The 461,373-nt window shown below is 35.5% G+C and carries 398 protein-coding genes, 1 tRNA gene, 10 pseudogenes and 2 riboswitches (1 of these 411 cut by a window edge); of the genes and pseudogenes, 209 read left to right on the forward strand and 200 right to left on the reverse strand.

Annotated elements, in window-relative coordinates; translation table 11 throughout:
• Positions 1-900, reverse strand: partial view of a DegT/DnrJ/EryC1/StrS family aminotransferase gene (locus LF886_RS16200; RefSeq protein WP_236850563.1) — the 5' portion only. The gene continues 225 nt to the left of window position 1, outside the view; 900 of the gene's 1,125 nt are visible here — the first part of the coding sequence; its start codon is at positions 898-900; its stop codon lies beyond the left edge, outside the window.
• A gap of 88 nt (positions 901-988) precedes the next feature.
• On the opposite strand from LF886_RS16200, the gene LF886_RS16205 reads away from it, so the two are divergent.
• On the forward strand, positions 989-2,590 hold the full coding sequence (locus tag LF886_RS16205; protein ID WP_236850565.1) for a S8/S53 family peptidase: 1,602 nt from the start codon (positions 989-991) through the stop codon (positions 2,588-2,590).
• Positions 2,591-2,774: 184 nt separating this feature from the next.
• Here LF886_RS16205 and LF886_RS16210 read toward each other — a convergent pair whose 3' ends face one another.
• Entirely contained in the window at positions 2,775-5,309 is a 2,535-nt protein-coding gene (locus LF886_RS16210; protein ID WP_236850567.1) for a phosphoenolpyruvate carboxylase, read from the reverse strand.
• Positions 5,310-5,329: 20 nt separating this feature from the next.
• On the opposite strand from LF886_RS16210, the gene LF886_RS16215 reads away from it, so the two are divergent.
• From LF886_RS16215 to LF886_RS16240, 6 genes are all read left to right on the forward strand, one after another.
• Positions 5,330-6,013, forward strand: coding sequence for a hypothetical protein (locus tag LF886_RS16215; protein ID WP_236850569.1), 684 nt, complete (start codon positions 5,330-5,332; stop codon positions 6,011-6,013).
• Between the two features lie 316 nt (positions 6,014-6,329).
• Positions 6,330-6,896, forward strand: coding sequence for a Crp/Fnr family transcriptional regulator (locus LF886_RS16220; protein ID WP_236850577.1), 567 nt, complete (start codon positions 6,330-6,332; stop codon positions 6,894-6,896).
• A 56-nt stretch (positions 6,897-6,952) separates the two neighbouring features.
• Positions 6,953-7,534 carry a peptide deformylase gene (gene def / locus LF886_RS16225; protein ID WP_236850578.1) on the forward strand — a complete coding sequence of 194 codons (582 nt, stop codon included), beginning with the start codon at positions 6,953-6,955 and terminating at the stop codon, positions 7,532-7,534.
• Positions 7,535-7,569: 35 nt separating this feature from the next.
• Positions 7,570-8,241, forward strand: a complete 672-nt coding sequence (locus LF886_RS16230) for a hypothetical protein (RefSeq protein WP_236850580.1) — start codon at positions 7,570-7,572, stop codon at positions 8,239-8,241.
• 54 nt (positions 8,242-8,295) lie between these two features.
• Entirely contained in the window at positions 8,296-8,700 is a 405-nt protein-coding gene (locus tag LF886_RS16235) for a hypothetical protein (protein WP_236850581.1), read from the forward strand.
• A 37-nt stretch (positions 8,701-8,737) separates the two neighbouring features.
• Positions 8,738-9,343 (forward strand): hypothetical protein, encoded by a 606-nt coding sequence (locus tag LF886_RS16240; protein ID WP_236850583.1) that lies wholly within the window; start codon positions 8,738-8,740, stop codon positions 9,341-9,343.
• A 255-nt stretch (positions 9,344-9,598) separates the two neighbouring features.
• On the opposite strand, the gene lpdA is transcribed toward LF886_RS16240, so the two are convergent.
• Positions 9,599-10,999 (reverse strand): dihydrolipoyl dehydrogenase, encoded by a 1,401-nt coding sequence (gene lpdA, locus LF886_RS16245; RefSeq protein ID WP_236850585.1) that lies wholly within the window; start codon positions 10,997-10,999, stop codon positions 9,599-9,601.
• Between the two features lie 66 nt (positions 11,000-11,065).
• Here lpdA and LF886_RS16250 point away from each other — a divergent pair, with 66 nt between their 5' ends.
• The 5 genes from LF886_RS16250 (at position 11,066) to LF886_RS16270 (ending at position 15,249) form a co-directional block, all read left to right on the forward strand.
• Complete coding sequence (locus LF886_RS16250; RefSeq protein WP_109738152.1) at positions 11,066-11,473, forward strand: winged helix-turn-helix transcriptional regulator; 408 nt, start codon at positions 11,066-11,068, stop codon at positions 11,471-11,473.
• Positions 11,474-11,629: 156 nt separating this feature from the next.
• Positions 11,630-12,793, forward strand: coding sequence for an iron-containing alcohol dehydrogenase (locus LF886_RS16255; protein WP_236850586.1), 1,164 nt, complete (start codon positions 11,630-11,632; stop codon positions 12,791-12,793).
• 297 nt (positions 12,794-13,090) lie between these two features.
• The gene (locus LF886_RS16260; RefSeq protein WP_103231770.1) at positions 13,091-13,552 is read left to right on the forward strand and encodes a lipocalin family protein; all 462 of its coding nucleotides are present in this window, start codon (positions 13,091-13,093) and stop codon (positions 13,550-13,552) included.
• A 64-nt stretch (positions 13,553-13,616) separates the two neighbouring features.
• Positions 13,617-14,273 (forward strand): GDSL-type esterase/lipase family protein, encoded by a 657-nt coding sequence (locus tag LF886_RS16265; RefSeq protein WP_236850588.1) that lies wholly within the window; start codon positions 13,617-13,619, stop codon positions 14,271-14,273.
• A gap of 10 nt (positions 14,274-14,283) precedes the next feature.
• Entirely contained in the window at positions 14,284-15,249 is a 966-nt protein-coding gene (locus LF886_RS16270; protein WP_236850589.1) for a tetratricopeptide repeat protein, read from the forward strand.
• A gap of 39 nt (positions 15,250-15,288) precedes the next feature.
• Here the strand turns inward: LF886_RS16270 and LF886_RS16275 are convergent, their stop codons facing one another.
• The 5 genes from LF886_RS16275 to LF886_RS16295 form a co-directional block, all read right to left on the reverse strand.
• On the reverse strand, positions 15,289-16,641 hold the full coding sequence (locus tag LF886_RS16275; protein ID WP_236850591.1) for a DEAD/DEAH box helicase: 1,353 nt from the start codon (positions 16,639-16,641) through the stop codon (positions 15,289-15,291).
• Positions 16,642-16,825: 184 nt separating this feature from the next.
• On the reverse strand, positions 16,826-17,335 hold the full coding sequence (locus LF886_RS16280; RefSeq protein ID WP_236850592.1) for a hypothetical protein: 510 nt from the start codon (positions 17,333-17,335) through the stop codon (positions 16,826-16,828).
• 63 nt (positions 17,336-17,398) lie between these two features.
• On the reverse strand, positions 17,399-19,048 hold the full coding sequence (locus LF886_RS16285; protein ID WP_236850594.1) for an ABC1 kinase family protein: 1,650 nt from the start codon (positions 19,046-19,048) through the stop codon (positions 17,399-17,401).
• A 117-nt stretch (positions 19,049-19,165) separates the two neighbouring features.
• Complete coding sequence (locus LF886_RS16290) at positions 19,166-19,372, reverse strand: cold-shock protein (RefSeq protein ID WP_236850595.1); 207 nt, start codon at positions 19,370-19,372, stop codon at positions 19,166-19,168.
• A 39-nt stretch (positions 19,373-19,411) separates the two neighbouring features.
• Positions 19,412-19,621: a cold-shock protein gene (locus LF886_RS16295; protein ID WP_236850597.1), complete on the reverse strand. Its 210-nt coding sequence runs from the start codon at positions 19,619-19,621 to the stop codon at positions 19,412-19,414.
• A 182-nt stretch (positions 19,622-19,803) separates the two neighbouring features.
• Between LF886_RS16295 and LF886_RS16300 the strand changes: the two genes are divergently transcribed.
• A complete protein-coding gene (locus LF886_RS16300; RefSeq protein ID WP_165835285.1) occupies positions 19,804-19,968 on the forward strand; it encodes a hypothetical protein in 165 nt (54 codons plus the stop codon).
• A gap of 81 nt (positions 19,969-20,049) precedes the next feature.
• A complete protein-coding gene (locus LF886_RS16305; protein WP_103231778.1) occupies positions 20,050-20,232 on the forward strand; it encodes a hypothetical protein in 183 nt (60 codons plus the stop codon).
• 59 nt (positions 20,233-20,291) lie between these two features.
• Here the strand turns inward: LF886_RS16305 and LF886_RS16310 are convergent, their stop codons facing one another.
• On the reverse strand, positions 20,292-21,800 hold the full coding sequence (locus LF886_RS16310) for a carbon-nitrogen hydrolase family protein (protein WP_103231779.1): 1,509 nt from the start codon (positions 21,798-21,800) through the stop codon (positions 20,292-20,294).
• Positions 21,801-21,854: 54 nt separating this feature from the next.
• Between LF886_RS16310 and LF886_RS16315 the strand changes: the two genes are divergently transcribed.
• From LF886_RS16315 to LF886_RS16325, 3 genes are all read left to right on the forward strand, one after another.
• Positions 21,855-22,508 carry a hypothetical protein gene (locus LF886_RS16315; protein WP_236850599.1) on the forward strand — a complete coding sequence of 218 codons (654 nt, stop codon included), beginning with the start codon at positions 21,855-21,857 and terminating at the stop codon, positions 22,506-22,508.
• Between the two features lie 333 nt (positions 22,509-22,841).
• Positions 22,842-23,588: a hypothetical protein gene (locus LF886_RS16320; protein ID WP_236850600.1), complete on the forward strand. Its 747-nt coding sequence runs from the start codon at positions 22,842-22,844 to the stop codon at positions 23,586-23,588.
• A gap of 195 nt (positions 23,589-23,783) precedes the next feature.
• Positions 23,784-24,086 carry a hypothetical protein gene (locus tag LF886_RS16325; RefSeq protein WP_236850602.1) on the forward strand — a complete coding sequence of 101 codons (303 nt, stop codon included), beginning with the start codon at positions 23,784-23,786 and terminating at the stop codon, positions 24,084-24,086.
• 54 nt (positions 24,087-24,140) lie between these two features.
• Here the strand turns inward: LF886_RS16325 and guaA are convergent, their stop codons facing one another.
• From guaA to LF886_RS16375, 10 genes and pseudogenes are all read right to left on the reverse strand, one after another.
• Positions 24,141-25,670 (reverse strand): glutamine-hydrolyzing GMP synthase, encoded by a 1,530-nt coding sequence (gene guaA / locus LF886_RS16330; RefSeq protein WP_236850608.1) that lies wholly within the window; start codon positions 25,668-25,670, stop codon positions 24,141-24,143.
• Positions 25,671-25,807: 137 nt separating this feature from the next.
• Positions 25,808-27,046: a phosphoribosylamine--glycine ligase gene (purD, locus tag LF886_RS16335; RefSeq protein ID WP_236850610.1), complete on the reverse strand. Its 1,239-nt coding sequence runs from the start codon at positions 27,044-27,046 to the stop codon at positions 25,808-25,810.
• Positions 27,047-27,135: 89 nt separating this feature from the next.
• On the reverse strand, positions 27,136-28,653 hold the full coding sequence (gene purH / locus LF886_RS16340) for a bifunctional phosphoribosylaminoimidazolecarboxamide formyltransferase/IMP cyclohydrolase (protein WP_103231786.1): 1,518 nt from the start codon (positions 28,651-28,653) through the stop codon (positions 27,136-27,138).
• Positions 28,654-28,794: 141 nt separating this feature from the next.
• The gene (purN, locus tag LF886_RS16345; protein WP_124536200.1) at positions 28,795-29,358 is read right to left on the reverse strand and encodes a phosphoribosylglycinamide formyltransferase; all 564 of its coding nucleotides are present in this window, start codon (positions 29,356-29,358) and stop codon (positions 28,795-28,797) included.
• A gap of 75 nt (positions 29,359-29,433) precedes the next feature.
• On the reverse strand, positions 29,434-30,426 hold the full coding sequence (gene purM, locus LF886_RS16350; RefSeq protein ID WP_236850612.1) for a phosphoribosylformylglycinamidine cyclo-ligase: 993 nt from the start codon (positions 30,424-30,426) through the stop codon (positions 29,434-29,436).
• Positions 30,427-30,709: 283 nt separating this feature from the next.
• Positions 30,710-31,261 carry an NADPH-dependent FMN reductase gene (locus LF886_RS16355; protein WP_236850613.1) on the reverse strand — a complete coding sequence of 184 codons (552 nt, stop codon included), beginning with the start codon at positions 31,259-31,261 and terminating at the stop codon, positions 30,710-30,712.
• 37 nt (positions 31,262-31,298) lie between these two features.
• Entirely contained in the window at positions 31,299-32,027 is a 729-nt protein-coding gene (locus LF886_RS16360; RefSeq protein ID WP_236850615.1) for a pirin family protein, read from the reverse strand.
• Positions 32,028-32,491: 464 nt separating this feature from the next.
• Complete coding sequence (locus tag LF886_RS16365) at positions 32,492-33,910, reverse strand: MFS transporter (protein ID WP_236850617.1); 1,419 nt, start codon at positions 33,908-33,910, stop codon at positions 32,492-32,494.
• Positions 33,910-34,427: pseudogene (locus LF886_RS16370) on the reverse strand (nuclear transport factor 2 family protein). Before LF886_RS16370 ends, LF886_RS16365 begins: the two are co-directional and overlap by 1 nt.
• Before the next feature lie 9 nt (positions 34,428-34,436).
• Positions 34,437-36,295, reverse strand: a pseudogene (locus LF886_RS16375) (glycoside hydrolase family 13 protein).
• Positions 36,296-36,500: 205 nt separating this feature from the next.
• Here LF886_RS16375 and LF886_RS16380 point away from each other — a divergent pair.
• Positions 36,501-37,493, forward strand: a complete 993-nt coding sequence (locus LF886_RS16380) for a sterol desaturase family protein (protein ID WP_236850618.1) — start codon at positions 36,501-36,503, stop codon at positions 37,491-37,493.
• Positions 37,494-37,563: 70 nt separating this feature from the next.
• Here LF886_RS16380 and LF886_RS16385 read toward each other — a convergent pair whose 3' ends face one another.
• From LF886_RS16385 to LF886_RS16400, 4 genes are all read right to left on the reverse strand, one after another.
• Positions 37,564-39,720, reverse strand: a complete 2,157-nt coding sequence (locus tag LF886_RS16385; protein WP_152289657.1) for a glycoside hydrolase family 97 protein — start codon at positions 39,718-39,720, stop codon at positions 37,564-37,566.
• Between the two features lie 74 nt (positions 39,721-39,794).
• Positions 39,795-40,913 (reverse strand): SusE domain-containing protein, encoded by a 1,119-nt coding sequence (locus tag LF886_RS16390; protein WP_236850620.1) that lies wholly within the window; start codon positions 40,911-40,913, stop codon positions 39,795-39,797.
• A gap of 18 nt (positions 40,914-40,931) precedes the next feature.
• On the reverse strand, positions 40,932-42,533 hold the full coding sequence (locus LF886_RS16395; protein WP_236850628.1) for a RagB/SusD family nutrient uptake outer membrane protein: 1,602 nt from the start codon (positions 42,531-42,533) through the stop codon (positions 40,932-40,934).
• An 11-nt stretch (positions 42,534-42,544) separates the two neighbouring features.
• A complete protein-coding gene (locus LF886_RS16400) occupies positions 42,545-45,331 on the reverse strand; it encodes a SusC/RagA family TonB-linked outer membrane protein (RefSeq protein ID WP_236850635.1) in 2,787 nt (928 codons plus the stop codon).
• Between the two features lie 336 nt (positions 45,332-45,667).
• On the opposite strand from LF886_RS16400, the gene metG reads away from it, so the two are divergent.
• Together metG and LF886_RS16410 are read left to right on the forward strand one after the other, a co-directional pair.
• Positions 45,668-47,704, forward strand: coding sequence for a methionine--tRNA ligase (metG, locus tag LF886_RS16405; protein WP_236850642.1), 2,037 nt, complete (start codon positions 45,668-45,670; stop codon positions 47,702-47,704).
• Between the two features lie 63 nt (positions 47,705-47,767).
• Positions 47,768-48,433, forward strand: a complete 666-nt coding sequence (locus LF886_RS16410; RefSeq protein WP_236850644.1) for a hypothetical protein — start codon at positions 47,768-47,770, stop codon at positions 48,431-48,433.
• 209 nt (positions 48,434-48,642) lie between these two features.
• On the opposite strand, the gene LF886_RS16415 is transcribed toward LF886_RS16410, so the two are convergent.
• From LF886_RS16415 to LF886_RS16445, 7 genes are all read right to left on the reverse strand, one after another.
• Positions 48,643-49,347: a class I SAM-dependent methyltransferase gene (locus LF886_RS16415; protein ID WP_236854324.1), complete on the reverse strand. Its 705-nt coding sequence runs from the start codon at positions 49,345-49,347 to the stop codon at positions 48,643-48,645.
• Positions 49,348-49,497: 150 nt separating this feature from the next.
• Complete coding sequence (locus LF886_RS16420) at positions 49,498-50,310, reverse strand: siderophore-interacting protein (protein WP_236850645.1); 813 nt, start codon at positions 50,308-50,310, stop codon at positions 49,498-49,500.
• Positions 50,311-50,414: 104 nt separating this feature from the next.
• A complete protein-coding gene (locus tag LF886_RS16425; protein ID WP_236850647.1) occupies positions 50,415-52,625 on the reverse strand; it encodes a TonB-dependent receptor in 2,211 nt (736 codons plus the stop codon).
• A gap of 359 nt (positions 52,626-52,984) precedes the next feature.
• On the reverse strand, positions 52,985-54,577 hold the full coding sequence (locus tag LF886_RS16430; protein ID WP_236850648.1) for an MFS transporter: 1,593 nt from the start codon (positions 54,575-54,577) through the stop codon (positions 52,985-52,987).
• 103 nt (positions 54,578-54,680) lie between these two features.
• A complete protein-coding gene (locus LF886_RS16435) occupies positions 54,681-55,799 on the reverse strand; it encodes an HlyD family secretion protein (RefSeq protein ID WP_236850650.1) in 1,119 nt (372 codons plus the stop codon).
• Between the two features lie 24 nt (positions 55,800-55,823).
• The gene (locus LF886_RS16440; protein ID WP_236850651.1) at positions 55,824-57,134 is read right to left on the reverse strand and encodes a TolC family protein; all 1,311 of its coding nucleotides are present in this window, start codon (positions 57,132-57,134) and stop codon (positions 55,824-55,826) included.
• An 89-nt stretch (positions 57,135-57,223) separates the two neighbouring features.
• On the reverse strand, positions 57,224-58,069 hold the full coding sequence (locus LF886_RS16445; protein WP_124536238.1) for a helix-turn-helix domain-containing protein: 846 nt from the start codon (positions 58,067-58,069) through the stop codon (positions 57,224-57,226).
• 74 nt (positions 58,070-58,143) lie between these two features.
• Here LF886_RS16445 and LF886_RS16450 point away from each other — a divergent pair, with 74 nt between their 5' ends.
• A complete protein-coding gene (locus tag LF886_RS16450) occupies positions 58,144-58,617 on the forward strand; it encodes a DUF962 domain-containing protein (RefSeq protein WP_236850653.1) in 474 nt (157 codons plus the stop codon).
• On the opposite strand, the gene LF886_RS16455 is transcribed toward LF886_RS16450, so the two are convergent.
• Positions 58,614-59,681 carry a DUF2891 domain-containing protein gene (locus LF886_RS16455; RefSeq protein ID WP_236850654.1) on the reverse strand — a complete coding sequence of 356 codons (1,068 nt, stop codon included), beginning with the start codon at positions 59,679-59,681 and terminating at the stop codon, positions 58,614-58,616. The genes LF886_RS16450 and LF886_RS16455 overlap by 4 nt on opposite strands.
• A gap of 168 nt (positions 59,682-59,849) precedes the next feature.
• Between LF886_RS16455 and LF886_RS16460 the strand changes: the two genes are divergently transcribed.
• Complete coding sequence (locus tag LF886_RS16460) at positions 59,850-60,743, forward strand: DUF4349 domain-containing protein (RefSeq protein WP_236850656.1); 894 nt, start codon at positions 59,850-59,852, stop codon at positions 60,741-60,743.
• A gap of 223 nt (positions 60,744-60,966) precedes the next feature.
• Here the strand turns inward: LF886_RS16460 and LF886_RS16465 are convergent, their stop codons facing one another.
• The 4 genes from LF886_RS16465 to dnaA form a co-directional block, all read right to left on the reverse strand.
• Positions 60,967-62,766: a lytic polysaccharide monooxygenase gene (locus LF886_RS16465; RefSeq protein WP_236850662.1), complete on the reverse strand. Its 1,800-nt coding sequence runs from the start codon at positions 62,764-62,766 to the stop codon at positions 60,967-60,969.
• Positions 62,767-63,256: 490 nt separating this feature from the next.
• Positions 63,257-63,955, reverse strand: coding sequence for an SAM-dependent methyltransferase (locus tag LF886_RS16470; RefSeq protein ID WP_236850664.1), 699 nt, complete (start codon positions 63,953-63,955; stop codon positions 63,257-63,259).
• Positions 63,956-63,986: 31 nt separating this feature from the next.
• Positions 63,987-64,451, reverse strand: coding sequence for a low molecular weight protein-tyrosine-phosphatase (locus tag LF886_RS16475; protein ID WP_236850665.1), 465 nt, complete (start codon positions 64,449-64,451; stop codon positions 63,987-63,989).
• Between the two features lie 99 nt (positions 64,452-64,550).
• Positions 64,551-66,005, reverse strand: a complete 1,455-nt coding sequence (gene dnaA / locus LF886_RS16480; RefSeq protein WP_109738306.1) for a chromosomal replication initiator protein DnaA — start codon at positions 66,003-66,005, stop codon at positions 64,551-64,553.
• A 135-nt stretch (positions 66,006-66,140) separates the two neighbouring features.
• On the opposite strand from dnaA, the gene LF886_RS16485 reads away from it, so the two are divergent.
• The 6 genes from LF886_RS16485 to LF886_RS16510 all read left to right on the forward strand — a co-directional run bounded on the left by LF886_RS16485 (position 66,141) and on the right by LF886_RS16510 (position 71,659).
• Entirely contained in the window at positions 66,141-66,551 is a 411-nt protein-coding gene (locus LF886_RS16485) for an acyl-CoA thioesterase (protein WP_124536446.1), read from the forward strand.
• Between the two features lie 291 nt (positions 66,552-66,842).
• Complete coding sequence (gene pheA, locus LF886_RS16490) at positions 66,843-67,691, forward strand: prephenate dehydratase (protein WP_236850667.1); 849 nt, start codon at positions 66,843-66,845, stop codon at positions 67,689-67,691.
• Positions 67,692-68,054: 363 nt separating this feature from the next.
• Entirely contained in the window at positions 68,055-68,765 is a 711-nt protein-coding gene (locus LF886_RS16495; protein WP_236850668.1) for a hypothetical protein, read from the forward strand.
• Positions 68,766-68,874: 109 nt separating this feature from the next.
• A complete protein-coding gene (locus tag LF886_RS16500; RefSeq protein ID WP_236850670.1) occupies positions 68,875-70,725 on the forward strand; it encodes a DUF2339 domain-containing protein in 1,851 nt (616 codons plus the stop codon).
• An 8-nt stretch (positions 70,726-70,733) separates the two neighbouring features.
• Positions 70,734-71,108: a DUF2339 domain-containing protein gene (locus LF886_RS16505; protein WP_236854325.1), complete on the forward strand. Its 375-nt coding sequence runs from the start codon at positions 70,734-70,736 to the stop codon at positions 71,106-71,108.
• 113 nt (positions 71,109-71,221) lie between these two features.
• A complete protein-coding gene (locus tag LF886_RS16510) occupies positions 71,222-71,659 on the forward strand; it encodes a hypothetical protein (protein ID WP_103234259.1) in 438 nt (145 codons plus the stop codon).
• A gap of 49 nt (positions 71,660-71,708) precedes the next feature.
• Here LF886_RS16510 and LF886_RS16515 read toward each other — a convergent pair whose 3' ends face one another.
• Entirely contained in the window at positions 71,709-72,986 is a 1,278-nt protein-coding gene (locus LF886_RS16515; protein ID WP_109738140.1) for a replication-associated recombination protein A, read from the reverse strand.
• 102 nt (positions 72,987-73,088) lie between these two features.
• Between LF886_RS16515 and yidD the strand changes: the two genes are divergently transcribed.
• Together yidD and lgt are read left to right on the forward strand one after the other, a co-directional pair.
• Entirely contained in the window at positions 73,089-73,340 is a 252-nt protein-coding gene (yidD, locus tag LF886_RS16520; protein WP_047423501.1) for a membrane protein insertion efficiency factor YidD, read from the forward strand.
• A 504-nt stretch (positions 73,341-73,844) separates the two neighbouring features.
• On the forward strand, positions 73,845-74,633 hold the full coding sequence (lgt, locus tag LF886_RS16525; RefSeq protein WP_236854326.1) for a prolipoprotein diacylglyceryl transferase: 789 nt from the start codon (positions 73,845-73,847) through the stop codon (positions 74,631-74,633).
• Between the two features lie 118 nt (positions 74,634-74,751).
• On the opposite strand, the gene LF886_RS16530 is transcribed toward lgt, so the two are convergent.
• Positions 74,752-76,269, reverse strand: a complete 1,518-nt coding sequence (locus LF886_RS16530) for an NAD(P)H-hydrate dehydratase (RefSeq protein ID WP_236850671.1) — start codon at positions 76,267-76,269, stop codon at positions 74,752-74,754.
• Positions 76,270-76,513: 244 nt separating this feature from the next.
• On the opposite strand from LF886_RS16530, the gene mscL reads away from it, so the two are divergent.
• A complete protein-coding gene (mscL, locus tag LF886_RS16535) occupies positions 76,514-76,891 on the forward strand; it encodes a large conductance mechanosensitive channel protein MscL (protein WP_124536264.1) in 378 nt (125 codons plus the stop codon).
• A 69-nt stretch (positions 76,892-76,960) separates the two neighbouring features.
• Here the strand turns inward: mscL and LF886_RS16540 are convergent, their stop codons facing one another.
• Both LF886_RS16540 and LF886_RS16545 read right to left on the reverse strand, forming a co-directional pair.
• Complete coding sequence (locus LF886_RS16540; protein WP_236850673.1) at positions 76,961-77,920, reverse strand: D-2-hydroxyacid dehydrogenase; 960 nt, start codon at positions 77,918-77,920, stop codon at positions 76,961-76,963.
• Between the two features lie 86 nt (positions 77,921-78,006).
• The gene (locus LF886_RS16545; protein WP_103235036.1) at positions 78,007-78,417 is read right to left on the reverse strand and encodes a phosphoheptose isomerase; all 411 of its coding nucleotides are present in this window, start codon (positions 78,415-78,417) and stop codon (positions 78,007-78,009) included.
• Positions 78,418-78,708: 291 nt separating this feature from the next.
• On the opposite strand from LF886_RS16545, the gene idi reads away from it, so the two are divergent.
• Genes idi through gcvT form a run of 3 tightly spaced genes read left to right on the forward strand, consistent with a single transcriptional unit; the run spans position 78,709 to position 80,777 of the window.
• Positions 78,709-79,218 carry an isopentenyl-diphosphate Delta-isomerase gene (gene idi, locus LF886_RS16550; protein WP_236850674.1) on the forward strand — a complete coding sequence of 170 codons (510 nt, stop codon included), beginning with the start codon at positions 78,709-78,711 and terminating at the stop codon, positions 79,216-79,218.
• Positions 79,218-79,691 carry a hypothetical protein gene (locus LF886_RS16555; protein WP_236850676.1) on the forward strand — a complete coding sequence of 158 codons (474 nt, stop codon included), beginning with the start codon at positions 79,218-79,220 and terminating at the stop codon, positions 79,689-79,691. The genes idi and LF886_RS16555 overlap by 1 nt, the downstream gene beginning before the upstream one ends.
• Before the next feature lie 9 nt (positions 79,692-79,700).
• Positions 79,701-80,777, forward strand: coding sequence for a glycine cleavage system aminomethyltransferase GcvT (gcvT, locus tag LF886_RS16560; protein ID WP_236850678.1), 1,077 nt, complete (start codon positions 79,701-79,703; stop codon positions 80,775-80,777).
• Positions 80,778-80,835: 58 nt separating this feature from the next.
• Here gcvT and LF886_RS16565 read toward each other — a convergent pair whose 3' ends face one another.
• Both LF886_RS16565 and LF886_RS16570 read right to left on the reverse strand, forming a co-directional pair.
• Positions 80,836-81,024, reverse strand: coding sequence for a hypothetical protein (locus tag LF886_RS16565; protein WP_124536274.1), 189 nt, complete (start codon positions 81,022-81,024; stop codon positions 80,836-80,838).
• A gap of 162 nt (positions 81,025-81,186) precedes the next feature.
• Positions 81,187-81,543 carry an arsenate reductase family protein gene (locus LF886_RS16570; protein WP_236850680.1) on the reverse strand — a complete coding sequence of 119 codons (357 nt, stop codon included), beginning with the start codon at positions 81,541-81,543 and terminating at the stop codon, positions 81,187-81,189.
• A gap of 121 nt (positions 81,544-81,664) precedes the next feature.
• On the opposite strand from LF886_RS16570, the gene LF886_RS16575 reads away from it, so the two are divergent.
• The 4 genes from LF886_RS16575 (at position 81,665) to LF886_RS16590 (ending at position 85,833) form a co-directional block, all read left to right on the forward strand.
• Positions 81,665-82,132 carry an acyl-CoA thioesterase gene (locus LF886_RS16575; protein ID WP_124536278.1) on the forward strand — a complete coding sequence of 156 codons (468 nt, stop codon included), beginning with the start codon at positions 81,665-81,667 and terminating at the stop codon, positions 82,130-82,132.
• Between the two features lie 210 nt (positions 82,133-82,342).
• Positions 82,343-82,410, forward strand: a riboswitch (Fluoride riboswitch).
• A 31-nt stretch (positions 82,411-82,441) separates the two neighbouring features.
• Positions 82,442-83,749, forward strand: a complete 1,308-nt coding sequence (locus tag LF886_RS16580; protein WP_236850681.1) for a voltage-gated chloride channel family protein — start codon at positions 82,442-82,444, stop codon at positions 83,747-83,749.
• 155 nt (positions 83,750-83,904) lie between these two features.
• Positions 83,905-84,780: a LysR substrate-binding domain-containing protein gene (locus tag LF886_RS16585; RefSeq protein WP_236850683.1), complete on the forward strand. Its 876-nt coding sequence runs from the start codon at positions 83,905-83,907 to the stop codon at positions 84,778-84,780.
• A gap of 117 nt (positions 84,781-84,897) precedes the next feature.
• Positions 84,898-85,833, forward strand: coding sequence for a YeiH family protein (locus tag LF886_RS16590; RefSeq protein ID WP_236850684.1), 936 nt, complete (start codon positions 84,898-84,900; stop codon positions 85,831-85,833).
• 80 nt (positions 85,834-85,913) lie between these two features.
• On the opposite strand, the gene LF886_RS16595 is transcribed toward LF886_RS16590, so the two are convergent.
• From LF886_RS16595 to LF886_RS16630, 8 genes are all read right to left on the reverse strand, one after another.
• Entirely contained in the window at positions 85,914-86,102 is a 189-nt protein-coding gene (locus tag LF886_RS16595; RefSeq protein WP_236850686.1) for a hypothetical protein, read from the reverse strand.
• Positions 86,103-86,271: 169 nt separating this feature from the next.
• A complete protein-coding gene (locus tag LF886_RS16600; RefSeq protein ID WP_236850688.1) occupies positions 86,272-87,513 on the reverse strand; it encodes an MFS transporter in 1,242 nt (413 codons plus the stop codon).
• A 72-nt stretch (positions 87,514-87,585) separates the two neighbouring features.
• Positions 87,586-89,154, reverse strand: coding sequence for a ribonuclease Y (gene rny, locus LF886_RS16605; protein WP_236850694.1), 1,569 nt, complete (start codon positions 89,152-89,154; stop codon positions 87,586-87,588).
• Between the two features lie 226 nt (positions 89,155-89,380).
• Positions 89,381-89,668: a cell division protein ZapA gene (locus LF886_RS16610; RefSeq protein ID WP_103233999.1), complete on the reverse strand. Its 288-nt coding sequence runs from the start codon at positions 89,666-89,668 to the stop codon at positions 89,381-89,383.
• The gene (locus LF886_RS16615) at positions 89,668-89,970 is read right to left on the reverse strand and encodes a hypothetical protein (RefSeq protein ID WP_317207673.1); all 303 of its coding nucleotides are present in this window, start codon (positions 89,968-89,970) and stop codon (positions 89,668-89,670) included. Before LF886_RS16615 ends, LF886_RS16610 begins: the two co-directional genes overlap by 1 nt.
• A 140-nt stretch (positions 89,971-90,110) precedes the next feature.
• Positions 90,111-90,893 (reverse strand): porin family protein, encoded by a 783-nt coding sequence (locus LF886_RS16620; RefSeq protein ID WP_236850698.1) that lies wholly within the window; start codon positions 90,891-90,893, stop codon positions 90,111-90,113.
• Between the two features lie 3 nt (positions 90,894-90,896).
• The gene (gene ubiE / locus LF886_RS16625) at positions 90,897-91,559 is read right to left on the reverse strand and encodes a bifunctional demethylmenaquinone methyltransferase/2-methoxy-6-polyprenyl-1,4-benzoquinol methylase UbiE (protein ID WP_236854327.1); all 663 of its coding nucleotides are present in this window, start codon (positions 91,557-91,559) and stop codon (positions 90,897-90,899) included.
• A 72-nt stretch (positions 91,560-91,631) separates the two neighbouring features.
• Positions 91,632-92,201 (reverse strand): hypothetical protein, encoded by a 570-nt coding sequence (locus LF886_RS16630; RefSeq protein WP_236850699.1) that lies wholly within the window; start codon positions 92,199-92,201, stop codon positions 91,632-91,634.
• Between the two features lie 101 nt (positions 92,202-92,302).
• Between LF886_RS16630 and LF886_RS16635 the strand changes: the two genes are divergently transcribed.
• Positions 92,303-93,370 carry a 3-oxoacyl-ACP synthase III family protein gene (locus tag LF886_RS16635; protein WP_109738134.1) on the forward strand — a complete coding sequence of 356 codons (1,068 nt, stop codon included), beginning with the start codon at positions 92,303-92,305 and terminating at the stop codon, positions 93,368-93,370.
• 69 nt (positions 93,371-93,439) lie between these two features.
• Positions 93,440-94,645: a metallophosphoesterase gene (locus LF886_RS16640; protein WP_236850700.1), complete on the forward strand. Its 1,206-nt coding sequence runs from the start codon at positions 93,440-93,442 to the stop codon at positions 94,643-94,645.
• Between the two features lie 211 nt (positions 94,646-94,856).
• Here the strand turns inward: LF886_RS16640 and LF886_RS16645 are convergent, their stop codons facing one another.
• Together LF886_RS16645 and LF886_RS16650 are read right to left on the reverse strand one after the other, a co-directional pair.
• Positions 94,857-95,540: a polysaccharide deacetylase gene (locus LF886_RS16645; RefSeq protein WP_236850702.1), complete on the reverse strand. Its 684-nt coding sequence runs from the start codon at positions 95,538-95,540 to the stop codon at positions 94,857-94,859.
• A gap of 84 nt (positions 95,541-95,624) precedes the next feature.
• Positions 95,625-96,590, reverse strand: a complete 966-nt coding sequence (locus LF886_RS16650; RefSeq protein WP_236850703.1) for an NAD-dependent epimerase/dehydratase family protein — start codon at positions 96,588-96,590, stop codon at positions 95,625-95,627.
• A gap of 214 nt (positions 96,591-96,804) precedes the next feature.
• On the opposite strand from LF886_RS16650, the gene ggt reads away from it, so the two are divergent.
• The 5 genes from ggt to LF886_RS16675 all read left to right on the forward strand — a co-directional run bounded on the left by ggt (position 96,805) and on the right by LF886_RS16675 (position 102,063).
• A complete protein-coding gene (gene ggt / locus LF886_RS16655; protein WP_236850705.1) occupies positions 96,805-98,493 on the forward strand; it encodes a gamma-glutamyltransferase in 1,689 nt (562 codons plus the stop codon).
• Positions 98,494-98,675: 182 nt separating this feature from the next.
• Positions 98,676-99,956 (forward strand): dicarboxylate/amino acid:cation symporter, encoded by a 1,281-nt coding sequence (locus tag LF886_RS16660; protein ID WP_236850707.1) that lies wholly within the window; start codon positions 98,676-98,678, stop codon positions 99,954-99,956.
• Between the two features lie 166 nt (positions 99,957-100,122).
• Positions 100,123-100,938, forward strand: coding sequence for a helix-turn-helix transcriptional regulator (locus LF886_RS16665; RefSeq protein ID WP_236850708.1), 816 nt, complete (start codon positions 100,123-100,125; stop codon positions 100,936-100,938).
• Positions 100,939-101,053: 115 nt separating this feature from the next.
• A complete protein-coding gene (locus LF886_RS16670) occupies positions 101,054-101,587 on the forward strand; it encodes a cytochrome b/b6 domain-containing protein (protein ID WP_236850710.1) in 534 nt (177 codons plus the stop codon).
• 11 nt (positions 101,588-101,598) lie between these two features.
• Positions 101,599-102,063, forward strand: a complete 465-nt coding sequence (locus tag LF886_RS16675; protein ID WP_236850712.1) for a DUF1772 domain-containing protein — start codon at positions 101,599-101,601, stop codon at positions 102,061-102,063.
• Positions 102,064-102,101: 38 nt separating this feature from the next.
• Here the strand turns inward: LF886_RS16675 and LF886_RS16680 are convergent, their stop codons facing one another.
• The 6 genes from LF886_RS16680 to gyrB form a co-directional block, all read right to left on the reverse strand.
• Positions 102,102-102,992: a diacylglycerol/lipid kinase family protein gene (locus LF886_RS16680; RefSeq protein WP_410685045.1), complete on the reverse strand. Its 891-nt coding sequence runs from the start codon at positions 102,990-102,992 to the stop codon at positions 102,102-102,104.
• Positions 102,993-102,996: 4 nt separating this feature from the next.
• Positions 102,997-103,821, reverse strand: a complete 825-nt coding sequence (locus tag LF886_RS16685; protein WP_236850714.1) for an RsiV family protein — start codon at positions 103,819-103,821, stop codon at positions 102,997-102,999.
• A 106-nt stretch (positions 103,822-103,927) separates the two neighbouring features.
• The gene (locus LF886_RS16690) at positions 103,928-105,862 is read right to left on the reverse strand and encodes a DUF3857 domain-containing protein (RefSeq protein WP_236850716.1); all 1,935 of its coding nucleotides are present in this window, start codon (positions 105,860-105,862) and stop codon (positions 103,928-103,930) included.
• A 2-nt stretch (positions 105,863-105,864) separates the two neighbouring features.
• Positions 105,865-107,757, reverse strand: a complete 1,893-nt coding sequence (locus LF886_RS16695) for a DUF3857 domain-containing protein (protein ID WP_236850717.1) — start codon at positions 107,755-107,757, stop codon at positions 105,865-105,867.
• 396 nt (positions 107,758-108,153) lie between these two features.
• Positions 108,154-108,576 carry a DUF5684 domain-containing protein gene (locus tag LF886_RS16700; protein ID WP_124536308.1) on the reverse strand — a complete coding sequence of 141 codons (423 nt, stop codon included), beginning with the start codon at positions 108,574-108,576 and terminating at the stop codon, positions 108,154-108,156.
• An 81-nt stretch (positions 108,577-108,657) separates the two neighbouring features.
• Entirely contained in the window at positions 108,658-110,592 is a 1,935-nt protein-coding gene (gene gyrB / locus LF886_RS16705; RefSeq protein WP_236850719.1) for a DNA topoisomerase (ATP-hydrolyzing) subunit B, read from the reverse strand.
• A gap of 232 nt (positions 110,593-110,824) precedes the next feature.
• Between gyrB and LF886_RS16710 the strand changes: the two genes are divergently transcribed.
• From LF886_RS16710 to LF886_RS16720, 3 genes are read left to right on the forward strand one after another with little or no spacing between them, the layout of a single operon-like run.
• Positions 110,825-112,168 (forward strand): cytochrome ubiquinol oxidase subunit I, encoded by a 1,344-nt coding sequence (locus tag LF886_RS16710; protein WP_236850720.1) that lies wholly within the window; start codon positions 110,825-110,827, stop codon positions 112,166-112,168.
• A complete protein-coding gene (locus LF886_RS16715) occupies positions 112,165-113,169 on the forward strand; it encodes a cytochrome d ubiquinol oxidase subunit II (RefSeq protein WP_236850722.1) in 1,005 nt (334 codons plus the stop codon). Before LF886_RS16710 ends, LF886_RS16715 begins: the two co-directional genes overlap by 4 nt.
• A gap of 7 nt (positions 113,170-113,176) precedes the next feature.
• Complete coding sequence (locus tag LF886_RS16720; protein WP_236850724.1) at positions 113,177-113,692, forward strand: ClbS/DfsB family four-helix bundle protein; 516 nt, start codon at positions 113,177-113,179, stop codon at positions 113,690-113,692.
• Between the two features lie 36 nt (positions 113,693-113,728).
• On the opposite strand, the gene lysS is transcribed toward LF886_RS16720, so the two are convergent.
• The 4 genes from lysS to LF886_RS16740 form a co-directional block, all read right to left on the reverse strand.
• Positions 113,729-115,423 carry a lysine--tRNA ligase gene (gene lysS, locus LF886_RS16725; protein ID WP_236850726.1) on the reverse strand — a complete coding sequence of 565 codons (1,695 nt, stop codon included), beginning with the start codon at positions 115,421-115,423 and terminating at the stop codon, positions 113,729-113,731.
• Positions 115,424-115,816: 393 nt separating this feature from the next.
• Positions 115,817-116,749, reverse strand: coding sequence for a 23S rRNA (adenine(1618)-N(6))-methyltransferase RlmF (gene rlmF, locus LF886_RS16730; RefSeq protein WP_236850728.1), 933 nt, complete (start codon positions 116,747-116,749; stop codon positions 115,817-115,819).
• 3 nt (positions 116,750-116,752) lie between these two features.
• On the reverse strand, positions 116,753-117,127 hold the full coding sequence (locus LF886_RS16735; protein ID WP_124536324.1) for a c-type cytochrome: 375 nt from the start codon (positions 117,125-117,127) through the stop codon (positions 116,753-116,755).
• Complete coding sequence (locus tag LF886_RS16740) at positions 117,127-117,345, reverse strand: hypothetical protein (RefSeq protein WP_103234145.1); 219 nt, start codon at positions 117,343-117,345, stop codon at positions 117,127-117,129. The genes LF886_RS16735 and LF886_RS16740 overlap by 1 nt, the downstream gene beginning before the upstream one ends.
• A 211-nt stretch (positions 117,346-117,556) precedes the next feature.
• Here LF886_RS16740 and LF886_RS16745 point away from each other — a divergent pair, with 211 nt between their 5' ends.
• From LF886_RS16745 to LF886_RS16810, 14 genes are all read left to right on the forward strand, one after another.
• Positions 117,557-117,988, forward strand: coding sequence for a cupin domain-containing protein (locus tag LF886_RS16745; RefSeq protein WP_236850730.1), 432 nt, complete (start codon positions 117,557-117,559; stop codon positions 117,986-117,988).
• Between the two features lie 188 nt (positions 117,989-118,176).
• Positions 118,177-118,818: a hypothetical protein gene (locus tag LF886_RS16750; protein ID WP_236850732.1), complete on the forward strand. Its 642-nt coding sequence runs from the start codon at positions 118,177-118,179 to the stop codon at positions 118,816-118,818.
• A gap of 251 nt (positions 118,819-119,069) precedes the next feature.
• Positions 119,070-120,494 carry an anthranilate synthase component I family protein gene (locus tag LF886_RS16755; RefSeq protein ID WP_236850734.1) on the forward strand — a complete coding sequence of 475 codons (1,425 nt, stop codon included), beginning with the start codon at positions 119,070-119,072 and terminating at the stop codon, positions 120,492-120,494.
• Positions 120,495-120,536: 42 nt separating this feature from the next.
• Positions 120,537-121,139 (forward strand): anthranilate synthase component II, encoded by a 603-nt coding sequence (locus tag LF886_RS16760; RefSeq protein WP_103234149.1) that lies wholly within the window; start codon positions 120,537-120,539, stop codon positions 121,137-121,139.
• 41 nt (positions 121,140-121,180) lie between these two features.
• On the forward strand, positions 121,181-122,167 hold the full coding sequence (trpD, locus tag LF886_RS16765) for an anthranilate phosphoribosyltransferase (protein ID WP_236850735.1): 987 nt from the start codon (positions 121,181-121,183) through the stop codon (positions 122,165-122,167).
• Between the two features lie 181 nt (positions 122,168-122,348).
• Positions 122,349-123,128 (forward strand): indole-3-glycerol phosphate synthase TrpC, encoded by a 780-nt coding sequence (gene trpC, locus LF886_RS16770; protein WP_236850737.1) that lies wholly within the window; start codon positions 122,349-122,351, stop codon positions 123,126-123,128.
• 12 nt (positions 123,129-123,140) lie between these two features.
• The gene (locus LF886_RS16775; protein ID WP_236850739.1) at positions 123,141-123,836 is read left to right on the forward strand and encodes a phosphoribosylanthranilate isomerase; all 696 of its coding nucleotides are present in this window, start codon (positions 123,141-123,143) and stop codon (positions 123,834-123,836) included.
• 16 nt (positions 123,837-123,852) lie between these two features.
• Entirely contained in the window at positions 123,853-124,365 is a 513-nt protein-coding gene (locus LF886_RS16780) for a hypothetical protein (RefSeq protein WP_109738125.1), read from the forward strand.
• Positions 124,362-124,910 (forward strand): GNAT family N-acetyltransferase, encoded by a 549-nt coding sequence (locus LF886_RS16785; protein ID WP_236850741.1) that lies wholly within the window; start codon positions 124,362-124,364, stop codon positions 124,908-124,910. The genes LF886_RS16780 and LF886_RS16785 overlap by 4 nt, the downstream gene beginning before the upstream one ends.
• Positions 124,911-124,914: 4 nt before the next feature.
• Positions 124,915-126,099 (forward strand): tryptophan synthase subunit beta, encoded by a 1,185-nt coding sequence (gene trpB, locus LF886_RS16790; protein ID WP_124536343.1) that lies wholly within the window; start codon positions 124,915-124,917, stop codon positions 126,097-126,099.
• Positions 126,100-126,185: 86 nt separating this feature from the next.
• The gene (gene trpA, locus LF886_RS16795) at positions 126,186-126,920 is read left to right on the forward strand and encodes a tryptophan synthase subunit alpha (protein WP_236850748.1); all 735 of its coding nucleotides are present in this window, start codon (positions 126,186-126,188) and stop codon (positions 126,918-126,920) included.
• Between the two features lie 31 nt (positions 126,921-126,951).
• On the forward strand, positions 126,952-127,680 hold the full coding sequence (gene lipB / locus LF886_RS16800; RefSeq protein WP_236850750.1) for a lipoyl(octanoyl) transferase LipB: 729 nt from the start codon (positions 126,952-126,954) through the stop codon (positions 127,678-127,680).
• A 365-nt stretch (positions 127,681-128,045) separates the two neighbouring features.
• The gene (locus tag LF886_RS16805) at positions 128,046-129,005 is read left to right on the forward strand and encodes a protein-glutamine glutaminase (protein WP_236850752.1); all 960 of its coding nucleotides are present in this window, start codon (positions 128,046-128,048) and stop codon (positions 129,003-129,005) included.
• Between the two features lie 106 nt (positions 129,006-129,111).
• The gene (locus LF886_RS16810) at positions 129,112-129,387 is read left to right on the forward strand and encodes a hypothetical protein (protein ID WP_236850753.1); all 276 of its coding nucleotides are present in this window, start codon (positions 129,112-129,114) and stop codon (positions 129,385-129,387) included.
• Positions 129,388-129,422: 35 nt separating this feature from the next.
• On the opposite strand, the gene LF886_RS16815 is transcribed toward LF886_RS16810, so the two are convergent.
• Positions 129,423-130,175 (reverse strand): SDR family oxidoreductase, encoded by a 753-nt coding sequence (locus LF886_RS16815; RefSeq protein WP_236850755.1) that lies wholly within the window; start codon positions 130,173-130,175, stop codon positions 129,423-129,425.
• 260 nt (positions 130,176-130,435) lie between these two features.
• On the opposite strand from LF886_RS16815, the gene LF886_RS16820 reads away from it, so the two are divergent.
• Genes LF886_RS16820 through LF886_RS16830 form a run of 3 tightly spaced genes read left to right on the forward strand, consistent with a single transcriptional unit; the run spans position 130,436 to position 131,960 of the window.
• Positions 130,436-131,068: an NAD(P)H-dependent oxidoreductase gene (locus LF886_RS16820; RefSeq protein WP_236850757.1), complete on the forward strand. Its 633-nt coding sequence runs from the start codon at positions 130,436-130,438 to the stop codon at positions 131,066-131,068.
• 31 nt (positions 131,069-131,099) lie between these two features.
• Entirely contained in the window at positions 131,100-131,534 is a 435-nt protein-coding gene (locus LF886_RS16825; protein ID WP_109738121.1) for a MarR family winged helix-turn-helix transcriptional regulator, read from the forward strand.
• Positions 131,535-131,960, forward strand: coding sequence for an organic hydroperoxide resistance protein (locus tag LF886_RS16830; protein WP_103233745.1), 426 nt, complete (start codon positions 131,535-131,537; stop codon positions 131,958-131,960). It abuts the gene before it with no gap.
• Positions 131,961-132,119: 159 nt separating this feature from the next.
• Here LF886_RS16830 and LF886_RS16835 read toward each other — a convergent pair whose 3' ends face one another.
• The 9 genes from LF886_RS16835 to LF886_RS16875 all read right to left on the reverse strand — a co-directional run bounded on the left by LF886_RS16835 (position 132,120) and on the right by LF886_RS16875 (position 141,588).
• On the reverse strand, positions 132,120-132,755 hold the full coding sequence (locus LF886_RS16835) for a peptide deformylase (protein ID WP_236850758.1): 636 nt from the start codon (positions 132,753-132,755) through the stop codon (positions 132,120-132,122).
• Positions 132,756-132,912: 157 nt separating this feature from the next.
• Positions 132,913-133,785 carry a ChaN family lipoprotein gene (locus LF886_RS16840; RefSeq protein ID WP_236850760.1) on the reverse strand — a complete coding sequence of 291 codons (873 nt, stop codon included), beginning with the start codon at positions 133,783-133,785 and terminating at the stop codon, positions 132,913-132,915.
• 182 nt (positions 133,786-133,967) lie between these two features.
• The gene (locus LF886_RS16845) at positions 133,968-134,996 is read right to left on the reverse strand and encodes a hemin-degrading factor (protein WP_236850762.1); all 1,029 of its coding nucleotides are present in this window, start codon (positions 134,994-134,996) and stop codon (positions 133,968-133,970) included.
• A 4-nt stretch (positions 134,997-135,000) separates the two neighbouring features.
• Complete coding sequence (locus LF886_RS16850; RefSeq protein ID WP_236850764.1) at positions 135,001-135,651, reverse strand: class I SAM-dependent methyltransferase; 651 nt, start codon at positions 135,649-135,651, stop codon at positions 135,001-135,003.
• 2 nt (positions 135,652-135,653) lie between these two features.
• The gene (locus LF886_RS16855) at positions 135,654-136,427 is read right to left on the reverse strand and encodes a heme ABC transporter ATP-binding protein (RefSeq protein ID WP_236850766.1); all 774 of its coding nucleotides are present in this window, start codon (positions 136,425-136,427) and stop codon (positions 135,654-135,656) included.
• Positions 136,427-137,467, reverse strand: a complete 1,041-nt coding sequence (locus LF886_RS16860; protein WP_152289601.1) for a FecCD family ABC transporter permease — start codon at positions 137,465-137,467, stop codon at positions 136,427-136,429. Before LF886_RS16860 ends, LF886_RS16855 begins: the two co-directional genes overlap by 1 nt.
• Positions 137,451-138,329: a hemin ABC transporter substrate-binding protein gene (locus LF886_RS16865; protein WP_236850767.1), complete on the reverse strand. Its 879-nt coding sequence runs from the start codon at positions 138,327-138,329 to the stop codon at positions 137,451-137,453. The genes LF886_RS16860 and LF886_RS16865 overlap by 17 nt, the downstream gene beginning before the upstream one ends.
• 21 nt (positions 138,330-138,350) lie before the next feature.
• Complete coding sequence (locus LF886_RS16870) at positions 138,351-139,466, reverse strand: HmuY family protein (protein ID WP_236850768.1); 1,116 nt, start codon at positions 139,464-139,466, stop codon at positions 138,351-138,353.
• Positions 139,467-139,482: 16 nt separating this feature from the next.
• Positions 139,483-141,588, reverse strand: coding sequence for a TonB-dependent receptor plug domain-containing protein (locus tag LF886_RS16875; RefSeq protein ID WP_236850769.1), 2,106 nt, complete (start codon positions 141,586-141,588; stop codon positions 139,483-139,485).
• A gap of 95 nt (positions 141,589-141,683) precedes the next feature.
• Here LF886_RS16875 and LF886_RS16880 point away from each other — a divergent pair, with 95 nt between their 5' ends.
• Together LF886_RS16880 and LF886_RS16885 are read left to right on the forward strand one after the other, a co-directional pair.
• The gene (locus tag LF886_RS16880; RefSeq protein ID WP_236850770.1) at positions 141,684-142,490 is read left to right on the forward strand and encodes a T9SS-dependent choice-of-anchor J family protein; all 807 of its coding nucleotides are present in this window, start codon (positions 141,684-141,686) and stop codon (positions 142,488-142,490) included.
• Between the two features lie 195 nt (positions 142,491-142,685).
• A complete protein-coding gene (locus LF886_RS16885; RefSeq protein WP_236850771.1) occupies positions 142,686-143,978 on the forward strand; it encodes a T9SS type A sorting domain-containing protein in 1,293 nt (430 codons plus the stop codon).
• Positions 143,979-144,136: 158 nt separating this feature from the next.
• On the opposite strand, the gene LF886_RS16890 is transcribed toward LF886_RS16885, so the two are convergent.
• The 4 genes from LF886_RS16890 to LF886_RS16905 form a co-directional block, all read right to left on the reverse strand.
• Entirely contained in the window at positions 144,137-144,427 is a 291-nt protein-coding gene (locus tag LF886_RS16890) for a putative quinol monooxygenase (protein ID WP_124536379.1), read from the reverse strand.
• Between the two features lie 88 nt (positions 144,428-144,515).
• Positions 144,516-145,403, reverse strand: a complete 888-nt coding sequence (locus LF886_RS16895) for a sulfite exporter TauE/SafE family protein (RefSeq protein WP_236850772.1) — start codon at positions 145,401-145,403, stop codon at positions 144,516-144,518.
• A gap of 1 nt (position 145,404) precedes the next feature.
• Positions 145,405-145,596: a hypothetical protein gene (locus tag LF886_RS16900; protein WP_236850773.1), complete on the reverse strand. Its 192-nt coding sequence runs from the start codon at positions 145,594-145,596 to the stop codon at positions 145,405-145,407.
• An 88-nt stretch (positions 145,597-145,684) separates the two neighbouring features.
• A complete protein-coding gene (locus LF886_RS16905; RefSeq protein WP_103235005.1) occupies positions 145,685-146,092 on the reverse strand; it encodes an RrF2 family transcriptional regulator in 408 nt (135 codons plus the stop codon).
• Between the two features lie 151 nt (positions 146,093-146,243).
• Here LF886_RS16905 and LF886_RS16910 point away from each other — a divergent pair, with 151 nt between their 5' ends.
• The 3 genes from LF886_RS16910 (at position 146,244) to LF886_RS16920 (ending at position 148,782) form a co-directional block, all read left to right on the forward strand.
• Positions 146,244-146,672, forward strand: a complete 429-nt coding sequence (locus tag LF886_RS16910; RefSeq protein ID WP_236850774.1) for a DUF4268 domain-containing protein — start codon at positions 146,244-146,246, stop codon at positions 146,670-146,672.
• Positions 146,673-146,783: 111 nt separating this feature from the next.
• Positions 146,784-147,422 (forward strand): hypothetical protein, encoded by a 639-nt coding sequence (locus tag LF886_RS16915; RefSeq protein ID WP_236850775.1) that lies wholly within the window; start codon positions 146,784-146,786, stop codon positions 147,420-147,422.
• Positions 147,423-147,789: 367 nt separating this feature from the next.
• Complete coding sequence (locus tag LF886_RS16920; RefSeq protein ID WP_236850776.1) at positions 147,790-148,782, forward strand: hypothetical protein; 993 nt, start codon at positions 147,790-147,792, stop codon at positions 148,780-148,782.
• Positions 148,783-149,285: 503 nt separating this feature from the next.
• Here LF886_RS16920 and gldG read toward each other — a convergent pair.
• The 4 genes from gldG to kbl all read right to left on the reverse strand — a co-directional run bounded on the left by gldG (position 149,286) and on the right by kbl (position 153,655).
• Positions 149,286-150,956 carry a gliding motility-associated ABC transporter substrate-binding protein GldG gene (gldG, locus tag LF886_RS16925; RefSeq protein ID WP_103233879.1) on the reverse strand — a complete coding sequence of 557 codons (1,671 nt, stop codon included), beginning with the start codon at positions 150,954-150,956 and terminating at the stop codon, positions 149,286-149,288.
• Positions 150,957-150,960: 4 nt separating this feature from the next.
• A complete protein-coding gene (locus LF886_RS16930; protein ID WP_124536393.1) occupies positions 150,961-151,689 on the reverse strand; it encodes an ABC transporter permease in 729 nt (242 codons plus the stop codon).
• 45 nt (positions 151,690-151,734) lie between these two features.
• The gene (locus LF886_RS16935; protein WP_236850777.1) at positions 151,735-152,286 is read right to left on the reverse strand and encodes a CopD family protein; all 552 of its coding nucleotides are present in this window, start codon (positions 152,284-152,286) and stop codon (positions 151,735-151,737) included.
• Positions 152,287-152,458: 172 nt separating this feature from the next.
• The gene (kbl, locus tag LF886_RS16940) at positions 152,459-153,655 is read right to left on the reverse strand and encodes a glycine C-acetyltransferase (RefSeq protein WP_236850778.1); all 1,197 of its coding nucleotides are present in this window, start codon (positions 153,653-153,655) and stop codon (positions 152,459-152,461) included.
• A 158-nt stretch (positions 153,656-153,813) separates the two neighbouring features.
• Between kbl and LF886_RS16945 the strand changes: the two genes are divergently transcribed.
• Positions 153,814-154,692: a cupin-like domain-containing protein gene (locus LF886_RS16945; RefSeq protein WP_236850779.1), complete on the forward strand. Its 879-nt coding sequence runs from the start codon at positions 153,814-153,816 to the stop codon at positions 154,690-154,692.
• A gap of 59 nt (positions 154,693-154,751) precedes the next feature.
• Here the strand turns inward: LF886_RS16945 and LF886_RS16950 are convergent, their stop codons facing one another.
• From LF886_RS16950 to LF886_RS17005, 12 genes and pseudogenes are all read right to left on the reverse strand, one after another.
• On the reverse strand, positions 154,752-156,683 hold the full coding sequence (locus LF886_RS16950; RefSeq protein ID WP_236850780.1) for a M1 family metallopeptidase: 1,932 nt from the start codon (positions 156,681-156,683) through the stop codon (positions 154,752-154,754).
• An 83-nt stretch (positions 156,684-156,766) separates the two neighbouring features.
• Positions 156,767-158,236 (reverse strand): D-alanyl-D-alanine carboxypeptidase/D-alanyl-D-alanine-endopeptidase, encoded by a 1,470-nt coding sequence (dacB, locus tag LF886_RS16955; RefSeq protein WP_236850781.1) that lies wholly within the window; start codon positions 158,234-158,236, stop codon positions 156,767-156,769.
• A 161-nt stretch (positions 158,237-158,397) separates the two neighbouring features.
• A complete protein-coding gene (priA, locus tag LF886_RS16960) occupies positions 158,398-160,845 on the reverse strand; it encodes a primosomal protein N' (protein WP_236850782.1) in 2,448 nt (815 codons plus the stop codon).
• A gap of 133 nt (positions 160,846-160,978) precedes the next feature.
• A complete protein-coding gene (locus LF886_RS16965) occupies positions 160,979-161,887 on the reverse strand; it encodes an AEC family transporter (protein ID WP_236850783.1) in 909 nt (302 codons plus the stop codon).
• 191 nt (positions 161,888-162,078) lie between these two features.
• Positions 162,079-162,429 (reverse strand): hypothetical protein, encoded by a 351-nt coding sequence (locus LF886_RS16970; RefSeq protein WP_236850784.1) that lies wholly within the window; start codon positions 162,427-162,429, stop codon positions 162,079-162,081.
• A 2-nt stretch (positions 162,430-162,431) separates the two neighbouring features.
• Positions 162,432-163,703, reverse strand: a complete 1,272-nt coding sequence (locus tag LF886_RS16975; protein ID WP_236850785.1) for an SPFH domain-containing protein — start codon at positions 163,701-163,703, stop codon at positions 162,432-162,434.
• Positions 163,704-163,720: 17 nt separating this feature from the next.
• Positions 163,721-164,962, reverse strand: a complete 1,242-nt coding sequence (locus LF886_RS16980; protein WP_236850786.1) for a hypothetical protein — start codon at positions 164,960-164,962, stop codon at positions 163,721-163,723.
• Positions 164,963-165,114: 152 nt separating this feature from the next.
• On the reverse strand, positions 165,115-167,574 hold the full coding sequence (locus tag LF886_RS16985) for a beta-mannosidase (protein WP_236850787.1): 2,460 nt from the start codon (positions 167,572-167,574) through the stop codon (positions 165,115-165,117).
• A pseudogene (locus LF886_RS16990) lies at positions 167,567-167,953 on the reverse strand (GxxExxY protein). The gene LF886_RS16985 and the pseudogene LF886_RS16990 overlap by 8 nt, the downstream one beginning before the upstream one ends.
• A 216-nt stretch (positions 167,954-168,169) precedes the next feature.
• Positions 168,170-168,832, reverse strand: a complete 663-nt coding sequence (locus LF886_RS16995) for a copper homeostasis protein CutC (protein ID WP_236850788.1) — start codon at positions 168,830-168,832, stop codon at positions 168,170-168,172.
• Positions 168,833-168,853: 21 nt separating this feature from the next.
• Entirely contained in the window at positions 168,854-169,408 is a 555-nt protein-coding gene (locus LF886_RS17000) for a hypothetical protein (RefSeq protein ID WP_236850789.1), read from the reverse strand.
• 210 nt (positions 169,409-169,618) lie between these two features.
• The gene (locus LF886_RS17005; protein WP_236850790.1) at positions 169,619-170,617 is read right to left on the reverse strand and encodes an isoaspartyl peptidase/L-asparaginase family protein; all 999 of its coding nucleotides are present in this window, start codon (positions 170,615-170,617) and stop codon (positions 169,619-169,621) included.
• Between the two features lie 109 nt (positions 170,618-170,726).
• Here LF886_RS17005 and LF886_RS17010 point away from each other — a divergent pair, with 109 nt between their 5' ends.
• From LF886_RS17010 to LF886_RS17025, 4 genes are all read left to right on the forward strand, one after another.
• Entirely contained in the window at positions 170,727-171,332 is a 606-nt protein-coding gene (locus LF886_RS17010; protein ID WP_236850791.1) for a Crp/Fnr family transcriptional regulator, read from the forward strand.
• A gap of 223 nt (positions 171,333-171,555) precedes the next feature.
• Positions 171,556-171,912, forward strand: coding sequence for a DUF3302 domain-containing protein (locus LF886_RS17015; protein WP_236850792.1), 357 nt, complete (start codon positions 171,556-171,558; stop codon positions 171,910-171,912).
• A gap of 5 nt (positions 171,913-171,917) precedes the next feature.
• Positions 171,918-173,075 (forward strand): HlyD family secretion protein, encoded by a 1,158-nt coding sequence (locus tag LF886_RS17020; RefSeq protein WP_236850793.1) that lies wholly within the window; start codon positions 171,918-171,920, stop codon positions 173,073-173,075.
• Between the two features lies 1 nt (position 173,076).
• Entirely contained in the window at positions 173,077-174,477 is a 1,401-nt protein-coding gene (locus LF886_RS17025; protein ID WP_236850794.1) for a TolC family protein, read from the forward strand.
• 55 nt (positions 174,478-174,532) lie between these two features.
• Here LF886_RS17025 and LF886_RS17030 read toward each other — a convergent pair whose 3' ends face one another.
• From LF886_RS17030 to LF886_RS17055, 6 genes and pseudogenes are all read right to left on the reverse strand, one after another.
• Positions 174,533-175,021, reverse strand: coding sequence for a DUF6691 family protein (locus LF886_RS17030; protein ID WP_236850795.1), 489 nt, complete (start codon positions 175,019-175,021; stop codon positions 174,533-174,535).
• A gap of 29 nt (positions 175,022-175,050) precedes the next feature.
• Positions 175,051-175,614 carry a YeeE/YedE family protein gene (locus LF886_RS17035; protein WP_236850796.1) on the reverse strand — a complete coding sequence of 188 codons (564 nt, stop codon included), beginning with the start codon at positions 175,612-175,614 and terminating at the stop codon, positions 175,051-175,053.
• A gap of 11 nt (positions 175,615-175,625) precedes the next feature.
• Entirely contained in the window at positions 175,626-177,047 is a 1,422-nt protein-coding gene (locus tag LF886_RS17040; protein ID WP_236850797.1) for an MBL fold metallo-hydrolase, read from the reverse strand.
• 81 nt (positions 177,048-177,128) lie between these two features.
• Positions 177,129-177,922, reverse strand: a pseudogene (locus LF886_RS17045) (sulfite exporter TauE/SafE family protein).
• A 233-nt stretch (positions 177,923-178,155) separates the two neighbouring features.
• Positions 178,156-178,797 carry a Crp/Fnr family transcriptional regulator gene (locus tag LF886_RS17050; protein WP_236850798.1) on the reverse strand — a complete coding sequence of 214 codons (642 nt, stop codon included), beginning with the start codon at positions 178,795-178,797 and terminating at the stop codon, positions 178,156-178,158.
• An 18-nt stretch (positions 178,798-178,815) separates the two neighbouring features.
• Positions 178,816-181,077 (reverse strand): family 20 glycosylhydrolase, encoded by a 2,262-nt coding sequence (locus tag LF886_RS17055; RefSeq protein WP_236850799.1) that lies wholly within the window; start codon positions 181,075-181,077, stop codon positions 178,816-178,818.
• A 234-nt stretch (positions 181,078-181,311) separates the two neighbouring features.
• Here LF886_RS17055 and LF886_RS17060 point away from each other — a divergent pair, with 234 nt between their 5' ends.
• On the forward strand, positions 181,312-182,121 hold the full coding sequence (locus LF886_RS17060) for a DUF4197 domain-containing protein (RefSeq protein WP_236850800.1): 810 nt from the start codon (positions 181,312-181,314) through the stop codon (positions 182,119-182,121).
• 363 nt (positions 182,122-182,484) lie between these two features.
• Here the strand turns inward: LF886_RS17060 and LF886_RS17065 are convergent, their stop codons facing one another.
• The gene (locus LF886_RS17065; RefSeq protein ID WP_124530302.1) at positions 182,485-183,138 is read right to left on the reverse strand and encodes a CoA transferase subunit B; all 654 of its coding nucleotides are present in this window, start codon (positions 183,136-183,138) and stop codon (positions 182,485-182,487) included.
• A gap of 122 nt (positions 183,139-183,260) precedes the next feature.
• Here LF886_RS17065 and LF886_RS17070 point away from each other — a divergent pair, with 122 nt between their 5' ends.
• Positions 183,261-185,063 (forward strand): ABC transporter ATP-binding protein, encoded by a 1,803-nt coding sequence (locus tag LF886_RS17070; RefSeq protein WP_236850801.1) that lies wholly within the window; start codon positions 183,261-183,263, stop codon positions 185,061-185,063.
• A gap of 45 nt (positions 185,064-185,108) precedes the next feature.
• Here the strand turns inward: LF886_RS17070 and LF886_RS17075 are convergent, their stop codons facing one another.
• Positions 185,109-185,810, reverse strand: a complete 702-nt coding sequence (locus tag LF886_RS17075; protein WP_109738099.1) for a CoA transferase subunit A — start codon at positions 185,808-185,810, stop codon at positions 185,109-185,111.
• 394 nt (positions 185,811-186,204) lie between these two features.
• Between LF886_RS17075 and LF886_RS17080 the strand changes: the two genes are divergently transcribed.
• Positions 186,205-187,737, forward strand: coding sequence for a membrane-binding protein (locus LF886_RS17080; protein WP_236850802.1), 1,533 nt, complete (start codon positions 186,205-186,207; stop codon positions 187,735-187,737).
• Between the two features lie 138 nt (positions 187,738-187,875).
• Here LF886_RS17080 and LF886_RS17085 read toward each other — a convergent pair whose 3' ends face one another.
• Positions 187,876-190,614: a fibronectin type III domain-containing protein gene (locus LF886_RS17085; RefSeq protein ID WP_236850803.1), complete on the reverse strand. Its 2,739-nt coding sequence runs from the start codon at positions 190,612-190,614 to the stop codon at positions 187,876-187,878.
• A gap of 295 nt (positions 190,615-190,909) precedes the next feature.
• On the opposite strand from LF886_RS17085, the gene rplS reads away from it, so the two are divergent.
• Positions 190,910-191,266 (forward strand): 50S ribosomal protein L19, encoded by a 357-nt coding sequence (gene rplS, locus LF886_RS17090; protein ID WP_068942389.1) that lies wholly within the window; start codon positions 190,910-190,912, stop codon positions 191,264-191,266.
• Between the two features lie 71 nt (positions 191,267-191,337).
• On the opposite strand, the gene LF886_RS17095 is transcribed toward rplS, so the two are convergent.
• Positions 191,338-191,781: an SRPBCC family protein gene (locus LF886_RS17095; protein WP_236850804.1), complete on the reverse strand. Its 444-nt coding sequence runs from the start codon at positions 191,779-191,781 to the stop codon at positions 191,338-191,340.
• A gap of 330 nt (positions 191,782-192,111) precedes the next feature.
• Complete coding sequence (locus LF886_RS17100) at positions 192,112-192,894, reverse strand: AraC family transcriptional regulator (RefSeq protein WP_236850805.1); 783 nt, start codon at positions 192,892-192,894, stop codon at positions 192,112-192,114.
• Positions 192,895-192,970: 76 nt separating this feature from the next.
• On the opposite strand from LF886_RS17100, the gene LF886_RS17105 reads away from it, so the two are divergent.
• A complete protein-coding gene (locus LF886_RS17105) occupies positions 192,971-194,113 on the forward strand; it encodes an MFS transporter (RefSeq protein ID WP_236850806.1) in 1,143 nt (380 codons plus the stop codon).
• 121 nt (positions 194,114-194,234) lie between these two features.
• Here the strand turns inward: LF886_RS17105 and LF886_RS17110 are convergent, their stop codons facing one another.
• The 4 genes from LF886_RS17110 to rpsA all read right to left on the reverse strand — a co-directional run bounded on the left by LF886_RS17110 (position 194,235) and on the right by rpsA (position 201,210).
• Positions 194,235-195,227, reverse strand: coding sequence for an alpha/beta fold hydrolase (locus tag LF886_RS17110; protein ID WP_236850807.1), 993 nt, complete (start codon positions 195,225-195,227; stop codon positions 194,235-194,237).
• 83 nt (positions 195,228-195,310) lie between these two features.
• Positions 195,311-196,297 carry an EamA family transporter gene (locus LF886_RS17115; RefSeq protein ID WP_236850808.1) on the reverse strand — a complete coding sequence of 329 codons (987 nt, stop codon included), beginning with the start codon at positions 196,295-196,297 and terminating at the stop codon, positions 195,311-195,313.
• 124 nt (positions 196,298-196,421) lie between these two features.
• Entirely contained in the window at positions 196,422-199,046 is a 2,625-nt protein-coding gene (locus LF886_RS17120) for a T9SS-dependent M36 family metallopeptidase (protein WP_236850809.1), read from the reverse strand.
• A 376-nt stretch (positions 199,047-199,422) separates the two neighbouring features.
• Positions 199,423-201,210, reverse strand: a complete 1,788-nt coding sequence (rpsA, locus tag LF886_RS17125) for a 30S ribosomal protein S1 (protein WP_236850810.1) — start codon at positions 201,208-201,210, stop codon at positions 199,423-199,425.
• A gap of 406 nt (positions 201,211-201,616) precedes the next feature.
• On the opposite strand from rpsA, the gene LF886_RS17130 reads away from it, so the two are divergent.
• Both LF886_RS17130 and LF886_RS17135 read left to right on the forward strand, forming a co-directional pair.
• The gene (locus LF886_RS17130; RefSeq protein ID WP_236850811.1) at positions 201,617-202,882 is read left to right on the forward strand and encodes a carcinine hydrolase/isopenicillin-N N-acyltransferase family protein; all 1,266 of its coding nucleotides are present in this window, start codon (positions 201,617-201,619) and stop codon (positions 202,880-202,882) included.
• Between the two features lie 40 nt (positions 202,883-202,922).
• Positions 202,923-204,230 (forward strand): DEAD/DEAH box helicase, encoded by a 1,308-nt coding sequence (locus tag LF886_RS17135; protein ID WP_236850812.1) that lies wholly within the window; start codon positions 202,923-202,925, stop codon positions 204,228-204,230.
• Positions 204,231-204,380: 150 nt separating this feature from the next.
• Here the strand turns inward: LF886_RS17135 and LF886_RS17140 are convergent, their stop codons facing one another.
• On the reverse strand, positions 204,381-205,274 hold the full coding sequence (locus tag LF886_RS17140) for an SMP-30/gluconolactonase/LRE family protein (RefSeq protein WP_236850813.1): 894 nt from the start codon (positions 205,272-205,274) through the stop codon (positions 204,381-204,383).
• 257 nt (positions 205,275-205,531) lie between these two features.
• Between LF886_RS17140 and ccoG the strand changes: the two genes are divergently transcribed.
• Positions 205,532-206,974: a cytochrome c oxidase accessory protein CcoG gene (gene ccoG, locus LF886_RS17145; protein WP_236850814.1), complete on the forward strand. Its 1,443-nt coding sequence runs from the start codon at positions 205,532-205,534 to the stop codon at positions 206,972-206,974.
• Positions 206,975-207,204: 230 nt separating this feature from the next.
• On the opposite strand, the gene LF886_RS17150 is transcribed toward ccoG, so the two are convergent.
• Entirely contained in the window at positions 207,205-208,086 is an 882-nt protein-coding gene (locus LF886_RS17150) for an AraC family transcriptional regulator (protein WP_236850815.1), read from the reverse strand.
• Positions 208,087-208,181: 95 nt separating this feature from the next.
• Positions 208,182-210,863: a reprolysin-like metallopeptidase gene (locus LF886_RS17155; RefSeq protein WP_236850816.1), complete on the reverse strand. Its 2,682-nt coding sequence runs from the start codon at positions 210,861-210,863 to the stop codon at positions 208,182-208,184.
• Positions 210,864-211,045: 182 nt separating this feature from the next.
• Here LF886_RS17155 and LF886_RS17160 point away from each other — a divergent pair, with 182 nt between their 5' ends.
• Together LF886_RS17160 and LF886_RS17165 are read left to right on the forward strand one after the other, a co-directional pair.
• Positions 211,046-211,390, forward strand: coding sequence for a MerR family transcriptional regulator (locus LF886_RS17160; protein WP_236850817.1), 345 nt, complete (start codon positions 211,046-211,048; stop codon positions 211,388-211,390).
• A gap of 550 nt (positions 211,391-211,940) precedes the next feature.
• Positions 211,941-212,345 (forward strand): helix-turn-helix domain-containing protein, encoded by a 405-nt coding sequence (locus LF886_RS17165; protein ID WP_236850818.1) that lies wholly within the window; start codon positions 211,941-211,943, stop codon positions 212,343-212,345.
• Between the two features lie 696 nt (positions 212,346-213,041).
• Here the strand turns inward: LF886_RS17165 and LF886_RS17170 are convergent.
• From LF886_RS17170 to LF886_RS17205, 8 genes are all read right to left on the reverse strand, one after another.
• Entirely contained in the window at positions 213,042-213,389 is a 348-nt protein-coding gene (locus LF886_RS17170) for a hypothetical protein (RefSeq protein WP_317207637.1), read from the reverse strand.
• Positions 213,390-213,482: 93 nt separating this feature from the next.
• Positions 213,483-213,803 (reverse strand): hypothetical protein, encoded by a 321-nt coding sequence (locus tag LF886_RS17175; RefSeq protein WP_236850819.1) that lies wholly within the window; start codon positions 213,801-213,803, stop codon positions 213,483-213,485.
• Positions 213,804-213,805: 2 nt separating this feature from the next.
• Positions 213,806-216,511, reverse strand: coding sequence for an RHS repeat domain-containing protein (locus LF886_RS17180; protein ID WP_236850820.1), 2,706 nt, complete (start codon positions 216,509-216,511; stop codon positions 213,806-213,808).
• A 32-nt stretch (positions 216,512-216,543) separates the two neighbouring features.
• On the reverse strand, positions 216,544-217,470 hold the full coding sequence (locus tag LF886_RS17185; protein ID WP_236850821.1) for a DUF6443 domain-containing protein: 927 nt from the start codon (positions 217,468-217,470) through the stop codon (positions 216,544-216,546).
• Between the two features lie 6 nt (positions 217,471-217,476).
• Positions 217,477-218,802, reverse strand: a complete 1,326-nt coding sequence (locus LF886_RS17190; protein ID WP_236850822.1) for a hypothetical protein — start codon at positions 218,800-218,802, stop codon at positions 217,477-217,479.
• 11 nt (positions 218,803-218,813) lie between these two features.
• The gene (locus LF886_RS17195; RefSeq protein WP_236850823.1) at positions 218,814-219,431 is read right to left on the reverse strand and encodes a hypothetical protein; all 618 of its coding nucleotides are present in this window, start codon (positions 219,429-219,431) and stop codon (positions 218,814-218,816) included.
• The gene (locus LF886_RS17200; RefSeq protein WP_236850824.1) at positions 219,428-222,262 is read right to left on the reverse strand and encodes a hypothetical protein; all 2,835 of its coding nucleotides are present in this window, start codon (positions 222,260-222,262) and stop codon (positions 219,428-219,430) included. Before LF886_RS17200 ends, LF886_RS17195 begins: the two co-directional genes overlap by 4 nt.
• A 2-nt stretch (positions 222,263-222,264) precedes the next feature.
• A complete protein-coding gene (locus tag LF886_RS17205; RefSeq protein WP_236850825.1) occupies positions 222,265-223,887 on the reverse strand; it encodes a T9SS type A sorting domain-containing protein in 1,623 nt (540 codons plus the stop codon).
• Positions 223,888-224,247: 360 nt separating this feature from the next.
• Here LF886_RS17205 and LF886_RS17210 point away from each other — a divergent pair, with 360 nt between their 5' ends.
• Positions 224,248-225,513: a helix-hairpin-helix domain-containing protein gene (locus LF886_RS17210; protein ID WP_236850826.1), complete on the forward strand. Its 1,266-nt coding sequence runs from the start codon at positions 224,248-224,250 to the stop codon at positions 225,511-225,513.
• Between the two features lie 125 nt (positions 225,514-225,638).
• On the opposite strand, the gene LF886_RS17215 is transcribed toward LF886_RS17210, so the two are convergent.
• The 7 genes from LF886_RS17215 to LF886_RS17245 all read right to left on the reverse strand — a co-directional run bounded on the left by LF886_RS17215 (position 225,639) and on the right by LF886_RS17245 (position 231,242).
• A complete protein-coding gene (locus LF886_RS17215) occupies positions 225,639-226,862 on the reverse strand; it encodes a YncE family protein (protein WP_236850827.1) in 1,224 nt (407 codons plus the stop codon).
• Between the two features lie 165 nt (positions 226,863-227,027).
• The gene (rluF, locus tag LF886_RS17220) at positions 227,028-227,750 is read right to left on the reverse strand and encodes a 23S rRNA pseudouridine(2604) synthase RluF (protein ID WP_236850828.1); all 723 of its coding nucleotides are present in this window, start codon (positions 227,748-227,750) and stop codon (positions 227,028-227,030) included.
• A complete protein-coding gene (locus LF886_RS17225) occupies positions 227,750-228,244 on the reverse strand; it encodes a hypothetical protein (protein ID WP_236850829.1) in 495 nt (164 codons plus the stop codon). The genes rluF and LF886_RS17225 overlap by 1 nt, the downstream gene beginning before the upstream one ends.
• A gap of 80 nt (positions 228,245-228,324) precedes the next feature.
• Positions 228,325-229,023, reverse strand: coding sequence for a tRNA pseudouridine(55) synthase TruB (truB, locus tag LF886_RS17230; protein WP_236850830.1), 699 nt, complete (start codon positions 229,021-229,023; stop codon positions 228,325-228,327).
• 26 nt (positions 229,024-229,049) lie between these two features.
• Entirely contained in the window at positions 229,050-229,868 is an 819-nt protein-coding gene (locus tag LF886_RS17235) for an undecaprenyl-diphosphate phosphatase (RefSeq protein WP_236850831.1), read from the reverse strand.
• Positions 229,869-230,043: 175 nt separating this feature from the next.
• Positions 230,044-230,340 (reverse strand): DUF3098 domain-containing protein, encoded by a 297-nt coding sequence (locus LF886_RS17240; protein ID WP_109738872.1) that lies wholly within the window; start codon positions 230,338-230,340, stop codon positions 230,044-230,046.
• A gap of 2 nt (positions 230,341-230,342) precedes the next feature.
• On the reverse strand, positions 230,343-231,242 hold the full coding sequence (locus tag LF886_RS17245) for a cell division protein FtsX (RefSeq protein WP_236850832.1): 900 nt from the start codon (positions 231,240-231,242) through the stop codon (positions 230,343-230,345).
• 91 nt (positions 231,243-231,333) lie between these two features.
• Here LF886_RS17245 and rsmA point away from each other — a divergent pair, with 91 nt between their 5' ends.
• On the forward strand, positions 231,334-232,104 hold the full coding sequence (gene rsmA / locus LF886_RS17250) for a 16S rRNA (adenine(1518)-N(6)/adenine(1519)-N(6))-dimethyltransferase RsmA (RefSeq protein WP_103234746.1): 771 nt from the start codon (positions 231,334-231,336) through the stop codon (positions 232,102-232,104).
• Positions 232,105-232,224: 120 nt separating this feature from the next.
• Here the strand turns inward: rsmA and LF886_RS17255 are convergent, their stop codons facing one another.
• The 9 genes from LF886_RS17255 to LF886_RS17295 all read right to left on the reverse strand — a co-directional run bounded on the left by LF886_RS17255 (position 232,225) and on the right by LF886_RS17295 (position 245,694).
• Positions 232,225-234,582 carry a choice-of-anchor L domain-containing protein gene (locus LF886_RS17255; RefSeq protein ID WP_236850833.1) on the reverse strand — a complete coding sequence of 786 codons (2,358 nt, stop codon included), beginning with the start codon at positions 234,580-234,582 and terminating at the stop codon, positions 232,225-232,227.
• 288 nt (positions 234,583-234,870) lie between these two features.
• Entirely contained in the window at positions 234,871-238,449 is a 3,579-nt protein-coding gene (locus LF886_RS17260; RefSeq protein ID WP_236850834.1) for a choice-of-anchor L domain-containing protein, read from the reverse strand.
• Positions 238,450-238,617: 168 nt separating this feature from the next.
• On the reverse strand, positions 238,618-240,978 hold the full coding sequence (locus LF886_RS17265; RefSeq protein WP_236850835.1) for a choice-of-anchor L domain-containing protein: 2,361 nt from the start codon (positions 240,976-240,978) through the stop codon (positions 238,618-238,620).
• A gap of 206 nt (positions 240,979-241,184) precedes the next feature.
• Entirely contained in the window at positions 241,185-241,760 is a 576-nt protein-coding gene (locus LF886_RS17270; RefSeq protein ID WP_236850836.1) for a DUF1003 domain-containing protein, read from the reverse strand.
• Between the two features lie 11 nt (positions 241,761-241,771).
• Positions 241,772-242,542 (reverse strand): TIGR02757 family protein, encoded by a 771-nt coding sequence (locus tag LF886_RS17275; protein ID WP_410685638.1) that lies wholly within the window; start codon positions 242,540-242,542, stop codon positions 241,772-241,774.
• A gap of 7 nt (positions 242,543-242,549) precedes the next feature.
• Positions 242,550-243,464: a ribonuclease Z gene (locus LF886_RS17280; RefSeq protein ID WP_124530340.1), complete on the reverse strand. Its 915-nt coding sequence runs from the start codon at positions 243,462-243,464 to the stop codon at positions 242,550-242,552.
• A 68-nt stretch (positions 243,465-243,532) separates the two neighbouring features.
• Positions 243,533-244,108, reverse strand: a complete 576-nt coding sequence (rdgB, locus tag LF886_RS17285; RefSeq protein ID WP_410685068.1) for an RdgB/HAM1 family non-canonical purine NTP pyrophosphatase — start codon at positions 244,106-244,108, stop codon at positions 243,533-243,535.
• Positions 244,109-244,150: 42 nt separating this feature from the next.
• On the reverse strand, positions 244,151-244,981 hold the full coding sequence (locus tag LF886_RS17290; RefSeq protein WP_236850837.1) for a CPBP family intramembrane glutamic endopeptidase: 831 nt from the start codon (positions 244,979-244,981) through the stop codon (positions 244,151-244,153).
• Positions 244,982-245,172: 191 nt separating this feature from the next.
• A complete protein-coding gene (locus LF886_RS17295; RefSeq protein WP_236850838.1) occupies positions 245,173-245,694 on the reverse strand; it encodes a hypothetical protein in 522 nt (173 codons plus the stop codon).
• 303 nt (positions 245,695-245,997) lie between these two features.
• Here LF886_RS17295 and LF886_RS17300 point away from each other — a divergent pair, with 303 nt between their 5' ends.
• The 5 genes from LF886_RS17300 (at position 245,998) to LF886_RS17320 (ending at position 252,817) form a co-directional block, all read left to right on the forward strand.
• Complete coding sequence (locus tag LF886_RS17300) at positions 245,998-247,593, forward strand: peptide chain release factor 3 (protein WP_236850839.1); 1,596 nt, start codon at positions 245,998-246,000, stop codon at positions 247,591-247,593.
• A 549-nt stretch (positions 247,594-248,142) separates the two neighbouring features.
• Positions 248,143-249,582, forward strand: coding sequence for an MBOAT family O-acyltransferase (locus LF886_RS17305; RefSeq protein ID WP_236850840.1), 1,440 nt, complete (start codon positions 248,143-248,145; stop codon positions 249,580-249,582).
• Positions 249,583-249,590: 8 nt separating this feature from the next.
• On the forward strand, positions 249,591-250,538 hold the full coding sequence (locus tag LF886_RS17310; RefSeq protein ID WP_236850841.1) for a DUF1574 domain-containing protein: 948 nt from the start codon (positions 249,591-249,593) through the stop codon (positions 250,536-250,538).
• Positions 250,539-250,726: 188 nt separating this feature from the next.
• The gene (locus LF886_RS17315; RefSeq protein WP_236850842.1) at positions 250,727-251,671 is read left to right on the forward strand and encodes a hypothetical protein; all 945 of its coding nucleotides are present in this window, start codon (positions 250,727-250,729) and stop codon (positions 251,669-251,671) included.
• 114 nt (positions 251,672-251,785) lie between these two features.
• Positions 251,786-252,817, forward strand: a complete 1,032-nt coding sequence (locus LF886_RS17320; protein WP_236850843.1) for a cupin domain-containing protein — start codon at positions 251,786-251,788, stop codon at positions 252,815-252,817.
• Between the two features lie 117 nt (positions 252,818-252,934).
• Here the strand turns inward: LF886_RS17320 and LF886_RS17325 are convergent, their stop codons facing one another.
• Together LF886_RS17325 and LF886_RS17330 are read right to left on the reverse strand one after the other, a co-directional pair.
• Positions 252,935-253,300 carry a hypothetical protein gene (locus LF886_RS17325; RefSeq protein ID WP_103234213.1) on the reverse strand — a complete coding sequence of 122 codons (366 nt, stop codon included), beginning with the start codon at positions 253,298-253,300 and terminating at the stop codon, positions 252,935-252,937.
• Between the two features lie 25 nt (positions 253,301-253,325).
• Positions 253,326-254,465 (reverse strand): acyl-CoA dehydrogenase, encoded by a 1,140-nt coding sequence (locus LF886_RS17330; RefSeq protein ID WP_109738867.1) that lies wholly within the window; start codon positions 254,463-254,465, stop codon positions 253,326-253,328.
• A gap of 192 nt (positions 254,466-254,657) precedes the next feature.
• Between LF886_RS17330 and LF886_RS17335 the strand changes: the two genes are divergently transcribed.
• The 3 genes from LF886_RS17335 (at position 254,658) to LF886_RS17345 (ending at position 257,950) form a co-directional block, all read left to right on the forward strand.
• On the forward strand, positions 254,658-255,230 hold the full coding sequence (locus tag LF886_RS17335; RefSeq protein WP_236850844.1) for a Crp/Fnr family transcriptional regulator: 573 nt from the start codon (positions 254,658-254,660) through the stop codon (positions 255,228-255,230).
• Positions 255,231-255,470: 240 nt separating this feature from the next.
• Positions 255,471-255,980 carry a metal-dependent hydrolase gene (locus LF886_RS17340; protein WP_236850845.1) on the forward strand — a complete coding sequence of 170 codons (510 nt, stop codon included), beginning with the start codon at positions 255,471-255,473 and terminating at the stop codon, positions 255,978-255,980.
• 191 nt (positions 255,981-256,171) lie between these two features.
• On the forward strand, positions 256,172-257,950 hold the full coding sequence (locus tag LF886_RS17345) for an AMP-dependent synthetase/ligase (RefSeq protein WP_236850846.1): 1,779 nt from the start codon (positions 256,172-256,174) through the stop codon (positions 257,948-257,950).
• A 178-nt stretch (positions 257,951-258,128) separates the two neighbouring features.
• Here LF886_RS17345 and LF886_RS17350 read toward each other — a convergent pair whose 3' ends face one another.
• Together LF886_RS17350 and LF886_RS17355 are read right to left on the reverse strand one after the other, a co-directional pair.
• A complete protein-coding gene (locus LF886_RS17350; protein ID WP_236850847.1) occupies positions 258,129-258,905 on the reverse strand; it encodes a zinc ribbon domain-containing protein in 777 nt (258 codons plus the stop codon).
• Between the two features lie 2 nt (positions 258,906-258,907).
• Positions 258,908-260,005, reverse strand: coding sequence for a Nif3-like dinuclear metal center hexameric protein (locus tag LF886_RS17355; protein WP_236850848.1), 1,098 nt, complete (start codon positions 260,003-260,005; stop codon positions 258,908-258,910).
• 147 nt (positions 260,006-260,152) lie between these two features.
• Here LF886_RS17355 and LF886_RS17360 point away from each other — a divergent pair, with 147 nt between their 5' ends.
• Together LF886_RS17360 and LF886_RS17365 are read left to right on the forward strand one after the other, a co-directional pair.
• Positions 260,153-260,980, forward strand: a complete 828-nt coding sequence (locus LF886_RS17360; protein WP_236850849.1) for an ion transporter — start codon at positions 260,153-260,155, stop codon at positions 260,978-260,980.
• Positions 260,981-261,023: 43 nt separating this feature from the next.
• Positions 261,024-261,182 carry a hypothetical protein gene (locus LF886_RS17365; RefSeq protein ID WP_153816342.1) on the forward strand — a complete coding sequence of 53 codons (159 nt, stop codon included), beginning with the start codon at positions 261,024-261,026 and terminating at the stop codon, positions 261,180-261,182.
• A gap of 139 nt (positions 261,183-261,321) precedes the next feature.
• Here the strand turns inward: LF886_RS17365 and LF886_RS17370 are convergent, their stop codons facing one another.
• From LF886_RS17370 to dnaE, 3 genes are all read right to left on the reverse strand, one after another.
• Positions 261,322-263,646, reverse strand: a complete 2,325-nt coding sequence (locus tag LF886_RS17370; RefSeq protein ID WP_236850850.1) for a fibronectin type III domain-containing protein — start codon at positions 263,644-263,646, stop codon at positions 261,322-261,324.
• 170 nt (positions 263,647-263,816) lie between these two features.
• Entirely contained in the window at positions 263,817-267,350 is a 3,534-nt protein-coding gene (locus LF886_RS17375; RefSeq protein WP_236850851.1) for a T9SS type A sorting domain-containing protein, read from the reverse strand.
• A 336-nt stretch (positions 267,351-267,686) separates the two neighbouring features.
• A complete protein-coding gene (gene dnaE / locus LF886_RS17380; RefSeq protein WP_236850852.1) occupies positions 267,687-272,357 on the reverse strand; it encodes a DNA polymerase III subunit alpha in 4,671 nt (1,556 codons plus the stop codon).
• 261 nt (positions 272,358-272,618) lie between these two features.
• On the opposite strand from dnaE, the gene LF886_RS17385 reads away from it, so the two are divergent.
• The 5 genes from LF886_RS17385 to LF886_RS17405 all read left to right on the forward strand — a co-directional run bounded on the left by LF886_RS17385 (position 272,619) and on the right by LF886_RS17405 (position 279,863).
• On the forward strand, positions 272,619-274,760 hold the full coding sequence (locus LF886_RS17385; protein WP_236850853.1) for a S8 family peptidase: 2,142 nt from the start codon (positions 272,619-272,621) through the stop codon (positions 274,758-274,760).
• Positions 274,761-274,835: 75 nt separating this feature from the next.
• Positions 274,836-276,908, forward strand: coding sequence for a thiamine pyrophosphate-dependent enzyme (locus LF886_RS17390; RefSeq protein ID WP_236850854.1), 2,073 nt, complete (start codon positions 274,836-274,838; stop codon positions 276,906-276,908).
• A 207-nt stretch (positions 276,909-277,115) separates the two neighbouring features.
• Entirely contained in the window at positions 277,116-278,147 is a 1,032-nt protein-coding gene (locus LF886_RS17395; RefSeq protein WP_124530355.1) for a bestrophin family protein, read from the forward strand.
• A gap of 210 nt (positions 278,148-278,357) precedes the next feature.
• Positions 278,358-279,443 carry a serine hydrolase domain-containing protein gene (locus LF886_RS17400; protein WP_236850856.1) on the forward strand — a complete coding sequence of 362 codons (1,086 nt, stop codon included), beginning with the start codon at positions 278,358-278,360 and terminating at the stop codon, positions 279,441-279,443.
• 111 nt (positions 279,444-279,554) lie between these two features.
• Positions 279,555-279,863: a hypothetical protein gene (locus LF886_RS17405; RefSeq protein ID WP_236850857.1), complete on the forward strand. Its 309-nt coding sequence runs from the start codon at positions 279,555-279,557 to the stop codon at positions 279,861-279,863.
• 16 nt (positions 279,864-279,879) lie between these two features.
• Here the strand turns inward: LF886_RS17405 and LF886_RS17410 are convergent, their stop codons facing one another.
• Positions 279,880-280,338 carry an Lrp/AsnC family transcriptional regulator gene (locus LF886_RS17410; protein WP_103232073.1) on the reverse strand — a complete coding sequence of 153 codons (459 nt, stop codon included), beginning with the start codon at positions 280,336-280,338 and terminating at the stop codon, positions 279,880-279,882.
• Positions 280,339-280,495: 157 nt separating this feature from the next.
• Here LF886_RS17410 and LF886_RS17415 point away from each other — a divergent pair, with 157 nt between their 5' ends.
• Entirely contained in the window at positions 280,496-281,725 is a 1,230-nt protein-coding gene (locus LF886_RS17415; RefSeq protein ID WP_236850859.1) for an aminotransferase class I/II-fold pyridoxal phosphate-dependent enzyme, read from the forward strand.
• A gap of 124 nt (positions 281,726-281,849) precedes the next feature.
• Here the strand turns inward: LF886_RS17415 and LF886_RS17420 are convergent, their stop codons facing one another.
• Positions 281,850-282,854 carry a glycosyltransferase gene (locus LF886_RS17420; protein WP_236850861.1) on the reverse strand — a complete coding sequence of 335 codons (1,005 nt, stop codon included), beginning with the start codon at positions 282,852-282,854 and terminating at the stop codon, positions 281,850-281,852.
• A 207-nt stretch (positions 282,855-283,061) separates the two neighbouring features.
• On the opposite strand from LF886_RS17420, the gene LF886_RS17425 reads away from it, so the two are divergent.
• Together LF886_RS17425 and LF886_RS17430 are read left to right on the forward strand one after the other, a co-directional pair.
• Positions 283,062-284,075 carry an SDR family NAD(P)-dependent oxidoreductase gene (locus LF886_RS17425; protein WP_236850863.1) on the forward strand — a complete coding sequence of 338 codons (1,014 nt, stop codon included), beginning with the start codon at positions 283,062-283,064 and terminating at the stop codon, positions 284,073-284,075.
• Positions 284,076-284,114: 39 nt separating this feature from the next.
• A complete protein-coding gene (locus LF886_RS17430; protein ID WP_236850864.1) occupies positions 284,115-284,921 on the forward strand; it encodes an AraC family transcriptional regulator in 807 nt (268 codons plus the stop codon).
• 64 nt (positions 284,922-284,985) lie between these two features.
• Here the strand turns inward: LF886_RS17430 and LF886_RS17435 are convergent, their stop codons facing one another.
• The 3 genes from LF886_RS17435 to LF886_RS17445 all read right to left on the reverse strand — a co-directional run bounded on the left by LF886_RS17435 (position 284,986) and on the right by LF886_RS17445 (position 287,997).
• Positions 284,986-285,420, reverse strand: coding sequence for a branched-chain amino acid ABC transporter substrate-binding protein (locus LF886_RS17435; RefSeq protein WP_236850866.1), 435 nt, complete (start codon positions 285,418-285,420; stop codon positions 284,986-284,988).
• 20 nt (positions 285,421-285,440) lie between these two features.
• Entirely contained in the window at positions 285,441-286,709 is a 1,269-nt protein-coding gene (locus LF886_RS17440; RefSeq protein WP_236850867.1) for a T9SS type A sorting domain-containing protein, read from the reverse strand.
• A gap of 124 nt (positions 286,710-286,833) precedes the next feature.
• A complete protein-coding gene (locus LF886_RS17445) occupies positions 286,834-287,997 on the reverse strand; it encodes a class I SAM-dependent RNA methyltransferase (protein ID WP_124530364.1) in 1,164 nt (387 codons plus the stop codon).
• A 137-nt stretch (positions 287,998-288,134) separates the two neighbouring features.
• On the opposite strand from LF886_RS17445, the gene LF886_RS17450 reads away from it, so the two are divergent.
• Both LF886_RS17450 and LF886_RS17455 read left to right on the forward strand, forming a co-directional pair.
• Positions 288,135-288,860 carry a class I SAM-dependent DNA methyltransferase gene (locus LF886_RS17450; RefSeq protein WP_236850869.1) on the forward strand — a complete coding sequence of 242 codons (726 nt, stop codon included), beginning with the start codon at positions 288,135-288,137 and terminating at the stop codon, positions 288,858-288,860.
• Positions 288,860-289,588, forward strand: a complete 729-nt coding sequence (locus LF886_RS17455; protein WP_236850870.1) for a ZIP family metal transporter — start codon at positions 288,860-288,862, stop codon at positions 289,586-289,588. The genes LF886_RS17450 and LF886_RS17455 overlap by 1 nt, the downstream gene beginning before the upstream one ends.
• A 61-nt stretch (positions 289,589-289,649) precedes the next feature.
• Here LF886_RS17455 and LF886_RS17460 read toward each other — a convergent pair whose 3' ends face one another.
• Together LF886_RS17460 and LF886_RS17465 are read right to left on the reverse strand one after the other, a co-directional pair.
• The gene (locus tag LF886_RS17460) at positions 289,650-291,035 is read right to left on the reverse strand and encodes an OmpP1/FadL family transporter (RefSeq protein ID WP_236850872.1); all 1,386 of its coding nucleotides are present in this window, start codon (positions 291,033-291,035) and stop codon (positions 289,650-289,652) included.
• A gap of 54 nt (positions 291,036-291,089) precedes the next feature.
• Positions 291,090-292,208: a prolyl-tRNA synthetase gene (locus tag LF886_RS17465; protein ID WP_236850874.1), complete on the reverse strand. Its 1,119-nt coding sequence runs from the start codon at positions 292,206-292,208 to the stop codon at positions 291,090-291,092.
• Positions 292,209-292,352: 144 nt separating this feature from the next.
• Between LF886_RS17465 and proS the strand changes: the two genes are divergently transcribed.
• From proS to LF886_RS17495, 6 genes and pseudogenes are all read left to right on the forward strand, one after another.
• Positions 292,353-293,828, forward strand: coding sequence for a proline--tRNA ligase (gene proS / locus LF886_RS17470; protein WP_236850876.1), 1,476 nt, complete (start codon positions 292,353-292,355; stop codon positions 293,826-293,828).
• A 117-nt stretch (positions 293,829-293,945) separates the two neighbouring features.
• The gene (locus tag LF886_RS17475) at positions 293,946-295,271 is read left to right on the forward strand and encodes an OmpA family protein (RefSeq protein WP_236850877.1); all 1,326 of its coding nucleotides are present in this window, start codon (positions 293,946-293,948) and stop codon (positions 295,269-295,271) included.
• Positions 295,272-295,383: 112 nt separating this feature from the next.
• Positions 295,384-296,721: an Nramp family divalent metal transporter gene (locus LF886_RS17480; protein ID WP_236850879.1), complete on the forward strand. Its 1,338-nt coding sequence runs from the start codon at positions 295,384-295,386 to the stop codon at positions 296,719-296,721.
• Positions 296,722-296,919: 198 nt separating this feature from the next.
• A pseudogene (locus tag LF886_RS17485) lies at positions 296,920-297,455 on the forward strand (nucleotide exchange factor GrpE).
• Positions 297,456-297,556: 101 nt separating this feature from the next.
• A pseudogene (gene dnaJ, locus LF886_RS17490) lies at positions 297,557-298,674 on the forward strand (molecular chaperone DnaJ).
• A gap of 98 nt (positions 298,675-298,772) precedes the next feature.
• Positions 298,773-299,453 (forward strand): DUF4304 domain-containing protein, encoded by a 681-nt coding sequence (locus tag LF886_RS17495; protein WP_236850880.1) that lies wholly within the window; start codon positions 298,773-298,775, stop codon positions 299,451-299,453.
• A 241-nt stretch (positions 299,454-299,694) separates the two neighbouring features.
• Here LF886_RS17495 and LF886_RS17500 read toward each other — a convergent pair whose 3' ends face one another.
• Entirely contained in the window at positions 299,695-300,579 is an 885-nt protein-coding gene (locus tag LF886_RS17500; RefSeq protein WP_236850882.1) for a DUF808 domain-containing protein, read from the reverse strand.
• Between the two features lie 155 nt (positions 300,580-300,734).
• Here LF886_RS17500 and LF886_RS17505 point away from each other — a divergent pair, with 155 nt between their 5' ends.
• Genes LF886_RS17505 through LF886_RS17515 form a run of 3 tightly spaced genes read left to right on the forward strand, consistent with a single transcriptional unit; the run spans position 300,735 to position 303,578 of the window.
• Positions 300,735-301,226, forward strand: coding sequence for a tetratricopeptide repeat protein (locus LF886_RS17505; RefSeq protein ID WP_236850884.1), 492 nt, complete (start codon positions 300,735-300,737; stop codon positions 301,224-301,226).
• A gap of 43 nt (positions 301,227-301,269) precedes the next feature.
• Positions 301,270-302,658, forward strand: coding sequence for a serine hydrolase (locus tag LF886_RS17510; RefSeq protein ID WP_236850886.1), 1,389 nt, complete (start codon positions 301,270-301,272; stop codon positions 302,656-302,658).
• A gap of 50 nt (positions 302,659-302,708) precedes the next feature.
• Positions 302,709-303,578: an alpha/beta hydrolase gene (locus tag LF886_RS17515; protein WP_236850888.1), complete on the forward strand. Its 870-nt coding sequence runs from the start codon at positions 302,709-302,711 to the stop codon at positions 303,576-303,578.
• A 378-nt stretch (positions 303,579-303,956) separates the two neighbouring features.
• On the opposite strand, the gene LF886_RS17520 is transcribed toward LF886_RS17515, so the two are convergent.
• The 5 genes from LF886_RS17520 to LF886_RS17540 form a co-directional block, all read right to left on the reverse strand.
• Positions 303,957-304,655, reverse strand: coding sequence for a DedA family protein (locus LF886_RS17520; RefSeq protein ID WP_109738845.1), 699 nt, complete (start codon positions 304,653-304,655; stop codon positions 303,957-303,959).
• Between the two features lie 86 nt (positions 304,656-304,741).
• Positions 304,742-305,854, reverse strand: a complete 1,113-nt coding sequence (gene prfB, locus LF886_RS17525; protein WP_103231980.1) for a peptide chain release factor 2 — start codon at positions 305,852-305,854, stop codon at positions 304,742-304,744.
• Positions 305,855-305,979: 125 nt separating this feature from the next.
• Positions 305,980-306,285, reverse strand: a complete 306-nt coding sequence (locus LF886_RS17530; protein ID WP_236850890.1) for a hypothetical protein — start codon at positions 306,283-306,285, stop codon at positions 305,980-305,982.
• A 63-nt stretch (positions 306,286-306,348) separates the two neighbouring features.
• The gene (locus LF886_RS17535) at positions 306,349-307,455 is read right to left on the reverse strand and encodes an NAD(P)/FAD-dependent oxidoreductase (protein ID WP_236850891.1); all 1,107 of its coding nucleotides are present in this window, start codon (positions 307,453-307,455) and stop codon (positions 306,349-306,351) included.
• 101 nt (positions 307,456-307,556) lie between these two features.
• Complete coding sequence (locus tag LF886_RS17540) at positions 307,557-308,909, reverse strand: AAA family ATPase (RefSeq protein WP_236850893.1); 1,353 nt, start codon at positions 308,907-308,909, stop codon at positions 307,557-307,559.
• 116 nt (positions 308,910-309,025) lie between these two features.
• On the opposite strand from LF886_RS17540, the gene LF886_RS17545 reads away from it, so the two are divergent.
• From LF886_RS17545 to LF886_RS17560, 4 genes are all read left to right on the forward strand, one after another.
• Complete coding sequence (locus LF886_RS17545) at positions 309,026-309,928, forward strand: ABC transporter ATP-binding protein (protein ID WP_124530381.1); 903 nt, start codon at positions 309,026-309,028, stop codon at positions 309,926-309,928.
• A 2-nt stretch (positions 309,929-309,930) separates the two neighbouring features.
• Entirely contained in the window at positions 309,931-310,776 is an 846-nt protein-coding gene (locus LF886_RS17550) for an ABC transporter permease (RefSeq protein ID WP_236850894.1), read from the forward strand.
• Between the two features lie 102 nt (positions 310,777-310,878).
• The gene (locus tag LF886_RS17555) at positions 310,879-311,508 is read left to right on the forward strand and encodes a hypothetical protein (protein ID WP_236850896.1); all 630 of its coding nucleotides are present in this window, start codon (positions 310,879-310,881) and stop codon (positions 311,506-311,508) included.
• A gap of 2 nt (positions 311,509-311,510) precedes the next feature.
• Positions 311,511-312,161 carry a hypothetical protein gene (locus LF886_RS17560; protein WP_236850898.1) on the forward strand — a complete coding sequence of 217 codons (651 nt, stop codon included), beginning with the start codon at positions 311,511-311,513 and terminating at the stop codon, positions 312,159-312,161.
• Positions 312,162-312,203: 42 nt separating this feature from the next.
• Here LF886_RS17560 and msrB read toward each other — a convergent pair whose 3' ends face one another.
• From msrB to LF886_RS17580, 4 genes are all read right to left on the reverse strand, one after another.
• Positions 312,204-313,301, reverse strand: a complete 1,098-nt coding sequence (msrB, locus tag LF886_RS17565) for a peptide-methionine (R)-S-oxide reductase MsrB (protein ID WP_236850903.1) — start codon at positions 313,299-313,301, stop codon at positions 312,204-312,206.
• Between the two features lie 17 nt (positions 313,302-313,318).
• On the reverse strand, positions 313,319-313,765 hold the full coding sequence (locus LF886_RS17570) for a DUF417 family protein (protein ID WP_236850905.1): 447 nt from the start codon (positions 313,763-313,765) through the stop codon (positions 313,319-313,321).
• An 81-nt stretch (positions 313,766-313,846) separates the two neighbouring features.
• The gene (locus tag LF886_RS17575; RefSeq protein WP_236850906.1) at positions 313,847-314,116 is read right to left on the reverse strand and encodes a hypothetical protein; all 270 of its coding nucleotides are present in this window, start codon (positions 314,114-314,116) and stop codon (positions 313,847-313,849) included.
• A gap of 6 nt (positions 314,117-314,122) precedes the next feature.
• Positions 314,123-314,677: a sigma-70 family RNA polymerase sigma factor gene (locus tag LF886_RS17580; RefSeq protein ID WP_109738842.1), complete on the reverse strand. Its 555-nt coding sequence runs from the start codon at positions 314,675-314,677 to the stop codon at positions 314,123-314,125.
• A 262-nt stretch (positions 314,678-314,939) separates the two neighbouring features.
• Between LF886_RS17580 and alaS the strand changes: the two genes are divergently transcribed.
• The 6 genes from alaS to LF886_RS17610 all read left to right on the forward strand — a co-directional run bounded on the left by alaS (position 314,940) and on the right by LF886_RS17610 (position 325,945).
• Positions 314,940-317,543 carry an alanine--tRNA ligase gene (gene alaS, locus LF886_RS17585; RefSeq protein ID WP_236850908.1) on the forward strand — a complete coding sequence of 868 codons (2,604 nt, stop codon included), beginning with the start codon at positions 314,940-314,942 and terminating at the stop codon, positions 317,541-317,543.
• 619 nt (positions 317,544-318,162) lie between these two features.
• A complete protein-coding gene (locus tag LF886_RS17590; RefSeq protein ID WP_236850910.1) occupies positions 318,163-319,641 on the forward strand; it encodes a PhoX family protein in 1,479 nt (492 codons plus the stop codon).
• Positions 319,642-319,706: 65 nt separating this feature from the next.
• Positions 319,707-321,521, forward strand: a complete 1,815-nt coding sequence (locus LF886_RS17595; protein WP_236850912.1) for a cytochrome-c peroxidase — start codon at positions 319,707-319,709, stop codon at positions 321,519-321,521.
• Positions 321,522-321,755: 234 nt separating this feature from the next.
• Positions 321,756-324,155, forward strand: coding sequence for a hypothetical protein (locus tag LF886_RS17600; protein WP_236850914.1), 2,400 nt, complete (start codon positions 321,756-321,758; stop codon positions 324,153-324,155).
• Between the two features lie 76 nt (positions 324,156-324,231).
• Positions 324,232-324,468 carry a hypothetical protein gene (locus tag LF886_RS17605; RefSeq protein ID WP_124530391.1) on the forward strand — a complete coding sequence of 79 codons (237 nt, stop codon included), beginning with the start codon at positions 324,232-324,234 and terminating at the stop codon, positions 324,466-324,468.
• A 7-nt stretch (positions 324,469-324,475) separates the two neighbouring features.
• Complete coding sequence (locus LF886_RS17610) at positions 324,476-325,945, forward strand: M20/M25/M40 family metallo-hydrolase (protein ID WP_236850916.1); 1,470 nt, start codon at positions 324,476-324,478, stop codon at positions 325,943-325,945.
• Positions 325,946-326,183: 238 nt separating this feature from the next.
• Here the strand turns inward: LF886_RS17610 and ilvA are convergent, their stop codons facing one another.
• The 7 genes and pseudogenes from ilvA to folP all read right to left on the reverse strand — a co-directional run bounded on the left by ilvA (position 326,184) and on the right by folP (position 334,447).
• A complete protein-coding gene (ilvA, locus tag LF886_RS17615) occupies positions 326,184-327,446 on the reverse strand; it encodes a threonine ammonia-lyase (RefSeq protein WP_236850918.1) in 1,263 nt (420 codons plus the stop codon).
• 11 nt (positions 327,447-327,457) lie between these two features.
• A complete protein-coding gene (ilvC, locus tag LF886_RS17620; protein ID WP_236850920.1) occupies positions 327,458-328,504 on the reverse strand; it encodes a ketol-acid reductoisomerase in 1,047 nt (348 codons plus the stop codon).
• Between the two features lie 46 nt (positions 328,505-328,550).
• Positions 328,551-328,832, reverse strand: coding sequence for a hypothetical protein (locus tag LF886_RS17625; RefSeq protein ID WP_103234240.1), 282 nt, complete (start codon positions 328,830-328,832; stop codon positions 328,551-328,553).
• 11 nt (positions 328,833-328,843) lie between these two features.
• On the reverse strand, positions 328,844-330,568 hold the full coding sequence (ilvB, locus tag LF886_RS17630) for a biosynthetic-type acetolactate synthase large subunit (RefSeq protein ID WP_236850922.1): 1,725 nt from the start codon (positions 330,566-330,568) through the stop codon (positions 328,844-328,846).
• 6 nt (positions 330,569-330,574) lie between these two features.
• A pseudogene (gene ilvD / locus LF886_RS17635) lies at positions 330,575-332,256 on the reverse strand (dihydroxy-acid dehydratase).
• A gap of 179 nt (positions 332,257-332,435) precedes the next feature.
• A complete protein-coding gene (gene ilvE, locus LF886_RS17640; protein WP_236850923.1) occupies positions 332,436-333,308 on the reverse strand; it encodes a branched-chain-amino-acid transaminase in 873 nt (290 codons plus the stop codon).
• Between the two features lie 368 nt (positions 333,309-333,676).
• The gene (gene folP / locus LF886_RS17645) at positions 333,677-334,447 is read right to left on the reverse strand and encodes a dihydropteroate synthase (protein WP_410685639.1); all 771 of its coding nucleotides are present in this window, start codon (positions 334,445-334,447) and stop codon (positions 333,677-333,679) included.
• 447 nt (positions 334,448-334,894) lie between these two features.
• Here folP and LF886_RS17650 point away from each other — a divergent pair, with 447 nt between their 5' ends.
• The 7 genes from LF886_RS17650 to LF886_RS17675 all read left to right on the forward strand — a co-directional run bounded on the left by LF886_RS17650 (position 334,895) and on the right by LF886_RS17675 (position 341,036).
• Positions 334,895-335,461 carry a DUF1599 domain-containing protein gene (locus tag LF886_RS17650; RefSeq protein ID WP_103234244.1) on the forward strand — a complete coding sequence of 189 codons (567 nt, stop codon included), beginning with the start codon at positions 334,895-334,897 and terminating at the stop codon, positions 335,459-335,461.
• A 1-nt stretch (position 335,462) separates the two neighbouring features.
• Positions 335,463-336,572, forward strand: coding sequence for a BT_3928 family protein (locus tag LF886_RS17655; protein ID WP_236850926.1), 1,110 nt, complete (start codon positions 335,463-335,465; stop codon positions 336,570-336,572).
• Between the two features lie 154 nt (positions 336,573-336,726).
• Positions 336,727-337,074, forward strand: coding sequence for a TerB family tellurite resistance protein (locus tag LF886_RS17660; protein ID WP_103234027.1), 348 nt, complete (start codon positions 336,727-336,729; stop codon positions 337,072-337,074).
• Positions 337,075-337,102: 28 nt separating this feature from the next.
• Entirely contained in the window at positions 337,103-339,229 is a 2,127-nt protein-coding gene (locus tag LF886_RS17665) for a S9 family peptidase (RefSeq protein WP_236850928.1), read from the forward strand.
• A 91-nt stretch (positions 339,230-339,320) separates the two neighbouring features.
• Complete coding sequence (tpiA, locus tag LF886_RS17670; protein ID WP_103234030.1) at positions 339,321-340,079, forward strand: triose-phosphate isomerase; 759 nt, start codon at positions 339,321-339,323, stop codon at positions 340,077-340,079.
• A 661-nt stretch (positions 340,080-340,740) separates the two neighbouring features.
• Positions 340,741-340,905, forward strand: a complete 165-nt coding sequence (locus LF886_RS24160; RefSeq protein WP_410685079.1) for a superinfection immunity protein — start codon at positions 340,741-340,743, stop codon at positions 340,903-340,905.
• Positions 340,857-341,036, forward strand: coding sequence for an SHOCT domain-containing protein (locus LF886_RS17675; RefSeq protein WP_410685081.1), 180 nt, complete (start codon positions 340,857-340,859; stop codon positions 341,034-341,036). Before LF886_RS24160 ends, LF886_RS17675 begins: the two co-directional genes overlap by 49 nt.
• Positions 341,037-342,871: 1,835 nt before the next feature.
• Here the strand turns inward: LF886_RS17675 and LF886_RS17680 are convergent.
• Positions 342,872-343,504: a helix-turn-helix domain-containing protein gene (locus LF886_RS17680; protein ID WP_236850932.1), complete on the reverse strand. Its 633-nt coding sequence runs from the start codon at positions 343,502-343,504 to the stop codon at positions 342,872-342,874.
• A gap of 486 nt (positions 343,505-343,990) precedes the next feature.
• Here LF886_RS17680 and LF886_RS17685 point away from each other — a divergent pair, with 486 nt between their 5' ends.
• From LF886_RS17685 to LF886_RS17745, 14 genes are all read left to right on the forward strand, one after another.
• Positions 343,991-345,235, forward strand: a complete 1,245-nt coding sequence (locus LF886_RS17685) for a hypothetical protein (RefSeq protein WP_236850934.1) — start codon at positions 343,991-343,993, stop codon at positions 345,233-345,235.
• Positions 345,236-345,270: 35 nt separating this feature from the next.
• Positions 345,271-345,996 carry a sensor histidine kinase gene (locus tag LF886_RS17690; protein ID WP_236850936.1) on the forward strand — a complete coding sequence of 242 codons (726 nt, stop codon included), beginning with the start codon at positions 345,271-345,273 and terminating at the stop codon, positions 345,994-345,996.
• Positions 345,986-346,621, forward strand: coding sequence for a response regulator (locus LF886_RS17695; RefSeq protein WP_236850937.1), 636 nt, complete (start codon positions 345,986-345,988; stop codon positions 346,619-346,621). Before LF886_RS17690 ends, LF886_RS17695 begins: the two co-directional genes overlap by 11 nt.
• Positions 346,622-346,944: 323 nt before the next feature.
• Positions 346,945-347,505, forward strand: a complete 561-nt coding sequence (locus tag LF886_RS17700) for a recombinase family protein (RefSeq protein WP_236850938.1) — start codon at positions 346,945-346,947, stop codon at positions 347,503-347,505.
• Positions 347,506-347,564: 59 nt separating this feature from the next.
• A complete protein-coding gene (locus LF886_RS17705) occupies positions 347,565-348,545 on the forward strand; it encodes an AAA family ATPase (protein WP_236850939.1) in 981 nt (326 codons plus the stop codon).
• An 8-nt stretch (positions 348,546-348,553) separates the two neighbouring features.
• Entirely contained in the window at positions 348,554-349,879 is a 1,326-nt protein-coding gene (locus LF886_RS23945; protein WP_262913024.1) for a S8 family serine peptidase, read from the forward strand.
• Positions 349,864-351,015, forward strand: a complete 1,152-nt coding sequence (locus LF886_RS23950; RefSeq protein WP_262913025.1) for a S8 family peptidase — start codon at positions 349,864-349,866, stop codon at positions 351,013-351,015. The genes LF886_RS23945 and LF886_RS23950 overlap by 16 nt, the downstream gene beginning before the upstream one ends.
• Before the next feature lie 42 nt (positions 351,016-351,057).
• Positions 351,058-351,390 carry a hypothetical protein gene (locus LF886_RS17715; protein WP_236850940.1) on the forward strand — a complete coding sequence of 111 codons (333 nt, stop codon included), beginning with the start codon at positions 351,058-351,060 and terminating at the stop codon, positions 351,388-351,390.
• 131 nt (positions 351,391-351,521) lie between these two features.
• A complete protein-coding gene (locus tag LF886_RS17720; protein WP_236850941.1) occupies positions 351,522-352,382 on the forward strand; it encodes an AraC family transcriptional regulator in 861 nt (286 codons plus the stop codon).
• 195 nt (positions 352,383-352,577) lie between these two features.
• Entirely contained in the window at positions 352,578-352,847 is a 270-nt protein-coding gene (locus LF886_RS17725; protein ID WP_236854331.1) for an O-methyltransferase, read from the forward strand.
• Between the two features lie 201 nt (positions 352,848-353,048).
• Positions 353,049-353,669: an NAD(P)-dependent oxidoreductase gene (locus LF886_RS17730; protein ID WP_236850942.1), complete on the forward strand. Its 621-nt coding sequence runs from the start codon at positions 353,049-353,051 to the stop codon at positions 353,667-353,669.
• A gap of 3 nt (positions 353,670-353,672) precedes the next feature.
• Positions 353,673-354,983 carry an alpha/beta hydrolase gene (locus LF886_RS17735; protein ID WP_236850943.1) on the forward strand — a complete coding sequence of 437 codons (1,311 nt, stop codon included), beginning with the start codon at positions 353,673-353,675 and terminating at the stop codon, positions 354,981-354,983.
• A 1,363-nt stretch (positions 354,984-356,346) separates the two neighbouring features.
• Positions 356,347-356,787 (forward strand): hypothetical protein, encoded by a 441-nt coding sequence (locus tag LF886_RS17740; protein WP_236850944.1) that lies wholly within the window; start codon positions 356,347-356,349, stop codon positions 356,785-356,787.
• Positions 356,788-356,937: 150 nt separating this feature from the next.
• Positions 356,938-357,303: a hypothetical protein gene (locus LF886_RS17745; RefSeq protein ID WP_236850945.1), complete on the forward strand. Its 366-nt coding sequence runs from the start codon at positions 356,938-356,940 to the stop codon at positions 357,301-357,303.
• Positions 357,304-358,416: 1,113 nt separating this feature from the next.
• Here LF886_RS17745 and LF886_RS17750 read toward each other — a convergent pair.
• Complete coding sequence (locus tag LF886_RS17750) at positions 358,417-358,662, reverse strand: helix-turn-helix domain-containing protein (RefSeq protein ID WP_236850946.1); 246 nt, start codon at positions 358,660-358,662, stop codon at positions 358,417-358,419.
• Between the two features lie 75 nt (positions 358,663-358,737).
• On the opposite strand from LF886_RS17750, the gene LF886_RS17755 reads away from it, so the two are divergent.
• Both LF886_RS17755 and LF886_RS17760 read left to right on the forward strand, forming a co-directional pair.
• Positions 358,738-359,205, forward strand: a complete 468-nt coding sequence (locus LF886_RS17755) for a superinfection immunity protein (protein ID WP_236850947.1) — start codon at positions 358,738-358,740, stop codon at positions 359,203-359,205.
• A gap of 11 nt (positions 359,206-359,216) precedes the next feature.
• Complete coding sequence (locus LF886_RS17760; RefSeq protein WP_236850948.1) at positions 359,217-359,378, forward strand: hypothetical protein; 162 nt, start codon at positions 359,217-359,219, stop codon at positions 359,376-359,378.
• A gap of 1,198 nt (positions 359,379-360,576) precedes the next feature.
• On the opposite strand, the gene LF886_RS17765 is transcribed toward LF886_RS17760, so the two are convergent.
• Both LF886_RS17765 and LF886_RS17770 read right to left on the reverse strand, forming a co-directional pair.
• The gene (locus tag LF886_RS17765; RefSeq protein WP_236850949.1) at positions 360,577-360,726 is read right to left on the reverse strand and encodes a hypothetical protein; all 150 of its coding nucleotides are present in this window, start codon (positions 360,724-360,726) and stop codon (positions 360,577-360,579) included.
• A 31-nt stretch (positions 360,727-360,757) separates the two neighbouring features.
• On the reverse strand, positions 360,758-360,922 hold the full coding sequence (locus tag LF886_RS17770; protein ID WP_236850950.1) for a hypothetical protein: 165 nt from the start codon (positions 360,920-360,922) through the stop codon (positions 360,758-360,760).
• A 1,852-nt stretch (positions 360,923-362,774) separates the two neighbouring features.
• Between LF886_RS17770 and LF886_RS17775 the strand changes: the two genes are divergently transcribed.
• From LF886_RS17775 to LF886_RS17845, 15 genes are all read left to right on the forward strand, one after another.
• On the forward strand, positions 362,775-363,563 hold the full coding sequence (locus tag LF886_RS17775; RefSeq protein WP_236850951.1) for a glycosyltransferase family 2 protein: 789 nt from the start codon (positions 362,775-362,777) through the stop codon (positions 363,561-363,563).
• Positions 363,564-363,719: 156 nt separating this feature from the next.
• A complete protein-coding gene (locus tag LF886_RS17780; RefSeq protein WP_236850952.1) occupies positions 363,720-364,316 on the forward strand; it encodes a porin family protein in 597 nt (198 codons plus the stop codon).
• A gap of 854 nt (positions 364,317-365,170) precedes the next feature.
• Complete coding sequence (locus LF886_RS17785; RefSeq protein ID WP_236850953.1) at positions 365,171-365,638, forward strand: hypothetical protein; 468 nt, start codon at positions 365,171-365,173, stop codon at positions 365,636-365,638.
• Between the two features lie 138 nt (positions 365,639-365,776).
• Positions 365,777-367,609: a zinc-dependent metalloprotease gene (locus LF886_RS17790; RefSeq protein ID WP_236850954.1), complete on the forward strand. Its 1,833-nt coding sequence runs from the start codon at positions 365,777-365,779 to the stop codon at positions 367,607-367,609.
• A gap of 196 nt (positions 367,610-367,805) precedes the next feature.
• Positions 367,806-368,468 (forward strand): hypothetical protein, encoded by a 663-nt coding sequence (locus tag LF886_RS17795; protein WP_236850955.1) that lies wholly within the window; start codon positions 367,806-367,808, stop codon positions 368,466-368,468.
• Positions 368,469-370,267: 1,799 nt separating this feature from the next.
• Positions 370,268-371,119: a hypothetical protein gene (locus LF886_RS17800; RefSeq protein WP_236850956.1), complete on the forward strand. Its 852-nt coding sequence runs from the start codon at positions 370,268-370,270 to the stop codon at positions 371,117-371,119.
• A 797-nt stretch (positions 371,120-371,916) separates the two neighbouring features.
• Positions 371,917-373,080 carry a helix-turn-helix domain-containing protein gene (locus LF886_RS17805; RefSeq protein ID WP_236850957.1) on the forward strand — a complete coding sequence of 388 codons (1,164 nt, stop codon included), beginning with the start codon at positions 371,917-371,919 and terminating at the stop codon, positions 373,078-373,080.
• Between the two features lie 285 nt (positions 373,081-373,365).
• On the forward strand, positions 373,366-374,208 hold the full coding sequence (locus tag LF886_RS17810; RefSeq protein ID WP_236850958.1) for a hypothetical protein: 843 nt from the start codon (positions 373,366-373,368) through the stop codon (positions 374,206-374,208).
• 296 nt (positions 374,209-374,504) lie between these two features.
• The gene (locus LF886_RS17815) at positions 374,505-375,221 is read left to right on the forward strand and encodes a helix-turn-helix domain-containing protein (protein WP_236850959.1); all 717 of its coding nucleotides are present in this window, start codon (positions 374,505-374,507) and stop codon (positions 375,219-375,221) included.
• A gap of 162 nt (positions 375,222-375,383) precedes the next feature.
• Positions 375,384-375,689, forward strand: a complete 306-nt coding sequence (locus tag LF886_RS17820; RefSeq protein ID WP_236850960.1) for a hypothetical protein — start codon at positions 375,384-375,386, stop codon at positions 375,687-375,689.
• Positions 375,690-375,941: 252 nt separating this feature from the next.
• On the forward strand, positions 375,942-376,187 hold the full coding sequence (locus LF886_RS17825; RefSeq protein WP_236850961.1) for a hypothetical protein: 246 nt from the start codon (positions 375,942-375,944) through the stop codon (positions 376,185-376,187).
• Between the two features lie 131 nt (positions 376,188-376,318).
• Entirely contained in the window at positions 376,319-377,167 is an 849-nt protein-coding gene (locus LF886_RS17830) for a hypothetical protein (RefSeq protein ID WP_236850962.1), read from the forward strand.
• A gap of 568 nt (positions 377,168-377,735) precedes the next feature.
• Positions 377,736-378,167: a transposase gene (locus tag LF886_RS17835; RefSeq protein WP_236850963.1), complete on the forward strand. Its 432-nt coding sequence runs from the start codon at positions 377,736-377,738 to the stop codon at positions 378,165-378,167.
• Positions 378,148-378,477: a helix-turn-helix domain-containing protein gene (locus LF886_RS17840; RefSeq protein WP_236850964.1), complete on the forward strand. Its 330-nt coding sequence runs from the start codon at positions 378,148-378,150 to the stop codon at positions 378,475-378,477. Before LF886_RS17835 ends, LF886_RS17840 begins: the two co-directional genes overlap by 20 nt.
• Positions 378,478-378,494: 17 nt before the next feature.
• Complete coding sequence (locus tag LF886_RS17845; RefSeq protein ID WP_236850965.1) at positions 378,495-378,965, forward strand: hypothetical protein; 471 nt, start codon at positions 378,495-378,497, stop codon at positions 378,963-378,965.
• A gap of 1,224 nt (positions 378,966-380,189) precedes the next feature.
• Here LF886_RS17845 and LF886_RS17850 read toward each other — a convergent pair.
• The 9 genes from LF886_RS17850 to LF886_RS17890 all read right to left on the reverse strand — a co-directional run bounded on the left by LF886_RS17850 (position 380,190) and on the right by LF886_RS17890 (position 391,377).
• The gene (locus LF886_RS17850; RefSeq protein WP_236850966.1) at positions 380,190-380,543 is read right to left on the reverse strand and encodes a hypothetical protein; all 354 of its coding nucleotides are present in this window, start codon (positions 380,541-380,543) and stop codon (positions 380,190-380,192) included.
• 103 nt (positions 380,544-380,646) lie between these two features.
• The gene (locus LF886_RS17855; protein ID WP_236850967.1) at positions 380,647-380,958 is read right to left on the reverse strand and encodes a hypothetical protein; all 312 of its coding nucleotides are present in this window, start codon (positions 380,956-380,958) and stop codon (positions 380,647-380,649) included.
• 1,462 nt (positions 380,959-382,420) lie between these two features.
• On the reverse strand, positions 382,421-383,329 hold the full coding sequence (locus tag LF886_RS17860) for a hypothetical protein (protein WP_236850968.1): 909 nt from the start codon (positions 383,327-383,329) through the stop codon (positions 382,421-382,423).
• A 546-nt stretch (positions 383,330-383,875) separates the two neighbouring features.
• A complete protein-coding gene (locus tag LF886_RS17865; protein WP_236850969.1) occupies positions 383,876-385,459 on the reverse strand; it encodes a Na+/H+ antiporter in 1,584 nt (527 codons plus the stop codon).
• 78 nt (positions 385,460-385,537) lie between these two features.
• The gene (locus LF886_RS17870) at positions 385,538-385,996 is read right to left on the reverse strand and encodes a hypothetical protein (RefSeq protein WP_236850970.1); all 459 of its coding nucleotides are present in this window, start codon (positions 385,994-385,996) and stop codon (positions 385,538-385,540) included.
• A gap of 1,461 nt (positions 385,997-387,457) precedes the next feature.
• Complete coding sequence (locus LF886_RS17875; RefSeq protein ID WP_236850971.1) at positions 387,458-387,625, reverse strand: hypothetical protein; 168 nt, start codon at positions 387,623-387,625, stop codon at positions 387,458-387,460.
• Between the two features lie 21 nt (positions 387,626-387,646).
• Positions 387,647-388,174 carry a hypothetical protein gene (locus tag LF886_RS17880; protein WP_236850972.1) on the reverse strand — a complete coding sequence of 176 codons (528 nt, stop codon included), beginning with the start codon at positions 388,172-388,174 and terminating at the stop codon, positions 387,647-387,649.
• Positions 388,175-388,630: 456 nt separating this feature from the next.
• The gene (locus LF886_RS17885; protein WP_236850973.1) at positions 388,631-388,936 is read right to left on the reverse strand and encodes a hypothetical protein; all 306 of its coding nucleotides are present in this window, start codon (positions 388,934-388,936) and stop codon (positions 388,631-388,633) included.
• A 1,136-nt stretch (positions 388,937-390,072) separates the two neighbouring features.
• The gene (locus tag LF886_RS17890; RefSeq protein ID WP_236850974.1) at positions 390,073-391,377 is read right to left on the reverse strand and encodes a hypothetical protein; all 1,305 of its coding nucleotides are present in this window, start codon (positions 391,375-391,377) and stop codon (positions 390,073-390,075) included.
• A gap of 1,118 nt (positions 391,378-392,495) precedes the next feature.
• On the opposite strand from LF886_RS17890, the gene LF886_RS17895 reads away from it, so the two are divergent.
• From LF886_RS17895 to LF886_RS17905, 3 genes are read left to right on the forward strand one after another with little or no spacing between them, the layout of a single operon-like run.
• The gene (locus LF886_RS17895) at positions 392,496-393,350 is read left to right on the forward strand and encodes a hypothetical protein (protein WP_236850975.1); all 855 of its coding nucleotides are present in this window, start codon (positions 392,496-392,498) and stop codon (positions 393,348-393,350) included.
• 9 nt (positions 393,351-393,359) lie between these two features.
• Complete coding sequence (locus tag LF886_RS17900) at positions 393,360-394,172, forward strand: C1q-like domain-containing protein (RefSeq protein ID WP_236850976.1); 813 nt, start codon at positions 393,360-393,362, stop codon at positions 394,170-394,172.
• Positions 394,173-394,192: 20 nt separating this feature from the next.
• Positions 394,193-395,140, forward strand: a complete 948-nt coding sequence (locus tag LF886_RS17905; protein ID WP_236850977.1) for a hypothetical protein — start codon at positions 394,193-394,195, stop codon at positions 395,138-395,140.
• A gap of 580 nt (positions 395,141-395,720) precedes the next feature.
• On the opposite strand, the gene LF886_RS17910 is transcribed toward LF886_RS17905, so the two are convergent.
• From LF886_RS17910 to LF886_RS17925, 4 genes are all read right to left on the reverse strand, one after another.
• Positions 395,721-396,743, reverse strand: coding sequence for a site-specific integrase (locus LF886_RS17910; protein ID WP_236850978.1), 1,023 nt, complete (start codon positions 396,741-396,743; stop codon positions 395,721-395,723).
• Positions 396,740-397,744 carry a tyrosine-type recombinase/integrase gene (locus LF886_RS17915; RefSeq protein ID WP_236850979.1) on the reverse strand — a complete coding sequence of 335 codons (1,005 nt, stop codon included), beginning with the start codon at positions 397,742-397,744 and terminating at the stop codon, positions 396,740-396,742. The genes LF886_RS17910 and LF886_RS17915 overlap by 4 nt, the downstream gene beginning before the upstream one ends.
• Positions 397,737-398,984 carry a site-specific integrase gene (locus LF886_RS17920; RefSeq protein ID WP_236850980.1) on the reverse strand — a complete coding sequence of 416 codons (1,248 nt, stop codon included), beginning with the start codon at positions 398,982-398,984 and terminating at the stop codon, positions 397,737-397,739. The genes LF886_RS17915 and LF886_RS17920 overlap by 8 nt, the downstream gene beginning before the upstream one ends.
• Before the next feature lie 273 nt (positions 398,985-399,257).
• Entirely contained in the window at positions 399,258-400,526 is a 1,269-nt protein-coding gene (locus LF886_RS17925; protein WP_236850981.1) for an esterase-like activity of phytase family protein, read from the reverse strand.
• A gap of 234 nt (positions 400,527-400,760) precedes the next feature.
• A riboswitch (cobalamin riboswitch) is annotated at positions 400,761-400,954 on the forward strand.
• A gap of 62 nt (positions 400,955-401,016) precedes the next feature.
• Between LF886_RS17925 and LF886_RS17930 the strand changes: the two genes are divergently transcribed.
• The gene (locus LF886_RS17930) at positions 401,017-402,126 is read left to right on the forward strand and encodes a T9SS type A sorting domain-containing protein (protein WP_236850982.1); all 1,110 of its coding nucleotides are present in this window, start codon (positions 401,017-401,019) and stop codon (positions 402,124-402,126) included.
• A 234-nt stretch (positions 402,127-402,360) separates the two neighbouring features.
• Here the strand turns inward: LF886_RS17930 and clpP are convergent, their stop codons facing one another.
• From clpP to LF886_RS17950, 3 genes and pseudogenes are all read right to left on the reverse strand, one after another.
• Positions 402,361-403,047, reverse strand: coding sequence for an ATP-dependent Clp endopeptidase proteolytic subunit ClpP (clpP, locus tag LF886_RS17935; protein WP_027373257.1), 687 nt, complete (start codon positions 403,045-403,047; stop codon positions 402,361-402,363).
• Positions 403,048-403,158: 111 nt separating this feature from the next.
• Positions 403,159-404,343 carry a toprim domain-containing protein gene (locus tag LF886_RS17940; RefSeq protein ID WP_236854332.1) on the reverse strand — a complete coding sequence of 395 codons (1,185 nt, stop codon included), beginning with the start codon at positions 404,341-404,343 and terminating at the stop codon, positions 403,159-403,161.
• Positions 404,344-404,439: 96 nt separating this feature from the next.
• Positions 404,440-405,143, reverse strand: a pseudogene (locus tag LF886_RS17950) (DNA primase); the annotation flags it as partial.
• Between the two features lie 213 nt (positions 405,144-405,356).
• On the opposite strand from LF886_RS17950, the gene tsaE reads away from it, so the two are divergent.
• From tsaE to LF886_RS18015, 13 genes are all read left to right on the forward strand, one after another.
• Positions 405,357-405,764 (forward strand): tRNA (adenosine(37)-N6)-threonylcarbamoyltransferase complex ATPase subunit type 1 TsaE, encoded by a 408-nt coding sequence (tsaE, locus tag LF886_RS17955; protein WP_236850984.1) that lies wholly within the window; start codon positions 405,357-405,359, stop codon positions 405,762-405,764.
• A 67-nt stretch (positions 405,765-405,831) separates the two neighbouring features.
• Complete coding sequence (locus LF886_RS17960; RefSeq protein ID WP_103233083.1) at positions 405,832-407,022, forward strand: alanine dehydrogenase; 1,191 nt, start codon at positions 405,832-405,834, stop codon at positions 407,020-407,022.
• Positions 407,022-407,393 (forward strand): DUF4258 domain-containing protein, encoded by a 372-nt coding sequence (locus LF886_RS17965; RefSeq protein WP_124530403.1) that lies wholly within the window; start codon positions 407,022-407,024, stop codon positions 407,391-407,393. Before LF886_RS17960 ends, LF886_RS17965 begins: the two co-directional genes overlap by 1 nt.
• 20 nt (positions 407,394-407,413) lie before the next feature.
• On the forward strand, positions 407,414-408,187 hold the full coding sequence (locus tag LF886_RS17970) for a histidine kinase (RefSeq protein WP_236850985.1): 774 nt from the start codon (positions 407,414-407,416) through the stop codon (positions 408,185-408,187).
• On the forward strand, positions 408,162-408,872 hold the full coding sequence (locus LF886_RS17975; protein ID WP_124530405.1) for a LytR/AlgR family response regulator transcription factor: 711 nt from the start codon (positions 408,162-408,164) through the stop codon (positions 408,870-408,872). Before LF886_RS17970 ends, LF886_RS17975 begins: the two co-directional genes overlap by 26 nt.
• A 110-nt stretch (positions 408,873-408,982) precedes the next feature.
• On the forward strand, positions 408,983-409,372 hold the full coding sequence (locus LF886_RS17980) for a hypothetical protein (protein ID WP_236850986.1): 390 nt from the start codon (positions 408,983-408,985) through the stop codon (positions 409,370-409,372).
• 96 nt (positions 409,373-409,468) lie between these two features.
• Positions 409,469-411,757 carry a cation:proton antiporter gene (locus tag LF886_RS17985; protein ID WP_236850987.1) on the forward strand — a complete coding sequence of 763 codons (2,289 nt, stop codon included), beginning with the start codon at positions 409,469-409,471 and terminating at the stop codon, positions 411,755-411,757.
• Positions 411,758-411,860: 103 nt separating this feature from the next.
• Positions 411,861-412,346 (forward strand): hypothetical protein, encoded by a 486-nt coding sequence (locus tag LF886_RS17990; protein ID WP_236850988.1) that lies wholly within the window; start codon positions 411,861-411,863, stop codon positions 412,344-412,346.
• 48 nt (positions 412,347-412,394) lie between these two features.
• Positions 412,395-412,919, forward strand: a complete 525-nt coding sequence (locus LF886_RS17995) for a hypothetical protein (RefSeq protein WP_317207638.1) — start codon at positions 412,395-412,397, stop codon at positions 412,917-412,919.
• A 237-nt stretch (positions 412,920-413,156) separates the two neighbouring features.
• On the forward strand, positions 413,157-413,999 hold the full coding sequence (locus tag LF886_RS18000; RefSeq protein ID WP_124530409.1) for a prephenate dehydrogenase: 843 nt from the start codon (positions 413,157-413,159) through the stop codon (positions 413,997-413,999).
• Between the two features lie 232 nt (positions 414,000-414,231).
• Positions 414,232-414,504: a DUF2089 family protein gene (locus LF886_RS18005; protein WP_236850989.1), complete on the forward strand. Its 273-nt coding sequence runs from the start codon at positions 414,232-414,234 to the stop codon at positions 414,502-414,504.
• 11 nt (positions 414,505-414,515) lie between these two features.
• Positions 414,516-415,097, forward strand: a complete 582-nt coding sequence (locus LF886_RS18010; RefSeq protein ID WP_236850990.1) for a YIP1 family protein — start codon at positions 414,516-414,518, stop codon at positions 415,095-415,097.
• A gap of 6 nt (positions 415,098-415,103) precedes the next feature.
• Positions 415,104-416,738 (forward strand): serine hydrolase domain-containing protein, encoded by a 1,635-nt coding sequence (locus tag LF886_RS18015; protein WP_236850991.1) that lies wholly within the window; start codon positions 415,104-415,106, stop codon positions 416,736-416,738.
• Positions 416,739-416,819: 81 nt separating this feature from the next.
• Here the strand turns inward: LF886_RS18015 and LF886_RS18020 are convergent, their stop codons facing one another.
• On the reverse strand, positions 416,820-418,238 hold the full coding sequence (locus LF886_RS18020) for an L-serine ammonia-lyase (RefSeq protein ID WP_236850992.1): 1,419 nt from the start codon (positions 418,236-418,238) through the stop codon (positions 416,820-416,822).
• Between the two features lie 179 nt (positions 418,239-418,417).
• Here LF886_RS18020 and LF886_RS18025 point away from each other — a divergent pair, with 179 nt between their 5' ends.
• On the forward strand, positions 418,418-418,996 hold the full coding sequence (locus LF886_RS18025; RefSeq protein WP_236850993.1) for a Crp/Fnr family transcriptional regulator: 579 nt from the start codon (positions 418,418-418,420) through the stop codon (positions 418,994-418,996).
• Between the two features lie 60 nt (positions 418,997-419,056).
• A complete protein-coding gene (locus LF886_RS18030) occupies positions 419,057-419,680 on the forward strand; it encodes an FMN-dependent NADH-azoreductase (protein WP_236850994.1) in 624 nt (207 codons plus the stop codon).
• A gap of 70 nt (positions 419,681-419,750) precedes the next feature.
• On the opposite strand, the gene LF886_RS18035 is transcribed toward LF886_RS18030, so the two are convergent.
• The 6 genes from LF886_RS18035 to LF886_RS18060 form a co-directional block, all read right to left on the reverse strand.
• Positions 419,751-421,094 carry an ammonium transporter gene (locus LF886_RS18035; RefSeq protein ID WP_236850995.1) on the reverse strand — a complete coding sequence of 448 codons (1,344 nt, stop codon included), beginning with the start codon at positions 421,092-421,094 and terminating at the stop codon, positions 419,751-419,753.
• A gap of 102 nt (positions 421,095-421,196) precedes the next feature.
• Positions 421,197-421,844 carry an alpha/beta hydrolase gene (locus LF886_RS18040; protein ID WP_236850996.1) on the reverse strand — a complete coding sequence of 216 codons (648 nt, stop codon included), beginning with the start codon at positions 421,842-421,844 and terminating at the stop codon, positions 421,197-421,199.
• Positions 421,845-421,967: 123 nt separating this feature from the next.
• Positions 421,968-422,594 carry a YceI family protein gene (locus LF886_RS18045; protein WP_236850997.1) on the reverse strand — a complete coding sequence of 209 codons (627 nt, stop codon included), beginning with the start codon at positions 422,592-422,594 and terminating at the stop codon, positions 421,968-421,970.
• Positions 422,595-422,671: 77 nt separating this feature from the next.
• Entirely contained in the window at positions 422,672-423,238 is a 567-nt protein-coding gene (locus LF886_RS18050; RefSeq protein WP_103233523.1) for a YceI family protein, read from the reverse strand.
• A gap of 142 nt (positions 423,239-423,380) precedes the next feature.
• Positions 423,381-424,430, reverse strand: coding sequence for a glucokinase (locus LF886_RS18055; RefSeq protein WP_236850998.1), 1,050 nt, complete (start codon positions 424,428-424,430; stop codon positions 423,381-423,383).
• 116 nt (positions 424,431-424,546) lie between these two features.
• On the reverse strand, positions 424,547-425,110 hold the full coding sequence (locus LF886_RS18060; protein ID WP_236850999.1) for a hypothetical protein: 564 nt from the start codon (positions 425,108-425,110) through the stop codon (positions 424,547-424,549).
• A 359-nt stretch (positions 425,111-425,469) separates the two neighbouring features.
• Here LF886_RS18060 and LF886_RS18065 point away from each other — a divergent pair, with 359 nt between their 5' ends.
• Positions 425,470-426,849, forward strand: a complete 1,380-nt coding sequence (locus LF886_RS18065; RefSeq protein WP_236851000.1) for a DUF1800 family protein — start codon at positions 425,470-425,472, stop codon at positions 426,847-426,849.
• A gap of 185 nt (positions 426,850-427,034) precedes the next feature.
• Positions 427,035-428,219, forward strand: coding sequence for a DUF1501 domain-containing protein (locus tag LF886_RS18070; protein ID WP_152290748.1), 1,185 nt, complete (start codon positions 427,035-427,037; stop codon positions 428,217-428,219).
• A 288-nt stretch (positions 428,220-428,507) separates the two neighbouring features.
• Here LF886_RS18070 and LF886_RS18075 read toward each other — a convergent pair whose 3' ends face one another.
• From LF886_RS18075 to LF886_RS18085, 3 genes are all read right to left on the reverse strand, one after another.
• The gene (locus LF886_RS18075) at positions 428,508-428,645 is read right to left on the reverse strand and encodes a hypothetical protein (protein WP_165835351.1); all 138 of its coding nucleotides are present in this window, start codon (positions 428,643-428,645) and stop codon (positions 428,508-428,510) included.
• 102 nt (positions 428,646-428,747) lie between these two features.
• A complete protein-coding gene (locus tag LF886_RS18080; RefSeq protein WP_236851001.1) occupies positions 428,748-429,767 on the reverse strand; it encodes a helix-turn-helix transcriptional regulator in 1,020 nt (339 codons plus the stop codon).
• A gap of 72 nt (positions 429,768-429,839) precedes the next feature.
• Entirely contained in the window at positions 429,840-430,175 is a 336-nt protein-coding gene (locus tag LF886_RS18085; protein ID WP_103233518.1) for a HopJ type III effector protein, read from the reverse strand.
• Positions 430,176-430,916: 741 nt separating this feature from the next.
• On the opposite strand from LF886_RS18085, the gene LF886_RS24165 reads away from it, so the two are divergent.
• From LF886_RS24165 to LF886_RS18100, 3 genes are all read left to right on the forward strand, one after another.
• On the forward strand, positions 430,917-431,717 hold the full coding sequence (locus tag LF886_RS24165; RefSeq protein ID WP_410685640.1) for an RtcB family protein: 801 nt from the start codon (positions 430,917-430,919) through the stop codon (positions 431,715-431,717).
• A 135-nt stretch (positions 431,718-431,852) separates the two neighbouring features.
• Positions 431,853-431,960, forward strand: a tRNA-OTHER gene (locus LF886_RS18095).
• Positions 431,961-432,203: 243 nt separating this feature from the next.
• Positions 432,204-433,958: a hypothetical protein gene (locus LF886_RS18100; RefSeq protein ID WP_236851003.1), complete on the forward strand. Its 1,755-nt coding sequence runs from the start codon at positions 432,204-432,206 to the stop codon at positions 433,956-433,958.
• A 169-nt stretch (positions 433,959-434,127) separates the two neighbouring features.
• Here LF886_RS18100 and cobC read toward each other — a convergent pair whose 3' ends face one another.
• Positions 434,128-434,682, reverse strand: a complete 555-nt coding sequence (gene cobC / locus LF886_RS18105) for an alpha-ribazole phosphatase family protein (protein WP_236851004.1) — start codon at positions 434,680-434,682, stop codon at positions 434,128-434,130.
• Positions 434,667-435,449 carry an adenosylcobinamide-GDP ribazoletransferase gene (locus LF886_RS18110; protein ID WP_236851005.1) on the reverse strand — a complete coding sequence of 261 codons (783 nt, stop codon included), beginning with the start codon at positions 435,447-435,449 and terminating at the stop codon, positions 434,667-434,669. The genes cobC and LF886_RS18110 overlap by 16 nt, the downstream gene beginning before the upstream one ends.
• A 179-nt stretch (positions 435,450-435,628) precedes the next feature.
• Here LF886_RS18110 and LF886_RS18115 point away from each other — a divergent pair, with 179 nt between their 5' ends.
• Positions 435,629-436,228, forward strand: coding sequence for a hypothetical protein (locus LF886_RS18115; protein WP_236851006.1), 600 nt, complete (start codon positions 435,629-435,631; stop codon positions 436,226-436,228).
• Positions 436,117-436,620, forward strand: a complete 504-nt coding sequence (locus LF886_RS24170; RefSeq protein WP_410685641.1) for a hypothetical protein — start codon at positions 436,117-436,119, stop codon at positions 436,618-436,620. Before LF886_RS18115 ends, LF886_RS24170 begins: the two co-directional genes overlap by 112 nt.
• A gap of 55 nt (positions 436,621-436,675) precedes the next feature.
• Here LF886_RS24170 and cobT read toward each other — a convergent pair whose 3' ends face one another.
• Entirely contained in the window at positions 436,676-437,683 is a 1,008-nt protein-coding gene (gene cobT / locus LF886_RS18125; RefSeq protein ID WP_236851008.1) for a nicotinate-nucleotide--dimethylbenzimidazole phosphoribosyltransferase, read from the reverse strand.
• Between the two features lie 335 nt (positions 437,684-438,018).
• Here cobT and LF886_RS18130 point away from each other — a divergent pair, with 335 nt between their 5' ends.
• The 3 genes and pseudogenes from LF886_RS18130 (at position 438,019) to LF886_RS18140 (ending at position 442,215) form a co-directional block, all read left to right on the forward strand.
• A complete protein-coding gene (locus LF886_RS18130; protein ID WP_236851009.1) occupies positions 438,019-438,771 on the forward strand; it encodes a DNA polymerase beta superfamily protein in 753 nt (250 codons plus the stop codon).
• A gap of 182 nt (positions 438,772-438,953) precedes the next feature.
• A pseudogene (locus tag LF886_RS18135) lies at positions 438,954-441,127 on the forward strand (AAA family ATPase).
• A complete protein-coding gene (locus tag LF886_RS18140; protein WP_236851010.1) occupies positions 441,121-442,215 on the forward strand; it encodes a DNA polymerase beta superfamily protein in 1,095 nt (364 codons plus the stop codon). The pseudogene LF886_RS18135 and the gene LF886_RS18140 overlap by 7 nt, the downstream one beginning before the upstream one ends.
• 120 nt (positions 442,216-442,335) lie before the next feature.
• Here LF886_RS18140 and LF886_RS18145 read toward each other — a convergent pair whose 3' ends face one another.
• Positions 442,336-442,677 carry a TfoX/Sxy family protein gene (locus LF886_RS18145; RefSeq protein ID WP_124530432.1) on the reverse strand — a complete coding sequence of 114 codons (342 nt, stop codon included), beginning with the start codon at positions 442,675-442,677 and terminating at the stop codon, positions 442,336-442,338.
• 167 nt (positions 442,678-442,844) lie between these two features.
• Between LF886_RS18145 and LF886_RS18150 the strand changes: the two genes are divergently transcribed.
• From LF886_RS18150 to LF886_RS18175, 6 genes are all read left to right on the forward strand, one after another.
• Entirely contained in the window at positions 442,845-443,360 is a 516-nt protein-coding gene (locus LF886_RS18150; RefSeq protein WP_236851011.1) for a DUF2975 domain-containing protein, read from the forward strand.
• A 1-nt stretch (position 443,361) separates the two neighbouring features.
• On the forward strand, positions 443,362-443,565 hold the full coding sequence (locus LF886_RS18155; protein ID WP_002980904.1) for a helix-turn-helix domain-containing protein: 204 nt from the start codon (positions 443,362-443,364) through the stop codon (positions 443,563-443,565).
• Positions 443,566-443,736: 171 nt separating this feature from the next.
• Positions 443,737-444,609 carry an ABC transporter ATP-binding protein gene (locus LF886_RS18160; RefSeq protein WP_236851012.1) on the forward strand — a complete coding sequence of 291 codons (873 nt, stop codon included), beginning with the start codon at positions 443,737-443,739 and terminating at the stop codon, positions 444,607-444,609.
• A gap of 2 nt (positions 444,610-444,611) precedes the next feature.
• The gene (locus LF886_RS18165; protein ID WP_236851013.1) at positions 444,612-447,836 is read left to right on the forward strand and encodes an ABC transporter permease/M1 family aminopeptidase; all 3,225 of its coding nucleotides are present in this window, start codon (positions 444,612-444,614) and stop codon (positions 447,834-447,836) included.
• A gap of 119 nt (positions 447,837-447,955) precedes the next feature.
• Entirely contained in the window at positions 447,956-448,396 is a 441-nt protein-coding gene (locus tag LF886_RS18170) for a MarR family winged helix-turn-helix transcriptional regulator (protein WP_236851014.1), read from the forward strand.
• 6 nt (positions 448,397-448,402) lie between these two features.
• Entirely contained in the window at positions 448,403-450,817 is a 2,415-nt protein-coding gene (locus LF886_RS18175; RefSeq protein ID WP_236851015.1) for a TonB-dependent receptor, read from the forward strand.
• Between the two features lie 311 nt (positions 450,818-451,128).
• On the opposite strand, the gene LF886_RS18180 is transcribed toward LF886_RS18175, so the two are convergent.
• Complete coding sequence (locus LF886_RS18180) at positions 451,129-453,423, reverse strand: polyribonucleotide nucleotidyltransferase (protein ID WP_236851016.1); 2,295 nt, start codon at positions 453,421-453,423, stop codon at positions 451,129-451,131.
• 439 nt (positions 453,424-453,862) lie between these two features.
• Here LF886_RS18180 and LF886_RS18185 point away from each other — a divergent pair, with 439 nt between their 5' ends.
• Complete coding sequence (locus LF886_RS18185) at positions 453,863-455,284, forward strand: sugar MFS transporter (RefSeq protein WP_236851017.1); 1,422 nt, start codon at positions 453,863-453,865, stop codon at positions 455,282-455,284.
• Positions 455,285-455,394: 110 nt separating this feature from the next.
• Positions 455,395-455,760 (forward strand): DUF4260 domain-containing protein, encoded by a 366-nt coding sequence (locus tag LF886_RS18190; RefSeq protein ID WP_236851018.1) that lies wholly within the window; start codon positions 455,395-455,397, stop codon positions 455,758-455,760.
• A 293-nt stretch (positions 455,761-456,053) separates the two neighbouring features.
• Here the strand turns inward: LF886_RS18190 and rpsO are convergent, their stop codons facing one another.
• Positions 456,054-456,323 carry a 30S ribosomal protein S15 gene (gene rpsO, locus LF886_RS18195; protein ID WP_034692246.1) on the reverse strand — a complete coding sequence of 90 codons (270 nt, stop codon included), beginning with the start codon at positions 456,321-456,323 and terminating at the stop codon, positions 456,054-456,056.
• Positions 456,324-456,496: 173 nt separating this feature from the next.
• Between rpsO and LF886_RS18200 the strand changes: the two genes are divergently transcribed.
• The 8 genes and pseudogenes from LF886_RS18200 (at position 456,497) to LF886_RS18230 (ending at position 461,294) form a co-directional block, all read left to right on the forward strand.
• On the forward strand, positions 456,497-457,045 hold the full coding sequence (locus LF886_RS18200; RefSeq protein ID WP_236851019.1) for a pyruvate decarboxylase: 549 nt from the start codon (positions 456,497-456,499) through the stop codon (positions 457,043-457,045).
• Positions 457,046-457,539: 494 nt separating this feature from the next.
• The gene (locus tag LF886_RS18205) at positions 457,540-457,680 is read left to right on the forward strand and encodes a bacteriocin-like protein (RefSeq protein WP_236851020.1); all 141 of its coding nucleotides are present in this window, start codon (positions 457,540-457,542) and stop codon (positions 457,678-457,680) included.
• A gap of 30 nt (positions 457,681-457,710) precedes the next feature.
• Positions 457,711-457,857, forward strand: coding sequence for a bacteriocin-like protein (locus LF886_RS24175; RefSeq protein WP_410685102.1), 147 nt, complete (start codon positions 457,711-457,713; stop codon positions 457,855-457,857).
• 150 nt (positions 457,858-458,007) lie between these two features.
• Positions 458,008-458,157, forward strand: coding sequence for a bacteriocin-like protein (locus LF886_RS18210; protein ID WP_236851021.1), 150 nt, complete (start codon positions 458,008-458,010; stop codon positions 458,155-458,157).
• Positions 458,158-458,170: 13 nt separating this feature from the next.
• Positions 458,171-458,332, forward strand: a complete 162-nt coding sequence (locus tag LF886_RS18215; RefSeq protein ID WP_153816331.1) for a hypothetical protein — start codon at positions 458,171-458,173, stop codon at positions 458,330-458,332.
• A 164-nt stretch (positions 458,333-458,496) separates the two neighbouring features.
• Positions 458,497-459,818: pseudogene (gene mgtE / locus LF886_RS18220) on the forward strand (magnesium transporter).
• Between the two features lie 26 nt (positions 459,819-459,844).
• Positions 459,845-460,582 carry an ABC transporter substrate-binding protein gene (locus LF886_RS18225; RefSeq protein ID WP_236851022.1) on the forward strand — a complete coding sequence of 246 codons (738 nt, stop codon included), beginning with the start codon at positions 459,845-459,847 and terminating at the stop codon, positions 460,580-460,582.
• 244 nt (positions 460,583-460,826) lie between these two features.
• Positions 460,827-461,294: a cupin domain-containing protein gene (locus LF886_RS18230; RefSeq protein ID WP_236851023.1), complete on the forward strand. Its 468-nt coding sequence runs from the start codon at positions 460,827-460,829 to the stop codon at positions 461,292-461,294.
• Positions 461,295-461,373: the final 79 nt, after the last annotated feature.

The following is a 461,373-nucleotide window of genomic DNA, read 5'->3' on the forward strand; positions in this document are numbered from 1 at the left end:
TTTTCCGTTCAAAATTCTTAAAGTATACTGGTGGAATACGTGGGTAGAATTTTCAGCTCTTTTTGGAGTCAGAATATTTGGGTTTCCTTCGAAAGCTTCATCATAGAAATCTGCAGCTCTTCTTCTTGCTTCGTTATAAGAATCAAGATGTGGAAGTTTCTTTCTTAAAACGGCCGCCTGAATGCTGTCTAAACGAGAGTTCACCCCTACTTCTTCATGGTAATATCTTTCGTACATACCGTGGTTTACAATACCTCTTAAACGGTGAGCCAGTTCGTCATTGTTCGTGAAAATAGCACCACCATCTCCATAGCATCCCAGATTTTTTGAAGGGAAGAAAGAGGTTGTACCTACCGTAGACATTGTTCCTGCCTGGTTTACACTCCCATCAGAGAATGTGTATTCTGAACCAATTGCCTGAGCATTATCTTCGATAACGTATAAGTTGTGCTCTTCAGCAATTTTTAAGATCTCTTCCATATTGGCACACTGTCCGAAGATATGTACCGGGATAATCGCTTTTGTTCTTGGTGTAATTGCTTTTTTAATCTGTTCTGTAGAAATTGTGAACGTATCATAATCCACATCTACCAATACTGATTTTAATTTAAGCAGGTGAATTACTTCTACTGTTGCAGCAAAAGTAAAATCAGCTGTAATAATTTCGTCTCCTTCTTTCAGATCTAAAGCCATTAAGGCAATCTGTAAGGCATCTGTACCATTGGCACATGGAATCACATGTTTTACTTCTAAATAAGATTCCAATTCATTCTGGAAAGACTTTACTTCAGGACCGTTAATAAATGCTGCAGAATCCATTACATTCAAAACTGCATTGTCTACATCGTTCTTTATTTTATAATACTGACTTTGCAAGTCAACCATCTGAATTTTTTTCATATAATAAATATTTGTGTAAAAATAAGGAATTTAAAATCCTATCAAAAATTTTATTGATTTTGTTTTTATCTTTATACAAAATAATCTTATGAAAAAACTTTTACTCTTTTGTTTCCTAACTGGTTATCTCAACGTATCTGCACAATCAGAACTTGTTTTTGTTTATTTCACAGATAAGCCTAACAAAGCTGCGTTTTATGCTAATCCACTTTCGGAACTCAGTCAGAAATCACTCAACAGGCGTACTGCATTGGGTGTTTCGCTTAATGATCAGGATGCTCCTATTGAACAGTCTTACCTTCAAAACCTTCAAAATTTAGGGTTTACCGTTACAGATTATTCCAAATGGCTCAACGGAGCAGCGGTAAATGCCACACCGGCACAAAAAACTTTACTTCAGTCCCAATCTTTTGTTTCATCTGTTGAAAGCTTTGCCAGAAACAGTTCTACTACCATAAAAACGGCGCCGGTAAAATGGAAAGATGATGTTATCCTCAATAAAACGCTGACCAATTTTAACTATGGTTCCGGTGCAGGGCAAATAGACCAGGTCAATATAAGGCCTCTTCACCTGGCCGGCTATACCGGAACTGGAATTTCTATAGCAGTAATTGATGCAGGATTTCCTACGGTGAATACAGGAACTGCTTTTTCAAGGTTATGGACAGGCAATCATATAAAAGCATCCTATGATTTTGTAACCAAAACCGCAGATATTTATAATACAGCTCTCAGTCCGCACGGCTCTGTTGTTTTAGGGGCTATTGGCGGCTACCTTGAAAATATTTTTGTAGGAGCTGCCCCAGATGCTGATTTCTATCTTTACCGCAGTGAAAATGCTGCCGTAGAAGTTCCGGAAGAAGAGTTATATTGGATTGAGGCGGCTGAAGAAGCAGACAGAAAAGGGGTTGAAATCATTACCTCATCACTGGGGTATAATGTTTTTGATGATACCCGTTACAATTATATCTATGCAGATATGAATGGAAGCACTTCCTTCATTGCCCGCGGAGCCGAAATCGCTGCTGAAAAAGGAATTTTTGTACTTGCAGCTGCCGGAAATTCAGGGCAGCAGCCATGGCATTATCTTATGACCCCATCCGATAATGCTAAAGTATTTTCAATCGGATCTGTAGATTCTGCCGGAAATGCATCCGGATTTTCATCTTTCGGACCCAACTCTCTCGGAGTGGTAAAACCTGACGGAAGTGCTCAGGGTACCGGTACCACAACAGTTTATGATAATGCGACTGTTATTGTAAACGGAACTTCTATTGCTACCCCCATTGCAGCCGGAGGTGTGGCGTGTCTTATCCAGGCATTTCCAACGATGAGCAGAGAGCAAATAAGGACAAGATTAAGACAAACTGCTTCTCTGTATCCTGCTCATTCGGATCAGATAGGATATGGTATTCTTAATTTCGGAAGTTTGTACAACATCGTTCTGAATACTTCTGAACTTGTAAAAAAGGAGAGATTATCCATATTCCCAAATCCGGCTAAAAATATTCTAAATATCGCTTCAGAACAAGACATCATGTCTTTGGAAATCTATGATAACCTGGGAAGATTAATCAGAAAAAGTAATAACCAGAAATCTATAAAAGTAGAGGATTTTGCAAAAGGGACTTATTATCTGAAAATTCAGACAAAGGATAAAGTTTTGTATGAAAAATTCTTAAAGGAATAATTTTTTTGTTTCTCGCAGATTATACAGATTCAGCAGATTCAATTCCATATAACATCTGCGCGATCTGCTTAATCTGCGAGAGATATTATCGTTTTAATAATTATGAGCTATAGCTCGTGGATGATTTATAATAAAAAAACGGGCTAAAGCCCGTTTCTATTGATATTCCTGTTTTTTTTATAATTTAAGCCGAGTTTCTGCTCGCATTAATATTCCCGAATAAAGACCGTGTCACCAGCTTCCCGTAAGCTTCCAAATCACCTTCTCCTTTCTGAATTTTCATCAAGGCATATTGCTGGATACTCAATAATGGAAGTACAATCTTTTCACGGATTTTCACTGATTTTCTGGACAATGGATCTTCTTCCTGCAGCATTTTAAATCCTGTCAGCTCCAGCATAATATCTCTTGAAAGCTCATATTCATCGAAAAGAACATTCCAGAAGGCACCGAATTTAGGATTGCTTTTAATATAATACGTCAAAGGGAAATACGACTTGTTCATACTCATCATTGAGTTCAAAACTAAAGTTTTAAAGAAATCTGAACCTTTGTACAATTCTCTTACTTCTTCAAATCTCCCTTGTTCTTTCATCTTCTGCATCGCATATCCAAAGCCGAAAAACCCTGGTACATTTTGCTTTAACTGTGACCAGGAACCCACAAATGGTATAGCCCTCAAGTCTTCAAATTTCAGTTCACTTCCGTTTCCTCTTTTTGAAGGACGGCTTCCAATATTGGTTTTCCCATAATATTCCAATGTACTCATCTCCTGAAGATAGGGAACAAACATAAGATGGGCTTTCAGGTCAGAATATTTCTGGTAACTGATATCTGCTAATTCTATAATTAAAGCTCTCTCCTTTTCTGTAAGGTCTTTCTTTGCATTTTTGAATACATCATTTTCCACCCCAGCCGTCAGCAGCTGCTCAAAGTTGTATTTTGCTTGTTCTTTATTTCCAAAAATACTGGTAATTGTCTGTCCCTGGATAGTCAGTTCAATTTTATTATTGGCAATCGTTTTTCCTTGGGAAGCATAGAAATCGTGGGTTTTTCCTCCTCCTCTGGCCGGCGGACCTCCTCTACCATCGAAGAATACAACTTTAATATTATTCTGTTCGGAAAGCTTTGTCAGCAGTTCTTTTGCTTTATAGATCTCCCAATTGGCTTTTAAATATCCTCCATCCTTTGTTCCATCTGAGAACCCAAGCATAATGGTCTGTTGATTTCCTCTTTTTTCAAGATGCTTTTTATACACAGGATTCTGATACAGTTCATTCATCACATGCTCAGCATTGGCAAGACCTTCCATCGTTTCAAAAAGCGGAACAATATCCATATTGATTTCTTCGTCCCTATACCCGCAAACTTTAAAGAATGCATAGACATTCATCACATCTTTCACCGCATCAGAATTGGAAATAATATAACGGTTCATTCCTCTCAACCCGTTTAGGTTCTGAATTTCCGAAACCTGTGAAACTGTTAATAAGGTATCCTTTACAATATCTTCAAAACCTTCTGTATTTATTTTCTCAGAAACCTGAATCAGCTGATTGAATTTCTGTTCATCATCTGCCTCTTCATTTCCATATACTTTTGCATAAACCTCATCAATGACTTTCTGATGAATCCTGCTGTCCTGGCGAATATCCAATGTAGCAAAGTGAGTCCCAAAGATCATTACACGATCTCTGAAATTAGCCAAAAGATCCAAAAACAAAGAGTTATGTTCATTCACCAATATTTTTTCTGCTTCATCAGCTTTCTTTAAAATATCTTCTGCCGTAATATTTTTTCCATCAAAAATGGCAGCATACAGTTCTTCGCTTAATTGGGTTAAAACTTCAGAAACCCCTCTGAAACTCAATCTCCTTCTGATGAATTTCAAATGGCTGTAATACGATTTCAGAATGGCTGAACGAAGTTCTTCCGCTACTCTTTTTGTCACATCAGCAGTTACAAAAGGATTTCCATCCCTATCTCCTCCAGGCCAGAAACCAAGCTGGATAATATCTTCATGAAGGTGGAAATGCCCGTTGCCAAAGGTCTTTTTGATCTTTGTAAACAGCTCTCCAATGGTATCATAATACACATATCTCAGGTATGAAATAATACTCAGGGCTTCATCTATCGGAGTGGGTTTTTCCTTATTAACAAAAGGTGTTTTCCCCAGCTGCTGCAGAAGCATATCAATCTGAGTGACAGAATCACCGGTAATAGCACCTCTCAAATCCTGAATAATTCTTTGTACTGAGCTTGGGTAAAACTGAGTGGGGTGTGCCGTAAATACAACCTTTATACTAAAATCCTTCAATTTTTCACGTACTTTTTCAATTTTATGATCCTGAAAAGAACGTTCAAAAAGATTGGTCACCGTACCGCTGTCGCTTTCAGAATGAAGGTTGGGAAATGCCGCATCTTCAATACTGTCAAACAAAACCACCTGTCTTTCTATATACTGAATGATTTTGAAAAGCAGTTCAAGCTTTTGCTCTTCATTCTGAAGATCGGTATGGTTTTTAAAAAATTCTTCGACGATATCTTCAGGAGTCTTTCCTGCTTCATAGCCGATTCTGCTTTCTTCATAAAGAAATGGAAGCAGCATCCCGATATTCGTCATTTTATCATAAGGCAGGCTCATAAATAATGAATTGTAGATCTGGAACTTATTTTCCACAATCTGCCTGAATTTTTCTGCGCGTTGGTCGTGTATCATAGTAACAAATGTAAGTGATTTTGAAATTAATTAGATTGACAAATGACAAAAAATATAGTCATAAAAATGAAATTTATATTAATTTTTCTTCAGGAAAATTGATTAGTTTTGGCTTCCTTTTAAAACTTACCATGATCAAATTCAACTTCAATGCCGATGTGAATATCAAAACAAATGGAAATAAGGTCGATAAAAAGGGACTGAAGATCGTCTTAATGGTATTTGGTTTGTTTTTTTTGCTTGTTATTTCTTCAATAATAGGTTTTCTCTTTTTCATTTCTAGTAGCCTAAATTCCATGAAACAGGCTGTGGATGATTATAATGAACAATTAGATTCAGTTGCCGCTTTACCAGTTCTGAAATGTAAAATCTATACTGATAAAGCCATCATATCCCCTATGTCAGGAAAAGAAGCTGCATTCTATTTTCTTCGTGTTGGTTATGTTAATTATAGTACTTATAAAATGACCAAACGTCCATCTGAAATTTACGAAAAGTTTGATTACAGCGTCATTGCAAAGTATCCTAAAGGGGCTCAGCTTTCAGTCAATGGTCAATTATATCCTATTGATTTTAAACTATGTATCCCAGATAATATAAGTGGTGCAGAACATTTCACACAGGACACTTACTCCACCAATTACAAAACATCTTATTATTTAAAAATTATAGACCAACAGAAAATCATAAGATCTCTGTCTTAAAAGATCAGCATCCGTGGGTTAGCTCATTTCTTGAACCCTATGGTTTAACCAATCTGCTGGTGAAAGAATATGTTTTTAAAAATGGTGATTCGGTTTATATCAAAGGTAAAATTGAAAATGGCCGAATTGTTCCGTTTGTGGAGCATATGATCAACTAAATGTTTTGATAAAAAAACAAAATAGACTTTCATATTGTTCTTTATTGTTAAAGCACTAAAATAAAGATAGTTTAAATATATTAATTCATCAAATTCAATCAAAAGAGGAATGCCTACCTTTCTAAAAAACAGTAATTTTATAGATTATTTAAATATCTATGGGATATATCAGAGAATATTACGAACAGATCGTCAAGCTGCAGGAATCGGAATGGGCGTTTATAGCGGGGCATTTTCACAAAAAAGTTTTTGCTAAGAATGAAATTTTTACTCAGCAGGGTGATACAGAGAATTATTTATCTTTTATAGAGTCCGGGCTGGTAAGGTTTTATATTCCTGATGATGAGTATGGCTATACTTTCAGTTTTAGTTTTGAAAAAGAATTCAGCTGTGCCTATGATTCTTTTCTTACCCAAACTCCTTCTGAGTATGAAATGCAGGCTCTGACAGAGACTGTGGTATGGCAGATTTCTTATGATGATCTGCAGAAGATCTACAGCCAGACTAATGTAGGGAATCAATTGGGACGTTTTGCTTCTGAGAAACTGTTTCTGGCTAAAAGCAAAAGAGAGCTTTCTTTACTGAAGCTTACAGCTAAGGAACGTTATCTGAAGTTATTTACAGAACAACCGGAAATGCTGAGACGTGTTCCTTTAAAATATATTGCTTCCTACATCGGAATTACACCGCAGGCTTTAAGCAGAATCCGCAGACAGATTAATTAACATAGGTTCATTGCATATCCTTTCTCTTCTGCTGAACTTTGCTGAAAAATAAGACAATGAATTTATCTATTCTCGCCTATGGAAACTGCATTTTAAAGCAGAAATGCCTGCAGATTGAAGAAAATACTCCTGACCTACAGACATTGATCGCCGACATGTGGGATACCATGGAAAACGCCAATGGCTGCGGTCTTTCCTCTTCTCAAATCGGAAAACCTTTACAGCTTTTCATTACTGACAGTCAAGTGGCTTTTGAAAATTTTGATTCGGAAGACCGAATCCTGTACTTTGAGAAAAATGACAAAGGCATAAAAGAAACTTTTATCAATGCAAAAATCATCCACACTTCCGAAGAAACCTGGGAAGATTATGAAGGATGCCTAAGTATTCCCGGACTTTCTCAAAAGGTAAATAGACCCTGGGAAATTACTATTGAATACCTGAATCAGGATTTCATAAAGCATACTAAAGTCTTTACGGGTTTAACAGCCAGAATTATCCAGCATGAATATGATCACACACAGGGAATTTTATATACCGACCGTCTGAAACCTCTTACAAAAAAATTGATGGAATCTAAGCTTAAAAAAATTGTCTGCGGGAATATTGCTGTGGGATATCCGATGAAGTTTTTGTAGATTTGATACTCATCATATAGGTAAAATTCTATAAAATGATAAAGTTTAGTTCTGGTCTTATTTTTTCAGCTGTTTTTGCAATATTATTTTTAGCAGCAGGATTTTATTTTATAAATCTCTACCCTGTCTTTTCTCTTCCATTTTTTATTGCATTCATACTCAGTATCATTCTTTTACACAAAGAATATGATCAGCAAAAAAATCCAGCTGGTTTTGACAAAAATAATATCCCGAAAGAAATTAAAATCAGATACCCTATTTCAAGTAGTCTCGTTACCATATTGACATATTCTATATTTCCTGCTGTTGCCATTTTCGGACTTATTATTTCCAGACAACGTTTTAATTTAAATGATTCTACGGTGTTCTTTATAATAGCACTGTTCCTTAGTATTTTTATTTTGGCTTCATATTTAGAAATGAAAAAAAAATCAAAGACATTTATTATTATCAGTGATAATGGTATTCAACTGGGAACTCATCCCAATATGCAATGGAAGGAAATTCAGCAGGAAAAAATAATTACACGAAATGTAAGAAGCCAGAATCCCCGTCGTGATGGTACAGCAAGTATTAACTATTTATATTTATTTTATAATGAAAAAAAAATAGAAGTCAACATTGATGATTTCGATGTCACAGATGATCAGCTCGCACAAATTTTGAAAATATTTAGAGCTCGTTTTAATGATTCAGTTTCACTATAATTTTGATTACAAAACATTAATAACTAATTTTACTTTTCACACCATCCATAATCCATGAAAAAAATATTTACTTTTTTACTCATAGCATTTCTGTTCATCTCATGTGAAAAAGATTGTTACAATGCACCCCTGCCCATCCTTTTTAAGTTTGTAGATTCTAATGATGAAAATCTTATTGCCAACGGGACATTGACAAGCTATTCGATTCAGGAAGAAAATAATGCCAATGTACAATTATCCAAAACATCTGACAATATGGTTATTTTGGAAAACGTGGGTGCCTATAATGGTACAAAAAAATATAGTTTCTCTTCCAATGTTAAATCTTTTGATTTTTCAATCCAATCATCAGAATTTAAAGGAGGGTGTGATGGCTATCAAATCAATAAATTAACGTTTAAAGGTGTAGGTATTGATGTAACTGATGAAAAAGGATATTATAAAATTGTATTCAAATAATTCTCTTTCTTAAATTTGCACAGGAAACACATTCTCTATGAAAGTAATCATCGCATTTTCTCTGATATTCTCCAATCTGCTTTACAGCCAGATTAAGGTTCCTGATGATTATAAAAAAATTCCTGACATTCTTGATACCATAGATTATCTCTATCCGTTTATTGTACCGGCTAAAGACTATGCTTACTGGCGCGTTTTCAGCAATGATATTGATTATGAAAAAGCAGTGATCTATGAAAGTCAGGCTCCCGATTTTATGACGATCAATGAACCTGTTCCTGAAAGAGGTTTCTTCCAAAAATGTATTGGAAACAACTGCTTTTCATATATTCTGGCGTGCAAAAATGAAAGATCTGTTTATTTTTCTAATGAACAGCAGTTGAGAGATTTTATCGGAACGGTAGATAATCTTCCTGAAGCTATTTTACTGGCAAAAACATATGGTTATTCTGTAGATACCGGTAACCGCTTTACCGGGGCCTATACAATTGAAGACCGTCATATTTCCATGTATCTTATGCAATCTAAGGGCTGTCCGGCTGTGAAAGAATCTTTTTTAGTTAAAATCAATAGAAAAACCGGGAAGCTGGAAGCGAAAAGTAATGGTATTTATGCAAAGGATGAAAACTGTTCTTCTTTGTAGTATATTTTTTGAAAACGCTAAGGCGCAAATAAATTTACAAATGCTATACTTTAAGACGCAAAGATTTTATCTGTGATAAAATTGATAACCGAATATTTTAAACCATTAAGATTTTTTAAGCTGATAAGAACAGTTAAGGAAATAGCTAAAGCTATTTTACTCAGTGATCTGCTTTATTTTCCCTTCAGAGATAGATCTTAATTATTCTTCACTTCTTCACAGATCTTAATGGTTTAATTTTTAATACTGCTTCTTTTATATATTAATTGCTCCCTGTCCGGAAGCAATCAGATAAGCTTCTTTCAACGTTTCAGAATAAGTTGGATGGGCATAGGAAATACGGAACATATCTTCTGCGGTCACTTCAAATTCCTGGGCAATAACACCTTGGGCGATCAGATCGGCAGCTCTGGCTCCAATGATATGAACACCCAGCACTTCACCATATTTCGGATCTACCAAAACCTTGGCAAATCCTTCCATATCCATTGAAGCCCGAGCCCTTGCACTGGCTGAAAATGGAAATTTCCCTACATTATAGGCTATATTATTATTTTTCAGATATTCTTCGGTATATCCTACTGAGGCTACTTCCGGCCAGGTATACACCACAGAAGGAATTCGGTTGTAATGAATATGGCGTTTCTGTCCGTTAATGGTTTCTGCTATAAAAACTCCTTCTTCTTCAGCTTTGTGAGCCAGCATTGCTCCCCCAATAACATCTCCGATAGCATAGATATTGGAAGCTGACGTCTGATTATTTTCATTCACTTTAATAAATCCTCTCTCATCAAGCTGTACATCTGTGTTTTCAAGACCGAGACCTTTTACATAAGGGCTTCTTCCTACCGCCACTAAAATATAGTCTGCTTCTAACTCTCCTTCTACTCCATTTTTATCTTTAAAAAACACTTTGGCTGCAGAACCTGTATTCTCCGTTTTATAAACAGCCTGATTAAGACGAATATCAATTCCTTCCTTTTTAAGAATTTTCTGCAGATTTTTTCCCAGTTCATGGTCCATCGCAGCAATCAGGTGGTCTGCATATTCCAGAATGTTCACTTTTGTTCCGATACGGTTGAAAATAGAAGCCATTTCTACCCCGATTACTCCTCCTCCAATAATTACCATGGATTCTGGTTTTTCTTGTAAAGACAATGCCTCTGTGGAAGTAATGATTCTTTCTTTATCAATTTCCACTCCCCGAATGCTTGAAGGTTTTGAGCCTGTTGCGATGATATAATGCTGTGCAGTAATCTCTTTTACTTCAGATCCGTTTACAATTTTCACAGTAGAATTATTGACAAATCCTGCTGTTCCTGTCAGCCTTGTAATTTTATTTTTATTCATTAAAAAGTCGAGACCTCCGGTATTCTTTGAGACTACATCTGCCTTTCTCCTATACATTTGTGAGAAATCAAGTTCTATAGTATCCAGTTTAATCCCATGGTCATTGAACTTGTGCTGTGCATCTGCATAATGATGGGTACTGTCCAGCAAAGCTTTGGTTGGAATACAGCCTACATTCGTACATGTTCCCCCTAAGGTATCATACTTTTCTATAATCACTGTTTTATATCCCAGCTGTGCACTTCTTATGGCTGCTACATATCCTCCGGGTCCTGAGCCTATTACGGCAATGTCATAATGATCCATTTGATTTATTAATTTTTATGATTAAATTTACTTGCAAAATAAAAGTATTATTTTAACATTAACAAAATGAGTAAAAAAAGATCCACCTGTCCGATCAGCTGTTCACTGGAAATGTGGGGTGACAAATGGTCCCTGCTCATCATAAGAGATCTTATGCTGAAAAAAGAATGTACCTATGGAGATTTTCTTAAAGCAGACGAAAAAATTGCCACCAACATCCTGGCTTCCAAGCTTCAGAATCTATTGGATAATGGCATTATTGATAAGAAAGACCATCCAGATAGCAAATTGAAAATTCTGTATTTCCTGACTCAAAAAGGAATTGATCTTATTCCTGTAATTGTGGAGATCAATCTTTGGGGCGATCAATACCTGACTATTCCTGATGACCGGAAAAAGCTTCTGGAAGACATAAAAAGAGATAAGGAAGATTTTATAAAAAGAGCAAAAGCATATCTTTCTCCTGAAGTTTAATAAACTTATGAAAGCATATAAAAAGAAATATTACCAATACTTCTAAACAGCTAACGGCAATAGCTTTCATAAAATTTAATAATAGCAATTTTAAAATTTCATTAACTCAGTTTTCCTTTTTCATTCCGTAAATTTGACTAAAATAAATTTAGAACAATGCTTAATTTCGAGTTTAAAAATCCTACAAAAATACTTTTCGGGAAAGGCGAAATCGCTAAAATTTCCAAAGAAATTCCTAAGGATGCAAGAATATTAATGATTTACGGTGGTGGAAGCATCAAAAATAATGGGGTATACGACCAGGTAAAAGAGGCTTTGAAAGTTCATGAAGTATATGAATTTGGCGGAGTTCCTGCCAATCCAGAATACGAAGTCTTAATCAATGCCCTTAGCTTTATTAAAGAAAAAAATATCACTTACCTTCTTGCTGTAGGTGGCGGATCTGTGATTGACGGAACCAAGTTTATCTCTGCAGCAGCCCATTATGATGGTGAGCCATGGGATATTCTGAAAATGCCGGTAAGAACATTTGAAGGACAGGGAATGCCTTTTGGGAGTATTCTGACGCTTCCTGCAACAGGTTCTGAGATGAATTCAGGATATGTAATCTCAAGGAGAGAAACCAATGAAAAACTGTCTTCAGGAGGTCCTGGACTTTTCCCACAATTTTCTGTGTTAGATCCGGAAGTCATCAGATCTATTCCAAAAAACCAAATCGTTAACGGGATTACAGATGCTTATACTCACGTATTAGAGCAATATATGACGGCTCCTTCTTCTGCCGACCTTCAGGAGAGAATTGCAGAAAGCATTCTGATCAGTCTTCAGGAAACAGCTCCTAAAGTGTTGGCCGATGACTTCAATTACGATGCTGCCGGAAACTTTATGTGGTGCTGTACAATGGCTCTGAACGGACTGATACAGAAAGGAGTGATCACAGACTGGGCAGTACACGCAATGGGTCACGAACTGACCGCCTATTTCGGTATCGATCATGCGAGAACCCTGGCGATCATTGCTCCATCCCACTACCGTTATAATTTTGAAGATAAAAAAGGAAAACTGGCACAATATGCTGAGAGAGTTTGGGGAATAAAGGACGGAACTGTAGAAGAAAAAGCAGAACTGGGAATCAAAAAAATGGAAGAATTCTTCCACAGTCTTCACATTAAAACCAAACTTTCTGAATATACAGAAGACTTTAACGGAACGGCTGAAAAGGTTGAAAAAGCCTTTACAGAAAGAAACTGGGTAGGTCTTGGAGAGTATAAAAAACTGACTCCGCAGGATGCTTATAAAATTGTAGAGATGAGCTACTAGAAATTCAAAGTTTCACTTTAAAGTTATAATGTCCCGTCTTAAGCTTTGGCTGAAGCGGGATTGAATGAAAATAGATGGTAAGCGGGCTAAGGTCCGCTTCTTTTTATTTTGGTTGTTGTATTGAAAATCCTTTATTTCTTTAAATCAATTTTAATATTTTAACGGCTTTATCTGCTCAAAAATAGTGATTCGCTGTTCAGAATTATTCAATTTACAAACATTCGTTTAAAAATTCGTTATTTCATTATAGATATTTCAAATTTATTTATATTTTAGCATATTCTTAAATTTGTGAAAATGAAAAAACAGCTACTTTTATTTGCCTTTTCTGCCCTAGCGCTTACTTCTTGTAAAGATGACAATCTTGATGCATACGAAATGGATATCATGAAGGGAGATTGGAAGGAAGTTAAAAGGGAAGTAATTTCCGGAAAAGATAATAAAACAGTGCTTTATACTGAAACTTTAACAGGGTGTGCAACTAAAAATACTCTTTTCTTAAGAACAGATTATTATGTAAGCTACACAGCGTATACGGGAGAAGGTGCCAACTGTACTGCAGCTCCGAAAACTGAAGGAAGATATACCTACGATGCTGATTCGAAGATTATAGGAATCAAACTTGGTGATGATGCATCAATCAACTACAAAGTGGAGGTCTTGACAGGCAAAGATCTTAAACTTGCTCAGCAATCAGGAATCTTTGATATGAATGGAGATAAAATTCCTGACATTCCTTACGTTACCTACAAAAGATAAATCATAGACTCCCGTTAATCGGGAGTTTTTTATTATTTTTATATCTAATTTAAAACTGAATATAATGAAGAAGATTCTTACAGCATTTCTGTTGCTGTGTTTTACTATTGCCTTTTCTCAGGAAAAAAAGCCGATGTTCTGGCAGGACATTCAGGAATTCAAAAAACAGGATCAGCAAAACCCACCACAAAAGGATGCCATTTTATTTCTGGGGAGCTCATCATTCACCAAATGGACTGACATCGCTGATTATTTCCCTGACAAAACGATTATCAACAGAGGATTCGGGGGATCAAGGCTTACGGATCTTAATGATTTTGCGAATGACCTTTTAGCTCCTTATCAACCTAAGCAGATCATTATTTACTGTGGTGAAAATGATTTTGCAGACAATCATCAGTTAAAAGCACAGGTCGTTGTCGACAGGTATAAAGCTTTTTATAAAAAAATACGTGAACGATTTCCTGCTATTGAAGTAGATTATATCTCAATCAAATACTCGCCGAGCAGAGAGGTGATCTGGCCACAAATGAAAGCTGCCAATAAAAAGATTGCTGCTTTTATGAAAAAAGAACCTCATGCAGCATTCATTGATGTGACTAAAGTAATGGAAGATGCTAACGGAAATGTAAGAAAAGATATTTTTGTGGAAGATATGCTTCATTTTAAGCCGGAAGGGTATAAAATCTGGACTAAGATAATCACTCCTTATCTGAAATAAACTACACCCCATGATAAAAAAACCAATAACCACTCTTTTTTTTGTTTTACTGTATTCTCTTTCATTTTCTCAGGAAAAACCGAATGAAAAAACAGTTCTTCAGGAACTTTCAGACAATGCCTGTAAGTGTACTGATTCTATTAGTCTGTCTAACCGGAAGAAGGAAGATATCCTAAAAGATGTCCATGAATGTATTGATAAATATACGGGAGCACTTCAAATCTCAACTCTTTTGAAAGGAGCAGAAAAACAATCCAAAAATGCACCTAAAGTAAACGGAAAAAAGCAGATTAATCTGACTTTTGATCCCAATAAGGATTCAAAGCAGTATACAGAAAGCTATAATGACCTTGAGCGCTATCTAATGCAAAACTGTGAAAGTGTAAAGAGGGCTGCCAAAACGACGGAAACTGAACATGACAAGTTCTCAGAAAATCAAACTGCTCTTGATTTTTACCAGAAAGCAGCTAACGCATCCAAAGAGGAAAACTGGAAGGAAGCAATTCAGAATTATGAGCAGGCTGTAAAGATTGATCCAAAATTTACTTACGCATGGGATAATCTTGGAATTACTTATAGAAGAGTTGGAGAATATGATAAAGCTCTTAATGCTTATAAACAATCATTAGCTACGGATCCAAAGGGTAAGATGCCTTTACAGAATATAGCGATCACTTATGTCTACAAAAAAGAATTTCAAAAGGCCATTGATGCTTATATAGATTTTGACAAAGCATATCCTGGTGATCCCGAAGTTTATTATGGAATGGGGCAAGTCTATTTTACTCACCTGAAGAATAATGAAAAAGGTCTTGACAATATCTGTAAAGCATATAGGATTTATTCCGAACAGAAATCGCCTTACCGATCAGATGCTGAAAAAATGATAGGATATATTTACAAGAGTATGAAAGAGGAAGGCAAGACCGATAAGTTTAAAGAAATTTTAAAAAACAACAAGATCCAATTTGATTAGAAAAATAAAAACTCCCAAAAAAATGGGAGTTTTTTTATCTTATTTCTTTCTTTTCGATTTCGATATTGCTTTCTGCTGAGCTCTGTTGGCCCCGAATTTCTTAGGGGTCTTTCTTTTGGAAGGACCACCCCAGTTTTCTTTTGTATTTTTACTTTTCTTCTCGTGGAAAGCTCCTCCTCCGTCATTCAGTTTTACCTGTACAGGGTTTTTCATGACAACCTGATCTTCTTCAGCAGCGATCTTTTTAGGATTGATCTTAACGTCTTCCGGGAATTCATTAAACTTCAAATCTTTATCCATCAATAGCTCTATATCAAGAATCAAAGGTTCTTCTTTTTTAGCTACAAAAGTAATTGCCTTTCCTTCTTTATCTGCTCTACCTGTTCTACCGATTCTGTGGATATACTGTTCCGGAATATCAGGCGTTTCAAAGTTGATCACATGGGTAATGTTTGAAATATCAAGACCTCTTGCCATTACATCCGTAGTAATCAAACCTCTGATCTCTTCATTTTCAAAACTTTTCATCGCTTTCAGCCTGTAATTCTGAGATTTGTTCGAGTGAATCACATCAAACTGCTCAGGGAAAAGCTCATCAATTTTGGTAAAGAGCAGGTCAGCATGTTTTTTATTATTATTAAAGATCAACACCTTAGACATATCTGTATTGTTCTTCAGTAAATGTTCAAGTAAATTGATCTTCGTATTAAAGTTTTCTACTTTATAAGCAGTCTGTTCTATTTTTTCAAGCGGCGTTCCAGATTTTGCCAATGAAATTTCTATAGGATTTGCAAAATACACATCCAACATTTCATCTACGGCTTCTGTCATGGTTGCAGAGAAAAGAATATTCTGTCTCTTCGCCTTCATCATTTCAAAAATATGGGTAAGCTGCGGTCTGAAACCTAAGTTAAGCATCTCATCAAATTCATCAATGATCAGTTTCTGAACTTCTTTCAGAGAAATAGCATTGTCTATGGAAAGGTCCATCACTCTTCCTGGAGTTCCAACCAAAATATCACAGCCATTATTGAATAACAATTTCTGAGTATTTATATTTTTTCCTCCGTATATTCCAATAACTCTTGCAGTAATATTTTCTGTCAGTTTCTCAATAATTTCAGTTACCTGTACTACCAATTCTCTTGTAGGAACAAGCACCAAAACAGTTGGATTCCCTGTTTTGCTGTATTTCCAAGCTTTAAGAACGGGTAAAAGGTAAGCTAATGTTTTCCCGGTTCCAGTCTGTGCAATTCCCATCACATCTCTCCCTGAAAGAATAGGCTTCAAGCTTTTCTCCTGAATGGGTGTAGGCTCAAATAATTCTAAATCCGCTAAAACATCAAGAATTTTAACCGGCAGGTCAAAATCTGCAAAAGTGAGTTTTTCCATTTTGCAAAGATAGGTATTTAATTAGAAGTTGAAAATTAGAGGGTGCAGATATTGGTTAGAGGGAGCAGATATTAGGTAGCAGGTGGTAGGTATTTGAGCTAAAGAATATTTCCTGATCATATAAAATGGATCAATATTGTATTTTGTACACAACTATCAATACAATAACAAGCCACTTTATCCTCTAATTCACCTTAACACTGGTACTCTTGATTTTGATGTCATCATCTTCCCATTTGCTTGAGGTAACGATAACGTATCCTTTCTTTTTCGGGTCTTTTTTGATGGGAAATTTATCCTCTTCCCACTGATTACAATGGGTGGAAATAGAAGGAATTAAAAGCTTCCATCCCGTTTTCCCAGATGTATACACCAGAAATCCCCGCCAACAGCTTGTACACCATCCCGGATAAATTCCAATTTCATCTTTTCCATCCTCATTAAGATCCCCAAGGTTGTATAAAGTTCCGTCATAAGCCGGCGAAACAGTAAACGGCTTTATCTTTTTATCACTGAAATAAACAGTGGTTTCACATTTTCCGTCACATTCATCAGTACAATCAGTGACTTTTGTATAGGCATATTCTTTGGTTCCGTTTCCGTCAAAATCGCCCTGTACTTTCTCCTCTTTTCCTTCCTGAGCCCAACAATATGAACTAAATAAGGTAATGGCTGTTATAATAAGTGTTTTCATTGTTATTTTTTGATTGTAAAATGCGGGATCGGAATCCATCCATTTCCAGCATTAACTTTTTCATCACTTCCTCGTAACTCTCAGCAAAAGTATTAAAACCAGAATTACTGAAAAAACAAAACCTAAGACCGCCACTAAAGATAACTCTCCTATTCTCGGCCCGGATTCTGAGGAAAAAACAATGGCTGTCGCTATAATATTGGCGCCTAAAATCATGGCTAAAATAAGATTGACCACACTGGATTTGATCAGCTGATTGGTTTTATCAATATTTTTGATCTCGCTGGAAATGGTAAATTTATTTTCATCCAGCTTTTGGAGAACGGAACGTAGTTCTTTTGGGATTTCATCCACATTATCTGTGAAATTCATCATCCTGTCCATTCCTGTTTTCAAAAGATTCTTGGGACTTATTTTTCTGGTGAATATCTTCTTTGTATAAGGATGAAGACTTTTAACGATATCCAGATCAGGATTGATATTTCTTCCAACCCCTTCTATCAGACTGATCCCTTTGAATAAAAGATAGAAATAATCCGGCATATAAAGCCTGTTGTCTTTCAAAATATTCTTCATCTTGTTGATCATCACCTGGACATTAATCTCCTGCAACGATGAGCTGTGAACAAAGTTCAGGATGTCTTCCACATCATTTTCAAACCTTCTCTCATCAGGAATTTCATAGCTTATCGCCATTTTCTTGAGGTAACGGACTATTTTATGAGAGTTTTTAGCGACAAAACTTACAATAAGATTTTCAAGAATTTCTTTATCATTAGGCTGAATTTTTCCTACAGCCCCAAAATCAATGAAGACTACTTTGCCGTCTTTTTTTACCAGAATATTTCCGGCATGAGGATCAGCATGAAAGAATCCGTAGTCTAAAATCTGGGAAACAAACAACCTCAATCCCACTTCAGAAACGTTTACAGGATCAATACCATTCGCCAGAAGAACAGATTTATCAGTCACTTTTATCCCATCAATAAATTCCATACAAAGAATATTGTTGTTGGAAAATTCTTCATAGACTTTCGGGACGTAGGTTTCTTTATTATTCTTAAAATTCAGACGGAACTGCAGGATATTATTTCTTTCATTTGTCAAAGAAACTTCTTCCAGCAACGATCTTTCAAAAGTGGAGATGGCCTGTTTCATATTCAGCTTCTCCCCTATCTCCGAATAAGCAGAAATCAGTTTTTCAATATCTTTGATGAGCAATAAATCGTCTTCAATAACAGACTGTACATCGGGTTTTCTGAGTTTTAAAATAACAGGACTTCCATCCTTCAAAGCGGCTTTATAGACTTGTGCAATGGAGGCTGTAGCCAGAGGTTCTTTCTGAATTTCCAGAAAATAATCTTTTACGGAGATATTGAATTCACTTTCTAGTGCTTCTTCAACATTCATGTCTACCACTTCTACTTTGTCCTGAAGTTTCTGCAGCTCCTGGATCAGTTCCGGAGGTAAAAGGTCTTCTCTGCTGCTGAATGTCTGACCAAGTTTTACAAAGGTAGGTCCCAGCTCTTCGAGAGCCAGTCTTATCCTTTCATACACTGTTCCTTTTGAAATAATCTCATCTGAATTGCCCGAAGGCTCTTCCTGCTTATTTCCTCCATTCATCCTTGCCAGCATGTCTTTAAATCCATATTTACTCAATACGGAAATCAGTCTTGCGGATCTTTTCAGTTTTCTTTGCTGCTTGTCAAACATAGTGTTTCAATAGTAAGTGCAATTTACTCCAAAAACTATTCCCAACTACAGTTTTATAATGGGGACCAAAAAAAACTGCCAGAATACCAGCAGTTTTTTTATGTTTATTTTTAAGATTTATGATGGTAAAACTAAATTACCTGCTTCTAATTTCCCTGTTTTTGATTTAACAATTTCAAATTCAACTCTCTGTCCCTCAGACAAAGTCATTAATCCTGCCGCTTTTAAAGCGGAATTATGAACAAAAATATCTACATCTCCATTATCAGGAGCAATAAAGCCATATCCTTTTGTTTGGTTGTACCACTTAACTATACCTGTCATTTCTTTATTAATTTTTAGTGATTTTTAACTCTGTTTATTTTAGTTGTTATCTACAACTCTCACATTTTCTGCTTGTGCTCCCTTGTTTCCCTGCACAATACGAAATTCTACAATTTGTCCTTCTGACAAAAATTTCGAAGAGCTGGCAATAGCCGAATGGTGACAAAAAATAGCATCTTCTCTTCCTTCCGGGATGATAAAGCCATAGCCTTTTTCCGCATTATACCATTTTACAATTCCTTTTTGCATAGTTTTTAATTTTTATTAATGAATAAATATAATGATTTTAAAGCATATGTTAAAAATTCAAACCAATAATCTACATTTCATAGATAAAATAACAACCATAATAACAAAAATCAACAATTAGTGATAAAGTTTAATATAATTATATATATTTACAGCGTACAAATAAAACAAAAGTATTAGACATGAAAAATTTACGTAACAACAAACTTTCAAGAGAACAATTAAAAGGGATTGCAGGAAGCGGAATCATTATCGGAAACTGCTCTAACCAATGCTGCCCTACTGATGGAAGACCAAGATGTCCAAGACTGATCTGCCCTGCGGTAGTATGTCCTCAGTACATGTAATTTACTCCGGTAAACAACAATAAAAGTGATTAAAAATTGGTTTTATTGTATACCACTATAACTTAATCAAAAAATATTCAAATGAAAAATTCACGTAACAACAAACTTTCAAGAGAACAATTAAAAGGAATTTCAGGAAACGGAATCTCTACCAATAAAAAGTGTACTTATGATTGCTGCCCTACTGATGGAAGACCAGTATGTCAAGATTTCATGTGTCCTGATGTAATTTGTCCTGGTACAGGTACTCCTCCTGAGTATTAATAAAATACTTCATTAAATTTTAGGTAAAATAAAACAGAATGCTTTCGCATTCTGTTTTGTTATTTAAGATAGGTTTCATAGAGGTCTTTTCTTCTGTCATTCATCACCTGAACTGAACCGTTGTGATGAAGGTCTTTCAATAGATTAAGGTCCACATCCACAATGAGTGTCATTTCTGTATTGGGAGTAGCTTCTCCTTTTACAGCATTAGAAGGGAAGGCAAAGTCTGAAGGGGTAAATACCGCAGCCTGCCCGAACTGGATATCCATATTGTTTACTCCCGGCAGGTTACCCACACAACCCGCAATTGCTACATAACATTCATTTTCAATTGCTCTCGCAGCAGCACAGTGGCGCACTCTGATATAGGCATTTTGCGTATCTGTAAGGTAAGGAACAAAAAGAACCTTCATTCCCTGGTCGGCCAGAATTCTCGGTAATTCCGGAAATTCTACGTCATAGCAGATTACAAGTCCTATTTTTCCGCAGTCGGTATCAAAAACTTTGATCTCGTTTCCTCCCTTCATTCCGTAATACTTTTTTTCGTTCGGAGTGATATGGATTTTTCTGTACTCATCAATACGCCCATCACGGTGCAACAGGTAGCTGACATTATACAAATCATTATTATCATGATCAAAAACAGGCATGCTTCCGGAAATAATATTGACATTATAACTGATCGCCAGTTCAGAAATTTTATTCTTTATTTCTTCACTTAATTTAGCCAACTCGATCATACTGTCTCTTTCTGAAAGCTTATTGAAAGGGGCTAAAAGCGGTGTATTGAAAAGTTCCGGGAAAAGAACAAAGTCTGATTTATAGTCTCCCATTACATTAACAAAGAACTCTACCTGCTCATAAAAAGCATCAATATTTTTAAAATGCCTCATCTGCCATTGTACCAATCCTAAGCGGATGATACTATCCTGCATCGTATTGGGCTTTTTGCTGTAATAGATATTGTTCCACTGCAGCAAAACAGCATTTTCCAACGATGATTCATCTTCGGGAAGATATTTTTTCAGAATCTTTATAGGAAGGAAGTTATTGGAAAGCTGGAAAGACAGCACAGGATCATAAATTTCCTTGTCTCTTACTCTTCTGATATATTCTCTTGGAGAAAGCTCATCACTATATTTATGATAGTTCGGAATTCTTCCACCCAGAATAATTGATTTTAGATTGAGCAGCTCACACAATTCTTTTCTGGCATCATACAATCTTCTTCCCAGACGCAGCTCCCGGAATTCCGGATCAACAAAAACTTCTATTCCATACAATACATTTCCTGTTGATAAATGGGTATTGAATGTATAATTTCCTGTAATATCAACATAGGTGTGGTCGTCCCCAAATTCGTCATAATTCACGATAATGGACAGCGCTACGGCAGCTAACTTTCCGTCTACGGTGATACAGATCTGACCTTTAGGAAATATTCTCGTAAGTTTTTCTATACTTTTTTTAGACCAGATAGATTCAGACATCTGAGGATACGCCCTTTTCATTGTCACCACCAATTCATCATAATCCTGAACAGTCAGGGGTCTCGTTTCTATTTGCATTTGATATAATTTTACTTAAATTTAAGGAAAAATAATTAAGAAAATATAATAGAAGTGGGTACTTACATAAAATACACTGATGAAAATAATATTGAAATACCAAAAGAACAACTTCATAAGCTTTCAGAATTCAGTTGTTTAACTTATGATTCTACTACTAACGAGCTTAAAAAAATAGAGCGGTTTTCAAAAAACTACAGAACACAACAAATTGAACAATTAGGAGGTGAAATCTATCTTTCTTCGGAAGACCAATTACCAGAAGTCATTACTAATCATATAGATATTGGCTCATTTGGCAAGCCTTGGACATTTTATTATAATAAAGAAAAGAACAATAAAGGAGAGGCTCAATGGGAGTATGTATTTTATCGTAATGGCAGTCTGTTTGGCAAAGGTATTTTTGTATTTGACGATAGAAATAGAAAATTAGCCGGATGCTCAATAGATTTAATGACAGGCCTCACAACCGATAAATTTAAAAATTTTTATGGTGATTCTTCTGTATTTGATGATGAATTCCAAAATGAAACCATTCCTAATATTCAATTTAAATATAAAGAAGATGATTCTATCGAGGAAATTTATTTTCAGGATGATGATTATTCGTTGAGAGATTTTCTAAATAATGACGAAATAAGCATGAAATTCAACTGGAAAGAAAACACCTATTATCATTCTTTTAAGCCTCTGTTTTCCTTAAATTAAAACGTCTTTTTAAAACTTTTATTGATCAATGAAACCATATGCACTAACCTTAGCTGCAAGTATCACAATTATTTTTATTTTAATAATTTTTTATCCAGGCTCAGTAATCAATATTTCACACAATTTAAACCTGTTTTCAGCATCTGAAATAAATATCCAAGAAGCAAAATTTTTTATTTACATCTATTTAGTGGGGGCAATGTTTTTAAATTATGTCATTTTCCATAAACACATACTATTCAAGCTGATATACTTCTTATTAATTACTTTAAATATTTTACTGATCATTACTTCATTAAAACAGTTTTAACAAAAAAATCAGCAAAAATTCAAATGGATGTTATAGCTAAATATAAAATACAATTTGGAAAAAGAAGGATACATCTGGATCAATTTAAAGCGATGGCTTCTGCAATACCTCTACTAGATGGCTTTATGTCTGAATTCAGATCTTTTTATGAATCCGAATCATTACTTAGCCTAATCAATCTTCATGATTCTCCTGATAAAGGAGAGACCCATTATATAACACAAGGAATGATGCTTGCCAGAATTTCTTATGACCGTACACTATTCTATCAAGAAGATGATCATTTTTATAAAAATGCTGATTATGAACCAGACCTTATTATTCCCACACAAGACTTCAAAGAAATTATTTTGGAATGGAGAAAACATTTACACCGTAATTTGTTTCTGGAAGACCAAAATTTAACCTTGCAAAAACATCATTTAGACTTTTACGATGAATATATAAATGAAAGAAAAATACATGTTGTAAAGTCCACACAGCCTTCACATCAATTAAGCGGAGATCTTGCTGTTTTTCTTAATAATACCCATCCTGATATACTCAGTAAGATCATCCTGCACATTGAAGCAAGAAGTAAGATTACGTTTGAACCAACAACTTCTGATCATCAACTTTCTTTAACTATCAGCGAGATGTATTCATCAATAGAAAATATCTCTCAGAAGGTAGCAGTTCATGAAATTTTCACTTACGAATTAAGAGAGATTCTAAGAGAGTGGCTTATTTATATCAGCTACGGTCAGTTCAGAAAGCTAAAATTCATATAAACAATTTAAATGAAACCAAGTATCTACTTTTAGCCCATAAAAACGTAGCCACAATAATTATGAAATTTTATCCATATGTAACCACGATTCTGTTCAAGCTGATCTCTTGTCTATTAATTACTATTAATATCGTACTCATCGTTTTTTCATTAAAACAATTTTAATAGATTTCTTCAAACACACAGTATTTATATTATGGAAGAGTTGATTTATCAAAAGATTCGGGAATACGATACAGAAATGGAAAAATTTGAAATTTCATTTACTGATCGTCCCTTACCAGTAGATGATTTAATTAGTTTGTATAAATTTAGAAATGATATGGCTAGAACTGAAGATATAAAGAACCTAACACAAAAAATTCATGATGATTTCTGCCTGATAAAACAACAGCGTCATGAAAATATTAAGTTTGTCATTGCGAGATATGATGGAATGGCTAGAATGTTCTTTTTCAGTGAAGATTATTCTACAATTTTCTCAGATCATCAATTTTAACAAAAAAATCCCACCCAAACGGGCAGGATTTATATTTTAAATTCAAGTCAAAAATTATTCCCACTCAATTGTTGCAGGTGGTTTACTTGAAATATCGTAAGCTACTCTATTGATTCCTCTTACTTCGTTGATGATTCTGCTGGAAACAGTATCTAAGAACTCATAAGGAAGTCTGCTCCATGTGGCTGTCATAAAGTCGATGGTGTTGGCAGAACGAACTACAGCGGTGTATTCGTAAGTTCTCTCGTCTCCCATTACTCCTACAGATTTTACCGGAAGCAGCACTACAAATGCCTGAGATACTTTTTCGTAAAGGTCATTTTTGTATAATTCTTCGATGAAAATATCATCAGCTTCCTGAAGGATTTTCACTTTTTCAGCATCTACAGCTCCCAATACTCTGATCCCTAATCCAGGACCTGGGAAAGGGTGTCTGTATACCATGTGGTGAGGAATTCCCAATTCTTCTCCTACTCTTCTTACTTCGTCTTTGAAAAGCTCTCTTAATGGCTCTAATAATTCGAATTCCATATCCTCAGGAAGTCCTCCCACGTTGTGGTGAGACTTGATTACTGCAGATGGTCCGTTTACAGACTGGCTTTCGATAACATCAGGGTAAATAGTACCTTGAGCAAGGAATTTAGCGCCTTCAATTTTGTGAGATTCTTCATCAAAAACATGGATAAATTCGTTTCCAATAATTTTTCTCTTCGCTTCAGGATCATCTACTCCAGCTAATTTTGTAAGGAATCTTTCTTGAGCATCCACCATTTTGATGTTCATATGGAAGTGCTCTCCATATTGACCCATTACTTTTTCTCCTTCATTCTTTCTCAATAATCCCGTATCTACGAAGATACAAGTCAACTGATCACCAATTGCTTTGTGGATCAAAACTGCCGCTACAGAAGAGTCAACCCCTCCTGAAAGTCCAAGGATTACTTTGTTATCTCCTACTTTCTCACGGATTTCCTCAACTGTTTTTTCAATATAATTGGTCAGTTTCCAGTTTTTCTCTGAGTTACAGATTCCGAAAACGAAATTTTCAAGCATTTTCCCTCCTTCTTCTGTATGAGAAACTTCCGGGTGGAACTGAACACAGTAGATTTTACTTTCTTCGTTAGAGATGGAAGCAATAACACCTGATTTTGCATTTAATTCAAAACCTGCAGGCAAATCTCCTACTTCGTCAAAGTGGCTCATCCAAACTACAGAATTCTGAGTAACTCCTTTCAATAAAGAGCTTTCTTTAATAATCTCAAGATTTGCTTTTCCGTATTCTCCTTTTTCTCCTTTGTTTACTTTTCCTCCTAAAAGGTGAGCCGTCATCTGCATTCCGTAGCAGATTCCCAACACAGGAACTCCCTGTTCGTATAATTCTTTTTCAACCAGGTGGGCATTGTCTGCATTTACAGAACTTGGTCCTCCGGAAAGGATAATTCCTTTTGGCTGTCTTGCTAAAATATCTTGTAATGGTGTATTGTAAGGTAAGATTTCCGAGTATACTCCCATCTCACGGATTCTTCTTCCGATAAGCTGGTTGTACTGAGATCCGAAATCTAAAATAATAATACCGTTGTTCATTTTTGATAATTGATTTGTTTGAAAGATATCAGATTTCAGATTTTTGTTCTGAAGTCTGGAATCTAGTATCTTATATAATATTAACTGTTTTACAAAAAAGACTTGGAATAGCTCCAAATCTTCTTTCGTGATTTTTATTAAAACTTTCCGATGTCTTCTCTGTAGAAGCCGTAATCGAAATGTACGTGACTTGCGTCTTCATAAACTTTTTTGCGGGCATCTTCAAAAGTAGCTCCTGTAGCTACAATGTTCAGAACTCTACCCCCATTGGAAACTACTTTGTCTCCTTTGCTGATAGCTCCTGCGTATAATAGTTTACTATGTTTCAGCTTATCTTCTCCTGTAATTTCGAAACCTATTTCGATATTTCTTGGATAACCTCCTGAACACATTACAAGACAAACTGCTTTTTCGTCTTTAAATTTAAGTTCAATATCTTTTCCCTCCATACAGTCCTGGATCACATCCAAAAGATTGTTTTCCATCAACGCCATCAATACCTGAGTTTCAGGATCTCCGAATCTCATGTTGTATTCTAGAAGGTAAGCTCCGTTTTTCGTTACCATCAATCCGAAGAAGATGATTCCTTTAAATCCAAAACCTTCAGCTTTAAGACCTGTAATGGTAGGTTCTAAGATATTTTTCTCAAAATCTGCATAATGCTCCTGAGTAAATTCCGGGCTTGGTGCTACTGAACCCATACCTCCTGTATTAGGTCCTGTATCTCCGTTTCCGGCTTTTTTATAATCTTTTGCTGCTACACATGGAAATAATTTCTCCCCGTTAGAGAAAGCAATGATAGAAGCTTCAAAACCTTGTAAATATTCTTCAATAACTAAACGAATACCAGCATCACCATAAATTCTTCTGATCATGAAATCATGGATCGTAGCTTCAGCTTCTTCCAAAGTATCGCAGATCACAACACCTTTCCCGCCAGCTAATCCGCTTGCTTTAACAACTAAAGGATACTGCTGTGTCTTCACATACTCTATAGCTTCGTTATATGAATCAAATACCACAGCTTTAGCTGTTTTGATATCATAGGTCTGCATAAACTTCTTAGAGAAAGCTTTACTTCCTTCCAGACTTGCTACTTTTTGGGTAGGGCCGAAAACTTTAAGATCGTGTTTTTTAAACTCGTCCTTTAAACCCGCTACAAGAGGAGCTTCAGGGCCTACGATCGTAAGATCAACCTTTTCTTTAATAGCGAAATCTCTAAGTTCTTTGATTTCTGATAAATGAACATTTTTCCCTATTACATCGGTAGTAGCATTCCCGTTGGCAAAAAACATTTTAGAAATTCTTGAGTCATTCTGAAGCTTTGCCGCTAAAGCAGATTCTCTACCGCCTTCACCTATGATTAATATTCTCATACTTTATATTATTATCTAGTCTTATTTTACAAATATATAATTTTGAATGCTAAAAAACAATCCCTAATTATTTTTTAATTCTATTTTAATTAGTGGAAAAAGTGTCTAACACCTGTAAACATCATTGGAATACCGTGCTCATTTGCAGCTTCTACACTATCCTGATCTTTTACACTTCCACCTGGCTGAATAATAGCCTTGATACCCTCCTGAGCGCAGAAATCTACCACATCACGGAAAGGGAAAAATGCATCTGAAGCCAGTACCAAATCTCCTGAGAATTTTTCTTTTGCTCTTTCGATAGCCTGCTGAGTTGCCCAGATTCTGTTTACCTGTCCACCACCGATACCAAATGCCTGAATTCCGTTAGAAACTACAATAGCGTTTGACTTTACATATTTTACCACTCTCTGAGAGAAAAGTAATGCTTTCTTCTGCTCTTCCGTAGGCTGTACTTCTGTCACTACTTTGATATCATCAGAGAAGTGAAGATCGTTATCCTGAACCAAGATACCACCATCTACCTTCACCCAGGTCTGTTTGTCAGAAACAGGGTTTACAATTTTGATGATTCTCAGGTTTTTCTTTTTTCTTAAAACTTCAAGAGCTTCTTCATCGAACTCAGGAGCCATTACAATCTCAAGGAATGTTTTGTTTAATTCTTCAGCTGTTGCAGCATCAATTTTATAGTTCATTGCAACAATTCCGCCAAAGATAGAAACCGGATCACATTCAAATGTTTTTTGATAGGTTTCTAGCGCTGAAGTACCAATAGCAACTCCACAAGGGGTAGAGTGTTTTACTGCACAACAAGCCATTTCTTCCTTGAATTCCGTTACCACTTTCCAGCAAAGGTCCATATCACGAAGGTTGTTGAAAGAAAGTTCTTTACCTCCAAGCTGTTCGAAATCTTTCATTGCTCCATTCTCGAAAGTAGAAACATAGTAAGCTGCTGTCTGATGAGGGTTTTCTCCGTATCTTAAGTCAGCCACTTTTTTGTAAGAAGCATTCAGATAGGTAGGATATTCTTCATCTAAAAGCATTCTGGAGATCGCAGCGTCATAAGCAGAAGTAAGGTTGAATACTTTCCCTGCAAGCTTTTTACGCGTTTCGATGTACGTATCACCGTTTTGCTCCATTTCTATTTTTACAGCGGCATAATCTTCTACATCAGTGATTACGGTAACAGAGTCGAAGTTTTTGGCTGCAGAACGAAGCATTGACGGACCACCGATGTCAATAAACTCTACTTTCTCGTGTAAAGAAATATCTTTGTTCACGTTTTCAAAGAAAGGGTAAAGGTTTACGATCACCATGTCAATCAGACCAATTCCGTGTTCCTGAACTGTTTTCATGTGCTCTTCGTTGTTACGAACAGCTAACAATCCACCGTGAACTTTAGGGTGTAAAGTTTTCACTCTACCATCCAGCATTTCAGGAAAATTGGTAACCTCATCAATCTGAATGGGATTTAAACCAGCATCTTTCAAATGTTTGAACGTTCCTCCTGTAGAGATCAACTCATAGTTCTGAGCTTCCAAAAACTGCGCGAATTCTATTAATCCACCTTTGTCAGAAACACTGATTAAAACTCTCTTTTTACTCATTTTACTTTCAATTTTTTACTTTTTACAGCTATTTCAAACTGTGTCCGGGTCTTTCACCTCCGAACTTACTTTTATTTTACTTAGATTTCTTTGTATTAATGTAACAATGATCAACTTTTGCGTTGATACATTGTTATATTTTTAATTTCCCAGGACCTTATTGATCGCTATTGGAAATATTTCATATTCAATCTGGTGAACTTTCTGGGCCAATGTTTCAGGAGTATCGTCAGCGGTTACTTCAAAAGATTTTTGAAGAATAGCTTCTCCTTCATCAATACCCGGTGTCACAAAATGTACCGTTGCCCCACTCTCTACTTCTTTGGCTTCAATAACGGCATTGTGAACGTTCATTCCCCACATTCCTTTTCCTCCGAATTTCGGAAGCAAAGCTGGATGAATATTAATTATTTTACGATTCCAGTTTTCACAGAATTCAGATTTTAAGATGGATAAAAATCCTGCCAATACAATAAGATCTGTATTTTCAGGGATTACTTTTGCCAACTCACTGCTGAAATTCTTTCCTCTTGGAATGAGTATACTTTCTATATTGTGATTCTTTGCTCTTTCCAATCCGAAACATTCTCTGTCAGCCACAACTAAAGTTACTTTTGCATTTTGGATTTCTCCAGCTTCAATCGTATCAATAATTCTCTGCAGATTGGTTCCTGAGCCGGATACAAGTACAACGATGTTCTTCATTATTCAGATGTTAGATGTCAGATTCAAGATGACAGACTTACCGTCTGATGTCTAGAGTCTGAAATCTGATGTCATTTAAAATTTTAAATTGATTTTTTCTGCTCCTTCAGTGATTTCTCCGATTTCGTAAGCATCATCTAAAAGGTGTAATATTTTTTCAGCATGTTCAGCATCTACAACGATTATCATACCTACACCCATGTTGAATGTTCCATACATTTCCTCACGGGCTACTCCTCCTCTCTTTTCCAATTCAAGCATAACGCTAGGAATTCTGATTTTTGATTCGTCAATAGATGCACAAAGTCCTTCAGGAATAATTCTTGGAACGTTTTCGTAAAGACCTCCTCCTGTAATGTGAGCAATTCCTTCTACTTTCACTTCTTCCAATACTTTGTGAATATCTTTATAGTATAATCTTGTAGGTACTAAAAGAGTTTCATATAAAGGTTTTCCTTCAAATTCTTCTTCGAAGTTCGGGAATACTTTTCTTACTAAAGAGAATCCGTTTGAATGAAATCCTGAGCTTGGCAATGCAATGATTTTGTTACCTGCCTGAATCTTAGAACCATCAATGATCTGATCTTTTTCTACGATTCCTACACAGAATCCTGCAACATCATAATCTCCTGGCTGGTACATTCCAGGCATTTCAGCAGTTTCTCCACCGATCAATGCACAGTTGTTATCCTTACAAGCTGCTACCATTCCTAAAACGATCTCAGCAGCAATTTCTGAATCAAGCTTTCCACAAGCCAGATAATCCAGGAAGAATAAAGGTTTTGCTCCGTGACAAAGAATATCATTGGCACACATTGCGAAGCAATCAACACCGATAGAATCATATTTTTTGGTATCTAAAGCTACCTTCAGCTTTGTTCCTACTCCATCTGTTCCTGATACAAGAACCGGATTTTTGTATCCACCGATCTCATAGAAAGCTCCAAAACTTCCCAAATGATTAAGAACATTGGAATTGTGGGTTTCACCGACCGCTTTTTTGATCTTGTCAACCGTTTTGTATCCTTCTTCTTTGTCTACTCCTGCTGATTTGTAAGTGTTGCTCATGTCTGCTTAGATTTTTAGATCCTAAATTTCAGATTTCAGAGTATTGATGATCTCGTATCTGGCTTCTGAATTTTTATTATCTTTTAATATTTCAATTACTTTTATACTCGATTTTAGAAAACAAAAAAGCCGACAATCTTTTCAGATTATCGGCCGTTATTTTATCTCAGAATTTCAGAGCCCATAACTTTCCCTTTATGAGAAAAACATTGTTTATAGGAGGTCTGAATTTTCATCTCTTTTCTTTTTGCAAAAATAGTAATTTTAAATGAATATTCAAATTCTATTTTTCAAGGATCGTTTCAATGGCTGCAATCTTCTTGATTTTTTCTTTTAACTCATTGTTTTTCTCTTCATTAGAAATTTCCTGAGCTACTTTGTCAAAGTTGTCATTAAAGAAAGGTAGTGAAAAAGTTTCTACCACATTTCCTCCATGGGAAGGGAAACGCTTTGATGCAGCTTCCAAAACTCCAGCTCCACCTCTACCTCCAGGAGATGTAGACATCAATAGCATTGGTACTTCATTCCAAACCGTTCTGTTTTTGATTCTCGATACCCAGTCGAACACATTTTTGAATGCTGTAGAATAGGTTCCGTTGTGCTCTCCTAAAGAAACCAATAATACATTGGCACCATCTATTTTTGCTGCAAAATCATGAGCTTCCTGAGGAACACCTCCCGCTACTTCTCTTTCATGCTTATAGATTGGCATTTCAAAAGGGTTTAAATCAATTACTTCTACTTCTGCATTTTCAAATAATGTTGATGCATAGGCTACCAACTGTTTGTTCATTGAAGCTTCTGAGTTACTTCCTGCTATTGCTAAAATTTTCATATATGAAGTTTATTTTTAAGATTACAAATTTAGTTTTTTATTTAAGATAAGATGGCAGATCCATTGGGACTTCCATTAATAATACTTCAGTGTCTTCCACTGCTTCAATATTAAAGCTCTGTGTATCCCAGATACCCAATCCGTCTCTTTCATTCAGAATACGGTCTCCGATTTTCGCACTTCCTTTTAAAACAAATGCATAGACTCCGTTTCCTTTTTTGTTGAGCATATAATTTTTGCCATTTCCTTTTTTAAAGTTGGCCAGATTGAACCATGCATCCTGATGAATCCAAACTCCGTCATCATTTTTATCAGGGGATAAAATCTGTTGGAACCCGTTGATCTTTTCACCTTCTTTAATACTTTTCTGATCATATCTTGGTTCAACATTCTGCTCTTTTGGGAAAACCCAGATCTGCAGGAATTTTACTTCCTCATCTTTATTTTTATTGTATTCGCTGTGCATTACACCGGTTCCTGCACTCATCACCTGGATTTCTCCTTTTTTGATTACCGCAGTAGTTCCCATCGAATCTTTGTGTTCCAAATCTCCTTCCAAAGGAATGGATATAATTTCCATATCCCTGTGCGGGTGTGTTCCGAAGCCCATTCCCTGAGAAACGGTATCATCGTTCAATACTCTTAAAACACCAAAGTTTGTTCTGTCTCTGTTTTGATAGTTGGCAAAACTGAATGTATGGTAAGAATTTAGCCATCCGTGGTTGGCATGTCCTCTTGAATCTGCTTTATGATATACTGTTTTCATTTCTGTGATTATTTATGGTACAAATGTACGGTATGTGGATACTTTAAAAGTTGATGTAGGGTAAGAAAGGAAATTGGGGAGATAAAAGGGTAAAATATTCGGTAAGTTGGAGAGCGCAAAGACGCAAGGTATTTTCCTTTACCGTATTTTTAAGGCGCAAGGATTTTATCTGCTATAAAATTTTATACTGATTATTATTTTTCCCCGCAGATTGAGCGGATTAGGCAGATTATGAAAGAAAACGCAAACATCTGTGTTATCTGTGAGATCTGCGGAAGATTATTATATTTTAATCATTAAGAAAAACCTATATATTAAGTAGACTTTAAGTTTTGGCTAAAGCCAATTAATGAATAGATAAAGAGAAGACGGGCTAAAGCCCGTCCCTATTGAGTTTTATGATGTTATTTCAAATTACATTTCAAAACACATCACTTTTCTAATTTCTAACTTCTAGTTTCTATTTAAAAATGCACCTGCTTGATCTCCTCTTCAATTTCCTTAGGAGTTTCATCTTCAGATTTAACAAAAATCATGGTCACTACAGCTCCTATCAGCATGCAAACTCCGCCTACTACTACATAATCCATCGCTTGTTTTCCAAAGATACCACTTACAATAGGTCCTCCAAACAAACCATTGATAATCTGCGGAATGACAATAAAGAAATTGAATATTCCCATATAAACTCCCATTTTCCTTTGTGGAATAACATCAATGAGCATCGCATACGGCATTGCCAGAATACTGGCCCAGGCAAAACCTAATCCAATCATGGAAATCCATAAATGATCAACTTCTTTAATGAAATACATTGAAACAAGCCCCAATCCTCCACATAATAAAGCTAAAGCATGGGTTTGTTTTTTTCCAATCAACTTAGCTATTGGCGTCAGTAAAAATGCAAATGGAATAGCCCAGAGATTATACATTCCAAAGAGTTTCCCCGTTAAATCTCCAGCATCATTAAATGCTTTTGAGTGGGTATCTTCCGGAGAAAGTCCTAAATGATGGGTTGCCAATGCGCTGGTTGTAAATACCCACATCGTAAATAGTGCAAACCATGAAAAGAACTGAACAATTCCCAGCTTTTTCATCTGTACAGGAATTGAAGCGAAGTCTTTAAAAATATCCGAAAATTTAGACTCGTGTTTCTCTGCTTCTTTTTCGTCTTCAAATTCGGCAAATTCCTGTGGAGAATATTCTCTGGTTGTTATGATAGTGTACAGAATAGATATGATAAGCAGCCCGGCACCTATATAAAAGGAGAAGATAACATTATCCGCAACAAATCCTTGAGGTGCTTCATTGGAAATTCCGATTTTGGTTAACCAATCCGGCAGATAAGAGCCCAGCACCGCCCCAATTCCAATCAGAATGGTCTGTACTGAAAATCCTATCGTTCCCTGATGTTTCGGGAGCATATCTCCAACCAAAGCTCTGAAAGGCTCCATCGCAATATTCACCGAAGCGTCCATCATGGCAAGGAATATTACAGCTAATAAAAGAGCATTGGCGGCAAACATCTGAGTAACAGAAGCGGCATTGGGAAGGAGTACCAGCCCAACGGCGCATAAAATGGCTCCAATCAAAAAGTAAGGCTTTCTTCTCCCTAACGGACTCCATGTATTATCTCCCATATGTCCGATAATAGGCTGAACAATCAATCCTGTAACGGGTGCTACGAGCCAGAACCATGATAATTCGTGGACATCTGCTCCTAAGTTACCAAGAATACGGCTTGCATTTCCATTTTGTAATCCAAATGCCATCTGAATTCCAAGAAATCCCATACTCATATTGATGATCTGAAGCATTGATAAATTGGGCTTTTTTCTTCTTCCCAATGCTCCCGTATCAGATTTCCCCACCATTTCTGCCATTATGACTTCAGTTTTTGGATTAACGCATCTTCGATAGGAGTCTTTTCAACTACTACTTTATCTACCACTTCATTCGGAACTGTCACAGAAAGAACATATTGCTTCACCTTCCAGCTTCCGTTGATTTTTTCTACCACCCCTGAACCTCTGCAAATTTTCATTTGAGTATCCAATAATTCATCAAACCAAGCCATTTTTCCGTCTTTGCTGAAGTAAATATTTCTTTTAAGGGAAGTAAAATTCCAGGTTTTCTTTTTGTCAAAATGAGGTTTCGCCCAAATCATGAATTCTTTTTGTCCCAGATCTCAGTAGCATCTGTTCCAATAAAGGTAGATTCGTCCGCAAAGAAATTAAAATATGTATTGTAATCTGCTTTTGCAGCAGCTACATTGAATGCATCAAGCATAGTGCTGATCTCTGTTTTTTCTTTGTCAAATGGAGTTTTTGATTGTGCAGTAAATAAAGAAAATCCCAGTAAGAAAAGGATTAGTGTATAAGCAGTTGTTAATTTTTTCATGTATATTAATTATTTTTCAAGTTCAATGATGAGTGGAGTTTTTGCAGGAATATTCATATTGTTTTGTAATGAAATCTCTTTTCCTGAAATGATCTCTTTTCCTTTTGTAAAACCATTAAGTGATTCTGCAAATCTTTTCAAGTCTAACGTGTGATCTTTTTCATTATTGTTGACGACCACCATTACACTTTCTTTTTCATTATATCTGAAATAAACAAAAACACCGTCCTGAGGAACGAAATTTTTAGTTTTCCCATTATGAATCACATCTTTACCTTTTCTCCAGTTCAGGAGTTTCTGAGTAAACTGGAAAAACTCTTTCTGCTCCGGAGTCTGAGAAGATGGGTTAAAAGCATTTTGTGAATCAGACTTCCAGCCTCCGGGAAAATCCCTGCGGATATCTGCATCACCTCCTGTCTTTTTATCTCCTCTCATTCCTATTTCTGATCCGTAATAGATCTGAGGAATTCCCCGGACCGTTGAGATCAGGGTAAGTCCTATTTTGTAAGCATTAGGATTTCCATTAAAGATTTCATTCCATCTTTCGGTATCATGATTTTCAAAGAAGACCAAAAGATTATTGATATCCGGGTAAAGGAAATCGCTGGTAAAAGAGTCATACATTCTTATCATCCCTTTATCCCAGCCTTCTTTTTCACTAAGAGCTTTAGGCATATTTTCAAAGAGCATAAAATCCATTACCGATGGTAAATTTGAATTGTACCCTTCTATTTCTCCTATTTTCGAATTTTTCTGCCATGCTGCAATGTGTGCTGCTGTATACAGCCAGGTTTCTCCTACAATATTGAATTTCGGATATTCATCAGTAATAGCTTTGGCCCATTTTGCCATGGCTTCTTTATCATTGTAAGGATACGTATCTACACGGAATCCTCCTAATTCTGCATATTCAATCCACCAAATTGCATTTTGGGTTAAATATTTCAGGACAAGCGGATTTTTCTGGTTAATATCAGGCATTGTAGTATCAAACCATCCATCCAACGCATATTTTTTATCAATATCAGAAGCGTTGGTGTCAAATTGCGTTGTCGTTTTATAATTGGAACGCTTAAATCCTTTCTCTCCCTCATCAAACCAGTGTATCCAATCTTTTGAAGGAAGATCTTTGATCATCCAGTGTGAGCCGCCCCAATGGTTGGTAACATAATCCATCACCAGCTTCATATTTCTTTTGTTGAGCTCCTGAGATAAGGCTTTATAGTCTTCATTGGTTCCGTAGCGGGCATCAATTTTATAGAGATCGGTCTGGGCATAGCCGTGATAAGAGTATACTTTTTCGTTATCTTCATTCACTGGAGTTAGCCAAACAGCCGTAGCTCCAAGGTTCTGAATATAATCAAGATTGTTGATGACCCCCGAAGATCTCCGCCATGTCTTCCGTTTGGAAGGCTTCGATCTGCTTTTTCTGTAAGCTCCGGTCTGGAATCATTTTTCTCATCACCATTCGCAAAACGGTCTGGCATGATAAGGTACATCATATCTTTTGAGGTAAAAGATTCCCGGTTGGCGGATCCCGGATTTCTCTGTTTCAGTTCATAGATATATGAGCCTACATTCTTTTTACCTTTTCTAATACTGATGGTAAACTTCGGAACGTTTATTTCGTTGGTATTGATGGTAATAAAAGCATAATTCGGATTTTCCACTTTCCGGATGTCTTTGATCTGTACTCCATCTGAAAGCGTAATCTCATTATTGGCAATGTCTTTTCCGTAAACAAGAATCTGAAGTTCAGGATTTCTCATCCCTTTCCACCAAAAAGCAGGCTCTATTCTTTCCACTGTTTTTTGGGAAAAAGCGGCAGAAGCTATTGAAAGGGCAAATGCTGCATATATTGTCTTCATATTAGTGTTCAATTTAGCATTAAATTTTCATATATTATAGGTTTAATACATAATTAGAATGCATCTTTTCTATCATTGTAAATATAAAATTTTAAGATACATACCTGTTTTTTGATTTTTATCATAAATAGTTAAATTTTTCATAAAAAATTTAACTGAAAATTTGACTTTTCATCCTTTTTATCTTTAGTTTTACAGAAAAAAGATGTTGGATTTCAGTAATATGTTCAAAACTGAGGGGCCGGATGTTGTGTACACCTGGACTATTCCTGTGTTTGCTGTAATTATTTTTGCAGAAATGGCCTACAGCCACTTCAATAAAGAAAAAATTTATGAAACGAAAGATGTAGCAACCAATGTTCTTTTTGCTTTGCTCAATTACGGACTGGATATCATCATGAAAGGTTTTTCTTTGTTTGTGATGATGTTTTTTTATCAGCACCGTATCTTCGATTGGCAAGAAGGAATATGGTATTGGATTGCGGTATTCCTCGCTCAGGATTTTGCCTATTATGTTCATCATTATGTAGATCACCACTCGCGTGTTTTCTGGGCGGTACATATTACCCATCACAATTCTGATTATTTCAACATTAGTACAGGGTTTAGGAGTCCTGTATTTCAACCGTTGTACAGGTATTTGTTTTTCTCTCCATTAGCATTCATGGGCTTCCATCCATGGCATATTCTGGTGGCTTATTCTGCAATACAGATCTATGGTACTTTTGTACACACCCAATCGATCAAAAGTATGGGCTTCTTAGAATATATCCTTGTAACTCCTTCCCATCACAGGGTACACCATGCCTGTAATATCAAATATCTTGACCGTAATATGGGAATGGGACTGATCATTTGGGATAAAATTTTTGGAACATTCGAAAAGGAGGATCCTGAGGTTCCTGTAAAATATGGCATCTATCCTAAGATGGAGTCTAAAGATCCGGCAACTACTCTATTCTATGAATGGCGAAGAATAGGCAAAGATATCAGACAGCCCGGGATTTCTTTTAAAACCCGATTGAAATACCTTTTCTATTCTCCGGGATGGAGACATGACGGATCCGGTAAAACGGTAAAACAGTATCAAAAGGAATACAAGGAAAAGAAAAAAAATGAAACTCCCTCCTTGAAGAAACAAGAACCAAGTACGGAATATCAATATTCACAATTGGAGAAACAAGCGGGAGATCAATAATCTTTCTGCAAAAAAATACCCCGGAACATCGAAAATTCAATGAACCGGGGCACCTTAGTGTATTTTCAAATTATTTTACTGGCTTGATAGAAACTGCGAAACCGCCGCTTCTTACCATTTTAAAATTAATTTTTGACTTACTTGTAATCTCTTTCTTATAGATATTATAGCTTTGAGGATTATCAATATAATCAGCATCTTTTCCATCTTCATAGATTGTTGCCTCATACTTTACTCCTTTATCCAAGAATGAGAAGTCTACTGTATATTCACGTTTGTTTTCATCGGTAATACCTCCTACAAACCAGTTTTCAGTACCTTTTGCTTTTCTTGCCGTGATCACATAATCTCCTGGTTCTGCAGATAAGATTTTCGTATCATCCCAGTCTGCTGCTACATCTTTAATAAACTGAAACGCATCCATGTGTTTTTTGTAGTTCTCAGGAAGATCTGCAGCCATCTGAAGCGGCATATACATCGTTACATAAAGTGCCAGCTGTTTTGCAAGCGTAGTTTTTACAAAACGCTTATCTCCAGGGAAATAATAGTCTAGCTTCGTCTGGAAAATTCCCGGCGTGTAATCCATAGAACCACCCATCCATCTTGTGAACGGAAGAACGGTCTGGTGATCAGGCTTATTTCCTCCGAATGCTTCATACTCTGTTCCACGGGCTGCTTCTGCAGAAATATAGTTCGGATAGGTACGGCTTTCTCCTGTAGGACGTACAGATTCGTGAGAATTGACCATGATTTTATAGTCATTTGCTTTTTCAGCAATTCTATAATAGTGATTAATCGTCCATTGAGAATAATGATGTTCTCCTCTTGGAATGATATCTCCTACATATCCTGTTTTCACAGCGTCATAGCCATATTTATTCATGGTTTGGAACGCTTTGTCTGCCCATCTTTCATAGTTCGTAGCAGAACCTGAGGTTTCATGGTGCATAATCAGCTTTATTCCTTTTGAATGTGCATATTCATTCAACATTTTGATGTCAAAATCCGGGTAAGGGGTAATGAAATCAAAAACGAATTCTTTGGAGTGTCCGAACCAGTCTTCCCAACCGATGTTCCAACCTTCGATCAATAATCCCTGGAATCCGTTTTCTGCGGCAAAGTCGATATATTCTTTAACTTTTGTATTGTTAGCAGCGTGTTTTCCATTCGGAGTCAGTTTAGCAAAATCGGTTTTTCCTAAATGAACATTTTCAGCGGTAGAATAAGCCCACTGTGATTTTCCGATGATCATTTCCCACCAAACTCCCATGTATTTTGTAGGGTGAATGTAAGATGTATCGGTATATTTTGTAGGCTCATTAAGGTTAAAGATCATTTTAGAATCCATTACCTGCTCTGCTTTCGGAGCTACAATAATAGTTCTCCAAGGAGTTACTGAAGGTGTCTGAATGTATCCTTTCGCTCCCTGTCTGTCGGCTGTCAAATGTGTTTTGAACTTATAGTTCTGTGCATCTACTTCCAGATGGGAAGCCGGATAATCTAATACTGCTGCCTCGGCAACGTTGATATACAATGGCTCTTTTCCTTCTTTTTTAAGCATTAGCGGAGACTGAACTGCATTTTTCACCAATGACTGGGAAGCGTTCGCATCGTAAGCTTTATCCCATTTTGAAGGGATTTCAGAAACTTTTGTTTCCTGGTACTGATATTCCTGAGAATCGTAGTCTGCTACCATCCACCAAGCTTTCATGTCGGTAGGGAAATCGATTTCAGAGTCTTCTTCTCTGATAACGAAATAGTTCAGATTCTTTTGCTGAGGAAATTCATATCGGAATCCAAGACCATCGTTAAACAATCTGAATTTCACGACAATACTTCTGTCTGTAGAAGCCTGATTCAGTGTAACTGCCAGTTCGTTGTAATGATTGATATAGTTTTTCTTTTCTCCTAAAACCGGCTGCCAGGTTTCATTTTTGGAGTCTCTTTTTTCATCTGCCTTTACAAAACCGTTATTCAGGTCGTATTTTGCATCTTCTGGTTTGGCTATTTCAGAAGCAAATTTTATGGCTGTGTCTTTAAATAATCTCAATCCCAATTTAGAATCTTCAACTACTACCGCTCCGTTATACTTCAGGTTATAGTAAGGTACTCCTTCTTTCAGCTGAAAGTTCATTTCAAACTTCCCGTCCGGAGATTTTAAAGATTGTGCTTTCACACCTGCGAACATCATTGAGAGCAAAAGCGCTCCAACTGTAATTTTCTTCATAATGACTATTTAATTAACTTAAAAATAGATAAAGTGCCGCGGTAAAGCAGCACTTTGCTTTATTTTAATTTGATTTACAATTTTGTAACGGTTAGCTTATAATATGCTGAATTGTGTAAATCCAGTTCAATTTTATAATTACCTGCCTGTGAAACTTTATATCCGGAATCTCCTGTAACAGTTCCTTCGGTATTAAAATAAGTTTGCACCCCTTTTCCAGATGTCAAGGTCTCATCATCTTTTTTAGGCTGGAATTTCAGAACCCAATCATCATTGGCTCTAAATTTAAATACACCTGTATTGCTCAATGCGATAGAATTAATCACAAAAGTCTTGGTTGCAGGATTGTATACAAAATCAGTATCTGAGCTCCATCCTGCAAGTGTTGCATCACCAATAACTCCAAAATTTGCCTGCACAGAAGAGTAAGTATTCGCTGCCCAATTTACCTTAATATAATAGGTTCCTATTGCAGGCGCTTTAATGTTTAGTCCATCTAGTTTTAATTTTCCGGTATTGGTTCCATCGTCTCCTTTATTTCCAGGCCAGTCCTGATTGATAGAAAATTTATATTTTCCATCATCATCACCAGCAACAGTATTGATCCAGATAAATCCTCTGTATTCATCATTTTTTCCCGGAGAAAACAAATTTGGAGAGTTAGCCGGAGTCCAGTTTGCATACCCTGCTGCTCCCGCATATGCTCCCGGCACATTGATCTTAGGATATACCAGATCCGGGTTTGGTGTATAAGGAGTTACTTTGAGCGCAATTACATTGGAGTAAAAAGCTGCTGATCCTACGGAAGTCTTCAATCTTACCTCGATATCATTTACTACATCCGGTACAGCTCCAATAGAAAACATGGCTGCATTCATTGCTGCATGGGTAGCAGCGCCTGAAGTCATATCATTGGAGAAGTCAACGGCAGCAGTTTTTTTGAAACCATCACCCTTAATTCCAAATTCTATTTTCTGATTGGGAACTACTGCAATATTAAATGTTGGTTTTGTCCATGTAAAACTGATTACAGCACTATTGGCATTGAGCTCATTAAGAACAATCGCGCTTTTATCAGCAGAAACTTTACCTGCAGATGTTTCATTGATAACAGCCTGATCCTCGTCTTTTTCACAGGAAATAACTAAAAGTCCTGTAAAAACTAAGGATAATATTTTGAATAAATTTTTCATCTTTAACAAAATTTTAAATTAATACCCCGGATTCTGAATCAGGTTAGGATTTGCTACAATATCTTTAGCCGGTATTGGGAAAAGGTTTCTATAGCTTTCTACGGCTTTACCATCTTTCACATTCCCTTTCCATGGCCATACATAATCTCCTGTAGTAAATTTATTGAAACGGACAAGATCACTTCTTCGGGTTGTTTCCCAAGATAATTCTCTAGCTCTTTCATCTAAAATAAAATTAAGATTGATAGAAGATACGTCTCCGCTTGTATTTCCATAAGCCCGCTCTCTCAGCTGGTTGATATAACCAATCGCGGTAGCCTGATTTCCACCGGCACCCCCTCTAAGCACCGCTTCCGAATACATCAGATAGATGTCTGCTAAACGATATAGCGGAATATCAGCCTCAACCCAGTTGGTATGAGCTCCAGCAGAGCCATTGCTTTTAACATTTTTGAATTTGATAAAAGCATAACCATCCGTAAATGAACCTAAATCATTAATTTCCAGGTTCTGACCAGATGTATAGAATCTCCCTCTTTTATCATTTCCATTGGTAGGAAACAATCCTACAAAAGCTTTGGTAGTCCTAATCCCACCCCAGCCTACATTAATTCCAAAATCAGAAGAAGACATTGTACCTCCAACTGCAGCATGCACCAAGAAGGTAGTTCCACCATTGGTTTGAGTATTGATTCCATCAAAATTTACACTTAAAATCTGCTCCGGGTTATTGATATTATTATCCGCAAGGAACAACTCGTCGTACTTCGGTTTTAAGGAATAACCTGCTGCAATCACTTTGTTACAATAGGTGATACAGTCTGTATTTCTCTGTATTCCTGTGTACACTTCTGCATTTAAGTATAATTTCGCTAACAATGACCATGCAGCGGCTTTATCTGCTCTTCCATAATCATTGGTTTTAGGGTCTTTTAATTCTCCTGCTACGGCAAGCAATTCAGACTCAATATAATTAAATAACGCTTTTCTTTCTATTCTTTGTGGTGGATTGATAGATCCCGGCAAGTATGATTCATCTACAAAAGGAACATTTCCAAACATATCTATCGCGTGATAATATGATTGTGCTCTCAAGAAACGGGCTTCTGCTCTCATTAATTTTGCCTGAGTAAGATTGTCTCCGGTAATATTATTGGCTGCTAATTTTTCATCCGTCACATTTCTCATAAATTCATTACAAAAAGCAATTTCTGTATATACTCTATAGTACATTGCCGCAATAAATTCATTGGAAGCATCCCATGTCATTTTGTGAAGCGTATGAAGGTTTCCATCGTTCCATCCAATAACTGCTTCATCAGTGGTTACCACGTTCAGATTGTACAATAGTCTTGTATACTGGGAAAAACCACCATTAATTCCATTAATATCACTATCCGGCTGATCTCCGTCTCCACTGATCTGACCTCCCATGGCAAGTCCTCCGTAAAGTTTTGCCAGAACATTTTTATAATTGGCAAAGTCCTTATAAATGCTGGCAGAAGTAACGTCTGTGATAGGTTCTCTTTCAAGATCTTTCACACAAGAAGCTGCCGTCAATAAAAATACTGCTGAAAGGGGCAATACTATATTTTTAAGTTTAATTCTATTTAGTTTCATTGAATTCTTATTTAAAATTGGAAGTTAAAGCCCAAAGAGTAAATCTTAGGCATTTGATAGTAACCGTTGTCTATTCCGCCAAAAACTTCAGGATCTACTCCAGAGTATTTGGTGATCACAAAAACATTCTGTGCCATGGCATATACTTTCAGATTACTTCCTTTAGTGAAAATTTCTCCGAAATTGTACCCGATATTAATATTATCTAATCTCAGGAATGAAGCATTCTCAACGTAAATATCTGATTTATACTGAGGAACTGCGAATTGGTACTGAGGTGCAGTAGAGAATACATTCTGGAGGTATTCGTTTGTAGATGCAGACTGCAATGAACTATTTGAAGCGGCATTGTTATAAACATAATTTCCTAATACTGCTCTTGCACTCAATGCAAAATCCCAATTCTTGTGAGACACTTTGGTAGAGAAACCTAAAATTGCATCAGGTGTCGTAGATTTGTAATAATACATATCTTTTGTATTGATTGCTCCATCTCCGTTTCTATCTACATAAGCACCATCAACCGGTTTTCCGTTTGTATCATATACCTGTTGGTATACCCAGAATGAATTAGGAGCATATCCTACAGCATGAGCCTGAATTCTGTTTCCTGCCGCTCCTTCTATACCACCTACTTCCATATTGAAAAACTCGTCAGCTCTGTCTTTAAGCTTGGTAATGACCGGTTTGTAATGAGTAGCATTAAAACTTACTTCCCAGGTTGTGTTCTGATTTTTCACCGGAATTACGGTAATACTTCCTTCAATCCCTTCATTTTTCATATCTCCAACGTTTTGCCAGCTTGCGTTACTTAAGCCCCCAGCAGGTTCATCAGCATATACAAGAAGGTCTTTGGTGTCTTTTCTGAAGACATCTATTGAACCTGTAATTCTGTTTTTGTTGAACCCAAAATCCAATCCTAAGTTTTTGGTAGTCGTCGTTTCCCATGTAAGATTTGGGTTGTAATTAGCAGGTCTGAACATAAAGTAGAATTCATTTCCAAACTGATACCCTGCACCCGGATAACTAGGATTATAGGCAGCAAATGCCGGATAGTTATTTGGTTTATTACCATTAACTCCAAGTGCAGGCAATTCCTGCTGTCCTGTTTTACCCCACCCTGCTCTCAGCTTTAAGGTGCTGATTGAGGATATATTTTTGATAAAATTTTCTTCATTAAGCTTCCAGGCCAAAGAAACTCCAGGGAAAACACCCCATACATTATCTCTGGTTCCGTTAAAGAATCTTGAAGAACCATCTTTACGAACTGATCCTGAAATAATATACTTGTTTGCTATCGTAAAAATAGCTCTACCATAGAAAGAGATCAGTGTATTTTGGGTTTTAAAATCCAAATCAGGAGGTAATGTAGCACCATTTCCTCTATAAGTTATCGCTCCAGGAATTGAAATATTGAAGTCCTGATAAGCATACCCTGCAGTAATATCCAAGCCAGTATTGATCGCACTAATATTCTTCACATAATTAAAATAAGTCTCTAACAATTTATTTTTCTTCTCCATGGAATAGAAATTAGAACTTCCTTTATCATCAAAACCTGATTTGTATCTTCCATCTTTAAATTTATGTCCTTCACTTTTTGTGTAGTCATACCCGGCATTTACATTGAAATGCAGGTCTGGAAGAAAATGAAATTTATAGTCTAACTGAATATTCCCCAATCCTCTGGTAACCGAAGAAACATCACGGATGGCATTAATCATTGACAAAGGATTTGCATTGGCATTACCATTAAGCTTATTGATCATTTGACCATTCTGACTTTCTGAAACAAACCATTCATAATACCCACCATTACCTGGTACAATATTTACATTATCATAAACAGGTTGTGTAGGATCAAAATAGGTAGCTGCCTTGATCACTCCACCGTCTACAAATCTATTATCTGTAAATGTTCCTTTTGCATTCACATTCACTGACAAATGATTGTCAAAGAATTTAGGATTTAAATTCAATCCCACAGAAGTTCTGCGGAAAGAGTTTGATTTTACAATACCATTCTGCTCATTATAACCTAATGATAAACGATATGGCAAACCTTTAATCCCACCAGAAAGAGCCACATTATTATCTGTTCCCCATGCTGCCTGGTAAATTTGATCCTGCCAGTCGGTATTGGCATTTCCAAGTTTTGTTTTATAACCTGCAGGAGCATATGTATTCACAAAATCTCTAAATTCCTGAGCATTTAATACATCTACCTTACCCATTTTAGTGGAAACAGATGTTACTGTTGAGAAGTTTAGTTTAAATTTTCCGGCTGTTCCCTTCTTGGTTGTAATAAGGATAACACCATTAGAAGCTCTGTTACCGTAAATGGCAGTAGCAGAAGCATCTTTCAGGATATCAAATGTTTCAATATCATTTGGATTAATTAAGGATAAAGGATCGGAAACTCCATTCATACCTACGAAATCCTGAGGAACTCCATCAATTACAATTAAGGGCGAGTTTTCTCCACTTAAAGAAGAGGTACCCCTGATTCTGATCTTTGTTCCGGAACCCGGAGCCCCACTGTTGTTGGTAATCTGTACCCCTGGCGTTTTACCCTGGATCAGCTGTCCGGCGGAAGTAGCTCCTCCGTTGAAGTCTTTTGCTGTGACAGAGGTTATAGAACCGGTAAGGTCAGATTTTTTCTGTTTTCCATATCCGATCAAAACCACCTCTTCAATCTTCTTCTCCTGAGGAAGAGAATCTTTCTTCTGCGCGTGCATTACTGTACTGGCCAATAAAAAAGCAGGCGCAATTTTTAATACTGTTGTAAAGTTCTTCACAATCATATTCTTTTATAGTTTCGTTTTTTCAGTCATTTTTTGGCTTGGAGCCAGACTCGCAATTTATAAAAAAATTAGAATTATCATAAATTTAATATAATTTTAGTTAATTTTATGTATATTACGAAACCGATTTTAGTTAGTTTTTTAAAATCCAATATTTTACAGCGACTTATGCAATGCATAATATTTATTTCAAATTAACAATTTGTTAAACATTTGTTTAACTTTATTTCACATTGAACCTTTAGAAATTGCATAATTGATCATAATAACACCGTCAATAGCGGTATTCAGCAGATAATCCTTATCTTTGCAGTCAAAACTTTACTATAAATGTCAAACAGAAAGATGATTACGGCAGCTTTGCCTTATGCAAACGGGCCGGTTCATATAGGACATTTGGCAGGTGTTTATATTCCTGCGGATGTTTACGCAAGATTTCAGAGAAGATTAGGAAAAGATGTAGCGTTTATCTGTGGTTCAGATGAGCACGGAATTCCTATTACGATAAGAGCTAAAAAAGAAGGAGTTACTCCTCAGGATATCGTTGACAAATATCACGGGATCATAAAAAAATCTTTTGCTGATCTGGGAATTTCATTTGATGAATATTCAAGAACGACGTCCAAAAACCATTACGAAACCAGTCAGGATTTCTTCAAGGTTTTATACGAAAAAGGAAAATTCACAGAAGAAGTTTCTGAGCAGTATTTTGATGAGCAGGCAGGAGAATTCCTTGCTGACCGTTATATTGTAGGAACGTGTCCTAATTGTGGTAACGAAAATGCTTACGGTGACCAGTGCGAGAAATGTGGTTCTACTCTATCTCCTTCTGAGCTGATCAATCCGAAATCAATGCTTAGCGGAAATGTTCCTATCCTTAAAGAAACAAAAAACTGGTATCTTCCATTAAACGAATATGAAGACTTTTTAAATGAATGGATCATTGAAGGTCATAAAGACGATTGGAAACCTAACGTATACGGACAGGTTAAGTCTTGGTTGAATGACGGCCTTAAGCCTCGTGCCATGACCAGAGATTTGAACTGGGGAGTTCCGGTTCCACTTCCAAATGCAGATGGGAAAGTATTGTACGTATGGTTCGATGCGCCTATCGGTTATATCTCTTTCACCAAAGAATGGGCAGAGAAAAACGGAAAAGACTGGAAAGATTACTGGCAGAGTGAAAACAGTGACCTGGTACATTTTATAGGAAAAGATAATATTGTATTCCACTGTATTATTTTCCCGGCAATGATGAAGGCTCACGGAGATTATATTATGCCTAAAAATGTTCCTGCTTTTGAATTCCTGAACCTTGAGAACGATAAGATCTCAACATCAAGAAACTGGGCGGTATGGGCTCATGAATATGTAGAAGATTTCCCTGGACAGCAGGATGTTTTAAGATATGCTCTTCTTTCATCAGCTCCGGAAACAAAAGACAACAACTTTACATGGAAGGATTTCCAAACTAAGAATAATTCTGAGTTGGTAGGGATCTTCGGAAACTTCATCAACAGAGTGGCAGTTCTTATTCATAAATATTATGATGGTGTTATTCCACAAGGAGATGTAAACAGTCCTGAATTACAGGAAATAAGTAAATCGGCAAAAGAAATCTCAGGATTCCTTGAAAATTATGAGTTCAGAAACTCATTAACTGCATTGATGAACCTTGCCCGTTTTGGAAACCAGTACCTTCAGACTGAAGAACCTTGGAAAACAATTAAAGACAACCCGCAAAAAGCGGCTCAGTCTTTATTCGTTGGAGCACAAATAGCTGTTGCTTTAGCCCAGTTATGTGAACCTTTCATGCCTTTCAGTTCTGAAAAGCTATTGAACATGTTCAATGTTGAAAAGAAAGACTGGAATACGATTGAAACGCAATCAGTTTTAATTGAAACAGGTCATAAAATCAACGAATCATCTCTTCTTTTCTCAAAAATTGAAGATGATGTAATTGAAGCTCAGATCCAGAAATTAGAAGATACAAAACAAAACAATAAAAAAACAAACCCTAACGCAAACCCTATGAAAGAAGAGATCACATTTGATGACTTTACTAAAATAGACCTTAGAACAGCAACTATTATAGAAGCTGAAAAAGTAGAAAAAGCAGATAAATTATTAAAACTTACTGTAGATACAGGAGTAGATGTAAGAACTGTTGTTTCTGGTATTGCAGAAAGTTTCGCTCCCGAAGAATTAATCGGGAAGCAGGTAATGATCCTTCTGAACCTTGCTCCAAGAAAAATCAGAGGAATTGAATCTCAGGGAATGTTATTATTAACAACAAAACCAGACGGAAAATTATCTTTCGTAACACCGGACGACAGCAATGTTGAGAACGGTATTGAGATCGGATAATTACCCTCAATATAAGATAACAGGCTGTTTCACACGAAGCAGCCTTTCTTTTATATACAGCTTATGGTCAATAAAAATGTTTTAAGGAAACTTTCCAATCAGGAATTGGAGGCATATTTACAGGAAGGCAACCGCTTTGTTCCAGAGGCCGTTCAGGCAGCTTTTGAAATTATGGAAGAAAGAGGCCGTGTTTTCAGTGAGCAGGAAAAAACAGCTGTTCAGCAGTTGATTCAGCATAAAAAACAAGAAGAAGAAACCAAACACGCAGAAGAAGTAGAAACCTGGAAAGACCATATCACAGAAGATCCGCAGGCCATCAGGCTTTATTCACGAATGACTATTGTTGTCAGCAGTGTTTTTTTCAGCACGATTCCAGGGGCTATTTTACTCTCTCTTAATTTAATCAAACTCAAAAAATACTTCCCCGCTATTCTTACAATGGCATTTGGTGTGTTGTTTTTTATGTTTCAAAAATATGTTCTGATGTCCCATTTTGATTTCGGCACTTCTTCCAGATACAGCCCTGAAATTGGAGTCATTGCAGTTGGAGCTGTGGGTTTACTTGTCATCAGCGTTTTAGCCACTCCAAAAAAGCTTCCTTACCGTGCAGAATCTTATATTCTTCCTGTAGTTTTATGTGCCGGAACCGCTGTTCTGATGTATTTTTATTTTCAGGAATGGTTTTCTTTCTATCCGTTGGCAAGAGCTATTCATCTGTTCAGACAATGATAAGGAGCTTTTTCTCGCTATCCACTCTTACTCCTCGCACCTGACTCCCAACCCCAGCATAAGCCGAAGAATCCCAACCGCATGCTGCGGGGTAACCGTTATTATCGAGGCTAGATAGAAGCACAAAAAAAGTCATCCCGGTTTACAGAATGACAATATATGAATTCATGAGATTGCTTCGCTTACAGCTCGCAATGACTTGTTGTACATTATTTCTTAGTCAGTTTTGCTAAGTAAGAATCTTCATCCTTCAAAACTTTTTTTATTTTGAAACCATTGTTTTCAGCTGCATTCTTCAAGGTATTGAAGTCAAGGTACAGCCAGGTGATCGGTTCCTCAGATTCTCCTTTGTAATGCACCACATACTCCAGTTCTCCATAATATCCTCCGGCAGGAATATACACTCCTCCGTCTTTATCACGGTCAAACATATAAAGAATATCTGTACTGTCAATCAGAACCTGTCCTTTATCATTTAATAAAGTATGTAATTTCTGAAGATAAGTATCAATTTTAGCAAGGCTTTCAAAAACACCCGTACCATTCATCAGCAATAAAAGGGTGTCGAAGGTCTCCCCGGAAAAATCAAGCATATTTTTACAAACTGCTTTTTTAATTCCTCTCAGCTGACAAACCTCAACGGATTTTGGTGAAATATCCAATGCGGTCACATCAAGATTTCTTTCATTTTGAAGATATAAAGAATGAGAACCTGCACCGGCACCGATATCCAGAACTTTTCCTTCGGATAACTGCAGTGCTTTCTGCTCAATATCATTCATTTCTTCAAAATCTCTGAATAAATACTCCACCGGAAGTTCATCCAGCTCAGAAATTGATGTTTCAGTCTGCAGATTTTCCGGATTTTCATTGTGGTAATAATCCCAGATCGCTCTGCCCATTAAATCTTTCATAGCTGCAAAGATACGGCTTAGGGGTACAAAGTTCAAAGTTTTCAGTTTAATGTTTAGAGTGGCCAGTTAATATAACCGGACAATTCTTTATATCCTTAATCCTAACACCTGCTACCTATTACCTTTTATCTGCTACCTACTACCTGCCACCTACTCCATCGAATCCTTCTCCTTATGTCTGTCTGCCTGAGATTCATTTTCCGCTACACCTGCTTTCCAATAAGAATAAGCATAAAGCTCTTGCGAAGTCCAGTTTTTCTCTTTTCTCAGATAGGTTCGGATTTCTTTTACGTTTGAAAATTCACAAGCGACATAGCCAAATTTGGTAATCTCAGGAATATCAATACTTTTTACAACATTGGCAATTTTACTGCTGATCTGAGGTTGGGCATTATGCAGCCATTTAAAATCAATTTGAGCTTTGGTTTCAAGCAGTTGCTCGTCTTCTTTTCCATGAACTTCGATAATACAGGTTCCTTTTGCCGTTTCAGGAAGCGTTTCCAAAATAGCACTGATCACCGGAATGGCTGTAGCATCTCCTACTAACAGATACCAATCTGCTGTTGGATACAATTCTTTACCTTCCAAACGCATCATCACCCCCAGTTTTGAACCTGCTTCAGCCTCTCTCACCCATTTAGAGGCAGGACCTCCGTCTCCATGGTCTACAAAATCGATAATTAATTCATTTTTCTCCAGATCAATTCCCCGGTGTGTATAGGTTCTGATGGCCGGAGCGATCTCTTTAGGCGGATACACCCACTGATGATTTTCATCCAGTGTCGGAAAATGAATCTCGTTCAAACCAGCCGGAGGGACTGCAATTTTATTATTGTCGCCCACCACGGTATTTTTGAATACCTGAACTTCAGGTGAATACAAATACACTCTGATAAAGTGGTCCGTAATATATTCTTTTCTGGTTACTTCGGCAACGATCTGCCCTGTTGAAATTTTAGCCATAACTGATTTTTTAAAGTTAAAATCCGGTTTCCGATCAATCTCAGAAACCGGATTTGAAATACAATATGTTTTCAGATCAAGGCACTTTTACCTTCATCTTATTTTTAAAATTCAAAAGTGTAAGAAAGATTGAATGTTCTTCCTCTTCCTTTATAATTGAACAGATCCGGAAGTCCATACGTGGAATATAAAACCTGGGAACGCTTGCTCCAAATGGTTTGATAATCTGTATTAAACAGGTTCTGGATTCCCAGATTGAATTTCCCCCAACTGAATCGATATCCCATCATAAGGTCTGAAGTATTGTAGCCTTCCACCACATTATTAAGTTCGTCTTTCTGCTTGAAGTTCTGTAATGACTGGAATCTGAATGACCAGTTTTTGATGTTATACCCAATATAGGTCACCAATTTTGACGGCGAAGCATTATAGATTTCCTGTTTCTGCCATTCTCCCTTGTTATATACCTCAGATTTGATCAAAAGTCCGCTTGCTCCGAAATACACTCCATTGTTTAAAGCATAGGAAACCTCAGCTTCGATTCCCATATTTCTTAATTTCAAGTCATTCACAAGAATTTGGAAGGTCTTCTTATCCACGGCAACCGTTTTATCAGAATTACTTAGGAATCCGGCAATCTGAGCTCTTAAACCTCCTCTATTGACGCGGTATCCTACCTCAAACTGATTGGTTTTAATGGCTTGCAAAGGCTGTTCTTTCACATTGATACTGGATACTACATCCCAGTTTGTTCCCACCAATTTGTACTGACCAATCCCATAAAACTTAGCAGGATCTGCTAAACTTGCTCCCTGGGAAAAGGTTCCCCAAACCTGGTGCTGCTCATTGAATTTATATAATAGTCCCGCATTCGCCAGTGTCACATTATAAGAACTTTCACCACCGGGAATTGCCGATGCTGAACTTCCATAGCCCATGGCAACCTGCGTCTGCTGTTCTGAACCTACAAAATCATCCATTTTCACATTGATATGTTGATAACGGATCCCTGCATTCAATTGAAGCTTTGGAAGAATATTATATTTTGCCTGAACATATCCTGCGTAGCTCTGTGAGTGGTTGGTAGGATATCTTCCCAGACTGTATTTTGTTTCATTGACTAAACCTCCGCTGGACATTGTCTTCGCAATATCATAGACAGATTGTGCTCCCTCAAATTTTTCAAAATCAAAATCTGCTCCATAAGTAACGTTCAGTCCTCTCCATGATTTTGACAATAAAGCCTTAATCCCTGAATAATAAGTATCCTGCTGAGAAGAGGACATATAAGGTATTTTCCCTGTCTGCAATGTAACATTACCCGGGAATGGATAAAATCCTAACTTTTCACCACGGGTAGCCAACTGCACATACAGGTCCTGCCCGCCCAAAATTCCGTTTCCGGTATAGGCTACCGTAGCCATATAACGTTCTGTTCCTACATTTTTATCGGATGAAAAACCATCTCTCATTTGCAGCAATGAAGCATTTTTTGTTGTGAATGCACTTAGATTTTCACCCAAGAATAAACTTCTGTCTCCGTTAAACTTAGAGTTGTAATACTGAAGAGAAGCTGTTATTTTATGCTTATTGTTAAACTGATATCCTCCTGTAGCCAAAATGTCAATCGACTGGTTGTACTGAAGGTCAGTTTGTGTAATATCTGTAAAAAGCTGTTTCTGGTCTGCTCCATATACTCCACCGTTCTGCTGGTAAGCAACTCCCAGTCTTCCGAAGAACTTATCTCCTTTGGCAGCTATGGATTGAGCAGCACGGAAATCATGATCATCTTTGCCCATAAATCCTGTACGCACTCCCAATTCTGTTTCTCCACTGATCCCTTTTTTGGAAGGTATTTTGGTTATAATATTGATAATACCACCGGTAGCATTTCCTCCATAAATTGAACTTGCTCCGGAAAGGACTTCGATTCTTTCAATATTAAAAGGATCAATAGCATCCAACTGACGACTGATAGACCGGATACTGTTCAGAGAAACTCCGTCGATCATCACCAACGCAGAGCGTCCTCTCATATTCTGTCCGTAATTGGTTCTTCCCTGTGGACCAATATCCATAGAAGGAATCAGAATCGACAACATTTCTTTGATAGGAACACCGCTTTTAGCCTGTTCCTGAATTTTTTCTTTTTGTACTACCCAGACTGTTCCCGGAATTTCAGAGATTTTTGTGGGTTTTCTGGAAGCTACGATCACCACATCGTCAATACCTTTAGAGGCAATAGAATCTTTAGCGGTCTGGGAAAATAGTAATCCCGAAGCCAACAGACCTATGAATGCATACTGCTTTTTCATTCTTTCTACTCAAAGTTTTATAATCTCACAAAGTTAATCCTTATTTAGAAAGAATAAAAATAACAAAGTATGAGATTTTCCCTTATTTTATCATCTACAAACATCTTTTTACAGAGAAGTTATTTAATCTTATCAAAAATATTGGATATATATTAAAACCATTAAGAAAGATTTAAGAAATAAAGGATCGTTAAGATAAATCATTCTGATTTTAAGCTTAAAGCGAAGCTCATCTTAATGCTCTAAACACCTTAATACAATCTTAATGTTTCAAAAATTTAAAGCTTGACATCTTCTTAAAAACGTAAAATCCCGGCCCACGAAGGACCAGGATTCTACTAGTGAAAAACAAGGTATCTTTATACTGCAGGACCTGCAGCATCTTTTATCTCTTCTAATAATTGTTTCCGTTCACGCAGTCTTCTTCTTGCAATGACGGATTTACCGCCCAGAACTCTTACAAATCTGAAATACTGAAAGCGTTTTGCTCCGAAGTGATGGGTCGCAACATAAATCAGCACTCCAAATCCGACTAAAATAATATATCCGAATATCTTTTTACTTGCTATGATAATGGCATTAAGCTGAATGGTTTTCATATTAGCCGCTACATTCTGAGGAGTAACGGTCATTCCGTCCATATAAACAGCTAAGTCACCTATTGCTGTAACCTGGAAACGATATTGAAACCATGAATACAGTGTTGAAAAAATTCCAACGGCAAGGAATGTTCTCCAGACCAATACAAGTCCTATCGCCGCAAGCATTTCATCCATTTCAAGCTTATCCAGAGTATAAAACCATACAGAGATAAACAGTGAACACATGCCGTAGCCTTTTAAAAACATAGGCAGATACCAGTTGTCATAATTGAACTCCAGTACCATAGAAAAATACATAATAATGGCGTATCCGATCATTGCTGAAAAACCGGAAAAAATATACATTTTCAAAGGTTTTTCTTTTTTGAACCAGAAAATGGCGATGACTCCAGCCAGAATAATTCCCGGAATCATCAGTAGGCTAAGTCTTGTATTCGTCAATTGATCATAACCCAGAACCCCCACTGCAAAAGTATTCTGAATAGAAGCGGTTCCCAGGAACATTCCAAGCCAAAAAAGCATAAACAAACCGTGCTGTACATTGTTTTTTGTGAAAATTTTGAATGAAAGGTAAGGTCGTTTTAATGTCAATTGCCGGATAGAAAGCAGTGCAAAGCTCACAAAAGCAGTAATACTAGCATAGATGATATTTTTTGAATTGAACCAATCCTGCTGTCTCCCAAACGAATATACATACGCCGAGAACATAAAAGTGGAAATGAAAAGCAAAATACTAAGCCAATCAATATAATGCAGCGGAACCTTTAATGCAAAATATTTATTATGCATAAAAATCCAGTGTATCAATGCCAGTATAAAGCATAAAACGGCTGTAAACAGGTAAAACTGCTGCCAGTTGTAAAGAAGGGCAAATTCTGCGGCATAATAGGTCGCCACCTGATTCATCACCAGAACGAATGTATAGAAAGCCCCATAAAATATCCCTCGGTTTCCAATCATGACCATCAGGGGAAGAAACAATTCTATGGTGACCATCATCTTCATAAAACCAATCAATAATGAAGTAGCTATGAAGACCGCTGGCTGTAAAGTAGTCCCGTTCACATAGCTGAGCAGTCCTAAGAGCACCAGAAGGAGAACAAGCTTATCCCTTACTTTGAACCTCATTTTGATTCTGATGACCACAGGCATACAGGCTCCCATCCCAATCGTAGTCGCATAGTTGGCCCACATAAAATATTCTGTCATCGCACCGGTACCACTTGCCAGAGAACTGATATTCCCTGTATACACCCCACCAATAGGCATTACCACAGCAAGCAGCAATACAATCAGCAGCAGCTGCACGGGTTTTGGTACCCAATCGCTATATAATCCTTTATTGTACATGATTTTTTTAGGTAATAGATTTCAGATATCAGATGACAGACTTCCAACATTCAGCCTTAGCTTTCCACAAGCATAATGTCTGGAATCTGATATCTTACATCTTTTAGTCTTTATTAATATTCACATTCATATTCATTCCTGCGCTCAGTTTATCCAGATCTTCTTTTTTGTTGGAAGCCGTGAATTCTATTCTTACAGGAATTCTCTGTTGTACTTTGATGAAGTTTCCGGTAGAGTTGTCAGTTGGTACGCTTGAATATCTTGATCCGGTAGCTGCAGAAACGGCCGTTACGACTCCCTCGAATTTCTGTCCTCCTAAAGCATCGGCTGTCATTGCTATTTTTTCTCCTATTTTAATATTTGGCATCTGACTTTCCAGGAAGTTGGCTGTTACCCATTTCTGACCATTCAGAACAATGGTAGCAACCTGCTGTCCCGGCTGGATAAGCTGACCTTCAGAGATGGTTCTTCTTCCCATCACTCCATCATAAGGCGCTGTGATCACTGTATACGAAAGATTGATTTTCGCCATATCCAAAGCAGATTTCGTTCTTTTGATCTCTGCATCATTGATTCCCAATTTGCTTTTCACTTCTGTTGTAGAAAGGTTTGCTGATTGCTTTTGATTCACTAACGTTTCATAAGCTGCCTTTTGAGCATCATATTCTGTTTTTATCTGATCGTACTGTTGTCTTGTTACTGCTTCAGCCGCTAAAAGGTTTTTATATCGGTTTAAATTCTGCTCGGCATTCCACAATCTGGCTTTTGCTCCGGCAATATTAGACTGCATAACGTTGATGTTATTGGAAACCGTGTTCACAGATGAACTGGTGGCCGTTTTCTGAGCCATGGCATTCTGATAAGCAGCATCGGCCTGTCCTAATTGGGTAATGATTTCGCGGTCATCAAGAATAACCAGTGTATCTCCTTTTTTTACATGCTGGTGTTCAATAAATTTAATTTCTTTGATATAAGCAGACACTCTGGTATTAATTGGATTAATAAATTCCTCTACCTGTGCTGCTTCTGTATAGGTTTTGCTCCCGATATGAAAATATTCACGGATCAACCAGAATAATCCGAAACCGATCACCAAAAAAACGATGATATTGGAGATGATGGCTCTGATTTTATTGGTTTTATTTTTCTTTTTCTTGTTTTCAGCAGCGGATCCTGTCGGAGCTGTCGTTGTATTTTGAGTGGTTTGTCCCTTGTTTTCCATTGTGTTGATTTTCAGTTTTAAAAATTAAAGTGTTCCTGTAGATTTCAAAAGGTTATAATACTGATACAAAACATTTATTTCAGCGTTGGCATAATCAAGTTCTGACTGTAGTTTCTGGTTTTGGGCATCAATCATTTCGGCCTGTACTGCCAGTTGGTTCAGATATTTGGCTTCCGTAATCTTGTAGTTTTCTTCTGCCAGTCTTTTGGAATCATTCAGGATATCCGCCTGCTGAATCGCTTCCTGATATTTTGTATAGGCTGCATTCACTCCCATATCTACGTTCTGCTGTACCAGAGTCATCGCATCATTCGCCTGATTTTTCTGCAGGGTCCCTAATTTTACTTTTTCTTTCGTTTTATACAGGGTATCTATATTATAACTCAAAGAAACACCGGTCTGCCAGCCTCCTGAATACATATCCAAAACAGGGTTTCTTGTCGTGATAGGTCTTTGCAGGGTATATCCGCCAAATCCGGCTACAGTAGGCGCATTATCTGTTTTTATAATTTCAATATTTTTATCTGCAACATCTATGTTTTTCTTGGCAGATTTTAGCAATGGGCTGCTTTCGTGAGCAAGATTGGTATAATAATCCATTCCTATTCCTGCTTCTTTATTGTTTAAAGTTTCAGTAGGAACAATTTCTGTGTCAGAGGATAAACCTAGCGCGATATTTAAATTATAATTAAGTATTTTTTTATTATTTGAAAGGGTCAAAATTCCCTGATCCAGGTTTTTGATAGCCAGCTCTCCACGAATCACTTCATTTCTGGTTACCATCCCCTGCTGATAGAACTTCTGAATATTTTTAAGACGTTCCTGTGCCAGCTTTTTATTATTCTGAAACACATCTTCCTGGTTGATAATTTTATAGACATCCAGATAATTGGAAATCACTAAAAATTTTACCTCCTGCTTATTTTTCTCCAAGTCCAGTTCGGAAAGTTGCTCACGAAGCCCTGCCATTTCAATCGACTTGTTCACCAATCCACCTTTGAAGATCAGCTGTGTTGCCTGTACAGCATAAGAACTCCCGTAATGCGGCATTGGAACTGTTGTAGAGTTTGAAAAATCCTTATCGATTGCTACAGCGTCTCCTAAATAGAACTGACTTGTAGAAGCTGTGATAGTGGGCAGTTTCTGAAGTTTAGCAACATTTGTGCTTTGTTTTGCAATATCAATGTTCTGTGCGGAAACTTTAAGCTGCTGATGATTCTGAACAGCGAGTTCCGCCACCTCACCTGCGGTCATCTGCTTGATCTGTTGTGAAAAAAACAGCGCAGGAAAAGCTGCTATCAAAACGGATAGTGCTGTTTTTATTTTCTTTGTCATTTTACCTTGTTTTACAGAAGCAAAGTTATAACAACAACAAAATCAATCAAATGTTTGATTTCGGGAAAAAGATGTTCAAATGTAAGATTTTAGTTTTCGAACTGATGCCTGTACTGTGTAGGGCTTACTTCAATATGTTTCTTGAAAAAGTGAGAAAATGAGTATTGATCGCTAAATCCGAGAATAGAAGAAATCTCCGAAACGGGTTTATTGGAAGAGTTTAAGAGTACTTTAGCTTCATTGATGACTATTAAAGCTATGACCTGACTGGCAGACTTGCCTGTGATGGTCTTCACAACGGAAGAAAGATGTCTGGTTGTAATTGATTGTCTTTCGGCATAAAACTCAACCGCCCTTTCTGTAAGATGATGTTCTGCAATATCAGTAAGAAACACAAACACGATTTCTTCCTGTCTGGACATCTGATTCATAGAACTGTTATCTTCCTTGGAAATAATTCCCGCCATCTGGTAGCAGAAAACAGAGAAAAGATGCTCTACCATTTCTTTCTTGTACAGCATTTCCGTATCAGAATCCAGGATATATTTCAGGAAATTGACACTTTTCCAGACGACTTCCATTTCGTCCTCAGGAAAAGGAACGCCTTTGTTCATCTGCTGTCTGAAATAACGATAGGTAATCAAACGGTTAAACTTCAATGATAAAGCCGAAATAAATTCTCTTTTATAAGAAACCATCCGGGACTGAAAATCGTCTGTCACAGAAACCACTTCATAGATGGTCTGCGGATCGGTCACCATAAACATATTGGCAGAAACTTCCAGGTCACTGAAATGCTGACGAAGTTTTATAGTTCCTGATTTAATAAAAATAAAAGCAGGATTATCGGGACGGAAAGGCTTATCGACAGCAATTCTCTCGAAAATATTACGTTCCGTAAAAATATCGACTCCGAATTTTTCTAGGGCAGACATAAGACAAATGTAAGCAATCTTACCAGTGATTACAAAATTTTATTATTTTAGCGTTAATCCAATTCCCTGTCAGTATGAGAAAGGTTGATCTATTATTTGCAGAATACAGTAAAAGCCATAGAAATGCGGCCAACAAGTTCATTCACTGGATTTGTGTGCCTTTGATTTTCTGGACAATTTTGGGCTTTGCTTCCCTGATTCCCTCTCCTCATTTCTGTGCTTCCTACTTTGGATGTGTGAGCATCATAAGCCTTTTTGTGATTGTTTTGATCACTTTATTCTATATCAGACTTTCTCTTTTGATCGCCATCGTAATGATTGTTGTAATGCTTCTATTGGAGCATTTCATTTATCTCACCAATATCAGTTTCGGAAAGCAGTCCTGGATCGTTTATCTTTCTGTTTTCGTTATTACCTGGATTTTCCAATTTATAGGTCATAAAATTGAAGGAAAAAAGCCTTCTTTTCTCAGAGATCTACAGTTTCTTCTAATAGGACCGATTTGGCTTTTAGGTTTTATTCTTAAGAAGGCAGGAATCAAATATTAATCTTCCAAAGCATACACTGCAAAGCTTGCCAGCCAATGATCTCCTCCATAATTTCCCTGGAATAATAAAGGTAATCCGTTGGCAAGAAATACATCTGCTTTTTTCTGAAAGTCTTTCTTTAATGGATGGTTTGCAGGAAGTGCCTTCGAGATCCCTTTCATACACCATGCTTTAGAGAAAGAAAGTCCGACTAAGTGAACGGTCTGATAATCGCTAAGATCACTTACCACAGGGATTTTTTCAATATTTTCGAGACTTCTTTTTTCGTAGAAATTATTCAACCATACTATAAATTCTTTTTGAGGAAGAACTCTTCGCATCAGATCTGCAATTTCAAGACTTGGCGAAAAGAAATCCGAACCATCAGGTTCCAGATATGCTGGTGTTTTCTGATCTTTCAGGAAAAAATATTTCGCCTTTTCGATCAATTGAGTTTCAAATTCTTTGTCTTTATTGGCTCGTGCCCAATCTATCGCAAAAGCCATTGCAAAAGCTGTATTAGGGTGAACTCCCGTTCTGTTCGGATAGGTCTGTTTTGGAAGATAAACCTTCCAGGACTTAAGGATCTGATCAGTGAGTGGCTTTAGGTTCTGATGCCATATTTTAGCTTTTGGATGATCCCAATTGGTCAGTTCTTCATCCAGTTTTAATGTCCATGCCCAGCCGTAGGTTCTTTCGAAAGTTCCTGTCAGCTGATATTTAGTAAAATAATCTGCTTCTGTCTGTAATTTCTCTTTCTGAAATGATTCATCCAGGATTTTTTCAATCTCTTTGGCACTAGACAGATTGGGTTTTGTTTTCAAAAGTCTTGCAAGCATCCAATGTCCATGAACAGAGCTATGCCAGTCGAAACATCCATAAAAACTGGGATGAAGAGCTTTAGGAGTCAAAGGAACTTCTCCTGCATTATTGATGATATGGGCTGTTTTATTCGGATATTCCTGATTGATACAGTGAAGAGGTTTATCGGACAATTTCATGGCCATCTCGTCTGTAAGTTTCGGAACTTCCTGGGCATACATCAGAAATGGTGAAAACGCAAATGCTAAAAGACTTTTTTTCATGAATTAAAAATAGAAATAATTTATAGTCTTAGCAATTTTTCAGGCTGGTTTTAAAGCTATTTATTGAATTAACATTCAACATTCTTTCGTTTTACATTTTAATCATTTTTACAAATGATCATTTTTGAGCACACTTTTTGATCATAACCCTAAAAAACTAACATATCCATGAAAAACATTATTCTCCTATTATCGGGTCTTATTCTGATCAACTGCAGCAAATCAGGTGTTGAAAAGCAGGAAGTGAAAGCTGACCTAGCGGAAGTTCTAACCGAAGATAAAATACCTTCTTCTTCACCTGCTCCTATGCCTCCACCACTTTCTATTGCTGAAAAGGTAGTCTCCGATGAAGATGGAACCAACAAAGAAGTTTATACCCCAAAGAAAACAGATACGATCTCCAAAAAAATTATCAAAAACGGAGATATGAAGATTCAGGTGGGTGATATTAAAAAAACACAGAACCAGGTGAATGAGATCATCAAGAAAAACAATGCTTATATCCAAAAGGAAGAGTTTCAAAATACGGATATGGATGATAATCTTACTCTTATTATCCGTGTACCCCATAAAAACTTCGATGCATTGATCAGCTCATTTTCAAACGGAGTAGGATCTGTTTTGTCTAAAAATATTTCATCCAATGATGTGACAGAGGAATATACTGATGTAGCCATTAAGCTGGCCAACAAAAAAATATATCTTGAAAAATACAGGGACATGCTTAAAAATGCTGCGACAACGAAAGACATGCTTGAAATTCAGGAAAATATCCGGGAGCTTGAAGATGAGATTGACGTGGCTGAAGGCAGGCTTCGTTTTATTGATGACCGCGTGAATTACAGTACCCTGAACCTGAACTTATATAAAGAGAAAGTGAGAAGTTCGGCTACCTCAAAAATCGGTTTTGGAAGCCGCTTTATTGATTCCCTGACTGAAGGCTGGAATAGTTTTGTGAGTTTTCTGCTGGGAATGGTTTCATTATGGCCGTTCTTTTTAATCATTCCATTTATTGTGTTCTTTTGGAGAAAGTGGAAATCTGGAAAAAAGGATAAAAATTAATTTATTAAAAAATCCGGGCATCTTCGATGCCCGGATTTTTACTGCATTATCAACAATTTAATTGTACTGTTTCCAGTATGATGTTAAAAACAAAAATAATGCAATAGCCGTGTTAAGGGCTGTTAAATATTTTTATTAGAAAAGCTAAAAAATGATGAGCTTTTCATAGAATAAAACCACCTTGATGACAAGGTGGTTTTATTCTTATTTTAAATTTTCTTTATTACTTTCGGATTGTTTTTGTGATGCTGCTTCCATCTTTATAATGAATTCTCACAAAATAAATTCCGGCCTGCAGATGGCTGATATTAATGCCGCCTTTCGTTGGGTTAACAGAAGAAAGCATCTGAAGTCCACCAGGATTAATTACCTCCACTCTACTCATTTTTCCATAATAGTCTTCCGGTGAAAAACTGATCATGTGATCAGACACAATGACTAAAAGGCCAGCTTCTCTACTTGTAAGACCGGCCGTACAGCCTGGGCCTTCTGTGCAGGCATTGATTACTTTCCAGACAGCATTACTTCCCGGAGTTTCTCCTGGGTTAGCATACCATTTATTTTCCCATATTTTGCAGGCATAGAAAACCTTTGTACCTGCTGTTGGATATGTTTTTGCCGGATTATATTCTTGTGCTCCACAATAGGTAACCGGACCGCTTGATTGACAGCCTGGACCTTCTGTGCATACACTTACTTCCTCCCATACCATATTTGTTCCCGGAAGCTCTCCCGGATTCGCATACCATTTATTTTTCCAGATTTTACAGGAATAAAAAACTTTTGCTCCGGCTGTAGGATATGCATTGGCAGGATTATACTGTTCTGCCCCACAATACGTTTGACCATTCCCTGGTGTACTCTTCTTCGTTCTGACTTTTAATTCATTACTCATATCAGAAATCTGATCGTTCATCGCCACAGATCTTACCGTATAATGATATTCCGTGTCTTGCGCTAATCCTGCTCGTGAAAAGCTTGTTTGTACGGTTTCTCCTACTTTGATCCCATTTTCAAATACCTGATAGTTTTTGATGCCTTGTGTATGGGTCGAAGCCATCCACATTAATGAAACGGAGTTTTCAGTAGCTCCCATCGAATGGAGGTTGGATGGTGCTGTAGGTTTTTCAATTGTCCCTTCACTGTTTGTTTTCACATTGAGTGGTGTACTTTTCCCTGAAGTGAGCCCTGAAGAGCCTTTCGCCTGTATTTCGTACGTATAAACCGTATTGGCAGCTAAGCCTGTATCTTCAAATGCAGCCCCACTTACCTGCTGAATATTTTGTCCATTGCGGAAAATAGTATAGGACAAAGCATCTGATTGTGGAGTCCAGCTTATTTTAGCAGAAGAACTGGTTACTCCTACCTGTGTTAATCCTGTAGGAGTCGCAGGTGCCGAAACTCCTGTTCCGGAGGTTACGTTAACGTCAATCACATTATAGAATGCATTGACAGTATCTGCTACATCCCAAACCGCTAAAATAATATGGTAACCTGTACGGTTGGCAGGAACTGTAATCTGATGAGAAACATTATCCTGCGGTGGAGTACCATTATGCGCAATTGTACCAATAAGTTCAAGATCCTGACGGGAAAGAGGTTTATTGGGGTCCCAGCCTTGCTTTGTCATGTAATAATGCCATTTTGCAGTCGCGTGATACGCCGAATATTTCCAGATAAAGGCATTCACACCTGTGGAGATATTGGTTTTTTTCCAACGATCAGCAGTTTGGAGATCCAGTGTAGTATCGCCCCCTATGCTTCCATTAGCAGAAGCAATCTTTCCATCTGCCGGACCCAATGCAGGAAATCCTTTTGGCGCTTCCAGAGAACCTGGCTCATTAATTACAGAACCGTATTTTCCAAATGCCACTGAATAGCCAAGCGAAGCTTTATCCAGACTTCCCTGATATCCTCTTGAGGCAGGGCTTAGTACATATCCGTGTGCAGACAGATGAATTAATGAAGGTACCAGCATCGCAAGCATGAGCAATACCGGAAAAAAAATTTTACGTGTCATCATATTTTAAATATTTGGTGTTGATTTTATTGGATCAGTTTTGTATAAAAATGAATTTTTAAACCATTATACTCCGAATAACTAAAGAAATATAAAGGATAGTGGCTTAAATCTATCAAAACAATTTACATTATAAAATATTTAATAAAAAATCAAATTAAACAAAACACATTAGTTAATATTTCAAGTTAAAACACAAAATAGCAATTCATAACATATTATTATTAACATATAATCACAATATTTTAAAACATAAAAATATGAAAAATAAGACAAATTAATCACATATTATTGAAATAAATTAAGTTTGAATCAAGATTAAAAAGCAGAAAGAGAGAAGATGAAACTGGAAAACAATGTTAGTTCCATGATTTCTAAGGAATTAATAAAACTCTTATAAATAAAAAAAAGCTGGGAGATTGATCCGATGACCAATTCCCAGCTTATAAGTATAAAATATTCCTATTAATTTATGAACTATAAGGAGTTTTGTCTATTTTCCCAGCACAAATACGGCAGGAATTTTATGAAGTTCCGGCTTTTGCTTTTGCCAGTCTTTTATTGATTTTGTCTTAATGAATTCATGTTCAGGGTCGTTGATATTAGCAGCGATACACAGCTTTGTATTCGGTGATAAAAACTTGCACAAATCTTCAAAAAGAGGGTTGTTTCTATACGGTGTTTCCATGAAAATCTGCGAATAGCCTGTTTTCTGAACAAGACTTTCGAGATTCATGATCTGTTTCTTTTTATCTCCTTTCTCAATCGGAAGATAACCATTGAAGGTAAATTCCTGCCCGTTGAATCCACTGGAAATCAACGCAAGAATAATAGATGAAGGCCCTGAGATCGGAATCACCCTGATGTTTTTCTCATGACACCATTTTACAATAAGATTTCCCGGGTCTGCAATACAAGGCAGCCCAGCCTCAGATAACAATCCGAAGTCCTGCCCTTTCAGCATCAGTTCCTGAGCTTCTTTGATATCTGCATTTTCTGTGTATTTATCCAATAAGAAAAGCTTCAGATCTGTCTGTTTCTTTTCCGGAGCAAAAAATTTCACAACCTTTCTCGCCGTCTTTTCATTTTCTACGAAGAAATAATCCGTTTGCATGATATAATCCTTCAAAATAGGTGAAAAGTGGTCAATAGGAGTGTTTTCTGATAAATAAACAGGGAGTAAAAAAAGCATAGGGGATTAATTAAAAATTATAGATTATGAATTATAAATTATGAGTGGGCTGGATCAGATGAGTGGCAATTTTATCACACCCTTCATCCAATAACTGAAAAACATGTTCAAAGTCTTTCATATCACCCCAGTATGGGTCCGGCACTTCTGTATTATCATATTCACCGGCAGCCTCTAAAAATAAAGAAACCTTCAGTTGTTCTTCCTTATTTTCTGCTCTGGAAGCCACTTCACGATATACCGAAGCATCCATACAATAAATCTTATCAAAGGTTTTAAAATCGGCTTTGGTAATAGGCCTTGACCTTTGTTGTGATATATCAACATGATGGTTTGCAGCAGTTTTAACAGCTCTTTTGTCGGGATGTTCTCCTTCATGCAATGAAATGGTTCCGGCCGAGTCTACCACAAAATCTTCCGGTACCTTTGTTTTCATAATACCTTCTGCCAAAGGACTTCTGCATATATTCCCCAGACAAACCATTAATATTTTCATATGCTAATTATTTAAAAAGAGTCTTTGTGACGACAAAACTAAATAAAAAATGAAGAATAAAACTATTCTTCATTTTAATTTATTTCAGTTCAACACTGTTTATTGTTTGATTCTTTCTGTAAGGTCTTTTACGTACTTCTTGATTTCTTTATCAATTTTCGATACGTCTTTGATGGTATCACAAGCATACATTACTGTCGAGTGGTCTTTACCTCCCATTTCCTCACCGATTTTACTAAATGTAGAATTGGTTAATTCTTTAGAGAAGTACATGGCAAGCTGTCTTGGTAATGCAATCTCTCTTTTTCTGGTTTTTGAAAGTAATTGTTCTTTTTTGATTCCAAAATAATCACATACCACTTCCTGAATGTAAGGAATATTGATGATTTTTTTCTGATTGGCAGCAATTCTGTTGATAGTCTCTTTCAACAATTCAAGACTCAGGTCTCTCTTATATACTGTAGAGTAAGCGATCACAGAGTTGATAACCCCGATAAGTTCTCTTACATTGGTTTTCGTTTCAACAGCAAGGAAGTCCAGCATATCTCCCGGAAGAACGATTCCGTCTCTGCTTAATTTATCTTCAATGATTTGTCTTCTTGTAGATAGATCCGGAGATTTGATTTCTGCAGAAAGTCCCCATTTGAAACGGGAAACAATTCTGTCCTGAATATCCATAATATCTGCAGGCGCTTTATCAGAAGTAAGGATAATCTGCTTTCCGTTCTGATGCAGGTGATCAAAAATATGGAAGAAGCTATCCTGTGTTGCTGATTTTCCTGATAAGAACTGGATATCATCAATGATCAGTACATCTACCATTTGGTAGAAGTTAGCAAACTCAGTCTGCTTGTGTGCTTTGGCAGCAGAGATAAACTGCTGAATAAACTTTTCAGAAGACAGATAAAGAACTACTTTGTCTGGAAACTGATTTTTTACTTCAAGACCTACAGCCTGTCCTAAATGGGTTTTTCCAACTCCGTACCCTCCATATAAGAATAACGGGTTGAAAGCTGTTGCACCAGGTCTTTTTGCGATAGATCTGGCTACAGTGGCTGCGAATTTATTGCTTTCTCCTTCTACATAACTATCAAATGAATAGTCTGGTTTCAGATTAGAATCTATATTTACTTTTCTTATTCCAGGAACCACAAAAGGATTTACAATATTTGCTGAGAAACCTTGTGGCATTGTTTCCTGAGTTTTTGGAGTGGGAACACTTTGTCCCTTGATGTTCATGGTAACCGGTTTTTCTTCACCTTTTGGTCTGTTTTCCATCACAGAATACCATAGTTTCACTCCTTTTCCTATATTTTTCTTCAGGGCAGCAGAAAGCAAGGATAAGTAATTGTCCTCTATATATTCCTTGTAAAAATCACTCGGTACGATAAGTGTAAGATTGTTAGCTACTAATGAAAGTGGCTGAATCTTATCAAATAACATATCGAAAGATTTTTCAAGTTTTTTCAGGTCAGAATTGTCTTCAGCTGCGTTCAGGTTATCACGCATAAACTGAAGGCATTTCTGCCATATCATCATTAAATTGTCATCCATTTTTATGCCCCGATTATTCTTTGTTTGTACTGTGTTTAGAAGGAAGACAAAGGTCCAATTTTTTCTTTTCAAAAAAAAATATTGCAGCTATTGATTATTTAAAAATATATTTGTATGTATAATTTAGCACCTAAAATGATACACACAACACACTCAATACGAGTACGTTACGCAGAGACAGATCCGATGAAATATGTATACTATGGCAACTACGCAGAGTATCTCGAAGTGGGAAGAGTTGAGCTCTTCAGAAGCATAGGAATTTCATACGATGAAATTGAAAACCAAGGAATTTGGCTTCCGGTTTCGGAATATAAAATTAAATATATCCGACCCGCTTTGTATGATCAAAAATTAGAAATTCATACTTATGTCAAAAAAATTCCGGGAGTGAGGATTGATTTTGAATATGAAATTTACAATGAAGAGCATATTAAAATAACAGAAGCTTCCACTACTCTATTCTTTCTGGATGCAAAAACGAATAAGGTCATCAAGTGTCCGGATTTTTTGATGGAAATGATTGAGAAGAATTGGAAGGTGTAGGTGGCTGATAGTAGATGTTAGGTTGCAGGTTGTAGGTTGCAGGGAAAATACTCAGTCTAATATTAATGGAGAACTGTTGATGTCAACGGTAAATTTTTGAATGGAGAGATAAGATTCAAGAACCAATAAGCAATACTAGAGATTCAGGAAGTAACCACCCAATCTGCAACAAAAAGATAGCTGCCAATACCTTTAAATTTTAAATCTAAAACATTGAACATTGAGTTCCATTTATGAATTAATTCGCACCTTTGTACCTTTATTTTAATCATCCCTATATATATTAATATTATGAAGATTGCATTTTTGGGACCCCACGCCAGTTTTACCCAGCTTGCCGCGGCACAGCTTTTCCCTGATAACGAGCTTTTACCACAAGCCAGTATTCTGGATTGTTTTAATGCTGTTGAAAATGGAGAAGCAGTAAAAGCGGTTGTGCCTTTGGAAAACTCTATTGAGGGAACCGTTTCGATGACGCTGGACTATTTGTATAAGACCCCGTCTATTAAGATTGAAGCTGAAGCAGTAATGCCCATTGCACACCACCTGATGATTCATCCGGAAAATTCTATTGAGAATATTGAAAGAATATATTCACATCCACAAGCTCTTGCACAAAGCTTTCATTTTCTGGATACTCATTATAAAGAGATTCCAAAGCAGGACTTTTCCTCTACAGCCGCTGCTGCAAAATTTGTTTCAGAGAACAAGGATACCACAATTGTAGCAGTAGCCAACCAGTTTGCAGCCAATTTATATGGATTGAAAATCATCAACCGCAATATCCAGGATTTTGAACAGAACCACACCCGGTTTATCATTATCTCTAAGCAGCAGAACAAATATCAAAATGATAATCTGGAAACTTTAGGGGAAAAATCAGGGATGCTGATCACTCTTCCTGAAGATCATCCCGGTGGATTACATCAGGTTTTATCTGTTTTCGCATGGAGAAAGATGAACCTCAGCAAAATTGAATCCAGAACATTAAAAACAGGACTGGGCAATTATTTCTTTTTTATCAATGTCGCAGGCCCATGGAAAGAAGTCCTACATGGCAATGCGCTTAAAGAGCTAGAATCGATCCATGCCAATGTTGATTTTCTTGGAAACTACAAAGAATTCCTCTTAGAAAGCTAAAAAAAAGCAATACATCTATTAAAACACTGCCCCCAAGGCAGTGTTTTTTTTATTATAAAACCTGCTAATACTTATAAAAAAGCAATTTTTTCATTGCAAACATTCTGCTTGTTTAATTCATTCTCAGTAAAAAAATAACCCACCATTAAGGGAGAATTATTTTTCATTAAAACCCTTATAAACAGACAATTAATTTAAAAACAATTATAATAACTCGTAATTATATTATGAAGTAAAATCGTTTAAAATACAAACATATGTTTAAATATATTACAACATATTAATATTAAAAATAAAATATTCACAATGTAGAGTATAATTTTTATTGTATATTTGCTAAGCAACTAATTAAAAATCTTGATCATGAAAACTAAACTCTACAGCTTAATATTGGCATGCGCAACCGTACCTTTATTTTCACAAGTTGGTATTAACACAAATACTCCAACAGCAACTCTAGATGTGAATGGAAATCTAAGAGTACGTATCACTCCTACCGCAACCACAGTTACGGGATATCAGGTTTTGGCTCAGGACAACTCAACTACTGAAGTTTTCGCAATGGATCCGGCATTATTAATAGCAGCTTCAGGAACTAACACTACCGTATATACTGCAAAAAAAACTACAGGCATTAGCCTTCTTTCTGTAGGTATATTGGGAGATTTCAAACCTGTTAACTTTCTAGCAGCCGAAAGAACCATAGGTAGTGCAGCTTTATTCAATGATACCACTTCATCTTATATAATACCATCAGACGGAGTATATGCTGTATCCTATTCATTCCGTTTTGGAACAGGACTACAAGCTTCTTTATTAAGTGGCGGTACTGGTATTGGAATCACCAGAACAAGAGGTGCCGGAGCCGGAGTTACTACATTAATAGACTCCCGTCTTTTCAGTGGTGTCAATCTTCTAGTGGCTAGTTTAACTATCTCGGACAGTTATATTAATGCACTCTATTCTTTTCAGGCAGGTGATAGAGTAAACTTTGGATTTATTGATCCAGGTATTAGCTTATCGCTATTATCAACAAGTACTACATCTTTCTCCATTTACAAAATATCCAACTAGTAAAACATATTGTTAGTTATCTATACCGTTAACCCATCACTGATATTGTGATGGGTTAATTTTTCAATAGCTTCTCAAACATTTCTTTATATTTGATAAAAACTATGAAATGAATGAATTTGTTGCTGTCATCCTAATCGTTATTATTTTCATCATTTTCAATAACCTGAATACTAAAATCAGAAAACTTGAAAAGGAAATCTCAGACCTTACTTATAAAATCAATAAGGTTCCGGCTCCGTCTGAAGTGATTCATAAAAAAACTTCAACAGAAGAACCTATTATTCCACAGCAAGTACAAGCTCAGCAAGTCTATCATGAAGATGTAAAGCATAGTGAAGAACATCAAGAAGTACAAACACCTGTTCAAAAAGACTGGCTGACCCCTGTTTTTGATTTTTTGAAACAAAACATCCTTACCATTGTTGGTATTTTTACTCTTGTTCTTGGTATTGGCTATTTTGTAAAGTATGCTATTGATAAAAACTGGATCGGAGAAACAGCAAGAGCAGGAATTGGATTTTGTATGGGAGCTGGCATTGTCCTTATTGGTCATTTCCTCAGAAAAAATTATACTGCATTCGCATCTATTATAACAGGAGGAGGAATTGCCGTTTTATATTTTACCGCTACTATTGCTTTCCGTGAATACCATCTCTTCACCCAAAATACCGCTTTTTTCATCACAGCACTGATTACTGCAGTATCTATTCTTCTATCCTACTATTATAAGAGTGAAGTATTGATTATTTTTTCATTAATAGGCGGCTTCACTGCTCCTTTGATGATCAGTACCGGACACAGCAATTATCTTTTCCTTTTCATCTACATCAGTTTACTGAATATAGGAATGCTTGCCGCAACATTGCTGCAACACTGGAAAAGCATTGGATGGACAGCTTATCTATTCACTACCCTTTATCTTTTGTACTGGACTGCTGATCACCCCGAACTTTTGAGTATTGTCTTCTATATCATTAGCTATATCATCTTCTATGTTTTTGCCTTATATGAGTACTTTAGGAAAAATACGCTTTCCGTTTCGAGTATTCTCATGCTTGCTTTGATTAATTTCTCAAGCATTATTGGCCTCGTTTATACATTTAATGAATTAAAATATGAACCTGCAACCCTCTTCCCAATAACTTTTGCAGCGATCAACGCTATTCTTTTCTTCAGGGAATATGGCCGAAAAAATCATGGTTCCGCTTATTCTGTATTTGCAGGAATAACAATAAGTTTAATTACTACAGCTGTTGCTATACAGTTCAAAACCCATCTCATCACAAGCGTGTGGGCAGTAGAAACAGCTTTACTTCTTTTTATCTGGAAAAAAACAGATCAACGAATTTTCAAAATCTGTTTTTACGTTCTTTTCCCGCTAGTTATTATTGCGCAGATGATTACCTGGGCTGAATATTCTGACACAAAGAATCTTGGCATTATTTTCAATCCTGTATTTTTGACCAGCCTGGTTACTATTGCTTCAACAGTCATCAATCTATTGATATTAAAAAACACTCAGAAAGAAAAAGAGGAGAATACAGGCAATTTCCTGGAAGACCTTATTACCGTGATCAGCTACGGGGTTATTTACACCGCTCTTCTTCTGGAAATCGTTTATCACATCTCCGATATGCCATGGGCAGCTATTATCAACGTAGGATTGTTATACAGTATCTTCTATATCTTTGTTCTGCTGCTTTTCAGAAAGAATTTAAAGATCAATAACGGTTTTCAAAATGTATTGATTTACCTGTTTCTTTTTTTATTGATTCTGAATATCTCTTTTTCAACATCTTCCGTAGTGACCGCTGTTTTATCAAAAAACTACAGCTTGGTTTCTATCTGCTTCATCTTCTTCAGTGGATTCCTTTTATATATGCATCTGTTAGGATTATCCCTTTTTCAGAATTTCACGAACGCAAAATATCTTATTGGGTTCTTTCATTTGCATTAATCATTTCTATAAGCTGTGAGCTTCATCACTCCTATGTTTTAACTATTTCCAATGATATTCAACATTCCTATAAAGTAAGTGAACACTTTAATATTCTTTATTTACCCATCATATGGACAATTCTTGCCAGTATTTTTATTTATATTGGTTTAAAGAAGAACATTCAGGAATACAATAAGATTGGTTTTTCCCTTGTAGGCCTTATGGTGGTAAAGCTTTATGGTTATGACGTATGGCAAATGGACAATATCTCAAGAATAAGTGCCTTCATCATTCTTGGAATTATCTTATTAATAAGTTCTTTCGCTTTCCAGCGTTTGAAAAACATCATCAAAAATATGGTTGATAAAAAAGATAAAAGCGAAGAAATCACTGATTTATAATGAGTATAAATGTTTTTATCTCTAAATAAAGTTTAAAACAATTCAAGATTTTATTCACATTTTATAAAAAATAACTATATTTATCACGTTTTTAACAGTTACATATTCTGATTATGAAAAAATTACTCTATTCTTTTTTAATACTATCTTCTGCCACTTTATTTGCACAGCAAAAAAATCCTGCTGTAAAGTTTGCAGTTGCTGACAATGCTATTGGAACAGTAGAACTGTTCAATGCAAGAAAAAATGTATTGCAGGTTTCTAAAGTATACAATACTCCGGCAAGCCTTCCCCAAAGTTTAAAAAAATACAGTTCTGTTTTTACAAAAGGGGTGACTGAATACAAATTCAAAAACGGAGAAAATATATTTGACAGAATGCCATTATCTGACATCAACGTACAATATAATGTTGCAGCAGATACTCCTGTATTTATTGAAGGATATGAATTTACGGATACAAGCACTGTGATTTATCCTGAAATCAAGAAAAGAGCAGAAACAAAAGATCACAACGGTAAGAAAACGTTATTTATTTACACTACCGAATAATTGAATACTATAAAAAAGGATCCTGTTTTGCAGCATCCTTTTTTTATTTCTAATATTTATTGTTCCATTTTTTCTTGAGCTCTTCGTAAATTTTCTTTTCCGTGGAATTATTACCCGGCTCATACAGTTTTATATTTTTGATTTCCTCAGGAAGAAAGTCCTGGTCTACAAAATTTCCTTCATAAGAATGGGCATACTTATATTCTTTCCCGTAATCAAGGTCTTTCATCAGCTTTGTAGGAGCATTTCTCAGATGAAGCGGAACAGGCAGATTTCCGGTCTGCTTCACCAAAGCCAGTGCTTCGTTAATCGCCATATAAGCTGAATTGCTTTTTGGAGAAACTGCCAGATATATAGCCGTTTCACTTAAAATAATTCTTGCTTCAGGATTCCCGATCACATTCACAGCCTGGAAACAATTATTAGCAATCACCAATGCATTCGGATTAGCAAGTCCGATATCTTCAGACGCCAGAATAAGCATCCTTCGGGCAATAAATTTAATATCCTCTCCCCCGGCAATCATCCTCGCCAGCCAATACACAGCTCCGTTAGGATCACTTCCCCTCATCGATTTGATAAAGGCTGAAATAATATCATAATGCTGCTCCCCGTTTTTATCATAAAGAGCCATTGTTTCCTGAAGGACTTCAAGAACATCGGAATTGATAATTTCTGTCGTTGTTGAATTTCTATACTGATTCAAAACCAACTCTACGGAATTGATCAGTTTTCTGGCATCACCGCCCGAATATTGAATGAAAGCTTCTTTTTCAAGGATTTTAAAGTCGGTTCCTTCCTCTTTATTGTATCTTTCGGAAGCGATATCAATCAATTCTTCCAGCTTTTCATAGCTTAAAGCTTTTAAAATATACACCTGGCTTCTTGAAAGCAATGCCGAAACTACTTCAAAACTTGGATTTTCTGTGGTGGCTCCTATCAAAACAATCCAGCCTTTTTCTACCGCGTGCAGCAGTGAATCCTGTTGAGACTTGTTGAACCTGTGAATCTCATCAATAAATAAGATGGGGGATTTCCCAGAAAACAAATTCTGTTTCTTCGCATCTTCAATCACATCCCGTACATCTTTCACCCCGGAAGAAACTGCAGAAAGCTTATAGAATTTTCTTCCCGACTGCTCCGAAATAATCTCCGCCAATGTTGTTTTTCCGGTGCCGGGAGGGCCCCAAAGGATCAGCGAATTCAGGGCATTATTTTCAATCATCTTCCTGATCGTTCCTCTATCTCCGGTAAGGTGCTCCTGCCCCAATACATCGTTCAGGGTTTTGGGTCTTAATTTTTCAGCTAATGGAATATTTTGATTCAAAGTAATTCTATTTTTTCAGATCAATGTTCCGGATTTCAGATCTCCGAAACTTATAACAAATTTAAACTAATTTTCATTTTTTTACCCTATTTTTGCATTGTTTTGAAACTTACATTCAATAAAATCATTACATTTCCGCTGGTAATTTTGATCAAATTTTACCAATGGTTCATCTCGCCCTTACTTCCCAAAAACTGCCGTTACGAACCCACCTGTTCTCATTATATGATCGAGTCACTTCGTGTTCATGGGATTTTTAAAGGTTTCTGGCTGGGATTTAAAAGAATTTTAAGATGTCATCCATGGGGAGGCAGCGGTTACGATCCCGTTCCACCCAAACATAAATGTCAATAATCAAACTATTAAATCAATAGAAAAATGAATACTATTTTTTTCAGAATTTATCTTGTGCTATTTGCGTTCATGACGCAGCTTCTCTTTGCACAGGAATACCCTGGAGGTTTATCTGACGGAACTTTAGATATCAACGGAAACAATGTTCCTGTAAAAATCTATTCAACCACTGAGTTGGGAGATCTGAGTACTTTTCCAGACAGAGAAACAGATAAAAGTCCATCTCTTGTTGTCATACTTAATGAATCCAATTTTGAACCTACTAATTATGGTATTTCAACATTGGCAAGATTCAAAGATTCAAAATACCAGTTTTTTGATAAAAACTTTAAGCTGATTGATACATCCGCTACTCCTGAAAATATTACAACATTCAAATATGCGGTGAAAACAGTGAAGCCAATCGCTGACTCTGATAAGGTAGAGCTTGAAACTCCGTTTAAAATATGGGACCCTTCAAAAGGCATTCATATCGGATCATTTACGCTTCATTTTTATAGCCTGATGTTTGTATTTGCTTTTGGTTTTGGATATGTTTTAATGACCAGAATCTTTAAGATTGATAATATAAACCAAAAATATCTGGAACCTCTTTTCACATTTACATTGATAGGAACGATCCTGGGAGCAAGATTAGGGCATGTTATATTTTACCAGCCTGAATTATTCAAAGAAGATTTCTGGAGTGTATTTTTACCGATCAGTACAAAAAACGGGTTGAAATTTACAGGATTTTCAGGATTAGCAAGTCACGGAGCTACCATCGCACTTATCCTTACGACTCTTTATTATTCATATAAGATCATCAAGAAAAATCCTCTCTGGGTTTATGACAGATTGGGAATTGTAGTGTCATTGGGAGGTGCATTTGTAAGAATGGGGAACTTTTTCAATTCTGAAATTGTTGGAAAACCGGCAGATCCAAATTCTCCGTTTGCTTTACTTTTCCCACAGCAAAGCAGTGAATATGGTCTTACCGTACCACGTTATCCAAGCCAGTTATTTGAAGCTGTAGGGTATGTTCTGCTGTTCATTTTATTATGGATTTTATACAGAAAAACAGATAAAAAATATCAGCAAGGCTGGTTATTCGGCCTGTTCTTTATCATTCTTTGGGCTATCAGATTCTTTGTTGAGTTCCTTAAAGAACCGCAAGGAGATGAGTTTATCCAGATAGGTGGTTTGAACACAGGTCAGGTTCTTTCTATTCCTTTTATGATTGCAGGAGTTGTGATTATGATTATTTCTAAAAAATTCAAGATTACTCAGGCAGAAAACGAAAAACCTGAATAAATTTCGGTAAAAGAACGAAACCGCTAAAAAGCTAAAGAGGCAGATTTGTAGAATTACAAATCTGCCTCTTTTATTTTATAGATATTAAAAAACCATTTTACCCATGGTCTTTTCCTGATTATAAATTCCTCACCGCCCTCCTGTTCAGTTCATCAAAAACATTCCCGAATTCATCAATAACATCAGTAGGAAGCATCGATTCTTTTGAATCTTTTTCTGAAGCAAGATCAGCAGCTCTTCCATGCAGCCACACTCCCAAAATACAGGTATGCTCTTCGGAGTATCCTTGTGCTAACAGCGAAGTCAGGATTCCGGTAAGAATATCTCCGCTGCCTCCTTTTGCAAGGCCCGCATTTCCGGTTATATTGTAAAATACATTTCCTTCCGGAGTAATAATTTGAGTGTGGTGATCTTTCAGGACAATAAAAACACTATGTTCTTTGGCTTTTTCTTTGGCGAGTTCAAGCCTTTTAAAAGAGTTTTCTGTACTGCCAAAAAGCCTTTCAAACTCTTTTGGATGAGGGGTAATACTTGATTTTTTGGGGATTAATTTCAGGTTTTTCGGATTTTCAGCAATGATATTCAAAGCATCGGCATCCAGAATCAAAGGCTGGGTATATTTTTTCAGGAAATTCAAAAAGTTTTTCCCGGTATCTGAATCGGTTCCCAAGCCAGGCCCTATTCCGCAAGTAAAATCTTTATCAATTTCGAAATTTGTTACAAACTTCTCTCCTCCTTCTATGAACATCGCTTCAGGACATGAAGTCTGCAGTATTTCATATCCACATTCCGGAGCTAAGGTAAAGGTAAGTCCTGCTCCCGTTTTTAAAGCTGATTTTGTAGCCAATACCGCTGCTCCTATTTTCCCATAACTTCCTCCTATGATTGCAGCTTTGCCATAGGTTCCTTTATGAGAAAATTCTTGTCTGGGGATAAATATCGGTTCTATCAATTGATCATCGATTACAAAATATTCAGCATCGACTGTATCAGCATATGCTTTACTCAAATCAATATCCAATACTTCTACTTTTCCTGTATATTTACCCGTTTCAGGATGAAGAAAAGTTCTTTTCCAGCATTGAAAAGTCAGTGTATAATCAGCTTTCAGAATAACAGCATCATTATCAAACATTTCATCTGCAGACAGCCCGGAAGGCACATCAATGGAAATCTTAATATTCTTCTTTTGATTCAGTTTTTCAACCAGCATTTTATGGTCTCCTTCCAACGGTCGAGACAATCCAGTCCCAAAAAGGGCATCTATAATGATGGTTTTATCATCGAAATTATATGGCTCATTATGATCAAATTTTCTGACCGAAATTCCTGATATATCCCGAAGTCTTTTCAGATTGACAGAAGCATCTTCTGAAAATTTCCTTTTGGAATCACTTATAAATAGATCCACATCAAAACCTTTCAGATAAAGCATTCTAGCCACCGCCAGTCCATCACCTCCATTGTTTCCGTTACCACAAAATATGGCCAGTTTTTTATGATTTTTACAGTGTTCAGAAATCCAGTGGGCAACAGTCATCGAAGCTCTTTCCATCAATTGAATGGAAGAAATGGGCTCATGAGAAATGGTAAACTGATCCCAACTGCGTATTTGTTCTGCGGTGAAAATTTTCATAAGTAAACTAAACTTTTAAGCAAATTACAAAAGATTTTTCATTATGATATCACGTCGTTAATAAAAATAAGGAGGTATCATGAATGAGATAAAAGATCTCTATAAAGCCAAAATATTCATTAAAACAGGTTATAAAATTTCAATAGAAAATTCAATATTTTGGGAATAAAAAACTATAAAAAGTAGTGTTTTTTACATTTTTTAATTATATTTTTGTGTATATACTAATTAAAAAATATAAATTATGGGATTTGTTAAAGAATTTAAAGAGTTTGCCTTTAAAGGAAATGTTCTCGATCTTGCTGTCGGTGTGATCATTGGTGCTGCATTTGGAAAAATTGTTTCGTCTTTAGTAGAAGATGTAATCACTCCTCTGATATTAAATCCGGCATTGAAAGCAGCGGGAGCAGAAAACATTGCAAAACTTACGTGGAATGGTGTTGCTTATGGAAATTTCCTTTCAGCAGTAATCAGTTTCTTATGTATTGCTGTAGTTCTTTTCTGGATCATCAAGCTAGCTAATAAAGTTAACAAAAAAGAAGCCCCAGCTCCTGCAGGACCTACAGATGATCAAAAATTACTGACAGAGATCAGAGATTTATTGAAAAGCAAAAATATATAATCTGTACATAACAGCTTAAACATAAAAAAGCACCTCCATGGAGGTGCTTTTGTTATATATCATTTCAAATTATTGAATCTGTAAGATACTTGAAATCTGCTCTGCAAGGGAAAGCCCGATTCTGTCCTGTGCCTCAAGAGTAGAAGCTCCGGTATGAGGGGTAAGAGAGATTTTAGCATGATTAAGGATTTCCTTAGAAGGGGTTGGCTCGTTAATGAAAACATCCAGTCCTGCAAATCTTACTTTACCGGAATCCAATGCATGGATCAAAGCTGTTTCATCAATAACACCTCCTCTTGAACAGTTGACAATAGCCACTCCGTCTTTCATCATGTCAAATTCATTCTGACCAATCATATATCCGTCTTTCTGTGCCGGAACATGCAGGGTAATAAAGTCTGAATGTTTCAAAACCTCTTGCAGGGGTTCAGTTTCTATATCAACATTAATGAACTGATTATTGTAAAACTTAACTTTGATGCTGGCTTTTCCAATATTATTATCAGCAGCAACCACTCTCATCCCAAGTCCTAAAGCAATTCTTGCTACTTCCTGTCCGATTCTTCCCATTCCGATGATACCGATGGTTTTTCCTCTCAATTCAATACCAGCAGCATATGCTTTTTTAAGACCTCCAAATTCAGTATTTCCTACCAAAGGCATTTTTCTGTTGGAGTCCTGAAGAAATCTCGCTCCGGAAAATAAATGGGCAAAAACAAGTTCAGCCACCGATTCTGAAGAAGCGGAAGGTGTATTGATCACGTGAATCCCCTTTTCTCTTGCGTAGTCTACATCAATATTATCCATACCTACTCCCCCTCTACCGATGATATCGATAGATGGGCAATTGTCTATAATATCTTTTCTTACCTGTGTAGCACTTCTCACCAGCAGGGTGCGGATTTTATGCTCATTAATATAATCTACCAAAAATTCCTGTGGAACTTTTGTAGTGATAACCTCAAAGCCTTTTTCTGTCAATGCATCAATTCCAGATTGATCCAGGCCGTCGTTTGCTAAAACTTTCATAAAATATCAAGTATATTAAAAAATGAAAGATTTAAAAATTAAAGGAACAGGTTCACATCTAATCTTTAAATCTTTGAATTATATTTTTATTCGCCGTCTTCTTTGAATACTTCAATGGTGACTTGTTTTTCTACCAAATCCGTAAATCTTCCTTTATATCTTGTAGCTCTTACCAAGTGATTGTCTATCCAGTGATAATTTCCTCCTCTCGGTTTTCCGCAAAGCACACTGTGGTATTTGAAACCGTGCTTATCCAGCCAGTCTATGGTGATTTGTTTTAGATTTTCGGTTCTTGAAGTAAAAAAGCAGATCTGATGTCCTTCGTCATACCATTTGTTGACCGTTTCCAGTGCATCAGGATAGGGTTCGCAGGTAACCATTCTTTCCGGTTCTTCGTTGGGAACGTCATCAGTAATGGTTCCGTCGATATCTATTAAGTAATTTTTTGTTCCATCCTTTAGAATAGGACTAATGTGTTCAATGTATTCTAATTCCATCACTAAATATTAAGTAACAAAGTTAGCGCTTTTACAACTATCAGGCATATTAATCTTACTTTATGTTAAAATTTTACTACAAAAACTATTATTTAAAGAATAATATCAATATTTTATTAATCATTTCATAGCAAATAGTTAAAATTTTTCGTTTTATATTTTCTTTTTAGTGAATAATTGAATTTACCTATAAACCTTCTTTATTCCTTCCTCTTGATATCACTATTACAAAAAGTATGATGTTTATCTAAAAATTTCCAAAATACATTTATTACTCTTACATTTGTAGGAATGGAAGAATTTGTTGTTTTAGTAAATCCTGAAGATGAAGTTATGGGGCTGATGGAAAAGCAGCAGGCTCACATCAACGGCCTGTTACATCGCGCTTTTTCTGTATTTCTTTTCAATAATAAAGGAGAAATGCTTCTTCAGAAAAGAGCTTCAGGAAAGTACCATTCTCCTAACCAATGGACTAATGCCGTGTGCTCACACCCAAGAGCAGGAGAAACTTATGAGGAAGGAGCTGTTCGCAGACTGAAAGAAGAACTGGGAATAGAGGCCGAACTTTCAGAAAAATTCAATTTTATATACAAAGCAGATGTTGGTGGTGGTCTTTGGGAACACGAGCTGGATCATGTATTTGTGGGAAATCATGAAGCTGATTTCAATTTAAATAAAGAAGAAGTGGAAGAGGTAAGATTCATTTCCATAGAAGATCTGGATAAAGAAATTTCTGAGCATCCTGAAAACTTTACAGAATGGTTCAAAATCATTCTGGAAGAATATAAACACCATTTTTAATGATGAAAAAAATATTGTTTTTTTCTGCTCTTTTGACAGGAAGTTTATTTTTTGGCCAAAAGGGAAAAGTATATGAAAATCCCAACTACTCCATTAATGTTCCCGACGGCTGGAAATCTACTAATGATAGTGAGATCATCAACATTTTTCCTACCAGCCAGATAGGCGCTATTACCATTTCGGAATATCATGATTTACCACTTCCAAAAGAAGAAGTAAAAAAATTCATCCTGGCACTTTATCAATCAGAAGATCAGGAGAATAAAGTAAAAGATAAAAAGAGCCAAAAAGGATATACAGAATATCTATATGAGCACTTTGATGAAAAAGAAAAGCTGTTCTGGATAACCAAAGCTTTTCAAAAAGACAAAAACTTATATTTAGTTTCCATCAATTGTGGCCAGAAATTCTGGAACGGAAACTATATGACCTTATTCAATGAGACTTTTAACAGTTTTAAAATAAAGAAATAAAAATTAAATATGAAGAAAACAGCCTTGTACGACAAACATGTTTCTTTGGGAGCTAAGATCGTACCTTTCGCAGGTTTTGAAATGCCTGTTCAATATTCAGGAGTTACAGAAGAGCATTTTGCAGTAAGAGAAAAAGCAGGATTATTTGATGTTTCCCACATGGGACAGTTTTTCATCGAAGGGCCGGGTTCAAAAGACCTTTTACAATTTGTAACGACCAATAACGTTGACGCGCTTGAAAACGGAAAAGCTCAGTATTCTTGTCTTCCGAACGAAAACGGAGGAATTGTAGATGACCTTATCGTTTACAAAATGGATGATGACAAATATTTCGTGGTGGTAAACGCTTCCAATATTGACAAAGACTGGAATCATATTTCAAAATATAATACTTTCGGGGCTAAAATGACCAATGCTTCTGATGAAATGTCTCTATTGGCAGTTCAGGGGCCTAAAGCTACTGAAATCCTTCAAAAGCTTACGGAAGTAAATCTTTCAGAAATTCCTTACTACCATTTTACAGTAGGAACTGTTGCCGGAGAAAATGATATCATCATTTCGAACACAGGATACACAGGAAGCGGTGGTTTTGAGATCTATTTTAACAATGGAAGTGCTGAGAAACTTTGGGATGCTGTAATGGAAGCAGGTAAAGAAGAAGGAATTATTCCTTGTGGATTGGCTTCCAGAGATACTTTAAGATTAGAAAAAGGGTTCTGTCTTTACGGAAATGACATCGATGATACGACTTCTCCTATTGAAGCTGGTTTAGGATGGATCACCAAGTTTGATAAGGATTTCGTTTCTAAAGATGTTTTCGCAAAACAAAAAGAAGAAGGAATTACCAGAAAATTAGTTGGTTTTGAACTTACAGACAAAGGAGTTCCAAGACATGATTATCCTGTGGTAGATGCAGAAGGAAACGTAATCGGAAAAGTAACTTCAGGAACACAATCTCCTATGAAGAAAGTAGGTTTAGGTCTTGCGTATGTAGACAAACCTTATTTCAAATTAGGATCTGAAATCTTCATTCAGGTAAGAAATAAGAACATTCCTGCAAAAGTAGTGAAAGCTCCTTTTGTATAATTGGAAAAAAATATTAGAAAGAGAAGAGGCTGTGATTTGTTCACAGCCTCTTTTTTGTTTAAAGACAGATACAGCATATTTTTCTATCAGGAGAGCAAACATCACCTACTCCGGGTGTATTGGAAATCACTCCGCCTGCACCCCCACATAATCTATTACAGTTAACTGGAAGAATATTACCTCCACCATTAATTTTTTTTAAAGCTGATCTGTTAAGATTCTTTGTTTTTAAAAAGTTTGTTTTCATATTATAAATTTTGGTGATTATAAATATAAGTATTTTTGACATAAAAACACCTTAAAAAGTAAACACCATATTGAAAATCAAATATTTAAATCAAAAAAAAAACTATGCTCAGCAATTGAACATAGCAGAATATACTATTGACTGTATTTTTCAGTCGTTAATCTATGGGTTTACTCTAAAAAATGTTTGAAGAGCTTCCACATTTGTCTTATCATTTCCTACAAAAATCTCCTGATCTGTGATGAAAACTGGACGCTTCAAAAATGTATAATGATCCAACAGTAATTCTTTAAAATCTTTTTCTGTTAAAGATTTCACATCCAAACCTCTCAATTTGATCTGCGTAGACTTTCTGCTGAATAATGCCTCGTATGATTTTGTTTTCTTATACATCTCGGCCAATTCTTCTTTAGTGATTGGCGCTTTTTTGACTTCACGAAGCTCCCAGTCTGTAAGGTCAAATTGGGCTAAAATTTTTCTGCAGGTATCACATGTGTTGAGATAAAATACTTTCTTCATTTCTATTTCTAAATCTTTTGTTTGTTAAAATTCTCTTTCATTGAAAGTTTCGTCTTTCAAAAGTAGGATTTAATCTAAAACTTTGGAAATTATTAAATAACTTTATTAAAATTTTATAAAGATGCAGAACAAGCCTATTACGTTTCAGTTTATTTCAGAGCCTTCAGATGTTAATTACGGAGGAAATGTACATGGAGGAAGCGTTATGAAATGGATTGATCAGGCGGGTTATGCATGTGCAACGACCTGGAGCGGTAATTATTCTGTCACAGTTTATGTAGGCGGAATCCGTTTTTATGACCCAATCAAAATCGGGGAAGTGGTAAAAGTAGATGCCCAGGTAATCTATACCGGAACTTCAAGTATGCATATTGCGATCAATGTTTTTTCAAGAAACCTGAAACAGCCCACTTTTGAGAAAAAAACCCATTGTATCATCGTTTTTGTTGCCGTGGATGAAAATGGTAAAAAACTTCCTGTACCCAAATGGATCCCAACAACCGAAGAGGAAAAGCAGCAGGAAATATATGCTAAACGCCTGATGGAGCTGAGAACCCAGATTGAGGATGAAATGAAGCCGTTTTTGTAGGGGATGCGAGGTTCGGGATTTTGAGTTTGAGAGTGTGAGTATTTGAGGGTTTGAGAGTTTAAATTTCAAGGTTCAGAGTTTAATGTTGTGGGTATAGAACTTGCAACTCGAAACTAGTAACCCAAAACCCGAAACAAAAAAACTAGCAACAAAGAATAACCAGCAGCAAAAAAAAATTTTTAAAAACAAATTCTTCTTTTTATATTTGCAGTATCAAAAGGAAATGGTGTTCTTCCTTACCCAACCGCTTTACAAAAGCTGATGACGCCTGATTAATAGATTATTAACCAATAACTAATCAGGAATAGTATGTCAAAAAAACAATGGACACTTGGTAAAAAAGCAATTTTTCACACTTATTTTTTCTTCAGAAAATTTCCAGCGCTGCCCTATATTTTAAAATGGCTGTGTATCAGCATTATTATAGGTACTTTGGTAGGAACCGCTTCTGCAGGGTTTCTTCAATCATTGGAATGGGCAACGAATTTCAGGGAAAATCATATAGGGTTGATTGCATTACTTCCTGTTGGCGGATTTCTGATAGGACTCCTTTATCATTACTTCGGAAAAGAGGTTGAAGCCGGAAATAATCTGTTGATTGATACCATTCATGAGCCCAAAGGAATCATTCCTTTTAAAATGGCTCCTTTTGTTTATCTCGGGACTATTGTCACTCATTTTTTCGGAGGTTCTGCGGGCCGTGAAGGAACAGCGCTTCAAATGGCAGGAGCTATCGCAGATCAGCTTACAATGCCTTTTAAACTGGACAGAAATGAAAGAAAAATATTAATCATTGCTGCTATTGCTGCTGGATTTGGTTCTATTTTTGGGACTCCTCTGGCCGGAGCGGTTTTTGGTCTTGAAGTTTTTCTGATCGGAAGAATACGGTATAATGCCATCTTTCCTGCTTTTGCCTCTGCTATTCTGGCAGACTGGGCTACTAATCTCTGGAATGTAAAACACACCCATTATCATATTGATTTTATCCCAAAACTTGAGTTTTTACCAATTCTCTACAGTATTCTGGCAGGAATTGCTTTCGGAATCTGTGCTGCGGCTTTCAGTAAAATCATTCATTGGATGGGATCCGTTTTCAAATCCAAAATTAAATATCCTCCACTTCGTCCTGTAGCAGGCGGAATTATTATTGCACTGGCTGTTTTTGCGATGGGCACCACCCGATACATCGGATTAGGAGTTCCTGTGATCGTAGAATCTTTTGAAAAACAGCTTCCATTGTATGATTTTGCTTTAAAAATGATCTTTACCATTGTTACCCTTTCCGCCGGATTCAAAGGTGGAGAAGTCACGCCTTTGTTCTTTATCGGAGCTACTTTAGGCAGTGCTTTATCTCTTTTTATTCCGTTGCCATTCGGATTATTGGCAGGAATGGGATTTGTAGCAGTATTTGCCGGAGCGACCAATACACCCTTGGCTTGTATGCTGATGGGAATTGAATTATTCGGGGCAGAATGTGGAGTGTATGTGGCTATTGCCTGTGTTGTTTCTTATCTTCTTTCGGGTCACAACAGTATTTATACGAAACAGAAAATCGGGGAAGCAAAGAACAGAAGGTATGAAAATCAGCAGGATCAATCAGTTTCAGATTTTTTATAGGCTTATTGTTGGTTATTTTTGTTACTAGTTGCTCACAACTTTAAACCTGGAACTCCGTATCCCGAAACCCGAACCTCGCTACACTAAACCCCTCCCACTCTCAAACTCTCTTACCCACGTTCTCCATTTCCAACTATAATTCGTAATTTTACCCCATGTTCGATTACAGACTAAAAGTTTTCCATACGGTAGCATCCCGATTAAGTTTCACTAAAGCTTCAGAAGAGCTTCACATTTCACAACCCGCTGTTACTAAACATATTAAAGAAATTGAAATTCAAGTGGGTGCCAAGTTATTTGATCGTAAAGGAACTTCTATCCAGCTGACTCAAAGCGGAAAGATTCTGTATGAACATGCTGAAAAGATAAGAAATGTCTACCGCGACATGGAATTTGAAATCAGCCAAATCAATCAGCAGCATAAAGGAAAACTGATTATCGGGGCAAGTACAACTGTTGCACAGTATATTTTACCTGAAATTTTAGCAAAATTCAATACTTATTATAAAGATATTAAGATTGAGCTTCTTACCGGAAACACGGAAGCAATTTCTACACTTTTAAAAGAAGAAAAAATTGATCTGGGTATTATTGAAGGAGAATCTCAGTCTTCTTATTTTGAATATAAGACTTTTAAGCCTGATGAAATTGTTCTGACCGCAAAATCAGATCACCCTCTTGCCCATAAAACCTTACAGGTAAAAGATCTCTATCAGCTTGATCTGATCTTCAGGGAACAGGGATCCGGGACTCTTGAGTTCATACAAAACCGGCTGAAGGAGAAAGAAATCAATATCAATGAATTAAATACTGTCATCCAGCTGGGAAGCAGTGAAAGTATCAAAAACTACCTTCTCCACTCCGAATGTATGGCATTCCTTTCTATCAGTACAATTCTGAACGAACTGAAAAACAACATCCTGACTGTTATTGATATTAAAAACTTCAGTATTGAAAGAGATTTCCACTTTATTCTTCCTAAGGGTGAGCAGTCTGAACTGATCAAGCTTTTCCTGAGGTTTGCAGAGTAATTGATTATCTAAAACATATTTCATATTATAACTTTTAGTTATCCAATATAACAAAATACGATTTACTTTGTAATAGTATTTTCCGGAATTTTGATGCAGATTTTAAAAGTTAGCATTATGAAAAATTTCATTCAAAATGAAATGACACGGAAAGTATTTTTTATTGTATTGGCTGTTCTGTGCCTTACCCCGCTTGTCTCTTCACCCATTGCTTTAGGTTTAGGTTTTGCCCTGGCTGTTTTTATAGGAAATCCTTTTGAGAAACATCTTCATCATTATATTCATTTACTGCTGCAGATTTCAATTGTAGGGCTGGGATTCGGACTGAAGCTCGATGAAGCACTTCACGCCGGAAAAACAGGATTGATGCTGACTGTTGTAAGTATTGTTACAGTAATGGTTTTGGGCTATTTTCTTGGAAAAATATTTAAACTGGAAAGACCTTTATCATATCTCCTTTCTGCAGGGACAGCTATTTGTGGAGGAAGCGCCATTGCAGCAGTATCTCCTATTATCAAACCAAGCACGAAACAGATTTCACTTGCACTGGCTATCGTTTTCACCTTAAATTCTATTGCCTTGTTTGTATATCCTGCCATAGGGCACGTGCTGAATCTTTCCCAGGAACAGTTTGGTCTTTGGTGTGCAGTAGGTATTCACGATACAAGTTCTGTGGTAGGGGCTGCCAGTAAATATGGAGATGAAGCTTTGAAAATAGCAACCACCGTAAAACTGGCGCGTGCCTTGTGGATTATCCCAATTTCATTGATCACTATGTTTATTTTTAAAAGTAAAGACTCAAAAATAAAGATTCCCTGGTTCATCGGTTATTTTATTGTAGCTATTCTTTTGAATACGTATTTCCCGTTTCTTGACCGTTTTAGTACTTCAATAACTGTTGTAGCAAAATCCGGATTGAATCTGACCTTATTTTTCATTGGTTCTACTCTTTCTCTTCAAACGCTGAAATCAATCGGATTAAAGCCTTTACTTACCGCTGTGATCCTTTGGGTCACGATAAGTGTTGGCAGTCTTCTTTATATTATCCATTAAAAAGAGCAGAACCCTCTTGAAATCAAGAGGGTTCTGCATATTAAATGTGGAAATGTTTATTTCGTATTGAAATAATTTTTTTATACTGCAGACTGGTTACAAGTATAAACCTGTAGACAACCTATATATTGAGAGCAATATTCAGGTCCTGTTACAGATCCTGAGCAGCTGCATCCGCAAAGAGATAAATCTGGCTTACCGCTTATTCCTCCAATAATATTTTTCAAGTCTTGTTTTCCTAGCTTTTTAGCATTTTTGATTGCGTTCATGTGGTTTAGTTTTAATTAGATAAATTAGTTTTAGTTGCCTTCCAAAGTTAAACAAATATTAATTACGTGCAACAAAAATCAGTATAAAATTTAATAATTTATTGATTTTAACTGAATTATTATATTTAAAATAAGGAATACCCTATTCTTATTTTTTAAACAATTTAAATTATTCTGTAAACTCAAGGTCTTTATCGTGAGTTTCTGAGATCGTAAGCGAAGAATAAAATGCGAGTCCAAAAACTACGACTCCTACTATGGCAGCGCTTTCTACAACCGGAAAATGACCTTTAAGCGAATCAAAAGCCAAAATCATGACAGGTACAAGCCCTCTTACCATATTGGGAACGGTTGTCGTTGCTGTATTTCTGATATTGGTTCCGAACTGTTCTGCTGCCAGCGTCACAAACATAGCCCAATATCCTGTTCCAAACCCAAGCCATACGCAGAATAAATAATATTTTGTTTCTGTATTGGTATTACCGAATAACATAATTGCCACCCCGATAATCGTAAAGATCAGCATGTAAAAAATGGCCATTTTACGGGATTTTAAAGCGTGAGAAATAAAACCACTCAATAGATCACCAACAGAAATCCCTATATAGGCCCACATAATTGCTTTTCCGGGGTTGATATCCTTGATTCCCAATTCAGGGGCAAATTGATTGGCTAAAACAGCCAGAATCCCTATACAATACCAAGTAGGTAATCCTACAGCAATACATTTTAAATATCTTACCAATCTGTCTTTATTGGTAAAAAAGGATAGGAAATTCCCTTTTGAGACATTTTTATGAACGAGATTTTTATAAATTCCGGATTCGGATACACTTATTCTCAGGATTAATAACAGGATTCCCATTATTCCCCCAATGATATAGGAGATATTCCATCCTCCGGCCAGTTCTACCGTAAGCTGGGCCACCACCGCTCCCATTAGTCCAAAACCGGCTACCACTGAGGTTCCGATTGCTCTTAGATTCTTCGGCAGGCTTTCAGAAACCAACGTAATTCCTGCTCCAAGCTCTCCGGCCAGTCCTATTCCTGCAATAAACCTTAAACCCGCATATTGATATACGAGATGCTCTTTTGGAAAGTAAGGAAGGAAGCCACAGGCTATATTGGCTAAGGAATAAACGAGGATTGAGCCAAAAAGAACAGAAAGCCTTCCCTTTTTATCACCAAGGCTTCCCCAAAAAATTCCTCCGATAAGAAGCCCTATCATCTGGCAGTTTAGAATAAAGGTTCCGTCTGCATCGGGATTAAGTCCCAATGCTTTTAAACTCGGTATTCTAACGATTCCAAATAAAAGGAGGTCATAGATATCCACAAAATAGCCTAAGGCAGAAATAATAACGGGAATAGAGAAAATGTACTTCAGTTTTGAAGACAAGGACAGTTCTTGCATTTTTAAGTTTTGATAAAAATAAAAAACCTTTCAATTTCTTGAAAGGTTTTTATCAAATATCTTTTTTGATTATTATCTGGCAATATTCACAGCTCTCGTTTCTCTGATTACTGTTACTTTTACTTGTCCCGGATAAGTCAGTTCATTCTGAATTTTCTCAGAGATATCGTAAGAAAGCTGAGAAGCGACTTCGTCATTTACTTTTCCGCTCTCTACCATTACTCTTAGTTCTCTACCTGCCTGGATTGCATAAGCGCTGGATACTCCCTCGAAGCTTAATGCTGCAGATTCAAGGTCTTTCAATCTCTGAATATAAGACTCCAGTACCTGTCTTCTTGCTCCTGGTCTTGCTCCTGAGATCGCATCGGCTACCTGAATGATCGGAGATAATAACGATTTCATTTCAATCTCATCGTGGTGAGCTCCAATAGCATTTACCACTTCAGGGTTTTCACCGTATTTCTCAGCCCATTGCATCCCTAATAGAGCGTGTGGTAATTCTGATTCCTGCTCAGGAACTTTGCCGATATCGTGTAGCAGACCTGCTCTTTTTGCTAATTTTACGTTTAATCCTAATTCAGCAGCCATTGTTGCAGCGATGTTCGCCACTTCTCTTGAGTGCTGTAGTAAGTTTTGTCCGTATGAAGAACGGTATTTCATTCTCCCTACGATTTTGATCAACTCAGGGTGTAATCCGTGGATTCCTAAATCAATAATCGTTCTCTTCCCTACTTCAATGATTTCCTCTTCGATCTGTTTTTTTGTTTTTTCAACTACTTCTTCGATTCTTGCCGGGTGAATTCTACCATCGGTAACCAATCTGTGAAGGGATAGTCTTGCGATTTCTCTTCTTACCGGATCAAAGCATGAAAGAAGGATCGCTTCCGGAGTATCATCAACGATAATTTCTACTCCTGTTATAGCTTCTAAAGCACGGATATTTCTACCTTCTCTACCGATAATTCTACCTTTTACTTCATCAGACTCGATATTGAATACTGATACTGAATTTTCGATCGCCTGCTCAGTTCCGATTCTTTGGATCGTCTGGATAACGATTTTTCTCGCTTCGTTTTTAGCATTCATCTGAGCTTCTTCCATGATGCTCTGAACGTGTGCCTGAGCTCTTGTTTTAGCTTCAGCTTTCATGGTTTCTACCAATTCTGCTTTTGCTTCATCAGCGGTATAATTAGATATTTTTTCAAGTATTTCTACTTTCTTAGTGGTAGCTACATCTAATTCCTGCTGTTTTCTTTCCAGAATTTCGTTTTTCTTAGCGTAATCTCCAATCTGCTTATCTAAATCTTTTTCAAGTTTTCCAGTCTTGCTAAGCTCGTCATTCAGCTTATGTTCCTTGTCTTTGGTTCTTTTTTCAACCTCCTGCATTTTCTTTTCACGGGATTGAATATCTGCGTCATGCTGAGATTTCAGTTCCAGGAATTTTTCTTTTGCCTGAAGGTTCTTTTCTTTCTTTATGGATTCGGCTTGTACGTTAGCTTTTTCTATAAGGTTTTCGGCATTTTTTGTTGCATCATCTATGATAAATTTTGCCTTAGTATTCAGTGAGCTTTTAGAGAAAAACATCCCTATTATCGCCCCAATAACTAAGCAGATAACGCCGGCTATAATGGCTGTTGTCATAATATATATTGAGTTTTAATTGTCTTCATATCCAAATAAAAAAGCCTACAATAATCCAGGGATTGAGAGTAAACTCCTAATCAACACGATTTGAACTGATTTCCACTGTCTGTAATCCGGAATCCGGCACGCCATTCGATGGACATTTGTTCGGTAATTGTTTAGCGTTGAGTTTACCTTTAATGTGTTAGAATTATTGTAGGCAGTAATTTCTCAGGAAAAAAATCTATTTCCCGACTTCATTCAACGATTGATTAATCTGTACTAATCTTTCGTTGGTAGAATTAATATTTTTTTCGTAGTTAAGAGAAACTACTTCTGCATTGGTTCCCAGTTTCAGGGCACACATTGCCAAAGCATCTTGTTTATCTCTTACATCGAAGTTTTGTTCAAAATCTTTAATCATATTCTCGATCTGCTTCCCTACTTTACGCAAAGTTTCTTCCTCTGCTGCCGGTACGTTCAGCGGATACACTCTTCCTGCAATGTTGACGGTTATTCTCCTTATCTCCATTATAATCCACTGTTTTGAAGCTGAGCAATACAGAAATCAATTTCTTTTACCAATCGGTTGATATGGTTTTTCATTAATCTATTGTGTTCAGGATTTCCTGATATTGCTGAATAAAGTTTTATATTTTTTTGTTCTTCTGCTAATACCTGATTTCTTCTCCTTTCTTCATCATACTTCTTCTTCAACTCTTCATGCTCACTATTTAATTCTTTTAAATTTTCAGTAAGATTTTTATAGTTCTTTTGTAGAGTCAAAATCTTTCTCTCTAATTCTGAAAAATTGGTTTCTAAATCTTGAAGCATTTCAGGTTTGTATATTCTAACTAGAAGCAAAAATAAAAAAATAATAACACTAACAAAAATAAAACGCTCTATATTTTGATATACCAACAAAAAAGGAGGTGCTAATGCCCCTCCTGTGTATTTTCAATGAAATATTTTTTTTATTCAAATTTCAGAACAAACATTACTGCTCTTGTCTGTAATGTAGAAATTGCAGATGTCCAATAAGGAGGCGTAGTCGCATTATCCGCCACTTTCTCATTGTTCATGAAGAATGTTCCTCTTACGGCAGGAGTCAGTTTAAACTTGTTGAAATAAAACTGGATTCCCATTTCTGCAGACCATGCAAAGTTGTGCGTTGTAGATCTGTAGATCCCCTGCATATTGTCATCTGTAGAAGTTGCATTAGACTGAAGGTTCACTACATAGTTCACCCCTGCTGCAACGTAAGGCCTTGAATTGTACCATCTTTGCCCATGAAGTTCCAAAAGTACCGGAATATCAATCAAAGTAGATTTAATTTCTCTTACTCTATCCTTTTCCTGTAAAGGGAATGGCATAAAACCAGGATTCGTCAAAGATCCACCTGCATAGATGTCATTGGATTGAGTATTAAAAGTCAACTGTCTTTGTGCAAACTGTAACCCTGGTTCTATCCTTACATCAAGATAATCGTTCAGTCTCCATTTTGCAATAAGCCCGGCACCGAAACTATAACTTTCCTTGGATGTGACAAGGTTTTCATTATCATTCATCCCATATTTCGGATGCAAAACAATGCGGTAATCCAGTCTGTTCCCGTTCAAATAAAACCCCCAACTGAATTTCTGCTCGTCGAAATCTTCCAACTTATCCATTCTGTTTCGGGTTCTGAATTGCGCGTTTGCAAAGACGGCAACATTTACTGAGGTTAAAACCAGTGCTTTTAATAGAAATTTATTCATAGGTTACTTTGTTGCTTTATAAATTGTGGCTATACCTAAACTTAATTTTTTATATTCAACTTTCTTAAATCCCGTATCTAAAAGAATTTGCTTCATCTTCTCCCCGAAAGGAAAAGCATTTACAGAATCCGGAAGGTATGTATACGCCCTACTATCCTTAGAAACCAACTTGCCAATGGCAGGTAATATATTTTTAAAATAAAACATATAAAATGGCCCCATGAAACCCTCAACCTTTGAAAACTCCAGTATATAAACACTTTTGTTATCTTTAACTACTCTTCTTAACTCTGCTAAACCTTTGGGAAGGTTTTCAAAATTCCTTACTCCAAATGCAACGGAAACAGCATCAAACCTATTGTCCTCGAAAGGCAGATTCTCAGCATCTCCTTTTTGCATGGAAATTTTGCCGTCTAATTTAAGTTTTTTTATTTTAATAACGCCAACATTCAGCATTTGTTGTGATAAATCTAAACCAACTACCTTGGAACCGGTTCCTTTTTCAATGGTAATTGCCAGATCTCCCGTTCCTGTAGCCACATCCAGCACTTCCTGCGGATTATCATTTTTCATCCATCTTACCAGTTTATTTCTCCACAAAACGTCAATTTTCATGGATAAAACATGGTTCAGAAGGTCGTACTTCGGTGCAATGTTGTCGAACATATCCTCTACCTGGCTCTTTTTCGTAGCCTCTGAATTGTAGGGAGTAACTTTGGTGATATCTTTTGTCAAAACTTAAAACTTGTAATATTCTTTGTAATAATTTAGGTAATCCTGCTTCCTGAAGATCTTAGATCTTGATTCCACTTTCTGGATATTCTTGATCACTTTATCATAGTCTTCATCTACATTGTAATAAAAACCTTCTGTATAAAGCTTGTTGAAGCGTTTTGCTCCTCCGTAATAATCTTTTCCGTCAATGACTGTTTTGTCAAGCTTCGCCAATAACGAATCTTTTTTAAGATTATATCCGTAATACTGGTCGTTTACGTAGTAATCCTGATGGGTAATATTGATCAGACCACGAAGTTTATTCACTTCAAATGCCGAATCGTACAGCATTTTCTTATTCTGATCAAAAACCTGAATAGAGTTTTTACCTTTATTCAAATCCACATGCACATACTGCCCCGCTGAAATCACGCCCTCAGATCCGTTATTGATCTTAAAGTAATACGTATTCGGGGTAGGATTATCTACCACATAATAATTCTTCTTGGCTAAAAAAAGGAAGTAGATCCCAAAGGCAACGGTAAACGCCACAGCTGCAATAAGTAAGCCTTTTAAGGATGAGTTGTTTTTCATAGATTGTAAAGTACAATTTTTGCAAATTTAATAATATTTTTAATTCTCTGTTATTAATATTAATTATTAACTTTGCATCTTTAAAAAAATCATATAAACGAATGCCGAATACGATCATTATTGGCTCTGGATCTTATATCCCGAACAGAGTTATTGGTAGAGATTACTTTATGAATTCCGAGTTCTATACTGAAGACGGAGTAAAGATTGAAAAGCCTGTAGAAGAAACCATTGCGAAATTTGTAGAGATTACAGAAATCGAAAACAGGAGGTTCATTGAGGATGATCTTTCCAACTCACAAATCGGTTATGAAGCTGCAAAAATTGCCCTTGAAGATGCAAAAGTAGACGGTGAAGATTTAGATTACATTATCTACGCAAGTAATTTCGGAGAAGTTACTGAAAACGGATACGCGGACTTCATGCCAACAATGGCAGCAAGAGTGAAGAATAAACTGGGGATCAAAAATAGAAAATGCGTAACGTATGATATGGTTTTCGGATGTCCTGGATGGGTAGAAGCTATGATTTTATCTGATAATTTAATTAAAGCTAAGGTTGCCAAAACCATTCTTGTCATCGGCGCTGAAACTTTAAGCAGAGTAACAGATCCATATGACAGAAACAGAATGATCTTTGCTGATGGTGCCGGAGCAGTAGTGGTAAAAGCAACAGACGAAGAGAATGTAGGAATTATTGCCCACAACACGATCTGTGATAACGGACCGGAATTAAATTACCTTGAAAACCAGCCTTCCATCAATAAAGAAGCAGATCAGAAGCGCCTTTATGTAAGAATGTTAGGAAGAAAGATTTACGAATACGCTCTTAAAAATGTACCGGATGCTATCAAAGATACCATTACAGATGCAGGTCTTTCTATTGAAGATATAGACAAAATCTTAATTCACCAGGCTAACGCCAAAATGGATTACGCGATGATTGAAAGACTTCACAGGCTTTATGATGTGAAAGAATACGATCACGCCATCTCTCCAATGACCATTCAGGACCTTGGAAATACATCTGTAGCAACAATTCCTACCATGTATGATTTAATAATTAAAGGAAAAATGGCAGGTCAATCGTTTAAAGAAAAAGGTAACGTTGTTATGACTTCGGTAGGCGCCGGAATGAACATCAATGCTATCGTTTACAGATTTCCTTAATAATATTTAATAAACAAAAAATATAAAAAGCACAGGGAAGTTTTTCTTTGTGCTTTTTTTGACCAGAACATGCAAAAGAATTTTTTAATCATCGCGGGAATCTTCCTGTTTTTGGAAGTGTATATTTATCAGGCTATCAGAACGCTCACTGACAATTCCTGGATCAAAATCGGATATTGGGTAATTTCGTTAGCCGTATATGGAATTTTCGCCTATGAAGTCACTCATTACCAAAGGTCAGACCGAAGTATGGTAAGGGCTCAGATCATGATTTCATTATTTTTAATTTTTATCCTTCCAAAAGTTTTCGTGGTTCTGTTTTTATTAATTGATGATATTATCCGAATCGGAGGTTATCTGATAGGTTTTGCCCAACCATCGGAAAATTTCTTCCCGGAAAGGAGGAAGTTTCTGAGTATTGTAGGTTTGGGAATGGGAGGCGTTCTTTCCGCTCTTTTCATAGACGGAATTACTTTTGGTAAATATCGCCACACTGTAAGAAGAGTAAGAGTTAATTTCGCCAACCTTCCGAAAAGTTTCAAAGGATACAAAATCATTCAGATTTCTGATGTTCACAGCGGAAGTTTCTCTGATCCAAGCAAATTACAGCACGCTATTGATCTGATCAACGAACAGAAACCTGACCTGGTATTATTCACTGGAGATATGGTGAATAATGTGGCGGATGAGTTCAAACCTTTTATCCCTTTATTTTCAAAAATTCAGGCTAAAGATGGTAAACTTGCCGTACTGGGAAACCACGATTATGGAGATTACGTAACCTGGGGATCCCCTGATGCTAAAAAGAAAAATCTTGACACCCTGATCGACTATGAAAAGCAGGCTGGTTTTGATATGTTAAGAAACGAGCACAGGGTAATTGAAAAAAACAGCGAGAAGCTCTACATTTTGGGCGTTGAAAACTGGGGCTTAAAACCTTTTCCGCAGTTCGGTAAAATTGACGATGCTTTAAAAGGCGTTCCTGAATCTGCTACTAAGATCTTAATGAGCCATGACCCTACCCACTTTGATTATGTAGTAAAAAAGCACCCTTCAAACATCCATCTGACCCTTTCCGGACACACGCATGGGATGCAGTTTGGATTGGATCTTAAAAATGTAAAATGGTCACCGGTACAATACCGTTACCCAAAATGGGCAGATTTATATGAAAGTGAAGGAAAACTATTGTATGTAAACAGAGGGTTTGGTGTATTAGGATACCCGGGAAGAGTGGGTGTATTACCGGAAATCACACTTTTTGAACTCAGCTAGTGGATTTGAGTTTGAGGCTTTGAGCGTGGAGAACAGAGTTCAAGGTTCAAGGTTTAAGATTGTACATTAAAAAGTCAAAATTGGGTTGTAACGGGAAGCAGCCCTTACCTAGTCCCTACCACCTGCAACCTAGCACCTGCAACCTAAAAAATATAATCTTTCATACGGGAAGTAGCCATTTCCCTGTCATTGAGAAAAGTAAGGAGGGCATCTAATTTGTCCTCCATTTTTTGCCCGAAAATAAGCTTCGGTAAAAAGGAATATCAAAACGATATCTCTTAAAATCTGTAAACTGCCAAGTGTTTAGATAGATCAAAACAAATTCTTCATTCTGCAAAGTTTCCAAAACCATATTCTGATAATACTTCATCGGCAGGATCTGAAATACAAAATCATTATAGGGCAGCTGGCTGTAAGGAGAGATGCTTTCCGGAACAATACTCAATCCATCTTCTTCTGTAATTTCGGTATCTCTTTTGAGCCTTTTGAAAGGAAAAAGAATATTCGCATTATCGATATTGGAGACATAATTAAATTCCATCAGTTTCAAATTTTCCTGCGGAACTTTTACATCTTTCTGACGAATTCCCCTAATCTGTTTTTCCAAAAGTTCCTGAGTATTCTTCTTGGCATTTTCAATTTCTTCAGGATTGGAGTCTTTATTATAAAAAGCAATTTCATGCCCTTTGGATGAAATTGCTTTTATTAAATTCTGAAGTTTTTCAGTAAGGGAAACCTCAACAAAAAAACTTGATTTGATATCATGAATATCTAAAATTCTAAGAATTGCTTTGGTATTATCTTCTATAATTTTCAGTCTCTCTTCATCGGTAATTTGGGAGCCGTTTTTCACTTCGGCTTCAATACATGTGATGTTAAAAGTCAATAATACCATTTAAATTAAAGTTTATATAAATTATATAAAATGTTAAAAATCAATTGTTAAAAGAATATTCAGTTAAAGTATTACTTTATATAATTAATCCTTACCCAATTTTACTTTCAAATTCTTGATCATGTCCTTTGTCATTTCAGAAATTCCGAAATCATACGTCAACCCCCAGTCTTTTTTAGCGACTGAATCATCAATAGAAGCTGGCCATGAATCTGCAATTGCCTGTCTGAAATCTGGCTTATAATCGATTGCAAAATCAGGGATTTCTTTCTTGATTTCTTCTGACAATTCTTTTGGAGTAAAAGACATTCCACCCAAATTATAAGACGAACGAACCGTTACACTTTCTTTTGGAGCATCCATCAATTTAAGAGTTGCATTGATGGCATCATCCATATACAACATCGGCATTCCTGTATCCTCAGAAATGAAACTTGTATATTTCCCCTCTTCTATTGCCTTGTAAAAAATCTCAACAGCATAGTCAGTAGTTCCACCCCCTGCAGGAGTTTTCCATGAGATCAATCCAGGATATCTGATACTTCTTACATCCACTCCATATTTATCGAAATAGTATTCACACCACTTCTCCCCTGCCATTTTCGAGATTCCGTAAACAGTTGTTGGATTCAACACTACATCCTGCCCTACGTCATGTTTTGGAATTCCTTTTCCAAATACTGCAATAGAACTCGGCCAGAAGATCTTTTTAAGAAGTCCTTCTTTCGCCATTTCACAAAAATGAAGCAGTGGTTCAAGATTCAGTTTCCAAGCGAAAATAGGCTGCTTTTCCGAAGTTCCGGATAAAAGCGAAGCTAAGTGATACACTGTAGTAATTTCGTAATCATGGATCACCTGTCTTACCAGCTGTGTGTTGGTAACGTCCATTCTTTCATAGTGTCCGGCAGAAGTAATTCCTTCCTGCCACCTGTCCAATCCTGAAGCGACAACGTTCTCCGCTCCGTGGATTTCAACAAGTCTGTTCGTAAGTTCCGTGCCAATTTGTCCCAAGGCACCTGTAATCAGTATTCTTTCCGTATAGGATTCCATTTTTCAGATTTTTTTAGAATTGTACAAAAGTAAAAAAAAACATGTCAACCATAATAAAAAAGGGATATTTAAAAACAACGCATCAATAAATGGTGCAAATACGTTCAGTTCAAACTGATAAAATCTCATTAACAATAGAAAAAATCAAATACAATGATCATAAGCCCTGATTAATATAAAATTCAATAATTTTGCTTTCAAGAAAAACAATCATATGAGGAAGATTTTAATTGCTTCGATCCTGTTGGTAAGCCAGCTAAGCTGGGCTCAGTATACAGATATCAATATTATCAAGGAAGTACAGGTAAAAAACAAAGGTGTTGTAGTATCTGCGCATCCCTTAGCGAGTGAGGCAGGAGCTAAAATCTTAAAAATGGGTGGAAATGCCTATGACGCTGTTACAGCGACCCAATACGCCCTTGCTGTTGTTTATCCTCAGGCAGGAAATATCGGTGGCGGTGGATTTTTGGTAGGCGTAAAAAATAATGGAGAAAAATTCACATTGGATTACAGAGAAACCGCTCCAAAAAAGGCTTTCCGAGATATGTACCTTGACAAAAAAGGGAAAGCAGATACTGATCTTTCTCAAAACGGAAGGTTGGCTGTAGGAATTCCGGGAAGTGTGGCAGGATTTTTTGCTACGCTGAAGTACTGTAAACTGCCTATGGAAAAAATTATTCAGCCTGCAATTGATCTGGCGGAAAAAGGATTTACCATTACAGACAAGGAAGCCGAAATGCTGAATAATCAGAGAGAAAAATTTCAGAGACATAATAAGTCTTCCATTATTTTTGTGAAAGATGCTCCGTGGAAAGCTGGAGATCTGCTGGTTCAAAAAGAATTAGCCGAAACATTGAAACTCATTCAAAAATTAGGAGCAAAAGGTTTTTATGAAGGGAAAACGGCAGAGCTTCTGGTGGCGGAAATGAAAAGAGGAAACGGAATTATAACGCTGGAAGATCTTAAAAACTATAAAGTTGCAGAGAGAAAAGCGCTTGAATTCGATTACAAAGGCAACAATGTTGTAACGATGCCTTTACCTTCAAGCGGTGGAGTCCTTCTTGCTCAAATGCTGAGAATGGCAAGTTTTGAAAACCTTGAAAAATATCAGCAAAACTCTACAAAAGCCGTTCAGATTATGGCCGAGGCAGAACGAAGAGCTTTCGCAGACAGAGCAGAGTATATGGGAGATCCAGATTTTATCCAGGATAAAACTTCCTATCTGATTTCTGATGAATATTTGAAAAACAGATGGAAAAGCTTCAGCTTTGATAAAGCAACTCCAAGTGCAGAGGTCGGTAAGATCATAGCACAGTCTAAAGAATCTATGCAGACCACTCATATCTCCGTACTGGATAAGGATGGAAATGCCGCTTCTGTAACAACAACTCTTAACGGATATTACGGAAGTAAAGTACTGGTTTCAGGAGCTGGTTTCTTTTTAAATAATGAAATGGACGATTTTTCCATCAAACCGGGCGTACCCAATATGTTTGGAGCAGTAGGAGGAGAAGCCAATTCTGTTCAACCGAATAAAAGAATGCTTTCTTCCATGACTCCTACTATTCTTCTTAAGAATGGAAAACCTTATATGGTAGTGGGGACTCCCGGGGGAACTACAATTCCTACTTCGGTGTACCAATCTATTGTCAATGTTGTGGATTTTAAACTGAATGCCAATCTTTCAGTCAATGCACCCAAATTCCATCATCAGTGGCTCCCAGAAACCATTACGGTAGAAAATAACTTCCCTGAAAGTACTATTTCTGAACTGAAGAGTAAGAATTACATCATTGAAAAGATTAAATATATTGGAAAAACAGAAATGATTGTCCTTGACGAGAATGAAAATATTCATGCAGTAGCAGACGGCCGTGGAGATGATTCTGTAGCAGTAGAATAATCATACGATCTTTCAAAATTAAATACAGCTCCGGCTTCATTCAAAGGGTAAAAACCTTATAGAATGAAGCCGGAGTTTTTTGCATATAAAGCCGTTGCAAGAGATTCTTTTCAATGACATTTGTCATGTTTTTAGATAAATTTTCTTAATTTTCGCCCTTAAAAAAACAAAACGACTGTTCTTTGAAAGCAAAAAAAATATACAATCAGCTTTATTTCCAGGTTATTATAGCCATAATTGCCGGTATTCTTCTTGGAAATTTCTATCCTGAATTAGGAGAAAAGATGAAACCTCTGGGGGATGGATTCATCAAATTGGTAAAAATGATTATCGCTCCTGTTATCTTTATAACCCTCACCCTGGGAATCGCCCATATGACCGATCTGAAAAAAGTAGGAAGAATTGCTATAAAAGCAATGATCTATTTTTTCACATTTTCAACTCTTGCTCTTATCATTGGTTTATTGGTAGGGAATATATTACAGCCTGGTCATGGTTTGAATATTGATCCTGCTACCCTTTCGGGTGATGTTTCACAATATCAGGCAAAAGCCCATGAGTCAACACTTACAGGGTTTATTATGAATATTATTCCGGAGACTTTATTCAGTCCTTTGGTGGGTGAAAATATCCTTCAGGTTCTTTTGGTTGCAATTTTAATGGGTGTTGCATTGGTTTTAACCAAAGAAAAAAGTCAAAAAGTAACCGATTTTTTACAAGATCTCTCAACTCCGGTATTTAAAATTGTTCATATGCTCATGAAACTTGCACCCATCGGTGCTTTTGGAGCAATGGCATTTACGATTGGAAAATATGGACTGCATTCTGTACTGAACCTTATATTTCTGGTTGCTACATTCTATATTACTTCTATTCTTTTTGTAGTTCTGGTGTTGGGAGCTGTAGCGTGGTATAACGGTTTTAATATTTTCAAGCTTATTTTTTACCTTAAAGAAGAACTTCTTCTTGTTCTGGGTACCAGCTCTTCAGAATCTGCTTTACCGGGAATCATGGAAAAACTTGAAAAAGCAGGCTGTTCGAGGGCAATCGTAGGTCTTGTAGTCCCTACAGGGTATTCTTTCAATCTTGACGGAACAAATATTTACATGACCCTGGCCTCTCTTTTTATCGCACAAGCATTAAACATTCATCTTCCTATTGAGAAACAGCTGATGTTACTTTTAGTAGCTATGTTAAGTTCAAAAGGAGCCGCAGGCGTTACCGGTGCAGGATTTGTTACGTTAGCAGCAACACTGGCAGTAGTTCCTGAAATTCCGATTGCAGGGATGACTCTGATCCTTGGGATAGATAAGTTTATGAGTGAGTGCAGAGCCCTGACCAATGTAATTGGTAACTCTGTTGCTACAGTGGTCGTTGCCAACTGGGAGAAACAGCTTGATAAGGGGCAGCTTCAATACTGCCTGGATCATCCGGTTGAGATTGAAAAAAAGCTGGAAGTTTGATCTTCACTGAAAGAATCATCCCAAAAATGTTTTTCCTAAAATATCTAGTTTAAAAGTAGTGTAGATCATCTATAGTATTTACAATATAGTTAAATTTGTAACGTTATTCATTGAACCATATTGATTAAGTCCAATAAGACAACTAACAATAAATCATAAATAGAGCATGGACAGCCATAATAATTTCACGCTCAGGAAGCCCGAAAACCCATTCCTCTCCACAATTGTTGAATATTATTTCTACATCGATATTCCGGTATCTCAACTCACTGAAGAAGCTGAATTTATGATACCCTTTCCCCGGATAACAGTTGGCTATTTTTTTGATCATCCTTTTATGGTCGTTAATAACACATTAAATAAATCCCAATTAATAAACACCGCCATATCAAGAATCTCCACCCAAAAAATAAACGTAAAACCGACTACTGACAGAATAAAAATTTTAGGTGCCCACGTAAGACCTTTTGGATTGGCTTATTTTACTAAAAAACCTATAAACAAATTACCTTGGTTAATCAACACCCAAGAACTCTTTGGTAATGTCGCTAAAGATTTTATGCAAAAAATACATTTCTTGTCCGATACGGAAGAGATGTTCAATGCGATAGAAAATGTCTTTTTAGATAATATTCTTATTCGTGATTTATCACTTATCACCAAGGCCATTGATTTGATCGAATCGAACTTCGGGCATATTGAAATAAAAGAACTTTCAAAACAATTAAACGTTACAGACCGTACTTTACGAAATCACTTCTATGAATATGTGGGATGCTCACCAAAAGAATATTTTCGAGTGGTCAAATTGAAACAAATTGCCTTTCAAATGAAGTACTCTGAAAATTCGTTAACACAAATTGCCCATGATAACAATTATTTTGACCAGGCACACTTTAATCATGAACTTAAAGATATAACAGGTCAATCTCCTAAAATTCTCCGTAAAGAAATCCCCAATTTCCGATTTTTACAATTTTAGCTTTTATACTATTTATACTTTCGTCATACAAGCAAAATATAACTTTTAATATCGGCCATAGAGCCACTATGAGATAAGAAAGTTATCAGGAAATTATAGACGAAAAAGTATAAAGATGAAAAAAATTATTAAAAACAACCTTTCTGAAAAGTACAGCAAGGGAACTATTATCATACACTGGATAAGCTTAGTTCTAATTATTTTATTGTTACCCACAGGATTCCTCATGCAGGAAATGAAAGCAGAAATGAGACTCAATTTGTTGAGGGTACATACTCTTTTCGGTATTTTGATTTTTGTACTTACCTTAATTCGAATTTTATTTTTCTTTCGTAATCAAAGGCCATCAAAGTTAGAAACGGGAAACTCTCTTCATAATAAATTGGTGATATGGATAGAAAGTTCTTTTTATTACCTACTCATCTTCTTGTGTTTATCAGGTATAATAACTCTTATAACAAGCAATCTTACAGAGGCTATACAAAATTCGGAAGCTTCCCTTTTACCAAAAAAACTGGATACTCCTCCACTTATTACCCACAGAGCATTAGCGATATTATTAATCGTTTTATTGATCGTACACATTGGAGGGGTTGTTACGCACTACTTGAAAAATAAAGAAAATACATTAAAGAGAATTTTACCTTAAAATTTAATCCTATGAAAAAATACACATCCTTACCATTACTTTCTTTGATCACACATTCACTTTTTGTAGGAGGATGCACGGTGATATTATTTGTGTTGGTTCCTTTTTGGCAAAAAATAGCTGCTGAAGATTTTTTAACTTGGTTTTCATTCAACTCTAAATCGGTGGGATTAACCATGTTGCCTCTTGAAGCTGTACCATTAATAATTTCAATATCAACGTATATCATTGCCTACAAGCAAAGGCTTACAACCCGAAATATCTGGCTCGCTAACCTGATTTGTAATGTAATTATTTTAATCATGTTCTTTGCCTATTTCATGCCCGCTAATGCAGCTATGGCGTCTAAAAATATACCAATAGAACATGTTGCCGGAGAATTAAAAAGATGGGAAATAATACATAGCCTAAGAACATTCTTAGCAATCCTGGCAATTTTATTTTGTGGACTTGCGATGAGGAAAGAGCAAAAATAAAAAAGCTTAATTAAAAAATCTTTACGGAGGATTACAAACTATATCAGAATATTCAAACTGGCGGGTTGTACTTTAACGTGGATAGGTGATTTGATCTTATTGAACTCACCGTCAAGATGCCAGTTTTTGGTATTGACTTTAAATGATATTTCAGAAACCGGAAGATAAGTAACATATTCATCGTCTTTCAGTCTTTTAGTAAACATCCTGAAAGCAAACAGTGCAGAATAGGTCAGCGGGAATTTTTTCACCAACACCATATCAACCAGTCCGTCACTTTTACTTGCTTTGGGAGCAATGTAAGCATTATTACCAAACTGACGGGTATTGGCAATGTTCAGCATTAGGTAACGGCCATTATACTGCTGATATTCTTCATCAGAAAACTTCACCTTGATCGGCCTATAATTGAAGAAGGTCTTCAGGGAAACTTTGATATAGTTTTTGAACCCACGACTCGTTTTTTCAAATTCCTTGACCACTTTACCATCGAAGCCTGTCCCTGAAACATTGATAGAAAGCTTGTCATTTACAGTAAACGTATCAATCTTTCTGGAGTTTTTTGTTTTTATTTTTTCTAAAAGTTCATCAAGGTTTTTGCTGAAACGGGTTTCATTGGAAAATCCGTTTCCTGAACCTGCCGGAAAAATAGCCAGAATTTTTTCTGTATTAATAAGGTTTCTTGCTATGGTAGAGATTGTTCCATCCCCTCCGATTGCTACAAAAATATCCACCTCTTCGAAATGGGCCTGAATAAACTCATCTGTTCCCAGAATAGATTCTGATACATAATACAAGGGATTGTTAACCTTTGTTTTAAGTTCGTTCAAAAACGGCTTATAGTTCTTTTTGGCCGAAAAAGGGTTGATAATAAAAGCTACTTTTTCCATTACCGCAAAATTAAAAAATGCTTCCTGAACTGGAAGCATTAATTTACTTAATTTTCATTCTTTCTTTAAATTCTGCATTTATTGTGCCTTTAAGGTCTTCCCAAGACACAGGAATCGTGATATCACCTGCTGCAAAAGCGGCAATTTCGTAAGGACTGTAATGAAAATACAGATTTTTGTTATCAAAATAAAAATTATCAGAAGCCGGAATTTTCTCAACAAGAAGCATTTCTGAGTTTTTCACGCCTCCTTCGCCATCCATTGTTCCGCTGTTAATTTTGTCAATATTTTTCATCAGAATAGCTTCAATCTTATTTTTAGGCATTGAAGTAATATCTTTTAATTCTAGTTTTTTGCTGTTTTTAAGATCAAAAACTCTTTCTGAAAAACCGTAATTATCATGAGCTCCTCCTTCATATCCGCTTCCTACATACTGAATATGCATATAGCCGTTTGTATTGGAAATCAAATTCATGTGTGAACTTGAGTACCAATCCTGCGCATAAGTAACATCTGAAACCCACTCTTTATTATCGTTTTTTATAGAACTGAAATAATCATTCTTTGCTTTATCAAGATAGGTCTGAAGTCCGGTTTTGGAAAAGTCTTTGATTTTATCATTCTGAAAATAGATACTGTCTAGTAGTTTCTTATCTTTTAAAGCAGGGAAAACCAACAGTTTTGAGGTGAAAGAAACTTTTAAAGAGTCTGTAATCATTGTAGAATCATTTACTTTCACAGAGTCTATCACCAATTCTTCGGATGTTTTATTTTCTGTTTTTTCTGCTGGTCCTGCTGTTTCATTTTTTTTACAGGCGGCCACCGCTAAGAAAGAAGATAATGCTATAACAGCAATAGTGTTTTTCATAATTGTAATTTTTTGGGGTAACAAATACAAAAACCATTCAAAAGATGAATGGTTTTTGAAAAACTTTATTTTTTTATATTAAGTTTTGTTTAAGTTCCCTTAAAAATTACTTCTTAACAAGGCTGATCACCTGATTTTCAAATTTTGAAGCAACTCCCCAGATTTGTTTAAATGCAGGATAATATTCTTTAGGATAATCTGAACTGCTAATTTTTGTCGTAGTAGTAACTTCCAGTTTATTTGCTTTTTGCTCCACAGAATAGGTATACTCTATTTCTTTATCCTCTGTGACAATTTTTTTAGATTTAGGCATTTCTTCAATGGTATATCCTTCAGGAATTTCAAGAATAACCTTTTTCACTTTGGTAATAGGCGATCCGAAATCAATAGGATATTTTCTGGCTTCAACCTGATCAAATTCATTGGAACTCTTGTTTAAGAACAACATTGGATTGATGATCATTTTCTTTCCTACTCTATCGATTAGATTTGATGAAGAGAATTTCATGCTGCTTTCAAATTCACCATTTTCCAATACTTTGGAGTTGATATCCGTGAAGTCCATTGAGAAATTTTCCTTGTACTGTTTTTTATATTTCTCAGCATTATCATCATAGTTATCTTTGGCATACATCGCATAAGCACCGGTATCTTTATCAGAATAGGTTCCTGAAATGCTTCCATCATCATTTATTTTAGCGTTAGCTGTAAGGAAAGTATTGCTTGATTTTGTATTGGTCATCTGAATCTGTAATGATTTACCCTTTGTCACAAGAATACCAAATTGGTTCCAGTTCTTAAGAGCGATTTCATCCAGTGAAGACTGCTTGGAGGTTGCATCATAAATATGAAACTGATCATTAAGACTGATCGCTGCCAATACAAAATTCATATTGGAAATATTAGGCGACACCAGATTGATCACACCATTTTCTACCGTAGAAATAACCAGCGGATCTGCTTTAAGACCTGCCTCACGAAGCATCATTACCAGGAAAAGGTTAATTTCTGCGGCATTTCCGATCTTCGTTTCTAAAAGTTTTTTGATACCATCCTCAGTATAAACTCCTCTGTCTTTATTCCAGGTAAATGTCTTCTGAACGTATGAAAAAATAGCATTTGCCTTTTCAAGATCGGTTTTCATTTCTGAAACCCCTGCCGGCATATTTTCTTTAGCTAATTTTGTTTTTTTCAATTGTTCTCCAAAGTCTTCATTCTCATAAAGTCTTTTCCCAATTTGATCCCATGATGATGAATAGAGTTTAAGTTCTCCGAAATTGGTAGAATTAAGCTCTGCGCCTATTTTTGTTCTAAAATTTCTATCATTTCGCACAAATTTTTCAGTTTTAAAACCTTTTACATTCTCATAGGCAAATCGGAATGTTTTATACTGAGCACCATACAGGTTTCTCTCTTCAACCTCTTTGTGTTTAGGCATCATTTCTCCGGTATAGTTTATATTATAAGACATGTTGATCGGAGCATCCAAAACGTATTCAGTATTCAGTGAAGGGGTATCAGATTCTATTAATACTTCCGGAATAATGAAACGAAATGGCGATACGATTTCGTACTGATATTCTAAGACAGATCCATTCTTCACATTGGGAAAAGCAAATTTTGTCAGGGTAACATATTTATTCTCTTTACTTTTGTACTGAGAACTCTTTTCCACTTTTACAGGAACTGCAGTTCCATTTTCAAGATTGTAAGTAAAAGCCTTGAATTTGCCTAGTGATTCTCTATTGCTTCCAACATTGTAAATAGGAATTTCAAGATTCAACCAATCTTCTGCTTTATCTTTATCATAAATCTTAACTCTGTAAAAGTATTTTTTGTGCAGATTCCCTGTGCTTGCATCTACCATAAAGTAAGCAGATTTATACAAAATCTCGGCAGGAGCATTTTCATCCAATAAAGATTTTGCCTTAGATAAATCTGCATCATTAAATTTAGGTGGATTCAGAAATTCATATTTCTTCTGTGCATTGATCAATATTACATTGGCAGAGCAAAGAAGCAATACTATTATTTTTTTCATGGTTATATTTTTGTTATTAAAATTTTTGAATTATCCATGTTCAGAATTTTTTTTCTGAAACTTATGTACTCGTTATATTTTTCTTTTGGATACAATCCTTTGTTAATCTGCATTTTTCTGATCACTTTTATTCCGGCTTCACTTTTAACGAAACTTAGCTTATATGATCCAAATTCAGAAGTAATATTGGAATTATCAGGAGTTTCATCAACTTTATAGCCTAAAGGAAGGACAAAAGCAATTTCATATTCATCTTCGTAAGACATGTTGACCTCAAAAGGAAGTTCACGATTTTCGTCCGCTTTATAAATAACATCAGAAAAAATAGGAACAGATCTGAACAAAAGGCTGTTTCCTGCTTTTTTAGAGAAATTATTGGTTTTAAAGTCTAAATCATAGGTAATGACCGCATTATCTTTATCATTGTTGAAGTTTTTCATTTCCACTTTTTCAAAGTTTAAAATGTCAAAATTCAATTTCACTGCGTCATTTTTTTCTTTGGGATTAAGATTGACAAACCTCAGATTATGATCATACTGGTTTCCTGTGTAAGAAAAATTGCCTGCTCCTGTAATACTGTTATCCTCATTAAGGTTCACTCTCAATACCTGCTTCTCTTTATTCTGCTCTGCTTTATAAACAGGTGTATTGATGAGTTCGATTCCCTTTGAGGTCACAGCAAGTACATTCCTATCGGTTGTACTGTAACTTAAATGGTTAAAAGCTATTTGTTGAGAGGTATTTTCAAGCCAGATATTCCCTTTTTCAGTCGGAACCATCAGGATGATGTGATTTCCGCTCATAGAAGGAAATTCCGGATCAAAGGAAACCTGTGAACGTCCGGAATTGATAATACAATAAGTAGAAGGAATTCCTGCTTCGTTCAAAAGAATTTTCATATAATTCGTAAGTCCTTTGCAGTCTCCATACCCCTTTTTCTGAACCTCATCCGGCATCATAGGCTGCCAGCCGCCTATCCCTAATGACACCGCTATATATCGGGTTTTGTTCTGCATATACTGATAAATCTTCTTTACTTTATCTTCCACAGATCCCTGCAGCTGTAAAGAGGCAACTTCCGCTTTGATGGCAGGAGTAGATGCTGAAACAGGGATCAGAAGATCATTATAAATCCAGGTTCCGAAATCTGTCCAATTATTTAAAGTGCCCTGTTTCCCTGCCAGATTAAATTTTGCCAATGCAAAGTTGACTGAAGGCAGAATTTTAACTGGCTGTGGGATCATAAAAGCATCATCAATCGCGGGTACGTTTTTGTATGAGTATGTTTTATCGTTTCCACTTCCACTTTCTATAACTGAGGTGTAATTGTATTTTGAAGGATAAATCTTAGATCTAAGCTCAATCCCTGAAGTGTTAATGATTTTAAACTGTGCTTCTTCCAAAGATGTTTTAGTGGAAGTAAAAGGTACAAAACGTGGGATAAAAACAGTATCTTCATCTTCTGCTTCATAAGAAAACTCAACAGTATAAGGGTATTGAACCGGTGTATAGGAATAAAGCAATATTCTGTTATCAGAATAAAAGACCCCCTGGGAGTTGTTGGCCATATCTTTAAAATCAGACTTTGACACACTTTTAATTTTTTTCCCGGCTTCATCGTAAATAGTAACTTTTATATTCGAAATGCTTTTTGATTTATCATAAGGAATATAAGCAACCGCCTCGTCATTACCGTCTTTATTTAAAACTGTAGTGACTGTGTTAAACTGGTATTTTATTTCATCAAGTTTATTGACCTGAACCGTCGTAAAATCCTTTCGTATAACAACATTAGCATTTTTCTTTAAATTCTCAGGAATTGCAGAAGCAGGATAGCTTTGTGCAAAATAGAATGAGGCAGCAGAAAGAGCCCCAAGAACTAGTATTTTCATCATAGTTATTAAAATTACGCAAAAATAAGAAAATCTTAATAACTGTTAAAAAAAATATAAAAGGCTTCAACTGGTGAAGCCTTTAACCTAAATACTTAAAAAGTACTGTCTTAAATGTACCTATAAGGATATGAACACATTATCAACTTTTCACAATCAAATTCTGAAAAGTTAAAAACAGAATATTTAAACTCATTCTATATTGGAGAAGGATATCTATTCTGTATTTTGAAGTAATACGCTTCATATTGTCTGCGTCTCAAATTTAGAATAAAATACCATCCCTATAATTCAAAACTTGTAGAATTAATAATAAAGATGAGTACAATTAATTCTACAAGCCAAAAGGGGTATTAATAAAAAAAGACTCCACTTCCGGAGTCTTTAAGTTTTTTCTTTTTAATCATTTGGAACCAATTTACTATCGTACTGATCACTTCCAAGCCCCAATACAGGAATGAAAATAAATCCGAACAAGAGTATTAAAATGGTATACAGAGGAGTTTCTTTGGCAAAACCTTTGGCCAGTCTGTCATATACTACCCAGCATGCATAAATATTCACTAGTGGAATAAAGAAAAGAATGATCCACCATATTGGTTTTTTCACAATTTCCAGCAATACTATTGTATTATAAATTGGAATAAAGGCGGCCCAGGCATCCTGTCTTCCTGCTTTCTGAAAAATTTTGTACATGCAATATCCATAGAATATATAGCATAATAGGCCGAAGAACATGGTTCCGAGTCCTAATCCTGCAGCGGCTGCGCCAGACACTGCATCTGCCCCATTGTAAGGGTCTGTTTGTAAAAGAGTTAACATATTATTGTTTTTTTGGTTTGCCCAAATATAAAAAAAGCTTCTAAATAATTAGAAGCTTTTTGATTATATTTTCAAAAACGTTTATGCATCAATTTTTGCATATTTTGCATTTTTCTCGATAAATTCTCTTCTTGGTGGAACTTCATCTCCCATTAACATTGAGAAAACACTGTCGGCTTCCACTGCATTATCAATCGTTACCTGCTTAAGAATTCTGTGTTCAGGATTTAGTGTTGTTTCCCAAAGCTGCTCAGGGTTCATTTCTCCAAGACCTTTATAACGTTGTACTTCTACCCCTTTTCCGTCCGGAGACATTTCTAAAGTAAATTCCTCACGTTCTTTCTCATTATAAGCATATACTTTTCTGTTTCCTTTCTTTAATAGATATAAAGGTGGTTGAGCTATATAAACATATCCGTTCTCAATAAGTTCCTTCATAAATCTGAAGAAGAAAGTAAGAATAAGCGTAGAAATGTGAGACCCATCGATATCAGCATCGGTCATGATCACCACTTTATGATATCTCAGCTTCACCATATTCAGGGCTTTGCTATCCTCTTCAGTACCTACAGAAACTCCAAGAGCGGTATAGATATTTCTGATCTCTTCGTTATCATATACTTTATGAAGCATAGATTTCTCTACGTTCAAAATTTTACCTCTTAAAGGAAGAATAGCCTGGAAGTGTCTGTCTCTTCCTTGTTTAGCTGTTCCACCTGCGGAATCTCCCTCTACAAGGAATAGTTCAGATTCAGCTGGGTCTTTGGATGAACAGTCAGATAATTTTCCGGGAAGTCCTGAACCTCCCATAGGAGATTTTCTCTGAACCATTTCACGGGCTTTCTTAGCGGCCTGTCTTGCTTTTGCTGCTAAAACTACTTTCTGAACAATAATTTTCGCTTCGTTAGGGTTTTCTTCAAGGAAATTAGTAAGCATCTCCCCTACGATTTTATCTACAGCACCAGAAACTTCAGAGTTTCCTAGTTTTGTTTTGGTCTGTCCTTCAAACTGAGGTTCCATTACTTTTACAGAAATTACAGCTGTCAATCCTTCACGGAAATCATCACCGGTAATTTCTACTTTCTCTTTTTGAGGAATACCTAAATCATCAGCATACTTCTTAAGTGTTCTTGTTAAAGCACGTCTGAAACCAGCAAGGTGAGTTCCTCCCTCATGGGTATTGATATTATTTACATAAGAGTGAAGATTCTCGTTGAATGATGTATTGTAACGCATCGCCACTTCTACAGGAATATCATCTCTTTCTGCTTCCATGAAAATAACGTGCTCCATAATAGACTCACGGTTTCCATCGATATACTCTACGAATTCTTTTAATCCTCCTTCAGAATGAAAAACTTCTGCAGGGAATGTTCCGTCTTCGTTAGGATTTCTCTCATCAATAAGAGTTATTGTAATTCCTTTATTAAGAAAAGCAAGTTCTCTTAATCTTGTTGCAAGCGTATCATAATTATAAACAAGTTCCTGGAAAATGGTTGCATCAGGTTGGAAGAAAACTTCTGTTCCTCTTTCCTCGGTCGTTCCAATTTCCGCAACCTCTGTAAGTGCTTTTCCTTCTGAATATCTTTGTTGGTATAATTTCCCTTCACGGCTTACTGTAGCCACTAATAAAGTTGAAAGTGCGTTCACACAAGAAACACCCACTCCATGAAGACCTCCAGATACCTTGTAAGAATCTTTATCAAATTTTCCTCCTGCTCCAATTTTAGTCATTACAACCTCAAGAGCCGATTTCTGCTCTTTTTCGTGAAAATCTACAGGAATTCCTCTACCGTTATCTTTTACAGAAATACTTTCTCCTTGGTGGATCGTTACCAAAATGGTATCGCAATATCCTGCTAAAGCCTCATCAATAGAATTATCTACTACTTCATAAACCAAATGATGAAGACCTCTTACTCCTACATCTCCAATGTACATTGAGGGTCTTAGTCGAACGTGTTCCATTCCTTCTAAGGCCTGGATACTGCTAGCTGTATATTGTTTTTGACTCATATAAAATTAATAAATTTGCCTAATGCAAAGACTTACAAATATCGTGATTTTTTTCGACGTATGAAAGTTAAAAAGTGTCAAAAAAATGTAGAGTTTTCTTAGTAAAAATATAAAGAATAACAAGCCAATAAAAGATTCAAAATTAAAATGTATTGCTGAAATATCAACTGTTGTAAATCATATTCAACATCAATAATTTATGCGTAAATTTATTTACTGAAAAGTTGATATTATGGATGATTTTATAGCAGCACGCGCTCAGATGGCACTTTCTCTGGGCTTTCATATCATATTCTCCTGTGTGGGTATGGTGATGCCTTTTCTGATGGCTTTTGCCCATTGGAAATACCTAAAAACCAATAATGAAGTATATAAAGGATTGACAAAAGCATGGAGCAAAGGGGTAGCTATCCTTTTTGCTACCGGAGCTGTTTCAGGAACCATGCTTTCTTTTGAACTGGGGCTTTTATGGCCTGGTTTTATGAAACATGCCGGTCCTATTTTCGGAATGCCGTTTTCTCTTGAAGGAACCGCTTTTTTCATTGAAGCGATTGCTATCGGCTTCTTTTTATATGGATGGGATAAATTCAATAAATGGTTTCACTGGTTCTGTGGATTTCTTGTAGGACTGAGCGGACTGGCTTCCGGAATTCTGGTGGTCGCCGCCAATTCATGGATGAACTCTCCGACCGGTTTTGATTATATCAATGGACAGTATCTTAATATAGATCCTATTAAAGCAATGCTGAATGACGCATGGTTTCCTCAGGCTCTTCACATGACTGTTGCTGCTTTTTGTGCGACAGGATTTGCTGTAGCCGGAGTACATGCCTTTATGATCATGCGAAAAAGAAATATTGAATTTCATACCAAAGCTTTTAGAATTGCTGTAGGTTTTGCCTTGATTGGAGCATTTGGAGCGCCTTTAAGTGGTGATATTGCTGCAAAATCGGTAGCGGAAAGACAACCTATTAAGTTAGCAGCTATGGAAGCTCACTTTGAAACGGAGAAAGGCGCGTCCTTTGTCATTGGTGGAATTCCTGATGAAGAAAAGGAAGAAATAAAATATGCCATTAAGATTCCTAAAGTATTAAGCTTCCTGGTGAGTAATGATTTCAATTCTGAAGTAAAGGGTCTTAAAGATTTCCCGAGAGATGAATGGCCTCCGATTGCAGTTGTTCATTATGCTTTTCAGATCATGATCTTCTTCGGAGTGGTGATGATAGGTATCGGAGCTATTTATTTATATGCTTTTTTCTTCAAAAAGGAATGGCTGAGTAAAAACTGGCTTCTAAAAACCTTTTTAATAGCAACTCCTTTCGGATATATCGCTCTGGAAGCCGGATGGACAGTTACCGAAGTGGGAAGACAGCCCTGGATCATTTATGGAATCATGAGAACAGTAGATGCTGTTACTCCCATGCCGGGAATACAGTATTCATTCTACTTCTTCACTGCAATCTTCGTATCATTATCATTGATTCTTGTTTTCCTTTTAAAGAGACAGATCCAAATGGTACCGAAGCTTTACGACCCTACCGACTCTCAGTTTAACGATAAAAACAAACCATCATGATCTACGTTGTAATAGGTTTTCTCTGGCTATCCATCTGTCTTTATATTATTCTGGGAGGCGCGGATTTCGGAGCCGGAATTGTAGAGCTTTTCACCCATAAAAAAGCCAGAAACAAAACCCAGGAAATCATGTATGAGTCTATTGCTCCTGTGTGGGAAGCCAATCATATGTGGCTGATCATTGCGATTGTAATTCTCTTTGTAGGATTTCCCGAAATTTATACTACCATGTCGACCTATCTTCATATTCCTTTAGTTCTGATGCTTTTAGGGATCATTGCAAGAGGAACAGCGTTTACGTTCAGACATTATGATGCTGTAAAGGATAACTGGCAGGTTTTATATACCCATATTTTCTACTATGCGAGTCTTTTAACGCCTTTCTTTTTAGGATTAATTGCTGCGGCAACGGTTTCACATTCTATCAATCCTGATGCTGTAGGTTTTCTGGACTTGTATATTTTCAGCTGGCTGAACTGGTTTGGGGTTTCCGTAGGATTATTTACGGTAGCGCTTTGTGCTTACCTTGCTTCTATCTTTTCATTAAGAGAAACTCGTGATAAAGCTGATCTTTTATTAATGATCAGAAAATCCAAGCAGACAATGATCTTTGTAGTGATTACAGGAATTTTAGTATTTGTTACTGCTTATATTTCAGATATTCCTCTTTTGATGTGGGTATTTTCCAAGCCTCTGGGGATTATGTCTATTGCCTTTGCTACGATTGCGTTATTGCTTATTTTAAGAGCCCTGAACCGTCAGAAATTGCTTCCTGTACGAGCATTGGCAGGATTTCAGATGGTCATGATTTTGGTTGCGGCAACCTATCAGCATAATCCTGATATTATTTTATTAGGAAACGGGCAGCATCTTTCACTGCTGGAGCATATGGCACCTCCGAAAACGATTGCTGCATTGGGATGGGCTTTGATGCTGGGTTCCTTATTTATTCTTCCGTTTTTATTTTATCTGATGGCTTCTTTCAGTAAGCTGAGAAAATAGATAAAATATGCAGAGTTATAAAGACAAAACAGAGCTTATTGAAGAGTTGAAGAAAAGATATCATCTCTACGATCAAGAATTTAATGATATAAAAGAAGATGAAAAAGATCTTCTGCGGGCTGGGGTTGACAAAACCCCATCACAAAATATTTCCTATCAATTGGGATGGACCCATCTGCTTTTGCAATGGGAAGCTGATGAAAGAAAAGGAATTGAAGTAAAAACACCAACTCCGGAATATAAATGGAATAATTTGGGAGGATTATATCAGTCTTTTTATGACCAATATGGATCTTATAGTCTGCAACAGCAAAGAGAGCTGTTAAAAAATAAGGTTGATGAAATTATTGACTGGATAGAAAGCCTTGACGAGGACATATTATTTACTCCCGGACAAAGAAAATGGGCAACAACACCTGCTCAATGGCCCGTCTGGAAATGGATACATATCAATACCGCAGCGCCATTTAAAAATTTCAGGGCACAACTTCGGAAATGGAAAAAAGAAAAAGGTACAGAATAACTCTGTACCTTTTATATTTATATTTTCTGAGAAATATTAAGCCAATTTTATCAAAAGATTTTCGTCAATCTTCTCTACTTTCACAATATTATTCTTTGTCAAAGTCTTAGAAGCTTTATCCCATTTTTTTCCTGAAAGTTTAGATTTTTCTTTCACTTCACTTAGAGGAAACTGCTCACCTGATTTCAAAATATCAAGAATAGCATACTCATCTTCTCCCAATTCAATTTGAGGAACCGCTTTTTCAGGTCTCATCTGAGGGAAGAATAATACTTCCTGGATTGATGCGTTATCCGTTAAGAACATGATCAATCTGTCCATACCAATTCCTAACCCTGAAGTTGGCGGCATACCATATTCAAGAGCTCTCAAGAAGTCCTGATCGATGAACATTGCCTCATCATCTCCTCTTTCAGATAAAGCCATCTGTGATTCAAAACGCTCTCTCTGATCAATAGGATCATTAAGCTCTGAATATGCATTGGCAATTTCTTTACCACATACCATTAATTCAAAACGCTCTGTTAAGCCTTCTTTGCTTCTGTGTTTCTTTGTCAATGGAGACATTTCGATCGGGTAATCTGTAATGAACGTTGGCTGAATGAAGTTTCCTTCACATTTCTCACCAAAGATCTCATCAATCAGTTTTCCTTTCCCCATCGTCTCATTTACTTCAATACCGATAGACTTGGCAAAATCGTATAATTCTTTCTCCGTTTTTCCTGTGATATCGAATCCTGTAAATTTCAAGATCGCTTCTGTCATGGAAACTCTTGGATAAGGAGCTTTCCAATTGATTGTATGCTCACCAAAAGTAGATTCTGAATTTCCATTAACCTGAGTGGCACAGAATTCCAATAATTTTTCCGTGAAATCCATCATCCAGTTGTAATCTTTGTAAGCTACATAGATTTCCATAGCGGTAAACTCTGGGTTGTGTGTTCTGTCCATCCCTTCATTTCTGAAGTTTTTAGAGAACTCATACACTCCGTCAAAACCACCTACGATCAATCTTTTCAGATATAATTCGTTAGCAATTCTTAAATATAATGGAATATCCAACGCATTGTGGTGCGTGATAAACGGTTTTGCAGCAGCTCCACCAGGGATAGACTGTAGAATAGGTGTTTCCACTTCAAAGTAACCCGCATCGTTGAAGAACGTTCTCATGGCATTGAACAATTTTGTTCTCTTCACGAAAATTTCTTTCACCTGTGGATTTACTGTTAAATCTACATAACGCTGTCTGTATCTTAGTTCAGGATCTGTAAACCCATCGTGTACAACACCATTATCATCCGTTTTAGCCTGAGGAAGAGGACGTAAAGCCTTGGTAAGAAGGATAAAGTTTTTCACCAAAACAGTCTTCTCTCCTACCTGAGTCGTAAACAGCTCTCCTTCGATACCGATAATATCACCGATATCCAAAAGGTGCTTGTATACTTCATTGTATAATTCTTTATCTTCTCCCGGACAGATCTCGTCTCTGTTGAAGTAAACCTGAATTTTTCCTTTAGAATCCTGCAATTCTGCAAAAGAAGCCTTTCCCTGAATTCTGCGGGACATCAATCTACCAGCGATCTTCACCTGTTTACTTTCAGAAAAGTCCTGTTTTATAGATTCTGTAGTGTCTGTGATTGTATATTCATCCGCAGGGAACGCATTAATCCCCATTTCAGTAAGCTTATTCAGCTTTTCTCTTCTAATGATTTCTTGTTCTGATAATTGCATTTCTTATTTTTCTAAAAGCGTACAAATTTAGGCATTTTTGAGTTGACCATCAATTGATTTTTTCATAAATCTAAATTATTTCCGAAAAAGTGAGTTCAGTGGATGATTTTATAAGCTGGAAATGGATATCATTTTGAAATAAGCATTGGTCATTTATTTAACCACAGATTTGCAAAGATGTTTTTGAAAATATAGAACTAAACTCTATTATACTTGTATTAAGTTTTGCCTGAAGCCAACTTCTTATTGATGTATGGAACAGATTTGTAGATTTAATGCCAAAATAACTAGCCCCGATAGGAACGTTTACCCCGCAACATGCTCTGGCATTGAGCGTAGGCGTGAGGAGTATGAGTGGATAGCGGGATGAAGCTCCCAAAAGGAAAGAAATTATTATTTGGTTTTCCAACCCTTTCGGTTCTGCTGGGGAATAAATGTCCAGGCCAGCATTCTGCTGATTTTTTGTCCCTGAGCCATATCAATAGTTTTGATTTCTGTAGCTTTTACCTTTTTTAAAAGATGAGTCAGCTTATTGAGATTTTCCTTTTTGGAAACCAGACATGTGAACCAAAGAACCTGTGATGAGAACACTGCGCTTTCATTAATCATTTTGGTAATAAAAGCCAGTTCGCCTCCTTCACACCATAATTCCGACTGCTGACCGCCAAAATTAAGCAAAGGCTGCCTGGGTTTTGATTTCTTGAGATTTTTTGTTTTTCTGATATTCCCTTTTATGGCAGACTCTTCAGAATCATGAAAAGGAGGATTACACATAGTAAAGGTAAACCTGTCTTCAGGATTAATGATATTTTTAAAAATATGATCAGCATCAGGCTGACTTTTCAACTGAATGACAGAGGAAAGATCTTCATTCTGGTCCAGAATATGTTGAGCATTTTTCAAAGAATCCTGGTTGATATCTGTTCCCAGCATTGTCCAGCCATATGACCTGTGACTGATTAAAGGATATACAAGATTGGCTCCGGTTCCTATATCCAGCCCTTTTACAGCGTTTACTGTTGGAACTTCATTAAAATTTTCAGCTAAAAGATCGGCAATATAATGCACATAATCTGCGCGTCCAGGAATAGGAGGACAAAGATTGGTTTCCGGAATATCCCAGCCTTTAATATCATAAAAATGTAAGAGTAGAGCTTTGTTGAGCAGTTTAACTGCTTTTGGAATACTGAAATTGATGGTTACCGTTTGATAAGCATTAACAAAGACATAGTGTTTCAGTTCCTGCACACAAGAAATGAGCTGATCAAAATCATAGGGATTACGATGCAGATTTCTTGTGTGCAGACTGGATTTTTCAGTGGACATATTCTATTTCTTCTGACTTAAAATATATTCCACCATTTTTTTGGCATCTTCTTTAGATACCTGTGGATGGGCAGCCATAGGCACGCTTCCCCATACTCCACTTCCGCCTTCTATGATTTTGGAAGCCAGCAGTTCTGTATCCTTTTCAGAGTACTTACCTGCAATTTCCTTATAAGAAGGTCCTATCATTCTCTCATTCACAGAGTGGCATCCTGAGCAGTCTAATGTTTCCATGATCTGATCACCCGAAAGATTAGATTTTGCCGGTTCTGAAACAGCAGCTGTTTCAGAAGAAGCTGCCACTTCTGCTGTATTTTCTTTTTTAGAACAGGAAAGGATCAGAAGACCCAGAGTTCCTGCCAAAAGTATTTTTTTCATTATTTCTTCGCTGTAGAATCTGTTTTAGCAGCTTCAGTAGCAGGGGCAGCCGGAGTTGCAGCAGCTGGAGCAGCAGGCTTAGCAGTAGAATCTACAACAGTAGCTGTTTCTGGCTCTTCAAGCATTGTGTTGCTATCCTGTAAAGAGTGATCTGCTTTTTTTGAGCAGCTTGCTAATAATAAACCTCCGATAAATGCGATTGCTAATACTTTTTTCATTTTTTTCTAATTTGGAAGCAAAAATATAAAAAATAAACCTTTAAACTTATGACAAATGTTTTCTTTGATAAATATTTTTTAAGATCTGAATTTCAATAAAAAATATTTCAAACATTAGGGATATTTAAATTGGGTTGCTATTTTTGTAAAACGGATTATCCGAACCAAAATCAATCTATTAATAAACAATTTATGACTAAAGAAAATGTATTTGGCACAGCTTTTTTGTTGTGCTAACTTCCCTCCTTTTTCGTGTGATAACTCATCAAACGAACCACAATCAGAGTATTCAGATAAAATTGAATCGGTCACTCTGCTAAAAACCACAAAGTCATGGGACGGAACAACTTACCCTGCCTATCCAAGCAAACAACCTGAAATTTCTGTTCTTAAAATTGCCGTACCGCCTAACAAAGCATTGGACTGGCATAAGCATTCTGTAATCAATGCGGCTTATGTAAAGAAAGGAGAAATTCAGATAGAAAGAAAGGAAGATGGTAAAACGCAATGGGTAAGAAAAGGTCAGGTTCTTCCGGAAATGGTAAATGTAGCACACAGAGGAAAAACCGGAGATCAGGGAGCAACGTTGATTGTTTTCTACAGCGGAACTCCTGATATTCCTCTTTCTGAGCCTGTACAGTAAATAATTTAGAATGTTGGGGGTTACAATTTTTTTTTGAATTAAAAGTTTTGAAACCCGACATTCGTTTTCCTGGAAAATCTACTTTATATCTGTTGAGCCGTAATAAATAGATAAACGTTGCCACTCTTGTATTTTTTTGATAAGTTTAATCAGATTTTATACTAAAAGATAATTAAAAATTTTAGGGTATGGTTTTAATTTCAAAAATCCTGTTTTTCACCAGCCATCATGGTTTTTATACTGTGATTCTGCTGTTTGTATTCTTTGGACTTCTCTCCTATCTGACAAAAAAAGCATGGTTTTTGATTCCGATCATTCCTCTTGCGATACTAAACGGGTTCGGAGGACAGTTCTTAAATGCCTGGTTCCTGAATAAATATGGTGTCGAAAGTACCGCTATTATCACTTCTGATGTGGAAACCAATTCTACTCTCAATGAGATGTATATTCACGATTATGAAGCTATTGTAAAGAAACAGGATGGGAAATACACCACTACTTTTTTCTCCACTACTTCTGCAGCGATCTATCCCATCAGCAATTCAATCAGAATACCCGGTGATAAGGATATTCCTGTAAAATACATTCCCGGATATGAAAAAAATATTGTTATTCTTTATGATCAATCTCGGGAAGGAAAAATTTTATTAGAATATGAAAAGCTAGCCCCTGTCAATTCAGCAAAAACCAAGTATGAGGCAGACAAAACGAATAAGGAATTCATTGAAGAATATATAAACGCGTTGGAAGATTATGTAAAAGAATATGATGATGAAACTTACAAAGAAAAAATCAAAGAATTGAAACATGAGCTCAAACAACTTAAATAACAGACTCTTATATTAAGTTTTTTTATTTTTCTGATTTTTTTTATTCATTGTATTAAAAAAATTTCTACATTTGTCCCATGTTTAAAATGAGCAACAATATTTGGTGGTGGCTTTCAAACTCTTCGTCGGGTCTGGAGGTATTGTCATGTTGCTAATCAAATAGCAGAAATAATAAAATAAACAATATATAGGCTTTGACGGATACCGTTAAAGCCTTTTTTTTATTCTTAAACCTTACAAAAAACAACACGATGTATACGAACACCATTACAATAAAAACTGTTTCGAAAAAAACACTGGGAGACCTTCACACTCCCATGAATATCTACCTTAAGATCCGAGACAAATTCCGGGATACTATTCTTCTGGAAAGCTCAGATTCAAAAACTATTGACAACAACTTTTCCTTTATTGCAGTGAATGCCATTGCCGGAATTGAAGTGAAAAATCTGAACGAATACGAAATAAAGCTGCCTGCTTCCCCTCCTGTAAAGCAGTTTATTATGGAGCGAAATATCACAGATATATTTGAAGAATTCCGAAAGATTTTCAAATGTGAAGAAACCAATGATCCTATCGAACAGACAGCACAAAGCCTTTTCGGATATACAAGCTTTGAAGCGGTACAGTTTTTCGAAAACATCAACCTTAAAGCACAAAGTAAGGAAGTTGAAATTCCTGTTCTGAGATACAGATTATACCAATATGTGATCGCTATCAATCATTTCAATGATGAAATGTACATTATTGAAAACTCTATTGATGGGGTAAAATCTGAGTTTCATCTGTTGGAAAACCTTATTAAGAACCAGAATACTCCGGTTTATCCTTTTGAAAAAACAGATGAAGAAACTTCTAATATTACCGATGAAGAGTATATTGAACTGGTAAAAACAGCCCAAAAGCATTGTATGCGCGGAGATGTTTTCCAGTTGGTTCTAAGCAGAAGATTTGAACAGAAATTCAAGGGAGATGAATTTAATGTATACCGTGCTTTAAGAAATATCAACCCTTCACCTTACCTCTTCTATTTTGATTACGGAAATTACAAATTATTCGGATCAAGCCCTGAAAGCCAGCTGATTATTAAAGACAACAAGGCAATCATTCATCCAATTGCCGGAACTTCAAAAAGAACAGGAAATTTTGAAGCTGACCTTGAAGCTATTGAAGTTTTAAAAGCTGATCCTAAAGAAAATGCAGAACACACCATGCTGGTGGACCTTGCAAGAAATGACCTTGGAAAGCTTGGAAAAAATATAACGGTTACTAAACTTAAAGAAATCCAACTGTTCTCTCACGTTATTCATATGGTAAGTGAAGTGACTGCAGATATTTCCAGTGACATCAATCCTCTTGAAATGGTTTCTGCCACTTTTCCTCAGGGAACCCTAAGCGGAGCACCCAAGCATAAAGCACTGCAACTGATCAATCAATATGAAAAAGATTCCCGTGGATATTACGGTGGATGTATAGGAATGATCGGATTGAATGGAACCTGCAACCAGGCGATTATGATCAGAACATTCTTAAGCAAAAATAATACACTCTTTTATCAGGCTGGTGCCGGTATTGTGGCAAAATCGGTTCCGGAAAGTGAACTGCAGGAAGTCAATAACAAGCTGAATGCTCTAAAAAAAGCAGTTGAAAAAGCTGAAAAAATAGTTGAGGGTTAAAAGTAAATTCAATCAACTAGCAACACACTAACAAAAAAAGAAATGAACAACAATATAAACACCCAGCAGCCACAGCTTAAAGTTCTCGTTTTTGATAACTATGACAGCTTCACATATAACCTTGTCCAGATTATTGAAAGAATTCTGAATCAAAGAGTGGATGTAGTAAGAAATGATAAAATTACTCTGGAAGAGATTGAAAAGTATGATAAAATAATCCTTTCTCCCGGACCTGGAATTCCTGAAGAAGCAGGTATTTTATTGGAACTTATTAAAGAATATGCTCCTACGAAAAGCATCCTTGGTGTATGTCTGGGACAGCAGGCTATCGCTGAAGCTTTCGGAGGAAATCTTATCAACCTTTCTGAAATTTTCCACGGAGTAGCCACCACTACTGAGCTCGTGAAAGAAGACACTAAACTTTTCAAAAACTTAAGTTCAGGATTAGAAGTCGGAAGATACCACAGCTGGGCAGTCAATACAGAAGGTTTTCCGGAAGAACTGGAGATCACAGCCGTAGATAAAGACGGAATGATCATGGCTTTACAGCACAAAACCTATGATGTGCACGGAGTACAGTTTCACCCTGAAAGCATTTTAACGCCTGAAGGAGAAGTAATCATTAAAAACTTTCTTTTAGGATGAAAACACTAGAAATCCCCTCAACAACAATAAAAACTCCCCAAATGAAAGAAATACTGCAATACCTGTTCAACCATAATACGCTTTCAAAATCAGAAGCCAAAGCGACCATGATTGAGATTGCACAGAATAAGTTCAATACCGCAGAGGTTACTGCTTTCATCAGTGTTTTCCTGATGCGGAATATTACCCTGAAAGAGGTGGAAGGCTTCAGAGAAGCTTTGTTACAGATGGCTGCCCCTGTAGATATTGATACCAGTGACGCTATTGATATTGTGGGAACCGGAGGTGACGGAAAAGATACCATCAATATATCAACATTGGCCAGCTTTGTGGTAGCCGGAGCCGGGCAGAAGGTAACAAAACATGGAAATTACGGAGCTTCTACCATTACAGGCTCATCCAATGTACTGGAAGAACTGGGATATCAGTTCAAAAACAGTTCGGAGCAGCTGAATGAAGATCTTGAAAGAGCCAATATCTGCTTTTTGCATGCTCCTTATTTTCATCCTGCTCTGCAATCGGTTGGGCTATTGAGAAAATCATTGGGATTAAGAACCTTCTTTAATCTTTTGGGACCATTAGTGAATCCTGCAAAACCTAAATATTCTATGATTGGAGTTTACAATCTGGAAATTGCAAGAATTTACCAGTATCTTCTTCAAAAAGAGGAACGTGAGTTTATTTTAGTGCATGGCTTGGATGGGTATGATGAGATAAGCCTTACCGATGACAGCAAAATCATTACAAAAAACGGTGAAGAAATCTATTCTGCAGAAGATTTAGGCTTCAATCCGGTAACGCTGGAAGATATTAAAGCAGGAAGCTCCATTCAGGAAACCGCAAAAATATTTATGAATATCCTGGAAGGAAAAGGGACAGAACAGCAAAATTCTGTGATCCTTGCCAATGCTTCAGTAGCCCTTTACAATACTCATAAATTTGGCACCTATGATGATTGTCTTTTCTTGGCTCAGGAAAGTCTGCAAAGTGGAAAAGCCTTGAATAGCTTTAACCTTTTGATTAATTAACCTTATTATTTTTTAACCGTTAAGAATTTTTAAGGGATGAAGAATAGTTAAGATCATAGCTAAAGCTATTTATTCAGCTATATCCTTTATTCTCCAACTTTGATGGAACTTAATTTATCTTATCATCTTAATATCCCTTAATGGTTTATAATTTTTATCATCTTATTAAATTCTGTATCAAATGACTATACTAGATAAGATTATTGAACGAAAAAAAGAAGAAATTGCTGCTGCAAAATCAAGCGTTTCTGTCAACCAATTAAAAGACTCTGATTTTTTTGGAAGAAAAACCTATTCTCTGAAAGAATCTATCAAAAATAAAAGCGGGATTATCGCTGAATTTAAAAGACAATCTCCTTCAAAAGGGATCATCAATAATAATGTTCAGCCCTTAGAAGTGGTTTCCGCTTACGAAAATTTTGGTGCCAGTGGAATTTCTATCCTAACTGACAGTGATTTTTTCGGAGGAAATTTCGATGATATTGTAAAAGTTAGGAATGAAATTAAAATTCCGATACTCCGAAAAGATTTCATGATAGATGAGTACCAGTTTTATGAAGCCAAAAGTATAGGAGCTGACGTTGTTTTACTGATCGCTTCCTGTCTTTCCCCCGCTCAGGTAGAGGAATTCACGGCACTTGCTCATGAACTGAAGATGGAAGTCTTACTGGAAATTCATACGGAAGAAGAACTGAAACATTTTAATTCAAAAATTGACCTTGTGGGAATCAATAACAGAAATCTTAAAGATTTCAAAGTTGACCTTCAGCATTCTGTTCAACTGAAAAATCTGCTTCCAAAAGACGTATTATCTGTTGCAGAAAGTGGTATTTACAACCTTGAAGATTTTAAATTTTTAAAAGAAAAAGGATTTGATGGTTTCCTGATGGGAGAATATTTCATGAAAAATACAGATCCAGCCAAAGCATTTGAAGATTTTTCATTACAAATTAACTCATAACAATCAACTACAATGAACCTGCAACTTACCCATGCTCTTTCCCCTCAACTCAAAGTCTGCGGCCTTACAAAACAGGACCAGATTCAAGAGCTGATTGCGATGAAGGTAGATTTTCTTGGCTTTATTTTCTATGAGAAATCGCTCAGATATGTTTTAAACCATCTAAGCCTGGAAGAAATTGCAAGTATTGACCATCATGGAAAAGTAGGTGTTTTTGTGAATGAAGAAACGGATACCATTACAAGAATTGTTCAAAAAGCAGGGTTGAATTTTGTTCAGCTTCACGGTGATGAAAATAATGATTTTATTATTGAATTAAGACAAAAACTGAATCCGGAAGTCGGGATCATAAAGGTGATAAGAATAGGAAATGACCTCTCTGAAAACAAAAATAAAATAACACAAACTTTCAGTCTGCAACCCGCAACCAATAGTCTACAGCCTATTTCCTATTACCTGTTTGATACTGACAGTAAAGCATTTGGTGGAACGGGAAAACAGTTTGACTGGACCTTATTGAATGAATTTGAGATTCCTCTCCCCTATTTTTTAAGCGGTGGAATTTCAGAAGATAATATCGGAGACATTGAAACCTTGAAACAACAGCCTTTTGCTTTGGATATCAATTCAAAATTTGAAACGGAGCCAGGAAACAAGAATATTGACAGGATAAAAAAGTTTAAAACTTTATACCAGCAAAATAGATAAAAAATAAAAACACACAATGATGAACATACATTTGCTAAAGAAGACATTTTATAAAACATTATTTCCACCCAAATTCGGAAATGAAAAAATCCAGAATCTGTATCACTTTGTTTCTCAAAATGACAGCAATATAGAACATTGGGAAGTCGGTGGATTATTGTCTAAATTCATTAGCACGATTAAAGATTTTGAAGAAAGTGACATCCAGTATTTTTTTGAGAGAATCAGCCTCTGGAACAGTTATTATCTGGTCATTATTTCTGATAAATTTTTAGAAAATCATGTAAGATCAGTGGTAAAATATGATTTAGGACTGATTTATGCTAAAATATTTCTGCTGTATGAAGATTCCGATCCTTATTATCTGATTGACAACCTGGAGATTGCAATCACCATGTATCAGTCAAAAATAGATAAAGCAACCTTGATTGATTTAATGCATAAAATAGAATTGTTATATTATAAAAAACTGATTACCAAGCAACAGTACGATTACCATCTCACATTTATTAATAGTTTAAACCCATGAAATATCAGATAAAAGAAAGCAAGGATTTACTAGAACGTGACATAGAGCATATCTTGCAACTTTGGGACGTTTCTGCCTGGAGTACTATGAAACCAGACTATTTCCGTACTTTTTTCAAAGATTCGGAATTTCATTTCCTGCTGGATACCGATGAAAATATACTGGCGGTTATGCGGCTGAATTTTGATTTTACCTTAAAAATATCGGATCATAATTATTCATTTGCAGAAGTTGTAGGACTTGTTTCCGCCTATGAAAAAAAGGGATATGGAGCCGCTTTGGTCCACAGTTTCAAAGAAAATGTCATTCAGAGAGCATTGGAAACAATTGGCTTTTGTCATTCTGATCTTCGACCTTTTTATGAAAAATGTTCTATCGAAATTCTTCATGACAAAGCTAAAATGATCAAAGAAAGTATCGATTCGGAATGGGTTGCCTCTGATGAAGATGATGATATTTTGATTTTTAATGCTTCACAGGAAAGAAAAGAACTGCTCAATCAGCTAAGCTTACAAAACAATGCTTATTTAATTACTAAAGAATAAAAAAATGAATTATAAAAACCCCGATGAAAACGGATATTATGGAGAGTTTGGAGGAGCCTTTATCCCCGAAATGCTCTATCCCAATGTAGAAGAATTACAAAAAAATTATCTTGAAATTATAGAGTCTGAAGAGTTTCAGGCTGAATATCAGGATTTGCTGAAAAACTATGTAGGTCGTGCTACACCATTATATTTTGCTAAAAATCTAAGTAATAAATATAAGACTCAGATTTACTTAAAACGGGAAGACCTCAACCATACCGGAGCTCATAAGATCAATAATGCACTGGGACAGGTTCTATTGGCAAAACGCCTCGGAAAAACAAGGATCATTGCGGAAACCGGAGCCGGACAACACGGCGTTGCCACTGCTACAGCCTGTGCTTTGCTTGGTTTGGAATGTATCGTCTATATGGGTGAAATTGATATCCAGAGACAAGCCCCGAATGTTGCAAGAATGAAAATGCTGGGTGCAGAAGTTATAGCCGCTACTTCAGGCTCAAAGACCCTTAAAGATGCAGTAAATGAAGCATTAAGAGACTGGATCAACAATCCTGTGACGACGCATTATGTGATTGGAAGCGTCGTAGGTCCTCACCCTTTCCCGGATCTTGTGGCAAGATTTCAGAGCATTATTTCAAAGGAGATCAAAGAACAGCTTAAGGAGAAAATCGGAAGAGAAAATCCTGATTATGTGATTGCCTGTGTAGGTGGAGGAAGCAATGCTGCCGGAACTTTCTATCATTTTGTAGAAGAAAAAGAAGTGAAAATCATTGCTGCCGAAGCCGGCGGTCTGGGAGTAGATTCAGGAAAATCTGCAGCGACTACATTTTTAGGAACTCTTGGAGTCCTTCATGGAAGTAAAAGTCTTGTGATGCAGACCGAAGATGGGCAGGTTATAGAACCTCATTCTATTTCTGCGGGACTGGATTATCCGGGAATCGGGCCTTTCCATGCGCATTTATTTCAGGAAAAAAGAGCAGAATTCTTTAGCATTAATGATGATGAAGCTTTAAAATGTGCTTTTGAACTGACCAAACTGGAAGGAATTATTCCTGCATTGGAAAGCTCTCATGCCCTTGCTGTTTTGGATAAGAAGAAATTTAATGAAAATGATGTTGTCGTCATTTGTCTGAGTGGCCGCGGAGATAAGGATATGGAAACATACCTCAAAGAAATCAGAAGTTAGATGCCAGAAATTAGTATAGCATTATCCAGGAAATAAAACTCTCTTCTAACTTCTCATCACTAATTTCTAACTTCTATAATAAAGAAATGAAAAAACTAAATATATACTTCACTGCAGGAATTCCACAACTGGAAGACACTGCTGATATTATAAAACTGATTCAGGATTCCGGAGCAGATATGATCGAAATCGGAATGCCTTATTCTGATCCAGTGGCAGACGGCCCGGTGATTCAGAAAGCTCACGAACTGGCTTTACAGAACGGAATGACTATTGAAAAGCTATTATCTCAATTAAAAACCATCAAAAACGAAATCAGAATTCCGATTATCCTGATGGGATATATCAACCCTGTATTGAGTTTCGGATTTGAAAAGTTCTGTGCGGCATGTTCCGAAAGTGGTGTTTCAGGATTAATTCTTCCTGACCTCCCTCCTATCGAGTTTGAGAAAAATTATCAGTCTATATTAAAGCAATATAATCTCAATTTCACCTTTCTGGTAACCCCGGAAACTTCCGATGAAAGAATGATATATCTGGATTCTTTAAGTTCAGGTTTTCTGTATGCAGTAAGCTCCTCTTCTACAACGGGGAATGAAAATGCGGTCTTAAAAAATGAAAACTACCTTTCCAGAGTAGCTTCTCTCCCACTTAAAAATCCAGTGATGATCGGATTCGGAATCAAGTCGAAAGAGGATTTTGAAAATGTAACGGAAAAAGCGGATGGCGGGATCATCGGAACAGCCTTTGTGAATATTTTACTTCAGGATAAAGACTGGAAGAAAAGTGCCATAGATTTTATCCATTCCATCAAAGGGTAAAATTCACTAAATTTGTATATCAAAAATTGAAATGAATACAAATCAGAATAAAGCAGTAGAATTTGAAGATTTAGGGATCAAAGAATATCAGCCTGCCTGGGATTACCAGGAACAACTGATGAAAAATATCATTGATACCAAAATAAAAAACAGGGATCTTCCCGAAGAACAGCATATTACGACTCCGAACCACCTTCTTTTTGTAGAACATCCCCATGTGTATACTTTGGGAAAAAGCGGACATGAAGAAAATATGCTTGCCGGTATGGATCAACTGAAAAAAATTGATGCCACTTTCGTAAAGGTAAACCGTGGTGGAGATATTACCTATCATGGCTACGGACAGGTTGTAGGCTATCCTATCCTGGACCTTGAAAACTTTTTTACGGATATTCATTTATATATGAGAAACCTGGAAGAAGTGATCATCAGAACCATTGCCGAGTATGGTCTTAAAGGAGAACGTTCTCCTGGAGAAACCGGAGTATGGCTGGATGTTGGTAAGCCTTATGCCCGAAAAATGTGTGCTATGGGAGTGAAAGCGTCCCGATGGGTAACCCTTCACGGTTTCGCATTGAATGTTAATACGGATATGCGCTATTTTGAATACATTATTCCATGTGGTATCAAAGATAAGCAGGTGACTTCTTTAAAAAGAGAGCTTGAAAGAGAACTGACACTGGAAGAAATGGAAGAATTAAAGGCAAAGATCAGAAAACATTTTGCAGACGTTTTCCAGGCAGAATTGATCTACAAATAGTCTGTATAAATAAGATATAACAATCATAAAAACCAGTTTCAATAGTTGAAACTGGTTTTTTAGTTTAAATTATTATAATGTTTGATAGGCCTACTTATACGCTCTCCATTTCGGAGGAATCAAGACCGTAAGAATCAAAAAAATCGATATTTTACAATTTCCTGTTTTTCCTGAATATCACTATCAAAATCATCAGGTTTTCCGCCATTTACAATATCATAAAATCAAAAATATAACAGAATAATGTATTTTTTGAAAAAAAAATCTTGCATATGTTTTAATTTTTATTACTTTTAATATCACAAAATAGTGAACTATTACAATTAAAAAGTTCACTTAAAACTAACCACCAAAATATAAAAACTATGAAAAAATTTCTGCTATCCATGATGGTATTTGTGACGATGATGTCATTCAATGCCTGCTCAGATTCAAGCGCCAACCAGGATCCGAATCTTGTAGCAAAAGAGTCTAACGAAACTGCTATGAAAGATTTCGGCAAGACCGTCCCGGTAGGGATCGAGAAAGAAGATGGAAAATTTAAAATCTCATTTATGGTTACTGCCCAGCCTTATGAAATTAAGGACAGTAAAGAAAATGCAGCTTATATTTCCATGATCAAAACGGCTGTTGAGAACGAAACACCTATTCATGTTTTCCTTAAAGCCAATACTAACGAAATTGCAAAAGTAGACAAAGCAACAGATGATGACATCCGTTATTTCAAATCTGTCTTCACCAAAGAAGTAAAAGAAGAAAACAGGAAAGCGGTAAGTGTTATTCCTAACCTGGCCACTTTAAACAGTCTGTTTGCTCAAATCAAAAATCAGGCTTGCGGAACTTCTACGGCATCTTCACCATGTATCACATTCAGATATCCTGTTGATGGCTGCTATGCAAGAGCCCACAAAATGAGACAAATATTACTGAATGCAGGTTACGACTGTGAAAAACAGTTTGTATATGGAAACCTGAGAGCTTCTACAGGAACTTGCTGTGTATCTTGGGTATATCACGTAGCAATATTGGTAAGCTTTAAGAATGCTTCAGGAGTTGTTGAGAAAAGAATCATAGATCCTTCATTATTCTCAAGCGGACCTGTAACTGATGCTGCATGGAGAGCTGCATGTACCAATACCAGCTGTGGATCTGCTTCTGTATCTTCTTTCGCCAATACGGCAGGAAATGTTTACTACAGAAGTCCGTCAGGGTCTTTACTGTATGATAACAATTATGTAAATACCAACTGTGTATTGAATATATTCTCATCCCTATCAGGATGTTCACCTTCTCCTGCACCTAGTGTAGCTAGCTGTGGATTTTAACTAATTTATATAGAGCTCCTGTATTTATTGTAATATATTGCAGGAGCTTTTTCACTTAATACTTTTCGTTATGAAACCCTGGTCCTATCTATTATTACTTTTTATTATGATCACATCTTGTTCCGGTAACTCCAGTTCACAGAATTTAACCTGGTATAACAATTCCACTATAACCAATATTACCGAAGATCCGGACAAACCTAACGAGGTTGTACGTGTTTCTATTGGCATAAGTGCTCAGGTTTTTTATCTTTCAAAAAAATCAACTGACTACAAAACTCTTCTGGAAAAAGCGACCCAAAGCTTTAAGAAAAGTAAAACATATGATATAGGCATTGAAAATAAAACCAATATCATCAAAGAGATTAAGGAGGTCAAATAATCTTTGATCCTCCTCAAAGTTTAAATGATCCGGCGTTATCTGATCACAGAAATCCCCGCATCTACTTTTATCTCAGCTCCATGAATATAGGAAGCTTCCTCTGAAGCAAGGAAAAGAACGACGTTGGCTATCTCTGACGGTTCTCCCTGTCTTTTGAAAGGAATTGTTGGAATAATATCATCAATGGCACTTTCAATCTGCTCAACGGTTAAACCTGTATTATTAAAAATATTGGTTTTAATATGTCCCGGGCTTACTCCATTCACACGAATACCACATTCTGTAAGCTCTACCGCAAAGGTTTTGATGAAAGACTGTACTGCTGATTTAGCTGCCGAATACACCGAAAAATTAGGCATTGCAATATCAGTTGCCACTGAAGTATTGAAAATAACAGAACTTCCTCTTTTCATCAATGGCAGCATCTGCTGAACGGTGAAAAAAGGTCCTTTTACCAGCACATTGAAAAGTTCATCAAACTGGTTTTCATCTACATATTCCACGGGTACAAATTTTCCGTATCCTGCATTGGCAAAGACCAGATCAATATGTTCAGTATATCTTTTGACTTCCTGTTGCAGCTTTATCAAGTTTTTCATATTTCCTGCATTGGATACAATTCCAGAAGCCTTCTCTCCTAGTTTTTCCAAAGCCAGATTCACAGTTTCTTCACTTCTTCCTGTGATAATCACAGATCCACCTTCTTCAATGAATTTTTGAGCGGTTGCCAAGCCCATTCCATTGGTTCCTCCCGTAATTAAAGCGGTTTTGTTTTTAAATCTTTGCATTGTTTTTAGTTTAAAATTCTATAGCAAAGATTGGAATAGCAGTGCTTTTAAAAAATCCGAATCGTGTGGAAATGAGTTAAGGCAAATTCGTTTTTTCTCTTGCCTATTTTAGTTCATCAATAATCGCCATCAATAAAATCTTTCAAAATTAAATTGCTTACAATTTAATTTATCATATATTTGCATAGTTAATTTACTTCAAAAAATTAAAATTGAAGTTCAGTAAACACCAAGTAGTTTAATTTAAAAACAAAAGAGAAATGTCATTAATAGAAAATCTAAACTGGAGACACGCTGTAAAAGCTTATGATCCCAACAAAAAAATTTCACAAGAAGACCTTAATATTATTTTAGAATCAGCAAGGCTGGCTCCTACTTCATCAGGTTTACAACCATTCAGAATTATCGTAGTAGAAAACCAGGAGCTGAAGGATAAAATGGTAGCCGGAGCTTTGAACCCTGAAGTGATGAGAGATTCTTCTCACGTTTTGGTTTTTGCAGCATGGGACAGCTATTCTAATGAAAAAATTGACAAAGTTTACGATTATCATACTGACGTAAGAGACCTTCCAAGAGGACGTTTCGGAAGCTATACCGATAAAATCAAAGAAATGTACAGCGCGCAGTCTGCAGAAGAGCATTTTGCACACACTGCCCGCCAGACGTATATTGCTTTGGGTATTGCTCTTGCACAGGCTGCAGAGCTTAAAATCGACAGTACTCCGGCAGAAGGTTTTAGCAACGCTGTAGTGGATGAAGTATTGGGATTAAAAGAATTAGGACTAAAAAGTGTAAGTCTTTTATACCTTGGATACCGTGATGAAGCTAATGACTGGCTATCTTCTATGAAAAAAGTCAGAATTCCAATGGATGAATTTATCATAAAAAAGTAATACCTTCATCGAATCTTTCGTACTCAAACTTATGGAAAATCCGAAAACACCCAAATTAGAAAACCAGATCTGTTTTCCGTTGTATGTAATTGCTAAAGAGATTACAGGGCTTTATCGTCCTTTTCTTGATGAGCTCGACATTACATATCCGCAGTACCTTGTGATGATGATATTATGGGACGGTGACGGTCTGACGGTATCTCATATTGGAGAAAGGCTATTTCTGGATAGTGGCACTTTAACTCCTCTTCTCAAAAGACTGGAAACCAAAGGATTCATCATCAGAAAACGTAAAAAAGAAGACGAAAGAGTGGTTGAAGTATTTTTAGATGAAGCTGGCAAAAAACTTCGTGAAAGGGCTTGTGAAATTCCTGGAAAAATCCAGAAAAAAATTGATATACAGCCTGAAGAGCTTTTACAACTTAAAGAAACAGTTTTAAAAATCTTAAACAAAATAGAAAAATAAATGAAAACATTATATACAACCCAGGTTACTGCTCAAGGTGGCAGAAACGGACATGTGAAAAGTGAAAACGGAGTATTGGATCTTGAAGTAAGAATGCCTAAAGCTCTTGGAGGAGCAAATGATGATTTTGCCAATCCTGAAATGCTTTTTGCAGCCGGATATTCTGCATGCTTCGATAGTGCGCTGAACAGAGTAATCAGTCTTTCTAAAGTAAAGACGGGAGAAACTACAGTAACGGCACAGGTAAGCATTGGCCAACTTGAAAATGGTGGTTTCGGACTGGCTGCAGAGCTTGATGTGAACATCCCTGGAGTTTCTATTGAAGAGGCACAGGAGTTGACAGAAAAGGCACACCAGATCTGTCCTTATTCTAATGCTACCAGAAATAATATTGAGGTGAAGTTATCAGTAACTAACAACGACTAATCCAATTTTTTTAAGCATAGTTATAACGAAAGGAGCTGTTTCCATGGAAACAGCTCCTTTTTATTTTTTATTTTCCCACAGATTTCGCAGATGCGCACAGATGATTATGTTTATTGTAAATGATTGGAAAATTTCACATTCATAATTTATTACTCATCATTATCTTCTATCTTTCATCAAATCGCTTTTCTGATAGGCATCTACCTTTTTGTAAGAGTTGTTTTTTTCTTTTTCTTTTTTGTCGGAAATCAGGATTCCGGAAAGGTGGTCGATCTCATGCTGGAAAATAACGGCTGTAAATCCTTCCACTATTTCTGTATATTTCTGTCCTTTCAAATCCACATATTCCAGCTGGATCACTTTACTTCTATAGAACTGATCTCTAAAATCAGGAATAGATAAATCTCCTTCAGGACCAAGGTTCTGCAAATCGGAACGCCAGACAATTACCGGATTGATAAAATATTCCAATGGAGTTCCTTCTTTGTCAAAACGCTGCACCCAAATAATTTTTCTGTTGATTCCCACCTGAGGGGCCGCAATTCCTACTCCACCATCTGTTGAAAGAAGAGATTCTTTCATTCTTTTTACCAAAACAGCGGTATTCGGGTCAAGAGGATCGGCTTCCGAAGAAATACTCAGCAATGTTTTATGCTGATTGTTATCTGTCGTCTGATAGATTGGCAGCGCAGTATTTGCATCTCCTTGATTAATAATTGAAAGCTCATTAGAAGTGAGTTTCTGGGCATTCATTAAGCCTATAAAAAGGATCAGCAGGATGGGTAATTTCTTCATGTTTTTTGAATGTAGTACAAAGGTAAATATTGTAGAATAAAAATGATTATTTATCCATAAATTTTAAGTTTTGGCTAAAGCCATTGGAATTTTGTTATAAAAATAAAACGGGCTAAAGCCCGTTCCTATTGATTTTTTCACTCTAACAGTTGAAGGTTTAAAAGGTCTTTGTCATATCTCCCGGAATAATCAGATTAAAATCTGTTGGGATATAATCTTTGGCGGGTACTTTCAACTCAGTATCATCTGATTCAAAAACTGAGATGACGGCCATTTTCAGGTTAGGGTTTTTCTGTTTGATATACCAGTAAATTCCACCAAATTCTTTGCTGTGGTAGTTTCCATTGTAGTGAATGAACATTTTTCCTGCCTGATAGTTTTTCAGAATAGATTCAGCCATGGTAGCATCTTTTGTAGCCTGGGCTGAAATAAAATTCATCACTTTTGTTCCTTCAGCATGGTCACCCATCATCTTTTTCATCTCCTGATATCCCGGAGTGTCCAAAGTAACTTTGATAGGCAGCTGAGCAATGTACGTTTTCTCTTTTTCGCTTAATTTGTTCAAAGATTCAAGACCTTCTTTAGCGGTTTGAGATGCATATCTTCTTGGAATATTGGTTGCAATGAAGTTCAGTTTTTTATCTTTAGCAAAATCTACCAAAGGTTTGTAATCTGTACTATAATTGTTCCATAAACGAGCGGAATCTTTTAATGTTTTAGCGTCAAACTTTCCGTTTAAATATTGATCCAGCTGGGCCTGATTGTCTCTTTCAAACATTTCTGCTCCTAGAATAAGCTGCCCGTTCTTTTTTGCAAAGAGAGCTTCTGTTATTTTAAGCTGAAGCCAGTGGTTGATAGAGCTGTTATGATTTTCACCAAAAAAAACTACATCATAATCTGCCAGTTCTTTCACCAGCTTATCCGTCTTTACCTCCTTTCCTTTTTTATCATAAAATTGATACGCTTTAAAGTCCTGTGCCTTTAATGAGCAGAAACCTGCCAGCAGTATCGCGATGAAAATATTTTTCATTTTATTTTATATTTAAACACAAATTACACAAATATTTGGCTTTCTCTGAATTATAATAGTGAATTCGTTCATTTACAAATCTGCCTTTTTACTTTCTTCATCCACTATCTGCCAAAATCTGAAATAAAAAAGACCGCTTTGAATTTTACAAACAAAACGGTCTCATTCAAATTATCTAATTATTACTTTTCTAATGATGCTACAAGATCCTTCCACTCCTGAAGTTCAGGAATTCCAGGTTTTCTTTTTCCGAAGAACTGAACGATAAAGTCTCCTTCATTGTTGAATACTTCGATAGCTGTTACTTCTCCATCTTCTGTTGGTTTTTTCACGATCCATGCTTCTGCAATTTTCGTCACATCCAGGTGTAAGTTGAAATCCGGGTCCATTACGTTGAACCATTGCTGATGCCAAAGTGTTTTCTTTACATTTCCTGTATGGATCTGGATAATTCCTCTGTTTCCTACGAAAACCATGATTGGAGTATTCTTTTCAGAGGCATCTTCAAGGATGTTTACCACTTTAGCATTATCAATTTTCTTAGCAAATCCTTCCGGTGCCAATCTTAATGCCTGTGTTCTGCTTACACCATATTTTCTGGTCATCATGAAGAAATCATGTGTATCTTTTAATTCTGTCCATGCTTTTTTGAAACCTTCCACATCAATTTCCGAATCTGCTTTTTCAGCCTGTTTTGGAGCTACTGCTTCAAAAGTAAGTGCCTGATTCTGATCTTCTGCTTTAAATTTTTCTACAATGGCATCGAAAGCTGCTTCGTTACTATCTTTAGTCAAATAAATCTTGTGAAGCGCCAAACCGTCTTTTCCGAAAAACTGAAGGCTTTTCTTATCTCCTTCCGCTACTGCAAAAGCAAATTTCCAGTGGTTAAGGAAAATTCTAAGATCAATATCTTCACCCACAAAAAGCTGTGCATGAGGACTGCTGAAATCTCCGTTCAGGTACGTTCCTTTTCTTTCATGAACACATTCTTCATTACGGGTAAGAGCCATTACCTTTCCTAATTTTTCAGCTTCAGTAAGGATTCCCGGGAAATCTGGGTTCAGGGAAGTTACTCCTTCTCCAATGCTTGTTGCCAATAATTCTGCTTCACTTACTTCTAATTGTGCTGCTGCATTTCTTATTCTTATATGTGGATTTTCTGCTTTCAGAGCCTCCCATTTTTCCTTTAAATCATTAACTAATATGCTCATTATTTTACTTTTTTATGGTTAAAATTGTATAAATTCTTTGTATTGTTTCGTTTCCTGTTTTACTTTTTATTTCTTCTTCTTTTTCAGAAGTTTTCATTCTTTGAAAATGACTTTTGGAAATCAGTTCTTCCATTTCACTGTTGCTGTACAAGGTAAAATCAAATTCTGTAAAGGGTAGTTTTTCCATGAAATCCCTCTGTCCGAATGTAAGAACGAAGGTTCCGTCATCTTTCAGAACTCTGTAGATTTCATTTAAGAACTCCACTGGATTTTCCCAAAAATACACGGTATTCACTGTAAATATTTTATCGAAAATCCTATCCTGAAAAGGGAGCTTTTTTCCTTCATACAATATAAATTCTGCCTGATTTTCGAATTCTTTATTCAGTCTTTTGGCTTCATTATGCATGGTTTCGGAAATATCAATTCCCGTATATTTCAGGTTCTTTGCGAGACTCATGATGCTTTTCAAATGTCCGGCATTTCCGTGTCCTATTTCAAGAATTTGCTGATCGTCATCTATCACAAGTGTTCTGATACTTTCTAACGTCATACTGATGTTAGTGGCATTCATCATTTCACCGATCTCAATGCCTTTTTCCCCTTCTGGGTTGGCGAGATTCTGTGCGAGGATTTTGAGTTCTTCTTTTTCCATGGTTATCCAAAAATGATCATTGGGTTATTCGTAATAGGGTGGTCACAGATGGTACAGGGAAAGTTATAGGCATTGCTGATATTTTCTGCTGTAAAAACTTCCTGTGGAGTCCCATAGGCAGAAACCTGCCCTGCTTTCATTAATAAAATCTTATCTGCAAATTGTGCAGCAAGGTTCAGATCATGCAAAACAACAATAGCACTGTTGGCTTTTTTGGTAAAGTTTTTTATAATTTCCAACGCCTTATACTGATGTTTTATATCCAAATTATTCAAAGGTTCATCCAGAAAAACCAGCTTATGGGCAATATCGTTTTCAAGCTGCGCCATTACCCTCGATAAGTGTACACGTTGCTTTTCGCCCCCTGAAAGTGTATTGTATTCTCTTTCTTTAAGATGAAAAATATCTGTTTCGTACATCATATTGTTCATGGCTTCAAGATCTTCTTTTCCGGGTTGGGCATCAAAATACGGATACCTTCCCATCATAATCACATCTTTTACCTCAAGAGGAATATCATTGCTGTTATGCTGTGAGAACTTTGCTTTGTGTTTTGAAAGTTCTTTTATATTCCAATCTTTAATAGGCTTATCTTTAAACAAGACTTTGTTATTACCGGATTTCACCTCATCTGCCAAAACGCTCAGAAGACTTGATTTCCCAGCTCCGTTAGGACCTACAATGGCTAAAAATTCACCATATTCCAAAGAGACATCTACCCCATCCAGAATACGGAATTCTTTATGTTTATAATTTATCTGGTGTGCCTTGATCATTACAGTGATTTTTTAAATTTTACCAAAATAGCGATGAAAATAGGACCTCCCATTAAGGCTGTCAAAATTCCGATCGGCAATTCTGACGGTGCCACAATACTTCTGCTGAAGGTATCTGCTGTCAGCAACAAAATGCTTCCACACATTGCTGATAATGGCAAAATAAAAGCATAATTGGATTTGAATAAAAGTCTTAAAATATAAGGTACAATAAGACCTACAAAACCAATTGTTCCTGAAAATGCCACACAGCTTCCCACCATTAAAGCTACAATAATAATAATCTGCCTTTTCAGTGTTTCCACATTGATTCCCAGGTGTTGTGCATCTTTTTCTCCCAACATCATCGCATTCAACGCTTTTCCTTTAGGCAGTAAAATAATGAAAGCAATAACCAGAACAATGGCCAGGATAATATTCTTTGTCCATGTTGCTGCTGCTAAACTTCCCAAGTTCCAAAAAGTAAGATCCCTGAGTTGTTCATCTTTTGAGATGTAAATCAAAAATCCGGTTATTGAAAAACCGATCGCCGTTATTGCCACTCCGGTTAGCAGCATCATGACTACATTGGTCTTTCCTCCGTTTGTTGATATTTTATATACCAGCATCATTGATAAAAAAGAACCTATAAAAGCCGAGATTCCTACCAGTGAAAACTGTACTGCTTCAGGAAGATATTCTTTAAAATGCCCTCCTAAAACAATTGCAATTGCTGCCAGCAGGGTTGCTCCTGATGTAAGTCCTATTAAATCTCCCGTCGCCAAAGGATTCTTGAAAAGCCCCTGAAGACTTGTTCCTGAAACCGACAACATACTTCCTACTAAGATGGCCATAATAATTCTGGCTGCTCTTACGTCCCAAATCACATATTTATCACTCAATGATAAATGGGTGTCTCCTTTTATAAATTGCCACAGAACCATGAATGGAGATTTTCCTCCAAAATCATAGACTCCTGTATTAAGTGACAGTACTGCTATAATAGCAAGCAGTACCGCACTTATAATAAGATAAAAGTATAGTTTACTTTGTGCTTTCAATTAAAAGTTTGTTTAATCCTACTGCTGCTTCTCCTACTCTCGGTCCAAAACCTGAAACTAAACCTCCGTCCATTGCGATAATTTTCTTATTCTTACCTGCGTTGGTTTGAGATACGCCCGGCATTTTTAGCGCTCCTTCATTTCCTCCTGCTCCCTGCAGGCCAGTTTCGAAGAAGAACAATACATCGGGATTAGCTTTTACAACTGCTTCAGGAGTCAATGGTTTGAAATCTTCAAAATCAGTTACAGCATTTTCTCCACCTGCAAGGGTGATCAATGAAGCCATTGGTGTATTTTTACCGCTAACCATCAACATATTTCCTCTTGCATAGATGAACAATACTTTTGGCTTTTTAGCAATGGGTTGTACCTGCTTCAGATCAGCATCAATTTTATCATTTAATTTCTGATAATTCGTATTTCCGATAGCTTTTGCTACTTGTTCTATGAGTTTTTTGGTTCCTTCAACCGTGTATTCCTGTTTGAAAACCTCAGTCTGAATACCTGAAGATTTGATTTTCCCCATCAATTCCGGGTTGATATCTTTATCCGAAGCTAAAATTAATGTCGGAGAGACCGCCATGATTGGCTCAATGGTCATTGATCTCATGTGACCCAAATCTTTTGCTGTAGCTTTTAAGCTTGCAGGATAAGTACTGGTAACATCTGTTGCAACGATTTCCTTTTCGTGGCCTAGAGCACTTACGATTTCAGTAATCCCACCGTTTAATGTTACAATTTTATTGTTGGTTTTTGGTGCTTCAGAAGTAGCTTCTGTTGTATTTTCTTTTGCGGCTCCTTCTGCTTTTTTGCAAGAGTATACTGCTACAAGAACAGAGGCTGCAAGGATGAATTTTTTCATGATATACTATTATTTGATTATTTATAAAGGTTCGAATTCAAAATTGGTGTATCCACGGTCTCCTTTCGTATTCTTCATGGTATTGAACCTCAATTTGAAATAGAAACCTTCAGCATCTTTTAATACAAAGAAACGGTCTGCATACACAAAAGGAACCGGGTTGGAAGCTGTACCTGTAGTTGTTCTCCATTTATCTCCGATCGCTCTCTGATCATTGAACACAAATTTTGCGGGCTCAACATCTTTTAACTTAAATGCACCATATGCAGCATCTAAACTTCCCGTAACACTTACCTGATAAGCTCCTACTCCATTAAGTGTATTTGTTGTTACAAAATCAGCATAAAAATAACTTCCTGCACTGGTTGTAGGCCCCATGAATACTTCATTGGTAAATGTTGTGAATGCTAAATCCCAGCTCTTTTTCTTAGGCTGAATCTTTACCGGAGTTCCTGTTTTCAGGTTGAAGAATGTAAAGTTGTACTCTGTATCTTTGGTAATGATATATTCTTTGATATCTGTTCCTGTTGCATTCAAATCTGCATAACGGATTTTATATCCATTCTGAGCTCTCAGGATTTGAATTTTTTTCCATCCTCTAGGATCACTGGATAATGAAACAGAACCAGCTCCAATGTTTGATGAAGAAGGTATTTCTCTCCCAAGATTGATAAGATAAATAGGGTTTTCAGCATCATTTTCTTTTATGGCATCAATCCCGGAAGTCTGAGTTAAGAAATTTCCGTTCGGGTTGTCAACATATTTCATGTTTGCAGCATCAAATGTTCCCACCTGAGCGGTTTCTTTCAAGCTTGCCACATCAGATTCTTTTACCTTGCTGATATCTGTAGCATTGGGTATTTTAACTACGGTCATAGCAATAGATCCATTCAAAGTAACCCTGTATGCATCACCGCTATAAAAACCAAGATCCCAAGCTGTTCTGCTGTTGACAGCCGGATTAGTATAGTCACTTAAATCGATCCAAACCTGATTAGGCTCAGTAGGGCCTCCGATTTTTACATTGACTTCAGATCCTGTCATAGGAGGAACCGGAACCGGATCTTCATCTGCAGAAAGACAAGACTGCGTGGCCACCATGATAGAAAGAATAGAAAATATTTTTAAATACTTCATAATAGTAACTTATTATTTAAAATTGAAACATTAATCGGGCAAAATAGCTTCTGCCGTAGTATAAATTCACAAAACCATTCGCTGCTGTATGGGCTGTTCCGGCAACTGCAGTAGAGTTTAATCGTGTTACATCAAATATATTTTTCACCCCTGCAGAAATTTCAAAATGTTTATTCCAGAAAGGCTGGCTCACAATGAAATCCATCATATGAAAACTGTCTATCTTTCCAAGGCGGAAATCATTGCCTCCGTCTGATACATACAGTCTGTCCGGACCTGTGAATTTGTAATAAAGGGAAAAGTTGGTATCGGTACTTTTCAGTTTGTAGGTTGCTGATGCTCCTGCCTGTACCAAGTACTGGAAATCTGTAGGGGAAGAAGATTTTAAATCATTCAAAGATACAGATGTTCCGCTTACAGACCCTCTTAAAGATAAAGCAAACTGATCTTTTCTAAAATCTACATTAGCTGAAACCAATAGATTCTTAAAGTTATTAAAATTCATGTATTTATAGGTTGACGGTTCTTTTACCATCACCATTTCAATCCTGTCACGCACATCAAGATATAACGCATCTACTCCGTAAGCGATTTTCCAGTTATTTTCAGCAGCAAAATTCTGATTCCAGAAAAGTCCTGCTGAGAATCCTTTTTCAGGATTTAGGTCAGGATTTCCCTGCACATCATGATTGATATTTACAAAATACGTATATAACTCTTCATATTTAGGGAAACGGTTTGCAGATCCTACGACTGCTCTAAGGTTTGAATTCTCAGAAGTTTTATATCTGGCAGATAAAGAGTAGTTGTATTGATTATTAAAGTTCTCGCTCAAAGAAAGTCTTACTCCCGGTCTTAAGGAGAATTTGTCTGAAACATTCCATTCTGCAGAAAGGAAATTGGAATACGTAAATATCTTTCTTTTTACTGCTTCACTAAAGAAGTCTCCTGCAATCAATGCAGCATATCCGTTAGTATAGTCTAATTCATATCCTAACTGGAAGTCAAAAACTTTACTATCCAGAAAATTACTGAACATCCCTCTTGAATAGATAACATCTGTTTTATAATAAGATCGTTCTTCCTGTCTGCTTTTCACATTTCTGTTCGGAATATCATAATTGTAGTCAGAAAATTTTCTATCCTGATTCTGATAGGAGAAATCTCCCATATAACGGATGTGCCCCAAATTGGTTTGAATATTGAATTGGTGAACCCAGCGGTCTGTATTGTACTTTCTGTCTCTACTTTCATAGGCTACTCCACCCAATCCATCATTAAGAGGATTTCTGTTGACTTCCGGATTGTAGAAGTTGAATTTTTCATTCAGATAAGACAGTTTATAAAAGAATGTCGTTTTATTTTTTGTATATCTTAATAATGCAGAAGCGTCATACTGATCTTTCGGGTTCCATTCATATCCTCTTTGGTTATCCTGTCCGAAGTATTTATAACCTTTGCTCTCTCCTTCATATCCCATAAACTGGTTATGGTTGAAATTGATGCTTGCAAACCATTCATTATTGATATTGTAATCCACATTCAAATTCTGAATATGTCTTCCGTTTCCTCTTTTCTTAAGATCATACTGGTCTCTTACCGTTTCCTCCTGCAATGAGCCTCTTACACTGACCTTTTTTGAGCTGCTTTTCTTTGTAATAATGTTGATTACTCCGGCCACTGCGCCATTTCCGTATTCAACACCCATACTTCCTTTTACAATCTCAATTCTCTCTATATTGCTTAAAGCAATTTTGGTAAGGTCAATATTACTTCCCAATCCTGTGTCCCCTACTACTGGGATATTGTCTATAAGGATCTTTACATAGTCACCATTAAGTCCCATTATTTTGGCGGTAGAATTCCCTGAGCGTGAATCTGGAGTAATCTGTATATTAAGACTTTGATTTAAAACCTCGGCAACATTGGTTGCTGCCATATTTTTAATCTGCTCGGCATCAATAACGTCAACCTTATAGATAGATTTGTTGATGGACTGCTGCATATACTGTCCTGTGATAACAACTTCTTCAATTTTCTTTTGATTAAGAGAATCCTTTTCTTGTGCATTCATCCAGAAAGCCACGGATAATGATAGAACGGAAAGCACTTTCTTCTTCATAAGGGTACAAATTTTCGACAAATATAAAACTTTATTTAGAATCATTAAAAATAAATGTATATTTTTGTGGAATAATTCTAAATAAAAATAATCTCATGAAATTAAAATTACTTTTAGGAACTCTGATGCTTACAGCCGCTACTGCAAACGCTCAGCTGTCTAACATCAATGAAAATTTTAATAATTTTACCATTGGGAACACTACTTTTCCACAGTCTGGATGGTCTGCCATCGTTGCCCCTATAACAGGTGAATTTCCTCCTGTACCTCCAAGAATGATTGTAGCCGGAGATACTAACAGAGCTGTTCAATCTTATGCAGGAAATAACGCTACGGGAACATCTTACCTGATTACTCCACAAATTGAAGCCCCTACAGGAAATAAAACATTAACTTTTGATACAACATTAGTTGTTCAGTCTCCAGGTACGGGAACAATCCAGATAGGTGTGGCATCCAACCCGGCAGATATGGCAACATTTGTAGCTGTAGGAAGCCCAATAAGTGTGACTACGATTGGAACGATTCAGAATGTAAGTGTGAATATTCCTGCTTCTACAGGATCATATATTGTATTTAAATTTACACCAACAACTTCACACACTGCGATCCAGGTTGATAATGTTGTTTATAATACTACTTCTTCTTTAGGGGTATCTGATCATAATAAGTCAACAGAAAATTTCAGATTTGCATTAAACTCTGATCAGTCTGCATTAGAATTTATTGTAAAAAAGGATCCTAAGAATATCCAAATCTATTCTGCTGCCGGGAACAAAGTAGCTGAAGGAAAGCTTAACGGACAAAGATTTGAAATCAATACACTTCAGACCGGAGTATATTTCATGAATATTGAAACTGCAGAAGGAAAATTGATCCAATCAAAATTCATCAAAAAATAAGGTTTATTAGACTATTATTTGCCTTTATAAAGCCGGCAGGATTACTCCTGCCGGCTTTTTCATACTCTTATTTTATCTTTTCAAAGCCATCATTAAAATAAAAACACGATAAAAATCATGTTTTTATTTAGAATCATTAAAAATAATTATATACTTTTGTGGAATCATTCTAAATAAGGATTTAAAAAATAAGTTATGAAAACAAAACTATTATTGGCTTCAGTATTGGCATTGACTGTTCAGCAGACTGTTTTAGCACAAACTGACGCATTGGGATACTCACAGGTAAATATGACAATGGGGAGTGGATACCAAAACCGAGTATTCGTAAACCTTGCAGATGGTAATATGATTTCTCAACCTGCCAATAGCTGGGATATAGCTTTTTATAGAAACTCAAACTTTGCATTCGGATCAAGAATAAATGATGCAAAAGATATAGAAGTATACACTGCTTCTACCAACTTAGCAGACTGGGATAATATCAATATCAACAATCTGTCTTCTTGGGGAGCCCCTCTTTATAACCCAGACCAGACGACTGACTGGAGCCAGGGAGCTTTTGAACAAGGCCCTGTAACATCTCCAAATCCCAACATTCCTTCAACAGGATGGGGAGTTTACAACCCTTTGAATCACCATATTGAAGGGAAAGCAATTTTTGTTTTAAAATATCCTTCAGGAGCTTATGTTAAACTTGCGATCGAAGATGCTTTTGCAGGATATACATTCAGATATTCAAAATGGAACGGTACATCATGGGGAGCTACAGAAACAAGAACAATCGCTAATGGAACGGATGATTCTTATTTCAATTATTTCTCATTTGACACAGGCGCAAAAGTTCCTAGTTTAGAGCCATCCAAAACAGCATGGGATTTTGTATTTACCAAATATTATACTTTCTACATGGGCGTACAGATGTATCCACTTTCAGGAGCAATCCAAAGCCCGAATGTAAAAGTGGCAATGGTACAACCTGAAACGCAGGGAACGGCAGCTTATACAATACCTGCAAGTGCAAGTTTTGCATCAGCTATTACAACAGTAGGACACTCCTGGAAAGGTATCGGAACAGTGAAAAATGATGTTGTATACTATATCAAAAAAGGAAGTGATTACTATAGAATGTACTTCACTACAAACGGTGGGGCAACTACAGGAAATATGTATTTCAAATACAAAAAAATAACGGAGACTTTAGGAATTACTGAAGTAGGGAAAAAAGCATCTTTCGGGATCTATCCTAACCCAACGACAGCTGATAAAAAAGTAACCGTTCTTTTTGATGTTAAAGAAAAATCGGGGAACAAAGGAAATATCGAGGTATATGACCTTACCGGAAAAAAAGTATACTCTGCTGAGCTTACCAATCAGGCAGGATTCTACAAACAGGATTTGAATCTTTCTACGCTTACATCAGGGAATTACCTTGTTAAAATTACTTACGGAGATCAATCGGAAACGAAAAAGCTTATCGTAAAATAAGATATTTTTATTTTAATACTTTCTATTTTTTCTAATAAAAGGGCGGTTTCAATGCTATGAAACCGCCCTTTATTTTTTTAATAATTAAAGATTTTAAAAAAAAGACTTAGGAATTATCCCTAAAACAAATAGCTGTGCAGCATTCGTAAATCTTTCAATTAATATATTTTAAATCCTTTATACACTTCTGCTGAGCTTTCCAACATTTTGGAAGCATCTCTGCGGAAATCTAAAAGGTGGTCCTCACCGTTATGTCTGTTGTGGTGTTCAACGCTTTCCCAAAGCTCGATCAGGAAGAAAGTTCCTTTATTATCTTTATCCTCAATAAGGTCATACTGCAGACAGCCTTCTTCTTTTCTTGTTTCTTTCACAAGCTTCTGAAACAGCTCTACGGCATCCATCAGATAATTTTCATTAAACTTAAAAAGTGCAATGATATGTAAATTCATGTTCTAATATTTAGTGATGTAAAAGTAAAATATTTTCAAAACCGAATATCTTTTTAAGGCCTTTATTTTTCCAAACCATGCATGATTTTTAATTTAAAACTGATTTATAAATAGTTATAGAACTCATTACGATCACCAGTGTTCCGATAATCACAAACATTTTCTTAACGGGAAGCTTTGCAGTAAGCATCGCTGAAAAAGGTGCTGTGATAATTCCGCCTATTAAAAGCCCAAGAATGATATTCCAGTGCTGGATTCCCAGAGTAAAGAAAAAGGTAACAGCAGCTGTTATGGTAAGGATAAATTTGGCTACGGTAGAACTTCCTACAGCGAATCTAGGGGTAAAAGCATTTTTAATTAACGTTCCGGTTACCAAAGGTCCCCATCCTCCACCGGCAAAAGAGTCTATAAATCCTCCTATCACTCCCAGTCTTGTCAGATTGGTCTTTCTTTTCAATGCCTTACTTTGTTTTTCTTTAAAAGCATTCGAAAGAATCTGAATCCCGAGGTATAAAGTATAAAAAGCAATCAATGTTTTGGTGATCTTTGCATAATATTCTCCAAGGTAAGTAAGACTTACGGCTCCAATAACAGCCCCAATAACTGCCGGCACAGCCAGTTTCTTCACCAAACTCTTACTCACATTTTTCAACCTGATATGGCTGATGCTTCCCGCGGCTGTCGTAAAGCTTTCTGCAGAATGAATACTTGCACTCACAATATGCGGCGGAATATTCAGAAGCATAAGGGTGGTTGTACAGATGACTCCGTATCCCATGCCCATTGATCCTGCAACAATTTCTGCAAAAACTCCTACCAGAAGCATCCAGTAAAAAATGTAATTATCTTTTGCTAAAATGCCCAGGAGTTCATCCAGATATCCCAGTTCATACATTGAAAAAACACCAATCGATATCGTGACAGCCGTCACAAAAAGGACATTAAGCCTTATTTGAATTTTTCTAGAAATCACCATATTACACAGTCGTTTTAATACCTATTATCTTATTATCAGTATCTTTGATATTAAAAACACATGATGATTGTTCGTATTTCTCACCTCTGAGTACAGAATTCTTTTCAGATACAGTATAATCAGCTAGCAGATGTACTGCAGGAATGAAAGATGTAAGCTTTTGTGATGGGTGTGCTTCTTCTTTTGAAATCATAATTTATTCATTTGAAGTCATGCAAATATCTGATAAAAATATTTATCCTACAAAATAAGTAGACTATTAATTCAAAAAAAGGATCAGGTCAGTCGACCAGATCCATTAAAGTTTTACTTTCCAGAATATTCAGTGAAGCATCCCGAACCTCTATCAAAACATCGTGAAGCCCGCAGTGATCTTCATTACAGTCTTCACATTTTTCATAGAAATTCAGACTTACACAAGGAAGCATGGCAATAGGTCCGTTTACAAGACGAATAATTTTGGCCAGTTTCACATTTTCAGGATTTTCTTTTAAAAAATATCCTCCACCCTTTCCTTTTTTACTGTCAAGAATGTCTGCCTTTTTCAATTCGAGCAGAATATTTTCCAAAAACTTTAAAGGAATTCTTTTGTGTTCCGCAATTTCAGAAATAAGAATCGGACCTTCATTTCTTTTTTCTACAAGATATGAAAGTGCCTTAAACGCATATTGAGATTTTTTTGAAAGCATTACAGCAAAAGTAAGAAAATTGTTTAATATTTGAAAAAACGTGGAAGAATGAAATTGTAAAGAGTAAAAGTGGAAATTTATGCATCCGTAATTTTACGGTTTTCAATACCACATTTTTGCCTTTCTCCTATTAAATCATTATGTTTGCCATATGTTCAGTAAACAAGAGGCACAGCAATTAAAAAAAGAATTTTGGACCGCTTTTGGAAGATCATTTCCCAGAAAATGGATTCTTTATGATACCAAAATCAAGGACATGGCATTTAAATTTTCTGCCGACAATAAAAAAGCAGAGGTTTCTCTTGATATCGAAATGAAAGACGAAATCTTCAGAAATGCTTACTATGAAAAGATCTGGTCACTGGAAGATATTTTAAAAGATTTTATCGGAGATTTTCAGAAAGATGAACACTTCATCCTTGAAAACGGCAAGATTATCAGCAGAATATGGATAGAAAAACACAATGTTTCTATATTTAACAAAAATACCTGGCAAGAAATTTTTGAATTTTTTATCGACAAAATGGACGGTTTTGAGAGGTTTTACTACGAATATGAGGATTTTATAAAGGATATATAATATACCTACGAAATAAATACTATTTTACGCTTCAAGCTAAGATAAAAAAGAAAACTTATCTTTGTGACCACCACTTAAACTAATAGATGAAACTAACTAACATGATTAAAAATGAGAAAAGTGTACAAAAACATTTTTGGAGAGATTATTTCCAAAAATAATGCTGTGAAGCTAAACGAATATCATCTGTATTATTATGAAGAAGGGTCCGATTTCCTGAAAGAAATTGAATTTATCAACGAAGACAGTGTTTACAATATCAATTATTTTCTAAGCAGCGATGAAGATGAGGCGCAGGTAGTAGATTATCTTAAGGAAAAGTCAGACTTTTTTGATATTGAAAAAAAAGAAACTACCGACGGATTTATTATTTCCACCAATAAGTTGTATTCCTTATCAGTGGATGATCTGCCCTTAATTTCTAAAACCGCTTTCAAAACAGATGATCCTGAAAACTTTATCTGTTCCCAGGTTATCGATAATGAAACTCACCAACCCCAACTTGAAAGAACCATAAAATGCTGGTATACTACTGACGAAAATGGTGAAAAATATGCAGCCATAGAATGCAGCTATCAGGAAGACGGTAAACTGGAGCTGGCTGTAAAAAAGACCTCTGACCCTGATGATGATGAAAGCTTGGCCCATTATGATTATGATACTTTTCAGGAGCTTCAGTCGCAAATCCCAACCGATATCAGCTATTATAAAACAGCAGCTTTGCTCCCAACAGAAGCCTATCAACAATAATTTATATTATTTTTATACCTACAACATCAAAACTAGTACATGAAATAAATATCAATTTTTTTTTAGAGGGAAGGGTACCAATGCCAACCTATTCGATTTGTCTAATATCTTTAGATAGATTCAGATGAATTGGCTATGTACAGATTCCTTTATAAGATCTCAGTGACAGGCTTTTCACTATCACTCAGAGAAATCATTGTAGAAAACTTACATCAGTATTGAGCGGATAAAACGATACAATCAAAAGCTGCAAAACAGCTCCACTGAAAAAATAAAATAGAGAAACCTTCGGGTTTCTTTTTTGTTATAGACCTGCACTGTTTTTTATATATTTGAAACTCTTTCTAACTTTGAAATTATAGTTACCGTGAAAATTACCAAGACAGCCTTATCATTTTTATCTATCCTGCTATTTTTTATTAAAGGATATGCACAATCGGACAGTATATATGCGAAAGTAAATATTTACGAGCCTGCTAATTTTAAAGAAGTTTATCTCCCTCAGCATACGTTTTTAAATCCGTCTATTGATTTTAACCGCATGTCAGATAATTTTATACCTGAGGCAAAAACCAGTCTTCCTAATCAATATGAAAACCATACCTTAAATGGGAAAATAAAAAAAATAACAAAATTCTATAAATATCCTAAGGAAAAACAAATTGCTGACATTCATTATTTTAACAGCAAAGGTCTCTTGGAAAAAGTAAATTTTATGGTTTTCACAAATGTTCATTATCATTATGATATTCAAAACAGACTGATCAGAAAGGAAACTATAAGAGACAAAGACACCTTAAATATAAGACAATACTCTTACAACAATAAAAATCAGATTACCGAATATAGAGAGTCTCATTTTGAAAAAGGCCAACGCAGAGATGCTCACTGGGCTATCATTTATGAACCTGAAAACAATTCTATTTTCGTAAATTATGTTCAACCTGATCAAAAAACAATGCTTGTCAGGAAGATCAAGTATGATGGAAATAAAGTTAAATCTGAAGAGTACAGCAACGGAAAACTATTCCCGGAAGCCAATGTAGAATTTATTTATTCTGAAAATAACAATCTGATCAGCAGGAAATCCAAACAATACAATTATTTTTACAGCTACGATAAACAGCATCGGAATACTAAAGAGGTCAATATCAGAATCGGCAAAACATGGGATGTAAGTACAAAGTCATATGACAAAAATGGTTACATAACACACTTTTACCATGAAAATCCTGTCAGTAAGTCATCGGGATCTACCAAGTTTCAATATGATAAATTCAACAATAAAATTTATGAGGCTTCAGGTTCTGATATATCTGTAAATCCTTATGAATACATTTATGAAATAGAATATTATTGATTCAATTGGAGACCTATCCGGATGGTGGATTTATCACAAACATCCATAACCAGAGTAAATATTTAACAGAACTTATTAAAGGGTATAATGGAAGAATATTTATGGGTTTCGGTTAATCTGGAATATGCTGGAGAAGTATCAAACAAAGCTGTGAATACAGTCGCTATCTACTTTACAGAATACTCATCAACAAATTATTAAACAGATTATTAGGCGTTTTCACGCAAGATAATATTTGGTTGTTTATACTCTAACATTGCTCTTTTTGTTGTTGTTACTTTGAGTTCCTCAATCAGGAAGATCAGAAGAGCGCTATTATCTCCGAATAACTGATTGAGAATTCTTCCTGGGAATTACCGACTCATTATAACGAGGGTAAAAACTAATCAACAACCAAAAAACAACAAAATGGAAACAGTTGAAATCACAAGAACCGAAGTGGGATTAATGATCCTTTTGTAACAAAAATCCCGAAAGAGCTCTCTTCCGGGATTTTATTTATTTTATCCAAATTTCTTTTTTCTCAACCAGAAGAACAATCCTCCAATAAGACCTATAATTACCAGTGGAAGCAGTAAGTTCAGCCACTGCCAGTTGGCTTTTTCTTCAGTAATTCTTTGTCTGTCCAGTAGCCTTTCTTCGATGTTTCTGTTTCTCAGTTCCATCAGATTACTGTCATCCAGCAAATAATCTAAAGCATTTCTAAGGAACTGTTCGTTTCCGAACTGTTCGTTTGTCAGCAGATCTACTCCCAGCGGAAGCGGTTTACCTTTGATCACTTTATTTCTTCCTACATCTCCGTCTGCAATAATGATCATTTTATTTTCAGGACTTGATGTTTTGAATCCAGGGTAAGATTTCCTTTCAATTCTGGATGCATACGCAGAATTAAATTTTCCTTCCAGTGCTACAGCGAAGATCTTGGGAGTACTTGGTTTTTCCATTTGCCCAAGACTGTCTACACTTGCAATTTCTTTTAGATCTACATAGTTTGGAACCTGTTTCAGCAATGTTCTTTCACTGGATTCGAAAAGAACTTTTGTTTTGATATTCTTTCTTCCTCCTAAAGTGTCGATAGAAGTCGGGAATTCAAATTTTACAGGATTGATATTTTTGGTTATCGGATTGTTATTTTCTGCAATTCCCAACGGAAAATAAGGCCAAGGCAAGCTTGTGTACTGAGGGTTCCCTCCTACTTCACCTGTTACAAGTCTTAACAAAGCAAACTTTTTAACGTCTTTTACCAAAGCTGGATTAATTCTTATCCCATAATTGAAAAAGAAGTCTGTCATATTGATGTCTACCGGGAAAGGCATTACTTTTTTGGACCTTGTTAAGGTATCCATTTCAGCATTTACGGCATCAATCATCCAAAGTGTTTTCCCACCGTTCATGATATACTGATCAAGGATCACTTTTTCGTTATCTGTAAAAGCTTTTCTTGGTTTTGCAATCACCAAAGCGCTCATTTGCTTCAATAATGGAATATCTTCTATAGAAAGTTCGGTTTGGTTTCTAGGAATAATGGGTCCTGCATCATAGTTTTCCATAGCCAGATGTACGAATCCCTGAAATTCATCTGGGTTCAATTCATCATGATTAACCAGAATTCCGACTTTCTTTTTCTTAGCGGCAGCAATATTTTTGATGTTGGAAACAAGATTGTACTCCAACCCTTCAATAGATCTTGTAAGCTGCTGATCTGCATCAATTCCTGCCTGCTGTACCACCAACGGAATAGAAGCCCCGTCATTTCCATATTTTAGGACTGCGTATGGGAAAAGGGTGATCTGTGAGATCTTTCCATCTTTTACATCCGGAAGAATAGAGGGCTGCATTCCCATTGCCATCAGGCTATCCTGAGACATTTTTGTTTTAATAGGGTCGATGAATTTAAAATCAATCTTCGGATTAATTTTTCTGAATTCTTCCAGCATGAATTTTGTTTCGCTCTGAAGCTGTTTGAAGCTTGCCGGAAAGTCTCCTTCCAGATACACTTCAACAGTCAGAGGTTTCTTTACAGACTCCAGTACTTTGATCGTGTTATCGGAAAGTGTATATCTTTTTTCTTTTGTTAAGTCTAATCTGATTCCCGAATACGTCAGGATAATAACCAAAGGAACAATCGCAAATAAGAAAATTCCCAGTGGAGATTTAGCATTGATCTTCTTCATGTTTTTACTTCTTTTTGTTAATAAAATGATTAGACAATACTAATGATGCTCCGATGACAAGGATAAAATAAGCCACATCTTTAAAATCAATAAGCCCTCTTGTAAAACCTAAGAAGTGCTGGTAAAAACCTATATTCTGAAGGATAAAATCTGCTCCTCCCAATAGTTTATAGCTCGCCAGCTGTTCGATTCCAAAATACATAATAAAGCACATGAAAACGCCCAACAGATAAGCCATAATCTGGTTCTGTGATAATGAAGAAGCCAAAATACCTACAGCGGCAAATCCTGCAATTAAAATAATCAGTCCAAGATAGCTTCCGAAAGTCATTCCAAGGTCAATATTTCCTGCAGGAACTCCCAACACATATACCGTATAAAGGTAAATTAATGATGGAATAAGGCATAAAATACCAACAACCCATACGGAAAGAAATTTTCCGATGACCAATTCTGAAACTCTTAGTGGCTGTGAAAAAAGCCAGTTTAACGTTCCGGTTTGCTGTTCTTCTGCAAAAGTTTTCATAGAAAGGGCTGGAATGATAAACATCAACAGCCATGGAACCAATACGAAATAGCTCTGCAAAGAGGCCATCCCGATCTCAAAAATATTAGAATCGTTGTCGAAAAAGAACAGGAAAAGAGTCGCTATCAAACTGAAAGCGGCAATGATCACCCATGCGCTCCAGTTTCCAAAGTAACTCCAAAGTTCTTTCTTTAAAATTGCAATCATAGTTTTTTTGTAAGATGTAAAAAGGACATGCGCCCTCCTCTACAATTATTTGTTTTTTTTATTTTTATTAACCAGTTTCACGGTCATCATGATCAGAAATACAAGAACGAAAAATCCTGTAATTAATTGCCACCAGTATTCAATTGCCATAGATTTTAAAATGACTGTAAATACAACCAGAAACAAAATGAATGTAGCAATTTCATTGGCCTGTCTCAGTTTGATATTGGCAGTGGGCAGTGTATTTCCATTCAATGCTTTTAGATGAAGGACTTTTTTCCAGCACCAGTAATGGTAAATTGCAAGCCCTACAAGGAATGTCAGTTTCAAATGAAACCATCCCATTTTCATCAGACCAGGATTTAAAAATATCATTACCAATCCGCATATTGTCATAATTACTCCCGCGGGAACGGTAATAATATTCCACAGCCTTCTGGCCATAAAGGTATACTGCTCTCTCAGAATTTTCTTTTTTTCTTCCGGAAATTCATCGGTATCCTTATAGTACACGAAAAGCCTTACGAGATAAAAAATTCCCGCAAAGTAGCTTACCATAAAAATAATGTGCAGCGCTTTGATTATTGTATAAAGCATTCAGAAAAAATTAACAGCAAAGATAAGCTTATTATATAATTGTTAAAAATAAATTTCTTTTGATTAGGAAAATCTAATCAAAATGGGGTTTATATAAAAAATAGTTCGGCTCGGGGCAGCAAAGCTGCCCGAGCCGAACATTATATTTTCATTGTTGTAACCAATTCAACGATTAAGAGATCACTCCTAATTCTTTTCCTACTTTTTCAAAAGCAGCAATCGCTTTATCCAAATGTTCTCTGGTATGAGCAGCAGATAACTGTACTCTGATTCTCGCTTTTCCTTTCGGTACTACAGGATAGAAGAATCCTATTACATAGATTCCTTCGTCCATAAGCTTTTCAGCCATTTTCTGAGAAAGGGGAGCATCGTAAAGCATTACCGGAACAATCGCAGCATCTCCGTCTGGAATATCAAAGCCTTTTGCTTTCATTTCTGTTCTGAAATAGTCTGCATTTTCCATTACCTGATCACGAAGAGAAGTATTGTCAGAAATCATATCCAATACTTTTAAAGCAGCTCCTACAATTCCAGGTGCTAAAGAGTTGGAGAATAAATAAGGTCTGGAACGCTGTCTCAACATATCAATGATCTCTTTTTTACCGGAAGTAAATCCTCCTAAAGCACCTCCTAAAGCTTTTCCTAATGTAGATGTAATAATATCTACTCTACCCATTACTTCATTAGCTTCGTGAGTTCCACGACCAGTTTTCCCGATGAAACCTGTTGCATGAGAGTCATCTACCATTACCAAAGCATCATATTTATCAGCAAGGTCACAAACTCCTTTTAAGTCAGCAACAATACCATCCATAGAGAAAACTCCGTCTGTAACGATAATTTTGAAACGGTGATTCTTTTCAGAAGCTGCAATCAATTGAGCTTCCAGATCCGCCATATTATTATTCTTATATCTATATCTCGCTGCTTTACAAAGACGAACACCATCAATGATTGATGCGTGGTTCAGTTCATCTGAAATAATAGCATCTTCTTCTGTAAATAAAGGTTCAAAAACACCACCATTGGCATCAAATGCAGCTGCGTAAAGGATTGTATCTTCAAGACCCAAGAAATCAGCAATTTTTTTCTCTAAATCCTTGTGAATATCCTGTGTTCCGCAGATAAAACGTACCGATGACATCCCATATCCATGAGACTGGATCATTTCCTGGGAAGCTTTCATAACTTCCGGATTGTTGGATAATCCCAGATAATTATTTGCACAGAAGTTCAAAAGCTTTTTTCCGTTCGCTTCTATTTCTGCACTCTGCTGAGAAGTGATGATTCTTTCTCTTTTGTAAAGTCCGTCATTCTCAATATTCTGAAGTTCATTCTGTAAATGTTGAAGGTATTTTTCAGAGATCATTTTTAGTAATTTTTTAGATGTGCTAATTTACTAAAAAGGCAGTAAAATAAAACCTTTTATACGCTTAATTCTAAAAATTTGATATCACTTTCACTTTTAACACCATTAGTCTATAAAATTAGTAGGATAATATTTATATTTGCTTAAAATTCGAGAGTATGAAGTTAAAGCCGGTACAAAAAATAAAGACAATTGACTCTGCAACCTTTATTAGCAGCCACATGAAGCCTAGAATTCCCATTATTCTTAAAGACTTTGTACACCCGGAGAGCCCTGCTTTCAAAAAGTGGAATTATAATTATTTCAAAGAAATTGCAGGAGATCATATCGTAAATATATATGGCAGTGAACTGGATTCCCTGGACAGAGTGGCAAGTGATCCCATAGCACAATCTACATTTTCAGAATATCTTGATCTGATACAATCTACTCCCACCGAGCACAGGCTTTTCTTATTTAACCTATTGAAAATAAAACCTGAACTTAAAAACGATATTATATACAATGACATTACAGATGGCAAAATATTAAAATGGCTTCCATTTATGTTTTTTGGAGGTGAAGGTTCTGTTACCAGAAATCATATTGATATTGACATGTCTCATGTTTTTATTACCCAATTTCAAGGCATTAAAAGGATCTGGCTGTTTCCTTGGGAACAATCAGATTTCATGTACAAGCTCCCTTTTAATTTCCACAGTCTCACTCAGATCAAAAAACCTGATTACAGAAAATATCCGGCCCTACTCTATTTAAATGGCTATGAAGCAATCCTTCATCCCGGCGAAACACTTTATATTCCGTCTGGATGGTGGCATTACATACAATATGATACTGAAGGATATTCTGTGTCCCTGAGAGCGCTTCCATCAAGTCCAATAGAAAAATGGCGCGGCTTTAAAAACTTAGTGATCACCAGACACTTTGATAATTTTATGCGCAAAGTATTTAAAGAAAGATGGTTTAAGTATAAGGTAAAAGTAGCTCGGGCTAGAGGAGCCAGGGCTGCAAGAAAACAAAGAAGCTTTCAAATCTGAAAGCTTCTTTTTATGATGAATGTATTCAATAGAGCAATTATTTACTCTTTACTGCTATTTTAATGTTTGATGAATTTAATATTTTTCTCATCCACAGTAATAATGTACGCTCCCGGAACTAATTCTGAAATTCCGATTGCCTTACCTGGCTGATATATCCCTTTTCCTACCAGTTTTCCATCAATAGCATGGATCACGAAATCTGCAGGTCTGTTAATTCCTTTCAGATTAATTTCATTCTTGGCAGGATTCGGATATAATCCAAAGTTTTCCTTTTCAACAGAAGAAACGCTTAAAGTATTATCCTGGGTAACAGTAGAGTTTTTCTCCAAAATCTGGTATTCATAATTAAACTGAACACTTGCAATAGGAAAAGTTACGGACTGCAGGAAGCTTTGGTTGTTTGAAGTATTGTTAAGCACAAAATAAGCAGTTTGTCCAGCAGTTCCTGTCACCTTAATAGGTAAAGGCATTTCAAAAAAGCTTACAGTAGGGCTGCTTTGTGTTTGAGAAACCTTAAACAAAGCCTGATTCCCACCTTGCATCCATTTTATAGTATATGTAGGATATCCTTCTCCATACACCCAGTCATTGAAAAACTCTGTAAAATCTGTTCCTGTTGACTGAAGCAAAGAAGCATTAAAATCACTGGTACGTGCATAGCTGTAAGCCAGATTTGGTCTTGCATGATAGTCTTTAAGTGCCTGGTAAAAAGCAGCATCACCTAAAGCCCATTTCAACATTCTCAAAATATAGCCCCCTTTAGCATACGTCAGTCTGCTGTCGAATATTCTATTGATACTGGAAAGTCCCGTATCCGGTACATAAACACTTCCTGTCGAGCTTCCCATAATGTAATTGGCCTGACCTTGCAGGAAATTCATAAATTCCGTGTTGGTCATCAGCAATTTTTCATTGGCAACATGCTCTCCAAAAGTAGCAAAACCTTCATTCAGCCAAATATCATTCCATGCACCACAGGTTACTTTATCACCAAACCATTGATGGGCAAGCTCATGAGCGATAAGTATTTTACTCCAGCCTCCCATAGAAGACATTGTCTGATGTTCCATACCTCCTCCATACATAAATTCCATATGACCATATTTTTCATTACGGAAAGGATAAGTTCCAAAATAGGTTTCAAAAGTATTCATGATCTGTTTCGTCCAGTTAATATTTGCTATACTCGTAGCATTTGAATTAGTAGACGGATAAATATAATTCACAAAAGGAAACGGAGGGTTTCCAATGGTATCAGTAAGCTTGACAAAATTAGTAATCGAAAGTGCAATCAGATAAGCTGGTGTGGGATACATCGTTCTCCAGAAGGTAAGCTTCGTAGATGCTGTAGGAGAAGTTTCGGACATCAGTTTTCCGTTGGCTGCAACGCTGTAATTGGATGGCGTTGTAATTTTAAAATCAAATCTTTCGATCTTATCATTCAAACTTTGCTTGGTTGGAAACCAGTCCTGTGCACCATAAGGTTCATTCAATGTAGAAAGAACCGGATTTCCGCTCTGAAGAGCTGTTTTGAAAGCATCATTACTTGTAGACGGTGCTCCTGCATAATAGATGGTAAGAGAGTCTAATGTATTGGCAGGAATAGAAGCCGGAAAATCAATCTTCAGTTCCTTTGAAGGAAGCTGTTGAAAGCTCGTGATATTGGTTCCGTGATATTTCACCTGAGAAACCGTTAAAGAATTGGAAAGATCAAAATAAATACTTCCCATACTCTGTGTCGGTTTAAAATGAGAAGTCACCGATCCGGAGATATTATACACCGCAGGATCCAGGCTGACATCCATTCTCTGGTATTGTAAATCATAATTCAGGGTATTTAGGTTGGTATTCCCAATATTCATTTTTTGAGTAAAGGATTTTTTCTCCTTCTCAATTAACCCCTTCATATCGGTATTTTGCTCATGTTTTTGGCCATAGAACTGTTGAGATAGTAAAAATCCCAGCACCAAAAGGTACAATTTTGTCATGTTTAGAAAAATTTAATCAAATATAAAAAAAACCTTTTAATCAATGATTAAAAGGCTGTTATAATATATAAAATAAAATATTTTTAAAGATCCAGTGCTGGTTCAAGAATTTTCTCCATTCTTTTTTTCACCATATCTACTGATCCGGAGTAGTTATTGACCATTAAAGAGAAAACCAATGTTTTTCCGGAATTTGTTTTCAGGTAGCCTGCTAATGTTTTTACTTTATTTAAAGTTCCTGTTTTAGCAAAAACCTGTCCGTTACCACCTCCGATGAACATTCTTTTCAAAGTTCCGGATTGTCCTCCGATAGGCAGAGAAGTAAGGTAAGATCTGTAGTATTTCTGCTCCATCAGAGAAGTCAGAAACTTCACCTGAGAAATTGGAGTTACGTTATTGCTTCTTGAAAGTCCGCTTCCATCAATATAGTTAAGACCATTCATATCAAAACCGGCATCTCTTAAGTGACCTGTCACTACAATTCTTCCTGATTCTGAAGTCTGATCCCCCATTTTCTGATAACCCACAGTTCTTAGCAAAGCTTCTGCCAATGAATTATCACTGTGTTGATTGGTATAATAAATAATATCACCTAAAGTTGGGGATTTGTATGCTGAAAGCATTTTTCTGCCATCCGGTGCTGCATCTGTCATTTTCGGACTTACTTTTCCGGTAACAGGAATTCCGCTTTTCACCAATGTTGTTCTGAAAGAATTGGCAAGATAAGCCGGAGCATCAGGAAGTTTGGTGCTTAAAGTCCCACTGCCCTCATATTTTTCAGCATATACCATCTGATGATTGTAAGGTGAAACATAGAAAAATTTCTTTTCTGGAGAAAATCCTCCTTTTTTCACGATCAGTTTTTCGTTGGCTGGATTGATCCCTTGAGTTGTCCCTACAGGCAGGTAGTAATTATTGTTTTCTAACCATACAACATTTTCCGGAAGCACTGAAATATTGCCTTTGAAAAGCGCTGTCTGAATGATAATATCACCATTTACCTTTTTGATTCCCTCTCTTGAAACTCCACCTACGAAATCTGAAATAATGTCTCTATAAGATCCTGCACCTGCTTTGTTTGTTCCCAAAGAAGGATCACCGCTTCCTATAACATAAAGATTTCCATTTAAAACTCCATTTTCATCTATAGTTCCTGAGTACTCCAGCTGCGTCATCCAGCGGTAGTTTTCACCCAGCATGTTTAATGCTGTTTCCGTTGTCAGTAGCTTTGTCGTAGAAGCAGGTACTAAAGGAGTATTTTCATTGTACGAAGAGATTACTTTCTTCGTTTTCGGATCGTACACTACGAATCCCCAGGTTGCATTTTTCAGCACAGGATCCGCCATCATTGTGTTTACATTAATGTCTACCAATTCTTTTGCTGACAAAACAGTCTTCTCCACTACCGAGCTAACAGGCGAAGGCAGGTTTAAGCTGCTTTTCTGATTGTCATAATTCTGAGAATAAAGAACGGTAGAAACGGTAGATTGAGCCAGGAAAAGACCAGAAGCCAACACCGCCGCACTTGAAATATATTTTCTGAAATTTACCATCTATCTTCTTTTTGTTTTATAGTTTTGACTCTATAAAAAATGACAGGTTACATCATTCAATTTAAAAGCCAAACACTTAATCAACGTCCAAAAGTAGAAATTATTGTCATATAACAGACCACTATTACCTTATAAAAGAGTGTAAAGTTTGTTAAAAATTGTTAAAAATCTACAAAAACCCCTTTTTTAACACTTTGATAAGCAGTAATTTCGTCAAATTCTTTCAAACTTATCAAAACCATGTTCTTGAATTTCTCATAATTTTTACCACGAGGAAGCTTAAGCATAATCTGGAACTGATATAAGTTATTTAATCTTGCGATCTGGGCTCTTTCAGGTCCCAAAACACAATCTTCGGGAAGGTATTTTCTTAAGATGGATCCCAAAAACTGAGAAGCACGATCCACTTTTTCATCTCTGATATGCTTCAACTCAATCATAATCAGCTTCGTAAACGGCGGATAATGGAATTTCTGACGTTCTGTAAGAATGTATTTATAGATCTTCGCAGGATTGTTCATCTTGATCAGCTGAAATACAGAATGATCAGGATTATAGGTCTGAATCAGGATTTTTCCTTTCCCTGAAACCCTTCCTGCTCTTCCGGAAACCTGTGTGATAAGCTGATAAGCCCTTTCTTCCGCTCTGAAATCCTGTACATATAATAAGGAATCGGCTTTTGGAATAGCCACCAGCTCAATATGATCAAAATCAAGCCCTTTGGAAATCATTTGTGTTCCTACTACAATATCTGTTTCTCCATCTTCAATCTTCTCATACAGCTTTTCGTAAGCAAATTTCTTACGCATGGAATCTACATCCATTCTATCCACTTCATTTTCGGGGAACAGCTTGGAAACTTCCTCATGAATCTGTTCTACTCCTACTCCTCTTTCGTTCAGCTTTTCGGAATGACATTTTGGACAGGTTTTCGGTTTTGAAGCTTTCTGGCCGCAATAATGGCATTTCATCTCGTTGGCTGCTTTGTGATACGTCATGACCACATCACAATTGGAGCAGTAATTCACATATCCGCAACTTTCACATTCTATCACATTGGAATATCCTCTGCGGTTGTGAAGAACAATTGCCTGATTCTTTTCATCTATGGTCTTTTTGATCTCCTCAATGAGCTTCAGCGAGAAATTTCCTGAAACCTTTTTAGATTCCTGGGCTTCTTTGAAATTGATCAGCTCATATTCCGGCAGATTAACATTCCCGAATCTTTCATTCAGGAAGACATATTTCATTTTATCTTTTCTCGCCCGGTAATAGCTTTCAACGGAAGGGGTTGCCGATCCTAAAATCGCCCCTGCTTTATATAACCCTCCCAATACTAAAGATGCATCTTTAGCATTAAAATAAGGAGATACTTCCCGTGGCCTGTATGCCGAATCATGCTCTTCGTCTACAATAATAAGCCCTAAGTTCTGGTAGGGTAAAAACAATGCATTACGAGTCCCTATCAAAATATTGATATCATTTTGCTTCACTCTTCTCCATACTTCCACCCTTTCAAAATCTGTGAGTTTCTGATGATAGAAGCCCAGCTGCCGCCCATATTTTTTTTCTAATCTCTGGGTAATCTGTTTGGTAAGAGAAATTTCAGGAAGCAAAAACAATACATTTTTTCCTTCTTTGATGCATTCATCGATTTTCTCTAAATAAATATGGGTCTTTCCAGATGATGTAACGCCGTGAAGTAGGACATTTTTCCCTTCTTCAAAAGCTTCATCAATCTCAGCTTTAGCCAATTTCTGCTGTTCGGAAAGTTCTTCAAGCTCCTCAATTTCGCCTTCATAACTTTCAATCCTGTCTTTCTGCATGTAATACTCTTCAACAAGACCTTTATCTGCCAAAGGTTTGAAATGAGAGCTCCCAAAATAACCACTTTCAAACAGGTCGGCCTTTTTAATAGGTATATCAGGATTTTCTGTCTGCTTTTCCAAAATAAGAAGGAACAGTTCTTTCTGCTTGGGTGCTTTATTCAGTTTTAAAAGAATTTCTGTAAGATTCTGATTGACTAAAATTTCATCATTAATTCTTACATAGGCTACTTCTTTAGCTTTATATTTTTCAGCAATTTTCTCATCAATCTCAATATACTGAAGGTCAATCAATGAGTTGATGGTTTTGATAATATCTTTTTTGGCAATAAATGCTTCAATATCTGTCAGATTGATCAGCTGTCGTACTTCAAGTGCCTGAATCAGGTACATTTCATTGACGTCCAGATTTTCAAAATCAACAACAGCACCTGGTTTTAGTTTTAAATAGGTTTCACTTTCCAGTTTTAATGAAGAAGGAAATGAAAACCTATAAATTTCTCCAAGACTGCACAGATAGTACTCCGAGAGCCAGTTCCAGAAATCGATCTGTTCCTCAGGCATAATCGGTTTGTCATCCAGCATGCTGATGACTTCCTTTGCTGTAAAGTTTTCCGGTGCATTATCATGAAGCTCAAATACAATTCCCGTATAGATTTTCTTTCCGCCAAATGGGACCAAAACTCTCATTCCAAGCTGGATTTCAGACATCATTTCTTCAGGAACTTTATACGTAAAAGATCCTTTCAGGTTCAGGGGTAAAACAATTTGAGCGTATTGCAAGGGAAATATTTAAAGTGTAAAATTAGATTTTTCTTTAGAGAATTGCAACTTTGCAGAGATTCTTTCCTACCCTTTGGCAGATGTAAAATCATTGTAAACCTCAACGGTATGGAAGAACAGTATTAATCTGTCCTTAAAAAAGAAGTTCCGTGATCTGATACCAAAACGCGGACGTAAAAAATCCTACAATAATACTGACTCCAATGATGAGATTCGTGAGTTTTGTATTCAGTTTGAATTGTTCTGCAATAATGCTTGACGTCACTAATGTTGGCATTGCGGCTTCAAATATGGTAATTTTTGCAACATCTCCTTTTATTCCTAATAATAAAGCCATTCCCAAAACAATGGCCGGTGCCAGAATAAGCTTATAAAGCATTGACATAGACATTTGCGGAATCAGTTTTTTCCATCCATTAAACTTCAATTGCAATCCAACTGAAAATAGAGCTAAAGGGCTCACTGTTGAGGCTAATTTATCAAAGAATGGCTCTGCAGCAGTAAAATCAATGAATTGTGATAATACCAAAGCAGAAATACAACCGATTAACGGAGGGAATGTGATAAGTCTTTTTAAAATAAATAAGGCACTTACTTTTCCGGATTTGCTTCCTCCTTTCACTGCGGCAATAATTCCCAGTGTAGAAAGGGAGAAAAACATGGTCTGATCACAAATAACGGCAATACTTAAAAGCCCTTCTCCATAAAAAGCACTGACTAAGGGAAATCCGATGAAAGAAGTGTTGCTGTAACCGCTTGCCAATTCTAAGGTACTTCTGGACCGCCTTGAATATCCTTTACTTTTACTGTAAAACATCATAAAGAAGAAACAAAACACCGCAACTAAAAATGTGGCCACAATTGGAAATAACATTTCAGTTGTCCATTTTACTTTAGGCAGATATTTAAACGAAACTGCCGGAAGAGCAAGATAAAGAATCCATGTATTGATACCTTTGTGGGCATCGGGGTGGATAGATTTTGTTGCTTTGAATATCATTCCTGCAATAATGCACACTGCAATCAGAACAAAATTTACCATAACTATAAAGAAATATGCAGCAAATTTACGGCTGATTTTTGAGTTGGAAGGGTAAAATTTATATTTTTTGAATAGAATTCCCATTAAATTCCAAAGTATTGGAATGAAGAATTTTCTTTTTTATTTTCAAACCTTATAGGTTTTTGAAACCTATAAGGTTGATCCACTTTTTTTTATAAACTACTTAAATCCTATTGTTTAGCTTTAGATATCGAATAAGCAATCAAAATATAAACTAAGAACAGAACTCCACTTATAATAATATACAATGCCGGATCACTGAAGCCTATCAATGAAAAAGCAAGGTTACTCACAATGGCCAATCCGAAAAACACGGCAGAAACAGTTTTTACCAGCGAAGTTGTTCTGGGCAGATTAAACCGAACTCCAATTGCCAGAACTAAAGTAGGGATTAGAAAAATCAAACTGCCGGCAGTTAATAATTCTTTGTTATGAGTCGTGTTTAATGAGTAGAATCCATAAGCCATCAAACAGCTGACAGCAATGGCAATCGTGGTTTTTATAAAATCTAATTTCATCATTTCTAAATAATTGGTGGCGGTGGTGGTGTTATATTAAATAATCTGGAAGTTTCAGGGACATTACCGGCTAATTCCCAGCCTGGCATTCCTTCTTTCCAGACATGATGGTTCATTGAAAACTGCCCCGACTGTACAAGCTGTCTAAGGGATTCAGAATTGTATGGACCGGATTGCTGTCCGTTTATAGCAATATGAAACATCGGATCATGATGAACAAGAGGCGGTGTATTTGTCATATTATCCATGAGACCTCCAAGCTGAGTTCTCATAGAAGCGCCTACGCCCATACCCACCATGAGGCCTGCAGCATTTAATCCATCTCCATGCCCTAGATCTACATGGCTCATTCCTCCAAGGCTGGCAGCAGCTGTTTTCAGGACATCGGCGTGCTGATTCAGCTGATGAACCGCAAAATGTTTCCCTTCTACCCCCAGTTCCATATCTTTTCGCTGGATTCTGGTTACTTCAGAAAGGTTTTCAATTTCAATATTTGTTTTAGCTTCTGTAAATTTCGTTTGCTGGTCAGCCGTTGCTCTTTTAAGCTGTTTGTAATGTGGGTGTTCTTTATCAAGTTCGATAGTTCCAATATCCAAGCGTTTCAAATTAACACCAAAATATTCTTCCAATTCAGCTTTTAACTTACTCTTTATGATATCACTTACCTCATCAATTTTTCTTTCAATCTGCATGACAGGAATATTATAATCCTGTGGAGCGCTGATGAGCACTGACTTAATTTTTCTTTGAAAAAAGTCTTTAATCTGTGCCTTGAAATCATCAAGATTAAAATTGATTAAACGGTTTAATTTAATAAAGCTCTTATAATCAGTCAGGTTAAAAGTCAGTGTTCCTCGTACTGCACAAGGAACTCCCAGATCCATAAACCTCGGATCATACATGTCGAAATAAGGAATTCCAAATTTGATCTGTATATTTCCGGAAAGGTTGATAAAATAGATCTCTGCCTGAAATGGCGAACCTCCCCCGAATGCGGTTCCCACTATATTTGTGAGAACAGGAAAATTCGCAGTCTGAATGGTCTGATCATGAGGCCCCTGTATGAAATCCTGAATGGTTCCGTCATTTTGCTTGTAAAAAAATACAGCAAGTTCGCCTTCCTTTACCCTCAAACTGCTTCCATAGCGGATACTGTTTTCTTTATGTGTAGAGTCGGCAGATCCGGAAGGCCTCCATTTCCAAACCAGATATTCCGGTTCATCACAACGGATCACATCCATCATACCGCCCTCTTTTTTATTTCCAAATAGTCTCATTTATTTTTCTTTAAATTTTATAGGTATTCGCTTTCAATTTCAGCTCTCTTTTTTTCCGGCAACTGATTGTTAATAGCTTCTTTTTTAGCTAAAAAAATTCTGTAGGAAATTCCCTCGATATCTTTAATGTCGTAATCATATGTATCACTGATTTTTGTCCATCTGAGTTTTTCTAACTCTAATTTGATTTTGGAATATTGTTTTTCCTGAATTAAGGGTTCCAACGTTTCAAGCTTTTCACTAAGTTTTGCTAACTGTATCTTGCTTCTGATCTCAACACTGTGCTTATCATCAATATTGGCAGCAAGCTTTTCAGCTTCATCGTAATTCTTGCTTTCTATTAATTTTTCGGCCGATTTAACCGTGGAAACATAACTGTTGCTTTTATAGCTATCCATTTTACTGGAAATACTACTCCCTATACAAACTACAATGAATAGAGCAGCCATTGACCCTAATACTTTGAAAACTTTCCTGTTATTCTCTTTAGTAATATTCTTGGCATTTTCTACAATACTGAGTACCTCACCATAGGTTTCAGTATCGCTTTTCATTGAAATAGAAGCTTTGGAATTGATCTGCTCTATTTTCTTTAGCCATATTTTATTCCATGTATTTTTATACTTAGTCTGCTCAGAAAACAAAGAGAAATAAGAAGCGGTATTGATCTTACTTGCCGATAATGTCAGAAATTCAAGAATCCCTTCCTTAGAAACCGGAACAGGGTAATTCAGAACCAATTCTTCTTTTCTGGCATCAGTAGTAGACCATTTGGCAGGTTTAGATTTATTGATAATAAACTGCAATCCTTTGAAGAATATAAGAAAGGGCCAGAAAAATAACCAGAGTACAATGGTAGGAAGATTAATATTACTGGAAGCATTCTGTGCATAGAAATTACCATCTCTGGTGGCTTCTATTTCATCCAGTTTTTCAAAAAACCTGATAACACTGCTCGAAACTTCTATATTTCTGAATTCTGTTCCACAATCTGAACATTTAGTAGCAAAACTTTCAGCAATGGCCCCACAGGCCGGACATTTCCTGATATCTCCCAGTTTATCAGAATGAGGAGCTGCCGATTCTGAATTTTTATCATTTGTTTTTTCAAAAAGCCTTGCTTCCAAAACAATTTCAAATTCATCCAGGTCTATTCCTTCGGCTTCGGCATTTTTAAAAAGCACTTGTTTTTCTTTTTCGGTTAATTCTCCGTCGGCTAAAGCAAACTCGATAAGCCTTTCCAATTTTTCGTTATACATACGATAGATATTAGTAATTTTTTACAATGTTATAAAAAAGCCTCTGTGAATTTTTACGGGTTCCCGTAATCCACTTTTCCGATCTGGCCACAAAAAAAGGACTGGCTATTGGCCAATCCTTTTAAGTTGAATATTCAGTTAAGTATTTTTTTCTAATTTCCCATTACATCCCAAAAACTTATCACCTCAACTTTGTCTAAAGGTTTTGAAAGGGTAATTATTTTGGAAGTTCCCGGTAACAGGTCAAAGAAGTTATCACTGAAATGGGTGTCTCCAATCAGATAAACATCTTTTGCCAGGATATCTGTTGATATTTCAATTTCAGTAGGTGAAATCTTTCTGATTTTAATCTCAGGTTTTGAAAGTTTTAAATCTTTAGGCTTATTCAAAAAGAAAAGTTTTTCAAATTTTGTATCTTTTCCGGAACTGATCTTTAAAACGGATTTCGACAGGTCAAACTGAGCTAACTCTGACTTACTGATCATCCGTATCTTCTTACTGACATCAGCTTTTACATCGTCTGACTGACTGGCTTTCCAGAGTATTTTTCCTTTAAAATCAACGAGTTCAAATTGTGTATCAAGCTTCAGCTCATTCAACAAATCACTTATCAGGTAAACATCATAATTTTTATCTGTTTCAGCGACTGATATAAGTACCGGTTCAAAGCTTCTTCTTGCCTGATAATGGAACGCTTTCCAGTTTCCAAGATAATCAATAGAAGACCATGAAACCACGGGCCAGCAGTCATTAAGCTGCCAATATAGTGTTCCCATATTGTAAGGTTTTGTCCGGCGATGAGCTTCAATAGCGATCTGCATTCCTCTTGCCTGCAACAGCTGTGAAACATAGTTGTATTGTACAAAGTCTGTAGGAATTTTATAATCACGCTTCAGATACTCGTTAATGATGTCCCAGCCTCTGGCATGTTTTTCATGCGCTTTTATTGTTGGATTCTGAAGATTTAAATCCGGAGTTCCGGAAAACATTGATTTTGTAGTTTCAAGACTGGGCGTTCCCTGAAAACCATATTCAGACATGAAACGTCCCACTTTTTCGTTATAAATCTCAAATGGCTGTTCACCCCACCAAACACCCCAATAATGGGAATCACCTTCTGTAAGGCTTTCTTTATGTCCCCAACCGATCGACGGGGAACTTGGCCAGTATATATTTTTATCAGACTTTAGATTTTCTGCTAATGCGTTCGGAATTACATCATGAAACAGCTTTTTATAGTCTTTCCAAACCTGAAGAGAATCATTTTTCGAATATTTGAACTGTTTCTGATAGCCCCAGTTAACGATTGCTTCATCAATTTCGTTATTTCCGCACCATATGGCAATAGACGGGTGATTCTGAAGTCTGTTGACCTGATCTTTTACTTCTTCCTTTACATTGTTTAAGAATGCTTCATCTGCAGGGTAAAAACTCCCCGCAAACATAAAATCCTGCCAGACTAAGATTCCGTTTTCATCACAAGCTTTGTAGAACTCGTCGTCTTCATAAATACCTCCACCCCAGATACGGATCATATTCATATTCGCATCTTTGGTATCTTTGATCAGTTTCTGGTATTTTTCTTTGGTCATTCTAGGTGAAAAACTGTCTCCCGGAATCCAATTGGTTCCTTTGATGTATAAAGGATGGCCATTCACTTTAAAATAGAATGATTTTCCTTTTTCGTCCTTCTCCTGAACCAACTCAACAGTTCTTACTCCTATCCTGATATTTTTAGCATCAATATTTTTCTGATCTTTTGAAAGTTTTACTTCAAAATTATAGAGATTTGCTTCACCACGTCCGTTAGGCTGCCAAAGTTCCATCCCGCTTGTATTATAAGGAATCGTTATTGTATGAGTTCCTTTTTTCAAAGAGATTCTTTTGTGGATTTTATTGAGATCCAATGTATAATCTCCAGCATTTTGAGTTTCAATTTCTACTTCAAACCGTACATCTTCGGCAGACTTGTTCTGAATATTCTTAACGGTAATAATTTTGGCATTATTCCAGAATTCAAGCTGAATATCTTTCCAAATTCCTGCAGTAACGAGTCTTGGTCCCCAGTCCCAGCCGAATTGATATTGAGCTTTTCTGACAAAGCTTCTTGGAGATTCCGGCATGGTAAAAGGAACTTTTTTGGCTAAGTCCTTTCCGGTATTTACAGCAGATTTAAACTTAACTTGCAATGTATTGTTACCTGCTTTCAGATATTCCTTCACGGGAATATTCCATTTCCTGAACATATTATCCGTTTTCTTTAACAGTTTACCATTAAGATAAATTTCTGAAAACGTATCCAATCCATTAAAAACAAGATCAATATTATCGTTCTTTAATTCCTGAGGTGAAACTACAAAACCGGACTGATACTCCCAATCTTCATTTTCTACCCACTGTACTTTCTTTTCATTTTCATCTTTAAAAGGATCCGGAATCATCTTGTTATCCATTAAATCCAGATGGACGGTTCCCGGAATTTTTGCAGGAAGCCAGTTTTGATCTTTAGAGTTTTTGAATTGCCAGTTTTCAGAAGACAAACTTCTTTGGGAAAACTGTCCAAAAAGTATATTCTGTATGAAAAGGAAAGTAAAAAGGATCGTTCTATTCATCAATAATTTTGTTTACAATTCTATGGATTCCATATTTAATAAGTTCATTATTAAAATTAATAAGCAATCCCAATTTTATATGAGTCTGTTTCAGATACGTCAATACCTGTGAATGAAAAATGGGATGCAATTCCACTACAGATTTCACTTCTAAAATGACTTTCACTTCTACAATCAAATCAATTCTGTATGCATTTTCTATATATACTTCTTTGTACTTTAAAGGTAAAGATAGCTATTGCTTAACATTCAGTCCGAACATCTTTAATTCATAAGCTAAAGCTGTTTCATATGCATTTTCTAAAAGGCCAACTCCTAAGTTTTTATGTACTTCTATAGCAGCTCCTATTATTTTGTAGGATAATTCGTTTTCGGTCATTCATTTGTGTGTTTTTAGTTATATTGCTTTTTAAACGCAAAGTTTCAACTATAACAATGTATTATTTTAAGGAGGCTAAGATGGAATCAATTTCATTGATTCTTTCTAAGCATGCTGGCTATCCTTTCGCTTCATCAGCAACAAAGTTGCAACTCTTTGCTTTCTCAAAATATAATACAGTTTATTTTTAAACTTTGCGTTTAAATATTATTTATCTTATCTACTCTTCAACGCAACTACTTCATCCGGACTGGCAAAAGCTCCACCGTCAGTAATGGCCGAAGAATGAAAGTAACCGGCTTTTGTAACAGTTCTTATTTCTTCGATATTGGATGAACGTAACCCACCTCCTACGAGTATTTCAATTCTTCCATTGGAAAGCTCAACCAGTTTTTTCAGATTTTCTTTTCCTTCAGACACATTGGGTTTCTGGCCGGAAGTAAGAATGGTTGTAAAGCCACATTCTATTACTTTTTCTAAAGATTCTTCCAGGCTTACAGCGCGGTCAAACGCACGGTGAAATGTACACGGAAGTGGTGACGCCAATTCTACTAAAGCTTTATTCTGTTCAATATTAACCTCATCATTTTCATCCAGAATGCCAAATACAAAACCGTCAGCATGTAAAGATTTCAAATGAACCAGGTCATTTTTCATCTGTTCAAATTCTGAATCGGAATAGGTAAAATCTCCACCTCTCGGACGGATCATTACAAAAATCGGGATCGTAATTTTCTCGCGAAGCTGCTTCATGGTTTCAAAATCCGGAGTCGTTCCTCCTTCACTGAGTCCATCACATAATTCTATTCTATCTGCTCCATTTTCAAAAGCGATAACCGCTGATTGAGGGTTAAAACATGCTATTTCTATTTTTGACATTGTATTATTATCTATTTGGTTTTATTTCGATTCACCCTGCAATACATCTGCAATCAAAAAGGAACCGTTTTCTTTTACTACTTTTATTACTGATGGATATTGGGCTTTAAAACCATCATCTCTCAACACGACATTGAAAATATATTCATCTTTTGAAGAGGATTTTAATTCACAGCTTCCCACTTCAATCTTGTTCCAATCCTGTGCTGTGATTAAAAAACCAACTCCAACTCCTGCTTTTTGGGTATCAAACCTGGATTTCCATTTATCCTCAAATTCTTTTTCAGTAAGGCTTCCATCGACATCCATATCTACATTTGTAGCATCCGTTTTATACTCGAAATAGTCTTTCGTTGTCATCTTCTGCATATTCTTTTCTTCACTTCCGAGATCAGCTTTAAAGTAGTCTACAATACTTGTCTTCAACCATTTTTGGGCTTCTTCTCCTTCATTGGCGTCATTGTTCAACACTACTTTTTCTTTTATCTGCTGTGGTTCTAAGGCAGTTTTAATCTCCTTCTTTTCTTCCTTGCATGCAATAATCAGAAATAGGGAAGCGATAATCGTTCTTTTCATATTTTTTGATCTATGTTTTGGCTAAAGCCAATAGGCTCTCATTGGTTTGTTTAAATGGACTAAAGTCCATTCCTATTGAATTTTTAATTATTCTTTGTTGGAATAACGCAAAGGCACAAAGATTTTCCCTAAAGTATTTTAAGGTGCAACGATTTTATTTCCGATAAAATATATTTATAATTCTTTGTGATGTTGGCTTCCATCATACCTTTACTTTAAAGCGAACTCCGGGGTTTCAAGGCGGTTTCCTTTCTGATCATAAACGGCAAAATTGAATCCGTCCTGAATACAATACGAACCATATTCTCCTTTTTTATTGATCGCAATAAAACCAACCTGGATATCCTTCAGATTTTTGTTTCTGCGCTGAGTGATCTTTACAATCCTATCTACAGCTTCTTTACACGCTTCCTGTGGGTTTCTGCCTTGTCTCATCAACTCCACTACAAGATGGGTTCCTACTGTTCTTATGACTTCTTCACCATGACCTGTTGCGGTAGCTGCTCCTACTTCGTTATCTACAAACAGACCTGCTCCAATGATTGGGGAATCTCCTACTCTGCCGTGCATTTTAAAAGCCATTCCGCTTGTAGTACAAGCTCCGGAAAGGTTTCCCTGTGCATCCAGCGCAATCATTCCTATGGTATCGTGGTTTTCAATATTGGCAATAGGTTTATACTGGCTGGTTTTCAACCATTCTTTCCATTCTTTTTCGGATTCCGGAGTAAGAAGATTTTCTTTTTTAAAACCTTGCGAAAGGGCAAATTGCAACGCTCCGTCTCCTACCAACATAACGTGAGGTGTTTTTTCCATTACAGCTCTGGCAACGGAAATTGGGTTTTTCACATGCTCAAGACATGCTACCGAACCGATATTATAATTATCATCCATGATACAGGCATCCAACGTTACTCTCCCATCTCTGTCCGGACGGCCTCCATATCCAACACTTCTTTCTTTAGGATCTAATTCCACAAGACGAACTCCTTTTTCAACCGCGTCTAAAGCTTTTCCTCCTTTTCCAAGGATCGTCCATGCTTCTTCGTTGGCTTTTAATCCAAAATTCCAGGTAGAAAGGACAATCGGTTTGTTTACAGCTTTGACAGTAGGTTCAGGTAATTCGGCAGCCATTAAATCCAGCGGGTTTACGGCAAGTGCTGCAGTTGCAATTCCCAGTTTTTTGATAAAACTTCTTCGGTTATTGTTCATGGTATCTCAAATTGTATAATACCCACAAATCTAAAAAAAACTTCTATGAAATCCTCACGGCGGCTCTACTAATATCCGTGTATTATTTTTATTTATCTTTACTGCTGTAATGGACTCATTTAAAACTTTCAGGAATATCTCTTTTTTTCAGGAACTCTCTGATGAGGAAATTACTATTCTGGTGAATATCAGTACCCCAAAACTGCTTCGAAAAAAGGAAAAGCTGGCAGAACCCGGTAAGCCTTTCAATCAATTATTCATTCTTTCTCATGGGTTATTAAGGTTTTTCTTTGATGATGAAGACGGGGTTGAAAGCAATCTTTTTCTCCCTTCTGAAAAGGAAGCTGCCATTATGGAAAGCCCTGAGTCTTACTCCAATGAAAACGAGGGAAAATATACTATAGAAGCCGTACTGGAAAGCCAGATTTTCCTGTTCAATAAGAGTGAATTTGAGGAAGTAGCATTTCAGAACAGAGGTATTTATAATGTATATCTCAAATCTTTAAAACAGATCATCAGTATCTTAAAAGTACGTACGGAACAGTTTTGCTCTACGTCTCCGCATTCCCGTTATGAGGAGTTTCTGGAGACCCGCCCTTTTACTTCCCAGAATGCCAACAGAAAGTATATTGCCAATTTTCTGGGCATTACTCCCAACTCTCTTTCGAGGATGACAGCGCGCATTCATAAAAAAAGGAACGAAAGAAAAAAATAACTTAGGAATACTTTTTCTCACTTTATTCATTCTATTTTTGCTTAATCAAAATACTATTACACAGTTAATTAAAAGCAAAATGAGAAAAATATCACCTGAAAAACACCTTATCTATTGAATCATCTTTAATCTTTCTTAAGATTCACAGTAACCAGGCAGATAAATACGGCCAGCCGGGTTACCACCTTGTTTACATTTCATTATTACCTTATACAATTATTTTATGCAAAGAACATCCTTACTTCTTTGCCTGCTGTTATCATGCAATTTTGTTCAGGCATCAACAGGCAATTTAGAAGACAATATAGCAAATGCTGCTTCATGGCTAATTCTACTTGTTTTACCTCTTGCAGGTATTTATCTCTTCTGGAAAGTTCACATTTATCCTGAGAAAGTAGCAGAAAAAAAGAAACACCCTCAACTGAACGCTATAAAAAGTATGTGCCTCCTTTCCCTTGTTTTTGGAGGCCTTTTATGGCCGGTTGCCCTGATCTGGGCCAACTATGATTATGGCAGTCAAAATACTCCTGAAAAAGACACGGAAATCACGGAAGAAGAATTTAAAACCCTCGAAAATTAACAAATATGCTGGAATTACTCATCGCAATATATGCCGGAATATGCTGGCTTCTTATTAAAAAATTAAAACTGATCCCCTGGACATTTACCACACAGGTGGTGGTATATTCATTGCCTATCTTCGGATCTATTGCTTTAATCTTAAGCTTAAATTACTACTGCCCTATCACCTCCGATGTAAAGGTAGGAAACAGAAGTGTGGACATTACCACCCAGGTTTTGGGGAAGGTGAAAAAAGTATATGTCACCACCAATCAGGAAGTAAAGAAAGGAGATACCTTATTTGTACTGGACAGAGAGCCTTATGTACAGGAAATAAAGTCTCTGGAAGCCAAGCTAAGCAATATGAAAGCTACTGTAAGTTCTTATGATACAGACATCTCAGCTTCCAGAAAAAACATTACAGGTTTACAGTCACAGCTGGATCTGGCAAACAAAAGAGCAGCTCAGTACAAAGAATTGGTGGAAGCCGGAGCGGCCAATAAATTTGATCTTGAACAGGCTATTACCAATGTACAGGATCTTCAATCCAGAATTAGTGCTGCACAATCACAACAGCAGTCTCTGGAAACTAAGTCCAATGCGTCATATGGTGGAGAGAATTCATCAGTATCTGAAATTCAGGCAAAGCTGGAACAGGCAAAATGGAATCTTTCCCAAACGGTTGTTCTGGCTCCTACAGATGGAGTAATTCCCAATGTTCAGCTGAATGAAGGTGCAATCATGGCCCCTTTCAAATCTGCATTTGTTCTGATTCAAAAGCAACAGTCTGTGATTGGATTTTTTGCTCAGAACGAACTAGAGACAGTAAAAAAAGGTAATGAAGTGGAGCTGGCTCTTAAAACAGAACCGGGAAAGGTGGTAAAAGCCAGACTCGAATATGTCATTGATGCTACCAGCCAGGGAATCATGAATAATGCAGGAGGAATGCTGGGAGGAAATGGCTCTACGGCCGGACTTCCTGATACCGCCAGACAATTACCTGAAACTGACGGGAAACTTATTGCCAAGTTTGTATTGGAAGATAGTCAGAAACAGCTTACCGTAGGGGCAAGAGGAACGGCTGTTATTTATTCTGATCATATAAAACCTCTCCATCTTATCCGAAAAGTAATGGTGCGTGTCAACAGTAAAATTAACTATCTGATTCCTAAACTTCATTAAGATGTACAAAAAAATAATTTTACTGAGTCTACTTTCCGTAAGCTTAAGTTCGTGCATCGGTTATAAAGAGCCTACACAGGAAAATATGAATCAGCTTAAAGAAAATAGTGAAATTGCTTCTCATATAGAAATCCCGGACGAATGGATCTTTGATAGAAAAGCAAATTCAAGATCAATTTCCTATGACTGGATCGATGATCTTAAAACACCTCAACTGGAAACCCTGATCAATGAAGGAATGCTTTATAATGCTAACCTTATTATTGCAAAGGAAAAGCTGAATCAGATTGAGCTGGCGATGGAAATTGCAGGAAGTGATCTTTATCCCAGTGTAAGCGCAGTAGCCAATACTTCCAATAATTTGGTGAGTGATACTCAAATCAGACGTCTTGCGTTAAAAGCCAATTGGGAAATTGATCTTTGGGGCAAAAATAAATCTTCACAGATGGCAAGCACCAGCAATTATTTTTCTGCGAAACACCAGAATACCCTTCTGTACCAATCTATTGCCGGGATGATTGCAAAAGCGTACTTTCTTAATATCGCAGGAAATATTCAGGAAGATAAGATTGAAAGTTATATTCAGAAGTCTAAAGATCTGGAGAAACTTTATGTCATTCAAAAGAAAGTGGGGACGGCTAATGCATTGGACATCTCCAATATAACAGCAGAGATTATTTCCCTGCAGGGCTATCTGGAAAAGGTAAAAAACTCAAATACACAATCCAGAAGATCACTGGAACTGCTTACCGGAAAGTATCCGGAAGGAAAACTGGCGACCCAGAATTTTTTTAATCCTGCCACTAATAGTATTCCTGAATCTTTTCCCCTTCAGCTTTTAGAGAACAGATCGGATATACAGGCTAGCCATTTTCAGATTGAAAAGGCTTTTTATGAAGTACAGCAGGCAAAAGCGGCAAGGCTTCCTTCACTGAGCATCAGTTCATCTCTGGGCGCTGCCGGAAGTAATGTAGAATCTATCAATTCTTTATTTTCCAATCCTTTATTAAAAGTGGGTGGCGGATTAGTTTCTCCGATATTCAACAGCGGAAAGCTAAAAAAGAATGTGGAAATAAAAACCTCCCAGCAGAAACAAGTCGTTGAAGAGTATTCAAAAGCTGTTCTGAATGCTTTGAATGAAGTAGAATCTTCTTTAGCCAATCTTCATTCTATTGAAAAACAGGTTATTTATACGACTAAGGCCATCAATGAACTGAAAAATAATATTGCTCTCACCGAGAAACAAATAAAGATAGGCACAAGCAACAGTTTTGTACTGATCCGTAAGCAAAGGGATCTTCTGAAAAATGAAATGAACCTCATCAATCTTGAACTTCAGTGCAGAATAGAGCGCATTAATCTTTATATGGCTTTAGGGGCAGAGAACTTCATTTACTCATAATTTTATACTTTAAAAAAGGCTGCAGATTATTTTCTACAGTCTTTTTTGTAAAGTATTAATGGGGTAATTTATCTCTGAAATATCCATATACCCATGTTCCTGCGATTGCACTTAGAAGGGTAACAAATACTGCTAAAGCACCTGTTCCGATCTGCGCAAAGAGAGGTCCGGGGCACGCTCCGGTAATTGCCCAGCCAAAACCAAATATCAATCCGCCGTAAATCTGCCCTTTATTGAACTTTTTGGGAGTCAGTGTAATAGGTTCACCATATATTGTTTTTATCTTGAACTTTTTGATCACCCCTACTGAAATCATGCCTACCAACACGGCACTCCCAATAATTCCGTACATATGGAAAGACTGCAGACGGAACATTTCCTGTATTCTGAACCAGCTGATCACTTCTGCTTTCACAAATATAATTCCAAATATAATCCCTGCAGCAAGGTACTTCAGGTTGTGATACCATTGATGGATAAGGGTGCTTTCGTTCACACAAACAGCATCCTGATGACGTATATCCTGTTCTTTTTCTTTTATCATTATTTCAAAATTCTCTTTAAAAATTAAACTTACAGGGAAAGGATAACAGGCAGAATAAGGTTGGCCATTAAAAAACCTCCTATCATAAAACAGATCGTCGCGACCAAAGAAGGCCATTGCAAATTGGAAAGTCCCATGATAGCATGACCACTGGTACATCCTCCTGCGTATCTTGTTCCGAAGCCTACTAAAAATCCGCCAATTACCATTGTGATAAATCCTCTCCAGGTCAACAGGCTTTCAAAGTTCATCAGCTGTATAGGCACCTGATTGCTGTAATCTGTGATTCCGTAGCCTGCCAGTTCGGTTTTCAGATCGGGGTTAATTGTTATTTCTGCAGGATTAAGCAAAAAATTGGCTGCAATCATTCCTCCGAAAAAGATTCCGAGTACAAAAAATAAATTCCAGGCTTCTTTTTTCCAGTCGTATTTGAAAAAGTTTATATTGGCCGGGATACAGGCAGCACAGAGGTGCCTTAGTGAGGAGCTTATCCCAAAGGATTTATTTCCCATTATCAATAAGGCAGGGACGGTAAGACCAATCAGCGGACCCGCAATATACCATGGCCATGGTTCTTTTATAATCTCCAACATATCTTCTTTTTTTACTCTAATTTATTTAAAATTTTTGTCTGACACACAAAATCACTTTTAGAAATACTTGTAAATGCAATAGCTCTAAAACCTCCTTCAATTTCTGTAAAATTCCTATATCCTCTTGCCTGAAGGATGCTTGCAGCCATTGTACTTCTGTAGCCGCTTCCACAATGCATATAAAAATGTTCTTCCGGATGTAACTTATTAATCCATTCATTGATATACGCTAAAGGCATGCTGTAAGCTTCATGAATATGTTCTGTATTGTATTCACTTTCTCTTCTTATATCAATGATTTTTGCTTCTTTTTCTTTTATTTCGGCTTCAAACTGTTCTGCAGAGATGCAGTTGACAAAGTCTGTTTCTTTTCCGCTCTTTTGCCAGGCTTCAAAACCACCATCCAAAAATCCTAAAATATGATCAAATCCTACTCTGCTTAATCTTGTTACTGCTTCTTCTTCAGTTCCATTTTCTGTGATCAACATGATAGGTTGGTTTACATCGGCAATTAAAACTCCCACCCAAGGGGCAAAATCACCATCCAATCCTATATTTACTGACTTTGGGATAAAACCTTTTACAAATTCACGACTGGTTCTTACGTCTAAAATCAAAGCTCCTGAGGCTTCTGCGATTTCCTCAAACTGTTCCGGGGAAAGAGCATGCAAGCCCTGAGAAAGAACTTTATCAAAACTTCTGTATCCTTTTTTATTCATCATGACATTCATTCCGAAATAAGCTGGAGGAGGTAGAAGTCCGTGTATCACTTCTTTTATAAAACTTTGTCTGTCTTTCTGATTAAGGGCATAGTTGGTTCTTTTCTGATTCCCGAGTGTATCTACCGTTTCTTTCTGCATATTTTTACCACAGGCTGAACCGGCTCCATGAGCTGGATATACAGTGATATCATCATTTAAAGGCAGAATTTTATGGTATAAACTATCATATAAAAGTCCGGCCAGTTCTTCCTGAGTCATATTCGCCCCTTTTTGTGCCAGATCCGGACGGCCTACATCTCCAAGGAACAAAGTATCACCGCTGAAAAGTGCTTTTTCAAAGCCATCTTCATCAATCAACAGGTAGCATGAGCTCTCAAGAGTGTGCCCCGGTGTATGAAGAACTTTGATTTTAATATTTCCTATTACAAATATCTGATGATCTTCTGCAATGATGGCCTCAAATTCAGGAGTTGCAGTCGGTCCATACACAATAGGAGCACCTGTTTCATTGCTTAAATCAAGATGTCCACTGACGAAATCAGCATGAAAATGGGTTTCAAAAATGTATTTCAATTCTACTCCATCTTCTTGCAACCTATCGATATAGGGCTGTGTTTCCCTTAGCGGATCAATGATTGCAGCTTCTCCGGCTGAGGTGATATAATAAGCTCCCTGTGCCAGACATCCTGTATAAATCTGTTCTATTTTCATTGTATTTTTTTTGATGTTGTTATCTGATACAAATCTCCCCCTTTCTTTTTCCTCTACAGCTACTTTTGTTACATAAGAAATTTAAAGAAATATCTCTTTGGTAATAATATAAATGCCCATTATCAGGATAAACCATCCGAATGCCGGCTTCAGCTTCCTTCCGTCTATCTTTTTGACAACTGTGAACCTATTATAATTCCTGCAACGGCAATAGCTGTAATGGAAATCAATAGTTTCCATTCTATTTTTACATGGTTTACAGAAGACACGAAACCGATCAAAGAATTGAAGGAGATAATGACTAAAGAAGTCCCTATCGCGATCTTCATTGGAATTTTCAAAAGGTTGACCAATGCCGGAATGATCATAAAACCTCCTCCTGCTCCTACCAATCCCGTTAAAACACCCACTATTGAACCCTGTCCTGCTGCCCGCAAAGCATTATTCTTATCCGTAGTATTTTCTAAAGGTCCTTCAGAAGTACTGTTTCTTATCATTTTATAAGAAGCAAGAACCATTAATCCTGCAAAAATTAATAATAAAAAAATGTTTCTGGTAACAACAAAATTCTCTATTCTGAGGACTTCCTCAGGAATTAAGGGAAGAAGATACATTCTGGTCAGAAAAATGGAAATAACAGAAGGAATTCCAAATATGAGTGCCATCTTAAAATTGATCAATCCTTTTTTGAAATATGACACCGATCCTACAAGACTGCTTACTCCCACTACAAAAAGTGAATATTCCGTTGCCAGAAAGACATCGATACCAAAGAGATAAACCAGTACGGGAACGGTGAGAATACTTCCCCCACCCCCAATTAAACCGAGAGAAACTCCTATTAAAACGGCTGCAGTATATCCTATGATTTCCATTTTACTATTCAAATAATTCTGATGCAAAAATGGAAATGTGGAAGGAAAGCTACAGCTACTTTTGTTACATAAGGGGATTTTTTAACACGAATGAGCACTAATATGTTCACAAAGGACACAAAGAAGTTCTTATGAATAGCGTTAAGATTGCTTCCCTTAAGGTTCGCGATGACTGTTGACCACCCCTCCAAAGATGCGGAATGTGAGTGCCTTTTATTAAACTGATATAGGGTTTATGAGTTGAGAGTTTTCAGGAGGGTAATTTTGTTTCTGCCGAGCTTCAGCCTTCCTTCTTCTTCTAATTGTTTTAGAAGTCTTGACACCACTACCCTTGCGGTTCCCAGCTCATTTGCCAGCTGTTCATGCGTTGTATTGATGATTTCAGAATGGGTAAGCTCTGATTTTTTCTGCAACAGATTCAGAAGTCTCTCATCTACTTTTTTGAAAGCAATTGCATTGATGATATCCAATAGTTCTTCAAATCTTTTATGATAGAGTCTGAAAATGTAGTCTAACCATTCCGGGTGTTCTTTGATAAATAAGGACACTTTATCTACGGGTAGAAAAAGTATTTCGGCATCTTCTTCAATCTCCGCTTTTACAATGCTTTTTTCATTGTGCATCCCTCCGAGGAAAGACATGATACAGCTTTCTCCTGCTTTGATGTAATACAGTAAAATTTCGCGTCCGTCTTCTTCAGTCCTGATGACTTTCAGCATTCCTTTCATCACAATAGGAATAGAGCGGATGGAAGCATTTTCATCTAAAATAATATCTCCTTCACGATAGTTTTTGGTTGTACCATACTGATACAGCTTTTCTACCAAATCCGGTGATGATGAAAATTCGGTAGAAAGTACGGTGTCGTCCTTCATTTTATTATTCTAATTGAGCTAATTTACACCAATTTCATCTACAAATAGCCATGCTTTTGAATCTGCTCCCGGGTTTCCAGCCGGAATAATGCCTGCATTTTCAATACTTACCTTCATGTATTTTGCATTTTGTACTCCTACATTTAATCTGATTTTTCCTTTGGCATTTTGAATCTCTCCAGCTGCAATTTCCTTAATCATTTTAAAATTCTTGTTATCATCAGAAATGAAAATCTTTGCAGATTTGGCAAGGTGAATCCAGCTTCCTTTATTTTCAAGAGTATTGAAATAAACTTCTGAAAAGGCTGTTTTTTGACCAAAATCTATGGTTGCCACCACATCTTTTCCCTGAAAACCAAGCCATGTTTTACCGAGCTGTTTTACATTTCCGATAATACCGTCTACTAAGGTAAAAGCACCTCCAAAAGAATAGTTTTCACTTGGCTGCTGCTCAAGACTTATACTTTTTCCTGTAGTCTTTGAAATCGTAAACTGTTGTGTAGAAACAGCGCTTTTCAACTGACTGTCTTCAAAATAAGCAGATTTTATCGTTAAAGAATTAGGAATCTGAACTGCATTTTGGTAGGTTTTAGAATTGATGGAAGGATCTGTTCCATCCAATGTGTATCTGATACCGTTTGAATTCTGTGAAGTTGATAGTTCGTAGGCAATACCGTTATTCGAAGGAATTACTTTTCCGGTGATGTTATAAATGCTTTTTGCATAGTTTACCTTCATTTTATCCAGAACTTTAAACTGATTGATCACCCTGTTTTCAAATTCTTTATAATTTTTAGGATCTGATGTTCCCCAACCTACTTCAGAAAGTGCCATTAATCTTGGAAAGATCATATATTGAACCTGCTTAAAGTCCAAAATATATTCTGTCCACAAGTTGGCCTGAACTCCCATAATATATTTAGCCTGTTCTGCATTCAGTTCGGAAGGAATAGGATTGTAAGAATATACTTTATCTAAAGGAGTAAAACCACCAAAAGCGTTAGGCTCTGACTGTGGATCTCCCTGATAATGGTCGAAATAACAGAATGCTCCTGGTGTCATTACGGCAAAATGTTTTGATTTTGCCGCTTCAATACCTCCATTTACCCCTGTCCAGCTCATTACAGCCGCATTCGGAGCCAAACCACCTTCTAAAATTTCGTCCCAACCAATGATTTTTCGTCCTTTACTGTTGACATATTTTTCAATTCGATGAATAAAGTAACTTTGTAAACCGTGCTCATCTTTTAAGTTATTTTTCTTGATCAGTTCCTGGCAGTGTGCACATTCTTTCCATCTTGTTTTCGGGCATTCGTCACCACCAATGTGAATGTATTGAGATGGAAATAACTTAATCACTTCATCCAGAACATTTTCCAAAAATGTAAATGTTTCATCTTTCGGACAGAAAACATCATCAAAAACACCCCATTTTGTAGCGGATTCGAAAGGTCCTTTTGTACATGCCAATTCAGGATATGCAGATAACGCTGCCAGCGCATGTCCTGGCATTTCTATTTCCGGAACGACAGTAATATATCTGTCCTGAGCATATTTCACTACCTCTTTTATCTGTTCCTGAGTGTAAAAATACGGTCCGTAAGGCTTCCCGTCAAATGTATTGTCAACGTAAGCCCCAATCATGGATTCTTTACGTTTTGAACCTATTTGAATCAATTTTGGGTATTTTTTGATCTCAATTCTCCATCCCTGGTCATCTGTTAAATGCCAATGAAATGTATTCAGCTTGTACATTGCCAGATAATCGATATACTGTTTCACTTCTTCTACGGTAAAAAAGTGACGGCAGACATCCAGATGCATTCCTCTCCATGCAAACTTAGGCTGATCTTCGATCTTCATGGCCGGAATTTTTTTAGCATCTTTATATTGTTCAAAAACCTGAATCAAAGTTTGTAGAGCCAGGAAATACCCTTGTTTGGTATAAGATTTTACATGAATCTGTTTTGGAGAAATTTCTATTGAATAATGTTCTTTTTTCTGTTCAGCATCTGCTGCCGAAGCCGGAGGAAGTATAGAGTTCGTGATATGAATACCTCCACCCTTTTGAACATCCTTAAATGTAAACTGAGATAGATTTTTTTTGAAATATTCCGTTTCTTCTTTTGGTAAATCACCACTTAACATTAAAGTTTCAGGGATTATAAATTCTCCCTGCGAAAGTTCAATTTTTTGAGGGTAAGGAATTAAATTCAATTTATTTTGGGCAAAAATTACGTTTGAAATCAATACAAAAAATACTAAAAAAGTCCGTATCATTAGATGTGGTTAAGGTTTGAGCTAAGATAATTATTTTTCAAAACTCTTTGAGCCTTTTTAAAAACAAAATTTAGGCGTCTTCAATCGTTTAGATTCTTGTGAAATGGATCGTTTACAGTTTTTTAAACCATGTTCCTAGAAATTGTTCTATTGTATTCTGCTCATTATGGTTTGTTTTTTGATAAGTTTAGACGACTTAAAAGATTAAAACAATTAAATTTGTAAAAAAATACGATGAAAAAAAAAATTTTTCTGGCAGCGGGAATATTATTCTCAATATCAACACAAGCACAAATTTTAGATATCATAAAATCTACCGTTAAAAACAAAACGGGTGTAGATCTTAATGTTCCGGTAAAAAATAACGGTACTGCAACTTCTACTACAACCACTGCAGGTCACACTAACAACTCATCTGCTAATCTTGGAAATCTTACTTCCACTCAAATTTCTTCAGGCTTAAAAGAGGCTTTAAACATTGGAGTAACAGATGGTGTAAAAAAACTGGCAGTAACGGATGGTTTTTTCAAAAATGAGGCTGTAAAAATTTTAATGCCTGAAAAGTTAAGAAAAATTGATACCACGCTACGTTCCATCGGTATGGGAAGTCTTGCTGATGAAGGTGTGAAGCTTTTAAACAGAGCTGCTGAAGATGCCGTAACACAAGCGGCCCCTATTTTCACTAGTGCTATTACTTCCATGACAATCACGGATGCCAAGAATATTTTATTAGGCAGTAATAATGCTGCAACAAGCTATCTTCAGGGGAAAACCCAGACTCAGCTGTTTAATGCTTTCCAGCCTAAAGTAAAGGCTTCATTAGGAAAGGTAGGTGCTGATACACTTTGGAAAAATCTGATTTCAAAATACAATACGTTTACAGGGCAATCTGTGACCACTGACCTTAACGAATATGTGACGACAGAAACGATCAACGGAGTATTCAAAATGGTTGCCGATAAGGAAAGCGGAATCAGAGATACACCTGCGATGAGAACGACAAGTATTTTGCAGAAGGTTTTTGGGGCTCAGGATGGGAAATAAATAAGAGGTTAGATTGACAAACTAACCGTTAAAATATAAAAGAAGCGGTTTTATTGATGAAACAGTTTCTTTTTTTGTTTTAATTTCTTTTGTCTTGAAATCGAAGATTCGACATAGTCAAACAAAAGAAACAAAAATTCAAGACCTGGATCTCTCCGCTAAAAATAAATTCTGTTCCCTAAAAATTCTAAACTTGCGCGAATTTTATATGGTTTAATCGGTTCTGAATTGGTCTCGCGCTTCGGACAATAGAATTTTCTTAACGGTCTCAGAAATTATTTTCTTAACGCTCCGATTTCCTATGTCATATAAAATATTCGGCCTCACTTTGTGAGGCCGAATATTTTATTTATTATAGTCTGATTAGAATTGCATTTCAGGAATGTCTCCTTCAATGATCAGATCTGCTTCTGTAGCTTTGATAATGTCTTCTACTGAAACTCCCGGTGCTCTTTCAACCAGTTTAAATCCAGCCGGAGTTACATCCAGAACGGCTAGTTCAGTAACCACTTTTTTCACACAGTTTACTCCTGTTAGAGGAAGTGTACATTTTTTAAGGATTTTGCTTTCTCCTGCTTTGTTTACGTGCATCATTGCAACAATAATATTTTCAGCAGAAGCTACCAGATCCATAGCACCTCCCATTCCTTTCACCATTTTTCCCGGAATTTTCCAGTTGGCAATATCACCGTTTTCTGAAACTTCCATCGCTCCAAGGATGGTAAGGTCTACTTTCTGACCACGGATCATCCCGAAACTGAATGCAGAATCGAAGAATGAACCTCCTTCCAGAATAGTAATAGTTTGTTTTCCGGCATTGATGACATCGGCATCTTCTTCTCCTTCAAAAGGGAAAGGTCCCATCCCCAAAACTCCATTCTCACTCTGGAATTCTACGGAAATACCTTCCGGAACATAGTTGGCAACCAAAGTAGGAATTCCAATTCCCAGGTTTACATAATAACGATCTTTCAGTTCTTTTGAAATTCTTTTGGCAATTTGTTCTTTTGTAAGCATAATAAAAACTTAGACTGCAATTTAATTATTTTCACTTGAATACAAAAGGGCTTTGTTGTATTCAACAATTAACACTGTTAGTTAAAATAATATCTGTAATTTTGCTCCATTATTTTAATCGAATGAAAATACTTTTTAAATATCTTAAATCTTATCAGTGGCTGATTCTCATTTCTTTATTTTTGGCTACTATTAATCAGGTTTTTTCTTTATTTGCTCCTGCTATTACAGGAAATATTCTTGACCAACTGGTTACTCACCCTAATTTTTTTGATAAAGAAAAGTTACTTCCCAGAAATCTGAATGAATATTTATACGGAAGCACAGTATACCATGGAGCTTTTTATTTCCTAGGTTTGCTGATTGGGACTGCAATGATAAGTAGAATTGCCAAGGCTTTTCAGGATTACGTAGTCAGTGTGATTACACAGAAATTTGGGGCTAAAATATTTACAGATGGTTTAAAGCATTCTATGGCTCTTCCTTATCAGGAATTTGAGGATCAGAGAAGTGGTGAAACCTTATCTATTTTGACGAAAGTAAGAGAAGATACTGTAAAATTCATCACCAATTTCATCAATATATTCTTTGGAATTTTAGTCAGCATTATTTTTGTTTCAGTGTATGCTATCCGTTTACATTGGTCGATCATGCCGGTTTATATATGTGGAATTTTCCTGATTGCTTTTGTCACCAATCTATTGAGCAAGAGAATAAAAGGAATCCAGAAAAATATTGTTACGGAAACCACTGCTTTAGCGGGAAGTACTACAGAAAGCTTAAGAAATATTGAAATTGTTAAGAGTTTAGGGTTAACCAACCAGGAAGTGATCCGTTTAAATAACAATACTTATAAAATCCTTGGTCTCGAACTGAGAAAGGTGAAAAGCATCCGTTCTTTAAGTTTTATTCAGGGAACGATGGTCAATTTTCTTCAGCAGATGATTACTTTGACTTTATTGTATTTAATTTTTAAAAACATTGTAACTCCGGGACAATATCTGTCTCTTATGTTTTATGGTTTCTTTATTTTTGGGCCGATGCAGGAAATCGGGAACATCATTATTTCTTACCGTGAAGCTGAGGCTTCTCTTCAGAATTTTGACCGTTTAATGAAAAAGGAGGTGGAAGAAAAACCTCTTCATCCTAAACAAATTGGTGCTATTGAAGAACTGGAATTCAAACACGTTTCTTTCAAACATCAATCTGCTCAATATAAGGCTTTAAATAATATTTCTTTTGACTTGAAAAACGGGGAAACGATTGCTTTTGTAGGGCCAAGCGGTTCCGGGAAAAGTACATTGGTCAAGTTATTGGTTGGGCTGTACAGACCTCAGGAAGGAAATATTTTCTACAATGGTATCAACGGAAAAGAGTTCGATTTTGATGAACTGAGAAACCAGATTGGTTTTGTAACTCAGGACACCCAATTATTTGCAGGGACTATTAAAGAAAATCTTCTTTTTGTAAATCCTGCAGCTACTGAACAGGAAATCGCCATTGCTTTGCAGAAGTCAAGCTGTACTGGTTTGCTTGAAAGAGCAGAAAAAGGCATTGAAACGGTTATCGGTGAAGGTGGTCTGAAGCTGAGTGGTGGTGAAAAACAAAGAATTGCCATTGCACGAGCTCTTTTAAGAAAACCTCACCTTTTGATCTTTGATGAAGCTACTTCTGCACTGGATAGCATTACTGAAGAGGAAATTACGACCACTATAAAGGACATTTCAAAAGAAAAGGAACAGATCACCGTGCTTATCGCTCACCGTTTAAGTACGATTATGCATGCAGATAAAATTTATGTTCTTGAACGCGGACAAGTAGTTGAAACAGGCTCCCACAGCAATCTGATTTCAGAAAAAGGATTATACTACGCCATGTGGAGACAACAAATCGGAGAAAGAAAGACACTTACTCCTCAATCATAAAAAAAGCGCTGAATGTATTTTCAGCGCTTTTTTTATTATTTGAGCTTATTCTTTAGTTCTCACTGTTCTCTGCTCTATTCTTTTTTCAAATTTTTCTCCCTGGAAAATTCTTTGAATCATGATTCCCGGAATGTGGATTTCGTTCGGGTCTAATTGCCCCGGTTCTACCAATTCTTCTACTTCAGCAATCGTAATCTTCGCAGCACCTGCCATCGGATGGTTGAAATTTCTCGCAGATCCTTTGAAGATAAGGTTTCCGGCGTGATCTCCTTTCCATGCTTTTACGATAGAATAATCTGCTTCGTAAGCGTGTTCCAGAATATGAGGTTTTCCTTTGAATTCTTTTATTTCTTTTCCTTCTGCTACTTCAGTTCCGTAGCCTGCAGGCGTATAAAAAGCAGGAATTCCTGCCTGAGCAGCTCTGCATTTTTCTGCTAAAGTTCCCTGTGGAGTAAGTTCTACGTCTAGTTCACCTGAAAGCATCTGTCTTTCAAACTCGGCATTTTCTCCTACATAAGAAGAGATCATTTTCTTGATCTGTCTTTTATGAAGCAGCAATCCTAATCCGAAATCATCTACTCCTGCATTGTTTGAAATACAAGTAAGATCTTTCACATCACTTTCTACCAAAGCATTAATTGAGTTTTCAGGGATTCCGCAAAGTCCAAATCCGCCAAGCATCAGTGTCATTCCATCATTAATTCCTTCGATGGCCTCCTTTGCATTTTTTACTCTTTTATCTATCATGAAATATTAGATTTTTCTGTTGGCTAAATTTAATAAATTTTCTTGTATATCCGATGACCGGAAAAGATTCTGTATTTCCCACTTTTTAAAATAGCATTTATAGCCTTTAAAAACACATTACAATCAAAATTTCGCCACAAGAAACGAACACTCCTGTTCATTTTTTATCGTATTTCTCATCAAATTGATTTATATTTGAACCCTTAAACCCGGAAACATAGGATATTCTACCGTTTCCTGATATAATTTATTTTTTAACACAATTTTCAATGTAAAAATTATTTCACAGCAGACAGCTACTGTCTCTTCTATTTCTTTTGACCTTCTGCAGGTTTACAATTCAACACCAATCATCACATTAATTATATATAAAAACCAAAGCTTAAATAAAAACATGAAAAAATTATTTACCTCAGCATTACTTGCATTGGTACTCAGCATCAACGTGTATGCACAGGAAAAAACTTATTTCGATGAAAACTGGGAAAAAACGACTCAGGATAAAATGGAATACTACCGTGAAACGACTCCTAAAGGAAAACTTACCCTTATCAAAGATTTCTACAAGGATGGAAAGCTCCAAATGGAAGGTCTTGCTTCTGACACCACTCCTAACAGTGAAGTTTTTGACGGAAAAGTAACCTGGTATACTCCTGAAGGAAAAATCATGAGTACAACGACATTTTCTAATGGCAAGCAGACAGGTGTTTCTCAGTCTTATGATGAAAAAGGAAGACTTACAGAGGATGTGGTTTATAAGTCTGATGGTACTTACGATGGAAAGGCATTCGTTTATAAAGATCCTGAAAATGAATATTTTTACAACAGTATTACCACTTATGAGAAATCTTTACCTGTAAAGACCATCGTTTATGATGAAGATGTTAAAGGAATAAGGTATGAGACCTATTCCAGCAAAGACGGCAGCAATGAAACCAAATATTACGGAGAAAAGGGGAAACTCATTGGTACAGCTTCTTCAGGTTCCGGGGAAAGCCTACTGGTAGACTATTATCCAAATCCTATGAGGATTTCTAAAATCGAAAAATATAAAAGTGACGGAAGTGTAAAGGAAGGTGTTGTTTATGGTAAAAACGGAAAACTTCTGCAGGAGCAGAAAAACAATAAAAAAGACGGCTATAAAACCACTTATGATGAATCTGGCAAAAAAATAGGCCACCTAGTGTATCAGTATGATAAAGAAAGTGATACTTTCAAGCCGGTGGAGGGTGAAGATTATCAGCTTAGCTATGATTATACCAAGACGTCTGGTATTGATGTATACCAAAACGGATCTATTATATTGAGTAAAGCTTTTGACGAAGAAGGAAAATTATTGTCTGAGAAAACTTTAAAAGAGTATGTCACTCAGGAGATTAAATACTATTCTCCGGATGGAAAACTAAAATCTACGTTGACCTATAAAGATGAAATGCCTTATAATGGTACTGCTTATGAAGGTCTTAATGAAACAGTGTATAAAGACGGTATCATTGTGAGTACAAAAAGCTTCTCTGAGGATCATAAGCTGAATTATGAAAAAAAGATGAACGCTAAACAAACCGCCTATGATGCAACGATTTATGATAATAAAGGAGTTGTTTTGTACACCTTTAATCAGCCTCTTAACGAAGAGGGAAATTATGATTACAGCTTCACAGCACAAGTGGTACAATACGTAAAGGGTAAGCCTGCCAGCAAATCTTCAGTAAAAGGAGGTATTCTTCAAAGCGGAAAGATTAAGCTAAGAACAGGAAATGGATCAAAGGAACTTGAACGTAATGGAAAATGGGTCCTGTTAAAAGTGTATAATACGGAAGGAAAGCTTGTTCAGGAAACCAAAACTCTTGCTGATGCACAAGGAGAATATGTTTCTGCTGAAAACCAGACGATACTCAATGAGGAAGATTTATACTATTTTGACTAATCACTATCTATATATTAAAAGACGGTTTCAATTTTTGGAACCGTTTTTTAGTTAACACAAGATTTGTGAAAAATTAAATAAAAAAGAGGCTGTCATTTCTGACAGCCTCTAAAATTATAATTGTGTTTAGTTTACTTTTTACTGAATGATCAGTTTTAAAGTAAATAATTTTCTTCCGTGTACTTTTACAAAATAAACACCTGCCGGAAGGTTTTCATTCACCAAAGAGAAACGTTGGTTATTGATATTTTTCGATACATAAAGCAACTCTCCTGAAGCTGAGACTAATTCGATTTTTTCAATCGGGTAATCACTTTTGATAAAGGTAGGCTGTCCCGGTTTCGTTGGGTTTGGATACAACACTACATTTTTCTCTGTGCTCCTTGTTTCTTCAGTTCCCAACGTTGGTGAAGCCACCTGGAACTGTACTCTATTGGAAACTTCTGTATAAGAGTCATTGGTAAACATTACCATATAATAGTTTCCTGGAGTTGCAGGTACCGCCGTTCCCTGTATTGTTTTTGTTCCCTGAGTTACTCCATCAAAATAGGTATAAGAAACAAAATTATCATCCGGTGTCTGAACATTCTGTGGGTAAATTCCCAGCCAGTCTTTGATGATTCCCGGAGAATCTGTCCATGAAGCAGTGATATTTTCTCCTAAGGTATATACCGGTTTGTTGATCCATAAATCGGTAACGATATCTCCTACTTTAAAGAATACCTTCTCTCCGATTCCGTTATATCCGTCTTCCAGTAAATACTGAGCATAATAATATCCTTTCGGAAGTCCTGTGAAATTAAGGGTTCCTGATGCTGTAGTCACATAACTCCATTTAATAGAAGCTGTAGTCCCGGCAGTTTGTCCCATTTTATAAATTCCGATCCAGTCTTTCTGTAAATTTGGTCCGTCTGTAAAATTGATGACAACCGTTCCTCCTACAGGATAAGTATCAGCGGTAGCCTGCAGCTGAACTTTTGGTCCTACATAGAAATTTTTCCTTGGCGTGATTTCTGTATACCCACCGTTAGCAAAAAATCCTGCAAAATATTGACCTTTATTAGCCAAACCATTAGTGAAAGTAGCTGTACCAGCAGTCTGCCCATTGGTATAGATAAATCCTTGTGAAGTCGTTGAAGCCGGAGTTTGTCCTTTCTTATAGATCCCTACCCAATCCTGCTGATTTCCGGGACCTCCAGTATAAGTAGCTGTGATCGCTTCATTCTGAGCATATTCTGCTTTGTTTAAAGTAAATGTAGGATTTGAAACCACACTTCCTGTAACTTCAAACTGCTTCACATCACTCCAGTCGCTCCACTCAAGATTTCTGTCTCTGTAACGCGTTTTCACGTAATAGATTCCGTTTGGAATAGAATTCGTAGCCAAAGTAGCTTTTGTAATATCTACCCCATCATTCAGGTTTTTGGTCTTATCCGGTGTTCCGTTTCCATCTTTTCCGAACCAGTTTTCAAAATCACGGTAGAATTCTTTTTCAATCACAGAAAAATTGGAAGTTTTACTGATCATAAATTGGGTTGTATTCAAAAGCTCTCCATTTGAAGATGAAAAGGCACTTCCATCCAATGTCAAAGGTAAAGTAATTGGACCTGAGAAATTGTTTGTAATAGAAGGTTTCGCTGGTTTAGGCTGGTTTTTATACCTGTGGAAAGAATCTACCAGTACATTATTTTTCTTGTTGTATACTCCTCCGATAGAATAACATTCAATATCCACTTTTCCTGTCGGAATATCTACTTCTACAATCTGATAGGTCCAGTCTGTCAATGTTTTCTGAACATCATCAAAATCCTTCTCATTAGACATTCCCCAATACTGATCCCAAGCTGTTCCACCAGAGATGATCTGATAGTTGGGTGAGTTTTTAAGCTGACCTCTGTGATACAGGTGATGGTGAGCTCCTACATGCATTAAATATTTGTCAGAAGTTACCAGAAGTGGTACTGCATTTTCTCTTACCCAGGTAGAAATATCTCCTACATACTGCTCAGCCTGATAAGGTCTGTGGCTTAAAGAAATAATCCAGTCTACAGTAGCATCACTGTTAGCTGCTGTTAAGACCTGCTGAAGCCACGTCTGTTGTGCAGATCCCGTATGTTCTGAACTTAAACTTACAAATAGTACATTACCGGCCTGCTGAGCATAATAATTTTCATTTCCTGAGCTTATTCCTTTATAACTAATTTCATCAATATAAAAGTGAGCATAGTAAGAATTCATACCCATCGTTCCATAGGTTTCATGATTTCCTACAGTGGTCTGGATAGGCAGATAAGGTGATAGTTTAATATTCTTTTTAAAGTGAACATTCTCATAATGATCCAATGTTCCCACATCTACCTGATCTCCCACCATAAAAGTAAGAGCAATATTATCAGACGGATCTGAAGTGGCGCCGAATTTTTCCTTTAATTTCTTGTAAGCATTCAAGGTAAGTGTGTCATATCTCGGTTCTGCTTTGATCTGGTTGTCTCCCATGATCAGGAAGCGGATCTTCCCATTGGCAGTTACGGATTGTCCCGGTAAAGGAAGTGTTCTGAAATTATAAACGGCAGACTCACTGGTTCCCGTTTTTATCTTATAATAATACTTCGTGTTCGGCTGCAGATTGGTAACCTTTGCCGTGTGATAATAGTAATTGTTGTTGTACCCCGTATCTGAGAAGATATTGGTGGTTCCCGTTACAGTCACACTTAGATTCGTTGGAGAATCTCCATAGATCACAGTTGTTTCATTATTGGAAGCGGTCTTCCAATTGACGATCATAGAATTCGGAGTCGGGTTTTGTAAATAAGGAAACAAAGCCTGCCCGAAAGCCATCTGGACCGCGAAACAAAAAAAGAAGAAATAATGTTTCATAATCGTTTTCGTTTTAAAATAACATATAGAATTTCGAATTGTAAATCAGTCATTTAAAAATCTTTACTCAGATTTTTTACTTCGGGCAAAAGTAGACTTCCCATGTAAACTCAGCCTGATGGTATTTTAAAGAAACCGTTAACTTTTTAACCAAACCGGAATGAAAAAATTATAGTTTTTAGTACATTAAATGTTTGGCATATTCAAAAACTATTTTGTACATTTGCAACCTGTTATTCAACCTCTGACGAAAAGCGTGTAAGTTGCTTAGCCTTAACATTTTATTTTATTAATAATGGATTTATTAAAGTACGTACAAGACAAGTACATTGCGAAAAAAGAATTCCCTGAATTCAAAGCAGGTGATACAATTACTGTGTATTACGAAATTAAAGAAGGACAAAAGACAAGAACTCAGTTCTTCAAAGGAACAGTTATCCAATTAAGAGGTACTGGTTCTACAAAAACTTTCACGATCAGAAAAATGAGTGGTGATGTAGGTGTAGAAAGAGTATTCCCTATTAACTTACCTGCACTTCAAAAAATTGAAGTTGATAGAAGAGGTAGAGTTAGAAGAGCTAGAATTTACTACTTCAGAGACCTTAGAGGTAAAAAAGCAAGAATCAAAGACGCTGCTTACAAGAAGAAATAATTCAGACAACAATACATACAAAAAGAGGCTGTTTACTTATAAACAGCTTCTTTTTTGTTAAAAACATTTCCTTAGTTTTTGTATGGAGTTCCGGTTCCGGTTTCCAAAAAGAGCTTCAGACTTCCGATAAACTGTTTCCAGCCACCAGAACAAATCGTATAACATTCCACAGTTGGATTCAACCCTACATGGGTAAGCTGCAGCAAACTGCTGTTTTCCTTTTGTTCTATTTCCCAGACTACATTTGTTCCAATCCATTCTGTCTGATTTTTTAATTCAGGAATAGCAATCAATGAATCTTCAACAGACCAGATCACTCTTAAATGGGGTATTGCTTCTTTTATTCGTATTGTCTTGTGAATATGGTCTCCAAATCTTACTGTAAATACATCTCCCGTCTTTTCTGATTCACCAATAAACAGTTCGGACCACCAAAGAAGAATCTGATGAACAAGTGCTTCATAAGTATTCTCTGCCGTAACCCGGAGTTCAATTGTAGTATTATAATTTTCCATATCTTTTATTTTTTATAAAACTATTCTATTGACTTATACAATTTTATGAAAATAATTATTCAATGGACTTTGCATAGGGCAAGAAATATTTATGAATTTTTAAACTATTAAGAGCTTTTTAGCAGGTAAGATGAGTTAAGAAAAATCTTATATTTTTAGAATAGAAGTCATCCTGACTTTCTTTTACTATATCATACACCATTAACCGTTAATCATTAACCCTGTCAAGGTTTAAAACCTTGACAGGGTTAACATCTTAAAGAAATCTTTAATCTTTCTTTTGGTTTAAAGACATTCTTTTCCAAACCTCTTTTTTTACCTACTTGACGGTTACTCGTTTTTCATCAGGTATTGCAAAGGTGTAGAACCTGTATGTTTCTTGAAAAATTCAATAAAAGCACTGTCTGAAGAAAAGTCTAAAATATGAGACACCTCTCCTATTGAATTGCCTTCTACCAAAAGCTCAATCGATCGCTGTAACCGCCATTGCTGTCTCCATTCCTGATAAGGCAATCCTGTTTCCTTTTTAAAAATCCTGCTAATTGTTTTTTCCACCGCTCCTGTGTGCCCTGCAAGATCTTTCAGCATGGGTGGTATGGAATAACGTTGTGTCCATTCTTCAGCTATTTTTTTAAGGCGTCTGTCTTGAGGCATTTTTAGCTCCAGCTTTTCTTCCGGTGCCTTGTTCATTTCGTCCCAAAAAACCTTTAAAAGATGAGTCTGATCAATTTTGAGATCCGACCATTCCCAAAAACAAATTCTTTCGATAATTTCTTTTAATAAAGGATTTACATTTAAAACATTAAGACCGGAACCTATATATTTTTCGGCATAACTTGTATCAAAATAGATAGATCTATAGGCGACAATATTTCGGAAATTTACACGGTGAATTTCATTGGCAGGAATCCAAAGCATTCTAAATGGAGGGAGAACCAACTGCCGGTCAGAAGTAGTGACCGTCATACAACCCGATGGCGCATATAATAACTGAGCCTTCGTTTTATGAAAATGAAAGCCAGAATCATGCATCACCATATCAGAGGCTATTCCGATTACTTTTCCCGGAATAGAATCTGCATCAAACTCATCATTTTGTCCTAATACAGCCATGTCCTATTTATGATGTTTTTTGTTTTTATATCATTATAAATATACATTGATTTTTTGGAAACTTTGCAGAAAAAAAATGAAGAAGACAAATCCTATCTGGCTGCTGACTCTGCTCGTAATGCTTCCGCAGTTTGTAGAAACCATTTACAGCCCTGTCTTGCCAATGGTGCAGGAACAATTCGGAGTGAAGGAAGAATCGGCCACGTTGACAATCAGTTTATATTTTATAGCATTTGCTGTAGGCGTAGCATTTTGGGGAGTACAATGTGACAGGATTGGAAGAAAGAAATCATTGGAATACGGACTTATCACTTACGGAATCGGGACTATGGCAGCCATTTTTGCGCCTAATTTTATGATTCTTCTTAGTGCCAGAATTATTTCTGCATTCGGAATTTCGGTGGGTTCTATTGTAACGCAGACGATTCTAAGGGATACGTATGATAAAGACAATATCAGCAAAGTATTTTCATGGATCGGAATTGGTTTATCGATCAGCCCGGTGGTCGGAATGATTACCGGTTCGGTATTGGCTGCTTCTATAGGACATCAGGGAGTATTTATAACATTATGTCTGCTGGCAATCTTATTTTTTGTTCTCTCCAGGAATAAAGTTTCCGAGACTAACTATTCAAAGAAAATAATCAACATAGGTACTTTGACAAGCCTCTTAAAACGGATGCTTCGTGACTCTTCGATCATAAGATGCTGTCTGCTGATTATGAGTTTTAATGTACTGTTGTTTTCGTACTATTCGCTTGCTCCGTTTATTTTTAAAGAAAACCAGTACTCCTCCTTCGTTTTCGGATACAGCAGTATTATTCTGGCGGGTGGCACATTTGCAGGAGCACAACTTAACAGGTTTTTCTTATTAAAGAATGTACCATCGGAATATTTGGTTAAAACTGGGGTATTATTAGCCTTTTTTGCTTCTATTTTGGTATGGATGCTGACAAGCTCAGGAATCTATTTTTTGATTCCTTATTTCTTCATTGTTATGGCATTCAGCATTGCGATCCCGAATATTCTGAGTACAGTGCTCGTTAATTATAAAAACGAAACCGGTAGCACTGGGGCTTTATTGGGGTTAATTTACTATGTTATGATAGGTTTAGGGCTGATAAGCATTGGTTTTATACAAAACCTGGGGATTTCGTGTGTCTTGTTTTCGGGAATTGGCGTTTGTACTCTATTACTGTTTGACTATAAGAAGAATTAATTTTGAAACATTAAGTTTAGTGAAGATGATAAGAATAGTTAAGTTTCATCAAAGATGAAAAATTAAGAAGAATCACTTATGAAAACTTAATGTTTCAAATATTTATAGTTTTACCTTTATCCTATTGTATAAAATTATACAGGGCTTCAAAGAATTTCGGATATACTTCTATATGAGGCAGATGTCCTACATTATCAATCTCAACAAGCTTTGAACCTGCAATTTCATGCTGGGTTTTCTTTCCCAATTCCTGGTACTGTCCCATTTTCGGCTGTAGCTCTTTAGGTGCCCTATCCTTTCCTATCGCGGTTCTGTCTCTTGTTCCAATGATCAGCAGTGTAGGAACTTTGATGTTTTTAAATTCATAACATACCGGTTGGTTGTAGATCATATCCGTCGTAAGAGCTGCATCCCAGGCTACCTGAGGATAATCTTTATGGAGTGTCCATCCTGCTATCAGGTCAAGCCAGGGCTGATATTCCTGTTTCCATTTGTTGTCATAATAGAATTTCAGCTGATAATTTTTATAGGTTTCCGCTGTATTTTTAAGTTCGGACTGATACGCCTGATCGATGGTCTGATAAGAAGCAAAAGTTTTATAATCTTCAAGTCCGATCGGGTTTTCAAGAATCAGTTTTTGTACTTTCTCCGGATACAGCAATGTAAATCTTGTGGCTACCATTCCTCCCATCGAATGTCCCAGGACTATAACTTTATCAATTTTCAGTTCATCCAGAACGGCTTTTGTATTTTCTGCCAGCTGTGAAAAAGAAAACTGGTAAGCATGGGGCTTGGAAGATTTTCCGAATCCGATCTGATCAGGAATCACCACTCTGAATCCTTTTGCAGACAAGTCTTTTGCAGTTCTCTCCCAATAGGCTCCATTAAAATTTTTCCCATGAAGAAGCATTATTGTTTTTCCATTGGATTTTTGTGGCTGTACATCCATATAGGCCATTTTCAAATCTTCACCCTGAGATTGTAAAGTAAGAAAATGAACTTCGTAAGGATATTGATAATCAGACAGCATTGCATCCAGAGGTTTTACCTGTGAGAATATAAAACCGGACACCGTCAATGTAAAAGCGGCCATTATATTTCTGAAACGTTTCATGAAACTTTTATTTTAAGGATTAAAATTAAAAAAACCGCTCCAAAAGGAACGGTTTTAAACTGTTATTTTTATTTAAATATTTTTTAAGACAATTCTGCCATCGAAACTTCTTTTTCTTTTTTTGAAGGCAAATTCATCAAAACAATAGCAAAAAGAATCAGTACAATTCCTGCCCATTGGATGAAAAATACCTTCTCTCCCAATAAAACAAAAGCCATCGTTACGGAAACCGGAAGCTCCAGCGATGAAACGATACTTCCCAATCCTAATCCAGCATTCGGGAACCCAATATTAAATAAAACTGGAGGAATGATGGTTCCAAAAAGAGCCAGTATAAATCCGTAGGTCAGGAATATTGAATAGTTAAATGGATGAATATGTTCTGTATTTTCTGTAAAATTTAAGTATAATGATTTTAAACCATCAAAATACATTGGTCCTATCTGGGCAAAGAATAAAAATGCAAAAACTATTACAGATCCACCCGCCAGCATAATGATACTCTTCCTGAAAACCGGAAGATGGGTAGCCAGTGTATTGGAAGTGAACATCGTTAAGGTATACGAAGCCGCCGCCATCAGCCCCCAAAAGACTCCATGCCAGTCCAGTTCTATCTCCATATTGATAAGATTAGTTGCCAGAACAGTTCCTAATAGTACAATAACCACGGAAACCACTTTTCTTGCATTGGGTAGTTTTTTTGCAATAATACTTTCTACCACCACACTGAACCATACGGACTGCATCAACAGGACAATGGCAATTGAAACATTGATATATTGTACAGCGATATAATAAAATAAGCTGGTTCCTCCCAAAGAAGTTCCTGCAAGCAGCAACATTCTTACTTCTTTAGAACTTGGTTTCGATAATTTCTGTTTTGAGGTTAGGCTCTGAATAAAATTAAGGATCAAAAGTCCTATCAAACCTAATACGAATTGTGAGGTAGTCACTTCAGAAGTTGTGAAGCCATCATGATAAGCCATTTTCACAAAAGTGGCTAACATACCGTATATACTAGCTCCAATCCCTACAAATAAAACACCTTTTAGTATATTTTTCTTCTTCATAATTTTTTTAACAGCCTGCAAAGGTACAATATATAAATTAAATCGGTCGGAAGCGTTGCGGTGATAGATAAATATAATCGCCACAAGCAAGCTTGTGGCGATTATAAAATTGATTATAAGTAAATTATTTTTTAACCATTACTTTTGAAGCCGTTTCGAAACCAAGTCCTTTTATTTTAACCATATAAGTTCCGTTTACCAGATTGCTTGTAGAAATTGCTTTCTTAGCATCCGGTGAAATTTTATTTTCAGAAGAAACCAGCTTACCAGACATATCATAAAGCTCTACACTTACTTTTCCAAGGGTATTGCTTGGGAATTTGATATAAAACTCGTCTTTAGCCGGGTTTGGATAGATAGAGATATTCTTGTTTCTATCAGAATTCACTTCATTGGTAGCCAGTAGACATTCTTCCGGTACATTAAAGTCCTGAACCTGATCATTAATGTTATTCTTAACTCCTGCTGATGCATTCAACCCTAAACCTCTTCTTGCAAAAACACCCCAGATCATACATTTATCCTGTCCCTGAGTAGTCGCTAGCTCAGCAGCTAATATTGCATTTCTTCCATCAATAAAACTAGGGTTACATCCTTGAAGTTTCAGAGCATCTGTTACCAGTTGTAATACTTTTCTGCTTCCGTTAGGAGTCGTAGATAATACATCTGAAGAATATCCGTATTTTTCAACATATTTCCAGTGAAGATCCCATAACATGGTTGCCCAAACAAAACCAATGGAGTGTACATCCGGAACCACTGCTGTTCCGTTATTGTATTCCATTCCGTTGGTATTTCCGTATGTATATCCATTTATAGTAAGATCTGTTGTGTATTTTTTAGGTCTGATACCACCTCCTGTAATCGCCTGACCTAAGGCATAAGTACCTGTACCTCTCGCTACAGTAGCGTTATCCCCAGCTTTATTCGTAAGCATTAAAGCGAAGAAATCAGACCATCCCTCACCCATTTGCTCTTTACTTACATTGGCATTCAAACATGCACCGGATCCTGAACCTGTCATTCTGTTTGATATTCCGTGGCCATATTCATGGATTACAATTCCGTTATCAAAACTTCCGTCTGGTGTCATGTTTCCTTTTAGAGTAACATTTACGTTGGTACTTGCAGCAAGCTGAGTTTTTATATATTCTCCTTCAGAATTAATAATAAGTACTGAAGGAATAGTAATTGTAGCGTCCGAACCCGCCATATTCCCTAAAGTAGCTCCATTAGCTGCATTGTTATAAACTATAGCTGCTTTAGCTCCCGCATCCTGAAGATTTTTTACCTTAACAGCAAAACCACATGTTCCTCTTTCAACCAAACCTATTTTTTCAGTCAACGAACCTGCCGGTAAAGCAGTACATCCATCTAAAACTGGAGATAACGCTACATCTCCGGTTATCCCATTCATTGGCACCGGCATACCAAACTGAGCCGTTCCTGCTCCTGGTGTACGGGAAACAGCAGCTGTTGGTGCATTGTAGAAAAATATTCTCCCTATAGATGACCAAAGGTACATCTGCATTCTAGGGTTATTACCATCTGATGGCGAAGAAAAGTTTGCATTATTTAGCCCGCTTCCATCCTGCGCTTCTGCATATACAGAGTCATCATTTACACCACCGTTTCCAAAGTTATTCTGTTGGAAGTTTTTTGCAGATTCTGTAAATCCAAACTGATAGAAAACATCATGAATTCTGTTGTTCAGATAAAATAAATTGGTGATGGCTGCATTCCTGTTGTTTACAGGAGCTTCATTGATATTAAAAGGAAAATTAAAATTTCTTGTTGCTCCTCCTTCCGCCGGAGTTCCTGTAAGATAGTCAGGAGCTGTTAAAGCTGTTCCTGCCACATCTTCATAAGCGAAAACATTGTTTCCTCGGGTAACGGTATAATGATTAGTCCCATCAGAATGCCATCCTTCAGGGGAAGCATTCAGAAGCCAAGGATTGGTAAGAATGGATCTTGAACCAAAAGTAGGCGCTTCGATTGACAGAGGAAATACATTATAGGTTGCATTATCCGGTACAAGCAAAGGAATATTGTTTTGAACTATATTGTTTTGTGGTCCAACTAATGTATTCTCAAAATGGTCAGCATGATTATAATTAGCGTCTGAACCATAGGCATCATGATGGAAATTACAAGATAGTGTCAGATTATTTTTTAACAGAATATTTCCGTTATTGGCATCTACTAAAATATTCCAGTAATTTGGAGATTTTGGCTCCATCAAAGTATATTCATAGGCCAAACGCAGATTTCCGTTCTCATCATTGGTATATACCAGTCTTTGATTGGCAGATGTAGCCTTTTTCTGAGTTTTTTCAAGATATTCAAGGATAGTAAAATTCGCAATATCAGAATTCTTCAGATCTTCGGCTATCTTTTGAAGAGCAAAAGTCTTGTTGATTGCAGCTGTACCAGTTGTAGATGCTGTATAATCTTTTACAAAATTATCTGTATAGTAAACAATTTTATTATCCTTAATCAATGCTGTTCCTACAGAGCTGTATATGGGTAGACCATTATAAGTCTGTAAAAATTTAACAACATTACCATTCAATGATTTTGACGGATCTACATTATCAATGATAATATTATTAAGATCAGATTTTTTATATTCCCTTATTTTGTTTTGAGAAATATAATCTTTAATCAGTTTTTCATTATCCTGTCCAAACAATATTGTTGGAAACGCAGAAAATACCACAAATAAAATAGGTAGAGCTTTATTTTTCATATCCATTATTAAAGCCGCTAATCTACAAATAATTCACAAATCTTCATTATTTTTTTTAATCAAAATTTAATAATAAATAAATACAAATAGAAAACGCGACTTAAAATCATTTTACATATTTCTCAATACAGAGAATCTCATAATGGGTTTATGTTTATCACATTATATTTAAAGCACTTTTAGCTATTTTTAATTTAAATATTTCACCAAACTAAGCATTTATTATTAAATATTTTTAATGAATATAAACATCATTTTTTCCGCTTTTAATATCTTAAAAATATCTTATTATCATTTATTTATAAAATTGTAGCTCATATAGGCACAAAAAAAGCCGCTCAAACGAGCGGCTCCTTATTTATGAATGGTTCAAAGATTATTTACCTTCTTCCATTTTTCTTTTCAACTCTGCTAATGCATCGATGTCTCCAAGTGTAGATCTTTCTTCGTTGTTAGAAGAACTTACGTTTCTAGAAGAAGCTTCTTTTACGTTTTTCTTTTCTTCGTCTCTGAAAGTACCTGTGTGAGATACTACCACTCTCTTGAATTCTTTGTTGAATTCGATTACTTTGAATTGAGCATCTTCACCTTTTTTGATTTTAGATCCATCTTCTTTCTCTAATAATCTTGAAGGGCAGAATGCTTCTACTTCAGCATCTTCGAATTGAACAGAAGCTCCTTTATCGTGAACTTCTACCGCTTTACCAGCGTGGATAGTTCCTTCAGCATATTTAGTTTCGAATTTATCCCATGGGTTTTCAGTCAATTGCTTGTGACCTAGAGATAATCTTCTAGCTTGGATATCTAATTCAAGAACTATAACATTCAATTTATCACCTACTGCACAGAACTCAGATGGGTGCTTGATTTTCTTAGTCCAAGAAAGATCAGAGATGTAGATTAATCCGTCGATACCTTCTTCTAACTCTACGAATACACCAAAGTTAGTGAAGTTTCTTACAGTTCCTACATGCTGAGATCCTACAGGATACTTAGTTTCGATGTTTTCCCATGGATCTTTAGACAATTGCTTGATACCAAGAGAAATTTTTCTTTCTTCTCTATCTAAAGTTAATACTTCAGCTTCTACTTCATCACCTACTTTCACAAAGTCACCAGCAGATCTTAAGTGAGTAGACCAAGACATTTCAGAAACGTGGATTAATCCTTCTACACCTGGAGCGATCTCAACGAATGCACCATAGTCAGCAAGAACTACTACTTTTCCTTTTACTTTGTCTCCAACTTTCATGTCAGCAGAAAGAGCATCCCAAGGATGAGCTTCTAATTGCTTCATACCTAATTGGATTCTTGTTTTCTCATCATCAAAATCAAGGATTACAACTTTTACAGTTTGTCCGTCCTCTAGGATTTCAGATGGGTGGTTCACTCTAGACCAAGAAAGGTCTGTAATGTGGATCAATCCATCAACACCTCCTAAGTCAATGAATACACCGTAAGAAGTAATATTCTTAACAGTACCTTCAAGAACCTGACCTTTTTCAAGTTGAGCGATGATTTCTTTTTTCTGACCTTCGATATCTGCTTCGATCAATGCTTTGTGAGATACAACTACGTTTTTGAACTCAGGGTTGATTTTCACAACTTTGAACTCCATAGTTTTTCCTACGAACTGATCGTAATCTTTAATTGGCTTAACGTCAATTTGAGAACCAGGTAAGAATGCTTCGATTCCGTGAACGTCAACGATCATACCACCTTTAGTTCTAGATTTAACAAAACCGTTAACGATTTCTCCAGTTTCGTGAAGTTCGTTTACTTTATCCCAAGCTTTAAGCGTTCTAGCTTTTCTGTGAGATAATTGTAACTGACCAGTTTTGTCTTCTCTTTTGTCAACCATTACTTCTACCTCATCACCTACTTTTAGGCCTTGGTTGTAACGGAATTCGTTAAGAGAAATAACACCTTCTGATTTAAAGTTGATGTCTACGATAGCTTCTTTGTCAGTTAATCTTACTACTCTACCAACTAAAACGTCATTGTCGTTTAGGCTGTTAAGAGATCCGTTATAGATTTCTTCTAAGTCGCTTTTTTCTTTTCTCGCATCTGCATCAAGACCTGATTCGAATGAATCCCAATCAAATTGTTCTGGTGCTACGTTTTGGTTTAAAATAACCTCTGCTGAATTTGTCTCTTTTGACATTTTCTAATAAAATTTGTATTCCTTCTTTTTTAACGGTTTGAATAAATGCGGATTAAAAAATACGGAAGTAATTAATTGTAAGTAAATTACCCATCAAACCTTTTCGCCACAAAAGTGGGTGCAAAGATATGAATTTTATTTAAAACAAACAATAGGTTTTCTTTCACAAATACATCCATTAAATAACTGATTGTCAATATATTTTTATTAAAAGAGACAGGAACCAGGAATCAAGAGCTAAGATACTGGACAACCGTCATCAGGTTTTGGCCTTTAATTTTTTGGGGGAGCTATCCCCTACTTATTTAGATTATCCATCTTTTAACGGAATATAAATTCATCAACATATGATTTAACAAAAACATATTTCATTAATCAAAAGAGCAATATCTATGAAAACTTTATTATGCAAAAATATTTCCTTTTAATTTTAATCAGCTTGTCAGGGTGTATATCTACTATGAAAGCTTGTACCATATTCTCATGCTCCAGAGGAGGTGAAGTATTTGCAGCAGCCAATGAGGATGACACGACACCTTTCACCAGAATCTGGTATAATCCTAGTACTAAAGACCGCTATGCCTCCGTCTGTTTCGGAGCTCCGGATATGCAGATAGCAGCAGCAATGAATGAGTATGGGTTATTCTTTGATTATACAGCAGCCAACTATGACCTTAGCAAATTGAATCTTACCAATCCCTATCCGGGAGACATCATGTGGGAGGTATTAGGAAAATGTAAAACCGTAAAAGAAGCCATGGTTATATTAAAAAAGTATGATTATGTCTCATCTTCTAAAGTTTTAATAGCAGATAAAGAAGGTAATTCTATTATGGTAAATCCGAAAGGGATTGTTGAAAAAACAGGCGAATTTCAAGTGAATGCTAACTGCAATATGATCAACGGAAAACTATCCTGCTTAAGACCGGAAATGGCAACTGAAATGCTTTCTGCTTCAAAAGAAAATAATGTAGAGTTTTTAAAGAAAATTCTGGATAAAACGCATCAGGAAGGAGAACTAAACACATTATATTCTGCCATCTATGATCTGAAAAAAGGAATTATTTACGTTTATCTTTTTCACGATTACAATACAGTTTATACCATTGATCTGAAATCTGAACTCAAGAAAGGATACAGAGTAGAAAATCTTGCCGATCATTTTCCCGTTTCATTTGCTTATGAGAATTTCTCAAAGAACCATTCTTTATATCTTAAAGAATCTATTTTCCAGGAAATGAAAGATAAAGGTATAGATACAACCATTGATCACTATATCGCAGAAAGTGAGAAACTATCGCCAAAAAATGAAAAATTGAATGCTGCTTTGTTGGAAGCAGCTCTACAGCTCATCAAATATTCATGGAATGAACATGATAATGGCAGTGAATGGGGCTATTGGTTCAGTAAACCTCAGGGATATGATATAAAGAAGTATAAAGACAACAGATTGGCCGCTGCTGAAAAACTGCTGAGCTATTTATCTGCTCACGAAAATAAAGATCTTAAGCTGCGGAATTTCATGTACGAAATATCAGGCTATATAAATCTTGTGCAGGGAAATACTAAAACAGGGAAAGAATTTTATGCCAAATCAATCAGCAATCCCGAGGAAGCATATCCAGTGACTTTGACAAGAGGAAATGAAATAATGAAGCGACTAAACAAATAGATTATTTCATTTAACCATTCCTTTATTCTAAATTTGCACCATGGAATTAGAATCAATTTATCAAAAACTGCAGATTCAAGACATGAATCAGATGCAGAAATCTACTTATAAAGCGTCTGAAAACAATACAGACATTGTTTTACTCTCTCCTACAGGATCTGGAAAGACTCTTGCTTTTTTATTCCCCGTTCTTCGGGATCTGAAAAAAAATGTTCAGGGAGTTCAGGCTTTGATATTGGTTCCAGCCAGAGAGCTTGCTTTACAGATTGAGCAGGTTTTCAAAGCTATGGGAACAGATTTTAAAGTTTCTGTTTGCTATGGCGGGCATGATAAAAAAATAGAGGTTAATAATTTAATAGAAGCCCCTGCTGTATTGATCGGAACTCCGGGAAGAGTGGCCTATCATCTAAGGAATGATAATTTTGATCCGAAAACGATAAAAACATTGGTTCTTGATGAATTTGATAAGGCCCTGGAACTAGGCTTTCATGATGATATGGAATTTATCATCAATTCATTGAAAGGTACTTCCCAAAGGCTTCTAACCTCAGCAACTGAGATGGACGAAATTCCTGCTTTCACAGGTTTAAAAGATGAAAAAGTAATTAGTTTCCTTAAAGAAAACGAAGTAAAACCGGATATTCAATTAAGAAAAGTAATGACTATTTCTGAGGAGAAACTGGATACTCTTTTCAATCTGATTTGTAAAATCGGAAATAAGAGAACCCTGATCTTCTGTAATCACCGTGAAGCTGTAGACCGTATCTCTGAGCTTCTTCATCAGATGGGAATCGACAGGGAAACCTTCCATGGCGGTATGGAACAGGATGAAAGAGAACGTGCTCTGCTTAAATTCAGAAATGACTCTGCAAGAATCCTTATTACAACAGATCTTGCAGCCCGTGGACTTGATATTCCTGAGATAGAATCTATTGTTCATTATCAACTACCTCCCAAAGAAGATGCTTTTATCCACAGAAACGGACGTACTGCAAGAATGAACGCCAAAGGTTTTGTATATCTGATCATGACAGAGGATGAAAATTTCCCATTCATTAAAAATAATACGCCTGAAGAAAGTGTTGCCGGTTTCACTAAAGTTCCGCAAAAAACACCTTTCCAGACGGTTTATATCAGTGCAGGAAAAAAAGACAAAGTCAATAAGGTGGATATTGTAGGCTACTTACTCAAAAAAGGACAGCTGCAAAAAGAAGATGTCGGGATTATCGAAGTAAAAGATACCACATCCTATGTTGCTGTTTCAAGGAATAAAGTAAATACTCTTTTAAAAACACTTCAGAACGAAAAACTAAAAGGGAAAAAAGTAAAAATGGAGGTTGCTTATTAAGCTTTAAAGCCACAACAATTTCAAAGACATAGCATTGAAGCATTCGAAAATCCTACTCCTTTTGTGGGGTGGTTTCAATACCATAACAAAAAATAGCTCTGAAGTTTTTATCAACTTCAGAGCTATTTTTGTATAAAGAAATTCGTTATATTATTTTATCCCTCTTACTCTGGTAGGGAAAGTATACACAGATTTTGAAGCGGTAATGAAGAGTATATCATTGTTTTTTCCTCCAAACGTTACATTGGAAGTCCATTTTTCAGGAATAGAAATATGGTAGATCTTCTTGCCTAAGCGGTTAAAAACATGTACTCCATCTCCTGTTAAATAAAGATTTCCATGCTTATCCAGTTCCATTCCGTCTGAACCCATTTCACAGAAAAGTTTTTTCTCAGACAGTTTTCCGTCACTTAATATATCATACACATACGTTTTTCCGGCATCAATATCTGAAAGGTATAACTTCTTTAGTCTTTCACTTCCTACAATTCCATTAGGCTGTGTAAAGGTATCCAGCTTGGTCACTTTTCCTTCTTTATTTCTGTAGTAAAGACTTTTATGGGAAAGCTCCTGTTTAAAACCAATCCAATAATCTCTTTCATATAAAGGATCTGTAAAATACATTCCTCCGGCAGCATCATTCCAGACATCATTCGGCCCGTTCAGTCTTTTTCCTTCAAAACCTTTGAGCAGAACTTCTACTTTTTTATCTTTTGAGATCTTCCAGATTTCTCCCTGATCATCCGAACAGGTAATTAAATATCCATCTTTGTCAAAGTGTGTTCCGTTTGCTCTCCCCGTCCTATCTAAAAATTCTATGATTTGATTGGTTTTCCAACTCCAATAATAAATTTTATCATTGGGTTGATCGGTAAAATAGACATTCCCCTCTTGATCTGCTGATGGCCCTTCTGTGAAACTGAACTTGTCAGAAACCATTTCCGGCTTTACTCCTTCATAAAACATTTTACTATAATTTACTGATTGACAGTTTACCAATGCGAAAACCAAACCAATCATGCTTATTTTAAATATATTCTTCATGCTTCACTTTTAAAACCGCAATTTACAATATGACTAACAGGTTTCAAAATATTTTCTCATTTTGACACAATAAAAATCACCAATACAAAATGTCTCAATTGTCCTATTTTGGAAGTAGATCATATTAGTAGTAAAAGGATATAATCCGGAGCTTTGCAGTAACAAGATCGATCACTTTTTTTCATGAAAAAATCATTCTGAAAATACAGATAGATCTGGATGAAAATAGCACAAAAATACTTTTATAGCATACAACAATGAGCATAGAGTCCAACAACATCAAGTCCTTGGAAATTGAAAATGAAGATTTCAGAAATTCAGTGGGAACCATGGATGAAACCGGAAAGAGAAAGTGGATTTTCCCAAGAAAGCCTAAAGGAAAGTATACCAATTACAGGAATTATACCAGTTACTTTCTCCTTGCTTTATTTTTCGGATTGCCATTTGTAACCATCAACAATAATCCTTTTCTTCTCATTAATGTCATCGACGGGAAATTCTTTATCGTTGGGCAGTCATTTTACCTGCAGGACTTTTTCATCCTTGCCTTAGGAGCAGTAACGTCTGTCATTTTCGTAATGCTGTTTACTGTGGTTTTCGGAAGGATATTCTGTGGCTGGCTGTGCCCTCAAACCCTTTTTATGGAAATGATTTTCCGTAAAATAGAATACTGGATCGAAGGAGACCGAAATAAGCAGATGAAGCTCGACAGACAGGTATGGGATGCAGAGAAAATCCGAAAAAGGCTGACGAAATGGTCCGTTTTCCTTTTAATTTCACTTATCATTTCTCACTTTATGTTCATGTATATCGTGGGATATAAAGAGGTTTTCCGTATTATGAGTGAAGGCCCTGAAGGAAACTCGTTGAAGTTTACCGCTATGATATTTTTTACAATGACCTTCTATTTTGTTTTTGCATGGCTTCGTGAGCAGGTTTGTACTTTGGTATGCCCTTATGGAAGGCTTCAGGGAGTATTGATTGACAAACAGACTATCAATGTATATTATGATTTTAAAAGAGGGGAAGGCCGTGCAAAATGGAGAAATAATGAAGATAGAAAAGCAGCCGGAAAAGGAGATTGTATCGACTGTAATCAATGTGTGGTAGTATGTCCTACAGGAATTGACATCAGACACGGACAGCAACTGGAGTGCGTGAACTGTACAGCATGTATCGACGCATGTGATGAGGTAATGGAAAAAGTTGGCTTACCTAAAGGGCTGGTTCGTTATGCTACAGAATCAGAAATTGAAAACGGTGAAACGTTCAAATTTACTCCAAGAATGAAAGCTACCACTATTATTCTGGCATTGCTGATTGGTTTCCTTGGATTCTTAATGTATGATCGTGGTTCTATGGAAGCCAAATTCATCAAACCTGCAGGTTCTACATTTTTCGTTAAAAATGGTAAAATCACCAATACCTTTATCTATACCCTTCTGAATAAATCGAATGAAAAGAAAACCCTGAACATCAAAGTAATCACTCCGACAAATGCTGAAATCACTTATTTCGGTTCTGAAAAAATCATCTTGAAAGGCGACCAGATCCTGAAAGGAAACATTAATATTTCTTTCCCTGAAGAAGACATTAAGCTCTCCAAACAAAATATGGTTATCGGTGTTTTCGATGAGAAAGGAAAACTGATAGATTCGTTTGAGACTACTTTTGAAGGACCGTTTAAGCTGGCTCTTTAGGTGCAGATGACAGGTAATAGGTTGCGGGTTATAGATATAAGGTAGCAGGGATTAGGGATTAGGGATTAGGGATTAGGGATTAGGAAAAGTAGTTGATATTTCCATCATTCCCCTCCTCTGGAGGGGTGGCGAAAATTCAAAGAATTTTTGACGGGGTGGTTTACAATAATCTCGCCCCCATTCTATTATCCTGATAAACTATAAACTTTGAATTTTAAACTTTAAACTCATTAAGCTTTATATTTCCTCATAAACTGAGTGGGAGTCATTCCGGAGCTTTTCCGGAAGACTCTTACAAAGTAAGAATATTCTTCATATCCCAGCCTGAAAGCAATTTCAACCAGGCTTTCATCCAGGTACATCAACATTCTTTTGGCTTCCAATACAACTCTTTCTGTAATAACATCGGTAGCTGTTTTTTGGACAACAGTCTGTACGATTCTGTTCAGATGCTTAGATGAAATCCCCAATAAAGAAGAATAATAGGCAATGGATTTGTGGGAGGTAAAATCTTGCTCAATCAGGTTTTCAAAATCCTGATAATGTTTAAAATAAGAAAGTCCTGCAGCAGAAGCCAACGTATCAAAATCTCTTGAAAACAATCTTGTAGCATTGATGAAAATCTGTGACATGAGTGACAGGATAAGACCTTCTTTCATCAAATTTTTAGCCTGGTGCTCTTTCCCAAGTTCCTGAAATAATTTAATATTTTTCTTTAACTCCAAAGTATCCAGCTGAAGTTTTCTGGGGAAAGATACCGATCCAAAAAAGGGAAAATTCTTGAGCTTCTGATTTACATAATGCATTTCATAAAATTCTTGAGAACAAAAGAAAATATAACCTTCTATATCTTCCGAAAGCTCCCAGCTATGAATCTGCCCGGGTGACAGAAAAAAGAGACTTCCTTCGGAAACTTCATATTTCTGAAAATCGATCTCATGCACGCCTACTCCTTTGGTAAACAGAACGGTTGCATAGAAATCATGTCTGTGAGGCTTTTCTATGTGACGATGTCCCACCACCAAATGATTCTTCATCGTGTTAAAATAAAAATCTGAAGTATTTTTACCTGCCTGGAAAAGATTGATATGAAGAACTGAGATTGGATTCATCACTTATATTTATATACATCGTAAAGATCCACAAATTTAGACAAAAAAAGGACCGGTAGAGACCGATCCTTATTATCTGTTATAACTAAGCTGTTTTATTTTATGATGAGCTTGCTGTTGTAGACTCCTTTTGAAGAATTGATGCTGATCACATATACTCCTTTAGGTACATTTACATTAAACTCTTTTGTATTATTTCCCTCGCTCTTATACGCTGAAGAATAGATTAATCTTCCACTCGAATCAAACATATTGACTTTAACATCTCCTTTTATATTTTGAGATTTAATAAAGAAATTACCATCACTTGGATTAGGATAAATTTTAATATCATCTGCCAATGGAGAATTTGACTCTTTAATTCCTAATGACTGTGTCTGACGGGTACATACCTGAAGCGTCCATCCATTGATCGTTCCTGTATCCCCTGTATAGTTATCGGAAGCGAATAGTTTCCACTGTCCCTGTGCAGGATGTCCTACAAAAATACCCAATGATTCGTTAGATTTTACTTCCCCTTGAATTGGAGTAGCACAAGCAACAGCACTTCCAGTATCACTGAATGTTGCCGTTATATTATCCTGAGAACCGCATTGTCTGTGCCATATCAAGGCAGAAGTTCCCAGAGGCCCTTCTATTCCCAATGAAACATCACTTACATAGGTATGGGTAACGGAAGGAGTCACTTTAATTTTTGTAATAATTCCGGTATTATTAACGGTCATAGGTGCCGAAACCATAGGCGATGCAATAGCAGCATTTCCTCCAGGACCATCCGTAATAGGAACTGCCGGACCTCCATAAGTATAGGTAGTACAGTTTTCTCCTTCTATTGCATAATCAATCACAAAGCTAGGGCTTACCGCATAATAGATATTCCCTACAGCTTCTACCAAAATATAGGCATTCGTAGCAGTAGATCCTGCCGGAATTGTAACCTGCTCACTTCCATCGTTAGCAGTATTCGCAGCAATAGTAGTAAAAGTCTGCCCACCATCTGTAGACAGTTTAATATTTACATTAGCCGTGCTTACAGGAGCTTGAGTCGTATTGGCTACATCCCAGGTTACATTCACTGCTGATCCTGAAGTGGCAGACTGTCCAAATGCAGGAGCAGTCACTTTAAATGGCCCGGAAGCATTATTTACCGTGATCATCATTGCATCTTTGCTGGTTTGAGGCGCAGCAATACTATTATTTCTCACTGTCAGTGCGAAATTAAGATTTCTTCCTACCCCTGAAACAGTTTCCCATTTTGTAGTAAGAACACCTGCCAATACTTTATTGAAGTCCGGGAAATATCTTACCGGAGTGTTTACAGGGCTTATAGATCTGAAGGTAGGCCCCGTTGGCTTGTTCAGATAAGGAATAGAATTGTTCCCTGTCTGGGCTGAACCTGAATCCATTTGTTCCCATGTATAGCTATAAGGCGCTGTGTTGGCATCTGTGGAAGTTCCTTTAAGTACAAATGCAGTAGATTTTGGAATCACATAATCTGCTCCGGCATCGATGGATGGAGCAGGATTTGCAAAAGGAGTATTTGTACCACAGGCCACACTGTTTATATTGTTTTTAATCTCCTGTACACTAAATCCATGAAAATAATCATTGGAATTAAACTGCACGTCATAGTTACTTGTAATTCCGGTATAGGCCATAATCGTAGAACCACTACCCGGCTCCACCAATGATGCCAGGTTACCAGATGCAGTACTGTAACTGAATGTATGGTTAGCTCCTAACTGATGTCCCATTTCGTGAGCCACATAGTCGATGTCAAAATTATCTCCTTCCGGATAATTGCTTGCTGTCCATCCCATTGCTTTTGTGGCATCATCACAGATATCCCCTGGCGCATATCCGTTTCCGTCTTCACGGTCAAAAATATGTCCCATATCATAATTGGCAGCCCCGATAAGATTGGTAATAGCTGTCTGTCCTGCCTGGTTTTGTTCTCCAGATGCAGTATAAGGATAACCAGGTGCAGCCGAATTAACATAAATTACGGCATCATTATTCGCTACCAGATTAAAATGAAGGGAAAGGTCTTTTTCAAATACACCGTTCAGACGTGTCAATGTTGTATTCATTGCTGCTAAAACAACAGCTTTCTTTTGTGCATCTGTTGCTCCAGAAGGCGTTCCTGCTGCAGTAAGATGATACTGCGCATATTCATTTGTACAGGTAATGGCAAGTCTGAAAACATTAAAACCCGCCATTTTTTTATTGGCAGCATTGTTTTTTTTTCCGGAGTTTTTTGTTTCTGGTTTATTGGGTGTAGCACACTCAAAAGGCTCTTTTTCCTGCCCTCTTCTCGAGTTGGAATCAAAAACGGCATATACAGCTCTGTCTTCCGTGTATGGTTCGATAAACTCTGAGATTCCCGATCTGGTTATCATGGAAGAAAAACCAACTGGAGAAAGACTGAACCTTACATATACAGAAGGATCTTCCAACCCTGTCCCCACATAAGATTTGATATCCGGAAACTTCGCCTGTAATTCAGGAGCCATGTTTGAATATTCCCAAACCTGAAATTTTTCCAGCTTTCCATTGGCTGCGGGAAGGGAAATGACCACTCCTTTTTCGCTTGAAAAACGGACTGGTGCATTTTTCAATGTCTGTTTGAGTTGATCTGCATTTAGCGCATACAACCCGGAAAATTCTAATTTTTCCTGTGATTTTTTAACTTTCTGAGACCTGACCTCAGTTCTTGTCCACTGTGAAAATCCTAGAAAAGGAATCATCAGTGAGAAAATAAAGAAATAATGTTTCATATCATTCTAATTTGGGTTTGTTCGTCTAAGATATTAAAAAATCAGATTTATTCTATTTTTTTATCACGTATTCATGAATAAAATACTTCCGTCTGTTGAAATGAAAGTCATACTGCACTTTTTACAATATATTTGGGTAAAACTTTAAAAAATTTTTATCTTTGAAGTTTAGGAGTTGTAAAATGAAAATAAATTTACCTGATAAACTGTATTATTCTATAGGAGAAGTGGCTAAAGCATTCGATGTAAACACTTCATTAATACGTTACTGGGAACAGGAATTCCCTATTATCAAGCCTAAAAAGAACAGAAAAGGTAACCGATATTTCACTCCTGAAGACATCAAAAACCTTCAGATGATCTATCACCTTGTAAAAGAAAAAGGATATACCCTGGACGGAGCCCGCATCGCCCTGACCACAAACAGTAAAATTTCCGACACCATCACCCTGATCGACCGCCTGGAATTTGTAAAAGCTGAACTGATCAAGCTGAAAGAATCTTTAGGAGAAAGAGATGATGAATAAGCTTTTGAAAATATAAAGAACTCCGCTGCAATTAATTGCAGCGGAGTTCTTATTTAAAGTCTATCAGGAAATACGATCACCTGCTACTTTCACAACATTCTATACCCCCTTCACTAACCCCCTCTACCCCCTTAGGTAAGGGGGTATACCCAGTTACATAACGGGCTGGAGGGGGTTCGGAAGAGCCTCTAACCACTTTGATAAGGGGGTAAAGGGACTTATGGAACGGGCTAGAGACGGTTAACTAAGGGTCTGGAGGCACTTCCGAAGTGGGTATAGCCCCTTGGTGAAGGGGTTAGAGAGGCTTGTGATAGTAGCTGGAGGGGCTTGTGATAGTGGCTGGAGGCAGTTTACGAAATGGTTACAGCAAATTAATGAGCGGCTGCAGAGACTTACTGGAGTGACCGAAAGCACTTCCGAAGCTATTGAAGACACTTTATAAAATAGTTCCCGACACTTTAATAAGTAGAACAGGAATATTTTACCGGACATTTTTTAACCTTTACTTTACAGAATGTATTATCTTTGAATCTTCACAAATTGATTAAGAATGGACTACAAAATACATCAGGGAAGAAATGTAAAACGTTTTAGAGAAATGCTGGGAATAAAGCAGGAAGCATTAGCTCATGATTTAGGCGAGGACTGGAACCAAAAAAAGATTTCTTTACTTGAACAAAAAGAAATCATTGAAAACCAACTGCTAGAAAAAATATCCGAAGTACTGAAAATTCCTGTAGAAGCTTTTCAAAATTTTGACGAGGAACAAGCTGTGAATCTAATTTCTTGCACTTTTTCAGATAATGCAATGTTTAATAATAGAATTGAAGTCCAAAATATTAATCCTATTGATAAAATTGTTCAGCTTCACGAAGAAAAAATCGCTTTGTATGAACGAATGTTGAAAGAAAAGGATGAAATGATGAGTAGGCTGGAAAAGCTGCTTGGAAAATAACAGACAAAAGAATAAAAACCACTGCTAGAGCAGTGGTTTTTTCGTTTTATTTTTGGACATGAGCGAAGATATGTCATTACTAGTATTTTATATGAAATTATTCTTTAATCTATCAATCTGATAAGTTCTCCTAAATATATTTTTTTATTTTTTAAATTATCATTTTCTGATATATTGACTAAATACTTTGTCTTACTCTTCATCTCGCCTTTTCTTAATATTATAGCTGTTTTCTCAACACCTTCATACTTCTTTATAAAATCAGGAATTGGAAAATTGTCTTTATCAACAATAAATAAAGTATCTTTATTATCATAAATATTCTTTACTATATAAAATTTGATTGATTTTTATTTTTAGCTGGATAGTATGATAATAGTTCTACATATATATTTTCACTAGGTTCGGATAAATTTGAATATGCTATTTCTTTCTCAATTAAAGTTTTTTTTCCTTTACAAGAAACCATCAAGATCAATGTACAAATTATAATTCTTTTAATATTTTTCATCGTTGCTCACTTGGTATTATATTCTTATTATTTAACCTTCCTGCTTTATATAACCTATTCATTCTTTTTATTTATGAAGGCGTGGGGCCAGTAGGATTTTTTATTGCTCCTCGATCGATAATCATACATCCCACTTTTCTGAAGCTCCTTACCATTGTAGTTGTATTTATACGCAGGATTTCCAGTTAATATATTGTACCCTTATACTTTAATCCAAACGGATAATAATTACTCTCTTCAATTATCTCTGTTCCTGCTCCATTTTTAGCATAACTTATTCTAACATTTCCAAGGTGGTCAGTATAGTTATATGCATACTTTCCAGTTTCAACATTAAAATACCCTTCTGCTGTTGGAAAGAACTTCAATGTAGAATTTTCATACTGAAAACCGTCCAGATAATCGGTTGTTTCTGTTCCGAAAACCTTTTTTATCTTGACTCCGTCTGCTCTGTAAATATAATCGGTTACTTTGGAGTTTTTGGTAGTCTTGCTTGGTAAATTTAGATAATTATACTGGATGGAGAAGTACAAATATTACACCTTGTTTGTACATGTAAAAACCACTGCTTACGCAGTGGCTTATTATTGTATCAACTCAAAGTCACAGACTTTGCGTAGTACGGGCTAAAAATAAAAATGTATACTGGTTTCATATGATAAAGCCAATTCAAACATTCTATTAATTTTATCTGAACTATTATAACTTTTTTTTAATTCATTCAATGAATTATGTATAGAATCTAAATTTGTAATATGCTCATCTTCAAAATCATCAATATTACTATTTGATATTTTATTAATTAGAATAAAGACACCACTATTCCATAATTCCTTAAATTCATCATTTGTTATACTTAATTCTACAATCTGCTCTGGGCTTGCTGTATCGTAATCCAGCGCAATTTCAGCTTCTTTATTCTTTGGAACAATAATTTTTTTTGACATATTTAATCAATATTATTAAAATGGGTTACTTGATTATATTCATTTTGGCTTCTTCCCTGTTGTCTCCCGTTTACCGTTTTATTGTTAGGTAGGTTTCCATCCAAATCTAGATATGTTCTTCTTCCAGATAAATTTGTATCTTCTATTCTAAAATAATCTCCAGCATTATCATAAACAACTTGTAACCCTGTTTCGGAATTATTATAAATAGTTTTTCCTGTAGCTGTTGTTGTTCCTTGTGATTCGGGAGCAATTTTTTGTATCATTTCTGATAAACTAGCATTTTCCCATTGAGAAGAATATTGAGCTGCTCTTTGAGCTCCTCCTCCTCCAACGATAGACTTTTGTTGTGATTTGGAAAGTTGAGATCCACTTAAAGAACTGGCCGATGTTTCAACTTCCGCAACGGCTGCTGTTTTCATACCACCTGCTTTAGAAAGAGCCTTACCACTTGCCACAATAACCGCGGCAGAACCAATTGCTTCAGGATCTCCTTTTGCTACACCTTTTGCTGTACTTACAATTGCTTTTGCTCCGGTACTTTCATATAAAATATTTCCAGCCTCTCTTGCAGCAGCTTTTGCACCTCCTTTTTCATATGATCCATAAACTCTCTTACCCGCATAATATGTATCTATCATCCCAGAATAAGACATTGTAACAGGATTATATTTTACACCTGTTGATGCAATACCTTTCATTGCATTTCCTGCACCTCTCGCAAATCCACCAGCAAAACTCTTAACCTGTTTCCACGTTGGCCATGGCCACATTCCATCAGGATCGATAAACATTATCGGATTGTCAAAAGCATAATTATATGGAGAAAATCTTCTTCCTAATTCAGCTGCTGGGTCTATCACACCCCATCTACCCAAATCCGGCATATACATTCTAGCTCCATAGTCATACATCCCACTTTCCTGAAGCTCCTTACCGCTGTACTTGTATTTATATATAGGATTTCCAGTTAATATATTATACCCTTCATGTTTCAATCCAAACGGATAATAATTACTCTCTTCAATGATCTCTGTTCCTCCTCCATTTTTAGCATAGCTCAATCTTGTATTTCCAAGGTGATCTGTATAATTATACACATACTTTCCGGTCTCAACATTGAAATACCCTTCTGCTGTTGGGAAAAACTTTAATACTGAATCAGTATACTGGAAGCCATCCAGATAATCGGTTGTTTCTGTTCCGAAAACCTTTCTTACTTTCACTCCATCTGCTCTGTAAGTATAATCGGTTACTTTGGAGTTTTGGGTAATCTTTCCAGGTAAATTTAGATAATTATATTGGATGGAGGAAATCCCTTTATCTAATTCGGTGGTCATATTTCCGTTGACATCATAACTAATAGTACTTCCCGTACTTCCTGATGCTAATGGATATCCGCTTATGGCATTTCCGGTTCCAATTTCTTTAAGATATGACAACTTATTACTCTGTTCCCCATTCTCGTAATGGTATTCCAGATTGTCCATTACTTCAGGTGCTGTATACCCTGGAAGCTGTTTCCCTCTTCTTAAAAGGCTTTTTATATTTCCGTTAAGATCATAGGTAAGCTGCTCGTGGTATTCTCCTCTTTCTAAATTCATAGCGTCCCAGAAACGTCCTTCTTTAAGTCGGTTAAGAGGATCATATTCATAAGAGTAGTTTCTCAATACCGCATCATTTTGAGTAATCCATGACATTTGGGAAATATTTCCATTATATCTTGCCGAACCTGAAAACTGATTGTTTGGGTTGTTATAGCGCAGCTCGTAAGCAAAAAGTTTATTCTGCAAATTGGCAGGATCATTAAGTTTCGTCATCCAGCCTCTTATATTGTAGGCATACTTTATACTCTGCAGCGGGCTGCCTGTGGTATTTCCTACATTCTTAGTCTGTAATTGTCCCAGATCATTATAAAGGTTTTCCGATAGAAGCTCCTGAGCACCTCCATTGACCTGGTTCCAATGTCTTACCAGTCTTTCCTGGTGATCATATTCAAAGGTTTCCTTGATGTTTACTTTGGTATCATTAGCCGACCTTTTATGCTCAATGAGACTATATTCCGGAACTCCTGAAAATTTCAAAAAGCTTTCGGTTTTCGTATATCCTCCCAGATGATTAAAAGAATGAGTAGCGAGTGCCCTTCCTTTTTTATCATAGTAGGTATATGATTTTGTCCAGCCGTCATTTTCGATATTCTTAACATAAGAAGCCGTTGCGAAACTTTTAGTACTTACCATTGAATTCTGTGTTGTCTGTGGCAATACTTCCTTTCCTAAAACGGTACTCACTACTGGAGCTTCCTGAGGATAAGTATCATAATAATTAACGGTAAGAAGCTTATCAATGGCTGTAGGATAAGCAGTGTTTCCGTATTCAATACTAACCCCATTCAGCGTAAGGCTTCCACCGCGGGTTTCAAAAGTATCGGCAGGTTGAGTATCAATTGTATTCTGTATGGTATTTCTTGGATTGGTATCCCTGGTAATCCCTGTATAGACGACTCTTCCAAAGTGGTCATATTTGGTAAACATCCATGACTGATCAGCTGAAAAATTGGCAATTCCATTTTTGAGCACGGTGTCCCTGTATAGAATAACCTGATCTTTTTTATTGTAAACCATTTGTTCCAAGCCTTTCCCCGGAAGTTTCTTTTCTACAAGCCTGTTTCTACCGTCATATTTATATTGATAACAAAGATGCTCCATTGCGGAAGCCGAAACTGTTGCCGTAGCGGAAGCTAAAGGGGGATCACAAATGCCAACTGGTCGTATTCATTATAGACATAATACGTATCTGCATTTTCTGAAGAACTGATAACTTTCCTTACCAACAGGGTTTGTCCTCTCCCATTTTTAAATTCTATGGTTTTATTAGTATCCTCATCTGTTATTATATTTTTATACAACTGTGCTTCTCCATAGGTACCCGATGCAATAAGTTCGGAGGAAGTAGCTCCATCTACCCATACAGTAATGGTAGTATATTTTTTAATTTCACCAGCTGCATTGGTTTCATATCCAAAAACAACAGGTTTATTTTGCCAATCATTACCCAGATTTTTCTGGTTTAAAATTCTGTCTAGCGGAGAGTTTTCCAGCGTTTTATGGCTAAAAGGATAAGAATCGTTAATACCATTCGCCTGATAGTAACTGTTTGCACTCCCTTCTACTCCAGTCTGGATATTTCCGCTCAGTGAACTCATAGGAACCGGGAGCCAGCTATCTACCTGCCTTCCAAAATTGTCATAAGGAATATGCGTTACCAAATCTTTTCCTGTAGATGTAGATTTAATGCTCACAGACTGTTTAGGTCTTCCCAGACCATCAAAAAACTGTACGCTTTGTATCTGCTGAAGAGATCCGTCTGAAACTGTAGTGGGTACTAAATATTGTCTGGTATAGATATAATTTTCTGTCGTCGGCATATTGGACGAATAATCTACCGTGATGGGCGTATAAGTACCTCCATTACCAGAAGAAGATCCTCCGATATAGGCACGAAAGGTCCCATTAGCAGAACTGAAATTGAATCCCGGAAGCATACTTATACTTTGTGGGTCGGATACTTCGGTATTAGGAGCAGGTGGGGTTGTTAAAACAACCTGCCCATAATGATGGAGGCCCCATAACAACCCAATGCTTATAAATATTTTTTTATACATCATTTTATATTAATGAGTTGCATTGGATTTCATTGTTAGAAACTGTTCTTTCAGCTGCTTAATTTCTGAAGCGATATTTTTTAAATCTGAATTTTCAGTTTCTAATTTCTGCATTTTTTCCTGCTGATCTTTTAGCTGTCTATCCTGCTTAATGACATACAGCGTAAGTTCTTCTATTTTCTGCAATAGTTTAATCTGAAATTCACCAACATTTACCCCTTCTTTCTCCATCACCTTTGCAGATGCAATTTCAGGAAGGTGCTTTTTCTCTTTAATATGTTTTGCTACCTCTTCCAGTTTTGGAAGGTCATAGTTTTCTTCAAATACGAAATCAGCGGTTGGAGTTAAGGTTACTTTTAGTTCTTTAGCCTCTAGTTTACCTTGTAATAAAGCATTTCCATTATTAGTAATTCTCATTACTTCATTCATTTGAACCGGTGAATCTATTGCTATCTGTTGAGAAGGAGCGCTTAAGAAACTAAATCCTTCATTACCTACAGTAACAGCTGTTTTTGCCAGACTTGCCTCCCCACTGCTGGATAACCAACCTACGTTTGCCCCATCCGCTTTTACCCCAAAACTCATATAAGAAGACGATGAGCTTCGTAAAGATCCCCAATTATTCAATGATCCCTTCACATAACGTATAGCAAAGGCATTGATACCTATCGCAGAATCACCAGATCCCGTCAAAATGTTACCAAAAACATCCAATTTTTCTTTAGGTTCTGTTCTTCCCAGTCCGACATTTCCATTCACATACATCTGTCCATCATGTCTTAAATAAAAAGTAACATCTTCTGTTCCTGTTCCAAAAATGATATTTTTCATAAAATATCTCTCAGAATTTCTTAAATGATTGCTCCTTAGTTCAAAGTTATTGGAACCTACACCACCTCCTTCATATACTGTCAATCTTGATTGTGGAGAAGCAAAATTGATCCCAATATTCCCATTCTGGAGTATTGAAAATCTTTCAACAAGATTGGTTGCGTTGGTATTATCATTAACTGCAATAGAAAATCTAGATCCATTTGTATTTCCTGTTTCTTCAGTAGCAGTTATTCTTGCCTTAGGAGAATTAGAATATCCGGCAAATTCCAAAGTAGGATATTTAGGATTCGCTGAGCTGGCACTCCAGCCGCCTGTTGAAATTGTTATTTTTCCTCCGTTCTGGTCTCCAACTTCCAGATTGGAATGTGGATCATGAACCCCAATTCCAACATTAGGAGAAGTAGGTGTAGACGTTTGATTGACAATACTCCCAGATGTATATAATTGTGCGAATGATAATTGTGCTGCTAAAGTTCCTGCAATGAATATTACTTTTTTCATAATTTGAGTTTTTATTGTTTATAATTATATTTAAATTCCTTTAATAAGTTCCCCGTTTGATCGTTCTCTCTGATTTCTTTAAGCCTGTTAGCCGAATCATAAAAATATGCTTCTCTGATACCGGATGGCGGAGTGATACTCGTTACTCCAATTAATGGATCATAAGTATAAGTAGTAATTTGATAAGCTGATAAATCGATGTTTTTTCTGAAAGTATCCAATGCGGTAATTAATGCGGGCTCATTATCAGGGTTGGACGCATCTGAATCTGAAGCATTAATAATCTGGGTAACATTAGCCTGAGCAATATTAAGTAGATTTCTGTAGGTAACTCCTTCTATTTTAGCAATAGGCTGGGTGCTATTATATCCCCAGATTATAGTAACCGGAACTCCATTTTTGGGAGTATATTGCATGATATGTCCTTTTCCATCGTACCAGTTATAAGTAATTTCTGTAGAAGAAGTACTATTTAAAATATCATAGGACAGTACAGAACTTGGAAGCCAACTATTAAGGGCATCATACTTTATTTCTGATCTAGAAACTATTTTTCCAGAATCTCCTGTATTTTGCTTTTGAACTGCTGTAGTCTCTAAAGGAATACCAATCATATTGGCATCAATCAACTTTTGATTATTTTTTCACGGGCATACAAATAAGTTGTTTCTTGAACACTACCATCGGTGGCCTGCGTGGTACTTTTTGAAAGCTGCTTATCTAAACTATCATAGACATAATTTGTTGTTGTAATCAATTTTTTATAAGAAGTATCATCTGTAACACTTACAGGTACATCTTCTAAATATTCTGTAGTTTTACTTGTATTAAGGAATGAAGAATAGGTTGGAAACCTATAAGCACCAATGTACATATTGTCTAGTGAGGTAGAGGCATTTACTCCTGAAGGCAGGGTTACATATGGATAAAGCTGAATACCGGTAACACTATAAATAGTATTTCCCATGGTTGAAGTATAATCACTTTTAACACTGTTCTTTAAAAATAAAGTGCCATTTTTATTATTGAATACACGGTGAGAAATTAATTTTCCCTGAATATTACCTAGTGGAAGTTGTTTGTAAAGTCTATTTTCAGCAGAAGCAGATAGTAAATTCAACATGCTTGAATTATCTGTTTGGCTGTTGGCCATCCCACTTATATTAGGGAGTCTGAAAGGGATAGTGTTGAGAACGGTGTAAGCTTTCATGTCAAATATTTTCTCTTCTCCTCCTTTTTCAAAATTGTCTCCACCATAGCTAATCGTCACATGACGGTATACAGGATCATTAAGATCAAAAAAGATATCTTCTCCATCCTGTTGAAGTGAACCTATTTTTGAACTTTGAATATCTGAATGAAAGAGTGTTTCATACACTGTAGCAAAACAAGTAGCACAGTCATTGGGTGGAGGCAGAGTAGTGGTCCCCTGTATCTGGTTATATATGAAAGACTTGAATTCGGGATGAAAAGGGGGAGCAAGGACATCGAAATTATTAATATTTCTATAATCTGTATAATAAAGTCTCTTGATGTTTATCGCTCCCGTTTCAGAAATATCATATTGCTTTTTTAACCTGATATTCGAGTCTTCTACCCTTTGCCAAACATCGGGATATCGTACATTTGCTACTCCATTACACTCATGACAGTAATCTGTTACTCTGAATTTGAATTGATAAGATTTGTTGTTGGGCAACTGAACAGTATAAGTATTGGTCACATCTTGAACCATTTTTTGGACTTGGATGGTTTTGCTAAAGACTGTCTGATTGGTTACTACATCTATGATTTCAAATAATGCCTTAGCCTTACTGGGCTGATTGATTTCACGGTCAGAATGAAGTCTCAGAGTAATTGTAGCATTGGCACTGTTTCCATTTATTTGTGAAATATAACGGGTGAATGATGATTCATTACTTAATGGAAGCCAATCGTTCTCATTTATATAAGGAAGGTTTACATAATTGGTATTTCCAATAACACAGTCCCCACCATCGATAGTGGGAGCTTTAGCCTGTATTGACTCATATTCGAACATTGTTTTTCCCTTTGTAGGATAGGTAATAGACTTTAAAGTTCCTAATTGTGCGTAACTAAAATTGGCTCTTCGATCTGCATAATTATTGTTCAGATTGAAAAGAGCATATTGTTCTCCAAATAATTTTAAATTAGGTAATAATGCAGTGTTGTTTTTACCATTAAAATATCCAAGATAATCAACGCTTCTGGATAACCTTTCAGGAATGTTCAAAGCACCGTTATACTCTAAAGCGTACTCATTGACAAAAGTATCCGTATTATTTTTGACAGCATATTCTTTAACTGACGTCAGGAAAAATCTTTTTTTACCAACTGTTGTAGAAGTAGTACCACCATTAATATAATCGAAAACTATTTTTTTTACATTTATTCCATTCTGAGAAATAACAATATTGCCTATTTTTTGAAAAGGACTGTTTGTTTCTGTGATGTAATTGAATTGGATGACTTCATTGCCAGCAGTAATTTTATCAATGAATTTAGACCCTATCACATTAAGCACTTTACCTGAAGTCCCGATAGGGGCACTAGATGGTGCTGTATCTATTGTGCCCGAAGCAGATGCTGAAGATTGCAACTGACCTGTTTCTTGTTCGCCCAATGAAATTATCTTTGAATTTGCTTGATTATAAGTGAATTCAATTTTATTATGGGAAATATCTTCGATTGTTTTTAAATAAAAACTGGTTATTCCACTACGGTTACCTTGTAATCTTACCCATGTTTTTTCTGTAGCTCCTACCCCTCCAAAGGTGTATTTTGTTCCGTTATAGGTTGTGATTATAAAAGAATTGCTTACTTTAAAATCACCTACAACTTCAAGTTTAAGATTATAATCCTGGGTCAAAAGCACAGGCTTAAGCGTTTTATCTAAATAAAAGCTTCCACTGTATCCTGGTATTGAATAATTAAATATATCAATTTCGTTATCTATTGCGGTGGATATATCATGGGCATAAACTCCCAGATCCTGCGCGCCAGCCTGAGAAGAAAGATAACCCAGATCTGTGGAATTTAATACAAGCCTTTGTGAAGCAAGCTCATCTGTAAGATCATAAATAGTTCTGGTAATAATACCTCCTGTATCTAAGATCCAGTTCATTCCTGTACTATTCGGAGTATCGTTCACCTTTACTCCCACTTTGGAATAATTTAAGGATACAGGAAGCTTTAAAATACCATCTTTAATTTCATGTATTGGGATTTGTATGTTAGGAGATCCTTTAAATTCATTGAAATTGAGATTCCCAAATTGTGTCCTAAAAAATGATTCCGGAGAAGGAGGTACAATATTAAAAGCATCAGTCCCATCTGATGCTCCTTTAGAAGAAAACAAACTATTGTAATCTTGAGCATAAAATGAAATGGATAAAAAGCTTAATACAATAGGTAAAGTTTTTTTTATATAATTTTTCATAGTTATTTCTTAATCAATTTAGCATTCGCCGTTTTATTAGTATCCGTTTTTATCGTCACCAGATACGCTCCCTGAATCAAAGCTTGGGTATTGATCTTAGTTACTCTGTTCTTGGTTTTTATACTTTGAAGCTGTCTTCCGCTCATATCATATAATAGAATATCAGCATCTTTAAAATCAAAGCCGATTTCTACATAAGCATAGTCTGATACTGGGTTTGGATAGATTTTGATGTCGTATTTTTCGATTAACTGATCAACCTGCTTATCTCCCAATTTCACAATCTTCCAGTTTTCTTTGCCAAGCTCTTCTGCACTGGTTCCGGCTAAAACAATTGAACCATCTCTGTTGAGTTTTAAATCGGAAAGCCTTTCCTCTTTCTTCCTGGATTCTCCAGTGATATGCTTTCTCCACTGTTCATTACCATTCTGATCCAAGTACAGCATCCAAAAAGTTTCATCATCTGTTTGTATTCTTCCTTCTGCCTGAGTATAACCTCCAAATAAGATTCCTTTGGAAGATTTGTCATCTGCAGAATGAAGGACACTCATACTCATTAAAATATCACGGTTCTTGAAGTTGTAGGATTTCTGCCACTGCTCATCGCCTCTTTCGTTTAAAGAAATCAGCCAAAGGTCTGTTCCTTCTTCAATGCCTACGGTTTTGTTTCCTGATCTTTCTGATCTTGATTCGCCACCAATGATAAAACCATTTGAAGTTAAAGCCAGCGTTCTGATGTGATCATCTCCTTTCCCTCCAAAGTTCTTTTCCCACTCTACTTTTCCGTTTTTGTCTAATTTGACAATCCAGTAGTCACCCTCACCGAAGTTGTCGCTTTGTTTTGAGGTTGCAGATAACAGGTTGCGGGTTGCAGGTTTTTCAGCCTGAGTATTACTATTAATTGTTGATTGCTGATGAGTTGTTTTAACGGATCCGCTTCTCGAATACATTCCGAGTAAGGCGCCACCATCTTTTGTTGGAATCATCTTCTCTACTTCGTCTAAACCTTTTCCGCCTAAAATTAATTGTGATAATTCTTTTCCGTCCTTATCCAGCCTCGTAATCAAGACGTCTTTGGAACCATATCCTTTTGCAGCGTTTTGTATATTTCCGGCAACAAAGAACCCTAAATCGGTCGTTTGAATCACCGCTCTGGCTTCTTCATCAGAAGAGCTTCCCAAGGTTTTTTGCCATAGTTCATCTCCGAATTCATTGATTCTGATCAGCCAGATGTCTGAGCCTCCTTTGGAATCCTCTTTCTTATCCAATCCTTTTCCTGAATAGGAGGTTCCGGCTAAAAGAAATCCGCCATCCTGTGTGGTAACGGTGGCTGATAAATAGTCATGATTGGTTCCGGAGAAATATTTTTCCCAGACTTCATTTCCTTGCTGATTGAGTTTAACCAAGTGGAAATCGTAACCATTATTTTGCTTACTTCCTGAAGTCTGCTGTTTATTGCTTTGAATAGAGCTTCCCGTGATCAGATACTGCTGATCGATGGTTGTGGTGACCTGGCTTAGAAAATCCTGAGTAGAGGATTTGATGTCTTTCTGCCATACCACTTCCTGGGCAGAGATGCCCAAGACCGTGCATAAGGTGAATGCACCGATATAGAATTTTTTCATTCTTGTATTATTGTTTTCTGAGTTGTAATTAGCTTATTTAAAACCGCGCAAATTTAACACTTTTTAAGACATCAAAATCAACTTAATGCAGTTTACTGTAAATCATACTATTAATAATTAAATCTTCTTTATGATGGAGTAAAGTCTGTCTTATTCTGATGTAAAATTATCTCTGCGCAACGACAGAACTTGTCGTATAAAAAAAATCTCACCAGAAATTCAGCCCCTATAATGAAATTATATTGCAAAAAAGCAACATTACCATCAACTTTTAAACAATAACAAACAATCTCTATATTATCTTTAACCATTTCATTATCAGCTATTGACATGATTTATTTTTATTAATAAGTTTACTTGATGATGAGAAAAAACTATTACCAGAAATTGGCATTTATGGTCACATTACTGACTATTTTATTGGCCTATCAGAAATATACCAGCAAGGAAAAAGAACCCTTTCCTGAAGTTACATTCATATCTGATTCTTCCCTATCTTCCAATCTATCAGATTTCGATCCCAACGTATTGGACAAAGAGCAATGGCATAAGCTTGGTTTTTCAGAAAAGCAAGTCGCTACGATTCTTAAATATAAAGGTATCATAGGTGGAAAATTCACTTCAAAAGAACAGCTGAAAAAATGTTATGCTATTTCTGAGGAAAAATTTAGTGAATTGGAAACTTTCATATTACTTCCCGAAGCTACAGAAAAAGGAAATTCAAAGAAATTTAATACCATAGCAAAAAAAGAAATTACTATTACGGGAAAATTCAATCCTGATCAGTTTTCTGCCAGCGACTGGCTCAAAATGGGCTTCAGTGAAAGACAGGCAGAAGCCATTTTAAAATATAAAAATTATCTGGGGGGAAGTTTTGTCAGCAAAGAGAAGTTTAAAGAATGTTTTATCATTTCACCGGAAAATTACGGTAAACTAGAATCTTATCTTTTACTACCGGCCAAAACTCCCGAAAACTTCAGGAATTTCTCAAAGAATAATTCGGTTAAAACCAAAATTCAATACCATTCTTTTGATCCTAATCAGCTGGATTTAGAAGGTTGGAAAATGCTTGGATTTTCAGAAAAACAAGCCGTTACCATCATCAATTACCGTGACAGGAATTTACGGGGAAGCTTTAAAAATACGGAAGATCTGCAGAAATGTTTTGTGATTTCCCAAGAGAAATTTCAGGAGCTGAAACCTTATATCAAACTTCAGGAAAAACAGCAGGAAAAAACAGATTTTTCTAAAACCGATCTCAATGCAATCAGTTTCAGACAACTTATAGAATTTGGCTTAGATGAAAGAAGTGCCGGTTCCATCATTGGTTTCCGAAAAAAACTGGGAGGTTTTGTCAATAAGCAACAGATTTTAAGCACTTATAATATTGATCAGGGTCTTGTTCAAAAATTGATATCAACAGCACCATCATTGAATACTTCAGATGTTCCAAAATATTCATTAGTAGACGCTCCTGAGGAATGGCTTAAGAATCATCCTTATTTCAAGTACTCTGCAGATAAAATCATATTTTACCGGATCAGTAATCCTGATGATAAAAAAATATGGAAACTTTTAAAATTGAAACCTGAGTATGAAGAAAGAATGAGATTATATGTAAAATAATACAATCCCTTACAAAAAACTGAATTTCAAACATTCACCCTACTCTACGTAGGATTTTGAAGGACCAATGTATCCCCAGTAAAAACTATTTCAAATAGTTATCATCTGAAGCAGGATTCTAAATTTTAGTGGTGCATATAATTGCTGGGACCATTTGTTCCTTCAATGGATTCCGGCAGGATTCCATATCGATCCCGTAAATTCACTGTACCTAATGTTTTTCCTGTATTAATATCAATTACACTGATGGTTCCGGAGTTGATATTCGGGATATCCAATAAATTATTTTGTACTGCTACAACATCTTTTCCTGATTTGGTTTTAAAGAAGGCCATATGATGTGCCCCTTTATCTGCGTTAAATGTTTTCAAAAGTTTGAGTTGGGGAAGATTGCTCAAATCAAAGACAAGCACTTTTCCGGGATCTGCAAAGCTCACATACAGTTTGTTGGAATCGTCAATATACATTTCGAGTGCCCAGCCTAATCCTTGTGTACTTCCCTCAAAAATTTTACTGAAAGCATCATATTTTTTGGTTGTGGTATTGTATGGAGCAATCCAGATATCCCCTCCAAGCATTGTTGTAGCAAGCGCATATTGTGGAAATTTTCCACGCAGTAATAAAACTTCAACAGGACTGGACATATCTGTTGGCGAGTCTGCTACCTGATAGGTCTCCTTTAGTTCATAAGTATTGAGATCTAATAAAGTACACGTATTCCCTACGCCGGTAGTAAGATCCGGGTGAATGGTAGAGGTGACCATCATTAATCCCTTTTCCTCATTAATTGAAATACCGTGTGGATACATTATAAATTTGCTAGGATTAGCTTGAATTGGTGCTTTAATAGTTTTGATAAGCTGATTATTATTAGCGTTAAAAACACCTATGCTGCCATCTTTTGGGCCTCCTGCCCCACCCATAAAGGTCATAAAATATCTTCCGTCATTGGTGAAAAATAAATTCTCTCCCACCGTATTCTCACCGGTATCAATAGGGATTGCATTCATTAATTTTGGCTGTCCGTCCGCATCTTCTTCCGTCTTTATTTCATAGAGATAGCTGCCTCCCAAAGCTGTTGTGAACATTTTTTTAGCATTTTGATTATAATAAATATGATGCGGCAATACGCCAACACCCAGTTCAAGCCTGCTGCTGATATATCCGAAATTTGGGGCTTCAGGATCGAGTTCAATAACGGCAATTCCGTCTGGTAATCCTTTCAGGCTTCTGTAATCAATGTAAAACGAAGAATCATGTGGATGATCCGAATTATGGTTATCATCATGACAACTGGTGAATATCACCAAAGCAATAAATAAAATAGCAGTATGGAATTTTAATTTCATGATTTTCAGGTTATAGTTATTATTACTATAAATATAACATATTTTAAGTATGAAATAAAATATATTACACTAAAGTGTGAAAAATTAACAAATAACTATAAATTCATTTTCAGTTGTTTATACTGAAGTTTATGGATAGAAAACCATTAAAATATAAATTATGCGTTAGTCTATTGTTTTGCTGGAATCAGAAAGCAAAGTGTTCAATGTATTCATTTCATCTTCTGTCATATCTCTCCATTTTCCGACTGGGAGATCAAGTTTGATGTTCATGATACGGATTCGTTTCAACTTTTTCACTTCATATCCAAGGTATTCACACATTCTTCGGATCTGTCTGTTGAGTCCCTGGGTAAGAACAATTCTGAAGTTCATATCATCAATCTTCTCTACTTCACATTTTTTGGTCACCGTATCCAGGATAGGAACTCCATTCCTCATCTTTTCAATGAATCTTGGATTAATTGGCTTATCTACACGAACAATATATTCTTTCTCGTGATTATTACGGGCTCTTAAAATTTTATTAACGATATCTCCATCATTGGTCAAAAGAATAAGTCCTTCACTTGGCTTATCCAGTCTTCCGATAGGAAAAATTCTTTTCGGATGGTTGATATAGTCTACGATATTATTTTTTTCGCGCTTTGTATCTGTAGTACAAACGATTCCTACCGGTTTATTAAAAACTATATATATAGGCTTTTCCTCAGATTCTCTGATGGGTTTCCCGTCTACTTCTACAAGATCTTCGTCAGAGACTTTTGTTCCTAACTCAGGAATTTCACCATTTATTTTAATTCTACCTTCTTCCAAAAGTTTATCTGCTGCTCTTCTTGAACAGTATCCTACTTCTGATAAATATTTATTGATACGCGTTTTTTCCATTAGTCTTTTCCGTAGCCTGTATAATTTTTATTGCTGAAAATGGTAATTCCATAGCTTAAGCCTATAAAAAAACCATCAGCTCCATCTTTTAGTTTATGTGATTCAAAAACAATTCCTCCTTCCTGGCTCAATCTTTTTGAATAAGAAACCTGCATTCCAAGTCTCCCGCCCCAAAACTCTGTATCTGAAATAGCAGAATGATTAAGTTGCTTTCCGTAATTGATATCTATATAAAAAGGTCTTTCCCCGGGAGAGAAAATAATCTTCGGCTGAATAACCCAATAAATCAAATGATAATTATCCTTTATAAAGCTATATTTGAATCCTGTTCCCAATGCAAAGTTAGGAAGAAAATTATAACCTCCTATAGCAGTGATACCATAAGTCAGATTTCCTAATGATGATCTGTTCTCAATATACTGCGAATTGTTAGTCTGATTCTTCTTATTAATATTAAAACCTACATTAAAAGAAGGGTTTAAATAAAAGTCCATTTTTGATTTTCCTGTATCTACTTCTTGAGAAAATGTCTTAGAAAAAATACATATAAATAAAAAAAAGGATAATTTTATTTTCATAGACCTTCAAATCTATAGTCGTTACTTAAAAACTGGTCTGTAGCATCTTCTATAGCATAGTCTCCAATTTTTGTACGTCTCAGTTGTGTCAGGTAGGCACCTACTCCCAATTCCTGCCCGATATCATGTGCCAGGCTTCTGATATACGTTCCTTTTGAACAGCCTACTAAGAAGCTTATTAAAGGAAAATCTATTTTAACATCCTGGATATAATGAATGGTTGTTTTTCTGGACTTCATCTCAACTTCTTCACCGGCTCTTGCCAGGTTGTAAGCTCTTTCACCATCAATCTTAATAGCTGAGTAAATGGGTGGTTTCTGTTCGATTTCTCCAACAAATTTTCCCAAAACGTCTTTTACCTGTTCTTCAGAAATATGAGCGATTTCCTGATGAAGAATCTCAGGTTTTTCAGTGTCATAAGATTCGGTTTGTACGCCAATCTTGATCTCTGTCCAATATTCTTTGGGTGCATCCTGAATTTCAGGAATTTTCTTCGTGAATTTTCCACAGCAGACAATAAGAAGTCCCGTTGCTCTGGGATCTAAAGTCCCGGCATGTCCTATTTTGAATTTTTTAGGAAGGTCAAACTCCCTTTTAAGTTTATATTTCATTTTATTGACAGCTTGGAAGGAAGTCCAGTCCAAAGGCTTGTCCAATAAAAAAACGTATCCTGATTTCAGTTCTTCAGCAGTCATGAATGGGTATAATGATGAGTAATTTCTTATTTAAAGAAATAAAAATAAATCAATAGGGCAACTCCAACAAAAATACGGTACCAGCCCCAAGGTTTAAATCCATATTTATTAAGCACTCCAATGAAGGCTTTAATAGCGATAAGTGCTACGATAAATGCTACAACATTTCCAATCACGAAAATCATGATGTGATCCTGTGAAGCCATAATCATTTCATATCCTTTCTGCGGATTTGCAGTTTCTTTTCCCCAGGTTTTAACAAAAACTGAATATACAGTTACTGCCAGCATCGTAGGTACGGCAAGGAAGAAAGAGAATTCTGCAGCTGCTTTTCTGGTAAGCCCCTGTGTCATCCCTCCGATGATAGAAGCTGCACTACGGCTTGTTCCCGGCATCATCGCAAGACATTGCCAAAATCCAATGGTAACGGCTTTTTTTATGGTAATTCCTTTTTCATCATCAATTTTAGGATTTTTAAACCAATCATCTACAAATAGCAAGACAACACCTCCTAAAACCAATACTGAAGAAATAGCAATCTGATTACCAAGAATCGCTTCAATTTTATCATCGAATAAATATCCTAATACCAATGCCGGAACTACAGCAAAAGCTAGTTTAAAATAGAACTGAATATTATTTAAGTCAAAAAACTTCTTCCAGTATGCTACTACCACAGATAAAATGGCTCCAAACTGAATAGATACCTGAAACATTTTTAAAAATTCTGTTTCTTCCAGCCCCATAAGGTTAGCCGTAAATCCCATGTGTGCGGTAGAAGAAATCGGAAGATATTCTGTAAGCCCCTCTACAATGGCAATAATAATTGCTTTGATTAAATCCATATTCCTTTAAAAATTAAAAGATTAAAAGATTTAAGAATTAAAAGACTGGCTGTTGCCGAAATAAATATTAATCATTTGATAGATGAAATTGTATTACTGGGTATACATTTTCAAATTAATATTTAACTGAATCTTTTAATTCTTAAATTTTTTAATCTTAAATAAAATTATTTATTTATTTTCTTTTTAAGATAGCATATACTTCTATTACAAATCCAATAACAACAAATAGAGGTGCTATTCTGATTCTTCTGATAGAAAAGATACCGTCATTCCATGAGTTTGGGTCAAATTTTCCATCTACCGTATTGGCATCCGGTCCCATCATCAGTAGAAATCCTACTACAATGAATGCTAGTCCTATCAGCATCCATTTGAAATTCTGCTGCCCAAAATAGAAAGTACTTTCCTGTGGGACTTCTGCTTCATGTCCAAAGTCTGAAGCGGAAAATTTATTTGTTTTTTTGCTCATTTTTAAGAGTAGTATAAATCGTCAACGTTTGATTTTAAGAATCTCCATGTAGCGAAAATCGTACTTAAGACAGAAATAAAAACTCCTACTCCAAGTACTAAGATCACTAACCAGAAGTACTGGTTGTTGTCCTGTACGAAAGCAGAGCCAATCTGGCTTGTGAAATAATACCAAACACCTCCTAAGGCAAGAAGACCAATTAAAGAACCAATAGCTCCTAAAATAACGGCTTCTATAATGAAAGGTTTAAGGATAAATCTTCTTTTCGCTCCTACCAGCTGCATTGTTTTAATAATAAATCTCTTCGAGAATATTTTCAGACGGATAGAGTTGTTGATCAACACAACCGCCAATACCAGAAACAGAACTGAAAACCCTAAGATCCATTTTAAAATTCTGCTCAGGTTATTGTAAACATCCACCATTAAAGTGCTGTCATTTTTCACATCAATAATCCCTGGAACAGATTTGATTTCTTTAATTGCTTCATCAATTTTTGCAGGATCTACAAATTCTGGTTTTAAAGCAACTTCAATGGAAGAAGGGAAAATATTTTCTTCAAACAGTGCATCACTGTCGATTCCCATTGTTTTCTTGGCTTCTTTTGCAGCCATGCTTCTTGAGATATAGGTCGCTTTTTTTACAGGAGCTAACGTCTGTACCTTTTTAAAAGTTTCTTCCTCTAGTTTTGCAATTTTCACAGAATCTTTAGCATCATAATTTTCATCAAAGTAGGCGTTCACCACCAATTGTTCTTTGATATAGTCAGAATATTTCTGGGCATTAATCAAAATAAGCCCCATTAACCCTAACAAAAATAACACTAAGGCAATACTTATCACAACTGTAATATTGCTGGACCGAAGCCTTTTCTTATTAAATTCATCTACAGATTTAGCCATTAATATTAAAATTTTTGGCTAAAATAGAAAAAATCTTCCGAAATTTGGGACGAAAAAAAGAAAATCACTGTTAATAAAATCATAAAAAACGTTGAGTGTAAAAGCAAAAAAACATCTTGGTCAGCACTTCCTGACAGATGAAAATATCGCAAGGAAAATCGTAGAAGGTCTTAGTTTTGAGAACTATAACAACATTATGGAAGTAGGTCCCGGAATGGGAGTTCTTACCAAATATCTTCTTGAAAAAGATCAGAACATCTATCTTGCAGAAATCGATACAGAATCTATCGAATACCTGAAAAACAATTATACAAAGGTTACTGAAGAAACTTTTGTAGGAGATTTCCTGAAGCAGGATTTCAGTTTTATCAAAGATGATCAGATTGCCATCATTGGAAATTTCCCGTATAATATTTCTTCACAGATCTTGTTTAAAATCGTAGATCATTACGAATTGATCCCTGAAATGGTAGGAATGTTCCAGAAAGAGGTCGCTCAAAGAACGGCTGCCGTACCGAGAACTAAAGATTACGGTATTCTTTCTATTCTGATACAGGCCTATTATGATGTAACCTACATGTTTACAGTACATGAGAATGTCTTCAATCCGCCACCAAAGGTAAAATCCGGGGTAATCCGCCTTACAAGAAATCCAAAAGATGGTCTTGCAGGCAATGAAGTTCTATTTAAGCAGATTGTAAAAGCAGGTTTCAACCAAAGAAGAAAAAAGCTTTCTAACGCTTTAAAAATATTAAATATTCCTGAACCATTAAAAGGACATGAATTTTTAGATAAAAGAGCCGAAGAACTTAGTGTAGCAGACTTTATATATTTCGCCAATCTCTGGAAAGACAATAAATAAGACCTAAAAAAGCTCCTGATCAGGAGCTTTTTTATTGGATTAAAGATCTTATTCTTTAAAAAAGCAGAAAGCCTTTCAAAATAAATCTGAAAGGCTTTCTTTTATATTACATTATCAATTTTAATTTCTGTTTTTCAGCATAATCCATCCTGACCAGTTCATCTGAGCTTTTGATTTTGGATACTCAAAATTAAACTTATACCAGTATGTTGCTGTTGGAAGTCTCTTCCCTCCTACAGTTCCGTCCCAGATAGGAGCTTCTTTTGAGAATCTGAACATTTCCACTCCGTATCTGTCATATACAGATCCTGTGAAGTTTTTGAAATCCCCAAGAGCTTTTAGATCCAATACATCATTGATTCCGTCTTCATTCGGAGTAATGATATTATTGATCTGCAATGTAAAGAACTCTAGAGATCCAACACAATGTGTCCCTACTCTTCTTACTAAAACCGTGTAGTTGGTATTATCCAAAAGATTGGTAAACACGTTGGAAGCCTGCCAGCTGATTCCGTTATCAATAGAATATTCCAATGTGCTTGGTAAATTGTTCATCGGAGGGTTCTCAGCAGTAATTGTTACTGTTTTTTTGATACTTTCATAGTTTAAAGCGGTAACAAAAGGAGTAGCTGCTCCCATTACTTTAGCCTCAAAGATTTTCTTACAGATTCCATTGTCAATTTCCACGGTATAAATTCCCCATTGGTCTACAACAATTTTCTGAGTAGTAGCTCCTGTACTCCAAAGATATTTATAACCTGTGCCTGCTCCTGCATCTAAAGTCACTTTATCACCGATACACATTTCAACATCTTTCAATGGTGAAGTGATTTCCGGAACAACTTCTATTCTAATAGTTGCCGGATTCAGAGATTTACAGCCTTTTGGTCCAAGTGCGTATACTGTAAATGTTGTAGTCTGATACAAAGTAACAGTCTGCATATTACCTGTTCCCATAAAGTTGCTCCAAAGATAGGTATCTCCTCCTTCAGCAGTAAGGGTTACAGATTCTCCCGGACAAATTTGCATTCTGGAAGCTTTTACTTTAGCTGTTGGTGTTGTTTCTTTCTGTAATGTCAGTTCAACCATTTTGCTGCAGAAACCACCATTGGAAACCACCACATAAAGGATTTGACCATCGTTTCCATTATAGTTTAATGGAGTCTGAATATAATTGTTATTCTGTGCAACTGCATCAGCCTGATTTACATAGAATTTGAAGATAGCTCCTGGAGTCGGGCTTATCGCCGGCATAATGGTGCTTAAATCAAAAGTGGTAATATCCGGTGTTGTACAAAGCAGCAATGTTGCATTCTGAGCCTGTGGAGTTGTTCCTCCGTGAATCTGGATGGTTGCTTTACCCGGACATGGATTTCCCGGAACGCTTACTTCAATAGTATAGGTACCCGGTTGTACAGCCGTAATAGTATTGGTAGTGGCATTAGGTACCGGAGCACCATTAAAATACCATTGATATACAAGGTTAGGATCATTTACTGAAGCAGTGATTACCTGAGGTACGTTGTCACAAACATTGATATCTGAAGGTAATTTTGTCCCTGCAGGATCTAAAAGGTCTACTCCAATATTGAAAGATCCACCTTCCAGGAATACAGCAGAATCATAACTATGGTCACTGTAATCGGCAATTACCATTTTAAAGTGGTATTGTTGCCCAGCTACTACTGTTGCTGTAGCAGTCAATGGAATTGTTCTTCCATTAAAGTTCGTTTCAACATTACCTGTGTTATAACCGGCAAAATACTGTTCATTTACCGCACCACAACTCCCTGATATTGCCGGGTGGATATTGGTAATACTTACTGGTCCTGCTCCTCCCGGAAGTACAGCCATATTCACATAAGGCCCTCCTGAAGTAGGTCTAAGTAAGATTGCAAAAGCATCTGCAAAGGTACAAGGGAATGAACCTGTATATTCTTCGGATGCAATCAGATAATTAAATTTAATCTGACTTGTAGTAGGAACGAAATCAAATTCCAAAAGGACAGCATCATTCAATCTATTTTCTATTACCCCAATAATTTGTGCAAGATCAGCATCTGATCCTCCACCATTGACATCACTAAGTCCACCTTCGAAGGTATTACCAGCTCTTCTCGCATATCCTGTAGAAAGGATAAGCCCATCTTTAAAAGGAAAGTTGGTTGCAGCTTTATGAAAATATCCCCAGGCTCTGTCTGCGTCACTTGCAGCATGATTAGGAGTAATCTTCACATTACTTACATTGGGTGTCAGACAGGTATTGGTCCCGGATGAGATCAATACATCTTTTACCATTTTCTCTATAGTGAAACTAGACTCAGGATATGACGGAGCATTCACATCAATAAAAGCACCCGCTCTTCTTGATAGAGCTGTACTCGTTTCTTTTGCCTGCTTCCTTGGCGGCTGGTTTTGTGAAAATAAAAAAGTCGAAATGACTAAAAAAAATAAACAAAGCGGTAGATGTCTTCTCATAATATTTTTGTTTCAACAAATTTAATTTTTTTTTAAATATCTCATATACATATTTGTGTTTTTTACGATAAAAAAACAAAATAAGAACCTTTTACAGTAAATTTCCGTTAATCAATCCCTATCCGTTCAGCCACTACAGAATGTGGTAGCATCCTGTTACAAATTGTTTTAACATATTTATCCCCTATTTTAAATAATTCACAAAACACGACAACAGATATTCTTAAAAACAACAAAATCTTCCATTGCTGAAAGATTTTGTTGTTTATTTTATATTTAAAAAAATATCTAATTTCTGTTCTTTAGAAGAATCCATCCTGAACGTTGTTCCATCTTCTTACTGGCCGGGTTTTCCCATTGTACCCTATACCAATAAGTACCTGTAGGAAGATTGAGACCTTTTAAAGATCCTTTCCATATAGCATCCCCTTTTCCAGCTTTGAATACCTCCGCTCCATATCTGTCGAAGATAGAGGCTGCGAAATCTTTATATCCGCTTATTCCTGTAAAATCGATGGTATCATTTATACCATCCATATTAGGGGTAATGGCATTACTGATAACGAATGTGAAATAATCCAGTGAGGTACCACATTTAGCACCTTTCACTCTTACCATCAGAGAATATGTTGTATTATTCAAAATACCTGTAAATACATTTGATGGTTGCCATGTCAATCCTCCGTCTATCGAATATTCTAAAGTTCCTCCAGTAGGATTGCTTGCCGTAAGAGTAAGAATATGATTATCATACACCACATTTGTAAACTGTGGCAGATCAGGGTTAATCAGTTGAGCAGAGAACGTTTTTGAACAAACTCCATTACTGATTATCACAGAATACGTTCCCGCAATACTAGTAGTGATTGTCTGAGTGGTTGCTCCTGTGCTCCATACGTAAGTATAATTTGGTCCTGAACCTGCATCAAGAGTACCTTTATCTCCAGCGCAGACAAATACATCTTTCAATGTAGAAACGATTGCCGGAACTACTTCAATGGTAACTTTAGCGGGGTTTACAGAACTACATCCATTTCCTCCCAATGCATATACTGAATATTCTGTCGTTATTGTAGGCGTCACTACCTGAGTATTTCCATTCCCGGTAAGTCCGATCCAGTTATAAGTAATTCCTCCGGTGGCTGTCAATGTTACAGATTCTCCTTCACAAATTTTTAATTTGGAAGCTGTAAGACCTGCTATAGGCGGACCTACCTGAACAGTTACCGTTGCCGGTGTTGCAGATATACATCCATTAGCTCCCACAGCAAATACTGTATATACTGTCGTGTTAGTAGGTGAAACAACCTGAGTGTTTCCGTTTCCTGTAAGACCATTACCCCAGTTGTAGGTTACACCTCCTGAAGCAGTCAATGTTACAGATTCTCCCACACAAATACGCGGCTGTGATGAAACAACTGCAGCCACTGGTTTTACTTTATCTTCCTGTACTGTTACCGTTGAAGTAAAAGTACAGCTTAAATTTCCTGGCTGTGATACATTCGTCACAGTTAAAGTATAGGTACCGCCCGCGCTTACAACAGGAGTAAGTGTATTGGCTCCTGATACAATAGTTCCTCCGGCTGTTGTCCATGCAATGGTAGATCCTGCAGGCACTACAGAAGTTGAAGCGTTAATTGTAATCTGAGGGGTTGTACAGGTAATCGTTTGTGGTGCAGCAATCGTAAGAGTAGTTTGAGGCGTGCTCAATAATTGAAGAGACACCACATAGCTACAACCTCCATTACTTACCAATACATAAATCGTCTGGTTTGCTGGCGGAGTATATGTTGTAGGAGTTGCAATAAAGTTTCCGTTAGCAGCATTGGCATCAGCCTGGTTTATATAATAGGTAAAGATAACTCCTCCAGTAGTTGTGATCTGAGGTTGGGCCTCTGTAAGGTTATAAGTCAATCCTGGTTGATAGCACTTGTGCAATATTGCATTCTGTACAGTAAAAGGTTCTGATACTTCAATCGTTATAGTGGCAGGATTTTGAGATACACATCCATTAGCTCCTACTGCTGTAACGGTATAAGTTGTTGTAACGGTAGGCGATACAGTTTGTGTATTCCCTGTTCCCGGAAGTCCATTACCCCAATTATAGGTAGCGCCTCCTGAAGCGGTAAGTATTGCAGAATCACCTTTACAGATTTTCAATTTGTTTGTGGTAAGTCCGGTAACTGGCGGAGCACTGTTTCCTGTTACAGTTACATTGCCCACAACAGTACAGCTGAGATTTCCGGGTTGATAAATTTTTGTTATGGTTAAAGTATATGTTCCCGCAGCATTGATCACAGGGTTTAAAGTCGTTCCTCCTGAAACAATATTTCCTCCTGTAGTTGTCCAGTTGAAGGTAGCACCTGTTGGATAAACCGAAGCCGAAGCATCCAGTGTAGTCTGAGAACTAGCACAGGTTAGTACTATCGGAGGGGCTATTGACACCGTCATTTGTGGTGCTTTTATCAACTGAAGCTCGGCTACTTTGGCACAGAAACCGTTTGCTACTCTCACATATACTGTTCCTCCTGCGCTTTGGTAAACTGTTGGAGTAGGAATTGTATTTGCATTTCCGGCATTGGCATCTGCCAGTGTCGTATAATATGAAAATACAGCTCCCGGAGTTGTACTTATTGAGGCTTGTGCTGATGTTAAATTGAATGTGGCATTTCCGGCAGCATAACAAGCTGTCAAGGTAGCATTTTGTACTGTAGGTGATGTTCCGCCTACTACTGTAATGGTAGCCTCTCCCGGACAGCTATTTCCCTGAATAAAAACTTTTACAGTATATACTCCCGGTTGAGTTGCCGTATAACTTGCATTGGTAGCCCCGGCAATCGGATTGGTTCCTAAATACCACTGATAGGTTATATTAGCTCCCTGAACAGAAGCCGTAAAAGTCTGCGGTGTATTATCACACATATTTACAGAAGCGGGAAGCTGTACTCCTGCCGGATCAAGTATCTTTACTCCAATATCGAATGACCCTGCTTCTAAAAATACGGCAGAATCAAAATTGGGATCCTGATAATCTGCCAATACGATTTTAAAGTGATACGTTTCTCCTGGAATTACAGTTGCCTTTGCCGTCAGAGGGATAGTACGTCCATTAAAATTGGTTTCAATCTGAGCGGTATTTGTACCTCCGTAATAGGCTTCATTCTTAGGTCCGCAGTTTTGATATTGTGGGTGAATATTTGTAACACTTACTGCTCCTGCTCCAGCAGGAAGCACTGCAAGGTTGGTGTAAGTAGGATCAGTTGCTTTTTTCAGCAGCAAAGCAAAACCATCGGTGATGGTACATGGAAAGTTTTGCTGATATTCTTTTGATGCAAATAAATATCTGAAAGTAATTTCGGTAGAAGCTGCCACAAAATCAAATTCTATAGAGGTGGCATTGGTAAGGTTATTATTACCAATTCCCAAAGCATTTGCAAGATCTACATCTCCTCCGGTTCCCAGATCATCACTTAGAGTTCCCTGAAAAACATTTCCTGCTTTATTGGCATATCCTGTGGAAAGTATAATCCCTTTACTAAAAGGAAAATTGGTATTTGATTTGTTAAAATATCCCCAGCTTCGGTTTTGGTTGGTAGCAGGTAGATTAGGAGCTACGGTTACGTTACTTACGCTGGAATTTGTACAAGTACCTCCTGATATAAGAACATCTTTTATTAGCTGAGTAATAGGATAGCCGGACTCTGGATAACTTGGTGCATTCACATCTATAAAAGCACCTGCTCTCAAAGAAGCAGCTTTAGGTTTTCCAGCAATTTCTACCCTTCCTTTATTTTGAGCCAAAACAAAGTTCCCCATGAAAGCTAAAAATAACGCTAAAAATAAATTTCCTCTCCTCCTATTTAACATTTTATATTATTTTAAACAAAAATACTATTTTTTTTGATTGAAATTCAAGTTAACACAATTTACATTATTACTAACGCAAATTTATTTATATTAGAATATCAACTCTGTTTATTTTAAAATAATAAAAAAAGACTGACAAAATAGTCAGTCTTTCAGTTATAGTTTAAATTATTCAATATTTTTAAGTAATATCCATCCTGTTTTCACAGTAAGTTCCTTACTGGCAGGATCTTCGAAGGTTACCTGATACCAATAGGTGGAAGTAGGCAGTTTCTTACCCTGGAAATATCCATCCCAATACGGTGTCATCTTCTCTGCCTTGAATACTACTCTTCCGTATCGGTCGAAGACCTGACCACTGAAGTCTTTATAGTTGATCACTCCACTGAAATCAATAATATCATTAAGATTATCCCCGTTTGGAGTAATGACATTTTTCATAACGAATGTAAAGAATTCAAGGAAACCTACACAACTTGTATATTTAACTCTCACTCTGATAGCAATCACTTTATTTTTAGGAACATTGTTAAATATATTTGATAGCTGCCAGGTAACCCCGTTATCTATTGAATATTCCAATATACCATTACTAGGATTACTAGCGGTAAGGATCATGGTTCCTTTGTCATTATAATCTACTTTTGTTACTTCAGGAATCACCGCTTTGATCACCTGTGTTTTGAACTCTTTTGAACATACTCCATTGCTGATTATTACTGAGTATTGTCCCGGAGTCCCTACGGTAATACTCTGGCTTGTTTCACCCGAGCTCCACTGATAGGTATATCCAGGTCCTGAACCTGCATCCAGGATAATTTTATCTCCCTGGCAGATATGACCTCCTTTTAAGTTCGAAACAATAGCCGGTACTACTTCAATCGTAATACGTGCCGGCTGTAAAGATTTACACCCTTGTGCTCCTATAGCATATACCGTATATGTAGTTGTCTGAGTAGGACTTACAGTTCTTATTCCCCCTGTGGTGCTTGAAGAATCACTCCATTGATAGGTCACTCCACCGGTAGCTGTTAACAATACAGATTCACCAGCACAGATTTTTAATCTCGGAGCCGTAACTAAGGCTGTTGGAGTTTCTTCTTTTCTTAATGTTAAGGTTGCAATTTTGCTACAGAAAGCACCATTGGAAACCAGTACATATAGTATCTGTCCATCTGTCCCCGTGTAGCTGGTCAGATTGGTAATATAACTGTTATTTTGAGCCTGCGCATCAGCCTGGTTTGCATAAAAACGGAATACCGCTCCCTGCGTAGTACTGATCAAAGGTTTTGCTGTTTCTAAATTAAAGGTACTGAGCGTAGGTGTTGTACAGAGTTTAAGCTCAGCATTCTGTACGGTAGGACTTGTTCCTCCGATAATGGTGATGGTTGCTTCACTAGGACATTGATTACCCGGAACCATTACTTTTACAGTATATACTCCTGGTTGGGTTGCAATATAAATAGCGCTGGTTGCTCCCGGAATAGCTACTCCATCTTTGTACCATTGATAAGTCATTCCCGGAATTGCCGCTACTTGTGCTTTCAGCTGTTTTGGTGTATTGTCACACATATTGATGCTGCCAGGTAATACTACACCGGTTTCATCTACAATCTTAATCCCCACATCAAAAGATCCTCCTTCCAGAAATACTGCAGAGTCATGAGAAGGGTCCTTTGCATCTGCCAATACCATTTTGAAATGGTAAGTCTGCCCAGGAATTACATCTGCAACAGCTGTTAAAGGGGTTGTTCTTCCGAAATAATTAATAACCAAATGCGGATTCGCCAAAGCTCCAAAATAATTTGCATTGATAGGCCCACAACTGAATCCATTCCCTGCAGGAACGATATTGGTTGCACTTACGGGTCCTGCATTACCCGGTAATATGGCAAGATTAGTATAAGTAGGATCTCCAACTTTCTTTAACAATAATGCAAAAGCATCAGAATACCCTGTACAAGGATAGTTGGAAGTATATTCATCGGAAACGAATATGTAATTAAATTTTACCTGATTAGAATTCGGAACGAAATCAAATTCCAGAGATACTGCATCCGTTAAGCTAACCGTAGCTCCGGTAGCTGTTACAAGGTCTGCGTCACTTCCTGTCCCTACTGGTTGTCCAACCGCTGATACATAGCTATTACCAGCTTCTGAAGCGTATCCTGTAGTCAGAACGATCCCATCTGTAAAAGGGAAACTGGTTGTCCCTTTATGAAAATATCCCCAAAATCTGTTGTTATTAGTCACATCATGATTAGGAGATACAGTAACATTCGTCACATTGGCTGTCGTACAATTCGTACCACCATTGATCAGAATATTTTTCACCAATTGCTCCGGGGTGTAGTTGGACGGAGTATAAGGAGGAACATTCACATCTATAAATGCACCAGCTCTAAGACTGGCTGTAGAAGGTTTTATCTTTTCTGATTTTCTGACAGGTTTCGTTTGAGAATATGCAGCAACAGAAATCAATAAAAAAGAAAAAAGGAAAAAATAGTTTTTTAGTCTATAGATTAACATTTTGTTTTCATTTGTTCAAATGTAGCAAAAATAATTGTACTAAATCAGCCTTCAATATGACTATTTCAAAAATAAACATCCACATTCACAACTTTTATTTCTTATTGTTACATTTTCCATAATTATTTAAAATTTAAATTATATCTAAAAAAAAACAGACCAATACCATTGATCTGTTTACATTTTGTTAAAATAATTCAGTTATTTTATTGTTCTTTTTTCAATTGATCGATCTCATTCTGCAGTTGTGAGATGATATCTTTTAACCCTTTTATTTCATTTTTATTGGAAGTCACATTACTTTTCAGAATTACATTTTTTGCTCTTTCATTATGATCTTCATCCTCCTCGTCCTCGTTGATTTCTTCAATATCTTCACTGATTTCTTCAATATCTTCACTGATTTCTTCAATGTCTTCCTGAATATCTTCTATATCCTCGTTGATTTCTTCAATGTCTTCGCTGATCTCTTCAATATCCTCACTGATTTCCTCAATATCTTCCTGAATGTCTTCAATATCCTCCTGGATATCATCAATTTTTTCGTGACTTTTATTGACTGACATCTGAATAAAAATAGCCAGATAAATAGCTTCCAGAGAAAGTACCGTAGTAAGAATCAGAAGCATTTTATCAAAATCTACAATGTTCAGCATTGGAAGCAAAAACGAAGTAAGGAACAGCAACGTATGTACGATCAGGGACTGAATAGATCCTATCCACGAGGTAATACTGTCTGCTATCTTTTCAAGAACTTCTGCTTTTTCGTTATATTTTTTCATCCTTTATATTGTTACAACAGTTCTTTCGTTACGCCTAATCCAAACAATGCAAAATCATATTTCGCAGGATCATCTGCATCAAATTTTCTAATGGCAATATCCAGCTCCTCTACTGTTTTCCAGTCATTCTGAGTTCTGGAAACCAATCCTAATTTCCTGGAGATATTTCCGGTATGCACATCCAAAGGAATGGAAAGGTTTTTCTGATCTATATTCTCCCAGATTCCAAAATCTACTCCTCTTTTATCTTTACGCACCATCCACCTCAGAAACATAATAATCCTTTTGGCAGAAGAGTTTTTGTAAGGTGAACTGATATGTTTATGACTTCTGTGTTTTTCTGTTTCCAGAAATCCACTTCTGAATCTTTCTATCGCATGGAGAAAATTATTTTCTGAGTTTTTTACTTCAAATAAGCTTTCCAGGCTTTCATTTTCTTTATAAATCCTATTGAACTGTCTGATAAAATAGGAAAAGTCCTGTCCATTGAAAGTTCTGTGAATGCTTTTATCCTGAATACTTTCCAGATCTTTTTCTGAATAATTCATCACAAAATCGTAGGGAGAATTTCCCATAATATCAAGCATCTTATCTGCAGAATTAATAATCGATTTTCTGTTTCCCCAGGAGATCGTAGCTGCCAGAAATCCTGCAATTTCCACATCCTGTTTTAAGGAAAAACGGTGGGGAATCTGTATAGGATCATTTTCAATAAAATCAGGAGCGTTGTACTGATCTGCTTTTTCGTTGAGAAAATCTCTGAGTTCTTCAAATTTCAGCATATTCATTCTAAATCTTTACACTTTCCAATGCTTTTGGTAAAAATGTATTGGGAAATATCTTTCTTGCTTCATCGGTAAACACGGTCAGATCACCATATCGATTGGAAAAATGTCCTAAAATCAGCTTTCCAACCTGAGCTTTCTGAGCAATTGTTGCCGCCTCCAATGCCGTAGTATGTCCTGTATAATCAGCCATTTCCTTCAGATCATGCAAAAATGTGGATTCATGATACAGAACCGTTACATTCTTAATAATCGGAATAAGACTTTCAAGATAACGGGTATCACTACAAAATGCATAAGATACTGACGGAGCAGGTTCAACAGTCAGAATTTCATTCTTAAGAACATAGCCATCGCTTAGTACAAAGTCTTTCCCTGCTTTTATATTATGATAATCACAGGATTCAATTTCGCTGTACTTGGCAATTTCTTTCATATTAAGATGTCTGTCTTTCGGCTTTTCTTTAAAAAGGTAACCGTTACAGTAAATCCTGTGATCCAGCGGAATAGTATATACTTCTACCCTGTTGTCTTCATATATTTTTTCAGAATAATCTTTATCCAATTCATGATAAACCACTTCAAAACCACGATGGGTTTCTGTAATCTGAAAAATGGTTTCCATCATCTTCTTAATTCCTTTCGGACCATAGACATGCAACGGGGTATCTCTTCCTAAAAGGCGGAAAGAAGCAATAAGTCCCGGAAGCCCGAAACAATGATCCCCATGAAGATGGGAAATAAAAATATGATTGATTTTTGAAAATCTTGCTTTTGCTTTTCTCAGCTGTACCTGCGTACCCTCTCCACAGTCGATCAGGAAGAGTCTTTCTTCCATTTCCAGCAGCTGGGCTGTAGGTGATGTGTTGATGGTTGGAATAGCGGAGTTAAAGCCTAATATTGTTAAATAAGTACTCAAATCAATAATTTATTATAACAAATGTACGACAGAAAATCTAAATGGGTGTTTCACCGTGATATTTAAACTTAATCAGTCACTTTTAAAAAATCCATGAAAAGGTCCAATGCCTGCTTACGGTGGCTGATTTTGTTTTTATCTGCCGGATCCATTTCTGCAAAGGTTCTTTCATATCCTTCAGGAACAAAAATAGGATCATACCCGAATCCTTTATAACCTTTATTTTCTGTCAAAAGGTTTCCGTGTACTCTTCCTTCAAAATATTGAGCTCCATTATCATCATAGTAGCACAGAACAGTCACAAAATAAGCTTTTCTGTTTTCAATTCCCTGCATTTCTTCCAGTACCTTTTCGATATTTTTAGCAAAATCATGATCTCCGGCATAACGGGCAGAAAAGATTCCCGGTCTTCCATCTAAAGATTCTACTACCAGACCGCTGTCATCTCCCAAACTTGGAACTCCGGTCTTTTCGAAGCAGTACTTAGCTTTAATCAAAGCATTGGCATGAAAAGAATCTCCATCTTCTACAATTTCTTCGTGAATATTGTAATCGGTAAGACTTTTCACAACGCAATCACTTCCCAGGATCTGTTGAATTTCTTCTTTTTTATGTTCGTTGTGTGTAGCTACTAATAATTCCATTTCTATATTCATTTTCAATTTTACTTTTTTTAGCCAGGTTCCTTACATTTCAGCATAATGTACTTTATACTTTTTCATAAAAAGATAATAAAATAAAGAGAAAAGTACAATTCCAACAGCCAGGACCAGCCATTCTGAAACATGAAGAACCTTTGCAAAACTTTCATCCTTACCATAAAGCACCAATAGTGACAGGGTTAAGTTATTAAACGCATGCAGCAATATCGGCATCAATAAAGATTTTGTTTTATGATATACCAGTCCCAGCACACAGCCCAGCATCACTGCGCTGATAAACTGCCAGGGATTTCCGTGAACCACTCCGAAAATAATAGAGGCATACAGAATCGCCTTCCATGGCTCTACTCCTTTATTAATCAACCCTTTCTGGATAATCCCTCTGAAAATAATTTCCTCAAAAATAGGAGCCATAATTACCGTCATGATAATCATGACTACCGGATTATCCGTCAATTGGCTCATCAACTGAATAAAATATTCATAAAAATCACCAAAAAAAGGTCCTGTAGTGGGTATCTGAGCAGCAATAAACTCTGCAATAAACATCATCCCCACCATCATTGGAAAAATAAGGAGATAGGTAGAGAAGTTCACTGATGACAGATTGAAGTTAAGCTTCTTCTCAGTGGTACGTCTTACAATAAAGAAATCGAAGAAGGCAATAGCAGTAACGAATCCTACGGAATTTGCTACCATTAAAAACCAATCTTTAAGCTCAAGATTTTCCTTGAAAACAACTTTCCAAAAAGTGCTGAATAAAGAAACAGCCATTGTTCCTACGAATAATCCAACCACCAAAGTAACACCGCCAATCCATGTGAAGGTAAACTTCGGATATTTGCTATTTTCCATCCTTTCTCTGTAAAAGTTTATTAAAAACAAAGATAATTTTTTTGACTGCTACAGGCAACTAAAAAAGGAATTTCTTATTTTCAATCCATAGCTATGAATAACATACAATGAATATAGATTCTACATTCCGGAAAGTTCCGGATCATAGAATCTAAAGTTGATAAAGGCAAAACTATCTTTCCTTGTGAAGCTTACATAAACAAGGCTTTAAACTGTTCGTTTGTTGTATCTGGATTTTGAATAAAATACTTTAATGATGAATGTATAAATTCCAGATTTTCCAATTGTTTTTCAGGAGTTGAATTATCCTGCTGCTGCTTCCATTCTGCTAAAAAATTGAGTTTATCTGAAAGAAATGACTTAGCCTCATCAGAAAAGTTATGATCTGCAAGATAGTCTCTTGTAGTATAGAAAATATTGTTATAGCTTCCTAAGGCAGCAGTACCAGGGTTTAAGGATTTAAAATATTGAGCAGTTGCTATGGTTAAACTCATATTATTATGACAAACCATATCTCCTTCCGGGCAAAGCAGATACAATTGATCTACTGGTGAGGTAATAAAACTATTATACGGTGAAGATTGAATTGTTTCATTTTTATTTTTAGAACTTGGGTAAATATTGTCTTCACGATTGCATGAAAACACCAATAAAATAGATAAAAAAAGGCATAATTTCCCTCCTAAACTGTAGAAGTTATTTTTATTCATCATTTGAAATTTTGTGTTTTAATTGTGCAATTATAAAGTAATTTTCACAATCTTCAATATCTGTTTTTAAAATAATTCACACCTATTATGAAATATCTTTTTTATGATGAAAAAAAATCTATAAGTAGATATTAAAGCCATAAATAATAAAGATTTATTCCGCAATTACTTCAATTCTCATTTCCCACATTTAAATCTGATCTCCACTCCTTTCAAGCCTTTCCTTCTACAAACTCTTCGATCTAATACATATTTTATTTGAAAACCTCGCAAAAAATCCCGATTTTTGCAACTTCAAAATACGATATGTCAGACTTAATCAAAGAAATACAAAAAAGAAAGACCTTCGGGATCATTTCCCACCCGGATGCCGGAAAAACAACTCTTACTGAAAAGTTACTTCTTTTCGGGGGTGCTATTCAGGAAGCAGGTGCGGTAAAATCCAACAAAATAAAAAAAGGAGCTACCTCCGACTTTATGGAAATCGAAAGACAGAGAGGGATCTCTGTAGCGACATCCGTATTGGCTTTTGAATATAGAGACCACAAAATCAACATTCTCGATACGCCTGGTCACAAAGACTTTGCTGAAGATACTTACAGAACCCTAACTGCTGTAGATTCTGTAATTGTAGTGATTGACGTTGCAAAAGGGGTTGAGGAACAAACTGAAAAATTGGTTCAGGTTTGTAGAATGAGAAACATTCCGATGTTGGTTTTCATCAATAAATTGGACCGTGAGGGTAAAGATGCTTTCGATCTATTGGATGAGGTAGAACAAAAATTGGGATTAACGGTTTGTCCGCTTTCTCTTCCAATTGGTATGGGAAGCGACTTCCAGGGAATTTATAATATCTGGGAAAACAACATTCAGTTATTCTTAGAAGAGAAAAAACAGAAAGTTGGAGATTCTATTAAGTTTGATGATATCAATGACACTTCTATTGATGATGTTATTGGTGAAAAAGCAGCAATAACTTTAAGAGAAGAACTTGATCTTATTCAATCCGTTTATCCTGAGTTTAACCGTGAAGATTATATGAATGGTGATCTTCAGCCTGTATTCTTCGGTTCTGCTTTAAATAACTTTGGAGTTCGTGAATTATTGAATGCTTTCATCGACATTGCTCCAATGCCACAGCCCAAAGAAAGTGAGACCCGTCTGGTAAAACCTGAAGAAGAAACTTTCACAGGATTCGTATTCAAAATTCATGCGAACATGGATCCTAAACACCGAGACAGGCTAGCTTTCGTAAAGATTGTTTCAGGAACATTCAAAAGAAACGAAAACTATTTATTGGTAAGAGAAGGTAAGAAAATGAAATTCTCGTCTCCTAACGCATTCTTTGCAGATAAAAAAGAGGTGGTAGAAGAAAGTTTCCCTGGTGATATCGTTGGTTTACATGATACAGGAAATTTCAGAATCGGAGATACGCTTACAGGTGGAGAAAAACTGAGCTTCAAAGGTATACCTAACTTCTCTCCTGAACATTTCCGTTATATCAACAATAGCGACCCGCTAAAGGCTAAGCAGTTGGCAAAAGGTATCGATCAGCTGATGGATGAAGGAGTTGCACAGTTGTTTACCCTTGAAATGAATAACAGAAAGATCATTGGAACTGTGGGAGCCCTTCAGTACGAAGTTATCCAATACCGTCTTGAGCATGAATATGGTGCAAAATGTACTTATGAACCTCTATCCATGCACAAAGCATGTTGGGTAGAAGCTGATGAGAAATCTGAAGAGTTCAAAGAATTTGCAAGATTAAAGCAGAGATTCCTTGCGAGAGATAAATACGATCAATTGGTATTTCTTGCAGACTCATCATTCACGATTCATATGACACAGGAGAAATTCCCGAATGTGAAGCTGCATTTCATCAGTGAGTTCAAAGAAAATTAAATAAACAGACAACCTCGCGAAAAGGCGAAATCGTTGAAAATATAAATCCGTAGAAAATTTCTGCGGATTTTTTTATATCATATAATCATCATTATTTTATCTAAGAGAAAAGCATTTTTCATCACTTTGAAAACACATTTCATTATTCTACAGAGAACTTATTTCATATAAAAAACCAACATATACAATAAAAATACGCTCATGTACTGTACTTATATTACACATATAACACACGTGTAATACATAAGTAATACCTTGTTTTTTTGCTTTGTTTAAAGGAAAGAAATAATTTTGAACAAGGAAAATCTAAGGTACTTTTTTAATTGATTTAATCCCAATTCTTTTGAGGAAAAGTTTAAAACAGAGAAGCCAATGCTTCATATACGTCTTCTACTTTAATTAATAAAGCTGAGATTTTGAAAGATTGAATACTATATGCATAAATCTAACCCATTTGACCTTTCTCACTTTATCTTGATTTAAACAATCTTAATTAATTGCAAACTAAGAACCATTAAAGCTAAAAATTTTAATATATCATAAATAAAAATGCTTTTTAATTCTTTAAACTATCTTATATTTTTTCCAGTCGTTTTTATGCTTTATTGGTGGCTGAATAACAAATCGCTAAAATGGCAGAACATCATGTTGTTAGCAGCCAGCTATTATTTTTATAGCTGTTGGGATTGGCGTTTTGTATTTTTACTAGCTTTTTCTACGGGGCTCGATTATTTTTCCGGAATTATAATCCATGAAGCTAAAACCCAATTAAAGAAAAAAATATGGCTCTTTTTGAGTATTGGAATCAATTTGGGATTTCTTGGTTTTTTTAAATATTATAATTTCTTTATAGATACTTTTGGTGAACTATTAAAAAACTTCGGACTTCAAATACATTATTCTACCTTACAGATAATTCTTCCGGTTGGTATTTCATTTTATACATTTCATGGGCTTTCTTATGTATTAGACATTTATAATGATAAAATTAAACCATCTTATAATTGGGTAAACTATACCCTGTTTGTCAGCTTTTTCCCATTATTAGTTGCAGGTCCTATTGAACGGGCAACCCATTTGCTCCCACAGCTAGAAACGCCACGAAAATTTAATTATGCAAAAGCAGTTGACGGGATAAGACAAATATTATGGGGACTTTTTAAAAAAATTGTTATTGCTGATAATTGTGCAGTTTTCGCCAATGATATTTTTAATAGTAGTGCACACCAAAGTGGAAGCAATCTTTTATTAGGGGCAATTTTCTTCACATTTCAGATATATGGTGACTTTTCGGGTTATTCAGATATTGCTTTGGGTTCTGCAAGATTATTAGGAATAGAATTATTGAAAAATTTCAACTTTCCTTATTTTTCTAGAGATATTGCTGAATTTTGGCGCAGATGGCATATTTCATTATCATCCTGGTTCAAAGACTATTTGTACATTCCTCTTGGAGGAAATAAAGGAAGTATCTGGATGAGAATCCGAAATACTTTTATCATCTTTTTAGTAAGTGGTTTTTGGCATGGTGCGAATTGGACATTTATTTTTTGGGGAGGCATCAATGCTTTATTTATAATGCCCTCAATTATTATGAAAACCAACAGGAATAATATGGAAATTGTGGCAAAAGGAAAATATTTCCCCAATTTAAAAGAAGTACTTCAATTGGTTTCAACTTTTATATTAACTACTTTCTGCTGGATATTCTTCCGTGCAAATTCCCTTAGCCACGCTTTTGAGTATATAGGCGGTATTTTCAAGAAACCATTTTTTACTATGCCATCCATACCCTATGCAACTGTTTTCTTACTGGTAATTTTTATAACAATTGAATGGTTAGGCAGAGAAGGAAGTTATGCATTAGAAAAACTTGACTTAATAAAGCTTGGAAAGCCTTTTCGCTGGTTGGTATATGCTTTTATAATTTTTGCAATCGGAATGTTTATGCAAACCCAGGAAACTCCATTTATTTATTTTCAGTTTTAGAAAACACTATGAAGAAATTTCTATATAACCTGGTGATATTCACCATATATAATCTGATATTTTATTTATTTGCTATAACGCTATGGGTAGAATATATACCTCCATTTTTAAAACCGAATATAAATTATAAAATGGGCTCATACGGTCACATGTATACCCGTTTAAAAGAAATCAAGCAAATTGACAGTATTGATATTTTATTTTTGGGTTCATCACATACCTATAGAGGTTTTGACAATAGAATATTCAAAAAAGAAGGGTTTACTTCTTTCAATTTAGGTTCCAGTGCTCAGACCCCAATTCAAACATTAACTCTTCTGGAAAGATATTTAGATAAAATACATCCTAAATTGATAATTTTTGAAGTCAATCCACTCACACTTTGTTCTGATGGGGTGGAATCTTCTTTAGATATTATTGCTAATGATACAAATGACTTACATTCTTGCAAAATGGCGTTGAAAATAAACCATATCAAAACATATAACACTTTGTTTTATGCACTACACAAAGATTTGTTTAATTTAAATAAATCATATAAGGAACCTATCAAAAATGCTAAGGATACTTATATTCAAGGAGGCTTTGTAGAAGCTGAAATGGCCTATTACAATAAACCATTAAAGCAATCTATTCAAAAAATCATTATCCCTAAAAAACAAATTGAAGCTTTTGAAAACTGTTTAGCAAAAATTAAAGAAAGAAATATTAAATTAATATTGGTATATGCACCCGTAACTCATGATTTATACTCAAGTTATTCTAATAATAAATACTTCGATGAAAAAATGAGAAATTATTCCGAATACTATAATTTTAATAAAATAATGAATCTTACTGATTCACTGTATTTTTATGATACAAACCATTTGAATCAAAATGGAGTAAGAATATTCAATAAAAAATTAATTGAGATTTTAAATATCAGGCAAATCATTAAGCCAAGCAAATTTTAGATTGAAAGTAATTTGAATTTTTTCTGATGGATGATAAATAATTAATAAAACGCTTTGTAAAACATTTGTAAAACAAATACAAAACACTGAAAGTATAACAGTTACTATTTTACCAGCACAATACAGTCTATTTACAATCTTTACAAGAACTTCCCTTCTAATTTTACTTCATCAAAAAAATTAATGTTATGAAAAAGTTCATATTACTCGTTGCTGTATCAAGCACTTTCATTATGTGTAAGAAACCAGAAGCTGCACAAGGTAAAATTAGTGAAGCTCTCAATACAGCTGACAGCGCTGCCACAGTTGCTACCGAAGCTATTGATAATGTCAACAAAACAGCAGGCAAAGTTTTGGATTCTGCCAATATTAAAATAAAAGATTTTGAAAATACCAAAAACGACATTCAGCAGAAGATAGAAAATACTTCAAAAATGGTAGATTCTTTATCTGAGAAAATTGCCACTACAAAATTGGAATCCAAAATAGAGAAAAAAGATTCTGTAGAAAAAAAATCTGAAAAGGTTGCTGTGAAAGCTGCAGCTCCAAAGGTTATTAAAGAAACCAAAATCATTTATAAAGACAAGCCTAAAAACGACAGCTATGAACTGAATATGCCGAAAGATAAAATGGTAAAATCAGGATACCTTGTTATAAGAGCAGATAATGCGGAAACGGTAAAGGAAATTATCCGGGAAGAAGCCAACAAAAATAACGGCTATATTAAAAGTGAAAATCTTTCTTATATTGAGTCTGCCAGCCCTCATGGAGAGAATCAAAAAATATACAGTATTGACATCAAAGTTCCTATCCAGCATTTCGATGGATTAATGGAAGCCATTAGCAGCAATGTAAACGATATTGACACGAAAGATATACAGGTTTCAGGGCGTACTTATGCAGACAATACAATCTGTAACATCAATGTCAATATTGCAGACAAGGCTGAAACAGAAAAAGAACCTACCACTTTCGGTGGAAAATCATTGGCAGCCATAGAATCAGGTTGGGACGTTATCACTTCCATTTTCCTGTTTATCCTTCCATTGTGGCCATTATTACTTATTGCGGGTATTGGATATTATTTTTTCAAAAAGAAAAAGAAAAATATTCCTAACAATGACACCAACTAAACATCAATCCATCATTGTGATGGATTTTTTAATATTTTTTTAATAATATTTGTAATTTTAGATAAATTCTTATTTTTAAATTTATCAAAATATTAATCATCAAAACATCGGCTCATGAATAAAGAACTCCCTAATTTTAAGTATGAGTTAGAAAAAAAGGAGCCCAGGCTAGGTCCCGGTGGAATTACAAGAGGAGTTTCTGTAAAAGAATTCAAAGCCTCTCAAAACCTTGCCGGAGTCAGCATGCATCTTGAACCGGGAGCTATTCGTGAACTTCACTGGCATGCCAATGCTGCAGAATGGGGCTATGTTTTGGAAGGACAGATGCGGACCACCGTTATCGATCCGCAGGGAAATGTTTTTATTGATATTTTTAATCCGGGAGATGTGTGGTATTTTCCAAGAGGTTATGGCCATGTGCTGCAATGTATCAGCAGTAAAAGCTGTCATTTTATATTAATTTTTGACAACGGTGATTTTTCTGAAGACCATACCTTTAGCATCACCGATTTTATCTCGAGTGTTCCGGCAGAAATTGCTGCCCAGAACCTAGGATTAACAGTGGATGAAGTAAAGCAGCTGCATCAGGGCGAAGCTTATTTTGCACAATGTGAGCTTCCGGATATCCGTTCCGGGCTGGCTTCTGCAAAAAATGAAGTTTCACTGGTTTCAAAGCACCGTTATCCACTGGGAGCTCAGCAGCCTATTGTTGTTCCTGGAGGCGGGGTACAAAGAGTGGTTACCCAGAAGGAATTTGAGATTGCGAAAACCATTACCGGAAGTATTTTCGAAATAGAACCGGGAGGATTAAGAGAACTGCATTGGCACCCTAATGCTGACGAATGGCAGTATTATATTCAGGGGAAGGCAGAAATGGGCGTTTTCCTGGCTGAGGGGCAGTTTGTAAAAGATGAATTTAATAAAGGAGATGTAGGCTATGTTCCAATGGGAGCAGGTCATTACATCAAAAATACGGGAACAGAAACGCTTATCGTTCTTCTCGGATTTAATAATGGCTTATATGAAGCTATTGATCTCAGCAGCTGGATCAGTGGAAACCCGAAAGATATTTTAAAAGGGAATTTTGGAGTGGGTGATAAAATTGTTGATCAACTCCCGACATCCGGTAAGCTTATTATCAAATAAATGAATTTTCGCAATCAGGCGAAATTCAGAAGTAAAGTTGGAAATTTTTATTTCATATATTAATATTTTGTGATTTGGTGTAAAATAAGGCCCTCAATTTGAGAGCCTTATTTGTTTTTATTTCATATTCACTATTTTGTCTACGACAAACTTTGTGTTTCCTCTCCACGGAAGTGCACCATTGTACTCTTTGTAATGCAAGTCAAAAGTTTTACCACTGTTGGTTTCCAACTGTTTGAAAATTTCAGGGTCATCTACAGAAAATTCAAACTCATAGCTGGTAATGGTTCCTGTTTTTCCTCTTCCAAAACCTTCCTGAATCAGCTTACCTTCATATGTTTTGAAGACATAGCCTTTTTTCATAGCATAGTTCAGGTATCCGGATTTTACTCCTTCTCCGAAAACAAAATAATACTTATACCAGACAAATACGCCTAGTAACAGCAGTACAACCCCCAGGGTGATCCACAAAGATTTTTTCATAATAAATAGTGTGTTTTATAAAATGTTATTTTGCGATGCTTCTTGAGATCACGATTTTCTGGATTTCAGAAGTTCCTTCATAGATCTGCGTAATTTTTGCATCTCTCATTAATCTTTCTACGTGGTATTCTTTCACGTATCCGTATCCACCGTGGATCTGTACTGCTTCAATAGTAGTATCCATTGCTACCTGAGAAGAATATAGTTTTGCCATAGCTCCGCTTTCAGAGATATCTTTTCCAGCATCTTTTTCACAAGCTGCTTTGAAGCATAACATTCTTGCTGCAGTAATCTGAGTAGCCATATCAGCCAATTTGAATGCAATCGCCTGGTGGTTGATAATTTCAGTTTTGAAAGCTTTTCTTGTTTTAGCATATTTCAATGCCATTTCGTAAGCTCCTGAAGCAATACCTAAAGCCTGAGAAGCAATACCGATTCTTCCTCCGTTCAATACTGCCATTGCAAAGTTGAACCCGAATCCGTCTTCACCGATTCTGTTTTCTTTTGGAATTTTTACATTATTAAAGATCAAAGAGTGTGTATCACTTCCTCTGATTCCTAATTTGTCTTCTTTGGCTCCGATTTCAAAACCTTCCCATCCTCTTTCAACGATGAAAGCATTGATCCCTTTGTGTTTTTTCTCAGGATCTGTCTGAGCAATTACAATATAATAAGTAGCTGTTCCACCATTAGTAATCCAGTTTTTAATACCATTTAAAAGATAGTAGTCTCCTTTGTCTTCAGCAGTTGTTTTCTGAGAAGTAGCATCAGAACCAGCTTCTGGCTCAGATAAAGCAAACGCTCCGATTACCTGTCCGCTTGCAAGAGGAGTAAGATATTTTACTTTTTGCTCTTCAGAAGCAAATTTTTCAAGACCGGCACAAACCAAAGAGTTGTTTACAGACATTACAACAGCTGCAGAAGCATCCACTTTTGCAATCTCCTCCATTGCCAGCACGTAAGAAACGCTGTCCATACCCGCACCGCCGTATTTTGGATCTACCATCATTCCTAAAAGTCCCATTTCTCCCATTTTCTTCACCTGCTCTGCAGGAAACTTCTGGTCACGGTCTCTTTCAATAACTTCAGGTAATAGTTCGTTCTGTGCAAAGTCTCTTGCTGCCTGCTGAATCATCAGCTGTTCTTCCGATAAATTAAAGTCCATAAAAAAAATAATTAGATAGCCGTAAATTTACACTTTTTAACGAAATCTGAAAATAGAATTGGTAATCGCCCATTATTAATTATCCGGCTGCACAAATATGACAAAAAACAACCTATTGGTTGAAAGCACAAAGCATATAAAGTATTGATTTAATGTGTAGCTTTGGTCTATGAATATTTTAATTCCTGCGTGATGACAGAACTTGAACACTATATCCAATCTCATTTTAAAATTATTCAGCCGGAACAACTGCATCAGATAAGTTCACTTTTCAAATCAGAGATTTTGAAAAAGGGAGATAACTTTCTAAAAGCCGGAAGTAAATGTGATAAATTATGTTTTATTCAATCTGGATTATTGAGAGTCTTTACAACAACAGATGATAAGGAAATTACCCAATGGATTGCGACCAAAGGATATTTTGGAACAGACTTGTCAAGTTTCTATTTTAAAAATCCATCCCGATGGACCATTCAAGCATTGTCTGATACAGAAATTTATTTTATCAACCACAGTGACTATAGTAAAATCATCAATATAGTTCCGACATGGAATGAGCTGGAAAAGAATTTCATCATACAATGTCTTACTTATATGGAGGATAGAATTTTCAGCCATTTATCGATGTCTGCAGAGGAGAGATACAATTCCTTTTTTGAGAGCAACAAAGAGTTATTTAACCAGGTTCCTTTACAATATATTGCTTCCATATTGGGAATGACACCTGAAACTTTTAGCAGGATAAGAAAAAAACAGCTTATGTAATTCTTGATTTTTATCAAGTGTATACCTTCTTCTATATTCTAACTTTGTGTCCATTATTAAACGTAAAAACAACACAATCATGTTTATAGGACATTTCGGTTTATCATTTGCTGCCAAAAAAATAGCGCCAAAGATTTCATTAGTTACCTTATTTGCAGCCACTCAGTTTGTAGACATTCTCTGGCCTTTTATGCTCATTTTTAATATAGAAAAGTAGCAGTTGTTCCTGGATATACTAAGATGAATGCATACGATTTTCTTTACTTTCCATACACCCACAGCCTTTTGATGGGGATTATATGGGGTATTCTTGCTGCATTCATTTATTTTTTAATAAAAAAAGATATCAGGAGCGCTGTGGTCATTGGTTTATGTGTTCTCAGCCATTGGTTCTTTGATTTGATCGTTCACACAACAGATCTGCCCATTACCCCATTCGGCAATTATAAAATGGGATTCGGACTATGGAATCATATTGCTGCTACTCTCATTATTGAATTTCTTATCTTTTTTGGAGGTTTGTTTGTCTATACATCCACAACCACTGCAAAGAATAAGAAAGGTAAATGGGGACTTTGGGGATTGATCGTATTGCTTGTGGCTGTGACGATTTCCAATACATTTGGGCCTCCTCCACCCGATTCTGTCAAAGTTTTATTTATATCTTTTGTGATTCTCATGGCGCTTATCCTCTTCCTTGCTGGTTGGGTTGATAAAAACAGGGAAATAAAGCTTTCCATTGATGAGTAAAAATATGTTTCAATAAAATAGCAGATGAACTAAATGAGTAGTTGAGAAGATATAAGGAAGTAATCTATTTTCCGTACCGGATTTTAAATTAATATGTTAAGCATTTAAATAATCTTGAATTCACAACATTCAATTTTTTGAATTAAAAAAATGCTTATATTTAAAATTCTTTAAAAATTGCTTAAAAAATCATGACGATCAAGAGATTATTCGATATTCCACACTACGCTTTAGAGAAATTTCCTAAAACGGATATGTTTGTTACCAAATATCAAGGCGAATGGAAAAAAACTTCTACACAGGAGTTTATTAATGAAGGAAATAAGATATCCAGAGGATTACTGAAGCTAGGTATAAAACCGGGTGATAAGATTGCTTTGATCACTACCAATTCCTGTACGGAATGGGCTATTATGGATTTTGGTATTTCTCAGATCGGAGTCGTTTCAGTACCGGTTTATCCAAGTATTTCTCCGGAAGATTATGAATTTATCTTCAATAATGCCGAAATTCAGTACTGTTTTGTTTCTGATAAGGAATTGTTGAATAAAGTCATGAAGGTAAAACATAATATCCCAAGTCTGCAGGGGATCTTTACTTTTGATAACATCAGCGGAGCGGCTAACTGGAGAGAAATTCTTGATTTGGGTAAAGACGAATCTACACAAATTGAAGTAGATGATCTTTCCAATGCGATCAATACAGAAGATCTGGCAACTATCATTTATACTTCCGGAACTACCGGAAGACCTAAAGGAGTAATGCTTACCCATAATAATATTGTTTCTAATATACTGGGATCTGTTCCAAGGATTCCAAAGAAAAGAGGATTAGATTATAAGGATGCAAGGGCTTTGAGCTTCCTCCCTATCTGCCATATCTTTGAAAGAATGCTGTTTTACCTTTATCAGTACAATGGTTTTTCTCTTTATTTTGCTGAAAGCATCGAAAAGATGGGTGAAAACGTAAAAGAAGTGAAGCCTCATTATATGACTGTAGTACCAAGACTGGTAGAAAAAGTATATGATAAAATTTACAATACGGGATCTTCTGCCGGAGGACTGAAATCAAAAATCTTCTTCTGGGCTTTAAATTTAATCAGTAAAAAGAAAACCGTTTCAAAACCATCGGGACTTCAGGAAATCATTGCTGATAAGCTTGTATTCTCTAAATGGAGAGAAGGTTTAGGTGGTGAAATCGTAACGCTGGTTTCAGGATCTGCGGCATTGTCTACGAGACTTAACTTAATATTTCAGAATGCTGGAATTCCTGTTTTGGAAGGTTATGGCTTAACAGAAACATCCCCAGTAATTTCTGTGAACAGCTTTGATAAGATGAAATTGGGAACGGTAGGTGTCCCATTGGATAATTTAAAGGTAAAAATCCAGGAAGATGGTGAAATTACAGTAAAAGGGCCATCTGTATTCAAAGGGTATTTCCAAAATGATGAAATGACCAAAGAAGCTTTTACAGAAGATGGGTTTTTCAAAACCGGAGATATCGGACATATCGATAGTGAAGGGTTTTTACAGATCACAGACCGTAAGAAAGAAATGTTCAAAACATCCGGTGGAAAATATATTGCCCCTCAGACCATTGAAAACTTAGCAAAAGCATCAAAATTCATCGAACAGATCATGGTAGTGGGTGATGGTGAAAAAATGCCATGTGCCTTGGTACAACCTGATTTTGAATTTGCAAAAAGCTGGGCTATGAGAAACAATCTGAATTTAGGTTCCACACCGGAAGAGATTGCAAAAAGCGCAGAACTAAAGCAAAGAATAGAAAAAGAAATTGAAGGAATCAACGAGCATCTCGGAAACTGGGAGAAAATCAAAAAGATTGAGCTTACTCCTGAGGTTTGGAGCATTGAAAGCGGATTGCTTACCCCAACTTTAAAACTGAAAAGAAAAGCGGTAAAAGAGAAGTTTATTGCTTTGTATAATAAGATGTATGATCATCGTGAATAACTAAAATACAACCGCTTCAAAACGAAGCGGTTTTTTTATGGGTTTTTTAGCCAAAGGATAGAGATTATTTTTATAAGCAAACAGGCTAAAGCCCGTTCCTATTGATTATTCTATATTGAGTGTACAAAAAAAGCTGTCTCATTTCTGAAACAGCTTTTGTATGATTTAAAATCAGTAATTAGAATTTAATTACCATTTTCATTCTGTCATTTTCTTCCATTACCAACTCATCATCTACAAGGATTTTCCCTGAATGCTCGTCAATAATGATTTTCTTTCTCTGAGCGATTTCCATCTGCTTCTGAGGAGGGATTGTGAAGAAAGATCCTTTCGGAGCTCCTCTTTCTAATCCTACTACTGCAAGACCGTTGATAGAGCTTGTTCTGATTCTGTTGTAAGAAGCCAGTAATCTCTCATCAATTTTACCTGCATATTCTTTAGACTGCTCTATTAGGTATTCTTCTTCTTTCTGAGTTTCAGAGATCAAACCATCCAGCTCTTCTTTCTTGAATTTCAAGTGGGTTTTCAAATCGTCAATCTTTGAAGTAAGTTCACTTAAAGTTTCGTTTTTATGAGCAATTTTAACTCCGAATTCTTTAATTCTTTTTTCAGCAAGTTGAATTTCCAGATCCTGGAATTCCATTTCTTTTCCTAATGCTTCAAACTCTTTATTGTTTCTTACATTATCCTGTTGAGACTTGTATTTATCAATTAAAGTTTTTGCATGGTTGATTACTTCATGCTTTGTTTTGATCTGATCGTCCTGATCTTTAATGTCTGCATGAAATTTTTCAGCTCTCTTTTCAAGACCTTCAATCTCAATTTCAAGATCTTCAACTTCAATTGGCAATTCTCCTCTAGTATTTCGGATTTCATCCAATCTTGAATCAATGATCTGTAAATCGTATAAAGCTCTTAATTTTTCTTCAACTGAAATATCGTTGGTTTTTGCCATATTTAAATGAAATAATTTACTGGGTTTGTTTTTTCAATAGATTTTGAAATTGCAAATGTACTAAATTTTTGTGACAAAATTTCAAATAATTGTTGAGCAACAAATTGTTCTGACTCATAATGTCCTATATCACAAATCAACATTTTAGACTCTGCTAAAAAATAGTCGTGGTATTTAAGATCACCCGTAAGATAGGCATCACATTTTTTGGCTGCTGCAGATCGTATTCCACTGGCTCCTGAACCTCCTAAAACCCCTACTCTTTTGATTTTTTTATGATTAAAAGAAGAATGTTTTATCACCTCAAGACCAAACTTTTCCTTCACGAATCCAAGGAAATCTTTTTCATCCATTTCCTCTTCCAGATCACCATACATTCCCAACCCGGCATGATGGTTTTTGTTATCCAGACTGTATACCTGATGGGCAACTTCCTCATAAGGATGTGCGGTCTTCATAGCCCCTACAATCTGCCCTTGCTTGTAGTCTTCAAAAATCACAGAAATCATATCTTCATCTGCATTTTCGCGAATATTCTGCTGTCCGGAAAATGGATTGGAACCTTCTGTCGGTCTGAATGTTCCGTTACCATTGACTGTAAAGCTGCATTCGTCATAAAATCCTATATTTCCTGCTCCTGCCGAGAACATCGCTTCTTTTACTTTTTCTGAGTAATCTTTCGGAACAAAAACCGTCAGTTGTTTCAAGTTATTTTCTTTCGGTTGTAGAATTTTCATATTCTTTAATCCCAACTGACTGCAAATTCCATGATTTACCCCAAAGAAATCATTATCAAACGCGGTATGAATGGCGTAGATAGCCACTTTATTTTCAATAGCTTTTAAAACAGCTCTTTCTACATAGTTTTTCCCTGTTAGAGATTTTAATCCGGAAAATATAATCGGATGAAAGCATACAATCAGATTGCAGTTTCTTTCAATTGCCTCATCTACAACATTTTCCAACGCATCATGACAAACCAGAATGCCTGATACATCACGATCGTAAACACCACACAAAAGTCCTACATTATCAAAATCTTCTGCCTGTCTGATACTTATTTCCTCTTCTATCTTTGCAATTACAGTTTTTAGCTTCATTAATTTATATTTTACGGTTACAGCGAAGATATTAATTTTACCAAAACTCTAAAGAAAATTTTAATATTTGTAAAATCCTTTTAACAGTTATATATTTACCTTTCGCTTTATAAATTATTAACTTCGCTTTGAAATAACCTTATGTAAATGGAAAGAGAACATAATCTTATTCCTGAAGACAGTCTTTGGAAAAGATTCCTTTACCGGATCATTTACCGCTCTGATACGAGGCTCGGAAAACTTTTTGATATCATATTATTATCTTTAATTCTTGCCAGTACTGCCATCATCATGATGGAAAGTGTACCTAAGCTTGATAAAAGGTTCCATTATACATTCCTGATCCTTGAGTGGGTGATCTCTATTTTTTTCACCATCGAGTATTCTATGCGAATTACCGTAATAAAAAACAAACGGAATTATATTTTCAGTTTTTTCGGAATTATTGATTTTCTGGCTCTGGTTCCTTTTTTCCTCAGCTTTTTCTTTCCTATTACAAAGTATTTCCTGATTTTCAGAATGCTGAGAATGCTAAGAGTCTTCAGAATATTCAACCTGCTGGATTTCATGAATGACGGCTATCTTATTGTGCGGGCTTTGAAGAACAGTTCCAGAAAAATTTATATTTTCCTTTTATTCCTCATTATTTTCTCAGTTATCGTTGGATCACTCATGTTTATGGTAGAAGGCGGAAGGCAGGGATTTGAAACGATACCGCAATCGATCTACTGGGCGGTTGTCACAGTAACCACTGTAGGATATGGTGACGTATCTCCTATCACGCCTTTAGGAAAGTTTTTTGCTGTCATCCTGATGCTGGCCGGTTACTCCATTATTGCAGTTCCCACTGGAATCGTCACGGCAGAAATGAGAAATAAAAGACAAAACCTGGAAGTCATATGTGATCGCTGCGGAAATGATGACATTGATGATGATGCAAGGTATTGCAAGAAATGTGGCAAGAAATTAGCTTAATGTTTGGTATAGATTTAATTTATTCACCAAATATTACAAAATCATGGAACCAAAAAAGAAAAACAGACCAAATAGTTTAGTGATCATTCTTTTCGCACTGATAGTCCTCATGATCATCGTCTACTTTATATTAGTAATGTTCTTCCCCACTGTTTTTGACCTTATGAACAAAGGAGAGATACAGCCTGTTCCTTATAAGTAATGATCATGGCATAAAATAAAAAGATGAACGAAATAATCCGTTCATCTTTTTTTATTCATTAATTTTCAAAACAAATACCACTCTAAATAAAAGACGGATTATAAATAACCCGTCTTTTTCTTTTTATTTAAATGATGAATTATTTTTTTATGGCTTTGATAGTCTGTTTAGAACCGTCTTTCATTTCTAAAGTTACTAAATAAACACCTTGCATTAAGTCTCTTAAATGTATGGTAGATTCAGGATTTGCAATAGTTTTTACTAATCTTCCTGTAACATCTGTTACTGATACATTTTTCACGTTTTTAACATCAGAAATATTCAATACATCTATAAATGGATTAGGATATACCTGAATGCTATTTTTCACTTTGGCCACTTCAGATGTTGCCAGATTTTCGTTGGTGATATTTATATCGTCAAGATACAAATTATACTGGTCTGCATCTGAATATGCATTGAATCCAAAGAAATATACTCCGGTTGTAGGAACTGTAAACGTAATCGTCGCTGTATGTGCGGTAGCATCATCAATTGAAGGATAATCTGCTATAGAATTAGTCATCGCTGACTCAACCGGTGACGTTCCGTATGCTACCTTTAGCTTTTCAACAAAAGTTGATGAGTTATTTCCATAGATATAGCTAATTGTATACTGTACTCCTGCTGTAAGGCTCAATCCTTGAGTAAAGAACCATGCATTGGCAGAACTGGAAGAATTAAATTGATATTTTAATACATTGGTAGAGAACCCCTGACTATCGGAAGGAGGGTCCATTGTTTCCCAGTTGTTTCCAGTTCCCATATTAGTAGCCATAGTACACCCAGGAAGCTCCGGAGTGGAAACATTCTCAAAATCTATAGTATAAGGTAAGCCTGTACTTGAACATAAAGTAGTAAAAGTAACATAATCACTCCATTCACTTTTGTTGGTAGCACTACATGCAGATCTCACCCATACATAATAAGGAGTAGAAGCTGCTAAACCAGGGATATTATAAGTAATCGCTGTAACTCCTGTAAAATTAGGAGTACTTGTTGCTGTAGGCGCTGTATTGGTAGTACTATAATAAATATCATATCCGCTTGCCGGGACAGGATTGGCCGCTGTCCAGGAAATTGTAGCTCCTGCAGCAGTAATATTTGAAGCAACTAATGCTGTAGGTTCACTACAAGCAGGTGCTACATCTATACTAATATCATCAACGTATAATTCATTCATATTAGCATCAGAGTATGCCTGAAATCCAAAATAATACGTCCCTGTCGCAGCTGGTGTAAAGTTCACAAAAGCACTCGTTGCAGTACTGGTAACCACGTTTGGATAATCTGCTAATGTATTAGTCATCCCTACACCTGTAGCTGAAGTTCCGTACGCTACTTTTAATTTTTCAGCATATACTGTTCCTTCAGCATTTGCATATTTATATTTGATTCTGTAGGTAGTTCCTGCTGTAAGATTAATTCCATTGGTAAAAAACCAGGTATTGGCATCGTTGGAAGAATCATATGAATACTTAAGAACGTTCCCTGTAAATCCCTGAGCATCTAAATCTCCTGTTTCCCAGATGTTTCCAGCGCCGTCATTAACTGCTGTTGTACAAGTCGGCAAATCCGGAACTGTTACACTTTCAAAATTCAATGTATAGGGTACTCCCACAGAAACACAAGAGGTCATAAATGTTGCCTCCTGAGACCATGCACTCTTGTCTGAAGCACTACATACAGAGCGTACCCATACATGATAAGCAGTCGCCGGTAAAAGAGTAGACAGACCAGTACTTACTGTAGTACTTGTTCCGGACGGAACTATACTAGCAGAAGGATATGTAGCAGAGGTCGAATAATAATATTCGTATCCGCTGCCGGGAGCAGAAGACGGAGCCGTCCATGCAACCTGAGCTGAATTTGAAGTAACCGAAGACACCGTTATAGCAGTTGGCGCGAAACAGGTTGGAACTGCTCCAATGACCACTGTATAATCATGAGCTTCCCCATATCCATCAATATTACAAGGAATGGGATCATCTGAGAACCGATCTCCTACTCTCATTCTATAGCTACCTGGAGTAACTGTAGAAGGGATCGTTATCTGTCCGGCTGTAATATTAGCACCTCCTACAAAAGTACTGCTTGCAGATGCTACAAGTTCCGGAGCGGCATCATCAAAAGTTCCATCATTATTAAAATCTATCCAGATGCGTACATTTTGATCTTCGTATGCATGCTTAACATTAAAGTTATAGCTTAAACCTGCATTCAGGTTAATCGTCATAGAGGTAAAGTCTCCATATGCATCAGTAGAACAACCTGTATTCGAATGATCAAATCCGGCACCCGGAATTGTAAAAGAGTCTATCTGATCTCCACCATTACACCCACTAGCAAATGCAGGCGTGCAATAGGTCTGCGCGGTGGCAAAAAGGCCGGTCATTAAGAAACCAACGAGTAAAATGTTTTTCATATAATATATTATTAGTAATTCAAATCTAGCTAAAAATCATTAACAAAAAAATACTTTCATAAGTATATAATAACGTATATGTCTTTTTTTTAAATAAAATATAATCTTTACCACAAAAAAAGAGAGACTACTCAAACTGAGCAGTCTCTCTTTCATATTTTTTTAATTATTTATCTTTTAATTGCTTTAACAGTCTGTTTAGTTCCGTCTTTCATATTCAGTACTACCAAATACATTCCTTCTTTCAGATCTCTCAACTGAAGTTCTGAAGCGGGAGCTTCAATAGTCTTCACAAGTCTTCCTGCAACATCAAGAATGGAAACAGATTTCACTTTAGATGCATCAGAAATTGTTAATGTGTCAATAAATGGATTAGGATATACCTTAATTTTATTGTCTTTCACACCAACTTCAGAAGTTGATAAATTAGGATTTTGTTTTATTTCAACATTATCCAAAAGAAGATCATCGTAGAAGTATCCGTTACCGCTTACATTTTTATCTACAGTAAATCTCACCTGAATCGTTGCTCCTATATAAGAAGCAGCTAAAGGAATACTAACTGTTCTCCATTGATTTAAGTTTGTAGCATCACTAAATATAGCTACCCAGCCATTTCCATCGTTTACTTCTACAGTAAGTTTATTATTATCATAAGTAGAAGGCGAAACTGTAGTAGAAGTTGATGTAGAGTGATTTTTAAACCAATCAAAAGAAACAATAGGCGAAGTCAATCCTGTTAAATTCACAGAAGGTGTAACCAATTGTACCGTATTAGTACCTGCCCCAGCATATGGTGAACTTGCATCTACCCACGCATAGGTACCTGCTGCTCTTCCGTTATTGGCAGTATTAGCACCATAGTCTGCAGATCCTGCAAATTTCCAGAAAAGAGTTGCATCGGTAGTAGTTGCTGTAGGGTTCACATTATTCCAACAGCCTGGTGCCGTTCCACTATCAAAATTCTGAGCAAAAGGCGCCATCACTGTACCACAAAGTGTATTGAAAACAGCCGGCCCAACCCAAGGGCTCTTATCGCTCGAACTGCAGACAGATCTTACCCAAACATAATAAGTGCTGCTTGAAGCCAGCCCGGATAAAGGAGCTGAAGTGGTACTACTTGTTCCACTAGCCGTTGTAGCAGCAGTAGGAACTGTACTACTTGTACTGTAATAATATTCGTAACCGTTAGCTGGTGTTGTCGTAGGTGCTGTCCAGGACAGATTCGCTGAAGAAACTGTAGGATTAGCTACTACAGGAGAAGTTGGTTCCTGACATGTTGGAATAGCTTCTACCACAAAGTCGTCAATATGGAAGTCAATATCTGGAGTATTGGAGCTTGTTGTTGCAACAAAAGCAATTTTAATATTCCCGGAATACCCTGCAAGGTTTATTATTTCTGTTTGCCCTGTATTAGAATAAGTTGCTGCTCCCGTATAAGTTTTTATAACGTTCGCGTTACTCCATGTAGTACCACCGTCTGTGGAGACAATAACTCTAACCTGATGAGTACCTAAGGTCGTTTGTGAAGTGGTTGCCAAATAACTGGTAACAGCCATTTTATACTTCATTCTAAACATACCCGGAGTAGCTCCAAGGTTAATCGGTTGAGAAATCAACCAATCCCCGGTATTGGTTCCATATAGGTTGATTCTTACAGCTGCATTAGATCCTACATTGGCAAAACCTACCTCAGCAGCCCATTTGCTTGATCCATATGTTAAAGTAGATGAAGCTGTAACATCTCCTTTAGCAACTGACCAACACAATGGCGTAAATGTGGTAAAGTTTTGCGAAGCTGTTGGAGCATTTTCTGGTGCACAAGTCGTTGTAAAATTACGTTCAGTACAAGAAGCAGAATTACTTGTTGGTGTATAAGCGTTAACTGTATAGTAATATTTTGTTGAATAGTTTAATGGACTAGGGAGTGTATAAGTTGTTACATTTCCCAAATCAGCATTATTCATTACATCAGTTCCACCTGTTGTAGTACCGATTGACAATTTATACCCTGTTGCGTCTGTTACAGCCCCCCATGTTATTGTTGGTGTTAAAGAAACTCCTGTAGCAGGTGATGCAGGTGCACTTACAGTAGGGCAGCCAATATTTTTAGTGGTGAATGAGACCGACGTACATCCACTGGCTGTTCCGTTACTATTGACAGGCAGTATAGTAGCATAATAGGTAGTACCATATAACAATTGATTTGCTGCCGGAAGCGTATAAGTAAGCACGTTTCCTACATCTACTCCATTTATCACATTTGTTCCTCCTGGCGTAGTTCCAAGATTCAGTTTGTAAGAAGTAGCTCCTGCTGTAGCATTCCATTTGACGTTTGGTGTTATAGCTACGCCTGTTGCTGCATTAGCTGGTGCAGTAATTACGGTACAATCCGGAATTGTAATGGCTGAAATTTTAACATTATCTACATAGATATCGTCACTTCCGTTATCACCTTTAGCTAAGAATCTTACGATTGCATTAGGACTGGATGATCCTAAATCTATAAAGTTAGAGGTCCATGATGCTGAAACTCCTAAAGCAGAACCTACATCTGTAAATGTGTTCCCACCATCAGTAGATATCTGGATTTTTAAAACATCGGTTCCAGAAGGGTTGATATAATCAAAACTTAAGTATCTGTTACCTGAACCCGAAGACAGATTGACATATAAGTCCATGTATCCTGAAGCATACTGGCAGTTATAGGAGTGAAAACGGGCTGCTGGCGCTACTGCAGGAGTAGAAACCGTAGAAGATCCACTAGTGCCAGACCATCCTGAAGCAGAAGTAAACCCTGTTGTTGCAATATCACTTTGTCTCCATGCATTATCTCCTCTGGCCGGCCATGCTCTCCAATAATTGGCATTAGGAAGATCTAAAGTTGAATTTCCATCTGCCCAGGTACTGAAGTTCTCTGTGAAAGGCAATGTAGCATAGGTGGCAGGTGGAGCTTGCCATGTTCCCGGTGTGTAAGTAAATGTCAGTCCTGAAGCAGGAACTGTTGTTCCGTTGGTAATTCCTAAAGTTGCAGTAGAGCTATTTGAGCTTCCTACAGCAAGAGAAGTCCAGTTTGTTCCCGTTAAATTGTTAACATCAGAACTTTCCGATCCTCTTATCCCTACCTGTCCTGTAAGGGTTGCAGTTCCTGAAACACAGTTTCCATAAACAATAGCAACTGTTTTGGTTGTAAGGTCTAATTGAATCTGGAAATTAAGAAGCTGTGCCGCAGAAGCACTATTACCCTGTACATCTGTAAATTGCACAACAAACTTAGAACCAACAGTTTCATAGGAAATTTCAGAGGTTGTAGTATTAGCATGACGAAGATTTACAGCAAAGCCTGCAAAAGCACCGTCATAATTAGTTGGTGAAATATCGGAAGATAATCCTGTGTAAGTGGTGCTGGCAGCAGGTATCCCAAACGTAATAAAACCATTGTTACTGATATAAACAGAATTATACTTCTGATTGTTATAAGTAAAAAAACCTGGTAGAGGAATCGCTCCTGATACCAAATCTGTTCCTATAGTTGCACCGGACTGCCATATTGTTCGGCTTCCCGATAACGGTGTATAAGCACCAGAAGACTGTGCAAAGCCATATCCGTTATTTGTATTGGGGGTGGTAAGTTGAGGCGGACCAACCTGTGCGGACACGCAGTAATAGAACGCTGTCAAACACGATAGTAATAATTTCTTCATAAATAGTAATAATAAAAAGTTAGGTTTGTAAATGTATAAATATTAATTTAAATATTAGAAATTATCATAAAATAATGAATAAAATCAACTAAAAACCAATATAGAACTAAATAAAATCAAACGTTTATTTAATTTTAATATTTATTTCGCAATATGATGAAAAAACATTAAAATATTGAAAATCAAATATTTAAAATACTATACAATTAAAATAGACTTCAGAAAATTTTTCTATTTAATATAAAATTACATGTAAAATTTTTCATCAATAGTTGCAATATATAAACAAAAAAAGAGTGACCAAAAGTCACTCTTTAAGTTATTATATCATTTTTTCTAGTTTAAATAAAACTCATATTTATTAAGAAGCTGGATTTCTTTGATCAAATCTCCAGTTAAGTCTACCGAATGTTTCATAGACTGTACTTCAATATGGGAATCATCTTCAATATTTTTAATAAAGAATTTCAGTTTTTGATTTCCTTTATTTCTATCAAGAACTGTTCTGAAAAAATCCAGATCTTCCGGTCTCACATCCATCACATCCATCACTAAAGATATACTCTTAGCAAATCGCTCAAATGCTTCCTGAAGCTCTATCACATCATTTACATTAACGAAGACCCTACCGTCTTTCACCTGAGCAAATTTTATTTTAAAGATAACAAACCTCTGAACCTCCAGCTTTTCCTTCAACCTCATATAATCACGATCCCCCAACCTGAATGAATACGACCCAGAATAATCTTCAAGCGTCACAAAGGCTACTTTCTCACCACTTCTGAAACCGTCTTTTACCACATATTCCGTAATCAAACCTGCAACGGTATATTCTTTTCCGCCACCTCCATTTTCTCTTTCTTTCTGCAAAGTTTTCCAGTCTTTTTTCTTTTCTTCAAAAAGCTCTTCCGGCTTATTTGCAAAAGCCTGTTCTTTATATGCATCAACTTCATCGAGATTCAAAAAATGAAAAACCCCTTTCGGCTCAGCTTTTTTTGTAACCTCTTCTATCACCTCTTCCTCTTCACCGGCAACGATGTCATCAGAAACAATTTCTACAAGATCTGCAACCTCATCAATTGAGTCTTTTTCGAGAATTGGGGCTTCGTCTGCCACCGTTTTTCCCTCTTCATCTTTTTCTAAAACTGACTTTTGGGAAAGCTGCCCCTGCATAAACTGATATTGATATTTAAATTCATCCAAAGGATGTGCAGAAAGGTAAAACCCGATGGTTTCTTTTTCTTTATTAAGCTTATGCATGTTTGGCCATTCCGGGCAAGGCGCCAATTTGGGCTGCTCAATCTGAACTTCTTCAGCAAAATCTGCAAAAAGAGAGTGTTCCATCTCATTTTTACTTTCCTGAAAGCTTTGTCCGTACCTGATCAATCTTTCTATATTTGTTCTTCCAGCCATATCAATATCAAAATACTGACCTCTGTGGAAAGAACTCAATTCATCAAAACCTCCGGCCAAAACTAAACTTTCCGCGACTCTTTTATTCATTTGTGAAGGCAGGATCCTTTCAAAAAAATCATAAATATTTTTAAATCTTCCGTTCGCTCTTTCTCGTGTAATTCCTTCACTCGGACCTTCTCCAATACCTTTAATTGCCCCCAGGCCAAAACGAATCTGTCCTTTCTCATTTACAGAGAATTTATATTGAGATTCATTCACATCAGGACCCAAAACATCAACTCCCATACTTTTACAATCCTCCATAAACATGGTGATAGCCTCTGTATTGTTAATGTTATTACTCATTACACTCGCCATATATTCCGCAGGATAATTGGCTTTTAAATAAGCCGTTTGATACGCAATAAATGCATAACATGTTGAGTGGGATTTATTGAAGGCATATTCTGCAAAAGCTTTCCAGTCGTTCCAGATTTTTTCTAATCTCTCCTCATTCAGGTTGTTTTTTCTACCTCCTTCAATGAATTTAGGGTACATTTTATTCAGAACATCGATTTGCTTTTTACCCATTGCTTTTCTCAAAGTATCGGCTTCACCTTTGGTAAAATTTGCCAATTTCTGAGACAAAAGCATTACCTGTTCCTGGTAAACCGTAATTCCGTATGTTTCTTTTAAATATTCTTCAGTCTCCGGTAAGTCATAAACAATATCTTCAATCCCATGTTTTCTGTTGATAAAGTTTGGAATATATTTAATCGGACCCGGACGGTACAACGCATTCATGGCAATAAGATCGGCAAAAACTGTTGGTTTAAGCTCTCTCATGTATTTTTGCATCCCCGGACTTTCATATTGGAAAATACCAACTGTTCTTCCTTCTTTAAATAACTGATAGGTTTTCGTATCATCAAGCGGAATAAGGTCTGGATCAATATCTAAACCATATCTTGCCTTTACAAGCTTCAATGCATCTTTAATGATGGTCAAAGTTCTCAGCCCCAGAAAGTCCATTTTCAAAAGGCCTGCACTTTCCGCCACCGAGTTGTCAAACTGAGACACCAAAATATCGGCATCTTTTGCTGCAATCGTTACCGGAACCAGGTTACTTACATCTTCAGGCGTAATAATCACCCCACAGGCATGAATACCTGTATTTCTGATACAGCCTTCCATCTTTTTTGCACTCGCAAGCACATCATGACGGGCATCACCCGGAGTGCTAAGAACATATCTCATTTCATCAACAAGCATCTGTTCTTCCGGTTTTAGTTTATCATATTTAGATAAAGCTTTTGCAATGTTCATCCCCGGGCTTGGCGGAATTAGTTTCGCGATATTATTGGTATCAGGAATCGGAACGTCCAAAACTCTTCCCGCATCTTTAATCGCCGATTTCCCTCCCAGAACCGAGTAGGTAATAATCTGTGCTACCTGATTTTTACCGTATTTTTCAACTACCCATTTGATAATTTTATCACGCCCTTCATCATCAAAATCGATATCAATATCGGGCATGGAAATCCTTTCAGGATTCAAAAAACGCTCAAAAAGCAAATCATATTTAATAGGATCTACGTTCGTAATTCCCGTGCAATAGGCTACAGCAGAACCTGCAGCAGAACCACGGCCGGGACCAACCCAAACGCCCATTTTTCTTGCTTCGTTACAAAAATCCTGTACAATCAGGAAATAACCGGGATACCCTGTGTTGGCAACAACTTCCAGTTCAAAATCTAAACGTTCTTTAATTTCGTCTGTGATTCCGGTTTCTACATATCTTTTTTTCGCTCCTTCATAGGTTAAATGTGTCAAATAGGCCATTTCCCCACGTTTCCCTCCGTCAATATCGTCTTCAGCATGAATAAACTCCTCAGGAATATCGAATTTAGGAAGTAAAACGTCTCTTTTTAGGGTATAAGGTTTAAATTTTGCAGTGAATTCTTCATAGGTATCAAAAGCATCAGGATACGCCAAAAAAGCTTCTTTTATTTCGTCAGAATTTTTGATGTAATATTCTCCTGTAGCCAACCCTCTTCTCTTTCCAAAGCCTTTTCCGACAGGAGTTGTCAGTTTTTCTCCATCTTTGATGCAGCTTACAATATCCTGAATATTAGAATCGTCTTTGTTAGAATAAAAAGTTTCGTTCTGTGCTAAAATTTTAACATTATATTTATCAGCAAAATGCAGTAAGACATCATTCAAATGCTCTTCTTCAGGCAGTTTATGATTTTGAATCTGAACATAGAAATCATCTTCAAAGGTATCTTTCCACCATTTGAAAAGCTCCTCCCCTTTTTGTTCACCGGTATTTAAAATAGCATCAGGAATATCTCCCAGAATTCCTGAAGTCAGTGCAATCAAACCTTCTTTATATTCAGCTATCAATTCACGACTAATCCTTGGAACTCCAAAATAGAAGCCTTTAAGGAAACCTATACTTGAAAGTTTTGCTAAATTTTTATAGCCTTCAAAATCTTTCGCCAACAAAACAACCTGCGTTCTTCTATCGGGATCATCTTTTGTAAATTGTTTCTGTTCGTAACGTTCTGAAATATAAAATTCGCAGCCTACAACGGGAATTAACGGTTCTGAAACAGGCTCTACTTCATTAAATTCTTCTCCGTTTTCTTCTGCTTCCTGTTTTTTCGCTAAATATTCTTTATGCTTTTTTACTCTGTCACCATTAGTTCCTTCCACTGCTGAAACGAACTTAAAAGCTCCCATCATGTTCCCAAGATCTACCATTCCTACAGCAGGGAAATTTTCATCGGTAGCTTTTTTGATCAGATCATTGATGCTTGAAGTAGCTGTAAGCGTAGAAAAAACACTGTGATTATCAAAATTGAAGTACTTGCCTAAATCAATTTCATCAATACTTCCAAAATCCTGCTGCTTTTTCTTGTTATGAAAATCTGCAACCTGCCTTCTGATAACGATATTAAAAGGCTTGATCGGATCTGGATAAAGACTCTTGAAATAAGCCAGCTGATCTTCTGAGATCTTTAGTGTTTCAGCAGGAACCACCCCTATTCTTATCATTTCAAAGAAGGCACTGGCCGTAGCATTTACGTCGGCAGCAGCGTTGTGAGCTTCATCGAACTTATGACCGTACAATTTTTCATACAATTCTTCCAGTTTCGGAGATTTGTATCGACCTCCCCGTCCTCCGCCAAGCTGACAGAAGTCGGTTCCCAAAATCATCGTATCTGCTTTGGGTTTTTCCTGTAGATTATCCTTCAGGTTTTTCCTGTAAAATTCTGCCCCTACAATATTATAGTCGAACTCTACATTATGTCCGGAAACAACTCTTGTTCTTTCAAGGACTTTAGAAAACTCTTCAAGAATCTCCTGAAGGTCTCGTCCTTCTTCATTTGCAATTTTCGTTGTAATCCCGTGAATTCTTGCCGCGTTAAAGGGAATATCATATCCTTCAGGCTTTATTATATAATCCTGGTTTTCAATCAACTTTCCGTCATCGTCGTGCAACTGCCATGCGATCTGAACCATTCTTGGCCAGTTATCCGAATCTGAAAGCGGAGCGTTGAAATTTTTTGGTAAACCGGTTGTTTCTGTGTCAAAAATTAAATACATATAATTTTCTAACTTTTTTATAAAAAAGAGAATGTAAAGTTACTTCATTTTTTCTAAATATTGCTTTATAGTAACCATATAAACAATCAATAATATTTATAAAAAACAGCAAAATAAGAAATTTTCAAAAAATCATTTTAACAGTTTAAAACATAAATTAAAATTACCTTAAAAAATTAGACTTATTCATTAAAACTAATTAATTATTAAAATTTTAGCATAATTTTGATTCACTACAGTTTTAACAATTTACTACCCAAAATGAAGAAACAATTACTTTTACTTAGCACTTTAGCCATTACGCTAATAAATGCACAAAACAATGAAGAATTAAATAGATTATTTGAACGTCAGAGAATAGACAACAACGAAAAGTTTGATGCCTATGTATCTAAACGATATGGTTCAAATAAAGCTCCTGAAGTTTTAAAAGAAATTGAACTGCAAAGAACTAATCTTGCAGGCTTTTTACCAGACAATAAGCCTTACTTTTTTCAGGCTCACGATATGGATCAGATTAAAAATTCCAATTCTGATTTTTTGCAGGGGGGAAATATTACTGGCTTAACGGGATCTTTTAACGGAGACGGTATTAAGTTTACTATTTTTGATGGCAGTACTGCTTCCGGCGTAGCAAGAGTATTTGCAAACCACGTCTTCTTTAACAATATTCCTAACAGAATTACCAATAAAGAAAGCAGCAGTGTCAATTATGGTGACCATGCAACAGCTGTTTCCAGTTTTATAGGTGCAAAAGATTATCCATACACTGTAACATTTACGAACGGTACAACAAGACAGGTTAATTTCAAAGGGATTGCACCCAACTCTACAATAGATGCTTATGCTTTTGGAACATCTGTTTTGGATGGTGAAACTGTACAAAGTACCGTTTTTCAAAAAATCGTAAAGGCACAGCCTAATGTTTCCAACCATTCTTATGGAAGTAATCAGGGATGGGCAGACCCTCAATTGGTTAACAATGAACCTGCATGGGTATGGAATGGTACTTTTGCCAGTCCAAACACCTCTTTTGATGCTCAGGGAACATATCTCACAAACGACCGTGATTATGACCAGATTGTATACAACAATCCTTCTTATATCATTGTAAAATCGGCAGGAAACTCATTTGGTGAAGGACCTAGTGCTGACACTAGTACTTATAAAAAATATTACAAAGATAACTCAGGGAATTTTGTAGAATTTGCTGCAACTGATACTCTACCTCCTAATAATTGCGCACAAGGATATGACTGTATAGGGATTGGTTCTCTTGGGAAAAATATTATTGTGGTAGGAGCTGCAGATAGAATAACGACTAACGATGGAAGATATACAGCTTCCTCGGATGTCATCCATTCCGTTTACAGCAGTGCTGGCCCAAGAGATGACGGAGGTATCAAACCGGATATTACAGCGGTGGGGACCAGTGTTGCCAGTGCATGGACTGATAATACAAGTACAGGAGGAAGTAAAATCGATATAGGAGATGGAACTTCTTATTCTGCCCCTGTAGTAACAGGTATTATTGGACTTTGGACACAGGTTAATAAGCAGTTGTTTGGAGGTAACTTATTAAATGCTGCATCAGCAAAAACCTTAATGGTACATTCAGCGAAAGAAGCAGGCAACATAGGTCCTGATCCACAATTTGGATGGGGTTTTATTGACGCCAAAAAAGGAGCTGAACTTCTTGTAGGAAAATCCAACAACAGTATTATTTTTAATGATGAAGTATTAAGTAGCGGAGTTGCTAATGTAAAAACAGTTAAAGCGTCAGGGTCTGAACCTTTAAAGGTAACAATATCCTGGATTGATCCTGAATTCACAAACTTTACTAATCAATGGAGCAATATTTACAATAACAGAAGTTCTAAGCTGATTAATGATCTGGATCTAAAGATTACTGATACTACAACAAACACGGTTTATTATCCATGGAAGCTGGATGCCAACAATCCAATGACTCCAGCTACAAAAGGAGATAATACGGTAGACAACGTAGAACAGGTAATAGTAGATGCTCCTGTTGCAGGAAGAACTTATAAAATAGAGATCACCAATAAAGGTATACTGAAAAATAATACAGGCGGAAATGCCCCTCAAAATTATTCTGTCATCGTAACAGGATTTACTGAGTTATTAGGAACTAAAGATATTGCCAACCCTCTTAATAATCTTGCGATTTCCCCTACCATTACAAAGGATTTTACCAACATTTTAAAAGCACCTAAAAAGTCTACATTCAATGTATATGATCTTACAGGTAAAAAACTACAAAGCGGTACCATCAATAATGAGAAGGAACCAGTAGATTTATCTGCTTACACAAAAGGAATTTACATCATTGAAGTAAAAACAGACAAAGATGTTATTTCCAAAAAAGTGATCAAGGAATAACCTATATAAACAAAGATTTTACACAAAATACTAACAGTTGTTAGTATTTTGTTTTTTTATGTATATTTGCTTCCTATGGAAAATGCACTTCACGAAAAAGTTTCTCAAGATATACTACTCAAGGCGTATAATCATATGATGCTGGCCAAAGCAATGGCTGATATTTACGAAGAAAACAGAAATGTATGTAAATATGTTCACAGTACTTCAAGGGGGCACGAAGCCATCCAGCTTGCAACAGCTTATCAGCTCAAGAAAGAAGACTGGGTTTCTCCTTATTATAGAGACGAAAGCATCCTTTTAGGAATAGGTTTTGAACCTTACCAACTAATGCTTCAATTATTGGCTAAAGCTGATGATCCTTTTTCAGGAGGAAGATCATATTACTCCCATCCTTCCAGCAGAGACGAAAACAAACCAAAAATTGTTCACCAGAGTTCTGCAACCGGAATGCAGACTATTCCTACTACAGGAGTAGCACAGGGAATCAAATATATTCAGGATTTCAATCTTCAGGAATTTGAAAACAATCCTGTTGTTGTATGCAGCCTTGGAGACAATTCTGTTACTGAAGGTGAAGTAAGTGAAGCTTTACAGTTTGCTGCTTTGCATCAGCTTCCTATTATTTTCCTTGTACAGGATAATGAGTGGGGAATTTCCGTAACAAAAGATGAAGCAAGAACTTGTGATGCTTATGATTTTGTAGCAGGATTCACTGGGTTGAGCAGAATGAGAGTAGACGGAACTGATTTCGTGGAAAGTTTTGAGGCCATGAAAAAAGCCGTGGATTTTGTAAGAACAGAAAGAAAACCTTTGGTTGTCTGTGCAAAAACTGTACTGATCGGACATCATACTTCCGGTGTAAGAAGAGAATTCTATAGAGACGAAGAAGATTTATCAAAACATAGAGCTAAAGATCCGGGAGAAATCCTTAGAAAACATTTACTGGAAACAGGTACTGATGAAGATCTTTTAAAGCAAATCACGAAAAAGGCACGTCTTGAAGCTGAAGAAGCTTTTGAAAAAGCTAAAAATGCAGAAGATCCAAAGCCTGAAACTGTAATGCAGCACGTTTTTGCTCCTACTCCTATTACAGAGGAAACAGGGACACGTGAACCTGCCAACGGAGAAAAAATTGTAATGGTAGATGCTGCCATCCATGCGATACAGGAATTGATGTGGAAGCACCCTGAAGCTCTTCTTTACGGACAAGATGTAGGAGAAAGAATTGGTGGAGTTTTCCGTGAAACAGTAACGTTAGGAAAAAAATTCGGAAGCAAAAGAGTATTCAATACCGCGATTCAGGAGGCGTATATCATTGGATCTACAGCCGGGATGAGTGCTGTAGGATTAAAACCAATCGTTGAAGTTCAGTTCGCAGATTATATTTACCCGGGAATCAACCAGTTAATTACGGAGATTTCAAAATCAAGTTATTTAAGTGGCGGAAAATTCCCTGTAAGCAATATCATCCGTGTTCCAATCGGAGCATACGGTGGTGGAGGTCCTTACCACAGTGGAAGTGTTGAGAGTATTTTAGCCAACATCAAAGGAATCAAAATAGCTTATCCAAGTAATGCAGCAGATTTTAAAGGTTTATTAAAAGCAGCGTATTACGATCCAAACCCGGTAGTAATGCTGGAGCACAAAGGATTATACTGGAGCAAAGTTCCGGGAACTGAAGATGCTAAAACCATAGAACCGGCTGAAGACTATGTTCTTCCATTTGGAAAAGGTAAAGTAATTATTGAAGCTGATAAGAATGAAACTGAGAAAGGAAGAACCTTATTAGTGGTTACTTACGGAATGGGAGTTTACTGGGCTAAAGAAGCCGCCAAGAATTTCAACGGAAGAGTTGAAGTAATTGATTTAAGAACATTAATTCCTCTTGACGAAGAACTTGTTTTCGAAAGAGTGAAAGCTCATGGAAAATGTATCGTTCTTACAGAAGAACAGCTTAACAACTCTTTTGCAGAAGCTTTTGCACACCGTATTTCCAAAAACTGCTTCAAATATCTAGATGCCCCTGTAGAAACAATGGGATCACTTGATGTTCCTGCAGTTCCTATCAATCTGATACTGGAAAAAGAAATGCTTCCAAATGCTGAAAAACTCAGCAATAAGATCGAAGAAATGCTGAAATATTAATTTTATATAAAATTAAAACCTCTAAAAATTTTTAGAGGTTTTTTTATGCAATTTTTTCATTACTTTTATTTAAGATTATCAATCTCAATTCTAGCCCATTATAAACCAAGAAAACTCAACGATCCATTATCTGAAAGGCATTACAAAATAAAATCAATCACAGTTTGGTATTTATTTTGTCTATACACGCAAAACACATCCATCTCTATGATCACAACCAAATACGTCAATTATAAACAGGTTCTCAATCTGGCCGGTGTACATCTTATCTTAATCTCTATCTGGTGTACATTAATTGCTGTTTTCTTTTATTTCTTCAACTGGCATTGGATGACGATTCCATGGGTTCCTGTTGCATTGATTGGTACAGCAGAAGCATTCCTTGTAGGTTTTAAAAACAACCAGGCCTATGACAGACTTTGGGAAGCCAGAAAAATATGGGGCGGAATTGTGAACTCAAGCCGTTCGTTTGCTTCTATGGTCTATGCTTTCGATACTAAAAATGAAGAAATTGGGGTGTTTGATCTTGAAGACCGTAAAAGAAGAATTGTTTACCGTCACATTGCGTGGTTGTATACTTTCCGCGAACAACTTCTTGTTCCTACAGAATGGGAGCATATCAGTACGGAAAATAATAAATTCGGGAATATCAACCTGAGAAGAAACAGATTGATCAAAGCAGGGTTTCCGGATTACGGAAGAGCCCCTATTTTCCTGCACAAATATCTTTCGGAAGAAGAATATGATCTTAAAAATGATTATAAAAACTTCGCTACTTATCTTATTGCCCAACAGGCAAAAGACATCAATGAGCTCAAAAACATGAATGTCATCACAGATTTTAATCAAACTCAGCTGCAGAACAGTTTGAATGAATTCTATAATTTTCAGGGACAGGCAGAAAGAATCAAAAAATTCCCTTCGCCAAGACAATTTGCCAGTACGGCTTTTGTTTTTAATATCCTGTTTATTATGCTTCTCCCATTAGGATTAGTGAATGAATTTGCAAAACTGGGTGACTGGGGAATCTGGACTTCTATTCCGTTCTGTATCATTATCGGATGGATCTATATCATCATGGAACTGGTAGGAGATTATTCTGAAAACCCCTTTGCAGGATTGATGTTTGATGTCCCTATGCTTTCTATCTGCAGAACTATTGAAATTGATCTGCTTCAGATGAGCGGAGAAACAGACCTTCCGGATCCTATTGTTTCTAAAAACGGAGTTTTGGTATAGTTTTCAATACATTGAAAGATCAAAAAGACACCCTAAAACTGAATGTTTGAACTCCTAGAAAAAATTAAAAATATTCAATAAAATATATTTTAAAATTTCATTGTTTTTCATAATTTAGAGGCATTGAAAGTATACGTTAAATCACTCAATTCTGGTTCGATTTAATGTCTATTTTTATCAACTAATCATTTATCCCTCCTTTTTTAAACAATGAGATCCAAGCAAGTACTGCAGGTTTTGACAATGCTATGTCTTACCCTATTCTGCCCTAAAGTAAAATCACAGGCAGCTTTCAACAAGGAATTACCCAAAGAATTTGAAGACAAATTCACCAAGGAAATCAATGACAGTATTCCATCCCTGGGTTCTTTCATTGTTACCCAAAACGGCAGACTTTTGTATGAGCACTATTTTCACGGAGCCAATAAAGAAACCACCTTCAGTGTAAAATCTGTTACCAAAAGTATCGTATCTGTTCTGGCAGGAATTGCAAAAGATAAAAACATACTTCCCAATCTCAATACTCCGGTTTTAAAAATCCTTCCGGAATACAATATTTCAAGAAGCAGATTCAAAAATATTTCCAATATCGAAGGCAAAGTTCTTCATGACTCTATCAGAAATACATTAACACTAAAAAATCTGTTGACCATGCAGGGAGGTTTCGACTGGATTGAAAATTCAAAAATTTCCACAGCCATGTCTTTCTCTGGTGATCCGGTAAAATTTGTCCTGGATTTACCTTTTGAAGAATATCCCGGAACTGTATTCAACTATAACAGCGGTGAAAGCCATCTTTTCGGGGCTGCTTTATCAAAAATCGTAAAAACCAGCTTGAAACAATTTGCCAATGAAAATCTGTTTAGGCCTTTAAAAATGAATATCACCAGATGGGATACGGATTCTATGGATAGAAATTTTGCAGGCTCAGAGCTTTTTATGAAACCGGATGACATGCTGAAATTTGGAACAATGATCCTTAACAACGGAAAACTTAGCGGAAAACAGATTGTATCTCAAAAATGGATTCAGGAATCAACTTCTGAACAGGTAAAGCTGGATTCATGGGATGTAATGCCCAACGCAAACGGATACGGCTATTATTGGTGGCGAAGAAAGACCAATGGACATCAGGCTTTTGTAGCAACGGGCTACGGAGGTCAGCTGATCTGCGTCATTCCTGATCTGAAAATGGTGATTGTAACAACATGTTTCTTAAATGAAAGCAATAAAGGAAGAGCAGATATTAAAAGACTACATTATTTCATCGATAAAATCACCAAAGGAGACCAATAAACAAATGGGGAACTTTAAATTCTCATAAGATTAAGAATAAAGACAGAGTATTTTTTCACCATTCTTGTCCTCACAGATTTTATTGATGATAAAGAATATACTTCAAGTAAAATGAATATCGTTTCGAGAAATTTCCCTGATGTGATCGGACAAGGATTTGTAAAGACTTCCAATAACAGAATTGACTTCTCAGCCTTTACTACCCTTGAAAAGGAAGATTTTGCCATTGTCAACATGAAACTTTACCATCTGAAATATGGCAACATGATTCTGATCGCTCCACAGAAAGATGGAAGTCTGCGAAGCTTACAGATCAACAATACAAAAGATTTAACTTCTGAAACGTTGAAACCATATGTTGAGCAGCTTATACAACAACCGGAAACCGTTATCTTTTTTGTTAACGAACAAACAATCTAAGCCAGCCGCTTAATGTCTATAATACGATCGCTGTCGTATTTTTCACCTCGGAAATCATAAATGAGCTGTGTGTACTTGCAATATGCTGAAGCGTTGTAAGTTTCGTCAGCATAAAATTGCGATAGTCTTCAATATCCTTCACTCCTATTTTAAGGATATAATCATAATCTCCGCTTACATGAAAGCATTCTGTAACTTCCTGAAGATCCATTACCTCTTTTTCAAACTGCAGTACAAATTCTTTTTTATGCTGGCTTAATTTTACGTGACACAGAACGATAAAATTTTTCTTAACTTTACTCTTGTCCAGCAAGGCCACATATTTTGAAATAATTCCGGCATTTTCAAGCTTTTTTACACGCTCGTAGATTGCTGTAACAGACAATCCAAGTTTGCCGGACAGTTCTTTGGTGGTTTGTTTACAGTCTTCCTGTAAAAAAAGTAATAGTTTCTTATCCGTTTCGTCAAGTTCCATAGATATTTTTTTGGTAAAAGTTTAACAATCCCGAAGATACTAAATAATTTTTCTAAATAAACAATATTTTACAGTTTTATATTCTATAAATTCAAATTTATATTGTAATTATTAGGAAATTAATGCAAATTGGGACAATAAAATAAAAACAATACTTATGGAAAACTTTAACGCAGCCAATGAGATCCAGGATCTTCAGTATTTTGGTGAATTCGGAGGAGTGAATCCTTCTATCTCTGACAGCTCTACCTATACGTTTCTTTCCGCAAAGACCATGTTTGATACTTTCGAAGGAAATGCTGAAGGATGCTACCTGTATTCCAGACACTCATCCCCGATGAATCTTTATCTGGCACAGGCTCTTGCAAAGATGGAAAACACGGAGTCAGCCAACGTTACAGCATCCGGAATGGGAGCTATTACTTCCGTTTTGATGCAGGTGTGCAAAAGTGGAGACCATATTATTTCAAGCAGAACCATCTACGGAGGAACGTATGCTTTTCTTAAAAATTTCCTTCCTCAGTTTAATGTAGCAACCACTTTTGTTGATATCAACAATTTTGAATCTATAGAGAAAGCAATAACACCAAATACTAAAGTTATTTACTGCGAAAGTGTGAGCAATCCGCTTCTTGAAGTAGCAGACCTTAGAAAACTTTCCGAAATCTGTAAAAAGCACAATCTGAAACTGATTGTAGACAATACCTTCTCCCCTCTTTCTATCTCTCCAACATTATTTGGGGCAGATGTTGTGATTCACAGTCTGACAAAATTCATCAACGGAAGCAGTGATACTGTAGGAGGTGTATATTGTGCAACACAAGCCTTCATCGATGATACCAAAAATGTAAATTCCGGGGCTTGTATGCTTCTTGGCCCAACTATGGACAGCTTAAGATCTTCAAGTATCTTAAAAAACCTGAGAACATTACATATCAGAATAAAACAACATAGCCACAACGCTATGTATCTTGCCGAAAGATTTGAAAAAGACGGCTTAAAAGTATCTTATCCAGGATTACCCTCTCATAAAAATCATGAATTAATGAAAAGCATGCTTCATGAAGAGTACGGATACGGAGGACTATTGACGCTGGATGCCGGAACCACAGAAAAAGCCAATGAACTGATGGAAATGATGCAGGCAGAAAACCTGGGTTATCTTGCCGTAAGCTTAGGGTTCTACAAAACCTTATTCTCATGCTCAGGGAGATCTACCTCATCTGAAATTCCAGAGGAGGAACGTGCTTCCATAGGTATTTCCGACGGATTGATCAGATTCTCCATCGGCCTTGACCACGATATTAAAAGAACTTATCATAAAATGAAAGAATGTATGCTGAAAGTAGGAGTTCTTAACCACCATGAAAACATTTCTATCATCTAAATTTATTGTAAAAAGGCTGTTTCGTTTGAAACAGCCTTTTTTTATTCTATAAATTCAATAGGAATGGGCTTTAGCCCATTTATTAAAACGAATTCCTTCAATTGGCTTTAGCCGAAACTTACAATTATTTCTTATGATAATGATGAGGAAAAGCATCTTCCGGTTTCATTCTGAAAACATTCAGCAGGATCCAGGATTTTAAGAACCCATACCCGTAAGAAAACATTTGAATATAAGTGGAAATAACTGCCATACCGGCAATACTGATATTTTTCGTCAGCAGCAAGGCATGAAATAGCACCAAAAAGGTGTACAATCCATAAAAAGCAAGGATTATCCCTCTTCCCATGATAAAATACTCCAGAAAGCCCATTATATAACCCAACATAAACAAAGTTGGAAAAGCAAAAGAGATTTTCACATAATTAGGATGTCTCTGATTAAGAATAGGTCTTGCACAGCCAAACTGATACACCTGTTTGGAGAATTTACCGAAATCTACCCTGCGTTTATGGTATACCGCAATATCATCAAAAAAGGCAGTAGTAAAACCATTTTCCCAAAGAGTCATAGACAGATCCGGATCTTCCCCTATCCTCATTTCTGAAAATCCGCCAACCTTTTCAAAAACAGCCTTTTTCACCCCCATATTGAAACTTCTGGGTTGGAATTTGGAAACAGCTTTCTTACTTCCCCTAATCCCTCCGGTTGTAAAAACAGAAGTCATAGAATAAGAAATAGCTTTCTGCATCAGATTAAAACCTTTATGTGCCTTATCTGCTCCCCCAAACGCATCACAAGGAATGGTCTGAATATCTTTTTTGATATGTTCAATATAATCTGCTTCAACAATGACATCACTGTCTACAAATACCAGCCATTCATTTGCTGCTCTTGCCGCCCCATAATTCCTTGACAATCCAGGTCCTGAATTATCTTTTCTGAAATATTTAATGTCCAGAGTTCCTTCAAAATTCTTGATGGTAGGTTTCAGATCGATCAGAGAACCATCATCTACGATAATCATCTCAAACTCTCTATCTGTCTGTTGAGTAAGAGAAGTCAGCAACTCAAAAAGTTCATCTTTTCGGTTGTAAATGGCAACGACAATGGAAATAGTAGGCTTCAAATTGAAAATTTTTCAAAATTACTTATTCGCGGCACAACCTACAAACAGTTTAACAGCTTATTCAGAGAAATTAACTCAGATACAATTTATTGTTCTCAGTGAATGCATATTATCTGTGAAATTCTGAACCAACCTATTTGACATTTTAAACAAAATGAACACAAGGAATCCCTCCTAATTTTGCTATAGAAATTTAAAACAAAAAAAATGGAACCAATTATCAGCGCATTGCAGCAACCTATTCAATCAGGATTTAATGCCTATTCAACCGCTCAGGAAGTTATTAAAGGAATCGATCTTACCGGAAAAACAGTCATCATTACCGGCGGTTATGCAGGAATCGGGCTTGAAACCACAAAAGCACTTACTTCAGCCGGAGCACATGTCATTATTCCCGCAAGAGACATTGAAAAAGCAGGAAAAAATCTTTCAGGAATTGAAAATTTTGAACTTGAAAAAATGGATCTTATGGATCCCGCATCCATTGATGCTTTTGCAGAAAAATTTGTCTTGTCAGGAAGAAGTCTGGATCTCCTTATTAATAATGCAGGCATTATGTGGGTTCCCCTTCGCAGGGATAGCCGAGGGTTTGAATCCCAGCTGGCAACTAACTATCTTGGGCAGTTTCACCTTACATCAAAACTATGGCCTGCTCTGAAAAAATCACAGGCAGCGAGAGTCATTAATGTGTCTTCTTATGGACATCAGATGTCCCCTTTTAATTTTGAAGATCCCAATTTTGAGAAAAGAGATTATGACACTCTTGCAGGCTATGGACAGTCAAAAACAGCCTGTAATTTATTTGCTGTAGAATTGGATGAAAGAGGAAAAGAATTCAATATCAGAGCGTATTCTCTTCATCCGGGTTCTGTGTATGGCACTGACCTCGGCAGAGAGGAACCTATTGAACTTTTTAAACAGCTTGGAACGCATGATGAAAACGGAAGTCTCAAACCGGAGGTTGAAGCACGATTAAAAACACTTCAGCAAGGGGCTGCCACTACAGTCTGGTGCTCTGTAAGTCCACAGCTTAATGAAATTGGCGGTGTTTATTGTGAAAACTGTGATATTGCGGAGATAGACAAAGGTCAAATTGAGCATCGTTTTGATGAACCAGCTACCATCCATGGGGTACAGCCCTATTCTATTGATAAAAAAAATGCAGAACGGTTGTGGAAACTAAGCGAAGATATGCTGGGATTCCGCTTTGATACGAAATAAGTGTTTTTTAAATACATTTGTAATGAAAAACTTTTGACAATGGATTTCCAGATACAATACCTCACACCAGATATCAAGCTTTCCAGTTATGACGATAAACTGTTCAAAACGGAAACGGTTTTTGAATACCATATGCTGGTTTGGTTTATATCAGGGGAAACGAAAATTATTCAGGCAGACAAAACTTATGTTTTTAAAGCGGGAGATATTTTCCTCATCCCGAGAAATCATCTTGCTACGATCATCAATTATCCAAAAGACGGGCTTCCTCATAAAGCGGTGGTCATGCATCTTACGACCGAACGTCTGAAACAATTTTATGCTTCTATTGATCTTACACAGAAAGTAGCTCCGCGGAAATCCTGTATTCACAGCTTTAGCAGTCATCCACTTCTAAACAGCTGTCTGGCATCTCTTATTCCTTATTTTGAGGTTGAAGGACCTTTTCCTGAAAATATTGCTCATTTAAAGATTACTGAGGCCATAAGTATCATAAGAGAAATTGATCAGAATATAGATTCTGTACTGGCAGATTTTGATGAACCGGGAAAAGTAGATCTGATTAATTTCATGGAAAAGAATTATATGTTCAATATGCCTTTGGAACGGTTCGGATATCTTACCGGAAGAAGTTTATCTACTTTCAATCGGGATTTCAGAAGGATTTTCCTAACGACACCACAGCGCTGGCTCACTCAAAAGCGTCTTGAACTTGCTTATTATCATTTATCCGAAAAGAATAAAAAGCCGTCCGATGTTTTTCTGGAAGTGGGTTTTGAAGACTTGTCGCATTTTTCACATGCTTTTAAAAAACAATATGGTTTTGCCCCTTCACTGGCACGATAAAATAAAATAGGCTGTATCACAATGAATACAGCCTATTTTTATTTTGATATAAAACTGAAGTCTGCTATATAAACAAACCTGATTTAAAATAGATATACATTACCGCAGAAATAAAAAATGCGATCGTTGAACAGCTGAACAGAAGCAGTTTGAACAGCGTTTTAAAATAATAAAGTTCCAGTACATGCAGGACAAAAAACATTAAAAATGAAATGCTGATTCCTATTAAAGAAGCTACCACTAAAGTTTGTGTATAGTTTTGTGCCGGTAAAGGATCTTTAAAAACAATAAAAAAAGAAAATGCAGCCAATACTAAAGCTATTGCACTTACTTTCTCTGTGAAATATTTTGATTTTTTTGATTCCTTCTTTTGAGGCTTTTCATCATAATTCAGACTCTTTCTGTCAGAATTTGAGCGTGATGATGAGCCAGAGCCAGAATTTAACAGCCCGGATATACTAAAAAGAGTATCTAGCACTTCAAAAAAATCTCCAATCATATTATATTTTCTTAGTTCTATTACTCTTTAATAATTTTCGCTGATTTTGTTTTTCCGTCAGTTAAGATATAAACACCTTTAGACAAAGAAGATATATCTACATTTTGCAGTTTACCAGCTTTTAAATTGATATTTTGAATCTTTCTACCCGAAGTATCCATCAATAATAACAATTCATTTGTAAGAGATTGTAGGCTGAATTCATTTTTTGCAGGATTGGGATAAATAATCATCTCTTTATTTTTCATCAATTCCTTAGTAGAAAGGATGCTATTCATCATTATTTTACGAATTCTGTTATTACCTGCATCTGCAATATATAAGTTCCCCTGATTGTCAATAGCTATTCCATTTGGACTATAAAACTTTGCGTTTCCCACATTCCCGTCTTCAAAACCTAATATACTTCCTGATAAAGTAGAAACCTGGTTTCCTGAGATTTTGCGAATTCTGTTATTCATCGTATCAGTGATAAATAGATCAAAAGATTTATTTGAAACCAATTTAAGTGGATTATAAAACTTAGCATTCGCCAATGTTCCATCTGCAAATCCGTAGTTACTTCCCGAAATAGTAGAAACCTGTCCTGACGATATTTTGCGTATTTTATTATTCCAATTATCTACTACATATAGATCCTGCCCCACTACTTCTATGTCTGTAGGATAATCAAACCTGCTTGATAATGCATTGCCATCTATATATCCAGCTGCTCCATCACCTGCAATTGTTGTAACCTGGCCTCCTGTTATTCGCCTTATTCTGTTATTATTTTGATCAGCAACATATACAATTCCTTCCTTGTCGATTGCTAATCCAACGGGGTTTTTGAATTGTGCTGTTGCGTTGTTGCCATCAGCAAAACCGGCAATACCGCTCCCTGCAAAAGTAGAAACATCACCTGATGGACTTACTTTTCTGATTCTGTTATTATAAAAATCAGATACATAAATATTCCCCAAATTATCTACAACAAGATCACCAATACCATTAAATTTAACATTGTTTGGGCTTCCGTCTGCAAACCCTTGTGTACCATCTCCAGCTAAAGTAGATACATCTCCTGATGGAGTTATTTTACGAAGTCGGTAATTTCCTGTATCAGCAACATAAACATTCCCTGCATCGTCTACTGCAACACCGGCAGGACGGTTAAACATTGCAGAATTTACATTTCCGTCCGCATATCCTTCCGTCCCATTTCCCGCTAATGTCGAAACGGTGATTACTTGCGAAAAAATTTGAGAATGCAGTATGACTAATGCAATAACTGCGTATACTTTTTTCATGTATCAGTTTTAAAATTTGTGATTAAAATATAATAAATAGCCTAAAAAAATATCATAGATAATGATATTTAAAGGAGAATTGATATAAAAGGCCTTCCTGATTCGAAAGGGCTGTATCTAATTTTTATTTATCTTCCAGTTTGTGTATCTTCTTCGTTCCTTCATACATTTCGTACTGTAAAAATCTCGTTTCCAGCTTTCCGTTGAAAAGTTTGATCTTTCTTGAAGGACGTAATCCGATTTTCTTCACTGCTTCCAGATCAGAAGAGATCAGCCATGCTAATGTATTCGGATAATGGGTTTTAAAGGTATCTCCGATTTTTTTGTAGAAATCATCATCATTGATGGAAATTCTCTCATCGTATGGTGGATTGAATACCATTAATAAAGGGAAAAGTTCTTTTTTCGAATCAAAGAAATCCTGTTTTTTAATCTCGATAACATCTTCCATTTCTGCTGCTTCAACATTTATTCTTGCGGCATTCAGCATTCTTGAATCGATATCATATCCAACGATTTTTCCATCAAACTGTCTTACTCTGTTGATTCTGAATTCTTTAATTTTTGAAAACAAATCTGCATCATAGTTTTTCCAGTTCTGGAATCCGAATCTCTTTCTGAAAATCTGAGCCGGAAGGTCCATAGCGATCATCGCTGCTTCAATTAACAATGTACCGGAACCACACATCGGGTCAAGGAAATTTCCTTTTCCATCCCAACCTGCCAGCTGAAGCATTCCGCTTGCCAGCACTTCATTGATAGGTGCTTCTCCCTGCTCTTTTCTGTATCCTCTTTTGAACAGAGCGTCTCCGGAAGAGTCCATTGAGATCATCACCAATTCTCTGTCGATATGAAGGTGAAATTTGATATCCGGTTCTCTGGTTTCCACATTCGGACGTCTTTTGAATTTGTCCTGAAAATAATCCACTATGGCATCCTTCATTTTTAAAGTGACAAACTGAGAATGTTTGAATGTTTCAGAGTTCACCGTTGCATCAATAGAGAAAGACTGGTTAACGTCCATAAAGTTCTCCCATTCAAATTTGAACAATCTATCATAGAACTGATGTTGATTAAAAGCCTTGAACTCATGAATTGGCACTAAGATTTTCAATGCTGTTCTCGCAGAATAATTTATTTTATAAAGAAAACCAAGATCTCCCTCACAATTTACTGCTCTGTTTTTAATTTCAACGTTTTTTCCACCCAGTTTTTTGATTTCTTCGGCAAGAATAGGCTCCAATCCGAAGAATGTCTTTATCTGTATTTTTATATTTTCTGTATCCATAAGTATGAATTAAAAGTTTTAAAGTTTTTAAAATCAAAAGATTAGCTATGTAACTTATTGTCCAATTGAATTTCTCAATCTCTTAATGTTGTAAAATACTTTGCTTTTAACCGCACAAATTTAGTTATTTTTGCATTATGGAATGGTTTGAATCTTGGTTTGATACCCCTTATTATCATTTACTTTATAGCAACAGAGACTATACAGAAGCTGAAAACTTCATCACAAAGCTTACTGCGGACCTTCAGCTTCCGCCTCAATCGAAAATCATAGATCTTGCCTGCGGAAAGGGAAGACACTCTGTTTTCCTCAACAAATTGGGGTATGATGTTTTGGGACTGGATCTTTCAAGACAAAGTATTGAATCTGATAAACAGTATGAAAATCAAACGTTGATTTTTGATGTTCATGATATGAGAAATCCAATTGATGCAGATCCGATGGATGCTGTATTCAACTTATTTACAAGTTTTGGGTATTTCGACAATGAAAATGATGACAAAAAAGTATTCCAATCCGTTTACAATGTGCTAAAACCTGGAGGATATTTTGTTCTGGATTACCTGAACGAGGAGTATGTAAGAAATATGCTAGTTCCTGAGACGGTTATTACCCGTGGTGATATTGATTTTAAGATCCTAAAAAAGATTGAAGGGAGACATATCATCAAAGATATCAGGTTTGAAGCAGATGGTAAACCGCTTCATTTCTTTGAAAAAGTAAAACTTCACCCATTAGAAGCCATTCATGCGTATGCTTCTGAATGTGGTTTTGAAAGAATAAAAATCTGGGGAGATTATCAGCTGAATGAATTTAAGAAAGAAAATTCTCCACGATGCATCAATTTATTTAAGAAAAAATAATGACAACAGTACTTTTACTGATTTTAAGTGTAGTAACAGGAGTATTTCTGGGAAAACACTTTGGTAAAAAAGAAAAACTAGCCAAACATCTATTGATATTAAGTGCCGGGTTTTTGATTACCATCTGTCTCAATGAAGTTTTCCCGCAGGTTTATACCTCTGCAGGAAGTAATAGTCTTGGGATATTTGTGATTGGAGGAGTTCTTCTCCAGATGATTCTGGAAGCTCTTACCAAAGGTTTTGAACACGGACACTTTCACCATCATAGTGAGCACAACATCCTTCCTGCTGCTTTAATGGTAGGATTATTTATCCATGCTTTTATTGAAGGGATTCCTCTTGCCAATGAAACACATGAGATGTCTCCTTATCTTTGGGGGATTGTATTTCACAATCTTCCTATTTCATTTATTCTGGGAGCGTTTTTATTCAATAGAAAAGGAGAATCAAAGAGTTCTTCATCATATCCTTCTATTCTGATTGTAGCCTTATTTGCTTTGGCTTCTCCAATGGGAATGCTGTTGGGAAATTATTTCAATCCCGATCTTCAGCCTTATTTTCTGGCTATTGTAGGGGGAATTTTCCTTCACATCTCTTCGGTAATCATTTTTGAAAGCAATAAGAATCACAATATCGACTGGACGAAGATTGGCCTGGTTGTTTTAGGAGTTTCACTGGCATTGATGATGCATGTTTTCCATCAACATCCTGCTGCTCATTCTCATTAAAAATAAAAAAAGCTCCGAAATTCGGAGCTTTTTTGTTGTTGTATAGCTTAATGTTTCAAGCTTAGAATTTCCATCCTACAGTAAGGAAGAAATTGTTTCTATTACTTTTTACATCACTTACTGCGTAAGAATCACTTTCGAAGATTTTATTTGCAGAATAGTAAGATGAATCAAAATTATCACCCATATATCCTCTCATAAAAGGATTGGCATATTTAGAAGAGATATTCTGATAAGATGCATCTACATAGAAAGATCTGAAATCATATCCGATACCGAATGAAAGTGTATTTCTGTCACTTAATATCAGGTTGTTGTAAGACTGATCTCCTACACTTCCTGCATCATTAAATCTGCTGATCGTAAGCGCATCAAAAGGACTAGACTGGTATGAGTAACCTCCTCTCAATCTAAACTGCTGTACTCTGTACTCAGCTCCTACTCTTACTTCTGAAAGATTTTTGTAGTTATCCTTAAAGAAGTTATTCAACTCTCTTTCTGCACCACCGTATACTTTATAGTCAGGTTTTGTAAGTCCAAGGGTATAATCTACATTCAATGAGAAATTTTTACTTGCTACAAATGCAGCACTCACAGTTGCTTTAAGCGGTGAAGTAAACTTTCTGTTTTCAGCACCCATATCGTCTCCATAAGTAGGATCGTTATAGAAATAGTAGTTTCTGTCTATCGTCCAGAATGTAGGCGTTTCAAGAGACGCTCCCACTCTGAAATTAGGACTTAGCTTTCCAATTACCCCTAATGAAGCAGAAAAACCTGAAGATCTTTCTGAATAAGGAGTATCCTGCTTACTGAATCCCTCTGTAGAATTGTTGGTTAGATTTCTGTAAAACAAGTTGTCATATTGATCAATTGAAGCATTGAAAAAGTTGAAACCTGCTCCCAGATATAAATTATGATTATAATTCGCTCCTACCCCAAAACTCATTTTTGACAAGTTACCGTATCTTTCATACATGTGCCCTGCCAATGCAGCATCTTTCGTTATATCAGCTTTATCAAAAGCGTACACGATATTATTATTTCCTGGCGACTGAATCACATTATCAAGTTGTTGATTGGAAAAATTAATACCAATATTAATAAACTTCCATCCAGTTTCTGTCATCAGTGGGAAAGCAATTATTCCTCCTGCATTTCCAAGATCACCTTTCGTTTTGCTATAGTCTATAGTAGATCCCGCCCAAGAGCTGCTGTTTTTATTTCCTAAAATAGATAAAGTTCCTGAAACCTCTCCTGAAATAGCTACCCCTAAACCTGCCGGGTTGGTAAGCAAAGAGTTTGCATCACCACCTAGCGCACCATTAGATCCAGCCATTGCATTAAACTTAGCCGATCCCACCATAGGAGTACTTGAGTAAACATCCACAGTATTTCTTATTACAGAAACATCCTGAGCCTGTGCATAAAATGCAGCAGAAATACTCATTAATACTAAAGATTTTTTTAACATTATTTTTTTAATAGTTTATTAGTTTGAAAATTATCTGAAGCCTCCTCTGCCGCCGCCACCGGATCTCATTCCGCCACCGCCGCCTGAAGAGCCGCCTCTGAAGCCGCCTCCACTGGAACCACCGCTAGATCTGAAACCTCCTGAATCATTAGATCTGAAGCCTCCATTATTATTGTTGTTATATCTTGGCTGCGGTTGCTGATAATTGTAATTAGGTCTTGTTTGTGGTGCAGAATTACGGAATCCACCGTTTCCATTACTATTTCTGAAACCTCCAGAATTTCCGTTTCTGAAGCCTCCTGAATTACTGTCTCTGAATCCGCCATTGCTGTTTCTGAAACCACCACTTGAGTTCGAATCTCTGAAACCACCATTATTGGTGTTTCTGAATCCGCCATTTCCATTACTATTTCTGAAACCTGAATTATTTGTATTCGTTCTGTATACAGCGTTGGCTACCCCAGTATTCTGGAATCCTCCTCCGCTCACACCACTTCTTCTGTAAACAGGTCTGTTGTAGTTGCCACCACCCCAGTAGCCTCCTCCGTAGCCCCAATAAGGGTTTCCGTAGCCGCCCCAGAATGGATCATAGTATCCTCCATAACCACCACCATATCCCCAGTATGGACTTCCCCATCCGTAAGAGCCTCCCCAGCCCCATCCGAATGATCCGCCCCAACCCCAGGACATGCTTCCACCCCAGCCCCAGCCGCGGTTCATGCCCCAATATGGGCTATAGCCTCCATACATTCCCCAAGGAGATCCCCATCCCCATGAGTTATCATAGTAGTTCGTTTGAGAACCTGAATAAAGTCCCCAATCGGAATCTGTAGCATTGGTGTTCCAATTTGGATTGGTACCACTCCAGTCACTATATCTGTTTTGCTGTTCTCTGGAATTCGTTTGTGCATTTTGAATCACATTAGAATCCTGATAGTAGTCATAGTATTCTCCTACCCTGTTTCCGCTATCATTAATGATAACTCCTTCAGGTAGCGTATCCTTATTGGGGTCGTAATACACCCCGTCTGTCTCGCTATACCCTCCCATCTGAGCACCACAAGACACAAGTAATAATCCGCCCGATATGGCCAAAATCCCTTTGGATCTTAGCAGACCAAGCAAATTTTTATGTATATTTCTTTTCATGATAACGTAAAAATTTTTAATTTAAATTATATTTGCAATCTGTACCAAAAATGTACCAAAGCACTGGTAGAAAAATCTATCAAAAATAGATTTTTATTTTTAGATAACAATAATGTACAAAAGTTAAAAAAATTTTAAAAAATAATGGCAAAATTAACCTCAAGAAGCGAAGATTACAGCAAATGGTATAATGAGCTGGTTGTAAAAGCTGATTTAGCAGAAAGCTCAGTCGTGCGTGGATGTATGGTAATCAAACCGTATGGCTATGCAATCTGGGAAAAAATGCGTGATGAAATGGATAAAAAATTCAAAGAAACAGGTCACGTTAACGCATACTTCCCGCTTTTTGTGCCCAAAAGCTTGTTTGAGGCAGAGGAAAAAAATGCAGAAGGTTTTGCAAAAGAATGTGCTGTTGTTACTCACTACAGATTAAAAACCGATCCAAACAATCCATCCAAACTGATTGTGGATCCGGATGCAAAACTGGAAGAAGAACTTATCGTTCGTCCTACTTCAGAAGCTATTATCTGGAATACATACAAAAACTGGATTCAATCTTACAGAGATTTACCAATATTGATCAACCAATGGGCGAATGTGGTTCGTTGGGAAATGAGAACACGTCTTTTCTTAAGAACAACAGAATTCTTATGGCAGGAAGGGCACACTGCTCACGCTACCAAAGACGAAGCAGTGGAGGAAGCAGAAAAAATGAATAAAGTGTATGCAGATTTTGCAGAGAACTTTATGGCAATACCAGTAGTTCAAGGATTAAAAACACCTTCTGAAAGATTTGCAGGAGCAGATGAAACGTATTGTATCGAAGCATTGATGCAGGATGGAAAAGCATTACAAGCAGGAACATCTCACTTCTTAGGTCAGAATTTCGCAAAAGCATTTGACGTAAAATTCACCAACAAAGAAGGAAAGATTGAACATGCATGGGCTACATCATGGGGAACTTCAACGCGTCTGATGGGAGCTTTGATCATGACCCACTCTGATGATTTCGGATTGGTATTACCTCCTACTTTAGCGCCGATTCAGGTCGTAATTGTTCCGATCTTTAAAGGAGAAGAGCAGTTGGAGCAGATCAGTGAGGTTGCTTTGGATATCCAGGCTAAACTTAAGGCAAAAGGAATTTCTGTGAAATTTGATAATGATACGCAGAACAAACCGGGTTGGAAATTTGCAGAATACGAATTGAAAGGAGTTCCTGTAAGAATTGCAATGGGACCAAGAGATTTGGAAAACAAATCTGTGGAAATCGCAAGAAGAGATAATCTTACAAAAGAAGTTCGTTCTATTGAAGGGCTTGATACTTACATCGAAGAATTATTAAAGACTATCCAACAGGACATTTACAATAAAGCTTTTGAATTCAGAGACAATAATATCACGAAAGTGGATACTTATGAAGAGTTCAAAAAAGTTCTGGAAGAGAAAGGTGGTTTCATCTATGCTCACTGGGATGGTACGGCTGAAGAAGAAGAACAAATTAAGGATGAAACGAAGGCAACAATTAGATGTATTCCTTTAGATAATGATATAGAAGAAGGAATTTCACTGATCTCTGGAAAACCATCTAAGAGACGTGTGTTATTTGCAAAAGCGTATTAAAAATTTTAAAAATTTTAAAAAAAATCGTTAATTTTTAAGAAATATTCAAAAAAAAATGACATTTGGACGGATTTTTGTTTAAATTTATATCAACATTAATCAAAAAAATTTATTATTATGTCTTTAAATGTCATTGATTTAATTAAAGGGCAATTAGGTCCCGCTTTGGTTTCACAAGCTGCATCGCAGTTTGGAGAAAGTGAATCCGGTATTTCTAAAGCAATTGGTGGACTATTACCTGCTGTAGTGGGTGGATTAGCCAATAATGCAGATAAACCTGGCGTTGTGGATGCTATTACACAGGCCTCATCAAGTGGAATTTTAGGAAATTTATTAGGCGGATCGTCTAGCAGTCCTATCATTTCTACTTTGCTGTCTTCAATTTTTGGAGATAAAGTAGGTGGATTAGTCAACTCTATTGCAAGTTTTTCAGGAGTCAGCAACACCACTGCAGGTTCTTTGTTAAGCTTGGTGACTGGAGCGACAGCAGGTACTGTCGGAAAATATGCGGCAGACAATAATTTGGGTGCTTCAGGTATTTCCAGCTTACTGAATGATCAGAAAGGCATTATTTCTTCTTTACTGCCGGCAGGTCTTTCTTTGGCTTCCTTTGGACTAGGAGCTGAAAATTGGTTTGGCCAGGCAAAAGAAACGGTTTCTTCTGTTACTTCTACCGCTAAAGATAACATCGCAGAAGGTGTTGCTACAGCAAGAGAAAATGTTTCGGAAGGAGCAAGAGAAATAAGAGAACAATTTAATGATAATAACAATAATAACAAAGGCGGAGGCTCAATCTGGAAATGGTTGCTTCCGCTTTTATTATTAATAGCAGCCGCCTATTTTCTATGGAAACAGTGTGAGAAAAAACAGACGACAACGACTACAACAGCGACGTCTGACTCTGCAACAACCGGGTCAAATACAGATACAGCATCTGTAACAGCCACCCCTGCTCCGGCAACTGCTAAAACTGATGAAAACATTGACCTTAACGGGGTAATGTTAAAAGGTTACAAAGGGGGAATGGAAGATCAGATGATTACTTTCCTAAAATCCGGAGGGTATAAGAATGCAGCTGATGATTCAGTATTGAAAGAGAAGTGGTACGATTTCGATCACGTTAATTTCAAAATGGGAAGCTCTACTGAGCTGGAAGCTGGTTCACAAGGACAATTGGATAACTTAGTAGCTATTCTTAAGGCTTTCCCTGAAGCAAAAATCAAAGTTGGAGGTTACACTGATAAAACAGGAAACGAGGCTAATAACCTAAAATTATCAAAAGCCAGAGCTGAATTTATCAAAGCAGCTGTAACAAAAGCTGGAGTTGGAGCTCAGGTTCTGGAAGCTGATGGCTATGGAAGCAAATTTGCAAAAGTAGATGCAAAAGCTTCTGACGCAGAAAGAGCTGCTGATAGAAAAATGTCTGTAAGATTTGCTAAATAATCTTTAGATTCAATAAAAATTAGATCCCGGGAAGTAATTTCCGGGATTTTTTCTTTCCATATTTTTGTGTTTACATTTATTTAATTAAATTTGTTAGTCATTTCTAACATTTATGAGTTTCAATATAAAAAGCGCCTGGCGAAAAGATAAAACATCTCACTCCCTATCAGAGGTTTATTCATCTATCAAAGTCCCTAAAAATGCAAGTTTTTGGAGGAAGTATCTTGCGTTTGCAGGACCGGGATTGATGATTGCGGTAGGATATATGGACCCGGGAAACTGGGCTACGGATATTGCTGGAGGAGCTCAATTTGGATATACCTTACTTTCAGTTATTCTTATCTCTAATATTTTCGCAATGGTTTTACAGCATTTATCAGTAAAACTAGGCGTTGTAGCAGAAAGAGATCTTGCACAGGCCTGTAGGGATCACTTCAGCCCTACTACTAATTTTATTCTTTGGGTATTCTGTGAAATAGCCATTGCCGCCTGTGATCTCGCCGAGGTCATTGGTTCTGCTATTGCCTTAAACCTATTATTCCATATTCCGCTGACCTGGGGAATTGTCATCACAACAGTTGATGTCTTAATTATCCTCTTGCTTCAGTCCAAAGGTTTCCGATGGATTGAAAGTATTGTAGGCGGGCTAATATTCATTATTCTGGCCTGTTTCATTTATGAAATTGTGATCTCCCAACCTGCTTTCAACGAAATTCTGGGAGGATTGGTACCCCAAAAGGAAATCATTACAAATCCTGCCATGCTTTATATTGCTATTGGGATTTTAGGAGCTACAGTCATGCCTCACAACCTTTATCTTCACAGCAGTATTGTACAGACAAGAGATTACACCCGAGATACTGAAGGAAAAAAAGAGGCGATTAAATTTGCTACTTTAGACAGTACTGTCTCGCTGATGCTGGCATTTTTTATCAATGCCGCCATACTTATTCTCGCAGCAGCCACATTCCATACAACGGGTAATGAACATGTTGCAGACATTCATGATGCTTATAAAATGCTGACTCCTATTTTGGGAGCTTCCATGGCAAGTATTGCGTTTGCAATTGCTCTATTAGCCTCCGGACAAAATTCAACATTGACAGGAACACTTGCAGGACAGATTGTAATGGAAGGATTTTTGAATATCAGATTAAAACCATGGCTGCGAAGACTTATTACAAGACTTATAGCTGTAATTCCTGCACTTATTGTTGCTATTCTTTATGGAGAAAAGGGAACAACTGATCTATTGGTTTTAAGCCAGGTAATTCTTTCTATGCAGCTGAGTTTTGCGGTTGTTCCACTGGTAATGTTTACCAATGATAAAGCCAAAATGGGTGAATTTGTCAATAAGCCATTCCTTAAAATCTGTGTCTGGGTTATTTCCATTATTATCATTATTTTAAACCTATACCTCTTATATCAGACGTTTGCAGGAGAACAATAGCCTAAAGCTGTCAATAGTCAATTTTTGTTTTCCGAAGTCAATAATCAAACGATAAACTACTTTAATTTACAAGGGTGGCGAATTGACCTATTTACACTTCAAAATCCCCTTTACTTACTCATTATTTTTCTGCCTTAATGTCCTGATTTCAGATTTGGCAGGCTCTTTGTCAAACAATCAGTAAATAAATATTGAATTATGGAAAACAAGGATATTAACGAAGAAAGCATCAATAATCAGGAAGGAAACAATGTTCAAAACGAAGCAGCATCTCAGGACAATGTGACAGTTGCTCCTTCTCCAGAAGCACTTTTGGCAGAAGAGAAAGACCGTTACATCAGATTGTATGCTGAATTCGAAAACTATAAAAAAGAACGAGTAAAGAGAAGATGGAATTCTTCCAGTACGCTAACCAGGAAATGATGGTTTCAATGTTAGGAGTTTTAGATGATTTCGAAAGAGCATTAAAAGAAATCGCTAAAAACGGAAATCCTGCTGACCTTCAAGGTGTAGAACTGATCTATCAGAAATTCAAAAATAAACTTACTGAAAAAGGCTTACAAACAATGGAAGTAAAGGCTGGTGACAGCTTTAATGTTGATTTCCATGAGGCGATTACTCAGATCCCTGCTCCATCGGAAGATTTGAAGGGAAAAATCGTAGATGTTATTGAAACAGGATACACTTTAGGTGATAAAGTAATCCGTTTTGCAAAAGTAGTAACAGGAAATTAAAATTAATAAATGATAAATGATGAGTGATAATGGATGAATATTTCACTTATTAGCTTTAAAATATCTTTTATCATTTATCAACAATCAATTATAAAATTGTCATGTCAAAAAGAGATTATTACGAGGTTCTTGAGATCAGCAAATCTGCATCGGCCGACGAAATAAAAAAAGCATACCGTAAAATGGCTATCAAATTTCACCCGGATAAAAATCCAGGTGATAAAGAGGCTGAAGAAAAATTTAAAGAAGCTGCTGAAGCTTATGAAGTTCTAAGCGACGATCAGAAACGTGCCAGATTCGACCAGTTCGGTCATGCCGGAGTAGGTGGAAACGGCGGTTACGGAGGCGGTGGCTTCGGAGGCGGAATGAACATGGAAGATATTTTCAGCCAGTTTGGAGATATTTTCGGTGGTGGTTTCGGAGGATTCGGAGGTGGCGGCGGTGGCCGTCAGCAGGTGAAAGGTTCTAATTTAAGAATCAGAATCAAGCTGAACCTTGAGGAAATGGTAAACGGAACTCAAAAAACCATTAAAGTAAAAAAATGATGATGGCAGAAGGTGCCACATCAAAAATATGCCCTACCTGTAATGGTTCCGGTGTTCAGCTTAAAGTAATGAACACGATGTTTGGCCAAATGCAGACACAAACCACTTGTGGTACCTGCCAGGGAATCGGAAAGGTTGCTGATAAAATTCCTGCAGGAGCCAATGCACAGGGTCTTATAAAAGAAGAAGAGGAAATCACCATCAACATTCCTGCTGGAGCTAGAGATGGTATTCAGCTTAATGTAAGAGGAAAAGGAAATGATGCTCCCTTTGGCGGAATTCCGGGTGACTTATTGGTAATTATTGAAGAAGAAGTAGATCAAACGATCAAAAGAGAGGGTGATAATCTACATCAGGAACTGTATGTTTCATTTGCTGAAGCTGCTTTAGGAACTAAAAAAGAGATTCCTACCGTAGGCGGAAAAGTAAAAATTACCGTTGATCCGGGAACTCAATCCGGAAAGATCCTAAGATTAGCTGGAAAAGGACTTCCAAGTATCGACAGCTATGGAAAAGGGGACATGTTCATCCACATCAATGTATGGACGCCACAGAAGCTTACCAAAGAGCAGAAAGATTTCTTTGAAAAGCAGATGTCCAGCGGAGAAATGGTTGCAGAACCATCCGGAAAGGAAAAAACTTTTTTTGATAAAGTAAAAGATTTATTCAATTAATACATAAAAGAGACTTGTTTAAGTCTCTTTTTTTTTGCTCTTTTATTTTTTTATTTTTGCTTCTCAATTGGATTTATTCAAAATACTATCAGAAACAAATGGATACAAGAACAATATTTTTAAATGCCTGCAATGAAATTGCCACTCAACTCAATGGTTTCAAAACACTTGAAAAAGGACAAAGGCTTAAAAAAGTTTCCCTTAATAAAGACATCTATTTTGAGATTTATTTTCAGTCCAGTTTTAGGAATGATTCTTCATCCGTTCAGTTCCTTCCTCATATTGCTATCTATTCTAAAATTTTAAAGAAATGGCAGACAGAGCAAACTAAAAATGAATATTCTCAGGGATTAATTTTTGGAAATCAGATAGGTTATTTAACTCCGTATAATAATTGGAAAGAATGGAATTTAGCAGGGTTATCTTATGAAAAATCAATTATTGAAATTACAGAAAATATAGAAAAATACATCCTCCCAATTTTCAAAATTTTTAATTCTAAGGAAATTGCTGTCGAATTTCTAAAAAACAATGGAACAAAGTTTAATCAATGGTCAGAGAATTCTATTTCTCCTTTAGACTTCCTTTTATGCTTTTCTGAAAAAGATACTGCTGAAGTTTTTCTAAATAATTTTGTAAACAATTGCCCTTATAAAGGGAATATTCTTAAACTTTACGAGAAACTAAAAACAGAAAATGAAATCGATCTCAATTCTTCTGGATTTCACGGAGCTAATACAATTAAATTAGCCTATGTAAATGGGTTGAAAATAAAATAAGCTTACAATAAATTAACCCAAATCAATAAAAATATTCTTATCAACCATTTTTTCAATCATCTGTATGATAAAAAATAATATTCTGAAAATGATAAGAAAAACAGCAACTCCTATTCTGAAAAGTATGTTCACCAATACATAACTTAATAAAGAATAAGAATCTCCTGACAGTGCACATTACAAAAAATCCTGCATTCTTTCGAACACAGGATTTTTTTGGTTATTTAATTCTAATTCTGTTTTATTTTTTCGTAGCTAAAGAATAGATTCCCTTTCCTACAGTAAATACGGCAACCGCTACCAATCCGCCAACAACACCAAGCGTAAGCTCTTTCAAAACATCTGGCCAGGTTGGAAATATGCCATGGAAAAATTCAATCCTATGTAGAAAAATTCCACCAGCAACCATTATTAAAGCAATTGTTCCTACGACTCCTAATATTTTAATAACAATAGGTAAAGCCTTCACTAATATATGTCCAAGCCTCCCGAAAAAACCTTTATCGTTACTTTTCTTTATTAATTTAAACCCTGCATCATCCATTCTCACGATCAAAGCTACAATTCCATAAACTCCAACAGTAGCGATAAATGCAACCAAACTCGTTACTAAAATCTGCGTAATGAAAGGATGGCTTTCTTCCAATACGGTTCCTAAAGCAATAATAACAATCTCGATTGATAAAATAAAATCAGTTGTAATTGCCGATTTTACTTTCTCTTTTTCAATCTGTTCAGAACTTTTTTTGTCTTCTTCAATTTCCTCTATAACTTCATGACCCTTTTTGTCACGGTGAAAAAGAAATTCTATTACTTTTTCAACGCCTTCAAAAGCCAGATAGAATCCTCCAAGGATCAATACATAATTAATAGCCGGAGCATACAACCAATTAAGTAAAAAAACGATAGGCAGAATGATCAGTTTGTTGATAAAAGAACCTTTTGTAATTGCCCATAAAACCGGAATTTCCCTTGAAGAAAGAAAGCCAGTGGCTTTTTCTGCATTTACAGCCAGGTCGTCTCCTAAAATACCTGCTGTCTTTTGGGTAGCAATCTTACTCGTAACCGCTACATCATCCATCAATGCGGCAATATCATCCAAAATTGCAAAAAAGCCTGATGCCATATTTTAATAATTTTTTAATCTTTGTTAAGTTCAGCAAAAATAAATATTTAATTCCGTTTTCTGATTCATAAGAGTACAATAATTTTAAGAATTATGAGAATAATAAAGGAATACTTCACTTTCAATATTTTATATCTTTGTTTAAAATCTAATCAATGGACGAAAACTGGGAAATTCAATTGCAAAGTATATGGCTGACGCTTGGAACAATAAGCAATGAAGAGTTTATTCAGCAAATTAAAAATCATGTAGAATTACTTACTGTTAAAGATTCCCAGGCTATTGCTGATTTTGAAAGAGCCTGCGCTTTTGACTCCACGGGACATGAAAAAGAAGCGGAACCTTTGTACAGATCCGCATTAGATAAGGGACTAATTGGTTTGCGGAGAAGAAGAGCAAGAATCCAATTAGCAAGTACCTTAAGGAATAATGGAAAAATAGAAGAGAGCATTCGTATTTTAAGAGATGAGAAAGCCAATTATTCCGATGAACTGAATGATGCAGTAGATTCTTTTTTAGCATTATCCCTTTCTTCAGCGGGAGAGGATAAAGAAGCGCTATCTATAGCTTTGAAAGCAATATCAAAACATTTGCCCAGATACAATAATTCTTTGAACCGCTATGCTGAAAATCTATTATCAATATAAACAAAAATCTGCTTAATTTACCTGTTTTTTAAAACCTGATACTATGCGTCAATTTCATATTTTAACTTTAGGATGTTTGTTTTGTCTGTTCAGTACAAGCTGTTTTACTTTAAAAGCTCAGACTCCAACGAATCTCAACAGCTTTAATCAGGAAAAGAAAAAAGAAGAAATAGACCGTATTATCAAAGCATTTGAGGGTATTAATAAATTTAATGGAACAGCTTTAATCCATTATCAGAATAAGAATATTTTTGAAAGATCATATGGCTGGCAAAATGCAGAGAAAAAGATCCCCAATCAGGATAAAAGTATTTATCAGATTGCTTCTTTAACCAAGTCTTTCACTGCCCTGGTCATTGTAAAGCTAAGTGAAGAAGGAAAACTTTCTTTTAAAGATCCTATTTCAAAGTTTATTGCAGACTATCCAAGAGGAAATGAAATCACGATAGAACATCTCCTTACCCACACTTCGGGAATTTATGAAGTATTACGAAATAAGGAGTATTTCAGTCTGCTTCACACCGGAAAAGCCATAGCCAAAAATAAAGAACTTTCTTTTTTTAAGAATGAACCGCTGGATTTTGAGCCCGGTACTCAATTTTCGTATACCAATTCGGGATATATTTTACTGGGACTTATCATTGAAAAAATAACGGGGCTTTCTTATGAAGATGCTGTAAGAAAAATCATCTTAAATCCTCTCAAGATGACTCATACAGGCTTTAACTACATAGCTCTGAAAAGTCCTTATAAAACGGTTCCTTATTCTTATATTTCAAAAACAAGACAGGAAAAAACAAAAGTCTGGAATTCTACATTAACCGGTCCTGCAGGACAGATCTACAGTACCGCTGAAGACCTGTACAATTATTATTTAGGATTGAGGGATTATAAAATTGTTTCCAAAGAAGCATTTAAAAAAGCTACTACGCCTTATTTGAGCGGCTACGGCTATGGTTGGTTCATTGATGATCTTTACGGGAAAAAACTCATTAACCATGGCGGAAATATAGAGGGTTCCACAAGTTATTTTGCGATGCTTCCTGAGGATGATCTTTGTATTATCCTTTTGAATAATATCACAAGTAAAAAACTTGAGAAAACTGGAAACACCATTTTAGCAGCACTTTTAGGACAACCATACACTCTTCCACAACCGAAAAAAGAAACAACACTAAGTGCTGATGTTCTCAAAAAATATGTTGGTGATTATGAGCTTTCTGATGATAGCGTTATTCATATTCTATACGAAAACGGTCAGCTTTTTATTCAGAACAATAAAGATCCCAAGATAAGAATGCTGGCTGAAAAAGAGGATGTATTTTTCCTTCAGGATGATGACACCGAGATTTCTTTTATTTTTAAAAAAGGAGAAAAGGACGTTATTACCATTAAAAAAGGACTCTCATCAAAGACAGCAGAAAGACTTTAATTACGCCTTGAATCCTTCATAATCAATAGATTTTTTTGTAAATTTAATTAATGAAAAAGTTCATTCTCCGGTATCATTTTTTCGTCATGGGATGCATTGGTTTTCTCCTGCAATCATGCAATACGAAATTCAGAGTTTGGGTAGGTCCCGGAGGACAGCAGAAAATTTACAATTTAAAATATGGTGAGAACAAAAGACAGAAAATGGATGTCTTTCTCCCCAAGGATTACCCACAAGATGCTCCTGTAGTTCTTATTGTACATGGCGGAGCCTGGACTCTGGGTAAAAAAGAGCATATGATCCAGGTTCAGAAAATGCTTTTTAACAACAGGATTCCGAGCATCAGCATGAATTACCGATTGGTTTCCACCAAGAAAAAAATCACTTACAAACAACAGCTTGATGATATTGGTCTGGTCATTGAGAAGTTCAATTCTTTATCGGAAAAGGCAGAACTTCAGCCTAACAATTATATTCTTTTGGGAGAAAGTGCCGGTGCACATCTTGCTCTACTCTACGGATATCAGCATCCTGAGCAGATCAAAAAGATTATTTCTCTAAGTGGACCTACCGATTTTTTCAGTTCTGAATATCTAAAATCTTTCTATTCCAAATATACTTCTCCTACTTTTCAAAAGGTTGTAGGGACTAAATTTGAAAGAAAAAATATCTCTGAAGCCTTTAAAGAAGCCAGTCCTATTGCCAATATCACGAATGTTCCTACCCTGCTATTTCAGGGAAACAATGATTTTCTCGTCAATCAGCATCAGGGAATAGCCATGGACTCTGCGCTTACCCACCTGAACGTTCCTCACAAATTTGTCTTTATGAAAGGCGCAGGACATGCGCCAAGGTTCTTCAGTAAAAGAAAAAGAGACAGCATTATCTATCCTAGCATTCTGGAATGGATTAAAAAATAGAGATTTTATAAGACTTTGTTTAATTATTAAACGTAAAGAATAGGTAATCAAACGTTTTAGCTTAAGAGAGCTAAGGGATGGTGACTCTGTCACTGATGAAGCTATTCGGTTATTATATAGCTTTCCGAAATTATTTTAATCTCCCGCAGATTACACAGATTACACAGATGTTTGTGGAAAAACCTGTGTAATCTGTAAGAAGTATGGATACTATACATACGCTTTGTAAGAATCAATTTTATTGATTCCCATCTTTGCCTCCTGAAATATAAAATATTGAGATTTAATCTTTGCGTTAAAGAAAAAACTCATGCAATAAGCAATAAAAAAAGCCATCTCACTACTGAGACGGCTCTATATTTTTGATTGAATTTTTATTTATTTAAAATCCTGGTCTTCGTATTTTTTAGAAAGATCTTCTTTTTTCCCAAAAACAAACTTGAAGATAACCGGAAGTGTAGTCACCAATACGATTACAATAATAATGTATTCCAGTTTTTGTTTTAAGTTGATTCCAAACTGCTCCATAAACAATTTGTCCAGATAATGTCCTGCAAAAATCAAGATAAATGACCATAATACCGCACCGATAACATTATCTCTTAAAAACTCTTTTTTATCCATCCTCACAATTCCTGCAACAATGGGTGTAAAAGTTCTCACAACAGGTAGGAATCTTGCCATAATAATGGCTAATGCTCCGTGTTTTTCAAAGAAATCGTGAGCCTGATAAAGGTATTTTTTCTTGAAAAGCATTGAATCTGGTCTTTTATATAAAGCAGGTCCTGCTTTTCTTCCGAAATAATATCCTACTTCATTTCCTATAATAGCGGCAAGAGCTACTCCTGAAGCTAAAATAGTAGTATCTAAGAAATCACTTCCTGTAGAACCAAAAGTCTCTTTAATAATTTCAACGGCATAAATCCCGGAAACGAATAAAAGTGAGTCTCCAGGCAGGAAAAACCCTACAAAAAGGCCTGTTTCAGCAAAAACAATGAATAAAATAAGCCAAAACCCTCCCATTTTAATATAAAATTCAGGGTTTAATAAATCCTTCCAGCTATTGAAATCTTCCATAAATATCGATGAACAACAAAAGTAAGCCTAAAATGTCTGAAACAAAAATTAATTATAAGATTTTAACTAAAATTCAAACATGATTGTTATAAGTTGAAATCATCATCGGAAACTGCCGTCCCATCGGCCATTAAGAATGCTTTTAAGAATGGAGTAAGATTCCCGTTCATTACGGCATCTACATCTGATGTTTCATGCCCCGAACGTACATCTTTTACCAATTTGTAAGGATGCATGACGTAGTTTCTGATCTGGCTTCCCCACTCGATCTTCATTTTGTTGGCTTCTATCTCATTTCTTGCTTTCAAACGTTCTTCCAATTCCATTTCGTAGAGTCTTGAACGAAGGAGCTGCATGGCTTTTTCCTTATTCTGAAGCTGGGAACGGGATTCGGAGTTTTCAATGATAATTCCGGTAGGTGCGTGACGAAGACGTACCGCGGTTTCTACCTTGTTTACGTTCTGTCCTCCTGCTCCGGAAGATCTCATGGTTTCAAAGCTGATATCTGCAGGATTGATATTGATCTCGATGGTATCATCTACCAAAGGATAAACGTATACGGATACAAAACTTGTATGCCGTTTTGCATTACTGTCAAAAGGGGAAATTCGTACCAGTCTATGTACTCCGTTCTCTCCTCTTAAATATCCAAAAGCAAATTCTCCTTCAATTTCCAGCGTTACGGTCTTCACTCCTGCTACTTCCCCTTCCTGGAAGTTCAGTTCACGGATTTTATAGCCCTGTTTTTCCGCCCACATGGTATACATTCTCATCAGCATAGCTGCCCAGTCACAACTTTCTGTTCCTCCTGCTCCGGCAGTGATCTGCAGCACTGCAGAAAGCTCATCCCCTTCATTGGAAAGCATATTTTTGAATTCCAGATCCTCAATTTTTTCAACCAATTGTGGAAATGTTTCATCCAATTCTTTTTCAGAATCCGGATCTTCTTTGGCGAACTCAAGTAAAACCTGCAGATCTTCAAACTGAGTCTGGATTTCGTCATAGCCTTCCACCCATTTTTTCTTGGAACGAAGCTGCTTTAGAAAGGCTTCAGCAGTTTTTGGATTGTCCCAAAACTCAGGGGCAGCGGTTTTTTCATCATCATTGGCAATTTCAATCTTCTTTTTTTCAATCTGAAGATATCTGTGTAAGTCTTCAATTCTGGATTGAACTTCTTTTATATGGTCGTTATTAATCACGAATTTTTCTTTTTGCAAAAATAAGGAATTCTTTTAGAGTGGAGCGGTTTGAGTTTTGAGTTTTCGGGGGTTCGGGTTACGAGTTGCCGGATTTGAGTTATGGGTTGTAACTGGTGGGAAGATAATTAACTAAAAAAGTAGTCTCTTCTCAGCATAAAAACAGTAAAAATGCATATAACATGTATTGCAATAATAAAGGGAAGGGCTTTTTTTGTTTCAAATTTATCCATTAAAAAACCATAAACAGGTAATTGTATTATTCCTATAATTACAGGTATTTCTTCATTAAAAAAAGTTCCCAGTAAACTAAACGGAAAGATAGCCAATAAAGGGAAATAAGTCCCGTGACCTCCACCTCCTGCAAGGATTGCAAGAAAACCAAGAGGAATTGTTAATATAGAAAACCATACTGTATATTTATAACTGCTCATTCTGTTTTATTCCAGTTTATTCGCAAAATCTTAGATGAAAATCTCAATTTAGTTTATCATTTATCAAATCATTCCCGCTATCATTTCACCAATCTTTGGAGCTAAAGCAACTCCCATTCCTGAAAGTCTTACAGCGCAAAACTGTCTTTCCGAAACCTGTTTTACAATGGGCGTTTTTTCTGAACCCATCGCCATTATTCCTGACCAGCGAAGTGCTATTGTAAAGTCTTTATGGGGAAGTATGACCTCTTTTAAAAAGTTTTCCAAATGATTTTGCAGGAATTCTGTAGTTTCAAAGGCGGTCGTTTCTTCTGTTTCAAAATCCTGATTTCTTCCGCCTCCCAACAATATCCTGTTCCCTACATTTCTGAAATAATAATACCCTTCATCATAGTGAAAAGTTCCTTTAAGTTTCAGGCCTTCTATTGGTTCTGTGAGAAGAACCTGCCCACGGGCAGGAATGATGTTTTCTTTTTCCAGAAACTTTGATGTGAATGCATTGGTGCAATAGATCATTTGATCTGCTTTTACAGAAAGATCATCAGAAAGATGAACTTCAATCTCATTCGCTGATTCTTCAATACTTCCGACCTCTGTTCCGGATAAAAATTCCACTTTCAGCTCATAACATTTTTCAAGAAGTTTCTGCAAAAGCCTTCCTGAGTGCAGGCTTCCTTCACAGGGGTTTTCAATCAGAAATGATGATTTCCCAAGCCCGAACTCCTGTATTTTATTCTGTTTAAGAGCATATGTTTTATCCAATCCGGTAATAGGTTTCAGTTTTTCATTGACAGCATCAATATGGAATAAAGGTTTCTCATTATTTAAAATTTCAAAACCTCCGTTAAGTTCAAAATCAATTTCATCATTCTTAAAATAATGTCTGATTTTCTGAAGTCCATCAAACCTCATTCTAACAAGCTCCAGTGTTTTTTCCCAGCCCATTTTCTGCGAATCTGCAATAACTTCGGTAAGACTTCCAAAACAGGCAAACCCGGCATTTCTCGTTGATGCACCGAATGGAATGGCGTTCCGTTCAATAATTAAAACAGACTTTTCAGGATATTTCTCTTTGATGGATATAGCAGTCCATAGTCCCGAAAATCCAGCACCAATAATGATAATATCTCTTTTTCGGTAGAAGGTTTCCAGTTCCCAGATGCTGTTCATAAATGATTTTTTGTATAATGTATTAACGTGTAAGCTGACATGAAGTTAAAAGATAAGAAATTGAAACTCCCCTACCCACGAATCCCGTAACCGATCATGCTTTACCCTTTATCCTCCTCACCATTATGCTGAAATCCTATTTCTCTTCGAGGTTCTTCAACAACCCTATAGGTTTCCAGTTCAATTTTCAAGGCCTGAATTCTAAACTTAAAATCATCAAAATTATTGATGATGGCATCGGCAAGAAATCGGGCTACCTGATCAAGATATTCTTCGGTAAGCTTAGACCTGGCATCTCTTAAAGCTCCGTTCAAAAGATTCTGATCGATCTTCAGCTTTTCATTTCGGGTTTTTTGGTAAAGATTTTTAATTCTTTTCTTTAAACTCTGCGTAAAGTCTATCAACATGGTATTGCTGAATGCCTTCATTTTTGATGATGAATCATGCCAGAAAGGAATTTTATCAGCTTTATTATTTTTAAGGATTTTATACAGTAAAGAATCTTCTTCAAGACCTCTGGTCATAGCATATAAAATAATTTCCGACCGTTCTGAGGCGTTGGGAGGAAAGACAGGAATCATCACATCAAATCTTCCCGGAGCAAGAATTTCTTCATCAATTTCCGAAACAGAATTGGCAGAACCTACCATTAAAACACCTTCTTTTTCAAATTTGCTTATATAATGAAGAATAAGTTCCTGAGCTTCCAGGTTGCAGGATGCAATATCTGTTTCTGCTTTTCGCTGCATCATAATTTCATCGAAATCATCCATAAAAAGCAACATTTTGTTTTCTTTCATCATATTCATCAGGAAATCACTGAAATTAATTTCATTTCCGTCAACCAACGAAATTCCCAGATAGTGCTTTTTCACTTCCTTAAACTGATACCCAATGATATCAGCAATCTTATTGGCCCAGAATATTTTACCGCTTCCAGGAGGCCCGTACAGGATAATTCCTGCAGGTCTGTGAATTCCCCAATCTTTGATCTGCTGTGGATTCAGAAAGGGTTCCAAAACCGCTGATGTGTAAAAAAACAGATCTCTGTATCCTATAAAATCTCTTTGCTGAAGGCTGGTTTTACTCCCGAAATAATCATACACAAACTTATAGTTTCCTCCTAATTTATTATCAATTCCATAACTTGATATAGAGGATTTGAAGAATCCATTATCAAAAATATTCAGATTATTATCTTTGATTACCTTTTCAACCTTATCCTTAGGTTGATTGATCACTTCAGCAATCTGTTCTAGCGTTTTATTTTTGTCCAGGTCTTTTTCGTATAATTTTAAAAAGGCTATATTTTCGCGGGCAAATTTTTCAAAATCTTCTTTTACTTCAAAATTGGTACTGATGCAGTCTACCAACTCAATATCGAAATCCTGTATAAATTGTTTTATGGCTTCTGCAGAAACTTTCAATTCTTCTGCCAGTTCAATTAGCTTCATAACTGTTGATTAATTCTATCAAATTTAATCTATTTACAAATAAATCAACATTGATTTATGATAATTCTGTAACATTCTCTAATTCATATAGACTACTACTATGTAAAACAAATTACATGGAAAAGATTTTATCAGTAAAGAATTTGACGAAAAAATTCAAAAGAGTTGTGGTCAACAATATTTCTTTTGATGTCGAAAAAGGAAATGTTTATGGACTTTTGGGTCCCAACGGAAGTGGAAAATCCACAACTTTCGGGATGCTTCTTTCTACCATCAATCCTACCAGTGGAGATTGGTTCTGGTTTGGTAAAAAAGGCACTGACCCCGCTACTTTGAAAAGAATCGGAGCCATTATCGAACAGCCAAATTTCTATCCTTATTTAAGTGCAGAAACCAATCTTAAAATTGTTGCGGAAATTAAAAATACTCCTTATTCAAGAATTGACGAAGTTTTGAAGACTGTCAATCTATACGAAAGAAGAAAAGATACTTTCAAAACTTTTTCATTGGGAATGAAGCAGCGACTTGCTATTGCTTCAGCCATTTTGAACAATCCTGAGGTATTGATACTGGATGAACCTACCAACGGGCTGGATCCTGAAGGAATTATTCAGATCAGAGAAATCATCAGCGAAATTGCAAAACAAGGAATCACCATTATTATTGCAAGCCACCTTCTGGATGAAATTGAAAAAATATGCAGTCATGTAATTGTATTAAAAGAAGGAAATTCTATCTACTGCGGAAGAGTAGATGAAATGACTTCCAACAATGGGTTTTTCGAATTAAAAGCAGACAACAATACTCTACTTTTGAATGCGTTGAATGAGCTTCAATGGTTCTCTTCCATCAACCAGGAAGGTGATCTTATCAAAGCTCAGATCCGTGATGATGCTTCAATTTCTGCTTCAGCGATGAATCAGAAGCTCGCTGAAAAAGGAATTTTCCTTTCACATCTAACCAAGAAAAAATTGTCTCTTGAATCTCAATTCCTTGAACTTGTAAAAAACACCAATTAATCATGATAAAATTATTAAAACTGGAATACTACAAAAACCTGAATTACAAACCATTCAAGGTTTTCACCATATTATATTTCGCCATTCTTATCGCATTGCTTTTCATCGGGTTGGTTGATTTTGATCTTTTCGGAAGTACCATCAATTTGAAAGAACAAGGGATTTATAATTTCCCGGAAATCTGGAATTTCACCACATGGATTGTTGCTTTATTGAAAATTTTTCTTGGATTGATCATTGTTTTCTCCATTTCACAGGAATTCAGTAATCGAATGTTTAAACAGAATACAATTGATGGATTGAGCAGAGAAGAATTCATCATGTCAAAACTTTTGACGATCAGTATTTTCACCCTTGTTTCTACTGTACTTGTATTCGGAATTACCATATTGCTTGGATATCAATATTCAAATACAACAGAATCTACAAAGGTTTTTGCTGAGATTTTCTTTATCGGAAATTATCTTGTAAAGCTCTTCACTTTCTTCTGTTTCCTAATGTTCCTTTCCATTTTACTAAGAAAATCGGTTTTTGTGTTTCTTGCCCTTTTTGTTTTCTGGATTGGTGAAGGAATCTTAACGGCTGTTGAAGTTTTCTCCAAAGTAAAAGGAATGCAGGGACCACAAAGAAATGAGATCCTTCAGAATGATTTTTTCATCACTCACCTTTTACCATTGGAAAGTATGTCCAGCCTTATCCCTAATCCGATGATGAGATTAAATATGGCCAAAATGATAGGCGTAAAATATGAATTCCATTACCCCACAGAAAGTCTTATCGCCTGTTTGGTCTGGTCTGCCATTTTCATATTCGGATCGTATTGGATTTTGAAAAAAAGAGATTGGTAGGTTTAAAGATTTAAAATTGAAAGATTAAATAAGTAAAGTGGTTCGTATTGAATCACTTTTTTTGGCTTAAAATTTTCATTTGGTTTTGCTAAAAACCTATCCATGAAAAAAATATATTACGTTCCGGGATTGATCAGTGCCATACTGATCCCTGTTTTATTCTGGTATTATGGAAACCAGAGAGTTCATCCTCAATATACCATAATGGACCTTGGACTTCCAGCGAAAATTAGACCTAATATACCTTTAGACAATACTTTTGAATTCTATAGAAACTGGAATTACAAGAAAATTATAGTTAAGCCTAACACTGCTCTTCAAAACCAAAACTTCTATGTTTCTGAACTTAAAGAACTGCAGGCAAAAAATGAGAAAGAATCCGGAATTGAATTTATCATTGATGATAACAATAGCTATCAGGATTTCATTGCTCTAATGGATGCTATGACAATTTCCAAACAGGAAGCTTTTTGTGTTGATATGGAAAAAACAGGACATTTTTTTGCTGTTCATTTTTATAAAGATCCCGATAAAGAAATACGTTCTGTTTATGGATGTATAGTTGGTGGTAACGACTACAGAGAAAAAGAAAACCTGAATTTAATCAAGCCGGAAAGTTTTATCAATCATGTTCCCCAACAAACTTTTTATATTATTTTCGGTTTTTTGCTCTTTGTGAATATCTCTATGTTCAGCATTAAAGAAAACCTTCAAATCCAAAGAAAAAGATGAGCATGAAAAAAATATACTACTTCCCGGGGCTTATCAGTGCTGTTATTATCCCGGTTTTATTCTGGTATTATGGAAATCAAAAGTTTGAAGAAATCAATGTTTCTGTGATGGATATTGGACTTCCCGCCAAATTAAAGGAAGATAGAAGCAACGATATGTATTCTTTTGAATCTGTAAGAAACTGGAATTACAAAAAAAAAAAAGTAGCTCCCAACACGGCTAAACAAAACTCAAAACTGTACGTTTCCGAACTGAAAAACCTCCCAAAAAGAAATGAGAAAGAGTCTGGTATTGAATTTATTTTAGATCAAAATAATACCTATGGTGATTTTGTCTCGGTTTTGAATGATTTGGCAATAGCCCAACAAGAACAGTATGCCATTGATCTCGAAAAAACTGGACATATTTTTGCTGTTTACAGCTATATTGACCCCAATCCTAAACCTCTCGAATATGAATGTTTGCTTTGTAATGACACTGTATATTGGGGACCAAGAGAAACTGTAGATACTTTTCAATCTACCCAGTATGGAAAAATCTTTAATCTGTTTACAACCGCTTCTAAAAAAGCATCATATATTATTTTCGGATTTCTCATATTTCTGAATATCTCTATGCTCAGCATTAAAGAGCGATTTCAATTGCATCATTAATTCAAAATAAAAAGGCTGCCATATGGCAGCCTTCCTTTCAAATTACTTTTTATCTAACAACGGAAGATATTTTCCGTATCCTTTTGTTTCCATTTCGGCTTTTGGGACAAATTTCAAAGAAGCACTGTTGATACAGTAACGAAGTCCTCCCTTATCTTCCGGCCCGTCTGTGAAAACGTGTCCTAAGTGGGCATCACCGGTTTTGCTTCTCACTTCTACCCTATCCATTCCATGGGTACGATCCAGTTTTTCATCAATCAAACTTTTCGTAATTGGTTTTGAGAAACTTGGCCATCCACAACCGGATTCAAACTTATCTGTAGAAACAAATAAAGGTTCTCCTGTGGTAATATCTACATAAATTCCTTCACGGGTTTCGTTCCAGTATTCGTTTTGGAAAGGTTTTTCAGTACCATTTTCCTGAGTGACATTATATTGTTCTGCAGTCAGTTTCCCTTTTAAAACTTTTTTATCCTGTTTATGATAGGCTGGTTTTGGAAGCGGGTTCGCTTTTTTTGCCATTTCAAAAAGTCCCGGTTCGATATGACAGTACCCTCCTGCGTTTTTATCCAGATAATCCTGGTGATAATCTTCCGCTTTGTAGAAATTTTTCAAAGGAATAGTTTCTACCAATAACGGCTTATTATAATTTTTTGCTAATTTTTGAACCTCATCTTTTACAACTGTTTCTGCTGTTTTATCTGTATAATAAATTCCTGTTCTATATTGGTTTCCTCTGTCATTTCCCTGCTGATCTTTACTGGTAGGATCAATGGTCTTAAAATACAGATCAATCAGAAGTTTCAGATCTACCTGCTCAGGATCATACTTCACTTTCACGGTTTCCGCAAAACCTGTTGTATGACTTACCACTTCTTCATAAGTAGGATTATTGGTATTCCCGTTGGCATAGCCCACTTCTGTTCCTACAACCCCACGAATTTGTTGAAAAAAATGTTCTGTTCCCCAAAAACATCCTCCTGCAAAATAAATCTCTTTGACATTTTTATTATCCATAATTTTCTCATTTTCTTTTTTTACTTCCGCTTCATGGGGCTTTGTTTTTGTAAAAAGCCCGGACCCTGCAGCAAATACTGCTATCCCCAGAACAATTCCGAGTACAATTAATATATTTTTCATATTTACCTTTTTATTCATTACTTATTATTTTGAACGATCATTAATCCAAATCCTAAAAGCATCAGATCTTTTAAAATAAAGAAATCAGTTACAGGAACTCCATCCACTACTTTCCACATTCCCGGTGTTGTAAACAGATAGCTTAATGTTACCAGAAAAGTTGCAATCAGTCCTATTCCTGCATACTTTTTCAGTACAGCAAATTTCGCACTAAATATCAGGAGTAATGCAATGATAATTTCTATCACTCCGATAAGATTTGACACTGCCTGGACGCTTGTCAATTTATATACGAAAAAAGTTAAAAAATGGTTTTCTACCAAAGGTTTTATTGCAGCGGCTTCTGTAGGGGTAAACTTGAAGATACCAATCCACAGCAAAATGAGAGCTGCTCCGAAAAGCGAAATGTAATATCCTGTTTGGTATAATTGGTTCTGCTTAGATTTTTGTTCTGTTCCGATCATATTTTAAAGATTTTAAATGAATACTTTTATTGTTTTCAAAAGTATAGTCGGAACAATTTTAAAATCCTGACAGAAATTTTCTTAGAAATTTAATTTATCGATCATTTTATTTTTAAAGTCCTGAATTTCAGAATCATTAATTTCAATATCCTTTTCAGAAAAGGTCTTTTTAAAAACTTTATCCAAAAGGGCAAGTTTTTCATTGTACATCCTGCACCATTTGCAGATCATTAGGTGCATGCTAAGCATCCGGTTTTCTCTGGCAGAAATGGATTGGGCATTCCTTTTTTCCATCAGTAATGTAGCTTCACTGCATGGTAAAAATAAGATATGTAGTATTCTTCTTATCATTGTCTCTTATGATTTTGAAAACCAGTTAAACTCCAGACACTCTCTGAGCTGCATCCGGCTTCTTTGCAAAATCTTCCAAAGATTAGTCGTAGAAACATTCAATTCCTGACTTACTTCCGGAGCTTTTTTTTCTTCTATATAATACATTTTAAGCAGGATCTTCCATCTGGAGGGCAATTCTTCGATACATTCCTCCAATGTTTTGTTAAAATCTGCGCTGTCTAAAAGTTCATCTCCTTCGCCTGAAACATTCCAGTCATTCAAAACGTCATTATTTTTCCATGATCCGGTTTCATCAAAAAAATGGTCCAGTCTGATGTTTGGTTCGGATTTATATTTTTTCCGATAAAAATCTGCCACTTTTCTGTTAAGAATTGCCATCAGCCAAGTCAGCGCCTGGCTTTTCCCTTCAAAAGAATCATAGGCCGAGTAAGCGGAAAGAAAAACTTCCTGAACAACATCCTGCGCATCTTCTTTATTTGAAAGTACATACAGCGCCCGCTTCAAAAGCGGTCCGGAATATTGTTCTATCCAGCTTTTCAGTTCTTCATCTTTTGTCATTGAAAGGATTTTTTGTCTTATTTCAGATCACAACGAAGGTAGTAAGTTAAACGGAAAATTGCAAGATTAGAAAGATTATTATTGATTACAATCACTGCAAACTTTATAGGTTTCATAAAAAGAAATTAAAAAATTCTAATCTGCCTCCCATATCAAAACCTGCCCCATTCAAAACATAGTATAAAATTATTACAAATCGCTTAAAAATCTTAAATTTGCATCTTATCAAAAATTTGATACTTAAAAAAGCAAAAGCAATACTATGACATCACAAGAGATACGTCAAAAATTTTTAGATTATTTTAAAAGTAAGGAGCACTTAATCGTTCCTTCAGCTCCTATTGTGCTGAAAGACGACCCTACCCTTATGTTTTCCAACTCCGGAATGACGCAGTTCAAGGATTTTTTCCTTGGCTACAAAACTCCTACCGCCCCTAGAATTGCCGATACCCAAAAGTGTCTGAGAGTTTCGGGGAAGCATAATGATTTGGATGATGTGGGTAGAGATACTTACCACCACACCATGTTTGAAATGCTGGGAAACTGGTCTTTCGGGGATTACTTCAAAAAAGAGGCTATTGCTTTTGCCTGGGAATTACTGACTGAAGTATACGGAATTCCAAAAGATAATTTATATGTAACGATTTTTGAAGGTGATGCTTCCGAAAATCTTGACAGAGATCAGGATGCTTATGACTACTGGAAAGCAGTAATTTCCGAAGACAGAATCATCAACGGAAATAAAAAAGATAACTTCTGGGAAATGGGGGCAAGCGGACCTTGCGGACCTTGTTCTGAAATCCATGTTGATTTGAGAACTCCGGAAGAAAAAGCTAAAGTTTCAGGACTTGAATTGGTGAACAACGATCATCCTCAAGTTGTGGAAGTCTGGAATCTCGTTTTCATGGAATTCAACAGAAAAGCTGACGGTTCTCTGGAAAAACTTCCTGCACAGCATGTAGATACAGGAATGGGCTTCGAACGTCTTTGTATGGCGCTTCAAGGGAAATCTTCCAACTATGACACAGACGTTTTCACGCCTTTAATTGCTAAAGTTGAAGAACTTTCAGGTAAGAAATACACCGGAATTTTAGAAGACGAAAAAGATATTGCCATCCGTGTTGTTGTAGACCACATCAGAGCGGTTTCTTTTGCTATTGCAGACGGACAACTACCTTCAAACGGAGGAGCTGGGTATGTAATCAGAAGAATTTTGAGAAGAGGAATTTCCTATTCTTACAGATTCTTAGACATGAAAGAGCCTTTCCTTTACAAATTGGTTGCTGTTTTACAGGAACAAATGGGAACTTTCTTCCCTGAGCTGGAAAAACAGGGAACTTTGGTAACTGAAGTGATCAAAAGTGAAGAAGATTCATTCTTAAATACGATTGAAACAGGATTAATCCGAGTTGAAAAATTAATTCAACAAACCATTGCAGATAATCAAAAAGTTTTACCAACTCTTGAAGTTTTCGAATTGTACGACACTTATGGATTCCCAGATGATTTGACAAGAATTATTGCAGAAGAAAAAGGGTTAACCATTGATGAGGAAGGATTCAAAGCTGAAAGAGAAAAGCAAAGAAAGCGTTCTCAGCAAGATTCTGCTCAGAAAGTGTATGACTGGGTAAATCTTGAAGATAAACCTGAAACATTTGTAGGATACGACCAGACAGAATCTGAAACCTATATTACAAGATACAGAAAGGTAGAAAACAAAGATGGAGAATTTTATCAGGTGGTCCTAAGCAGCTCTCCTTTCTATCCTGAAGGGGGTGGACAGGTTGGAGATAAAGGTGTTCTTGAGAATGCTGTTGAAAGCTTTGAAGTACTGGAAACTAAAAAAGAGAACGGACTGATTATCTCGTTGATCAATGATCTCCCTAAAGATGCAGGCGCTATTTTCTATGCTAAAGTAAATGCTTCTGAAAGAAAAAATTCTCAGGCTAACCACTCTGTGACTCACCTTCTGCATGAAGCGTTAAGAGACGTTTTAGGAACTCACGTAGAGCAGAAAGGGTCTTATGTAGGTCCTGATTATCTGCGTTTCGACTTCTCTCATTTCAACAAAATGACTGAGGATGAATTAGCATTAATTGAAGAAAAAGTAAACAAAAAGATCAAAGAAAGTATTGCTTTACAGGAATTCAGAAATATTCCGATCCAGGAAGCTCTGGAGAAAGGTGCAATGGCTTTGTTTGGTGAGAAATATGGTGACAGTGTGAGAATGATCCAATTCGGAAGTTCAAAGGAACTTTGCGGGGGAACTCACGTAAAAAACACCAGCGAAATCGGTCATTTCAAGATCACTTCTGAAGGTTCTGCAGCAGCAGGAATCAGAAGAATTGAGGCTATTTCAGGAGATAAATCTGAGGAATATTTCAATAATCTTGAAAAGCAGATCATTGAACTTTCTCAGCTGTTAAAGTCTAAAGATGTTGTAAGATCTATCGAAAAGCTGATCGAAGAAAACACTTCATTGAAGGCTGAGGTAGATGCTCTTAAAAAAGAAAAAGCAAAAGGAGAAATTGGTGAATGGAAGAATGCTTATGAGCAGAAAGGCAACAAGCAGCTTTTGGTAAAGAAAACTTCTTTGGATGCAGGCTCTGTAAAAGACATCGTATTCCAGTTGAAGAAAGAAATCCCTGCTTCAGTAACGATTATTCTTTCTGACGCAGACGGAAAACCAATGATTACCGTTGGAGTTTCTGATGATCTGGCTGCAGATTATCAGGCTGGTGCTATCGTAAAAGATCTTGCAAAAGAGATCCAAGGCGGTGGCGGTGGAAACCCAGGGTTTGCAACAGCTGGGGGTAAAAACCTTGAAGGCTTAGAAAATGCTTACCAGAAAGCTTTGACTCTCTAAAATAGAAACATCTATTATAAATTTTAGCCCGGCTGTCTCAATTCTGAGACAGCCGGGCTTGTTTTTACCGTAGATCATAGTTATTTTTTAACGCAAAGTTTAAAGCTTAATATTTTATATTTCAGGAGGCAAAGATGGGAATCAACTTCATTGATTCTTACTAAGTGTAGGTGTAATATCCATACTCCTTACAGATTACACGGTTTTTTCCACAAGCATCTGCGTAATCACTGAAATCAGCGGGAGATTAAAACAATTTAGCAAAGGTTATACAAGCCGGATATATGTTTTATTTAACGCTAAGGATCACAAAGAAACATTCATTTATCTTAAATATTTTCGTTCGTAGAGGCGTTACACTCAGCTATGAAATGATTGCATTTTTTTATTTGCGAACGAAAAAAGTAGATGTATAAAAGCCTTAGCGTCTCTGCTTTATAATATACCATTCCTTATCACTCAGATATTCATCAAAGTCTCTCTATTTATATCCGTTCTAATTATTGATCTTATCGTAACAAACCACCATCTAATATTAAACTATTTGTTTTGTCTTATTAAAACTTAGTTAACACTATACCTTTAGTTTTGCCTTAATCGAAATTCAAAAAATATAATTATGAAAATTAACAAAACTATTGGAGCCCTGATCCTTGCAGCTATTGCTTTTCAAAGCTGTAATGATGACAATAACGGGGATGGAAATACTCCTGTCAATGACAAAATAAAGATTGAAAATTTTTCTAAAGAGCCCGCTTTCGTTTTTGGAATGACTGGTTTTGAAAATTTAAATATTACGACACTTATTTCCAGTTCTGATATTCTTTCAGGCTCTCCTGATTTCGTTTTCGGAGGTCAGCCTGATGGGATGGGAATTATGAAAGATCCTAATTCTGATGGCTATCTGATGATCACCAATCATGAGATCAAACAGTCTGTATCAAGAGTATACTTAGATAAAACTTTTAAGCCTGTAAAAGGAGAATATATTTTAAATGGAACCGGAGGAATGACAAGATTGTGCTCCGCCACATTAGCAACACCAGAGATTCATGGTTTCAGCGCCTTCCTTACAGCGGGGGAATCGGGGGAAGAAAGTATGGTTCATGCTTTGAATCCACTGGCATCAGTATCTCAGGCATCAGATAAAACAAGAGTAAAACCAGCTTTAGGAAAAGCTTCCATGGAAAATGCCGTTCCACTTCCTAAAGACGTTTCCAATGGAAAATCTTATATCATCATTGGGGAAGATCAGTCTTATTCTTCTTCTCACCAGTCAGCAGGACAGTTGATCATGTATGTAGCCGATACACAAGGGGATCTGGATAATGGAAAATTGTATTCTTTAAAAAGAACCAACAGTAACTATACTGAAACTGATATGACAAAGGGAAGCAGCTACGATGTAGAGTTTGTTGAAATCCCTAACGCCAAAAACCTTACGGGAGCTCAGATTAACCAGAAAAACATTGATAATAATGCAATCCGTTTTTCAAGAATAGAAGATGTAGATTACAGAAAAGGAGCAGGAAAAGGAAGAGAAATCTACTTTACCGCTACCGGAGAATCTTCAGACGGAATGAACCCAAAAGCAGGATTAACGATGTGGGGACGAGTTTACAAACTTGTTCTTAACTCCAGTAATATGCTGACAGGAAAATTGGAAGTTGTTGCTGAAGGAGATTCTAACCCTGGAAACAATCTTATCAATCCTGATAACTTATGTGTTACTGAAAACTTCGTGTACATCCAGGAAGACGGTGATTCTTATTACAAAAACGCCAACCATGATTCTTACATCTGGCAGCTGAATATTGCTACAAAACAATATAAACCATGGCTGAACATGAAGCATAACAGAAACGATTCTGCATGGCAGACGGCTTACAACCAATCTGGAGATCTTCAGAAATTTGGTTCTTGGGAATTCGGGGCAATGGTTGATATTTCCGATATCATCGGGATTCCAAATACTTTTACTGTCAATATCCATTCTCATACTTGGCAGTTAGATAAATTTAAAAACCCTGACGGTTCCGGAGTCAACACCAATAAAGAAGGTGGACAGATTGTAATCATCAGAAACGTAGAAAAATAGTTTTAATTCCTTCATATCAAATTAAAGTATCAATAGAAATTTTCTGTTGATACTTTTTCATACCTATGCATAAACTTTCAAAATACCCGATACTCCTTTTGTTATACTGTGCGGCAGCACTTTTTACGCTCTATTATTGTAAAAATGATAAGCAGCAACCAGTGTACGAAGATCTTGGTTCTGTAAAAAACAGGATTATCAAAACCAATGCTGATTTTGAAAAACAGATCAATGAACTGAAAGCCCTTGTTTCTAAAAATTCTGAGGAAAAACTTCTTCAGGAGAAATTTCAGGATATCAGAAAAACATACAAAAAAATGGAATGGGCGGTAGAATACTTCCTGCCGCACTCTGCAAGATTTATCAATGGTCCTGCCCTTCCTGAAATAGAAATGGATGAGCATACCGAAATAGAACCGGAAGGACTGCAGGTTTTGGAAGAAATGTTTTATCCTTATGATAAAGGGAATAAAGATGAAGTGATCAGAATGCTTAATAAGCTTATCAACAAAAGCAACACCATAGCAACCAACTTTCAGGTCATTACTGTAAGCAAAGATCAGGTATTTGATGCGTTGAGACAGGAAGCTTTCAGGATTTCCAGCTTAGGAATTTCAGGTTTTGACACTCCTGTTTCGGGAGTTTTTTTACAAGAAATGCCTTCTTCTCTGGAGGGTATTAAAGAAACATTAGAACAAATCTCTACTGACCGGTCGAAAGATAAAGCATTAAAAAGCATTATTACTGAAATCAATTCGGCGATTGAAGTATTGAAAAAAAACACAGACAAAAATACATTTGATTATGTCAATTTTATCCCTGATCATCTGAATAAAATCACTGCTTTGATGCTGGATTTTAAAAATCAGGAGAAAATTCCGGATGTTGAGGTAACGACTGCCTTAAACAAAAATGCAGCTACTTTTTTTGCTAAAAATGCTTTTAATCCTAACGCTTTTACTCCAGGAAAAGAATATGCATTCTCTGAAGAAAAAGCCGCTCTTGGCCATCAGCTTTTTAATGATAAGATACTATCCAACAGCAACAACCGAAGCTGTGCAACGTGTCATATTCCTGAGAAAGCATTTACTGATGGTCTTGCCAAATCGATGTCCCTTGAAAACTCAGAACTTACCAGAAATTCACCTTCTCTCAACTATGCAGGATATCAGCATGGTCAGTTTTGGGATATGCGGAAGGATGATCTGGAAGGACAGAGCTCAGATGTGATTTCCAACAAAGAAGAAATGCATGGCGACCTGAATGTCATTCTTGCCAAAATCAATCAGGATAAAAATTATCAGGCAGCTTTTAAAAAGATCTATCATTCTCAAAAAACGGAGGTATGGCAGCTTCAGAATGTACTGGCGAGCTACATCCGTTCTCTGGCAAAATTCAATTCAGATTTTGATGAATATATGAGAGGAAATAAGTCGGCAATGACGGAAAGCCAAAAGCGCGGGTTCAATCTTTTTGTTGGAAAAGCTCAGTGTGCAATATGCCATTTCCTACCTTTATTCAATGGTACCGTTCCTCCTAATTTCAAGAAAACAGAACAGGAAGTGTTGGGAGTGGCTGTGAACGGAGAGAATAAAACGTTTGACAATGATCTGGGAAGAGGAAAGTTTCATGAGACCGTTCCTTCATTACAGCATTCTTTCAAAACTCCAACGCTTAGAAATAGTAATAAAACAGCACCTTATATGCACAATGGAGGATATAAAACGTTAAAAGAGGTGATGAATTTTTATAATAAAGGGGGTGGAAAAGCTTTTGGATTTAAAGTAGAAAACCAGACACTTTCTGATGCTCCGCTACAGCTTAGCGATAAAGAAATAGATGATATTATTGAATTTATGAAGGCTTTGGATGATCGATAAAACCTTTCAGAAACACAAAAACTACAATAAACAATTAAAATTCCTGAACCTCATCTGTTCAGGAGTTTTTTTATTGGAAATCTTCTAGAAATTCAGAAAGACTATCTGAGACAATCAGACATTCAATTTTCTCAGGAAAGAGTATATACAAACATTAGATTAAATCAATGTTATACTCTGTTAAAAACTTTTCCAGAACAATAAATATCATTAATTTTGGCATAGTTTTTATACATGAAAAGGGGCTTACTGTTATTATTTTTTCTGATCAGCTTTTTGGCGTACTCACAATCAAAAATTAAGGTTGTAGATGACGCCAGTCAAAAACCTGTCTTTAATGCTAAGGTATCCTGTGACAACACGCTTATTGGATATACCAATGAACAAGGCGTTCTGGAATTCAAAACGGGTTGCAAAAACATAGATATTGAAGCCGATACTTATCAGAAAGAAAGCGTTACCGTAGAGAGCAGTATAGAAGTTTCCCTGCTCAAAAAAACATCAAAAACCACCGACATTGAAGCTGTAGTGATTGAAGATAAAAGTGATCCCAGAGCGTTGGAAATTCTTAAAAAAGTAAATAAACTATTTAAAGAAAACTCCCCGAAAAGCTTAGGGTCCTACTCCTATAAATCCTACGAAAAAATATCTCTGGATATAGATGAGGATAGCCTTTCCCAGTTTAATCAGTATTTCAATGATTTAAACATTTTCAAGAAAAAAAGGGAAAAAGACTCACTGAATAACATCAATGCAAGAAAAATATTTTCAAAAAGCAAACTCTTCCTTTGGGAAAGGGCGCAGGAGTTTTTATATTCCAAAAAGTATGGTGAGAAGATCAATATTCTTGACAACAGAATCTCTGGTCTAAGGCAGCCTATCTATGAAATGATCGCACTTCAGCAAAGTAACAGAGATGTTGTTCCCGAACAATTGAAGCCGGAAAACAGAGGTCTTTACCGATTCTTTCTTTCAGATACAGTGACACTGGACGGAAGAAAAAACTTTGTGATCCGTTTCCGTGAAGTGAATTACAAAAAACCAGACAGAAAGCGAAAATATAACGGTGCCATTTATGTAGATACTGAAACCTACGGAGTAAAAAAAATTGAAAATTTCAGTAAAAGCAAAAACGAAGGAATCATTACCAGTACCTGGGTTTTCTACAATAACAAATGGTTTCTTGCCCACGAAAAAGCCAAGCTTAAAATGGGTAAAATGGCGATGGATGACAAACAGCATTCTGACGATAAGAAAGATAAAAGGAGCTTTGGAACCTATGCATTTCTTACCTCTAAATATTTTGATTTCGAGGCTCCAATTGAAGAGAATGCCAAAGATTTCAAAGGCTATACTTTCTCTGTAAAAAACATTGATGGTCATTCTCTGGATCAATACAGAACGGATCCTCTTACGGACAGGGAACAGAATACCTATAAAACAATCGACAGTTTAGGTAAAAAATATAAAATCGACAGCAAAGCACAGATCTTATCCGGACTGCTGAACGGGCAGATCAGAATGGGTTCTGTAGACATCGCTGTGGATGAAATTGTCAATTTTAACTCATACGAAGGATTCAGATTAGGTTTAAAAGCCAAACTGAATGAAAATTTCAATCCTTATTTTTCACCGGACTATTATTTTGCTTATGGTGTGAAAGACAGAAAATGGAAATACGGGATGGGGCTTGATATGAAAACGACACTGGAGAAAAATTCATTTTTCAGATTTGAGGTATACGATGATGTAACAGCATCCGGAGAGTTTAACCGAAAGCTTTGGAATTTCAAAATGAGAACGATGAACTTCGGGAATAATCTAAACAATGACAAATATTTTCACTTTAAAGGAATGTCATTATCTTACCTGAATGATGTCACAAACGGTCTTACCCTTGCCCTCGCCGTACGAAGAAATACAGAGGCCGCAGAATTTGATTATCAGTTCAGAGACAGAGGAACTTCTTACCGAAATTTCAATACTCTTTTTACCTTAAAATATTCTCCGAATTCTACCAATATTATGACTCCACAGGGAAAATCTCTGATCGATCAGAAATATCCTGAGCTGTATTTTAATTATGAGCAGAGTTACAAAATGCTGCAGGGAGATTTTAATTACTCCCGTTTTGATGCACTTTTTGTTCATAATTTCAAAACACCGATCGGAACTACCGGTTTCAGATTGTATGGAGGTGCTGTTCTGGGTGGAGCGCCTATCTGGAAAAACTTTACGATGAACGGACTAGCTTCTCCTGGTAAAGACTTTAATTTTAACCTTACTTCTTACCTTGGGTTTGCAACACTGGAAGGTGGAAAATACTATAATGACAGATTCGTAGCGTATTATTTCACGCACAAACTGCCTTGGTATTTCAAAAGTTTTGGACACAATGTTTCCAGTTTTGATTTTGTCTTAAGAGGAACTATCGGGGATATGAAGCACCCGGAATACCACCAGTTTAAGTTCAGAAAGCTGGATCACCTGTATCAGGAAGTCGGTTTGGAATGGAACAATTTCCTTTCCAGTTATTTTAATCTGGGCTTATTCTACAGAGTGGGTTACTATGCAACGCCTCATTTTAAAGAAAATTTTGCCATCCAGTTTAAGCTGAAGTTTCTCGAGTTTTAATCGTCAGTGAAATACAAAATCTTTATTTTTGAATCAGAATTCAGAAATATTCAACGATACTATATAAAAAAAGAACATGCAGAAAATCGAAATCAAAGCAGAACAGTTTTTTGAATTATTAAAATTAAAAGACACTCCAATGTGGGACATTTTCTCACAGATGATCGATGGAAATGAAAAGGAAATTATCTTTTTAGACAATGAAGACAAGATCCTTTTCAATTATTTTTTGCCTTCTAATCTGGAAAAACTGGAAGAAGACAGAAAGGAATTTTCAAAACAGTTTTCAGAGAAATTAACTAACTTCAATTAAGGTTCCTATGAATAAAAATTATGTTTTTTCTCTGCTGGGCCTTTTCTTATTTGCCTTTGGAAACGCTCAGAATTATAAAAAACCTTTGGTCTCTGCCATCAAACAGTCTGATCTTCGTACCGATATGTATCAGCTTGCTGCAGACCAATTTTGGGGTCGTGAAGCCGGAACTCTGGACGAATTAAAAGTTTCTATGTGGCTTGCTGACAAAGCAAAAGAAGCCGGAATGAAACCTGCCGGCGATAATGGAACTTTTTTCCAGTTTTTTGATATGTACAGGCATCAGATTATTCCACAAAGCAGTCTGAAAATTGGAGACAACAGCCTGAAACTATGGAAAGACTTCCTCGTTGCAGAGCCTGTAAATGCAGCTGTAGATGCTGAAATTGTGTATGCAGGAAACGCAGAACCTGAAGATCTTGCAAAATTGAATATCAAAGGGAAGGTTCTTGCCGTAAATGCTTCTGATAAAAACATTTCCAAAGACATGACCCTTTTTGTAAGGAGATATCCCGGATTTGTAAGAAATAAATATTACAATAAAGCTTCTGAACTGGGAGCTAAAGCCATTATCTTCATTACCGATGATATTTCTGAGCAAAGCTGGGTAGAAATACTCCCTCAAATGACCAGAGGAAGCTACGGAGTGGAAGGACTGAGAGAAAAAATCACCAATAACATTCCTGTTTTGTGGATCAAAAGAGAAAATGCCGGCTGGGTAAAAAACAATCCTAAAGCTTCTCTGAATCTGATCACTGAATCTTACAAATATCCATCAATTAATATCATCGGAAAGATAGAAGGGACAGATCCGATTCTTAAAAACGAGTATGTTTTGCTAAGCGGACACCAGGATCATGACGGCATCAGACATCCTGTAAAAAATGACACGATCTACAACGGTGCTGATGATAATGCTAGTACGTGTGTTGCGATGTTGGCAATGGCCAGAGCTTATAAGAAACAGCCGGGAAAAAGAAGTATTTTGTTTGTTTTCCATGGGGCTGAAGAAAGAGGACTACTGGGTTCAAGATGGCATGCAGCCCACCCTGTTGTTCCTAAAGAGAAGATTGTAGCGGTTCTGAACGGTGATATGATCGGAAGAAATGATAATAATGAAGCGGCTTTATTAGGAGGAAATGCTCCTCATAAAAATTCTGAAGAATTGGTAAAAATGGCTGAGGAAGCCAATAATGAGAGTACAAAATTCAAATACCTGAAAGATTGGGATTCTCCGAGCCATGCTGAGTATTTCTATTTTAGAAGTGATCATCTTCCTTATGCTAAAATCGGGATTCCTGCTATATTTTTCACGAGTGTACTGCATGATCAGTACCATACTCCACAAGATGAATCTGAAAATATCAACTACAAAAAGCTTTATAAAATGACCGAATGGATGTACAGAACATCCTGGAAAGTAGCTAATGAAGCTGAACGCCCGAAAGTAATTTCAAATTTTTCGCTGGAAAGATAAAAAATAAAAAAAGCTTCACAGATTGTGAAGCTTTTTTCATCATTGTGTTTTTAGAATCTGTTTGAAAACGAAATATTTTACTATAGAATATGATTTGGAACCATTAAGAAGAATTTAGTGTTTAAGGAAAGTTAAGATTCAAATTAATTTGAATGAAGCATTCTGCTTAATAAATATCGAAAGATATTTTCCTTAATTATTCTTTAAAACTTAATCGTCCTTAATGGTTTAAAAAAATTTAAATAAGCAAATTCATCAGCGAAGGATCATTATTCAGATAGTTGACAAAAAAATCATTTTGCTTCATTTTATCAATCAAAGGGGTAAAATCTTTGTTTTGTTTGAGAGCAATTCCCACGACTGCAATTCCTTTTTCTTTTGAGTTTTTTTGGGTGTACTCAAAGTAGGTAATGTCATCATCAGGTCCCAGCACATCTATCACAAACGTTTTCAATGCTCCGGGGCGCTGTGGAAATCTCACCAGGAAATAGTGTTTCAATCCTGCATACAGCAACGCTTTTTCCTTGATTTCCTCCATACGGGTAATATCATTATTGCTTCCGCTGATAATACAGACTACATTTTTACCTTTTATTTCGTCTCTGTACTTTTCCAATGCTGCTACCGAAAGGGCTCCTGCAGGTTCTACCACAATAGCATCTTTATTATACAATGACAAAATAGTTTGACAAACAAGTCCTTCCTCTACGGTAGCCATATCATACAAGATATCTTTGCAGCGTTCAAAAGTGAGATCTCCCACTTGCTGTACAGCTGCTCCATCTACAAACCGGCTTATCTTTTCAAGAAGTACAGGCTTCCCTTTTTCCAGTGCTTTTTTCATACTTGCTGCCGCTGAAGGTTCTACTCCAATAATCTTTGTCTGTGGTGACAGATGTTGAAATACAGAACAAATGCCCGCTGCCAGACCTCCTCCTCCAATCGGAACAAAAAGATAATCGATAACACCTTCCGTTTGCTCCAGAATTTCCAGTGCCGTTGTTGCCTGTCCTTCAATAATCGCGGGATCATCAAAAGGATGAATAAATGCACTGTTATGGTCTTTGCAAAAACTCTTCGCTGCATCTTTCGCTGCATCAAATGTATCTCCATACAGAATGACATCTATGTATTCTCCTCCGAACATTTTCACCTGTTCAAGTTTTTGTCCGGGGGTAGGCAAAGGCATAAAAATAGTTCCTTTCACCTTCATCGTATGACACGCAAAAGCAACTCCCTGTGCATGATTTCCGGCACTGGCACACACGACTCCTTTTGAAAGTTCTTCCTGTGACATGGTTGCCATCTTATTGTAGGCTCCCCTGATTTTATAGGATCTTACTCTTTGAAGGTCTTCTCTTTTAAAACTAATATTCGCCTCATAAATAGCTGACAGGTTATTATTGACAGCCAAAGGTGTTTTTACCACTACATCTTTTAATCGTTCCTCCGCTTTATAGACATTCTCTAAAACGGAGGAAGCTATTCCTTCTTTCATCATCTTTATAGTTATTAATTGTTTTCGGGTCTCAGGCTTCGTACCGTCTTACCGGCCTTCCACATTTCGCTTTCTCTTAATTCAGTAAGCTCTACTTCTAATTTTTCACGATAATCCGGTTTGCTGTTGCTGTCGATAGAACGTTGTGCTTCATTTCCTTTGGCTACATTGTCATACAATTCTTCAAATAAAGGAGAAGTTGCATCTCTGAAACGTTTCCACCAATCCAAAGCGCCTCTCTGGGCAGTGGTACTGCAGTTGGCATACATCCAATCCATTCCGTTTTCTGCGACCAATGGCATTAATGACTGTGTCAATTCCTCTACGGTTTCGTTAAAAGCTTCAGAAGGACTGTGTCCGTTTTTTCTCAATACATCATACTGAGCGGCAAATATTCCCTGTACAGCTCCCATCAATGTTCCACGTTCTCCTGCCAGATCGCTGTATACTTCTTTTTTAAAATCGGTTTCAAAAAGATATCCGCTTCCTATCGCGATTCCCATTGCCGTTACTCTTTCTCTTGCTTTTCCTGTTGCATCCTGATATACGGCAAAACTGCTGTTCAGACCTCTGTCTTGTAGAAACATTCTTCTCAATGACGTTCCTGAACCTTTTGGCGCTACCAGAAATACATCTACATCGGTGGGAGGAACAATTCCGGTACGTTCGCTGAAAGTAATTCCGAAACCATGAGAAAAATACAAAGCTTTTCCTGGGGTAAGATGCTGTTTTACTTTTGGCCAATATTCAATCTGGGCAGCATCACTCAAAAGATAGCAGATAATGGTTCCTTTTTCTAACGCTTCTTCGATTTCAAATAACGTTTCTCCCGGTACAAATCCGTCTGCTACTGCTTTATCCCACGATTTGGAGTTTTTTCTCTGCCCTACAATGACATTAATTCCGTTATCTTTCTGATTCAAAGCCTGCCCTGGTCCCTGTACTCCATATCCAATTACTGCTACAACTTCATTTTTTAATACTTCCTGAGCTTTTTCCAACGGAAATTCGTTTCTTGTTACTACGTTCTCCTCTACTCCTCCAAAATTCAATTTTGCCATTTTTTTTGATTTTATTTATTACTGATTATGATGTTTAATTTTTTGCTTAACTCGCATATTCTATTGCGGTCAGATATGGGGTTCTGTGATAATGTACCTCCAGAACGTCTACCTGTTTTTCCATTTGCCTGCTGATCTTCTGAACAGAATCTTCTGTTTCTCTGATCACGATGACAAACTTTTTTACTTTTTCTATTTCGGAAGGTCCCACGTTGAAAGTCAACATAGAAATTCTCCTTCTCGAAAAAATAGCATTGATCCGGCTGATCAATCCTAAATAGTCTTCTGTATACGCGGTAATGGTATATTCTTTATGATCTGTTTTCATCTTTTTATTCTTTAAAATTTATTATTCAGTACAATCTCTGAAACACTTTTCCCCTGAGGAATCATTGGAAATACATTGTGTTCTTTTCCCGTCATGACCTCTAGAAGAAAAGCTCCGCTGTGATCAAGCATTTCACGAAGGGCCAACTTCAAATCTTCTCTCTCAGAAACTTTATTTCCAGGAATATGATATCCTTTTGCGACCTGAACAAAGTCAGGACTTTGAATATCCACTGAGGAGTATCTTTCTTCGTGAAACAGTTCCTGCCATTGTCTTACCATTCCCAGATAGCAGTTATTAAGAATTAGAATTTTAACTTCCGGATGATACTGCATAATGGTTCCCAATTCCTGAATATTCATTTGGGCTCCTCCATCTCCCATAACCGCTACAACAGGGCGATTGGTCCCTGCATACGATGCTCCGATTGCTGCGGGAAGACAAAATCCCATGGTTCCCAATCCGCCACTCGTGACATTGGTTCGGGAATGCTTAAATGTAGAGTAACGGCATGTTGCCATCTGATGCTGTCCTACATCTGTTACAATGATTGCTTCTCCTGCTGTCATCTCATTGAGGTACCGGATAACTTCTCCCATTGTAATTTCTCCTTCTTCAGGATAAAGCTCCGTATTGATCAGGTTGATACTTTCAATTTCATGACATTTTTTAAATCTTTCATGCCATTCCGGATGCTCTCTTTTTGTAATCCATCCAGTAAGAAGAGGAATCGTCTGTTTGCAGTTTCCAAGAATCGGAACATCAGCTTTTACATTTTTATTGATCTCTGCTTTATCAATATCCAGGTGAATGATCTTTGCCTGTTTTGCATATTGATCCAGTCTTCCGGTCACCCGGTCATCGAAACGCATTCCAACCGCAATCAGAACATCACATTCGTTGGTTAATATATTTGGTCCATAATTTCCATGCATTCCTACCATCCCTACAGCCTGAGGGTGATCGGTAGGGATAGCGCTCATTCCCAAAACCGTCCATGCCACCGGGATTCCTGATTTTTCAGCAAACGCTAAAAATTCTTTTTCAGCTTTCCCCAGCATAATTCCCTGTCCTGCTATGATAAATGGTTTCTCTGCATTATTGATCAGTTCCGCCGCTTTTTCAATACTTTCAAAACATAAATTGGGATCCGGTTTATAGCTTCTCAATGAATGACATGGAGAATATCCTTTATAATCAACAGACTGCAGCTGGGCATTTTTGGTGACATCAATCAGTACAGGGCCTGGACGACCTGATTTTGCAATATAAAATGCTTTTGCCAATACTTCGGAAAGCTCATTGGCATCAGTCACCTGGTAATTCCATTTGGTAACCGGGCTTGTGACGTTCATCACATCTATTTCCTGAAAAGCATCGGTTCCTAGAAGGTGTTCAAAAACCTGTCCTGTAACGCATACCAAAGGGGTATTATCCAACAGAGCATCTGCTAATCCCGTAACAAGATTGGTCGCTCCGGGCCCACTGGTTGCCAGTACAACCCCTACTTCTCCAGATACTCTTGCAAGACCTTGCGCAGCATGTACCGCGGCCTGTTCATGACGCACCAGAATATGTTCCAACGTTTCATGATAATCGTAAAGGGCATCATAAATTGGAATAATAGCTCCCCCCGGATATCCGAAAACGGTTCTTACTCCTTCCTGAAGAAATGCCTCCAAAATGATCCGGCTTCCGGTAAGTTGTATTTCTGTTGATAAATTCAGGTTTTCCATATACTTTTATTGAGTGATTTCGTCCGTTACGCAGCCTTCTGCCGCTGATGATACCGTTAATGCATATTTAAAAAGCAGTCCTTTCTGTACTTTAAGAGGGGGCTTTTGCCACCCTTTCTTTCTTCTTTCAATTTCTTCTTCTGAAACTTTGAGCTGTATGGTGTTGTTTACCGCATCTATTTCAATCAGATCATTATCATTTACAAAGGCGATCAATCCTCCTTCGTGAGCTTCCGGAGTAATGTGCCCCACTACAAAACCATGGGTTCCGCCACTAAATCTCCCATCTGTAATCAAGGCAACACTTTTCCCCAAACCTGCTCCAATCAAAGCGCTGGTAGGTTTCAGCATTTCCGGCATTCCGGGAGCTCCTTTTGGACCTTCATGACGAATGACGATGACATCACCATGCTGTACGGTTCCGTCCTGAATTCCTCTGATCAGATTTTTTTCTCCATCAAATACACGGGCTTTTCCCACAAAACGTTCTCCTTCTTTTCCTGTAATTTTTGCCACGCTTCCTTTTTCAGCAAGGTTTCCATACAATATTCTCAAATGTCCGGTAGCTTTTATGGGTGCTGACAGAGGTCTTATGATTTTCTGTGTATTAAAATCCAGATTTGGAACATCTTTAAGATTCTCGGCGAGTGTTTTTCCGGTAACGGTAAGGCAGTCTCCATGAAGTAAACCTTCTTCCAGCAAATATTTCATTACTGACGGTATTCCTCCGTGCTCATACAAGTCCTGCATCAGGTATTTCCCGCTTGGTTTAAGATCTGCCAATACAGGCGTACAATCGCTCATCTTCTGAAAATCATCCTGGGTGAGAGGCACTCCGACACTTTTTGCCATGGCTATAAAATGTAAAACTGCATTGGTACTTCCTCCCAAAATAACAATCATACGAAGGGCGTTTTCAAAAGCTTTTCTGGTCATGATATCAGAAGGCTTAATGTCTTTTTCCAATAATATTTTAATATATTTTCCCGCTTCATGACATTCATTTTGTTTTTCCTGGCTTAAAGCAGGATTGGAAGAGGAGTACGGAAGGCTCATTCCCAATGCTTCTATCGCAGATGCCATTGTATTGGCTGTATACATCCCTCCACATGCTCCTGCTCCCGGGCAAGAATTTTTATCACCCCATCGAAGTCTTCTTCTGTGATTTCACCGGCAATTTTTTGCCCTAAAGCTTCGAAAGCCGAAACGATATTGAGCTGTTCTCCTTTATAGCAACCGGGAGCAATAGTACCTCCATACACCATGATAGAGGGTCTGTCTAGTCTTCCCATTGCGATAATAGTTCCCGGCATATTTTTGTCACACCCCGGTAATGCGATCAATCCGTCGTAGTATTGTGCTCCACAGATGGCTTCAATACTGTCTGCAATTACATCTCGGCTTACCAGTGAATAGCGCATTCCATCTGTTCCATTGCTCATTCCGTCACTTACGCCAATGGTATTGAAAATCAATCCAGCTAACCCATTACTCCAGGTTCCTTTTTTTACCTCCCTGGCGAGATCGTTGAGGTGCATATTACAGGTATTTCCATCGTACCCCATGCTGGCAATCCCAATCTGAGCCTTGTGCATATCTTCTTCTGTAAAGCCTATCCCGTACAACATTGCTTTGGCAGCGGGCTGTTCACTGTTTTGCGTAAACGTTTTTGAATATTTATTTAGCATATTATTCTTCATTTTCTTTTCTTCTCATCTGCTTAAAGCAATTTTTTTTATTTAATTTTCAGCCAAAACTACAGCTTGTAATATTTCTTTCATTTCTAACTTTCCTAAAAACTACAATATCCAATCATTCGAAAAATAGATGTATTTAACTGATATACAAATGTTTAAATTCCATAAATTTACAATGACAGAACTCTTACCCTTTTCAAATAAGCCTGCTGTACTCTCCCACTCGCCGTATCTTCCCAGTCTCTGGTAAAAGGGACATCATCGAGCGAATCCAGCGCAACAATTTCTGCAGCCGTACCACAGAAAAAACCGGCATCTGCTCCTCTCATTTCTTCAGGTTTGAAAAAGGATTCTTTAACCGGAATATCAAGCTCCTCACAGATTTCAAAAACCGTTTGTCTTGTAATTCCCGGAAGGATGCTTCCTTTGCCCGGGGTAAATAGGACTCCATCTTTTTCGTAGAAAACATTGGCACCAGAGCTCTCTGCAACATTTCCGTTTTCGTCCAAAACCAATGCTTCATCATAGCCTTTGTCTTTGGCATCCTGACAGGCAAGGATCGAATTCACATAATGCCCACCTACTTTGGCTTCAACTTTAAAAGCTTTAGGATTCGGGCGCTGAAAAGGGGAAGTCATGATTTTCATTTTATCCGCCAGGTATCCGTTTTTCCATTCCCAGGCAAGAAGCGACAGGTAAGATTTTTGTCCTTTTGAAAGTGACATATTGGGAGAACATGTGACCAACGGACGGATATAAGCATCTGTAAATCCGTTACGTTCCAGAAGTTCATACGTCAGTTCTGTAAGCTGCTCTGCGGAATAATCAAAGGGAATATGCATCAGTTCTGCTGATCTTTTCAGTCTTTCGTAGTGTTCTTTTGCTTTGAAAATTTGGGTTCCCTGATCTGTGCTGTAGGATTTAATTCCTTCAAAAACAGAGTAACCGTAGTGAAGGGATTGCCCATAAAGATCTGTTCCGGCTTCCTTTGCCTTCAAAAATTTTCCGTCAAAATAGATGACTGTGTCGTCGTTGTAATACATGTTATAGAAGTTTAAAAAATTAAAAAAGGGAATAAAAAAAGCCCTCTCACGCTGTGAGAGGGCTCCATATATGTACAGTCATATAGTTTCCTTCTCACAGACGCAAGGGAATAATAATGACGATAATAATTACTGATAATAACTGATACATACTCTTGTACTATAAAAAATTAAAACAAAAAAAAGCCGTTTCAAATATGAAACGGCCTATATATATTTTAAATCAAAATCTATTTAAAATGCCGTTTCCTTACTGTTGTTAATGACAACAGCAATAATAGAAATGACAATAATATTTTTCTGATTCGTAAAATTCATACTGCAAATGTATAAACTTTTTAAATACTCACAAGTTTTTTTCACACTTTTTATTTTTTTCGTAAAAAATGGGTAAGCGTTTCATTTGCTTCAGCCACATCATGAACCCTTAAAATTTTTGCGCCCTGCTCCAACACTTTCATATGAAGTTCCTGAGTTTCTTCATTGATATCCAAAGGCGATTTCCCGAGAGGTTTATAGATAAATGACTTTCTGGAAATGCCTATTAAAAGAGGAAATTTTCCAAATCCGAGATATTCAACTTCGTGGATCATTTTCATTTGGTCTTCTACTGTTTTTCCGAAACCAAAACCGGGATCAAGAATGATATCATTCACGCCTTTTTCTAAAAGTTCTTTCGTTTTTTTGGAAAAATATTGGTTCACTTCCAGCGTTATATCTTCGAATTTTATTTTATCGTGCATGGTTTGGTAGGAAGAATTTACATGCATCAGGATGTACGGAAGCTTCGTTTCAGCAGCTGTATCAAACATTTCTGCATCATACTGCCCCCCTGAAATATCATTAATCAGATCTATTCCTTCATTAAATCCAAATCTCACTGTTTCTGCATAAAAAGTATCAAGAGAAATCAGGGCTTCCGGAAATTCTTTTTTGATCAGAGAAATGAGATTTCCGATTCGGTCTATTTCTTCTTCAGTACTTAAAAATTCGGCATTGGGACGTGTAGACTGAGGTCCAACATCCAGTATTTCAGCCCCTTCTTTCAAAAGCTTTTCGGCATGCGACAAAGCTGATTTTTCATTATTGAATTTCCCTCCGTCAGAGAAAGAATCCGGGGTCAGATTCAGGATTCCCATGATCTTTGGAGTGTCTAGTTGTACCAATCGGCCGTTGCAGTTGATTGAATAGGTTTTAGCGTTGGAGGACTGGAGCGTTGGAGGGTTGGAGAGCATAGGAGTTTATTATTGGTGGATGAGAATTAATAAATGATAGTTGATAAATGATTTTGTAGTGCAAAATTAGTGATTTATGTGTTTTTAATGAGAAGAAATTAGAGATTATAGGCTGGAAGCCAGAAGCTGGAGGTTGGAAGCTAAGCACACTCTCAAAACTCGGTAAATCGAATCTTGAAACTCTTTCCTCAAACACCTTCCAACCCTCTTACTATCAAACTCTAAAACCCCGCATTACGAATCCGAAACACTCAAACTCTCCCACTCTCAAACCCTCTGACTCACAAACTCAGCTCTTCAAATTCAAAAATCTAAAACCGAATTCGTATATTTGGAAGATTAAGAAATTTTATGCTAAAAACATCAGTACAGTTCGAGAAAGTTATCAGTCAGTGTCGTGATCTTTTCGGTAAAAAGCTACAGGATTACGGGGCTGCATGGAGGGTACTAAGACCGAGTTCCATTACAGACCAGATTTACATCAAAGTCAACAGGATTCGTACGCTTCAAATGACTGATAAAAAAATGGTAGATGAGAGTGAGGAAGATGAATTTATCGCCATTGTGAACTACTCTATCATTGGACTTATTCAGCTTGAGAAAGGCCTTTCCAATGATTTCAATGAAAATAAAGAAGAAATTTTAGGTCTGTATGACCAATACGCCCATGAAGCGAAGGCTCTAATGGAAAGAAAAAATCATGATTATGGTGAGGCATGGAGGGATATGAGAATCTCTTCGATTACGGATCTTATTTATCAGAAAGTATTAAGAACAAAACAAATTGAGGACAACCAGGGAAAAACTATCGTCTCTGAAGGACTTGACGCGAACTATTTCGATATGCTGAACTATGCTGTCTTCTGCCTGATCAAGTTCTCGGAAAAAGAAAATCAATTCGAACCCAAAAATATTTAATATGCTCAAAGGTTTATTACGCTTTATTATTGCTGTTATTTTTATCCTTTCAGGCTTTGTGAAAGCCGTGGATCTTGTAGGTTTTTCTTTCAAAATGGAAGAATATTTTGCTCCTCCTGTTTTTAATATGCCGTTTTTAGAAAAGTTTGCACTGCTATTTTCAGTTATAGTAGTGGTACTGGAGCTTTTCTTAGGATTTATGCTCCTGCTTAAATTAAAGCTTAAATTTACCTTATCCATATTAATTGCTCTTTGTATTTTCTTTGGATTCCTTACCTTTTATTCCGCGTATTTCAATGTAGTAACAGACTGTGGATGTTTTGGTGATGCAATTAAATTTACGCCTTGGCAGAGTTTCCTTAAGGATGTTGTACTTCTTGTAGGGCTGATCATTTTATTCATCATGTATAGAAAAGAATTCCGTAAAAAAGATGAGTATGCCGTTACTGAGAAAGAGCCTTCCAACACTTTCAAATATATTCTTTTAACTGTTTTTTCTCTGGGCATGATTTACGTTATGGCACAGGGAATTATGCATGAACCAATTATTGATTTCCGTGATTATAAAATTGGTACAGATATCAAAGGTGAAAAAGTAAAAATCGAGAAGAACCCTTCTGAATACAAGACTTTCTACTCTCTGAAAAATCAGAAAACAGGAGCCGTTGTAAAAGTAAATCAGGATGATTATATCAAAAAAACAGAATACTGGGCAGAAGGTTCTCCATGGAAAATTGAGGATGGGAAAAACGAATCTGTATTGATCAAAGAAGGTTATAAATCTGAAATTGTAAAATTGAAGATTGAAGATCCTACGGGAATGGAAGTTACCAACGAGATTATTAACGCTCCAAAAGCGGTTTTGGTTTTCTCTTACCATCCTAAAGAGATCCCTGCTGATCTGCTTCAGAAAGTGGAAGCGAAAGTAAATGCTCAGAAAGGAGCTCTTATCTATGGAGTTTCTACAGAGCCCAATACTTTTAAAACAATCAAGAATGTACTGATGGACGGAACTGCCATCAAAACAATAGCAAGAAGCAACCCGTTTGTATTGATCCTTGAAAAAGGAAAAATTGTAGACAAACAGCCTGCAAAAGACTACGTTAACTAACTATAAATGATGAGTGATGAATTATAAATGATAGAAGAAAAGAAGTCTCTATGAGAAATAATTGTAGCTCAATTATCAATTATCAATTATCAATTATCAATTATCAATTATCAATTATCAAATTTAAACACTCAACTTAAACATACCACAACACATGCAAAAATCAAATAAATCAATCGCTGGCTATCACTTATTAATGATCCTTTCTTCTGTAGACGGAGAGTTTGCTCCTGAAGAAGGAATGCTGGTGCAGCAATATATGGCGGATGAATTTCCGTTCAGAATGAATCTTGACAATGAACTTGAAACGCTGGCTCTTTTACAGCCTGAGGAATGGAAAGACCATTTTGAGTTCCATGCGAGATGTTTCCATGAAGATTCTACAGCAGATGAGCGTGTAAAATTTGTTCAGTTTGCAAAATCATTGATCAAAGCAGACAACAAAGTAACCGAAGAAGAACATACATTCTACGTTTTGCTGAAAAACCTTTGGGGATTATAGCATCAACTCTGATCCAAAACAAAATACCATGAAAAAAATTTATCTAGGACTATTAGTAATGAGTGCATCAACATTTCAATCTCAAAAATTTCCGGATATGAAAGGTCCTGTTGCAGAAAAGCAGGAACATATCCGAGAAATGCATGGTGACAAGGTCAATGATCCGTATTACTGGATGATTGATTATTTTAAAAAAGGAAAAGATTCTACCAAGGTCGTTGATTATTTAAAGGCCGAAAATACGTATTGGGAGGGTATGATGAAAGATACAGAACCTTTCAGAGAAAAGCTTTTCCAGGAAATGAAAGCCAGAATCAAGGAGAAAGATGAGTCTGTACCTGTTTTTAGGAATGGATATTACTATTACAGCCGTACAGAAGCCGGAAAACAATACTTTAAGTACTGTAGAAAAAAGGGCAGCCTTACTGCTCCGGAAGAAATTCTTATGGATGTAGATAAGATGGCTGAAGGTCATTCTTATTATGCCGCTTCAGGTTTCAGTATCAGTCCTGATAATACAAAAATGGTATTTGGTGTGGATGATGTTTCCAGAAGACAGTATAAGTTATTTTTAAAAGATCTTGGTACAGGAAAAATTACAGATCTGGAAATAAAAAATACAGGAGGTTCTGCAACATGGGCCAATGATAATAAAACCATTTTTTATACAGAAAATAATCCTACGACCCTTTTATCTGAAAAGATCAAAAAGCATACGCTGGGAACAGATTCCAGTAAAGATGTAACGGTGTATGAGGAGAAGGATAAAACCAACTTTATTTCCGTTTATAAATCTAAGAATGAAAAATTTGTTCTGATCCACTCAGGGTCTACCACTTCTTCGGAAACAAGATATCTGAACGCTGATCAGCCTGATGGGACATTCAATGTTTTCCAGCCCAGAATGAAGAATGTGCTGTATAGCATTACGCCATTAGAAGATAAATTTCTGATCAGAACCAATAAAGATGCTCTCAACTTTAAAATTGTAGAAACCCCTCTAGATAAAACGGGGGTTGAAAACTGGAAAGATTTTATTCCTCACAGAAAAGATGTTTTGATGCAGGGCATAACTTCCTTTAAAAATTATCTGGTTTTCAGCGAAAGACAGAACGGACTTTCCCAACTGGTCATCTATGACCGAAAAACAGGGAAAAAGGAGTTTTTGAAATTTGACGAAGCTGCCTATACTGTTTCTTCACTGGACAATCCTGAATACAACACGGATAATTTCCGTTTTGGATATACTTCTATGATTACTCCAAATTCTCAGTATGAACAGGATTTAAAAACAGGAAAAAGAACTCTTTTAAAACAACAGGAAGTTCTGGGTGGCTATAATAAAGACAATTATACCACAGAAAGGCTTTTTGCCACAGCAAAAGACGGGACGAAAATTCCGATCTCCATTGTTTATAAAAAAGGATTTAAAAAAGATGGAAACAGCCCGCTTCTACTCTATGCTTACGGTTCTTACGGAAGCTCTATGGATGCTACTTTCAACAGCAACAGGCTAAGTCTTTTGGACAGAGGTTTCGCTTATGCTATTACTCATATCCGCGGAGGTCAGGAAATGGGAAGACAATGGTATGAAGACGGAAAAATGATGAAAAAGAAAAATACATTTACCGACTTCGTTGATTCCGGAGAATATCTGGTGAAAGAAAAATATACATCTCCAAAACATCTGTATGCTCAGGGAGGAAGTGCCGGAGGTCTTCTGATGGGAGCAGTAGCCAATATGAGCCCGAATCTTTGGAATGGAATCATTTCACAGGTACCATTCGTAGACGTTGTAAATACCATGCTTGATACAAGTATTCCGCTGACTACCAATGAGTATGACGAATGGGGAAATCCAAATAACAAGGAAGCTTATTTCTACATGAAATCCTATTCTCCATATGAAAATATAGAGAAGAAAAACTACCCTAATCTATTGGTAACAACAGGCCTACACGATTCTCAGGTACAATATTTTGAACCTGCCAAGTGGGTAGCCAAACTTAGGGATATGAAAACGGATAAAAATGTATTGTTATTAAAAACAGATATGGCATATGGTCATGGTGGCGCTTCCGGAAGGTTCGATTATCTGAAGGATATCGCTTTGGTGTATGCATTCATGTTTAAACTGGAAGGAATAAATAAATAAATAAATAAATAAAAGCTCTCGCAGATTTTGCAGATAACGCAGATTCATTAGAGAAAAAATTAAAAGTAAAATAAATCTATATTTAAATCTTATGAGAAGAAAAATAGTTGCAGGAAACTGGAAAATGAACAAAAATGTAATTGATGCACAACAATTGATGATTCAGTTACTAAGCTATAAAAACAACAATGCTACCAACTGTGAGGTTTGGATCGCGCCACCGTCTTTATATTTAATGATGGCAAAAGACATCTTTGAAAAGGATGAAATCGGCGTATTTTCTCAGGATATGAGCGAGCATGAAAGCGGTGCTTACACAGGAGAAATTTCTGCAGATATGCTAGAGTCTATTGATGCAACCGGATCATTGATCGGACATTCTGAAAGAAGACAGTACCACGGAGAAACTGATTCTCACTGTAACAGAAAAATCAAATTAGCTCTTGATAAAGGTCTAATTCCTGTTTATTGTAACGGAGAAACTCTTGACCAAAGAAAAGCAGGACAACACCTTGAAGTCGTAAAAAATCAAACTGAAGTGGCTCTTTTCACGCTTTCTGCTGAAGAGATCAAAAAAGTAGTGATCGCTTACGAACCGGTTTGGGCTATTGGAACAGGAGAAACGGCAAGTCCAGAGCAGGCTCAGGAAATCCATGCTCACATCAGAAACATTATTGCTTCAAAATATGGACAGGAAGTTGCTGATGAAGTATCTATCCTTTATGGAGGGTCTGTAAAGCCTGATAATGCAAAAGAAATTTTCTCTCAGCCTGACATCGACGGAGGTCTTATTGGAGGTGCTGCTTTGAAATTAGAGGATTTCTCTAAGATTATTGAAGGTTTTAATTAATATTGAAAATAATAGGTTTCGGCTAAAGCTTATTCCTAATTCATAGATAAAAACGGCGGCATCGAAGATGCCGCCGTTTTATTAAAAAAATCTAATTATTGAATATCGACTTTATCAAAAGCTTGTGATAAGTGGTATTATCGAAAGTCAAATATTATCAAAATAAAAATAATAAAACACTGAAAATCAAACAAATATAATTACACCTAATATTTCAACTTTTGATAATTATACAATCGATTTTTTTTATTCTATATTTCAAAGTATTTTTTCATTAGAAAATTCTACAAACTTAGAGCCTTTTTAATTTTATTTAATAGTAATTTATAGGAGATAATTTGATTATATTTTCTGCGATTGCCATCAGGAGTACATAATTCTTGCATAATCTCTTTTGTTAAGAAAAACTTATTAATGAAATAATTATATTTTAGAAATAAAAATTAACGTAAAGCATAAGCTATCGTTTTGGTACATAAAGCCGCGAATTTTATTTGAATAATAACCAAAAATGATAGACTTACGCCCATGTCTTATACTAGCGTGGGCTAAGTACTGATTGACTTCAGTTCCACGCTTTTTTAAACTATTAAAGGTATGATAACAATTTCTTACATCTGTTAATTCCACAGAAGGAAGAGCAAGTTTCCTTAAAATAATTTTGTTTATTTATTTCATTCCTTCTCTTATTGCTTTATTAAGATCTCCTATCATCAAATGGAAATTTTTTACCATATTATTTATCAATCTCTTTTTCAGCTGGACTATTTATGGTTGGTGGTTACATTTGCAAAGGCATTTTCGAGTAGAAATATTATTTATATAAAAAATAAAGCTGAGTCCACAGTAACTTCAGACAAGTATGATCAACTCAATAAATTAAATAATTTACGTTCTTCAGGTACGATTAACAATGAGGAATTTGAGGCAGAGAAAAAGAAAATATTAGATCTCTAATATATTAACAACTGAATCTAAAAAGTGATGATGAAGCTTATTTTGACAATTCGGTAAGAAGATTTAAATTTTATATTAAAGCATGTTATTGAACTGAAAATAAAAGAAATAAAGATCAATTGAAGAATAAAAAAGCGAAATATCAGAAGGACACCAACACCTAACCCTTATAATGAACCGAATGAATAGACTGTTAATCTGGAATTAAGGGATCACTTGCAAGTATGTTCAAAAGTTACATTCCCTAATAGGGGGAATTATGAATATTACAGGGCAAAGGTCTTAAAAACATTTAACGGCTATATTAAAATATCGCAAATGAGGGTACAGAACTGGTAAAAGAGTATTTTAGGAAGTCTACATAGTTTAACGTCCTGAATATAATTGAGAACCCTGCTTTTTTAGCAGGGTTTTCTATGCGAAAAACTTTATCTTGTCAGTTTCTTTCCATCATCTTTGCTGATTTCCGTATAATAGCCTATTTTATTGAAAGTAAGATATAAAACACATATAACAAAACTTATTGCTGTTATTGATAGTATTAGTGAAAAATAGTAATTATTCACTGATCTTGATAAAGCTCTTTGAACTACCCCTTGATTTAATCTTATTTCAAATATAATAAGAAAAATCACTAACAAACAATTGTATTTTATGTATAATTTAACTTTTTTACTTTTCTGAAACTCATTGTAATAACTAAGCATGGTTGAGTTATCCTCTTTAAATGCTTTATCCAATAAAGAGTGTTCAGAAAATTGATTTCTCTCATAATCATCAGTTGTTTTCAAGATAAGAAAAGAGGGTAAATTTGCCCGCAAAATTGATAAGACCAAATACAGTAAAAAATGTATAAACAAGTATAATTGAAACAATTTTAATTGCATTTAAAGAACTAATAAAATCTTCAAACAGCAATTTGTTATAGCATACAGTATTTGTAATATCAGCAGTTAGTATTATTGAATAAAAATCACCAAGTAATGCGGCCATTTGTTATAGTCATCAAAAAAATTGAATGGTATTTTTCCATGATTAAAAAATTTACAATTAATTCAAAAATAGGAATGATTTTAAATTCAGCACTAGACGTTTCATTATTGATTAATATTTTTCATATTTGCCATAGAAATAAGGTGGCAGGATAAAGAAATTTTCTTTATCCTATTTTATAGCTTATAAAATCCGTCATTAGGTAGGTACGAATTACTCTTGACCAATTTTTTCTCTTTTTTATATTCTATTATATAAATTTTCTGTTTCGATTAATAAAAAACAGAGAATTTTATCATTGTACTTTAGAAAACTCATGATGTTCTTATCATAGGCATATATAAGTTCATTATCTATATAATCGTCCCCAATAATAATGTTTGCTCTTTTTATTTATATAATTTAGTGAGATTCGTTATTTAAAGATTTAATTGAAAAAGCATTTAGCATATGTATTTAATAATATGAAATATATGCCTTTCTAATTATCAATTTTATTTAATTTGTAATAATACCTTATATTAGATAAATAATTTATATACATATATTGCCCCTTTTCTCTCTGATAATGAAAGCGGTTATCATATTAATAAATATGCCAGCTACAAAACTAAAAATTGCTTATATTATATTATTATTGATAATCTGAATTCTACTCATTGGCTTTATTCCTGCTTTAGAAGAGCCAGAGTTGCTTGTTTATTAATCATTAAAATAATTTATATCTTATAATTTAGAATCCAAATACTACTTAATAATCATAAGATTTAAAGAAGAAACTACACCTATTAAACATTCATCAAAATGAGTGTGCTTGATGGCCATATAAATGGTGCTTTATTTTAAGAATCAAAATTTCTTCTATATTCTTTAGGTGAAACTCCTGTGTGTTTTTTGAAGTAGCTGCTGAAGTGTCCTGGTACAGAGAAACCAAGCTGATATGAGATTTCTTTGATAGAAATAGATTGATTCCTTAGGAGCAGCTTTGATTGAGAAATCGTTTTTTCTGCAATCCATCTTGAAGCTGACTTGCCTGTTTTTACTTTTATCATCGCCCCAAAGTAACTAGGGTGAAATCCTAGGGCATTTGCATAATCCTGTACTTGAAATATCTTATCTTCAGCACCATTTACCAATCCCTGATAATGACTATCTAACAGTTTTTTAAATGAGTGTATCATCTGTGAATCTATATTTACTGGCTCATCATGAAAACAGGACTCTTTATATCTATGTAACAGTGCGGCAAACAGATGTCCGATTATTTTAAAACTTTTATCATTTTCTTTGAAATACCTTCTCATCTGAAGATATAGGTATTCTACATGTTCAAAAAATTCATGTGATACAATGTTAGAAAAGAACTCATCTGTAAGCAAAAATGGGAATTCTTCGTATGTATGATTAAACATATATTTTTTAATAAAATATTCTTCAAAAGTTAAAATATATACTTCATCAAAACTATCAAACATGTATATTTGCTCTACATTTCTATTTATAAAATTGATGGTGTAAGGTTCTAAAAAACAAAGCTTACCGTTTATATAACATTTTCCTGATCCCTTCTTAACAAATAAAAACGAAAAATAATCTGGATATGTTAGTAATGTTGTATAAGGTGCATTACAATCAAAGTCTTTAAGATTAAATATTGAAAATCCGTTTTCAACAATTTTAGATTTTTTTTTTGTATTCCTAATTCTTGCTCTGTATAAGAGAAAGATTGTAATTGATTATAATTAAACATTTGTGTAGTTTTGTGTTTGTTTTTATTATTTAGTGTCCCTATACCTACTTAAACATATTTGTTATAGAAAAACATTATTTTTAATAAAAAATCTAGCGCAAAATTACAAACGACTACAAATCAAAACAATACCACCAAAAATGTATTTTCATCTACCTCAAATAAGGTAGACCTATATTTAAGTTTAATCAATTTATTACCCAAATAAAAAATGAAATGTTTTAAGGATTATATTCGATATTTATTTCCATTTATAATTATAATTTTTATTTCTTTTCCAGGTTTTGGACATGCTCAATACAGGGTTCCATTGGATGAACAAAAGTACCTACATCAATTAGAATTTGATCTATTACATAAAAAAGCGCAAAAAGATCAAGAAACTACATTACTATTGCTTAGTGATTTCTACAGAATAATAGAGCCTACACTGGCAAAAAAATACTTTATAAAAAGTAAACTATATTTATCAAAAGATGCTTTTTCGCTGGGACAATCTTATTATTTTGAAGGGCTTCTTTATCTTAACACAGACAAGAATAAAGCGGAAGGATTATTTAAGAAAGCAATTGAGTATCTTTCAAAAATAAATAGTGGAAAATCAGATTTTTATCTTGCAGATTCCTGGTATCGATATGCTATTGTTCAAGTTAATCAGAAAAGTTATCCTTATATTATTAAAACATTAACAGAAAAATCAATTCCATTAGTTCAAAAATATAAGAATCAAAAGAATATTGCCTACTTCTATACCCTATTGGGAGTGCATTTGACCAATAGTCTAAATGACTACAAAAAGGGAGTATTATACATGCTGAAATCAATAGACATCCTTGAAAAAGAATATCCAAACTCGATTCATCTATATACTACATATCTTGCATTAAGCGATTCGTACTCTTATGAGGCTGGTTACGAAGGTTTAGCAAAACCCTATTTAGATAAAGCAACAAAAATCATTACCCCTTATCAAGAGACATCTCATTATACTTATTACCTTTATTCTCAACTGCTGGTATTAATAAACTTCAAACAGTATTCAAAAGCATTATTGATATCTGATAATGGAATTAAAAGATCTAAGAAGTTTAAACAGAATGTATTTCTGCAAAAATTTTTATTTCAAAAGAGTGATGTTTTAACGAAATTAAAAAAATATAAGCAGGCAAAAAATACATTGTTAGAATTTTTTAAAAATGGAGATTTAAGTAAGGAAGTCAACAATCGCAAAATTATTTATACTCAACTTAGGGATGTTAATGAACTTCTTAATAATAACAAAGAAGCATTATACTGGTCAAAAAAATATTCTACTTTAAATGATAGTATATATGACCAAAAAATACAATATGAAATATCATTATTAGAAACAAAATACAGAACATTAGAAAAGGAAAAAGAAATAAAGGAAAAAGAAATAGAGATAAAAAAAATAAAATATATTTCTGGATTTTAGGATGTATACTATTTTCTATAATTATGTTGTTGATCTTGATATTGTTTTATTTTAAGAATAAAATAAAGCTTGACAAGCAAATCGAAATTAATTTAATCCAAAATATAAAAGAACAAAAGCAACTTGAGGAATTAAAAATCACTAGAGCATTACTGGATGGAGAAGAGCATGAAAGACAAAGAATATCCCAGGAACTCCATGACGGAGTTGGCGGATTATTTTCCACCGTAAAATTAAATTTCTCATTATGGTCAGAAAATTCTAACTTAGAAGATAAATCTGATTTTAATGAAATATTGAACCAACTGGATTATTCGATTTCCGAATTAAGGAGAATTTCAGAAAATATGTCTCCAGCCTCTCTTATAAATTACGGACTCATCTATTCTATAGATGATCTGTGTGCATTCTTTTCAGCAAAAAAAATTACAATTGAATTCTTACCTTTAAATATTAATGAAAAAATAATTTCACAAAACTCTCAATTAAACATCTACAGAATAATTCAGGAATTATTAACAAATGTTATAAAACACTCCCATGCAAAAAAAGTTTTTATACAATGCTCACAATCTGAAAATTTATTTTTAATAACAGTAGAAGATAATGGTATAGGAATAGGAAAATATTTCAATGATAAAGGGCATGGAATTTTCAATATAAGAAAAAGGGTAGATTATATGAACGGAAAAATGGATATAAAATCCAAAGATAATCTTGGTACTATTATAAATATTGAATTAATTATTAATGAAAAATAAAAGTGTAAAAATTGCTATTGTGGATGACCATCCAATCGTTATACATGGTCTTGTGAACATTCTTACTCAAAATAATAATTTTGATATTGTAGTTACTTTTACAGAAGGAAAAAAAATTATAGAATATATTAAAAGTCATCACTTGGATGTAATCCTGTTAGATATTAATCTTCCGGATGGAAACGGAGCGGAAATATGTAAAGAGATAAAAAAAAAGAATCCGGACATAGTAGTAATACTTATTAGTAATAGAGCGGAAAGAACAATTATTCTACAAAGTCTACAAAACGGAGCAAATGGTTATTTATTAAAGAATTCCAGCATTGAAGAACTTAATCAAAGTATTAATGATGCCTTGAATGGAAAAATTGTTTTTAATGATGAAATTATACAAATTATAAGTAAACCCTCCTTGTTAAAACTTCACCAAGATCCAAAATTAACTTTTAGAGAAACTGAAATCTTACAGCTTATAGCTAAAGGTAAAACAGGGCCAGAAGTAGCGGAAATCCTTTCACTCAGTATACTAACCGTTGCAACACATAGAAAAAATATTTTACAGAAATTTAATGCAAATAGTACGTTGGAAGTGATTAATCTTGCAAAAGAATATGGAATTCTTTAAAATTTCTGATGTCATACTGTAAATACACCTTTCTTATTCTTTAATTAATTGACAGAAGCACAGAAAATACAGTTTCGGGAATAGGCAAACGACAGCAGGAATAACTCTTACGAATCTCTTTTCATTATCAAGAAAGACAGAAACACTATTCTATTATAATGGTTTTCTTAATAAATTTTCTGCAACGGATTCAGAAAACTGTCGGTTTTATATAATTGTATTGATTTTTTTTATTAAAGCTTTTTCTCGTATTTTTAAGTACATTTTCGTTGTACATAAAATCAAATTACATTATATTTGTTGAAAATGAGTAAAATGTACTAATGATAATAGGATATGCAAGAGTCAGCAAGTTTGAACAAAATTTAGATTTACAAACAGATGCTTTAAAAAAAGTCGGAATAGAAAAAATTTATGTTGACAAAGTTAGTGGTGTAAAATCGGAAAAGCCACAACTTAATGATTTATTGAAATATATTAGGACGGGAGATACTTTAACTATTTGGAGATTAGACAGGATTGGAAGAACAACAGTTGGATTAATTCAATTCGTAACAGAATTGAACAAGAAAGGGATACACTTTCGATCTATCTCTGAGAATATAGATACCAGCTCTGCTAGTGGAAAATTAATCTTCCAGATTTTTTGTGTTTTGGCTGAACATGAAAGAAACGTTTTGATAGAGCGAACAAATGCTGGATTGAAAGCAGCTAGAGCAAGAGGAAAAAATGGAGGTAGACCAAAAGGAATGACAGAAAAATATAAAAAAATTGCTCCTTTAGTGAAGACTTCCTATGAAAGTAAAAATCTTTCTATTGAGGAAATTATGAAAGCTTTCAAAATTGGAAGCAAAACAACATTTTATAAAATAGTTAAATCTTAAGTTGATAGCTATTTAATCAGATTTCAAATATTTATTGTTATTTTGTATATTATATACTTATGGCTGCAGCAGAACAAATAAAGAGTTTAATTAAATCATATGGGGTTGGTGACGATAGCAGGTTTTATGCTACCGCAATGCAAATTGCTGCCGCTGAAGCTAAAAAAGGGCATGTCACTTTAGCTGATGAGATAAAGAAGCTTATTGATAATGCAAAGTCAAGCAAATCAAAATTTGCAGGTGTTATAAGACCACTTCATGATAGCGTTGGTCAAAAGGAACTAAGCGAATTATTAGAACTTATTCAACCAGAGTTTAAGCTTAATAATATGATTTTATCTTCTAAAATCAACAAGTCACTCAGACGAATATTAGATGAGCAATCCAAAATTGAACTTTTAAAACATCATAATCTTCACCCTAGAAAAAAACTATTATTTGCGGGTCCTCCGGGATGTGGTAAGACGATGTCTGCTAGTGCTCTTGCGAACGAACTAGCTATACCATTATTTGTTATCAGGCTGGATGGTTTGATTAGCAAATATATGGGAGAATCGATTGCTAAGCTTAGACAAATTTTTAATGCGATGAATCAATTCCGTGCTGTCTACCTTTTTGATGAATTTGATAGTGTAGGAACTACCAGAACAAGCCTTAATGAGGTTGGAGAAATCAAGAGGGTTTTAAATAGTTTTCTATTGCAGCTGGAGAAGGATAATTCCAACAGTGTAATCATTGCTGCTACTAATATTCCTGAAGTTTTAGATACAGCTCTCTTTAGACGTTTTGATGATATAATCATTTACACATTACCGGAATTACCGGAAATTAAAAAGCTATATGTGAAAAGATTGGATGAACTTAATTTAAGTAATAGTTTTAATTTAGAAAAAATTGCTACAGAGTCAATTGGCCTCAGTTATTCTGAGATTTCTAGAGTTTGTGAAGATCTTGCAAAAGATATTTTGGTGTATGGGGTAGATGAAATTTCTGAGGATGACTTTATTGATTCAATAAAGCATAGAAAGAAACCATTTTAACCTAAAATATGCCTCAATTTTTACGTGATCACATTTTTCTCAAAGAACGTACTGCTCCAATGCCTTATACCTCCATTTCTACGGGGAGAAGTAAAGTAAAGCCGCGTCTAAATCTTGACAGAGCAGTTCAAGGGCACAAAATACAAAATGAATTTAACGAAGCTGTTGATATTTTTAAGGTACTTGCACCTGAAGTTGAGTTCGTTTATCTTGTTTTCAAATCGGCACCAGGATTTCTTTTAGACATCGATAAATTTGAGGATTCAAATTTGAATTACAGACTCGCTTCATACAGAAGAATACCTGGCGAAAACTCGGAAGACGATATCTACGAAGCAACTGTATGCATGAATCCTAGAGCCATTGGTGGCTTTTTACGAAAAGTGGAACAGTATATTGGTGAAGAAACAGCTAGGGGAAATCCTAAACATCAGAATCTCATTGCTAATCTTGAGTCAATTAAAAGTGCAACATTAAAAAGTTTCTGGCAGGAGCCTGAACTTGCATTTCCGGAATCTGGAGAGAATACATGGTGGGAAATCTGGATATATAGAAATTCTTTAATATCAACTGATGAACAACTAGAAGGAATTTTCGAAATTTTGAGAAATGCTGGGATCCAAATTGGAAGGGGGAGATATCTTTCTTTTCCAGAACATATTGTTTTCTTAGTTTATGGAAATGCAATCCAGTTGGGTAATTCGATTTTATATACTGATTCTCTTTCGGAACTAAGAAAACCTAAAGAGACAGCAGACTTTTTTACTTATCTTGATAAGCAAGAGGAAAATGATTGGATTCAAAATCTCAATGAAAGAATAGATAATTATCAGGTGTTAGGTAATGTATCTGTTTGTTTATTAGATACAGGTGTTAATATCGCCCATCCGCTATTGGAAAATTTGATTAATGTTAGGAATTTAGATACAATTGAGCCATCTTGGTCTAAAAACGATTCTCATAGGCAAGGCCATGGTACACCTATGGCGGGATTGATAATGTACGGGGATTTGAGTGATGCCATGGATGGATTTAACAGAATAGAGATTTACCATGATCTTGAAAGTATAAAGATTATTGAACCAAGCCAACCAAATAACCCTGAGCTATATGGTGCTATAACGCAGGAGGCTATTGCTCGTGCAGAATTAATCAATCCGCGAAGTAAAAGGATTGTTTGTATGGCAGTAACCAGTGATACTTTAGTGCATTTAGGAAGACCTTCATCTTGGTCAGCAGCAATAGATCAAAGAATTTTTGGAGATACAGATAATCCAAATAATACAACTCTATTTTTGTGTCCTCTGGTAACATTCCGATGGATGATCGAATAAATTTTCCAATAATTAATGACGAATATTCAATTGAGGATCCTGCGCAATCCTTTAATGCAGTTACTGTAGGTGCATATACTTTGAAGGATGCCATAGATTTTAATCAGTTTCCAGAAGCATTATTGGTTGCTCAAAGGGGAGACATGGCACCATGTAATAAAACATCTATAATGTGGCAACAAGAATGGCCAAGAAAACCTGACATTGTCATGGAGGGGGGGAATCAAGGAATTTTTAGTGATGGAATAATTGACCCAGATTCGTTGTCTCTTTTATCGACAGCGAAAGGTGGACTTGGACGTTCATGGTTTACAACATTCGGAGATACAAGTGCTTCAACAGCTTTGGCAAGTAAATTTGCAGCTCAGCTTTATGAATCATATCCAGCATATTGGCCTGAGACTATCAGAGCATTAATTATTCACTCGGCAGATTGGACAGACTCTATGCTCGGCGGACATCATATCTCCGAGTTATCTATTGATCGTAAACTTGCTCTTTTATCAACTGTGGGATATGGTGTTCCGAATTTTAATAAGGCAAAATTTAGTGCTAACAATTCACTTTCATTAATTATTGAAAGATACCTGAAACCATATAAGTTTGAAGATAATAGAGTTAAAACAAATGATTTTCATCTTATAGACCTACCTTGGCCTGTTGATGTGCTTCAAGAACTAATGAATACTCCAGTCCAGTTAAAACTAACGTTGTCATATTTCATCGAGCCTAATCCAGGTAATCGTCAATATGAACTTGCAGCAAGCTACCGTTCGCATGGTTTAAGATTTAAAATGATTGATACAAACGAGAGCGAAGAGGCATTTTCTGCGAGAGTAAGTAAAGCAGCCCGCGATGACAATTATATTCCTGAAGGAAATGAGCATTGGATTCTTGGCTCAAAAGCTCGTGATAAAGGATCTATCCATAAAGATATTTGGGAAGGGACAGCTATAGATCTTTCGACGCGAAATAAAATTGCAATTTATCCCGTAGGAGGATGGTGGAAAAATAGAAAGCAACTTGCTCGCTATACCAATCAAATTCGCTATAGCTTAATCGTAACAATTGAGACATCAGATATAAATGTGGATATTTATACTCCAGTTCTTTTACAAATTCCAATTGAAATTTAATTTATAATCTCAATAAACGATCAAATATTAGATTTTTATAATATGAAGAAAAATGAGTTGCTTAAGGATTTGAAATTTTTTTTAGAACTACACCCAACATTTGAAGGTTCTGATGAAGACATTTATTCTGTAAGAAAAGATTTAAAGATCAAATTATGGATGGATGGTGGATTTATTTTTGATTTATACCCTTTAAATTTTGAAATAAATTTTAATACTATCAAAACAGGAATTTTAGTAATAGCTGATAGAAATAATGGGAGCGTGCTTAGAATTTTAACGAAAAATATTATTGGTTTTGAATTAATTAAAGAATCTGATTTTAAAGGAAATTTAAATGAGTTATTTGCATTAAAAGATAACCAAAAAAATTAAATCTCAAAAACGATAGTTAAAACTCAAAAATTTATAACTTCTGCAGTTGCCAAATCCGGAATATCTTCCAGCGGCAGATATTATTGCTAAAAAATAAAAATAATCTCAAAATACAATTGAAATATTACAAAATGTTCAAAACAATATTTATTTCTGATCTCATCAATCGACCTGATAAACAGGTTGAATTTTTGGTGGACAAATTTGAAGATATGGTAGAACCCGAAAATATTGAATTTCCACACAAGCATAATTTCTATGAAGTTTTGTGGATTACAAAGGGGACAAGCGGTCAAAATATTGATTATAAAAATTATGCTATTTCGAAAGACACTTTATTTTTTATTTCGCCGGGTCAGCTGCATTTGTTTGAAGAATGGGAAAATATACAAGGTTATGCCATATTATTTACAGAACAGTTTTTTCTTCAAATATTTCAAAATAAAAATATCCTTTTTGAGCTTTCTTATATGGATAATTTTCACGAAAATCCGTTTTTAAAAATTAAAAATGAAGATAAAAAAGCGATAGAACCCATTGTAGATTTGCTCTATCAAGAATCTAAATGCAGTGAGAAATCAACCGAAACAATTCAAGCATTATTATTGGTTTTATTAAGGCGCATTCAAAAAATATTTTCGTCAAAAAATAATCAAAATAGCAGCAAACATCAAATGGTAATTTTTAAGCAGTTTAAAAATTTAATTGAATTACATTTTGCCAAAAATCTCTCTGTTTCAAATTATGCCTCTCAATTGCATATTTCTACTCATCATTTAAACACATCCATAAAAACAATCAGCGGAAAAACACCTACTGAATTAATAAAAAAACGAATTATTTTGGAAGCACAACAATTACTAAATTTTTCCGAACTGACAGTAAGCCAAATTACCCACCAACTCGGCTTTGAAGACAGCAGTTATTTTGCGCGTTATTTCAAAAAACAAGTTGGAATTTCTCCATTAGAATTCAGAAAAAGCATCTCTTAAAAGTACCGACAAACATACGTTTTGTCCTAACAACTTCATAACTTTCCTGCTCATCTTTGCATTATCAAATAATTAAAAATGATGAGCGAAATAATATCCCAAACGAATATCATTCACAATTTCTTAATCCAGCACCGCAATACCTAGACAGATTACAACGTCCCTTTTGAAGACGGACAAGAATTAGAAAAACTAATCCTTGCCAACAACTGTAAAAATATTTTAGAAATTGGTACATCCAGCGTTCATTCTACCATTTGGTTGGCAAAAACGGTAGAAAAAACAGGTGGAAAAGTGACTACCATTGAAGTTTACAAAAGTAGATTTGAAAAAGCAAAATCCAATTTTGAAAAAGCTGGAGTTTCCCATTTAATTGAAATGAAATTGGGCGATGCAATGCAGATAATTCCAACTTTAAACGAGGTTTTCGATTTTGTTTTTTCAGATGCAACATGGAGCACATAACCGCATGAAGGTTACACAACTTTCTTTAAACTTTGTAAGCCAAAAATAAAAAATGGAGGACTTTATACAATGTACAATGTTATTGATGGTTATGGCCATGATGGAAGATTTTTCAAATATTTAGACAATTTAGGCACTTATAAAACATCAATTATTAATGTTTCGCACAACGGAATTTCAGTAAAAATAAATATTAAAATTATGTCAAAAAAAGTAATCGTTTTCGGAGCAACAGGCTTAATGGGAAAACAAATTGTAAAAGAAAATTTAAAAGCAGAAAATGAAGTAAGTGTTTATATCCGACAAAATGAATATCCTGAAAATGTTACCATTATCACAGGAGAACTAAATGACGAAATTAAAATTGCAGAAGGCATCAAAGGTTTTGAAGTAATTGTTTCGGCATTTGGAAACAGAAACTACGAAGACCCAACTATGATCGTTGCACCCGTTGGAAAATTATTAGCCAAATTGGTTTTTAATAACCAACGATTAATTATAGTTGGAGGTTCAGGACTTACGTTGCAGGATAGCAAAACTTTGCGCAGAGATTTGGTAGGACAACCCGGATTTCTAAAAAATCAACGAGTCGACCATTGGGAAGCTTACACCAACATCGCACCATTAGACATTAACTATCTTTTTATCTGCCCAACAATGGTTATTGAGGGCTATGCGGATGGAAACTATCTTTCACAAGAAAATTATTTCCCTAAAAGTGAGGCTAAACAAATTTCGTTTGGAAATGTGGGGTATTTTATTGCTCAGGAAATTACACGAAATGAATTCAACAAAACAAGAATAGGATTAGTAAATAGCTAGTAAGTGAAAAAAATAATTATAACTACGTTAATAGTTTTGCTATCAATTTTCAATAATGCGAAAGCTCAAACGGGCTTAAAACTTATCGGAAAAACATTTGATTATCAAACAGATAACCTTCATTTGAATTTAGAGATTATATCCGATAATCAGGCAAAATGGACATACATTTCTGCACCCAATAATGAAACAGGGAAAACGGCTGTTGAAAATTATAAAATTGAAGAAATATCACATGGAATTTATAAAATCTATTGGATAGAAAAAGATGGTTCCAATATGGTTGATATTTTTAATTTAAATACCAATGAAGTTTTCGTTGCATTTACTTTACCCAATAACAAACTGTATAACTACAAGACTTCTTTTAAAATTATTTCAGAAAAAAGTGAAAATATGCTTACTATAGAAAAAGTAAATTTTAAAAGTAACAACCAAAATTTGGTGGGACTTTTGTGTAATAATGACAGTAAAAATAAGAAACCAGCCGTTGTTATTTTAGGTCCGGTATGCTCGGTAAAAGAGCAATCGCCCATCCAATACGCAACACGGTTAAGCGAAAAAGGTTTTGTTGCTTTGTGTTTCGATGCAAGAGGCTATGGCGAAAGTGAAGGACAACCACGGCAATTTGAAAGTCTGAAAAATAAAGAAGAAGATGTAAAAGCTGCTATTGATTTTTTAATTTCGAGAAATGATGTGGATGCCGACAACATTTTTGTCATTGGCATCTGTAACGGTACAAACGAAATGATGCAAGTAAGTATTGATGACAAACGTATAAAGGGAATAGCATTGGTTTCAGGAAATTATTTGATAAAAGAAAATATGGTCCATCTTTTAGGCAATGAAAAAGTATGGGACACACATTTGCAAAGAGCAAAACTTGCCAAAGAAAAATTTGAAAAAACAGGCAAAACAGATTACATAAAAATAATTGACAGCATAGGAAATGAACAACTTTTACCACCATTACCTATTTATGAATGGTATCATCCCTGGGAAAATAAAGCACCTTATTTTACCTATCGGGGCGGTTGGCAAAACAAAGTAACCACAATGAGCGAGTTGGAAACTTTGAATTTTGATGCATTGTCTGTGGCAAAAAAGATTTCAAAACCTACTTTGCTGATACATGGAGAAATGAGTGACGGTGGATATAAATATGCCAAACAGATTTTCAACTCAATTCCAACACAAAACAAGAAATCAATTTGGCTGGACAGAACAGTACACTTTCAATTTTATGAGGATCCAATGGTAATTGGACAAGCTGTAAATGAAATATCAAACTGGTTTAATCAAAACAATTATTAATGCCCAACGCAGACATTTTAGAATTTTTATTTGCGACCGACATGCTTAATCTAAAAAATTCCTCGAAATGGACTACCACCAAAAAGTTAGACACTTTTTTAGGGGCATTTATTTATGAAAACATTTGAAGTAGAATTATATATTTATGGAGATAATATAGAAATAGAAATTTTCACACTTGAAGCTTATGTCGCAGAATTTTAAAATTATATTGCATCTCAAACAATTTTTAAAGGATAATAACCTTAGTGAAATTATAAAGTAAATCTCAAAAACGATAGATATTTATATATTAGGACGAATGCTTTTGGAAAAGCCCTGCCCCATATCTTATTTCTGAAAGTAAAAATTCTTGTGTAATGTGTGCTGGGTGATAGAATTACATTAAAATTATATTTTGTATTTACATATAATTAATGAACATGTCTATATAGTTATTGAGGTTTAATTACTGTAGTTTATTATTTAATATTTACAATTTTTCTTTGATCCACAATCAATATCTTTGAGGCTATAAACACTACCGATTAATTATGGAAAAGATAGCTGAAGGTTTTCATTTATTTATAAAGTTTATTAAAAAAGCGATTTTTATAGAAAATAAAATTTAGCCTTTTATTTTAAATTAATTTTTGAATAAAATTCTGAAGTTTCTACGATGAAATATTAATTAAAAAAATTATAAATTTTATCAAAAAACATTCGGAACAAATTCATTTTTTAGACAGTTCAAAAGACTTTCTATTTTTATATTTGTATTCTTTGTGAATTAAAAATAGTAAATATTTGAAAAATAAGCTCATAGGAAAAAAAATATTATTTACTTTAGTGTTTTCGGATTAACAGAGGTATATTGAACAAGTTTTTTAAGATCTAGTTTAAGACAGTGCGAATGCTGTCTTTTTATATTAGGTGCCAGCTCACGAAAAGTAAAAAAACTGGTTAAGGATAAAATCTATTATAAAATTCTTAATAGCAGAAACAATATAAAGAAGCAAAAAAGCCCCGATGGGCCTAAAGTTAATGTTTATAAGTGAAATTTATTTTGCTCCTTTGTAAAGATAAAAATATAATTATCCCTGTAATTCTACTCGCTTTATAGATAAGCTAAAAACAAAGAAATCAGTTGTAAGACGGATTTCTTTGTTTGTAATGAGAATTAAGCTTATTGTGTTTTCAGAATCAGTATTTGTTTTTAAAAGAGTAATAAACGTAAATAGGCACATTATTGCTTAATTCTCATAAAAGATATCCTGATATTAGAAAAAAATATATGGTAACATTATATTCCGCCATATCAGGATGAGCTTTTCACAAGCCGATTTTAGACTATCACAAGAGGATTCTGTAAAGTGCCATTCTTTTGGAAATATCATTTAAGCGTAAACATTTCTGGAACGGGGATGCAGATAATACAACTACAGATTATTTAAAAAAAGTAATATTTGATAATACTCCTTTGGAGTATGTTGTTATTGAAAATCTGTTTTTAAGCAGCTATCAAAGTTGGTTATTTGAAAATCATAATCCAAATGGTGTTACCTCTGGGATACTTCCTTTGGGCATTTTTCATAGAAAGCGTAAACATACTGAGCTTTTATATTGTCCAATATTTTTATCAAGAAAGACGTATTACAAAAAGCAATGGAGGTTATTAATTTCTTATGTATTTTGTAATTATGAAACTATTTTACGTGATTGTTGTCCTAAATGTCATGAACCAATTGCTTTTCACCGATTAGAACAAGGTAATAAAAAAAGAACTATAATTCAGCTTCACTTCTATTACAGAGGGATTCTATAAAATCCCAATTTTCCTTATTGGTTTAAGCATGTTAATCATGAAATATACACAAGAATCGAATTCGCACATGTCATATACAAGCGTGAAGGTGATTCTATAGTTGAAAAAATACAATCTTATCATTATGAAGAACTCAATATTGAATCACTCATGTTTTTAAAAATTGATGATAAATTTGATGATAAATCGAAAAGAATAAAGAAGAAAAATTATCAATTAGGAGTATGGTTTGAAAGTTACGAGAAAATTAGTTTTCAAACAGTAAAAGATAATCAAAGCTCTGTTTCTTCAAAAGAGTCTGTAGGAACAAAGTATTACCAAATTGAGGTCATATTTAAGAAACGTACTCCCATAACCATTATTATTCCGTCTGTTGTTATCGCCCAAGCCTTTTATTTTGTAAACTCTCTCATCATTCAAAATTTATTTAGAGCTGATTTTGAGGAGTTAACAGAAATGGTAAAATGGGAACCAAAAACAAAAGGCGGAAGTGTCATTGAAAAAACACGGAAGTGAGAATATTAAATCAATGGCCACATCCTTAGCATTCTTCTTATTTTCAAAAGATAACTATCTTTGGAACAATCTGCTTAAAATTCAAAGTCATTTATATCATAAGGTATTATACACTCCTGAAAGAAATCGCTTTATCTTCTTAATTCCCATAAAGGAAAAACTACACCTGACTATAAACGGCAGCTATATTAATACTAGAGAAAAGACCATCTTTTTGGCTAATGAAATTGTAAAGGTAAATTCAGAAAAAAAACTTTGATAATCTTTATGATACCGATTATATTAAGTTTGTTAACTACTACAGTTCATCAGGCACTGAATCAGGCAATTCAGATAATTCCAGAGGTAAAAGATTAAAAAAAGCAGTCAAAATAAAAAAACAACTCTTACAAAGGATGGTGTTAATCCAGAACTGGCTGAAAATTTCATTGAATCGGGAACAAATATCTTAAGTTCAATTGACTCTAAGGTAGCCAATCTAAAACAGGAGAGAAAACTCTTTTTCCAGAGACGTCGCCTTATGGAACTTTTGATAAAAAGCTAATAGACCCAGGCTCAAAGTCTGTCGGACTTAGTGGTGGAAAAAAACAACTGACAAAAAGAGTGAAGTATTCAACATTATCCATTCTATAATAGAAAAGTTAAAGAATCACATTACTGTTAGTGAACATATTACAGATAATAATGAAATTATAATTTTTAAAGTATCATATAATAATAAGTATGTCCTGCTTATAGATGATGACTTCCACCAACGTATCCAATTAACATATCAGATTAGTTTAGAGGATGTTGAAAAATTAAAAATCAATAATCTCATCAATTTGGCCATGGATAATGACTACAATTGGAAAACAGTAAAAATGAGTAAAGAGCCTAAAGGGTTTATATTTTCTCAACCCACTAATTACAATCGTAGAGGGAGCCGTATTGAAAAAAAATAAAAAATGAAGATGGGACTCATGAGGAGAAAAGAATATCAGATATATGCTATCTCAATATTTTAAAAAAACTAAAAATGTTATTTATACAATCTTAGATATCTATTCAATATCTTGATATATGCTCAATTTAATTTCTTCGCAAATAAATATATGAGTGAGTCGATAATATTCAGTTTTCTTCAAATCCTTCTGCAAAAAATTCCATCATGGTCATACCAAAGGCATTAATAACTTTTGCTAAGCTACTAAAACGGAGGTCTTCTCCTTTTTCATATCGTCCATATTGAGCTCGGGATATATTATGCTCATAGGCAAAATATTCATAGCTTGAATATCCTTTAGCGATTCTTATCTGCTTTATCCGCTTCCCGAGTTTCTTTAGGACTTCTTCCTTTAAAAATTCTTTATCCTCCATATACTCTTTACTAGAGAATACAAAGCTTGGAAATAAGCATCGTTTATGTTACCATTAAAAAGATGTATCTAATTAGTGGCTTTTTTATTTAAATGTTCTATATTTGAAGTTATTCTTTTCATTGTTTATTTACATAAAGAAAGAGATAATAACAAAATTATTTATAAAAACATGTTAGCAACAATATCTTCTACAAGCCATAGTAGTGGAGACGTTCCACTCTTCAAAATAATTGTTTTTATTTATTTTATACCCTCTCTTATTGCTTTACTAAGATGCCCAATAATAAAATTTAAGTTCTTTAGTGTACTGTTTATTAATTTATTTTTTGGCTGGACAGTTTATGGCTGGTGGTTGGCTTTTTCAAAGGCTTTTTCAAGTAGAAATGTAGTTTATATAAAGAATAAATCACAGTATAAATCAATGTCAACAAAGTATGATCAGCTTAATACACTGAATAATCTACGTACCTCAGGAGCCATCACTGAGGAGGAATTTGAAATTGAAAAAAAGAAAATATTAGATCAATACATCAATAATTAAATCTAAAAGTGATGATGAAGCTTATTTTGAAAATCAGAGATGAAGATTTAGATTTTATATTAAAGCATATCATTGAGCTTAAAATAAAAGAGATAAAAATAAAAAGAAAGATTAAGCAGAGAAATACTAGGTCAACATCATTTCCAAATACGTATAATGAACCAGATGACTAACTCTCTAAAAACATTTAGATCTATTAGTTCTGTAGGAAGTACTGGAAGATAAGTAACATCCACCCCTTGTTGTTCTAAGAATTTGCATGTTTCCAAAACTGCTGAATGCTCTGTTGAAACAGTAATTATTTGATTTTTATGGATCTATTTTACGAGACAACTCCTTTAGTTATAGTATTTAGAGCCTAGGTTGCTCCAGATGTAAAAGTAATTTGGAAAAGTGTTATATTTAATAAAATAGCAACATTTTATCTTGCTTTTTTATCTCCTCATTAACCCTCCCCCCAATAATATGAGAGCTTGAAGGATTTGTATACAATTCTGTCATATAAGGGATTATCTCAATCAAAACATCTTGATCCATCTCCGTTGTTAAAGCATTATCCAAAAATATTATCTTATTTTTTCATCAATCAAATTATTTAGTTCATTATATACCTAACCCATGCAACATTTAGCATTTAAATATATATCACATTATTATCAATTGCAAAAAATAAAGTTAATTTAAGCTAATTTAATCTATTTTAAATCATAAAAAATGAGATGATAAACTCTCGTTTAGAATATGTTAAAACTAATTAAAATTTTTCTAAAGTTATGGAAAACAACAAGCATTAAAATATGGCAACTATATCATTAAACATCGCTTAATTTGGTAATTTATATACTAGAATATCTTAAAATATTTTTAAAATAAAATGAAAAATCTAAAATGAAACTGTAATGAATTGATGGTTTATTTGGTTACATTGTAATGGTTTAGAAATGTTATAGATTGTCTCATCCTGAAATAGTAGAGGTCATGAAGAAATCTTCTGAGACCAAAACATCATATGAAATACTAAATCCCAATCTATTAGAAAAATTACTTTTAGGATCCCAAAGAAAGAATGTTCAGTCTATGGGTAAAAGTTATTGAATATTTTTTTGCCTCTTAAGAATAATTCTTACATATCATAATTTTTATTTAGTAGATCTTACAATAGTTTTCTATGGGTTTTATTGTCGTTTCTACAATCTGATCATCAAAAATAGAATTTAAGATTTTTCTTACATCTATATTTAGTTTTTTTAATGATTGATTATCACAAGAGTTGGGTTTTCTTTTTTTAGTTCTGTTAATAACTTTGGGGTTAGACTACCCAAAATTGGACGAACTTCATTTAGCTAGATCTGGAGAGGGGTAAAATAAACCTCAATTTTGTGCCTGCCATTGCTTATGCAATTGCCTTTGCTTTATTTTTCCTGCTTCGAATTGCGCTTTAAAAAAATCTCTTGCAAAAATCTCATCTATTCTAAGCTTTTTTGCTTTAACATGCATACTATCTAAAATAGTTTTTTCCACGTAAAGGGTCATCAATTGGAGCTTTAGTATTTCATTTACTTTTTGCCACCAGTGGTGAAACCGATAGACCGTTGTTAATTAGCTTTAATAAAATATCTTTCTTATTTTCTAATCCAATATCCTGAAACCATTTATTATTACAAGAAATAACAGTAAGTAATATCCCAACTAAAAGTAGATGAAGTGTTTTTTCCATTTTAAAATTTTTGTTTTTTGATATAACAAATATAGAATATAAATAAAAATAACTCTAATTAGGTGTGAAAAATAAAGAATATTAGACTGCTAAAAAAAGACATTTACATAGATGGTAAACTTTCTTTGAAAATAATTTAATATCTCCCAAAATTGGGCAGACTGATAAAATATACCTTGTTAAAGCTTTTGATTACAAAATGAAAATCGAAAGAAAATTGAAGTCCCTAAGATTTAAGGAGAAAACTAAAAATTGTAACTACATTAGGAAATGATAGGAACAAAACTTAGGAATTATTAAAAAAAACTAGTTTCTGTCTTCACTGAACATAAACTATCTCCATTAGGTGTAAGAAATAACAGACAGTCTAAAAGAAAAACATTTATTGAAACTACAACAGGTTTATTTCTAGTACATTAATTAAAACCAGCCTATAAAATGAAATATTGTCGTTTATTATTTAATATTTGTAATTTTAAATTTATGGTATTTAATATTATTGAAAATAATTGCTGAATATATTTTATAATATTATTAATTAAAAACAGTTGTATGCAAAAATCTATTGTTAGTTATAATTAAGAATTGAAATTGTCAGATTCTATTATACTTCATTATTCCTCTAAGGCGCCTCATTTTTCAAATGATAACAATGAAATTGTAAAAAACTTTATTTATAGTGATTTTTTTAATGCTTCTGAAATTAACTTCCCATCAACAGAATAGGCCTTAAAAAGTAAGGCCAAAAGAGCTTTGAAGAGATAATTACAAATGTAGATAAGCTATTATTAACTCATCTAGGGTATTTACAAATTAAAAAACCTCTCATAAAAACGAGAGGCTAAAACACAAATGATAAGAAAGTTTCACTTAGAGTAAAATTTAATCTCATAGTTTAATAAAATCGGCCATTAGTATTATCATGAAATATCCTAAAGTGTTTATATCTGCAAAATTACATTTTCAAACTATTGGAAAATTATAAATATTGAATAAAAAACTACAACTATTAACACGGGAAGAAGTGTTAACGCATTCTTTTCAAGAAAAATATTATGTAGAATTAAAGTCTAATTTTTAAATCCAGAAAATATTATTTATTGTTTAGGTATATAGAAGCTGATTTCTGCTTTGCTATTATGTATTAATAGCATAAAACACTAGCTGATTTCAAAATTATAGTAGTGAGCAATAATATATCAGAACAAAACATGGCTTTTAGGAAGCTTTATAAATAAGTATATTTGGACTACCTAGGAAAAGAACGATTTAGAGTTTGTTTTTTAAAAATTAGTATAATACTTTCGAAAGATTTATTGAAATATATACTTGCAAAAACAAATGAAAAGATTAATAATTAATAAAAATTTATTAAAACACTATTGAGGTAAAGATTTTCATAGGCTTTTTTAATTAGTGCAATATGTTTATAAATCAATTTTACAGTAAATCTCAATTTTGTTTATGAGGGACCCTTTAAGAGGGTTCCTTTTAAATTTTGAATAAAACCATATTTGTACTTAATGATTTAGGATTAAAACTTAATATAATTATAAACATTAAAAACTGGTTCACCTTTATTATATATATCTAATTATTTACAATTTGTAATTCTATTGAAAAAGGAGTTTTTAATTTTGCCCTAAAATTAGAATAGATTATTACATATAGGTTTTAAGGTTAGACAAATCTCGTATTATACGTAATGTCAATTCAAAGATACTTCATAGTAAATTAAAAGCATATTGCTAACAAAACCTAAGCACAAAATTACCATCTGAATGAATCCATCTTTAAAATTTTTCTAAAACAATTTTACATCCCATTAAATAACATCCTATAATTTAAATAAATGCCAATTTCCTTAGTAGTCATTACTTATAATGAAGAAGATAATATCGTAAGACTCTTAGAATCAATCATAAACACTGTTGATGAAATCATAATTGTTGATAGTTTTTCAACAGACAAAACCAAAGAGATTTGTACAGAACAATATCCTCAAGTAAAATTCTTTGAGAAAAAATTTAATGGATATGGTGAACAGAAAAACTATGCTATTAATCTATGTTCCAATGAATGGATTTTGTTCCTGGACGCAGATGAAGTTCCAGATGAAGAACTTAAAAAGTCAATAAAAGACGTTGCCTCTTCTGAGAACCCTGGACTGTCAGTTTATAATGTGAAGTTTAATAACTATCTGGGGATCTACTTAATAAAATATGGAGGTTGGGGAAATGTTTACCGCGAAAGACTTTTCAAAAAAGGATATGCAAAATATTCTAATGACAAAGTACATGAATTTTTGATTACAGATGAAAAGAAAGGCCTATTGGAAGGAAGGCTAAATCATTATACATATAGAAACATTCATCATCATATCATGAAAATCAATAAATACTCTGACATGATGGCTGAAAAAATGTTTCAAAAAGGTATAAGAACAAGCCGAGTCAAAATTTTTGTAAGTCCCATCTTTGAGTTTATTAAAGTATTTATAATCAAACTTGGTTTTTTAGATGGATTTCCCGGATTTTATATTTCCAAAACAATGTCTTATTATACTTTTTTAAAATATATAAAGCTGTATGAAAAGATTAGATTAATTGAAAATGAAAAAAAGAATACGGAGAGATTATAAATTTCCAATTCATACCACTTTTTAAAATTACTTTTCTTAACCTCCATTTCCACATTTATCTATTTGTTTTACTGAAAACAAATTGCTTATTCAAATCAATAATAGATCTACTGTATTGTTTGGATATAAAAAAAATTATAATTAAAATAAAAAAATATGAAAAAATTAATCTTAGGATTATTTATTGTTGCAGGCTCTTTAGCTTTTGCGCAAGAGAAAACTGAATTCAAATCCCCCATTGGATTTGGTGTAAAGGCAGGACTTAATTTATCTCATCTCAATAGTATCCGAACTGGCAAAGCTGGATTTAATGTTGGTATATTTGCTAGCATTCCTTTAGCCAATTCTTTCACTTTGCAGCCCGAGGCTTTATATTCTCAATATGGCGCTTTTGTACCTGAAAATAAAGAAGTTGCATCTTTTGCTCAAGCAAGATTAAATCTTGATTATATTACAGTTCCAGTAATGTTGCAATATAATGTAAGTTCAAAATTTTATGTTGAAGCGGGTCCTGAATTTGGTCTAATGGTAAACAATAAGTTTAAAACAGAGAATGGAACATCATTAAAATTTGGCTATGGTTTAAATAAATTTAACCTTGGATTAGGATTAGGCCTTGGATTTAATTTTTCAAAGAACTTCGGATTTAATGCAAGATATATTGCTGGATTAACCAATCCTATTAAAAAAGCTTATGCTGAATCTATGGCAAATTCAACATTCCAATTAGGGGTAACATATAAGTTTAAATAAAATATTTAGTAATCAATTTTAATAAAACAGCCGAGGTCATTAGAATCTTGGCTATTTTATTATGAATCACTAGATTATTAATACCAAAAATATCAAAGTATGGTTGGCTTAGTTTAAGTTATTTATTTTTCTATAGAATCGTCTTATAAGAGATAATGATTCCAAATTTTTGAAAAGCTTAACCTTAAATTGACACTTAGCAATATATACAATATTTGTAGTTAATCAATTAATATTTGTACTCAGTAAAATTTAATAATGAGCTAACTTGAAAAAATCATTTTTTGCATTAAATGCTCAAAACAATTATATGTTTTGGGATCAAATTTTTCGAGAGATTAAATACTGCGATGTTATTTAATTTTCACAATTGAGCAACTTAAAAGTTGCTCAATTTGTTTATTTGTTACCCTAAAAGTTGATCTACATTTCTGAATATTAAGTCCAAATTAATAGTTATGCATATATGAGTATTTTAAATGAAAGCTTTTAAAATAAATTGCAACAACTTAAGTAGTTATGTCTTTTGTTCCTGTAATGAGAATTGTGAATTGCATTATTTGTAAAAATCAAACCTAGCTTATTCTAATGATTTTTCAAGAGTTTCATTTAGCTATGTGAGCAATTTTACTATTTGATCATTATTTCTTAACCTTTTTTTGCTTAAGATATGAACATGATACTAAGCACTGATAGCTGTTAAAAATATTTATAGAAAATATCCATAAAGAGTGAGTTCCTCAAAACATTGTTGTGCAATCAAAAAATATAGAAGTATATAACTAAAATTTGTACTTTTTTTAGTAACCGGATCTGTATTTTTATTTTATAAATAATCTTATAGCAAATAAAATATGAAATTAGGACTTATACCAAACCCTGTTACTGGAAGTTTCAAACAGATTTTACCTGCAATGAATAGCTTTGACGATTTAGAAATAAAATTTTCTTTTCTATGCCCTACAGACTATAAAAGCTTTGCAGTAAATTATGGAGAAGGGTTTGTTAGTGGTTGTATAAGAGTTTATATGCCACGAAATATTATTGCAATGCATATAAATTGGCAAGAAAGGATTAACAAATATTATTCATGGAGACGAGATGTCCTTTCTCAAGAGCATGCTAAGCAGTCTTTTTTGATAATGGATACTACGCATGGTGATCAAGTGGCTGTCTTTAAAAGTAAATATTATTTCCTCCCGCACAACAGCGATAAAATTATTTATATAGGAAGGACTTTTTCCGCTGCTTTTAATTGGCTATTAGCTAATCCCTTGAATAATATTAAAGAAAGAGAATTTTATCCTGAAGAATTGGGTTAATACACCTTATTGTTAAATGAATACCCTACATAAATTATAGATCGAATTAAACAATATTAAAGAAAAATCGGAAATTGAAATATAACCAGATTTTGATATTAGATTCTTCGCATAGAAAATAAAATATTATAATTTAAAATGAAAAAAAACTTACTTTTTATCTTGTCATTATTTTGTATAATGATATTTGGACAACAATCATGTGGTTTTGATTTTGCTCAAAAAGAATTAGAAATGAAACATCCTGAAATAAGGAAGGCGAGAGAAGATGCTGAAAATCATCTCTTAAAAATGAATATAAAAGAATATCTTAAAAAAAAGGGAGTAACATTCACTAACAAATTGTATACCGGAACAATTTATGAAATTCCTGTTGTCGTGCATGTAATTGAATCCTCATCAAGTTCAAATTCATCCCTTTCACTTACAAATACACAAATCCAGACTTGGTTGGATAATTGTAACAAAATGTATGCAACTACTTACGGCAACGGCTTTTCTACCGAAGGGAATGGTGTTGATGATGGAAATGTAATACCATTTAAACTCGTATTAGCAAAAAGAACAGCTCAATGTACTGCTAGTAATGGTATTGTTAGGTACAATGGAAGTTCCCTATCTGGATATGATACTTATGGTGTAAAAGAAGATGGCACAAATGGACCTACTACAGATGATATAAAAAGTTTAGCACCTCATTGGCCAGAAAACTCATACTTTAATATTTATGTAGTGATTGGTTTTGACGGGAATAAATCTACTTCAGGTCTGATGGGCTGGGCAGGCTTTCCTACTAATACCGACGCTTCTTATGAAAGCTTTATGAAAGTGGCTGTTGTTACTAATACTAATGATAGTACCCTGGCTCATGAGTTTGGTCATTCTATGGGACTATATCATCCATTCAATGGTAGCTCAACACAACCATCTTCTCCGCAAACTTCTGACTGCCCAATCAATAACAATTGCACAACTGATAATGATAAAGTATGTGATACTGAGCCAACAGCGTGTCTTTTAAATGTTTTTCCGGTACCAGTCAATACAGATCCAAACCCTTGTACATCATCTCCTTATCAAGGCATTCAATATAATATTATGAATTACACGGCACTTCCCAAAAAATTTACTGCTGGCCAAAGAGATAGAAGCATGGCTATTTTTTTACAGTATCGTGGAAATTTAACAAATTCTTTAGGTGGAAAAGATTTGGCTTCAAATCCTGGAGCAGGAACTTTAGTAGCGTCTGTATGTAATCCTGCGGGCATTATTAACCCTGGAGACTATGGTATGGGGCCAACCAGAGTCTTGCTTGGAAGTATTGATAATAATTCTTCTACCTACTCAACATCCAATGCTCAATATTATATTGACTATAGTGCTCAAAATTGTATTAATAAGTCAGTATATACAGATATCAGTATGTCTTCCAATCAACTAAGCGTAAGTTTCCAAACAAATCCACAATATGTAAAAGCCTGGATTGATTATAATAATAATGGATCTTTTGAAAGCACTGAACTTATTGGCACATCAGGAACGAGAATTAATCCTACCGCCTCCCCTTATTTGATCAATTTTACACCTCCTTCTACAGCTGTAAAAAACACTTATTTGAGAATGAGAATAATTGTTGACTTTAATGATAATACAGCTTGCCAGAATATGAGTTATGGACAAACAGAAGATTATTCTGTGAGAATTCCTTACAGTTCTTTAAGTACAATTGATTTGACTAATCGTAAAAATGATATTACTATTAGTTATTTAGTTGCAAGGAATTCTTTAATTTTAACAAATTCTAGGAGTGGAAAATTTGGAAATTTTGAAATGTATGACATGAGTGGAAGAGTCATTCAAAAAGGATATTCTGAAAGTAATGAGATCAAATTAAATTTCTATAATAAAGGAACGTATGTCATTAGGTTTATTGAAGTAGGAGAAAAAATTTCAAAAAAATTCATTCAATAAAAAATAATATAATTTTTGTTCATTATTTCTATTAATACAGCCAATAAGATGATTTAGTGATGACGATTATCTTAACCTGCATAGAAGCATAGATTATATTGAACAACAGTAATGAAACTTCAATACTGGATATTTAGGTTTACTTAAACAATAATAGATAAATGAAAAGTTTTTTGAGGATCTTTTGGGCAATAATATGTTAAAGTTTTTAAAGGAATATTTTACTATTATTGTATTTATTCCTACTCTGTTGGGAGGAGGAGTACAGGTTTATCAATTAGTATCACTATCACCATCACTCATACAATTCTTCTCTTTTAGCCAGCTTTTAATTGATGGTATTTTAATACTTATAAGATCACCACTGTATCTCATAGGGATTCTTTCATATAGCTTTTATTTGGCTATTAAAGATGATAAACGAGAGCGAATAAAGTTTTGGATTACTTTATTTTTTGGACTTGCAGCGTTTTCATTTTCTGTTCGTAGTATTTATATAGAAAAAAGTTACTATCAAATATTTAAATATTTGATATTCTTTGGAGCCAATATTTTGTTCATTTTTATTTATAAGCTTATTGGAAATGCAAAGATTAGCTTAAAAATTATGGGGTTGGTTATTAGCTCTATTTTATTTTCAATGTTGTTAAATATTTTGGATAAGCAACTCGATTATAGTTCTATTGAAAATGTATCTTTATTGACTGAGAAAGTTAAAATTCGGTACCCTAAAGCAGAATTTAGATGTTACAATGATAGGTTTGTGATTTTTGAGAATACTGCCAATAAACGATATGTTATTAAAGAATTTGGAGATTTATTTAAAGAAGAAATTATTGATAATAATTCAAAAAAATAGTTGAATATGTATTGATTACAAAGATTAATTCAGATTTTTATAGAACAAAAATTTTCATTTACTCAATACATAATATATGTAGTTTTAGTTACACATATGTAGTTTTATAAAAAATAAAGTAAATATTTTTGTATGTCTAAATGAAAATAATTCTTATTAATGAATAAATTTCCTGCTGTAATGACTCCAGCTTACCATTTTTAATATAAAGGTACAGAAGGATGGCCCACAGATATTGTTCTATCCGAAGTAATAGGCAATAATGAAGAAGTTCCAAATTTTGAGACCAAAAAAGCTAAAAATCTTTCAACAAAGCAACGGGTTTTAAGCTATGAGAAGTTAAAGGAAAAATACTCAAACTAAATCACATAATTATATATTCATAGATTTTTTAATCATTTGGTATAAGGTGAAGCAAATTTATATATTGTTTCACCTTTTTATTTTTAAGCAAAATCCAATGGTTACATCTGGTATTCATGTAATTGATAGGTATTGGCGAGGATGTTCTTTCTTTTCATTTTTATAAACTGGAATTTGGCTTATTAACATTAACAGAAAATCGAACGATGAATTTTCAATCTTAGGTGATTAATTTTTATGGTTTTTAAATAAATTATATAGTCCGGAATATATTATCATTTGAAAATAGCTGTTTATCGTTTTTTACCACTTTGGTATTTGTAGTTAATTGTTTGATATTTGTACATTTTTCAACAGGTTAAAATCATATTTTTGAATATTACTTTATAGCGATTTATGTTAGTGTACGCGGATTTTTTGAACTTTAAACAAACTTAACGTTGGTTTAATTGTGAATGTGGGCAACTGTTAAAGTTGTCCACTTCAAAAAAAATGAGATAGATTTCAAAAAAAACGAAATTTAACAAGGCTTTAATTCTACGTATTGTATAAATTAAATTAATTCATTGAGATCATTATAATAACAAAATAATTATTACTTTATCCTATTTAAATTAAAAATATGTTCAAGAGTTAAGAGCTCTGTATAATGAAATTATCAGGAGGCTAAAGATGTTGGTTTTTACTCTTATTGAGTTGTTTAATGCACACAAATTAATATAGTATAAGGAGGGAATTTTAGACCATTCTATAATTATAAAGGAATTTATGATCTGGATTATTTGTATGCCTTTAATTTTGAAATAATAAACTGTCTATATCTAAACTAGGAAATGAGGAAGAAAAATATTCTATAGCTGTACCCATATTTTCATAAGTTTTTTGGTTGCTATATATGTTTGCTCTTCCTCTTTTGTATAGATATATATGACTATAAAGTCTTTACTCTTGTAGTATTAAAGTAAATATGGTTTATTCAATTGTATAAAAACTGATTCATATCTTTCTTATCTTCTAAATAATCAATTTGGTGGGCGAGGCAATTTATGCTTCGCTTTTATTTGTTTAATTTTTACACCAGTATCTTGGTTTTGCTTGCTGAAAGTTAGATAATCTTGTTAACCCATTTTCTAAATTCATAGTAATATTGCTACTCACCAAATATGCTTCAGTAATCTTAAATACTGTATAGAACCTACTGAATAATCACATAAAGAGTGTTTTGTGTGTTTTATGACTTGATTTGTCATCGTGTTAATAATAAAATAATATTTAATATATATAATGTTATTTATTTTTTATTATCTTTATGTTACCAATTTAACAAGTTTTTTGAAATAAAACGAAATTATTCTAAAATGAAATGCAAAATCTTGTGAATATTCTGGTTATTTTGATGAATTGTCACTAAAATTAAAAACCTAAAAATAATAAGTATGAAAAAAATCACTTTTTTTACAACTGTAGGAGTTTTTATGGCCTCGCTAGTATATGCGCAAGTAGGCATTAACACACAGAATCCACAAACAACATTTCATATTGATGGAGCAAAGGACAACCAAATAACAGGAACTCCTACTGTAACCCAACAAGCAAATGATGTTTCGATTACAGCTACAGGTAGAATTGGAATTGGGACAATTGCTCCCTCTCAGAAACTTGACATTCAAACCGGAGGAACAATAGCTGCTCCAGTACCAGGCATTAGAATAGCCGACGGAAACCAAACTGACAACTTTGCCCTAGTATCAGATGCAAATGGAGTAGGAACCTGGAAACCTATCTCTGTAGATTATCAGATTATTGATCCATTAGGGGTTGGAAACTATATTCTACCCGCTAATACAGCAACTGGAAATTACACAGGAGTACAGATCTCTCTCCCACCAGGAAAATGGATATTAAATTTAGTAATTCCTATTAGAGTAGCCCCAAACTACACCTATATGCCAGGATCCCAGTTTCCTAGACTTCGATTAATGGACTCCAATGCAGGACCAATTGATGTAACAACTCCTAGCCCCTACTCAGCTGATGCGATAAGACCTAAACTGGTTTCAGCTACAATTTCTAATTCCCAGGATCTAGGATTCATGGTAGGAAGTTTAGGAATCAATAATACTAGTACAGGAACCAAAACCTATTATTTGTATGCGGATAACTACTTTTCTGTAGGAGACACTAACGGTGACGGATCTGTTGCAGGTGATTGGTTGCGTAAGGAAACACAATTTATGTTGGATGACTGGAATGAAGCATCAATATCGTATATAAGGATAAAACAATAGTACACAAAAATATATCTGTAAAAACTCCCTCATTACATTTACATTTTATGGCATCAAAATTGACTGTTTTTTTACAGTATATAATACAGTAGAAAGAATAATCAATGAAATTATATAAAGATTCTGAAGACACAAGAGTTTCTCACATAAAATATGAATCTTACAATATTTGTTTAGAGACCTGTTGTATTTATACTTTTTTTAGATGAGAAATTTCATTACAATTATAAGATGACAAAATTTAAAAGCGGCTAGTAAGTCGCTTTTTATCTGTCTGATGCTTATATTAGATAATTCACAGTAATAATTATTGAATTTTATTAAGTTTTTAATTTCAGCTCTATATAACTTAAATGAGTTTATAAATCAAATATGAAAAGAATATTTTTTTTTTAATTGTAATATCTTTTTCATCATTTTTTGGAAAAGATATAAGGAATGATTCTTTACGTAAAGAAATCAAGGATTTATATTATACTAGAACTTCAGATGCTGATGATACCTATAATCTGGGAAAGAAAATTTTAAAGCTCTCTCAAAATGAAACAGAATTATCTAAAGCATATCTACTGATCGCTGATGCATTAAATAAAAAAGGAGACTATAGTAAATCCATTTATTATTACAAAAAAGTTGATTCACTTTCGAATATAACTAAAAATGATGAGGATCAGTTAACTGCAAACTATTTTCTTTCCTCTGTTTATAAAAGAATCTCTCTCAAAAAACAATCCCAAAACTCATTTTTAAAAGCAAAAAATAGTGCTATAAAAATTAATAAGCAAGACATACTCTCAATGATATCTAATTTGGAAGCAACATTGTTAGTTGAAGACTTACGGTATTGTGATGCTATTTTAATAACCCAAAAAACGAAAGAATCTGACGAAAAGGAACTACTTAAAAACGATATCTTAGAAAATAAAATTTATTTAGCGGTAGATTATCTTAATTTAACATATTACTATCTAAAATGTGGAATGCCAACCAATGCTCAATTATGCCTTACAAAATACGAAGATCTTTTAGCCCAAGCTCCAGACAATGAAAAACATAATTTTAGATTATCATTTTATTATCTTACCAAAGCAATGATTTTAGCGGATGGAGGCAAGAAAGCTGAGGCAAAATTATGGTTTACAAAAGCACACAATGAAGCCGTCAAAAGTGATCTGAAACTATATATTTCCAGAATCACCGAAGAAGAAATCAATTATGATATCTTAGATCCCTTATCACAAAAGAAATACTTTACTGAATATGTAAAACAGAAACAGATTCTTAAATCCCATGCAGAAAAAGTAATTGCCCAGGAACAATTTAAACAGGATAATGAGCTTAAAAAGACTCGATTTTTTTTAATTATTATATTATTTGCTTCATTATTAGCTATCTTTTTCATTTTCCTATACAATCATAAGCGTAAAAAGATAATAAAACTTCGTTTTGAAAAAATTATAGAAAATATTAAGAATGAAAGTTTATCCCATCGTCCCATCGAATTTAAAAATGATGCAACACCTCGGATAACCATTGAAGAAGAAGAAGAAGAAGGACTACAACATATTGAAGAAACCAAAGAAAATGTTATCATGTCTGAGGATCGAGAAAAAGATCTTCTGGATAAAATTAATAGATTTGAATCAGGAGCTCTTTTTACTGAAAAAAATTTCACAATGGGTCAAATGTCATATACTTTAGAGTCTAATTCTAAATATATAAATTATGTCCTGCAGAAATATAGAGGCAAGACTTTTAGTGATTATGTTAACGAACTAAGAATTAAATTTATCATTGATAAACTTATTAAAAATCCAGAGTACTTAAGTTACAAAATTAATTATCTAGCTGAAATTTCTGGTTTTTCTTCCAATAGCAGATTTGCCTATATTTTCAAAAAAGAATTAGGTATTTCACCGTCTGAATTTATTTCTCAACTCAGTAAAAAGAATAAAAATTAAACAAGATCTAATACCTGGAGTTATATCTGCATATTAAATAAACGAAATACAGCATTACTTGTTTACTTGAAAATCAACAATATATACATATTGTGTTATACTATCCGGAATAATGATAATGTATAATTGGTATTAAATAATTATTGAGTATACTTTTGCAAAAAATTAATCCACTAGTTTTATAGAATTGCAATTCACTATTTTAATTATTTCGACCTTAAAAACAAAATAGGATTTAAATCAAAAAATGATTAAAATCTTCCCTTATTAAAAAACATTATCAGAATGAAAAAAACAATTATTTTACTGAGCATAATTTCGCATATAATTGCTTATGCTCAAGTAGGAATTAATACACCTAACCCACAAGCTACCCTTCACGTTGATGGAGGAAAAGACAATTCTACAACGGACGCTCCTACTGTAGCTCAACAAGCCAATGATTTTGTAGTAACAGCAACAGGAAGAATTGGGATTGGAACAACTACTCCTTCTCAAAAGCTAGAAATTCAAACAGGAGGGATTCCTGCATCACCAGTCCCTGGGTTTAAACTGATTGATGGAAATCAGACAGATAACTATGCTCTCGTTTCAGATGCAAACGGAGTTGGAACCTGGAAACCAATAACTGTTGAATATCAGACCATTAATCCTATTGGTGTAGGAAGTTATATTCTGCCAGCAAATACAACAACGGCCAATTATACAGGGGTTAAAATCACCTTGGCTCCAGGAAAATGGGTTTTAAATTTTGTAATTCCTATCAGAGTAGCCCCAAACAGTAATTACATGCCTGGTTCTCAATTCCCTAGACTCAGGTTAATGGATACCAATACAGCTCCTGTAGATGTTACAACAGCTAGCCCTTATTCAGCAGATGCGATCAGACCAAGGCTGGTTTCAGCAACGATTTCCAATTCTCAAGATCTAGGATTTATGGTAGGTAGTTTAGGTATAAATAATACAACTAGTACCACAAGAACTTATTATTTGTATGCAGATAACTACTTTTCTGTAGGTGACACTAATGGAGATGGAAATGTATCCGGAGACTGGCTTCGTAAGCAGACAGAATTTGTATTTGACAACTGGAATGAAGCCTCAATATCATATGTAAGAATTAAATAGGATGGATGTCACGAAAGATCAAATTTTAAATCAAAAAACACAAATTATTATATAACATTTAGGTAAACGTTATGGCAACATAAATGATCACTAAGATGGACAAGCCTATAAAAACACAAACTTTCATAAACATTCATAATGAACTGGGGATAACAAAAGTTATTCCTAGTTTTGAAAAAGGATTTTCGATATTTAACTTAAAGGAAGCGGGATATAAAGCTCCTTATAACTCTCCATTAATTTGCCCAGATTATTTCACATTCTTATTTGTTAAAAAAGGAAAAGGGACGTGGAATATGAATGGAAATATTTTTGATTTAAAGCCACATACTGTTAATTTTACAAACATTAATGTACCAAGAGCGTTCAGTTATGAAAATTTAGATGAAGTGTATATCATTATATTTGAAGAAATTTTTCTCAAAAAATATATTGACAACAACGTATACGAAGAGTTTCCTTTTTTACTAACAGAAGAGGTATTTCCAAAACTAGCATCCTTAGAAAATTTTACCGCTTTTGAAGAACTGTATTTGCAAATTTATAATGAATTTCATAATAAATCCAGAAACTTCAAAATCATAGGACATCTGTTTGCAGCATTACTGCACAAATATAAGGACTATTATTGGGAAAATAGTGAGTTTCAAACAGAGGAAAACTCGAACTCCTTGATTATAGAGTCTTTTAAAAAATTATTAGACAAACATTATCAGGGATTAGTAAATGGTACTGAAGATAAGATATTTCAAGTAAAGGATTATGCAAATGCACTAGGATTTCACCCTAGCTACTTTAGTGCAATGGTAAAAGTAAAAACAGGAAAACCCGTTTCAAAATGGATCGCAGAAAAAACAATTTCTCAATCAAAATTGCTTCTAAGGAATCAATCCATTTCTATCAAAGAAATCTCATATAGACTTGGTTTTTCAGTGCCAGGACACTTCAGCAGTTATTTTAAGAAATATGCAGGTATTTCACCCAAAGAATATCGGAGAAATTTGGATTCTTAAAATTGGGTATCTTTAATATAATCATTAAATATTCACAATATTGTGAATATTTAATATCTATAGTTTCTCCTTTAAATTTTATGATTATTTAGAAGTATTTGAATTCTAAATTAGAGGATATAAATTATTTTTTAATTTAAAATAAATACTCAAATAAGAAAAATGATGAAAAAATTAGCAATTTCGGCAGGTGCTAGCTTATTATTTGGTTCACAGCTTTTAGCTCAAATTGGAATAAACACAACTTTCCCGAAGGCAAACTTGCATATTGATGGAAAAAAAGGTAATAATGTGGCTAGCAATCCTACTCTGTTACAGCAACAAAATGATGTTTTTGTTACTTCGACAGGGAACATTGGGTTAGGTACAACTTCTCCAAATAATAAATTAGAAATCAACACTGAGGGAACAGCATCTTCTCCAGTCCCTGGTTTTAGGTTAAATGATGGCAGCCAATTAGAAGGATAAGTCCTTAATTCTGACGCATCAGGAGAAGTTAAATGGAAAGCTGTTTCAATCGACCATTATGTAAAAAATCCAATTGGGATAAATAGGTATTTTCTTCCTGCAAATACGACCAATACTCAATATACGGGAGTAAGCATTTCACTTCCTCCAGGAAATTGAATTTTATCACTTGTTATTCTTATCATAACAACTCCTTCTGTAGGATATATTACCAGAAGTCAGTTCCCTCGTTTAAGATTAAAAGACAATGTAGTGGATGTATCAGTTTCTACTTTTTCAGCAGACTCAGTTCATTCAAGATTAGCATCAGGAAGTTTTAGTAATTCACAGGATTTTGGAGTTCTGGTAGGTAGTCTTAGAATGAAAAATTCAAGCTCCCTTACTAAGACTTATTATTTACATTATGATAATATATTTTCAACTGGAGTCAGCAAGAGACTTGAGTTTGTTTTTGATAATTGGAACGAGACTTTAATCTCTTACATGAGGGCTAAATAAATAATCTATTTCAATATAAGATATCATGTAGACAACATAATGAAAAATATGAACATTATTGTTTAAAATTTATACTTTTTGGACTTTGAAGAGTCTTTAAATTTGTAGTGTAAATGAAAAAAATATTTCAAATGAAAAAAATTTTATTATCAACTCAAGCCTTTTTGTTGTTTTATTCTGCCGGCTACGCTCAAGTAGGAATAAACACAACAAATCCACAAGCAACACTTCATGTTGATGGAGGAAAAGACAATCCTACAACAGGCGCTCCTACAATTGCCCAACAAGCTAATGATGTTGTAGTAACAGCAACAGGAAGAATTGGGATTGGAACAACTACTCCTTCTCAAAAGCTAGAGATTCAAACAGGAGGAACCCCAGCATCACCAGTCCCTGGGTTTAAATTGGTTGATGGAAATCAGACAGATAATTATGCTCTTGTTTCAGATGTAAATGGAATAGGAACTTGGAAACCAATAGCTGTTGAATATCAGATCATTAATCCTATTGGTACTGGAAGCTATACTTTGCCAGCAAATACAGCAACAGCCAATTATACAGGGGTTCAAATTACTTTAGCTCCTGGAAAATGGATAATGAATTTTGTAATTCCTATCAGAGTAGCTCCAAACAGCACTTACACGCCTGGTTCTCAATTCCCTAGACTTCGATTAATGGATACCAATACAGCCCCTGTAGATGTAACAACAGCCAACCCTTATTCAACAGATGCTGTAAGGCCAAGACTGGTTTCAGCAACAATTTCTAATGCACAGGATTTAGGATTCATGGTAGGAAGTTTAGGAATCAATAATACAAGCGCAGCAACCAAAACCTATTATCTGTATGCAGACAATTACTTTTCTGTAGGAGACACTAACGGTGATGGGAATGTATCCGGGGACTGGCTTCGTAAACAAACGGAATTTATATTTGATAATTGGAATGAAGCTTCAATATCATTTATAAGAATTAAGTAAAAGCTATTTAAGCTAACAATAAAAAAACTAAAATCCTAAAGGCTTCCTTCTATTATTAATCTTCTTCTATAATTTAATTTTTGCATTTAGGGGAAGCCTTTAAAAATGAAAACCCATGATTATTATTACAAATTTAAAAAGGGTAAGAATGATCACAAAACTAATACTAGTTTCTATGGGAGTTCTTAGTATACTTCTTTTGGCACTATACTTATTGGAAGAGAATAGTACAGATATATCTTTTATAACATATGTGAAAATATTAATTCTTATTGTTATTGGAATATTACTTATAGCAATATGTAAGTTAAATTATTTTTATTTTGAAAGTTCGGGGGAAGTATTCACATTCTACTATGGACATCCTCTTTTTTCCTACAAAAAAAACTTACAGAACTTCCTGAAGAAAAATTATCTGATTTTCATATAGATAAATTTCTTTTCCTCCATATTATTCAGCTAAAAATAAAAACGGAAAATAATAAAAAGAAACATGTTTTCTATAAAATGTTATTGCTTACTGAGAAAGAGAGTGAGGATATTAAAATAACACTTCAAAAAAAATAAAATGATATTTAATTTTAAGGATATTCATATAGGTTCTTTAATTAAAGAAAGGGTAAATGAGATCGGAATAGAAACACCTCGTATTTGTAAGTTTCTTAATTGTAATACATTTGAATTAGAAGCCATGTATGAAAAAGAAGATCTTAATTCTAAGCTATTATTAAGATGGAGCAAACTCTTAGAGTACGATTTTTTCAGATTGTATTCTCACCATTTGATTTTATACGCACCACAGACAAAATCTGAGACATCTAAACCTAAAACAGCATTACCTGTTTTTAGAAAAAATATATATACAAGAAACCTTATAAACTATATTTTAGAACTTATTGACAAGAAGGAAAAAACTCCTCAAGAGATAATCGACCAATATAGAATACCTAAAACAACATTATACAAATGGATAGATAAATATGAAAACACCAAACTATAAAAAAATATATCAAGACATAATTTCCAAAAACTATCCCGAAGGACATAGCAAATTTAAAAAATTTTTAAAAAAAGATATATTGAGTACTATTGATGTTATTAATTTAGATAAATTAATTTTTAGTAATTCTGATTTAGAATCTGAAATGTTCAATCAAAAACATAGAGCTTACGACTTTAATGCAATTGTACATATTATAGATTATCAAGAAAAAAATAATTTAAGTAACACTCAAACAGCCATGCATTTTAAACTTAGTCGTAATACTATTAGTAAATGGAAAAAATTCCTTCAGAAAAGTCATAATTAAGATATTAAATATTTATAATGAAAAAAATACTTATGTTAAACCTCATACTTTTATTTTCAAGTGAAATGATATCTTGTTCTTCTCAAAGTCATAAAAAAACTGAGAAAGAGGGATTCATAATTTCAAGTAAAGATGATTCAGTAAAGGTTTTTAAAGAAGTGGAGATAGCTGAAATACTCAAACCTGGAGAATTTTTTTCTACAATGAAAAATAAAGCAATAAGTATAAATGATAATCAACTTAAAAAATTAATTCCTTTAGATAAGGAGGTCGGAAATGCATTTGTAATGTTTAGCTCTGATAGAAACACAGTTGAATTATTTCTTCCCAATGCTTTATATGGGCTTATACTAGAAAAGCAGAAAAAAACTGAAAATGAAGAAATATGGTCAGATGGGCATTATGACCTATTCAAACAAAAAGAAGCAAAAGGATTCGCCCTAAAATATAGAAATGGGGCAAAAATTTTTTTAGAAAAAATAAATTAAATATTAATAACTCTGAAAAATATATTCTATTAAATAATATAACTTGAAACACTTATTATCATTTTCATAAAAGAGGAAGAATATAACAAAAGCAATTTATCATCTTTGACTTGCATTGATAAATTTCTTATTGTTATATAAAATGAGAGAGATATTTATAGTTAACTTTAAACTTGGCAATTTTCATTTTCTACAAATCATATTTTAATTAACTGTATTTATATGACTAGGTTTTTTACATCTGTATTCTGACTAATGTTAGAATTTCTAGACATTATCTCTTTCATTTTTCTCTTCCGATCTTAACATTACTATAATTACTTTTTATTCTAGGGATTAATACAAGTATTTGTATATTAAATCATACTTATAATCGACTTAATTATTATTTTTCTGATTAGCTTTGATGATTTGATTCTTCATAATTGCTTTGCTTTAAATCGTGTTGTCAAGTTTTACAACAAATATGAGTGAGTTTTTTATTTACGATGTATTTAATATATGAACATCTGTATTTGAAATTTATAGTTTTCTTGAAGTACCATTTTATACCTTTGTTTAAAATATTCGAAAACACAAATGTTTATATAGTTGAATCCGTCTCACAACAAAAAAGTGAGGCGGATTTTGATTTGGTATCCATTCATTTTACTCAGAAAAAAGAAAAAGTTGCCTTGTATGCAACTTTCTTTCTTAAGTTATGTGCTAAAGCGTTTAATCCGAACTCCAATGCTACTTTTTTAGTTCTCTGAGGGTGAATCTCTTAAAACCATTGTAATGTTTCAGATGGGCAAACACAGGTTCTACTTCAACCGAGCGCTGTTTTCATTTTTTGATGCCTTCTTCACTGTTTAAAAGTTAAATGATCTTAAATATTACATTTGAAACTATTATAGATAGATCCTCAGATACTTTCGAATAATAGAATAAAGGATCAAAAAACTGTACTTATCTTTATATAGTTATTCATCTTAACTTTTTTACAAGAAAAAATTCTACACTATACCATTTTTCAAATTCGCTACTGATACTTATACTATTAATCTAAAGCTTTAAGATTGACAGAAATAGAATTATAAAATTCTTTTAATAGAAAAAAAGGTAGCTCTTCCACTGCCCGTTCCTCCAGTTGCTAAAGGGTTAATAGTTAAGTTGGGTGAAGAGGTTGAACCTCTTACAAATCCAAAGTAATAAGGAGTGCCTACCGCTAAAGCAGCAACTCCTTTAAAATACCATGTTGTTTGGAAGAGTATTTTCTGGATATTGCCAGCGTGTTATATATAAACCACTACTTTGATCAACCAGCCCGCATGGAGCCGTATTTAATGACTGCCCGAGAGTAAGAGCAGCACTTTGTACATTAATCTGAAGTTCGATTTCATAAATCCCTGAAGATGCAGGTGTAAATGTGTTGTTAGAGAGGTTAAACTCATTAGAACTATCAACCAGTTCTGTATTAACCGGAATTTTAGAAATTACAGTTGTAGAAGATGTGATAGGTGGAGTTGTTGTAGAAATATAACCAGAAAAAGCACTGTTTGAACTTAAGGAAGTTTTTAATACTCCATTTAGGATCAATAACTAAAACCTTATCTGCAGAATTAGTACTGCTTGCTACTCCTTGAAGCCTAAGTGGATCTGTTGTACTGGTCACATGTAAGGTGTTTGTTGGAGAAATTGTTCAAATCCCTATCTTGTCATTTAAGACATCGATGGAGAATGTAGTTCCATCTACAGAAAATGCATTGATTAAATTTCCTGTAAAACTTAAGGAATTTCTCGCTTGTGAAACAATTCTATTTCCACTTAAAGCTCCATCTGTATTATATAAATTCGTATTACCGCCAAATACAGATTGAGTCCATACACTCCCATTCCAGGCATAAAACCCATTGAGATCTGTTCTATAGACCATTAAACCTGTTACGGGTGAGCTAGGATAAGCTGAAACTCTGGGTATAAGGATACCCTTATTAGTACTTACTATATCCAAAATAGCTGATTGATTCAGTGATGTTGTGTTGATTCCAACCTGAGTGTAAAAGGCACAATAGGTCCCTAGGAAAAAAAAGTGTTAATGTTTTTTCCTAATTTTTTTTCGTTAAATATTAAAAAATATGTGTTTTTTTAATCGCCAAAAAAATGACGTTGTATAAAATTGTTAATACTAATATAATAATTAATTCCAATCGCAGTGAAATTTTATTGCATTTTGTTTCTTTTTATTAATAGTTTCAATTCTTAGCAAAATCAACGACTTACACCCTACAACTTACTCATTTATAAACATTTATTGAATATTAAAGTTTTTTTTAAATAGAATTGGAAACCTGATACAGTAAGAATTGCTAGGAATTTTAGAAATAAGATTATAATCAAAGCTCTAAATTAGTCAAACGGATGGGATATATACATGCCCTATAAGATTTAACAAAGCTCTGAAAGTAAAATACCTATAGGGTTTACTGAAAATGAATACTATATAAGATTTTAACATATAGAATGTCTAGTGCTTTCTGATACTACAGAACAAAGAATTATATGGCAGAATAATAAGACTTTCGAAAGAAATATAATGTAAATTAAAATCAATTATATTAGATAGTTGGAGAAAAATAATATATCTGGATCATCTTATATGCAATAAATTTGGTAATATATCATGAATTTCAAAGAAAGGCGTTAGACCTGTAAATGTAGAACTGCACAATAAGACTGAAAATGTACAAGAGTTAGACAAAAAATAGTGAAATTTATTTCCTATCTCACATAATTCTAAGTACAAAAAAAAGTTGATCATTTTGACTATAATATAGCCATAAAACTCATTTAATTGAGAAGCTTTTTTCAAAATTAAAAGCGGCTAAATTAGGCACTTTGTATCTGAATATTTCAGAATTTATTTATGTTTATTGTTTAGTTTTTGTCATTTTCCGAAAATTCATACAGCCTGATTTTCAAGCCTGCAACACTTTCATGTTTGTATCGAAAAAATATTTTCGATTTTCATTCCAGTATCAAAGTCTTCAACAAAATGTATTTTATCTGTCCAGATAATTTTAGGAGATACCGAAGTATTTTCAAAATCAATGAATCTTCATACTAAATACTCCTGGCCTTATAAAGAGTCTAATTTGATTTCCAGTAAATACAGTAAACCTAATTTACTTTATTTAATCATTCCATATCAGTATTTAATACCCTTTTGACCGCTTCCAAATTTCTTACCCTATACTAGCCTAGAAAAAACTGGATAAAAAAATAATTGCTTCATATTTTTTTCAATAATTCTAAAGACATGGCAAATACTACATTTGAAAATTAAGCACTTACTATAACTTAAATTTAAGGTTCTTACTAAAACCCTAAATTCATTCCCCTACTTTTTTGATACCTGCCAGAAGATAATTAAATTTAAGCTTAATTTTCCTCCTCTTATCTTAACAAGCTGTTTATCAGCTACCAGAAATAACCGGATAGGCATAAATAATATTTTCACCCCACTTCGATTGACCAAAGCCAATTAACTTTGCATCTGAAAATTTAGAGTTTTTAAAGTTGGTATTATGGTAAGGATTAGGAGAAATATTACTCTGTGAGGAATCATTATAAATTGAAGGGGACCCACTATAGTCATAAATTTCTGATATGTCTCTCCAATAATAGTATGTCTTTTTATTCCCAGATTTATTATTGATAATCACTGAGCCACTCATTGTATTATAATTTGCTGGTCCTGTTATAGAACCTGACACAAGAGTTCTTCCCGCAACAAAATCATTCGTTTTAGCAAACACAGTTGAAGAATCACAAAATGTAGATCTAATCCATGCTCCATTGTTAGGCGGAGTAGACACCTGAAAAGGAAAATTATCAAAATTAATAATCATAAATATATTCACAACCCACTGCCCCGGAGGTAATGTAATGGAAGAACCTGTCCAATAATTAGGTGATGACACAGTAAAATTTTGAGATGTATTATATGCTCCTATGGTTCCATAATATGCAGTCATACCTACGGCTTTCCATGTTGCACTTCCTTGGTCATCTGTTGTAAGAACATACTTACTATTTTGATTTCCATCAGCAAGTTTAAACCCAGAGACTGGTGATGCAGGAGTTCCTCCCGTTTGAATCTCTAGCTTTTGAGAAGGAGTAGTTGTTCCAATCCCAATTCTTCCTGTTGCTGTTACTACAAAATCATTAGCTTGTTGGGCAATTGTAGGAACACCTGTGGCTGTGTTATCTTTAGCTCCATCAACGTGAAGAATGGCTTGTGGATTGGGTGTATTAATGCCTATCTGAGCCTTTAGAGTATAGAAAAGCAATAAAAAAGAGACACAATAAATATTTTTTTTCATCAGAAATGTATTAATACAAATCTACAAATGGCAACACCGATAAAAAATACAAATTTTACAGAATTTACTACTATTTTTATTGATGATAAATTTTAACCATATAAATTATGTTTAGATTCTATTTAAAATTACCTGAACGAAAGATAAATCTCATAATTTAAAAACATAATATGTAAAAAAAATGATTTCAAATAAAAAATAATATTTATCACCGTGGAAAACAAAAACATTTTAGATATTAAGTGAGATTTTGTTGGATAAGAGTAAAGTTGTTTACACCTTAATAGCAAAATTCCTAGGCAGATAGTGAGAAATTTCTTAAAGAAGTTCAGGCCTTAAATGCAATAAATACATTTAGCATGTTAAAAACAACGTTTTCAATCAGCTTTACTCTATATTTCAAGCCTTTTAAAACATTAATTTAATTTTGTGTCCAGGTTGCTTTGGTAAAAGTTCAGCCACTGTTTTAATATTATCAGTATTATTGTAAGCTAATTCAAACTTAAATGCAAGCACTCCTATTCTATTATAATTTTGTATGATCATTTATCCTAGCTTCAGTCGTTCTTCTTGTAAGTCTAATAAATATAATTGCTTACGGATAAGTTCTTCACTTATGCTTGGGTCTTTGTTTAGCTCAGAAAGATATTTACGCTGTGCTTCGAGCGATTCTATATATACATACCTCGTTTCTTCACTCATCCAGTCATCATTATCAGCTTTTTCATTTTCTTCCCAATGTTGCATCATCTTTTGGAAAATGGCATTGTCTTGCAAATGCCCATTATTATATTTGTGCTTTAAAAACTCGTAAACTTCTTTTCTCAAACCTGTTTTTATTTTTTCATCTTGTTCCTCTTCTGACGAATCAGTAAGTACACGTATATCGAATGCTTTCGATCTTGTAATAAAATAAGGCAAGGTAAGTCCTTGCACAACAAGGGTGAGGAATATAACTACAAAGGTAATGAACAGTATAAGATTACGATGAGGAAATGCTATACCATTATACATTATTGGTATTGATAATGCTGCTGCCAGTGACACTACCCCTCGCATACCTGTCCACCCTAGAACCAAGGGCACTAAATATGCCCGTCGTGGAATCTTAGGAGGTAATAATTTCCGTCTGAAAATAAAAGTGCCTAGTTGTGCAACATAACAGCAAATAACACGAGTAACAATTAATACGATTGTTATCAGTAAACTATAACTGATGGCTGTACCTAGAAGAATACCTTCTGATCTTAGTCCTTTTACGATATCAGGCAATGTTAGCCCAATTATAAAAAATACAACACCATTAAGCAGAAAGATAAAACTTTCCCATACACTAACTGCTCTTAAACGGCTAGTGCTATTTAAAAATGTAAGCCACTTATTAGTCATATACAAACCACCAGCTACTACAGCCAGTACGCCTGAACAGTGTACCTGTTCCGCAATCCAGTACATAGCATATGGCTCTATCAAAATGAAAACAATATCAGTTGGTGCGTCAGTAGGCAAATTTCTATGCATTTGTATAAAAATCCATCCAAGTAACAATCCAATGCTTGTTCCCCCAATGACCATCCATAAAAAACCAGCTATAGCATCCTGCCAGATAAACTGACCAGTACCTACTGCTAGCATTGCAAAACGAAAAATAATAAGCGATGACGCATCATTCACAAGGCTTTCACCTTCTAATACAGTAGTAAATACTTTTGGAATTTTCACAAACTTAGTGATTGCTGCAGTACTTACAGCGTCAGGTGGAGATACAATTCCACCTAACAAAAAACCTAAACTTATGGAAAAGCCGGGAATAAAATAATTAGCAACCAAGGCTACTGTAAGGGCAGTGATAAATACTACCGGGAAAGCAAAACTACCAATCATACGCCACCATTTACGCATTTCCTTAATAGACGCTGCACCTGCTGAAAAAAATAATAGTGGTGGTAGGAACACGAAAAAAATCATATCTGGTTTGATAGATATATTTGGTAAACCAGGAATAAAACCAATAAGCAGACCTCCGATTATCAATAATATAGGATAAGCTATTTTTAGTTTTGTAGCTAGCATATTTAGCAATATGATAACCGTAATAATTATTAGAGAAAAAGGGAGCAATGTGTGCATACAAATTATAGTATATCCAAAATGTAAGTAAGATTATTCGTAAAAATTAATTGTGCTTATTGATTATTATTTTCATTGTTAATCTACTTCCGAAAATTCATACAATTTGGTTTTCAAGTCTATAGCCCCTCCAATTTTTTTATCGAAAAAAATATTTTCGATTTTCATTTCAGTATCGAAGGCTTCAACAAGATGAATTTTGTCAGTCCATTTAATTTTGGGAGTTACTGAAGCGTTTTCAAAATCAATCAACACATCTGCAGCAGAACCAACAGGTTGTGTACTTTCCATTATCTTGATTGATTCAATTTTATATGATGTGTAGCCTTCATATAAACTTGAGAAAAAAGATCCTTCAAAAATCAATGGCTTATCTTCAGAATGATTGCTATTTTTTACTTTTTCAATCTCATCTTTTGACTTCTTAAAAGCTTTTTCTAGAGAAACTTTTAAGTCTGGAGTGAACAACTCTTGTGGAATTTCTTTATTGTAAAGAGCATCATTTGATTTTCCATAAATACTGTAAAATTGATTCACTTTTTTAGTGATTTCTTCTTCTGTACTTAATTTCTTCGAATTGCTTCCACTACTTTTCTTACAACCTATAATAGCTAAAAAAATGCATAGATAAAAAATATTTTTTTCATTTGTGAAAATACTATATATATATTTAAAAATAAGCTTTATAAAAAAGAGATCCTTGTCTTTTCTTGCTATGGAACTACTTTAGGATGAACACAAAGATATACTTTATCACTCTCTCAAATATTTGAATTTTAGAGACATTATCTCTTTCTCAGGAGTAAGATAATAGATATAAATATTTCCTTGACAGCCTGAAAAGAATTACTAACATGTAGTGTATGCTGGGGTTTGTATTCCAATTTGTGTGAAAATACTTGAAAACATAATAAATGTAACTATGTGTAATATTTTTTCCTTATCATTGTTTTAATAAGAATAATTTCTTAAAATGATTTATTTAAATGAATGATTCACTCTTTTTAGAATTGATCTTTTCTTAAAACAGCACAAATATATCATCTATCACACAAAATAAACTACAAATATCAATTGATAAACTACAGATATTATTTTCTAACCTCTATAGTATATTAGAATTTATTTATTACTTAACAAGAGCAAGCTTTTATTGTATTAAATTTGATTTAAAAAAAAGTAAAAGTGAGTTCCAAATTTGCAAGCAATCCTACAAACTTCTAATAAAAAGTATAATTAGAGTATTAGCAATCTTTGATACGAGAAAGTCTAATTTTTATTGAAATAAAACAAAAAGAATATCAGTATAGTTGACATTCTTTTTGTTTTGAGACATCTTTAATAATAAAAAATCCTTACTTTTGGAAGTAAGGACAATATTGGATAACTGACAAATATTTTAACTCCTAACTGTCAGATGAAGTCATGACTATTACAATTTAAACAAATTTAGAAATTAAAACAAATTTAAATAGTTTTTCCTTTGAAAACTTTCCTTTTTTCAAACATTTAATAAATATCAAATACAATCTAACTGTTCAAATATTCTTTAGCGTATAGCCATAAGCTAAGTCAATTTAAGGATTTATGCGGAGATTGCTGCTTAATAAATCTGCCACACAACATCATTCATTATTTCAATGTCTACTGAAATTGATTTAAAGTCTTGCATATCATTCTTAAGATTATAAAAAGTATTGGTATAATGAAGTGGAGGCAATATAATCTTATCCAGTTAGGAGTGATTACTTGATAATGTTTTAACCGTTTCTTTATCTAAATTACTATTCTCATATTTTTTTTAGCTCTTCCTTGGTTTAAGCATTTAAATTATTAAGAAAATCCATTGAAATAAATGCAAATAAATAACCTTTTCTGATTTTCCAATTACACTAAATTATGCTTTCAATATTGATAAATCTATAAGGTTAGATGCTCCCGGATATACTCCAAAATACTTAATAGGGCCGTTGGTTTCACTGCCAGAAAAAGAAATTGTTATTCCAACAGATTTTTTTCATGAGGAATATTTTCAATATAATATTCTTCCCCATCCAGCTCTACTATTATCTTATGAGCTTGCAAAACATGACTATTCCCATCCTTATCTAAAATTGTTACCTTATCAAAGGGAAATTCGCTTAGAAATTCTTTTAAATTTTTCATATAGTATGTTTTTTATTTCAATTAATTATTAAACTTTTGTTTAAGCTTTTCATTTGCTTTTCTGTCTTCACTAGAAAGCTTTTCATTCCTATACTCTGAAATCGGAACTTCATCACCACTATTTAAAACCTCATATAAAATAACCCCGGTCGGTTCTCCGGACTTTTCAAATTCAATTAACCTATTATCAGTTGCTTGATAAAAATTATCGCCTGGCATAGTATATACATCTCCAAAATCTTTAGTTTTTTCTTCATTAAATACCCCTTTTTGACTTATGTCCTGTAGCACTACTCCTTCATAAGTACTGCCTTTAGGGTACGTAATAGAATTTTCATATGTTCCTCCCTTCCCATTTTCATTTAAAGATAATTTAAGGGTTTGGGTTCCAATAACCCCCATTATTGTGGTAGATCGTCCTTTATATAAAATGCTCTTTGTAGAAGAGTGGGTATTTCCCACCTGCTCTTTAATAGACTCCTTTCTCTTGCAAGAAAATAATAAGAACCCGAATAAAATACTTAGTATTAACGATGAAGATTTAATCATATTTTTGTTTTTTGTTTTTTGTTTTTTTAAAAAATGATTTCCTAAAGATGATCAATGCTCTATTGTTTTATTTGTTGCAATATATATATTGTTGGTATGTTTGATATATTTGCAAAAAAACACAAAACACTTAATAAATTTACTATTATATTATTTTGACAGAGTTCAATAACTCTATCATATTTATTTTTCAATCTATTATTATATAAGAATAAGTAGATTTTAATTGTATGCAATCTAGCAAAGTTTTAATCCTTTATTTTTTTAATTAAAATAAAAATCATATCAGTAATGGATAAAGTATTCACAGATTTAACGAAGTTATTTTCTGAAGCATTGTACACTTCAATATTTAACATTCTACCTTCTATTCTTTCTGAAACTATGCGTTTGATTTTCTACTTACAAAACTGTTAATATTATAGTTTCTATTAATGATTTTCTTAATTTAATATTTTATGGATAGTTTTCTAAATATTCATTATTATCCTTTACTAACTTAGACAACTCATCATCAGAAATAGACTTAACGAAAATATGAAGGTTATTCAATGACCAACTTGTTAAGGCGAAATAATCATTCATCTTTTGTCCATGCTGCCCACATAAAACGGTTAGACTATTTGGATGAAGCACATTTCTTCTAAGAGGTATCATAATTTCTTTGCCATCCTCAATTTCAATGTTAATAATTCGCGCATCACTTATCACATCCTCACTCCCATCTTCTTTAATAATTGTAATTTTCTGATTGATATACATTGTAGTCTTATTGTGTGTATTTATTTTTTTAAATGAACTACTCAATTTGGATTAAGTCATTTAAAAACAAAGCAAATATATTATCTATCAAATAATACAAAGTACAAATATCAATTGATTAACTATAAATATATTTATTGCTTATCTCAAATTTCACTTAAAGAGGTATCCTATTAAGCAAAATTGAAATTAATCCGCCAATACTAATATATTTTGCTTTTAAGACATCTATTTTTTATCTGTGACGCTTAGAAAAACATTATTTAATAGGGTAATCAGACTGTTTACAGGTTTCAATTCAACAAAATCTTCAATCAGATCTCTATTAGAAAACACTCTCAGCGTATTACTAAAAAGCCACTGTCTCAATTGATGCACATTGCACAGTCAAAAATTGTTTTTTTCAATTTCGAACAACCTCAAGCATACATCACTTATTGCTTTATTTAAAGGTTTTCAAATAAAAAAACAAATTCATTCTAGAACTCCTTTACGAGAAAACTCAAGAATAATTTTTCATCATCAGGAAACTTACATATACAAAAAAGCAGTCTCTCAGACTGCTTAAAAACAAATGATGAAAAAAATTATTGCAACTATTTAAATCTTAATATTTTAAATATATAAAAAAAACAACAAAATGAAAAATTTTAATAATAAAATAGATAAAATTTAATTTCATCCATTTTCAAACACATTGTAATGAAATACATTAAGAGGGTTTGCCTGGAAACAGAAAATAACACTTGTATTTATCAGAATATTGATATAATTCCTGGTATCAAATTGTTATAAAATTATATATAGAAAAGCTTGCACTAAATGTATACATCGAACGCTTAAATCGCACACCCAGAGAAGATGTTTTAGACTATTCCCTATTTGGAGCTTTAATGGAAATAAATATGAGTGTGGATTAATTATAACAGTAATCATCCATATAAAACATTGAATGGATTATGCTAAAGAATATTTGAACAGTTAGATTGTATTTGATATTTATTAAATGTTTGAAAGAAGAGATGCATTAAAAATAGGAAAGCCTGCCATTCAACAGATTTTATATTACAATTCTCTTAATAAAATGTAAATTATGTCACAAAAAAAATACTCTTTTAAAGACCCTCTAATTAAATTTAAGCAATACTTTCATTTTTAGAATTTTTTCCTGTAGCAGTTATTGCTCCACCAACGTTTAATCTTCCAACAATACCTCCTTTTTCTACAATATAGGAAACTACATTTTCTCCAAAAGTTTTAATATTTCCATTAATTGATATTCTGTCTGCTTCACCCCCATTTTTAATGCTTAAAGCATAAGCAGGCAACTCTACATTTTCTCCTTTAACCAAAGAATTCCCCAATGAACCGTGTGTAGTAACATCACCTTTTACGGTTAAACTTCCTATCTTCTTACTAATTTGGATACCTACTGAGCCATCTCCAAAAGTCTCAATTGATTCGAAAGAAATATTTTCTACAGTACCATCATACTGATTATAACCTCTTGCTCCAAGTCCGAACGTTTTAAGTGGTGCATTAACTGAAAAATTCTTTACAGAACCAAAGTTCACAAAACCAACCCCACTTGGGCCGTAAGAAATAACAGGGGCATTGCTTGACCAGTCATCTACACTTCCCCAAATATCCAATACCATATCGTTGACACCGTAGGTAATGATTTCACCATCAGTAATTACTTCTTTAGCATGTACACCGTTCAAAACGAATACACCTGCAGTAATATAATCTGCAATGCCGAAAGGGATCTTTCCGTTTGAATAAACTGCATTGGTATGTAATTTTGAGACTTCCGTTCTACCACCTTTATCACCAAATCCGGCAATGAAAATTCCTGAACCAGAAACTGGCATATTTTTTCTACCAATACTAATTTTACTCACGTTAACAGAGATTAGGCTATTGTTACTTGCATTAAGATTGTAAATAGTCAATGCTCCTTGTAATACATTCACCCCATATTTTTGCGGTTGTTCAAGGTAATGTCTTACATCTGCAGATATAATATCAACATTATTAATAATGATATTGACTTTTTCCACACCTGTTCTAGCAATAATAGAAACCTGTCCTTTTACTAAAAGATTTTCCAATTGGAAAGTTCCCAAATCAATTTTTGCAATAGTATTATAAATAGCTTTTTGATTGGCTGGAGCATCAATATTAAGGTTTGTTATTATGTTATTTGCAGAAACCCCAATCCCATCCGAATATTGGAACGACAATAATGGCAGTTCACCATTCTCTTGTTTTTCTCCTTTTAAAATCACACCTTCTGGAAGTATGATGCTGTAATTGCAGAGGATATTTCTACAAATGATAATTTCTTTTTGGTGATTTTGTAATGCAGTGATAAGATCGTTAAAATTTATTATTTTTTTCATAATTATATTTGGTATATTTTTAAATATAAATTTCATTAAAACAAAGGTATTATTTGCCACACAATACAAATCACAAATATTATCTTATTAGCTACAAATGTATACGTCCTGCGGTATAGAGCTCATTAGAAATTTTTGGAATAAAACAGAACTCAAAAAAGCATTTATAGGAAAAGTATTTCTGAAGTATTTTCGAGTAATATAATTATTTATTTTATATAATAATGATGAGTATCCTTAAGGAAATTTAGAATCAAAAAAATTACAACAATAACGACAATAAAGCTCAAAACGTAATTACTTTGGTGAGTGTATTTTTAAATCCATAATTTATATCAAATAAAAAATTAGCCTCTCATAAAAATGAAAGGCTAAAACATAAGTGATAAGAAAGTTTAATGAAAAATTATAAATTAAAAGCAAGTAGCAATAGATTATTTGTCTTTAGCTTTAAATTAATCCCATTTGGTTAATAAAAAAATTGGTCATTAGTATTATCATGAAAAATTCTAAAGTGTTTATATCTGTAAAATTACATTTTCAAACTATTGGAAAACTACAAATATTGAATAAAAAACCACAACTATTAATGAACTATATTGATCTTTCAGTTAGAAATAGTATTAGTTAAGATTTCAAATCCAATATGCATTCTAAATAGTTTAAAATTTATTATTCTAATTAAATGATACCTAAAAAATCAACTATTTAAAATATAATATTAAGAAAAAATTACAAAACAAAAGTGTTTTTACTAGGGACCAATTGAAAAAACGGATTTTTAATTTTAAGAATAATTTCCACTAATTATTTTTTACAATACTTAACAGACATTTTATAATTGGCAATCAGTTGGTTATTATTTATTATGTTTAATATTTAGAGTTTAACGTCAGATATTTGTACTTTTTTCAACTAGCTAAATGATAATTTTGATCAAAATTTAATTATATCATTGTGGTTGCAATTTATGTTAGTGGATATGGATTTTTTTTAACATTAAACAAACGTAATACTTGTTTAGAGTTTTCATTGTGAGTAATTTTTACAGTTGCTCGCTTTAAAAAAATAGTATAATGAAAAACATTAACTTCTAAGCATTATAATTTTCTTTCCCTTATTAAAATCATAATTATTTCCAAATAAAAACATTAATGAAAAAAAAAGTCACATTTTTATTTATTCTAATGACACTCAAAAGCTTTAGTCAGGTTGGTATCAATACAAGATATCCGCAGGCCAGCTTGCATGTTGATGGAGGATCAAATAATCCCTCTGGGAGTAATCCTTCTGCACTAGAATATAAAGACGATGTAGTATTTACTTCGAGTGGTAAATTAGGTGTTGGTATTATAAAGCCTATAGCTAAACTAGATCTTCGTGGTGCAGCAAACACCAATAATTCTATAGGAATTGGCCAAACTACACAAAGTCCCGATATTACTGGAGCAGATGCTGGAGCATTAAGATATGCTACCAATAATGCAGGCAATTTAGAATATTCTGATGGTACAGTTTGGTACCGACTAAATTCTAATTCTCCAAAAATTGGAATCGTGGAAAGAATAAATACGGCAATTACTGTTCCTTATCAAAAGGATATCCCTCTGACAAAATGGAATGAGGTTTCTGATATAACAAATAGTTTTGATCAATCAACAGGAGTTTTTTCTGCGCCTAGATCGGGAGCCTATTTGGTCACTATTACCTACAATTTCAATGATCCGTCAACAGCTTTAGTCAATAATGCCTATTCGGAAGCAAGGTTTATTAAAAACGGAGATATTACAAATCCAGTAAAAAGGTGTTTGAAAACCTTCGGAGAGACTTCTGCTACTAGTCAACAAATTGGAGGCTACTGTATGGCTGTAATTCAGTTATCTAAAAATGATACTCTTTCTTTACATATATTCCAGAATTTAGCAAATAAAGATATGATATTGAGATGGGGATCAGCAGTTACTGATAATAATTTCGGATTTAATAATTTTTCAATTATAGAACAATAGCATATACATATGAGAAAAATAATAATCTTAGTAATTACGATTGGTTCTTTCGGTATACTTACAGCACAAAATGTAGGTATTGGAACAACAACACCTCAGGCAATTTTGCATATCGATGGTCAAAAAAATAATTCGATAGTTCCAGCATCTCTAAAAAACTATGATGATGTAGTGATAACATCATCTGGCAACTTAGGTGTTGGAAATGGAGCTCCTATTACAAGAGTAGATATACGTTCAAATGAAAAAGCTAATGCTATTGGTATTGGTGACACTAATCTTACAGCAGCTGATGCGGGGGAAGGAGCTGTTAAATACAATAAGGTAACAAAAACTATTAATTATTCTGATGGTATTAATTGGATTGCATTGGACAGAGGACTTCCTAAAGATTTTATTTTAGCTACTAATCCTACTTCTCAACCAATTTCAAGTGGAACAACAACAACAATAACTAACTGGACGGTGGTTACCGATAGTAATGGTAACTTCAATGCATCAACAGGTGTTTTTACCGCTAAACAGCCGGGAATATATGTTGTAAGTTTTGAAATTGGATTGAAATCGGGAATTATAAATGATAACACAATTTTAGAATCTATCATCAGTTCCAATAATACCACTTATATTCCACATTTTAAGTGTGTAAATGCATATCCCGGAAATGTAGCAGGGGTAGCAACCAATATTGTTACTTCAAGCTGTTCAGGGATCTTCAATTTAAACACTGGAGAAACGATCTATGGACAGATTAAACAGAACTTAAATATTTCGAAAGATACTGAACCTACTTTAACATCTATAAGCATTTTTGGATTATAGACCATATTAAACACCTCATAATGAAAAATTATATAAATAAAATCATTTTCCCATTAACTTTGTTTTTCTTTTCAGAAAATAATGTTGCTGCACAAAATAAAAACCTTGGGATCAATACAACAAATCCACAATCTCTTTTACATATTGATGGATTGACAGATAATCCTAAAATAGGAACTGTAATTTCAACAGCCCAACAGAGTAATGATATTATTGTTAATACCAATGGTAAGATGGGAGTAGGAAATATAAATCCTAAAGTGAAACTTGATATTAGAGATGCAAATAATGCAAATTCTGAAATTGGTATAGGAGACACTGATTTATCAGCTTCAATTTCTGGGGAAGGAGCTTTTAAGTATGACAAAGCAACTAAGACTATGCAATACTCGAATGGATTGGTTTGGGTAAAACTTGCATCCCAGATTATGAAAGCAGTTGTGATAGCGAACAAAACTTCAAGTACTTGTAATAAAGGAACCCCAGCCGGACCAGTATCTTCTAATTTACCTCCTTACACTGTAAATTACTTGACAGACTGGGTTGAGAAATATGATAATTTAAATAGCTTTGATCCCATAAATGGAAGTTTTAAAGCACCTAATGACGGAGTGTACGTAGCTTCATTTACGGTTGCTCTTGATCCAACAATTATAAGTAATGCAGGATCAAACAATGGAAGTTTTGCGCAAGTTGAAGCTGTTTGGGAGCAATATGATAATACCAACGGTCTTACTGCAGGTAATATTGTTAACCGTGTAAAATGTGCAGTAACATTTCCTGCAAACACCTCTAATGTCCCGGCAACGTATGCAAATCCAATCAATGTTGGATCAAATTGTACTTCTTCATTTTATTTGAGAACTGGAGAAAGAATTTTACCTGTAATATATATTTCTGTAAATGGAAGCAACAATACACTCATATCGTCTGGAAACTATAATAATTTAACTATTGCGCAACAATAATGTGATATCAAAAATTATTCTGTCACTTTAATTTTTATGATACTTTAACCATAAAAATTAAAATATCATTAATTATATTAATGGAAATCCCACAAATATTGCAAATCCAGAAGTCTCAGAATAAAAATAAATCCTATATTTCTATAAATAATTACTAATTCAAGAAAAAAATAAAAAAAAATAACTAATCCTCAACAACTTTCAATAGGGCAATTGAAAGAAATTTCAGGAAACAAATTTATCAGAATCATAAGGAAGCAAAAAAAAGACATTGGCAGAATAGTGTATTCACCTATAGTAAAAGCCGCCCACATTCAATTATCGGATTATCTGACACCGAATAAAGCCCATGACACTGTTGCAGTGTTAAAAAAGCGTTGGAAACAATACGGGAAATATCCTCAATTCAGAATAATAGGATCGTATATTAGAATAATGATTACATGGTAAGAACAATTAGATTAACATCTACTTTACAAAAAATATTGTTTTCTACGGTTTTTTACTTTAATTATATTATAATAAATATAAAGTAAGCTCAAAAGGTGATAAATAATACTTAAAATTTAATTCTTTTCGCTTAATTACACCCTAAATCATTCAAAAAATCTCTAAGTTTAATATCTTTTTCCCATGATCCTGCTATTCCTTTATGTGGAATAACATCTTCATAAACAGTCTCTAATGCTTCTCTCTTTTGTTTTGAGTCAGCACGTGCATATCTTTCAGTAGTTATAACACTTGCATGGCCTAATAAATCTCTTATATATATTAGGTTCACTCCATCCTGAACAAGGTGCATAGCCTTAGAATGCCTAAAAATGTGAGGACTTATAATTTGAGGGATCAAAATGTTATTAATTGACCTTGCTTTTTTAGCATATTTTTTCAGGATATAGGTAATACCAGCAGGAGTTAATTTCCCTCCAAAACGATTAGTGAAAAGAGGATAATTATATTTTTCTGATGTATCAAGGTTATTTTCTTTAACATAGAGTTTTAATAAGTCAATTTGTTCTTTCATTAATGGGATATCTCGTTCCTTATTTCCTTTTCCCAAAACTCTTATAAAATATGGATCGTCAAACCTTATAGAAGATGGTGTTAAATCACAAAGCTCTTGCACTCGTGCTGCACTATCATATAAAAGAGCCAACATTGCTAAGTCTCGTCTAAATGATTTCGTATTATTAGGTATTTGGTCTAATAATAATTTAACGCCATCTTTAGTTAAATAACTAATAACTTTTACAGGTGCCGCTTTTAATCTAATTGAACGAATATTTTGCCATTCTACAATTCTATCGGGTTCTTCATACTGAAGATAATTACAAAATGAACATATAATAGCATATCTTTGATTTCTTGTCGATACTGAACTTTTGTGTTTTATTTCTAACCATTTAAGAAAATCTAAAACAACATTTCTATTCAAATGCTTCAACTCTATTTTATCAGGCGTAATTCTTCTCTCTTCTTTCATAAAAATGACAAGCAATCTAAATCCTTTCTTATAGCTCCTAATTGTATTTGTACCATATCCACATTCTCCAATAAGATAATTATGTATATAACTATGTAAATGCTTAGCAAAATCCTTCATAATCTGTTATTTAATAAATTGATTTTGGGGAAAACCGAAGATACCATCATTTGTGGATTAATTATGTGAGGAAATGCTTCTTTAGTTAATCTAACGTACACTTCTGTTGAAGAAACTTTTTTATGTCCTAAAAAGTTTGAAATTACTGGTAAAGCACAGTATATATCTGTATTATTTTCTATCATTTTCATTAGACCATGTACCGCAGCTGTATGTCTGAGATCATGCAAACGTGGAGAATTTCCTCCTGTTTGTTGTCCAATACCACAAAATCTTAAAATTTCATAAAACCATTTCCTTGTTGTCTCATCGTTACATTTTTTTCCGAGATGTGAAATAAAAAAATAATGATCAGGCAATAAAATATTATCAATAGGAATTCTATCTCTAAATTTTTTAAATTGCTGCAAAACAAGCAGTAATGAATCATTAATTGCCGCTAATCTTTCTGTGTAATTTTTCGCCCCTTTTATACGTATACATTTTTTTTCAAAATCAATATCTTTATTTCTTATTTCTAATGCCTCGCCAATTCTAATTCCTGTACTGTAAAGCAACCTGATTAAAGCTGGAATTACAAACATTATAACTTGTGCATTTCTTACGCGGATTCTTAGTTGATCCGATACTGAAAAAATCTTATCCATTTCATGATGTGTAAATATATATGGTTTATATAAATTTTTCGCTCCATTTTTAGGTAACCTAACTACATAAGATTCTATACCGATAGAACACATATATCTAGCAAGTTGACGCCATGCAGAAAGTTTATTATAAATAGTACGACTGCTATCATTTACCCTTGTATTTCTCCATTTGGCAATTATTTCTTGCTTTATGTAAACATTTTGTATATTATTTTCAACGTAAAATTTATCGAATTCTAACATTATCCACTTAAATCCGTTCCTTTTTAAAAGCCCTTTATGCTCTTTTTCTCTTAGTAAACCTTCTATATATGGTGATAGTTTGCTTGTGAAAACAAATTTTTTATTCATAATAAAAATCTTTTTTTTGTTCATAAAATTCGTTATCTACGATTGGAACATCTAAAGAGCATAATAATAAACTCTCAACACTTAAGTGAATGTAATCCATTGTAGAATCTATACTAGAATGGCCTAAAGTATTAGATATAGTCAATAAAGAATTACCTTTTTCTAATAAATTTGTTGCTAAACTATGTCGAAGTGAGTGGCTTCCTTTTTTTCTATCTCTTAAATCAATATGAGGGCTTTTAAGATATTTCCTAACAGCAGCATGAAAAGCGCCTTGAGTTATACATGTATAAGGTCCCCATGCCCTTAAAAAAATAAAAGGGCTATCAGATTTTGGTCTTCCATTTTTGATGTAATCAATGATTGCTTCTCCAATATCTATTATTAATGGTAATTCAACTATTTTTTTTGTTTTAAATTGTTCAATACAAATAATATTTTCATTCCAATTAATATCTGAAAATTTCAGGTATCTTATATCAGATGATCTTAGTCCCAACCTTGTTGATAATAATATCATAGCATAGTCTCTTTTGCCACATGCTGTCATTCTATCGATATTACTTTCTAAAATTGAAATTTCACTGGGGCTAAAATAAGATGGTAGTTTTTTGAGTTTTTGAGTTCTTGTTTGTTCTAAGATATTCGAAGTATAAAAATTAATAGCTCCTTGTTCAAAGAGCTTTCTCAGTACTGCCCTTAGAATTATGATACAATTATTACAATTAGAGACCTGACCAGATGAAAAAGAAAGTATTAATTCAGAAGTTATATTATTTACAGAGTAAATATTATCAAGTTCTAATCGTTCACAAAATGAATATAAGCACCTATAGTAAATTCTTCTAGTACTATCCGCAAGCCTTCTATTATTACAATAATCATTAAGAAAATTTGTAAAAAAATCACCAAGTGTTCCAGGAAAAGTAAGATCATAATTCCTTCCTCCATTTTCTCTATGCTGATATATCCATACACCTTTAAGCATTCCATTCAAAAGAACAATATATCGTTTATCACTACGATTCCCTCGTTTAGTTTTATCCGAAATATTGAATTCTCTATAGCTTAAATAAGAGAGACCAATCTCTTCATTGTAATAGGTATATGAATTTTCTGTCATATACTTAGAAAGACGGTTAAATTCATTATAAAACTTATTGATTTGAGTGGGGGATACACCATTTTCATGCATGTATTTCTCAAATTTGCTGTGTAATTCGTATAAGTCTATAGCCATAATAATATATTTTTATTATGAAGTTTGGCATAAGACGAACTTTATTATATAGTTTAAAGCTACGATAAAAAATTGATATATAACAAATTAAACGTTTACAAATCTTTCAGATAGATCTATAATAGAAAAACAGCTAATAGTGAGTAGCCGTTTTTAATCACATTATAAATAATAAATAAAACCTATATTATTATCAATACTATATTATCAAAATTAAAACTGATAACCAATAGTTTATATATCATAACTAATGTATGTTTCGATAATATTTAACTATTGATAATCGACTACATACATCGTTCCTTTGTCTACCTTCCCTGTTTTAGGAAGAATCTTAGCTTTTGGGTTTCCGTTTCCATCATCCACTACTCCAAAGTCATCATCATTGAAAACAGCCAGTTTATTGTTTCCTAAGTAAACAATTCCCTCAAATTTATCATGTTCATAACCCAATTTTGCAACCAGATCCACTGCCAATGTTTTGGTGACAGTCTTTATCCCTGCATTCGTTATCTCATCCCATGAGCACTGTTCTAAAGCTTTTCCGTTCACTTTCATCCCGTCTACAGCATTGATATCAGCTCCGTTTACATCGCTTGCATTGCTCAGGTTGATTCTGTATACCTTTTTAAGCCCTCCCTGAGATCCGAAATTTCCATCTCTTTCGATTACTAAAAATTCATTGTTACTTAGTGCCGTAATATCACAAACTGAGTCAGAAGCACCCCCATCCTGTTTGTATAAAAACTGCTTGGTCTGCCCTGTTATAATATCAAATGTGACAATTCTTGTTAAGCTAGTATTGGTTGCCAATGCTTTGGTCGGCACATACATCATCGACTGTATTGTTCCTACCAATGTTCTTCCGTCTGGGGTAATAGCAAGTCCTTCCATTCCTCGGTTAGCCCTTCTTTTGGCCAAAACTGCAGGTAATTTTCTTGTTCCTGTATTTACACCTATCGGGCTTATTCTTTCCATTTCTACTCCGTCTGCGCTGTAATGCACAATATGCGGACCATATTCATCAGAAACCCAGAATGTACCGTCAGCCGCAGCAACAATACTTTCACTGTCCAGTCCATATTTATCAGTACCCAGAACATTTCCGGAAGCATCGTAGGCTATTTCTCCTGTGCTTCCCATTCCTACAGGGTTTGGTAAGCCTGTAATAGGCTGTCCCGATGGATTTTTAAGCTTAATATATTTGATTACCTCTACATTTCCGTCAGCATTGATTTTAAAATGCATAATGGTAGGCGTAAAGTCAGGGGTTAAAAATTTTTTTCCATTCTGGAAGTCCGTGTTGGGTCCCCTATCTGTAATGACGTAAAATTCGCCTTTTCTCGTAGGGTGAGCCGCAGCTCCGGAACCAAATCCGCCATTGATAACATCTACTCCGTTTATCGTAGCCAATTTGGTAAATGGAAACTCCTGAGGGAGTTTGGAATAATTAATATCCTGGTTAATCATTGTGGTATCATCATCACTTTTACATGAAGCCAATACTGCCAGCACTACAACAGACAATAGTAATTTTTTCATATTCACTTTTATGGCTGCGAAAGTATAAATTGATTATAAACTGATCTTGAATATAATGATAATTGTGTTTTAACAATAGAACCTTAAAATGAATTGAATATAAACAGAAAAATATTGAATTTTAAAATAAAACACTAATGATTCAATCCAATCATTAATTAATATGAAAATCAACTTTTTAAGAATCCAAAAAAAAGATAATTCACAAAACAGACTCACCTATTTATATGATATATTTGCAGCGTTTTTTAAGGCTGAACAATGTTCATTAATAGGGAATCAAGTGAGAATAACATTCAAATCTTGGGCTGTACCCGCAACTGTAAACTGTTTAAACTTACCGCACATAATATCCACTGGATCTGAAAATCCGGGAAGGAAGCTGTAAGATGTGAGCCAGGAGACCTGCCTTAAGATACTGACTTCAGAGAAAGAATTGTTTTTCCTCTGGAGATAAGTTTCGGGAATAAAACTTTAATTAAATTATATCATGAGAAAAATCTATCTTTTTTTCTTACTGCTTTGTATGCAGTTATTGTCGGCCCAATTCACAGAAAACGACATCAAATTTTGGGTAGGAACCGGTTCTAAAAAGGCCTATTTCATTGCAGATTTCAATGACGACAGTACTCCCAATTCTTATGCGTGGGGATATCGTTTTGATGGCAATGGTCTAGTGATGGAAGATCTTATCAATGCAATTGTAGCCGCCGAATCCAAAATGCAGGTTGATATTCCTACAGGATATCTTTCTATCCTGAATTATAATCATCATACCTCCACTACTGATGATAGCTGGATAACATGGTCTGGGTCCAGCGCATCAAACATGGCATGGAACAATGGTGTAGGCTATACTCCATTGGTTGACGGAAAATGGTATGGAGTGTCATACGGTCTTGATCATTACGACACCCCTCCCTCTCCTCCCGTTGCAGCTTACAGCTCTACATGGTATACTCCATCTCAGGTTACCAACTGGATTGGAACAGGAAGCAATACAAGTCTTATCGTAATCGATTTCGGAACTGATAATGCCAACGGAAGTGCCAATTCTTTTGTTTTTGGAATAAAATATAACGGAAGTATAACGGCTGAACAGGCTTTACAACTGATCCAGTCACAGACTTCCTATTTTAATGTTACATCCGCCAATAATCAGATTTCCAATTTATCATTGAACTCATTCACAGGAAATGCTTCCGGATCAGACGGCTGGAAGTTATATAAAGGAAAAGATTTGTCGAGCTGGCAAACAAAAACCAACCTTTCTCAAATTCAGTTGAGCAACAACGACTGGTTGGGATTGAGTTTTGGACAGAGAAGACCGTTTACCCCTACTGAAGCATTTAATGCAACACTGGGAACGTCCGATGTGAATAAGAAAAAATTCAGTATTTATCCTAATCCGGCAAGTGATTTCATTCAGATTGAAACTGCTGAGAAACTGAAGGAAGTGAATATTTATTCTGCCACAGGACAGAAGGTAATGACTTCTCAGGAAGCAAAGATTACTATCCAGTCTTTACATTCAGGGGTTTATTTTGTTGAAATTAAAACAGCTGAAAATACAACGATCCATAAAATGGTTAAGAAATAGAGAAAGCGCCTTTAAAAAGGCGCTTTTTTTATAATGATATGTCCAGAACTACACGTAAAACCACCCCGTCAAAAATTCTTTGAATTTTCGCCACCCCTCCGGAAGAGGGGAATTTTACGTCTCCAGTTGACTATTTGTAAGCGTTTTAATTTTCCCGGGAGAAAACTTTTAAGGCTTTGTGATAAACAAAAAACCGCACCAGATTGGTACGGTTTCTTATGATTTTACAATCAATTATTTTTTCTCTGTAGATCTTTGTAGAACCTCATCTACCATTCCGTAACCTTTAGCTTCTTCAGAAGTCATCCAGTAATCTCTGTCAGAAGATTTCTCTACCCACTCGTAAGTTTGCCCTGAGTGGTGACCGATGATTTCATAAAGCTCCTGCTTCAATTTCAGCATCTCTCTCAAGTTGATCTCCATATCTGAAGCTACTCCCTGAGCACCTCCTGAAGGCTGGTGAATCATTACTCTTGAGTGCTTAAGCGCAGAACGCTTTCCTTTTTCTCCGGCAACCAATAATACAGCTCCCATAGAAGCAGCCATACCTGTACAGATTGTCGCTACATCCGGTTTGATGATCTGCATCGTATCATAAATACCTAAACCGGCATATACGCTACCACCAGGAGAGTTGATATAGATCTGAATATCTTTTGATGGGTCTGCACTTTCTAAGAATAAAAGCTGTGCCGTAACGATGTTTGCTACCTGATCATCAATACCCGTTCCCAGGAAGATAATTCTGTCCATCATCAAACGGGAGAAAACGTCCATCTGAGCAACGTTTAATCTTCTTTCTTCCATGATGTACGGTGTAAGATTCGTTGGGCCATACATTCCCATATACTGATCGGTAACCAAACCGTTGTTTCCTAAGTGCTTTACAGAGAAATCTCTGAATTCTTTTTTAATGTCCATATTTTTATTATGTATTATTTTTAAATATTCCTGAAGTTTAAATTACAATATTTATTCCTAAAATTTTATAGGACTTTTTGTCACAGAATATCAAAAAAAACTGACTTCAAACTATCTCTTTCGATCTACATAAATCCCTTTGATAGGTGAATACTCGATAATATTGCTCAATCTGATGGAAGCCTGTTTCAGTAAGGTAATCTTTTTTATCAGCTCATAATATTTTCCTTCATCTGTACTGCTGTACTGATCCAGTTCTTTTGCCGTTTCTGTGATCAAATAATCAATATATCTGTATTTGTGCAATAAAACATCTCCCTGGATCTGATCTGCCACTTTATCTCCGTAATTGGGTGGATAGATATTTCTGGAAGCCCAGTTTTCAAGATCATCCAACGGAATCAAAGCATCTACAACCTTTGTAGTAATCTCTTCATCCATAAAAGATACAAAAAAGTTTCCACTTCTGAGCTCGTCTTTCTGAATTCCTTCCCTCACTTGAGTGATAATGATTTCATTTCCTTTGACTAAAAATGCATACTGCTCTTCTTCAAAATGATGAAGAATCTCCTCAATTACTGTAATCTGATATTCTTCACCCTGTTCATTTCTACGTTTCAGAACAATATCTCCAAACGCCAGCATGTGTTCAACAAGTTTATTCTCCATAAACAACACATCAAACAAAAAAGGATCTTCTTTTTCCTTATCCAAAGGAACAATCTCCATCTTAGGAGCAACATTTTCCTTCTGTTGCTGCTGCACATGATGAGTTTGATTCTGCGTGATCTGCTTCTGAACCCCTAGCTCATTGAAAAGACTCTGCTCAGAAAGTCCGAACTTATTGGATACTTCCTTAAGGTAGACTTCCCTTTTCAGTGCATTCTGTACAAAAGAAACCGATTTCACGATATCCCTTATTGCTTCAGCCTTTTTAATAGGATCATTTCCTACATCTCTCAACAGGATTTCCGCTTTAAAGTCGATGAAATCCATCGCTTCATTTTCGATATACTTTTCAACGTATTCCTGAGGATGTTTTCTGGCGAAAGAATCCGGGTCATCCCCATCAGGGAAAAGCAATACACGGATATTCATTCCTTCAGTCAAAAGCATGTCTATGCTTCGGAAACTGGCTTTAATACCTGCATTATCACCATCAAAAAGAATGGTTACATTTTCCGTAAGCCTTTTGATCAGTTTGATCTGCTCTGTAGTCAAGGAAGTTCCCGAACTGGCCACTACATTTTCAATTCCGGACATGTGAAGAGAGATCACGTCCATATATCCTTCCACCAAAAGACAGACATTCTTCCTTGAAATGGACTGTTTACTCTGGTTTAATCCATAAAGGACATTGGATTTATGGTAAATCTCTGTTTCCGGCGAATTGAGATATTTTGCTGTTTTGACATTACTCTTAAGAATCCTGGCTCCAAAACCTAAAACCCTTCCTGAAAAACTATGAATCGGGAAGATGACTCTATCTCTGAAACGGTCTATTCCTGCCGGCGTGTTTTCCGGGAAAATAGAAAGTCCGGATTTCTCAAGGATTTCTTTGGTATATCCTTTTTCCAGGGCATACGCCGTAAAAGCATTCTTTTTTCAGGAGAATACCCCAGCTGGAATTTATTGATGATATCATCCTTAAGTTCTCTCTCTTTAAAATAAGAAAGCCCTATGCTTCTCCCTTCCTTATCATCCCATAAGATCTCCTGGAAATAGGTATTCGCCACTTCGTGGATCTTATATAAAATATCTTTTTCTGTCTGGGCATTTTTTGCTTCCTCAGAAATTTCACGCAGATCTTCTTCTACTTCAATACCATACTTTTTGGCAGCGTGACGAAGCGCTTCAGGATAAGTAAAATTTTCAATCTCCATAAGGAAAGAGATTGCTGTCCCTCCTTTTCCTGTTGAAAAATCCTTCCAGATCTGTTTGCTTGGTGAAACGACAAAACTGGGAGACTTTTCTTCATGAAAAGGACTGAGTCCTTTAAAGTTAGACCCTGCTCTTTTCAACTGCACATATTCACCCACAATCTCTTCAACGCGGATCGTGGAGAATATTTTATCAATGGTCTGCTTAGAAATCATGCTGTAAAATTAAGTATTTTTATGTAGAAATTGAAAGAGTTTGAGAGTTAGAGTGTAAGAGTGTGTGGGATACCGGATATGAGTTTTGGGTTTGCTCCTTTAAATCAATTTTAGCTTCAATCGTACCCATCTATCTTTATGGTCTTTATTCTTTTCTCTTTATTCTCAATTTTCGCTCTTTAAATTCATTATTTTTGCAAAACAAATTAGTATATGCAGTTCACTATAAATACAATTGAAGACTGGCAGGAAGTTGTTGACAGCATCATTCCTCAATTAAAACATAATATTTTTTTATTAAAAGGAAATCTGGGAGCGGGGAAAACGACGTTCACCCAATTTTTGCTTAAAAATATGGGCAGCAAGGATGAAGTCAACTCTCCTACTTACTCTATTGTTAATGAATACAATACAGAAAAAGGAAAAGTGTACCACTTTGATCTTTACCGCTTAAAAAACATTGAAGAAGTCTATGATATCGGAATTGAAGAATATCTGGACAACTCTTTTCTGTGTATCATCGAGTGGCCGGAAGTCTATGAAGAGGAACTTTACGGGCTCAACTACCACACAATGAGTATTGTGAATACGGGTGAAAACAGAGAAGTTTCATTCGATTAAATATTATGTATCTTTGTTCATTAATTGAGTGTAAATAACAATCTGTAAGACATAATTTAATTTAAGGATGAGTACAAATATTTTTACTCCTTTCACAGAAGAAGAATTGATGCCGAAAGAGGAAAAATTGGAGGTGATAAAAAAAGGAAAACAATTCAGTATTGGAATTCCTAAAGAAACCTGTCTCAACGAAAGGAGAACCTGCATTACTCCTGACGCCGTACAGGTGTTGGTAGAGCACGGCCATGAGATCATTATTGAAGCTGGGGCCGGACAAGGTTCTTTTTTTACAGATTTACAATACTCTGAATCTGGAGCGAAGATCACCACTGATCCAAAAGAAGCTTTCGGGCAGGATCTTATCCTTAAGGTCAACCCTCCTACGGAAGACGAAATAGAGTATATGAAACCGAATACTTATCTGGTTTCGGCGCTTCAGATCAACCTAAGAGACAAGGACTATTTCTTAAAGCTTGCTGAGAAAAAAATAAATGCCATTGCTTTCGAATTCATCGTTGATGAATACAAACAGCTGGCTTTGGTAAGATTAGTAGGAGAAATTGCAGGAACTGTTTCTATTTTATATGCTTCGGAATTATTAGCCTTATCCAACGGCTTAATGCTCGGAGGGATCACAGGAGTAAGACCTGCTGAAGTAGTGATTCTTGGAGCTGGGATTGTAGGTGAATTCGCTACGAAAGCAGCCATAGGTCTGGGAGCCAGTGTAAAGGTTTTTGACAACTCATTATCGAAGCTGAGAAGACTTCATACGATTGTTGACAGCCGTGTCCCGACTTCCATCATTGATCCTAAAGAACTCAGCAAAAGTTTAAGACGTGCTGATGTTGTCATAGGAGCACTTCCAAGATTGAATATGACCCCTATCGTTACTGAAGATATGGTCATGAAAATGAAAAAAGGCAGTGTGATCATCGATATCACCATAGATAATGGTAAAGTTATTGAAACTTCAGAACTGACTACCATGGAAGATCCTTATATCATCAAGCACGGTGTCATCCACTGTGGACTTCCGAACCTTACCTCAAGAATGCCGAGAACTACTACCAAGGCAATCTCAAATTTCTTTCTTTCCTATATTTTAAATTATGATGAAGAGGGCGGCTTTGAAAATATGCTGATCCGCAAAAACGAAATGAAGCAGAGTTTATATATGTATAAAGGAAGACATACCAAAAAGATCATCTGCGACCGTTTCGGACTTACGTACCATGATATCAATCTTTTAATTTTCTAATGAAAAAACTGAAATTCTTCGTAATAGGCTTTTTGCCTGGGCTTTTGCTCGTATTTTTTATTCTAAACAAAAAAGGGGCAAGCTGCAGCGGTTATTTACCCAACAGCCGTGTTATTGCTGAAACACTATCTAAGGAATTCAAATATTCTGAAGAAGTTAAAAATGCAATGACTACCTACAAGATTGATGAGAAATTTGTAAAAGACAGCATCATTACCAACGGAAAAGTAGATTTTGACCGCAGCCAGGCACAGAAAAAACCGTGTCCAAACTATATTTTGACCTATCCTGAAAAAAATCCTTCTTATGAGGTCTCTTTTGAAAAATGTGAAGAAGAGGTAACGGTAAACGGTCTTAAGAAACTTAAATAGTTTTTAATAACCAAGATTTTATGGAAGGCAATTACTACATGATTCATGATTATCTGATATTCGTCGGAGTTTTTGCCATTTTCCTGTTTCTTACCGTAAGTATTTATCTCTTCAGCCAGAATCAGAAGCTGAATCAGAAAAATACCAAATTATCGGAAACCAATAAACTTATCGAGCAGCGTCTGAACGAAGTCCGTTTGGAACATATCGGCACAAAGCTGAATCCGCATTTGTTTAAAAACATTCTCAATTCGGTTCAGTCTCATGCCTATCAGACGTATATGTCGCTGGACAAACTGGCAAATGTGCTGGATTATATTTTATACGAAAGCAATAATAAGTATGTGAGCCCTAAAGAGGAACTTAATTTTGCCTTAAGCCTTATTGAGATTAATAAAATTAAAATCAATCCCCTTTTCGATTTCAGAATCAAATCCAGGATCAACAAGTCCGATTCTCTGTATGAAGAAAAGGTATTTGCTCCGCTGATCTCTGTGGATCTTATTGAAAATGCTTTCAAACATACAGATTTCCTAGCCCAGGATTCTTTCATTTCCATTTATATGGAGCTTGAAGATGGTATTTTCACCATGAAAGTAAGCAATAAAGCTTCTTTAAAAAATATTCTGGAAAAGGAGAAAAGCGGTTTTGGAAGCCAGTCTTTTGATCAAAGACTTAAAATGATCTACAGTACTTATTACCAGTTGGAAAAAAGTTCGAAAAACGGAGTCTTTACAGCGGAATTAAAAATCAATTTAGGAGAATTCTATGATAAAATGCGTTATTCTGGATGATGAATTACTGGCCATCAGTTATTTAAAACTTCTATGCGAGCAGATCGACAATGTAGAAGTCGTAAAGGCATTTAATGACCCTAAAATTTTCCTTAACGAAATAGACAACATCGACTGTAATCTGTGTATTCTGGATATTGAAATGCCCGGAATGACGGGACTTCAGGTAGCTGAGATTATTTCAGGCTCAAAAAAAATAATCTTTACCACGGCTTATAAGGAATATGCCGCTGAAGCTTTCGACCTGAATGTGGTAGATTACGTAAGAAAACCTATTAAAAAAGAAAGGTTGATTCAAGCCTTTGAAAAAGCTAAAGAACTGGTGGAAGACACTCCTAAAAAAGCTTTTATCGAATGGAATACCAATATCGGAAAAACAGTCATTTTCACAGAACAGATTTCTTATATCAAAACCTCTGAGATAGACAGCAGAGATAAAGATATCATCCTGAGTGATGGAACCACGATCGTTTTAAAAAACCTGAATTTTAAAAACCTTCTGGAAATGCTTCCAGCCAAAGATTTTGCACAGGTCAACAAAAAAGAGATCATTGCTCTGTCTTCCATTAAGGTATTTTCAACCAACGAAATTATCACCACGATTCCTACAGAGGATCATAATTTTTTGAAACTTCAGATTGGAGATGCCTATAAAAATTCTCTGATGGAGCTATTCGGAAAATAGACCTTCTTCAAATCTTTCGGGTTTCGTTACAGAATATTCACGCTTCATTACAACTCCCCTTTTTCAGTATTCAATCTGTTTAATTTTGCGTAGAATTAATTGATTTTATAATGAAAAACTTTTTCTATGCTGCGGGATTTCTCATATCCGGTCTGTGCTTTTCCCAGGAAACCTCTTCAAAAGTTAAGGTGTCATTTTTTGACGGGATAGCAGTGGCCGGATATGTAGATCATGGTGCCTTTATCAACTTTACAGGTCCTAATGTGAGCCTTACTCATAAAAATGTTAAATTTATACTTGGAATGCTTCCTTCATTGAGAATTAAAGAAGACCACTCGCTCGGGACCAAAAACAGCCCTATTATGCCCACGTTGGGAGCAGGCCTCACCATGGTTTATAAAAAGATAGCCTTTCAGATTCCTGCCTATTATAATTCTAAAACAGCTGATCAGAATGGCAGTTGGAAAGTGGGAGTTGGACTTGGCTATTCATTTAAATAGATTTGATTACATTTTTTAGAACATTCATTACATTTAAAAACAATAGTATTTTAATCTTAATATATTCTTATCAACTTTGCATAAAATATTGGAATCATGAATTTGGGGAAATACAAAAATATTATCTTTTACATCAGTACCATTGCATTCTTTTCTTGCGTCATGTACTGGTTCTTTATCCAGGGCAAAACACTGGAAATTGGAGAAAATATCACTCCTAGCAAAGCTACGGGAGCTACGATGTGGGACAATTTTGCAGATTCTTTTCTGGCAAACCTTCATCACCCTTTAGCACTTCTTCTTACTCAGATCGTAACCATCATCCTTGTAGCAAAACTTTTTGGATGGATTTGTACAAAACTGAAACAACCCTCTGTAATAGGTGAAATGATCGCCGGTATTGTTTTGGGACCATCACTTTTCGGATTATATTTCCCTGAACTTTCTGCCTTTATCTTTCCGAAAGAATCTCTTCCCAATCTACAGTTTTTAAGCCAGATCGGTCTGATTCTCTTCATGTATATTGTCGGAATGGAACTTGACCTGAGTGTCCTGAGAAAAAAGGCGCACGATGCCGTAGTAATCAGTCATGCAAGTATTATTTTTCCTTTTGCATTAGGGGTAGGACTTTCTTATTTTATTTATAAAGAATTTGCTCCGGCAGGTATTCAATTCAGTTCATTTGCCTTATTTATAGCGATTGCAATGAGTATTACCGCCTTTCCGGTTCTCGCAAGAATTGTTCAGGAAAGAAACCTTCACAAGACAAAAATAGGAACCGTCGTTATTACCTGTGCCGCCGCTGATGATATTACCGCATGGTGTATTTTAGCAGCAGTAATTGCTGTGGTAAAAGCAGGATCTTTCTCAGGATCAGTATTCGTTATCTTAATGGCTATTCTGTATGTTTTCATTATGATAAAAGCGGTAAGACCATTCCTGCACAGAATTGCCGAATCACAAAAAGGAAAAGGGTTTATCAGCAAATCACTGGTTGCGGTATTTTTCTTAATCCTTATCATCTCTTCTTATGCAACAGAAGTAATTGGTATCCACGCTCTTTTCGGAGCATTTATGGCCGGAGCAATTATGCCGGAAAATGTTAAATTCAGGAATCTTTTCATAGAAAAAATAGAAGATGTTGCCTTGGTTTTACTATTGCCGCTTTTCTTTGTATTTACAGGGTTAAGAACCCAGATCGGATTATTGAATGATCCTCACCTTTGGAAAATTGGAGGATTGATCATTTTGACAGCCGTTACAGGAAAATTTGTAGGAAGTGCACTCACCGCAAGGTTTTTGAAAATAAGCTGGAAAGACAGTCTCACAATAGGTGCTTTAATGAATACCAGAGGTCTTACAGAACTTATTGTACTGAATATCGGGTATGATTTAGGAGTATTAGGTCCGGAACTTTTCGCAATGCTTGTTATCATGGCTTTATTTACAACGTTTATGACGGGACCTTGTCTGGATTTTATCAATTATCTTTTCAAAGGAAAAAAATCGATGATTGAAGAAGATGAACAGGAAGATAACGATACAAAATACAGGGTTCTTTTATCTTTCGAAACCGCAAAAGCCGGAAGTAAGCTATTGAAACTTGCAGATAATTTTACCCATAAAATGAACGGGAACAAAAGTGTAACAGCAATGAATATTGCTCCTGTAGACGAGCTTCACGCATTCGATATAGAAAACTTTGAAAAAGAACAGTTTAAAAATGTCATTGAAACCTCCCATGAGCTTCAGCTTGAAGTGACAACACTTTTCAAAGCTTCTACCGATGTTGAAAGTGACCTCACCAATATTACCAATAAAGGGAATTATGATCTTCTTCTTATCATGCTGGGAAAATCAATGTACGAAGGAAGTTTACTGGGAAGATTATTAGGATTTACAACCAAAATCATTAATCCTGAAAAATTATTGAACACCGTAAAAGGAAAAGGAAATATTTTCAACAACTCTCCTTACGATGATCTTACCCTTCAGGTTTTAGATAAAGCAACCATTCCTGTCGGAATCCTTGTTGATAAAGAATTTAAAACGGCAGAAAAAATATTTGTACCTATCTTTAATCTAAGTGATTTCTATCTTCTGGAATATGCCAAAAGACTTATCAATAACAACAATTCCCAGGTTATTATTCTGGATGCTGCAGGACAGATCCGAAACAATATTGAGGTGAAAGAACTGATCAGAAGTATAGAGCAGGTAGCTCCTAATCATATCACATTGTACAATGAGAAAAAGATTGAGAAAGAGTTTCTGAATTCTCAGGATCTGATGCTTATCAGCAGCAAAAGCTGGAAAAACCTGATCGATACAAAAAGTCTCTGGCTTTCTGATATCCCATCAACATTGATTATATCAAATCCATAGCACAATAACACACCGATATTTCTATTTCTACTAGAAGCTGTAAATATTATTCGTTGTCTGTAAAGAAAAAACGGGTATATTTATAGCTTCAATTTTTTGGGACATGCTGATTAACAGTGAAAATGGAGTTATAGAACTGGAGGTCTTTACTACCCGGCTTTATAAGGGAATAAAATTTGATCAGCTGAAGCAATCTGATTTTCATAAAGAAAAGTATCATCATACGTGGGATGCAAAAACCGGGTATTTTTGTTATTATTTTAAGAGCATAGAAATACAGAGATACCAGGTATCTTTCAGTCTGTGCTTTTTCGAAGATCAGCTGGACATCATTCATATGAACACATGGGAAAATGGTGATGCAAAAGACTGGAATGAATGGACAGAGGAAAAAGAAATGAAGGTTTTCTACCGGAATAATACGTTTCTTTCTCAGATTCTGGAAATGTCTCCAACCCAAAAAAAGAAAAACCCTTACCCAAGCTGCACCTTCAAATTTCCCTGGGGAAATGTATGGTCGGTCTACGACCCAAGAAGTGCCAGCAGCCTTATGGGAATCAACTTTAATGAAGAGGAAAAAAACAAATAAAAATAACTTATAACCAAAGAATAAGATTTTAGTATGTGCCGATATTCCATGATGGTTTACAAAGGACATTATGCCTGTTTTAACTGCCAGAAAACTTTCAAACGACGTCATTTAAAAGATGTGGACCGGGATGCTCAGGTCTCCGTAGAAGCCAAATGCCCCGAATGTGGCAGCCTGATGGCCAATATGGGACTCGATTTCAAATCCCCTTCAAAAAATGACGATAAACAATGGGCTCATATCCGGGATCTGTACACGGTCGGAATCACTTTTCATTCCTGTGGCTGCTCCGGACCGGGATATATCCCGCAGGACCGAAAGGCTATTATTTGCTATCTTGAAAAAATCCGTTCAGAATATATGCATTCTCTTGTATTCTGGAGATACCGTATAGAGCCTGAAAATAAAAAAGAACGCGAACAGGATTATCAAAAAAGTGGTGGCTATTTGTTGACTGTCAACCGCAATGCCTTTAAAGAAACCGTGACCAATCAGGAAGGAATCAACTACTGGATCAAAAGGATCAATGAAGTAGAGGAAAGACTTAATATTATCAAAGCGAATGTTCAATAGTTTATGCAATACATTTAGTAAGTAATATCTACACCGCCGATTAATAGCATCTATATATAATTTAGATAAGAAATTTCGTTTCGTTTAAAAAATATTTTTACCTTTGCGAAGTGAATTTTAACAACGGAACATATTATTATAGAATTTTTAACTCAGATCTGGGATAGGGATTCTTATGAATATAATTTAAAACCTCGTCCTAGGACGAGGTTTTTTTATTTAAAAAAATTTAAAAAGATGAAAATAAGTATTATTGGAGTAGGATTAATCGGAGGTTCGATGGCCTTGAAATTAAGGGACAGAAATATCGCCAGCTTCATTTACGGAATCGATAACAATACACAGCATATCAATGACGCCTTAGATCTTAAGATCATTGATGCTGAAGCAGATCTGGAGCAGGGAATCAAAAATTCGGATCTGATTATCCTTGCCATTCCTGTAGATGCAGCCAGAAAATTGCTTCCAGCTGTTTTGGATCTTGTGTCTGACCATCAAACGGTAATGGATGCAGGTTCTACAAAAGCAGGAATTGTAAAGGCCGTAAAAAACCACCCGAAACGATCAAGATTTGTAGCCTTCCACCCGATGTGGGGAACAGAAAACAGCGGTCCAAAATCTGCCATTGCAGAGAGTTTTGCTGGGAAAGCAGGTGTTATATGCAATAAGGAAGAGTCTGCAGATGATGCGCTGAACATCGTTGAAAAAGTAGTGGATGCTCTTGACATGCATATGATCTACATGGACGCTGAAGATCATGATATCCATACGGCTTATATTTCCCATATTTCCCATATTACCTCTTACGCTCTTGCCAATACGGTGTTGGAAAAAGAACGTGAAGAAGAAACCATTTTTCAGCTTGCCAGTTCCGGTTTTTCAAGTACGGTTCGTCTTGCCAAGTCACATCCTGAAATGTGGGTTCCCATTTTTAAGCAGAACAAAGAAAATGTACTGGATGTTCTGAATGAACATATCACCCAACTCAGAAAATTCAAATCTGCACTGGAAAAAGAAAACTACGAATACCTTGAAGAACTGATTACCAACGCCAACAGAATCAGAGGAATTTTAAGGTAACAACCTATATACGACACTAAAAGCCCGACAGCTTTTACTTTTATTTTATTAAGGAACCCTTAGTCAGTAATGTCTAAGGGTTTTATGTTTTTATATACCATTATTTTTATTAATAGTATTTCCAGTTTTCAGCACATACTTTTATTCACTTTAATCAATTAAATTTTAATAAAATTAAAAAATACTTTAACTTTATTAAAAAAAAACATTACTTTCGTAAAAAATATAATCCATGAAACTCCCCATAGTCTGTCCAAGTTGCGACAATACTCTTAACGTAAGCCAGATGAAATGTTCTAGCTGCAAAACAGAAGTAAGCGGTGATTATGAACTTCCGGTGCTCCTTAAACTGAACCGCGAAGAACAGGATTTTGTTCTCAATTTTTTCCTGTCGAGCGGAAGTATCAAAGAAATGGCTAAACAGGCAGGCCTATCCTATCCTACCATGAGAAATAAAATGGATGACCTCATTACTAAGATCGATCAACTAAAAACCAATCTGTAAAACTCAATCTTATGAACTGGAAAACCATTTTCAATCCGTTTGAAAAATTTGACGAAAAATTACTCCTGTTAGTAGGAATCTTCACAATAGTAGTTTCTATTGCAATCGGGTATTGGACGGAAACTACTTACACCAGTATATATAAAATAGATAATGTAAAAGACATTTCTCTTCAAACTACAGCCATTATAACGACGGCAAGTTTTGCTTCAGCCATTATTATTCTTTTTATATTGGGTAAAACCTTAAATAATAGAACAAGGCTTATTGATATTGTCAATACCGTTTTACTTTCACAGCTTGTTCTAGCTGTTTTGCAGCCTATAAACAAGATTCCTTTTATAGAGAATTCGCAAAAAACAATGATAAGCTACTCCAAAAATCCTACTGAATCAACTCCTATACTTGATATCAGCATTATGATGGCTGTGGCTATGTTCAGTATTCTTGTTTTAATTTACAGCATTGTCATTTATTATAATGGCTTTAAAACCGCTACCAATATCAAAAAATGGCAGCATATTGTTCTTTTTGCTGTAGTATCGCTTGTTACTACTTTAGCCTGCCAGATTATAATGTCTAATTTTATTTAAAATACCATGAAAATCAAATTATTACTAGTGCTGGTCTTTCTGGCACATCTTTGTCACGCCCAAATTGAAGGCGTATGGAACGGTGAACTGGATATCCAAAACATGAAACTTCCTATCATTTTCAAAATTAAAAAAGAAAAAGAAGGATACAGTTCTTTTCTTAACAGTCCGAAACAGAGTGCCCGGGATTTCATCGTTGATAAGACCCAGTTCAGTAACAATGAACTGAATTTTGAGATACAAGAAATAAATGCCAGCTATAAAGGAGTTTATAAAACAGACCATTTTGAAGGAAACTTTGTCCAAAATGGAAAAACGATCCCTTTAAATCTGTTCAGGGATCTTCAAAAAAGTCAGGATGTTCCTTACCTCAATGGAAAAGCCATCAACACAAAAAAAATAGATGATTTTCTGGATTATATGGTTCAGAATAATCAGGGAATAGGCAGTGTCTCCATCTTCAGAAATGGTTCCGAAATCTATCATAGAAATTTTGGCCAGCAGCAGCTGAAAAACATTACGTATGATAAAAACACTCAATACCAGATAGGATCTGTGAGCAAACTGATCACTGCTGTCATGCTCTATCAGCTTATAGAAAAAGGAAAATTATCTTTAACTGATAAACTGGAAAAATTCTATCCTGATATTCCCAATTCCAAAAATATTACCCTAAAGAATATGCTCAATCACACCAGCGGACTTGGAGATTATGTAGGAAAATCGATTCAGAATAACTGGCTTTTCGAAAAACCTGTAGGTGATAAAGCGATTATTAATGCTATAAAAAAAGAAGGGGTCCTCTTCCAGCCTGGAAAAAAAACACGATACTCCAATTCAGCATATTTCTTATTAAGCAGAATTTTGGAGAAGTTATATAACAAGCCTTATAATGAGATCTTAAAAGAAAACATCCTGGAAAAGGCAAAAATGAACCATACCTTTTCGGTCATTGATAATCCTGAAAATGTTTTTAAATCTTATCACCAAGAAGCAGGAAACTGGACTGAGGTGAAGGATTTCAACTTTCATAACTGCATCGGATTAGGAGATATTGTTTCTACGACGGAAGATCTTAACATCTTCGCCAATGCATTATTTAATGGGCAGTTCATAAAAAAAGAAACATTGACAACGATGATTTCAGATAAGAATGAAAAAACTTTTGGCTCCGGAATTATGAAGATGCCTTTTTATAATATTGAGGCATACGGGCATGGTGGAGATACTGCAGGAACCCATTCAACGGTATCTTATGAACCAACTGATCAGTTATCTTTTGCGATGAGCATCAATGGTGAAAACTTCCCACACAACAGTATGTTTGTTGCGATTCTGAATTTTATATATGACAGGGATTATTCATATCCGACCTTTAATACAATTAAAGCTCCTGTTTCCGAGTTGGAAAAATATCCGGGAGACTATACTTCTAAAGATATTCCTTTAGGATTAAAGATATTTATCAAAAACGAAACTCTGTTTGCTCAGGGAACAGGGCAGCCGGAATTCGCCTTAGAATATGTAGATAAAAATCAGTTTAAGTTTGACCAAGCAGGTTTGAAAATCACTTTCATTCCTGAAAAAGGACAGCTTGAACTTATACAACGAGATAAGAAATATCTGTTTAATAAAAAGTAATTTTCAGATCACATTACCCCATAAAAAAATCCTTAGACCCATGATCTAAGGATTTTATATTTTTTACAATAAATTTCTTTGTTAACATTCCGGAACGTTTACCGCAATAGCCAGTCCGCCTTCGGAAGTTTCTTTGAAACGGTCACTCATCGCCTGAGCGGTTTCCCACATCGTCTGGATCACCTCATCTAATGTTACTTTTGCCTTAGCAGGATCACTTTCCAGTGCAATATTGGCTGCTGTAATTGCTTTCATCGCTCCCATTGTATTTCTTTCAATACATGGAATCTGCACCAGTCCTTTAATCGGGTCACATGTCAATCCAAGGTGATGTTCCATTGCAATTTCTGCCGCCATCAATACCTGTCCTACACTTCCCCCAAGAATTTCTGTAAGCCCTGCCGCAGCCATGGCGGAAGAAACTCCGATCTCAGCCTGACAGCCTCCCATTGCTGCAGAAATGGTTGCATTTTTCTTGAATAGTGTCCCAATTTCCCCTGCAACAAGTAAGAACCTTGCAATATCATCTTCACTGGTAAATGGTGTAAACGCCTGAGCATACATCAATACGGCCGGAATTACTCCACTCGCTCCATTGGTAGGCGCGGTAATAATTCTTCCGAAACTTGCATTCTCTTCATTCACGGCCAATGCAAAACAGGCAATCCATTTGTTGATGTTCGTGAAGTTTTCTTCGGCATCAACTACCTGCTGGAACCATTCATCTTTATTTTTATAAATTTTGTCTCCCAACAATTTTCTGTTGATTCCCGCAGCTCTTCGGGTAACATTCAGTCCTCCTGGAAGAATTCCTTCTTTATTGACACCTTTATAGATGCATTCTTTGATCTGCTGCCAGATGTAAAGTGCTTCTCCTCTCGTTTCCTCCTGAGTTCTCCAGCTTTCTTCATTCATGAAAATTAAGTCTGAAATTTTATCAAATCCCAGTTTTTCACAATATTTTGCAATATCCGAAGCTTTATGACAAGGATACAATGTACGTACACACTGCTTTTGGATAGAGTTTTTTTCCTGACTGGCAATGAAACCGCCTCCTACAGAATAAAAATCCTGCACAAGCTCCGTTCCGTCTTCGAAAACAGCTCTGAAGATCATTCCGTTCGGATGAAAATCAAGGCTCTTTTTCATATTTAAAATCAAGTGATGTCCGTAAACAAATGGAATGATTTTCTCCCCTCCTAGATTAAGGGTTTGAGTATTTTTGATGTAGTCTATTTTTTCGTCAATTTTCGAAGTATTGATCGTCTTAAAATCTTCTCCATTCAAACCGAGCATTCCTGCAATATCAGTTCCGTGCCCGATCCCCGTTTTTGCGAGTGAGCCAAAAAATTCAAGAAAAACCTCTTTAACTTCTTCGATTGATCTTTCTCTTTTTATAATCCTGATAAATGCTGCTGCAGCATTCCAAGGCCCCATCGTGTGCGAACTGGACGGGCCTATTCCTACTTTAATAATTTCAAAAACCGATATTGATTCCATAAATGATTCGTCATTTTCCTCAATAACAAAGATACATGATAAATCCTAATAAAAGCATAGCACAACCTTAGATTTATTTGGTTTGACAGCCCATAAAATAAGTATTTTTGTAGATGAGCTGATCGTATGAGTTTCAATCAGATCTATTATTACACTGTTCTTTTTAATCATTTTTTTAAATGGAAACATTAATTAAGAGTATTCTGCAACATGCCCAATTAAGTCCGGAAGAAATAGCTGCCTTTAAAAATTTCTGGACAGAAAAAACATTGGAAAAAGGGGAATTTCTATTGAGAAACGGGGAAATATGCCGCTATGACAGTTATATCATTTCGGGAGTTTTAAAAGCTTTCTGCATCAATGAGGAAAACGGAAATGAAGAAATTCTCTTTCTAGCCATTGACCATTGGTGGGCAACCGATATTGCCAGTTTTTCAAAACAAAAGCCTTCCATTTATAATATACAAGCTGTAGAAAAAACAAAGCTTTTACAGATCAGCCATCAGTCTTTTCAAAAAATGCTGAAGGAAATTCCATCCCTGGAAAAATACTTCAGAATTATTCTGGAAGGTTATCTTGGAACTCTTGAAAAAAGAGTTGTGTTCAATCATATGCTCAAAGCGGAACAAAAGTATTATGATTTCCTGGAAACTTATCCCGACATTTCATCCAGAGTTCCTCAGTATCTGATTGCTTCTTACCTGGGAGTCTCCGCAGAATTTATCAGCCGAATCCGTAAAAAAAATAAATCCTCTTGAACTAGATCAATTTTTCGGGAATAAATAATCAGGAATTTTGCTGTTATAAATTCTTAGCAAATGAAAATATTGATTATTAATGCCAGTGTAAGAAATGAGAGATCTTACAGCAGAAAACTAACCCAGCTTTTCGTTGAAAACTGGAAGACCAAATACCCTCTCGATACTTTTACCTACAGAGAAGCTGGAACAGACAACATCCCCAATATTGATGAATTCTGGATCGCAGGAGCGTTCAAAAAACCTACAGACAGGACTGAAGAAAACCAAAAGTCTTTACAGCTCAGTAATGAACTGATACAGGAACTCAAGAAACATGACGTATATGTGATCGGAACTCCCATGTACAACTGGTCTATTCCTGCCGGATTGAAGGCTTATATTGACCAGGTAATGCGAATCAATGAAACCTGGAAATTCAGATCAGGAATTCCGGATGGCGATTACGTGGGTCTCCTTGAAAATAAAAAACTCTTTATCCTCTCAACACGGGGTGATACCGGATATGGAGAAAATGAAAAGAATGGCCATATCAATTTTCAAACGACTTACCTGAAGCATATTTTCGGAATTATGGGCGTAAATAATGTCACTATTCATTCATTAGATAATGAAGAATTTGGAGGTGAAGTTTTTGAAAATTCAAAAAATAAAATCTTTGAAGCGATTCATTCTATTCATTAAGATCATAAAAGATCTTTTAAACTTTTAAAGGTTCTCAGGGCATTGAATCATCAACATGCCCTGTTTTTTATCAATTGAAACTTTCCTCATGCTGTGAAAGATCAAGCCCTTTATTTTCAGACTCTTCAGAAACGCGTAATGTAATGATAGAGTCTGTAATTTTATATAAAAGCAACGAACCCAAAAAGGTGAAAGCAGAAACCAAAATTAATGCAGCCATGTGATGAAGAAAAACCTCAAAACCTCCGTGAAGCAGGCTGGCTTTTTCACCATGGGCAAAAATGGCGGTAAGAATCATTCCCATAATTCCTCCTACTCCATGACAGGCAAAAACGTCTAAAGTATCATCTATCTTCTTTAAAGCTTTCCAGTTGACCATCACATTTGAAACTATCGCCGTGATAAATCCTATAAAAAGACTTTCCTGAATACTTACAAAGCCACATCCGGGAGTAATAGCCACCAGTCCTACGACAGCACCAATACAAGCTCCCAATGCAGATACACTTCTTCCATTGATCCTGTCGAAAAAAATCCATGTCAGCATCGCTGAAGCGGAGGCAATAGTAGTGGTTCCGAAAGCTGTAGCTGCAGAAGCAGAAGCACTCAATGCCGATCCTGCATTGAATCCGAACCACCCAAACCATAACATTCCTGTTCCCAAAAGGACATAGGGAATATTGGAAGGCTCATGATGCGGATTTTTCCTGTTTCCGACCACCAATGCTCCTGCAAGTGCCGCAAAACCAGCACTCATATGCACGACGGTACCGCCTGCGAAATCTTTTACTCCAAAATATTTGTTTAAAAGACCATCAGGATGCCATACCATATGACAAAGCGGTGTATAAATACAAATACTGAAAAGGACAATGAATAAAAGATAAGAAATAAAACGAACCCTCTCCGCAAATGATCCGGTAATAATAGCAGGTGTAATAACTGCAAATTTCATCTGAAACAGGGCAAACAGGATAAAGGGAATAGTTGGCGCCATCATTTTATGCGGCAGATTTCCAACGCCGCTAAAGAAGGGGTAACTTAATGGGTTTCCAATAATTCCGTAATGCTGTCCATCAATTGTAATTCCTAGAGGTTCTCCAAAAGATAAAGAAAACCCTACCACTACCCAGACAATAGAAATTACTCCTAAAGCAATAAAGCTTTGCAACATTGTAGAAATCACATTTTTCCGACCTACCATCCCTCCATAAAAAAAGGATAGTCCTGGCGTCATCAACAGGACAAGGCCCGCAGCGGCCAAAATCCATGCGACATCTGCCCCTACAATTTTATCTTCGCTTAAAAACTCGCGTGTATCAGGAATATCTGCTGCCGGATTCCAGAATAAACCTCCGAATGCAACAAGTGTAATCACAGAGAATGAAACGATCCATTTTAATCCTATTTTCATAAAATTTATATTTAACCCTATCAAATTTAAATATAAATTTCATAAAAAACATATTTTTTTAAACAACACCCCTATAAAAAAAATATTTATAAAATAATATTATTATTTTTCACAAAACACTTCATTCAATATTTTAGTAACTTCTTTAGATTTGGTCGCAGGAAAAAGATGGGTTCCTCCTTTAACGATATAATCCGGATTGGAATAACGGATTGGAAAAACAATATCTTTATCTCCTAAGATCTGAATTACATTCGGATTTTCTTCAAACTTCCATTCAGAAACTTTTTCTACAGACCATTTCAGGTAATAAGGATCTTTTACTTTAAAATATTGCATAAGCTTTGGATTTTTAGGATCAAAAAGCTTTCGGATAACGGCATATACATTCGCGGCCCTATCATTGAATAAGCCTACAGGTAATATTCTTGGAATTTTGGTTACCTCACTTGTTTTTATGAATTTGGATTTTTCTTTGTCAGATTTTATACTTCCCAGTATCACTACTTTCTCAGCTGGTTTCAGCTGATTGATCTCCTGCACAATAATTCCTCCAAAAGAGTATCCCAACAAGCAGAACGGCTCTGAGTCGTCTACTTTCTCTGCCATTCTTTTGACATAAGCATCAAAAGGCTCATTTTTTTCCGGAATAAGCCAATCTATAAAAATCAATTCACAGTGTTTGGGAAACGTTATTCTTTCAAGGACTTTAAAGTCTGCTCCCAGACCGCTTACGATATAAATTTTCATACTACTAATTTATAAAAAATACAGGAAAACGGGAATGGCTGACACAAATCTTATCGAATAAGGTAATAAAAAATGAGCGGTTCTTATGAACGGCTCATTTCTATATTGATTATATTTTCAATCTTATTTTTTCTTCTTTGGAACTCTATTCTCATTATCCAGCATTTCTGTGGTAACTTTGAACTGAATATCCATTTCATTCTTAATGAAATAGTCTTTCAATGAAGACTGATAGAACACTTTAAAGTCTCTTCTGTTTAGAGAAAACTTCGCAGATTCAATAGATGTTGTAAACTGAGTAACGTATACATTCGCAGGGAAAGAAATCGTCTTTCTCACTCCTTTAAGGGTAAGGTCACCATAGACTGTAGAATTGTATTCACTGTTTGCTAAAGGAATAATTTTAGTCAAATGGAATTTGGCAATAGGGAATTTTTTTACTTCAAAGAAGTTTGTGCTTTTCAGATCATTAGTCAGCTTGATCTGATCCTCATCGGAAACATCTCCGGCCATCATACTTCTCATATCTATCACAAACTCTCCGTCTACCAGAACAGTATGATCAAAGTTGAATTTTCCGCTTTTTAGCTTTACTGTTCCTGAGTGGGAAGATGCTTCGGTTTTTACCACCTTATACCCCCACCATCTGATCTCTGATGAAGTCACTTTTGCAACTTTATCAAATTTCTTTTGGGCAGAAACAAATGATATGCCTGCACACACCATAGCAAACAATAGTAATCTTTTCATTCTTTTTTATTTACAATTCAACAAAAATAAAAAAAGTGTAGAACTTCTACACTTTTAACAATCTTTTTTTGATTAATTTATTGAGCAGTTACTTTTACAAGCATTTCAATATCATCTTTCACAAAAACATCCTGCATTGTAGACTTGTAAGCTACATCAAATTTTTGTCTGTCGAAAGAGAATTTATTTGATACTAAACTTACTACTCCTTTGCTGTAAGAAATCTTAGCAGGGAAAGATACTGGGTTTGTTTTTCCTTTTACAGTAAGGTTTCCTGTTACAAGAGAGTTGTACACTTTATCGTTGTTTTTCTTTACTCCTGTAATTTTGAAACTTGCTGTAGGGAATTTTTCAACTTCAAAGAAGTCACCGTTCTTAAGGTGCCCGTTAAGTTTTTGCTGATATTCTCCTGTAAGGTCAGTAGAGCTGATAGAAGTCATATCCAAAACGAAGCTACCGCCTACCAATTGGTTTCCTTTCATTACCATATCTCCAGACTTTACTTTTACAGTACCGTCGTGAGAGCTAGCCTCAGATTTTGCTACTTTGTATCCCCACCAGTGTACATCAGACGCTACTACTTTTTTTGACTGTCCGAAAGCTAGACCACCAGCTAAAACTGCTAATAAAAATATTTTTTTCATTGAATAGAGTTATTTACTTATTTAATGATGCAAATGTAGGTATCTTATTCAATAGATTTCATTGATGTACATCAATAAAATTTATTATTTTCATGAATAATATCATCCATAAAAAAAACTCCGAATTTCTTCGGAGCTCTGTTTATTCTTGATAGTAAGCGGTATAAAGCGCTATACCATTTAATGCTGTATGATTTTGCTTGACCAGATATATAGGAGTACTTCTAAGCATCTCCTCCATTTTATCACTGATCTTGAATTTCTCATAGAATTTAGCCTTATCAATATATTCTCTTATGGTCTGTGGAATATCTCCGGCAATTAGTAATCCTCCGGTAGCTTTAAGCTTTAATGTTAAGTTGTTTGCTTCTCTTGCCAAAAACTCAAGGAAGGTATCTAAAGCAATTTTGCAAATAAGGACATTCTCCTCTACTGCGGCTTTATATAGTTCTTCTACGAAATTCCCTTGTGCAAGACGCTCGCTCAGCCATTCTGGTTCAGGGTGTCTTTTCACATCTCTTAAGAATCTATAAATATTGAATAATCCAGACTTGGAAAGTACATTTTCCCAGCTTACAATACCATAGATATTATTTAAGAACTGGTAAAACTCAACTTCTACGTTGGTTCTTGGTGAAAATTCTGAGTGTCCTCCTTCAGTTGCGAAAGGTCTCAGGTATTTTCCGTCAAAGAAATATCCAGCCTCACCCAGTCCGTTTCCGGGAGCAAGAACTGCTACGTTTCCTCTTTCAAGATGTCCGCTGGTATAGATCGCTTCAAGATCGTTATCTTCAAGAAGAGCCATTCCGTAAGCAGAAGCTTCAAGGTCGTTCAGCATGTCTACTTTTTCAAACCCGAAATCACGGGCATATTCTTCAACATCTAAATTCCATCCCAACCTTACAGGGTTACTTTTCCCATAAAGCACAGGACCTGGCACAGCCATTCCCAGACGTTTTACATTTTGCAGTTGATTATCCTGGATAAACTTCTTTAAAATATCTGAAAAAGCAGCATATTCTTTAGTTGCATAGGTATTTTGTACTTGTATCTCAAGACCTCCGTTTCCGGAAACAAAATATCCTAAGATCGTTATATCTTCACGAAGACTTGCTCCAATGATAGAAACATTATCATTATTACTGTTCTCTACTCCTGGTAAATAAAGTGGAAATTTTGGATTCAGAATCATAACCTCTAATTTTACCAAATATAATAATTGTTTTTGTAAATCCTGCACAGAACAAAAAAACCTTTCCACTTTCGTGAAAAGGTTTTGGTTAATAATTGTTTATATATTAAATCTAACTACTTTCCTAATGGAATATTGTAACCGAATCCTACTCCGATATTCCCCACATTATAGTCCTGACCTGGCAAATCTCCTTTTGTTCCTACAAAAACCTTTTGGTATTGTACGAAGAAATTCCAGTCTCTATTGTGGTATCCGATCTCCGGCTTGATGTAGAAACCTCCGCTTGCTCTTTCAACATTGGTGTTTGATGCAACTGTTTTATCTCCAACCAAGAAACCATATCCTAAATCTGTTCCGAAATAGAAACCTGTTTGTTTTGGATAAATTCTGATTAAAGCTGCTACAGGGACTACTCCTACATCATTGTTTTTATACCCGTTGTTCTCTTTTCCGAAATAGTGAGTATATCCTGTTGCGATACCTAATCCAAATCCTGGTGTAATCAGGTTCTGGTAAGCAACATCTACTCCTACTGCAGCAGAAAGATTATCTGAGGGAACTGCTAAACCAACATTTGCACCTACTTTAATCATATTATTCATTTGAGAACTTTGGGCGCTTGCTATACCTGCTGTTAAAACTCCAGCCAGCAATATTGCTTGTTTAAACATTTTCATAACTCTAATTTTTAAATTTTACTAAACAAGAGGATGTAAAAATCGTGCCAAGCAAGGTTAATTCATTGATTTTAACACTCAAACAAACCATAAAACAATGAATATCAGCATCTTATTTTTTAACAAAATTTAAATGTTTGTTTAACAAAAATTATCAAAAAATGATATCGAAAAGTGAATTAAAGAAAAAAGGGAACAGGGAGATGGAAGTAATATACTATTATAAAAATTAATCCTCTTTACCACAACATAATAACTCCCAGCCTCATTCCTCCAGCTCTCTTTACAATATTAACAATTCTTAACCCGTTATTACTTTTAACCTTTCTTCTGTAAATACATCAAAAAAATAAATTCTCATGGCTGATTCATTATTAAAAAATAAACATCTTCTTTGGCGGGCAGGTTTCGGTCTTGGAGTTAATCAAATTGATGATCTGAAGAATAAGAACATTAAAATGTTGATGAATGAGTTATTTAAAGAGGATAACTTTAGTGAGATTACTTATGACACTCCGGATCCGGATTCTGCCGCAGATTATATGAACAGTACTGCTCCTGCAGAAAAGAAAAAAGAAATGCAGCGAATCAACAGGGAGCAAAATAATGAACTTAACCTCAACTTTCTGGATAAAATCGTTAACAGCAAGGAACAGATGAGGGAAAAGATGGCGTTTTTCTGGCATGGGCATTTTGCATCAAGAGTGGTAAATCCAAAGTTCAACAAACAGCTTTTAAATACTATCCGGAAAAATGCACTGGGAAATTTCAAAGACCTGCTTTTTGAAGTAAGCCAGTCGCCAGCCATGCTTAACTTTCTGAATAATCAGCAGAACAAAAAAGATCATCCTAATGAAAATTTCGCCCGCGAAGTCATGGAACTTTTTACCATGGGAAGAGGCAACTATACTGAAAAAGATGTGAGAGAGGGCGCCAGAGCCTTTACAGGATGGAGCTATGATAAGGAAGGAAATTTTAAAGAAAGAAAAAACCTCCACGATGAAGGGGTCAAAACTTTTCTAGGAAAAACAGGCAATTTCGATGGAAATGATGTTTTAAATATTATTCTGGAACAAAAAACAACGGCACAGTTTATTACCACCAAGATATATAAATTTTTTGTCAATGAAAAGATCGATCAGGATATCGTTAATACACTCAGTGCGAATTTTTACAATTCCGACTATGATATCAAAAAACTGATGAATGAGATATTTTCGAGCACGTGGTTTTATGATCAAAAAAATATAGGTAACCGGATAAAATCTCCTGTAGAGCTGATGGCGGGTATCATGCGGATACTTCCTATGCAGATTCAGAATCCTGAAAACCTCATCGTTTATCAGAAATTATTGGGACAGATGCTCCTTTATCCCCCCAATGTATCAGGATGGCCCAACGGAAAATCGTGGATCGACAGCTCTACCTTGATGCTGAGACTTCAGGTGCCACAGATCTGGTCCGGTCTCAGGCCTTTAGAATACAGCCCGCGACAGGATGATGATATTGATATGGGAATGAAATCTAGGGAAACAGCTTTAAACAAAAGCTTTAAAAATCCGAATATCACGATCGACTGGGGCCGTATTGAAAAGCTTTTCGCCAATAAAAACTGTGAAGACTATCTTCTTCAAAATACCCAGAGCCTCGACATGAATTCTGTAAAGAATTTTTCTGATAAGAGTATAAAAATGAATGTAATCAACCTGATGTCAACCCCGGAATACCAGTTAATGTAGGTAGAAGATTTTAGCTTGCAGGCAGCAGGTAGTATCGGTCGCTGTATAACTTAGCACCATTTATTTATTATTTGCTGCTATAAAATTTTTATAAAAACAAACAGTAGTAAAAATATACACAAGTCCTGCAACCCGCAACCTATCACCTACCACCTATCAACCACCTTTACCCTAAAAACAAAATTATGTTAATCAAAAGAAGAGAATTCCTAAAAATAAGTTCACTGGCTACCGCTTCTATGCTGATGCCTAATTTCTTAAAAGCGATGACATTGGATGAGGCCCTGAATCCTAATCAGAATATCCTGGTAGTGCTTCAGTTTACGGGAGGAAATGATGGTTTGAACACCATTGTTCCAGCCAAAAATGACATTTATTTCAGGGAAAGGAAAACGTTGGCCATCCAGGATTCAATGGCATTGACTGATGAAGCGGGGATCAATCCTTCTCTCTCCTATTTTAAAGAGCTTTTTGATAATGGGGAACTTTCTGTAATGAATAACGTGGGATATCCCAATCCGGACAAGTCGCATTTCCGCAGCATGGATATCTGGCAGTCGGCAAGCAGAAGTGATCAGTTTTTGGAAACAGGCTGGCTTGGCCGTTTTCTGGATGAAGAATGCTACCGATGTGACCATCCTACTCAGGCCTTAGAAGTGGATGATATGCTGAGTTTGGCCTTAAAAGGAGATCACAATAAAGCTTTCGCCTTTAAAGATCCTAAAAGACTTTATCAGACCAGTCAGGAAAAATATTTTAAGTCTCTCTATGACCATCACCACGATGATGAAACGGTGTCTTATCTTTATCAAACTTTAGGTTCCACGATCAATAATGCCGATTATATTTTTGAAAAAAGCAAAGCCAAAAAAACAGAACAGACTTATCCTAATTCTCAGTTAGGAAAAGACTTTAAAACAGTAGCTTCTTTAATAAAATCAGATATCAATACCCAAGTCTATTATCTTTCAATCGGAAGTTTTGATACCCATGTCAATCAAAATGAAAGGCAGAAAAAGTTATTTGATGATATCAATGAAGCGGTAAAATCATTTGTAGCCGATATGAAAAGTAATGGACTGTTTAAAAATATCCTGCTGATGACATTTTCAGAATTCGGACGCCGTGTTGCCCAGAATGCCAGCAATGGAACGGATCACGGAACAGCCAACCAAATGTTTTTTATCGGCGGAAATCTTAAAAAGAAAGGCCTTTTGAACGCGCTCCCGGATTTGCAAAATCTCAATGAAGGAGATCTTATCTACAAGGAGGATTTCAGAAAGGTGTATGCTACGATCCTGAAAAACTGGCTTAAAGCGGATTCCTCCAAAGTATTGGGTTGGAAAGACGGAATTTATGACTTTGTGTAGAGAAACTCGTAAAAGTCGAGAAAGTCTTTTGAACACTTAAGTTATTTTAAGATCCTGCTAAATGCTTAAGAAGTACACTTGAGTTTTTGAAAATATTAGATCTTCAAGTGGTAATAAAGATTACAATTCTGACCAATACTCCAATTGGAGACGTAAGAATTCCCCACCCTCGGAGGGGTGGCGAAAATTCAGAGAATTTTTGACGGGGTGGTTTAAACAAAAAAAGAGACTGTGCATACTCATGACAGTCTCTTTTTCAATAATTTTAAATTTTAACTACTATTACGTTTAAGCCGTAATTTGCTTTGGTTTTTGATCTTTCTGATCTTCTTTTTTATCAAGTTTCTCAGATATTTTTTTAACAATATATTCTATTGCTATAGGGGCTAAGATTGCTATTAATGCTTTAAATATTCTTGATTTCATAGTGTTGTATTGTTGCTATATAAATACAATTTTCAAGCCAAGATAAAATGAAAGAACAAATTATTTTACACAACCTACTATCAATAAACACCTTAAGCAACCTTAATTCTCATCAGGAACAATCAGATTCTGATAATTATGACTTCCGGCTTTGAATTTTTCATCCATCTTCAATCTTAATTTTTGGGGTCTATGAACAATCAGAGAGTCTCCAAATCCCAGCAAAAGCCTTTCCAGTTCGAAATTGATCTGAACACATATTTTAAACAGAGTTCCTTCATGATCTTCCTTGATAATTTCCTGGCTTTTATGCAGCGGCTTGGTTTTCACATAGGGTGCATTGCCTGCATCCACCCAAAAGATGACATTTCTGGGAGTAATTCCTTCTGAAACCGTAACTCCCACAATATCTTTAAAATAGTCATCACCATCCAGATCCTTGTCAATATATTGAAGTTTTTCATCTACTTCAATACTTTCCATCCTGTCCAACGCCAGATTGTACATTTTCTGCTTGTAGAGACAGATCAGAAACCAACGGTTGTTGAATTCCTTCAACAGCTGTGGATGAACAGTAAAAATATTGGATTCCTTTGCCGTAAAACTTTTATAGAGAATCTTCAATCCTTTTTTATTCAAGATGCTTTCATACAGGATATCAATATGTTCCAGTCCTTTCAGCTGTTCATTTTTATCCAGATGAATGATAGACTTCTGACTTGTTGCGTGAATAGAGTCTTCCAGCTTCTGAATGACCCCGTTCATTTCCTTAAACATAGAAAAGTCTTTGAATTGTTTTAAAATCTGAACCGCATTGTTCATCGCCTTCAGGTCACTTTCATTCACAGAGATATTATGAATACTGTAGTCAGCATCACTGTAACGGTAATATTTTCTTTCGTATACTTCAATAGGCGCTTCATACCCGAATTTTTCACTCCGCATATTTTGCAGATCAAGCTGAACTGTCCGCTTACTTACATAAGATTCTTTTCCTTCGAATTCAAATAATGCTTCTGAACATTCATCGATCAGATCTTCCAGCGTATATTTTCTATATTTGTTTTTAAGACATTTATCTAATGTTTTATATCTGATCAGAGCGTTTTTATTGGATGACATACCTTAGTGTTTAATGATTTGGTGTTCTTATTAAGCAATTCGCTTATTCGCCTTTTGATCTTTTCTAAAAAACTATTTCTCTTTCAGCGCATTTTCGTCAAAAGTAATGCCCTCCCAGCCAAACTTTATGAAGTTTCGGATATTCTGGTGATCAGTTCCCTCCGGATTTTTCAACACATCTTCTCTATAGAATTCTCCAAAAAGACAAAGTGTTTCTTCCTTCGTCAGATCCTGAATGCTGGCGAAGCTGAAAACTTTACACGAACCGTTATTCTGTCCCGCCTGGTTCGTAGTATCTCCATTCTGAAAAGCAGTAGGAGTAAATTCATAATTTTCATCAATGTGAGCAATAACATCATTAAACTGTATTGTTTCCGGGAAATGTTTTAGTTGTTCTAATAATACCATGAGCCTTGTTTTTTAAATTATATATTGGTTTGGCCAATTTGCAGATCTGCCTTTTCGCCTTTTTAATTAAACTTTTTGTAAAAATAATTAAAATTTCTTTATCTGCGCAAAATAGTTGCGCAATAACGTATTTACTTTGCACTATCAAAATGAAACAAAATGGAATTTAATGGTAATCATTTAATCGAATTAGGATATAGACCAGCAAAATGGTTTAAAGATGCTATTAGCTATATCAATGAGAATAATCTGGATGAACATCAGATCGCAGAATATCTTGTACAGTTCAAGCAGCCGGACATTATTCCGCTTCATGAAACGGCTAAAGATTTTATGATCAACATCCGTGCAGAACACGAAAGTGAAAGTGATAATGTAGAAAAAGTAATCAGAACCATGAAAGTCCTGATGAAAACTCCTACGTTAATTGACGGAGCTTTAATGCCGGATGCCTGTCCTACAGGTCCTGAAGGTCAAATCCCGGTAGGTGGTGTGGTGGTTGCCAAAAATGCCATTCACCCAGGATTCCATAGCGCGGATATCTGCTGTTCTGTCATGCTTACGGATTTTGGAAAAGCCAATCCTAAAGATGTTCTGGATGCAGCCCATTCTATAACACATTTTGGATATGGAGGAAGACCAAGAGGTGAACAGATGCCTATGTCTCAGGAACTGATGGATGCTTTCAGAGAAAATGAATTCTTAAATGATGAAAAACTGATCAGCATTGCCCGTTCTCATATGGGAACTCAGGGGGATGGAAACCACTTCCTTTTCGTGGGAATTTCCAAAAATACAGGAAATACCATGATGGTCACACATCACGGGTCCAGAGCACCGGGAGCTGCTTTATATGATAAAGGGATGAAGGTTGCCAACCGTTTCAGACAGGAAATCTCCCCTGAAACATTAAGAGAAAACGCCTGGATTCCTTATGATACTGAAGAAGGACAATCCTATTGGGAAGCACTTCAGCTGATCAGACAATGGACAAAAGAAAACCATACTTCCCTTCATGATGCAGTTTTGAACAAACTGGAAATGGAAAAGGAAAACAGATATTGGAATGAACATAACTTCGTTTTCAAAGATGGAGATCTGTTCTACCATGCAAAAGGAGCCACTCCACTGGATGATAAATTCATGCCTGATATCACGGGACCAAGACTGATCCCTTTGAATATGGCAGAGCCGGTATTGATCGTTCAGGGAAAAACGAATGAAAGAAACTTAGGTTTCGCACCGCATGGAGCAGGAAGAAATTTCAGCAGAAGCCAGCATAAAAGATCTTTGGCTCATAAAACGACTGAAGAAATCTTCAATGAAGAAACAGAAGGATTGGATATCCGTTTCTACTCCAATGAAGTTGATATTTCTGAACTTCCGAGCGCTTATAAAAGTGCGAAGAACGTAAGAGCACAGATAGAAGAATATGGACTTTGTGAAGTTTTGGATGAAGTGATGCCTTATGGATGTATCATGGCCGGAGACGTGCAGAAAAATGCTCCTTGGAAGAAAAAGAAGAAATTCAGAAAAGCATAATTTTTAATATTTAAAATTTGCTTACTACGCAAACCTTATAGGTTTTAAAAACCTATAAGGTTGATAAAAACTAATAACCCAACCTTACAGGTATAAAAGCCTGTAGGGTTAATGAAAACTTTTTTCATAACGGCAGGGGCAGTAGCTCAGATGGTAGAGCAACAAAATTACTTTTCGCTGCAGGCAAATAAAGTTCCTATGAATCCCAATTGTGTGTCACAGGTTCGAGCCCTGTCTGCTCCTCAAAATAACGAAAATGCTTATATTCACGTATTCGTCATTTTCATAAGATAAAAAAATTGAAGGCAAAGAAAGTTCCTATAATTCAGAATTACTTTCCGCCTTTTTACAAATTATAAGGCAAAGGGAGTTCCTATATTTTTTGGAAAAATACTCCCCGCTTTTTATAAACTATAGGTAAAAGGAGTTCCTATACTCTTCACTTTTAATGAATCTACTCCTCACTTATTTTTTAAACTTAAAACAATGAAAACACTACAATTATTCAATGCTGTACTGGCTAGAAAATCTGATGAAAAGCCATTTATTTCTGATAATGGTTTTATCATTGAGCCTGATGCAGTTTGGGCAAAAAAAGAGATTATCTCTTATTATGCAAAGGAAAAACTAAATGGAAATGATTTGAACAAAACCTTTCATAAATCCTGGGAGAAAATAAAAAATACTTCCAGAATAGAATTGTTTTTTGAACAGATCGAACATTATATTTCAACGTACGGAAGTAATTTTCAGAACGAAATTTATATTCCTGAAGAAGTTTTGAATGTTCCCAACATGAAACTGATCTTTAAAGTAGTCAAAGCCTATACTGTAGAAGAAATGCAGGAAAAATGCCTTTCTCTTTTAAGATCCGGAATTGCTTTGAAAGAAGAAACGATTGATGATTTGCTTTCTATTTTGCATACAGAACTGGATTATGATTTTACAGGAAAAGAAAACATCAGAAATAAAGAAGCGATCATAAAAATAGCCGATTTATATGACATCTATCCTGAAAATCCTGTTGAGTTTTTCCGTTACGTTATTTATAAAACGACAAATACAACGCTTTTAATTAAAAACGATGATTTGATTAATTTAATCAAGCAAAGTAAATTTAATCCAACGTATTTGTTCGAAAGCTTTGGACTGGAAAAACTGGCAGAAATTTTTAACAGATTTAAGCCGTTATTCCTTGCCTATAAAAACAGAGCTCCAAAAGCGGTCAATAAAATATCCAAGCTGTCTAAAGTACACCATAAGCCATTAATTTCAAATCCATTGAATGACGCTACCAATACATTATTGGAAAACAGCGATTGGCATTGGTTGGAAAATGCGACACCGTTTGCATTATTCAAAGCATTGTCAGCATGCCATTCAAGAATGTATGGTCAGGATACTTTTGTTTACAGAATCAGAAATGGAAAATCATGGACTAAAAAAGGTAAAGAAACTTACGTGAATCAATTCAATTATGATTTCATTTTGGATTATTTGAAACTGAAGTACGAAAACCTTTCCGGAAAGAAATTCTATTTCCCGGAGAATGTAGAATTTGCATTGCCGACATCTGAAAAAATGTTTGTGGGAAATATTCCTACCGGAACCCGTTTTTATGGGGATAGACTAGCCATTGGTATCTATTGGGAAGATAAATGGGGGGCCAATGACCTTGATCTTTCAGGATTGAATATTGCTGGAAAAATAGGTTGGAATGCCGCTTATAATCATGGTGAAGGACAATTGATGTATTCCGGAGATATGACTTCCGCTCCCAACGGTGCTGTTGAATATCTTTACGCCAATAAAGGGCTGAGTACGCCAACACTTGTCATGAACAATGTTTTCAGTGGTGATGCGAATTGTGGATATAAAATCGTCATCGGAAAAGGAGATAACATTTCCTACGACTATATGATGAATCCTAACAATCTCTTTGCTGAAGCCAGATGTAACTCGGTTCAGAAACAAATGATTCTGGGAATGCTGTTACCAAAGGACGGAAAGCAATGTTTCGTACTGTTGAACTTCGGAGCGGGACATTCTCATGTTTCAGGAAATAATGAGGTATCCATCATGGCAACCAGTGCCTTGTATCAGCAATGGTACGAAGCAATGTCTTTCAATGAGCTTGTAAAAGAGCTTGGAGCAGAGATTACAACAAAAAAAGCGGAATCTGATTTTGATTTCTCACTGGAAAGCCTTGAAAAAGATAGTTTTATCAGGATTTTTAAATAAATTCCATGACGTCATCTGATTGTATCGGGTGGCGTTTTTTTGTGGATGGGGTGAGGTATAGAGGAGAATAAAGAACGTTGAAAACCACCCCATCAAAAATTCTTTGAATTTTCACCATCCCTACGAGGGAGGGGAATTTTCCCGTCTTCAGTTGGGATGTTGGTCAGTATTATACATTCATCTTTTTAATAGAAAAAATATCTTCATTTATATCAATGACGACTTTCTTTCCATAATCAATCTGAATTGTAAACATATTCTCCAACGGAAACTGAAGCACAGCCTGTAGAATCAGACGAATGACTCCGGCATGGGTGATGACCAGCACTTTATTGATATCTTTTTTCTGAATGAGTTCTTTCCAGAAACTAAGGACACGGACCTGCATTTCAAGAAGATTTTCACCTCCCGAAGCTTTTACATTGATAAAATCTTTGTACCAGGGATTGATTTCTTCTTCCGGAATATCAGTCCATTTTTGCAGTTCCCAATCTCCGAAATTCATTTCACGAATCCTTTCATCTGTTTGATAATTAAGCTTACAATAATCCGCTAAAAAATGGCAGCGTTGTGAAGGACTTGAAATAACAAAGTCATAGTCGTTATTCAAATTTATATCTTTAAAATCCTGCGCATATTGCTTCCGTAATGGTATTTCGGCAAAACCATAACACAGGTTTTCAGGGTTTTCTACAGCAGTATGACGAATCAGATGAATTTCCATACGATTATTGTTCCTAAGTAAAACAAAACTTCACAAACCTGCTGAACAGACCCCAGACAATCTCCGGTATAGCCTCCGATATGCTTTTTAAAATACCAGCCCATATAAATTTTCCCTGCATAAGCCAGAGCAAACGCAAAAATCAAATGCCAGTCCGGAATCAGGTAAAAAGCAATTAAAACACTGATAAATCCTACTATTAAAGCCGTTTTATCCAATGGTTTATTCGCTAAAGGTTTCGACTTGCTGACATCAATATCCGTAACATATTGGTGAGTATAAATCATTGTTCCCGAAATAAAGCGGCTTACTGTATGTCCTAAAATAACAATAAGTAAGACTCCCACCGGATTACTCATCCCCAATGACTGAATACTGTAGAATTTTAAAGCAAAAAGCAGAATGATCCCGATCGTTCCATAGGCTCCTACCCTGCTGTCTTTCATGATGGTGAGAATTTTTTCTTTTCCATATCCTCCTCCGAAACTGTCGCACATATCTGTAAAACCATCTTCATGAAAAGCTCCGGTCAACAAAACATTGGAAATCATCATGAGAACAATCCCTATTTCAAGATTAAAAAGCAACATAGAAAAATAGAGAACCAAAGCATTTATGAATCCTATTATCAATCCTACCCATGCAAAATATTTTTGAGATTTATTCATAATCTCACTGGAGTACGGAATGGTAAACGGAACCGGAATTCTTGTAAAAAACATCAATGCTGTAGCAAAGTAAATCAGTTCATTTTTGAGGACTTTCATCTGTTCTTTTTTAATATAAAAACTGGATTAATCAATTCCTGTAAAATTAGGAAAGCTTTTAACAATGATAAAGGGATCTATTGAAAAAATAAGAAACATGAATCTTATCACCCGAAATTTGTCCTTTTTATTTCTGAAGTATTTTTAGTTTTGCACCATAATAACCATGAAAAAAACAAATGAAAAAAGCGTATTTCGTTGGATTGTGTCTTCTATCCATAGTAAGCTGTTCGGCTCCCGGTGATGAACTGGAAACTTTAAATGAGTCTCAAACTCTTAACGGATCTTCTGCTAACCAATTAGCAAAAGGAGGCTTCAGAGATAATCCGGATACACCTACTCCACCTCCCGCAGGAATCTGGTCCAAATCCTTTTATTTAACTAATCCTATTTACGGTTTCTACAGTGATCTTACTAAAAAGCATCTGTACAATACCTCACCTTTACCATCCGAACTTCCTAAATCCTATCCTGGACTGAGCTATTATTTTCAGGAGAGATTATTAGGTTCTGCAGATGGGCCCGGCCCGGTAATTTCAAGATGGTTTCACACTGGAAGTAATGATCTGGTATTAACGACTAACCCTAATGAATTGAGTGGGCAAAGTTACTGGGAGAAAAAGATCTGGGAACAAGTTATAATGGTGATGAACCGGGAAGTTTTCCGATTTACAGGTATTTTAATTCTGATAAAAAGACCCACTTCTACACCAGAGATAAGAATGAACTGGGAGATGGAAAAGACGGCTATTCTTATGAAGGAATTGCTTTCTACTTAAAAGATTCAGAGCCTAAAGCATATCGAGTTCGTGACGGACAGTTTTTCCAGGATAATGCAACGGGAGCTTTGTATATCGTATTTGAAAGTACCCTGAGACGTATCGAATCCTTTGCAGTGATCAATAATCTGTTTGCTGTTCAGGGCAAAGCTTATTTGCTCTATAAAGTAAATATAGAAGATTACACAGGAGAAAGAGGAGCTGACATCACTTCAGGAACCCAACTGGTACGAAACACCAATACTGGAAAACTATATTTGGTAGATGACGGTTTATACAGGTATATTCCTAGCATGCAGATATTTAATTCATATAAATTGAATGAAGATGCTATTCAAAATAAACCTGTAAGAATGATGTTTACAGGTAAAGATGTTGCACATACTTATTAATAGTATTTATTTTAAGATAAAAGGGGCTTCATTGCCCCTTTATTATTTTCTAAAGCTAAGATGATTTATTTGAAATATGAGCATCTTCAAAGCTTGACATTTCATTCAGGAAATTAACAGCACTTTGAATAATCGGATATGCCAATGCACAGCCTGTTCCTTCACCAAGACGAAGATTGAGGTTTAAAATAGCATTCTCTCTCATCAGCCCCAACAGTTGAGGGTGGGCATTTTCATTGCTTACATGACAGAAGATACAGTTGTTCAGAATCTCAGGATTCTTTTTCCAGACTGTCGCTACAGCTACTGTGGCAATAAATCCATCCACCATGATCAGCATATGATGATGATAAGCTTCTTCTATTGCTCCAATCATTTGGGCAATTTCTAATCCACCAAAAGTTTGCGCAATTTCATCCTCAGTCATGGCAGCCGGATATTTTTCTATGGCTTCTGTTAAAATATGAACCTTATTCTGCAGCTGATGGTCATTAAGTCCGGTTCCTCGTCCGATACAGTTTGTAATCGGAATATCAAAAAGTTTGCTCATCATCAGAGAGGAAGCTGAAGTATTCCCGATTCCCATTTCACCGAAACCAATGATATTACACCCTTTTCTCACAATATCAGTAACCACAGCCTTTCCATTTTTAAGCGCCTGCTGATATTCTTCGGGATTCATGGCAGGTTCTTCCAGAATATTACGGCTGGATTTTCTGACTTTTTTATTTACCAGATTTAGTCCTTCCGGAAAATCAAAATTGACTCCAGCATCTACAATTTTAATTTTAATACCATGCTGTCTGCAAAAAACATTGATTGCAGCCCCTTCGCCCAGAAAATTCATCACCATCTGATAGGTGACCTCCTGTGGATAGGCACTTACGCCTGCGGCAGCAATCCCGTGATCGGCCGCGAAAACCACCATATGAGGATTCAATAACTGGGGTGAAGTGGTCTTCTGAACCATTCCGATTTTGTGGGCAATATGTTCAAGGTGTCCTAATGCACCTAATGGTTTTGTTTTAAAATCAATTTTATGCTGTAGCTCTGATGATAACATGAATATTAAAAGTAGTTATGTTAAATAGAGAAGTTGCAATATTACTAAAACGAGGGATATTTTGCAGTGTTTGTCTGTACTTTTTAGAGGCTGGAGGTTAGATGCTGGAAGCTGGAGGCTAAAAACCACCCTTTCACAAACTCTCTCATCCCTAAAACTCTCCTACTCTCTGACCTTCAAATCTTGCAACTCGAATCCCGAAATCTGAAACTCTCAAACACTCAAACACTCCTACTCTCAAACCCTAAAACCCACCCACGAATCTCATAACTCAAAATAACTACGCGAGTACATTGCGCACAACACCACTTACTTTGTATCATAAATGAAAAACAATGACACCAAAAATACTAGAAAAAATAAAAGAAGTTGAGGCTACACGGGGCGTAGAAGTCCTTCTTGCCGTAGAATCAGGAAGCAGAGCCTGGGGTTTTGCGTCTCCTGACAGTGATTATGATATACGTTTTATATACCGTCATGAAAAGGACTGGTATCTTTCTCCCTGGGATAAGGATGAAACCATAGAATTTATGACAGAAGATGACCTGGATGGTTCGGGTTGGGACCTGCGAAAGACTTTTCATCTTTTGCTAAAGTCGAATGCTGCCTTGCTGAGCTGGTTCTATTCTCCTATCGTTTATAAAGCAGATGAAAAGTTTGTGGAACTCTTCAGACCTTTGGCCGATGTCTGCTTTTCTCCGGTCGCGGTTTCCTATCATTATTTGAGCATGAGCAAGAAATATCTGGAAGCGTGCAGAAGTGCTGAAATAAAATTAAAAAGTTATTTTTATTGCCTCCGAACCACCCTTACCGGGAAATGGATCATAGAGAAAGGAACGGTTCCGCCTGTCTTGTTCAGTGACTTGCTTGTTTTAACAGATGACGCAACCAGACGGAAAATAGAAGACCTTGTTGCCTTAAAAGCGACCAAAGGAGAATCTTATTTCCATCCGAACGATTGGGAAGTGTTTGGATTTCTTGAAAAAACAATCGCTGAAAATGAGGGAAAATCGAAGAGTTTATCAGGAGGAAAGGCGGATAAAGGTGAGATGGAGAGGGCTTTTAGGGAGATATTGGAAAAATGTTAGAGAGTAAGGAAACCCGTAATTTATCTTGATTTAATTCAAAGTATATTTACCTAGAGCTATTTTTTATTTTCAAAACTAAAATTCATGATAACAAAAATTAATCTTAACAATATAGCAACCTATAAAGGCTTGGTTAAAATCAATGATCTAAAAAAAGTAAATTTCTTTTTTGGTAATAATGGTTGTGGAAAATCTACTATTGCAAGACTTTTTATGAATTTTCCAAAGGTGATCCATTAACAGGCTCTTTCTCTCAATGTTCAATCGAAAATTTTGATAGAGCTAATGAAAATATTTTAGTTTTTGATCAAGAATTTATCCAAAGAAACTTTTATATAAACGAAGATTTGGATGGCATTTTTTCATTAGATGAAAAGAATGAAGAAATTGAAGAAAAAATTAAAAACGAAAACGAATTAATTTTTACAACAAAAGGTACATATGACACCAAGAAGGAAAATATTGAAAGCCTAATAAAACAAAAAGAGCAACTTAAAGAGGATATTTGGGAAACTTGTTTTAGCTATAATAGAAAGTTTAAAAAAGACTTTAATAAGATTGATTTGGGATCAAGAAGAGAGACTTTTTTTCAAACACTTGTAGATAAAAATAAAAATACTTTCAAAGTAAAAAGTCTTACCTACTTAACAGAAAAATATAATAAATTCCATATAGAGGAATTAATAAAAATTAATAATACTCTTTCTTTAGATACATTTCAAAAAATCATCGATTTAGAAAGTAATATAAATGAATTGCTTAATGAAATAATTGTTGGAAGTAATGATGTTGCAATTGCTCCTTTGATCGAAAAACTAAATAATAGTTCTTGGATTGAACAAGGAATTTTATTTTTGGATAAAGAAGATGATAATCAACAATGTCCGTTCTGTCAGCAATCTACAATAACACGAGATTTGCTGAATCAATTTGAAAAATACTTTGATACAACCAGAGAGGAAAAATTAACAAGAATAAAGCAGGTTTTTTCAGATTATAATAATGTATTTTCAGCTTTTGATTTAGAATTACAATCTATTTCCAGCCAAAAAATTGTTTCTTCAAAGGTTTTAAAATTACAAAACTTAATACAAAAAGTTTCGTTTAGTAATCACACTGAATTTCAAAAAAAATTAGATAAGCCCAATGAAGCAAAAGAAATAAAATCCATCAATAATTTAAAAGAATTAGTTGATGAAATCAATTCCATTATCCATAACCATAATTTAGAAGTAGATAATATTAAGCAAAATCAATCTGAATTAAAAGATCATGTTTGGAATTATATTACTGACCAAGTAAAAAACAATATAGTTGATTATCAGACAAAAGACAAAGCTTATGAGTTAGAAATTGGTGGCTCTAAAAAGGAATTAATGTTACTAAAAGATAATATAACATTGTCCATGGAAAAAGTGAGAGAATGGCAGACACAAACAGTTAATACTCAAAAAGCAATAGATAATATTAACGATTTATTATTAAAAAATAATTTTAGAGGATTTAAAATTGAGAAAAAAGAATCCGAAAATAATATTACAAAATATTATATTTTAAGGGAAGAAGAAACTTTTGAAACTCATGTTTTTAAAACATTAAGTGAAGGTGAAAAGAATTTTATAGCATTTTTATATTTCTATCAACTGTGTTTGGGAACTAATGATTCAGAAAATTCAACAAAAAAGAAAATTATTGTTATTGACGATCCTGTATCAAGTATGGATAGCCAGGTATTATTCTTCGTTTCAACATTGATAAGAAGATTGATTGCAAAAAAAGGCACAGGAAGAGATCAACAAGGAAATAAGCTGATTGATCAATTAAAAAATGAAAATATAGAACAAGTTTTTATATTAACACATAATATTTTCTTTTACAAAGAAGTAGCTTTAGCATTTGGTTCAAGAATATGTAATTCAACATCATATTTCAATATAAAAAAATAAATAATGAATCTGTTATTGAAAGAATAGAAAACTATAAAAGCATTGCGTTTAATGATTATCATCTACTTTGGCAGGAAATAAAAAAAGATGCTTCTGAAAAAATCTCCATGGCCCTAATGAATAACATGCGTAGAGTAGTTGAAAGCTATGTTAACTTCATGGGCTTAATAGATGACGTTAATTTATGGGATCTTAAAAATGAGATGCCGGAAGAGAGCTCAGAAAATTTAATTATAACTGCATTAATTTCACAAATGCAAGATGAAAGTCATAGAGTTTCAACAAATGACGAAATTTATTTTACAAGAATATCCGAAGAACCGAAAGATATAGCATTAAAGAGTTTTGAAATACTATTTGAAAATATTGGCGGAAAAACGCATTATGACAAAATGATGGAAATATGTTAAATATAGAATCAATAAAAACCCACAACCTCCTCCTTTTCGAAGCCATTTCCGGAAGCCGAGCTTTTGGGCTGGCAACGGAGAATTCTGATACGGATATCCGTGGAGTGTATTATCTGCCGAAGGAAGATTTCTTTGGACTGAACTATATTCCGCAGATTTCCAATGAAACGAATGACATTACGTATTATGAAATCGGGAGATTTGTAGAATTGCTACAGAAAAACAATCCTAATATTTTGGAAATTCTGGCAAGTCCTGAGGATTGTATTCAATACAAACATCCGTTGATGGATTTACTGAAAACTGAAGATTTCCTGTCAAAATTATGTAAAGATACTTTTGCAGGTTATGCTGTATCACAGATTAAAAAGGCAAAAGGACTCAACAAAAAGATCTTAAATCCTATCGATAAAGAAAGAAAATCGATCTTGGATTTCTGTTTTATTCTTGATGGGCAGGGTTCTGTACCCTTGAAAAAATGGCTGCATGAATTCCCTTCCACTGGCGGGGGAAATGGTCTTTTACAGGAAAAATGCGGATTGGTGGGTATTGATCATACCAAGGGAATGTATGCTTTATTTTATGATGAATCGGGAACATTGGGATATAAAGGTATTATTCAAAATGAAGAAGCGAATCAGGTTTCCGTATCCTCTGTTCCCAAAGATGAAAAACCGACTGCTTATCTGTTTTGCAATCTGGATGCCTACTCTGTTTACTGTAAAGATTACAGGGAATACTGGAAATGGGTTGCTGAGCGCAATGAAGACCGCTATAACGTCAATCAGACCCACGGACAAAATTATGACAGCAAAAATATGATGCATACCATCCGGCTGCTGCAGTCCTGTGAACAGATTTTTAAAACCAATTCACTGACGATCCGTGTAGAAAACCGCGACGAACTGTTAGACATCAAAGCAGGAAACCAGTCTTATGAAAACGTTATGGAAAAGGCAGAAAACCTGATACAATCTGTAGAAAATCATTATTCCAAGTCAAATCTTCCTGATGCTCCGGATTTAGAAAAAACAACAAAAATCCTGATTGAGATAAGGGAAAAACTGTACAATAATGATGAGTTATGAGTTATGAGTGGCAGTATTGATCAATTCCAGCACTTCCACTCTCTGACTCTCAAAACCTCCCACTCATTCCGCTCTCCCACTCTAAAACCCTCAAACCCTCTCACTCTCAAACCCAACAACTCACCTCTTCGACACCTTTGCCACCGGATTATAATCCAGGCAGATTTTGATCCAATATTCAAAATCATCAGCTTTTTTAAAACCAATGGGCTCTACATAACAATATCCTGTAAGCTGCTTCCCTTTCATGATCATCGGCAGAAATCCCTTTTTCTCCGAAACCTCATCTTCAAGTTCAGGGTCGTAACGGCACATCAGATTATCATGACTGATGTTGATACACATCTTTCCGTTCACCAAAAAAGATAGTCCGCTGAACATTTTCTTCTCTTCAACCTCAATATTTTCTACTATTGAAAGCCGTTCACGTACCCGGTCGGCAAGTTCAGTGCTGTAAGCCATGATTTCAATTTTTTTGTTGTTTAAAATTAACTAAAAACTGTGATTATCACACTATTTCTTCCGATTTATTGATAGATTCTTATTTTGAAAAATAAAATTTTATTTAAATTAATTATTGTTTTACGATAATTAATTATACATTTGCAATATCAATTATTATTCATGCCATGAACCAGACCAAAATTATTTCAAAGATTTTATTTTATATCTGCTCCTTACTTTCGGCCGGATATCTGATCACTTTTGTGTATTCTCTGCTCTGTCTTATCACCGGATTTTCAGTTACACCTTATAAAGAAGGACAGTTCCTTCATATCAATTATCCGTTTACACAACAGCCGTTTCTGAATATCGAAAACAATTATCCCTATATGATCTTTTCGTTTATGTTGGTGCTCATTACTTATGGAATCTTTTTCTGGCTGTCTGCCAGGGTTTTCAAAGTATTTTTCCAGCAGAAACTATTTACTCAGGAGAATATCATTCAGCTTAAGAGATTTTACCTGTATAATATTTTCATCCCGCTTCCATTAGTGATTATCGCGAGTTTCTCTGTGGAAGTAGAAAGTATGATATGGGGACTGGTGTTTATTCACTTTATGCTTGGAATTTTCTGTTTGTTTCTTGCGAATATCTTTAAGCAAGGACTACATTTGCAAAACGAACAAGACCTATTTATTTAAAATGCCAATTATAGTCAACCTAGATGTGATGCTTGCCAAACGAAAAATGCAGAGTAAAGAATTGGCCGAAAAACTAGGTATCACCCCTGTCAACCTCTCTATCCTTAAAACCGGAAAAGCCAAAGGAGTTCGTTTTGATACTCTGGAAGCCATCTGCAAAATCCTGGAATGCCAGCCGGGAGATATTCTTGAATTTAAAGAGTAGCTGGGTGTGTGAGTGAGAGAGTTTGAGCGTAAGAGTGTTTTAGAGTGGGAGTGTAAAATTTTACTTCTAACTTCTAGCCTCTATCTTCCAGCCATTAACTTCTAATTTCTAACTTCTAAATCATCAGCTGCCGAAAGGCTGCCTGTCCTTCTATTCCCTAAACACAACACTATGAATACATTATCCATTAACAACCTTAGCCTTACCTACAAAAATGGTTTTCAAGCTATTAAAGACATTTCTCTCGAAATCAAAAACGGTATGTTTGGACTGCTTGGACCAAATGGAGCCGGAAAATCGTCTCTGATGAAAACCTTTGTAGGGCTTCAGAAACCCACGTCAGGAACACTGCTTTTCAATGAAGTGGATATTATAAAAAATCCTGATTATATCAAGCAGAATCTGGGATTTCTCCCTCAGGATTTTGGAGTATATCCGAAAGTCTCAGCCTGTGATCTATTGGAACATATTGCTGTATTGAAAGGCATTACCGATAAAAGTAAGCGTAAAAATCAAATTCTGAGTCTGCTGGAAAAGGTCAACCTTTCTGATTTTGCTAAAAAAGAAGTTCATACATTTTCAGGGGGAATGAAACAGCGTTTTGGCGTTGCCCAGGCTTTATTGGGAGATCCGAAAATTATCATTGTGGATGAGCCTACCGCAGGATTGGATCCGGAGGAACGCAACCGTTTCAATACCTTGCTCAACGATATCAGTCAGGATGTTATCGTCATCTTGTCTACCCATCTCGTTGAAGATGTCCGAAATCTCTGTTCGGAAATGGCGGTGATGAATCGTGGGCAGATTCTCAGAAAAGGAAATCCCGGAAAACTGATTGCTGAACTGGAAAACAGAATCTGGTCAAAACCTATTGACAAAAACGAACTGGAAACTTATGGTTCCAGCTATGAGATCATCAGCAGACAACTTCTCGAAAGAGAACTTCACATTACCATATTTTCTGAAGAATCTCCCAAAGACTTTAGTTCCGTAACGCCTTTACTGGAACACGTTTACTTCCATACACTCACCCAAAAACCTTAATCATGAACACTCTATTTTTATTCGAAGCCAGACGCAGCACCCAGCACTGGCTCACCTATCTTGTGGCCTTACTCTTAGTAGGAATCGGTATTTTTTGCGGGAACCAGTTTAATCTTTCGATAGGAGAAGGAATTTATTTAAACTCACCCTATACCATCGGTTTTATGACCGGAATGCTGAGTCTTACCGTGATTTTTTTTGCCACGGTGTATGCCTTACAGCTGTTGTTTAAAGATCATGATTCAAAATTTGACAGCATTCTGTTTTCATTTCCATTTTCAAAATCCACTTATCTGAAAGGGAAATTTATCGCTTATTTCCTACAGACATTTGTAAGTTTTTCGTTCTTAATGACTGGATTTCTCATAGGTCAAATGATGCGTACCGGAACTGAAATGCAGGAAGCTTTTCATATCATCCATTACCTCTACCCATTATTACTTTTCGGTTTTATCAACAGTTTGTTTGTCTGCAGTTTTCTGTTTCTCATTGCTGTTATTATAAAAAGAAAATTGTTGGTTGTAGTGGGCGGGCTGCTTCTGTATGTGCTCTATATGATTATTTTGCTGTTTTCCAACTCCCCTTTTATGGCGGGAAGCCTGCCCCAGTCATTGGAAACACAGCAGTTTTCAGCTTCAATTGATCCTTTTGGATTATCTGCCTATTTCATGCAGGCTCGTGATCTAAGTTCGCATCAGAAAAACATTCAGCTGGTTCCTTTTACAGGATATCTGTTGTTCAACAGGCTTCTATTTTTCTTTATATCGGTGGGAATTCTTTTCCTTTCGCTCAGATTATTTTCTTTTTCTAATACCTCCGGAAAGAAAGTAAAAACAGTAGGAAACGTTCATACACTATCTGAAACAAATGCCTCAGAATACTCCACAGTTACCCCAAGCTTTAATCGGTGGAGTTCTTTCCGGTCTGTACTCTCTTTTACAAAAACTGACCTTACATACCTGTTCAAGAGCATTGCTGTTCCTGCCATTTCCATCCTTTTGTTATTTTGTGTCGGAATGGAAATGTATGCCGAAATTGAAAAGGGAATCCGCCTTCCACAGAAGTATGCAGGTTCTGGGCTTATGGCTACAACGATCTCAGAAAACTTTCACCTTCTTGGATTGCTTATTTCAGCTTATTTTCTGAACGATGTCTATTGGAGAAGCCAATCTTCCGGATTTTTCCTGATTGAAAACAGCACTTTTTTCTCAAAAAATCGGTTAATCGGACATTTTATTTCAATCAGTTTTCTGTTGTTTTTCTTCACCGGGATTTTAATTATTCAGGGCATTATTTTCCAGGCGGCTTATCAGTATTTTCATATCGACTGGAATGCGTATCTCGGTGTTTTCCTTTTCAATACTTTCCCTTTGATGCTGTTTTCCGGATTGATCCTTTTGATTAATGACAGGATTCCTCATAAATTCATTGCGCTCGGGATTTCCATTCTCGCAGTGTTTGTATTATCAGGTCCGGTTTCCGGGAAATTGATTTCCTATCCTCTTTTCAGAATATTTTCTGATTTTAAAGGAACTTACAGTGATTTTAATGGCTATGGAATCTATGAAAAAGCTTTTGCCCAAAGACTTGTCTTCGGAGCGGGTATCATCAGTATTTTGTGGGTATTTAACAGTATTATAAAAATTAAAAAAGTCCCTGTAATTGCATCTTGCTTCAGTATAATCCTATTGATTTCAGGAATCTCTGCCGGAGTATTGTTTATGAAAGGGTATGTTTCTAAAGATAAAGAGCAAGCTATTTTAAGCTCCGTAGAATATGAAAAGAACTACCGGAAATATGAAGCTCTTCCACAGCCTGATATTTCTGACGTTACCACAGAAATTAAACTTTATCCTTCGGAAAACGCTTATCAGATTGTTGGAAAATATACCCTTAAAAATCAAACAGACCAATCCATCAACAAAATTTTAATCAATTTTAATGATGATTTAAAACTGGAATCTGCTGTAATGACATCAGGAACTGAAACGACAAAAATTCATCAAAACGTCACGGAAGTTTCATTAAAACAGCCTCTCGTGCCTGGTAAAACGGCTTCTCTGAATTTCACATTGTCTTATCAATGGTTCGCAGTAAACGGCCATCAATCCTTTAATGCCATTATCGCAGACGGATCTTTTATGAGAATCAGCAGATATTATCCTACCATCGGCTACCAAAAAGATTATGAAATTCAGGATGAAAAACAGCGAAGCCAATTCAAGCTTGGAAAACTTACAGAACTGAAGAAACCGGAAGCCCCTGAAGTTTCAAAAAAGGATTTTATCAATCTGAGTATGATTATTTCCACTGAAAAGGGCCAGACAGCGATAGGAACGGGAGATTTAATAAAAAATTGGTCATCATCCGGCCTTAATTATTTTGAGTATAAAGCAGACCAGATTCCTTTCCGGTTTGCCATTTCATCAGCAAAATATGAGTTAAAAAGTATTAATTATAAAGGAATTACCATCAATATCTTTTATCATCAAAAGCACAATGAAAACGTTAATCATCTTCTTGAAAATGCCAAACTTACTCTAGATTACTGTCAGCAGAATTTCGGACACTATCCTTTTAAAACGATCTGTTTTGCTGAGATCTCTTCTTTTACCAAAGGTTTTGCCGCCACTGCCTATCCTTCTGCCATCTTTATGCCTGAAGACATGGTTTTTCATGCCAATATACAGGCGGATAAGAAGCAGGATGTCATCAATGAACTGGCCGGACATGAGCTTTCACACCTTTGGTGGGGAAACAGCCAGATCAACCCTGATGACAGAGAAGGTTCTGTAATGCTTACCGAAACACTGGCTATGTATACGGAAATGATGCTTTACAAACAGATGCACGGCAGAGAAAAAATGATAGAGAGAATCAAAATGCATCAGCAGATCTACGGCAATGAAAAAGGTTTGTCCGAAAATATTCCGATCTATAAAGCGACCGGAGATGCCCCTCATATTTCTTATTCAAAAGGAGCAATGGCCATGGTACAATTGAGTCATGTAATGGGCGAAAGCAGACTCAATACAGCATTAAAAAGCTTTCTCAACAATAATCAATATCCAAAGAAACCTACTTCATTAGATCTGATGAATGAGTTTTACAAAGCTGCTCCTGATGCTTCGGCCAGAAAAGAGATTGACAGATTGTTTAAAACCATAGACAATATAACTGTTACTAATGGCAAAAAAAACTCTTCTGTAAGGGCAAAATCAAAGTAAGAGATCAATAGTTTTTATTTTTTTTGAAAATATTTTTCAGGAGTTGTAACAAAATAAAATGATGATTTACTAATTAGTTGATATATCAATAATTGATACATCATTTTAAATCTGAAAATATGGAAAAGTTAAATTCAATTATATTCTACAATATAGACAAAGCGATCCGAGCCTATAGAAACTATGCTCAGCGCCAGCTGAAAGCCCATGGTTTTACGATTACGATTGATCAGTGGCTTATCATCAAAGCGATTCTGGAAAACCCGGGCATTACTCAGAATGAAATTGGTGATCTTGTTTTCAAGGACAATGCTTCTGTCACCAGAATTATTGATTTAATGGTAAAATCAGAATACATCACAAGACATATTCATTCTGAAGACCGCAGGAAAACCAATCTGGAAGTAACAGATTCCGGAGTAAAGGTGATCAGAGAGGTTCAGAATATCGTGGAGAAGAACCGTGAAATGGCTTTGAAGGGGATCAGTAAGAATGAAATGGAAGTCATGTATTCTGCTTTACTGAAAATTTCAGAAAACTGTCTTAATCCTAAAAAATAAAATACGATGATCAGAATATTTACATTTATTTTTGTCTGGCTGCTGATTTTTTTCAGCAGTATGCTTTCTGCACAGACATTGCAAAGCTTATCATTGTCCGGAAGCATCAATTCCGGCAAAGCGGAGCAGATGGAAATCAATCTCTTCGATACCAATCAGAAATTAATCAAAACAGAGATTGCTGATGACAATGGTAAATTCAATTTCAATGATTTAAAAGAAGGAACCTATCAATTAAAGATCAATAAAAGCGGTTCTGAAGTCTACCATTCTGAAAACATTGTGTTGGCAAAAAACACTGTACTGTCTTCTATTGACCTGAATGTAAAATCTATTGAAGGGGTAACGATCACCAAAACCAAGCCTCTCATTGAAAGGCAGGACGGAAAAATGATCATGAATGTTGAAAACAGTATTGCCAGCACTGGAAATTCTGCGTTTGAAGTACTGGAGAAGGCTCCGGGAGTCAATATAGACAACAACGATAATATCAGTCTCCGTGGAAAAGGAAATCTTCTGGTTCAGATTGATGGTAAAAATACGCCTATGACCGGATCTGATCTTGCCAATTATCTTAAAGGAATACCATCTTCTACCATTGAAAAGATAGAATTCATAACGAATCCTTCTTCCAAATATGATGCATCGGGATCTGCCATTATCAATATCAAACTAAAAAAAGAACAGAGAAAGGGAACCAACGGAAGCATTTCAACCTCTCTGGGCACGGGTAAATATGTGAAAAACAACAATAGTTTTAGCATTAACCACAGGAATAAGAAAGTCAATATTTTTGGAAATTACAGCTTTGCTTACAGGGAAGCTTACAACGGTCTGGTACTGGACAGAAATTTCTATGAAGCCAACAATTTAAAAAAAGCATATGTACAGGACAATTATTTGAAATTCAAATTCAACAGTCATCTTGCCAAAGCAGGAATGGATTATTATCTGAATGATAAAAATGTGCTTGGGTTTTCTGTAGGACTGGTTTCAAACAAGTTCAATATTAACGGAGATAATTCTAACGTGACCCTGGGCAGCAATCACCTTCCTGAAAGCTCTTTCACAACCGTCAACAGATCAAACGACCGCTGGACCAATCTTTCATTTAATCTTAATCATAAATACACGATAGATTCTTTAGGTTCTGAAATCTCAACCGATTTTGACTATATCAATTACACGAATTCTTCTTTACAAAGTTTTGATACCAGTACTCATGAAATCGCCAGCGGTATGAACAGTCTTGATATCATCAAAGGGGATATGGACGGAAAATTGAATATTTATTCTTTAAAGTCTGATCTGACGAAAAACTTAAAGAACGACTGGAAGCTGGAAAGCGGTGTTAAAACGAGTTTTGTAAAGACGGACAATGACCTGAAATTCTTCAATGCAAGCTCAGGAGTTTCCATTCCCGATTTTTCTAAAACCAATCATTTTATTTACGAAGAAAACATCAATGCAGTCTACGGAAATGTCTCTAAAAAATGGGAGAAATTTAAAGCTAATGCAGGGTTGAGACTTGAAAACACGAACGTCAAAGGCACCCAGATTACAACCAACCAGGTCAACAAAAGAAATTATACCCAGCTATTTCCAAGTGCTGTTTTTTCCTATGATCTTACGGATAAAAGTAACCTGGAAGTCAATTTCAGCAGAAGGATTACAAGACCAAGCTACAATCAGCTGAATCCTTTTAAGTTCTATCTTGATCCTACCACGCTGAAGGCCGGAAACCCAGACCTGAATCCGCAGATCACGATGAATTATGAATTGACGTACAGTCTTAGCAATAAATATTTCGCCACATTAAGCTACAGCAAGACTTCTGACAACATTACAGACATCTTAAAACCTGTCATAGAAAACGGGCAGATTGTAACCGTACAGACGATTGAAAACCTAAGTTCTGCTTCTTATTTTGGGCTAAACCTGATCGCTCCGGTAAAAGTGACCCCATGGTGGGAGATGAACAACAGCGCCAATTTCTACTATGGTTCATACACTGGAAATGTTTCCGGAACACAGATCAATAACCAGGGGAATTTTACCTTTAGCATCAACAGTATTAATTCCTTTAAATTAGGAAATGGTTTCTCCGCTGAACTTACCGGAAATTATAAAGCCAGAGAGGTCTATGCCTATCTGAATGTGAGCCCTAACTGGTATTTGAATATTGGTGCACAGAAGAAATTTAAGAACAACAGTGTACTGAAGCTCTCCTTCACTGATATTTTCTTTACCAGCAACATCAAAGGCCAGACTGTTTATAATGATTATATAGAAAACTTTGCGGTAAAAAGAGATTCGCGTGTCGCCACAATCTCCTATACTTATAATTTTGGTTCTTCTAAAAACGGGCAGCCTAGAAAAACGGGAGGTGCTGAGGACCTTAAGCAGAGAATCGGAAGCTAGTTGGAAGAAGTTGGAAACGCAAAGGCGCGAAGAAAGAGGAATAAAATGTTGGATTTAAGTCGCAAGGATTTTATCTTCGATAAAATTGAGTATCGCATAATTATACATTTATTTTAATCTTTTGTTGATTTTGTAGGGGAAAAAAGATGCAAAAAATAAAACAATATGCTTGTTGGAAATTTTCGATTTCCCTGCGTCCTACTCAATATAAATAATTAAATTCTTTTGCACCTTTGCGTATCCAACTTCATAATATAAAAAGCAAAAATCCCTCAAATTGAGGGATTTTTTATATCTAAGAATGAATCTTATTAAGCTTCGTTAGAAGGCGTTTCGTTTTCCACTTGGTTTTCTCCTTGTGGTTTTTCTCCTTCCGGTCTTCTTTGTCCTTCTGGTCTTCTCTGTCCCTCAGGTCTTCCTTGTCCTTCCGGTCTTCTTTGACCTTCTGGTCTTCCTTGTCCTTCTGGTCTATTTTGCCCTTCTGGTCTTGCAGGTCTTGGTAAAAGAACTTTACGAGAAAGTTTCATTTTCTTACGGTCATCGTAACCCATGAACTTAACTTCTACTTCATCACCTTCTGCATAAGGAACTTTGTCTAGACGAGCCCACTCAATTTCAGAAATGTGAAGAAGTCCTTCTGTACCTTTAGCAATAGCAACAAAAGCACCGAAATCCATTACTTTCACAACTTTTCCGTTATAAACTTCGCCTACAACCGGTACGAAAGTAATTTCGTTAATTTTTGCAACAGCAGCATTGATTTTCTCTCTGTCTTTTCCTGCAATTTCAATACGTCCGATCTCTCCTACTTCTTCAATAGCAATCACTGTATCAGTATCTTTCTGCATTTGCTGAATGATTTTTCCTCCAGGTCCGATTACAGCACCAATGAAGTCTTTAGAGATCTCCATTACTACCATTTTAGGAGCGTGAGGTTTCACATCTGCTCTTGGTTCAGAAATAGTTTCAGTGATTTTATTTAAGATGTGTAATCTTCCGTCTCTAGCCTGCATCAAAGCTTTTTCCATGATATCCATAGAAAGACCCTGAATTTTGATATCCATCTGACAAGCAGTGATACCGTCTGCAGTACCTGTTACTTTGAAGTCCATATCTCCCAGGTGATCTTCATCTCCTAAGATGTCAGAAAGTACAGTGAATTTACCCGATTTTGTATCCGTGATCAATCCCATTGCAATACCGGAAACAGGTTTTGTAATCTTTACCCCAGCATCCATTAATGCTAATGTTCCTGCACAAACTGTTGCCATTGAAGACGAACCGTTTGATTCTAGGATATCAGAAACAATTCTGATGGTATATGGATTCTCTTCAGGAATAACTGCCTGTAATGCTCTTTGAGCAAGGTTCCCGTGTCCTACTTCTCTTCTTGAAGTACCTCTTAAAGGTCTTGCTTCACCTGTTGAGAAAGGAGGGAAGTTATAATGTAAGAAGAATTTTTCGTCGTGCTGAGAAATAACACTGTCTACCATGTTTGCATCTTTCACAGAACCTAAAGTTACTGCTGTTAAAGACTGAGTTTCACCTCTTGTAAACACTGCAGAACCGTGAGCTCCCGGAAGGTAGTCAATTTCTGACCAGATCGGACGGATCGTCTGAGGATCACGACCGTCAAGACGGATATTGTCTTCAAGGATCATCTGACGCATCGCTTCTTTCTCTACATCATGATAATATACTTTTACGAAAGGGGTTACTCTTTCCAATTCTTCAGCATCTTCAGCATATTGAGCTAAAAATTCTTCACGAAGTGCTTTGAATTTTTCTCCTCTCTCTTCTTTACCAGAAGGAGTTCTTGCTACTTCATATACTTTATCGTAAGTCTCTTTCCAAACTTTTGCACGAATTTCTTCGTCGTGGTTTTCGTGAGAGTACTCTCTTTTTGGGAAAGCCTTACCTACTTTTTCTGCTAATCTCTCCTGAGCTTCAATCTGCTTTTTAATTTCAGCATGACCGAAGATGATCGCTTCTAACATTTCCTGCTCAGAAATCTCCTTCATCTCTCCTTCTACCATTACGATTGAATCTTTAGTAGCTCCAACCATAATATCCAATTCAGAATTTTTCAATTCTTCGTAGCTAGGGTTGACAGAAAGTTGTCCGTCAAATCTTACTACTCTTACCTCAGACATTGGGCCATTGAAAGGAATATCAGTGATTGCGATAGCTGCAGAAGCGGCTAAACCTGCTAAATCATCAGGAATCGTTTTTCCGTCATAAGAAATTAAAGAAATCATTACCTGTACTTCAGCGTGGAAATCTTCAGGGAAAAGCGGACGCAATACTCTGTCTACTAATCTCATTGTTAAAATCTCCTGATCTGAAGGTCTTGCTTCTCTACGGAAGAAGTTTCCAGGAATTCTTCCACCTGCATAGAATTTTTCTCTATAATCTACTGTTAATGGTAAAAAATCTACACCAGGATTTGCTTCTTTATTGGCTACAACAGTTGCTAAAAGCATTGTTCCACCCATTTTTACTACCACAGATCCATCAGCCTGCTTGGCCAACTTCCCTGTTTCAATAGTGATTTCTCTGCCATCAGCAAGAGTAATCAGCTCTGTAAACGCTTGAGGTATACTCATAAATTTGTCTTCTTAATACTCCGTATTGAGTATGAATTAATATTTAAACTCTTTAAATTTCGTGTGCAAAGGTACTATATAATAATGATATATTAAATTTTTCAATTGCATTAATAGGCTCTGAAAATACAAAAAATTGGCTATCAATTGATGAAAGATTCAAAAATGTGTATCAGTAATCTCAACTTATTCATTATTTGTGAAAATAAAAAAGTGTTTTTTTAAAATAATGCATGGAAAAATCCTGTTGTTTTTGTATTATTGTCTCAAAAAGTGAAAATAATAATCTGATTAGAAAAAAGATATCCATTTCATTATAAAAACGATTAAAATTATTGCAAAAATATAGGCGGATTCCTATATTTGCCCTACTTCACCAATTACAATGCTGTAGGAAAAAAAGTTAAGGGCCTATCCTTATACAGATAAATAAATGTTTATGACTAATAAAGAAGTACAACCGCAAAGCAGGAATTATACGGTTCCGTTGATTACCATCACCCTGCTGTTTTTTATGTGGGGATTCATCACCTGTATGAATGACATCCTGATCCCCTATCTGAAGCAACTTTTCAATCTTACCTTTTTCGAGTCCATGCTGGTACAGTTCTGTTTTTTTGGAGCTTACTTTATCGGATCTCTGATTTATTTTCTGATTTCCATTACAAAAGGAGATCCCATCAATAAATTAGGGTATAAAAAAGGAATACTGTTCGGAATTTTCCTTGCAGCTTTTGGCTGTGTTCTATTTTACCCGGCAGCTACTTTTTCTTATTATCCTTTGTTTTTGGGGGCTTTATTTATTTTAGGACTTGGCTTTACGGTACTGCAGATTACAGCCAATGCCTATGTTTCATTACTGGGAAGTGAAGAATCCGCATCCAGCCGATTGAATATGACCCAGGCGTTCAATGCATTTGGAACAACCATTGCTCCGGTGTTGGGAGGTCACCTTATTTTTGAATTTTTCTCTTCTCCGGACGGATCATTCAGTGCTGTAGCAACAAGAATTCCTTACTTAATTTTTGCAGGTATTCTTTTATTGGTCGCTTTATTGATTTCCAGAGTGAAGCTTCCGTCATTCCAGATGGGTGAAGAGGAAGTGGTGAAAGGCTGGGGAGCTCTTGAGTTCAGCCATCTGAAATTCGGAGTATTTGCCATGTTCTGCTATGTGGGTGGAGAAGTTGCTGTGGGAAGTTTTATCATCAGTTTCCTTGAACAACCACAGATTATGGGCTTTAATGAAATCATCAGTAAGAATTATCTTTCTCTTTACTGGGGTGGGGCCATGATCGGCCGTTTTCTTGGAGCAATCTCTTTAAACCAATCTTTAAGCCAGGGTAAAAAGGCTCTTTATATGCTGGGTGCAGCAGGAGCTGTTTTCCTTGTGATCTTCAGTATTGTGAATCTTACCTTTGCTCAGATCAGCTTTTTCCTTGTATTCATAGTTCTTAATTTCATTGCCTTTTTCATTGGTAAATCGGCTCCGGCGAGAACGCTGTCAATCTTTGCAGCTGTCAATGTTGTATTATTGATTTCTGCTATGGTAAATCAAGGTGAACTGGCGATGTACAGTATTCTGGGAATCGGAATTTTCAACTCCATTATGTTCTCGAATATTTATACATTAGCGATTTCAGGACTGGGGAAATATACCAGCCAAGGATCTTCCTTAGTGGTAATGGCGATTTTAGGAGGGGCTATCGTTCCTATTTTCCAGGGATATCTTGCGGACCAGTTTGGAGTACAGCATTCATTTATCATTCCTGTATTCTGTTATCTGGTTATTCTGATCTTTGGTGCTTATTGTACCAAATATCTCGGTCATGTAGAAAACACGGAAGCCAAATCAGGACATTAAAATATATTACATTCAAATATACAAAGCGGAATATCTCAAAAATATTCCGCTTTTTTTCGATCTTATAGTGTAACTTTCTATTAAAATAAGGATAGACCAACACAATTACAATGAAAACACAATTAAAGCTTGAATACGCAGCATTTCTATTGTTAGGAATATATGCTTTTGCCCAAACAGAATGTTCATGGTGGTGGTTTGCAGGACTTTTTCTGGCTCCCGATATTTCCATGTTGGGATATACAGTTAATAATAAAGTTGGAGCTGTTTCCTATAACATCTTCCATCATTTTGGAGTAGCTATTATCTTTTATCTTGCCGGAACAGCCTTGTCTCTACCCTATTTACAAATGATTGGAGCGATATTATTTTCTCATTCAGCTTTGGACAGAATTCTGGGCTATGGATTGAAATATCCGGATAGTTTTCAGAATACACATTTGGGGAAGATTGGGAAGAAAGTGGAGAAGCTATAATTGCAGACTGTTAAAACCACCCCGTCAAAAATTCTTTGAATTTTTGCCACCCCTCAGGAAGAGGGGAATTTTTGCTCCTTCAGTTCGAGTATTGTCACCATTGTAATTCCCATCAATACTATTCTTTTATTATCACATGAAAATCAAAGACTTTTAAGAACTTAAGTGCTCTTCTAAAGCATTTAGTGGTTTCTAAAAAAGCTTTTGTGACTTTTGTGGTTAAAGATTCCCAATACTGCAAAAAAAAAGCAACTTCTTTCGAAGTTGCTTTTTATTTTGAAAATCTTTATAGATTATTTTCTTAAACCTAGTTCAGCAATAATTGCTCTATATCTTGCGATATCTTTGTTTTTAAGGTAATCTAATAAACTTTTTCTCTTACCTACCAATTTCACTAGAGATCTCTCTGTGTTGAAATCGTGACGGTTAGCCTTTAGGTGTTGAGATAAGTGGTTGATTCTGAAAGTGAAAAGAGCGATTTGTCCTTCAGCACTCCCTGTGTCTTGTGCAGATTTTCCGTGTTTTGCGAAAATTTCCTGCTTTTTGTCTGTTGTTAAGTACATTCCAATATTGTTTAATGATTATTATGTAACGGGTGCAAAATTACGACTATTTTTTGATTGTGCAAACATTATTGATTTCATAAATCAAAATTGATAGAAAAAAATGTTAAAAATTTCTTAATAAATTATATGCAATCCAACGAAAAGGCAGTAATTTTGCATTCGAATTACAAATGAAAAAAATTATATTCTTTACAGCAATTGCTAGTTTTCTATTGATCGGCGTTACTTCGGTAAAAGCTCAGAAATCTGCTGATGATAAAATAAAAAAAGTTCTCTACTTTAATCCCGAGGTAGAGCCTGATGTTGATGAGATAAAAGATCCTACCAACGCAGCATTCTTTGATGTTATTTCTGATAATTTCAGCAGCAGAAGAAATAAAATGCTCCGGGCAGAAGTTCAGGTTCCCTTTGACAGCATAGACAAACAGACCATTGTAGATTACTGCCTCAATAATGACGCAGATTTTGCCATTGTTTCCAAAGTGAGATATTTCAAAGTAGGTTTTGGAAAATACGTTTTCTCCAATCAGGTAGTGGTCAGCATGAAACTTTTTGGTGCCGACGGAAATCTTGTGACTGAAACAGATCATGATACCTATAGAAAAAATATGCGTTTACTGGGATCTACAGTAAATTCTGTTAAAATAGGAACTGAAGGAGCTATAAAAGGGATCATTAAAAAACTGAGAAAACTGAAGCCAACAGAATCTGAGCTTTAACTTTAAAGTTGGAATATAGGACCTTTGATTTTCAATGATCAGTTTTACTTCGCAAATGAATCGTGAATTTTGCTATGCATATTAATAGGCATATCAGCTAATTCATAATTCATTCATAGACTACTTCCTGTAGAATATATACCCATTAATCGATAATGTAAAAGTTTTCATTAGCTTAGTTTCATAATTAAATCCAGTTCTTTAGGAGAATTCAAATTTAAAGAGGCTGAGCGGAAATAAATTTTAGGAAGTATCATACCAATTCTTTAGAATATACAGGCTGATCATATTGTCATAGACTATGTATAAATGATCCGTGTCCTGAATTACAACACTTTTCATGTTAAATATTTGAGCGCTTGTTTTATTTATAAACAGGTGCTTTTTATATTAAAAAACGTTATAAACAACTGATTGATAGTTAAATATTTTCACCAAACAAGGAATTATTAAATATTTTTTACTATTTTAGTGTACCATTAAAACTAAATCATATGAAAAATTTAAAGAAACTCAGTAGAGAAAAAGCAAAGCAAATTAAAGGCGGATCTTTTGAAAGATGCAGTGATATTAATCCATGTTCTGTAGGATGGTGCTGTAATGGGATTTGCTCACCATTCATCTGTCTTGAATAAACTTAACACTCAACTATAAAATAAAATCACATGAAAAATCTAAAAAAAATCACTAGACAAGCGCAAAAGGAAATCAAAGGCAGTGGGCCTTTCAAAAAATGTACAGAGCATTACCAATGTCCAGGCGGATCATGCTGCCATAACATATGCGTTTTAAATCCTTGTCCTTTAGAATAATATATGGATTATTACAGACACCTATTTCTAATAGGTGTTTTTTTTATTTAATTTTTAAATAAAAAATCAGTTTAAAGTAAAATATTTTCACCAAACGATGAATAATATAGAAATATTTATTATTTTAGTTCAACATTAAATCTAAATTATATGAAACATTTAAAGAAACTCAGCAGAGAATCTGCCAAAAAAATTAATGGAGGTATCGGACCATTCCGATGCAGCATAACAAGACCTTGCTCCGTTGGATATTGCTGTAACGGAGAATGTATTGATCATGATTGTATGATAGAGCCTTAATATATTGATCATTATGAGAAACTCAAATCTTAAAAAGCTAAACAGACAGGAACAAAAAGGAATTAACGGGGGCGGAATAAAGAAATGCGGCAGCAATGCAGATTGCGGTCCATATCTATGCTGCACCAATAACGTCTGTGTATTCATTCCTACTTCAGAATGTGAACCCATTTAAAAGTATATTGGAATTTAAAATTTAATTTTTTGAACATCCGCTTCGGTGGGTGTTTTTTTGGCCTTATACTGAAGGACTAAACTTTAATTAATCCTTAAATTTCCCAGTTTATGGCTTAGTCTTAAAAATTTGAATTATTTTTGCATATCCAAAAATTTCACGTTTTGAATTCTAGAGACGAACTTATCTTTAACCCTGCCGATATTGCCGAAACTCTCAGCGAACTTCATGCTGACGAGAGGCTGCTCGCGTTCCTGAAGGTTCCGAAAGAGTACAAAGCAGAAGTTTTTTCACATCTTGACCCTGATTTTCAGGAAGATACCATCAGAAGTATCGGAAGCGATGAAGTTTCTGAAATTCTGAATGCAATGACTCCGGATGACAGGACTGCTCTTTTTGAGGATTTTCCGGATGAGCTTATCAAATATTCCATCAATCATCTTAATCCGCAGGAAAGAAGAATTGCTTTAAAGCTTCTTGGTTACAACTCTGATTCTATTGCCCGTCTGATGACGCCATATTATATCCAGATCCGTAAGGAATGGACGGTAAAAAGATGCCTTCAGCAAATCAAAAAGGTAGGAAAAGAGTGGAAACCATGAACTATCTGTATGTGGTGGATGAAAGAAACCGTCTGATTGATGATTTAGCTGTAGGAAGTTTACTGTTGGCCGAGGAAGATACTTTAGTGTCCGATCTTATGGACAACCATTTTGTGGCGATTACCACGATGACTTCCAAAGAAGACGCCGTTACTTATTTTGAAAAATATGACCGTTCAGCACTTCCTATTATTACAGAATCGGGAGTTCTTGTAGGGATTGTAACTATTGATGATATCCTTGACCAGATTGAGCAGCAAAACACCGAAGACATTCAGAAATTCGGGGGTCTTGAAGCCTTAGATTTACCGTATACCCAGACTTCTCTCATCGAAATGGTAAAAAAGAGAGGAATGTGGCTGATTATATTATTCTTTTCCGAAATGCTCACCGCATCAGCCATGGGATATTTCGAAGACGAGATCCAAAAAGCAGTGGTGTTGGCATTATTTGTTCCATTAATTATTTCCAGTGGTGGAAACTCAGGTTCACAGGCCGCAACACTTATTATTAGAGCAATGGCACTTCAGGAAATCGGTTTAAAAGACTGGTGGTATGTCATGAAAAAAGAAATCTTCACCGGATTGTTTTTAGGAGGAATTTTGGGAATTATCGGTTTCTTAAGAATCATGATCTGGCATGAGGCAGGCTTCTTCAGTTATGGTGCCCACTGGGTTTATGTAGGACTAAGTGTAGCCGTTTCTTTAGTATTGATCGTACTCTGGGGAACTCTTTCAGGATCAATGGTTCCATTTATCTTAAAGAAATTAAAACTAGACCCCGCTACTTCATCTGCTCCTTTTGTAGCCACTCTTGTAGACGTTACGGGACTTATCATTTACTTTTCTGTAGCCGGACTTTTCTTAACGGGAAAACTTTTGTAATTTTAGGCATCATCTAACATGCCAATATGAAAATCGTTTCACTTGTACCCTCTATTACTGAGGCATTATTTGACCTTGGACTTACTGAAAATGAAGTCATCGGGAGAACAAAATTCTGTATTCATCCTCAGGATAAAATAAAAAATGTACCTGTAATTGGTGGGACCAAAAACATCAATATCGAGAAAATCAAAGCACTGCAACCGGATCTTATTCTTGCCAATAAGGAAGAAAATGTAAAAGATCAGGTGGAAGCTTTAATGGATGATTTTAAGGTAATGGTAACCAATGTGGAAACAATTGAAGACAATTATTACCTGCTTAAAAATCTCGGAAAACTTCTCGGAAAGGAAGACAGAGCACAACTTTTCAATCTCAAAATTTATGATATCCTGAATCAGGCAAAACTGGACACGCCTATCAAAGCAGCCTATCTTATCTGGAAGAATCCTTATATGACAATTGGCTCAGATACCTTTATTCATAAGATTTTATCAGAAATTGGTTTCGAGAATATTTTTAAGGATAAAACCCGTTATCCTCAAATTACCACTGAAGATCTTGCAGATGCTGATGTAATTATGCTTTCTTCCGAACCCTTCCCATTTAAAGAAAAACATATTGAAGAACTGCAGGCTTTCTATCCTGACAAAAACATTATAATCGTAGATGGTGAGGCATTTTCCTGGTATGGAACGCATATTGCGAAATGTGAGAACTACTTTAAAGAATTGCTGGCAGAAGTACACCGTATGCAGCTTTGATTTTTAGACACAAAATATTTTATAACAACCTAATCATCTTCAAGTTGCTGCTCAATGCTTGAAAAATATATTTACGTTTTTGAAAATATCCGGGTTCAAATTACAGATAAGAATCGTTTAAATTCTATGGAATGGTAAATGCGACCTTTATATAGCATCTCTGTTACAAAAATCGTTAATTTTGTTATTGTAAAATTTCTGGTACATTGACGTGTACTATTTATCCATTAAATATTTAATACACATGGCTGATACGGTTATATTATCTGAGGGAGCAGAGTTTGATCACGTTATACAAGAAGTCTCAAAATACATTCACCTTTATGTAATGGCGTTTGAAAAGAATGAACGGACCATAACACAAGTGGACAAACGTGAAAATATGTATGGCGGAAACGGAACCGTATATATGATACAGATGTTTGATCAGAAGGAATTGGCTAATAACCGTCTGGCAGCTTATATGGTTTTATTGAATAAGGGTGATGAATCCGGGTTTCACACGCACAATCAAAGAAATGAGCAAGAACTGTATGTGGTCATGCATGGAACCGGGGAATATCGTGAGAGAACCGGAATTGAGGGACCAATACGAAAGAAAATTCTTCAGAAAGGGGATATTACAGCCATCAATTCCATAGGCTATCATTCTATTGAAAATACAGGAGACGAGCCTTTAATCATGTTTGTTATTACCACCTATCATTCATAATCTATGAAGGGTAAGGCTGGAAATTTATAACTCTACATTCTATTTCAATACTCTAAAAAAACTCCAACTATAAAAGCCG

Origin of the sequence: Chryseobacterium sp. MEBOG07 (assembly GCF_021869745.1) — a bacterium.
Classification (GTDB): domain Bacteria; phylum Bacteroidota; class Bacteroidia; order Flavobacteriales; family Weeksellaceae; genus Chryseobacterium; species Chryseobacterium viscerum.

Excerpts from the sequence above, each read along its gene's own strand:
- LF886_RS17060 (WP_236850800.1), top strand. The coding sequence starts at position 181,312 with ATGAAAAAAAAAATTTTTCTGGCAGCGGGAATATTATTCTCAATATCA.
- LF886_RS17700 (WP_236850938.1), top strand. The coding sequence starts at position 346,945 with ATGATAATAGGATATGCAAGAGTCAGCAAGTTTGAACAAAATTTAGAT.
- LF886_RS17235 (WP_236850831.1), bottom strand. The coding sequence starts at position 229,868 with ATGGATTTAATCAAAGCAATTATTATTGCCATTGTAGAGGGGCTTACA.
- gldG (WP_103233879.1), bottom strand. The coding sequence starts at position 150,956 with ATGAAGAAGATCAATGCTAAATCTCCACTGGGAATTTTCTTATTTGCG.
- LF886_RS16980 (WP_236850786.1), bottom strand. The coding sequence starts at position 164,962 with ATGTATAACGAAAAATTGGAAAGGCTTATCGAGTTTGCTTTAGCCGAC.
- LF886_RS17500 (WP_236850882.1), bottom strand. The coding sequence starts at position 300,579 with ATGGCATCAGGCTTTTTTGCAATTTTGGATGATATTGCCGCATTGATG.
- LF886_RS16540 (WP_236850673.1), bottom strand. The coding sequence starts at position 77,920 with ATGAAAGTTTTAGCAAACGACGGCCTGGATCAATCTGGAATTGATGCA.
- LF886_RS18150 (WP_236851011.1), top strand. The coding sequence starts at position 442,845 with ATGAACCAGACCAAAATTATTTCAAAGATTTTATTTTATATCTGCTCC.
- ggt (WP_236850705.1), top strand. The coding sequence starts at position 96,805 with ATGAGGAAGATTTTAATTGCTTCGATCCTGTTGGTAAGCCAGCTAAGC.
- LF886_RS17460 (WP_236850872.1), bottom strand. The coding sequence starts at position 291,035 with ATGAGTATTTCTGCTGCATTTTATGCACAGGCTCAGGATGTTTCTGTA.
- alaS (WP_236850908.1), top strand. The coding sequence starts at position 314,940 with ATGACATCACAAGAGATACGTCAAAAATTTTTAGATTATTTTAAAAGT.
- LF886_RS17030 (WP_236850795.1), bottom strand. The coding sequence starts at position 175,021 with ATGATAAAAGAAAAAGAACAGGATATACGTCATCAGGATGCTGTTTGT.
- LF886_RS17270 (WP_236850836.1), bottom strand. The coding sequence starts at position 241,760 with ATGAAAAAATATAACGAAAAAGCAGAAGTTCTTGAAAAGATAGCAGAC.
- LF886_RS16755 (WP_236850734.1), top strand. The coding sequence starts at position 119,070 with ATGTATACGAACACCATTACAATAAAAACTGTTTCGAAAAAAACACTG.
- LF886_RS17590 (WP_236850910.1), top strand. The coding sequence starts at position 318,163 with ATGAAAATTAACAAAACTATTGGAGCCCTGATCCTTGCAGCTATTGCT.
- LF886_RS17200 (WP_236850824.1), bottom strand. The coding sequence starts at position 222,262 with ATGAAAAATTATATAAAAAAAACTTTACCTATTGTATTAAGCTTTTTA.
- LF886_RS24165 (WP_410685640.1), top strand. The coding sequence starts at position 430,917 with ATGGGAACTCAGGGGGATGGAAACCACTTCCTTTTCGTGGGAATTTCC.
- LF886_RS17610 (WP_236850916.1), top strand. The coding sequence starts at position 324,476 with ATGAATAAAAATTATGTTTTTTCTCTGCTGGGCCTTTTCTTATTTGCC.
- LF886_RS18055 (WP_236850998.1), bottom strand. The coding sequence starts at position 424,430 with ATGATTCTGAATCCAAAATTTCCACTTTATTTACCAGGAGTAGAGAAC.
- LF886_RS16700 (WP_124536308.1), bottom strand. The coding sequence starts at position 108,576 with ATGTTAACTCTTTTACAAACAGACCCTTACAATGGGGCAGATGCAGTG.
- mscL (WP_124536264.1), top strand. The coding sequence starts at position 76,514 with ATGGGATTTGTTAAAGAATTTAAAGAGTTTGCCTTTAAAGGAAATGTT.
- rny (WP_236850694.1), bottom strand. The coding sequence starts at position 89,154 with ATGACAACAGCCATTATAGCCGGCGTTATCTGCTTAGTTATTGGGGCG.
- LF886_RS16715 (WP_236850722.1), top strand. The coding sequence starts at position 112,165 with ATGATCTACGTTGTAATAGGTTTTCTCTGGCTATCCATCTGTCTTTAT.
- LF886_RS16265 (WP_236850588.1), top strand. The coding sequence starts at position 13,617 with ATGAAGAAGATTCTTACAGCATTTCTGTTGCTGTGTTTTACTATTGCC.
- LF886_RS16355 (WP_236850613.1), bottom strand. The coding sequence starts at position 31,261 with ATGAAAATTTTAGCAATAGCAGGAAGTAACTCAGAAGCTTCAATGAAC.
- LF886_RS16210 (WP_236850567.1), bottom strand. The coding sequence starts at position 5,309 with ATGATACACGACCAACGCGCAGAAAAATTCAGGCAGATTGTGGAAAAT.
- LF886_RS16415 (WP_236854324.1), bottom strand. The coding sequence starts at position 49,347 with ATGAAAGATTTAATGGGCAGAGCGATCTGGGATTATTACCACAATGAA.
- LF886_RS16985 (WP_236850787.1), bottom strand. The coding sequence starts at position 167,574 with ATGAATAGAACGATCCTTTTTACTTTCCTTTTCATACAGAATATACTT.
- LF886_RS17915 (WP_236850979.1), bottom strand. The coding sequence starts at position 397,744 with ATGAATAAAAAATTTGTTTTCACAAGCAAACTATCACCATATATAGAA.
- LF886_RS18200 (WP_236851019.1), top strand. The coding sequence starts at position 456,497 with ATGAAAAAAATTATATTCTTTACAGCAATTGCTAGTTTTCTATTGATC.
- LF886_RS16410 (WP_236850644.1), top strand. The coding sequence starts at position 47,768 with ATGGTCAATAAAAATGTTTTAAGGAAACTTTCCAATCAGGAATTGGAG.
- LF886_RS17365 (WP_153816342.1), top strand. The coding sequence starts at position 261,024 with ATGGAACCAAAAAAGAAAAACAGACCAAATAGTTTAGTGATCATTCTT.
- LF886_RS18140 (WP_236851010.1), top strand. The coding sequence starts at position 441,121 with ATGTTAAATATAGAATCAATAAAAACCCACAACCTCCTCCTTTTCGAA.
- LF886_RS17810 (WP_236850958.1), top strand. The coding sequence starts at position 373,366 with ATGAAAAAAACAATTATTTTACTGAGCATAATTTCGCATATAATTGCT.
- LF886_RS16500 (WP_236850670.1), top strand. The coding sequence starts at position 68,875 with ATGAATGAATTTGTTGCTGTCATCCTAATCGTTATTATTTTCATCATT.
- LF886_RS16310 (WP_103231779.1), bottom strand. The coding sequence starts at position 21,800 with ATGCAAATAGAAACGAGACCCCTGACTGTTCAGGATTATGATGAATTG.
- LF886_RS16250 (WP_109738152.1), top strand. The coding sequence starts at position 11,066 with ATGAGTAAAAAAAGATCCACCTGTCCGATCAGCTGTTCACTGGAAATG.
- LF886_RS17790 (WP_236850954.1), top strand. The coding sequence starts at position 365,777 with ATGAAAAAAAACTTACTTTTTATCTTGTCATTATTTTGTATAATGATA.
- LF886_RS17880 (WP_236850972.1), bottom strand. The coding sequence starts at position 388,174 with ATGATTAAATCTTCATCGTTAATACTAAGTATTTTATTCGGGTTCTTA.
- LF886_RS17015 (WP_236850792.1), top strand. The coding sequence starts at position 171,556 with ATGCAAAGAACATCCTTACTTCTTTGCCTGCTGTTATCATGCAATTTT.
- ccoG (WP_236850814.1), top strand. The coding sequence starts at position 205,532 with ATGAGCATAGAGTCCAACAACATCAAGTCCTTGGAAATTGAAAATGAA.
- purH (WP_103231786.1), bottom strand. The coding sequence starts at position 28,653 with ATGAGTAAAAAGAGAGTTTTAATCAGTGTTTCTGACAAAGGTGGATTA.
- LF886_RS17395 (WP_124530355.1), top strand. The coding sequence starts at position 277,116 with ATGATCACAACCAAATACGTCAATTATAAACAGGTTCTCAATCTGGCC.
- trpA (WP_236850748.1), top strand. The coding sequence starts at position 126,186 with ATGAAAAAACTAAATATATACTTCACTGCAGGAATTCCACAACTGGAA.
- LF886_RS17655 (WP_236850926.1), top strand. The coding sequence starts at position 335,463 with ATGCTCAAAGGTTTATTACGCTTTATTATTGCTGTTATTTTTATCCTT.
- LF886_RS16425 (WP_236850647.1), bottom strand. The coding sequence starts at position 52,625 with ATGAAAAAGCAGTATGCATTCATAGGTCTGTTGGCTTCGGGATTACTA.
- LF886_RS16855 (WP_236850766.1), bottom strand. The coding sequence starts at position 136,427 with ATGATCAAGGCACACCAGATAAATTATAAACATAAAGAATTCCGTATT.
- LF886_RS16710 (WP_236850720.1), top strand. The coding sequence starts at position 110,825 with ATGGATGATTTTATAGCAGCACGCGCTCAGATGGCACTTTCTCTGGGC.
- LF886_RS17150 (WP_236850815.1), bottom strand. The coding sequence starts at position 208,086 with ATGAATCCAATCTCAGTTCTTCATATCAATCTTTTCCAGGCAGGTAAA.
- LF886_RS17105 (WP_236850806.1), top strand. The coding sequence starts at position 192,971 with ATGAAGAAGACAAATCCTATCTGGCTGCTGACTCTGCTCGTAATGCTT.
- LF886_RS16255 (WP_236850586.1), top strand. The coding sequence starts at position 11,630 with ATGCTTAATTTCGAGTTTAAAAATCCTACAAAAATACTTTTCGGGAAA.
- LF886_RS17300 (WP_236850839.1), top strand. The coding sequence starts at position 245,998 with ATGTCAGACTTAATCAAAGAAATACAAAAAAGAAAGACCTTCGGGATC.
- LF886_RS18005 (WP_236850989.1), top strand. The coding sequence starts at position 414,232 with ATGAAACTCCCCATAGTCTGTCCAAGTTGCGACAATACTCTTAACGTA.
- ubiE (WP_236854327.1), bottom strand. The coding sequence starts at position 91,559 with ATGTTCGACAACATTGCACCGAAGTACGACCTTCTGAACCATGTTTTA.
- lgt (WP_236854326.1), top strand. The coding sequence starts at position 73,845 with ATGTTTGTATTTGCTTTTGGTTTTGGATATGTTTTAATGACCAGAATC.
- LF886_RS17360 (WP_236850849.1), top strand. The coding sequence starts at position 260,153 with ATGGAAAGAGAACATAATCTTATTCCTGAAGACAGTCTTTGGAAAAGA.
- LF886_RS17445 (WP_124530364.1), bottom strand. The coding sequence starts at position 287,997 with ATGGATACAGAAAATATAAAAATACAGATAAAGACATTCTTCGGATTG.
- LF886_RS16665 (WP_236850708.1), top strand. The coding sequence starts at position 100,123 with ATGGACAGCCATAATAATTTCACGCTCAGGAAGCCCGAAAACCCATTC.
- def (WP_236850578.1), top strand. The coding sequence starts at position 6,953 with ATGAATTTATCTATTCTCGCCTATGGAAACTGCATTTTAAAGCAGAAA.
- LF886_RS17110 (WP_236850807.1), bottom strand. The coding sequence starts at position 195,227 with ATGAAACGTTTCAGAAATATAATGGCCGCTTTTACATTGACGGTGTCC.
- LF886_RS16805 (WP_236850752.1), top strand. The coding sequence starts at position 128,046 with ATGAAAAAATTTCTGCTATCCATGATGGTATTTGTGACGATGATGTCA.
- LF886_RS17660 (WP_103234027.1), top strand. The coding sequence starts at position 336,727 with ATGCAAAAATCAAATAAATCAATCGCTGGCTATCACTTATTAATGATC.
- trpC (WP_236850737.1), top strand. The coding sequence starts at position 122,349 with ATGACTATACTAGATAAGATTATTGAACGAAAAAAAGAAGAAATTGCT.
- LF886_RS17495 (WP_236850880.1), top strand. The coding sequence starts at position 298,773 with ATGGATACAAGAACAATATTTTTAAATGCCTGCAATGAAATTGCCACT.
- LF886_RS17780 (WP_236850952.1), top strand. The coding sequence starts at position 363,720 with ATGAAAAAATTAATCTTAGGATTATTTATTGTTGCAGGCTCTTTAGCT.
- LF886_RS17480 (WP_236850879.1), top strand. The coding sequence starts at position 295,384 with ATGAGTTTCAATATAAAAAGCGCCTGGCGAAAAGATAAAACATCTCAC.
- LF886_RS18080 (WP_236851001.1), bottom strand. The coding sequence starts at position 429,767 with ATGTCATCCAATAAAAACGCTCTGATCAGATATAAAACATTAGATAAA.
- LF886_RS17070 (WP_236850801.1), top strand. The coding sequence starts at position 183,261 with ATGAAAATACTTTTTAAATATCTTAAATCTTATCAGTGGCTGATTCTC.
- LF886_RS16495 (WP_236850668.1), top strand. The coding sequence starts at position 68,055 with ATGAAAACTAAACTCTACAGCTTAATATTGGCATGCGCAACCGTACCT.
- LF886_RS16430 (WP_236850648.1), bottom strand. The coding sequence starts at position 54,577 with ATGTACAATAAAGGATTATATAGCGATTGGGTACCAAAACCCGTGCAG.
- LF886_RS17840 (WP_236850964.1), top strand. The coding sequence starts at position 378,148 with ATGAAAACACCAAACTATAAAAAAATATATCAAGACATAATTTCCAAA.
- LF886_RS17745 (WP_236850945.1), top strand. The coding sequence starts at position 356,938 with ATGTTTTTAAAAATTGATGATAAATTTGATGATAAATCGAAAAGAATA.
- LF886_RS16615 (WP_317207673.1), bottom strand. The coding sequence starts at position 89,970 with ATGCTTCAAGATTTAGAAACCAATTTTTCAGAATTAGAGAGAAAGATT.
- LF886_RS16870 (WP_236850768.1), bottom strand. The coding sequence starts at position 139,466 with ATGAAGTATTTAAAAATATTTTCTATTCTTTCTATCATGGTGGCCACG.
- LF886_RS17295 (WP_236850838.1), bottom strand. The coding sequence starts at position 245,694 with ATGATGAATAAAAATAACTTCTACAGTTTAGGAGGGAAATTATGCCTT.
- LF886_RS16640 (WP_236850700.1), top strand. The coding sequence starts at position 93,440 with ATGCAAAAGAATTTTTTAATCATCGCGGGAATCTTCCTGTTTTTGGAA.
- LF886_RS17455 (WP_236850870.1), top strand. The coding sequence starts at position 288,860 with ATGACAACAGTACTTTTACTGATTTTAAGTGTAGTAACAGGAGTATTT.
- LF886_RS16390 (WP_236850620.1), bottom strand. The coding sequence starts at position 40,913 with ATGAAAAATTTATTCAAAATATTATCCTTAGTTTTTACAGGACTTTTA.
- LF886_RS17330 (WP_109738867.1), bottom strand. The coding sequence starts at position 254,465 with ATGGACTTTAATTTATCGGAAGAACAGCTGATGATTCAGCAGGCAGCA.
- LF886_RS16865 (WP_236850767.1), bottom strand. The coding sequence starts at position 138,329 with ATGAAAAAATTCATCCTTGCAGCCTCTGTTCTTGTAGCAGTATACTCT.
- dacB (WP_236850781.1), bottom strand. The coding sequence starts at position 158,236 with ATGGTAAATTTCAGAAAATATATTTCAAGTGCGGCGGTGTTGGCTTCT.
- LF886_RS17895 (WP_236850975.1), top strand. The coding sequence starts at position 392,496 with ATGAAAAAAAAAGTCACATTTTTATTTATTCTAATGACACTCAAAAGC.
- LF886_RS17175 (WP_236850819.1), bottom strand. The coding sequence starts at position 213,803 with ATGTCAAAAAAAATTATTGTTCCAAAGAATAAAGAAGCTGAAATTGCG.
- LF886_RS17080 (WP_236850802.1), top strand. The coding sequence starts at position 186,205 with ATGAAAAAATTATTTACCTCAGCATTACTTGCATTGGTACTCAGCATC.
- LF886_RS17350 (WP_236850847.1), bottom strand. The coding sequence starts at position 258,905 with ATGGCAAAAACCAACGATATTTCAGTTGAAGAAAAATTAAGAGCTTTA.
- lipB (WP_236850750.1), top strand. The coding sequence starts at position 126,952 with ATGAATACAAATCAGAATAAAGCAGTAGAATTTGAAGATTTAGGGATC.
- LF886_RS16275 (WP_236850591.1), bottom strand. The coding sequence starts at position 16,641 with ATGGAAAAACTCACTTTTGCAGATTTTGACCTGCCGGTTAAAATTCTT.
- LF886_RS16270 (WP_236850589.1), top strand. The coding sequence starts at position 14,284 with ATGATAAAAAAACCAATAACCACTCTTTTTTTTGTTTTACTGTATTCT.
- LF886_RS16845 (WP_236850762.1), bottom strand. The coding sequence starts at position 134,996 with ATGAGCATATTAGTTAATGATTTAAAGGAAAAATGGGAGGCTCTGAAA.
- LF886_RS17035 (WP_236850796.1), bottom strand. The coding sequence starts at position 175,614 with ATGTTGGAGATTATAAAAGAACCATGGCCATGGTATATTGCGGGTCCG.
- purD (WP_236850610.1), bottom strand. The coding sequence starts at position 27,046 with ATGAGAATATTAATCATAGGTGAAGGCGGTAGAGAATCTGCTTTAGCG.
- LF886_RS18085 (WP_103233518.1), bottom strand. The coding sequence starts at position 430,175 with ATGGTATTATTAGAACAACTAAAACATTTCCCGGAAACAATACAGTTT.
- LF886_RS17530 (WP_236850890.1), bottom strand. The coding sequence starts at position 306,285 with ATGAGCAGTTATAAATATACAGTATGGTTTTCTATATTAACAATTCCT.
- kbl (WP_236850778.1), bottom strand. The coding sequence starts at position 153,655 with ATGATCTCTGAAAAATACCTTCAACATTTACAGAATGAACTTCAGAAT.
- LF886_RS17020 (WP_236850793.1), top strand. The coding sequence starts at position 171,918 with ATGCTGGAATTACTCATCGCAATATATGCCGGAATATGCTGGCTTCTT.
- LF886_RS17190 (WP_236850822.1), bottom strand. The coding sequence starts at position 218,802 with ATGAAAAAAGTAATATTCATTGCAGGAACTTTAGCAGCACAATTATCA.
- LF886_RS17505 (WP_236850884.1), top strand. The coding sequence starts at position 300,735 with ATGGACGAAAACTGGGAAATTCAATTGCAAAGTATATGGCTGACGCTT.
- LF886_RS18165 (WP_236851013.1), top strand. The coding sequence starts at position 444,612 with ATGAACACTCTATTTTTATTCGAAGCCAGACGCAGCACCCAGCACTGG.
- LF886_RS17025 (WP_236850794.1), top strand. The coding sequence starts at position 173,077 with ATGTACAAAAAAATAATTTTACTGAGTCTACTTTCCGTAAGCTTAAGT.
- LF886_RS16440 (WP_236850651.1), bottom strand. The coding sequence starts at position 57,134 with ATGACAAAGAAAATAAAAACAGCACTATCCGTTTTGATAGCAGCTTTT.
- LF886_RS17140 (WP_236850813.1), bottom strand. The coding sequence starts at position 205,274 with ATGAAGAATATATTTAAAATAAGCATGATTGGTTTGGTTTTCGCATTG.
- LF886_RS17905 (WP_236850977.1), top strand. The coding sequence starts at position 394,193 with ATGAAAAATTATATAAATAAAATCATTTTCCCATTAACTTTGTTTTTC.
- LF886_RS17925 (WP_236850981.1), bottom strand. The coding sequence starts at position 400,526 with ATGAAAAAATTACTATTGTCTGTTGTAGTGCTGGCAGTATTGGCTTCA.
- LF886_RS17820 (WP_236850960.1), top strand. The coding sequence starts at position 375,384 with ATGATGAAAAAATTAGCAATTTCGGCAGGTGCTAGCTTATTATTTGGT.
- LF886_RS17120 (WP_236850809.1), bottom strand. The coding sequence starts at position 199,046 with ATGAAAAATAAAGCTCTACCTATTTTATTTGTGGTATTTTCTGCGTTT.
- LF886_RS18000 (WP_124530409.1), top strand. The coding sequence starts at position 413,157 with ATGAAAATAAGTATTATTGGAGTAGGATTAATCGGAGGTTCGATGGCC.
- LF886_RS16935 (WP_236850777.1), bottom strand. The coding sequence starts at position 152,286 with ATGCTTTATACAATAATCAAAGCGCTGCACATTATTTTTATGGTAAGC.
- cobC (WP_236851004.1), bottom strand. The coding sequence starts at position 434,682 with ATGGAAATTCATCTGATTCGTCATACTGCTGTAGAAAACCCTGAAAAC.
- LF886_RS17245 (WP_236850832.1), bottom strand. The coding sequence starts at position 231,242 with ATGGCTAAATCTGTAGATGAATTTAATAAGAAAAGGCTTCGGTCCAGC.
- idi (WP_236850674.1), top strand. The coding sequence starts at position 78,709 with ATGGAAGAATTTGTTGTTTTAGTAAATCCTGAAGATGAAGTTATGGGG.
- LF886_RS16950 (WP_236850780.1), bottom strand. The coding sequence starts at position 156,683 with ATGACAAAATTGTACCTTTTGGTGCTGGGATTTTTACTATCTCAACAG.
- LF886_RS17370 (WP_236850850.1), bottom strand. The coding sequence starts at position 263,646 with ATGAAAAACATTTTACTCGTTGGTTTCTTAATGACCGGCCTTTTTGCC.
- purN (WP_124536200.1), bottom strand. The coding sequence starts at position 29,358 with ATGAAGAACATCGTTGTACTTGTATCCGGCTCAGGAACCAATCTGCAG.
- LF886_RS16830 (WP_103233745.1), top strand. The coding sequence starts at position 131,535 with ATGAAAACATTATATACAACCCAGGTTACTGCTCAAGGTGGCAGAAAC.
- LF886_RS17760 (WP_236850948.1), top strand. The coding sequence starts at position 359,217 with ATGATGAAGCTTATTTTGAAAATCAGAGATGAAGATTTAGATTTTATA.
- LF886_RS17310 (WP_236850841.1), top strand. The coding sequence starts at position 249,591 with ATGAAGAAATTTCTATATAACCTGGTGATATTCACCATATATAATCTG.
- LF886_RS17255 (WP_236850833.1), bottom strand. The coding sequence starts at position 234,582 with ATGAGAAGACATCTACCGCTTTGTTTATTTTTTTTAGTCATTTCGACT.
- LF886_RS16545 (WP_103235036.1), bottom strand. The coding sequence starts at position 78,417 with ATGGAATTAGAATACATTGAACACATTAGTCCTATTCTAAAGGATGGA.
- LF886_RS16930 (WP_124536393.1), bottom strand. The coding sequence starts at position 151,689 with ATGATTGCAATTTTAAAGAAAGAACTTTGGAGTTACTTTGGAAACTGG.
- pheA (WP_236850667.1), top strand. The coding sequence starts at position 66,843 with ATGAAGATTGCATTTTTGGGACCCCACGCCAGTTTTACCCAGCTTGCC.
- LF886_RS18030 (WP_236850994.1), top strand. The coding sequence starts at position 419,057 with ATGAAAATATTGATTATTAATGCCAGTGTAAGAAATGAGAGATCTTAC.
- LF886_RS17340 (WP_236850845.1), top strand. The coding sequence starts at position 255,471 with ATGAATGCATACGATTTTCTTTACTTTCCATACACCCACAGCCTTTTG.
- LF886_RS16420 (WP_236850645.1), bottom strand. The coding sequence starts at position 50,310 with ATGGCTAAAATTTCAACAGGGCAGATCGTTGCCGAAGTAACCAGAAAA.
- LF886_RS17465 (WP_236850874.1), bottom strand. The coding sequence starts at position 292,208 with ATGAAAAGAAATATACATAAAAATTTGCTTGGTCTGCTAAGATCCAAA.
- gyrB (WP_236850719.1), bottom strand. The coding sequence starts at position 110,592 with ATGAGTCAAAAACAATATACAGCTAGCAGTATCCAGGCCTTAGAAGGA.
- LF886_RS18185 (WP_236851017.1), top strand. The coding sequence starts at position 453,863 with ATGACTAATAAAGAAGTACAACCGCAAAGCAGGAATTATACGGTTCCG.
- LF886_RS17410 (WP_103232073.1), bottom strand. The coding sequence starts at position 280,338 with ATGGAACTTGACGAAACGGATAAGAAACTATTACTTTTTTTACAGGAA.
- LF886_RS17320 (WP_236850843.1), top strand. The coding sequence starts at position 251,786 with ATGAATAAAGAACTCCCTAATTTTAAGTATGAGTTAGAAAAAAAGGAG.
- LF886_RS17290 (WP_236850837.1), bottom strand. The coding sequence starts at position 244,981 with ATGGAAAATAGCAAATATCCGAAGTTTACCTTCACATGGATTGGCGGT.
- LF886_RS16875 (WP_236850769.1), bottom strand. The coding sequence starts at position 141,588 with ATGAAGAAGAAAGTGCTTTCCGTTCTATCATTATCCGTGGCTTTCTGG.
- LF886_RS16965 (WP_236850783.1), bottom strand. The coding sequence starts at position 161,887 with ATGGTAAATTTTGTTCTGATTGCAGTGTGCATTATTGCAGGAATGATA.
- LF886_RS16740 (WP_103234145.1), bottom strand. The coding sequence starts at position 117,345 with ATGAAAAAAGTATTAGCAATCGCATTTATCGGAGGTTTATTATTAGCA.
- LF886_RS17160 (WP_236850817.1), top strand. The coding sequence starts at position 211,046 with ATGAAAATAAATTTACCTGATAAACTGTATTATTCTATAGGAGAAGTG.
- LF886_RS17345 (WP_236850846.1), top strand. The coding sequence starts at position 256,172 with ATGACGATCAAGAGATTATTCGATATTCCACACTACGCTTTAGAGAAA.
- LF886_RS17165 (WP_236850818.1), top strand. The coding sequence starts at position 211,941 with ATGGACTACAAAATACATCAGGGAAGAAATGTAAAACGTTTTAGAGAA.
- LF886_RS16240 (WP_236850583.1), top strand. The coding sequence starts at position 8,738 with ATGAAAGTAATCATCGCATTTTCTCTGATATTCTCCAATCTGCTTTAC.
- LF886_RS16325 (WP_236850602.1), top strand. The coding sequence starts at position 23,784 with ATGGAAGAGTTGATTTATCAAAAGATTCGGGAATACGATACAGAAATG.
- LF886_RS16735 (WP_124536324.1), bottom strand. The coding sequence starts at position 117,127 with ATGAAAAAAATACTTTTGGCAGGAACTCTGGGTCTTCTGATCCTTTCC.
- LF886_RS16395 (WP_236850628.1), bottom strand. The coding sequence starts at position 42,533 with ATGAAACTAAATAGAATTAAACTTAAAAATATAGTATTGCCCCTTTCA.
- LF886_RS17815 (WP_236850959.1), top strand. The coding sequence starts at position 374,505 with ATGAATGGAAATATTTTTGATTTAAAGCCACATACTGTTAATTTTACA.
- LF886_RS18190 (WP_236851018.1), top strand. The coding sequence starts at position 455,395 with ATGAAAACACAATTAAAGCTTGAATACGCAGCATTTCTATTGTTAGGA.
- msrB (WP_236850903.1), bottom strand. The coding sequence starts at position 313,301 with ATGAAAAATATATTAATTGTACTCGGAATTGTTCTGGGGATAGCAGTA.
- LF886_RS18070 (WP_152290748.1), top strand. The coding sequence starts at position 427,035 with ATGTTAATCAAAAGAAGAGAATTCCTAAAAATAAGTTCACTGGCTACC.
- LF886_RS16565 (WP_124536274.1), bottom strand. The coding sequence starts at position 81,024 with ATGAAAACAAACTTTTTAAAAACAAAGAATCTTAACAGATCAGCTTTA.
- LF886_RS16460 (WP_236850656.1), top strand. The coding sequence starts at position 59,850 with ATGAAAAACATTATTCTCCTATTATCGGGTCTTATTCTGATCAACTGC.
- LF886_RS17980 (WP_236850986.1), top strand. The coding sequence starts at position 408,983 with ATGAAAAACTTTTTCTATGCTGCGGGATTTCTCATATCCGGTCTGTGC.
- LF886_RS16610 (WP_103233999.1), bottom strand. The coding sequence starts at position 89,668 with ATGGAGATAAGGAGAATAACCGTCAACATTGCAGGAAGAGTGTATCCG.
- LF886_RS17440 (WP_236850867.1), bottom strand. The coding sequence starts at position 286,709 with ATGAAAAAAGTATACGCAGTTATTGCATTAGTCATACTGCATTCTCAA.
- LF886_RS18115 (WP_236851006.1), top strand. The coding sequence starts at position 435,629 with ATGAAAAAAGCGTATTTCGTTGGATTGTGTCTTCTATCCATAGTAAGC.
- rluF (WP_236850828.1), bottom strand. The coding sequence starts at position 227,750 with ATGGAAAAAACGCGTATCAATAAATATTTATCAGAAGTAGGATACTGT.
- LF886_RS17665 (WP_236850928.1), top strand. The coding sequence starts at position 337,103 with ATGAAAAAAATTTATCTAGGACTATTAGTAATGAGTGCATCAACATTT.
- LF886_RS16840 (WP_236850760.1), bottom strand. The coding sequence starts at position 133,785 with ATGAAAAATATTTTCATCGCGATACTGCTGGCAGGTTTCTGCTCATTA.
- guaA (WP_236850608.1), bottom strand. The coding sequence starts at position 25,670 with ATGAACAACGGTATTATTATTTTAGATTTCGGATCTCAGTACAACCAG.
- LF886_RS16295 (WP_236850597.1), bottom strand. The coding sequence starts at position 19,621 with ATGCAAAAAGGAATTGTAAAATGGTATAATGCGGAAAAAGGCTATGGC.
- LF886_RS17065 (WP_124530302.1), bottom strand. The coding sequence starts at position 183,138 with ATGCTTACAAAAGAACAAATTGCCAAAAGAATTTCAAAAGAACTGAAA.
- dnaE (WP_236850852.1), bottom strand. The coding sequence starts at position 272,357 with ATGTATTTAATTTTTGACACAGAAACAACCGGTTTACCAAAAAATTTC.
- LF886_RS16300 (WP_165835285.1), top strand. The coding sequence starts at position 19,804 with ATGAAAAATTTACGTAACAACAAACTTTCAAGAGAACAATTAAAAGGG.
- LF886_RS17400 (WP_236850856.1), top strand. The coding sequence starts at position 278,358 with ATGAGATCCAAGCAAGTACTGCAGGTTTTGACAATGCTATGTCTTACC.
- LF886_RS16995 (WP_236850788.1), bottom strand. The coding sequence starts at position 168,832 with ATGTCAAAAATAGAAATAGCATGTTTTAACCCTCAATCAGCGGTTATC.
- LF886_RS18045 (WP_236850997.1), bottom strand. The coding sequence starts at position 422,594 with ATGAAAAGATTACTATTGTTTGCTATGGTGTGTGCAGGCATATCATTT.
- LF886_RS17965 (WP_124530403.1), top strand. The coding sequence starts at position 407,022 with ATGAAAAAACTGAAATTCTTCGTAATAGGCTTTTTGCCTGGGCTTTTG.
- LF886_RS16320 (WP_236850600.1), top strand. The coding sequence starts at position 22,842 with ATGGATGTTATAGCTAAATATAAAATACAATTTGGAAAAAGAAGGATA.
- LF886_RS16685 (WP_236850714.1), bottom strand. The coding sequence starts at position 103,821 with ATGAAAAACACTATTGCTGTTATAGCATTATCTTCTTTCTTAGCGGTG.
- LF886_RS18075 (WP_165835351.1), bottom strand. The coding sequence starts at position 428,645 with ATGAAATCAAGAATATTTAAAGCATTAATAGCAATCTTAGCCCCTATA.
- LF886_RS17130 (WP_236850811.1), top strand. The coding sequence starts at position 201,617 with ATGCAAAAATATTTCCTTTTAATTTTAATCAGCTTGTCAGGGTGTATA.
- LF886_RS17225 (WP_236850829.1), bottom strand. The coding sequence starts at position 228,244 with ATGGACTTTTATTTAAACCCTTCTTTTAATGTAGGTTTTAATATTAAT.
- LF886_RS16305 (WP_103231778.1), top strand. The coding sequence starts at position 20,050 with ATGAAAAATTCACGTAACAACAAACTTTCAAGAGAACAATTAAAAGGA.
- LF886_RS17415 (WP_236850859.1), top strand. The coding sequence starts at position 280,496 with ATGGAAAACTTTAACGCAGCCAATGAGATCCAGGATCTTCAGTATTTT.
- LF886_RS17010 (WP_236850791.1), top strand. The coding sequence starts at position 170,727 with ATGGACTCATTTAAAACTTTCAGGAATATCTCTTTTTTTCAGGAACTC.
- LF886_RS17450 (WP_236850869.1), top strand. The coding sequence starts at position 288,135 with ATGGAATGGTTTGAATCTTGGTTTGATACCCCTTATTATCATTTACTT.
- LF886_RS16280 (WP_236850592.1), bottom strand. The coding sequence starts at position 17,335 with ATGAAAACACTTATTATAACAGCCATTACCTTATTTAGTTCATATTGT.
- LF886_RS16970 (WP_236850784.1), bottom strand. The coding sequence starts at position 162,429 with ATGATGAAATTAGATTTTATAAAAACCACGATTGCCATTGCTGTCAGC.
- LF886_RS17315 (WP_236850842.1), top strand. The coding sequence starts at position 250,727 with ATGAAAAAGTTCATATTACTCGTTGCTGTATCAAGCACTTTCATTATG.
- LF886_RS17390 (WP_236850854.1), top strand. The coding sequence starts at position 274,836 with ATGGAAAATGCACTTCACGAAAAAGTTTCTCAAGATATACTACTCAAG.
- LF886_RS16470 (WP_236850664.1), bottom strand. The coding sequence starts at position 63,955 with ATGCTTTTTTTACTCCCTGTTTATTTATCAGAAAACACTCCTATTGAC.
- LF886_RS16680 (WP_410685045.1), bottom strand. The coding sequence starts at position 102,992 with ATGCTTCCAGTTCAGGAAGCATTTTTTAATTTTGCGGTAATGGAAAAA.
- LF886_RS16825 (WP_109738121.1), top strand. The coding sequence starts at position 131,100 with ATGGAAAATCCGAAAACACCCAAATTAGAAAACCAGATCTGTTTTCCG.
- LF886_RS17375 (WP_236850851.1), bottom strand. The coding sequence starts at position 267,350 with ATGAAGAAATTATTACTATCGTGTTTGACAGCGTTCTATTACTGCGTG.
- lpdA (WP_236850585.1), bottom strand. The coding sequence starts at position 10,999 with ATGGATCATTATGACATTGCCGTAATAGGCTCAGGACCCGGAGGATAT.
- rdgB (WP_410685068.1), bottom strand. The coding sequence starts at position 244,108 with ATGGAATTATTAGTAGCTACACACAACGAACATAAAAAAGAAGAAATT.
- LF886_RS18210 (WP_236851021.1), top strand. The coding sequence starts at position 458,008 with ATGAAACATTTAAAGAAACTCAGCAGAGAATCTGCCAAAAAAATTAAT.
- LF886_RS17555 (WP_236850896.1), top strand. The coding sequence starts at position 310,879 with ATGAAAAAAATATATTACGTTCCGGGATTGATCAGTGCCATACTGATC.
- LF886_RS17960 (WP_103233083.1), top strand. The coding sequence starts at position 405,832 with ATGAGTACAAATATTTTTACTCCTTTCACAGAAGAAGAATTGATGCCG.
- LF886_RS18155 (WP_002980904.1), top strand. The coding sequence starts at position 443,362 with ATGCCAATTATAGTCAACCTAGATGTGATGCTTGCCAAACGAAAAATG.
- LF886_RS17335 (WP_236850844.1), top strand. The coding sequence starts at position 254,658 with ATGACAGAACTTGAACACTATATCCAATCTCATTTTAAAATTATTCAG.
- LF886_RS16915 (WP_236850775.1), top strand. The coding sequence starts at position 146,784 with ATGAGAAAAGTGTACAAAAACATTTTTGGAGAGATTATTTCCAAAAAT.
- LF886_RS16780 (WP_109738125.1), top strand. The coding sequence starts at position 123,853 with ATGATGAACATACATTTGCTAAAGAAGACATTTTATAAAACATTATTT.
- LF886_RS17930 (WP_236850982.1), top strand. The coding sequence starts at position 401,017 with ATGAGAAAAATCTATCTTTTTTTCTTACTGCTTTGTATGCAGTTATTG.
- ilvC (WP_236850920.1), bottom strand. The coding sequence starts at position 328,504 with ATGGCAAAATTGAATTTTGGAGGAGTAGAGGAGAACGTAGTAACAAGA.
- LF886_RS16445 (WP_124536238.1), bottom strand. The coding sequence starts at position 58,069 with ATGTCTGCCCTAGAAAAATTCGGAGTCGATATTTTTACGGAACGTAAT.
- ilvA (WP_236850918.1), bottom strand. The coding sequence starts at position 327,446 with ATGATGAAAGAAGGAATAGCTTCCTCCGTTTTAGAGAATGTCTATAAA.
- LF886_RS17475 (WP_236850877.1), top strand. The coding sequence starts at position 293,946 with ATGTCTTTAAATGTCATTGATTTAATTAAAGGGCAATTAGGTCCCGCT.
- dnaA (WP_109738306.1), bottom strand. The coding sequence starts at position 66,005 with ATGGATGACAATTTAATGATGATATGGCAGAAATGCCTTCAGTTTATG.
- LF886_RS16630 (WP_236850699.1), bottom strand. The coding sequence starts at position 92,201 with ATGAAAAACAACTCATCCTTAAAAGGCTTACTTATTGCAGCTGTGGCG.
- rpsA (WP_236850810.1), bottom strand. The coding sequence starts at position 201,210 with ATGTCAAAAGAGACAAATTCAGCAGAGGTTATTTTAAACCAAAACGTA.
- LF886_RS16695 (WP_236850717.1), bottom strand. The coding sequence starts at position 107,757 with ATGATGAAAATACTAGTTCTTGGGGCTCTTTCTGCTGCCTCATTCTAT.
- LF886_RS18035 (WP_236850995.1), bottom strand. The coding sequence starts at position 421,094 with ATGAAAATAGGATTAAAATGGATCGTTTCATTCTCTGTGATTACACTT.
- LF886_RS18100 (WP_236851003.1), top strand. The coding sequence starts at position 432,204 with ATGAAAACACTACAATTATTCAATGCTGTACTGGCTAGAAAATCTGAT.
- LF886_RS16360 (WP_236850615.1), bottom strand. The coding sequence starts at position 32,027 with ATGAAAACAGTATATCATAAAGCAGATTCAAGAGGACATGCCAACCAC.
- LF886_RS16885 (WP_236850771.1), top strand. The coding sequence starts at position 142,686 with ATGAAAACAAAACTATTATTGGCTTCAGTATTGGCATTGACTGTTCAG.
- LF886_RS18130 (WP_236851009.1), top strand. The coding sequence starts at position 438,019 with ATGACACCAAAAATACTAGAAAAAATAAAAGAAGTTGAGGCTACACGG.
- LF886_RS17540 (WP_236850893.1), bottom strand. The coding sequence starts at position 308,909 with ATGAAGCTAATTGAACTGGCAGAAGAATTGAAAGTTTCTGCAGAAGCC.
- LF886_RS16290 (WP_236850595.1), bottom strand. The coding sequence starts at position 19,372 with ATGACAGGTATAGTTAAGTGGTACAACCAAACAAAAGGATATGGCTTT.
- LF886_RS16435 (WP_236850650.1), bottom strand. The coding sequence starts at position 55,799 with ATGGAAAACAAGGGACAAACCACTCAAAATACAACGACAGCTCCGACA.
- LF886_RS17535 (WP_236850891.1), bottom strand. The coding sequence starts at position 307,455 with ATGAACAGCATCTGGGAACTGGAAACCTTCTACCGAAAAAGAGATATT.
- LF886_RS17650 (WP_103234244.1), top strand. The coding sequence starts at position 334,895 with ATGCTAAAAACATCAGTACAGTTCGAGAAAGTTATCAGTCAGTGTCGT.
- LF886_RS16385 (WP_152289657.1), bottom strand. The coding sequence starts at position 39,720 with ATGAAGAAAATTACAGTTGGAGCGCTTTTGCTCTCAATGATGTTCGCA.
- LF886_RS23950 (WP_262913025.1), top strand. The coding sequence starts at position 349,864 with ATGGATGATCGAATAAATTTTCCAATAATTAATGACGAATATTCAATT.
- truB (WP_236850830.1), bottom strand. The coding sequence starts at position 229,023 with ATGACTGCTGAAGAACTGAAATCAGGATACGTTTTTTTATTGGACAAG.
- LF886_RS24175 (WP_410685102.1), top strand. The coding sequence starts at position 457,711 with ATGAAAAATCTAAAAAAAATCACTAGACAAGCGCAAAAGGAAATCAAA.
- LF886_RS16455 (WP_236850654.1), bottom strand. The coding sequence starts at position 59,681 with ATGAAAAAAAGTCTTTTAGCATTTGCGTTTTCACCATTTCTGATGTAT.
- LF886_RS17215 (WP_236850827.1), bottom strand. The coding sequence starts at position 226,862 with ATGAAATTAAAATTCCATACTGCTATTTTATTTATTGCTTTGGTGATA.
- LF886_RS17000 (WP_236850789.1), bottom strand. The coding sequence starts at position 169,408 with ATGAAAAGAACGATTATCGCTTCCCTATTTCTGATTATTGCATGCAAG.
- cobT (WP_236851008.1), bottom strand. The coding sequence starts at position 437,683 with ATGTTATCATCAGAGCTACAGCATAAAATTGATTTTAAAACAAAACCA.
- LF886_RS17040 (WP_236850797.1), bottom strand. The coding sequence starts at position 177,047 with ATGAAAATAGAACAGATTTATACAGGATGTCTGGCACAGGGAGCTTAT.
- ilvB (WP_236850922.1), bottom strand. The coding sequence starts at position 330,568 with ATGGAAAACCTGAATTTATCAACAGAAATACAACTTACCGGAAGCCGG.
- LF886_RS16900 (WP_236850773.1), bottom strand. The coding sequence starts at position 145,596 with ATGATTTCAAAAGAAGAAGCACACCCATCACAAAAGCTTACATCTTTC.
- LF886_RS16760 (WP_103234149.1), top strand. The coding sequence starts at position 120,537 with ATGAACAACAATATAAACACCCAGCAGCCACAGCTTAAAGTTCTCGTT.
- LF886_RS18175 (WP_236851015.1), top strand. The coding sequence starts at position 448,403 with ATGATCAGAATATTTACATTTATTTTTGTCTGGCTGCTGATTTTTTTC.
- LF886_RS18170 (WP_236851014.1), top strand. The coding sequence starts at position 447,956 with ATGGAAAAGTTAAATTCAATTATATTCTACAATATAGACAAAGCGATC.
- LF886_RS18015 (WP_236850991.1), top strand. The coding sequence starts at position 415,104 with ATGAAAATCAAATTATTACTAGTGCTGGTCTTTCTGGCACATCTTTGT.
- LF886_RS17865 (WP_236850969.1), bottom strand. The coding sequence starts at position 385,459 with ATGCACACATTGCTCCCTTTTTCTCTAATAATTATTACGGTTATCATA.
- LF886_RS17135 (WP_236850812.1), top strand. The coding sequence starts at position 202,923 with ATGGAATTAGAATCAATTTATCAAAAACTGCAGATTCAAGACATGAAT.
- LF886_RS17975 (WP_124530405.1), top strand. The coding sequence starts at position 408,162 with ATGATAAAATGCGTTATTCTGGATGATGAATTACTGGCCATCAGTTAT.
- LF886_RS18050 (WP_103233523.1), bottom strand. The coding sequence starts at position 423,238 with ATGAAAAAAATATTTTTATTAGCAGTTTTAGCTGGTGGTCTAGCTTTC.
- LF886_RS16945 (WP_236850779.1), top strand. The coding sequence starts at position 153,814 with ATGAAGTTAAAGCCGGTACAAAAAATAAAGACAATTGACTCTGCAACC.
- LF886_RS16555 (WP_236850676.1), top strand. The coding sequence starts at position 79,218 with ATGATGAAAAAAATATTGTTTTTTTCTGCTCTTTTGACAGGAAGTTTA.
- LF886_RS16205 (WP_236850565.1), top strand. The coding sequence starts at position 989 with ATGAAAAAACTTTTACTCTTTTGTTTCCTAACTGGTTATCTCAACGTA.
- LF886_RS17325 (WP_103234213.1), bottom strand. The coding sequence starts at position 253,300 with ATGAAAAAATCTTTGTGGATCACCCTGGGGGTTGTACTGCTGTTACTA.
- LF886_RS16230 (WP_236850580.1), top strand. The coding sequence starts at position 7,570 with ATGATAAAGTTTAGTTCTGGTCTTATTTTTTCAGCTGTTTTTGCAATA.
- folP (WP_410685639.1), bottom strand. The coding sequence starts at position 334,447 with ATGGGAATCCTGAATCTGACCCCGGATTCTTTCTCTGACGGAGGGAAA.
- LF886_RS16580 (WP_236850681.1), top strand. The coding sequence starts at position 82,442 with ATGTCAAAAAAACAATGGACACTTGGTAAAAAAGCAATTTTTCACACT.
- LF886_RS17845 (WP_236850965.1), top strand. The coding sequence starts at position 378,495 with ATGAAAAAAATACTTATGTTAAACCTCATACTTTTATTTTCAAGTGAA.
- LF886_RS17795 (WP_236850955.1), top strand. The coding sequence starts at position 367,806 with ATGTTAAAGTTTTTAAAGGAATATTTTACTATTATTGTATTTATTCCT.
- LF886_RS16815 (WP_236850755.1), bottom strand. The coding sequence starts at position 130,175 with ATGCAAAGATTTAAAAACAAAACCGCTTTAATTACGGGAGGAACCAAT.
- LF886_RS17355 (WP_236850848.1), bottom strand. The coding sequence starts at position 260,005 with ATGAAGCTAAAAACTGTAATTGCAAAGATAGAAGAGGAAATAAGTATC.
- LF886_RS16785 (WP_236850741.1), top strand. The coding sequence starts at position 124,362 with ATGAAATATCAGATAAAAGAAAGCAAGGATTTACTAGAACGTGACATA.
- LF886_RS17860 (WP_236850968.1), bottom strand. The coding sequence starts at position 383,329 with ATGAAAAAAAATATTTATTGTGTCTCTTTTTTATTGCTTTTCTATACT.
- LF886_RS18040 (WP_236850996.1), bottom strand. The coding sequence starts at position 421,844 with ATGAAAATTTATATCGTAAGCGGTCTGGGAGCAGACTTTAAAGTCCTT.
- LF886_RS17185 (WP_236850821.1), bottom strand. The coding sequence starts at position 217,470 with ATGATGTATAAAAAAATATTTATAAGCATTGGGTTGTTATGGGGCCTC.
- LF886_RS16595 (WP_236850686.1), bottom strand. The coding sequence starts at position 86,102 with ATGAACGCAATCAAAAATGCTAAAAAGCTAGGAAAACAAGACTTGAAA.
- LF886_RS18180 (WP_236851016.1), bottom strand. The coding sequence starts at position 453,423 with ATGAGTATACCTCAAGCGTTTACAGAGCTGATTACTCTTGCTGATGGC.
- LF886_RS17605 (WP_124530391.1), top strand. The coding sequence starts at position 324,232 with ATGCAGAAAATCGAAATCAAAGCAGAACAGTTTTTTGAATTATTAAAA.
- trpD (WP_236850735.1), top strand. The coding sequence starts at position 121,181 with ATGAAAGAAATACTGCAATACCTGTTCAACCATAATACGCTTTCAAAA.
- LF886_RS17775 (WP_236850951.1), top strand. The coding sequence starts at position 362,775 with ATGCCAATTTCCTTAGTAGTCATTACTTATAATGAAGAAGATAATATC.
- LF886_RS17580 (WP_109738842.1), bottom strand. The coding sequence starts at position 314,677 with ATGACAAAAGATGAAGAACTGAAAAGCTGGATAGAACAATATTCCGGA.
- LF886_RS17550 (WP_236850894.1), top strand. The coding sequence starts at position 309,931 with ATGATAAAATTATTAAAACTGGAATACTACAAAAACCTGAATTACAAA.
- LF886_RS16975 (WP_236850785.1), bottom strand. The coding sequence starts at position 163,703 with ATGAGACTATTTGGAAATAAAAAAGAGGGCGGTATGATGGATGTGATC.
- LF886_RS17260 (WP_236850834.1), bottom strand. The coding sequence starts at position 238,449 with ATGTTAAATAGGAGGAGAGGAAATTTATTTTTAGCGTTATTTTTAGCT.
- LF886_RS17910 (WP_236850978.1), bottom strand. The coding sequence starts at position 396,743 with ATGAAGGATTTTGCTAAGCATTTACATAGTTATATACATAATTATCTT.
- LF886_RS17515 (WP_236850888.1), top strand. The coding sequence starts at position 302,709 with ATGAAAAAGTTCATTCTCCGGTATCATTTTTTCGTCATGGGATGCATT.
- LF886_RS17435 (WP_236850866.1), bottom strand. The coding sequence starts at position 285,420 with ATGATTGGAGATTTTTTTGAAGTGCTAGATACTCTTTTTAGTATATCC.
- rpsO (WP_034692246.1), bottom strand. The coding sequence starts at position 456,323 with ATGTACTTAACAACAGACAAAAAGCAGGAAATTTTCGCAAAACACGGA.
- LF886_RS18230 (WP_236851023.1), top strand. The coding sequence starts at position 460,827 with ATGGCTGATACGGTTATATTATCTGAGGGAGCAGAGTTTGATCACGTT.
- LF886_RS17055 (WP_236850799.1), bottom strand. The coding sequence starts at position 181,077 with ATGATACGGACTTTTTTAGTATTTTTTGTATTGATTTCAAACGTAATT.
- LF886_RS17510 (WP_236850886.1), top strand. The coding sequence starts at position 301,270 with ATGCGTCAATTTCATATTTTAACTTTAGGATGTTTGTTTTGTCTGTTC.
- LF886_RS16850 (WP_236850764.1), bottom strand. The coding sequence starts at position 135,651 with ATGGAAAAAGAAGAACTCAAAATCCTCGCACAGAATCTCGCCAACCCA.
- LF886_RS16220 (WP_236850577.1), top strand. The coding sequence starts at position 6,330 with ATGGGATATATCAGAGAATATTACGAACAGATCGTCAAGCTGCAGGAA.
- LF886_RS17730 (WP_236850942.1), top strand. The coding sequence starts at position 353,049 with ATGTCAAAAAAAGTAATCGTTTTCGGAGCAACAGGCTTAATGGGAAAA.
- LF886_RS17425 (WP_236850863.1), top strand. The coding sequence starts at position 283,062 with ATGGAACCAATTATCAGCGCATTGCAGCAACCTATTCAATCAGGATTT.
- LF886_RS16635 (WP_109738134.1), top strand. The coding sequence starts at position 92,303 with ATGCCGAATACGATCATTATTGGCTCTGGATCTTATATCCCGAACAGA.
- LF886_RS17805 (WP_236850957.1), top strand. The coding sequence starts at position 371,917 with ATGATATCTAATTTGGAAGCAACATTGTTAGTTGAAGACTTACGGTAT.
- LF886_RS17785 (WP_236850953.1), top strand. The coding sequence starts at position 365,171 with ATGAAATTAGGACTTATACCAAACCCTGTTACTGGAAGTTTCAAACAG.
- LF886_RS16895 (WP_236850772.1), bottom strand. The coding sequence starts at position 145,403 with ATGGTGATTTCTAGAAAAATTCAAATAAGGCTTAATGTCCTTTTTGTG.
- LF886_RS16575 (WP_124536278.1), top strand. The coding sequence starts at position 81,665 with ATGCAGAACAAGCCTATTACGTTTCAGTTTATTTCAGAGCCTTCAGAT.
- LF886_RS18225 (WP_236851022.1), top strand. The coding sequence starts at position 459,845 with ATGAAAATCGTTTCACTTGTACCCTCTATTACTGAGGCATTATTTGAC.
- LF886_RS16600 (WP_236850688.1), bottom strand. The coding sequence starts at position 87,513 with ATGCAAGAACTGTCCTTGTCTTCAAAACTGAAGTACATTTTCTCTATT.
- LF886_RS17885 (WP_236850973.1), bottom strand. The coding sequence starts at position 388,936 with ATGTATATCAATCAGAAAATTACAATTATTAAAGAAGATGGGAGTGAG.
- LF886_RS17210 (WP_236850826.1), top strand. The coding sequence starts at position 224,248 with ATGATGAGAAAAAACTATTACCAGAAATTGGCATTTATGGTCACATTA.
- LF886_RS16690 (WP_236850716.1), bottom strand. The coding sequence starts at position 105,862 with ATGAAAAAAATAATAGTATTGCTTCTTTGCTCTGCCAATGTAATATTG.
- LF886_RS17890 (WP_236850974.1), bottom strand. The coding sequence starts at position 391,377 with ATGAAATTTATATTTAAAAATATACCAAATATAATTATGAAAAAAATA.
- LF886_RS17990 (WP_236850988.1), top strand. The coding sequence starts at position 411,861 with ATGCTGATTAACAGTGAAAATGGAGTTATAGAACTGGAGGTCTTTACT.
- LF886_RS17520 (WP_109738845.1), bottom strand. The coding sequence starts at position 304,655 with ATGGAAGATTTCAATAGCTGGAAGGATTTATTAAACCCTGAATTTTAT.
- LF886_RS17385 (WP_236850853.1), top strand. The coding sequence starts at position 272,619 with ATGAAGAAACAATTACTTTTACTTAGCACTTTAGCCATTACGCTAATA.
- LF886_RS17835 (WP_236850963.1), top strand. The coding sequence starts at position 377,736 with ATGATATTTAATTTTAAGGATATTCATATAGGTTCTTTAATTAAAGAA.
- LF886_RS16260 (WP_103231770.1), top strand. The coding sequence starts at position 13,091 with ATGAAAAAACAGCTACTTTTATTTGCCTTTTCTGCCCTAGCGCTTACT.
- LF886_RS16380 (WP_236850618.1), top strand. The coding sequence starts at position 36,501 with ATGTTGGATTTCAGTAATATGTTCAAAACTGAGGGGCCGGATGTTGTG.
- LF886_RS18215 (WP_153816331.1), top strand. The coding sequence starts at position 458,171 with ATGAGAAACTCAAATCTTAAAAAGCTAAACAGACAGGAACAAAAAGGA.
- LF886_RS17750 (WP_236850946.1), bottom strand. The coding sequence starts at position 358,662 with ATGGAGGATAAAGAATTTTTAAAGGAAGAAGTCCTAAAGAAACTCGGG.
- LF886_RS17830 (WP_236850962.1), top strand. The coding sequence starts at position 376,319 with ATGAAAAAAATTTTATTATCAACTCAAGCCTTTTTGTTGTTTTATTCT.
- LF886_RS18160 (WP_236851012.1), top strand. The coding sequence starts at position 443,737 with ATGAATACATTATCCATTAACAACCTTAGCCTTACCTACAAAAATGGT.
- tsaE (WP_236850984.1), top strand. The coding sequence starts at position 405,357 with ATGCAGTTCACTATAAATACAATTGAAGACTGGCAGGAAGTTGTTGAC.
- LF886_RS16750 (WP_236850732.1), top strand. The coding sequence starts at position 118,177 with ATGGTTTTAATTTCAAAAATCCTGTTTTTCACCAGCCATCATGGTTTT.
- LF886_RS17800 (WP_236850956.1), top strand. The coding sequence starts at position 370,268 with ATGAAAAAAATCACTTTTTTTACAACTGTAGGAGTTTTTATGGCCTCG.
- tpiA (WP_103234030.1), top strand. The coding sequence starts at position 339,321 with ATGAGAAGAAAAATAGTTGCAGGAAACTGGAAAATGAACAAAAATGTA.
- LF886_RS18020 (WP_236850992.1), bottom strand. The coding sequence starts at position 418,238 with ATGGAATCAATATCGGTTTTTGAAATTATTAAAGTAGGAATAGGCCCG.
- LF886_RS17100 (WP_236850805.1), bottom strand. The coding sequence starts at position 192,894 with ATGGCTGTATTAGGACAAAATGATGAGTTTGATGCAGATTCTATTCCG.
- LF886_RS17075 (WP_109738099.1), bottom strand. The coding sequence starts at position 185,810 with ATGATAGATAAAAGAGTAAAAAATGCAAAGGAGGCCATCGAAGGAATT.
- LF886_RS17180 (WP_236850820.1), bottom strand. The coding sequence starts at position 216,511 with ATGGAGCATCTTTGTTATCAATATAAATATGACGGTAGAAACAGGCTT.
- LF886_RS17405 (WP_236850857.1), top strand. The coding sequence starts at position 279,555 with ATGAATATCGTTTCGAGAAATTTCCCTGATGTGATCGGACAAGGATTT.
- LF886_RS16910 (WP_236850774.1), top strand. The coding sequence starts at position 146,244 with ATGTTCAGTAAACAAGAGGCACAGCAATTAAAAAAAGAATTTTGGACC.
- gcvT (WP_236850678.1), top strand. The coding sequence starts at position 79,701 with ATGAAGAAAACAGCCTTGTACGACAAACATGTTTCTTTGGGAGCTAAG.
- LF886_RS17920 (WP_236850980.1), bottom strand. The coding sequence starts at position 398,984 with ATGGCTATAGACTTATACGAATTACACAGCAAATTTGAGAAATACATG.
- LF886_RS17570 (WP_236850905.1), bottom strand. The coding sequence starts at position 313,765 with ATGATCGGAACAGAACAAAAATCTAAGCAGAACCAATTATACCAAACA.
- LF886_RS18025 (WP_236850993.1), top strand. The coding sequence starts at position 418,418 with ATGGAAACATTAATTAAGAGTATTCTGCAACATGCCCAATTAAGTCCG.
- LF886_RS17625 (WP_103234240.1), bottom strand. The coding sequence starts at position 328,832 with ATGAAAACAGATCATAAAGAATATACCATTACCGCGTATACAGAAGAC.
- LF886_RS18205 (WP_236851020.1), top strand. The coding sequence starts at position 457,540 with ATGAAAAATTTAAAGAAACTCAGTAGAGAAAAAGCAAAGCAAATTAAA.
- LF886_RS17575 (WP_236850906.1), bottom strand. The coding sequence starts at position 314,116 with ATGATAAGAAGAATACTACATATCTTATTTTTACCATGCAGTGAAGCT.
- ilvE (WP_236850923.1), bottom strand. The coding sequence starts at position 333,308 with ATGTATTACAACGACGACACAGTCATCTATTTTGACGGAAAATTTTTG.
- LF886_RS17715 (WP_236850940.1), top strand. The coding sequence starts at position 351,058 with ATGAAGAAAAATGAGTTGCTTAAGGATTTGAAATTTTTTTTAGAACTA.
- LF886_RS17095 (WP_236850804.1), bottom strand. The coding sequence starts at position 191,781 with ATGGAAAATTATAATACTACAATTGAACTCCGGGTTACGGCAGAGAAT.
- LF886_RS16670 (WP_236850710.1), top strand. The coding sequence starts at position 101,054 with ATGAAAAAAATTATTAAAAACAACCTTTCTGAAAAGTACAGCAAGGGA.
- LF886_RS17560 (WP_236850898.1), top strand. The coding sequence starts at position 311,511 with ATGAAAAAAATATACTACTTCCCGGGGCTTATCAGTGCTGTTATTATC.
- LF886_RS16890 (WP_124536379.1), bottom strand. The coding sequence starts at position 144,427 with ATGAATTTACATATCATTGCACTTTTTAAGTTTAATGAAAATTATCTG.
- LF886_RS17005 (WP_236850790.1), bottom strand. The coding sequence starts at position 170,617 with ATGAACAATAACCGAAGAAGTTTTATCAAAAAACTGGGAATTGCAACT.
- LF886_RS17695 (WP_236850937.1), top strand. The coding sequence starts at position 345,986 with ATGAAAAATAAAAGTGTAAAAATTGCTATTGTGGATGACCATCCAATC.
- LF886_RS16585 (WP_236850683.1), top strand. The coding sequence starts at position 83,905 with ATGTTCGATTACAGACTAAAAGTTTTCCATACGGTAGCATCCCGATTA.
- LF886_RS16570 (WP_236850680.1), bottom strand. The coding sequence starts at position 81,543 with ATGAAGAAAGTATTTTATCTCAACACATGTGATACCTGCAGAAAAATT.
- LF886_RS16645 (WP_236850702.1), bottom strand. The coding sequence starts at position 95,540 with ATGGTATTATTGACTTTTAACATCACATGTATTGAAGCCGAAGTGAAA.
- LF886_RS16620 (WP_236850698.1), bottom strand. The coding sequence starts at position 90,893 with ATGAATAAATTTCTATTAAAAGCACTGGTTTTAACCTCAGTAAATGTT.
- lysS (WP_236850726.1), bottom strand. The coding sequence starts at position 115,423 with ATGCAATTATCAGAACAAGAAATCATTAGAAGAGAAAAGCTGAATAAG.
- LF886_RS17720 (WP_236850941.1), top strand. The coding sequence starts at position 351,522 with ATGTTCAAAACAATATTTATTTCTGATCTCATCAATCGACCTGATAAA.
- LF886_RS16365 (WP_236850617.1), bottom strand. The coding sequence starts at position 33,910 with ATGGCAGAAATGGTGGGGAAATCTGATACGGGAGCATTGGGAAGAAGA.
- LF886_RS17205 (WP_236850825.1), bottom strand. The coding sequence starts at position 223,887 with ATGAAAAAATTCTATATCGGTGCATTCACCTTATGCACGGTCTTGGGC.
- metG (WP_236850642.1), top strand. The coding sequence starts at position 45,668 with ATGTCAAACAGAAAGATGATTACGGCAGCTTTGCCTTATGCAAACGGG.
- LF886_RS16720 (WP_236850724.1), top strand. The coding sequence starts at position 113,177 with ATGCAGAGTTATAAAGACAAAACAGAGCTTATTGAAGAGTTGAAGAAA.
- LF886_RS16530 (WP_236850671.1), bottom strand. The coding sequence starts at position 76,269 with ATGAAAATTTTCACCGCAGAACAAATACGCAGTTGGGATCAGTTTACC.
- LF886_RS18065 (WP_236851000.1), top strand. The coding sequence starts at position 425,470 with ATGGCTGATTCATTATTAAAAAATAAACATCTTCTTTGGCGGGCAGGT.
- LF886_RS17305 (WP_236850840.1), top strand. The coding sequence starts at position 248,143 with ATGCTTTTTAATTCTTTAAACTATCTTATATTTTTTCCAGTCGTTTTT.
- LF886_RS16880 (WP_236850770.1), top strand. The coding sequence starts at position 141,684 with ATGAAATTAAAATTACTTTTAGGAACTCTGATGCTTACAGCCGCTACT.
- LF886_RS17875 (WP_236850971.1), bottom strand. The coding sequence starts at position 387,625 with ATGAAAAATTTAAAAGAATTTCTAAGCGAATTTCCCTTTGATAAGGTA.
- LF886_RS16820 (WP_236850757.1), top strand. The coding sequence starts at position 130,436 with ATGTCATTAATAGAAAATCTAAACTGGAGACACGCTGTAAAAGCTTAT.
- LF886_RS17770 (WP_236850950.1), bottom strand. The coding sequence starts at position 360,922 with ATGGAAAAAACACTTCATCTACTTTTAGTTGGGATATTACTTACTGTT.
- purM (WP_236850612.1), bottom strand. The coding sequence starts at position 30,426 with ATGAGCAACACTTACAAATCAGCAGGAGTAGACAAAGAAGAAGGATAC.
- clpP (WP_027373257.1), bottom strand. The coding sequence starts at position 403,047 with ATGGACATTAAAAAAGAATTCAGAGATTTCTCTGTAAAGCACTTAGGA.
- rplS (WP_068942389.1), top strand. The coding sequence starts at position 190,910 with ATGGATTTATTAAAGTACGTACAAGACAAGTACATTGCGAAAAAAGAA.
- LF886_RS16810 (WP_236850753.1), top strand. The coding sequence starts at position 129,112 with ATGATCACATCTTGTTCCGGTAACTCCAGTTCACAGAATTTAACCTGG.
- LF886_RS17240 (WP_109738872.1), bottom strand. The coding sequence starts at position 230,340 with ATGAGCAAAAAAACAAATAAATTTTCCGCTTCAGACTTTGGACATGAA.
- LF886_RS16285 (WP_236850594.1), bottom strand. The coding sequence starts at position 19,048 with ATGTTTGACAAGCAGCAAAGAAAACTGAAAAGATCCGCAAGACTGATT.
- LF886_RS17595 (WP_236850912.1), top strand. The coding sequence starts at position 319,707 with ATGCATAAACTTTCAAAATACCCGATACTCCTTTTGTTATACTGTGCG.
- LF886_RS18010 (WP_236850990.1), top strand. The coding sequence starts at position 414,516 with ATGAACTGGAAAACCATTTTCAATCCGTTTGAAAAATTTGACGAAAAA.
- LF886_RS17600 (WP_236850914.1), top strand. The coding sequence starts at position 321,756 with ATGAAAAGGGGCTTACTGTTATTATTTTTTCTGATCAGCTTTTTGGCG.
- trpB (WP_124536343.1), top strand. The coding sequence starts at position 124,915 with ATGAATTATAAAAACCCCGATGAAAACGGATATTATGGAGAGTTTGGA.
- LF886_RS18060 (WP_236850999.1), bottom strand. The coding sequence starts at position 425,110 with ATGAAAATGTTTAAACAAGCAATATTGCTGGCTGGAGTTTTAACAGCA.
- LF886_RS16675 (WP_236850712.1), top strand. The coding sequence starts at position 101,599 with ATGAAAAAATACACATCCTTACCATTACTTTCTTTGATCACACATTCA.
- LF886_RS16510 (WP_103234259.1), top strand. The coding sequence starts at position 71,222 with ATGAAAAAATTACTCTATTCTTTTTTAATACTATCTTCTGCCACTTTA.
- LF886_RS16650 (WP_236850703.1), bottom strand. The coding sequence starts at position 96,590 with ATGGAATCCTATACGGAAAGAATACTGATTACAGGTGCCTTGGGACAA.
- LF886_RS17430 (WP_236850864.1), top strand. The coding sequence starts at position 284,115 with ATGGATTTCCAGATACAATACCTCACACCAGATATCAAGCTTTCCAGT.
- LF886_RS17985 (WP_236850987.1), top strand. The coding sequence starts at position 409,469 with ATGAATTTGGGGAAATACAAAAATATTATCTTTTACATCAGTACCATT.
- LF886_RS17900 (WP_236850976.1), top strand. The coding sequence starts at position 393,360 with ATGAGAAAAATAATAATCTTAGTAATTACGATTGGTTCTTTCGGTATA.
- rlmF (WP_236850728.1), bottom strand. The coding sequence starts at position 116,749 with ATGTCCACTGAAAAATCCAGTCTGCACACAAGAAATCTGCATCGTAAT.
- LF886_RS16465 (WP_236850662.1), bottom strand. The coding sequence starts at position 62,766 with ATGATGACACGTAAAATTTTTTTTCCGGTATTGCTCATGCTTGCGATG.
- LF886_RS17705 (WP_236850939.1), top strand. The coding sequence starts at position 347,565 with ATGGCTGCAGCAGAACAAATAAAGAGTTTAATTAAATCATATGGGGTT.
- LF886_RS16835 (WP_236850758.1), bottom strand. The coding sequence starts at position 132,755 with ATGAAGAAATTACCCATCCTGCTGATCCTTTTTATAGGCTTAATGAAT.
- LF886_RS17155 (WP_236850816.1), bottom strand. The coding sequence starts at position 210,863 with ATGAAACATTATTTCTTTATTTTCTCACTGATGATTCCTTTTCTAGGA.
- LF886_RS17680 (WP_236850932.1), bottom strand. The coding sequence starts at position 343,504 with ATGTTTGATAGTTTTGATGAAGTATATATTTTAACTTTTGAAGAATAT.
- LF886_RS16450 (WP_236850653.1), top strand. The coding sequence starts at position 58,144 with ATGAGAAAGGTTGATCTATTATTTGCAGAATACAGTAAAAGCCATAGA.
- LF886_RS17050 (WP_236850798.1), bottom strand. The coding sequence starts at position 178,797 with ATGAAGGACGACACCGTACTTTCTACCGAATTTTCATCATCACCGGAT.
- LF886_RS23945 (WP_262913024.1), top strand. The coding sequence starts at position 348,554 with ATGCCTCAATTTTTACGTGATCACATTTTTCTCAAAGAACGTACTGCT.
- LF886_RS17685 (WP_236850934.1), top strand. The coding sequence starts at position 343,991 with ATGAAATGTTTTAAGGATTATATTCGATATTTATTTCCATTTATAATT.
- LF886_RS16485 (WP_124536446.1), top strand. The coding sequence starts at position 66,141 with ATGATACACACAACACACTCAATACGAGTACGTTACGCAGAGACAGAT.
- LF886_RS17085 (WP_236850803.1), bottom strand. The coding sequence starts at position 190,614 with ATGAAACATTATTTCTTCTTTTTTTGTTTCGCGGTCCAGATGGCTTTC.
- LF886_RS17275 (WP_410685638.1), bottom strand. The coding sequence starts at position 242,542 with ATGCTGAAATTTGAAGAACTCAGAGATTTTCTCAACGAAAAAGCAGAT.
- LF886_RS16235 (WP_236850581.1), top strand. The coding sequence starts at position 8,296 with ATGAAAAAAATATTTACTTTTTTACTCATAGCATTTCTGTTCATCTCA.
- proS (WP_236850876.1), top strand. The coding sequence starts at position 292,353 with ATGGCAAAATTAACCTCAAGAAGCGAAGATTACAGCAAATGGTATAAT.
- LF886_RS16590 (WP_236850684.1), top strand. The coding sequence starts at position 84,898 with ATGAAAAATTTCATTCAAAATGAAATGACACGGAAAGTATTTTTTATT.
- LF886_RS18110 (WP_236851005.1), bottom strand. The coding sequence starts at position 435,449 with ATGAAAGTCCTCAAAAATGAACTGATTTACTTTGCTACAGCATTGATG.
- LF886_RS16905 (WP_103235005.1), bottom strand. The coding sequence starts at position 146,092 with ATGCTTTCAAAAAAATCTCAATATGCGTTTAAGGCACTTTCATATCTT.
- LF886_RS16775 (WP_236850739.1), top strand. The coding sequence starts at position 123,141 with ATGAACCTGCAACTTACCCATGCTCTTTCCCCTCAACTCAAAGTCTGC.
- LF886_RS17545 (WP_124530381.1), top strand. The coding sequence starts at position 309,026 with ATGGAAAAGATTTTATCAGTAAAGAATTTGACGAAAAAATTCAAAAGA.
- LF886_RS18145 (WP_124530432.1), bottom strand. The coding sequence starts at position 442,677 with ATGGCTTACAGCACTGAACTTGCCGACCGGGTACGTGAACGGCTTTCA.
- LF886_RS17995 (WP_317207638.1), top strand. The coding sequence starts at position 412,395 with ATGATGGTTTACAAAGGACATTATGCCTGTTTTAACTGCCAGAAAACT.
- LF886_RS16475 (WP_236850665.1), bottom strand. The coding sequence starts at position 64,451 with ATGAAAATATTAATGGTTTGTCTGGGGAATATATGCAGAAGTCCTTTG.
- LF886_RS17115 (WP_236850808.1), bottom strand. The coding sequence starts at position 196,297 with ATGAAGAAGAAAAATATACTAAAAGGTGTTTTATTTGTAGGGATTGGA.
- LF886_RS17265 (WP_236850835.1), bottom strand. The coding sequence starts at position 240,978 with ATGTTAATCTATAGACTAAAAAACTATTTTTTCCTTTTTTCTTTTTTA.
- LF886_RS17970 (WP_236850985.1), top strand. The coding sequence starts at position 407,414 with ATGGAAGGCAATTACTACATGATTCATGATTATCTGATATTCGTCGGA.